At 36.8% G+C, this 461,373-nt stretch carries 372 protein-coding genes, 6 tRNA genes, 1 other RNA gene and 1 pseudogene (1 of these 380 only partly in view); 181 read left to right on the top strand and 199 right to left on the bottom strand.

Features of this window, described 5'->3' with window-relative positions:
- Positions 1-220: the 3' portion of a LacI family DNA-binding transcriptional regulator gene (locus IWB64_RS01900; protein ID WP_194535780.1), read on the top strand. The gene continues 815 nt to the left of window position 1, outside the view; 220 of the gene's 1,035 nt are visible here — the last part of the coding sequence; its start codon lies off the left edge, out of view; the stop codon is at positions 218-220.
- Positions 221-254: 34 nt separating this feature from the next.
- Here the strand turns inward: IWB64_RS01900 and IWB64_RS01895 are convergent, their stop codons facing one another.
- The 14 genes from IWB64_RS01895 to IWB64_RS01830 all read right to left on the bottom strand — a co-directional run bounded on the left by IWB64_RS01895 (position 255) and on the right by IWB64_RS01830 (position 22,973).
- On the bottom strand, positions 255-1,010 hold the full coding sequence (locus IWB64_RS01895) for an SDR family NAD(P)-dependent oxidoreductase (protein ID WP_194532421.1): 756 nt from the start codon (positions 1,008-1,010) through the stop codon (positions 255-257).
- A gap of 41 nt (positions 1,011-1,051) precedes the next feature.
- On the bottom strand, positions 1,052-2,353 hold the full coding sequence (locus tag IWB64_RS01890) for an MFS transporter (RefSeq protein ID WP_194532420.1): 1,302 nt from the start codon (positions 2,351-2,353) through the stop codon (positions 1,052-1,054).
- A gap of 223 nt (positions 2,354-2,576) precedes the next feature.
- Positions 2,577-3,305: a FadR/GntR family transcriptional regulator gene (locus tag IWB64_RS01885; RefSeq protein WP_194532419.1), complete on the bottom strand. Its 729-nt coding sequence runs from the start codon at positions 3,303-3,305 to the stop codon at positions 2,577-2,579.
- Positions 3,306-3,587: 282 nt separating this feature from the next.
- Positions 3,588-5,117, bottom strand: coding sequence for a RagB/SusD family nutrient uptake outer membrane protein (locus tag IWB64_RS01880; RefSeq protein WP_194532418.1), 1,530 nt, complete (start codon positions 5,115-5,117; stop codon positions 3,588-3,590).
- Between the two features lie 24 nt (positions 5,118-5,141).
- Entirely contained in the window at positions 5,142-8,177 is a 3,036-nt protein-coding gene (locus IWB64_RS01875) for a SusC/RagA family TonB-linked outer membrane protein (RefSeq protein WP_194532417.1), read from the bottom strand.
- A gap of 1,064 nt (positions 8,178-9,241) precedes the next feature.
- Positions 9,242-10,516 carry an Nramp family divalent metal transporter gene (locus IWB64_RS01870; protein ID WP_194532416.1) on the bottom strand — a complete coding sequence of 425 codons (1,275 nt, stop codon included), beginning with the start codon at positions 10,514-10,516 and terminating at the stop codon, positions 9,242-9,244.
- An 80-nt stretch (positions 10,517-10,596) separates the two neighbouring features.
- Positions 10,597-12,915 carry a chondroitinase-B domain-containing protein gene (locus IWB64_RS01865; protein ID WP_194532415.1) on the bottom strand — a complete coding sequence of 773 codons (2,319 nt, stop codon included), beginning with the start codon at positions 12,913-12,915 and terminating at the stop codon, positions 10,597-10,599.
- A 133-nt stretch (positions 12,916-13,048) separates the two neighbouring features.
- Entirely contained in the window at positions 13,049-13,777 is a 729-nt protein-coding gene (locus IWB64_RS01860) for a FadR/GntR family transcriptional regulator (RefSeq protein WP_194532414.1), read from the bottom strand.
- Between the two features lie 190 nt (positions 13,778-13,967).
- A complete protein-coding gene (locus IWB64_RS01855) occupies positions 13,968-14,933 on the bottom strand; it encodes a polysaccharide lyase family 7 protein (RefSeq protein ID WP_194532413.1) in 966 nt (321 codons plus the stop codon).
- An 11-nt stretch (positions 14,934-14,944) separates the two neighbouring features.
- On the bottom strand, positions 14,945-15,856 hold the full coding sequence (locus IWB64_RS01850; protein WP_194532412.1) for a polysaccharide lyase family 7 protein: 912 nt from the start codon (positions 15,854-15,856) through the stop codon (positions 14,945-14,947).
- A 9-nt stretch (positions 15,857-15,865) separates the two neighbouring features.
- Positions 15,866-17,425: a hypothetical protein gene (locus IWB64_RS01845; protein WP_194532411.1), complete on the bottom strand. Its 1,560-nt coding sequence runs from the start codon at positions 17,423-17,425 to the stop codon at positions 15,866-15,868.
- A 142-nt stretch (positions 17,426-17,567) separates the two neighbouring features.
- Positions 17,568-18,389, bottom strand: coding sequence for a PKD domain-containing protein (locus tag IWB64_RS01840; RefSeq protein WP_194532410.1), 822 nt, complete (start codon positions 18,387-18,389; stop codon positions 17,568-17,570).
- Positions 18,390-18,406: 17 nt separating this feature from the next.
- Positions 18,407-19,852: a RagB/SusD family nutrient uptake outer membrane protein gene (locus IWB64_RS01835; RefSeq protein WP_194532409.1), complete on the bottom strand. Its 1,446-nt coding sequence runs from the start codon at positions 19,850-19,852 to the stop codon at positions 18,407-18,409.
- Positions 19,853-19,868: 16 nt separating this feature from the next.
- Positions 19,869-22,973 (bottom strand): SusC/RagA family TonB-linked outer membrane protein, encoded by a 3,105-nt coding sequence (locus IWB64_RS01830; protein ID WP_194532408.1) that lies wholly within the window; start codon positions 22,971-22,973, stop codon positions 19,869-19,871.
- A gap of 1,252 nt (positions 22,974-24,225) precedes the next feature.
- On the opposite strand from IWB64_RS01830, the gene IWB64_RS01825 reads away from it, so the two are divergent.
- The gene (locus tag IWB64_RS01825; protein WP_194532407.1) at positions 24,226-24,600 is read left to right on the top strand and encodes a cupin domain-containing protein; all 375 of its coding nucleotides are present in this window, start codon (positions 24,226-24,228) and stop codon (positions 24,598-24,600) included.
- A 187-nt stretch (positions 24,601-24,787) separates the two neighbouring features.
- Here the strand turns inward: IWB64_RS01825 and IWB64_RS01820 are convergent, their stop codons facing one another.
- Positions 24,788-27,034 (bottom strand): alginate lyase family protein, encoded by a 2,247-nt coding sequence (locus tag IWB64_RS01820; protein WP_194532406.1) that lies wholly within the window; start codon positions 27,032-27,034, stop codon positions 24,788-24,790.
- A gap of 432 nt (positions 27,035-27,466) precedes the next feature.
- Positions 27,467-27,967, bottom strand: a complete 501-nt coding sequence (locus IWB64_RS01815; RefSeq protein ID WP_194532405.1) for a shikimate kinase — start codon at positions 27,965-27,967, stop codon at positions 27,467-27,469.
- 101 nt (positions 27,968-28,068) lie between these two features.
- On the opposite strand from IWB64_RS01815, the gene IWB64_RS01810 reads away from it, so the two are divergent.
- From IWB64_RS01810 to IWB64_RS01800, 3 genes are all read left to right on the top strand, one after another.
- The gene (locus tag IWB64_RS01810; RefSeq protein ID WP_194532404.1) at positions 28,069-29,037 is read left to right on the top strand and encodes a sugar phosphate isomerase/epimerase family protein; all 969 of its coding nucleotides are present in this window, start codon (positions 28,069-28,071) and stop codon (positions 29,035-29,037) included.
- Between the two features lie 21 nt (positions 29,038-29,058).
- Positions 29,059-29,781: a ribonuclease activity regulator RraA gene (locus IWB64_RS01805; protein WP_194532403.1), complete on the top strand. Its 723-nt coding sequence runs from the start codon at positions 29,059-29,061 to the stop codon at positions 29,779-29,781.
- A 90-nt stretch (positions 29,782-29,871) separates the two neighbouring features.
- Positions 29,872-30,948: a phosphatidylinositol-specific phospholipase C1-like protein gene (locus tag IWB64_RS01800; protein ID WP_226975784.1), complete on the top strand. Its 1,077-nt coding sequence runs from the start codon at positions 29,872-29,874 to the stop codon at positions 30,946-30,948.
- Between the two features lie 94 nt (positions 30,949-31,042).
- On the opposite strand, the gene IWB64_RS01795 is transcribed toward IWB64_RS01800, so the two are convergent.
- Positions 31,043-32,485, bottom strand: a complete 1,443-nt coding sequence (locus IWB64_RS01795) for a hypothetical protein (RefSeq protein ID WP_194532402.1) — start codon at positions 32,483-32,485, stop codon at positions 31,043-31,045.
- A gap of 116 nt (positions 32,486-32,601) precedes the next feature.
- Here IWB64_RS01795 and IWB64_RS01790 point away from each other — a divergent pair, with 116 nt between their 5' ends.
- From IWB64_RS01790 to IWB64_RS01780, 3 genes are read left to right on the top strand one after another with little or no spacing between them, the layout of a single operon-like run.
- On the top strand, positions 32,602-33,126 hold the full coding sequence (locus IWB64_RS01790) for an RNA polymerase sigma factor (protein ID WP_194532401.1): 525 nt from the start codon (positions 32,602-32,604) through the stop codon (positions 33,124-33,126).
- Positions 33,127-33,173: 47 nt separating this feature from the next.
- On the top strand, positions 33,174-34,082 hold the full coding sequence (locus IWB64_RS01785) for a FecR family protein (protein WP_194532400.1): 909 nt from the start codon (positions 33,174-33,176) through the stop codon (positions 34,080-34,082).
- Positions 34,075-36,588 carry a TonB-dependent receptor gene (locus IWB64_RS01780; RefSeq protein WP_194532399.1) on the top strand — a complete coding sequence of 838 codons (2,514 nt, stop codon included), beginning with the start codon at positions 34,075-34,077 and terminating at the stop codon, positions 36,586-36,588. Before IWB64_RS01785 ends, IWB64_RS01780 begins: the two co-directional genes overlap by 8 nt.
- A 144-nt stretch (positions 36,589-36,732) precedes the next feature.
- Here the strand turns inward: IWB64_RS01780 and IWB64_RS01775 are convergent, their stop codons facing one another.
- The 14 genes from IWB64_RS01775 to IWB64_RS01710 all read right to left on the bottom strand — a co-directional run bounded on the left by IWB64_RS01775 (position 36,733) and on the right by IWB64_RS01710 (position 53,437).
- The gene (locus tag IWB64_RS01775; RefSeq protein ID WP_194532398.1) at positions 36,733-36,876 is read right to left on the bottom strand and encodes a hypothetical protein; all 144 of its coding nucleotides are present in this window, start codon (positions 36,874-36,876) and stop codon (positions 36,733-36,735) included.
- A gap of 528 nt (positions 36,877-37,404) precedes the next feature.
- Positions 37,405-38,505 (bottom strand): gliding motility-associated C-terminal domain-containing protein, encoded by a 1,101-nt coding sequence (locus IWB64_RS01770; protein WP_194532397.1) that lies wholly within the window; start codon positions 38,503-38,505, stop codon positions 37,405-37,407.
- A gap of 43 nt (positions 38,506-38,548) precedes the next feature.
- Complete coding sequence (locus IWB64_RS01765) at positions 38,549-39,610, bottom strand: hypothetical protein (RefSeq protein WP_194532396.1); 1,062 nt, start codon at positions 39,608-39,610, stop codon at positions 38,549-38,551.
- A 181-nt stretch (positions 39,611-39,791) separates the two neighbouring features.
- Entirely contained in the window at positions 39,792-40,472 is a 681-nt protein-coding gene (locus tag IWB64_RS01760) for a hypothetical protein (protein WP_194532395.1), read from the bottom strand.
- A gap of 43 nt (positions 40,473-40,515) precedes the next feature.
- Positions 40,516-41,142 carry a hypothetical protein gene (locus IWB64_RS01755; RefSeq protein WP_194532394.1) on the bottom strand — a complete coding sequence of 209 codons (627 nt, stop codon included), beginning with the start codon at positions 41,140-41,142 and terminating at the stop codon, positions 40,516-40,518.
- 262 nt (positions 41,143-41,404) lie between these two features.
- A complete protein-coding gene (locus IWB64_RS01750) occupies positions 41,405-42,556 on the bottom strand; it encodes a PepSY-associated TM helix domain-containing protein (RefSeq protein ID WP_194532393.1) in 1,152 nt (383 codons plus the stop codon).
- A 52-nt stretch (positions 42,557-42,608) separates the two neighbouring features.
- Positions 42,609-45,008 (bottom strand): TonB-dependent receptor, encoded by a 2,400-nt coding sequence (locus IWB64_RS01745; protein WP_194532392.1) that lies wholly within the window; start codon positions 45,006-45,008, stop codon positions 42,609-42,611.
- Positions 45,009-45,310: 302 nt separating this feature from the next.
- The gene (locus IWB64_RS01740) at positions 45,311-47,116 is read right to left on the bottom strand and encodes a glycoside hydrolase family 2 protein (protein WP_194532391.1); all 1,806 of its coding nucleotides are present in this window, start codon (positions 47,114-47,116) and stop codon (positions 45,311-45,313) included.
- Positions 47,117-47,510: 394 nt separating this feature from the next.
- Entirely contained in the window at positions 47,511-48,077 is a 567-nt protein-coding gene (locus tag IWB64_RS01735) for a hypothetical protein (protein WP_194532390.1), read from the bottom strand.
- Positions 48,078-49,046 (bottom strand): YHYH protein, encoded by a 969-nt coding sequence (locus tag IWB64_RS01730; RefSeq protein ID WP_194532389.1) that lies wholly within the window; start codon positions 49,044-49,046, stop codon positions 48,078-48,080.
- Between the two features lie 341 nt (positions 49,047-49,387).
- Positions 49,388-50,437, bottom strand: a complete 1,050-nt coding sequence (locus IWB64_RS01725; RefSeq protein ID WP_194532388.1) for a nuclease-related domain-containing protein — start codon at positions 50,435-50,437, stop codon at positions 49,388-49,390.
- A 174-nt stretch (positions 50,438-50,611) separates the two neighbouring features.
- The gene (locus IWB64_RS01720) at positions 50,612-51,883 is read right to left on the bottom strand and encodes a Shedu immune nuclease family protein (protein WP_194532387.1); all 1,272 of its coding nucleotides are present in this window, start codon (positions 51,881-51,883) and stop codon (positions 50,612-50,614) included.
- A 169-nt stretch (positions 51,884-52,052) separates the two neighbouring features.
- Positions 52,053-53,162 carry a hypothetical protein gene (locus IWB64_RS01715; protein WP_194532386.1) on the bottom strand — a complete coding sequence of 370 codons (1,110 nt, stop codon included), beginning with the start codon at positions 53,160-53,162 and terminating at the stop codon, positions 52,053-52,055.
- Between the two features lie 125 nt (positions 53,163-53,287).
- Positions 53,288-53,437: a hypothetical protein gene (locus IWB64_RS01710; protein WP_194532385.1), complete on the bottom strand. Its 150-nt coding sequence runs from the start codon at positions 53,435-53,437 to the stop codon at positions 53,288-53,290.
- Between the two features lie 353 nt (positions 53,438-53,790).
- Between IWB64_RS01710 and IWB64_RS01705 the strand changes: the two genes are divergently transcribed.
- Genes IWB64_RS01705 through IWB64_RS01690 form a run of 4 tightly spaced genes read left to right on the top strand, consistent with a single transcriptional unit; the run spans position 53,791 to position 58,899 of the window.
- Positions 53,791-54,477 carry a TetR/AcrR family transcriptional regulator gene (locus IWB64_RS01705; protein ID WP_194532384.1) on the top strand — a complete coding sequence of 229 codons (687 nt, stop codon included), beginning with the start codon at positions 53,791-53,793 and terminating at the stop codon, positions 54,475-54,477.
- Entirely contained in the window at positions 54,470-56,134 is a 1,665-nt protein-coding gene (locus tag IWB64_RS01700; protein ID WP_194532382.1) for a peptidase domain-containing ABC transporter, read from the top strand. Before IWB64_RS01705 ends, IWB64_RS01700 begins: the two co-directional genes overlap by 8 nt.
- Before the next feature lie 6 nt (positions 56,135-56,140).
- Positions 56,141-57,496, top strand: coding sequence for an HlyD family secretion protein (locus IWB64_RS01695; protein ID WP_194532381.1), 1,356 nt, complete (start codon positions 56,141-56,143; stop codon positions 57,494-57,496).
- Entirely contained in the window at positions 57,493-58,899 is a 1,407-nt protein-coding gene (locus IWB64_RS01690; protein ID WP_317171939.1) for a TolC family protein, read from the top strand. Before IWB64_RS01695 ends, IWB64_RS01690 begins: the two co-directional genes overlap by 4 nt.
- A 324-nt stretch (positions 58,900-59,223) precedes the next feature.
- Here the strand turns inward: IWB64_RS01690 and IWB64_RS01685 are convergent, their stop codons facing one another.
- The 4 genes from IWB64_RS01685 to IWB64_RS01670 all read right to left on the bottom strand — a co-directional run bounded on the left by IWB64_RS01685 (position 59,224) and on the right by IWB64_RS01670 (position 62,405).
- Complete coding sequence (locus IWB64_RS01685; protein WP_194532380.1) at positions 59,224-60,636, bottom strand: alkaline phosphatase D family protein; 1,413 nt, start codon at positions 60,634-60,636, stop codon at positions 59,224-59,226.
- Between the two features lie 97 nt (positions 60,637-60,733).
- Complete coding sequence (locus tag IWB64_RS01680; RefSeq protein ID WP_194532379.1) at positions 60,734-61,309, bottom strand: NAD(P)H-dependent oxidoreductase; 576 nt, start codon at positions 61,307-61,309, stop codon at positions 60,734-60,736.
- 73 nt (positions 61,310-61,382) lie between these two features.
- Positions 61,383-62,195 carry a helix-turn-helix domain-containing protein gene (locus IWB64_RS01675; protein WP_194532378.1) on the bottom strand — a complete coding sequence of 271 codons (813 nt, stop codon included), beginning with the start codon at positions 62,193-62,195 and terminating at the stop codon, positions 61,383-61,385.
- A 24-nt stretch (positions 62,196-62,219) separates the two neighbouring features.
- Positions 62,220-62,405: a hypothetical protein gene (locus IWB64_RS01670; protein WP_194532377.1), complete on the bottom strand. Its 186-nt coding sequence runs from the start codon at positions 62,403-62,405 to the stop codon at positions 62,220-62,222.
- A 480-nt stretch (positions 62,406-62,885) separates the two neighbouring features.
- Here IWB64_RS01670 and IWB64_RS01665 point away from each other — a divergent pair, with 480 nt between their 5' ends.
- From IWB64_RS01665 to IWB64_RS01645, 5 genes are read left to right on the top strand one after another with little or no spacing between them, the layout of a single operon-like run.
- Positions 62,886-63,641, top strand: a complete 756-nt coding sequence (locus IWB64_RS01665) for a trypsin-like serine peptidase (protein ID WP_194532376.1) — start codon at positions 62,886-62,888, stop codon at positions 63,639-63,641.
- Positions 63,642-63,682: 41 nt separating this feature from the next.
- The gene (locus tag IWB64_RS01660) at positions 63,683-64,699 is read left to right on the top strand and encodes a peptidoglycan recognition protein family protein (RefSeq protein WP_194532375.1); all 1,017 of its coding nucleotides are present in this window, start codon (positions 63,683-63,685) and stop codon (positions 64,697-64,699) included.
- A gap of 28 nt (positions 64,700-64,727) precedes the next feature.
- Complete coding sequence (locus IWB64_RS01655; protein ID WP_194532374.1) at positions 64,728-67,472, top strand: S8 family serine peptidase; 2,745 nt, start codon at positions 64,728-64,730, stop codon at positions 67,470-67,472.
- A gap of 11 nt (positions 67,473-67,483) precedes the next feature.
- Positions 67,484-69,271 carry an amidohydrolase family protein gene (locus IWB64_RS01650; protein WP_194532373.1) on the top strand — a complete coding sequence of 596 codons (1,788 nt, stop codon included), beginning with the start codon at positions 67,484-67,486 and terminating at the stop codon, positions 69,269-69,271.
- A 13-nt stretch (positions 69,272-69,284) separates the two neighbouring features.
- Complete coding sequence (locus tag IWB64_RS01645) at positions 69,285-69,773, top strand: hypothetical protein (protein ID WP_194532372.1); 489 nt, start codon at positions 69,285-69,287, stop codon at positions 69,771-69,773.
- Between the two features lie 3 nt (positions 69,774-69,776).
- Here IWB64_RS01645 and IWB64_RS01640 read toward each other — a convergent pair whose 3' ends face one another.
- From IWB64_RS01640 to IWB64_RS01590, 11 genes are all read right to left on the bottom strand, one after another.
- Positions 69,777-71,105 (bottom strand): hypothetical protein, encoded by a 1,329-nt coding sequence (locus IWB64_RS01640; protein ID WP_194532371.1) that lies wholly within the window; start codon positions 71,103-71,105, stop codon positions 69,777-69,779.
- A 30-nt stretch (positions 71,106-71,135) separates the two neighbouring features.
- A complete protein-coding gene (locus tag IWB64_RS01635; protein ID WP_226975783.1) occupies positions 71,136-71,912 on the bottom strand; it encodes a matrixin family metalloprotease in 777 nt (258 codons plus the stop codon).
- Positions 71,913-71,930: 18 nt separating this feature from the next.
- Positions 71,931-76,109: a cache domain-containing protein gene (locus IWB64_RS01630; protein WP_194532370.1), complete on the bottom strand. Its 4,179-nt coding sequence runs from the start codon at positions 76,107-76,109 to the stop codon at positions 71,931-71,933.
- A gap of 353 nt (positions 76,110-76,462) precedes the next feature.
- Entirely contained in the window at positions 76,463-76,774 is a 312-nt protein-coding gene (locus IWB64_RS01625) for a hypothetical protein (protein WP_194532369.1), read from the bottom strand.
- Between the two features lie 32 nt (positions 76,775-76,806).
- Positions 76,807-77,067, bottom strand: coding sequence for a hypothetical protein (locus IWB64_RS01620; RefSeq protein ID WP_194532368.1), 261 nt, complete (start codon positions 77,065-77,067; stop codon positions 76,807-76,809).
- 60 nt (positions 77,068-77,127) lie between these two features.
- Positions 77,128-78,879: a S8 family peptidase gene (locus IWB64_RS01615; protein WP_226975782.1), complete on the bottom strand. Its 1,752-nt coding sequence runs from the start codon at positions 78,877-78,879 to the stop codon at positions 77,128-77,130.
- Positions 78,880-78,998: 119 nt separating this feature from the next.
- A complete protein-coding gene (locus IWB64_RS01610) occupies positions 78,999-79,241 on the bottom strand; it encodes a hypothetical protein (protein WP_194532367.1) in 243 nt (80 codons plus the stop codon).
- 409 nt (positions 79,242-79,650) lie between these two features.
- Entirely contained in the window at positions 79,651-81,288 is a 1,638-nt protein-coding gene (locus IWB64_RS01605; RefSeq protein WP_194532366.1) for an FAD-binding protein, read from the bottom strand.
- 4 nt (positions 81,289-81,292) lie between these two features.
- Positions 81,293-81,655: a hypothetical protein gene (locus tag IWB64_RS01600; RefSeq protein ID WP_194524508.1), complete on the bottom strand. Its 363-nt coding sequence runs from the start codon at positions 81,653-81,655 to the stop codon at positions 81,293-81,295.
- A 241-nt stretch (positions 81,656-81,896) separates the two neighbouring features.
- The gene (locus IWB64_RS01595) at positions 81,897-82,571 is read right to left on the bottom strand and encodes a hypothetical protein (RefSeq protein WP_194532365.1); all 675 of its coding nucleotides are present in this window, start codon (positions 82,569-82,571) and stop codon (positions 81,897-81,899) included.
- Positions 82,572-82,870: 299 nt separating this feature from the next.
- Positions 82,871-83,680, bottom strand: a complete 810-nt coding sequence (locus IWB64_RS01590) for a hypothetical protein (RefSeq protein WP_194532364.1) — start codon at positions 83,678-83,680, stop codon at positions 82,871-82,873.
- A gap of 629 nt (positions 83,681-84,309) precedes the next feature.
- Here IWB64_RS01590 and IWB64_RS01585 point away from each other — a divergent pair.
- Genes IWB64_RS01585 through IWB64_RS01575 form a run of 3 tightly spaced genes read left to right on the top strand, consistent with a single transcriptional unit; the run spans position 84,310 to position 87,948 of the window.
- Positions 84,310-86,244 (top strand): hypothetical protein, encoded by a 1,935-nt coding sequence (locus IWB64_RS01585; protein WP_194532363.1) that lies wholly within the window; start codon positions 84,310-84,312, stop codon positions 86,242-86,244.
- Positions 86,245-86,246: 2 nt separating this feature from the next.
- On the top strand, positions 86,247-87,077 hold the full coding sequence (locus tag IWB64_RS01580; protein ID WP_194532362.1) for a DUF2490 domain-containing protein: 831 nt from the start codon (positions 86,247-86,249) through the stop codon (positions 87,075-87,077).
- Between the two features lie 25 nt (positions 87,078-87,102).
- Positions 87,103-87,948 carry an MORN repeat-containing protein gene (locus IWB64_RS01575; protein ID WP_194532361.1) on the top strand — a complete coding sequence of 282 codons (846 nt, stop codon included), beginning with the start codon at positions 87,103-87,105 and terminating at the stop codon, positions 87,946-87,948.
- Between the two features lie 75 nt (positions 87,949-88,023).
- Here the strand turns inward: IWB64_RS01575 and IWB64_RS01570 are convergent, their stop codons facing one another.
- Positions 88,024-90,519: an ABC transporter permease gene (locus tag IWB64_RS01570; protein WP_194535775.1), complete on the bottom strand. Its 2,496-nt coding sequence runs from the start codon at positions 90,517-90,519 to the stop codon at positions 88,024-88,026.
- A gap of 47 nt (positions 90,520-90,566) precedes the next feature.
- On the bottom strand, positions 90,567-91,256 hold the full coding sequence (locus IWB64_RS01565; protein WP_194532360.1) for an ABC transporter ATP-binding protein: 690 nt from the start codon (positions 91,254-91,256) through the stop codon (positions 90,567-90,569).
- Positions 91,257-91,278: 22 nt separating this feature from the next.
- Here IWB64_RS01565 and IWB64_RS01560 point away from each other — a divergent pair, with 22 nt between their 5' ends.
- Positions 91,279-92,019, top strand: a complete 741-nt coding sequence (locus tag IWB64_RS01560) for an arylesterase (protein WP_194532359.1) — start codon at positions 91,279-91,281, stop codon at positions 92,017-92,019.
- Between the two features lie 12 nt (positions 92,020-92,031).
- Here the strand turns inward: IWB64_RS01560 and ggt are convergent, their stop codons facing one another.
- Together ggt and ssrA are read right to left on the bottom strand one after the other, a co-directional pair.
- Positions 92,032-93,771, bottom strand: a complete 1,740-nt coding sequence (gene ggt, locus IWB64_RS01555; RefSeq protein WP_226975781.1) for a gamma-glutamyltransferase — start codon at positions 93,769-93,771, stop codon at positions 92,032-92,034.
- A gap of 221 nt (positions 93,772-93,992) precedes the next feature.
- Positions 93,993-94,391, bottom strand: a transfer-messenger RNA (tmRNA) gene (gene ssrA, locus IWB64_RS01550).
- 141 nt (positions 94,392-94,532) lie between these two features.
- On the opposite strand from ssrA, the gene IWB64_RS01545 reads away from it, so the two are divergent.
- Positions 94,533-95,732: an NAD(P)-dependent oxidoreductase gene (locus IWB64_RS01545; RefSeq protein ID WP_194532358.1), complete on the top strand. Its 1,200-nt coding sequence runs from the start codon at positions 94,533-94,535 to the stop codon at positions 95,730-95,732.
- Between the two features lie 156 nt (positions 95,733-95,888).
- On the opposite strand, the gene IWB64_RS01540 is transcribed toward IWB64_RS01545, so the two are convergent.
- Positions 95,889-96,512, bottom strand: coding sequence for a DUF1361 domain-containing protein (locus IWB64_RS01540; protein WP_226975780.1), 624 nt, complete (start codon positions 96,510-96,512; stop codon positions 95,889-95,891).
- A gap of 125 nt (positions 96,513-96,637) precedes the next feature.
- Here IWB64_RS01540 and IWB64_RS01535 point away from each other — a divergent pair, with 125 nt between their 5' ends.
- On the top strand, positions 96,638-96,997 hold the full coding sequence (locus tag IWB64_RS01535) for a DUF1801 domain-containing protein (protein ID WP_194532356.1): 360 nt from the start codon (positions 96,638-96,640) through the stop codon (positions 96,995-96,997).
- Positions 96,998-97,005: 8 nt separating this feature from the next.
- Here the strand turns inward: IWB64_RS01535 and IWB64_RS01530 are convergent, their stop codons facing one another.
- Both IWB64_RS01530 and kdsA read right to left on the bottom strand, forming a co-directional pair.
- Positions 97,006-98,979, bottom strand: a complete 1,974-nt coding sequence (locus IWB64_RS01530; RefSeq protein ID WP_194532355.1) for a DUF3857 domain-containing protein — start codon at positions 98,977-98,979, stop codon at positions 97,006-97,008.
- 126 nt (positions 98,980-99,105) lie between these two features.
- Positions 99,106-99,927, bottom strand: a complete 822-nt coding sequence (gene kdsA, locus IWB64_RS01525; RefSeq protein WP_194532354.1) for a 3-deoxy-8-phosphooctulonate synthase — start codon at positions 99,925-99,927, stop codon at positions 99,106-99,108.
- 175 nt (positions 99,928-100,102) lie between these two features.
- Here kdsA and IWB64_RS01520 point away from each other — a divergent pair, with 175 nt between their 5' ends.
- The 4 genes from IWB64_RS01520 to IWB64_RS01505 all read left to right on the top strand — a co-directional run bounded on the left by IWB64_RS01520 (position 100,103) and on the right by IWB64_RS01505 (position 104,277).
- Entirely contained in the window at positions 100,103-100,576 is a 474-nt protein-coding gene (locus tag IWB64_RS01520) for a hypothetical protein (protein ID WP_194532353.1), read from the top strand.
- 166 nt (positions 100,577-100,742) lie between these two features.
- The gene (locus IWB64_RS01515) at positions 100,743-101,282 is read left to right on the top strand and encodes a hypothetical protein (RefSeq protein WP_194532352.1); all 540 of its coding nucleotides are present in this window, start codon (positions 100,743-100,745) and stop codon (positions 101,280-101,282) included.
- Positions 101,283-101,473: 191 nt separating this feature from the next.
- A complete protein-coding gene (gene typA, locus IWB64_RS01510) occupies positions 101,474-103,273 on the top strand; it encodes a translational GTPase TypA (protein ID WP_194532351.1) in 1,800 nt (599 codons plus the stop codon).
- 101 nt (positions 103,274-103,374) lie between these two features.
- On the top strand, positions 103,375-104,277 hold the full coding sequence (locus IWB64_RS01505; protein ID WP_194532350.1) for a hypothetical protein: 903 nt from the start codon (positions 103,375-103,377) through the stop codon (positions 104,275-104,277).
- 57 nt (positions 104,278-104,334) lie between these two features.
- Here the strand turns inward: IWB64_RS01505 and ppgK are convergent, their stop codons facing one another.
- The 4 genes from ppgK to IWB64_RS01485 all read right to left on the bottom strand — a co-directional run bounded on the left by ppgK (position 104,335) and on the right by IWB64_RS01485 (position 108,601).
- Positions 104,335-105,084: a polyphosphate--glucose phosphotransferase gene (ppgK, locus tag IWB64_RS01500; protein ID WP_194532349.1), complete on the bottom strand. Its 750-nt coding sequence runs from the start codon at positions 105,082-105,084 to the stop codon at positions 104,335-104,337.
- Between the two features lie 684 nt (positions 105,085-105,768).
- Positions 105,769-106,584 (bottom strand): NUDIX hydrolase, encoded by an 816-nt coding sequence (locus IWB64_RS01495; RefSeq protein ID WP_194532348.1) that lies wholly within the window; start codon positions 106,582-106,584, stop codon positions 105,769-105,771.
- Positions 106,585-106,677: 93 nt separating this feature from the next.
- Positions 106,678-107,763 carry an endonuclease/exonuclease/phosphatase family protein gene (locus IWB64_RS01490; protein ID WP_194532347.1) on the bottom strand — a complete coding sequence of 362 codons (1,086 nt, stop codon included), beginning with the start codon at positions 107,761-107,763 and terminating at the stop codon, positions 106,678-106,680.
- A 154-nt stretch (positions 107,764-107,917) separates the two neighbouring features.
- A complete protein-coding gene (locus tag IWB64_RS01485) occupies positions 107,918-108,601 on the bottom strand; it encodes a cell division ATP-binding protein FtsE (RefSeq protein WP_194532346.1) in 684 nt (227 codons plus the stop codon).
- 289 nt (positions 108,602-108,890) lie between these two features.
- On the opposite strand from IWB64_RS01485, the gene IWB64_RS01480 reads away from it, so the two are divergent.
- The 4 genes from IWB64_RS01480 (at position 108,891) to IWB64_RS01465 (ending at position 116,580) form a co-directional block, all read left to right on the top strand.
- The gene (locus IWB64_RS01480) at positions 108,891-111,908 is read left to right on the top strand and encodes a tetratricopeptide repeat protein (RefSeq protein WP_194532345.1); all 3,018 of its coding nucleotides are present in this window, start codon (positions 108,891-108,893) and stop codon (positions 111,906-111,908) included.
- Positions 111,909-112,006: 98 nt separating this feature from the next.
- The gene (locus tag IWB64_RS01475; protein WP_194532344.1) at positions 112,007-113,761 is read left to right on the top strand and encodes a TonB-dependent receptor; all 1,755 of its coding nucleotides are present in this window, start codon (positions 112,007-112,009) and stop codon (positions 113,759-113,761) included.
- A gap of 120 nt (positions 113,762-113,881) precedes the next feature.
- Positions 113,882-115,354 carry a hypothetical protein gene (locus tag IWB64_RS01470; protein ID WP_194532343.1) on the top strand — a complete coding sequence of 491 codons (1,473 nt, stop codon included), beginning with the start codon at positions 113,882-113,884 and terminating at the stop codon, positions 115,352-115,354.
- Between the two features lie 101 nt (positions 115,355-115,455).
- Positions 115,456-116,580 (top strand): OmpA family protein, encoded by a 1,125-nt coding sequence (locus tag IWB64_RS01465; RefSeq protein WP_226975779.1) that lies wholly within the window; start codon positions 115,456-115,458, stop codon positions 116,578-116,580.
- A gap of 10 nt (positions 116,581-116,590) precedes the next feature.
- Here IWB64_RS01465 and IWB64_RS01460 read toward each other — a convergent pair whose 3' ends face one another.
- A complete protein-coding gene (locus IWB64_RS01460) occupies positions 116,591-117,379 on the bottom strand; it encodes an NIPSNAP family protein (RefSeq protein WP_194532342.1) in 789 nt (262 codons plus the stop codon).
- A gap of 162 nt (positions 117,380-117,541) precedes the next feature.
- Between IWB64_RS01460 and IWB64_RS01455 the strand changes: the two genes are divergently transcribed.
- The 3 genes from IWB64_RS01455 (at position 117,542) to IWB64_RS01445 (ending at position 120,538) form a co-directional block, all read left to right on the top strand.
- Positions 117,542-118,306, top strand: coding sequence for an NYN domain-containing protein (locus tag IWB64_RS01455; protein WP_155595522.1), 765 nt, complete (start codon positions 117,542-117,544; stop codon positions 118,304-118,306).
- An 88-nt stretch (positions 118,307-118,394) separates the two neighbouring features.
- A complete protein-coding gene (locus IWB64_RS01450) occupies positions 118,395-118,823 on the top strand; it encodes a hypothetical protein (protein ID WP_194532341.1) in 429 nt (142 codons plus the stop codon).
- 98 nt (positions 118,824-118,921) lie between these two features.
- Complete coding sequence (locus IWB64_RS01445; protein WP_194532340.1) at positions 118,922-120,538, top strand: amidohydrolase; 1,617 nt, start codon at positions 118,922-118,924, stop codon at positions 120,536-120,538.
- Between the two features lie 76 nt (positions 120,539-120,614).
- Here the strand turns inward: IWB64_RS01445 and IWB64_RS01440 are convergent, their stop codons facing one another.
- A complete protein-coding gene (locus IWB64_RS01440; RefSeq protein WP_194532339.1) occupies positions 120,615-121,163 on the bottom strand; it encodes a DUF2911 domain-containing protein in 549 nt (182 codons plus the stop codon).
- Positions 121,164-121,402: 239 nt separating this feature from the next.
- Between IWB64_RS01440 and asnB the strand changes: the two genes are divergently transcribed.
- From asnB to IWB64_RS01410, 6 genes are all read left to right on the top strand, one after another.
- Positions 121,403-123,067 (top strand): asparagine synthase B, encoded by a 1,665-nt coding sequence (gene asnB, locus IWB64_RS01435; RefSeq protein WP_194532338.1) that lies wholly within the window; start codon positions 121,403-121,405, stop codon positions 123,065-123,067.
- Between the two features lie 359 nt (positions 123,068-123,426).
- Positions 123,427-125,379, top strand: a complete 1,953-nt coding sequence (gene gyrB, locus IWB64_RS01430) for a DNA topoisomerase (ATP-hydrolyzing) subunit B (protein ID WP_194532337.1) — start codon at positions 123,427-123,429, stop codon at positions 125,377-125,379.
- A gap of 86 nt (positions 125,380-125,465) precedes the next feature.
- A complete protein-coding gene (locus tag IWB64_RS01425; RefSeq protein WP_194532336.1) occupies positions 125,466-126,218 on the top strand; it encodes a hypothetical protein in 753 nt (250 codons plus the stop codon).
- Positions 126,219-126,391: 173 nt separating this feature from the next.
- Positions 126,392-127,354 carry a hypothetical protein gene (locus IWB64_RS01420; protein ID WP_226975778.1) on the top strand — a complete coding sequence of 321 codons (963 nt, stop codon included), beginning with the start codon at positions 126,392-126,394 and terminating at the stop codon, positions 127,352-127,354.
- Positions 127,355-127,366: 12 nt separating this feature from the next.
- Positions 127,367-128,497, top strand: a complete 1,131-nt coding sequence (locus tag IWB64_RS01415; RefSeq protein WP_194532335.1) for a hypothetical protein — start codon at positions 127,367-127,369, stop codon at positions 128,495-128,497.
- A gap of 11 nt (positions 128,498-128,508) precedes the next feature.
- Positions 128,509-129,351, top strand: a complete 843-nt coding sequence (locus IWB64_RS01410) for a universal stress protein (RefSeq protein WP_194532334.1) — start codon at positions 128,509-128,511, stop codon at positions 129,349-129,351.
- Between the two features lie 120 nt (positions 129,352-129,471).
- On the opposite strand, the gene IWB64_RS01405 is transcribed toward IWB64_RS01410, so the two are convergent.
- Positions 129,472-129,846, bottom strand: coding sequence for a lipocalin family protein (locus IWB64_RS01405; protein WP_194532333.1), 375 nt, complete (start codon positions 129,844-129,846; stop codon positions 129,472-129,474).
- A gap of 348 nt (positions 129,847-130,194) precedes the next feature.
- Between IWB64_RS01405 and IWB64_RS01400 the strand changes: the two genes are divergently transcribed.
- Both IWB64_RS01400 and secDF read left to right on the top strand, forming a co-directional pair.
- Positions 130,195-131,121, top strand: a complete 927-nt coding sequence (locus IWB64_RS01400) for a malate dehydrogenase (protein WP_194532332.1) — start codon at positions 130,195-130,197, stop codon at positions 131,119-131,121.
- A 156-nt stretch (positions 131,122-131,277) separates the two neighbouring features.
- On the top strand, positions 131,278-134,271 hold the full coding sequence (gene secDF / locus IWB64_RS01395; RefSeq protein WP_194532331.1) for a protein translocase subunit SecDF: 2,994 nt from the start codon (positions 131,278-131,280) through the stop codon (positions 134,269-134,271).
- 123 nt (positions 134,272-134,394) lie between these two features.
- Here the strand turns inward: secDF and IWB64_RS01390 are convergent, their stop codons facing one another.
- The 7 genes from IWB64_RS01390 to IWB64_RS01360 form a co-directional block, all read right to left on the bottom strand.
- A complete protein-coding gene (locus IWB64_RS01390; protein WP_194532330.1) occupies positions 134,395-135,636 on the bottom strand; it encodes an ATP-binding cassette domain-containing protein in 1,242 nt (413 codons plus the stop codon).
- Positions 135,633-136,151, bottom strand: coding sequence for a GNAT family N-acetyltransferase (locus IWB64_RS01385; protein ID WP_194532329.1), 519 nt, complete (start codon positions 136,149-136,151; stop codon positions 135,633-135,635). The genes IWB64_RS01390 and IWB64_RS01385 overlap by 4 nt, the downstream gene beginning before the upstream one ends.
- 6 nt (positions 136,152-136,157) lie before the next feature.
- Positions 136,158-136,646, bottom strand: a complete 489-nt coding sequence (locus tag IWB64_RS01380; protein ID WP_194532328.1) for a DUF192 domain-containing protein — start codon at positions 136,644-136,646, stop codon at positions 136,158-136,160.
- A gap of 92 nt (positions 136,647-136,738) precedes the next feature.
- On the bottom strand, positions 136,739-137,701 hold the full coding sequence (lgt, locus tag IWB64_RS01375; protein WP_194532327.1) for a prolipoprotein diacylglyceryl transferase: 963 nt from the start codon (positions 137,699-137,701) through the stop codon (positions 136,739-136,741).
- Between the two features lie 126 nt (positions 137,702-137,827).
- Positions 137,828-138,037, bottom strand: coding sequence for a membrane protein insertion efficiency factor YidD (yidD, locus tag IWB64_RS01370; protein ID WP_194535771.1), 210 nt, complete (start codon positions 138,035-138,037; stop codon positions 137,828-137,830).
- A 157-nt stretch (positions 138,038-138,194) separates the two neighbouring features.
- On the bottom strand, positions 138,195-138,566 hold the full coding sequence (locus IWB64_RS01365; protein ID WP_194532326.1) for a DUF779 domain-containing protein: 372 nt from the start codon (positions 138,564-138,566) through the stop codon (positions 138,195-138,197).
- Position 138,567: 1 nt separating this feature from the next.
- A complete protein-coding gene (locus IWB64_RS01360; RefSeq protein WP_155594500.1) occupies positions 138,568-140,088 on the bottom strand; it encodes an aldehyde dehydrogenase family protein in 1,521 nt (506 codons plus the stop codon).
- A gap of 221 nt (positions 140,089-140,309) precedes the next feature.
- On the opposite strand from IWB64_RS01360, the gene IWB64_RS01355 reads away from it, so the two are divergent.
- The gene (locus tag IWB64_RS01355; protein ID WP_226975777.1) at positions 140,310-141,233 is read left to right on the top strand and encodes an AraC family transcriptional regulator; all 924 of its coding nucleotides are present in this window, start codon (positions 140,310-140,312) and stop codon (positions 141,231-141,233) included.
- A gap of 2 nt (positions 141,234-141,235) precedes the next feature.
- Here IWB64_RS01355 and cysS read toward each other — a convergent pair whose 3' ends face one another.
- Together cysS and folE are read right to left on the bottom strand one after the other, a co-directional pair.
- Positions 141,236-142,714, bottom strand: coding sequence for a cysteine--tRNA ligase (gene cysS, locus IWB64_RS01350; RefSeq protein WP_194532325.1), 1,479 nt, complete (start codon positions 142,712-142,714; stop codon positions 141,236-141,238).
- A 12-nt stretch (positions 142,715-142,726) separates the two neighbouring features.
- A complete protein-coding gene (folE, locus tag IWB64_RS01345) occupies positions 142,727-143,410 on the bottom strand; it encodes a GTP cyclohydrolase I FolE (protein ID WP_194532324.1) in 684 nt (227 codons plus the stop codon).
- 200 nt (positions 143,411-143,610) lie between these two features.
- Between folE and IWB64_RS01340 the strand changes: the two genes are divergently transcribed.
- On the top strand, positions 143,611-145,413 hold the full coding sequence (locus IWB64_RS01340; protein WP_194532323.1) for a T9SS type B sorting domain-containing protein: 1,803 nt from the start codon (positions 143,611-143,613) through the stop codon (positions 145,411-145,413).
- A 119-nt stretch (positions 145,414-145,532) separates the two neighbouring features.
- Positions 145,533-146,957, top strand: a complete 1,425-nt coding sequence (locus IWB64_RS01335; RefSeq protein WP_194532322.1) for a T9SS type B sorting domain-containing protein — start codon at positions 145,533-145,535, stop codon at positions 146,955-146,957.
- Positions 146,958-147,007: 50 nt separating this feature from the next.
- Here the strand turns inward: IWB64_RS01335 and IWB64_RS01330 are convergent, their stop codons facing one another.
- Together IWB64_RS01330 and IWB64_RS01325 are read right to left on the bottom strand one after the other, a co-directional pair.
- The gene (locus IWB64_RS01330) at positions 147,008-148,519 is read right to left on the bottom strand and encodes an OmpP1/FadL family transporter (RefSeq protein WP_194532321.1); all 1,512 of its coding nucleotides are present in this window, start codon (positions 148,517-148,519) and stop codon (positions 147,008-147,010) included.
- A 39-nt stretch (positions 148,520-148,558) separates the two neighbouring features.
- Positions 148,559-149,806, bottom strand: coding sequence for a hypothetical protein (locus tag IWB64_RS01325; protein ID WP_194532320.1), 1,248 nt, complete (start codon positions 149,804-149,806; stop codon positions 148,559-148,561).
- A gap of 95 nt (positions 149,807-149,901) precedes the next feature.
- On the opposite strand from IWB64_RS01325, the gene proS reads away from it, so the two are divergent.
- The 4 genes from proS to rpsT all read left to right on the top strand — a co-directional run bounded on the left by proS (position 149,902) and on the right by rpsT (position 151,991).
- The gene (proS, locus tag IWB64_RS01320; RefSeq protein WP_194532319.1) at positions 149,902-151,380 is read left to right on the top strand and encodes a proline--tRNA ligase; all 1,479 of its coding nucleotides are present in this window, start codon (positions 149,902-149,904) and stop codon (positions 151,378-151,380) included.
- A 69-nt stretch (positions 151,381-151,449) separates the two neighbouring features.
- A tRNA-Glu gene (locus IWB64_RS01315) sits at positions 151,450-151,521 on the top strand.
- 84 nt (positions 151,522-151,605) lie between these two features.
- A tRNA-Glu gene (locus IWB64_RS01310) sits at positions 151,606-151,677 on the top strand.
- A 62-nt stretch (positions 151,678-151,739) separates the two neighbouring features.
- Positions 151,740-151,991: a 30S ribosomal protein S20 gene (gene rpsT / locus IWB64_RS01305; protein ID WP_155594491.1), complete on the top strand. Its 252-nt coding sequence runs from the start codon at positions 151,740-151,742 to the stop codon at positions 151,989-151,991.
- A gap of 794 nt (positions 151,992-152,785) precedes the next feature.
- Here the strand turns inward: rpsT and IWB64_RS01300 are convergent.
- Together IWB64_RS01300 and rho are read right to left on the bottom strand one after the other, a co-directional pair.
- Positions 152,786-153,538 carry a hypothetical protein gene (locus tag IWB64_RS01300; RefSeq protein WP_194532318.1) on the bottom strand — a complete coding sequence of 251 codons (753 nt, stop codon included), beginning with the start codon at positions 153,536-153,538 and terminating at the stop codon, positions 152,786-152,788.
- 274 nt (positions 153,539-153,812) lie between these two features.
- The gene (gene rho / locus IWB64_RS01295) at positions 153,813-155,423 is read right to left on the bottom strand and encodes a transcription termination factor Rho (protein WP_194532317.1); all 1,611 of its coding nucleotides are present in this window, start codon (positions 155,421-155,423) and stop codon (positions 153,813-153,815) included.
- 193 nt (positions 155,424-155,616) lie between these two features.
- Between rho and IWB64_RS01290 the strand changes: the two genes are divergently transcribed.
- From IWB64_RS01290 to IWB64_RS01270, 5 genes are all read left to right on the top strand, one after another.
- Positions 155,617-156,027 (top strand): DUF4293 domain-containing protein, encoded by a 411-nt coding sequence (locus IWB64_RS01290; RefSeq protein WP_194532316.1) that lies wholly within the window; start codon positions 155,617-155,619, stop codon positions 156,025-156,027.
- A gap of 265 nt (positions 156,028-156,292) precedes the next feature.
- Positions 156,293-156,784, top strand: coding sequence for a DM13 domain-containing protein (locus tag IWB64_RS01285; protein ID WP_194532315.1), 492 nt, complete (start codon positions 156,293-156,295; stop codon positions 156,782-156,784).
- A 128-nt stretch (positions 156,785-156,912) separates the two neighbouring features.
- Positions 156,913-157,773 carry a hypothetical protein gene (locus tag IWB64_RS01280; RefSeq protein ID WP_194532314.1) on the top strand — a complete coding sequence of 287 codons (861 nt, stop codon included), beginning with the start codon at positions 156,913-156,915 and terminating at the stop codon, positions 157,771-157,773.
- Positions 157,774-158,353: 580 nt separating this feature from the next.
- A complete protein-coding gene (locus IWB64_RS01275; protein WP_194532313.1) occupies positions 158,354-160,744 on the top strand; it encodes a T9SS type A sorting domain-containing protein in 2,391 nt (796 codons plus the stop codon).
- Positions 160,745-161,039: 295 nt separating this feature from the next.
- Positions 161,040-161,882 carry a T9SS type A sorting domain-containing protein gene (locus IWB64_RS01270; RefSeq protein ID WP_226975966.1) on the top strand — a complete coding sequence of 281 codons (843 nt, stop codon included), beginning with the start codon at positions 161,040-161,042 and terminating at the stop codon, positions 161,880-161,882.
- A 60-nt stretch (positions 161,883-161,942) separates the two neighbouring features.
- On the opposite strand, the gene IWB64_RS01265 is transcribed toward IWB64_RS01270, so the two are convergent.
- Entirely contained in the window at positions 161,943-162,443 is a 501-nt protein-coding gene (locus tag IWB64_RS01265) for a metallophosphoesterase family protein (protein WP_194532311.1), read from the bottom strand.
- Positions 162,444-162,556: 113 nt separating this feature from the next.
- Here IWB64_RS01265 and truA point away from each other — a divergent pair, with 113 nt between their 5' ends.
- Together truA and IWB64_RS01255 are read left to right on the top strand one after the other, a co-directional pair.
- Positions 162,557-163,309 carry a tRNA pseudouridine(38-40) synthase TruA gene (truA, locus tag IWB64_RS01260; protein ID WP_194532310.1) on the top strand — a complete coding sequence of 251 codons (753 nt, stop codon included), beginning with the start codon at positions 162,557-162,559 and terminating at the stop codon, positions 163,307-163,309.
- Positions 163,302-165,068, top strand: a complete 1,767-nt coding sequence (locus IWB64_RS01255; RefSeq protein WP_194532309.1) for an ABC transporter ATP-binding protein — start codon at positions 163,302-163,304, stop codon at positions 165,066-165,068. The genes truA and IWB64_RS01255 overlap by 8 nt, the downstream gene beginning before the upstream one ends.
- On the opposite strand, the gene IWB64_RS01250 is transcribed toward IWB64_RS01255, so the two are convergent.
- Together IWB64_RS01250 and folP are read right to left on the bottom strand one after the other, a co-directional pair.
- Entirely contained in the window at positions 165,065-165,853 is a 789-nt protein-coding gene (locus IWB64_RS01250; protein WP_194532308.1) for a diadenylate cyclase, read from the bottom strand. The genes IWB64_RS01255 and IWB64_RS01250 overlap by 4 nt on opposite strands.
- Positions 165,854-165,894: 41 nt before the next feature.
- The gene (gene folP, locus IWB64_RS01245) at positions 165,895-166,722 is read right to left on the bottom strand and encodes a dihydropteroate synthase (RefSeq protein WP_194532307.1); all 828 of its coding nucleotides are present in this window, start codon (positions 166,720-166,722) and stop codon (positions 165,895-165,897) included.
- A 106-nt stretch (positions 166,723-166,828) separates the two neighbouring features.
- On the opposite strand from folP, the gene IWB64_RS01240 reads away from it, so the two are divergent.
- The 5 genes from IWB64_RS01240 (at position 166,829) to IWB64_RS01220 (ending at position 170,584) form a co-directional block, all read left to right on the top strand.
- Positions 166,829-167,377 carry a DUF1599 domain-containing protein gene (locus IWB64_RS01240; RefSeq protein ID WP_194532306.1) on the top strand — a complete coding sequence of 183 codons (549 nt, stop codon included), beginning with the start codon at positions 166,829-166,831 and terminating at the stop codon, positions 167,375-167,377.
- A gap of 1 nt (position 167,378) precedes the next feature.
- Positions 167,379-168,476 carry a BT_3928 family protein gene (locus tag IWB64_RS01235; protein WP_194532305.1) on the top strand — a complete coding sequence of 366 codons (1,098 nt, stop codon included), beginning with the start codon at positions 167,379-167,381 and terminating at the stop codon, positions 168,474-168,476.
- A gap of 57 nt (positions 168,477-168,533) precedes the next feature.
- Positions 168,534-169,283, top strand: coding sequence for a triose-phosphate isomerase (gene tpiA, locus IWB64_RS01230; RefSeq protein ID WP_194532304.1), 750 nt, complete (start codon positions 168,534-168,536; stop codon positions 169,281-169,283).
- A 160-nt stretch (positions 169,284-169,443) separates the two neighbouring features.
- The gene (gene prmA, locus IWB64_RS01225) at positions 169,444-170,280 is read left to right on the top strand and encodes a 50S ribosomal protein L11 methyltransferase (protein WP_194532303.1); all 837 of its coding nucleotides are present in this window, start codon (positions 169,444-169,446) and stop codon (positions 170,278-170,280) included.
- A 28-nt stretch (positions 170,281-170,308) separates the two neighbouring features.
- The gene (locus tag IWB64_RS01220; RefSeq protein WP_155594474.1) at positions 170,309-170,584 is read left to right on the top strand and encodes an ATP-dependent Clp protease adaptor ClpS; all 276 of its coding nucleotides are present in this window, start codon (positions 170,309-170,311) and stop codon (positions 170,582-170,584) included.
- 22 nt (positions 170,585-170,606) lie between these two features.
- Here the strand turns inward: IWB64_RS01220 and IWB64_RS01215 are convergent, their stop codons facing one another.
- Positions 170,607-171,020, bottom strand: a complete 414-nt coding sequence (locus tag IWB64_RS01215) for a DUF6691 family protein (protein ID WP_194532302.1) — start codon at positions 171,018-171,020, stop codon at positions 170,607-170,609.
- Positions 171,017-171,580 carry a YeeE/YedE family protein gene (locus IWB64_RS01210; protein ID WP_194532301.1) on the bottom strand — a complete coding sequence of 188 codons (564 nt, stop codon included), beginning with the start codon at positions 171,578-171,580 and terminating at the stop codon, positions 171,017-171,019. The genes IWB64_RS01215 and IWB64_RS01210 overlap by 4 nt, the downstream gene beginning before the upstream one ends.
- A gap of 486 nt (positions 171,581-172,066) precedes the next feature.
- Here IWB64_RS01210 and IWB64_RS01205 point away from each other — a divergent pair, with 486 nt between their 5' ends.
- The gene (locus IWB64_RS01205) at positions 172,067-172,951 is read left to right on the top strand and encodes a DUF6268 family outer membrane beta-barrel protein (protein ID WP_194532300.1); all 885 of its coding nucleotides are present in this window, start codon (positions 172,067-172,069) and stop codon (positions 172,949-172,951) included.
- A gap of 63 nt (positions 172,952-173,014) precedes the next feature.
- On the opposite strand, the gene IWB64_RS01200 is transcribed toward IWB64_RS01205, so the two are convergent.
- Entirely contained in the window at positions 173,015-176,701 is a 3,687-nt protein-coding gene (locus IWB64_RS01200; protein ID WP_194532299.1) for a BamA/TamA family outer membrane protein, read from the bottom strand.
- Between the two features lie 287 nt (positions 176,702-176,988).
- Positions 176,989-177,062: transfer RNA gene (locus IWB64_RS01195), tRNA-Arg, on the bottom strand.
- Positions 177,063-177,182: 120 nt separating this feature from the next.
- On the opposite strand from IWB64_RS01195, the gene IWB64_RS01190 reads away from it, so the two are divergent.
- Positions 177,183-177,695, top strand: a complete 513-nt coding sequence (locus tag IWB64_RS01190) for an adenine phosphoribosyltransferase (protein ID WP_194532298.1) — start codon at positions 177,183-177,185, stop codon at positions 177,693-177,695.
- Here the strand turns inward: IWB64_RS01190 and IWB64_RS01185 are convergent.
- A complete protein-coding gene (locus IWB64_RS01185; RefSeq protein ID WP_194532297.1) occupies positions 177,692-177,844 on the bottom strand; it encodes an SsrA-binding protein in 153 nt (50 codons plus the stop codon). The genes IWB64_RS01190 and IWB64_RS01185 overlap by 4 nt on opposite strands.
- A gap of 571 nt (positions 177,845-178,415) precedes the next feature.
- Between IWB64_RS01185 and IWB64_RS01180 the strand changes: the two genes are divergently transcribed.
- The 3 genes from IWB64_RS01180 to IWB64_RS01170 all read left to right on the top strand — a co-directional run bounded on the left by IWB64_RS01180 (position 178,416) and on the right by IWB64_RS01170 (position 182,533).
- Positions 178,416-179,354 carry a calcium/sodium antiporter gene (locus IWB64_RS01180; RefSeq protein WP_194532296.1) on the top strand — a complete coding sequence of 313 codons (939 nt, stop codon included), beginning with the start codon at positions 178,416-178,418 and terminating at the stop codon, positions 179,352-179,354.
- 85 nt (positions 179,355-179,439) lie between these two features.
- On the top strand, positions 179,440-181,203 hold the full coding sequence (locus IWB64_RS01175) for a M61 family metallopeptidase (RefSeq protein ID WP_194532295.1): 1,764 nt from the start codon (positions 179,440-179,442) through the stop codon (positions 181,201-181,203).
- 184 nt (positions 181,204-181,387) lie between these two features.
- Positions 181,388-182,533: a glycerophosphodiester phosphodiesterase gene (locus tag IWB64_RS01170; RefSeq protein ID WP_194532294.1), complete on the top strand. Its 1,146-nt coding sequence runs from the start codon at positions 181,388-181,390 to the stop codon at positions 182,531-182,533.
- 87 nt (positions 182,534-182,620) lie between these two features.
- Here IWB64_RS01170 and IWB64_RS01165 read toward each other — a convergent pair whose 3' ends face one another.
- Complete coding sequence (locus IWB64_RS01165) at positions 182,621-183,637, bottom strand: glutamine synthetase beta-grasp domain-containing protein (protein ID WP_194532293.1); 1,017 nt, start codon at positions 183,635-183,637, stop codon at positions 182,621-182,623.
- A 211-nt stretch (positions 183,638-183,848) separates the two neighbouring features.
- Here IWB64_RS01165 and IWB64_RS01160 point away from each other — a divergent pair, with 211 nt between their 5' ends.
- The 8 genes from IWB64_RS01160 (at position 183,849) to pyrF (ending at position 192,515) form a co-directional block, all read left to right on the top strand.
- Positions 183,849-186,035, top strand: a complete 2,187-nt coding sequence (locus tag IWB64_RS01160) for a glutamine synthetase III family protein (RefSeq protein WP_194532292.1) — start codon at positions 183,849-183,851, stop codon at positions 186,033-186,035.
- 130 nt (positions 186,036-186,165) lie between these two features.
- A complete protein-coding gene (locus tag IWB64_RS01155) occupies positions 186,166-187,014 on the top strand; it encodes a transporter (protein ID WP_194532291.1) in 849 nt (282 codons plus the stop codon).
- A gap of 84 nt (positions 187,015-187,098) precedes the next feature.
- Positions 187,099-188,277 (top strand): AIR synthase related protein, encoded by a 1,179-nt coding sequence (locus IWB64_RS01150; protein WP_194532290.1) that lies wholly within the window; start codon positions 187,099-187,101, stop codon positions 188,275-188,277.
- A 51-nt stretch (positions 188,278-188,328) separates the two neighbouring features.
- On the top strand, positions 188,329-188,781 hold the full coding sequence (locus IWB64_RS01145) for a QcrA and Rieske domain-containing protein (RefSeq protein ID WP_194532289.1): 453 nt from the start codon (positions 188,329-188,331) through the stop codon (positions 188,779-188,781).
- Between the two features lie 28 nt (positions 188,782-188,809).
- Positions 188,810-189,241, top strand: coding sequence for a thioredoxin family protein (locus IWB64_RS01140; protein WP_194532288.1), 432 nt, complete (start codon positions 188,810-188,812; stop codon positions 189,239-189,241).
- Positions 189,241-190,236: an FAD:protein FMN transferase gene (locus IWB64_RS01135; RefSeq protein WP_317171938.1), complete on the top strand. Its 996-nt coding sequence runs from the start codon at positions 189,241-189,243 to the stop codon at positions 190,234-190,236. The genes IWB64_RS01140 and IWB64_RS01135 overlap by 1 nt, the downstream gene beginning before the upstream one ends.
- 346 nt (positions 190,237-190,582) lie before the next feature.
- The gene (gene prfA, locus IWB64_RS01130) at positions 190,583-191,659 is read left to right on the top strand and encodes a peptide chain release factor 1 (RefSeq protein WP_194532287.1); all 1,077 of its coding nucleotides are present in this window, start codon (positions 190,583-190,585) and stop codon (positions 191,657-191,659) included.
- Between the two features lie 46 nt (positions 191,660-191,705).
- Complete coding sequence (gene pyrF / locus IWB64_RS01125; RefSeq protein ID WP_194532286.1) at positions 191,706-192,515, top strand: orotidine-5'-phosphate decarboxylase; 810 nt, start codon at positions 191,706-191,708, stop codon at positions 192,513-192,515.
- Between the two features lie 12 nt (positions 192,516-192,527).
- Here pyrF and IWB64_RS01120 read toward each other — a convergent pair whose 3' ends face one another.
- Complete coding sequence (locus IWB64_RS01120; RefSeq protein WP_194532285.1) at positions 192,528-192,725, bottom strand: hypothetical protein; 198 nt, start codon at positions 192,723-192,725, stop codon at positions 192,528-192,530.
- A gap of 383 nt (positions 192,726-193,108) precedes the next feature.
- Between IWB64_RS01120 and IWB64_RS01115 the strand changes: the two genes are divergently transcribed.
- Positions 193,109-193,900, top strand: coding sequence for an alpha/beta fold hydrolase (locus IWB64_RS01115; RefSeq protein WP_194532284.1), 792 nt, complete (start codon positions 193,109-193,111; stop codon positions 193,898-193,900).
- A 259-nt stretch (positions 193,901-194,159) separates the two neighbouring features.
- Here IWB64_RS01115 and IWB64_RS01110 read toward each other — a convergent pair whose 3' ends face one another.
- The 3 genes from IWB64_RS01110 to IWB64_RS01100 all read right to left on the bottom strand — a co-directional run bounded on the left by IWB64_RS01110 (position 194,160) and on the right by IWB64_RS01100 (position 196,216).
- A complete protein-coding gene (locus IWB64_RS01110) occupies positions 194,160-194,864 on the bottom strand; it encodes a DUF4197 domain-containing protein (protein WP_194532283.1) in 705 nt (234 codons plus the stop codon).
- A 104-nt stretch (positions 194,865-194,968) separates the two neighbouring features.
- A complete protein-coding gene (purU, locus tag IWB64_RS01105; protein WP_194532282.1) occupies positions 194,969-195,820 on the bottom strand; it encodes a formyltetrahydrofolate deformylase in 852 nt (283 codons plus the stop codon).
- Between the two features lie 87 nt (positions 195,821-195,907).
- Positions 195,908-196,216: a hypothetical protein gene (locus tag IWB64_RS01100; protein ID WP_317171937.1), complete on the bottom strand. Its 309-nt coding sequence runs from the start codon at positions 196,214-196,216 to the stop codon at positions 195,908-195,910.
- A gap of 231 nt (positions 196,217-196,447) precedes the next feature.
- Between IWB64_RS01100 and IWB64_RS01095 the strand changes: the two genes are divergently transcribed.
- The 4 genes from IWB64_RS01095 (at position 196,448) to IWB64_RS01080 (ending at position 201,534) form a co-directional block, all read left to right on the top strand.
- Positions 196,448-196,894: an Lrp/AsnC family transcriptional regulator gene (locus tag IWB64_RS01095; protein WP_155594453.1), complete on the top strand. Its 447-nt coding sequence runs from the start codon at positions 196,448-196,450 to the stop codon at positions 196,892-196,894.
- A 115-nt stretch (positions 196,895-197,009) separates the two neighbouring features.
- Complete coding sequence (locus IWB64_RS01090) at positions 197,010-199,079, top strand: T9SS type B sorting domain-containing protein (protein ID WP_194532280.1); 2,070 nt, start codon at positions 197,010-197,012, stop codon at positions 199,077-199,079.
- A gap of 129 nt (positions 199,080-199,208) precedes the next feature.
- Positions 199,209-200,033 (top strand): mechanosensitive ion channel family protein, encoded by an 825-nt coding sequence (locus IWB64_RS01085; RefSeq protein ID WP_194532279.1) that lies wholly within the window; start codon positions 199,209-199,211, stop codon positions 200,031-200,033.
- 88 nt (positions 200,034-200,121) lie between these two features.
- On the top strand, positions 200,122-201,534 hold the full coding sequence (locus IWB64_RS01080) for an alpha/beta hydrolase (RefSeq protein WP_194532278.1): 1,413 nt from the start codon (positions 200,122-200,124) through the stop codon (positions 201,532-201,534).
- A 6-nt stretch (positions 201,535-201,540) separates the two neighbouring features.
- On the opposite strand, the gene IWB64_RS01075 is transcribed toward IWB64_RS01080, so the two are convergent.
- Entirely contained in the window at positions 201,541-202,278 is a 738-nt protein-coding gene (locus IWB64_RS01075; RefSeq protein WP_194532277.1) for a DJ-1/PfpI family protein, read from the bottom strand.
- 84 nt (positions 202,279-202,362) lie between these two features.
- Here IWB64_RS01075 and IWB64_RS01070 point away from each other — a divergent pair, with 84 nt between their 5' ends.
- Positions 202,363-203,013, top strand: a complete 651-nt coding sequence (locus IWB64_RS01070) for a DUF1684 domain-containing protein (protein ID WP_194532276.1) — start codon at positions 202,363-202,365, stop codon at positions 203,011-203,013.
- A gap of 76 nt (positions 203,014-203,089) precedes the next feature.
- Here the strand turns inward: IWB64_RS01070 and IWB64_RS01065 are convergent, their stop codons facing one another.
- The 5 genes from IWB64_RS01065 to IWB64_RS01045 form a co-directional block, all read right to left on the bottom strand.
- Complete coding sequence (locus IWB64_RS01065) at positions 203,090-204,166, bottom strand: outer membrane beta-barrel protein (RefSeq protein WP_194532275.1); 1,077 nt, start codon at positions 204,164-204,166, stop codon at positions 203,090-203,092.
- Between the two features lie 114 nt (positions 204,167-204,280).
- Positions 204,281-205,513 (bottom strand): ammonium transporter, encoded by a 1,233-nt coding sequence (locus IWB64_RS01060; protein ID WP_194532274.1) that lies wholly within the window; start codon positions 205,511-205,513, stop codon positions 204,281-204,283.
- Positions 205,514-205,541: 28 nt separating this feature from the next.
- The gene (locus IWB64_RS01055) at positions 205,542-205,880 is read right to left on the bottom strand and encodes a P-II family nitrogen regulator (protein WP_194532273.1); all 339 of its coding nucleotides are present in this window, start codon (positions 205,878-205,880) and stop codon (positions 205,542-205,544) included.
- Positions 205,881-206,172: 292 nt separating this feature from the next.
- On the bottom strand, positions 206,173-206,544 hold the full coding sequence (crcB, locus tag IWB64_RS01050) for a fluoride efflux transporter CrcB (RefSeq protein ID WP_194532272.1): 372 nt from the start codon (positions 206,542-206,544) through the stop codon (positions 206,173-206,175).
- 56 nt (positions 206,545-206,600) lie between these two features.
- Complete coding sequence (locus tag IWB64_RS01045) at positions 206,601-206,780, bottom strand: hypothetical protein (RefSeq protein ID WP_194532271.1); 180 nt, start codon at positions 206,778-206,780, stop codon at positions 206,601-206,603.
- Between the two features lie 372 nt (positions 206,781-207,152).
- On the opposite strand from IWB64_RS01045, the gene IWB64_RS01040 reads away from it, so the two are divergent.
- Complete coding sequence (locus IWB64_RS01040) at positions 207,153-207,539, top strand: pyrophosphohydrolase domain-containing protein (RefSeq protein WP_194532270.1); 387 nt, start codon at positions 207,153-207,155, stop codon at positions 207,537-207,539.
- Positions 207,540-207,637: 98 nt separating this feature from the next.
- Here the strand turns inward: IWB64_RS01040 and IWB64_RS01035 are convergent, their stop codons facing one another.
- Entirely contained in the window at positions 207,638-208,690 is a 1,053-nt protein-coding gene (locus IWB64_RS01035) for a branched-chain amino acid aminotransferase (protein WP_394370045.1), read from the bottom strand.
- A gap of 118 nt (positions 208,691-208,808) precedes the next feature.
- On the opposite strand from IWB64_RS01035, the gene IWB64_RS01030 reads away from it, so the two are divergent.
- From IWB64_RS01030 to IWB64_RS00985, 10 genes are all read left to right on the top strand, one after another.
- A complete protein-coding gene (locus tag IWB64_RS01030; protein WP_194532268.1) occupies positions 208,809-209,303 on the top strand; it encodes a DUF4920 domain-containing protein in 495 nt (164 codons plus the stop codon).
- A gap of 1 nt (position 209,304) precedes the next feature.
- A complete protein-coding gene (mnmD, locus tag IWB64_RS01025) occupies positions 209,305-209,964 on the top strand; it encodes a tRNA (5-methylaminomethyl-2-thiouridine)(34)-methyltransferase MnmD (RefSeq protein WP_194532267.1) in 660 nt (219 codons plus the stop codon).
- A 128-nt stretch (positions 209,965-210,092) separates the two neighbouring features.
- A complete protein-coding gene (locus tag IWB64_RS01020) occupies positions 210,093-211,058 on the top strand; it encodes a TIGR01777 family oxidoreductase (RefSeq protein ID WP_194532266.1) in 966 nt (321 codons plus the stop codon).
- A gap of 204 nt (positions 211,059-211,262) precedes the next feature.
- Entirely contained in the window at positions 211,263-211,808 is a 546-nt protein-coding gene (locus tag IWB64_RS01015) for a nucleotide exchange factor GrpE (protein ID WP_194532265.1), read from the top strand.
- A gap of 9 nt (positions 211,809-211,817) precedes the next feature.
- On the top strand, positions 211,818-212,951 hold the full coding sequence (dnaJ, locus tag IWB64_RS01010; protein ID WP_194532264.1) for a molecular chaperone DnaJ: 1,134 nt from the start codon (positions 211,818-211,820) through the stop codon (positions 212,949-212,951).
- Between the two features lie 184 nt (positions 212,952-213,135).
- On the top strand, positions 213,136-214,077 hold the full coding sequence (locus IWB64_RS01005; protein ID WP_194532263.1) for an ABC transporter ATP-binding protein: 942 nt from the start codon (positions 213,136-213,138) through the stop codon (positions 214,075-214,077).
- The gene (locus IWB64_RS01000) at positions 214,070-215,398 is read left to right on the top strand and encodes an ABC transporter permease (protein ID WP_194532262.1); all 1,329 of its coding nucleotides are present in this window, start codon (positions 214,070-214,072) and stop codon (positions 215,396-215,398) included. Before IWB64_RS01005 ends, IWB64_RS01000 begins: the two co-directional genes overlap by 8 nt.
- Before the next feature lie 2 nt (positions 215,399-215,400).
- Positions 215,401-216,327, top strand: a complete 927-nt coding sequence (locus IWB64_RS00995) for a mechanosensitive ion channel family protein (RefSeq protein WP_194532261.1) — start codon at positions 215,401-215,403, stop codon at positions 216,325-216,327.
- 1 nt (position 216,328) lies between these two features.
- Complete coding sequence (locus tag IWB64_RS00990) at positions 216,329-217,204, top strand: DUF6268 family outer membrane beta-barrel protein (RefSeq protein ID WP_194532260.1); 876 nt, start codon at positions 216,329-216,331, stop codon at positions 217,202-217,204.
- 13 nt (positions 217,205-217,217) lie between these two features.
- Entirely contained in the window at positions 217,218-218,381 is a 1,164-nt protein-coding gene (locus IWB64_RS00985) for a sigma-54-dependent transcriptional regulator (protein ID WP_194532259.1), read from the top strand.
- 58 nt (positions 218,382-218,439) lie between these two features.
- Here IWB64_RS00985 and IWB64_RS00980 read toward each other — a convergent pair whose 3' ends face one another.
- On the bottom strand, positions 218,440-219,129 hold the full coding sequence (locus IWB64_RS00980; RefSeq protein ID WP_194532258.1) for a hypothetical protein: 690 nt from the start codon (positions 219,127-219,129) through the stop codon (positions 218,440-218,442).
- A gap of 199 nt (positions 219,130-219,328) precedes the next feature.
- On the opposite strand from IWB64_RS00980, the gene IWB64_RS00975 reads away from it, so the two are divergent.
- The 3 genes from IWB64_RS00975 to IWB64_RS00965 all read left to right on the top strand — a co-directional run bounded on the left by IWB64_RS00975 (position 219,329) and on the right by IWB64_RS00965 (position 222,689).
- Entirely contained in the window at positions 219,329-220,210 is an 882-nt protein-coding gene (locus tag IWB64_RS00975; protein ID WP_194532257.1) for a PPK2 family polyphosphate kinase, read from the top strand.
- Positions 220,210-221,592 carry a M28 family peptidase gene (locus IWB64_RS00970; protein WP_194532256.1) on the top strand — a complete coding sequence of 461 codons (1,383 nt, stop codon included), beginning with the start codon at positions 220,210-220,212 and terminating at the stop codon, positions 221,590-221,592. The genes IWB64_RS00975 and IWB64_RS00970 overlap by 1 nt, the downstream gene beginning before the upstream one ends.
- 164 nt (positions 221,593-221,756) lie before the next feature.
- A complete protein-coding gene (locus tag IWB64_RS00965) occupies positions 221,757-222,689 on the top strand; it encodes a peptidylprolyl isomerase (protein ID WP_194532255.1) in 933 nt (310 codons plus the stop codon).
- Positions 222,690-223,226: 537 nt separating this feature from the next.
- On the opposite strand, the gene IWB64_RS00960 is transcribed toward IWB64_RS00965, so the two are convergent.
- Positions 223,227-223,421, bottom strand: a complete 195-nt coding sequence (locus IWB64_RS00960) for a cold-shock protein (RefSeq protein WP_013994176.1) — start codon at positions 223,419-223,421, stop codon at positions 223,227-223,229.
- A gap of 307 nt (positions 223,422-223,728) precedes the next feature.
- Positions 223,729-224,367 carry a peroxiredoxin gene (locus IWB64_RS00955; protein WP_194532254.1) on the bottom strand — a complete coding sequence of 213 codons (639 nt, stop codon included), beginning with the start codon at positions 224,365-224,367 and terminating at the stop codon, positions 223,729-223,731.
- 108 nt (positions 224,368-224,475) lie between these two features.
- On the opposite strand from IWB64_RS00955, the gene IWB64_RS00950 reads away from it, so the two are divergent.
- Positions 224,476-225,018 (top strand): YfiT family bacillithiol transferase, encoded by a 543-nt coding sequence (locus tag IWB64_RS00950; RefSeq protein ID WP_194532253.1) that lies wholly within the window; start codon positions 224,476-224,478, stop codon positions 225,016-225,018.
- Between the two features lie 29 nt (positions 225,019-225,047).
- Here IWB64_RS00950 and IWB64_RS00945 read toward each other — a convergent pair whose 3' ends face one another.
- A complete protein-coding gene (locus tag IWB64_RS00945) occupies positions 225,048-225,605 on the bottom strand; it encodes a thioredoxin family protein (protein ID WP_194532252.1) in 558 nt (185 codons plus the stop codon).
- A gap of 103 nt (positions 225,606-225,708) precedes the next feature.
- Here IWB64_RS00945 and IWB64_RS00940 point away from each other — a divergent pair, with 103 nt between their 5' ends.
- The 3 genes from IWB64_RS00940 to IWB64_RS00930 are packed head-to-tail and all read left to right on the top strand — an operon-like array spanning position 225,709 to position 228,012.
- On the top strand, positions 225,709-226,047 hold the full coding sequence (locus IWB64_RS00940; RefSeq protein ID WP_194532251.1) for a tRNA-binding protein: 339 nt from the start codon (positions 225,709-225,711) through the stop codon (positions 226,045-226,047).
- 4 nt (positions 226,048-226,051) lie between these two features.
- Positions 226,052-226,972 carry a bile acid:sodium symporter family protein gene (locus tag IWB64_RS00935; RefSeq protein WP_194532250.1) on the top strand — a complete coding sequence of 307 codons (921 nt, stop codon included), beginning with the start codon at positions 226,052-226,054 and terminating at the stop codon, positions 226,970-226,972.
- Positions 226,969-228,012, top strand: coding sequence for a lysophospholipid acyltransferase family protein (locus tag IWB64_RS00930; RefSeq protein ID WP_194532249.1), 1,044 nt, complete (start codon positions 226,969-226,971; stop codon positions 228,010-228,012). Before IWB64_RS00935 ends, IWB64_RS00930 begins: the two co-directional genes overlap by 4 nt.
- A gap of 76 nt (positions 228,013-228,088) precedes the next feature.
- On the opposite strand, the gene IWB64_RS00925 is transcribed toward IWB64_RS00930, so the two are convergent.
- Together IWB64_RS00925 and IWB64_RS00920 are read right to left on the bottom strand one after the other, a co-directional pair.
- Complete coding sequence (locus IWB64_RS00925; RefSeq protein WP_194532248.1) at positions 228,089-228,469, bottom strand: PUR family DNA/RNA-binding protein; 381 nt, start codon at positions 228,467-228,469, stop codon at positions 228,089-228,091.
- 73 nt (positions 228,470-228,542) lie between these two features.
- Positions 228,543-230,297, bottom strand: a complete 1,755-nt coding sequence (locus tag IWB64_RS00920; RefSeq protein WP_194532247.1) for an ABC transporter ATP-binding protein — start codon at positions 230,295-230,297, stop codon at positions 228,543-228,545.
- A 323-nt stretch (positions 230,298-230,620) separates the two neighbouring features.
- Here IWB64_RS00920 and nusB point away from each other — a divergent pair, with 323 nt between their 5' ends.
- The 4 genes from nusB to IWB64_RS00900 all read left to right on the top strand — a co-directional run bounded on the left by nusB (position 230,621) and on the right by IWB64_RS00900 (position 233,849).
- The gene (nusB, locus tag IWB64_RS00915) at positions 230,621-231,568 is read left to right on the top strand and encodes a transcription antitermination factor NusB (protein ID WP_194532246.1); all 948 of its coding nucleotides are present in this window, start codon (positions 230,621-230,623) and stop codon (positions 231,566-231,568) included.
- A 39-nt stretch (positions 231,569-231,607) separates the two neighbouring features.
- Positions 231,608-232,078, top strand: a complete 471-nt coding sequence (locus tag IWB64_RS00910) for a DUF1573 domain-containing protein (RefSeq protein ID WP_194532245.1) — start codon at positions 231,608-231,610, stop codon at positions 232,076-232,078.
- 22 nt (positions 232,079-232,100) lie between these two features.
- Positions 232,101-232,388, top strand: a complete 288-nt coding sequence (yajC, locus tag IWB64_RS00905) for a preprotein translocase subunit YajC (protein WP_194532244.1) — start codon at positions 232,101-232,103, stop codon at positions 232,386-232,388.
- A gap of 111 nt (positions 232,389-232,499) precedes the next feature.
- Complete coding sequence (locus tag IWB64_RS00900; RefSeq protein ID WP_194532243.1) at positions 232,500-233,849, top strand: Gfo/Idh/MocA family protein; 1,350 nt, start codon at positions 232,500-232,502, stop codon at positions 233,847-233,849.
- A gap of 47 nt (positions 233,850-233,896) precedes the next feature.
- Here IWB64_RS00900 and IWB64_RS00895 read toward each other — a convergent pair whose 3' ends face one another.
- Both IWB64_RS00895 and pepT read right to left on the bottom strand, forming a co-directional pair.
- Complete coding sequence (locus IWB64_RS00895; RefSeq protein WP_194532242.1) at positions 233,897-234,496, bottom strand: YdeI/OmpD-associated family protein; 600 nt, start codon at positions 234,494-234,496, stop codon at positions 233,897-233,899.
- A 50-nt stretch (positions 234,497-234,546) separates the two neighbouring features.
- Positions 234,547-235,776: a peptidase T gene (gene pepT, locus IWB64_RS00890; protein ID WP_194532241.1), complete on the bottom strand. Its 1,230-nt coding sequence runs from the start codon at positions 235,774-235,776 to the stop codon at positions 234,547-234,549.
- Positions 235,777-235,919: 143 nt separating this feature from the next.
- Between pepT and IWB64_RS00885 the strand changes: the two genes are divergently transcribed.
- From IWB64_RS00885 to IWB64_RS00875, 3 genes are all read left to right on the top strand, one after another.
- Complete coding sequence (locus tag IWB64_RS00885; RefSeq protein WP_194532240.1) at positions 235,920-238,778, top strand: TonB-dependent receptor; 2,859 nt, start codon at positions 235,920-235,922, stop codon at positions 238,776-238,778.
- Between the two features lie 165 nt (positions 238,779-238,943).
- On the top strand, positions 238,944-239,360 hold the full coding sequence (locus IWB64_RS00880) for a hypothetical protein (protein WP_194532239.1): 417 nt from the start codon (positions 238,944-238,946) through the stop codon (positions 239,358-239,360).
- A 123-nt stretch (positions 239,361-239,483) separates the two neighbouring features.
- On the top strand, positions 239,484-240,518 hold the full coding sequence (locus IWB64_RS00875; protein ID WP_194532238.1) for a quinone-dependent dihydroorotate dehydrogenase: 1,035 nt from the start codon (positions 239,484-239,486) through the stop codon (positions 240,516-240,518).
- Positions 240,519-240,985: 467 nt separating this feature from the next.
- Here IWB64_RS00875 and IWB64_RS00870 read toward each other — a convergent pair whose 3' ends face one another.
- Complete coding sequence (locus tag IWB64_RS00870; RefSeq protein ID WP_155594412.1) at positions 240,986-241,405, bottom strand: Dabb family protein; 420 nt, start codon at positions 241,403-241,405, stop codon at positions 240,986-240,988.
- 245 nt (positions 241,406-241,650) lie between these two features.
- Between IWB64_RS00870 and IWB64_RS00865 the strand changes: the two genes are divergently transcribed.
- Both IWB64_RS00865 and IWB64_RS00860 read left to right on the top strand, forming a co-directional pair.
- Positions 241,651-242,250, top strand: a complete 600-nt coding sequence (locus tag IWB64_RS00865) for a LysE family translocator (RefSeq protein WP_194535768.1) — start codon at positions 241,651-241,653, stop codon at positions 242,248-242,250.
- Between the two features lie 58 nt (positions 242,251-242,308).
- Positions 242,309-243,175, top strand: a complete 867-nt coding sequence (locus IWB64_RS00860) for a hydroxymethylglutaryl-CoA lyase (protein ID WP_194532237.1) — start codon at positions 242,309-242,311, stop codon at positions 243,173-243,175.
- Here IWB64_RS00860 and IWB64_RS00855 read toward each other — a convergent pair.
- Positions 243,172-243,537 carry a hypothetical protein gene (locus tag IWB64_RS00855; RefSeq protein WP_194532236.1) on the bottom strand — a complete coding sequence of 122 codons (366 nt, stop codon included), beginning with the start codon at positions 243,535-243,537 and terminating at the stop codon, positions 243,172-243,174. The genes IWB64_RS00860 and IWB64_RS00855 overlap by 4 nt on opposite strands.
- Positions 243,538-243,818: 281 nt before the next feature.
- On the opposite strand from IWB64_RS00855, the gene IWB64_RS00850 reads away from it, so the two are divergent.
- From IWB64_RS00850 to guaB, 5 genes are all read left to right on the top strand, one after another.
- Positions 243,819-245,048 (top strand): DUF4856 domain-containing protein, encoded by a 1,230-nt coding sequence (locus tag IWB64_RS00850; RefSeq protein ID WP_194532235.1) that lies wholly within the window; start codon positions 243,819-243,821, stop codon positions 245,046-245,048.
- A 111-nt stretch (positions 245,049-245,159) separates the two neighbouring features.
- Positions 245,160-246,299, top strand: coding sequence for an imelysin family protein (locus tag IWB64_RS00845; RefSeq protein WP_194532234.1), 1,140 nt, complete (start codon positions 245,160-245,162; stop codon positions 246,297-246,299).
- Positions 246,300-246,302: 3 nt separating this feature from the next.
- Positions 246,303-247,670 carry an HTTM domain-containing protein gene (locus IWB64_RS00840; RefSeq protein WP_194532233.1) on the top strand — a complete coding sequence of 456 codons (1,368 nt, stop codon included), beginning with the start codon at positions 246,303-246,305 and terminating at the stop codon, positions 247,668-247,670.
- Complete coding sequence (locus tag IWB64_RS00835; protein WP_194532232.1) at positions 247,651-250,125, top strand: TonB-dependent receptor domain-containing protein; 2,475 nt, start codon at positions 247,651-247,653, stop codon at positions 250,123-250,125. Before IWB64_RS00840 ends, IWB64_RS00835 begins: the two co-directional genes overlap by 20 nt.
- 226 nt (positions 250,126-250,351) lie before the next feature.
- Positions 250,352-251,824, top strand: a complete 1,473-nt coding sequence (gene guaB / locus IWB64_RS00830) for an IMP dehydrogenase (RefSeq protein ID WP_194532231.1) — start codon at positions 250,352-250,354, stop codon at positions 251,822-251,824.
- An 82-nt stretch (positions 251,825-251,906) separates the two neighbouring features.
- On the opposite strand, the gene IWB64_RS00825 is transcribed toward guaB, so the two are convergent.
- From IWB64_RS00825 to lysA, 3 genes are all read right to left on the bottom strand, one after another.
- Positions 251,907-254,492: a M1 family metallopeptidase gene (locus IWB64_RS00825; protein WP_194532230.1), complete on the bottom strand. Its 2,586-nt coding sequence runs from the start codon at positions 254,490-254,492 to the stop codon at positions 251,907-251,909.
- 154 nt (positions 254,493-254,646) lie between these two features.
- On the bottom strand, positions 254,647-255,180 hold the full coding sequence (locus tag IWB64_RS00820; RefSeq protein ID WP_194532229.1) for a thioredoxin family protein: 534 nt from the start codon (positions 255,178-255,180) through the stop codon (positions 254,647-254,649).
- 59 nt (positions 255,181-255,239) lie between these two features.
- Positions 255,240-256,481, bottom strand: coding sequence for a diaminopimelate decarboxylase (gene lysA / locus IWB64_RS00815; protein WP_194532228.1), 1,242 nt, complete (start codon positions 256,479-256,481; stop codon positions 255,240-255,242).
- Positions 256,482-256,645: 164 nt separating this feature from the next.
- Between lysA and IWB64_RS00810 the strand changes: the two genes are divergently transcribed.
- The 3 genes from IWB64_RS00810 (at position 256,646) to IWB64_RS00800 (ending at position 259,275) form a co-directional block, all read left to right on the top strand.
- Positions 256,646-257,284: an LON peptidase substrate-binding domain-containing protein gene (locus IWB64_RS00810; RefSeq protein WP_194532227.1), complete on the top strand. Its 639-nt coding sequence runs from the start codon at positions 256,646-256,648 to the stop codon at positions 257,282-257,284.
- Between the two features lie 180 nt (positions 257,285-257,464).
- Positions 257,465-258,658 carry an ADP-forming succinate--CoA ligase subunit beta gene (sucC, locus tag IWB64_RS00805; RefSeq protein ID WP_194532226.1) on the top strand — a complete coding sequence of 398 codons (1,194 nt, stop codon included), beginning with the start codon at positions 257,465-257,467 and terminating at the stop codon, positions 258,656-258,658.
- A 272-nt stretch (positions 258,659-258,930) separates the two neighbouring features.
- Positions 258,931-259,275 carry a hypothetical protein gene (locus IWB64_RS00800; protein ID WP_194532225.1) on the top strand — a complete coding sequence of 115 codons (345 nt, stop codon included), beginning with the start codon at positions 258,931-258,933 and terminating at the stop codon, positions 259,273-259,275.
- Between the two features lie 86 nt (positions 259,276-259,361).
- On the opposite strand, the gene ald is transcribed toward IWB64_RS00800, so the two are convergent.
- The 5 genes from ald to IWB64_RS00775 form a co-directional block, all read right to left on the bottom strand.
- Positions 259,362-260,441, bottom strand: a complete 1,080-nt coding sequence (gene ald, locus IWB64_RS00795) for an alanine dehydrogenase (protein WP_194532224.1) — start codon at positions 260,439-260,441, stop codon at positions 259,362-259,364.
- 42 nt (positions 260,442-260,483) lie between these two features.
- The gene (locus IWB64_RS00790) at positions 260,484-261,629 is read right to left on the bottom strand and encodes an AEC family transporter (RefSeq protein WP_194532223.1); all 1,146 of its coding nucleotides are present in this window, start codon (positions 261,627-261,629) and stop codon (positions 260,484-260,486) included.
- A 128-nt stretch (positions 261,630-261,757) separates the two neighbouring features.
- Positions 261,758-262,945 (bottom strand): pyridoxal phosphate-dependent aminotransferase, encoded by a 1,188-nt coding sequence (locus IWB64_RS00785; RefSeq protein WP_194532222.1) that lies wholly within the window; start codon positions 262,943-262,945, stop codon positions 261,758-261,760.
- A 33-nt stretch (positions 262,946-262,978) separates the two neighbouring features.
- Complete coding sequence (locus IWB64_RS00780; RefSeq protein ID WP_194532221.1) at positions 262,979-263,476, bottom strand: hypothetical protein; 498 nt, start codon at positions 263,474-263,476, stop codon at positions 262,979-262,981.
- Positions 263,477-263,509: 33 nt separating this feature from the next.
- Positions 263,510-266,458 (bottom strand): TonB-dependent receptor, encoded by a 2,949-nt coding sequence (locus IWB64_RS00775; protein WP_194532220.1) that lies wholly within the window; start codon positions 266,456-266,458, stop codon positions 263,510-263,512.
- A 560-nt stretch (positions 266,459-267,018) separates the two neighbouring features.
- Between IWB64_RS00775 and IWB64_RS00770 the strand changes: the two genes are divergently transcribed.
- On the top strand, positions 267,019-267,480 hold the full coding sequence (locus IWB64_RS00770; RefSeq protein WP_155594395.1) for an Lrp/AsnC family transcriptional regulator: 462 nt from the start codon (positions 267,019-267,021) through the stop codon (positions 267,478-267,480).
- A 137-nt stretch (positions 267,481-267,617) separates the two neighbouring features.
- Complete coding sequence (locus IWB64_RS00765; protein ID WP_194532219.1) at positions 267,618-267,953, top strand: hypothetical protein; 336 nt, start codon at positions 267,618-267,620, stop codon at positions 267,951-267,953.
- 46 nt (positions 267,954-267,999) lie between these two features.
- Here the strand turns inward: IWB64_RS00765 and IWB64_RS00760 are convergent, their stop codons facing one another.
- A complete protein-coding gene (locus IWB64_RS00760) occupies positions 268,000-268,374 on the bottom strand; it encodes a DUF1456 family protein (protein WP_194532218.1) in 375 nt (124 codons plus the stop codon).
- Between the two features lie 256 nt (positions 268,375-268,630).
- Between IWB64_RS00760 and IWB64_RS00755 the strand changes: the two genes are divergently transcribed.
- Positions 268,631-269,056 carry an Hsp20/alpha crystallin family protein gene (locus IWB64_RS00755; protein WP_194532217.1) on the top strand — a complete coding sequence of 142 codons (426 nt, stop codon included), beginning with the start codon at positions 268,631-268,633 and terminating at the stop codon, positions 269,054-269,056.
- A gap of 437 nt (positions 269,057-269,493) precedes the next feature.
- Here IWB64_RS00755 and uvrB read toward each other — a convergent pair whose 3' ends face one another.
- The 9 genes and pseudogenes from uvrB to IWB64_RS00710 form a co-directional block, all read right to left on the bottom strand.
- On the bottom strand, positions 269,494-271,482 hold the full coding sequence (uvrB, locus tag IWB64_RS00750; RefSeq protein WP_194532216.1) for an excinuclease ABC subunit UvrB: 1,989 nt from the start codon (positions 271,480-271,482) through the stop codon (positions 269,494-269,496).
- Between the two features lie 59 nt (positions 271,483-271,541).
- Complete coding sequence (locus tag IWB64_RS00745) at positions 271,542-273,875, bottom strand: T9SS type B sorting domain-containing protein (RefSeq protein WP_194532215.1); 2,334 nt, start codon at positions 273,873-273,875, stop codon at positions 271,542-271,544.
- Positions 273,876-274,183: 308 nt separating this feature from the next.
- Positions 274,184-274,393 (bottom strand): annotated as a pseudogene (locus IWB64_RS00740) (DEAD/DEAH box helicase family protein); the annotation flags it as partial.
- A 59-nt stretch (positions 274,394-274,452) separates the two neighbouring features.
- Positions 274,453-276,267: a BspA family leucine-rich repeat surface protein gene (locus IWB64_RS00735; protein ID WP_194532214.1), complete on the bottom strand. Its 1,815-nt coding sequence runs from the start codon at positions 276,265-276,267 to the stop codon at positions 274,453-274,455.
- Positions 276,268-276,372: 105 nt separating this feature from the next.
- Positions 276,373-278,754, bottom strand: a complete 2,382-nt coding sequence (locus IWB64_RS00730; RefSeq protein WP_194532213.1) for a T9SS type B sorting domain-containing protein — start codon at positions 278,752-278,754, stop codon at positions 276,373-276,375.
- A 130-nt stretch (positions 278,755-278,884) separates the two neighbouring features.
- The gene (locus IWB64_RS00725; protein WP_194532212.1) at positions 278,885-279,718 is read right to left on the bottom strand and encodes an ABC transporter permease; all 834 of its coding nucleotides are present in this window, start codon (positions 279,716-279,718) and stop codon (positions 278,885-278,887) included.
- A 5-nt stretch (positions 279,719-279,723) separates the two neighbouring features.
- A complete protein-coding gene (locus IWB64_RS00720; protein ID WP_194532211.1) occupies positions 279,724-280,626 on the bottom strand; it encodes an ABC transporter ATP-binding protein in 903 nt (300 codons plus the stop codon).
- Between the two features lie 66 nt (positions 280,627-280,692).
- Entirely contained in the window at positions 280,693-282,741 is a 2,049-nt protein-coding gene (locus IWB64_RS00715; protein WP_194532210.1) for a DUF11 domain-containing protein, read from the bottom strand.
- Positions 282,742-282,880: 139 nt separating this feature from the next.
- The gene (locus tag IWB64_RS00710; protein ID WP_226975773.1) at positions 282,881-295,756 is read right to left on the bottom strand and encodes a T9SS type B sorting domain-containing protein; all 12,876 of its coding nucleotides are present in this window, start codon (positions 295,754-295,756) and stop codon (positions 282,881-282,883) included.
- A 133-nt stretch (positions 295,757-295,889) separates the two neighbouring features.
- Here IWB64_RS00710 and IWB64_RS00705 point away from each other — a divergent pair, with 133 nt between their 5' ends.
- Entirely contained in the window at positions 295,890-296,978 is a 1,089-nt protein-coding gene (locus tag IWB64_RS00705; protein WP_194532209.1) for a hypothetical protein, read from the top strand.
- 59 nt (positions 296,979-297,037) lie between these two features.
- Here IWB64_RS00705 and IWB64_RS00700 read toward each other — a convergent pair whose 3' ends face one another.
- From IWB64_RS00700 to IWB64_RS00635, 14 genes are all read right to left on the bottom strand, one after another.
- Positions 297,038-298,096: a nucleoid-associated protein gene (locus IWB64_RS00700; RefSeq protein WP_194532208.1), complete on the bottom strand. Its 1,059-nt coding sequence runs from the start codon at positions 298,094-298,096 to the stop codon at positions 297,038-297,040.
- 113 nt (positions 298,097-298,209) lie between these two features.
- Positions 298,210-298,704, bottom strand: a complete 495-nt coding sequence (locus IWB64_RS00695; RefSeq protein ID WP_194532207.1) for an IS1096 element passenger TnpR family protein — start codon at positions 298,702-298,704, stop codon at positions 298,210-298,212.
- A gap of 27 nt (positions 298,705-298,731) precedes the next feature.
- On the bottom strand, positions 298,732-299,766 hold the full coding sequence (locus IWB64_RS00690; RefSeq protein WP_194532206.1) for a COX15/CtaA family protein: 1,035 nt from the start codon (positions 299,764-299,766) through the stop codon (positions 298,732-298,734).
- Positions 299,767-299,847: 81 nt separating this feature from the next.
- Entirely contained in the window at positions 299,848-301,776 is a 1,929-nt protein-coding gene (locus tag IWB64_RS00685) for an OmpA family protein (RefSeq protein WP_194532205.1), read from the bottom strand.
- A 2-nt stretch (positions 301,777-301,778) separates the two neighbouring features.
- The gene (locus tag IWB64_RS00680; RefSeq protein ID WP_194532204.1) at positions 301,779-302,717 is read right to left on the bottom strand and encodes a PorP/SprF family type IX secretion system membrane protein; all 939 of its coding nucleotides are present in this window, start codon (positions 302,715-302,717) and stop codon (positions 301,779-301,781) included.
- Between the two features lie 15 nt (positions 302,718-302,732).
- A complete protein-coding gene (locus IWB64_RS00675) occupies positions 302,733-309,347 on the bottom strand; it encodes a T9SS type B sorting domain-containing protein (protein WP_194532203.1) in 6,615 nt (2,204 codons plus the stop codon).
- Positions 309,348-309,629: 282 nt separating this feature from the next.
- Positions 309,630-310,568, bottom strand: coding sequence for a PorP/SprF family type IX secretion system membrane protein (locus tag IWB64_RS00670; protein WP_194532202.1), 939 nt, complete (start codon positions 310,566-310,568; stop codon positions 309,630-309,632).
- A 264-nt stretch (positions 310,569-310,832) separates the two neighbouring features.
- Positions 310,833-312,248 carry a CCA tRNA nucleotidyltransferase gene (locus IWB64_RS00665; protein WP_226975772.1) on the bottom strand — a complete coding sequence of 472 codons (1,416 nt, stop codon included), beginning with the start codon at positions 312,246-312,248 and terminating at the stop codon, positions 310,833-310,835.
- 74 nt (positions 312,249-312,322) lie between these two features.
- Positions 312,323-312,892 (bottom strand): L-threonylcarbamoyladenylate synthase, encoded by a 570-nt coding sequence (locus IWB64_RS00660; RefSeq protein ID WP_194532201.1) that lies wholly within the window; start codon positions 312,890-312,892, stop codon positions 312,323-312,325.
- Positions 312,893-312,901: 9 nt separating this feature from the next.
- On the bottom strand, positions 312,902-314,758 hold the full coding sequence (locus tag IWB64_RS20570; RefSeq protein ID WP_194532200.1) for a glycosyltransferase: 1,857 nt from the start codon (positions 314,756-314,758) through the stop codon (positions 312,902-312,904).
- Positions 314,758-315,870 (bottom strand): glycosyltransferase family 4 protein, encoded by a 1,113-nt coding sequence (locus IWB64_RS00650; RefSeq protein WP_194532199.1) that lies wholly within the window; start codon positions 315,868-315,870, stop codon positions 314,758-314,760. Before IWB64_RS00650 ends, IWB64_RS20570 begins: the two co-directional genes overlap by 1 nt.
- A 74-nt stretch (positions 315,871-315,944) precedes the next feature.
- A complete protein-coding gene (locus IWB64_RS00645) occupies positions 315,945-316,748 on the bottom strand; it encodes a glycosyltransferase (protein ID WP_194532198.1) in 804 nt (267 codons plus the stop codon).
- A gap of 162 nt (positions 316,749-316,910) precedes the next feature.
- Complete coding sequence (locus IWB64_RS00640; RefSeq protein ID WP_194532197.1) at positions 316,911-317,723, bottom strand: glycosyltransferase family 2 protein; 813 nt, start codon at positions 317,721-317,723, stop codon at positions 316,911-316,913.
- Between the two features lie 96 nt (positions 317,724-317,819).
- Positions 317,820-318,635 (bottom strand): 2,3,4,5-tetrahydropyridine-2,6-dicarboxylate N-succinyltransferase, encoded by an 816-nt coding sequence (locus IWB64_RS00635; RefSeq protein ID WP_194532196.1) that lies wholly within the window; start codon positions 318,633-318,635, stop codon positions 317,820-317,822.
- Positions 318,636-318,833: 198 nt separating this feature from the next.
- Between IWB64_RS00635 and ruvX the strand changes: the two genes are divergently transcribed.
- From ruvX to IWB64_RS00605, 6 genes are all read left to right on the top strand, one after another.
- Positions 318,834-319,244, top strand: coding sequence for a Holliday junction resolvase RuvX (ruvX, locus tag IWB64_RS00630; protein WP_155595511.1), 411 nt, complete (start codon positions 318,834-318,836; stop codon positions 319,242-319,244).
- On the top strand, positions 319,245-319,835 hold the full coding sequence (gene def / locus IWB64_RS00625) for a peptide deformylase (RefSeq protein WP_194532195.1): 591 nt from the start codon (positions 319,245-319,247) through the stop codon (positions 319,833-319,835).
- 60 nt (positions 319,836-319,895) lie between these two features.
- Complete coding sequence (locus IWB64_RS00620; RefSeq protein ID WP_194532194.1) at positions 319,896-320,315, top strand: DUF5606 family protein; 420 nt, start codon at positions 319,896-319,898, stop codon at positions 320,313-320,315.
- 235 nt (positions 320,316-320,550) lie between these two features.
- Entirely contained in the window at positions 320,551-320,994 is a 444-nt protein-coding gene (locus IWB64_RS00615; RefSeq protein WP_194532193.1) for a BLUF domain-containing protein, read from the top strand.
- A 355-nt stretch (positions 320,995-321,349) separates the two neighbouring features.
- On the top strand, positions 321,350-322,438 hold the full coding sequence (locus IWB64_RS00610; protein ID WP_194532192.1) for a PAS domain-containing sensor histidine kinase: 1,089 nt from the start codon (positions 321,350-321,352) through the stop codon (positions 322,436-322,438).
- A 20-nt stretch (positions 322,439-322,458) separates the two neighbouring features.
- Complete coding sequence (locus tag IWB64_RS00605; protein WP_194532191.1) at positions 322,459-322,845, top strand: response regulator; 387 nt, start codon at positions 322,459-322,461, stop codon at positions 322,843-322,845.
- Between the two features lie 60 nt (positions 322,846-322,905).
- On the opposite strand, the gene IWB64_RS00600 is transcribed toward IWB64_RS00605, so the two are convergent.
- The 5 genes from IWB64_RS00600 to IWB64_RS00580 form a co-directional block, all read right to left on the bottom strand.
- Positions 322,906-324,522, bottom strand: coding sequence for a family 20 glycosylhydrolase (locus IWB64_RS00600; protein WP_194532190.1), 1,617 nt, complete (start codon positions 324,520-324,522; stop codon positions 322,906-322,908).
- Positions 324,523-324,557: 35 nt separating this feature from the next.
- Entirely contained in the window at positions 324,558-325,196 is a 639-nt protein-coding gene (locus IWB64_RS00595; protein WP_194532189.1) for a GDSL-type esterase/lipase family protein, read from the bottom strand.
- Entirely contained in the window at positions 325,197-326,078 is an 882-nt protein-coding gene (locus IWB64_RS00590; protein ID WP_194532188.1) for an alpha/beta hydrolase, read from the bottom strand.
- Positions 326,079-326,096: 18 nt separating this feature from the next.
- Complete coding sequence (locus IWB64_RS00585; protein ID WP_194532187.1) at positions 326,097-326,822, bottom strand: MIP/aquaporin family protein; 726 nt, start codon at positions 326,820-326,822, stop codon at positions 326,097-326,099.
- A 135-nt stretch (positions 326,823-326,957) separates the two neighbouring features.
- The gene (locus tag IWB64_RS00580; RefSeq protein ID WP_194532186.1) at positions 326,958-327,410 is read right to left on the bottom strand and encodes a DUF1569 domain-containing protein; all 453 of its coding nucleotides are present in this window, start codon (positions 327,408-327,410) and stop codon (positions 326,958-326,960) included.
- Between the two features lie 195 nt (positions 327,411-327,605).
- On the opposite strand from IWB64_RS00580, the gene IWB64_RS00575 reads away from it, so the two are divergent.
- The 4 genes from IWB64_RS00575 to IWB64_RS00560 all read left to right on the top strand — a co-directional run bounded on the left by IWB64_RS00575 (position 327,606) and on the right by IWB64_RS00560 (position 333,946).
- Entirely contained in the window at positions 327,606-328,034 is a 429-nt protein-coding gene (locus IWB64_RS00575; RefSeq protein WP_194532185.1) for a hypothetical protein, read from the top strand.
- A 142-nt stretch (positions 328,035-328,176) separates the two neighbouring features.
- Entirely contained in the window at positions 328,177-329,259 is a 1,083-nt protein-coding gene (locus IWB64_RS00570) for an efflux RND transporter periplasmic adaptor subunit (protein WP_194532184.1), read from the top strand.
- Positions 329,260-329,283: 24 nt separating this feature from the next.
- Complete coding sequence (locus tag IWB64_RS00565) at positions 329,284-332,490, top strand: efflux RND transporter permease subunit (RefSeq protein WP_194532183.1); 3,207 nt, start codon at positions 329,284-329,286, stop codon at positions 332,488-332,490.
- 22 nt (positions 332,491-332,512) lie between these two features.
- Positions 332,513-333,946, top strand: a complete 1,434-nt coding sequence (locus IWB64_RS00560) for a TolC family protein (RefSeq protein WP_194532182.1) — start codon at positions 332,513-332,515, stop codon at positions 333,944-333,946.
- 96 nt (positions 333,947-334,042) lie between these two features.
- Here the strand turns inward: IWB64_RS00560 and IWB64_RS00555 are convergent, their stop codons facing one another.
- Positions 334,043-334,954 (bottom strand): SMP-30/gluconolactonase/LRE family protein, encoded by a 912-nt coding sequence (locus tag IWB64_RS00555; protein WP_194532181.1) that lies wholly within the window; start codon positions 334,952-334,954, stop codon positions 334,043-334,045.
- Positions 334,955-334,956: 2 nt separating this feature from the next.
- Positions 334,957-335,796, bottom strand: coding sequence for a TIM barrel protein (locus tag IWB64_RS00550; protein WP_194532180.1), 840 nt, complete (start codon positions 335,794-335,796; stop codon positions 334,957-334,959).
- 99 nt (positions 335,797-335,895) lie between these two features.
- Between IWB64_RS00550 and mazG the strand changes: the two genes are divergently transcribed.
- The 5 genes from mazG to IWB64_RS00525 all read left to right on the top strand — a co-directional run bounded on the left by mazG (position 335,896) and on the right by IWB64_RS00525 (position 340,584).
- Positions 335,896-336,681 carry a nucleoside triphosphate pyrophosphohydrolase gene (gene mazG, locus IWB64_RS00545; RefSeq protein ID WP_194532179.1) on the top strand — a complete coding sequence of 262 codons (786 nt, stop codon included), beginning with the start codon at positions 335,896-335,898 and terminating at the stop codon, positions 336,679-336,681.
- A 74-nt stretch (positions 336,682-336,755) separates the two neighbouring features.
- On the top strand, positions 336,756-338,126 hold the full coding sequence (locus IWB64_RS00540) for an MATE family efflux transporter (protein ID WP_194532178.1): 1,371 nt from the start codon (positions 336,756-336,758) through the stop codon (positions 338,124-338,126).
- Between the two features lies 1 nt (position 338,127).
- Entirely contained in the window at positions 338,128-338,355 is a 228-nt protein-coding gene (locus IWB64_RS00535) for a hypothetical protein (protein WP_194532177.1), read from the top strand.
- 8 nt (positions 338,356-338,363) lie between these two features.
- Positions 338,364-338,945, top strand: a complete 582-nt coding sequence (locus IWB64_RS00530) for a phosphatase PAP2 family protein (RefSeq protein ID WP_194532176.1) — start codon at positions 338,364-338,366, stop codon at positions 338,943-338,945.
- Positions 338,929-340,584 carry an ArnT family glycosyltransferase gene (locus IWB64_RS00525; RefSeq protein ID WP_194532175.1) on the top strand — a complete coding sequence of 552 codons (1,656 nt, stop codon included), beginning with the start codon at positions 338,929-338,931 and terminating at the stop codon, positions 340,582-340,584. The genes IWB64_RS00530 and IWB64_RS00525 overlap by 17 nt, the downstream gene beginning before the upstream one ends.
- Positions 340,585-340,614: 30 nt before the next feature.
- Here the strand turns inward: IWB64_RS00525 and IWB64_RS00520 are convergent, their stop codons facing one another.
- Genes IWB64_RS00520 through IWB64_RS00510 form a run of 3 tightly spaced genes read right to left on the bottom strand, consistent with a single transcriptional unit; the run spans position 340,615 to position 343,149 of the window.
- Positions 340,615-341,577, bottom strand: coding sequence for a glycosyltransferase family 2 protein (locus IWB64_RS00520; RefSeq protein WP_194532174.1), 963 nt, complete (start codon positions 341,575-341,577; stop codon positions 340,615-340,617).
- 40 nt (positions 341,578-341,617) lie between these two features.
- On the bottom strand, positions 341,618-342,661 hold the full coding sequence (meaB, locus tag IWB64_RS00515) for a methylmalonyl Co-A mutase-associated GTPase MeaB (protein ID WP_194532173.1): 1,044 nt from the start codon (positions 342,659-342,661) through the stop codon (positions 341,618-341,620).
- Positions 342,662-342,663: 2 nt separating this feature from the next.
- A complete protein-coding gene (locus tag IWB64_RS00510; RefSeq protein WP_226975771.1) occupies positions 342,664-343,149 on the bottom strand; it encodes a DUF2911 domain-containing protein in 486 nt (161 codons plus the stop codon).
- Between the two features lie 229 nt (positions 343,150-343,378).
- Here IWB64_RS00510 and IWB64_RS00505 point away from each other — a divergent pair, with 229 nt between their 5' ends.
- The gene (locus IWB64_RS00505) at positions 343,379-343,804 is read left to right on the top strand and encodes an organic hydroperoxide resistance protein (RefSeq protein WP_194532171.1); all 426 of its coding nucleotides are present in this window, start codon (positions 343,379-343,381) and stop codon (positions 343,802-343,804) included.
- A 58-nt stretch (positions 343,805-343,862) separates the two neighbouring features.
- Here the strand turns inward: IWB64_RS00505 and IWB64_RS00500 are convergent, their stop codons facing one another.
- Positions 343,863-344,768, bottom strand: a complete 906-nt coding sequence (locus IWB64_RS00500) for an aldose epimerase family protein (RefSeq protein ID WP_194532170.1) — start codon at positions 344,766-344,768, stop codon at positions 343,863-343,865.
- 108 nt (positions 344,769-344,876) lie between these two features.
- On the opposite strand from IWB64_RS00500, the gene IWB64_RS00495 reads away from it, so the two are divergent.
- Genes IWB64_RS00495 through IWB64_RS00485 form a run of 3 tightly spaced genes read left to right on the top strand, consistent with a single transcriptional unit; the run spans position 344,877 to position 347,377 of the window.
- On the top strand, positions 344,877-345,419 hold the full coding sequence (locus IWB64_RS00495; RefSeq protein WP_194532169.1) for an RNA polymerase sigma factor: 543 nt from the start codon (positions 344,877-344,879) through the stop codon (positions 345,417-345,419).
- Positions 345,403-345,987: a hypothetical protein gene (locus IWB64_RS00490; protein WP_194532168.1), complete on the top strand. Its 585-nt coding sequence runs from the start codon at positions 345,403-345,405 to the stop codon at positions 345,985-345,987. Before IWB64_RS00495 ends, IWB64_RS00490 begins: the two co-directional genes overlap by 17 nt.
- Positions 345,959-347,377, top strand: coding sequence for a hypothetical protein (locus tag IWB64_RS00485; protein ID WP_194532167.1), 1,419 nt, complete (start codon positions 345,959-345,961; stop codon positions 347,375-347,377). Before IWB64_RS00490 ends, IWB64_RS00485 begins: the two co-directional genes overlap by 29 nt.
- An 86-nt stretch (positions 347,378-347,463) precedes the next feature.
- Here the strand turns inward: IWB64_RS00485 and msrA are convergent, their stop codons facing one another.
- Together msrA and IWB64_RS00475 are read right to left on the bottom strand one after the other, a co-directional pair.
- The gene (gene msrA / locus IWB64_RS00480) at positions 347,464-348,144 is read right to left on the bottom strand and encodes a peptide-methionine (S)-S-oxide reductase MsrA (RefSeq protein WP_394370089.1); all 681 of its coding nucleotides are present in this window, start codon (positions 348,142-348,144) and stop codon (positions 347,464-347,466) included.
- 130 nt (positions 348,145-348,274) lie between these two features.
- Positions 348,275-349,288: a malectin domain-containing carbohydrate-binding protein gene (locus tag IWB64_RS00475; RefSeq protein ID WP_194532165.1), complete on the bottom strand. Its 1,014-nt coding sequence runs from the start codon at positions 349,286-349,288 to the stop codon at positions 348,275-348,277.
- A gap of 574 nt (positions 349,289-349,862) precedes the next feature.
- On the opposite strand from IWB64_RS00475, the gene IWB64_RS00470 reads away from it, so the two are divergent.
- The 4 genes from IWB64_RS00470 to IWB64_RS00455 all read left to right on the top strand — a co-directional run bounded on the left by IWB64_RS00470 (position 349,863) and on the right by IWB64_RS00455 (position 352,256).
- Positions 349,863-350,102, top strand: coding sequence for a hypothetical protein (locus IWB64_RS00470; protein ID WP_194532164.1), 240 nt, complete (start codon positions 349,863-349,865; stop codon positions 350,100-350,102).
- A gap of 652 nt (positions 350,103-350,754) precedes the next feature.
- Complete coding sequence (locus IWB64_RS00465; RefSeq protein ID WP_194532163.1) at positions 350,755-350,994, top strand: hypothetical protein; 240 nt, start codon at positions 350,755-350,757, stop codon at positions 350,992-350,994.
- Positions 350,995-351,399: 405 nt separating this feature from the next.
- Positions 351,400-351,639 carry a hypothetical protein gene (locus IWB64_RS00460; RefSeq protein WP_194532162.1) on the top strand — a complete coding sequence of 80 codons (240 nt, stop codon included), beginning with the start codon at positions 351,400-351,402 and terminating at the stop codon, positions 351,637-351,639.
- Between the two features lie 362 nt (positions 351,640-352,001).
- Positions 352,002-352,256: a hypothetical protein gene (locus IWB64_RS00455; protein ID WP_194532161.1), complete on the top strand. Its 255-nt coding sequence runs from the start codon at positions 352,002-352,004 to the stop codon at positions 352,254-352,256.
- Positions 352,257-352,404: 148 nt separating this feature from the next.
- On the opposite strand, the gene IWB64_RS00450 is transcribed toward IWB64_RS00455, so the two are convergent.
- The 11 genes from IWB64_RS00450 to IWB64_RS00400 all read right to left on the bottom strand — a co-directional run bounded on the left by IWB64_RS00450 (position 352,405) and on the right by IWB64_RS00400 (position 366,586).
- Positions 352,405-353,619 (bottom strand): sensor histidine kinase, encoded by a 1,215-nt coding sequence (locus tag IWB64_RS00450; protein WP_194532160.1) that lies wholly within the window; start codon positions 353,617-353,619, stop codon positions 352,405-352,407.
- Positions 353,620-353,750: 131 nt separating this feature from the next.
- The gene (locus IWB64_RS00445) at positions 353,751-355,142 is read right to left on the bottom strand and encodes a Gfo/Idh/MocA family oxidoreductase (protein WP_194532159.1); all 1,392 of its coding nucleotides are present in this window, start codon (positions 355,140-355,142) and stop codon (positions 353,751-353,753) included.
- A 71-nt stretch (positions 355,143-355,213) separates the two neighbouring features.
- A complete protein-coding gene (locus IWB64_RS00440) occupies positions 355,214-356,419 on the bottom strand; it encodes a sensor histidine kinase (RefSeq protein ID WP_194532158.1) in 1,206 nt (401 codons plus the stop codon).
- A 250-nt stretch (positions 356,420-356,669) separates the two neighbouring features.
- A complete protein-coding gene (locus tag IWB64_RS00435; RefSeq protein ID WP_194532157.1) occupies positions 356,670-357,878 on the bottom strand; it encodes a sensor histidine kinase in 1,209 nt (402 codons plus the stop codon).
- A gap of 300 nt (positions 357,879-358,178) precedes the next feature.
- On the bottom strand, positions 358,179-361,541 hold the full coding sequence (secA, locus tag IWB64_RS00430) for a preprotein translocase subunit SecA (protein ID WP_194532156.1): 3,363 nt from the start codon (positions 361,539-361,541) through the stop codon (positions 358,179-358,181).
- A gap of 199 nt (positions 361,542-361,740) precedes the next feature.
- On the bottom strand, positions 361,741-361,965 hold the full coding sequence (locus IWB64_RS00425; protein WP_013994285.1) for a DUF2795 domain-containing protein: 225 nt from the start codon (positions 361,963-361,965) through the stop codon (positions 361,741-361,743).
- Positions 361,966-362,136: 171 nt separating this feature from the next.
- A complete protein-coding gene (locus IWB64_RS00420) occupies positions 362,137-362,721 on the bottom strand; it encodes a cob(I)yrinic acid a,c-diamide adenosyltransferase (RefSeq protein WP_194532155.1) in 585 nt (194 codons plus the stop codon).
- A gap of 43 nt (positions 362,722-362,764) precedes the next feature.
- Positions 362,765-362,923, bottom strand: coding sequence for a hypothetical protein (locus tag IWB64_RS00415; RefSeq protein ID WP_194532154.1), 159 nt, complete (start codon positions 362,921-362,923; stop codon positions 362,765-362,767).
- 27 nt (positions 362,924-362,950) lie between these two features.
- Positions 362,951-363,454 carry a hypothetical protein gene (locus IWB64_RS00410; RefSeq protein WP_226975770.1) on the bottom strand — a complete coding sequence of 168 codons (504 nt, stop codon included), beginning with the start codon at positions 363,452-363,454 and terminating at the stop codon, positions 362,951-362,953.
- Positions 363,455-363,522: 68 nt separating this feature from the next.
- Entirely contained in the window at positions 363,523-365,403 is a 1,881-nt protein-coding gene (locus IWB64_RS00405) for an ABC-F family ATP-binding cassette domain-containing protein (RefSeq protein WP_194532152.1), read from the bottom strand.
- Between the two features lie 4 nt (positions 365,404-365,407).
- Positions 365,408-366,586: an Lnb N-terminal periplasmic domain-containing protein gene (locus IWB64_RS00400; RefSeq protein ID WP_194532151.1), complete on the bottom strand. Its 1,179-nt coding sequence runs from the start codon at positions 366,584-366,586 to the stop codon at positions 365,408-365,410.
- A 102-nt stretch (positions 366,587-366,688) separates the two neighbouring features.
- Here IWB64_RS00400 and IWB64_RS00395 point away from each other — a divergent pair, with 102 nt between their 5' ends.
- Positions 366,689-367,432, top strand: coding sequence for a CDP-alcohol phosphatidyltransferase family protein (locus IWB64_RS00395; protein WP_194532150.1), 744 nt, complete (start codon positions 366,689-366,691; stop codon positions 367,430-367,432).
- 2 nt (positions 367,433-367,434) lie between these two features.
- Here the strand turns inward: IWB64_RS00395 and lptB are convergent, their stop codons facing one another.
- From lptB to IWB64_RS00380, 3 genes are all read right to left on the bottom strand, one after another.
- Positions 367,435-368,175, bottom strand: coding sequence for an LPS export ABC transporter ATP-binding protein (gene lptB, locus IWB64_RS00390; RefSeq protein ID WP_155594326.1), 741 nt, complete (start codon positions 368,173-368,175; stop codon positions 367,435-367,437).
- A 91-nt stretch (positions 368,176-368,266) separates the two neighbouring features.
- Positions 368,267-369,121 (bottom strand): twin-arginine translocase subunit TatC, encoded by an 855-nt coding sequence (gene tatC, locus IWB64_RS00385; RefSeq protein ID WP_155594325.1) that lies wholly within the window; start codon positions 369,119-369,121, stop codon positions 368,267-368,269.
- A complete protein-coding gene (locus tag IWB64_RS00380) occupies positions 369,121-370,086 on the bottom strand; it encodes a KpsF/GutQ family sugar-phosphate isomerase (protein WP_194532149.1) in 966 nt (321 codons plus the stop codon). Before IWB64_RS00380 ends, tatC begins: the two co-directional genes overlap by 1 nt.
- 256 nt (positions 370,087-370,342) lie before the next feature.
- Between IWB64_RS00380 and IWB64_RS00375 the strand changes: the two genes are divergently transcribed.
- Entirely contained in the window at positions 370,343-372,553 is a 2,211-nt protein-coding gene (locus tag IWB64_RS00375; RefSeq protein ID WP_194532148.1) for a RecQ family ATP-dependent DNA helicase, read from the top strand.
- 96 nt (positions 372,554-372,649) lie between these two features.
- Here IWB64_RS00375 and IWB64_RS00370 read toward each other — a convergent pair whose 3' ends face one another.
- The 8 genes from IWB64_RS00370 to IWB64_RS00335 form a co-directional block, all read right to left on the bottom strand.
- Positions 372,650-373,822, bottom strand: a complete 1,173-nt coding sequence (locus IWB64_RS00370) for a fibronectin type III domain-containing protein (protein ID WP_194532147.1) — start codon at positions 373,820-373,822, stop codon at positions 372,650-372,652.
- A gap of 281 nt (positions 373,823-374,103) precedes the next feature.
- Positions 374,104-375,156 carry a S66 peptidase family protein gene (locus IWB64_RS00365; RefSeq protein ID WP_194532146.1) on the bottom strand — a complete coding sequence of 351 codons (1,053 nt, stop codon included), beginning with the start codon at positions 375,154-375,156 and terminating at the stop codon, positions 374,104-374,106.
- 88 nt (positions 375,157-375,244) lie between these two features.
- Positions 375,245-376,576: a carboxypeptidase-like regulatory domain-containing protein gene (locus IWB64_RS00360; protein ID WP_226975769.1), complete on the bottom strand. Its 1,332-nt coding sequence runs from the start codon at positions 376,574-376,576 to the stop codon at positions 375,245-375,247.
- Positions 376,577-376,791: 215 nt separating this feature from the next.
- On the bottom strand, positions 376,792-377,523 hold the full coding sequence (gene rluF, locus IWB64_RS00355) for a 23S rRNA pseudouridine(2604) synthase RluF (protein WP_194532145.1): 732 nt from the start codon (positions 377,521-377,523) through the stop codon (positions 376,792-376,794).
- Between the two features lie 101 nt (positions 377,524-377,624).
- Positions 377,625-378,848, bottom strand: coding sequence for a DUF3999 family protein (locus tag IWB64_RS00350; RefSeq protein WP_194532144.1), 1,224 nt, complete (start codon positions 378,846-378,848; stop codon positions 377,625-377,627).
- Complete coding sequence (locus IWB64_RS00345) at positions 378,832-381,204, bottom strand: DUF2339 domain-containing protein (RefSeq protein WP_194532143.1); 2,373 nt, start codon at positions 381,202-381,204, stop codon at positions 378,832-378,834. Before IWB64_RS00345 ends, IWB64_RS00350 begins: the two co-directional genes overlap by 17 nt.
- A gap of 199 nt (positions 381,205-381,403) precedes the next feature.
- Positions 381,404-382,564, bottom strand: a complete 1,161-nt coding sequence (locus tag IWB64_RS00340) for a serine hydrolase (protein ID WP_194532142.1) — start codon at positions 382,562-382,564, stop codon at positions 381,404-381,406.
- Positions 382,565-382,602: 38 nt separating this feature from the next.
- The gene (locus IWB64_RS00335) at positions 382,603-382,854 is read right to left on the bottom strand and encodes a hypothetical protein (RefSeq protein ID WP_194532141.1); all 252 of its coding nucleotides are present in this window, start codon (positions 382,852-382,854) and stop codon (positions 382,603-382,605) included.
- Between the two features lie 260 nt (positions 382,855-383,114).
- Between IWB64_RS00335 and IWB64_RS00330 the strand changes: the two genes are divergently transcribed.
- The 7 genes from IWB64_RS00330 (at position 383,115) to IWB64_RS00300 (ending at position 393,259) form a co-directional block, all read left to right on the top strand.
- The gene (locus tag IWB64_RS00330; RefSeq protein WP_194532140.1) at positions 383,115-384,005 is read left to right on the top strand and encodes a peptidyl-prolyl cis-trans isomerase; all 891 of its coding nucleotides are present in this window, start codon (positions 383,115-383,117) and stop codon (positions 384,003-384,005) included.
- Entirely contained in the window at positions 383,989-385,470 is a 1,482-nt protein-coding gene (locus IWB64_RS00325) for a peptidylprolyl isomerase (protein ID WP_226975768.1), read from the top strand. Before IWB64_RS00330 ends, IWB64_RS00325 begins: the two co-directional genes overlap by 17 nt.
- 4 nt (positions 385,471-385,474) lie before the next feature.
- Positions 385,475-386,428, top strand: coding sequence for an AAA family ATPase (locus tag IWB64_RS00320; protein ID WP_194532139.1), 954 nt, complete (start codon positions 385,475-385,477; stop codon positions 386,426-386,428).
- Between the two features lie 363 nt (positions 386,429-386,791).
- The gene (locus tag IWB64_RS00315; RefSeq protein ID WP_194532138.1) at positions 386,792-389,569 is read left to right on the top strand and encodes a bifunctional aconitate hydratase 2/2-methylisocitrate dehydratase; all 2,778 of its coding nucleotides are present in this window, start codon (positions 386,792-386,794) and stop codon (positions 389,567-389,569) included.
- A 231-nt stretch (positions 389,570-389,800) separates the two neighbouring features.
- Positions 389,801-392,068, top strand: coding sequence for an aconitate hydratase (locus IWB64_RS00310; protein ID WP_194532137.1), 2,268 nt, complete (start codon positions 389,801-389,803; stop codon positions 392,066-392,068).
- Positions 392,069-392,144: 76 nt separating this feature from the next.
- Positions 392,145-392,702, top strand: a complete 558-nt coding sequence (locus tag IWB64_RS00305; protein ID WP_226975767.1) for a TlpA family protein disulfide reductase — start codon at positions 392,145-392,147, stop codon at positions 392,700-392,702.
- Positions 392,699-393,259, top strand: a complete 561-nt coding sequence (locus IWB64_RS00300; protein ID WP_194532136.1) for a TlpA family protein disulfide reductase — start codon at positions 392,699-392,701, stop codon at positions 393,257-393,259. Before IWB64_RS00305 ends, IWB64_RS00300 begins: the two co-directional genes overlap by 4 nt.
- 8 nt (positions 393,260-393,267) lie before the next feature.
- Here the strand turns inward: IWB64_RS00300 and IWB64_RS00295 are convergent, their stop codons facing one another.
- From IWB64_RS00295 to IWB64_RS00275, 5 genes are all read right to left on the bottom strand, one after another.
- On the bottom strand, positions 393,268-393,723 hold the full coding sequence (locus IWB64_RS00295) for a sterol desaturase family protein (protein WP_194532135.1): 456 nt from the start codon (positions 393,721-393,723) through the stop codon (positions 393,268-393,270).
- A gap of 1 nt (position 393,724) precedes the next feature.
- A complete protein-coding gene (locus tag IWB64_RS00290; protein ID WP_194532134.1) occupies positions 393,725-394,564 on the bottom strand; it encodes a phytoene/squalene synthase family protein in 840 nt (279 codons plus the stop codon).
- An 11-nt stretch (positions 394,565-394,575) separates the two neighbouring features.
- Positions 394,576-396,033, bottom strand: coding sequence for a phytoene desaturase family protein (locus IWB64_RS00285; RefSeq protein WP_194532133.1), 1,458 nt, complete (start codon positions 396,031-396,033; stop codon positions 394,576-394,578).
- Positions 396,034-396,056: 23 nt separating this feature from the next.
- Positions 396,057-396,953, bottom strand: coding sequence for a MerR family transcriptional regulator (locus IWB64_RS00280; protein WP_194532132.1), 897 nt, complete (start codon positions 396,951-396,953; stop codon positions 396,057-396,059).
- Positions 396,954-397,107: 154 nt separating this feature from the next.
- Positions 397,108-397,191: transfer RNA gene (locus tag IWB64_RS00275), tRNA-Leu, on the bottom strand.
- Between the two features lie 388 nt (positions 397,192-397,579).
- Between IWB64_RS00275 and IWB64_RS00270 the strand changes: the two genes are divergently transcribed.
- The 7 genes from IWB64_RS00270 to IWB64_RS00240 all read left to right on the top strand — a co-directional run bounded on the left by IWB64_RS00270 (position 397,580) and on the right by IWB64_RS00240 (position 403,824).
- A complete protein-coding gene (locus IWB64_RS00270) occupies positions 397,580-397,981 on the top strand; it encodes a response regulator (protein WP_194532131.1) in 402 nt (133 codons plus the stop codon).
- Between the two features lie 76 nt (positions 397,982-398,057).
- Complete coding sequence (locus IWB64_RS00265; RefSeq protein WP_194532130.1) at positions 398,058-398,600, top strand: heme NO-binding domain-containing protein; 543 nt, start codon at positions 398,058-398,060, stop codon at positions 398,598-398,600.
- Complete coding sequence (locus IWB64_RS00260; RefSeq protein ID WP_194532129.1) at positions 398,593-400,581, top strand: PAS domain-containing sensor histidine kinase; 1,989 nt, start codon at positions 398,593-398,595, stop codon at positions 400,579-400,581. Before IWB64_RS00265 ends, IWB64_RS00260 begins: the two co-directional genes overlap by 8 nt.
- 2 nt (positions 400,582-400,583) lie before the next feature.
- Positions 400,584-401,717, top strand: coding sequence for an FIST signal transduction protein (locus IWB64_RS00255; protein ID WP_194532128.1), 1,134 nt, complete (start codon positions 400,584-400,586; stop codon positions 401,715-401,717).
- Positions 401,717-402,775 carry a sensor histidine kinase gene (locus IWB64_RS00250; RefSeq protein WP_194532127.1) on the top strand — a complete coding sequence of 353 codons (1,059 nt, stop codon included), beginning with the start codon at positions 401,717-401,719 and terminating at the stop codon, positions 402,773-402,775. The genes IWB64_RS00255 and IWB64_RS00250 overlap by 1 nt, the downstream gene beginning before the upstream one ends.
- Positions 402,776-402,779: 4 nt before the next feature.
- Positions 402,780-403,097: an Hpt domain-containing protein gene (locus IWB64_RS00245; protein ID WP_194532126.1), complete on the top strand. Its 318-nt coding sequence runs from the start codon at positions 402,780-402,782 to the stop codon at positions 403,095-403,097.
- 4 nt (positions 403,098-403,101) lie between these two features.
- Entirely contained in the window at positions 403,102-403,824 is a 723-nt protein-coding gene (locus IWB64_RS00240) for a LytR/AlgR family response regulator transcription factor (protein WP_194532125.1), read from the top strand.
- Between the two features lie 449 nt (positions 403,825-404,273).
- On the opposite strand, the gene IWB64_RS00235 is transcribed toward IWB64_RS00240, so the two are convergent.
- The 4 genes from IWB64_RS00235 to IWB64_RS00220 form a co-directional block, all read right to left on the bottom strand.
- Entirely contained in the window at positions 404,274-406,334 is a 2,061-nt protein-coding gene (locus IWB64_RS00235) for a tetratricopeptide repeat protein (protein ID WP_194532124.1), read from the bottom strand.
- Between the two features lie 420 nt (positions 406,335-406,754).
- The gene (locus IWB64_RS00230) at positions 406,755-408,281 is read right to left on the bottom strand and encodes a cellulase family glycosylhydrolase (protein ID WP_194532123.1); all 1,527 of its coding nucleotides are present in this window, start codon (positions 408,279-408,281) and stop codon (positions 406,755-406,757) included.
- The gene (locus tag IWB64_RS00225; RefSeq protein WP_194532122.1) at positions 408,278-409,501 is read right to left on the bottom strand and encodes a hypothetical protein; all 1,224 of its coding nucleotides are present in this window, start codon (positions 409,499-409,501) and stop codon (positions 408,278-408,280) included. Before IWB64_RS00225 ends, IWB64_RS00230 begins: the two co-directional genes overlap by 4 nt.
- Positions 409,502-409,503: 2 nt before the next feature.
- Complete coding sequence (locus IWB64_RS00220) at positions 409,504-412,590, bottom strand: hypothetical protein (RefSeq protein WP_194532121.1); 3,087 nt, start codon at positions 412,588-412,590, stop codon at positions 409,504-409,506.
- A gap of 560 nt (positions 412,591-413,150) precedes the next feature.
- Here IWB64_RS00220 and IWB64_RS00215 point away from each other — a divergent pair.
- The 11 genes from IWB64_RS00215 (at position 413,151) to IWB64_RS00165 (ending at position 426,722) form a co-directional block, all read left to right on the top strand.
- The gene (locus IWB64_RS00215) at positions 413,151-414,407 is read left to right on the top strand and encodes an oligosaccharide flippase family protein (RefSeq protein WP_194532120.1); all 1,257 of its coding nucleotides are present in this window, start codon (positions 413,151-413,153) and stop codon (positions 414,405-414,407) included.
- Between the two features lie 73 nt (positions 414,408-414,480).
- Positions 414,481-415,719 carry a glycosyltransferase gene (locus IWB64_RS00210; RefSeq protein ID WP_194532119.1) on the top strand — a complete coding sequence of 413 codons (1,239 nt, stop codon included), beginning with the start codon at positions 414,481-414,483 and terminating at the stop codon, positions 415,717-415,719.
- 40 nt (positions 415,720-415,759) lie between these two features.
- Positions 415,760-416,899, top strand: coding sequence for a response regulator (locus tag IWB64_RS00205; protein WP_194532118.1), 1,140 nt, complete (start codon positions 415,760-415,762; stop codon positions 416,897-416,899).
- Positions 416,900-417,059: 160 nt separating this feature from the next.
- The gene (locus IWB64_RS00200) at positions 417,060-417,623 is read left to right on the top strand and encodes a TetR/AcrR family transcriptional regulator (protein ID WP_194532117.1); all 564 of its coding nucleotides are present in this window, start codon (positions 417,060-417,062) and stop codon (positions 417,621-417,623) included.
- Between the two features lie 67 nt (positions 417,624-417,690).
- Positions 417,691-418,239 (top strand): carboxymuconolactone decarboxylase family protein, encoded by a 549-nt coding sequence (locus IWB64_RS00195; RefSeq protein WP_194532116.1) that lies wholly within the window; start codon positions 417,691-417,693, stop codon positions 418,237-418,239.
- A 138-nt stretch (positions 418,240-418,377) separates the two neighbouring features.
- Positions 418,378-419,112, top strand: coding sequence for an SDR family oxidoreductase (locus IWB64_RS00190; RefSeq protein WP_194532115.1), 735 nt, complete (start codon positions 418,378-418,380; stop codon positions 419,110-419,112).
- A gap of 91 nt (positions 419,113-419,203) precedes the next feature.
- On the top strand, positions 419,204-420,070 hold the full coding sequence (locus IWB64_RS00185) for a hypothetical protein (protein ID WP_194532114.1): 867 nt from the start codon (positions 419,204-419,206) through the stop codon (positions 420,068-420,070).
- Between the two features lie 36 nt (positions 420,071-420,106).
- The gene (locus IWB64_RS00180; RefSeq protein WP_194532113.1) at positions 420,107-420,415 is read left to right on the top strand and encodes an EthD family reductase; all 309 of its coding nucleotides are present in this window, start codon (positions 420,107-420,109) and stop codon (positions 420,413-420,415) included.
- 74 nt (positions 420,416-420,489) lie between these two features.
- Positions 420,490-421,137, top strand: a complete 648-nt coding sequence (locus IWB64_RS00175; RefSeq protein ID WP_194532112.1) for a DsbA family oxidoreductase — start codon at positions 420,490-420,492, stop codon at positions 421,135-421,137.
- A gap of 119 nt (positions 421,138-421,256) precedes the next feature.
- Entirely contained in the window at positions 421,257-421,973 is a 717-nt protein-coding gene (locus tag IWB64_RS00170; RefSeq protein WP_194532111.1) for a 3-ketoacyl-ACP reductase, read from the top strand.
- Positions 421,974-422,423: 450 nt separating this feature from the next.
- Positions 422,424-426,722, top strand: a complete 4,299-nt coding sequence (locus IWB64_RS00165; protein ID WP_194532110.1) for a PAS domain-containing sensor histidine kinase — start codon at positions 422,424-422,426, stop codon at positions 426,720-426,722.
- A gap of 287 nt (positions 426,723-427,009) precedes the next feature.
- On the opposite strand, the gene IWB64_RS00160 is transcribed toward IWB64_RS00165, so the two are convergent.
- The 3 genes from IWB64_RS00160 to IWB64_RS00150 form a co-directional block, all read right to left on the bottom strand.
- A complete protein-coding gene (locus IWB64_RS00160; protein WP_194532109.1) occupies positions 427,010-428,251 on the bottom strand; it encodes a mechanosensitive ion channel family protein in 1,242 nt (413 codons plus the stop codon).
- Positions 428,252-428,487: 236 nt separating this feature from the next.
- Positions 428,488-429,336, bottom strand: coding sequence for a universal stress protein (locus tag IWB64_RS00155; protein ID WP_194532108.1), 849 nt, complete (start codon positions 429,334-429,336; stop codon positions 428,488-428,490).
- Between the two features lie 137 nt (positions 429,337-429,473).
- Entirely contained in the window at positions 429,474-429,866 is a 393-nt protein-coding gene (locus tag IWB64_RS00150; protein WP_194532107.1) for a hypothetical protein, read from the bottom strand.
- A gap of 767 nt (positions 429,867-430,633) precedes the next feature.
- Between IWB64_RS00150 and IWB64_RS00145 the strand changes: the two genes are divergently transcribed.
- Complete coding sequence (locus tag IWB64_RS00145) at positions 430,634-431,908, top strand: ribonucleotide-diphosphate reductase subunit beta (protein ID WP_194532106.1); 1,275 nt, start codon at positions 430,634-430,636, stop codon at positions 431,906-431,908.
- Positions 431,909-433,696, top strand: coding sequence for a ribonucleoside-diphosphate reductase subunit alpha (locus IWB64_RS00140; protein ID WP_194532105.1), 1,788 nt, complete (start codon positions 431,909-431,911; stop codon positions 433,694-433,696).
- 406 nt (positions 433,697-434,102) lie between these two features.
- Here the strand turns inward: IWB64_RS00140 and IWB64_RS00135 are convergent.
- Both IWB64_RS00135 and IWB64_RS00130 read right to left on the bottom strand, forming a co-directional pair.
- A tRNA-Lys gene (locus IWB64_RS00135) sits at positions 434,103-434,175 on the bottom strand.
- Positions 434,176-434,270: 95 nt separating this feature from the next.
- Positions 434,271-434,346: transfer RNA gene (locus IWB64_RS00130), tRNA-Lys, on the bottom strand.
- A gap of 139 nt (positions 434,347-434,485) precedes the next feature.
- On the opposite strand from IWB64_RS00130, the gene IWB64_RS00125 reads away from it, so the two are divergent.
- Positions 434,486-435,001, top strand: coding sequence for a shikimate kinase (locus tag IWB64_RS00125; RefSeq protein ID WP_194532104.1), 516 nt, complete (start codon positions 434,486-434,488; stop codon positions 434,999-435,001).
- On the opposite strand, the gene IWB64_RS00120 is transcribed toward IWB64_RS00125, so the two are convergent.
- Positions 434,993-435,490, bottom strand: coding sequence for a phosphoribosyltransferase family protein (locus tag IWB64_RS00120; protein WP_194532103.1), 498 nt, complete (start codon positions 435,488-435,490; stop codon positions 434,993-434,995). The two genes, IWB64_RS00125 and IWB64_RS00120, sit on opposite strands and share 9 nt — an antisense overlap.
- Before the next feature lie 53 nt (positions 435,491-435,543).
- Positions 435,544-435,945 carry an RNA-binding S4 domain-containing protein gene (locus IWB64_RS00115; RefSeq protein WP_194532102.1) on the bottom strand — a complete coding sequence of 134 codons (402 nt, stop codon included), beginning with the start codon at positions 435,943-435,945 and terminating at the stop codon, positions 435,544-435,546.
- 77 nt (positions 435,946-436,022) lie between these two features.
- On the opposite strand from IWB64_RS00115, the gene IWB64_RS00110 reads away from it, so the two are divergent.
- Positions 436,023-436,874: an FKBP-type peptidyl-prolyl cis-trans isomerase gene (locus tag IWB64_RS00110; protein ID WP_194532101.1), complete on the top strand. Its 852-nt coding sequence runs from the start codon at positions 436,023-436,025 to the stop codon at positions 436,872-436,874.
- A 74-nt stretch (positions 436,875-436,948) separates the two neighbouring features.
- Here IWB64_RS00110 and IWB64_RS00105 read toward each other — a convergent pair whose 3' ends face one another.
- From IWB64_RS00105 to IWB64_RS00095, 3 genes are all read right to left on the bottom strand, one after another.
- Positions 436,949-437,542: a porin family protein gene (locus tag IWB64_RS00105; RefSeq protein ID WP_194532100.1), complete on the bottom strand. Its 594-nt coding sequence runs from the start codon at positions 437,540-437,542 to the stop codon at positions 436,949-436,951.
- 48 nt (positions 437,543-437,590) lie between these two features.
- On the bottom strand, positions 437,591-438,544 hold the full coding sequence (locus IWB64_RS00100) for a transketolase family protein (protein ID WP_194532099.1): 954 nt from the start codon (positions 438,542-438,544) through the stop codon (positions 437,591-437,593).
- A 63-nt stretch (positions 438,545-438,607) separates the two neighbouring features.
- The gene (locus tag IWB64_RS00095; protein WP_226975766.1) at positions 438,608-439,483 is read right to left on the bottom strand and encodes a transketolase; all 876 of its coding nucleotides are present in this window, start codon (positions 439,481-439,483) and stop codon (positions 438,608-438,610) included.
- Positions 439,484-439,742: 259 nt separating this feature from the next.
- Here IWB64_RS00095 and tgt point away from each other — a divergent pair, with 259 nt between their 5' ends.
- The 6 genes from tgt to IWB64_RS00065 all read left to right on the top strand — a co-directional run bounded on the left by tgt (position 439,743) and on the right by IWB64_RS00065 (position 446,951).
- Entirely contained in the window at positions 439,743-440,873 is a 1,131-nt protein-coding gene (gene tgt, locus IWB64_RS00090; protein ID WP_194532097.1) for a tRNA guanosine(34) transglycosylase Tgt, read from the top strand.
- Positions 440,873-441,955, top strand: a complete 1,083-nt coding sequence (locus IWB64_RS00085) for an LptF/LptG family permease (protein ID WP_194532096.1) — start codon at positions 440,873-440,875, stop codon at positions 441,953-441,955. Before tgt ends, IWB64_RS00085 begins: the two co-directional genes overlap by 1 nt.
- A 25-nt stretch (positions 441,956-441,980) precedes the next feature.
- On the top strand, positions 441,981-442,874 hold the full coding sequence (locus IWB64_RS00080) for a DMT family transporter (RefSeq protein ID WP_194532095.1): 894 nt from the start codon (positions 441,981-441,983) through the stop codon (positions 442,872-442,874).
- Positions 442,875-442,919: 45 nt separating this feature from the next.
- Positions 442,920-443,873, top strand: coding sequence for an acetyl-CoA carboxylase carboxyltransferase subunit alpha (locus IWB64_RS00075; RefSeq protein ID WP_194532094.1), 954 nt, complete (start codon positions 442,920-442,922; stop codon positions 443,871-443,873).
- 155 nt (positions 443,874-444,028) lie between these two features.
- Positions 444,029-445,576, top strand: coding sequence for a replicative DNA helicase (dnaB, locus tag IWB64_RS00070; RefSeq protein WP_194532093.1), 1,548 nt, complete (start codon positions 444,029-444,031; stop codon positions 445,574-445,576).
- Positions 445,577-445,688: 112 nt separating this feature from the next.
- Entirely contained in the window at positions 445,689-446,951 is a 1,263-nt protein-coding gene (locus tag IWB64_RS00065) for an asparagine synthetase B (protein ID WP_194535762.1), read from the top strand.
- Between the two features lie 22 nt (positions 446,952-446,973).
- Here the strand turns inward: IWB64_RS00065 and IWB64_RS00060 are convergent, their stop codons facing one another.
- From IWB64_RS00060 to IWB64_RS00040, 5 genes are all read right to left on the bottom strand, one after another.
- Positions 446,974-449,169 (bottom strand): PepSY domain-containing protein, encoded by a 2,196-nt coding sequence (locus IWB64_RS00060; RefSeq protein WP_194532092.1) that lies wholly within the window; start codon positions 449,167-449,169, stop codon positions 446,974-446,976.
- Between the two features lie 5 nt (positions 449,170-449,174).
- Positions 449,175-449,675 carry a DUF2271 domain-containing protein gene (locus IWB64_RS00055; RefSeq protein ID WP_194532091.1) on the bottom strand — a complete coding sequence of 167 codons (501 nt, stop codon included), beginning with the start codon at positions 449,673-449,675 and terminating at the stop codon, positions 449,175-449,177.
- A 3-nt stretch (positions 449,676-449,678) separates the two neighbouring features.
- Entirely contained in the window at positions 449,679-451,193 is a 1,515-nt protein-coding gene (locus IWB64_RS00050) for an ankyrin repeat domain-containing protein (protein WP_194532090.1), read from the bottom strand.
- Between the two features lie 87 nt (positions 451,194-451,280).
- Positions 451,281-452,702: a hypothetical protein gene (locus tag IWB64_RS00045; RefSeq protein WP_194532089.1), complete on the bottom strand. Its 1,422-nt coding sequence runs from the start codon at positions 452,700-452,702 to the stop codon at positions 451,281-451,283.
- A 20-nt stretch (positions 452,703-452,722) separates the two neighbouring features.
- Complete coding sequence (locus IWB64_RS00040; RefSeq protein WP_194532088.1) at positions 452,723-455,137, bottom strand: TonB-dependent receptor; 2,415 nt, start codon at positions 455,135-455,137, stop codon at positions 452,723-452,725.
- 121 nt (positions 455,138-455,258) lie between these two features.
- On the opposite strand from IWB64_RS00040, the gene IWB64_RS00035 reads away from it, so the two are divergent.
- Positions 455,259-456,242: a helix-turn-helix domain-containing protein gene (locus IWB64_RS00035; protein ID WP_194532087.1), complete on the top strand. Its 984-nt coding sequence runs from the start codon at positions 455,259-455,261 to the stop codon at positions 456,240-456,242.
- Between the two features lie 5 nt (positions 456,243-456,247).
- Here IWB64_RS00035 and IWB64_RS00030 read toward each other — a convergent pair whose 3' ends face one another.
- Entirely contained in the window at positions 456,248-457,060 is an 813-nt protein-coding gene (locus IWB64_RS00030) for an HAD family hydrolase (protein WP_194532086.1), read from the bottom strand.
- 92 nt (positions 457,061-457,152) lie between these two features.
- Between IWB64_RS00030 and IWB64_RS00025 the strand changes: the two genes are divergently transcribed.
- Positions 457,153-457,575: a secondary thiamine-phosphate synthase enzyme YjbQ gene (locus IWB64_RS00025; protein ID WP_194532085.1), complete on the top strand. Its 423-nt coding sequence runs from the start codon at positions 457,153-457,155 to the stop codon at positions 457,573-457,575.
- A gap of 55 nt (positions 457,576-457,630) precedes the next feature.
- Here the strand turns inward: IWB64_RS00025 and rplT are convergent, their stop codons facing one another.
- The 4 genes from rplT to thrS all read right to left on the bottom strand — a co-directional run bounded on the left by rplT (position 457,631) and on the right by thrS (position 460,893).
- Positions 457,631-457,975: a 50S ribosomal protein L20 gene (gene rplT / locus IWB64_RS00020; RefSeq protein ID WP_194532084.1), complete on the bottom strand. Its 345-nt coding sequence runs from the start codon at positions 457,973-457,975 to the stop codon at positions 457,631-457,633.
- 88 nt (positions 457,976-458,063) lie between these two features.
- On the bottom strand, positions 458,064-458,261 hold the full coding sequence (rpmI, locus tag IWB64_RS00015) for a 50S ribosomal protein L35 (RefSeq protein WP_027064530.1): 198 nt from the start codon (positions 458,259-458,261) through the stop codon (positions 458,064-458,066).
- A 105-nt stretch (positions 458,262-458,366) separates the two neighbouring features.
- Positions 458,367-458,915, bottom strand: coding sequence for a translation initiation factor IF-3 (infC, locus tag IWB64_RS00010; RefSeq protein WP_317171994.1), 549 nt, complete (start codon positions 458,913-458,915; stop codon positions 458,367-458,369).
- A 37-nt stretch (positions 458,916-458,952) separates the two neighbouring features.
- Entirely contained in the window at positions 458,953-460,893 is a 1,941-nt protein-coding gene (gene thrS, locus IWB64_RS00005) for a threonine--tRNA ligase (RefSeq protein ID WP_194532083.1), read from the bottom strand.
- Between the last annotated feature and the right edge of the window lie 480 nt (positions 460,894-461,373).

The raw sequence follows: 461,373 nt of genomic DNA, 5'->3' as shown, positions 1-461,373 counted from the left end.
AATAGCTCTGGTAGGTTTTGGGAACGAACCTTTTACTGCAATGGTCTCCCCGCCAATTACAAGTATTGAACAGCATAGTGCGGAAATAGGAAGATTGGCCGCACAAACATTTTTAGAACATGTTAGCTCACCTGATGTTAAGCAGTCTTTAAATAAAAAAATCCTAGATGCCGAGTTGATTGTCAGGGATTCTTCAAATAAAAAAGCCTTTCTTAATTAAAAGAAAGGCTTGATTGTATTATAAAATGAATTTTCTAGATTCCTAAAGCTTGTCCACCACCAATTTGGATAGTTTCAGCAGTAATGAATTTAGCATCTTTGCTAGCTAAGAAAGATACAACACCAGCTACATCTTCTGGCTGACCCAATCTACCTAACATAATGCTGTTAGCCCATGAAGCGAAAACCTCTGGTTTAGTTGCTTTGATCTGTGCGTGAAACGGAGTGTCTATTGTACCTGGAGACACAGCATTTACTCTAATACCATATTCAGCTAAATCTTTTGCTAATCCTTTAGTGATAGCATGAACGCCCGCTTTGGAAGTTCCGTAGATTCCTGCTCCTGGTCCACCTGCTGTCCAAGCTGCGTTAGAAGTATAGTTAATGATAGAGGCATCTTCTCCTTTTTTAAGGTAAGGAATTGCTGCTCTAGATGCAAAGAATGTTGAGTCAAGGTTTAAAGCCATTACAGATCTGTAGAATTCTGTAGTCATATCTTCAAATCTTGATCTTCCACCTAAACCACCAGCATTGTTTACAAGCGTATCGATTTTTCCGTACTTCTCACCAATTGCTTTAATGTTTGCTGTTACTTCATCTTCCTTTGTAACATCAAAACCGTAATACTCGGCAGTGATACCTTCATCGGTAAGCTCCTTTACTCTTTGAGCACCAGCTTCATCTTCAATACCGTTCAAAATTACGGTGAAACCATCTTGTCCTAATCTTTTTGCAACTGCAAATCCAATTCCTCCAGTTGCTCCTGTTATTACTGCTACTTTTCCTTTCATCTTTGTGTAAATTACTATTAATTAGTGTTAGTTAATTTGTTTTAATTTTTACTTTTTAGCGGCGAAATATTTGGAATTAAAAACCAAACACTTGCCATTGTAATTAGAGCTAAGGCAGCACCAATTACAAACGCTGGCGTATAATTACCTCCTGACGTAAGCCAAGGTACTAATGCTGTCAATCCAAATGCTCCTAATTTAGCAGCCGTACCAGCAAAACCAGAAAGTGTACCTACTGTTTTTCCGCCGAATAAATCACTCGGTAGGGTTTGAACATTTCCAATAGCTGTTTGAAAACCAAATAAAATAAGTGCCATATATACCACGGCTGTTTCTGGTCCACCAGGATTAGCCATTAACAGTAAGAAAGGTAGCATAATTACACATCCAAGGGTAATTACAAACTTTCGTGTTTTGTTCACTGTCCAGCCCGCTTTAATACGGTTTTGTGCTAATAGCCCGCCAAACCAAGCTCCTAGCATGGCACCAACATAAGGCACCCAGGCATAAAAACCTATAGATTTTACATCCATTCCATATACCTCGTTTAAGTAAATTGGGATCCAAAAAATAAACAACCACCAAATAGGGTCAAGGGCAGCAGATGCTAGAATAACTCCCCAACTTTCTTTATGCTTTAGCATCTTTCCAGTTTCTGGATTGTAACCATCATCTGGTTCTCCATCTTCATCTTTATCTTGGTTCTTCTGTCCCGTTAAGATGTACGTGCGTTCTTCATCTGAAATCCAAGGGTGGTTTTTAGGTGGAGATTTTACTAAAATCCACCAGGGAATAAGCCATAGTAAACCTGTTACACCTACTAATATAAAAATCCAGTTCCAACTAAAATAGACAGATAGTAATCCAATAGTAGGAAAGGCAATGATACCTCCAATAGCTGCACCAGAATTGAAAAGTCCTTGTGCAAAGGCTCTTTCTTTTGTAGGAAACCATTCTGCATTGGCTTTGGCTGCTCCAGGCCAGTTACCGGCTTCGGAAACCCCTAATAAAGAACGGAAAATACTTAACGTAAATATTCCTTTAGCAAAAGCATGTAATCCCGTTGCAATGGACCAAAAACCAATGGAAAGCGCAAAACCTATTCTTGTTCCGTATTTGTCAAATATCTTTCCGAAAATGGACTGACCAAATGCGTAAGAAAAGATAAATAGTGTGGAGATAAATGCATAAATTTCTTTTCGTTCGTCAGGCGTTTTATCTGGATATAAATCCTCAGCAATGTCTGGCCATAGAACGGGTAATGCTTGTCGATCAATATAATTGATAACGGTAGCTAAGGCAATTAAACCTATAACCCACCATCTTAATCCTTTCAATTTCATCTTCGTTCTTTTAAATTGTTCTTAATATATGGGCATAGGAATGGCTGGCCGTATTTATAAAAATAGGAGATAAGCAATTCTAAATGCTTGTATTTAAGTAACTTAAATACTTTGTAAATTAGGATAGAATTCTAACGGCTCTAGCCGTTTATCTTCATTGAATAAGTTGTTTTTATGTATTAGTTTTCCTTCAGTATCTATTAAGAGGATAAATTGTGCACTTTTATCCTTTCTTTAATTTTATTTTTCGGTCTTCACCGTAGATGTAATCGTACAATTTACTAAAGTGTACCTTCATCGTTTCTTTAGCTAATTTTGGGTCTTGATTTAAAATAGCCATGTAAATGTCTTCATGCTTTTTGACTTCTGATAAGGCTACATCACCTTTGCAGACAGGGTCTTTGGCATAAGCAACTATAATCTCTGGCGTTATTAGTAGCATGAGTGTGTTCATGGTACTATTCTTACTTGCAGCTGCTACTGCTAAATGAAAAAGCAAATCTTCTTCTAGACAATCTTCACCAGCAATCATCTTTATTTTATAAGCATCAAAAGCAGATTTAATTCGTTCTAAATCCTCATCTGTTCTTCTCAGTGCGGCTAATCTTACTGTTTTTAGTTCAAGTAGAATACGTGTTTCTACTAGTGATTTAAAATCTTGTTCTTCTAAACTTAGAATATCATCGATCATACCATTCATGGCAATTTGACCAATATTTGAAATAAACGTTCCGCTTTGCGGTTTGGAATTTAATATTCCATAAAATTCCAGTTTTTGGATTGCTTCACGAACACTACTTCTGCTGACTTCAAATTTCTCAGATAGTACTCTCTCGGCAGGTAACTTATCACCTGGTTCAAGATTTTTATAATTAATGAGATCACGAATTTTTGAAATAATACTATTTTGTATTTCTCTGTTTTCGTGCTTAGTCAGTATTTCTAATTTCATAGGGGACAGTATGTTGAAAATTGGTTAACCAGATTGGTTTGTTAAAAATAATTAAAACAAATGTACTAAAAAAGTATTTTTTGCTTTAAAGAGTTTGGTTTCTAAAGGGTCTGGAGATTTTAAAAATTTTACCGACTCGTGGTGAGCGAGCCGGCAAAATTACTCTCAATCTAACTCAAAACAACATTCTTCGTATTCTTTATATTCCCTTTATGGGTTTTAGTTATAATTAATCTTTTTAGTTAAAATATCACCTTAATCATTAATCAAGGAAATGAAGTATTAGTATCCTGGATTTTGTGTTAAGTTTGGATTTCTTTCTAACTCATCTTCAGGTAATGGTAATAAGTAATCATCTACAGTAAAGAATGGCTTTTCGCCTTCTAATCCAGAGGCGTTGAATACTTGAGCGCCTATCTTTCTTCTAGCAATATCGTACCATCTTATGCCCTCAAAAGCAAACTCTAATCTACGTTCTTCCAGTACATCATCAATAGTAACTGTTCCTGTAATATCTGCAGGTTCGGCGCTAGGATCAACAACTACCTCTACACCGGCACCAGTTCCTGTTACTCCACCTTTTCTTGCTCTAGCTCTTACTTGATTTATATAATTAAGAGCTGAGGCATTATCACCTAATTCAACAGCGGCTTCTGCTGCGATTAATAATACTTCTGCGTAACGAATCATAGAATAATTATGACTAGTTGCTCTAGCATTTGCACGAGCAAATGGCTCAGGAAAACGTGTGTATTTAGCGATATATGGGTTGTTCTTAGCGAATTCGTGTCCACTGATATCAAATTGAGTGTAATCCACTACAGTACCGCCAATTGATACTTCGTCATCCATACTTACGGCTCTTCTGTAATCATCTTGATTCCATGTAGTATATACTTCAAGAGTAGGTACTGCAACTGACCAGCCTCCTCCTAAGTTTCTATCATCTCCTCTAATGCCCGTCATTGGAGCTATTTGATCATAGGCATTATCATCCGCTTCAAAATTATTATAATCTAAAGAGAAAATAGGTTCTGGTGATGCGTCTATTTCTTCGGCATTAAATAGGTTTTGAAAATCTTCATCTAAAGCTAATCCATAAGTTCCAGCATTATTTATCACTTCTTTAGCTTCGTCAGAAGCGTTTTGCCATTCTTCCATCGTTAAATAAACCAAAGCTAAATAAGAGCTAGCTGCTGCTTTAGAAGGTATAGCTCTTGATGTTACTGTAGTAGGCAACCAGGTTTTAGCATATTCTAAGTCTGCAATGATTTTTTCATATACTTCTGCTGCTGGAGTTCTACTTATAGAAGTCATCGCATCAACATCTATTATGGGCTCATCGATATAAGGCACATCTCCAAAAAGTCTTACCAAATGAAAATAGTAGAAAGCTCTTGCAAAATAAGCTTGTGCAGTTATCGGGTTTTTGATTTCATCAGCAACGTCTACATCTTCAGCACCAGCAATGGCTCCGTTTGCAGCAGCAATTCCTTGATATGTTCTTGGCCAGAATTCACTAATCATTCCATTACTACCGAGCGTAGTGAATTCATTCATCTCAACTCTTCTTGTTTCGTTAGAGGCAAGACTTACCATATCAGAGCGTAACATTAAAGCTATAGAAAGTTTTCTTCCCCAAAACTTTTCGTTGATAGCATGAGTCAAAGATCCATCTACTGCTGTTTGTATATTTGTTGTAGTTTCAAAAAAACCATCAACTGCTAATAAACCAACAGGTTCTTCTTCCAAATCTGAGCAACCCATTATTGAAAAACCAATCAATAACAGTAATAATTTATATGTTTTCATATTTATATTTTAAATTAATTCTTATTAAAACTTCAAATTAACCCCTATGTTAAAGGATCTTACAGTTGGGTAATTTCCAAAATCAAAACCTTGGGCAGTATTAGCAGATGTATTATTATCACCATTAGAACCGTAATAACTAACTTCTGGATCTAATCCTGAATAATCTGTGAAAGTCAATAAGTTCTGTGCACTTAAAGATAATCTAAGCATATCAATACCTAATTTCTCTACAATATCGGATGGTATTGTATATCCTAATGATATGTTTTTTAGTCTAATATAACTTCCATCTTCAACAAAGCGAGAAGAAATTTCTCTATTACTATTATTTCCTACACGTGGCTGATTTGTATTAGTATTTGTAGATGTCCAAGCGTTATTGTAATAGTCTCTAGTAGTATTTGCATCTCCATTAGTCAACTGTACATTAGTCAAGTTGAAAATATCGCCTCCCTGTGAACCTTGAAAAAAGATACTTAAATCTAAATTTTTATAGCTAAAGTTGTTCGTAAGACCCCAAGTATAGTCTGCATTTGGGTTTCCTATAGTAGTTCTATCGTCTTCAGTAATGTCACCGCTATTATCTAAATCAGCGAATAATGGGTCACCTGCTACACCTCCTGATAAAGGAGCTGTTCCTGCTGGTGCTGCACCTCCTTGGTATACGCCTGCGTAATCATATCCCCAAAAAAGACCAACTTCTTCACCTACTCTCAGAACATAACTTCTATCATGGCTAAAATAACTTGGTGTAGCATCGAAGAATAAATCTGCGTCGTTTACCAAACTTCTAACTTCATTTTTGTTAAAAGCTATATTGAAGTCTGTAGTCCATCTAAAGTCTTCTTTCACAATATTTTTAGTACTCAAAGCTATCTCCAAACCTCTGTTGTTTATCTCACCAACGTTGGCTAAGATATCATCACCCGAAAAACCTAAGTATTCAGTTATACTATTGTCCGTTAATATTAGGTCTTTAGTATCAATAGTGTAGTAGTCTAATGAAAGCGTAATTCTATTATTGGCAAAACCTAAATCAAGACCAAAGTTTGTTTGATAAGAAGATTCCCATTTTAAATCTGGGTTGGAAGGTTGTTCCGGTGTAACTGCACTTACAGTTTGCCCATTACTAGAGGCGTAAAGCGTTTCAAGCCTTGCTAAAGACTCATAAGCGCCAATTGATGGGTTACCGGTCACACCATAACTGGCTCTTAATTTTACATTAGAAAATGTTTTATTGTCTTTAAGAAAGTTTTCATTTGATAATTTCCAACCTAAAGCTGCAGATGGAAAAATAGCATATTTTTCATTTTCTGCAAAGTTAGATGCACCATCTCTTCTGACAGTAGCTGTTAGTAAATATTTATCATCAAAATCATAGTTAATCCTCCCGAATTGAGATTGAATTTCTACTTCTGATTTTGAAGCATCTGGTTGTAATATATTTGTAGCCGAACCTAAACCATAGTAAGAAAAAGCATCAGAAATAAAACCTGTTGCTTCTGAATAAAAGTTTTCTGAAACAGTTTTTTGATAAGAATAACCACCTAATAAGGTTAAGTTTCCTTTTCCTATTTCCTTAGTATAGGTTAAATAGTTTTCACTTAAAAGACTAGTTTCTTTATCGCTCTCAACACTAGCTCTACCGCTATCTCCACCAGCTGTCTGAGTCAATAATGATGGCAGGTAAATTCCTCTAGTTTGATTTTCCGTACTTAAACCAAATGTAGTTTTAAAAGTAAGACCTTCTAAAATTTCATAATTCGCATAAAAATTTGCTCTAAAATTATCTGTTTTAGTTTCGTCTATTCTTGCTGTAGCAACTGCGAATGGATTATCAACCGGGTCACCAACAGTATTACCAAATGTGAAACTCCCATCTGCATTATATACAGGTTGATCCGGAGCATATCTCAATGCTAAAGTAATTACATCATCTCCACCTGCAGAAACAGAACCGTTTGATTGAGTAGCTGAACCATTTTTAGTTCCTCTACTACCAAAAAGGTTCATTCCCAATTTCAGTTTGTCTGTTACTTGAGCATCAACGTTAGACAGAAAAGTTAATCTTTCAAAATCTGAATTAACTATAATACCATCTTGTTTAAAATAGTTTGCAGAAGCATAAAAATTTATTTTATCACTTCCACCTGAAAAAGAAACTTGTTGATTAGATGTGCTACCAGTTGTGTAAATTAAGTCCTGCCAGTCTGTGTTTGCAGGTCCTTGTGCATAAGGAGTAGTAACGCCATTGTTAGTCCTTATCTGATTTTGATAATTAGCAAATTCATCGGCATTCAATAAATCTAGTCTATTTGAAATGTTTTGAATAGCGTAAGTCGTATTGGCTTCAATAGTTAATCTGCCACTTTTACCTTTTTTAGTAGTTACCAATACTACACCATTGGAACCCCTAGAACCATATATTGCTGTTGCAGAAGCATCTTTTAAAACTTCCATAGACTCAATGTCATTTGCCTGTGGCATGGAAGCACCAACGAAACCATCAACAACTATTAATGGGGCACTACTTGCATTAATTGATGTGTTACCTCTAATTTTAATACTGATAGGAGCTCCTGGCTCACCACCGTTATTAGACTGTACAACTACACCTGCTGCACGCCCTTGAAGTGCTTGCTCAGCATTTAATACAGGGTATGCGTTTAGTTCTTCAGATTTTACAGATGATACAGAACCTGTAATGTCACTCTTTTTTCGAGCACCATATCCTACTACTACAACTTCTTCAAGAAGGCTTGCGTCTGTAGCAAGAATAACATTAAGAGTTTCTTGACCATCTACAGTAACTATTTTTGTGGAAAAACCTAGCGATGAAATTTCCAATACATCGCCATTAGTAACTTCAATAGAATAATTACCATCAAAATCGGTAGAGGTTCCTGTTGTTGTGTTTTGAATAATTACACTAGCCCCAGGAACAGGTACATTTGTATCATCAGATACGGTACCGGTCAAAGTGTAACCGTCTTGTGCAAATAGCGATATGTTGAAACACAATAACGCTATAAGTGTTAGTTGAGATTTAAAATTCATTTGTTTAATGTTAAGTTAGTAATGTTAATTAATTTTAGGCCAAGCGCCTAAATGAGAGTCTTGTTTAATCTTCAATTTACTAGGGTGCAATACTCATTAATGTCCCTGAATTATTTATAATATAACGATGAGCGTGCGTAGTAAAAAGTACATGTTCTAAGTGTTACTTTCCTTCATAAAGAAGTGACTTTGCAAAAAAATTATGGGTGAACCCCATTCTTTTTTCATTACAGTATGTTACAGTTTCATAAAGTGTTTTTTTGATAAATATTAGTCAAAAATTATTAAATTCAATTGGTTTTCCATACTGGTTTACCAAATTGGTTTACCAAATATAACTTAATACTTTGTTAAACAAAAATTAATATCAAGAAATTTGGTGGTGTAGATTATCTACTTGGCATTATAAAGAACTGCTATGTGCTAAATTAGCAATTATGTGTTGTTGAGGTAATCCAAAAAAAACCTTTCGCTTTTATCTATATTGATGCTAAGGGATAGTTATACTGATAGATGCCAGTTAGGGCAGGGTAGAGGTGGGTTTTTGCCTCACCCTCTACTTTTTATGTGAGAAGTTACTATTTTTCTGTACCTAGTTCCATTTAAAATGAAGTGTGTGTTACAAATGGAGTCGATTGTGCTTAATTAGAATGAATTAAAGCTTATAAAACTTTTCTAAAATTAACATAAATAGGTAGCCATTGAATTTTACCCGGACTATTTCTTTGGTAGTTGTTGTATCTATTATAAGTTATTTTAAGAAAAGAACCCTATATAAATTAACAGACATCCTGAGACAAAATACTAGTGCTGTAGTTGTTCTTAGACCATAATAGAAGCTATGGTTCGAATTTTTGCTTTATATAATAAAGTTAACTTTTTCTTGTAAGTGATATTGTAGGACTAATATATTATTACTAAAAGTGCCCCGGAGGTGTTTTTTGGAGTTCGCTAATGTAACCAATTGATAGCCTTTTTTATTGGCTAACTCATTTGAGAATAACCCACTTTAGGTTTTATCCTGTACTTTTTAGAAGTACATATCCGGAAAGGTGCTCTTTCTTTTAGAAATATTCTATTAGTGCTATAACACCATTATATGAAATAACACAAGAGAAAAATAAAGCAGCGAATAATCCTATATTTAGAGGAAGCTTGGCTTTATAATTCTTCATAAGCTTAGCATTGTTGATGAGTAGAATAATACCAAGTATCACTAACGGAAGCACAAAGACATTAAAAACCTGAGAAACAATTTGCATTTCTATTGGGTTAGCACCAAAAGCAGGAACTATTAAAGCAAACAAACAAGCTATGCCTGTTATGATTTTAAACTGCTTTGAAGTAGTATCCAACTCCCCAGATTGATAATCCGAAAGTAAAATAGGGGCAATTAATAAGCATGGAAAAATAGAAGAAAGTCCGGCACTCAGAGTTCCGAAAAAGAAAAGTGTAAGGGCAAATTTACCGGCTACCGGCTCAAGCGTATTTACCATATCCAATACTTGGGTTACAGGTTGTCCTTCATGGAACAATGCGCCACAAGCCACAGCCATTACCGAAGCGCTAATAATGAAAACAAGTGAAGCAGCTATAATTGAATCTTTCTTTTGCTGTTTTAAGTTCTTTATAGTCCATCCTTTTCCTTTTACAAAAAGGGGACGAGAAAGAAAAGTGGCTGCTGCCATGGTAGTTCCAACGAATGCCGCTACCATCATACTACCACCTTGTACTTTTGGAACAGAGGGTATAAGACCTTGGGCAATTTCTATAGGTAAAGGGAAAACCATAAAGAGGGAAACAAAGAAGGAAAGCCCCATGATGGTTACAAAAATCACTAGTATTTTTTCAAAGAAAACATACTTTCCTATGAGAAGAAAACGATACATAACAGCAATTACCACAATGGCAATTGTAAGGACCAATTCATATTTGTGATCAACTAACGAAGGAAAATATATAACGAAAATCTCAAAAATGATATTAGCCGAAATCCCTAGAATACCCATTAGTGAGTTCCATTGGCCAAATGATACACCTAAAATTATAAGAATGGCAATGGGTTTGCCCCATTTAATATGTTTTTTAAAAGCGTATAGTGCTGTTTCGCCTGTCACCAAAGCGTAATTGCCATAGGCATACATAAGCATACCAGAAAATATACAACTCAAAACCAATACCCATAATAATTGCATGCCATACGTACTACCAGCAACAATCATAGAAGTTACACTACCGGTACCAATGGTATAACCAATAGCAAAAATTCCTGGGCCAAAAGCTAGGACCAAAGCAAGAATTTTTTTAATGAACGATGTTTTAGCGACTGGGTTTTCCATTGTTTAATTTTTTGATAAGATGATTGGCGTATGATTTGGCAGCTCCACTATATGGGTGTCTTTAGATTGTAATCAATTTGTTAGTATAATATCTTAAGTTTCTGCTGCTCCTCAACCCTGATTTTTCCAGAATTTATTAGTGTATTGTCCAAATGATGATTGTTCTTTTCTCCCCATAGTAACGCAACAAGTTCTATAGGGTTGTTTTTGAAAGTGTTGTTTTTAATGGTTACGTTAATGATACCTCTGGTTTTTATCAAGATACCGTTTTTTTCATTTTTTCCACTATCCATGAAGGTGCTATTTGTGATAGATAAAGACCCTCCTATAGTTGATTCATCGTAACCTCCCCGATAGAAATTAATAAGGTTGCTTTGCACATTTTCAAATATACATTGGTCAATAGATACCATTTCGGCGTTATAATCGCCTTTGTCCTCAGCGGCTAATTCAATACCGTTTCGGCAGTTTTTTATTGTTGTTTTTTTGAAATTGATGGTGTCTGCAAAGGACCCTTTGTAAGCCTTTAGAACGTAGTTAAAATTCTCAATCACACAATTCTCAATATACAAGTTATAGGCCGAAGCCATATTTTTCTTTAAAGGGGCAAAGGCATACTTGCCTCTTTCGCCTTTTAATAAGATACTTTGCAACCTGAGGATTCCTTTTGGCTTCATTTGAAAAGCCATAGAATCTTGCTCTCCAGTGAATACGAGCTCTGCTCTGTTTTTAGGGTCTTTAGAACGAAGCGTAATTTCCTTGTCTATTTTAAGTGAAGAGGGAAGTGTATATAATGCATCGCTTAACTCAATGATATCTCCCGAAGACGCTTCGCTAATTTTTTTGGTAAGTTGGCCAACTGCAGATGAAGCGGTCAGTATTTTTGGCTCAACATTTATTTTTTCCGTTGAAAACCACTTTGGTCCGTATTTCTTCTTATCGATCGCAAATTTTTCAGCTGTTGCGGTTTGGTTAATTGCGCCAATGCTATTCTTTTCCGTTCTTGATGCACCAAATATATCGTGGTTAATTTTAGCAAAATCGTAGCCAGTATAGACAGTATCCAAAATTTGGTTTTTGGAATCAGCTGGTGCATATAACCAATCGTTAATCTTTTTCATTTTTATAGCTCCACTCTGCAAAACATCATATTCAGAATAATCTTCACTAGCATTATCTATGATGTTATTCTTAAATAGAATTCCTTCCATGGTACTATGGTTTATTACCGGAGTTTTATCTACCTGGGTATTATATATGATGTTATTGGCTACAATAGTTCGTATAGGTGGTGCCGATCGAATTTCACTTGGAGGAAGTACATCGGCACTTTTAAGATTCTGGCCAACCCCAATTTGCCAAGGAGATTTACAATCTATCCAAGTATTATAGGCCACAACAACATCACTAACTTGTAAGTACCTGTTCAAAGGTGTCATGGGAATACCATTCATAATGGCAAGGGGACTTCTAAATTGCTCTCCTTTAATTTTGTAGAAATAATTATTGGTGATCCAGTGCCCTGTATTCACTATCCTGATTCCTCCATAAAAGTTAGATTCATCGCCACCAATAAAAATGTTTCCGTCTACAGTGGCATAGCTCCCATGCCTTAAGACTAAGGAACCTTCGCACTTATAGAAAATATTATTTTTGAATGTATTAAAGTTTGTTTTGTCGGAGATAATCTCAACCTCGCCATTACATGCTTCGAAATAATTATTAGACACGTTCGTGAAACTAGGGGAGACTCTTGTTTTGCTATCTCCAATTCGTATAGTTTCGGCTCTAGGACCTCCTTTTCTAGGACGTGGCCCAAAATAATTATTTACTATTTGGTGGTGATTACTAATATGTTCATTACCTGTAAAAAATACTCTTACCGTTTCGCCATCGTTAGATTTTCCTGAGAGGTAAGAGTGATCTAGCTGATTATGTTTACCGTAAAATTCAACCCAGCGATCGTTTGTTAATCTATTTGGCTTTGTGAAGTCTTCAACAACTGTATTGGTTACCCTACAGTTGAAGGCAATACTATCCTCGCTTATCATATAACGGATAATGGAATTTTTTGGTGAATGGCCATTTCTAAAGTATAGACCATCAACTATCAAGTGTTCTCCTCCCATATGAAGATAGGATTCTCCCTCAATAAAAACTTTACCAGGAGTTTCTGCTCGTAAGTTGATTGGCTTTTCTTTTGTGCCTTTTCCAAAAAATATGATTGGAACATCTTTCCAAACGCCGTTTGACATTACAATGTTATCTCCTGGGGTAGCTTGATCAAGTGCTTTTTGCAATTCAGGGGCGTCTTTTACATAGACGTTTTGAAGATTCGAATTTTCTCCGCAAGAAAAGAGTAGAAGCGTAATGCCTATTACTAATAGTTTGATTTTCATTATCTAATTTTCATTCTCTCTAAATTGTAAGTAAGATGGTGAATTAATGGTGGTATCTACCTTTATATTGAATAAATTATTTGAAGTATTAATTTATCCTAGAATATTTTTAATTAGCACAAATTATGTACTTCTATTTTCTTTTTAACTTAACATCGCGATCTTTTCCGTAGATGTAATCGTACAGTTTGCTAAAGTGTGCTTTCATCTTTTCTTTGGCTAGTTTTGGATCTTGATTTAAGATGGCCGAATAAATGTCTTCGTGCTTTTTAATTTCAGATAAGGCTACGTCTCCTTCACAGACCCGGTCTTTGTCATAAGCAACAATAATCTCAGGAGTTATCAGTAGCATTAGTGTGTTTATGGTACTGTTTTTACTCGCAGAGGCTACGGCTAAGTGAAATAGCAAGTCTTCTTCTAGGCAATCTTCACCAGATATCATCTTCTTATTGTAGGCATCCAAAGCAAACTTAATTCGTTCTAAATCTTCATCAGTTCTTCTGATGGCCGCTAGTTTTACTGTTTTAAGTTCAAGTAGAATCCGGGTCTCAACTAAAGAAACAAAATCTTGTTCTTCTAAACTTAAAATATCATCGATCATACCGTTCATGGCAATTTGACCAATGTTAGAAATGAAAGTTCCGCTTTGCGGTTTGGAATTTAAAATTCCATAAAATTCAAGTTTTTGAATGGCTTCACGTACACTAGTTCTGCTGACATCAAACTTCTCAGATAGTACTCTCTCAGCAGGTAATTTGTCACCTGGCTCAAGATTTTTGTAAATAATGAGATCACGAATTTTTGAGATAATCCTATTTTGGATTTCTCTATTTTCTTGTTTTGTTAGTATTTCTAACTTCATATCGCGTGTGCAGTTCAAAAAATTATTAGGTCGAATAGAATTGTTAAGAGTAAGCTATTCGAGATTTGTTTTTACCGTGTTTTGATGCTTTTTAAATTTTACCGACCCGTGGTGAGCGGGCCGGCAAAATTACTCTCAACTAACTCAAAACAACTCAATTTCTATTATTTTACCTGTATTATAAAACTATCTAGTGTGTAACTTCTAAGTTGTAAAACTTAACTCTTGCGAAACTACCTTCATCTTTAGTTTGTAGATAGTTTCCTGCTTTAAAGTAATTTTCGAAAACGCCCCATTTTTCCATGTGAATATCTTCGTAAATAATGGACTCTGTTTCATTCAAAATGATTTCAAGTCTACCATCTGAAGCAATTATTTCTAAAATAAATTTATTAGTTCCTATTTCTTCTGAAAAAGTATAACCGTCAGTATCACTCCAAGCATCTGTATGTAGTATTTCTTCATCAGAAGCATTGAGATCACTAAGCACTTTGGTTAATACCCTGATTTTTCCATTCTGCCAATAAATTTTTAAAATTGGTGGCGCATTATTGTCATCTTCTTCTATCAAATCTCGCTGGGCATTAGTAAGTCTACCGTGTATTTGCATAATTATGGTACGGTGATATTTACCTTCAGCATCTTTTGAAATTTCATCAACGGCCAAAGTCCCTTTCATAGTTCCGCCTTCAGTAAAAGTCCAGTTGGTGCTATTGCTTCCTGGAACGAGTTGCTCTCTCAGCTCTGTTCGCGAGTAAGAAGAATTGGTGGTTGATGAACCTGGCGATGTATAAAAAACCAGTGATCCACCTGTTGAATCATTATACATATATGGTAGTAAGCGATCATCAGTAGCGTAATCAGATATTTCTGGAGGCTCTACTTCATCCGGACTACCAGTTGGCAGGGTAACTTTCCAATTACTTAAATCAATATTTGGTAATAAAAATGTTTCTTCAACAACCTCTTCAGGTGTCTCTTTTATAATTTCAACTTCTTCTTGAATCTCTTCTTGCGCAACCATTTCCTCTTCAACCTCATTTTCAATAGCATCAGAAGAATTGTCGCAACTCCATAAACTGAACAGTACAATAAGAATCAAGCAATTTTTAATAATTGCTTGTTTAAAAAAATATTGAACACTGTTGAAGTTCATAAGTATTGTTATTAATGGTTTACTTCAAGTTCATAAAAACTAACTTTAGCAAAAGAACCTTCATCCCTGCTTTGAAAATAATTACCGGCTTTAAAGTAATTTTCGAAAATGCCCCAACGTCTCATATTAAAATCATCATAAACGGCGAATTCAGTTTTGTTTAATGAAACCATCATTTTTCCATCGGAAACTTTCACTTCAATCTGAAATTTTCTAAAACCTACTTCTTCTTCAAAATTGAATCCTTCATCATCTGTCCAAGCTTCTTCATGTAATATTCCTATGGAATTTACACCTGTGTATTTTAGTTTTTTGGTCTTAACTCTAACCTTACCATTCTGCCAGTAAATTTTTAATACTGGAGGGGCGTTATTGTCCTTCTGGCCAATTAAATCTCGTTGTTCATTTGTTAGGCGGCCATGTATTTGTAAAATGATAATTTTATGATATTTACCATTTTCATCACGGGAAACTTCATCAATAGCAAGTTTTGCTTTTAATGATCCTCCTTGTTTAAAAGTCCAATTTGTATTATCGTCACCTGGAACCATTTGTTCTCTAAGTTCTGATCTGGAATATTTTGTATTGGCTGTAGTAGCTGAGGTAGGATAGGCATAAAATGTTAGCGCTCCTTTGGTAGAGTCATTATACATATAAGGTTGTAAAGTCTTATTTGTAGCATAATCTAAAATCTCTGGCGGCTCAACACTAATAGCTCCTCCTTTTCCTGTGCCCTCAGGAATGGTTACTTTCCAATTGGTTAAATCAATTTCAGGAAGTCTTATCTTTTTCTTCCTCTTCTTTGATTTTTTAGTTTTTATACCCGATTCTGTAACGCTACCCTCGTTGTTCTGACAAGTAGCGTTTACAGATATAAAAAGTATTAAAATTGATATTAATAATTCTTTTCGGATATAATTCATTACACTCAATTACGGTGCTTGAGTTACTTTAACATTGTCAATCCATCCATCTTGTGGAGTCACTGCATAAAGCCATATAGCAACTTCACCACTTTCATTAGAAGTAAATGGTAATTGAACTAATGTTCCAATTTCATCAGAGAATTTACCCTCTGCTATTGTTCCAAAATGACTTGCTAAATTACTGCTCTCTGCAGCTATAGCATCAGCTCCATCAATAAAGTGACCATCTAGAACTACAGCTACCATTCTTCTTCCTCCTACTGGTTCAGTATCTGCACTATCATCTTTAATAGCATATTCATACTCTAAGATGTAATCAGTATTAGGAGTTAACGTAAGAGCTTGATACGCATATCTACTTTTATCGCTAGCTTTTTCTCCTCCAGAAGTACCGTCACTCCATTTAGCTCCTCTTGTTTTACTTCCATTAGGAGAACCGTCATAATTTGTCCATGATCCATCACCACTTCCGTTAAGAGCATCAATGTTTCCACCTGTATGGGTAGCTATTTGCCATTGAGCTGCACTCAAGTCAAAACCGCCATTTAAAATAGTTGTACTGGCTGCCTTGTATAAATAAACGTTATCTACATTAATCGTTGCTTGATCATTTGCAGTACCACCTGTTCCTAATTCAAATTTTATTGAATCAATTTGAACAACAGGAATAGAGAAATCAGTAGCTAGATTATAATCTAAACTAGCCCATTCGCCATTTGTTAAATCAATACCATCAATAACTGATTCATCACCAGTTTCGCCATTAAACAGTGTTATTTTTAACTTGTCGATACCTTCTGCAAAAACAGAATGAACATCAAAATGAATATCTGTAACGCCAATACCGTCAAGGTTGTCATTCGCTGGCGCTGCTAAAGCTTCAGCGACAACAATTGGTTCTCCTTCTGCTTCTTCCAAAATTGTTTCACCGTCTTCCTCATATGTAGCTGGTTTTCCAAATAGAATACTTCCTACATTACTGCCAAGTCTAGAATATTCAATTACTGAATTTCCATCTTCACTTGTAACTTCTTTATCAACGGAAGAGTTTTCTAAAGCCTTAGTGTAACCTACAAAACCACCGTCATAATCAACACCGTCACTAAAAATAGCAAATACGTCTGCATGATTTCTAATAGGTGATGGGGCCATTACAGAAATAGCTATAGGTGTATGAATAACAGTTATCTCTTCTGATTTAGTGATATCTGATTGACCCGCTGCTTTTGTAGTCACAGTTATTGTATAATCTGTTTCTTCATCTGCGTTAGGATAATCATAGGAAGCAGAGCCTCCTTGTTCTGAAATTGTTACAGGACTACCGCCATCTCCAAAATCTACTATATAAGAATCAACCCCTACAGATACTGGTGTTACCGTTATATAAGTACCGTCATCATTACCATTTCCATCAGGACCTGGCGTGGCAGGAAAACTGGAGAGTACACTCATGGTATCGCCACCAGATGAGTCCACTGGCGCTATTGTGGTATACCCATCGTCTTCACAGGACGATATAAGGCCTGTTAGTAACAAGACGCTTAATCCTTTATTTATTAAATTCATTTTTTTATTTTTTATTAGTTTGTTCGTCTCTATTGAAATTAGCAACAAAAACAAATACATCTGTTGCGATATTTATTACTATAGAAATGCGTATCAGAAAATAACCGTTAGCATTTCTATAGCAACAATTCAATGGGATTAATTACTCAATCTGTTCTATGCTGATTTTAGAAAATCTAGCTTCAGTACCGGCATATTCAATATTGAATCTCATGTTTTCTGTATTGGCCCCTGTTTCTACTCTGTATGATATTGGTTCGTAATTAGAAGCATCAGTAGACAATGGAATACCTTCATTAAGGAAAGCTGGTTCGTCTGCGTTGTCCGCATCTTCAATTAACAACGTTCCGGCAGCAGTACCACTCTGTTTACTTACATACCAAAAAGTTATTTCATAAGTTCTGCCAGGCAGTACTAATATGGTTTGGTCAAGCCACTGAGAATCACTACTAATTTTAGCACCACCATTACCTTCTGGAGGTACAGGAGAAGTACTACCGGAATATGTACTTGTACCTCGTCCTCCTCCCCAAGGGGTTCTTGGGTCACAATTAAAATCCGCACATTCAAAAGCGGATATCAATATATCTTCAACAACTACATCTATTGTAATTGAGGATGATATACCGTTACCATCACTAGCAGTAAAGGTTACAGGATAAGTGCCTTCCCCAGCTTCAAAGATATACGTAGGATCTTGTTCTGCAGAAGTTTCTCCTCCTCCAAAATCCCATGCATAGGTTGATGCTTCACTAGAAAGGTCAGTGAAATTTATTATTTTAAAATCATCTTGATCTGCGGTATAATCAAAATTTGCTTCTGGAAATACAGTATCTAATTTTGAATTAGCATCTGGTAGGTCATCTCTGAACAGACTATCATCACAACTAACAAATAAACTAGTTGTAACCACACCCAAGAGCAATAATGTCTTTTTACTGAAAATATTTATTTTATTATTCATTGTTAAATATTTATATGTTAATATCCTGGATTTTGAGTCAAAAGACCTCCGCTTAAGTTTATTTCTCTTGCCGGAATAGGTAGTAATAATTTTCTAGCATCAAATACATAACCTAGTTCGTTAGCATGAGCAGTCAAAACCGCATCGGCAACGCCAAATCGTAATAAATCAAACCATCTTTGGTTTTCAAAAGCCAATTCTACCCTTCTTTCAAGTAATAGGTCCTCTTTAGTAATACTGCTAACTGCATCTGTTAAACCTGCTCTGTCTCTTACTTTTTGAAAGGAAGTTAAGGCAGCAGCATTGTTAGTTGATGCTCCTCCCGCCATAATAGCTTCGGCATGCATAAGAAGTACGTCTGCATAACGTAAAGCAATATAATCGTTACCAGCATCACGTGAGCTTCCACCGTAAGTTGGGGGAGTAGCAGTAACATCAGACCCTTCAGGTAAGAACTTTGTTACCTCAGTTGCATCAGAAAATGTAAAATATGAAACAGCCGTTCTATCACCTCCTGCCAATTCAAAAGCAGCGATAAGGTTATCGTTCACGATATTTTGACCATCTTCTTGTCCTTGACGTCTACCTCCGGAAGTAAATTCAGAAGAAAAACTTTGACTTTCAAGGCTATTACCAGTTACGTATTGAATAGCAAAAATGATTTCATCATTTAATTCAGAATAAAAAACATCCGAATAATTGCTTTGTAAACTAAAGCTCCCAGTATTAACAATGGCTTCACACATTTGCTGAGCACCTGTATAATTAGGGTTTGGCTGTGTTAAATATACCTTAGCCAAAATACCTTGTGCAGCTGCTTTTGAAGCTCTTGATTTAGAAGAGTTATCTAAAACAGTAACAGCTTCTTGCAAGTCGGCTACAATTTGTGTGTAAACCTGAGCTTCAGGTGTTCTAATAAAAAGAGCTTCATTCTCTGTAGGACCTACCACGGAAGTTACTAGAGGTACATCACCAAACATACGAACCAATTTAAAGTAGGCGTAAGCTCTTAAGAATTTGGCTTCAGCAGTATACTTTGCTTGATTAGCTTCATCTGCAATATCAATAAAATTTAAGATATTATTAGCTCTGAAAATAACTTCATACATAGAAGCATAATAATCTTCAGATTCTACATTGTTGGCGTTAACGGTATATCTGTGAAAATCAGCTTTAGATCCCTCTAGTGTCGCATTTCTAGTGTTATCTGTTCTATGCTCAGTTAAAAGATGTTCAAATTGAACGCCTCTGTTCGCGTCACCAATGTTTGATGTTGTGTTTTCGTTTACACCTTGCAGGGCGTCATAGATGCCTGTTACCCCAGCTAATACATCTGAATCGGTTTGAAAAAAAGCATCTACTGCGACCGCCGTGTCTGGTAATGGGTTTAAATATTCCTCAGTATCACAAGAAACAAAAACGGACACTGTTAAGGCAAAAATTAAATATTTTATAGGTTTCATTTTTTGTTTTTTTAGATTAAAAGTCAAGATTTAGACCAAAAGTAACCGTCTTAAATATTGGCGTACCCGCTCTTTGCGAGCCATATGCTCTAGGATTGCTACCATCTACATGCTCAGGGTTAAAACCGTGATAATCGTCTGCAGTTAAATAAAGTAGATTCTGCGCTGTTGCGTAAAGTCTTAAGCCTTCTAAGCCTAATTTTGTAGTAACATCATCAGGAAAATTATAACCAACATTTACGTTTCTTAGTGAAAAGTAATCCGAACTTGCAATAACTTCGCTGGTCAATACTTTTTCTTGAATGAACGATTCATGTGGTACTAGACCATTGGTAACCGCTTCCGTTTCACCACCACTACGGGTTCTGTTACCAAACCAGTTATAGAAATATTGGTCACCAATATTATTTACCTGGCCACCTACACTTCCTTGAACCATGAAAGAGAAATCAAAATCTCCTAATTTAAATTCATTAGTAAAACTATATACCATATCTGGATAAGGATCTCCTAAAATAGTTTTGTCCTCATCTGTAATTAAACCATCACCATTTAAATCTTTTACGATAGTATCATCAGATTGACCATTAATTCTGTTCCAAGGACTATCAACATAAGTTGTTCTAAAAGAAGTCTCATCAAAAGCTTCTTCATCTACTACATAACCCCAGAAAGAAGATATAGGTTCTCCTATTCGGTTAATCCATTGTGAATTTCTACCATAATCATCTTCAATTAAAGCGTTATTAGAATCTCCAAAACTGAGTAACTCATTTTTGTTGGTAGAAGCAATAAAAGTTGAGTTCCAAGAGAATTTTTCACCAATAATATTTTTAGTTCTAAGCTCTAGTTCCCATCCAGTGTTTTGGACTTTTCCTAAGTTTACTATACCATTGTTAAATCCGGTAAGATAGGATACAGGGTTATTTAATAGTAGTTCATCACTAGTTCTTTGATAGTAGTCTAAGGAACCTGAAATTCTATTGGAAAAAAGTGCGTAATCCAATCCAACGGAAAATTCTTCAGAAGCTTCCCATTGTAATAATGCATTAGCAATGTTACGCGGCGAAACACCTGCATTAACATTTCCATTATCAACTGCGTTTGAATTTTGTAACAAGGCTAAATAAGGCCATGCATTTACAACATCGTCCCCAACATTAAAATTCTCAGCACCGGTAAGACCGTAACTAATTCTGAATTTTAAGTTGCTTATCGCATCACTGTTCGCTAAGAAGTTTTCTTTGGACACATTCCAACCCGCAGAAACTGCAGGAAAATTACCCCACTTGGAGTCTATACCAAAAACAGAACTTCCATCTCGTCTAAAGGAAGCATTAAATAAATATTTCCCGTCGTATGCGTAATTTACTCTAGCAAAATATCCTAATTTCTTTAATTCCGTATTGGTTTCAGTAGGAATATCAACTAGCGTAGCACCTTGAAAGTTTTTCAACAAATCATTAGAAAACCCACTACCAGTAGTAATACTTTCTTCAGAAACTCTTCTTTGTGCAGTCATACCTAGAAGTAAATTTAGGTCATGCTTATCATTAAAAGTTTTCGTATAGTTTAAGGTGTTATCCGAAATTAATCTACTTCTAAATCTATTAGCTAAGTAATATGAAGCATTACTATTACCACTCGCGTGATATAAAGTACCGTCATATCTAGTTCTCTTTCTTTGTTCAAGAGTTACACCTAATGATGTTCTAGCGGTAAGGCCATCTGCAATTTCATAACTTAAATATGTTGAACCGAATAACTTGGTGTTATACTCGTAATGTTCTCTCTCAACATATTGTGCGTACGGGTTTGAGTCACCTGAAGTACGAGGTCTACTTGTGCTTCCATCACCATTAATATCTAAGTTTAATAAATGGTTTTCATAGAAATAATCACCAACACCAACATCTGGATAAGAACTACGATCAATAAACTGAAGTGACTCTTCAGTATGATAAATAGGTAACCAAGGTGATTGACGAATAGGATTGTGTATTGATGTAGGCAGACGTCTCTGTTTAGTATAAGACGGCGTAGCACTAAGACCAAATTTTAATTTATCTCCTATTTTAGAATTAACTTTTAAACTAGCAGTATATAACTTATAGTCATCTGTTATTACAACTCCTTCATCACTAAGGTATCTTAATGATGCACTAAATTTAGTGTCTTCCGTACCACCTCTTGCAGATAGGGAATGACTTGTTACTGTTCCTCCATCAAAGAAAACATCTTGCCAATCTCTGTCAACACCAGTAGTGTTAACTAAAAGTTGCGCGTATTGTGTTTCATTAGAAAGTGTACCTGTTGCAGCTAACTCCTTATTAGCCCAATCTGAAACACTCTTGCTATAGTCATCACTTTTATGGGCGCTTTTATAACCTGAGTACGTTTGGTAGCTGAATTTTGTTTTTCCGGCCTTACCACTCTTAGTAGTAATTAAAATTACACCGTTAGAACCTTCACTACCGTAAATGGCAGCAGAAGCAGCATCTTTTAATATTTCAAAAGACTCCACATCGTTCATATCAAGGTTTCCAAGGAAATCTGAACTCACGATTATTCCATCAACTACCAAAGCAGGTCCTGAATCAGCGGTTACAGATCCAATACCTCTAATTGTAATAGTAGGAGCACCACCAGCTTCCGCGTTGGTTGCTTGAATATTAACACCGGAAACTTGACCAACAAGAGCATCATCTACCCTTGAAACAGCTATTTGATCTAAGCTTTCATTGGTTACTTTGGATATGGAACCGGTTAATGTAGATTTTTTCTGAGTACCATAACCTACTACGACAACTTCGTCTAATTGGCTAGCATCTTCCGTCATGGTAATTGCTAATTCTGTTTGACCAGTAATTGCTATTGTCTGAGTTACATAACCGATGTAAGAAAATTGAAGTACATCACCTTCTGAAACGTTTATTTGATATAATCCGTCAAAATCTGTGGAAGTACCTGTAGTAGTATTTGCGATGATGACGTTAACTCCTGGTATTGGAACGTTGTCCACATCGGAAACCGTACCTGACAGCGAGTAGTTGTCTTGGGCAAATAGAGCTATATTGAAAAACAATATAGCTATAAGCGTTAGTTTGTTTTTAAAATTCATTTGTGTTAAAGTTAAGTTAGTAATGTTCATCGGTTTAAGCCCGACCCCTGAATGAAACTGTGCGAGAATTCCATTTAATCATCAACTTACTATAGCACGTAACTCATTAACGTCTCTGAATTTTGTATTTTTGTAATGAGCGTGTATAGTAAAATGTACGTGTTCGTTGTGTTACTTCCCTTCAGAATGAAGTAATTTTAGTTAAAAAAGGATGGGTGTGCGCCCGTCCTTTTTTTTTATTAGGTACTTTATATTTTCATTAAATATCTCTTTAATTAATATTAGCTAGTAATTCTCGTTTTTAATTGGTTATCCATACTGGTTTACCAAATTGGTTTACCAAATATAACTTAATACTTTGTTAAAAAAAAATAATATTTACAAAATTGATGTTGAATTTTGCGCATCTAATATTTTATAGAGTATCTATTTACTAAAATGATAATTGTAGTGTGGCAAGGCTCAGGACATAGTAATTTTGAGGCCAATAACCACGCTGGCCCTGTGACATATTGGTCTCGTTAGAAGTTAAGCAGGTTGCTTTATTAGCAATTTTTTCTGTTTTATTCTGTGCCGAATGGACTAGCATCAGCAACTTTTGATGTGCTTAGTCGGTTGTGAATGAATTGTTAAAATAATTCTTATTACATCTTCTTTTACTAGCGAAAAAGAAATGATTTTGTTGATATCTTTAAAAGAAATAGGGTAATCCGCAAGGCTATTTAACTTGAAACCAAAATTTATTATTTAGCTATAAAATCTTTGCTGATAGGTCTAAAAACACCTTTATTTTTGCGAGTAACCTTAAGTGTTTCCTGTAATGGTATATAAGGATAATCGCCTTGTTTTTGTTTTATTATCTCTTAAGTTGTCATTTTAAAAGCATCTTTTTTTAAATTGGTTGGTACTCTTGCACTGGACTAATTGCATATTTTTAATCTCTAAATCTATAAAAATGACTTTGTCATTATGGTGTACAATTCGTCTCTGGGCATCTTCATCTATGGTTTTCCAGATGTGGATTTTAGGCGAAAAATAGAGTATAATACGGATAGTTTTATTTCAGCCTTTTACGTGTCTAATACGCTCTACTTTACTAATTGTAGATAAATAGATAAACCGTTGGCTGTCAACCTAAAAAAATAACAAAACATATGCATTAAAATCGTAAATTTTCTAATTTTTAGCTCGCTAATTATTTGAAATAAATTATATTGCTTAGGTAATTATTTTTATAAACTAAAAACAAAAAATGAAACGATTTAGTGAAAAGTACATCACCACAAAAGACATGGAATGGGAAGTGCTTGGTGGAGGAGTATCAAGAAAATTCTTAGGTTACGATAATCAAATCATGATGGTAAGAGTGAAATTTGACAACGGTGCATTAGGTGCTCCACATCAACATTTTCACACACAAGCTACCTACTGTGTTTCAGGTAAATTTGAATTTGAAATTGACGGAGTAAAACAAATTGTTGAAGCAGGAGATGGTGTGTATATTGAGCCTAACTTATTGCATAGTGCAGTTTGCTTAGAAGAAGGAGAGCTAATTGATACATTTAGCCCAGTAAGAGAAGATTTCTTAACTGGTGAAGGACCATCTTATTTTGGAGATAAAAAATAAGTGTAAAATAACTTTTCTTAGCTTATAACGGGAGATTAAGAATAGTTCTCTCAATTATATTGCTTTGGTATATAATACTTAGAGAAGTAACTAATAAAATTCTATAATTTGGTTCTCATAGTCTTAATGAAAAAAAGACTTAAAAATCAAATTATAGAATTAATTGAAAACAATAAATTATCCCTTATTAAATTTTAATAAAATCATAAGGACCCGTCCAACGGTACTCCTTATTTTTTATTTTTAAAACGTGTTCCTTGTCGGCTGTTTTGTCTTCGTTAGATAGTACCAGCATCATCTGGTCGCCATTAGCCTTTGTTTCAATTACTACCGCTGTATACTCTTTAGTATCTTCTATAAGTTCTATTTTGGAAATTGCACTATTCGAGTTTACCGAGAATTCAGAAACCGGACTGTAATTTCCATGTGATTCCACGACCGAAACGAATGTTGTGTTTTGTGTATTTTTTCTGCGAATAACAAGACCGGCATCTCTTCTTAAATTAAATTCCGGATCGTTAGCGCCAATGCGCACAAATTGTAGCTCTTCATTTTTTAAGCTAGTAGTGGTTAATGTATAAAAATGCCCGTTTTCTAACCAACTTAACTTGGAATTATCTTCTTTAGGTTGCCCTGTACCTTCTGACCAAAGATGTTGATAGCCATGTTCAGAACCCAATGTCTCTAAACTTTTGGGTGTAGAGAAATCAAAATTAGTTTTCATAACCTGGCCTTTAAAGTAGAAGGGAAGGTCATATTGGTTTTTAGTAGTAGAAACCACTTTTAAAATATCCAATAAAAAAGGTTTTTCAAAACCGTCGGTTTTTATGAGGGCCATGGTTCGTTGCATTTCTGTGCCAGGATATGCATTTTTCTCTTTAGCACTTACTACTTGGACTTCTGGATTGGAAGTGTCAAAAAAGTAGAGTTCTGAATGGTATTTGCTACCTACTTCATATTTTCCGCCAAAATGAGAAGTTTCATTTTGTACAAGTGTATTGTGGGCTATAGTTTGTTTTGCCCAGGTCTTATTTTCTTTTAAATAATTGCCACCACCTTTTTGTTCGATGTTTACAAAACGAGCAAGTCCGTAATCTTGTAATATCTCTGTACCTTTTTCGTAAAGCGAAAATGATAGCTTATCATAATGCCCGTGGCTTAAACCCTGTGCGGCATATTTGAAAACCAAGCTCATATCTTCATTACCATACCTAAGTATACCTACACCACCTTCGTCGCCATTGGTACCGTCGGTTAGGTTTATTGATTTTTTCTGAAAAGGTTCAGCCTTGCCATCTCTAATGCCTATGGCTACGGCTAGTCCTGAATCATCCAATAAAACTCGGCCTTGGTCTTCGGCAATACTTAATAATTGTGGATTATGGCCTCCATAATGATACGCAATATCAAGAGCGGTGACTACGTCTGGAGATTTATAGGACATTCCTTTCTGAGAATCGTTCAGAGGGAAAAAATCTCCATCAGCATCAGAAAGATTTATAAGTACATTTACGGATTTTAGCAACACACTATCCTTATGTTCAAAAATCTTTTGCTCAGGCTTCACATTGTGCAACGCCTCGGCAAAAATTAAGAAAGGATACATAGCATATCTTTGGTAGTAAGGTCCTTCGGTATAATATCCATCAGGAGAAAATGGTTCATCTACATTGGCAAGAAAACCAACTTCTTGTCCTTCTGTTTTAATAAAACCACCATCGTTATCTTTTGCTCCAACAGGTAATCCGTCGTCTTCTATTCCGTATAATGCTCTTTGGATTAATTCATCGTCGTTCATTACCAACCCGATCATACCTACGGCAGCATTACCCCATGTACTATGGTTGTGAACGCGATTGTAGAATTGAGGGTTTTCTATGGATATGAAATCTGCAAAAGGTCTGAAAAGATTTTTTTCAAGTTGCTTGCGTTCTTTTTTAGATAGGTAGTCATATACACAATCATAAGCCTGACTTACGTAAACCAACCAATTAGAATCATTAAGGCATTGCCAGAATAATTTGCCTCTAGCGTATGAGCGCGTTTGTGGGTGTACAGGCAAATCTTTATACATGCTTTCATATTGAAATAACATGTCCTTAATATATAAGGCATATTTTTCATCGTCTAAAATCTGATATAATACCCCTGCTTTTTGAAGCGTCTGAAAATTAAGCTTGTGACGTGAGTGTGTATATCCGCCAGAAAAATCTTTAGGTATTGGGGTGTCGATTCCCAATGCAATTTCGGCATCTACCTCGGCTTTCACTTTTTCCAAAGTAGCATCAAAAAGAGGAGCATTGCCTAATTCCGCTCTTATTTTCTGCACACCTTCTTTGGTTAAAATTAGGCTTGGGTGGTCTTGTGAATGTCCGCTGAAGGAGATTAAAAAGACGCAGATAAAAATTTGTAATACACGTATATGTTTGATCATATTGATATTGAGTTAAGTAGTAAGCCTAAATTAATAGTAGTAACTATTACGTTGAAAGTAGAATAGGCATTTAAATTGTAATCTGAATCACCGGTAAAATAGAGACCATTTTTATTATTTTTCAACACGATAATTTTGGTCGCCGATCATCTCTGTTTTTTTTGAAGGCTCAGGGTTTTATTCCTGTTTTTCAAAATTGGCTCATCGACGACCAAGTGCATGTTAATGGCTCTGCTATCTTTAAATATTTTTTCTGTTGTATTTATCTAATGTATGCCATAAGGTGCAATGGCTGCCTACATATTAATCCACTAAACCAGTTGATTGGTTTACCAATTTGGTTTACCAAAAATAGGAATATTCTTTTATTGCACAAATTATAGAGACCCTATATAATATATTTAAGGTGTAAACGTGTCAATAAAACACATATCAACCATATTTTCTGGCCAAATACTTTAAAATAGTGTCTACGATGTCTTGTTCAGAATGGGTAATATCTATGGTTAGTGCCCTCTTAGGAATTTCCAATAGTTCAAAGTCCGATTCTAGTGAGGACTCAGTTTGGTGTTTTGCATGCCCCTTGTCTATACGTTGGTTAACCTCGTCGTAAGTACCGTTCATAAAAACCCAGTCAATATTTAAATTTAGATTTTTAGCAAGCTGTAAACGTTGTTCTTTCTTTAAGATAGAACAAGAAACTACACATCCATCTTTGGTATACTGCTCATTTACCAAGCTTGTAATAGCTGATAACCATGTGTTAGATTCGGTATTGGTATTTTCCTTATCCGCGACTAGCTGCTCACTAAATAGCGCATCGGCATCAAAAAATGGAATGTCTAATTTTTTAGCTACCTTCTCCCCAACAACACTTTTACCGGTTCCACAAACGCCCACTAAAACAACTGTAAACTTATCTTTTCTACTCATTTGTTAAATAATTGGTTTACCAAATTGGTTTACCAAATATAGTTATATTTGACTATTAACAAAATATTAAGTGTTAAAACCGTTTAAAAAACTACCAGATTATGGCCATTTACAAAGCTCAAGTCAGTCGCAGAAATTTCATTAAGAAATCTAGCTCTGCAGTGTTGGCAGTTCCATTATTATCAATGTCAGACCCTTTTTCCTTAGCTACTAACCTTTTCAATGAGGAACCTCAGGTACATCTTTTCTCTAAACATTTACAATTTTTGGAATATGATGATATGGCTAAGGCTGCTGCCGAAATTGGTTTTGATGGATTGGATTTAACGGTAAGACCAAAAGGGCATGTTTTGCCAGAGCATGTGGAGCGTGATTTACCGAAGGCTATGGAAGCGATGAAGAAATATGGTTTAAAGTCAAAAATGATGACCACCAATGTGTTGGATGCAAAAGAAGATGTGGACAAGCAGGTGTTGGAAACGGCTAGTAAATTAGGCATAACACATTACAGGACCGGATGGCTTACCTATCCAGAAGAGCTAAGTATTCAGGAAAGTCAGGAAAAGTATCGTGAACTTTTTAAAGAACTGGAAACAGCCAATAAAGAATTAGGTTTAGTGGGTTGTTACCAGAATCACGCAGGTAATCATGTGGGGGCGCCTATTTGGGATTTGCCTCCTATATTACCATCTCCGGAAAGCAAACATTTGGGTAGTCAGTATGACATACGGCACGCTGTAGTGGAAGGCGGTATGAGCTGGGAATTGGATCTACGATATATAGCACCCTATATAAGAAGTATTGTTATTAAAGACTTTAAATGGGGAATGGAAGAAGGCAAGTGGAAACCAATAAATACACCTCTAGGAGAGGGAATGATAGATTTTGAACGTTACTTTTCATTGCTTAAAAAATACAAAATTAACGTACCTATATCTTTACATTTAGAATATGACCTTGGCGGTGCCGAGCATGGCGCTACGGAAATTACCATGGATAAGGAGGAGGTTTTTTCCAAAATGAAAAAAGATTTGACCTTCCTAAAAGATACTTGGAACAAAGCGGAATAATAAAAAAAACTGAAGCACAGCATGACAGCAAAAGGAGCAACCACAACAGAAAAATTAAGAAAGGTCAGCACGGCAACTATAGCCACTTGTCTATTTAAAAAAGGCCTAAAAAATCAATTTATTCAGGATGTTAAGCCGTTAAAAACGGGCAAGCCCACCATGGTAGGTAAGGCCTATACGTTACGTTATATTCCTGCTCGGGAAGATTTGAATCCTATAGAGGTGTTTAGAGATCCAAAGCATTTACAGCGCGTTGCTGTAGAAGAATGTCCAAAAGGATATGTTATGGTCATAGATAGTAGAAAAGATGCCCGTGCCGCTTCTGCAGGGTCTATATTGGCTACGCGTTTAATGGTGCGTGGGGTAGAGGGTATTGTCACTGATGGTGGTTTCCGTGATTCTGCTGAAATTGCCGATCTTAATTTTGCATCTTATCACAACAGGCCTACGGCACCTACTAATTTAACCCTGCACCAGGCTATTGCTATCAACGAACCTATTGGTTGTGGAGATGTGGCTGTATTTCCAGGTGATTTTATTGTGGGTGATGATGATGGTATTATGGTCATACCGGCAGGCATTGCAGATGAAGTTGCGGATGAATGTACTACAATGACACTTTTTGAAGAATACGTTATGGGCGAAGTTGAAAGCGGAACATCCATAGTAGGGCTTTATCCACTAACAAATGAAGCATACAGAACTAGTTTTGAAGAATGGAAGGCTTTGAATGGTAAGGCCTAGTTTTAACTAAGACGAAGATTCTTGGATGGATAAACGGATACTGGTAAACCATAAATTAAAAGAGTTAAATTACGCGCTAATCTCTGCCTTATGAAAATAGCTTACACCTTAATGGTACTGATTACATCTGTGTTATTTTTTAATAATCCAGAGAACAAAAAAAGCCAAGAAGAAACTAGATTGAATGCTATTCAAATTATTGGAAGCCACAATAGCTATAAGGTGGCAATTGAGAAACCGTTATTTGAGTATTTGCTGAAAAAGGAACCTAAATTAAGTAGTTTGGAATATGACCATATTCCCCTATCCGCGCAATTAGATTTAGGACTTCGTAATTTGGAGCTCGATGTTTTTCATGATCCAGAAGGAGGTCATTTTTCAAACCCCAAAGGTTTGGAAATCATAAAATCTATGGGACTGGAACCAAGACCTTTTGATGTGGAACAAAAGTTGAAAACACCAGGTCTTAAAATATTTCACGTTCAGGAAGTAGATTTTAGAAGCCACCAATTACTCTTTAAAGAGGCCTTGATGGAATTAAAAGCGTGGTCCAATGCTAATTTGGGGCACACGCCAATTATCATCACCATCAATACCAAGGATAGTGAAGTGCCAGAGACAAGAAAACCGTTGCCGTTTGATGCTCAGGCTTTACAAAATTTGAATACAGAAATACGAGACATATTTTCTGAAGAAAACTTAATTACCCCTGATTTTATAAAGGGCGATTATGATACTTTAGAGAAAGCGATTTTAGATAAAGGTTGGCCAGAATTGACCAAGGTGAAAAGCAAGTTTTTATTTGTTCTGGATGAGGGAGACGAAAAAACGGATGCCTACTTATCCAATTTTTCAAATTCAAAAGGAGCGGTATTATTCGTAAATAAAGAAGAAGGAAATCCAAATTCAGCTTTTAGGATTATAAACGATCCGGTAGCGGATTTTGAGAAGATCAAAAACCTCGTTGCTTTAGGATATATGGTTCGTACGCGAGCAGATGCAGATACCAAAGAAGCAAGAACAAATGATTACAGTAGGTTTGAAAAAGCCATGGCCTCTGGTGCGCAGGTAATCACTACAGATTACTATCTACCCAGTAGTTTTTTTAAATCGGATTATAAAATCAGTTTTGAAAATGATGGGTATGAAAGAATAAAGGATTATTAAAAATCCTTTGAACGTAGTGGATTTCAAATAAAAAGAGGAGCTACATAGTAGCTCCTCTTTTTCATGATTAAAATATAATGGCTAAAGTAAATTCTTATTGTGTTAGTACTAATGAGGTAATAATACCTGCTAATCCAACATGTTGTAGCTCTATTTGAGTTTCGGAAACCGAGACTACTTCCCAATCTGCATTAAGCAGATTAAGTGGCGGAAGTAAACCAAAATCCAAGGTCATCTCAGTATTATCTTCATTAACAACCCATGTACCGCTTAATGGTAATAAGCCACTTCCTACAACACCTCCATCTTCATCAAAAGTAAGCACATTACCACCCAAGAGAGGAAGTTCATTGACACCATCTACTAAGTAGTTGGAAACGCCCCAAACACCAGTCGTTAATGATTCTACAATATCAATGACAGGGTCAACAATAGGGTCTATAGGATCAATCACAGGAATGTCCGGTAAACAAATACTTCTAAAATGGACTTTGTTTTCTCCTGCTATCAGTCTAACATCAGTATCCAATAGTGTGCGTTTTATTTCTTGAAGCTCCCATAGGCCATTAATATCATCTAGACCAGGAACAGTTATTGTTATAAAGACCTTATCATTGGCGCTACTAGAAACCCAAGTCCCAACTATAGTCTCCGTATCGGAAACAGCTAAAACTGAACCATCTTGGTGGAAGGTAAAGACATATGAGGAGTACTCAAGGGCACGTGACTCTCCGTCAATCTCAACAAGGTGTGCTTCCCAATTGGAGCATTCTGCCCATACTTCTAAGAATTCAGTTGTGGTACAGTCAATACAATCATCATCATTAAAATCATTGTCATCGTCTTCATCACAAGCATCTTTATTCTCTTCTATAACATTTTCCAATGCCACTAGGTTATTTACTTCAACAGAGGTGCCATCATGTAATAACAGAGTTATAGGAAAGTTTAGGCTTACGAAATCATCGTCCGTTAAATTGTTTAAAAAGCTATTGAAGGACATATCGTCCATAAAAGAAATCGTATCTATAATTTCGCTGTTTGAATTGAAAATAGATGCCGTAATTGGGTATAGAATATCTACACATTCAATATCATCATCCGCTTCATTTTCTTCTGGGCAACCATCTCTAAATACACTTAATTCCTCAGCATTCAAAACAACATTTGTAGAAAAATCATACATTATAATAGTTATAGGGAAGATAATTTCTAAAGTGTCTTCATCATCTTCATATTCATCAAAAATGAGTTCTATTACCTCATAATCTTTTTGGTCCTCTACTAAAATTTGAGTTCCATTAACGATTACGGAAACGGGTAGTTGTACGGAAAAGCAACTAGCTTGGTCAATTAGGTTATCTAAAGAACCATCATTGGAGGTGGTGCCTTGTAGTAAACTTACAACAGTGGACCCAAGAGATAGCGATTGCTCCGGCGGCGTACCCACATAGGCATATTCCTCTTGCCTACAGGAAGAGATCAGCATTAAAACAGTAAGTAATAAAATACTTATAAAACCGTTAGTCTTTTTCATAACAAGGCTATTTTATGGGTGCCGTATAGTAATGAAACAACTAAACGTGTAAAACTCCTGAAAATTTCTTAAAAAATTTTTTTTCGCCCTCTGTTTATGTGTCTAACAAGATTATTTTGAAGAGAAACCTCCATGAAAACGTATGTGAAGAAACTGTATTTGGTAGTCTATACACCAAATATGCAAAGAACCTTCACGACTTTCTTTATTATAAATATGGGGATAGACTAAATCCCGGAGACAAGGCACAGGATGCATTTGTTAAGCTATGGGAGAATTGCGGCAAAGTAACTCCAGATAAAGCAAAATCATTTTTATTCACAGTAGCCAACAATATGATGTTGAACGAAACAAAACACCAAAAGGTAGTTTTGAAATATCAAAGTGTAGCCCCAAAGGGGTATACGAATGAGAATCCAGAATATATATTGGAACAGGAGCAGTACTACAAAAAGTACCAAACTGCATTGGCTAAATTAACGGAAGAACAGCGTACCGCTTTTATGCTAAATAAGGCAGAAGGGAAGAAGCACGAAGAAATTGCACAAATGTTAGGGGTCACCAGAAAGGTTGTAGAGTACCGTATTTACTCGGCTTTTGACCAATTGAAAAAAGAATTACATGATTTTAAGATAAAATAGTCAGGAGAATTTAGGTCTCGGTTGTTTTATATAAAATGAGTCATACCATGAATAAGAAGAGCTTGATAGAAAAATGGCTATCAGATGATTTAACTGAAGAAGAACGCATTGCTTTTGAAGCTTTGGAGGATACTCCGTTTCATAAGGATATAGTAGCAAATGCTTCTAAGTTTAAAGCTTCTGGTTTTTCTGAAATGCCAAATTTTGAAAGTTTTAAAAAGCGCATAAAAGCCCCGGAAGTTCCTGTTAAAAAGTTACAATGGCTAAACCCTATGCTTAAAATAGCAAGTGTTCTTATGCTTGGGCTGGGTGTGTATTACTTCCTTTTTATGAATGTAATGACAGAGGTACATACTATGGTTGCCGAAAAAACGACCATTGAATTGCCAGATTCCTCTCGTGTAGTGCTTAACGCGCTTTCAGAAGTTAGTTACAATGAAAAAAACTGGGAGGATAAAAGAGAGATTAAATTACAAGGGGAAGCCTTTTTTGATGTAGCAAAAGGAGCCAAGTTTGATGTTGTAACCTCAAAAGGTACGGTAACCGTAATGGGAACCGAGTTTAATGTAAAGCAAAGAGGCGACTTCTTTGAGGTGGCTTGTTTTGAAGGAACTGTTCGTGTGGTTACGGATAACAAAACAGAAATCCTTAAAGTAGGCGATAACCTTAAATGGTACAAAGGTGTTTTGGTAACTGGTCAGCACACTCAAAAAGAACCACAGTGGACAAAGAATTCAAGTGCTTTTCAGCGTATTCCCGTTTCGGAAGTACTTGCTGAGCTAGAAAGACAATATGATATAAAAATCACGCTAGAAAGTGTAGATGTAAATCAACTTTTTACAGGTGCTTTTGTACATGATAATTTAGAAAATGCGCTTATGGCTATTAGCGAGCCTCTTAGTCTAGAATATGAGGTAATAAAGCCCAATACTGTGCGTTTAAGTACAAGTGAATAAGAGACTTTTAATTTTACTTTACTTTGTACTTGCATTCAACAATTATACTATTACCGCACAGGAAGTACAGAGTACAACTTCGCTACCAAGTATTTTAGTTGAATTGCAGGAACGTTTTGGCGTGCAGTTCAATTATGCCTCTGCCTTAGTAGATGAACTTCAAGTTATACCTCCAGATACTAAGCTGTCTTTAGAGCAGACCATAGATCATTTAAAAACGCAAAGTAACTTAGATTTTGTGTTGGTATCGGACAGTATTATTTCCATCAAAAAAAAACGATTAAAGCTTTGCGGCTATCTGTTAGATGTTCAAAGTAATGAAGCTTTGCCCTATGTTACCGTAAAAAATGGAACACGAGGTACGATAACCAATCCAGAAGGTTATTTTGAAATTGAAGCGGTACATGCCACAGATGTCATTCAAATTCGGCATATAGGCCACAAGACAATACAGCGCGAAGTCAAGTTTTTTAATACGACTAAGTGTGCTAGAATATATCTCATCCCGGAACACGAGCAGTTAGAAGAGGTTATACTTTATCAATATCTCATACGTGGTGTAGATAAGCTGGGTAACGGTTCCCTTCAAATAGATTTTAATAAATTTAGTATTCTGCCAGGTCTTATAGAAGAAGATGTGCTGCAGTCCGTTCAGGCATTGCCCGGTATACAGAGTATAGATGAAACGGTTTCCAATATTAATATTAGGGGAGGTAGTAACGATCAAAATCTTATTACTTGGGACGGAATCAAAATGTATCAATCGGGTCATTTTTTTGGTTTGATATCCATGTATAATCCGCATATGACCCAAAAAGTAGAACTCCATAAAAATGGAAGCGGCGTGGGCGATACCGATGGCGTTTCCGGCACTATTGCCATGAAAACCAAGGATTATATTAATCCGGAAATAAATGGCAGTATTGGAGTGAATTTAATAGATGCTAATGGTTTTGTAGATGCTCCATTGGGACAAAAAGCATCTATTCAGATATCTGCCCGAAAAGCAATTAGCAACTTTATAGAGACACCTACCTATACCAAATATTTTGACCGTATAGCACAAGACACGGAAATAGAAAAGAATACCGCCACAGAAAAGAATTCTGATATTGGTTTTGATTTTCATGATGCTTCTTTCAGGTTGCTATTTCATCCATCGGATAAAGACCGCCTTCGGGTTAACTTTATTTACACGGCCAATGAAGTTTCTTTTAATGAAAATGCCCTAGTATCGGGGGAGGTTAAAGAAAGACAAAGTACCCTAAATCAAATGAGTATTGCAGGAGGTATTCAATACCAAAGGGATTGGACGGAAACCTTAGATTCTGAACTTATGGTTTATGAAACGGATTATCAATTAAAGGCCGTAAATGCCAATATTCTTGATGACCAGCGGTTTTTACAGAAAAATAAAGTTTCGGAAACAGGGGTGAAGCTTAAGGTGGGAAAAAAAATTACTCCGCATTTAAAATGGACGAACGGTTACCAACTAATGGAGACTAAAGTAACCAACTTAGATGACGTAGATGACCCAGAATTTAAGCTCTTGGAAGCAGAGGTTTTACGGGCACACGGTATATTTTCAGAAATAGGTTTTCTGTCCGATGATAAAGCTACTAGATTTAACCTAGGAATGCGTTTTAACCATTTAGATAAGTTCAAAAAACAACTATGGGAACCTCGTTTAAGTTTCAACCATGGTTTTGGCAAAGGTTTTACCGTTGAGGTTTTAGGAGAGTTCAAACATCAGAATACGTCCCAGGTCATTAATTTTCAAAATGATTTTTTGGGTGTTGAAAAACGACGATGGCAACTTTCGGATAATGATTCTATTCCAGTTATTACCAGCAAACAAATCTCTACGGGCCTTAGTTATAATAAGAATGGTTGGCTGGCGAACGCCGTTGCTTTTTATAAAAAAGTGAATGGTATTACTACGCAGAGTCAAAGTTTTCAAGATCGATATGAATATGTAAAGACAGCTGGAAATTATGATGCCAAAGGTATTGATGTGTTGCTCCGTAAACAGTTGAAGAATGCTAGTTATTGGCTTAGTTATGCAACTTTAAAAAGCGACTATTATTTTAAAGATTTACCAGAACCTAATTTCCCTAGTAATTTTGATATTACCCACGCGGTAACGGTAGGAACCAATTATACGTTAAACCGGTTTTTAGTTGCTGCAGGCCTAAATTGGCGTACTGGAAAACCCTATACGCACCCAGTAGCTGCTGATGAGGTAAATGATGATGCGGTCAATTTTGGTAGCGCCAACAGTTCTAGGCATGATGATTATTTGCGTTTAGATGTGTCGGCAAAATATGAGTTCAAATGGGGAGAGAATACCAAAACCCAAATTGGTGTAGCTGCGTGGAACGTACTGAACCGAGACAATACGATCAATACATTTTACAGGCCAGAGACCGCTACAAACGCCAAAGAGTATAGACAAAGCTCTCTTGGTTTTACACCTAACGCGTCTATTAGGCTAATCTTCAACTAGGGTTAATAAAAGAGTTGGACTGTCTGCTTTTGATAATCTGTGTGAGTCATAAAAACAAGAAAAACTGTGTCTACCCAAGACACAGTTTTTACATCCCAAAGTACTAATCTACAAATCCAAAGAAGGTTAAGTGGGTTATATGTTTTATAGGAAAGCAAGAAGAATAAAATACTGCACCACGGCAAAAACAATCAGACCTAGCAATAGGTTGGTTTGATTATCAAATATTTTTTTGATTTCTTCTCTTTCAGTATTATCGGTAATTTGAATCGGTTCTAAATTTTTCATCTGAGTGTGTTTTGGTTAGGTAATTTCCTATTTGATTTTTTTATTTGGTCATTTAGTTTTGTACTATGAACATGAGAAATATATATTGTAATACGGCAAATAGTAATAACCCTTTCAGTAAGTAAGTCTGCCCTTTTAACAAGTGTATTTGGTAATTGAATACCGCTTGTATTTTTTTTATTTCCCTTTCTTTTACTACTTGAGTTGATTCGAGAGTTTTCATGAGAATTTTTTTTTTGGTTTCTGTCTATAAAACAATCGATTAGAGGAAACTCCTGAAAAAAAGTTGATTTTTTTTTTAAAAAGTTGATTTTAAATCTTAAAATACTAATTTAAATAACTGTTAATAAGGGTGTTGTGTGTTTTTCTTAATCTCCTGTTTTTTGCGTTTAAAACCCAAGAAACCTAGGGATAATGATGCTTAGAATGGAAAAAATAGAAAGTTAAACGTTAAAATCGAACAAAAAGATAATTTCGATTTCTTTAAAGCATTAAGGCTGAGTTAGCCAATTAGGTCTGAGTTGAATTTTACCTTTCTAAATATAAAAAACCTTGAATAGGTAGCTTATTTTCACCAACGGTAACCAAATAAAAGTATACACCCTCTGGCAAACCTTTATCTCTTTGTATTGCGGATATTCCTGTACCCGTTTTGCCATTAAATTGATTTAAATAGTTTTCTTGTTCAAAAACTTTAAGTCCATTTCTGGCAAATATGAAGAGATGGTTGCTTTCATAATCTTCCAATTCTGGTATATAGAGAAAGTCATTGATACCATCTCCATTTGGAGTAACTAAATAGTGATAACCTTGATGAAGCGCACCTGTTTTTGCTTTTAAGATGCCAAACGTTATTGCGCTGTACTGATTGGGAATAAATTTCCTTGATGAAATAAAACCTTCTCCAAGATTTCCTGTTCGGTCTGTGGCTCCCAAATTTGTCCATTTCATCGCTTCCTTATCAAAACCTGCCACGGTAATAGTATTTAGGTCGTTAACTATAGCTTTAAGCGCACTTCGTTCATTCCAATCAATTGTTACTATAGTACTGGTATCTCCTTCCAAAACCCAATACTCCTCGTTACTGATTGCTGTCAGTTCAGAATTAGTATTTAAAAAGTTTGAATACGTTACCGTGCCATCTTCAAAGAGATAGGTGCTTTTAAAAGAGGCTGTTACACCTTCTGTATCTATAAGTAGAGGTCTTAGATAGGTTTCGTCACCAATGGGAAATAGAAATTTCTGTACATCGGAAACCGATAAAAATCCATTTACTTTTGAAAAATTTGATTCCCCATTGTAGAAAGATGTAGCAAGGAGTTCAACATAATTGGTATCTAGGTATTTTGTAGTTATAAAATCTCCAAAAACAAAATTGGTGTTATTCCCAATAGCTATAGGAACCTGAAGAACAATTCCCTGGTCATTATTAATTTCAATATCATGAAATACAGGAGAAACAGAACCAGAAATAGTATTTTGGTAGCGTCCATAAAATCCTGCAAGGCCAGATGAACTGTTGAAAAATCCATCATTTTCAAGGGAAGAATAGAACCCCATTTTAGCATCCGTATGAATTTCTAAATCACCAAAATTTCTCATGGTCTGTGCATTTAGACTTTCTGCCATGAGAGAAGATAAAATATAAATTAATATACATCTAATCATGTTATTAAAAGTCTAATATGGTGAAATAGCAGGTTCTGTCTGCATAGGTATCTGCGCCTAACATGCCACCTCCCTCATGTACAATAGCAATACTAAAGGTTGTTGTGGTTTGGCCTGTAACATAAATATGAATATTGTTAGTACTGGTTTCTAAAACACTTAATTGAATTGGGTAATTAGCAGATGACCTAGCGGTCGTCATTGTAAAGGTATATCTACCCGTACCTATTTTGGTAGCAGCACTAAGACCACTGGCCGTAATGCTATTACTTGCGGGAATTAATGTTCCATAAGCCTTTATTGGGCTTTTGTAATAGGCGCCACCATCGGTACCCGCTGTAATACTATTATTCGCATTTGTACTAATAACAGTTACAGCTTGCGAAGTGCCGTCTTCACTAGTATGGGTTATTGTTCCTGTACCGGTATTCTGAGCTATGGAAGTTTTTGTCTCTAGATCGGAAAGCGGTAATTTTCTCAAAACGCCGTCTGCATCTGTGGTCACAATTTGGTCTGTATTAGCGCCAGCATCCAGTGTACGTATTCTGGCCTTTCCGTTTACATCCAATTTTTTACTGGGCGTATCGGTGCCAATGCCAACTAGGTTATCATCACCACTAATGACTAATGTATTTGCATCAAAGTTCAGGTCATAATTGTTTTGTGTTACCGCACGGTTATCCGTTAAAATTCCATTGTCAGAATAGAGATTTACACCGGCTACAGCGGCTAGTTCCGTATCTACATAGGTCTTTACCGCAAGTTCAGTAGGGAACTTTGTATTCGTAGCATCGGATAAATCAACATCGGTGGACTTATTGGCCGCGTCTTCTTTTTTTGAAAGCGCATCTAAATTTATGGTCAGCCAAATACTTCCATTATAAACCTTGGTTACTTCTGCACTAGAATCAAACCAAATATCATTTTCTAAAGGGTTAAGGGGAGCTGTTGGACCTGTACTTACTACAGTATTCCTAATACTTACCTTCGTCCCTTTATGATCTATAACCATTTCCTGTTGCGCACGAATGCCTTGCTGTAGAAACAGGCAAACTAGAAAAGTCAAGAGGCGATATTTTAATTTTGGTGCGAAAATGAAGAAATGGTTAAGATGGATGAAACGTAATATTCAAGTACACATGAATACGGACGAAAAGCAGTGAAATTTCCTTTTATAGAAAATTAATACACTGCTAAATGACCCACACCTTTTTAAAGATGTATAAAATTATCTATTGAATTTAAGCTTACTTGGTATACTGCACCTCAATAACGTCGCCTCCATAAACGGAGTAATCATTTTCAACCAAAGTAACGGTTGAAGCGGCTACCGTATAATCTACATTAGCAACCAATTTAGCGCCATTTCTATATACCCATACTTGACTATAGCTTGGTAATATTGGCGAACCGGTAAGTGCATATGCGGTTTGATCGGCGGTGGCAGTAAAAGCTTCTTGTCCGCTTTGGATAAGATCGGTGGCCAATAATTTTTTTAAGGCACCTGTTGCTTCGTCTCTAACCAATAGAGTATAACCAGAACCCGTTCCGGCATCAGATTCAGTAGTTGCATCTGTAGAGGCAGTTTCCGTAGAAATCAATTCTATACCATTAAGACCAAAAACATTCCCGTCAACGTCTATTAAGGTATCATCGGTAAGTGTTCCTCCTAACTGCCATGTTGTGGTAGTTACATCATTTGTAGTGTTGGAAAGTAACGTAAGTCCGTTTTTAGCTTGAAGATACTTAATGGTACCCTTATTATCTATTACACGAACGGCACCTGCTGTTGTGGTGGTGCCAGGGTCAACATCGGCTTGTTTGACAACATCGCCTGTAGTTTGCTGTGCAGAGAGTGATACTCCAGTTAATAAAACGACACCTATGGCTAAGCTTTTGAAATTTTTTGATAGATTTTGGGTTTTCATAATTTTTAATTTAAAGGTTTAAGGATGTTTTGTGGATTAGGTATTAGAAAAGTTGTACTATTCGTATGCTGTCATTTTGATAACAAGTAATGTCACTTTCCAATTCTATGGTATTGGCATCTATAGTGATGAAATTTACTCTCACGCCATTTCTGAATACTTCAATTTTTTTACTGTCAATTATTGGTGCAGGTGTGGTAAACTGTGTTTGACCATTACTGGCTATGATTACTAATTGTTCTTGTTGTATTTCACTACCATCTGTGCCGGCCGGTCCTTGAGGTCCGGTTTCTCCTTTCAGTTCTAATAAATTAGGTGAGGTATATACAGTGCCGTTGGATGAGGTTATGGTAAAGGAACCATCTACATTATTTACTAAAGAAATAGAACCAGAGGCATTAGTACAAAGGTTTTGCCAATTGCTACCGTCAAATACATGTACACAATTGGTGTCTGTATTATAGACCAATGCACCGTTTAGGGGTACAATGTCTAACATTTGAGCGGTGGTAACCCTAGTTAAAACCAAAGCCTTTGAAGTACTCTCCAATTCAAAAAGCGAAGCTTCGTGAATGGTACTTACATCATCGCCAATTTTCACTTGAGCTATCCCGCTAGATGTAAGAAATAGCAAAAGGATTACAAATAAGTAGATTTGATTTAATTTCATAGCACCAATGATACACAGGGCTAAGTAATTCAAAATCCATTTAATAAGTAAAAAAATGTTGTATAACGTAAGAAAATAGTGTCAAAATATACACATTATGATGTAAGAAAATGGCTATATAGTAAATCTGTACGGGTTTAAGGATTTAGTACATTCTTTCGGCAAGCAGAGTTTTTATTCGATGAAGTGTTCTTTGGCTAATGAAAAAATGCTATTTCGCTTAATTTTTAATACCGGATTTAAAAGGTTATGAATTGAAATGTCAATTATTATAGTCAAATTTAACTGTATCCAATTCTCTTTTTTTCTTATACTTGCGGCCATACCATAATAGCACACCCGTTACTGGTAAAGTAGCGGTTAACAAGCTTACTAAAAAGGCAATTATTTTTCCGGTAATTCCACCAATGGCACCAATATGGATGTCGTAGGTCATACGTACAATCTTGTCGGCTGCTTTGCCATTTTTGTACTTCCCGTAAATACTAGTAGTCTCTATTTCTTCCAAGGTATTTTGGTCAAAAAAACGAAAATCGGCATCATAAAAAAGGTCTTCGCTGTTTGAGACTTCCACGTAAATACTTTCATTTTCAGAGGTAGGGTAGTGGAGCTCGTAAGCGGTGGCCTCCGGAGATTCCTTCATTAGTTTTACGATCAACCGGTCCATGGGAATTTCATTGGCGTTAACCAGTGGTTCGCTGTTGTTTTCTGGAATAATAAATGCTACGTCCTTATCTCCGCCAAAAGATTTATACACACCGTACATAAGCCACTTGTAGGACATCATAGAACCGGTAAAAGCTAAAATCAATGCGAATGAACATATGTAGAAACCTACCACGGTATGTAAATCAAAGTTTTTACGTTTCCAACGTGTTGTTTTTTTCCAATCAAATTTTAGGCGTTGTTTTAAGTTTTTTTTCTTTTTGGGAAGCCATAGGATAAAGCCGGAGATTATGATGAAAATGAAGAGTAAAATGGATGCGCCTACTACCTGTTCTCCAATATCTTTAGGCAGCCATAAGCGAATATGCCCTTTTAGTACAAAGGCAAAAAAACCGGTAAGGTGATTATCAACTTGAATCACTTCTCCCGTATACGGATTTAAAAACACACTTTGATAAAATTCAGGTTCCGCATCATAAAAAATAACCTCTATGGCATCATCGGCTTTTTTGAATAAAGTACCATGAATGTGGTTGTCAGGAAACACTTCTCCAGCAAGAAATTTAGCCTGGGTGGGAGTGAGGATGGTTTGGTCTTGGGGAACTACTTTTTTATATTGGTCGTAAGTGCTTTCTATTTCTGCCCTAAAAGCCCATAAGCATCCGGTAATGGCCACGATAAAGACAACCACTCCTGTGGCCAGGCCTAAGATTTTGTGTAGTGTAAGTATGTGTTTTTTTATCGCCATTTTGTGTAAAGAATAAAGACAACCCTTACGGGTTGCCTTTGTGAATTATATTTTAAAATTTAAAACTTAACGTACCTAGAATTGTTCTTCTTTGCTGTGGTGTTACCGTACTCCACCCGGAATAATAAGATGTATCAGCTAGGTTATTTCCTTTAATACCAAATCTAAATTTATCCGTTTCATAGTAGACAGAAGCATTAACAATGGTGTACGCTGGGATGTAAAAAATTCCCGTTGTTGCTTTATAGTCAACCATAGTATCATATTCGCTAGCGCCATTAAAACCAGCCCCTATACCAAAGTTTTTTAGAAACTTATAGTCCGTCCAAAAGTTATAGGTAATTTCCGGACCGGATTCACCATACCTATTCCCTTCTAGATTTGGCGCAGAAGGAGAATCTGTAATTTCAGAATCGTTGTAACTAAAACCGGTATGTATGTGTAACCCTTCAGTTGGGTTGGCGTTTACTTCAAGCTCAATACCTTGGCTGTTTATTTCTAAATCCTGTGTTTGTGTCGCCCAGTAATATTTGTTGTCTACGTTTATGTTGTAATAGCTTAATGTAGCTTCTAATTTATTATGGAATAGATTAGATTTCATCCCCACTTCAAATTGGTTTGCTTCTTCAACATCATAGGATTGTAATACGGTTTCACCTGTGGAAAAGTCGGTGATGTATTGCGGATTTACATAAGAAAATCCATTTTGGTAATTCGCAAAAACGGATAACTGATCTAAAATGGGTTGGAAAACAATACCAAACTTTGGGGAGAAAGTAGATTCGGTATATTCAGTGTCATCATCATCTACCGTATTAACATCGCCTTCATAATCAAATCGGTCATAACGCACACTTGCCATAACGGATAAAGAAGGTATAATATGGATAACATCTGAGACATAGGCTCCAAATACATTTTGTCTAACATCAGAATCTAGATTTCCTAAACCAGATAATGCAGCACTTAAATTCTCGGCATTAATTGCTGGCTCACCAAATATTAAATCGCCCTGTAGGTTTATAGAATGTAAGTATCCCCAGTTAGAGCTTTTGTCTATAGTTTTAGAGTCTAGGTAATCTAAACCGACTAATAATTTATTTTCTAAATCCCCTAAATAAAAGGTGCCATTAAAGTTTTGCTGAAGGTTTAAGGTCTTGGTTCTAGAATCTGTGTCTTGTGCATATAGGCTAAAGTTTTCTGTACCTACGGGAGCTGCTGGATCTGTATAATCTGCAGTGTTCCATAAATAGGTGTAGTAGCCTAAAGATTTTGCCAATCCGCCTGCTATTAGGGTTTGAGAAGACCAATTGTCCGTCATTTTCCACGCAATTTCTCCTCTATAATTCTGGGTGATATTATCTATGGTAACATCGTTGCTCGTAAATGATAAATTGGTATCGTAATCTAAATCTTCAATAGAATTAAAAGCAATAGGACCATATCTGTTTAGAAACAAGAATGTCTCATTAGTTTGTTCATTTCCTGATGCTTCATAAGAAAAGTTTAAGGATACGTTGTTGTTAACCTTGTATGAAAGTGATGGCGCTATAAAAACCGACTTCTTAAAACCGGCATCTTGAAAGCTGTTGTCTTTTTGAAAACCACCATTTAAACGGAACGATAATTTTTCCCCATCAGAGATATTTACATCTACATTTAGTTTGGCAAAATCATTTGAACCGCCAGATACCGTTATCTCTCCCCCAGTGCTGTTATATGGTTTTTTGGTGACAATATTAATCAAGCCACCATAAGAGGTAACCGAGCTTCCGAATAAAGTTCCAGAAGGTCCTTTTATGACTTCCACACGTTCTACATTAGACGGGTTGATAAACCCATTTGTAATTCCGGCAACGCCATTTACCAATTGCGGTTGAACGGCAAAACCACGACTAGAATAATACCCGGCACCATCGCCACTTCTACCTGTAGAGGACCATAATTGTGTAATACCCGCAGCATTTACTAAAGCATCTTGGAAGGTGTTAACGGACTGGGAAATAAGTAATTGATTTGTAATGGTGTTGTAGACCTGTGGGTTCTCTATATTCTTTAAGGGCATTTTAGAAACATACGCTGTTTGCTTTCTAGAAAACTTGTTCCGTCGTTCGGCTTCAACGATTACTTCGTTAAGAATTTCATTTCCTTCGTAAAGAACAATCTCAGGTAAGGTTACGTTTTGATTACCGGCAACCGAAAATGGAATTTCCTTGGTTTTGAATCCCAAATAGGAGAGGGAAAGAATATAATCTCCGTTGGTAAGATGGTTAAGTTCAAAAGAACCCGCTTCGTTGGTTTGGGTTCCGGTACTCGTATTTTTTAGGAGGACGTTTACACCAAAAAGAGGCATTTTGGTGTTGTCCGTTATTTTTCCGGTTACAGTTGTTTCTTGGGAAAAACCAACGTGAGAGAGGATTACTAACGCTAAGGCTGATATAAAATATTTCATTATATTTATTTAGACTTGATATGAATAGTTAATTTCCGACAAATGTATCTATGCATGTTTAATCTGCCAAATTATTTATAATAAATCTAAATAATAAAATTCAACCCCTTGGTTTACTGTCGTTTTATAGGGATGGTGTTTTTATAGAGTGCTGCTATTTGTGGAAAATGCAGTCAGATTTTTAAAGTTTTATTTTTAGAATAGAAGCGTAGCATAAAAAAAGCACTCCCTTTTTAAACAAAGGAGTGCTTTTCTAAATACTAAAAGTACACTAAATGGTAAAACCAGCGGAGTACAAGATATTAGTTATTTTCTTTCTCGTAATAGTCTTGAAGGATGTAAAAAGCTTGTTTTCTCATGCCCTGTTCAGAGATCAATCCTTTTCTATTAAAATCGTCTTGAATTCTTCGTAAAGGACGTCTGGAAGAGCGAAAATCCATCAAAATCCACGGAGATAGACCGGATAGGAAATCAATGTTACGCATCATTTCAATATTGGTTTTAAATACTTCTGCTTGGTATTCTTCCGTCCATCGTTCGTTCTTATTACCATGATGACCGTAAAGGGCGCCTCCACCAACTTCACTCATAATCATGGGTTTATTGTACGCACTTGCCCATTTTAATGAAGCACAGGTATCGGTTGCACCTGCGTACCAGCCACAGTAATTATTAATGCCTATAACATCTACAACTTCCCCAAGAGGGTCTTCAATTAAGTTGCCGTCATCACCTTGTCCTTGCGTATCTAGGGCAGCGGTAATCAGGCGGGTATCATCTAACTTTCGGGCTTGTTCGGCAAGGTTTCCTATGAAATTCAATCTAGATTCACCTTCAGGGGTTTCATTCGCCATAGACCATAATACAACGGCTGCGCGGTTTTTATCCCTAGAAATCATTTCCGTAAGCTGGTTTTTTGCATTGGCATAGGTATCTTCATTATCAAACTGAATAGTCCAATACACCGGTATTTCGGACCAAATTAAAAAGCCCATTTTTTCTGCTTCCCGGACCATGGCTTCGCTATGAGGGTAGTGGGCAAGCCGGATAAAATTACAGCCCAATTCTTTGGCCCATTCCAACAATATTTTGCACTCTTCTACAGAAACTACACGCCCTGTTTTAAAGGGGGCTTCTTCGTGAATGCTTATCCCTTTTAGAAATATCTGTTTTCCGTTTAATAAGATTTTGGACCCTTCCGTAGCTATGGTTCTAAAACCGATCTGATCCGTAATCTCATCCGTGGCCGTTTTTAAAACAACTTCATAAGTTTTGGGGCTAGTTGGACTCCAAAGTTCTGGTTTCGCTTTAATCGAGAATGCTGCTTTTCCGTTTTTAAGAACGGTGTTTACTGTTTTTTTCAGTTCGGGAATAGCTATACTAACCGCATCGCCATCCTTTCCGTTGGCAACCGAAACCCAACCTGTAATGGCATTGGTAACTCCTTTTGGCAATTGAACCGAATAATCGTTAATATGAGATTTTGGCGTAGTAATCAAATGAACCGATCTGGTAATACCGCCATAGTTCCACCAATCTTGGTTTACCGTAGGCACGTTTTCTCTTTTCCGTTTGTTATCCACTTTTACGACCACAAAGTTGTTACCCTCTTTTAGCTTGTCCGTAACCTCAAACTGAAATGGGGTATATCCACCCACATGCTTCCCAATACGTTCGCCGTTCAGGTAAACAATGGCCTCATAATTTACGGCCTCAAAATATAAAAAGGCGGCCTGGTCATTCTTGGCGGTATAGGTAAAGTCCTTTTTGTACCAAACGGTGCCCTCGTAGTAATACAATTTGTCCATTTGCGTATTCCAATCCCCAGGAACCATAAGTTGCTTGCTGGTATCAAAATTGTATTCTATTAAGTCAGACGGAGATTGCATTTGGGCATTCATAAAATAGCCGTCGTCCTTGGGTTGTAACCTATGGTTGTAATATCCGTTCTCTAGTGGATCAACAATCATGTCCCATAGGCCATTTAAACTGGTTTTCTCTCTAGAATCTATGTTCTGTAATAAATCGGAAAACGGAGTCTCCTGTGCCTTTATAGTTGTGCTTAGCGTTAAGAGGAATACAAATAGGAGGGTTTTAATGTGTTTCATGTGTAGCTGTTCTTCAGTTTTTAAAGTGATGTGTTTCTTGTGTTTTTATACCAGAAAAAACACGTCCTGACCCAAAAGAATGTAATTGGCTAACTCTTTTGAGTTTGGTTTGTGCGGAAGATAAAAGTAAGGAACTTTCTAATAGAGCCTTTAGTATACTTTTGTATTTTCATTTATAAATGCAAAAAGCAACATTTCGTTTGAGCGAAATGTTGCTTTTAATTAGTGTAAAATTCTTTTAACAAGAAAGAACCTTTATCTTATTTTTTTGCTTGAGTTAAGCCTGGAGACCCTTAAAAATTGTCTCATATCCCTGCCCATTTTTTTCATAGAAAGCAACCCCATTTACCTCAAAAAGCACCCCAACATTACACAATAAAAACAATCGGTAATTTTAGTTGGAAACCGATTTTTTACCGAATTTTTTATAAAAAAAATAAAACAAGGGAATCAATAAGAGCAATAGATACGGAGTATTGTTTTCCTTTTTTAATTGAAAAGTACCCTTCTCGTTTCCGGTTTGGAATGTTTCATTGTTCTTACCTAGAGCAAGGGTGTTGTAGTTTACCTGATTGCCGTTAAGGTTACATAAAGTAGTATTCGTTACTTCAGAAAGACTTGTTCCCTTAAAAGTGATGTTATAGGTATTTTGATGGGCGTGTTGGTTATTATCCAGTTCTTCAAAACCTAGCAATTGGAGAACCACGCCATTTTCATCTTTTAGGATAAGATTTTCCCTTAAGTATTCTAAAAAGGTAGTTTCAAAATCACAGTTATTCACCGCCTCTTTTAAGGAAGGTTTGTAAGCAAGAAGCGCATTTCTCAACGTCCACGGAAATTCGGCCGCTACTTCAATGGTATTTTCCGTTTGGGTGAATTTAAAAAAAGCCTCATTGGCCTCATGTGCCCAAGAAGCAGAAAAAGACATACTCCATATCAGCAGGAGAATACTATATTTCATTTAACGTCCTATTTTAAAATCGTCCGAAGGCGTGCCTCTAAAATACCTAGGTATACTGGGGAAAGCATCCGTAATAACATAATAATACGTGCCATTAGGATATTCTGGCGTAACCCCATTTCTTCCATTGGCCCTATCCAAAATACCAGCGGTTTCAATATATTCATAATCGTTGGAATAAATACCATTATAGACATCGCAAGGAGCCGTAACACCATCTCCGGGTCTGTCTCCGGTTTTTAATTCGTAGCTAGGTGTCATGGCAATAACGGCAGACGAAGCATCGGTAGCATCCTCATAGGCATATTTATAATAAATGGGAAAACCGTCTCCGGCATAGCCGATCATGGTCATTTCAGTATCGGGAATATTCAGGTTTTCCAGAAAAAGAATAGGCGAACCGTGATAATGGTATTTTCCCGTAGGTTGCACATGTGCATTATTGCAATCCAGGCCAAGGTTTACGTTCAAGGCCTCTAAGTTCCATTCCCAATTTACATTAGCGCTCAAAGCACCTTCATGCGGAAAGGGCTCTGCAGCAACGGGATCTAACTCCACGCCGTTTAATAACACACCAAAAGAATATTGCGGTCCTGTATTTTGATTTAAAAGCGATGTAAAATCATTCGCTTCACTGGGGTCCAATGGTAACTCGTAAGTTTCGGATTGTTCCGAAATAGCATTGGGGTTCAAAGAACCGGAACCCCCACCAAAAAGTCCCACCAGATGCTCCGGTATGGAATTGGAAGCTATGGTGCGGGTAGTTTCTGAAGTAGATTCCTCAAATTCAGAAGCGTAGGGCAAGGTTACATCACAAGGGCCTCTACTGCTATCCAGAACTTGGTCTGTAGTACAGGCTTCTTCCGTGGGGTCTATAACCGCAGTCTCGTCAGCAGTGGAGTTGTCGTCACTACAACTGTGTAATGCTAGCAATAGCGAAAGGAATGCGGTAGGTCTTATAAAATTCATTTCTTGTAGATTTTATGTTAAGTAAGACAAAAGGGTGGGGCAATGGTTTAATTTAAAATATGATATTCCATATTCTATATCTTTTTTTGGTCCAACCTATAAGTCTTTTATCCAATCACAGATAGTTGCTGTTAGATTCCTAAAAGCCGACTGTGATTAGAATAGAACGCATAAAAAGAAAGTATATTCTTATGTGAGTGAAGAGAATTTTTTCAAGAAATGTTGTTTCTAGACTCCTAATTTTTTGCTGTCCTGTGCATAACTTACTCCAAACCTAATTGGTTGTTGGGTAGTCGAATCTGCCGTAATTGCGGTTATACATTGCTAGCATTAATTTCTCATCAATTTAAAATATTTGTTATTCTGTTTACTTGGTTTTCCGTTAAAATAGGTTCAAAATATTTTATGTAATCGTTCATTTCATTCAAGAGTTTAACTTTTACATATTTGAACTCACCTTTTGGTTTGTTATTGATCATAACAATAAGATTTCGTATTGGAATTTGTTGTTCTCCCCAATGATGTCCATTTAAAGTTATGTGTTCCGAAATATGGATGTAAAGCGCAAAATTTGCCCTTTCTATTTGTTCAATCGGTGACCTTAAACTGATTGACTCTACTGATGATGTACTCCAGTTTTTTGTTTCAATTATAAAAATACCTGCTTTACATATCAAGAGATGGTCAATTTGTATGGAATAGATTCTTTGATTCTTTTTTTTGTAAAATATAGGAGGAGAAAAATTTAAGCTAAAGTCATTAATTAAAATATAATCATCAGATAGTTTTTTTATTTCCTTAACGACCAAATTTTCCCCAATTGCCCCCGAAATTAGATTTCTTGAACTTTTTATTACACTCAGGGTATACTCTAATTTTTTAATGTTAGGTTTTGCTCTTTTTTCAATTAGGGAAGTTTTTTCCGTTTCATATTCTCTTATAAAAGCTTGGTCATTTTCAATACTTCTAGATATATTTTTAAGAGCTGAATTTGCCAGTTCGGTTGTTTTTCTTTGATAACGCTTAGACTCTTTTTTAAGAAAGAAGAGATTGATACGTGACAGTATTTTGTTTAAAAAGTTCGCTCCATTCTTATTTTGGATTACATCAATTTTCTGCTGTATTTCACTGGTTTTATTGTTTATTGACTCTTCCTTAAAATTGATTATTTCATTTTTTTTCTGGGTTATAAGCTCTAAGTTGTTGCGGGTGTTAACATATTCTGCTTCTAACTGCTTTGAAGTGTCATCAAGAATTGATTGTATTTCTGACGTATAATTAGCCAAAAAAACTTTAATTTCTTTTACAGAACCAAACCTTGAAATTCCTTTATTCTCTAATGCGGATTTTAAGGATTTCAATGATTCTATAGTTCCATAAATTCTTGCCATTTGTGTTTGTTCAAATTATAGATTAAGGTCTGGTCTATAAAAAGGAGTTGGTATATCTTGTGTTTTCAAGTTGGTTATTCCAGCAGGTTTGGCACGAGCGGGGAAAATCCGTCAGTATTTTCAGAAGTAGGCGAGAACAAGCAATTACTTATAGCCATTGTTGTGCGTTCGTTTTTATTCTTCATTTAATAATTCTTGAAAGCTCTCAATTTTTGCTTTTAATTCATCAAAGGTTATAATTTCAACATCTTTACTATTGCTTCTAGAAAGTTCAAAAGAATATCTTTGGTCTTCGTCCAAATCCGCCAAGTTTCCAATTAGTACAATGCATTTAGAATTAAAGGTTTCAAAATTTCCGTTTTTCCTGCTTTTTGCCTTTAATGCATAAAATTCCTTTTGAAAATTATCTCTTTGATTTAGAACTTGAGCAGTCGAACCAGAAAGGTCTTTTGAAACACTATAAACATCTTCTCCTCTGTAAGAACTATTCTCAACAAGTTTAGTTTTATGAGTCTTTATTTCCAAGAAAGAAACATTATCACTTAGACTATTTTTAATTAGAAAATCATTCATTTTTCCATTTGTATTGTCAAGACTTTTTCCTCCAACATAAGCTTCTCTTTGATATAGAATAATTGGTTGTGCGAATATTGAAGAAAAAACCCAGTTGTTTTCTTGTAGAAATACTTGCCAATGTTTTTCAAGACTTTCTCCATCAGTTGATAATGCAAAAAGTTCATTAAATCGTTCAATTGTCTTTTGAATAAATTTACTATCAACAATTTCCTTTGTTTTAGCTAAAGATTCTTTGCTTAAAAAGTCTGTTCCTATAGATAGTTTGTCAAATAAATCTTGAATAGCTTTTTTATCTCCATCTGAAAATTCATCTATAGAATTTCCCCAACTTGCCAAGGAAGAAGCAAGAGCATTTTCAATATATGTCTTTTCAGGTTTGTCAATTACTTTTGGGAAAATACTATTTAAAGTTAATTGTAATACAAAATCTATTTCAGCACGATTTTTTTTATAAATAGCACTAAATGAATCTTGTAACTCTTGTAAGCTAGTTTCATTTAAATAAAGTAATTTATTATCAACGTCTAACTCTGTTTTTCCTTTTTTTTCAATTATTACTTCTTTAATTTCATAGGTTTCATCAATAAAATATGAAAATGGATTTAAAGTTTTAGTAAAACCATAACCATATGAAGTAGCTTTGACAACTCCAACAGGCAGTTTACCGCCAAATCCTAAATAGGTAAATTTTTTAATAAACTTATATTTTTCTCCACCTTCAAAGCCTCTTGGGTAATGAATAAGTTTGTCAACTTTTTTGAATACTTCTTTGGAAATTTGTTTTATGCCAGCTTCTGTGTCGTGGTAGAACCAAACTTGTTTTGTGGTTAAATCTCTTTCTATTTTTTCACCTTTAAATTCTTCTGGCATAGTTCTTTAGTTATTTTTTTGTCAAATGACGCACAACGTTGATGTATAAGAATAGTTGCGGGTTTGTATGCGAGGATTTTCCGCAGGAAAATCAGACTTTACAAACACGCAACGACCTTTGATTAAGCACTAAACCGCAATCATTTTTATACGGTGTTGTGGGTAGTGTTTATTCGCTATCATTTTCGTCCTCGTCCTTAATCGTATATTTATCAAGTAATAATTGTTGCTCTTTTTGTTCAAGTTTTTTCCATCTTTCTCTGACTATTGATGTTTCAGTTCTCAATTCTGTTGAAATATCTGGTTCATCTTCTTCTTCTGGTTCTGGTGGTGTTAATAGTTTTACTTCATTCCCTTTAACAATATGGTCAGTAATAACTTTCGCAATTTCATCGGCTTTTTTAGTCGCTCCAGCTTTTAATGGTGGTGAATCGGATTTCAAATTTTCTTTGTGCTGTTCTAATGCTAATTGTTTTATAGATTCTTTAATATTATCAAGCATTAGTTTTTCTCTGCCCTTTTCGGTTGCAATAAGTTTTTTATTACCCATATATGAAGCAATAATTTCTTTTGCAGTTTTTGATTTATACATTAAATATGCACCATAAACCTTTAATCCTGTTTTAATTAGTTCGGTCAAATCTATTGCAACGTCAAAGTCAATATTGAAAATTACATCTATTGAGCCATTTTGGATTTCTACAAGTGAAATTTCTTTTGGCGATTCTTGTTTTAGTAAAGTATGGTAAATCAGAAGAGTTCTATTCCAACGATGTAAAACTTTTGAAAATTCTTTTAAACTACCTGTCGATTTTAAGTCTTTAAAAATTAATGACATCACAGCTTGTTCTTCGTCACTATCATATTCATCATCTTCTGAAACGTATTTGTCAAAAGTAGTTTTAACCGTATTTAATTCAGATTCGTTAGTTTGAATTGCTTTTTGTAGTCGATTAAGTATTGAATTAAATTTTTGAAAATATTGTGGTCCATCAATTTCTTTATCTGAATCTAATTCCTCCAATTCTGTTAAAGTATTGAGTGACGTAAATGGTTCGTTCTCTCTTAAAACACTTTTCAGCTCTCCATTTAATGAATTATTTTCAAAATAGATAAGATTAGATTTTATGTTTTCGGAAAGTCCTTTCATAAAAACTAAATTCTGATTTTGTGCTTGCCCAATAGATTGTCTATAATCGGTAACGTCCCTTTTAAAACCTGATTCTATTACTAATTCAGCGAAGATTTTTATTTTATTAAGTAAACTTTCTACATTCATTATTATTTGTTTTCTCGATGGTTCTTACATTACCCACAACTACTGGATACAAGGCATATGCCGTATAACCATCATGTTTAGTATTAAACAAATTACTATTTTAGTGCTCATAGTTGTTCTTGGTACTATTTACCCATTCCTAATTCTATAAAAATAGGGAGGGTTAAACGGTATACTACAAATATCTCCGTTTTGAATTGTACAGCCTTACGTAAAAGCGTAATCTCAAAAAAAATAGGGTCAAAAGCTAAACGAAAACTTGTGTTGTAACGCATAGTATCCTTTTTATTTTTCACTCAAACCCCAACATCCTTTTCCGACAGAACTTTAAATATCAAGAATTAAGTTGAAATACGGTAAGTGTCCCTTTTACAATTGCTTCTTTCTGACAGTTATTCGACAAAACGTACGAATTTATGGACGTATGACGCTGTTGATGAATTCATAAAAAAACAACCTCTTTTTTATCATCCCCTTAAATAACAGTGATACAACCATAAATAATAGTAATTGAGTTAAAAATAAAAGTTAAACTATTAAGTTATGATAGTATTACTATTATATTTGCGAGTGTGTTTGCTCAACAAAGCATAATGAAGTAGTATCTCAACTTAATAAGCTCAGCACTATGGATAAATTATTACAGTCGGTTAAAATCGGCATCAACGAAAAAATATATATCAAAGACCCCGAGTCTACTACTTTGGGTAGGCGTATTGTAGAGGAAAGTATTCTCATGATCAATGCTATGGGTTTTGAAAGTTTCAATTTTAAAAAATTAGGAGCTAAGATAAAGAGTAATGAAAGTTCTGTATACCGCTATTTTGAGAACAAGCACAAATTACTGTTGTACTTAACGTCTTGGTACTGGGGTTGGGTAGAGTACAAATTGGTATTCGCCACCCACAACATACAAGACCCAGAGGAAAAGCTAAAAAAAGCGTTGGCGCTGGTTACCAGTGCAACAAAATATGATTCGGACTTCTCGCATATTAACGAGGTGCTTTTAAGCAAGATCGTTATTAACGAATATTCTAAATCCTACCTTACCAAAGAGGTAGATACAGAGAACAAAGAGGGCTATTTTGTAATCTATAAAAGACTGGTAACCCGTTTGAGCGAGATGATCAAAAACGTAGACGGCAATTATACGTACCCCAACAGTTTGGCCAGCACGGTGCTGGAAGGCTCCTTGCACCAACATTTTTTAAAGGACCATTTTGAGTCCTTGACCGATTGCCATGAAAATGGCGACCCAACCGACTACTTTACACAACTGGTATTTAATTCTTTAAATAAAAACCCGAATGGCTAAAAAAATACTGACCTCTTGGCAGCGCCTTATGGGCTTGCTAAAACTGGATAAACGAGATGTACTGCAAACTTTTTATTATGCCATTTTTGCGGGTTTGGTGAATCTTTCGCTTCCGTTGGGTATTCAGACTATTATCAATCTTATACAAGGTGCGGAAATCAGCTCTTCATGGATACTTCTTGTGGTCTTAGTGACCGGTGGTGTTGCTTTTGGGGGTATTTTGCAAATCATGCAGATCCGTATTGTGGAGAACATGCAGCAGAAAATATTTACACGCGCCTCTTTTGAGTTTACCTATCGGTTTCCAAAAATTAAAATGAGCGAGCTGCGCAACTACTATCCGCCAGAGCTGGCCAACCGGTTTTTTGATACCATTACGGTTCAAAAGGGACTTTCCAAACTTTTGCTAGATGTACCGGCAGCTATTTTACAGATTATTTTTGGCTTGTTGCTGCTTTCGTTCTACCATCCGTTTTTTATCATTTATGGTATTCTGCTGCTGTTATTAGTCTACCTGGTGTTCCGTTTTACGGTGCAGAAAGGTATGGATACCAGTTTGGAGGAATCCAAATTAAAGTACAAAGTAGCGCACTGGATTCAGGAAGTGGCACGTTCGCAGGTGAGTTTTAAACTATCCGGACGTACCAGTCTTGCCGTAGATAAAAACGATAACCTGGTTTCCGAATACCTGAAATCTCGCGAAAGTCATTTTAGGGTATTGCTGATGCAATTTATTCAGATGATCGGGTTTAAGGTTTTGGTAACGGCCGGGTTGTTTGCCATTGGGGGCTTATTGGTACTGAACCAAGAAATGAACATTGGGCAGTTTGTAGCTGCAGAGATTATTATTCTTTTGGTGATTACTTCCGTTGAAAAATTGATACGTGGTTTTGAAACCTTTTATGACCTGTTGACCTCCCTTGAAAAAATAGGACAGGTCGTAGACCTTAAACTGGAGAACCAAGGAGGTGAGCAGCCATTAAAAGATGATGACGAGTTAACGGTAGAGCTGGATAAAATTTCTTTTGGTACGGCTACGAAGAAAAACATTCTACATGATATTTCTTTTAAAATAGAACCGGGAAGCAGACAACTGGTCATAGGGGAGAACGGTTCCGGTAAATCTACCTTGTTACGATTGATCGCGGGTATTTTTGAACCTACCGAAGGTAATATTTATGCGAACGATTTTTCGCTGAAGGGAATAAAACCCAACCATTACAGGTCGTTCTTAGGGCAGTGCATTCCAGAGGAAAGTCCGTTTGAAGGTACTATTTTGGAGAACATTACTTTAGGGGATAAACGCGTCCCGCATGTAGACCTGCATTGGGTTCTGGAGAATATTGGGTTGCTACAGTTCATAAAGGAACAGCCCAACGGCCTCAATTCTATGATTTATCCGGAAGGGCAGTATATACCCTATACCATTGCACGAAAAATAGTCTTGGCGCGAAGTATCGTGCACATGCCAAAACTACTGTTATTAGATGATCCCTTGGACCAGTTTGATGAGGTGGAAGCGGAGCGCATCATGAAGTTTTTGACCAATAAGTCAAACCCGTGGGCGCTAGTAGTCGTAAGCCAAGACCTAAGATGGGTAAAGGCATGCCAAAAAATAATTACGTTGAACCAGGGGCAACTTGTTTCCATAACTTAAGAAGCTATGCTGAATATATCTAACAATCCGATAAATAAAACGGTGCACCTAACGGGATACAAATCTACAAATAAGGTTTTTCACCAAAGGCACTACAAGCACTTTAACCGGTTCTTGTTGGGGTCCGCGCTTTTTGGCTTTATTCTTTTATTCCTACCGTGGACGCAGAGTGTGCGTGGTACGGGAAGTCTAACTACGCTAAGTCCGGAGCACAGGCCGCAGAGCATACAATCGCCCATTCCGGGACGTATTGAAAAATGGTACGTACAAGAAGGTGATTTTGTGAAAAAAGGAGATACCATTTTACATATTTCCGAAGTAAAGAACGAGTATTTTGACCCACGTTTGGTGGAACGGACAGGGCAGCAGATAGCGGCAAAAAATATGTCTGTTGAATCGTACCAAGGAAAGGTAGGTGCATTAAACAATCAGATTTCCGCATTGGGCAATGAGCGTGGTCTAAAATTGGAGCAATCCAGAAACAAACTGCTGCAATCCAAACTGAAGGTAAAGAGCGATAGTATAGACCTGCAGGCCGCACGTACCAATCTTGAGATTGCCCAGCGGCAATACGATCGTATAGCGCAATTGCAGCAAGAAGGCCTAAAGGCCATGACGGATGTGGAGGCAAAAAGATTGAAGCTACAGGAAACACAGGCCAAACTTATTTCTCAGGAAAATAAACTGTTGGCCGCTAAAAACGATGTGCTCAATGCCACCATGGAAATTAACCGCGTGGCCGTAGCATACACGGATAAGATTTCCAAGGCGCAGAGCGATATGTACACCGCACAATCCAATCAGTTTGATTCGGAAGCGCAGGTAAGCAAATTAGAGAACCAATACGCCAATTATGAGGTGCGTACCGGTATGTACTATATAAAGGCGCCCCAGAGCGGTTTTATCAATAAAGCGGTGCAAGGTGGCATAGGTCAGAACTTTAAAGAGGGAGATCGTTTGGTAGGTATTATGCCTTCTGAGTTTGAAAAGGCCGTAGAAACTTTTGTGGCTCCTATAGACTTGCCATTGGTACACGTAGGCGAAAAAGTACGGATACAGTTTGATGGTTGGCCCGCTATTGTTTTTAGCGGTTGGCCCAATGCTTCCTACGGAACGTTTGCAGGAAAAATCGTAGCGGTGGAAACCTTTATAGATGTCAGCGGAAAATACCGTGTATTGGTCGCTCCGGACGATGACCCGGAAGCAGAACCCTGGCCAGAGGATATTCGCGTTGGTTCCGGTGCCAATACCATATCCCTTTTAGACGATGTACCGATTTGGTTTGAGCTATGGCGGCAAATAAACGGATTCCCACCTAACTATTACCAGCCTAAAGAAACGACTGCTAAAAAGGAAAAATGATGAAGAAATTACTATTTTATCTCCTTGTTGTATGCTGTTTTGGTGCGCAAGCCCAACAGCCCGGAGAGGTGGTTTTAGGTTTTAACGAATATCTAGGGTACGTAAAAAAGTACCACCCCATAGCCAAACAGGCCCAACTAAATATAGGCATGGGGCAGGCGCAACTCATGAGTTCGCGTGGTGGTTTTGATCCTAAGATAGAGGTAGATTATGACCGTAAGGAATTTAAGGGTACGGAGTATTATGACCGTCTGAACGCTACTTTTAAAATACCCACTTGGTACGGCGTTGAGCTAAAGGGAAATTTTGAGCAAAACGAAGGTGTGTACCTGAATCCTGATCAGACCGTACCTGATGACGGATTGTATAGTGCCGGTATTTCTATGTCCGTAGGGCAAGGGCTTTGGATAAACCAACGTATGGCTACTTTAAAGCAAGCCAAGATTTTTAAAGAGCGTTCATTGGTAGAGCGGGATTTGCAGGTGAACGAGGTGCTTTTTGAGGCTTCTTTGGCGTATTTTGATTGGTTGCATGCTTACCAAGATACCCAAGTATATGCTGATTTTTTGACCAATGCCGAAATCCGTTTTGAAGGGGTGAAAAAGAGTGCCCAAGTTGGCCAGGTTGCTGCAATTGATACGGTAGAGGCTAAAATAGCCATGCAAGATCGCGAGCTGAATTTGGAGCAGGCAAAAGTCCGCTTTATGAAAAGTGCTTTGGAGCTTTCCAATTTTCTTTGGATGGGAGATAATATGCCCGTGGAGCTACAGGCCAATGTAACGCCGGAGACCAATTTAGCAGGTGATATTGATACCACTTTAGAAATTATGGGTATGCCTTTAGATAGTTTTTCCATAGAGAACCACCCGAAGTTGAAATCATTGGGGTATAAGGTTGATGGGCTCACCGTTGAAAAGCGATTGAAAGCCAACAAGCTTTTGCCAAAAATTGAATTACAGTATAATTTCCTGACACAGAAACCGGAGTATATTTCCAGTTTTACTACCGAAAACTATAAAGGTGGCGTAGCTTTTAGCGTGCCCCTTTTTCTTAGAAAAGAACGAGGCGATTTAAAACTGGCAAAGCTGAAACTACAGAACGCCGAGTTTGAAATGGATGATGCAGAAATACGAATTAAGAACAAAATAGTAGGCCTGTACCGAGAACTGGAATCCTTTGAAAAACAAAATGTCTTAATAGATGACGTGGTATTTAATTATAATACCATGGTAGCGGCAGAAGAACGGAAGTTCGGTTTTGGGGAAAGTTCTTTGTTTTTGGTGAATTCTAGGGAAAGTAAACTCATAGATGCCGAGCTGAAAAGGAACGCCGTACAGAACAAGTTTTTCTCCGCAAAAGCGAAGTTGTTTAATTCTATTGGGGTGAATCCCAAAAACCTGTAGTGGAATTTAAGAGCTTCACTTTTTAGGCGAGAGAATAAATTCGCTGTGCGGTATGGGTTTTACGACCATGTAAATATCGTATACCTCTTATCCTCAATAGGTTCACTTGGTCGGTTTTCTGTTTCCAGACAGGAATTAAGAGGGAACTTTGTACCAAATTACTTGTTATGAAAGCAATTTATACAAAGCTTAAAACCCGTATAGAAGGGGAGGACACCTTGGCAATGATTGTCTGTTTTTTCATTTCCCTGACTGTATTCTTTATTATGAAAGTGTTGAATAGGGAAATACCCTTATAGTCCCTAATAATTAGCATACAAGAGGTTATACAGACACCTTTATAACCTCTTTATTTACTTCGTTACCATCTACATCATAGTGCGTAAATTCAATTACCGCTTCGTTATTCTCTCGGTACACCTTTACCGCTAAAAATCCTCCTTGTACTCTTAGGAATTTATGCTCCGGACGTTTGTCTTCCTGATTCCAGCCTTGGGCATGAAAATTACTCACCGGCCCTTGACTATATTCTCGTAGGCCTGTTACCGGGTCTACGGAAACATATTGCCAATGCCTATCGCCATTAATGACCAATACATTTTGGTCGGCCAAATACTGGCGCAACCATTTTCCTTCTGTTTCAAACGACGTATTGGAGTGGTTGTCATATTTCCCTTTTGAGCGGTCAGGCCCAACTATAGGAGTGGGCGAAACTAGAATTTTAAAAGTAGCATCCGAAGCTTCCACGGTTTCTTTAAACCAAGCAATCTGTTCTTTTCCCCAAATGGTTTTTTCTTTTCCGTCCGGTGATTTATTGTCACTGCGGAATTCGCGTACCTCTACGTTCCATATCTGTACATCTTTCCCCCATTTAAATGTTCGGTAGGGCTTGTCAATAATGGGTACTTGCTCCCGCCAAATATCAAGACCGTCTTCATAGCTTAATTCGCCAAAAGGTGTGGAATATGAAGTCGCGTCGTCTTTCAATAAATCGTGATCGTCCTTTTGTAAGTAAGCTGGCGTGTTTTTATAAAAGTCGAATAGGGCAGGCCAAGAATTCATGGCGTGCCATTTGTGTCTTGCCAATTCTACGGTGTAGGCCATGGGTCCGGGTTTGTCATAATACACGTAATCTCCCGTTTGGCAATGGAACAGCGGATTCATTTTAAGCATGCTGTCATAGATTTTAAAACCACGAACCGCATCATCATGAGACCAATAAAATTGACAAGTAGATGAGGTAAAAAATACCGGTACTATCTGGTCTGCAGACGGAGCGGTAGAGAAAGACCCTTTTATTTCCGCTACTGGGGCATCTTCACTTTTTCTTCCTTCAATTTGTATGTCATAATGGGTATTGGGTTTTAAGCCATCAAATTTTTGTTTCAGTGTGAAATCTCTGTAACCGGAAACATATTCCCATTCCGTACTGATTAGGGTGTCTTTTGATTTCAGGTTGATTTTCACTTGCCCCGAAGAGCCGCCCACCGCACCTTCCATTTCAGAAATAGGCATGTTATTATCAAAGTCGATGGGAGGTCGGAACACCTTATCTTCTTGCTTGTGATACACCGCCACAGGCTGGGCGGTTTTGCAAAGTCTCGTCAGAATAATAGCGGAAGAATCCGTTACTTCCCCAATTTTGAATCCGGTGGTAAAATAGACATTCGCTTCGTTTTGGGCAGCGCCAAAAAAAAGCCCGAGTGTAAGCAGTACTAGGGTAATTGGTAGTCTCATGTTGGAATAGGTATAGGTTGTGGTCTCCGGTTGCTAACTTGGAAAAGCTAAAACAGGAGTATAAATATACCAATTTTGAACTCCTTTAATGTCAAGATTATATTTGATATGAAGCTATGAGCATTTCCATCCATTCTTGTATGCGTTCAGGCGATGGTCTATCCGCTTGGTCAAAAAAGAAATGTTGTTCGATTTCCAGTCCACAATACTCAAAAACACCTGTGTCCGATGTTAGGAAAAGGGCTTTGTCCATGCCAATGCTTTCGTATTCGGCCTGTGATTTACCGTGGGTATTGATTATAGTGGTTTGCTTTCCTTTGAGGAGTCCTTTTTGAATACCAGCATCATAGCTGTAAGCAAAACCATAACTAAAAACACGATCTATATACCCTTTCATTATGGCGGGCATTCCGGTCCACCAAATAGGGTAGATAAAAGTGATGTGCTCCGCCCATGTAATGTATTCTTGTTCTTTTTTGACGTCTTGTGAAACCTCACCCATGCGCTGCCCAGATATATCTTTTAAAGACAGAATAGGGTTAAAGTTGAGGTTATACAAATCCCTGATGACCACTTCGTGTTTTTGCTGTTTTAGGGTTTCTACGACCGTCTGTTTTAAATGGCAGTTTAGACTGCCCGCATTAGGATGGGCGTAAATAATAAGATGCTTCATTTTCTATGGATTTTAGATTGATGAAGCAAATTTAGCTCTGTCCTTTGGGCTGTAATTGTAAGAAAACGAAATGCTATTCCGTTTGGCAAATATCCTGTGAGAATTTGAGGTATTGAGTAGGCGTGTGCCCCGTGAAGTGTTTGAAGTCGTGTATCAGTTGACTTTGGTCATAATAACCGCAAGCCTCAATAATAGCGAACCAATTTACTTTAGAGGATTGGTTTTGTAGCAACCCGATGGCTTTTATGAATTTCTCGTACCGGCTCTTTTCTTTGCCGGTATAACCAAAGTATTTTTTATGGTTGAGCTGAATAGTTCTTTCGCTCTGTTGGGTTTCCTGAGCTATAATTTTAATGGGGTTAAAGACTGTATAGTCGCCTGTATAATCAGCTAATTTTTGAAAAGCTGTTTCACTTTCTTTTAAATAGGGTTTGCAGAAATCTAGAATCAGGTTTACACGCTCTTTTGGGGTTACGTTTTTAATAAGTTGCCAGAGATTAGTAAAGCAATTCTCGGTTAAAAGCGAATCTGGATTTGTGGGTAGGTAATTGGATAAAATCACCTTCCCAAAAAACATATAAAAGGCATCATCTTTAAAATTGGCGACCAGCATATCCGAACCAGCAGGTAAGGTATAATCAAAAGCTTTTTTTATGGGACCAAGGACAAGGCATTTTTCAATCGTAATTTCAGATTCATGTTCCGTCACAAATGAAATAGGCGCACCAAAACTAAAAACCATAATAATTTGAAAGCTGGGAACAAGCGTTTTGGTAATGGGTTTTTCTGAACGGTTTTCAGCTCTATAGAAATGCGTAAAAATATCCTGAAAATTTTCAGGGACTTCTATTCTTTTACTTGTGTGTTTATTTGGTTCAGTTCCCATGTCTTTTGGGTAATAGGGATGCTTTTAAGCCTCTAAGTTTTTAGTGCTAACAGCGTTTAAGTGAGCATTGAGAACAGAGGTAAACGAAACTTCATTCGCACTTTGAGGCACATTACTTGCCCGGGTGTCTTTTTGCTGCTGTGCAAAGGAACCAATAGTCAATAGTAAGAAAACAAGAAGCAGTATTTTGGAATGAATTGCTTGTTTCATATTCAATTTTTAAAAGTGAGTTTCACCTATACAAGTAAGCGTAATTGTATTTCTAAAGTACTGTTTTTTCTTTTACTCTAGTAAAAGGAGATTTGCAACCTGATTTAGAATGTAGATTTTGGGGGTACAAATTTAGCTAGGGGTCGTCTTTATGCGCAGAAAACCTTGAATAGTTTAAGTGGAATTTGTCATTTGTACGTAAATTCATACCATGTATACATTTTCAAACTCCATATAAACAGTTGATTGTTAGATTTATATAAGTAATGTGGCTTGATAGAAGTGAGGTAGTCATTTGTATCTCATTATTTAAAATCAAAGTCAATTATCACATAGCTGTTTTAATAAGATGTATCCATTTATTCCGAATTGCTAATTCGGAATTTCCGAGAATTCCCCCTGTTATCAATATAGAATGTTTTTTGATGCTCCTATCTGTGAGCATAACATACTGAACTTTTATCAATACTATTTATAAACATGGGAGATGTAATCACAACAGAAATAGAAAAAGAGCTTGTTTTTCATAAACCGGTTGAAGAAAACCAGGGAATAAATGAGAAAGAGATAACCAGCGAATCATGGATTGAGCGGAATGAAGATTTAACGAACGAAACGGTTTGTGGAATTGATCAGCGCCAAAAAGTATTAGCAACTCAGCAAATGCCGTATATGGCTATTTGTAAGCTGTACATGAAAGCCAGTAATGGCTTGAATTACGTGGGTTCTGGATGGCTGGTGGCCGGAAACATTTTATATACGGCCGGACATTGCGTCTACAACAAATCTTCTGGAGGTTGGAAGACTTCCATCATTGCCATTCCCGGTAAAAGTGGACTCGCAGAGCCGTATGGTAGGTATGAGGCTGTGGAACTTATGGCCACTAGAGGATGGATAGATAATGCCTCTACAAGATATGATATGGGTGCTATTAAACTCAGTAAAGAGGTGAGTCATTGTAGTTTTATTACACCTGCCATGGAAGACCCGAACATAGCTGAAATTTGCGGGTATCCTGCGGACCGTGATAATGGATTGTTTCAATATAAAATGTCCGATAATCTGGTAAAGGAAAATGGTAGGTTCTTTTATCAGGCAGATACGTTTGGCGGGCAAAGTGGAAGCCCGCTGTTGAGAAATAGATGTATTGGCGTGGGCATTCACAATTACGGTGGTTGCCCCAATAAGTCTTCGGACCTGTATCAAGAATTTATAGATGGGGTTGCCAATTGGTAGGGTCATTTAGAAAATACGCTTCTAACTCCAAAATTCAAAAAATGAAAACATTGCGTAAAGGCAGTTTTAATTCCTCCGTTTCATTCTTAAAAAACCTTTTGTGTAGGTCAGGATATCCTTTGGAAATTTCACCAAATTTTGACGAAAAAACACATGAAAAGGTGGTCCAGTTTCAAAGAGCTAATTTTCTTCATGTAGATGGAATTGTGGGCAATAATAGTTGGAAAAAAATAATGTTGGCAGGCTATAAATTCAGTTGGGGCACTATAGATTATATACTTGAAGATGATGAGTGGATGCACGAATACACGGAGAAAGATACCATCTACTTGCATCATACCGCGGGCCTTCATAGACCTGATTATACCATTGGCTGGTGGGAGAATGACAATAAACCGGGCACCCTAAATAGAGTGGGAACGTCTTTTGTAATTGGTAGAAAATCGTTAGAAGGTGATGATATGTTTGATGGGGTGACCTACAGGGCTTTTAATGAAATGTTCTGGGCACACCACTTGGGAACGAGATTGAAGAACAATAGTATACTCAACAAGAAATCAATAGGGATCGAGATTTGTTCTTTAGGTCCGCTTCAAAAAAGCAATGACGGTCAGTTTTACTTTCAGAGTAATTCCAAGAAAATAGTTGTGCCGGAATCTGAGGTTTGTCAGTTGGATACGCCGTGGAGAGGACATCAATATTTTCAGAAATATACCGAAAAGCAAATCGTAGAATGTGAGCGGTTGCTACTCACGCTAGCTAAGGTTTTTGATGTACCCATTAGAGATTTTAAATATACCAGTTCTTGGTTTTCTATGAGTGAAGAAGCACAGACGGGGGCACCTGGTGTGTGGACGCATTGCCATGTAAGAACGGATAAAACGGACTGTTTTCCGCAACCTGAGTTCATAGAAATGTTAAACGGACTTTTTACCAAATACCAAGATTTTGAATTGGATTATGTAGAACTGGAAGCTATAACAATGGGAGCACCCAATGAATTGAACAAAGCGGATTTGGACCATTATGCTCTGGATTTAGAGTTGATTGTAAATTAAAAAATAACCATTTGTAACGCTGTATATCATGGATGATAAATTAAGGGATTTGGCCGAGAATGCATACGCTAATTATACGAGTGTCTTGGGTGATATAGACCGAATAAAAACGGATATTACCCATGTGAGACAGGGAAAACTAGAATTGTCCGAAATACAAACTGATACCGAGCGCTTGTACAACCGGATTTCCCGTGAAGGCACGGCAGAATTGCAAGCATTGGAACGTATTAATGGAGAGGCCAATTTTCAGGATATCCGTATTATTCAGCGCATTGTAGAGCTATCCCAAGCGGTTGGTAGAATAACCACTAATTCTAGGTTGGGCAATACAGGTTATGGAACCGGTTTTTTGATAGGCCCAAACCTGATTCTTACCAACAACCATGTATTGGGAACTGCGGAAGTGGCCGCAAATTCTACCATTCAGTTCAACTACGAATTGGATCAAATGGGAAACCCTAATAAGTCTGAAAGTTTCAACTTGGTGCCACAAGAGTTTTTTGTGACATCCCATTATAAAAAAGATGCTGGTGACCCGTATAGCGGTCTAGATTTTACCATTGTCGCGGTGGAGAAAGTTTCCAATGAAGGAACACCGATCAGTAATTTTCCCGTTGCCCGATTGGATAAAAAATTGGGTAAGATTATAGATGGGGAGAACTGTGCCATTGTGCAACACCCAAAAGGGGATTACAAGAAAATTGTAATGAAAGACATTCGCATGCTGGTGCTTAAAGATGACTTTCTAATCTATGAATCGGATACGCTTCCCGGTTCATCGGGAAGTATGGTTCTCGGTTTGGGTACGGGTGAAGTAGTAGCGCTACACCACAGTGCCGTACCCAGAAAAAACAGACACGGACAATGGCTGAGAAAAGACGGGTCCGTAGTACAACCCGGAGACCCATATAATATGATAGACTGGATGGGGAACGAAGGTATTCGTGTGAGTAGTATCCTGAATATGATAGCAAAAATGCCTGTTAGCAAAGCAATGGAAAAATACAAGTCGTCTTTGGTCAGTGTTTTAGATACAAATGTGAGTTCAACTCCTGTTCATACCGAAAATAGAACTACACCATCAACACAGTATGCTATGAACCATTCCGAAAGTACAACCAATCAGACCCTTTATTTTGAGATACAATTATCCGGAGTCAAAGAAATGCAGAACGACTGGAAGCAAAACGCAGCCAGTTTGGTTTCCGGTCTGGTGCTTAGTGAGCCTTTATACCCGATGTCTACAGAACAGGCCCACAGGCTTTTTTATTACATACATGTACAATCCGATAAAACCCCATGGGAAGTGGCGGCAGAACTGGAAGGGTTGCCACAAATAGATACCTGCACGCCCGATTTGGAAATGTCTACGGATATCAAACCCGGGCATTATGGGCGATGGTCCGGTAATGAAAGTTTAGAATCACTAGATGACGGCACGGCAGATTGGGACAAGAGTGAAGGTGATTTTAAAATCCGTTGGGCGAATGCCAGTTTGGTAAAGGAATTTATTCCAAAAGGGCAGAGTGGCGAATATAGAAAGTGGAATCTAAATGCGACCAACGCAAACAATCTGAAGGATGTTAAAGCATATGACAGTTTAAAAGCAAATGCCGATAAAATACGACTGATACAATTAGATACGGGCTATACGGACCATTCCAAGGTTTTGGGAGGCTACAACTTACTGCAGGATGAAGATTTTATAGATGGGGAAGATGCTAGGGATGAAATGAGCATGGGCATTTTAAAACAACCCGGTCACGGCACCCGTACCGCAAGTATAATTATGGGGAACAGGGCTAACGGCAGAATTGAAAATGACGGGAATCAAGGGGTTGCCGTTGCGGAAGAAGAATCATTGGTAAAGGTAATTCCGTATCGGATTTCAAAATCCGTGATTTTAATCGGTAGAGGGCGCAATTTGTTCAATGCCGTTTCTCAGGCAATCAACGCCAATGCAGATGTTGTTTTTATGTGCATGGGTAGTTATCCGCGTCCTATGATTTATAGTATTGCCAAAACGGCCTATGAACGAGGGGTTATTTGGGTATGTGCGGCAGGTAATATGGTAGAATCCGTAATTGCTCCAGCAGTGTATCCGGGTACTATTGCCGTAGCTGCATCCAATCCAAATAACGAACCTTGGCGGTATACATCGTACGGCCCAGCGGTAGATATAACGGCACCCGGCGAAGATGTGTATGTGCCGTTCAAGAACAAAAAGCAAGAAGACATAATGGTATTTGGTTCGGGTACGAGCTATGCAACGCCACACGTGGCTTCTGCTGCGGCTTTATGGAAAGCTAAAAACCTTAAAAATTTGAACAAATTCATAGAGAAACCGTGGCAAATTGTTGAGTTGTTTCGGAAGCATTTAAAAGAATCTGCCCAGAATGTAGTGGATAATAGAGAATGGGACCAAAAGAGATTTGGTGCGGGTATTTTAGACCTGACGGCTTTGTTGGCAAAAGAAGTAACCTCCGATGAAATTAAAGGGTTGAAGAATGCTTATGCAGGTAAGGAGAGCCGCAAAGAATGGGACTTGGGCGTTCGTGAAATCGTGCATTTTTTATGGAACACCGCACGTAGAAAATTAACGCCTGGTTTTGAAAGCGAACAAGTTGGAGAAGCCTTAACAGAACGAGCACGGATAAGTGTGGCCGCAATGACGGGAAGACCGGTAAACAAGGTGTTTGAAAGTTATGGTCAGTTTGATGAAGACCAAACGGAAAGATTACTAAAAGTATATTTTGAAAGTTTCAATTAAAAGCAAAAATCATGGATAATTATTTTGACCTTCATTTTCATCCCATGGCAAAAAACCACTTGGCACCAAAGCCAAAAGAGTCGCATTCAAAAAAAGCGAATGCAGCCACCATGCCCATAAGTATGACCAAAGCTTTTAAAGATTATACAGATGAGAATGTACTTCGCAGGCTTGAAAGTCAATGTTGTATTGATTACCTGAATGAGGCTCCTGTAAGGTACGGCATAGCCGCTATTGCCGCTATAGAATTTGGGATGGCTTCCAGTAAAGGGTTTCTAGCCGATGTATTAAAAAGTTACCTCAAAAAACCGTTAGATGATGCCTATTTTGATGCGATTAAAGAAGGGGAGGTTTCATATCTAAATTTGTATCTGAAAGAGGTGGCATTATATCTAAAAAACAGAAATTTAGAAAATAGGGAGCCACACACAAAAGGAAGTTTAAATCTTATTGCCAGGCCTTCTAAAAATACTAGAGAAGCCGTGTCAAAAGCGTTGCCAAATTTGGTGTTCGCTATTGAAGGTGGACATAATCTTTGTATGAAAAAAATAGGGAATGCCCTTGATTATGATAGTTTTGAGGGATTGGAAAAAGACCCGTTTTTTGATCCTAATTTTGCCATTTCCGAAGACAATAGAAAACCACAGGAGGTACTTAAAAAGTTGTATAAAGCTTTCCGGGATTATGGGCTAGATGTATTATACCTAACGCTTACCCACTTAACGCATATACCGGAGCAACATTTGGCGACACATGCTTATGGAACGAAAAACCTCAGGCATCCGTCTTTTTATCCTTTTGGGAATGGATTAAGTGAATTAGGGGAAGAAGTTGTTAGAACAGCCTATAAATTAGAAGCGCCTACCAAGAAAAAGGATGATGCAGGCGTATTGATAGACATCAAGCATTTAAGCCTGAAGTCCAGGGAAGATTTATACGCCTTACGAGAGAAAGAAGGTTTTGGTAAAATTCCCTTGATTGCTTCTCACGTTGGTGTAACAGGGTATTCCATAAGTGATTGGAAGCACAATCTTGAAATTGAAAAATGTGCGAATCACGTGGATCAAGGAATAAAGACCGTGAAGCTCTACACAAAACCCAAAGTAGCAGGATATTGGGGTGCTGATGCCAACACGGAATTCAGTTTTCATCCCGGAACCATTAACTTAATGGATGAAGATATTATTGAAATTGCCAATAGCAACGGACTTATTGGAGTGGGGCTAGATGTGGATATATTGGGGTACAGCACAAAATCTAAACTTCAAGAAGATGTGTGCGAGTTTATAACCACACCAGATTTTATCCATTACTTCCCATACACGAGTATTAAATCAATAGACTATGCCAGTGTAGAGGAAATACAAGCGGAAGAGTCATGGTTAGAGCCTTCCAAGAAAGAAGTACATCCGTTAAATTTTTGTTTTAATATCATTCACATTATGGCGGTGATTGGTTTAAAATCCAAATTTCAGGATGCACCGGAAAAATTTATCTGTATAGGTAGTGACTTTGATGCTTTTATTGAGCCGTCCAATATATGTAGTGATAGCCGCCAATTCAAAAATTTAAAAGCATGCTTGATGAAATGGTTGCCCGTTGCTGCCAAGAAATATCAGAAGGTGAATGGGGGAGCCAAAGATTTGTTCGATTTTACTAAGAAAAAGAAAGAGTTAAATGAAGTTGTAGTAGGCATACTCTATGAAAACGGGCGTGAATTTTTAGATAGACGTGGTTTTTTAGAGGGTTTATCTGAGCCCAAAAAAGGGGAGACAAGCACGGAAGCCGAATTGGTTTAAAATAGAACTCATTATGCCAGATAAAACTAAAGTAACTACAGGTAGCTTTCCTGAACCATCTACCAATCCTAAAGGTTGGTTCACTTTTGAAAATATGATTGCACTTGCCGTTCTTATAGCCTACGGCATTTTTATCTATTTTTTAATTGGAAAAGTTGATAGCGGCGACCCTAGTTGGAGCCGCTTAATCTATTTGTTCTCGGGTGTAGAGGCCATTGTATTTGCGGCAGTAGGGTTTCTATTTGGAAAAGAAGTGAACAGGAAACGCGCTGAAAAAGCGGAAACGGAAAAGAAAGAAGTAGAGGAACAAAAGGAAAAAATGAAAGACGAGAAAGTAGCGGAACATAATAAGGGCCTTGTTCTTGGTGCAATGATAATGCAAGCGGAAGGCGGTCAAAATAAGTCAATGGAAAATAGAGGTCTGGAAATGGAAATGTCTTCAGGCGAATTGCAGGGTATAGCTGCTAAAGCAAGAAAATTATATCCTGAGCTGGATACGTAGCTTTTATTTTTTTCGCTCTCTGGTGAGGTTGTAGGTGAGCCCAACATAGATGCCCCATTTCGATTTTTTATAGGTGGGGACTGAGGTGATTTCTGCGGGGACGTACAAATTTCCATTTTCACTTTCCACGCTATTTGAGAGTACATCTAGTCGCGCTAATGAAGCTCCGGCGTTTATTCCTATGAGCTGCTCTCTGCCAATCAATACTCCAGCCCCGAACAGATATCGGGTAATCCCGTCTAGAGGCGATACCGCTGCTCCGGCATTTAATCCGCCTCGCAGGCCCGCTTTAAATTGATAACTTAAATGTGCCAATGCACCGATGGCTATATCAAAATTACTTCCGTTTTCTTCAAGTATTCGGTTTCGTCCATCATCCTGACTTTCCAAATAGTACGACTTTTCGTTGAGGTTGTTATAGAAGAATCCCGTTGAGAAATCGAACTTAAAACCACCTTTCTTTGTAAAAAAGTCGATTTTTTTAGTAAAAATAGTATCGTTTGTAAACGTATTGATCAGCGTTATTTTTGCTTCCATAACGTCTTTAGATGCCTTTAGCAGTTCTGGAAATTGCTCGTAGTTCTTCATCTCCGTAGCACCCACAAGAAAATCAAAATACCTTAAACTGGTTTCCAAATCTATAGCTTCGCTCAGAACCTCCAAATTTGAAGAATATAAAATCAATTCATTGGCTACACTAGAATCTATACTCAGGTCAGAGTTCTCGAGAAGGGTTTTATAATAGTGTTTAGCACTTTGAATGTAATGATACGATTGGGCCACATTGCTTCTCAGTACATCATAATCTACCTTTTTTGGCTGCAGTATATCTGCAGTTGTATTGAAAACTTGGTTGAGTTCTCGTAAATGAAGTTGGGCCTTCTTTTGAATGCCTTTCACCATGTCCAATGTTCTAAATTCGGCATTGTCATTGGAGACTTCATAAAGAGCATTGGCACGTTCAGTAAGTGAATCGAGTTTTTTAACATGCTCCATAGATTGGGCATAGATGAGACCATATTTTGGGGCATCGCTCTCCTGAGATATAAAACCTAAAATACCCGAATCTGGAATTTTAAGTAAAAGCGATTTTAGAAGACCCGGTGTGCTAGAGGTTAAACTGTAATCTGTAGTTGTAACCACAACCGCAACAAAAGCAGTGTTGACACCTAATAATTTCAAATCATAAAATTGGTTCGCTTTCAGGTCGTCTGTGGCTACATGTTCTAATTCTTTTTTTACTAAATCGGCTTTGAACGTAATGGTTTCCTGTGCCTCCATTGAAAAATAACAGAAGCACAGAAACCATACGAATGGAATTACTTTTCTCATAATGGTTCTTTTAGTATGAAGTTTGAATTGTTATACCACAATAGCAGTGTTGATGGTATGAAAAGGCATTACTAAATGTATAGGCGTACCATTAATATCAACAAGGCATTTATTCCAAGCCATTTCATAGAGTCTTTTCAAATCCCTGATATCTTCTTCGGTCATCACACTTTTTGCACCGTAATTCATGATGGAAAAAGGTTTGTGTTCCCCAAAAATTTCGGATGGCCAAGCCTGCTCGCTTATCTTGGCGAAAAAATGGCGAAGCCCAAAAATATGCCCCAATTCGTGCATCATAGTTTCCAGTTGTTCCTGTTTGCTTTGCTCGAACATTTTTGGATATATCACCAATTGGTGTCTTCCGCTATCGGGAAAAAAGGCACTTGCCAAAACGCAACCGTGGGCATTGCAATTATCGGATGGGGAAACGTGTATCTGAAAATCTGAATTGTCCGCATTCTCATTAAAACGAACGGGTACTGCCTCGCCCCAACCCAGTAAGGCCTCACCCAATAATTCCCTAACATAGGTTTTTATACCCTCTGCATTCTGATAATAATACAAGGCAGTTTCGTCAAAAGTCCAACGTAGCACTTGGTATTGCGCCCAAAGGGGAATGAATCCCTCACTGGCATCCACTAAAATTTCAAGCGGAGATCGGTCACCCGGTGTGGAATGTCCCGAGCGGTCTGTGGCACAAATAAAGTTATCCCCGTACTTGTGTACGCCAGATTGCCCGTTCTTCATAATTTCTTCTTTGCTTTTTTGAGCGAATAGCTCTTTTTTGGAATTTGTTTTCTTTCCCATGATGTGTGTATTTAGTTATTATAATTTTTGACCTCCAGAGGCCAATAGTTTACTTATTAGAGGGATTAATACGCCTAGTCCGCCCAGTGTGCCAACTAGCGTTTCAAAATCTTTTAGTAGCTCTGGCTTCCCTAGACCAATGAACACGATGACAGTTATAATCAGCAGATAAAATAGAATGCGTGTGTTGGCCCAAGTCCCTTTTCCGCGGTTCTTGTTTTCTAGTCGTAAGGCTTCATTTAATGACACTGAAGTCATGATAAAATTCTTAAAACTGTAATTGAAAATCTTAGGCCGATCATGCCATACCACCAAACCTTTTTTCATTAGTGAGAAAAGTGAGTTCCTATTTTTGATGTTCATAAAACCATCTTTGGCTAGATCATATAATAAATAGCGTTCACGTGTAGGTAAGGTGTTCCAGATGTCATTATAGTAGCCATGCGCTAAGTTTTGGGTATGCATTACCATGCGTTGCCGGTCTAAGCGATGCGGTTGATTTATAGCATATGGTGTATCATAAAGCGATTTGACCAATATAACAGGCGCCAAAGTGGGCAGGAATTTGCTATACCCCAATTCATCAGTTAGAATATCAATATCATTTGAAGATGGTCTTTGAGCACTTTGGAGGCCAAAATTGAGTTGTTTGGATACTTTTTTAGTGTTTTTTGTAATGCCAATTAAGATTTGCGGAAACGCACTTAAAATATTACGCCATGAATTAAAGTCGTCTTGAAGACTTCCCAAAGAACGTTCAGCTTCTTCTTGAGCGGACTCATACATAGAAAAAATTTGGCTTGGATATACTTCAGAGACGAGAATAATGCGTTTTCGCTGTGAAATAAGAAATAGGATAATCCGGAGTTTGGTATGGTTGGCGTCAAACGATTTTATGTTATGCTCTAAATGTTCTATTACATAGGCTTCATAATCCTCATGATGAAAATCATTTTGTCCTTTTTGATAGCTGCTGGAAAGGATGCCCAGATTCTCCCCAATGTCAGAGTTCATTGGCATATTTTCGAGCTGTAACATAGAAAGTGTGGCTATTCTCAGGTAACCGGCATCAATTAAAATTTCCTTCGCAAAGGTTTGTTTTCCACAAAAAGGAGGTCCAATAAGGAGCAAACCAGAATTTGATTTTTCATCGTGAAGAATTTGACCAAATTTTTCAATGTAGCCTTCTTTCTCATTGGTGTCAAAATCGTTAGGTTTTAAATGCCTAAACCGAAAAGCGAAAAAACGATCCGAGAAAAATAAAATCAAAGAAAATAGAATAGCCAGAATAATAATAAGACCTATGACCACTAAAAGAATGAATTTAGGGGGTAGAGAGTCCGCTGAGTTTTTTAGACTGGTGTCCGCTATGCAAATCGCTTTATTACTGTCTAAATAATTTAGATAAAAAGTGTTGGGGTTTTCTTCACTAGTCCACGAGAAATCATGCGCATATGCATAAACCATTCCTTGGAATTCAGCTATGCGAGCGTCATAAGTAGGGCGTATGTGCCATAGGAAATCTTCTAGGCCTGTGTTTTTTGGGGTGTTTTTAGAAGTTTTGGTATTTGTTGTTTCCTTTAGGGTAAATGTCTCGTGATATTGACCTTCACTTAAGTGTTTTTCTTGAAGCTTCGCATATTCATCTTCTTGACCGGTAAAGGCAGGGAAACTTGTTTCCAGTTCTTTTTCTTTATCCATGAAGCGTCTGGCCATATCAATCTTATCCGTCTTTGTCCATATTTGGTCATTTAAAAACTTAGCATTCTTAAAAATTAAATACGCTGGAAAAATGGTAGACAGAATCAACCAACAGAATAGAAATAGGGCATACCAATAGCTGTAGCCAATTCGTATGTTCCTGTTTTTACGTCGGCTAAAGTCACTCACATTTTTAATTATGGAATGTACTTTATGGTGAACTTTGGTAATGAACTTTGTTTTTTTTGATGACTTATTAAAGTAAATCACAGCTAAACAAATGAACTGAAGAATTAAAGAAGGAAGCACGTACTTAATCTCATTTTCATTGACTTTACAAGTGAGAATATTGAGGAAAATTATGGCTAATAACAGTAGAATATCGCGAACCTTAAACTTAAAATCGTTGTTTCCTCTATGAGGGTGCAACGTGTAGAATATGATTAAATAGGAATAGATACCAAGAAGGAGACATAGAATATAGGCTGTAGTTGGAGGTATAAGAAAACTAATGCCAAATGCAATGGTAATAAGGCCTGTTAGTAGAATAGACAGAATAATGTAAGAGTCTCTCAACTCTTTTTTTGGAGTTAAAAAGTCAAATAAGAATCGGTCGTATTTATAGAGTCCTAGTTTCGGATTTCTAATGATGAGCGAAAGGATAGTGATAATCAGTAATAAAATCAGAGCCAATACAATACCAATACAGGAAAGGGTTAAAACTTCAGATACTTTGGTACGGAGCAGTCCTATATCATATAGGGCAATTACACTAAGATTAGTGTTGGCTATGGGTCTAATACTATATAATTGCCCTTTATCTCTATAGTTGACCATGCCTGCTGTTTTTATTCGCCCCAGCATGGCGGCCTCTATTTTTTCTTTGTTTCTACTTACATAGAGAAAATTTTCTAGGGTAGCTCTTCCTTTTTTGGAGTGAAACCAGACTTCGCCAGTTTCATCTACCACGGCAAACTGAAAGCCAAAGGGTAAAATGGCTTCATGCAAAGATTTTAGTTGAGCGGCGCCCACTCTATAACCAGAGATGGAGTCCCGTTCATTTTTCAATAGGTAAACGGCTTCCTCGCTTTGGTCTTCAATGGAAACCACAGGCCTCATGACATATTTGATTTTATGGGCGAGTGTATCTAGGAACCAGAGGTTTTTAGAATTAACATAATCCGTGTAGTAGGGGCGGCTACCAAGGTTTTTTGTATTCTCTATGTTATTTTTATCAATTAATCTTATGTGATACTTTACAGCGCCGGTGGTAGTATCTATTTTAGAGATAAACTTGTGGTTTTCACGATAGGCTTCATTGCCCTTTGAAATACGAATAGACAGACTGTCGCTGTTTTCTCTAGCTCGCTCTTCACTGGCGAGCGACATATCATAAAGTGTGGTAACATTGGCTGCGTTTTCAGCTTCAAAACGGGTTTTGATTTTTTCACTTAAATCATCAAGTCTGTCCGGAAATTTGTAGTAATAGTCGTAATAATGGTTCATGAGAGAGAAGAACACGATTATTAAAATGGGCGCACCAATAATTACAGATATGCCAGACAAAATAATGTCATTACTGGATAGGCGTTCATCTTCAGCAATAAAGAGCATTTTAAAATAGGGCATTCCAAAAAGACCAAGAAGTAAGAACGTGGTGAGCAAAGCAATTATCCAGGGATCTAATTTTCTGACGGCTTCATTGTAACGCTCTGTCTCCACAAGTCCAAAAATTTGAATATCATAATGTACGCGGGTATCTAGGTCCGTTTCATAGGTGTATTCACGTCCAAATAGCTGATAAACCTCATCGTTCTTGGGAATGCCAATAGACATGCCAATGTTAAACGGATTGAGTTTATTAAGGCTGTCAGGTAAGATAATCCGCCCCTTTAGCGAGCTTAATTCTATAATTGAATCCGCCTGATTTTTTTCATTTAATTCTGCGGATTTTTTAAAAACGACAATGTATTCATCAAACTCTTGGTCAAAAGGTGTACTCTCACTTATTTTTTGTTTAAGAGCTCTCCAAACTTTGGGTCTTATCTTGTTCTTGGTAATTGAATCTCTTTGATTTAATAGCGAATAAGCTCCATCTTTTTCTTCATTTTTAGTGAGTTTTTTTATGATACCTTTCGATGGAGTAATTTTACTGACCTTATTTAATAGGACATCCCATTGCGAGTTGTTTAGTTTGTTATAAAAAATTGATCTAAGCTCGGCTGTTACTTCTTTACTGGAGTAAATGGAATCGTACTCCGTAGAATAATACTTCTGGAAATTATTATTGAGTTGCTTGGTAATAATGTCAAAATTGGCATCTAAACTGTGAAGTTTAGACTCGCGATAATGGTGCTCGTTATTTTTAATGTGGGAGTAGTAAATAGCAAAGAACAGCCCAATAATTATAAAAGTCACGGTAAGTAACGTAAAGAGCCGCTTATTTGCTGTAAAGGGTTTACGTAGAGAATTTCCTAAAGAAGACGTGGTGGGCATAGGTTCTGCAATAAGAATTAGAAAATGAGGTGTTCACAATGGAGACCATCGTGTGTTTTTAACTATGTGCCAATTGAAACATAGTTTCGATGGTCGTGTATAGTCAGTTTCTATTTTTTAGGGAACCTTTTACTGTAAATATGTGCTTACCGTTCAGTAAGTAAAATCTTAAATTAGTGATTTTGATGCCTAGCTAGTTCGGCGTTGTGTGGATTGTAGCTGATTTTGTATAAATGGTGTTTTTGAGGTTTTACTTGTTTGGTTATCAGAGCTTTTTCAATACATTCAGCTTTTGTGAAAAACAAAAACCCGTACAGTTTTCACCATACGGGTCAAGAATTCTAAATTGGAAATTAGTCCAGTTCGGGACCACTTCCGCCATCGTCCATATCTTCATCGGTAGCGGCGGTTGCATCATCTTCTTCTGAAGTTGACTCGGACATGGCTTGAAGAAGCCATTCTGGTGGACCGCCAATATCTACATGCCCATCTTCCATTGAAGCAGTAGCGTCCATATCATCTGAATTCTGGTCGTCTGCGGATGTAACTGCTACATCAGAGGGCGGAAGCCCTGCATCGGCTACGGCACTTGTAGTTTCCGTAGGGTCTTCAGCAGTATTGCTGGTAGCATCAGACGTTTCGTTGATATTAATATTTATATTCATAATTCATATATTTTTAGTGTTACCAAATATTTTTATCGGTTCATTATAGCGTATCGCGCCTCAAACTGAAGGGTTGAGCCCGTAAGGTTTTTGGCCTCAATGAAGTACTTGATTTTAGTACTACTCTGTCTACAGACTTGAATCTTCCATTCCAGTTGTGCGCCTCCATCCCTAATCGGACTTTGCGGAACACAATTCCATACCACATGCCAAGCTTCCGGCCAGCTATGGGTAAACCATTTACGTGTACTATTTCTAGGTACACTGCCAGTAAATTGAACACCTACTCTCATAATTTTAGATTTTAGGGAAAGGCTAAATTTTTGACCTTTCCGGATTAATATTATTTGTTTTTATGATGCAACTACACAGTAACGTGCTTGTACGTTTACCGTATAATTCTTAAGATTTTTGATCTCTATGTAATACTTGATCAGCCCCAAAGCCTGTCTTGTAGTTTTCACTTCAAATTCTATCTGAGCAGAACCGTCAATGGCCGGTGCTGTTGGAACTACCGTCCAGATGACATGGTAATGATCAGGCCAGCTATGGGTAAACCATCTGCGGGTAGCATTACGTGGTACACTACCATTGAACTGAACTCCACACCAAGGTCTACGGGAAGCGGTAGCTCTAACCAATGCCCTTAGGTCTGGACGTCTACCAATGCGTTGTGATACCGGATTAGCTCCTGCCTGTTGTGCGGAACCCGTGCTTCTCAACAATTGGCGAGCTCTACGAGGCGTAAGCATAGCCCTTCCTGCTGCTTTTTGAATACCTTGCAAACAGGCTACAGCACCCGTAACGATAGGTGAAGCACTACTGGTACCACTAAAGGAATTTGTGTACCATTCATTCTTATTATTTGGGTTGTTGCCCGTAACATTTCCATAACCAGCTGTAGTAACACCTCGGCCCCAACCTTGGGTATCAACACAAGAACCATAATTACTAAAGCCTAAGCGGCTACGGTCAGCGCCCCAATTTCCTCCATTAGTGCCAGGAGGCGGCGCACCTGCACCCACAATAACACAGCCGCTATCATGACCTGCAGTTCTACGAAACGGATTTCGCCAACTGGATGGGAACCCATTAGGTCTTGTATTATAGATTGCGGCATCAAGGTTTTGAGACCCGTTTCCAGCCGCTTCTATGACTATGATACCTTTATTGGTGGCATATTGCAAGGCCGCAAGGTCATCTGGCCACCATTCAATGGCAATGAAGCCCATTTGCGTATTTCCACCGGGATAGTTAGGCCCTCCTCTATGCAATTCAATTAACATAAGGTCACCGGCGCGGAGATTATCAGCTGCTCTTCTGATAGCATTGGCACTCCCCACACCAAAAATAGAGTACGCCCTGACATTGGCGCTCGGGCATATTCCGGTTACCCCAAAACTGTTTCGGTCTCCCGTCATTTCACCAAATACTGCCGTACCGTGATTGTGCCAACGTAGGTCGCTTGTGTTGTTGTTTCCTCCAAGTAAGCCACCTACGTTTACCCGTAAGTCCTCATGGTTAAAATTCCAACCACCCTCAATATCAATAATACGGACACCGTTACCACGTCCACCAGGTAGCGTCCAAGCGTAACGCGCGTCTACCCCTTGTGGTGCAGCATTTAGATACCCTTGGTTGTTTGTTAGGTTTTGGGTAATGGGTGGTGCATCATCACTAGGTGCTGCTTCCATACCGTCATCACCAAAATAAACGGGAGGTAGACAGCCGGGTTTAACATACGCACCATCCACTTCGTCTAGTTCGTTCAATGAGGCAGCAATACTTTCCAGGTCTTCTCCTTCCGGTGCTGCTAGTTTATAAAATTGCCGCATTTTTGAAAGGTCTTCGGCACCTTCTTCTTGGCTTGCCTTTGAAACCAGTTCTGCCACTTCTGCATCTGTGTCCGCGAATAACGGAACAAGCTGCAGCTTTTTACCCACCACAAAACCTGCTAAGGTATTTGCCGATGGTTTGGACTTCGATTTTGCTGCACTTTCGGCTTCCTCGGCATGAGGTGCCTCAACGCTTTTTGAGACGACAATGAGTTCTGGTGGTGAACCCGATGGCGAATCAATGACTACTTTACTTTTTTTTGTTGCCATAAAATTGAATTTATAGGTCGACTTTTTTATTAGTATCGACCAAGGTTAATACTGAGTTTCCAATAAGAGCGGGGGTATTTTTGAACTTTTGAACAGCTTTCTTTTACAAATAGAAACTGTTACATTGGGGGGAAGTCAAGTGGTTTTTGATAGGCAGCTTTAATGCCTTTTATTTCCATGAGTAGACCTATAAGTTTCTGTACAGGGGCATGGTCATTTAGCGTTAGGTAATGAAAGCATTTGTCCTCCAGACAAAGTACATCTGCGGAAATAACAGGATGGTACGGCTGGAGTAAAGTTTTTACCTGTGGGATTTTCCATAGGTCGTTGTTTTCTCTTCCGGTTTGAATAACCAATTCCATTTCAACTATGTTTTTTAAGTATTGAATAAAGTTTTCAATGGTTATATTGAAACTGGATTCAAGTTTAGTTTGTGGAGGAATATGGGTTTTAACTTCACGACAAAAATACCGTACTAAGAGGCAAAAAAAAACCAGTTATGTATAGTTTGATGGAAATTCTTTATAATCTGCAGTATTTTTTATTATAATCTCAAATTATTGACTGTCAATATGTTAAATTGACATTAAGTGAATTTTTATTTAAGATAGCACAAGATTTTATACCTGATTTTTATCAACGAATTATCACCGCATTTACCAAGGTTTAAAACTGAAAAGGAAAGAAAAAAAAGAAGCCTCATCAAAAGGATAGGAACCAAATGATGAGGCTTGATCGGTGTGAACTAAAAGTATGGTTTACGAATTATAGCTATGTAATTAAATGTGCGGGCTGTCCGCTTTTATCCAAAGATTCAATAAAATCGTTGGGCACATTTTGATACGTTTCCAATCCTAATGTGGTAATAAATTCGTTGGAAAATACATTCGCCATTTTCTCGGAAAGCAGCCAACTTCTACATTTCATCCATTGGTCTACGTTGTTGCCGTACATGTGGTGGGCTAGATCGGGAAATGCATAGTCCATGCTTTTGCCCCAATGCACGGTAAACGGAATATTTTCAGCTTGCATCGCCTCGATCATAAACCGACCATATTCCTCCAAACTGGGAATTTTATCGGATTTATTCCATTGGATGCCGTCAATCTCAATAACGCAGGTTTTATGGAATTTGGTAAAGCCCAAAGTGGCTTCCGTTTTGTTGACGTAGCGCATCGCAAAAATTCCGGGAATAGGATGGTCTTTGGTCATTTTTACCAGCGCGTTCAATGCCCTTTCGGAATCTTCAATGGCAACGCCCATAGAACAGGCAAAAGCAGGGCCTTTGTAACCGGCATCCCAAAAGGTTTCATAGAGCGTAGCCCTAATTTTTTCTTCGTCTTTGGTAATTTCTGGCAGAATACTTTTTTGCAAACTCTTTATAAACCACGGAATACTTTTCGGGAATTTCTCACTGAATTTGATCAGCAAATAAATAAGGTCTTTATAAAGCGATTTTTCAATTTTAGTAAACGGGTCCGGGTAGGCTAGGGTGTACTTTTTCTTGTACATGGCCTCCACCACATATTGGTCTTCGTCCACATACGGGTTAATGAAAATTTTATAATGGTACGGTCGGTTAGGTTTTCCGTTTTCATCTACTTCATTATCAATTTTAAACTCGGAATTCTTAAAATCTAAAGTTTTGGATAAGGAAAGGGCCAGGTTTTTATCAATTCTTCTCACGTATCTATCCAACAGGAAAAGGTCGTCTGCTTCTAGGGCAACGCCGTGAATAAACCCAAAACTGCCCAAACCCACCAAAGCGGCATTGAAAAGGTCGTCATTCCTAATGACCCTAGCGTTTATACTTTGCGCAAAAGCATCGTTTAAACTGGGTTGGGAATGCCGTTCCAGATACACATTATCTTCAGCATTTGGTCCCGTAATGATGTTCAGGCCTACGATATAATCCTGTACCGCACCCGTATCAAAAGCGGACCCATGTACACCGGTGGAAATACAACCCGCAATGGTCTGCCCATTACTGGCACCTGTGGTTTTTAAGGATTTACCGTATTCATTTAGTTTTTGTGAAATCTGTTTAATGGTACTTCCGCATTCAAAAAAGAAGATATTTTCATGCGCGTATTCAGAATCGGGGTGCATATCGCCTTCCTCTATTTCAAGGTCTAGATACATCAAATTGTTTTGATGCATATTATCTTTCTGATGCGCAATTTTGGACATGGACCAACGCGAACCGAATGCGCGGAAACCCTCGTTTTCCGATTCACATTTTTTAATCAAGCGCTGAATTTCTTCCGCAGCGTCGTTATAGCGCAACACCCTGCTGGGCATAGTGGCTTTATGCTCGTGACGGGTAATATATTGACGCTTCAGGTCAAAAGCCCCGTTCTCGTGCAGCGTATCCCATTTTCCAACTAATAATTCACTTGTCTTGGCCATAATATTAAAGATCAGGTAGCATACATACATATTTTATCTTCACTTTTCTACGGCTTCCAAAAGTTACTAAGTACAAAAGGTTGCCTCCAAAAGTGTCCGTGAATTCAACCGAAAACAGTTTTCCGGATTCACATTTGTCTTTGGGAACTTTGATCATCATACCATCTGTAAGCACGGAAGTTTTTACTACGGCCGTATATTCTCCGTACATTTTATCGCGGTACCAGTCTTGGCCTTCCATAGTTTCAGGAGGCATGGGCACGCCGTGTGTGCTTACCAAACGGGTGGTGTAACAAGATTGTAATAAGAGTGCGGCAATTAGTGCAATTGCGCTGGAGATATAGACCCTACGTAGTTGAACATTCATTTTTTGGAGTAGTTAGATTGCGACAAAAGTTCGCAATACGTTACATGATGATGTACGATAGAGGGAATAGTGGTGGCAATATAAAAAGAAGAAGGTCACGCGCTAGGCGGTTTTGTATAGGTAGACCGTTATTTTGTGTGGATGGTGAGTTTTTATTTTTTTGTGGAACTCTAGGAAATCCGTTCCGTGTAGAATCAACGGCTTGTGCAAAGGTTACCATTGTTACAGCATGTATTTTTTTTTACGATATAGCGGTTACTTTAATTTTATCAATTATCCATTTCCCATTCAATTTTCTAATGAACACTAGTCCACTAAAACCACAAAGTCTACCGCAACCAAAACCGCTTATCATAACTCCATAATTTTTTGTTCGGTCAAATTGAATACGTGAAAATCCAGTTATTCCAGAAAGACGGAAATCATAATCACCTTTCCAAACTTTGCTTGTCGCTGGAAATTCCGAACGATATTTAAGTTTAAACTTATCATCGTGTTTTAATTCCGATAAATTGATTTTATACGATTGGTCAATATTTGCTGTGTCCAATTCAATTGCGAAATCCCTATAAAATTCAATAAGCTCTTTTTTCGCTCTTTCATTTATTTGGTAAGTGCTGTCCACAATCGCAATTACCAATTTGGTTGTGTCTTTTTCTAATTCAGCTTTCCGTTTTTCGTATTCGGCTATCATTTTGGATTCGTCCCATTTAACTGCCGTTGAATCACTCCATTCAGAATTTGGTGGTGGTGGTGGTGATGGCGCTAATCTTGTATCGTGGAATAAAGAGTCAAGTAAAGCTGGAAAAATTTCATTCGCAACAGACTTTTCAAATTCCAAAGCAGTCTGCTTTTTTTCACAGCTAATGAACAGCAGAAATATTGTAATTATAACAAATGTTTGTTTTTTGGTCATATGTGCTGTAACGTTTATGTATATGGTTTGTTGCGTGTTTTAAGCACCTTATTTAGCAAATAAAAACCGAATAGAAAATCCGCGAGGATTTTCGTAAGTAGGCGAGAACAAGCAAATACTTATAGTCATTGTGGCGGTTGCAGAACCATTAAAATTATTTAAAACACCTATTTTTTAAGTTTGTTAAAATTATAACAACTTGGTTGTCAGTTATTTAATTTTTTTTATACCATCTTAAAATCATCTATTAATTTTGTAAAAGGAGTTGTGCAACGGTTACCATTGTTGTCAACAGTATTTCATTTAGAATCATATCTTTCCTCTATATCATAATAGAACTCTTTACCACAATCACATTTCTCAATCAAACCCGGTTCGTAGAAGTTTATTAGCTGTTCTACAGAAATTATAGCTTCGGCGTAATCAAAAGACAGTAATTTTCTATAAGTGGTTTTATATTTGGTATTAGTTGTTTCTTCTATAGGTGTTAGGTGAATAATTTCGTTTCGTAACTCAATTACTCTTCGTACTAAAAAATTATATTTTCTGAATTTACTTTTAAATTTTTTCCCTTTAATTTCAGGTAATGCTTTATCTAATTTATGAAATATTGAAGGTTCGAACTCTTTTCCATTTACATCTAAAAATGGATGGTTATCTGGTATTTGGCGATTAGCAAAACTTTCTAATGCCGCTTGTAGATTGACAATGCAATTAGAAGCTAATTGGAAGAAATTTCCAAAAAGATTTAGATTAATTCGCTTATTAAAATTTTTTACTGTTGGAGAATTTTCAAATAAATCTTTTTTAAAGGAAACCAATCTTCTATGAGACATAACAGCATTTGAGTAGAAAACTGTTGATGGATTTATTTCGGGAATGAGTATTTTTTCTTTTCCAATAAAATAGTCAAAAACGTAAATTAGTTTTTGGTCAACAACTACCATTAAGTCCTTGCTATAAAAATCCGAATGCTTATTTGACTTTAAATATTCTTTAGACTCTTCAATTGCAGATTTTGGGGATTCTATTCCTTTTCCAATTTCACTTGTATCAAAATTGAGGTCAATTTTGGTTGTTGGTTTAAGTTTGATATGTGTTAAATGCATGCAATAAAGCTATTTTGAATATTGTTGACAACTACTGGATACAAGGCCTACGCCGTATGACCACTGTATATAGGGTTAAATAAATAACTTTTTTAGTGTTCATTTCTAGTATGTGCCCATTCCCTGCTTTTATGAAAATAAAGAGGGTTAAACGGTATGCTACAAATATCTCCGTTTGTAATGGTATAGTCTTACGTAAAAGCGTAATCCACTATAAAAAATGTGGTCAATATCTAAACGAAAACTAGTGTTGTAACCAATAGCGTCATTCTCATTTTTCACTCAAACCCAAAGGCTATTTTCCTAAACACCTTAAATATCGTACAATAGCCATATCAAAAGCAAGTGTTATTTTTACAATTGCGGTCATCTACTATTTTACTCGTTAAAGTGTAAGAAATTACGGGTGTAGGTAGCTTTTTGTGGTTTTTTTTTCTTTTTGCATTTATGTACTATTCAACTTTTTAAAACCAAAAATTTTAATGGAACTTGTTGAATGCCTGATAAATCCGTAAAAATAGACGTACAGGTTTCCGTATATGTTAAAAAGGCTTCCGGCAAACGTCCAGATAGGGCTAAGCTCCGTATTTTACTACCAAGACGAACCAATTATATACCAAAATTGCCGAATGATCTATTTTAAAAAACGGCTTGTTCTTTTAATTTCCCTGGTGTTCCTGTACCATTCGTATGGTCAAGAGAAACAACAATATAATGGCCCGCTAGAAGTTGGCGCCTACAAGGGGAAAGCTGCCTACACCTATGTGGTAACGGAACAAGATACCCTCTACGATGGTGCTTTTCAATTACAAAGTAGCAACCTCAATGCCTTATTGGAAGAAGCGGATACTTCTTTTTTAATGGAAGGCAGGTTTTATAAAGGCACCCCATCGGGACCTTGGCATTTTCAGTTTGGCGAGTTCCAAACGGAGAGTGAAAGTAAGCTCGTAGGTTATGAATACCGCATATTGATCAGTGGCCAACAAGAGGAGGGGAGAGGTGCCCTTTCAAAAGGTAAACCCGATGGGAAATGGTCGTATGAAGTAAACCGCATTAAATCCTCAGAAATAGAAACCACACTTTTTAGTAGTGTTATCAATTTTAAAAATGGCGTGCCCCAACAAAGTTTTCAGATGGAAAACGATAGTACGGTACTCGTGGGTCGCTTTCTAAGAAACGGACTAGCACATGATGAATGGACATCTTACGCATCTAACGACCTAGAAGATACTGAAAACTGGATTTTTGACGAGGGGCTGCTACAGGAGATTAATTGGACTACGGATGGTATATCCAAAAAAATCAGTGTTTTTGCTTCGCATAATTCTTATAAAACCATAGCTCTAAACCAAGGATATATAGACCTTTTAAAAGCAACCATAACTTCTGAAAATTCCATTGATTTTAAAAGTGATGTTGCTCAGCTGTTAGCCGAGAACGACGGTTACTATGCAAAATTAAACGGCATTCTAAACGAAATGGGACCAACTGAACTGACTCCGAATTTTAAGGTTAAAGTCCCGTTTTACGAACTAGATGCCCAGCAGAAATCAGATATTGACCAAATTGCCCAAGATTATAAAACGGCAAAATCCATAAGCGATACCCTTTTACATAACAGTCATTTGAACATAGTACGACGCTCCGATGCAGATGCGCAGTATAGATATGAAGTGGTCAAAAAAATAGATGCCGACTTTCTGCAACCGCTCAGTACTTTCGCAAAATACAAAGAGGAAGATATTTTGGAGTATATGGAGCTTCCTAAGTTGATGCAACAACTGTGGCCCTCTGGAAAACCCAGTACGAATATTGAAGTCGTAACCGATAGTACACAAGCCACTAAAACATTTGTATTGGCCAATACCGGTGAGTTCAATTTTAATGGCAACTCCACAAAAACCGTCGCCGCAATAGCGGAATACGCCAGACTAAGTTTGCAAGAGCTCATGGAGTCCTTATCCGACCGATTGACGAACGAGGCACGATTACAGGCCTTAAACGGACTAGAAACAGACTTGATTGCCGAGAACGATACTTTAGTATCGCAAATAGACTCTTTACTGCCTGCGCTTCCGGTGCTATACAATGCTCCGCTGAACAACTTAAAAAAACTGGCGGACAAGTCACTAGGGGAATATGCTTCCCTGAACAATCCCAAAGAGAAATTAGCTTTTGGTAACAAGCTGAAAGTGTGCTTGGATGAATTACAAGAATTAACGAGTGTTCTAGGTGCCCTTCCCGCTACATCCGAGGAAATAAAAATACTGTACGAAGATGCCATTTGGAATCCTTTTATGGCAACGGTGATGCAAGAAGGGGTTAAAAAGAAAGTCACTTCCGCCTACAGCGAAATACTAATTCCGAGTTTTCTAAAACAAGCAACCGAAGTGGATTGTGAAAATGCAAAAAAGCTTACCGAGCAGATTACGCATACCAACGATCGTATGGTGAAACTTAGGGAAGAGGATACCAAAAAACTAGAACGCAAATTGCGTAGGGAGAAGAACCCCAATGAGATTATGAAACTGCTTCATGAGCAATCAACCGCCAAAGAGAACTAGACATGGAAAGCAGAAAAAATAATTTTATTTGGCTCGTAATGTCGCTATTGGTCGTAACCGGAAGCGTCTCAGCCCAAGAAGAGGAAAAAGTAGAATTACCATTTGAGTCGGAATACAAAGAACCTAAGACTAAATTATGGGTAAATACCTATGGTAAGATTAGAATTGGCAAGCGTCTATTTTGGGATGCGCAAACGCATTTTCGCTTTGAAGAAACCAAAGCCACGCCTTTTATTGGTCAGGTAGGCCAGATTTATAATCGTCATGCAATCGGCTATATTTATTCTAAAAAAGTGAACTTTAGTCTAGGTGGAGTAGTGCGTATCAATTTCAATACGGACGAGGATTCTGAAGATAGAAATGTGGTACCGGAATGGCGTATATGGCACCAGTACCAATTTGCACAACCCTTGTATACGGCAATGATCTATCATCGCATCAGAATTGAACACCGATGGACGCAAAGTTTTGTGGAGAATAGCGAGTATATTTTTAGAAATAGATGGCGTTATATGTTCCGGGCAAAAATTCCTTTGAACAGCCATAAGCTAAAACCTAAGACCATTTATGTTTCGCCGGAAGCGGAATTGATTATGCAAAGTGGAAAGGCAGTTGTGGGTAGCCCTATGGAAGACTTACGTTTAACAACCACCTTTGGATATATTGCTACGCCTAGATTGACATTTGCAACGGGATTAATGTATTCCCAAGGACAGGATTTAACCAATGCGGGATATTACAAACAAAACTGGACATTGCGTTTTCACATGTACTATTCCCCAGATTTTAGAAGGGTGAAAAACAAATTACCGGAAATTCACCTAGACGATTAAGACGAACCTGAAAATTTAGAAAATCATGAAAAAGAATGTTATTCTCTATTTGATTCTGGCCGCAACCATTGGCTGTTCTTTGTTCTATTTTACAAAGTCAAATTCACTGCAAAAACAACTTACCGAAGTAAAGAAAGAACAAGGACATATTTCCGAAGAATTGAGCGAATATGAGAAGTTGGCCATAATAGATTCTATTTTGCTAGAGGGCCAGTATGATTCCGCAATTAAATCGTACACCGCTTCTTTAAAAGTGAGGGAAGAGAATAAAATGGGTATTCCGTTGCGCATTGCTTTGGCGCAGAAGTTGGCGGAAGCAAAATCTGGAACACAGCCCAAAGCAGATTCTGTAAAAGCGGAATTGGATAGTTTGCCAAAACCCGAAATTGCTTCTGCAAGGGAGGTTCGTAAATACGATTCTTTAAACTTTACCTTGGAGAAAACCAAAGTACAGTTGGCCCGTTTAAAGAAACAGATGAAAGATAAATCTTCTGGGCAATACCTAAAATTTAAAAGTGCGAAAGGCAATTTAATGCATTATGTAGGTAAGGTGAAAAACGGAAAAGCTAATGGCTACGGGATTGCTCTTTTAGACAGTGGTAGCCGTTACGAAGGACTTTGGGTAGGAAACGAGCGCGACGGTGAAGGTACTTTTTATTGGCCTGATGGGGAATATTACATTGGTGCTTACAAGGAAGATAAACGAAGTGGATTCGGTACCTACTACTGGCCAAATGGAGAGAAATATGCTGGACAATGGAAAGATGACAAACGAAGTGGAAATGGTAAATTCTTTGATTCCGATGGGGATTTGGTAGCCGGTGGTGAATGGAGCGATGATAAACTGGTGGAACGGATTAATGATAAGTAAGCTTACCCTCTTAATAAAAAAACAAAACCCCGTAAGCTCAAAGTTTACGGGGTTTTGTTTTTTATAATTTTGTTATCAAGCTTCCCTTCTCAATACTTCTAAAGGCGAGCTTCTTAATACGGTTTGAATATTGCTTAGACCGATTATTAAAACGAGCAGTGTAATTCCGGGTAAGAATATCGTAAACGGAATCAGGGATGGCACAAAAGGTTCTTTAAAAACGAAAACTGCCAAGCAAAGGCTGCTTATCAAAGCAAGTATAATTCCGACCAAACTACCCAGTAGACCTAAAAAGATATATTCTAAGGCGGATATTTTTAAAATCTGTTTGTTTTTTGCGCCCAACGTACGGAGTAGTACGCTTTCTTTGATGCGCTGGTATTTGCTTGTTCTAACGGAGCCAATAAGTACGATAATACCGGTAAATATGCTAAAGAAAGCCATAAAATTGATGACCCAAGACACTTGATCTAGTATATCTGCGAGCAAAGTGGAAACCTGTCGCAAATCTATTATAGTCACATTGGGAAATTTAGCAACCAAATCCCGTTGTAATAGTGCCGAGCCTTTTTCGTCTGGTATATTACTGGTAAAAACATTGAATTGAGGTGCTTTTTCCAAAACTCCTTTAGGAAATACAACTGAAAAATTAAGTTGCATCTGCGCCCAATCTACTTCGCGTATACTGCCAACTGTAGTTTTTAATAATACGCCTTGTACATTAAAAACAACAGGGTCGCCCACGCCTATTTCAGCATCTCTGGAAAGATTATCGGAAATAGAAATGTACACAGGTTCGCCCTCTTTTATCTCAGGAGTCCATGTGCCTTCCAGCAAATTTTCAGAAGGAGTAAGGGAATCGCGGTATGTGGTTCTGAATTCATGATTAAGAATCCATCTGCGTAATTGGTGTGTGGTATCTTTCCGGAGTTCATTAACCGATCTACCGTTAATATTCTGCATACGCATGGTTACCAAAGGAATGTTGTTGAGTACTGGGAAACCTTTGTCACCAATAGTTTTTGCAACTGAATCTCGCTGTTCCGGTTGAATATCCAAGATTATCATATTGGCACTTTCAGAGCTCTGTCCAATTTCAGCTTTTGATAATAGAATATCTTTGGTAAAATATAAAGTGCTAATAAGGAAAGTACCCAAACCTATAGCAACGACCAGTACAACGGTTTGGTTGTTTGGTCTGAACAGGTTGAGTAAACTTTGCCGTGCCGTAAAGCTCCAATGCTTGGGAAAAAAGCGTTTCACCATCTTAGTGAAAAGCGATGCCACCACCCCTAATATGACAAACGTAATTACGGTACCGGCAACAAATGCCAAGGCATACAAGGCATCTTTAATCAACCAAAAGGAAAATAAAAACAAGAATATCAAAATGGCTCCAAAGACCAAAAGTCGAACGCTTTGCGGTTCTTGAGATGAATTTTCATCGACACGTAAAACATCTAATGGCGATACATACCACGTTCTTAATAAAGGCAGAAGTGCAAATAAAACGGACATAAATAGCCCAAGCAAAACGCCAATTATTAAAGGTTGCGCGGTAATGGTAATTTCCAGATCAAAAGGCAAAAATTCTTTGAGTAAATACGGAAATAATTGTTGTACACCAATACCTATGAGCGACCCAATGAGACCTCCAACGACTCCAATTCCAGCAATCTGAATTAAGAAAATCAGAAAACTTTGAATTCTAGAAGCGCCCATGCATTTTAAAATAGCAATGGCTTTTAATTTTTCTTTGATGTAAATATGTACAGAACTGGCAATACCGATACACCCTAAAAGCAAGGCGATAAATGCTGCTAGGTTTAAGAATTTACCAACATTGTCATAGCGTTTGCCTAAGCGTTTTGTGGCACTGGTATGTGTGTCTAGGTCTGCGTTTTCTAGTTCCAGTTCAGGCTCAAGTTTGTCCTGCAGTCTTTTTAGGTTGACGGTATCTTGAATCTTGTAGTAATATTGATATTCCTTTCGGCTTCCGAATTGTAATAAATTTGTAGCCTCTATATAGCGATAGGGTATAATTACAGGAGGTGCTACAGAAGTTGAAATGGCGGTAGTTCCCGGAATCGCTTTTAATGCACCTGCAATGGGGATGGTTAGTTCACCTATTTTTATAGAATCACCTGGATTCATATTAAACTGAAGCATCAGCGTAGCATCAACCAAAGCGCCACCAGATTCTTGATAAGTATTAGCTGCAGCAGACGGCTGGGTGTCTATGTCTCCATAAAAGGGGAAATTTCCGTCCAAGCCCTGTACCTTTACCAACTTGGTGCCACCATTTTTTGGGAAAATAGCCATAGATACAAAGTTGACTTCATATGCATCAGGTTGTAATGAATCTATAATGGCCTGTGCTCGTTCTGTTGGTATTTGCTTAGAGTCTATGTTGAAATCGGCACCCATCAAGGCCTTTGATTGGCGCTGTATATTGTCCTTTAAATTCGTGCTGAATAATTGTATGGATACGACAGCTGCAATTCCCAGAATAATGGATGCCATAAACAGCAACAAACGCACTTTACTAGCCTTGGCATCGCGCCAGGCCATTTTAAAAAGCCAAGATGTCTGTATATCTTTTTTAGAGGTAGAATTCTTCAAAATGCCGTAGTAGGTTGATTGGTTACTATTTTTCCGCCTTTAAGTTGTAATATTTGCTGTGTTCGGTTAGCTAATTCTAAATCGTGGGTGATGATGACTAAAGTTGTTCCGTTTTCTTTATTCAAGTCTAATAATAACTGAATTACCTTCTCTCCGGTTTCAGTATCTAGATTTCCTGTAGGTTCATCTGCAAATAAAATGGAAGGTGCATTCGCAAAGGCCCTTGCCAAGGCTACGCGCTGCTGTTCGCCACCAGATAATTGTGACGGATAATGATGCATGCGGTCTTTTAAACCCACTTTTTCTAATAGCTCCGTGCTTTTCTGAGTGGCATCTTTGGCGCCTTGTAGTTCCAAAGGAACGCTCACATTTTCTAGTGCTGTAAGTGTAGGTAACAATTGAAAATTCTGAAATATAAAACCAACTTTTTCATTTCGTAACTGGGCGCGTTGGTCTTCATTTAGGGTGTTTAAATCCTGTCCGCATAATTCTACAGAACCTGCATTTGGTGCATCTAAACCAGCACATAAGCCCAATAAAGTTGTCTTGCCACTTCCCGAAGGTCCTACTATTGAAAAAGTCTGGCCTTCCTCAACATCAAAAGTGATGTCGTGCAAAACTGTTAATTGCTTGTTACCGCTGGTGTATGTTCTCTCCAAACCGGTAATCTTTAATATCTTTGACATTATTTTAATTTAAATACCATTTATGTTCAAGCCGCATAATAAAGATTTCCAGTCTAAATTACCAATGTCATTAGGGCAGAAACTCATAAAGTTTAGTTATTTTTTTCTAGCGCTATTTTTTCTTTCATGTGGCGATGCAAAAAAGGAAAAAGCAACTGAAGTTGCAAACTCTTCTGAACAGGTAGAAGATACGGTAGTGACCGATACTGAAACAAAGAGCATTCTGTTTTTTGGAGACAGTATTACAGCAGGTTATGGTCTTGATGATAACAATGATGCCTACCCGGCTGTAGTGCAACAAAAGATTGATTCTTTAGGCTTAGAGTATACGGTAATCAATTCAGGGGTAAGTGGCGAAACAAGTGCTGGAGGTAGAAGCCGCATTGATTGGGTAATAAAACAAGATTTTGATATTTTTGTTTTGGAACTCGGTGCCAATGACGGTTTGCGTGGTGTGGATCTATCGGAAACACGCTCTAACTTACAAGCGATAATAGACGTGGTAAGAGAAAAAAGTCCGGATATTAAAATCGTGCTTGCGGGTATGCAGTTGCCTCCAAATATGGGAGAAAAATATACCACGGAATTTAGACAGTTATTTGTAGACTTAGCCGAAAAAAATGACATAGAATTTATTCCATTTATTTTGAAAGATGTGGGTGGAATTGCCTCGTTGAATCAAGCTGATGGTATTCACCCTACTATTGAGGGGCACAAGATTGTGGCAAATACGGTATGGGAAGTTTTACAACCGTTATTGTAAAACTTGGTTTAATTAATATCCCGCTGCCTGACCATCTTTTCTGGATTCTGAAGCGCCAAAATAAACGCCTCTTTCTGCATCGTAAAGTATGGCCTGATAGCCGCCATAGTAACCGCCAAAGCCTACTTTGTGTCCCATAGACATTAATTTTCTGATTTCATCAAATTCAAATCCGCTTTCAAGCAAAATCTCGCCTTTTCCTTTTGAAGGCTCACCAACGACTGAAGAAGAACCAATATGTTCAAACCTAGGTGCATCACCTGCTTCTTGTACATTCATTCCAAAATCGATAATATTCATAAGAATCTGCACATGACCTTGAGGCTGAAAATCACCACCCATAACCCCGAAGCTCAGAAAAGGCTTTCCCTCTTTGGTTACAAAACCGGGTATGATGGTATGAAAAGGACGTTTGCCCGGTTCGTAGGAATTGGGTTTGCCCGGTGTTAACGTAAAAGCCTCGCCACGGTCTTGAAGCATAAATCCTAATTTAGGTGGTACCATGCCCGAACCCATACCTCTATAATTACTTTGTATAAGCGAAACCATATTCCCGTCTTTGTCGGCTACCGTCAAATAAACGGTACCTGTATGGTCTACTTTGCCACTTTCGTAGGTACCTGATTTTTTAGGATTTATTAAATCTCTACGTTCGGTCGCATAGTCTTTAGATAGTAGTTGTTGCACAGGTATGGGAGAAAAACTGGGATCGGCATAATACTTTGCCCTGTCTTCGAAAACCAATTTTTTTGCTTCGTTTACAATGTGTAAGTGTTGGGCGCTACCGTATTCAATAGCGCTAAAATCATACCCTTCTATAATATTCAGCATTTGTAAAGCCGCAAGACCTTGACCGTTTGGCGGAAGTTCCCAAACATCATATCCCCTATAGTTGGTGGAGATGGGTTCTACCCATTCGGAACGGTGCTCACTAAGGTCATCATACGAAAGAAAACCGCCTTGTTCTTTAATAAAAGTGGAAATTACTTTAGCAATGTCTCCTTTGTAGAAAGCATCTCGGCCTTGCTTCGCAATTGTTCTGTAGGTATTTGCCAAATAAGGATTTTTAAAAATATCTCCCTTTTTAGGGACAGTTCCATTATTCGTATATGTTTCGGTAACATTTGGATACTTTTTACTGTAGTACGTGACCGACTTTAGGTAATAGGCAATAAGTTCGGTTTCCGGAAATCCGTTTTCGGCATACTGAATCGCGGGATTTAGAATTTCGATCATTTTCAATTTTCCGAATTTCTTATGAAGTTCAAACCAACCATCCACACAACCGGGCACGGACACAGGCAACGGTCCTGTGGAAGGTATTTTTTCTAAATCATTTTTCTTGAAGTACTCCAGTTTTAGGCTTTTTGGCGAGCGTCCGCTAGCGTTTAGACCGTGTAGTTTTTGGTTTTTTTCATCCCAAACGATGGCAAATAAATCTCCTCCAATTCCACTTCCTGTGGGTTCCATGAGTCCGAGTGCGGCATCAACAGCAATGGCCGCATCTATGGCCGTACCCCCTTTTTTGAGAATATCTAATCCTATTTGCGTAGCCAGTGGGTGACTGGAGGCAACCATTCCGTTGGTAGCGATAACCTCTGAACGGCCAGCAAAATTTTCCCCTGTAATTCTATCTTGTGCGTAGGCAAGATTACCGGACCATAAACCTATTAGAACTACGCCTAATAGCATATTCATGCTTCCTGTACTGATACCCTTTTTATAGGTTGCTGTCTTAAAAAAATCTCTCAAAATCCGATTGTTTTTGATTAGTATACCTCCGCCATATTTTTATAAGGCATCATGTTTCTAAAAATAATACTTTCTACTAAATAATTGGTATGGTATTTTTAAGCTGTTCTAATCGCCTGAATTTTTCAAAATATGATATTAAACTAGTTGAGTTTTTTACGGCAGTATCGTTTTTATTTGAAAATAAAAAACCCCGTAAACAAAGGGTTTACGGGGTTTAAATGTGGAGCCGGAGGGATTCGAACCCTCGTCCAAACAAGCAATAACAAAGCTTTCTACATGTTTAGTTTCCGATTAGTTTTCGACGCATACCTGACCGGAAACGGCCCAATATACGCTTAGCTTCTTAAAGTTTTGGTGGCAGTACCAAAGCGAATACTACCCTTATATCGACATTTATGGTGCTCCGGATTGAATCGCCGTCGACAGAGGCTATTCAGGAACATCTCGCTTCTCTACCTAGTAGAGACGAGGCTAATCTTACTATAATTCAGATTAAGCGGCAAGAGCGTAGTTATTATCGCCAATTAAAAGTGTGAAAAATGATATTAACGAGCTATTTCTCAGCGCTCGACATGCTTACAATACCATTGGTCTCGCTGTCAAAACCAGTCGGCCCCGTAAAAAAATTCACAATAGTAAAAACTACTGCGGTCGGCAAAGATACCCCAAAAAGTATTCCAAAAAAAGTTTTGATAGGCTCCAATCATAAGTTACATTTGAAACCATAGTCCACTCATAAGTTGTAAAAGTCTATTATCATGAAGTTCGGAATCATTAAGGAGCGTAAAAGTCCACCAGACCGCCGTGTTGTTTTGTCACCGGAGGCCTGCCAAAAAGTCGTAGCCCATCAGTCAAAAGCAGAAATTATTGTAGAGCCTTCGCCTATTCGCGTTTTCTCTGATGAGGAGTATAAGGCCAAAGGCTTTGTGGTAGCTTCTAAAATGGAAGATTGCGATGTGCTCTTGGGGGTAAAAGAAGTGCCTATAAACAGTTTGATTCCCAATAAAAAATATTTTTTCTTTTCGCATACCATAAAAGAACAACCGTACAATAAAAAATTATTGAGAGCGGTGTTAGAAAAGAACATTGAACTTTATGACCACGAAGTTATAACCAATAAAAAAGAACAACGTTTGGTGGCTTTTGGTCGTTATGCGGGTATTGTTGGAGCGTATAACGGACTGCGGGCATACGGACTCAAATTCGATCTATATCAATTACCAAAAGCTGAAGATTTGGCCAATCAGCAAGAACTGATTCAAGAGTTGAAAAAGATAAAACTACCCAATATCAAAATTATTTTAACGGGTAGGGGTAGAGTTGGTAATGGAGCAAGAGAAATGTTGGATGCTATAAATATTAGAAAGGTAAACGTTACACCATATCTTGAGCAGACTTTTGATGTGCCAGTTTATTGCCAGATAGATGCTTCTGATTATAACAAGCGTAAAGATGGTGTAAGAGGAAACAAAGCCGACTTCTTTGCTAATCCAGAAGAGTATAGAAGCAACTTTTTTCGCTTTACCCAAGTTTCTGATTTTTTCATCGCAGGTCATTTTTATGGTCAAGGAGCCCCTTATCTTTTTACACGGGAAGATGCTAAGCAGAGAGATTTTAAAATAAAAGTAGTTGCAGATGTAAGTTGTGATATAGATGGGCCTGTAGCTACTACTATACGACCTTCTACCATTGCAGACCCCATTTATGGATACGATGCTGAGAAAGAATCTGAAATCGACTTTAGAGACGAATCTGCTATAGCGGTTATGGCGGTGGATAATTTACCTTGCGAGATTCCTCAAGATGCTAGTGAAGGGTTCGGGCAAGCGTTTGTTAAAAATGTAATACCCGCATTTTTTAATGGCGATAAAGACGGGGTTCTTGAGAGAGCACGCATGACCAAAGATGGTAAGCTCACGCCACGCTACCAATATTTATCCGATTACGTGGGAATTTAATTTTAAAATTTTTTCGGTTTTAGTACTTAAGATACCATCAATAGTATCTTTGTTTTTTTGGGTAGCTCAAGTATCCGATACCTGTCGTAAAACATAGTTTATCTTGTTGGAAGAATGAACAAGCACCAAAATTTTTTACAACTGTATTGAGGGAGATTAATCTTTTGGTTTGTTAATAGCCATTGTACCGTGGCCTCGTAAGAAAGGTTTAAGTGCCCAAAATGAAACCCATATAAAACTTCCGAAACCAAAAATCCACATCCAGGCGTCTACTAAAAATAATGAGTTGAATAGACTCTGGATTAGAACAAGAGGCTTGGTTACAATATCCCAAGAGTTAAAACGTAAGAAACGACCTAAGAAAACACCGTAGCCACTAAGTAAACTTACAAACAGTAATATGCCGTTGGCCAAAACGGGGTGGTTTCTCTTTCTAAGGTAACTAAAGACATCCATCATAGAAAGAACCCCTAAAATCAATCCGTTTAAGGAAAAGACAAAAAATAATAAAAGGTCTAACCAAAAGGTAGGTCTAGCGCTATCTAAATGAACAAAATCTGTAATGATATACGGGCTGTTAGGCAAAAAGAGAACCCATAATAAAAGTATGATAACGCGTAATGTTTTTGATTTTCCAACCTGAACATTAAATAAAAACTGCTTGGATAGAAAAAGGGGAATTAGTGCTAAAAAGAGATTCCATAATAAAAAAGTAAAGTCTATAGATTGCGTCAAATACACCCGTAAGGCTAAAAGCACCGTACCCAATGCGGTGAGCAATAGTAATCTTTTGTGAAACAAATTATTTTTTAATGTGCTGATAATCATGAAAAAAATGAAGATTTAGTCTATAAAGTACAACGGGCGGTAGTTATATTTGTTGTTATTTAACCTGATTTTAAACCATGAACCCTGCAGAAAATTACATACTTGATAAGCCTGAGCCTTTTAGGAGTATTTTGCTGCATTTGCAATCGGTAGTTGAGCGAACTGTTACACAGGTTGATTTAAAGTTCAAATATAGAGTTCCCTTTTATTATATCAATGGAACGCCCTTTTGTTATTTGAATCAAAGTAAAGATTATATAGATCTTGGTTTTTGGAAGGGAGCACACTTTACAGTGCATCAAGAGCATATGATCAGTGAAGGTCGTAAGGTGATTAAATCTTTGCGTTATACTTCTTTAGAAAGCATAAACGATTCTGTTCTTATTGATATTCTTAAAGAAGCTTATGCGGTTAGGAATGCTAGATTTTATAAGTAATTATCTAATTAAAGTCGGTTATTTTTTTTTAAAATTACAAGAGAGTTGTTTTGTATATCAGTCACATAACTAAAAACAGTCTTTAAATCTTCATAATCTTCTGCTGATATATGTGGTGAGTTAAATGAAAGATTAAATTGAATAATGACAGTTTTTTCATTTCCATTTGACTGAAACTTCATCTCTACGGCATTGTTGCCTAATTTAACGGTCTTAGATTCTGGAAGTTCATGAAGTGCATACCCATCTGGTATTTTTATTACCGTTTGATATTTGTAAATACGAGAATAACCGAAATCTACAGGATAGTTACGTTCTTCTAGTAAAAAAGGGTTTTTATTAAAGAAACTGATCAGGAATGGATTAAAATAGACCATATCTCCATTTAATACATTTGCTAATTCAAATTTTAAACGTTCTGAAGTTTTTGTTTCTGTTTGCTGTTCTACATTTCTACTATAATCGGTTATGATAAAGTCTCCTTCAATATCATCTTCCAATGAGTTCAAGTATTCATTTTCTGTTTGTGTATTTATATTTTTACGGACATTGATTGCGTTGTAACCAGTGTTGGTAATGTCCATCATTCCAGTAGCTTTTTTTTCTTCAATATCAAAATCCAGTTGAATACGTATCTGATGTATGTTGTCGCTTTCAGCGATAATGGTGTGCCAATAACTTTCATTTTTAAAGTCCATTACCCTGCCATAGTAGTTAAGAGCTCTAAAAGGTAACATGCCAAATGCCATATATTTATCTGTAGCATCTAACAAATAAATTTTTCCGTCGATGGTGAGATGAGCAATACAGTAATTAAAATCACTCATAACTGGATGACCTTGTTTTGGAAGCCCGTTTTTACGGGTGGACATTAGCATTAAATTAGCTTTGAGCCCAGCAGCATTCAAAAGATTAATAAGTGATAAATTAATTTCAGAAACATTACCTCTACCTTGGTTAAAAGCTTCTTTAACACGAGCTTTTCCGTAAATTCCATATTTCTCATTCCAATTGAAATGGTTTTGAACAAAGGCATAAATATTCATTGCGCGTTGTTCTTCGTTCGGTTCGCTAAGTAGTGTCTCTGGCACATGGTTTTCGAAAAAACTCTTTTTAGTCAACTGTCTTCCAATATTTTTATCATTTCTGAATTCTTTGTCAACATCATTCCAAGTTTTAGTATATCTACTCTTTAACCCTTGAAAATCTGTATATTCGGAAAGCTCGAAATCTAGGCGAGAAATATAGTTTGAAGGTGCTAGCATAAAATCTTCTGCAATTTTAAACGCAGGTATATCATTCATTGCATACTTTAAAATTTCACAACTGGCACTTCGATATCCTTCTATATGAAAACATTCACTTTTAACATCAGCTTCGTTAATATCTAATTCTATACTACCGATCATTGCTCGGTTGTAAACGTAATTCCCTGGGATTTTAGCATTGAACTCGCTATATATTTTAGGAATATCCGATTGAAAATCCCAACCCTTAAAATTGTAGATATATGGTGATATTAATTTGTATTTATATTCTATTACACTTCCTTGTTTTATGTTGGGAAAAGTAAAGGTTCGTTCACTGGCAAATTTGTGTACATCTGTAGTATACATGTTTTTTGAGAGGACTCTGATTTGATTTTTTCCGTTATGGGTAATGGCTTTTAAATCCTTTAGAATTTCAGAATTTTTTTCCGTTTTCCTAATCGGAATGGAGATATCAGCCTGATTATATCCCTTTTCGTTTAAAATTTTTATTTTAACGTGGTATTCTTTTATTATGCGAATGCTATTATTGATTACTTTAAAATAATTATCCCCACGTTCATATAGGACTACGGCATTGGCAGATGAATCATTAGGGTAATTGGTCATCTGCAATTCTTCTGCGGTAACTTCTCCGAAAGTGTCTGGCTGCTGTGATTGAATCGTAAAACTGATTAAATGAAATAAAACTAGTATTGAGAAGCGAGTATGCATTTTCGACTGTTTTTTAGAATCGATAACTTTTTTAAGTTTCAAATATTGCAGGATTGTTTTAGTTAACGAAAAGTATTCGAAGACTAGTTTTAATAAAAAAGAAATTTCAGAAAGAAACTGCAGGAGTTACTTAAGCTCATTAATTGTTCTCCTAATAGCTGTTAAATCGGTCAATAATTTTTTCATCAACCCTAAGTCAAGCATATTGGCACCATCACTTTTTGCATTGGCGCAATCAAAATGAGTTTCTATAAAAAGACCGTCAACACCGGAAGCCATTCCTGCTCGTGCCATTGTTCCGATTAATGAAGGCCTACCGCCTGTAACACCCGAAGATTGATTGGGTTGTTGTAATGAATGGGTTACATCTAAAACAACAGGGGCATATTGTTTCATGGTGGGTACGCCTCTAAAATCAACTACCATATCATGATAACCAAACATGGTACCACGATCTGTAATCATAGCTTGTTGGTTACCTGTTTCTGTAACTTTGTTAACCGCGTGTTTCATGCTTTCTGGACTCATGAACTGTCCTTTTTTAATGTTAACTGTTTTTCCTGTTTCAGCAGCTGCAACAACTAAATCTGTTTGACGCGCCAAAAAAGCTGGAATTTGTAATACATCTACGTATTCCGCAGCCATAATAGCATCTTGTTCCGTGTGAATATCGGTTACAGTCGGTACATGAAATGTTTCAGAAACCTTCCGTAATATTTTTAATGCCTTCTCGTCCCCAATACCAGTAAAAGAATCCAATCTGCTTCTGTTTGCTTTTTTAAAACTACCCTTAAATACGTAAGGTATTTTTAAATCGCTGGTAATCGTAACAATATGCTCTGCAATACGCATCGCCATATCTTCGCCTTCGATAGCGCAAGGACCTGAAAGTAGAAAAAAGTTGTTGCTATCTGTATGCTTTATTTGAGGTATTAAGGATAAGTCCATTCGTCGAATATTTTGAACAAAGATACTATTTTAAGCAGCTTACGGTTGTATTTGAATAAGATTGTAGAAAACCCAAATCAAAATGTATTTTAAACAAAGCTTACCCTTGTTTTTGCTGATACTGCTTGTGAGCCATGTCAATGCTCAGTTCGGTAAAAATTGCGAATTAAGACAGATGAAAATTAACCTTGTAAACCCTGGGTTTGAATATGAAATGGCAATTGGCACCAACACTACGTTTGATGTCAAAGCAGGAATGCAAGTTGCACTAGACCCTTTAGTATCTAAAGTTTATGAAGAGTTAGGGTTTTTCCCAGCTATTGCTGGGCAGTATAGGTATTATTACAATTTTGAAAAAAGGCAGCAAAATAGAAGGCAGATTTATGGTAATTCCGCAAATTACGTGGCGCCTGCTGCTGCAGTATTTTTTCCTGGAGCTAGAATAATTGAAAACAGAGAGGTAAAGGGTGCTTTTGGTTATGCAGGTTTGGTAACTGGTCTGCAGCGCAGTTATGATTCAGGGTTCAATTTCTCTGTTGATGTTGGTGCTGCTTATTATGCTGGTCAGTTTAAAGGTAGAGTTTACCCTGTAGCCAATATAAGTATCGGGTGGATTATAAGCGAAAAACGATGGTGCGTAGGGAAATAAGTGGTTGTTCTTGTTTAAGGAAAGTGTAGGTTTTTTAAAGTAAAAGTAGTAGTTGCTTGTCAAGATATCTTAATAAAGTTTTTTTCCTACAAATATGTTAGGAAAAATGAGTTAATGGCTTAATGTTTGATAACTTAAAAAGCTTAACGGATAATAGAACTATCTTATGAAAAGCATCAATTTTTTATTAATTTTTTTCGTCTTTACAATTTGTGCACAAGCACAAACCAACAAAAATGTTGAGAATCATCAAGTTCAGTTAGGATTGCCTGTGCCTGCAATTCTCTATGAAAAAGGATTAGGAAAAAATACAACGGCTAGCTTAGAGCTTGTTGTTGGTTTTGGCTTAAGAGGATGTAGCGGTTGTGAAACAGATTTTGGTATTTATCCTACGCTAAGGGGGCAGTTCCGTTATTATTACAATATGGAGAGAAGATTGGATAAAGGGAAAAATATCTCTGGTAATTCAGGGAATTATATAGCTGCGGTAATGGTCTATCAAGATGCAAATCCAATATTCGGAGATTTAGAATTGGCTGAGAGTATTATTGGTGTTGGTCCGGTATACGGCTTACAACGAACCTATAAGCGTGGGTTTTTCTATCGCTTAGAGGGTGGAGTAGGGTATTTTAGTACGCAATCCGACAATGGTTTGGGACCCATTCTATCAGCGCGTGTAGGTTGGGTATTAGGAAAACGGCGTTAAGCTATTAATTGGATTTTTTATAAACACTTTTTGTACGAATAAGAGCATCACTTATAGTCACTTGTCCTAATTAGAGCGAACTGGCTAGAAATCAACAACATAAAAATAACATAAGTTTGTGTTACTGCATGGAAAATAGCAGTATCTTTGCACGCTTAAAATAGCGGCTGACTGCTATTAAATATTTACATATGCCAATAACTAAAAACATTGCGATTATCGCACACGTAGACCACGGTAAAACAACCTTGGTAGATAAAATTATGTATCACTGTCAATTGTTTCGTGAGAATCAAAACACAGGAGATTTAATTTTGGATAACAACGATTTAGAACGTGAACGTGGTATTACCATTACTTCAAAGAACGTATCTGTTGTTTATAAAGGAACAAAAATTAATATCATTGATACTCCTGGTCACGCCGATTTTGGTGGTGAGGTTGAACGTGTTTTAAACATGGCAGACGGAGTTTTGTTATTGGTGGATGCTTTTGAAGGCCCTATGCCTCAAACGCGTTTTGTACTTCAAAAAGCAATTGACTTAGGTTTGAAACCTTGTGTGGTTATCAACAAGGTTGATAAAGAAAACTGTACTCCAGAAGAAGTTCATGAAAAGGTCTTCGATCTTATGTATGAATTAGGTGCAGAAGAATGGCAGTTAGATTTTCCTACCGTTTACGGTTCGGCAAAGAACAACTGGATGAGTGATGATTGGAAAAATGAAACAGAAAACATAGAGCCATTGTTAGATATGGTTATTGAGCATATCCCAACTTTTGAACCAAAAGAAGGTAATACTCAAATGTTAATTACATCTTTAGATTTCTCTTCTTTTACAGGACGTATTGCTATTGGAAGGTTAATTAGAGGTGGTTTAAAAGAGGGACAACAAATTTCTTTGGTTAAAAGAGATGGGTCTATCGTAAAATCAAAAATTAAGGAGCTCTTTATTTTTGAAGGGTTAGGAAGACTTAAAGTAAAAGAAGTAGTTACAGGAGATATTTGTGCTATAACAGGTATTGAAGGTTTTGAAATTGGTGACACTGTTGCTGATATTGAAAATCCTGAAGGTTTAAAAACAATCGCTATTGATGAACCAACAATGAGCATGTTGTTTACTATTAATGATAGTCCATTTTTTGGTAAAGACGGTAAATTTGTTACTTCAAGACATATTAAAGAACGTTTAGAGCGTGAGCTAGAAAAGAACTTAGCACTTCGTGTTAATGAAACAGATAGTGCGGATAAGTTTTTAGTTTTTGGTCGTGGTGTATTACACCTTTCTGTATTGATTGAGACCATGCGCCGTGAAGGTTACGAACTTCAAATTGGTCAACCACAGGTTATCATTAAAGAAATTGATGGTGTTAAATGTGAGCCAATAGAAGCGTTGACTATTGATTTGCCAGAAAATGTTTCTGGAAAAGCAGTAGAAATGGTTTCTATCAGAAAAGGAGAGATGACCAGTATGGAAGCTAAAGGTGAACGTATGATTTGTGAATTCTTGATACCTTCAAGAGGTATCATTGGTCTTCGTAACCAATTGTTGACCGCTACTGCTGGTGAGGCTATTATGTCGCATCGCTTTTTGGATTACCAACCTATGAAGGGAGCTATTCCACAAAGACAGAATGGTTCTTTGGTTTCTATGGAAAATGGAAAAGCAATACCTTATTCTATTGATAAACTTCAGGATCGCGGTAAGTTTTTCGTTGATCCGGGAGAGGATATTTACGAAGGTCAAGTAATTGGTGAGAATTCTCGTGGTGATGACATGACGGTGAATATCACTAAGACTAAAAAGATGTCAAACGTTCGTTCTTCAGGTGCGGATGATAAAGCAAAGATTGTTCCTGCTATCAAATTCTCATTAGAGGAGGCGTTAGAATATATTCAGAAAGATGAGTATGTAGAGGTAACACCAAACTTTCTTAGAATTAGGAAAATATATCTCACAGAAGTAGATCGAAAGAGATACAAAATAGCATAATTTAAAAAGCCCTGAATTAACATTCAGGGCTTTTTTTTTGCCTTTTTTGAAAGGTATAATGTATTGAATCGACTTAAGGTTTTAACCCAAAAAGAATACCTATGAAATTTAATGTTCAAATTATCGGTTTTTTAATGATTGGTACGTTATTATCATCATGTAATGAGCAACCAAAAGAAAAGAAAGAAGCAACCGCAGTTGCTACAGATGAAGCTACAGAAGGTTATGTAATACCTGAAGCTTGGGTTAACAATCGTGTAGAGAAGGCTAAAAGCAGGTTAGAAAAAACAGATGCAGGTAAAATCGTTTGGGCAGGAATGGAGGCTCACGGTGGGCTTAAAAATTGGTATGGTAACGGAGCATTGGCTTTTCGTTTTAATTACCAACCTTTAGATGGTAGCACGGTACGTGATAGTTATGAGGTAGTAGATGCATGGCGTAACAAAGCGGTGCATACAAGCGTTACGGATAGTACGGCAACATTTGGATGGGATGGTGAAACTGCCTGGGTACAGGCTAAGGATTCTACGGCTTTTGCATACGATACTAAGTTTTGGGCGCTAACACCACTATACTTAATGGGACATCCATTTGTATTGGATGGTGAAGGTGTAAATCTAGAACTGTTGCCAGAAACAACCTATAAGAATAAAGCTAATGATGTAGTGAAAGTTACTTTTGATGCTGGTACTGGTGATGCTCCTGATGATTATTATATTCTTCAGTTTGATAAAGAATCGCATTTATTGACCGCAAACAGATATATAGTTTCATATCCTGAGTATTTTAAAGATGGAGGTCACAATCCTGAAAAGTTTATGGAAGTTGGTGAATTGGTAGACGTAAGTGGAGTATTATTGCCAAAAGAACTAAGAACACATTGGAGTACGAAAGAAGGTATGCAAGGTGAGTATGTTACTCAAATAGATATCACAGATATCCATTTTCTAAAAGATATTGATCAAGACTTTTTTGCAGTTCCAGAGAATGCAAAGATTAAATAAACAAAAAAGGCCTTAATTCTCAATTAAGGCCTTTTTTTGTTTTATAGTTATTGTTCTTTAATGGTATGATATGTTGTGAAAAGCTGCAGCCGCTGCACCTACAATTCCAGCATGATTTTGAAGACCAGCAGGTATAACGGGAGTGTCTATAGTAATACAATCTTTAAATTCGTCAAAATCTTTTGATGCACCGCCACCCAGAAGAATAGTATCTGGGGAAACAATTAAATCTACCAATTTTAGAAACTTGTTGAAGCGCTTGCCCCATTTTTTATAAGTCAATCCTTCACGATCTTTAGCAGACCCTGCCGCCCAAAGTTCTATTTTCTTATATTTCTTATATGGAATTTGTCCTAGTTCAAAATTAGGAATCAATTTTCCGTCTAGAAATGCACCACTACCAAGTCCGGTACCAATAGTAAGCATTACAACAAGGCCTTCCATATCTTTACCTGTGCCATAGTTCATAGAGGCATAACCAGCTAAGTCGGCATCGTTAATTACGGTAAAGTCAAGACCGGTCTTTTTTTGAAAAAGCTCTTCTACATTGGTGTTCAACCAACTTTTATGAAGATTTCCAGGAGATTTACAGACTCCTCTTTTAATAACAGTCGGAAAACCGCAGCCTACTTTACCCTTGTAATCAAAATGCTTTACAATCTGGGCAACGCTATCTGCCATATCTTCTGGCTTACGGGACTCAGGGGTAGGTATACGATGACGTTTCGTAACTAATTTTCCGGTTTCGATATTTACAATGGCACCTTTTATACCAGAACCTCCTACATCAATACCTAAAACTTCCATTATTCTATTTTAAAATTTATAGCGGCAAAGTAACAAAAACTTTTGAGAGTAATCGAACGATACGCACTTGCTTACATTTTATTCGGTAATCGTGAAAATACCTGTATCTCCTTTTGTCAAAAGCGGCATCAATTCTTTTACAATCTCTAGTTTTTCTTCCGCAATATTTTATCCTCTTTAACATTGCCCAAGTCATGGTCGTACAGTTCAATAACGGGTTGGTCTTTTCTAAAGTATTTTGTTAACCTGTAATTTTTAGTTCGCATAGAGATTCCGTTCTTGAAATAACTGTATGCAACTTCTTCGGTATTGGGAATAAGGAGAGTTGATAATGAGCGTGCTTTTTAAGGCATTTTCAAAAAGAGTATGTTTTCCCAGACGTGGTGGTCTCCCAAATACCAACCATGGTCTCCCTAAATTATAATGACGGTATTTTTGTCTAACTCTAAGTCTTTTTTAATTCTTGATAGACCTTGCCAATTTGAGCATCTATATCGCTTATTGAAGCTAGGTAGCCATGTATGTCTCAGTTTTCTGGCATATGCATCAGAGACCTGTATGCCCAGATTTGCTTTTTCTTCACCTAATGTATATTGGTTGAACTCACCCCTGGTTTGCAGGCTGTTTAAGTTGATGTTTTTAGGGGGTTTAGGATTTGATAAAAGGAAACTAAAGATACAGATTTTAGGCAAGCTCACCGTTTTGATATAAAACATCAAAAATTAACTGATCTACCTCGCTCAGGTTAGCTTTGTCTTCATACGTTAACCACACTATTTCGTTGATTTTAGAATCAGGTTGCAACTCACCTTTATGTACTGCCGTATAGCAAGTCATGCGTGATAAAATTCCTGGTTTCTTCCCGTTTGCCTGAGCCTCAAAAATACCAACGAATTCCATTGATGTAATATCAATATCTACATTAAAAATTTGCTTGGTGCTTTTTTCTAGGGTTTGAGAATCGGTATGACCAACAATACGCATGCCTTTGGGAATAAAATAGAAATCTTCGTTTACTTTCTTGAGACAGAGAATTTGCTCGTCTTCAATACGTATCCATGCTAAATGGTCTATGATGTTTTCCGAAGGTTCCACATAATAATCAATGGAATTGAGCGAGTGGTCTGGGTCAATAATATCTAAAATCTTATCTATAAGTCTTCCTGCTGCGGTAAGTGTCCCCAGCTTTTTATTGCGTCCTAAGGCACTTGAAATAGTCTCATCTCTATTACCAAATTTATAACCGTTCTTATCTGTCCAGAGTATATTCATTAAATGTTGCATCATTACATTTCCCAGCTGATCTATAGAGATAGCAATTTTTAAAAAATACTCGCCAACACCTTTAATCCCTCGGGTAAACAGGCTATGAAAAATACCGTAAACAAAGCCAAGTGGCCCGGTGATTAATAAAAGGATAATTGAGATTAGAAAAAGGAGAGCCCCAATAAAAGGGTTTGTGGGCTTGTCCGGTCTGTAGGTTTGCTTTTTTAAGATCATGATAACGGCTTGAGGCTGCCTAAGCGGCAAATCTTTAATTACGTTTTAAAGATACCCGTTTCAATTTATTAGAACACATTTTATGGTCTATTCTCAGTAATTGAGTTTCAACTTTAAGGGTAGGTGGTCTGAATAGCCACTGGGTACAAAATTAGGTTTGGAAGATTTGTATTTAAACGATCTTGGCCTTCCGCTAGAGGTTGCCAATGTGCCGTCATCAACAATGTCAAAAGTGTCTATTTCTGCAGTAAGGCCGTTACCGGATAAAAAACCACGCGTTACCACTAGCTGGTCTAACATCTGATAGCGGTTGGTAAATACTGTGCCATCAAATAATCCGCTTAAAAAATAAGTCCCTGTATTCCCCGAAGCAGATTTATTTATAAGAGTGGTACTTAGGTTGTAAAGAAAAGTTTCTCTAGCCCTGTATTTATAGGTGTGTACGAATTTATCAAAATCGTTAGTAGCTCCTTTAACTTTATCTAAGTCTCTAGAGGCTTTTAAATGCTGTATAATACTGCGGTCAAAAGGCTCATCGTTAAAATCACCAACTACCAAAACTTTACTTTCCCATTTAGCTTGAATAGCTGCCAGGTCATCATTTGCTTGAAGCGTCTCATAAGTTGTGGAATCTACTTTGGTGTGCGCTTCCACTAAAAATGCAATGTGTTCGGCAACGGCAATACGCAATGGTTCGGAATGATATTGACCTCTGCTACGTGATGGCCAATGAGAGGCGATGACTACAAATTCTTCGCCTGTATCATTAATTCTAAAAACCACTTCAAAAATATCTCGCGTACGATACCTGAGGTGAACAAGATGAGATGTTCTTGAAACCACCGTAAGTTTGTTAGGGTTATAGGCCATGGCAACATCAATGCCTCTTAAATCACTTGTGCCAGCAGCATCAAAGACAACGCTTAGGTGGTCCATGCCAGCTTCTTCCAATAAGTCTTGAAGAAGCGTATCTTTTTCTATTTCACAAACGGTGAGTAAATCAATTTGCTCATTGGGCCAAATAAGATTAAGGCCTTCGGCTAGATTTTCTTTTTTCTTATTGAATACACTATCTGTCCAGCCTGCTGCGGGTGTAAAGCTAAAGTCATTTGAAATAGGGTCGTCATCAGTATCAAAAAAATTCTGAAGATTCCACCAAGCAAAATTGATATGGGGCATAACGTCTTGTTTTTAAGAATTTACGTTGCCATCGCAATTTATCCACCAAAAAAGGAGATAGTTGCCATGTGCCCTAAAGTTATGAAAATTAACAGCCCTATATATTACTCTTTTGTAGGGATAAGGTTATTTTATGTATAAATGGTAGTTAAGTCTACACGGCTCGTTGTACGACTTCAAAGATTTTGTTGCCGTCGCATTTAAGTGTTTTTGACGGATATTTTAGAATAAGTGCGTAATCATGTGTGGCCATTAAAATAGAACGCCCAGACTTATGTATTTCCTGTAGAACTTTCATGACCTCTACACTGGTTTGTGGATCAAGGTTTCCTGTAGGCTCATCGGCTAGAATAAGATCAGGGTCATTAAGAAGTGCCCTTGCGATAGCTACACGTTGTTGTTCGCCACCGGAAAGCTGATGCGGAAATTTAAACCCTTTTGTTTTCATACCTACTTTATCCAAAACGTCCTCTATCTTTTGGCTCATTTTATGGCTATCTTTCCAGCCGGTAGCTTTAAGTACAAAGTAGAGGTTTTTATTAATTGTGCGGTCTGGTAATAATTTAAAATCTTGAAAGACAATGCCAATTTTACGGCGTAGAAAAGGAATGTCTTTTTCGCGTAATTTGGTGAGGTCAAAATCTACAATGCTCCCTGTACCTTGTTTAAGAGGAAGGTCTCCATAGAGCGTTTTCATAAAACTACTTTTTCCACTTCCCGTTTTTCCTATCAAATAAACAAATTCGCCCTTAAGTACATCAAGCGTTACTTCATTTAAAATAAGACTATCTTTTTGAAAAATAGCTGCATCCTTTAGCTCTAAAATCGTTTCTGACATCTTTAAGGGTACCGGGTTATAAGTTCAATTTGTTAATCAATCGTTAAAGGTAGGGCGTAGTTCTGTATAGTGATCGCCAAATCTCGAACTTTGAATCGTAATTATAATATAAAAGTAATAAGTTAAAGATTAACGTAGGGCTAGCACTGATAAAATCTTTTTGCTTTTTTCAAGATTGCCGGTGGTGTGAAATTATTAAGTTGAAAACACCCCTCACTATATACTTAGATGCAATATTCAACGTTATTAAAATTAATTAACGGTAATACATATTTCTAGTTAGAACACTATGCTAAAAAAAATCACCGCGCTTATCCCTGTTTTTCTGGGGATGGTTTCTATGGGAATCGCTCAAGAGACTAAAATTTATACTCACGATCAGAAACAATATCAAGATGCCTTGTCGCTCTATAACAATGAGCAGTACCAAGCTGCACAGTCCATTTTTGCTAAGGTTAAGGATAATACCAAGAATTTAGAGACCAAGGCCAATAGTGCTTATTACGAGGCCAATGCTGCAGTTCGTTTGAACCAATTGGGAGCTGATCGGTTAATGGAGGACTTCGTGGCCAATTATCCAACATCTACTAAAAGGAACTCTGCTTATGTAGATGTGGCCGAGTATTATTTTGAAACCGGAAAGTATCCGTATGCATTAAAATGGTACAATAAGGTTGAACAAAGTGCACTATCCCGTAAAGAGATGGACAAGTTCAATTTTAATTATGGGTATTCCTTGTATTCGTCTGGAAAACAGAAAGAGGCAGAAAGCTACCTTCAAAAAGTAGAAAATTCACCTGTTTATGCTTCTCAGGCTAAATACTATATGGGCTACATTGCTTATCAGCAAGATGATTATGAAACGGCCAACCAGCGTTTTGATCAGATAAAAGATCCTGATATTCTTGAAGAGAAGATGGACTATTATCAGGCAGATATGAACTTTAAGCTTGGTAAGTTTGATCAGGCCATAGGTTTGGCAAAGAAGCAAATGGCAAAGGGTGATCGAAAAGAGAAGTCGGAGCTTAGCAAAATAATTGGCGAGAGCTATTTCAACTTAAAAGAATATTCAAACGCCATTCCTTACCTAGAAGATTATCAAGGTAAAAAAGGCAAGTGGAGTAATACGGATTATTACCTTTTGGGCTATTCGTACTACAAGCAAGGCGACTATGCCAATGCCGTTCAGCAATTCAATAAAATTATAGGAGGTACTAATAGCGTTTCTCAAAATGCATATTACCATTTAGCGGAATGTTATCTGAAGTTGGATAAAAAGCAAGAAGCATTGAATGCGTTTAGAAATGCTTCTCAAATGGACTTCTCCCAGGAAATTCAGAAAGATGCATATTTAAACTATGCGCGTTTAAGCTACGAAGTTGGTAATGCTTACGAACCAGTTCCACAGGTTATCACTGATTATTTGGCCAAATACCCAGATAGTGCCAACAAGGAAGAGATGCAAGAGTTATTAGTAGACTCATATATTACCTCTAAAAACTTTGCTGGAGCCATGGAGCTGCTTGAGAAAAACAAGAATTACGCTAGTAAGGCTACCTACCAGAAAGTAGCATACTACCGCGGTATAGAATTGTTCATGAATGCTGATTACCAAAGTGCGGCAGAGAATTTAGGAAAGTCGCTTGATAGTGCCGAGGATAATATGTTCCGTGCAAAAGCAAACTATTGGAAAGCCGAAGCGGAATATGCCCTAAATAATTTCAGCAAAGCATTGGTAGACTATATTCAGTTTCAGCAAAACCCATCGGCTAAATCTACTGAAGAATATAAAGAGCTAGATTACAATTTAGCATATACCTATTTTAAGTTAAGAGATTACAGTAATGCCATTTCTTATTTTGAAAATTTCGTCAATGCGGGTTCTAGCGATACACAGAAGCTGTATGACGGTTACCTTCGTTTAGGAGATAGCTATTTTGTGACCAGTAAATATTGGCCAGCTATAGAAACGTACAATAAAGCACTTTCACTTACCGGAACGGAAAAGGATTATGCGGCTTATCAAAAAGCGATTAGCTACGGTTTTGTAGATAGACGCGATACTAAAATTGAAGAGTTAAGAACATTCGTTTCGGCATATCCAAAGTCGAGTTTAAAAGATGATGCTCTTTTTGAATTAGCAAATACCTTAATAGCTTCAGGACAAGAGCAACAAGGTCTTCAGACATACCAACGTGTAATTACGGAGTATAAAGCTAGTTCTTTGGTGCCACAGGCAATGATGCGCCAAGGTTTGGTCCATTATAATGCAAACCGTAATGAACAGGCGCTGACCGAGTTTAAAGCAGTGGTTCATAATTTTCCAGATACACAAGAGGCCATTCAGGCGGTATCTACGGCAAAATTGATTTATGTTGATTTAGGCCGAGTTGATGAGTACGGAGAATGGGTGTCAAAATTAGATTTTGTTGAGGTAACGGATAGTGAATTGGACAACGCCACCTTTGAATCTGCCGATAAACAAAATATGGAAGGCAAAAAAGATGGCGCCATTAAAGGGTATGAGAATTACATCAAACAATTTCCAAAAGGATTAAATTCCGTTAAGGCCAATTTCAACTTAGCACAACTATATTTTGCTAAAGGCGAAAAGGAAAAGGCATTGCCAAATTATAAATTCGTTGCCGATAAAATGGGAAGCGAATATGCAGAGCAGGCGTTGACTAGGGTTTGTGAAGTCTACATTGGTAAAAAGGATTATGCTTCGGCCTTGCCTTATTTACAACGTTTGGAAAATCAAGCGGATATTCAGCAAAACAGAATTTTTGCTCAATCTAACTTAATGAAAGGATACTATGAGCAGAAAGACTATGGTAAGACATTGGCTTATGCAGAAAAAGTATTGGCTACACCTACAATAGATAACCGTATTAAAAGTGATGCACAGATAATGATAGCACGGTCGGCCATCGCAACAGGTGATGAGGCAAAAGCAGAAAGTGCTTATGCCGATGTGTTAAAAATAGCATCAGGGGGTACAGCGGCTGAAGCCTTGTATTACGATGCCTATTTTAAAAGCAAGTCTCAAGACTATGAAAACTCAAACATAGCGGTACAAAAATTAGCAAAAGACTATTCAGGTTATAAAGAATGGGGAGGGAAAGGATTGATTATCATGGCCAAGAACTTTTATGCTTTGGGCGATGCCTACCAAGCCACCTATATTTTGGATAGTGTAATAAGTAATTTCAGTCAGTATGCCGAAATTGTTTCTGAGGCCAAAGGCGAGCTTTCGATTATTAAAGCTAAAGAAGCACAGAGTAATTCATCAGTGAGAACCGATTGAAATTAGAAATAGATTTAACAAGATTGAAAATTGAATTTGAACGAGGCCTTTTAGAACCGGCTTCGCTTTTAAGGTGTAAATTCAAAAAAGAACACAGAATGCACAAACATATAAAGCTTACACTTATTTTCCTTATTGGTGTTTTTCAGTTTGCCATTGCGCAAGAAGAAGAAAAAGACGATATAGGTACGGAAACCGTTACCGTTACCAAGGCCTATACGCCAACGATTAGCGATGCTTTTAAAATCAAGACTATTCCCGATCTTAACGATTCTATTGTCTTGCAAAAGAAAAAGATAAACTACAGTATATTTTCTGTTCCCGTAGCCTCTACTTTTACACCGGCTAAGGGTAAGGCTTCTGCCGTAAAGAAAACGCCGCCACCGGTATTGTACAATTCGTATGCTTCTGCAGGAGTTGGTAATCCTGCCAATTTAATGGGCAAGTTTTACACCAGTAGAACTATTGACCGCGAATCTGGTTATACGCTTGGCTTGGAACATAATTCTTCTCGTGGCGATATTGATGGCGTTGCTTTGGATAATATTTACTCAAACTCTAAATTAGATGCTAGCTATACCAAAAGAGATAGCGATTTTGATTGGGGTGTAGATGTAGGTGCACAGCACCAGTTGTATAATTGGTATGGTATTCCAGATGCTACTTTTACAGAAGAAGAGGTAGATGGTATTGATGAGCGTCAGAACTATTATATGGCCGAAGCATCTGGTCATATAAATGTTGAGGATTCTTATTTTGAAAATGCAAAATTGGAATACAGAAGATTCTGGGATGCTGTTAAATCTGGAGAAAATAGAGCTGTTTTTAAAACAGGTTTTTCATTTCCGGTGGCGGATGAGAATTTTGGGGTTAAAGCTAAAGTGGATTATGTAAGCGGTAGTTTTAAAAATTCTAGTCTTAACAATCCAACCAATACACCAGAAATAAATTATAGCAATCTGCAGGTAGGTATTAACCCAAGCTTGGCATTGTTAAACGAAGATTTTTCATTGAATTTAGGTGTAAACCTTGTGTACGGACTTGATTCTGAAAATAGCGATAGTAATTTTTATATCTACCCTGCGGTTACTGCATCTTACAGATTGTTAGATGATATGGCAATAGTCTACGGTGGAGTAGAGGGCGATTTAATGCAGAATTCCTACTATGGTTTTGTTGAGGATAATCCCTATGTTTCACCAACGTTGAGTATTGTTCCTACGGATAAGAAATACGATGCTTATGTGGGTTTAAAGGGGCAGATTTTACCTAATTTAAGTTATAATGTTAAAGTGAGTTATACTACGGAAGATAGAAAGGCACTATATAAACTGAATGCTAGAAACGATTCTAGAACGGATGAAAAAGGGTATTACTATGGTAATTCTTTTGAGGTGTTTTATGATGATGTGAAGACTATAGGAGCTTTTGGAGAATTAAATGTAGACGTGAACCGTAACTTCAGTTTAGGAGTGAATGTAGAATATTTCAACTATAATACGGAAACCGATAACCCAGCTTGGAATTTACCAGATCTTAAGGGTTCATTGTTTATGGATTACCAAATAGGAGAGAAATGGTTTGCAGGAGCAAATCTATTTTACGTAGGTGAGCGAGATGATGTAGCAACCATTGCAACTGCAAGTGGAATTCCTTCAGAATTTTTTGCTGATCGGGTAGTATTGGATGGCTATTTTGATGCTAATTTCCATGTAGGATATCGCTGGAACGATCAACTTTCTTTCTTCGTGAAAATGGCAAATATTGCCAATAACAATTACCAACGTTTTTCTAACTATCCTGTTCAGGGCTTGCAAGTTATGGGTGGTTTGACCTATAAATTCGACCTATAGTTTCTTCAGGGAAATAAGAGAAGTGTGTTTGCCCGATTTTTTTAGGGTCTTATCTATGCTGTCGTAAGATTTGTGGTAGAATACTTATTTTTGTTTCAGTTGCTAATAAGAAAATACATCATGTTTCAGAATAATAAAAAAGCCCAGGCTAATCATAGAATTTTTAGATTTCTTTCAGGAAGAAAAATTGCTGGTACTATACTTGTAGCATCAATGATTTTATTTGCTGCTTGTGGGTCAGATGATTCTGAGGCTCCGATTTCTGTTGATGTAGATACAGATGGTGATGGAATTCTAGATTCAAAGGAAATTTTGGATGGTACAAGTAAAACCAATCCTTGTGACCCAAAACCCAATTCTGGTTATACAGGTTACGATTCGGATAATACCATTTGGTTAGGTGCCGATTGTGATATTGATGGTGTTACCAATGCAGAAGAACTTGCCAATGGTACAGATCCATACGTAGATGAAACCAAAGATACGGATGGTGACGGTATTCCTGATTTTCAAGAAGATGCAGACGGAACTGATAAAGACAGTCCTTGTGATCCTATTCAAGAAGAAAACTATACGGGGTATAATGCGGCAAACAATATTTGGAAAAATGCAGATTGTGATGCAGATGGTGTAAATAATGGCGATGAGGTAACAGCAGGTAGTAATCCGTATTTAGACGATACCGTTTATGCAGTGGCTGAGTTTCTTCCAAAATTATCCGATTTAAAAATATTCAGAGGGAATCCAAGTGATTTGGTTCCTAATGCGACATCATATGAGTATAGCTTAAGTACACCTTTATATAGCGATTATGCTCAGAAATTCAGAACGATATCCCTTCCTGAGGGTGCTCAAATGACATACAATGATGAGGGGCTTTTGCAGTTTCCAGATAATACGGTAATCAGTAAAACTTTTTTCTATTATAATGACGAAAGAGATGAATCTCTTGGCACAAAATTAATAGAAACCCGTGTAATGATTAAAACTAATGGTGCGTGGAGTATGGGTAATTATCTTTGGAACGAAGCTCAGACAGAAGCGGATTTTAGTAATGATGCGCCTACGATACAAGTAAGTTGGATAGATGGTTCGGGTAGTAATCAATCCGTTGGTTATAAAGTGCCGTTTACAATTAATTGTACTCAGTGTCATGATGTAAACAATACAACTATTCCAATAGGCCCTAAAGCGCGAAACTTAAACTTTGTGTACAAGGGTAAAAATCAACTTCAAAATTTTATTGATAAAGGTTTGCTTTCCGGAGCACCTGCTACTGCAGAAATAGAAAGACTTCCAGATTGGTTGGATGATTCTTTTACACTTGCGGAACGTGCCAAAGCTTATATGGATGTGAATTGTGCGCATTGTCACCAACCTGGTGCCCTACATAATTCAAACGAAGGTGTTCGTCCAGATTTTAGATATGAAACCTTGTATGCTAATAGCAATGTAGAAGAATTTAAAGCAGATATTAGAGCAAGAGTTGATACAGACCCTGCTTACGGACCTTCTATGCCGCTCATAGGTATTACAGAATTACACACGGAAGGTGTAGACTTGATTCAAGCCTATATTGATTCTCTAAACTAACGTATTCAATAGTTTTCATATTCTAAAAAGAAGTCCCTGCTGAGATAGGGTAAATCTGAGTATTTTTTTATTTGTCTATTTTAGAGTCGACCAAAATGCTCATGATGACCAAATTTCCACTCGGGAACGTTATGTTTCTTTTATTCGGGATGTTATTTCTGCATCCGCTAAAGTCACAGAATTTAGTTGAAAATCCCAGTTTTGAAACTTATGTAAATTGTCCTAAACGCCTGGGTAATTTTAGTACTGATGTTAAAGGTTGGTCAACTCCTACTGAGGGTTCTACAGATTACTTTAATGGATGCAGTACGGAAATGGGTACACCAAAGAATTTTAATGGATCGCAACCTGCAAATTTCGGTCAGGGTTATGCTGGACTTTATCTTTTTGCACCAGATGATTATAGAGAATATTTTCAAACTAAATTACTTCAACCTTTAAAAGAAGGGGTAAAGTATAGGGTGTCTTTTTATGTGAGTTTAGCTGAACGTTCGGATTTTGCCATAAAAGAATTTGGAGTCTTGTTTTCTAAGGATAAATTGAGTGTAGATACAAAAAAGGAGCTGTCAAAAAAACTCATCTATCAGCAGAAAAAAAACACTTATAATTATTTAGAAATTGGGTATTCCAATTTCTATTCGGATACTCAAGATTGGATATTGGTACACACGGAATTCGTTGCCAAAGGCTCGGAAAAATATCTAATGATCGGTAACTTTAAAAGTAATGCAAGAACTCGCCTTTTTAAGACCAAACGTAATGCCAAGCAAGGTGCGTACTATTATGTGGATATGGTTGAGGTTTCAGAAGCAAAGAACAATAAAGCTAAACAGGAAGTTGTTCTTGCCAATGTGGAGTCACGCACATTTGAACTAGATAAAATTCATGTATTTGAAGACGTGCTTTTTGCTTTTGATAAAGCTACATTGCTTGAAACTGCTAAGAAAGAACTTGGTAGCATCTATTTCTATTTATTAAAGAATAAGACATTATATATTTCAATAAACGGTTTTACGGATTCTATTGGAAGCAATACATATAATCGTTCTTTATCTAAGAAACGAGCAAAGGCTGTTGCCGAATACCTTGTGCATTTAGGATTAGATAAAAATCGAGTAGTATGGCAAGGTCACGGAGGAGACAAGCCAATAGCTAATAATGCTACTTCTGAAGGCAGAAAGCAAAACAGAAGAGTAGAGTTCATTATCAGCAAACCAAAACCCTAAATTTTCATGTCTAGTAATCAGAATATTCCGTAGGGTAAAGCAATATTATATCTGCCTTGCTTACATTGTTCTGGTAGTTTGGGTTGGCTTTTAATTCCAGCCACTTTTCAGCAGTTCCAAAGGCTTTCCAATGTGCGTCTCTAGACTCCTTATTTGCAAAAGTGGTCATATACATTAAGTTGGGCATACGATCACCGGATAATACTTCGGCATAAAAAACAGCATTAAAACCTAAAGAATCAAAGAGCGTAACTTCACCTCCTGCATTGAACATATCTACCTTGTTCTGGTAAATAGCCTCGGTGGCAGATTCATAGCTACGAAGTTCGTATACACGTTCTTTTCTTGGTCCTTCTATTTTAGATGCTTCCATCATGGGCATTTCCGGAAAGGCTTTCATTAAAGTAGAATTGATACGCTCGTAAGGGGCATTGTCATGTTTAGCATGAATGTAGCTGTCACCCGCGGAAAGGTAGCTTTTGTCTTGAGCCAACATATCATCTAATGTCAAAAATTGTTCAATAGAGCTGAAAGGTAATAGAATATAGATTTTAAGGTCGGTTATCTCTTCTGTAGGGATTAATTTGAACACCCCAACATTTTCTATCCCGGCTCTTTTTAAAGCAGGTAGATATGCGTTTTTTAAGTAAGTATCTACAACCTTCTCTTGATTTCCATCCTTCAGAAAATAGGTTTTCAATTGATAGAACTGTTTCTCTTGATTTTGTGCGTTTGCAGAAAGGGCTACAGCTAAAATTAAAATGAAAGTTATAAAAGAACTTTGGATGGAATTTTTCATAAAAGTATAGGGTTTGGAAAATCAAACTTAGTGAAGAACCTTCTGAAAACCTAATAAAAATCAGTGAGGCCAGAAATGGGTAGATTGTCACTTTTTATGTAAAAATCGCTTCTTTTTTTTGAAAGAATCGACGTAACTTGCAGTAAAGAAAATATAATCATGATGGATTTAAATCTTGCGGTACTTATAGACGGTGACAACATTCCTTCGGCTTACGTAAAAGAAATGATGGAGGAAATTGCTAAATACGGCAATCCTACCATAAAGCGTATTTATGGCGACTGGACCAATCCACGTCTTGGGAAATGGAAAAATGTTCTTTTAGAGAATGCTATAACCCCAATACAGCAATACGGTTATACCCAAGGTAAGAACGCAACAGATTCTGCTATGATCATAGACGCCATGGATGTTCTCTATGCCGGAAAGGTCAACGGGTTTTGTATTGTGAGCAGTGATAGTGATTTTACTCGTCTGGCCACGCGTTTGCGAGAAGCCGGTATGCAGGTATTTGGGATTGGAGAAAAGAAAACGCCCAACCCTTTTATAGTAGCCTGTGATAAATTTATTTATATAGAAATCCTCAAGAAAGAAGACGAGGAAGAAGACAGTTCCGTTAGTGCTAAGACACCAAAGGCAGCTAAGAGTAATGTAGATAGAATTACAGCTAAAGATATTAGGTTAATCGCTTCTACAATAGATGATGTAGCCGATGATGACGGCTGGGCTTTTTTGGGTGATGTAGGAAGTCTTTTGCAAAAAAAACAACCTAATTTTGACTCTCGTAACTACGGTTTTCAAAAACTTACTCCACTTATAAATTCCATTAAATCAATAGAAGTAGATCGTCGCGAAGATTCAAAAGGACGTAAAAAATTGGTTTACGTTAAAATGGCAGACAAGCCTAAATCGCGCTCAACAAAATAATAAAGGTCTTATGTTCGTTTTATATAGATGGTTCCGTTTTTCAATGAGAAATGTGCCTGAAATTAGTACGAATTAATTTGTTGAAGAAATGAGAACTTTTAAGAAGAATTCCCTCGCAGTATTGACCACTTTTTTAATTAGTATGACTTTTGGTGGCGCCATTAGCGCAAATGATTTGAGTACTAATGATAAGGAATGCAAAGATGTAAAGCCTAGGGAGAGTGAACTACTTGGAAGTTGGGAGTATTCTGCAGAAAATGCACCCGAGCAATATAAGCTAGGGGCGCTTTCTATTTTTAAAGAAAATGGAGAGAATAATGTATTTGTTCAACTTGATGAAAATGAAGTTTTTGGTAAAAAAGTTAAGCTAGAAGGTAATACTATTAGTTTTGAAGTTAAGTTGGAAGGCATAGTTTTTAATGTGAAATTAACGGCAAAAGGAGAAGTTTTAACAGGTACGTATACCTATGCTGATGGAACTTTTGGAATAAAAGGAGCGCGAGTAAAAATCATGTAACTTCAAGAATGTGAAAAAAGACTTTTTTTCACAATAGTAAGTAGTAAGAGAGTAGTACATAATTTATGTATTTTTGGTATCCTTCAAATTCTCTTACTATGAAAAAAATACTTCCTTTATTATTGTTGTTCCTTACGGGTTGTGAATACCTGAAGGAAGAAGTGGACCTAGTTATCGTGAATGCTAATGTATACACAGTTGATGAAGAGTTTTCTAAGGCAGAAGCTTTTGCTGTTCATGAAGGAAAATTTATTGCTGTAGGTACTACCGAAGAAATTAGGGGTAAATATACTTCAGACCAATTGGTAGATGCAGATGGTCGTACCATAACCCCAGGTCTTATAGATGCCCACTGTCACTTTTTTGGTTTAGGTCTTAAACAGCAAGTGGTTGATCTTGTCGGAACCAAAAGTTTTGATGAAGTTTTGGAACGTGTTCAAGCTTTTCAAAATGAACACCCCAAAGATTTTGTGCTAGGGGAAGGTTGGGATCAGAATGATTGGGAAGTTAAAGAATATCCAACCCGTAAAGAATTAGATAAAATTTTCCCTGATACTCCCGTGGCTTTAAGTCGCGTAGATGGTCATGCTTTACTAGTAAATAAGGCTGCATTGGATTTAGCAGGTATTGATTGGCGAACAAAAGTAGCCGGAGGAGAAATAGTAAAAGGTGCAATGGGTATTACCGGGGTACTGGTAGACAACCCAATGGATTTGGTGTATGCTAAAATTCCGATGCCAGACTTAGATGCTCAAGTGAAAGCATTAAAAGATGCTGAAAGGATTTGTTTGAATAATGGATTAACTACCGTTGATGACGCGGGATTAAATCGCGCTACTATAGAGCTTATAGATAGTTTACAGCAAACAGGTGAGCTTTCAATAAAGGTGTATGCTATGGTTAGCAATATTCCAGAAGACGTAGACTATTTTATTTATAAAGGACCCATAAAAACAGATAGGTTAAATGTGCGTTCTATAAAGGTATACGGAGATGGGGCACTCGGTTCCCGTGGAGCAGCATTAAAAAAACCATATGCAGATAAATGGGGTCATTATGGAGCCATGGTAACACCTGTAGATGAAATTGAAGATTTAGCACGCCGTTTGGCAATTTCCGAATATCAGATGAATACTCATGCAATTGGCGACTCTGCCAATGCAGTGGTGCTTAGAACATATCAAGAAGTCTTGAAAGATAAACCCAATCGCCGTTGGAGAGTAGAGCATGCCCAGATTATAGACTCATTAGACTTTAACTATTTTGATAATGGAGTTATACCTTCCGTACAACCTACACATGCTACTAGTGATATGTATTGGGCAGAAGACCGTTTAGGTGAGGAACGAATGAAAGGAGCTTATGCTTATAAGAAACTTTTAGATAAAGCAGGAATTCTAGCTTTGGGTACAGATTTTCCGGTAGAGCAGGTGAGTCCGTTTCTAACTTTTTATGCTGCGGTGACTAGAAAAGATGTAGAGGGTTATCCAGAAGAAGGATTCCAAATGCAAGATGTGCTAACGCGAGAAGAAGCATTGCGTGGGATGACCATTTGGGCGGCATATTCTAATTTTGAGGAAGAGGAAAAAGGAAGTATAGAATCTGGAAAGTTTGCAGATTTTGTAATCTATGATAAAGATATGATGACCGTTCCTGCTGCTGAAATTCCTACTATTATGGCAGAGCAAACCTTCATAAACGGTAAAACAAGGTAATTAGAAGAAGCTAGGTACATAAAAAAACCCGAAGCCTTAAAGCTTCGGGTTTTTTAATTATAGATTTCAGGATATTTTAACTTTTAGCAACAACAATAGGAACTGCAACTCTAGTTTTGTCCCATCCCATTATCATTTCAAAACCAGCTCCGGCTTCTTTAAAAACAATAGAAAATTCTTCTAAAGAATTTGAATCTTCAGCGCTTGGTACGCTAACACGAGCAACATCTGCACTTTCGTCATAAGAATATGCGCCCCATTGGTTCAAGTTTTTGTTAAGAACAACGGTCCATTCACCTTGTCCAGGAATAGTAAAGATAGAATAGGTTCCAGCTTTAATATCTTTTCCACCAAAATTTACATCAGCATAAAAAGTTACTTCGGCAGCTTCGTTAGCACCCGTACGCCATACTTTTCCGGCAGGAGCAAGTTCAGATAGAGAACGACCTTTTAACTGTGGGCGACTGTAAATTATACGAGCAGTTTTTGTAGACACTTTGTAATCGGTAGGGAAAGCAGCCATATCCATTGGGCTCTTATCTAGTCCACTAAATTTTTGAGCCAGTGCATCGGTTGAAACGGTCATGGCAAATGCCATTAAAGCAATAAAAAGTACTTTTTTCATAATTGGATTTGTTTTGAGATAAAACTAGTTAGTATTCAATATAAATTCAACTAAAAAGTCGTTAAATTTTATACTACTTACAGAACGAATGATTTTTAATCTAAAAAAATGGATATAGTGACGTATTAATGTCGAATAACATTTTAAACTTACAATATGAAATCATTAATAGAATATATGTTTCATAATTGAAAGTTTAGTTGCATTTTTGACTTCAAATTAGAAATAAACAAATTGTTATGTGTGGAATTGTATGTGCATTTGATTTAAAAGAAAGTTCAGATGTTTTAAGACCCCAGCTGTTGGAGATGTCTAAAAAAATACGTCACCGTGGTCCGGATTGGAGTGGTATCTATGCCAATGATAAAGCAATCTTGGCGCATGAGCGTTTGGCAATTGTTGATCCAGCTTCCGGTACGCAGCCGTTGTTCAGTGAAGATAAAAAATTGGTTTTGGCCGCTAACGGCGAAATCTATAATCATAGAGAATTGCGTAAGCAATTTGACGGAAAATATAATTTCCAAACAGAATCTGATTGTGAGGTTATTTTAGCCCTTTACCAAGAAAAAGGAGCTGATTTCTTAGATGAGATGAACGGTATTTTCGGTTTTGCAATATATGATGTAGAAAACGATTCTTATTTCGTAGCACGTGACCATATGGGTATTATTCCACTTTATATTGGTTGGGATCAAAACGGTACATTCTACGTGGCTTCTGAATTGAAAGCTTTAGAGGGTACGTGTTCAAAAATTCAACTATTTCCTCCAGGACACTATATGAGCAGTGAAGATGGTGAATTCAAAAAATGGTATACAAGAGATTGGATGGAGTATGATGCCGTTAAGGATAACGAAACGAGCATTAAAGAAATTAAAGAAGCATTGGAAGCTGCGGTACACCGTCAGTTAATGTCAGATGTACCTTATGGCGTATTGCTTTCAGGAGGGCTTGATTCTTCTGTTACATCGGCAATAGCTAAAAAATACGCACAAAAACGTATTGAGTCAGGTGATACAACAGATGCTTGGTGGCCTCAGTTGCACTCTTTTTCAGTAGGCCTTGATGGTTCTCCGGATTTAGCAGCTGCACAAGTAGTAGCTGACCATATTGGTACGGTACACCATGAAATTAAATTTACCATTCAAGAAGGTTTAGACGCAATTAAAGATGTTGTTTACAACTTGGAGACGTATGATATAACTACTATTAGAGCTTCAACGCCCATGTATCTTATGGCAAGGGTAATTAAGTCTATGGGTATTAAAATGGTTCTTTCCGGAGAGGGCGCAGATGAGCTTTTTGGAGGGTATCTTTATTTTCATAAAGCACCAAACGATAAAGAATTTCACGAAGAAACTGTACGTAAACTAAGCAAGTTACATATGTATGATTGTTTACGTGCCAACAAGTCTTTAGCTGCTTGGGGTATTGAAGGTCGTGTGCCTTTCTTAGATAAGGAATTTATGGATGTGGCCATGCGCATTAACCCAAAAGATAAGATGATCAATGGCGAGCGTATGGAGAAATGGGTTGTTCGTAAAGCTTTTGAAGATATGTTGCCAGAAAGCGTAGCATGGAGACAAAAAGAACAATTCTCTGATGGAGTAGGATACAGCTGGATCGATACATTGAAGGTTGTGGTTAACGATGAGGTTTCAGATGAGCAATTGGCAAACGCCAAATTCCGTTTCCCTATTCAGACACCAACTTCAAAAGAAGAATTCTATTACCGTTCTATTTTTGAATCTCATTTCCCATCAGATGCTGCAGCACTATGTGTGCCTCAAGAAGCATCTGTGGCATGTAGTACACAAATAGCTTTGGAGTGGGATGAAGCGTTCAAAAACATGAACGATCCTTCTGGTAGAGCAGTGGCGAACGTACACGATGATGCGTATTAGAACCATTTTTGACGGTATTTATATAATTAGCTAGGAATTGACCTGTTGCGCGATAAATGCCAGCAGGTCTTTTCTTTTGGACCTATAATTGCCAATTATAGTTTAGATATAACCTAATTATTTAAGAGTTCATAAGTTTCAGAGTTTGGTCTCAAGAGAACAACTAGTTTTTATAGTGTGATTTTGAGAAACATAAGCTTTAAACCTAGGCTAATTTAGATAGAATGCTATAATCGCATTTTTCCACAATTTTTGTTGATAACTTAGAGGTTATGACCCCTCTCAGAACCCCATATTTTATGGGGTTTTCCGTATATTTGTGAGATTGCCAAAAATTAAGTCTAAAACTAGTTAATTTTATGAGCGAAGAAGCTAATAAAGAAGAAAAAAAGAATCAATATTCCGCGGACAGTATTCAGGCCCTAGAGGGTATGGAACATGTACGTATGCGTCCATCCATGTATATTGGAGATGTGGGCGTTAGAGGTCTTCACCACTTGGTATATGAGGTGGTTGACAACTCCATAGATGAAGCTATGGGCGGTCATTGTGATACAATTAGTGTCATAATAAACGAAGACAACTCCATTACCACTCGTGATAACGGTAGGGGTATTCCGGTAGATTTACATAAAAAAGAAGGCATATCCGCTCTAGAGGTGGTTATGACCAAAATTGGTGCCGGTGGTAAGTTTGATAAGGATTCCTATAAGGTGTCTGGTGGACTTCACGGTGTTGGTGTTTCCGTAGTGAACGCACTTTCTGATAACCTAAAAGCAACCGTTTATAGAGATGGTAAAATTTGGGAGCAGGAATACGAGCGCGGTAAAGCAATGTATCCTGTAAAGAGTATTGGCGAGACAGATGAAAGAGGTACAATGGTTACTTTTCATCCGGATGATCAAATTTTTCAGCAAACAATAGAGTATAGTTATGAAACTTTGTCGAACAGAATGCGTGAGCTTTCGTTTTTGAATAAAGGAGTAACTATTACTATTACAGATAAGAGGCAAAAAGACGAGGAAGGAGAATTTCTTTCTGAGGTCTTTTACTCAGACGAAGGGCTTAAGGAATTTGTTAAGTTTCTTGATAGTAACAGAGAGCCGTTGATTAACGGTGTAATTTCAATGGAAGGCGAGAAAAACGACATTCCAGTTGAGGTCGCTATGATTTACAATACGAGTTACACAGAAAATTTGCACTCGTATGTAAACAACATTAATACACATGAAGGTGGTACACATCTTTCAGGTTTTAGAAGAGGTCTTACAACTACTTTAAAAAAGTACGCAGATGCTTCGGGAATGCTCGAGAAGTTAAAATTCGAGGTTCAAGGAGATGACTTTAGAGAAGGTCTTACTGCTATTGTTTCTGTTAAGGTCGCAGAGCCTCAATTTGAAGGTCAAACAAAAACTAAGTTGGGTAACCGTGAAGTTTCATCTGCAGTTTCGCAGGCTGTTTCAGAAATGTTATCTAATTACTTAGAAGAGCATCCGGACGATGCTAAAATAATAGTACAAAAAGTAATACTTGCGGCTCAAGCACGTCACGCAGCTACTAAAGCTCGTGAAATGGTACAGCGTAAGACTGTAATGAGTATTGGTGGTTTACCTGGTAAACTTTCAGATTGCTCTGAACAAGATCCTGCACAATGTGAAGTATTCCTTGTTGAGGGTGATTCCGCAGGTGGTACGGCCAAGATGGGTCGTGACCGTAAATTTCAGGCAATTCTTCCTTTACGAGGTAAGATTCTGAACGTAGAAAAAGCCATGCAACATAAGGTTTTTGAAAACGAGGAGATTAAAAATATCTATACCGCGTTAGGAGTTACTATTGGTACGGAAGAAGATAGTAAAGCATTGAACTTAGAGAAACTACGTTATCATAAAGTAGTGATTATGTGTGATGCCGATGTAGATGGTAGTCACATTGAAACACTAATTCTAACGTTCTTCTTTAGGTACATGCGGGAGCTTATAGAAAGCGGGCACGTTTATATTGCTACACCACCTTTATATTTGGTGAAGAAAGGGGCTAAAAAACGATATGCATGGTCTGATAAGGAACGTGATGAAATAGCTGATAGCTATAGTGGAGGTGTAAGCATCCAACGTTATAAAGGTCTTGGTGAGATGAATGCTAATCAGTTATGGGATACTACAATGAACCCAGAATTTAGAACGTTACGTCTAATTCAGATAGATAATGCTACTGAAACTGATCGAGTATTCTCTATGTTAATGGGTGATGAAGTTCCTCCAAGAAGAGAATTTATAGAGAAAAATGCTGTTTATGCAAACATTGATGCATAACAATTAGTGTTTTCACAACAAATATTCGTCCGCCACTTGGCGGACGAACTATTTTAGGGGTAGTGCAATAATCCTAAACCCCTATTATGAAATTACAATTAGTATCAATGGTATTATTTATGTCCAGCGTTGTTTGTTTTGGGCAAGAGAGTTTAAAAGAGCGCGAACAACAAGCCGCGTTCGATCCAGCTTATTCTTCTTACTCTCGAAAAAAACCAGCTTATGTTACCCTTAAAGATGGCACCAAATGGGAAGCCGACATTAAAGATGTAGATCGTAAGAAAGGTCAGATTAATGAAATCAAGTTTATTAAGCCAGATGGCGAAAAGGTTCGTGTTAAAGCGGAAGAAATTGTCGATTTGTATATGGCACCTTCTGGGCTAGAGAAGCTCAACAACCAAAGTAACTTCATGAATGATGCTACTAAGTGGGGTAAAACGGATGCTTCTAAATACATGAACAAAGGGTATACCATGTATACTAACCAAATGGTTTCTTTGAAAAATAAAAAGAAAGAAGAAGAATACTTAATGCAAGTTGTCAATCCTAAATACAGTCAGTTTATTGAAGTGTATTCTGATCCATGGGCTAAGCAGACTGCTAGCATCGGAATTGGTGGTATGAAATTAGCTGGAGGTATAGCTAAGTCTTATTACATTAAGAAAGGTGATGAAAAGGTATTATGGCTGACTAAAAAGGACTTCGATGAGCATTTTGAGTCTTTATTCATGGATAATGATAAATTCAAAGCTAAATATGGTGGCGAAAAATTTAAGTGGAGTTTGTTAGGTGTATATATTTTAGATTACACTGAGTTTCTTTTGGAAGATAGCAAATAGAGTTCTTAGATAGTTAACCGCTAGTACAGAATACAAGGCTGCAATCATTTATGATTGCGGCCTTTTTTATGGTTTTTAAATTGTCAATTATTTAAATATTTGATAATCTGCAATGTGCAGTGCTCTTTTTGTGAATGGCCTTTATTTGTGGCGTAATATAAAACCAGAAAGTATTGGATTTTTCAGTTGTAGTAATGTATTTGGGCTTCACTTTGGCCGCATACTCCGTTGTAGGAAATGATACTATACAAACCTTAGGTACATTTCTAAGTTCCAATGAAAGAAAGAAATGGTGGGTACTTTGGTTGTTTGCCGGAGGTATTCTGGCGGGAACCCTAATTTATGGTTACATGACACACAATGGGGATGTCTCTTATGGTAGGTTGGCCAAATACCCCATGCCAGACCCATTTTCTTGGTATTATTTGTTGCCGCCTGTAATTCTAATGCTATTAACCCGTACCGGTATTCCGGTAAGTACATCTTTCTTAATTCTTACTTTTTTCAATGAGAAAAATTTAAATAGTATGGTCATCAAATCACTCTCTGGCTACGGAGTGGCATTTGTTGCGGCAATTATGCTCTATTTGGCTATATCCCGATTAGTGGAGAGGAAGTTTATAGAAAGGCCTATTACGGATAAAGAGGAGAAGATTTGGACCATATTACAATGGTGTTCCACCGGTTTTTTATGGTCACAATGGCTAATTCAGGATTTTGCTAACATTTATGTTTACCTGCCAAGAGAATTAGATATCTATTCTCTGATTTTTTCATTGGTAGTTATTTTGGGTTTACTGGCTTATATCATAGCTTCTAAAGGAGGTGCTATCCAAAGTATAATCAAATCCAAAACGAATACGGTAGATATTCGGTCAGCAACAATTATAGATTTTGTATACGGTATAGTTCTCTTTTACTTTAAGGAATTGAACAATGTGCCAATGAGTACAACTTGGGTGTTCCTTGGTATTTTGGCGGGTAGGGAAATAGCATTGAACTATATGCTCAGGAAAAACGAGCCTAGGGCCAAGATGTTTAAATCATTGGGTATAGATCTCGTTAAGGTGGTTATTGGTCTTGTGGTAAGTATCGTCTTGGTGTTCGCTGTAAAATTTTTGGCAACGTCTATTTAATTTTAATCGGGAATGAAACTCAGGTCACTATTTGTATTCGTTGTTTTGTTGGGTGAAACCAGTATTGCGCAGGTATCTAATTCGGATGGTGATGAAAAGGGAATTAATATTGCGGACTTAGTTGAAATGTCTGGGGATTGGTTTATTGCCTACCGTGATGGTGTAAAACAGGTTCAAGCAGATGAGACATTGCCCGCGGTAAATGAACACACAAGTAGTTTTGTATTAAAACGAAGTTACTTTACTCTAAAAAAGGATTTGAACGATGTTTTTTCTGTTCGTTATACCATGGATCTTACTATTGATAATGAGGGTGATGATGCCGGTAACGTAGAAACACGACTTAAATATCTTTATTTAATGACTAAGCCTAAGCTTCATAGTAAGTTGTTTACCAGTACAGCTATTGAGGTGGGCATGGTGCATAGGCCATGGTTAGATTATGAGCAAAAAATGAATACATATAGAGTTCAGGATAACATGTTTATTGAGCGTAATAGAATATTTAACTCGGCAGATTTTGGACTTACGGTAACGGGGAATATTGGTCCTAAAATGGATGATGATTTTTTAAAGGATGTAAATGGTGTCATGAAAGGAAAATATGCGAGCTACTCTTTAGGTATCTACAATGGTGGCGGTTATTCTGGTATAGAAAAGAATACTAATAAAGTAGTGGCGGGCCGTTTAACGGTACGTCCGTTTGCTAACTCTCTGCCGCAATTACAAGTAAGTGGCTATTTTAATAGAGGAAAGGGTAATAGTGAGTTTTCTCCAGACTTCAATCAGGTTTTAGGTTTTTTGGCATTTACAGAAAAGCAATATAAATTAACGGCTCAATTACATGATGGCGTTGGTGATTTTAGAGCAAGATATATTGACTCTAATGACCCTTCTCGTGCTTTAAAAAATCATGGGTATAGTTTCTTTGGAGAGTATAGGTTTGGTAGAAGTCCATTTTCCTTATGGGGTCGTTTAGATGAATTTAAAGTAGAAGAGATAGATGAACGAACACAAAGAATTATTGGAGGACTTACCTACAGGGTAAATAAAATGATTCGTCTTATTTTAAATACGGAGCATACTACCGTAGATAATAATACAGAAGATACGTACGAACTTAACCTAGAAATATCATTCTAAAAACAATTACTATGGACTGCATACTTTTTCCTACAGATTTTTCGGAAGTTTCAATGAACGCCTTTTTGTATGCGGTAGAGTATGCGAAAAAGACCGAAAAGAAAATTATCGTTTTCCATGCCTATAATCTTGAAACGGAAACTTCCGAAGAAGAACAGAAGCTGTATGAAAAGCTGGATATACAGAATTTTAGAAATAAAAAAGAGACTTTTCCTCCATTCGAAAAAATACTTAAAAAATCAAAGGTAGATAGTCTAAAGGTGAAATATGTAGTTCGGGAAGGTGATTTCATTGAAACGTTTACCCAGTATATAGAAAAAAGGGAAGATAAGATAGATGTTGTTGTTATGGGTACCCAAATCAGTAAAAGCGGGTTATTTCAGCTGTTTACGGAAACCAGTACCTTGAAGATATTAGATGAAATACATAAACCGGTCGTTGTGGTGCCGGGGAATGCAAGATTTGATGGGGATTTAGATAATATTTTATTCTTGGTGGACTATCAAGAAGATGAGAAAGAACCATTAGAAGATTTGATAAAGGAATCCAAAAGTTTTAAAGCAAAATTACATGTAGTCCATTTTGATTTGGCCCATGGCGATTCTATTGTACCAATGATGGACCGCTTTAAAGCTTCATTAAAAAATCATGATGTTAGCAATGTTACGTTCAAGACCATAGATTCTATAGATATTAAAAAGTCGTTGTTGGACTATTGTATCGAAAATGAAATAGATATGGTTTGTCTGATCAATCACAAGCGTAATTTTTACCAACGCTTGTTTACCTATAGTCTTACTGAAGATTTAATACGAAATATTAATACCCCCGTAATGGCTATATATAGGGATTAGAAACAAGAAATTTAAGTTAAGTCTGTTGAGGACATTGGGTAGATAGAGGTTTACCTAATTTAAAAACCCATATTCAGTGAAGAATATGGGTTTTAGCGTATTTGAAACCTAGTAAAATTGTTATTCTCTAAGGGCCATTGTATGTCCTTCGGAATCTGCTAATGTGCTTCCATCCTCAGAAGTCTTCATAGAGACAATTTGGCTCTCCATGTCCGTTCCGGGATATGATATGGTATAGGTGTCATTTTCATAACTCCATTTAAAGTCGGTTTTAAAAGTAATGCTACCGTTACTCTTTCGGTGGTATCGCCCTAAATAAGCATCATTAAATATCCACTCCTTGCGAACGGTTTCTGACTTAGCGGTTAGGCTGGCAGGAGCTACTTCTACATCTGACCAAATGCCGATTACCGGATCATCATTTTCAGGTATTTGTGTGCAGTTACTTACGAGTATAATGGATATTATTGCTAAAAATGAAAAGACTTTTTTCATTATGGTAGGTTTTAATTATTTGGGGGTTTTGTTATATTAAGAACGCCCAATTGTAAAGTACTATTGCTACAATTCGATGTATGGCAACAAAACCCTTTTATCTTCGTTAAAGCGCATTCTTTTTTAACAGGAGTGCATTTGGTCGAGCATTTGGTCGATAATGTTTCTGCTATTTAACCCAATATTCACTGTATTTTTCCTTTAAGATTGTTTATTTTTGAGAACGTATTTCAAAAATTGACATTATAGGTTATATATGCCCCTTACTAAATGTCTTAGGAGAGGCAAGTCAATATTTGAAAAAGGATATTTCAAAGAAAGTTTTTAATAACAAATAAATTATAACAAATGAAAGTTACCGTAGTAGGGGCAGGAGCAGTAGGAGCAAGCTGTGCCGAGTATATTGCCATTAAGAATTTTGCATCTGAGGTAGTCGTTTTGGATATCAAAGAAGGATATGCCGAAGGTAAAGCTATGGATTTGATGCAAACCGCATCTTTAAACGGTTTCGACACTAAGATTACAGGTGTAACTAATGATTACTCTAAGACAGCCAATAGTGATATTGCAGTAATTACCTCTGGTATTCCAAGAAAACCTGGTATGACTCGTGAAGAGTTAATAGGTATTAACGCAGGTATCGTAAAAACGGTATCAGCTAACTTGGTAAAGCATTCTCCAAACGTAATTCTAATAGTTGTAAGTAACCCAATGGATACTATGACTTATTTGGTGCACAAAACAACAGGTCTTGCTAAGAATAAGATTATAGGTATGGGTGGAGCTTTAGATAGCGCACGTTTTAAATACCGTTTGGCTGAAGCTCTTGAGGCTCCAATCTCTGATGTAGACGGTATGGTTATAGGTGGCCATAGTGATACTGGTATGGTGCCATTAACATCTCATGCTACAAGAAATAGTATACGTGTTTCAGAATTTTTATCTGCAGACCGTTTAGAGCAAGTAGCTGCGGATACTAAAGTAGGAGGAGCTACATTAACTAAATTATTAGGGACAAGTGCTTGGTATGCGCCAGGTGCAGCGGTTTCAGGTTTGGTTCAGGCAATTGCTTGTGACCAGAAAAAAATATTCCCATGTTCTACTTTATTAGAAGGTGAATATGATCTTAACGATATCTGTATAGGTGTACCTGTAGTTTTAGGGAAAAATGGAATCGAAAAAATAGTGAATATTCCACTAAGCGATGCTGAAAAAGCAAAAATGCAAGAAAGTGCAGCTGGTGTAAAAAAGACCAACGGTCTACTAGAATTATAGTCGTTGAGACGATAATAAATTAGAACATCTGTCCTAGAAGTATTTCTGGGGCAGATGTTTCTGTTTACAATAACTCCAAATATATTGTCAATTCCTAAGGGAAAATCATATATTTGCACGCTGTTATAAAAAGCACGCAATTAATTCACACAACCAATGCAGAATAAAGGACTTATTAAGCTTTTTGCCCTACTCTTCGGGCTAGTAAGTATCTACCAATTATCATACACTTTTATAGGTGGTAAGGTAGAAGACGAAGCAAAATCATATGCGGAAAGCCGTATTTCAGATGCAGAAGATAATTATATTTCTAAACGAGAAGCTTTAGAAGCTAGTTATTTAGACTCGATTGGAGACAACTCCATTCTTGGTTTCACTAATTATAATGAAGCCAAAAAGAAAGAGCTAAACAAAGGTCTTGACCTTAAAGGTGGTATTAACGTAACCCTCCAGATTTCCGTAAAGGACATTCTTAAAGGATTAGCTAATAATACTAAGAGTCCTATTTTCAACAAGGCTTTGGCTGATGCAGATGCAGCATCCAAAGACAGTGATGATACCTATGTAGAGCTTTTTTTCAATGCTTTTGAAAAAATAAAAGGGAATACTAAATTAGCTTCTCCAGATATTTTTGCCAACAAAGGACTTAGTGGTGAGGTTAATTTTCAGATGTCAGATGATCAAGTTAAGCCAATCATCCGTAGAAAAATTGATGAATCTATCGTTTCTGCTTTTGAAGTACTTCGTGAGCGTATTGATGGTTTTGGTGTAACACAGCCAAACATTCAACGTGAAGGTAATTCAGGTCGTATATTGGTAGAATTACCAGGAGCAAGAGATATTGCTCGTGCACAAGGGTTGTTATCAAGTACCGCACAGTTAGAGTTTTGGGAAACCTATGAGCCTAATAATCCAGAGCTACAAGGTTTTTTCTTTCAGACCAATGAAAAATTAAAATCACTTATTGATGTAGCTGATGTTAAGGAACCAATAAAGAAGGAATCTGAGTTAGATTCTCTTCTTTCTGATGTTTCTGCTGACTCATTGGATATTGCTGGACAAGTTAATCCGTTGTTCGATAAGTTTCAATTAGGTGCGCCTAGCTATGCTGTTGGTGTTGCCGCTATTCAAGATACTGCCGAAATTGGTGCGTACCTCAGAATGAAAGAAGTGAGAAGGTTGCTTCCTGCGAACTTACAGTTTGTAAAGTTCTTATGGGAAAGACCATCTGAAGGTTCGGAAATAGCTGAGCTATATGCTTTAAAATCTAACAGAGATAACACACCAAGAATTAGTGGTGATGTTGTTAGTGATGCACGTGATGAGTTTGTAAACGGTAAACCAGCCGTTACTATGAGCATGAACACAAAAGGTGCGAAAGAATGGGAAAAGTTAACTGGTGATGCATATACCAATAGAACAGGTATTGCTATTGTATTGGATAACAAGGTGTATACCGCTCCTGGCGTTTCATCAGGACCTATTTCTGGAGGTCGTTCAGAGATTACAGGTACATTTACGGTTAATGAAACAAAAGATATTTCCAACGTATTACGAGCTGGTAAGTTACCGGCATCTGCGGAAATCATTCAATCAGAGGTTGTAGGGCCATCTTTAGGTCAAGAAGCTATTGATAGTGGTTTTACATCATTTATGATTGCAATGGCAATCGTATTGGTATGGATGATCTTCTATTATGGTAAAGCAGGTGGTTTTGCAGATATCGCTTTATTATTGAACATTCTATTGATATTTGGAGTTCTTACCAGCTTAAGCGCTGTGTTGACCTTACCAGGTATTGCAGGTATTGTTCTTACCATTGGTATGTCTGTAGATGCTAACGTACTTATTTTTGAACGTATAAAAGAAGAATTAGCGAAAGGAAAAGGAAAATCATTAGCTGTGGCGGATGGTTTTAGCAATGCACTTTCATCTATTCTTGATGCGAACATAACAACAGGTCTTACCGCAATTATCTTATTTATTTTTGGGTCAGGTCCTATTAAAGGTTTCGCAACTACTTTACTTATTGGTATTTTAACTTCTTTGTTTACTGCAATTTTCATTACCCGTCTATTAGTAGATTGGTATGTTGAAGGTCAAGGTCGTTCGTTGGATTTTTCAACAGGACTTACAAAGAACTTGTTCAAAAATATTAATATCGATTTCCTTTCAAAAAGAAAGATTGCATATATTTTCTCTGCTATTTTAGTAGGGGTGAGTGTTTTCTCTTTAGCAACTAATGGGTTGCAACAAGGTGTTGATTTTGTTGGCGGACGTTCGTACCAAGTTCGTTTTGAGCAGTCTGTTAATCCATCTGAGATAGCTTCTGAGTTGAATGACGTATTTGGTAGCGGTACAAACGTGAAAACGTTTGGTGACGCTAATCAGATTAAAATTACTACGGCATATAAAGTAGATGTAGAAGGAATTGAAGTAGATAATGAGATTCAGGATAAACTATATGTTGCTTTACAGAAATATCTTCCGGATGGTATCAGCGAGCAGAACTTTAAAGTAGGTTCAGGTGATAAGTCAATTGGTATTTTGCAATCTGTAAAAGTAGGTCCTACAATTGCAGATGATATTAAGAACAATGCTTTCTTGGCTATTTTAGGTTCGCTTGCAGTTGTGTTTTTATATATCTTATTCCGTTTCCGTAAGTGGCAATTCTCTTTAGGAGCGGTAGCAGCAGTTTTTCACGATGTTATGATTGTGTTAGGTATATTCTCTTTGTTTGGTACGATTATGCCTTTTAACATGGAAATTGATCAAGCGTTTATTGCGGCGATATTAACCGTAATTGGATACTCGCTGAATGATACCGTTGTTGTTTTTGACCGTATTCGAGAGATTATTGGCGAGAGAGGATGGCGCGGAGGCGACAATATTAACTTGGCATTGAACAGTACATTAAGTCGTACGTTAAATACCTCTTTAACTACCTTGGTCGTGTTATTGGCAATATTCATTTTTGGTGGTGAATCATTAAGAGGATTCATGTTTGCTATGATAATTGGTATTATTGTAGGTACATATTCTTCATTGTTCATCGCAACACCAGTAATGTTTGATACGTTGAACAAGTCCTCAAGAGCAGGAGGACTAGAAAAAGAAACAGTTGAGCCGGAAACGGAGGAAGTAAAATAAATTTCTCTATATTTAAGGCGTTAAGAACTAACTAAATCAATTAATTACAAAAGCCGTTTGCATATGCAAACGGCTTTTTTGTTGAATGGTTTTTTTTGGATTTTGATAAAAGATAGGAAGGAACTATGAAGTCAATACTTCTCCTGTAGAACCGGTTTCTGTTTTTTCTAATTGATAGACCAGTTCTGCTTCAAGACCTGGTTCTTTTCTATGTGATACAAAAATGACCGTGGTATTACTTTGCGTTGCAAATTTATTGACTAAAGCCACGAATAGGGCCGCGCTGTCATCATCCAATCCCGCTGTTGGTTCGTCAAGAATAAGTAGTGGTGGATGTTTGATCATTGCTCTTGCGCACATAATCAATCTTTTTTGCCCCATAGATAGGTCATGAAAGAGAGCGTCTTTCATATCCCATAACCCAATAAGGGTTAACCACTCTTTAGCTAGTCTTAGTTGAGCTTCAATAGGGTTTATATATAGGCCAACGGAGTCATAAAAACCTGAAATGATCATATGGCTTACAGAATGATAGCCAGTAAATTTATCGGTCATAGAGGGCGTGAAATAGCCTATTCGTTTTTTAATCTCCCAAACACTTTCTCCTGTACCCTTCTTACGTCCAAATATGTAAAGTTCTTGACCATAGCCCTTGGGATTTTCTCCAGTTATCATGGATAGGATGGTTGTTTTTCCACTACCATTCCTTCCTCTTAACTCCCAGAATTCACCTTTTTTAATATGCCAATTAATATCTTTTAAAATAGGTTTTTCGCTATAGGTGACGTCAACGCCTTTCAGCTCAATTAAAGTATCGCCCTCAATTTCATATGAACTGATGGGTTTTGGAACATCATTTTTAAAGAGTTCTTTTTCCTGTTGGTTCGAAAATGCTTCCACAGAATCCGCAAAAACTAAATCGTTGCCGTCTAATTTTGCAAATGTATTCGCGAAAGGCAATAAATCCGATCTACGGCTTAATAACTGCACCATTGGAGTATGTGCTGAAACTTCTTCTAAAGTTAATTTCAGGTCTTCTTGAGCAGTGGTGTCAAGGTTATCAAACGGGTTGTCCAAAACAATAAAATCCGGCTGAGAGCTGAGTATATGTTTTAGTAAGGCTTTCTTCTGCTCGCCGCTAGACATTGATTTTAAACTTTGCGTTGTTTCTGAAGTTATTACCGAGCTTCCATGGCGTTCTTCTTCATCAATAAAACGCTCAACTGCCAATTTGGATAAAAGTATGCCTCTTAAATTTTTTAGTTCGTCAAAGCCATTAGGAAGAGGGCCTTTCAGTAGGCTATTTATAAATTCGCCTTTATGAGAAGTATTTGCAGTAAAAATGGCCCAATGTTTTTGTTTCATAGCAGGACTCTAAAAATATGTACGGAATTATTGTGATATGTTGTTGTCTTATCTAAGTACATGCCGTTATTAATGGCAACCTTTTGAGATAAAATGTTATCTACATGAATTATGGAAATCAAAGAATCTGTAAATTGTTGTTGCCTTGCATAGGTCTTACATTTTATAACAGCTTCACTTGCGTAACCTTGTTTCCAATATTTAGGTAGAATGGAGTAGCCTATTTCTAGCTCTTCTATTTGATCTACGGTCTGTTTAAGAAGTCCACACAGTCCAATGAATTCTCCGGTAGATTTTGAAATAAGGGCGTTCATGCCCCCTAGGTTATTTTCGTAGCGTTCAAATATTCGGTCAAACTGTTCTTGGCAAGCAGTTTTAGGGTCTGATGGCAGTCCTTCCCAAAATTCAGAAGAACGTTTGTCTTCATGAAAAGGTAGCCAAGTTTTAAAATCGGAAGGGAGTACTTTTCGGAAAAGCAGTCGTTCGGTTTGTTCTCCTTCTAAAAGTAAATCCATCTAAAATCATATCTTTTTAAACGCAATGCTATCTCCAGATTGTATACCTAATTTTTGAATGAGGCCGGCGTTCAATTCCAATACATATTGAACTGCACCTTGGGATGGTAGGCTGGATTCATCCATAGGCTGTGCGTTTTCGTGATAATTAGCGATGGTCATGTCTTCCTTTACAAATATTAAATCCAAAGGGAACTCGGTATTTTTCATATAAAATGAATGCCCTGCTACTTCAGGAAATACGAATAACATACCTCTATCAGCTTTCATGCTCTTGCGGTACATTAAGCCAGTCTGCGTTTCATATTCACTATCGGCAATTTCAATATCAAAAGAAGCGATTAAACTGTCCGTCTCTTTTCTGAAAATGGAAAGTTCACCTTCTTTTTTAAAGACTACCGGCTCTGCTTTTACTACTTTTTTAGTCTCTTCTTTACAAGAGTGAAATGCAAATGCCATAAGGACTAAATACAGACTTATTTTAAAATGTTTCATTTTAGTATCGCTAAGTTTTAAAGTCGATGATAAATGAAGCGATTCACCTTTTGGTAAAACACTGATTTAGTTTTTTTGGAATCTCTATTGAATTAAGATTTGCCAGTTTTTGGTCGGAACATAAAGTAAAAACCAATAAGGATGAATGGAATACTTAACCATTGCCCAGTTGATAATAATCCAAGGCTCTCTTCAAAGCCACCTTGACTTTTCTTTACAAACTCTACAAAGAAACGAATGGTCCAAAGCAGTACTAAGAACAAACCAAAAAGATAACCTGTGCTATTTTTTTTGTTAGTATGCCAGTAGAGGTAATAAAGAAGAATAAAAACAAAAATATAGGCAACCCCTTCATATAATTGCGCTGGATGACGAAAAGGAATCTGAGCTAGTTGTTCAGCAAACTGAGGATTGTTCTCTATAGCGTCATAAGCTGCATTTACAGTTTTTTCCTGAGTAATTGCCAATGCTTTTGATGGGTGCATGTCATCCGAATCACGAATAAATTTTGTTGCGAAAATAAACGACTCATCAGTTATCTTTCCGTTGATTTCTGAATTGAAAAAATTACCGAGTCGAACACAAAACGCGCCAATAGCAGCTGGTATAACCATGCGGTCCAGTAGCCACAGGGTTTTCATGTCTGAGTGCTTTCTTTGATATAGGTATGTGCCAATAAGAATTCCTATAATAGCACCATGACTGGCAAGCCCTGTAAAGCCTGTAAATTCATAACCTTTTATAAATCCGAAAAGCACACCTGATGCGCTCTCACGAATAGGAAGCAATATCTCAGCCAAATGGTTTTGGTAATAAGGCCAATCGTAAAAAAATACGTGACCTAGTCGTGCTCCTAGCATAGTGGATAAAACCGTGTATATGAAGAGCGAATCCAACTGCTCTACAGTTTTGTTTTCATTAATAAAAATGCGCTTCATGATATACCAGCCAAGAGCAAAAGTGGTAATCCAAAGTAGATTATAATATTTAATCTGTAACGGACCGAGTGTGAAAAGTGTTTCGTTCGGATTCCAGATAATACCTAAAAAGTACATGTAAAGGAGTTTTAAGGGCACTAAGATAATAAAATAGATAACCGTTAAGCTTTACTACATCTTAAATCGACGTTATAAATTTGAAGGATTAGTAGGAATTAGCCCAGTCAATAATAATAAAATGGATTAAGGTACTGGGTCATAACCTTTTCCTCCCCAAGGGTTGCAACTGAATATTCGTTTAACAGCCAACCAGCCACCTTTAAAAAGTCCGTGTTTTTTTAGGGCTTCTAAAGTGTATTGAGAACAAGTGGGTGAGTAACGGCAGGTTGCAGGCGTGTAGGGTGAGATGGCAAGCTGATAAAACCTGACAAAAAATACGAAAGGGGCAATCATTATTTTTTTAATAGTTAATGCCAAAATAAGCTGTTTTAGAAGTGTAAAAGTACGATTTTTTGATTAAAAATTTAAAGGGAAGATTGATGCCATTATGTAAAAAAATCCGCATTTTTCAATGCGGATTTTTGTTTGTGAATGTAATCTTAATCAGGTTTTAAGCGTAATGAATAGGCTCTAAATTAAGTGCTTCTTCTTCTGAAAATAACCTTGATCTTACAATAAACCGAATTCCCAATGGTATTTCTAATGAGAAGCTTGCGCCTCTTCCTTTGGTAATATCAATTGTTAATTGCGTATGTTTCCAATACTCGTACTGGTCTTTAGCCATGTGAAAATCACAGTCGGCTATATTTCCAAGCCAAACATCGGTTTCGTTCAGCATAAGTTCACCTTTACTAAAACACATGGGAGCGGAGCCATCGCAGCATCCGCCGCTTTGGTGAAACATAAGTTCACCATGTGTTTCTCTTAGCTGTTCGATTATTTTCTTGGCTTCATCTGTAACTAAAACTCTTTTTGTTTTCATATTAAAAGAAGCCCATGGCTTTTTTGTCGTATGAAATCAGCATGTTTTTAGTTTGTCTGTAGTGAGCTAACATCATTTTATGGTTTTCTCTACCAATACCCGATTTTTTATATCCTCCAAAAGGTGCGTGAGCAGGATATAAGTGATAGCAATTTACCCAAACTCTACCGGCCTGTACCGCTCTGGATATTTGGTAAGCTTGGTGCGTATCTCTAGTCCAAACTCCAGCTCCTAAACCATATGGGGTGTCGTTTGCAATTTCTATAGCTTCGGCTTCATCTTTAAAAGTAGTTACGCAAAGAACAGGCCCAAAAATTTCTTCTTGGAACACTCTCATTTTATTGTTTCCTTTTAGAATAGTAGGCTGAATGTAAAAACCACCTTCTAGACCTTCAACATAGGCAACATCTCCTCCTGTCAATAATTCACATCCTTCTTCTTTGCCAATATTTATGTAGCTCATTACCTTTTCAAATTGATCATTTGATGCTTGTGCACCCATCATGGTAGTTGGGTCTAAAGGATGTCCTAATTTAATAGCTTTAGTTCGCTCAATGACTCTTTCAATAAAACGGTCATAAATACTTTCCTGTACCAATAATCTAGAAGGACAAGTACAGATTTCACCTTGGTTCAAGGCGAACATAACGGCACCTTCCAAGCACTTGTCAAAAAAGTCATCATCGGCATCAATAATACTTTCGAAGAAAATATTAGGTGATTTTCCACCTAACTCTAAGGTTACTGGAGTGATATTTTTAGAAGCATATTGCATGATTAGCTGTCCTGTTGTGGTTTCACCGGTAAATGCCACTTTATCTATTCTTGGACTTGAAGCTAAAGGCTTGCCTGCTTCTGCTCCAAAACCGTTTACGACGTTCAGTACGCCTGCTGGTAAAATACCCTCAATAAGTTCCATAAGAATCATGATTCCGGCAGGAGTCTGTTCTGCTGGTTTTATCACAACGCAATTACCTGCTGCCAATGCTGGTGCTAATTTCCATGTAGCCATTAATAAGGGGAAGTTCCATGGTATAATTTGAGCTACTACACCTAGAGGTTCAGTAACGTTTAAAGCTACCGTGTTAGAATCTAACTCACTTACCGAGCCTTCTTCAGCTCTGATTACACCTGCAAAATATCTAAAATGGTCTATGGCCAAAGGAATGTCTGCAGCAGTGGTTTCGCGAATGGCTTTCCCATTGTCCCAAGTTTCAGCGCGTGCTAAAGTCTCAAGATTACGTTCCATAACATCGGCAATCTTTAATAACATATTACTTCTTGTAGTAGCAGATGAAGTATTCCATTCTGGAGCGGCTTCCCAAGCGGCATCAATTGCCAGTTCAATATCTGCTGCTGTAGAGCGTGCTATTTTTGTGTATACCTTACCATCAACAGGCGAGAGGTTGTCAAAATATTCCCCTTTTACGGGTGCGACCCATTTTCCACCAATATAGTTTTCATATTGATCTTTAAACTTAGGCTTTTGTAGAAGATTGTGTTCAACTGTCTGTGTGCTCATAGTTAAGTGTATTTAATTAATAGTATGTTCATTATTATATACCTGTTTATCAGACGTATATAAATAGTTTTCTAAATGTAGTGGAGTTGAATTAAAATTGTCTGACCAATTCTACTATTAGTATGACCAATTCTATCATTATTTGTTAAATTGGCATTTTAATAACAGTTGTTTTGTATATTTCTTAATAATTTCCATATTAAATTGATACTTGATTGGTTATGATAGAATTGACTAATAAATTCCTCTCAAATAGAAAGTTAGAGACATTGGTGGAGAATCAAACCTCGTACACACTTAATAATGCAGCTTTACACGTGTTTGAAACACACCAGCAGGCAGACCGAGTATTGTTAAAGTTTGACCAGCCGGTATTGGCTAGCATGATAGAAGGAAAGAAAATAATGCATCTAAGGGATTATGAATCTTTTGATTTTTTGCCTGGCGAGTCTTTAGTACTTCCTGCAAACGAAACTATGTGTATAGATTTTCCGGAAGCAATGAGAAAAAATCCAACACGTTGCTTGGCATTGGCTATTTCTGAGGATAAAATAGATAAGGTAATGCAACTCATGAACGAGAATATGCCCAAGCACGATAATAAAGAGTGGGGATTGATGGATTATAATTTCCATTTTGTGAACGATGCGGGTATCTTTCAGATTTTACAGCGTTTATTGTTTTTGTTCTCTGAAAACCATCCTTCCAAAGATTTCTTCGTAGATAATATGTTGCGGGAATTGATTATTAGAATCTTGCAGACCAATGAACGTAAGATTTATTCAAATTCTACGCTACAGCTAAATTCTAACAGTAGATTGGCTACGGTAATACGTTATATAAGGGAGCACCTTCATGAGCCTTTAAATATTGTAGAGTTAAGTAACAAGGCGTGTTTGAGCCCGTCTCACTTTCATAGGGTCTTTAAAACGGAATTAGGAATCTCTCCTATTGAGTTCATTAACAATGAAAGAATAAAACTTGCCGTAGGTCTTCTGCAAGACCCTAAAAGGAGTATAAAGAATGTCTACTTACAATGTGGTTTTGAAAACCGCTCGTACTTCAACAGGGTGTTTAAGGCGCGACAGCACCTTTCACCAAGTGAGTATCAGGCTAAAGCAATGAATATTCGCAATCAGATGTAATTTTAGATGCTAAAAGTGGTTCCTTCTTTACCGTCTTTCAGTTGAATACCAAGTTCTGCCAATTGGTCACGAATTTTATCAGAGGTTGCAAAATCTTTATTTTCACGAGCCTCTTTTCGTAATTGAATCAACAGTTCTACTACACCAGAAAGTTTTCCGGCATCTTCCGTAGTACCTCCCTTTTCCTTTAGACCTAAAATGTCAAAAATAAAAGCATTTAAGGATTGCATGAGTAATTCTTTATCAGCAGCAGTAATACTTTCTTTACCTTCTTTGATTAGGTTAACATGTTTAACGGCTTCAAAAAGGTTGGCAATGAGGATCGGTGTATTGAAATCATCATTCATGGCATCGTAACATTGCTGCTTCCATGCTTCTACGTCAAAGTCACTATTTGCTCCGGTCTCTAAAGCTTCAAAGGTTGAAAGCGTGTCCATTAAGCGACCGAATCCTTTTTCAGAGGCTAACAGAGCATCATTACTTAAATCTAGAATACTGGTGTAATGTGCCTGCATCATGAAAAAGCGAACCACTGAAGGCGAAAACGCTTTACTTAGAATATCGTTCTCACCAGTAAAAATATCACCGGGAAGAATATTGTTCCCTGTAGATTTAGCCATTTTTTTGCCGTTCATAGTCAGCATATTGGCATGCATCCAATACCGCACAGGAGAATGTCCATAACAAGCTTCGGCCTGAGCTATTTCACATTCGTGATGTGGAAATTTAAGGTCCATGCCGCCACCGTGAATATCAAAGGTCTCGCCTAAATATTTGGTGCTCATTGCGGTACACTCAAGGTGCCAGCCAGGAAAACCATCTCCCCAAGGAGAAGGCCAGCGCATTATATGCTGTGGCTCGGCTTTTTTCCAAAGTGCGAAATCTTGTGGGCTCTTTTTCTCATCTTGACCTGCCAATTCACGAGTGTTGGCAATCATGTCTTCTAATTTTCTACCGCTCAATTTGCCATACTCGTAGCTATCGTTGAACTTGGTAACATCAAAATATACGGAGCCGTTTACCTCGTAGGCAAATCCCTTTTCAAGAATATCCTTTATAATTTCTATTTGCTCAATAATATGCCCGGTAGCCGTTGGCTCTATACTTGGGGGTAAAAAATTGAACTGTTCTAATATATTATGAAAATCTATGGTGTAGCGTTGCACGACTTCCATAGGTTCTAGTTGCTCTAACCTTGCTTTCTTTGCAATTTTATCCTCGCCATCTTCGGCATCATCAACCAAGTGACCTGCATCTGTAATATTACGTACGTAACGCACCTTGTATCCAAGATGTCTTAGATATCTAAAAATCATATCAAAAGACATGAAAGTACGGCAGTTTCCTAAGTGTACATTACTGTAAACTGTAGGGCCGCAGACGTACATGCCTATATGGCCTTCATTTAAAGGTTCAAATATTTCTTTTTTACCGGAAAGGGAATTGTAAATCTTTAACTGTTGGTTCTGATACAAATGCATGTTATGCTAGGGCTATTGAAATTTGGTCTCTAATTTTATGTACTCTAAAAATTCGCGGCGTACGGAATCTTCTTTAAACTTACCGCCATATTCAGCTGTTACAGTGCTGCTTTCTATGTCGCGTATGCCTCGTGAGTTTACACAAAGGTGTTTAGCGTCAATTACACAAGCAACATCTTCAGTACCCATAACTTTTTGAAGTTCTCTAACAATCTGGATGTTCAAACGTTCTTGTACTTGTGGTCTCCTAGCGTAATAATCTACCACACGGTTCATTTTGGAAAGACCAACAACAGTTCCGTTAGAGATGTAGGCAATGTGTGCACGACCTACTATTGGTAAAAGGTGATGTTCGCAGGTAGAATAGAGGGTAATGTTCTTTTCTACAAGCATCTCGCCGTATTTGTACTTATTGCTAAAAACCGATGATTTTGGTTTTTTATCTGGGTTAAGCCCACCAAAAATCTCTTTTACGAACATTTTAGCAACTCTGTTAGGAGTTCCTTTGAGACTATCGTCATTTAGGTCTAGGCCTAAAGTGAGCAATATCTCTCTAACATTATCTTGTATTTTTTCAATCTTTTCGTCATCGCTTAACACGAATGCGTCTTCACGTAAGGGTGTATCTTCCGATGCGGAAACGTGATCGTCTCCTAAATCTTCAAATTGCTTTTCCAAAGTACTATCAATTTTCATCTGCTTATATCTATTGGTATTTCTAATGCCCAATTCGTCTTAAAAAGTTTCGATACATTACACTTCGTGCCAAGTAAAACGAACTGCAAAGATATACATAATATGGCACTTTATGTTCTATAAGTCCTGATACACAACATAAATTGCTGTTAACAAAAGTAAGGAGCTACTTTTATATTATATAAGTTCTAGCCCGTAAAATGAGTCGTTTTGTAATCTTATGGTTTGTGTTATTAATTTGGGGAATAAGTGCTGTTTCTGCACAAGTTTCTTCAGATTGTAGCAGTGCTATACCCATCTGTAATAATACTCCTGTAAATGGGGGTACAACAGGATTTGGTATAGATGATTTTAATAGTGCCGAGACTAGTGGTTGTTTAGAACAGACTTTAAGTGGGGTAATAGAATCAAATTCTGCCTGGTACCGATTTAGAACTGGAGCTTCAGGGCAATTAGGTTTTAATATCGGGATTGATACGTTAGAAGATTGGGATTTTGCCCTATATAAATCTGATGATTGCAATAATTTAGGCGAGCCTGTACGATGTAACTTTTTTGATAATCAAGATGAAAATACGTTTATTGGAGTAGGAGAGGACCCTTCTGGGGATACTGAAAACGTTCAATATGAAACTTGGTTAGAAGTTACGCCAGGAGAAGATTATTATTTACTTCTTAATAATTTCAGCAATAATAATTCTGGATTTTCTATTCAGTTCTCTGGTCATATATTCGTTACCAACCCTTTTGATGCTTTAGATTGCTCTATTATAAATAATCTTCTTGGGCCTCCAATAGCGGCATGTGAAAATGAAACGGTTATTTTGGATGCTACAACTGTGGACGCATTATCTTATAGTTGGTTTGTAGATTCAGGAAGCGGTATTACACAAGTGCCTGGTGAAAATGGTCCTACCTATGAGGTAAGTACATCTGGTAATTATAGCGTAGAGGTTGCTCGTTCTGCTGGAAATTTCAATAGTGATGTTCAAGTCTTTTTTTCTGCCATGCCAGTAGCCAATGCGGTTACTGATGATGCTTCATGCAGCGGTTTGGAAGTTTATGACCTTTCTCAAAAAGATATAGAAGTTTTAGGGAGTCAAAATGCAAATGAGTTTTTGGTTAGTTATCATCTTACTATAGGCGACGCAGTTGATGGGGTAAATGCCCTACCTCAAGAATATCAGGCGCAAGCCGGTTCTCAGACTATTTTTGTTCGTCTTACCTCTATTGGAAATAAAAAATGTTTTGATGCTTCTCAACATTTTCAATTAGTTAATTTAGAAACTCCGAATTTAGATTTTTCTTCAGAAGCTTTTTTGTGCGAAGATAATGCTGGGATAACTATTGGTCTGGAAAATGGAAATTCTAATTATGTCTATCAATGGAGTTCGGGTGAAACAACGCCTACTATAATAGTATCTGTAGCCGGAGAATACAAACTGACGGCTACAAACACGCAATCTGGTTTAAGCTGCAGTGCTTCTAAAGTGGTGAATGTGGTTACATCAAGACCACCGCAAATCATTGATATTGAAATTGAAGATCTTAGAAATAACAATACGGTTACCGTAGTCACGGATGCTTTGGAAGAATACGAATACCGATTAGACGATGGTGCCTATCAAACTGGTCATAAGTTTTATCAAGTAGAACCAGGAATGCACACAATATCTGTTAGTAATCCTAAAGGTTGTGGGGATGTTACAGAGGATATCGTTGTAATAGGTTTTCCAAAGTTTTTTACTCCAAACGGTGATAACTCTAATGACCAATGGAGCATTACAGGGGTAGATTTATTGGATTCTCCCGTAATTACTATTTACAATCGTTTTGGAAAATTGCTGGCACAATTAGATGCAACGAACTCACAATGGGATGGTTCTTTTAACGGGAAACTTTTACCGGAATCCGATTACTGGTTTAAACTAACATATACCACTGCAGATGGTCAAATTGTGACGGCCAAATATATTAATAACCACTTTTCTCTAAAGCGCTAACTTTCAGAATAAGCTTTTTGATTGGGTATTTTATCGATAAACTGCCTGAATTTTCTGTTTAAACATACTAAAATCAAGGTCTTTGAGTTATTAGATAGTATCTATTTAGCCCCATACTTATGCGTTTTTTACTATCTATTGTCTGTGTGTCTTTTTTCTTTAGCACAGAGATTCAAGCACAAAATTCAGCTGATTGCCGAACGGCCATTCCCGTATGTGCTGATGCACCCGTTATGGGCTATGCAGATGGTTCGGGTGCAATAGAAGACTTTGATCCAGAGGTGATTATTGAAACCGGCTGTCTTGAAAAAGGTAGTGTCAGTAATGCTAATATTGAAAATAACACTTCTTGGTTTGTGTTTAGGGCTGGTACCGAAGGTCAGGTTGGATTTGATTTAGAAGCGCTCCCCGTAAGTGGTTCAGGTACGCCAACAGCGGAATGGGATTTTGCAGTTTACGGCCCAGACGTTAGTTGTGTTGATATTAGTTCTGGTGCGGTTGAGCCTATACGATGTAATTATGAAGTGAATACTACAAGGTTTACAGGGTTAGGGGTTAACCCAGAAGATGGGAAAGCCGGTGTGCCCTCTATAACTCAGAATTTGAATACCTATGATGAGTACTTAGATGTGCTACCTGGAGAGTTGTATTACATTCTAATCAATAATTTCAATACTAATTTTGATGATGAGCGGGAGCCTTTTATGCTCACGTTTACAGGAAACTCTGTGGCGGCTAATCAGAAGACGGCCCTTGATTGTACTTTGCGTGATGAATTTTTAGGATTAGATATAACCGCTTGTGAAGGTGATCCAGATATTCCATTAATTGCATTGAATTCTCCAGCAGGTCCAAATTTTACTAATGTTGCTTGGACAGTAGATTATGAAGACGATGGCATAATTGACGCACCTTTAGGTTCTGGTCCTTCTGCTACTGAGATTTCGGTAGCAAGTCCTAACTCGGGCAGATATTTTGTTGCGATAACTACAGATGAGGGAACTATAATTGAGGATGATATTCTTATAACGTATTACGGAACCCCTGTGCTTGATCGCGTTGAAACGCTAAATTCCAACTTGTCATTAGACCCAGACATGAATAACATAGAAGTTTTTGCTGATGGAGATGGTGAATATGAATACGCCATTAATGAAGGTGAATTTCAAGACGATGCTGTTTTTAACGATGTACCTCCGGGCATAAATACGGTGATAATTAATGATAAAAACGGATGCGGAACAACTGAGGCTATTGAATTTTTGGTGGTAGGTTACCCTAAGTTTTTTACACCTAATAACGATGGTGCCAATGATACTTGGAATATTAAGGGTATTGAAACCTTGACGGATCCAGTAGTATTTGTTTTTGATCGATACGGTAAACTCTTAGCTCAATTAAATACCAACACGGATTGGGATGGAACATTAAACGGAAATCTATTACCCTCTTCCACATATTGGTTTAGATTAGAGTATGGCGAACAAGAAAATAATATTGAGGTAGCTAAATTAACTAAGGCGCATTTTGCCTTAAAAAGATAAAAGTCCGGCATAAGCCAGACTTTTAAGTCAATATAATATGTATGTTTTGTCTAGAAATTCAAAGTATATCCTAAGGTAACATTAGTATTAACGTTGTTTAATAAAGCAGGAGTATTTATTCCCGTATCAAAGAAGTATTGTAATACATCTTGTTCTGTACGGCTAATGGCTAAATCTAATCGGCTTCTACCAAAATTATAGCCTACACCTCCTGATATTCCATTAAGGTCTCCAACGATATTTCCACTTTCATACGGGCTTTGCTCGTAACGATATCCAGCTCTTAGGCTTACTCTTTTAATACGGTATTCACCACCAACTCTAATTGTAGAAACACCACCTAAACTTTCTGAAATAAATGCATTTTCACCGGCAAAGCCAGAATCACTGGTAGGTCTTAATTCTGCTTTAGACATATCTTGGTAGCCGTAATCAAGACTTAAAAGTCCGCTTTTGCCAAAAACAGCAGAAATACTTCCTGTTACCTTTCCAGGTGTTTTTATCTGATAGTCAAAGATGTTAATGTAATTCAGGTCGAAAAAATTGAAATCGCTATCTTTATTAGGATAGTCAGAATCTATTCCTTGAGAGAAATTATCCGTTAAGCGGTACCATGTTGGTGATTGGTAGCTGGCTCCTAACCTAATAACATCATTAACCTTTGCAATAGCACCAATGCTCATAGAAAATCCTGTTCCTTCAGTTTCTAAAAGGTTATCAAAAGCTACAAACCTCGATTCTCCCTCATTAGAATAGGATTCATCGTACCTATTTAATCTCTCATACTGTATCGTGTGAAAGTTTAAAGAAGCTCCAAAGTAAAAGTTATCTCCATATTGCGTTGCTCCATTTATGGTAAACTTGCTATTGTAACCAGAAATGTACTGGCGGAAATCTTGGTTTACATCGTTGTAATTGGCATTTGAAAAATAACTACTGTTGTCATCTTCGTCTAAAGTGGGCTCAATAATTCCAGCTTGAAAGCCTAAGAAGGCCTGCTGGCCAGAAAAACCTAAACCGTTAGTTGCGCCTATATCTAAATAAGCATCACCAATTCTTTCGTTTCCTTGTAATTTTAAAGGTTGCAAAGGTATGCCATCTGCATAGTCTAGGAAATAGTTGTCAATTCCTTCACTGCTTGATCCTTTTGTTATTAGGCGATCATCATAATTTTGAACAACATCGTAGTTAAGGGCTAAAGAGAATTTTCTCCATTTGCTATCAGGATTGGTAGATTTGAAAACAAATGCACCACCAACCTGGTTAATATCAAAATTATTATTGGTAGAGTTGCTTAATGTACCGTTATAATCGGAATCCGTATTTCTATTATAGTTAGTTCCCGATATGGAGAACATGCCGCTATTAAAAACAGCACTACCTGCGGGGTTAATGTTCAAAGCGGATAAATCACCACCTAAAGACCCAAATGCTCCGCCCATAGCCTGAAAACGTGCAGAGCCTTGTAAGTTCTCTGTGCTGTAGCGTAATACGTCATTTATATTTTGAGCGCTTGCAATAGCACATGCAAACAATCCTATGAATGTTATATATTTTCTCATTCCTAGCAATTTTAAAGTAAGTTACTTATGATTTTGGACTTAGTTTCTACGACTTGACGATGACGATCTTGAGCTTGATCCAGATGATCTAGAGCTTGAACCTGAAGAAGATCTGCTTGAACTACCCGAGCTTCTGTAAGTTCCCGAGCTTCTTGAGGAGCTTCCTGAACTTCTGTAAGTACCGCCACTAGAGCTACTTCTACTTGTTCCAGATGATCTAGAGGTACTTGTTCTAGGTGTTGTGCTTCTATAAGTACCACTATTGCTAGTTCTTGTTCCAGAACTTCTATAGGTAGAACTTCGTGGTGTAGACGAGCTTCTAGATGTACTAGTCCTAGAGGAGCTATTGTATGTTGGTGTAGATCTTGTACTTCTACTTGTTCTATATGAGCTATTTCTATCAACACCTACAGTTCTTCTTGATGCCGAAGAACGGTTGGCATTAGAGCTACGTGCAGTTGTACTTCCGTTTGCATTAGATCTTGATCTGGTAGCAGAGTACCTTGGTGTAGATCTACTACTTCTATTAACATTTGATCTAGATGTGTATCTAGAATTGTTTCCTGAAATAGCATTGGTGTTTGTATTATAACCTCTTCTAGTGCGGTTGTAAGCATAACTTCGGTTTCTGTACGAGTAATTGTTATATCCATTGTAATAGCCGTAAGGAGGGCACCATGTTCCGTAACCACCCCAGCCAAAACCGCTGTAGCCGCCATATCCGTATCCGTAACCAAAGCCACCCCATCCCCAAGGACGATATCGGTTTCTCCACGGATTGTAGAAACCACCATATCCGTAGCCGCCCCATCCATAAGAATTAAATAACCATGGAGAGCTCCAGGCAAAACCACCGTAACCGTTCCATCCGTTATCGTAAACATTAATTTCTACACTGGTTGCATTATCACCCCATCCTGCGTAACCGGCATAGTCATTGTCATTATTATAATAATCGGTCAGTTCTCCACCAGAAATACTATCCTGAGCCGTTCCGCTTGAATAAGAATCTACATCAGTGAAAATTTCACCATCAAGAGCCTGGTCATATTGGTCAGCTTGTTGTCCGAAATAGTCAGAATAAGGTTCATCATTAGCCTGAGCTTGCTGCCTAGTCTGTTGCGGCCTTGTTTGGCGCTCTACACTAACTTGATTGTCACTGGAATAAATACCGTCATTATCATAATATGAGGTTGATTGGTACGAGCCGCAAGACACTGCAACAATGCCAGTTAGGGTGCAAAGAGCAATGAGACGAATTTTACTGTGGGATGGTAAATGTATCATGGGTGCAATTTTTATTGTTGAACATAGTAAAAATAAGTAGTTTTACCCAATTATTTTGCTAACATAAGCACAAGTTTTGTGCCAAACTAAATATAATGGGTAAGAATTTGACAAAACGCAGCGAGGATTATTCCAAATGGTATAACGAACTCGTGGTAAAAGCCGACATGGCCGAAAATTCAGCTGTAAGAGGTTGTATGGTAATTAAACCATACGGTTTTGCTATCTGGGAAAAAATGCAGGCAGAGCTAGATAGGATGTTTAAGGAGACAGGGCATGAAAATGCTTATTTTCCATTATTTGTGCCCAAAAGTTTATTTGAAGCCGAAGAAAAAAATGCCGAAGGTTTTGCAAAAGAGTGTGCGGTAGTTACTCATTATAGGCTTCAAAATGATCCGGACAAACCTGGTAAATTAAGAGTTGATCCAAACGCTAAATTAGAAGAAGAACTAGTTGTGCGCCCAACCAGTGAAGCTATTATATGGAATACTTTTAAAGGTTGGGTACAATCCTATAGAGATTTACCTTTATTGATCAATCAATGGGCCAATGTAGTTCGTTGGGAAATGCGTACACGTTTGTTTCTTAGAACCGCAGAGTTTTTATGGCAAGAAGGGCATACGGCTCATGCTACTGAGGCTGAAGCAATAGAAGAGGCTAAAAAAATGAACGGGGTCTATGCTCAGTTTGCAGAAGAGTTTATGGCTATGCCTGTAATACAGGGGGTAAAGACAGAAAGTGAGCGTTTTGCCGGTGCAATAGAAACCTATTGTATTGAAGCGTTAATGCAAGATGGTAAAGCATTACAAGCGGGTACTTCTCATTTTTTAGGACAGAACTTTGCCAAAGCGTTCGATGTTAAGTTTGCTACCAAAGAAGGAAAACAAGAGTACGTTTGGGCTACATCTTGGGGTGTATCTACAAGGTTGGTAGGTGCACTTATAATGAGCCATAGTGATGATAATGGTTTAGTGCTGCCTCCAAAATTGGCACCGATACAAGTGGTTATTGTACCTATTTATAAGGGAGTAGAACAATTAGATGCTATTTCTGAAAAGGTTGGCCCATTGGTGAAAGAATTGAAAGCTAAAGGTATTTCAGTAAAATTTGATAATAGGGATACTCATAAGCCTGGTTTCAAATTCAATGAATATGAATTAAAAGGTGTTCCTGTTCGTTTGGCTATCGGTCAGCGTGATTTGGAAAATGGTACGTATGAAGTTGCTCGTAGAGATACTTTGGCCAAAGAGACCGTTCCTATGGATGAGGTGGTAGCTAAAATTGAATTTCTGTTGGAAGATATTCAAAAGAACATTTATCAAAAGGCACATGCTTTTAGAGCGGATAATATTACCGAAGTAGATACGTACGAGGAGTTTAAGAAAGTTTTAGAAGAAAAAGGTGGGTTTATTTCTGCTCATTGGGATGGAACTAACGAAACTGAGGAAAAAATAAAAAATGAAACTAAGGCAACTATCCGCTGTATTCCCTTAGCTACCGAAAACAAAGAGGGGAAGTGTATGGTGACCGGAAAAATATCACCAAAAAGAGTACTTTTTGCAAAAGCTTATTAAAAAATATATGCTAACTATTGTGTTAGTAAAAAATAATTGTATTTTTGCATCCGCAATTGCGCAAAGTATGGTCCGTTCGTCTAGGGGTTAGGACGCCAGGTTTTCATCCTGGTAACAGGGGTTCGATTCCCCTACGGACTACAAAGTACAATTGAACGGTAGATGAGTTCTCACGTAGAATTCGCGAAGTCTTAAGTTTAGTGTCGTACTTAGAGTGTATTTATTGGTCCGTTCGTCTAGGGGTTAGGACGCCAGGTTTTCATCCTGGTAACAGGGGTTCGATTCCCCTACGGACTACAAAAGGTTCGATGAGCATTGGCGAAAAGGAATTTTTAAAAAAATTAACAAGTTAGAAAAAGATGGCAAATCACAAGTCAGCATTAAAAAGAATCAGAAGAAACGAAGCAGTACGTTTACGTAACCGCTATCAACACAAAACTACTCGTAACGCTATTAAGAAATTGCGTAGCGAAGAAAGTAAAAAAGATGCTGAAGCTTTATTGCCTAGCATTGTTAGCATGATCGATAGATTGGCTAAGCGTAATATTATTCATAATAATAAAGCTGCCAACTTAAAAAGTAAATTAGCAAAGCACGTAGCTGCATTGTAAGATTTATATAATTTATAAAAAAGCCCTGATATAATTTATATCAGGGCTTTTTTTGTGCCTACAAAAGAGTGGCATAGCTTTATTCTGGTAACCTTCTCCTCATTCGTAAAAAGCCAATAATAAAGCATAGGTAGCTTACTATTATTAAGGTAAACTGAATTCTTTTAACTATTGGAGGGGTTGGTGTTTCATGAATAGTATGAATGTAACGTATTACCTTTATTGGAAGATAGCCTACGTAAAAAACTACTAATCCAGTACTTAACCAGAATAGAAGATTTTCTTTCGTCGTAAAAATTTTATCTATAGCGAAGAACTTTTTCAAATATAAAACAGAACAATAAATTAGAATTAGACCACCAGTTACATAAGAATATACCTGTGGTAATTTGCTAAAGTCATCAATGAAAGCATTTACCAAGCAGACTGCTAAAAAGAAAATGGCTCCGAATACTATATGTTGTTTATGTTTTAAATTTTCAATATAAAACCTGAATATATAATAGAAATACAGGTAGAATATCAACATATAAATATTGTATATCAACCAATTATAATTGTGGTAGGTGTCTGCCGAAATTAAACTGAACTCTTCATAGTTATTTATTAAATAACCTAGAAATTCATTTAATAAAGTGTAAAAGAATAGAATAGGTAGATACTTGAGTTTTGAGTCAAAGTACCTAGGATACTTATATAAAGACAAAAGCAACGTTACTCCATAAATGGGCATATACGAGTTTTGTAGAAAATAATCTATGTTCTCCAAAGTATATCTATTCTGTTAGCAATGATTATGGGTTTGAACTTCCTTCATTTTTAGTTGTACTTCTTGGTGCGTAAAAAGGAGCATTAGAAAAAGAGAAAAACCCAGGTAAAAAAGAAGCTTCGTTTTTGGTGTTCGGAGATGCTTGGTTTTCTTCTTGAGCTTTTCTAGGATTAAAGTTGTCATCTAGCAGAACAATTCTGCGCTTACCATCTGCGGCATCATCGGTGTAGAATATATGGTCTGCTCCATCCTTGTTTACCGTAGGTGACATCATAATCGTATTCTGTCTAGGGTGTTTTACAAGGGAATCATTGTCAAACTTCTTTTCGTTTGCGTAATTGGCAAAGTAAAACCGTAGTGTAGTCAATTTTTCACCTGATAATTTGGCTTCATTTTCAATATAAGCCAAGTATTTTTTTAGGTCTTCGTATTCGTAAGATACATACTGGGCCACTTTAAATTTTTCTCTATCTACATCGTTTTTATAATCACTTTCAGTACTACGGGATTTCTGTTCGTATTGCTGTTTAGGATCTTTGGCTCTTCCGTCTATAGAATCTTCATACTGCTGAATGAGATGTGCTCGTCTATCTTTATAGTTAACGAAGAGTTTGTGGGCCTTTTCGGGCATGATGATACCATTGTCGTAATTTTTGTCAGCAACGGTTTCGGGAGGGCATTCAGGACAAGGTTTTTGTGTATTATCGCCGCATGCGGCTAAAATCAAAAAAAGGAATACAGTAGTGCATTGCTGCACAAATTTCAGCGAATTTTTCATGACATAAGTTTTTAAAGTTCTACTTCGTTATACATGCAAAATTCGGGGGAAGAAAAATTTTTGCGCTATAAAGATATCCGAAAAAACGGATAATTAAGATGCTATTGGTATAATTCCGTAATCTTTGAACTACTACCGCCGTGAAAAAGAGAGAGTTTTATATTTTTTCTGAGAATGAGTAGAAGGATTATATCCATAAAAAAATCCCGAATTCCATTTTATAATTAGGAATTCGGGATTCTATTGTTTGATATTTCAGTATATCAATAAACCGTTATTGATTCATGGTAAGCAAGAATTCATCATTATTCTTAGTCTGCTTAATACGTTGTTCAATGAACTCCATAGCTTCAACAGGATTCATATCTGCCAAGTATTTTCTTAAGATCCACATACGTTGTATAGTGTCCTTGTCCAATAATAAATCATCCCTACGTGTACTAGATGAAGTAAGATCAATGGCTGGGAATATTCTTCTGTTAGAGATTTTACGATCCAACTGTAGTTCCATGTTACCTGTACCTTTAAACTCTTCAAAGATAACTTCATCCATTTTAGAGCCAGTTTCAGTAAGTGCAGTAGCTATAATAGAAAGAGATCCACCGCCTTCTATATTACGAGCAGCTCCAAAGAAACGTTTTGGTTTATTTAATGCATTGGCGTCTACACCACCACTTAATACTTTACCAGAAGCTGGTTGTACCGTGTTGTATGCTCTTGCCAAACGGGTGATGGAGTCTAATAAAATAACAACGTCATGACCACATTCTACTAATCTTTTTGCTTTTTCTAATACGATATTTGCTACACGAACATGTTCAGAAGGTTCTTTATCAAAAGTAGAAGCAATTACTTCACCTTGAACGTTACGTTGCATATCGGTAACCTCTTCCGGGCGTTCATCTATTAAAAGTATAATTTGATAAACTTCAGGATGATTAGCTGCAATGCCATTTGCAATATCTTTCAATAGCATTGTTTTACCTGTCTTAGGTTGGGAAACGATCATACCCCTTTGTCCTTTACCAATAGGCGAAAATAAATCTATAATTCTTGTAGAAATATTTCCTTGTCTTTCAGCTAAATTAAACTTTTCGTCTGGGAACAAAGGTGTTAGGTGTTCAAAAGAGACACGGTCACGAACGATTTGAGGGTCAATTCCGTTTATTTTGTTCACCTTAATAAGAGGGAAATATTTCTCTCCTTCTTTTGGTGGTCTTACGTTTCCTAAAACAGTATCTCCAGTCTTTAATCCAAATAATCTAATCTGGGATTGTGATACATAAATATCATCGGGAGATGAAAGATAGTTGTAGTCAGAAGAACGTAAAAAGCCATAACCGTCTTGCATAATATCAAGAACGCCTTCACTTTCTATAATACTGTCAAATTCAAATTCAGGTTCCTTGTAGCGGTTTTTTAAATCCTTGTCAAAATTACTTTTGTCGTAGGTAGGCTTTTGATTACGCTGATTTTTGTTGTTCCCGTTGGAAGTATTCTGGTTTTTGTGTTGAGGATTACCTTTTGGTTCTCTCTTAACAGGTCTTGGGCGCGGTTTTTTTATTTCCGTTGGTTGGGCCGGTGCAGCTTGTTCCTTGTTTGCCGATTTTTCGGGAGTAACCACAGTCTTAACTTCAGGCTTCTTTTCTTCGATTACCGTTCTTGGCTTACGAGGTCTTGGTTTCGGTTTTAGCTTCGGTTTTTCTTCTGTTGTTTTTGGCGCGGTTACTTCTGCCACAACTTTGGGGTTGGCTGCTTGTACATCCAAGATTTGATAAACAAGGTCCAGTTTTTTTAGGGTTTTGAACTTTGGCACATTAAGGCCTTTGGCAATTTCCTGCAATTCAGGCAGTTTTTTTGCTTTTAAATCTGAAATTTCAAACATTAAGTATGATATAAATTATACGTCTCTTGAGATTGATAAGAAGTGAATTGTTATCTGAGTATTACGAGGGAAAGATTTCCCGATAGGTAAGATAATAACTAATAATCTCACAATATTACGAATTATTTTGCTTTCGACACTGCTTTTTTTCAAAAAGACGTGTATTTTTGTCGCGCACAATGATGTTTAGATAATGATTCAAAGAATACAAACTATTTATTTGTTGATAGTAGCCCTTATTGCTGGGATATTGCCATTCTGGATAAACCTTTGGTCAGATGTAGAAGGAAATGAAATATTTGCCAGAAATGACGTTTTCATATCAGGAGCTTTTTACATATCTGCTGTACTTGCTATAGTTACTATAGTATTATTTAAAAATAGAAAAAATCAATTTGTGTTAAACAGATTGAACATGATATTAAATATTTTTTTACTAGGATTTTTCGTTTACCGGTCGCAAAATTTATCCGGAGAGATTTCGGTCTCGGAGAAGGGTATTGGGATGCTGATTCCTATCATTTCTATCGTTTTCTTGGTTCTTGCAAATAGGGCCATAAAGAAGGATGAGGATCTTGTAAAATCTGTGGATCGTCTACGATAAACCTTACATCTTAGTAGTATTAGTGCGTAAAACCCGGAGTAGTTACCGGGTTTTTTTGTGCTCTTTTTTTAATGTAAAAATCTTCTTTTTTCTGAATTTATCACAGAAGTGTCCCGTTATATAAGGTTCCTGTGATAGACTCTTTATACTTCCTTGAATACTTCGTGATACCACCTTTCTATGTTTGTCCCAAGAAACAGCAAAGCTATCGATAGTCGATTGCAGAACTGTTTTAAAAATGATAAACAATTTAAATTTTACGATTATGAAAAACAGAAACTTTTCTATTGCACTTTTAGCTTTGGCCATGACAACATTTGTAGTAAGTTGTTCCGATGATGACACGGAAATAGAAACGGTAACAGTTACCGAAACGGAAACTATTGAAGTAGATTCTTCTTTGCCAGTAGGAGACTTGGCAGTTGCTGCGAGTGGAAACTTAACGGCAGAAAGCGGTACGCCTACACAAGGTCTGGTAGAGTTAGGAATAGACACAGGCGATACAAATTTCGTTCACTTTGCAGATGATTTTACTACTGAGTTAGGTACGGGTACCGTAGGTATATTTTTGTCTACTTCAGAAACGTTTACGGCAGATCCGGCAAACGGAAATCCAGATTTAATGTTGATCGGTAACGTTCAAGGTAATGGCGAGATGTATATTAAATTAGATGCAACGCCAGATGCAAAATATACACACATCATCTTATGGTGTGCTACGGCTAACATTCCATTCGGAAATGTAGCATTGAATTAATAAGGATTTTATGGCCTTTGGGAATAGAGACACATGATTCTGTTTTTCTATGTCTCCCAAAGGCTTTTTCTTTTTTTTAGGTATCTGTTCTTCGGGACTAAAATATCTACTTATAATCTAACAGAATTATGAAACAAAATAAATATATCATTCTCTTAATGCTTACATTTTGTGCTACTTATTTACAGGCCCAAAGTGGATGGACTAGAGAAGCAAAAGGGTTCTACGTTCAGGCCACAGCATCATATTTTTCTTCTAATAATTACTATACAACCGAGGGTAGATTAGCCGATCAGGGCAGTACATTTAATAGTAGCGGACTTTTATTGTACGGTGAATATGGTATTTCTAACAGGCTTACGGCTATAGTAGATGTTCCGTTGGTAAGGTTAAATAGTTTTAGTACAACAGAAACTGTAGGGGGTGTCGGTAATATTCAACTAGCTGTAAAGTATAAATTATTAAAAAATTTCCCGTTGTCTTTACAAGTTGCATTAGACATACCTAGTAACGATGGAGAGAACTTTGCAAAATCTAATAGTCCTGATGATTTCGGGCAGATTAACGAGATTAACTTGCCTTTGTCAGATGGTGAGTTTAATGTGTGGACCACCTTAGCTGCATCTCATGGTTTTGCTAATGGAAAGACCTATGCATCCGCATTTACAAGTATCAATTTTAGAACAGAATCTTTTAGCAATCAACTTCAGGTTGGGGCAGAGGTAGGCCACTTATTCTTTGATAAACTGTATTTGATAGGGAAGTTGAAAATTCAAGAAAAACTATCTTCTGAAATCAATAATCAAAGTGGCTCTTTTTTATATGGCGAGGGAACTACCTTTACAAACTTTGGAATTACATCTATGTACAAGCTAAACAACCATTTAAACTTGGTGGCCAACTATTCGGACTATGCAGGTTTTTTGGTGGAGCGCAAGAATATTTATGACGGAGGAACCTTTTCATTAGGGTTGTCTTTTGAATACTAATTAAGAAAATATAGATTACCATTCTAGTTAATGTTGTTTTATAAAAAAAAAGGTATTTTATTGTATTAGCTATTTTAACCCGGGTTGGATACCGGGTTTTTTGTTTCTTAAAATCTCTAAAATCCTTATTTATAAAAAATGGAACTATTACGGAACTTTTTGTTTTCGTAGATTTTTCCTCTTTCTGTTTGTAGTTTAAAAACTACTGGAAAACCAGTATTTTTATATGAATATGATTTTTCGCAACTATATTTAACTACATTTGATTGCCTTATAGTACAAAATTACTGTACATAGGCGACCATTATTTCCAAACCAATTTTAGTACTCTAATAACTCATCAGTGGGCACCTTTGAATTTTTCATAGATGCTTTATGTAGCGTTCGTATAGATTTTTTTTAACCTAAAACTGGAATAATGAAATTTCCCCCAATTTTCTTGTCTGGCTAAAGTCTGTTTTTTTAAATACCCAACTTTAGTTCACGACCAACCCCCTTTCAAATACATTGCAAATAGCTTCAGGTTTAAAGCACGTCCGATAATCGGATGCGCAATTGAATATCCCTAAATTTTGAAGTTATGAGAACAAAAATTACTTTTCTGTCTATCGTATTTTTTACGATATGCTTTTCTAATGTGCTATTGGCACAAAACAGTATTAAGATTATAGATCCTCCATCTTCCGTTGAAGCTGGAGAAACGGTAGATGTTACTGTGGCCTATGCAATGAATGAACCATCTGCTTACATTCTCTTGCGTCTTATTAATCCTAATGGAGAAAACCCACAAGATTTTGTTACCAAATCTGGTTCGGGAAGCCATAAGTTTAGTATCAAAATACCAGATTCACCTGGCAGTGGTTACCGCTGGCAAGCTCAACTTTTGAAAACTGCTGATTGGGGAGGTCTCGCCAACGAATTTATTGATGGTGTTAGTGTAGAAAGTACGGAACCACCAAGTCCAGGAGCGAATTCAATTAAATTTACAGACGCACCAACCACATTGGTCGCAGGAGAACCTGCCACTGTTACTGTAGATTTTTCTACAAATGAACCATCGGCCTATGTATTGGTGCGTTTAATAAATCCAAATGGGGCTAACCCGCAGGATTTTGTCACCAAATCGGGCTCAGGAAGCCATACATTTAATATTAATGTGCCCAATTCTTCTGGTAGTGGCTACAGTTGGCAAGCTCAGCTTTTAAAAATTGGCGATTGGGCAGGATTGGCAAATGATATTGTTGATGGGGTTTCCGTTGAGCAAATAACTCTACCGCCAAGTGGGCAAGAGCTAATATCATTAACGACTACGCCTAGCAAAGTGGCTCAAGGAGAAACTTATAATGTAAGTTTTGAATATAATTTTTTAGGGGATAGATATGTTCAGGCATACATTACCAATAAGAATGTAGATGCAGATGGACAATGGGTTAAGATAGGAAAGGTTTTACAGGAATTTACTCAAGGAGCCAGTAGTGAAACCCTTCGACTAGAGATAACGGGAGAGCCTTTAGAGTCTAACATGTTGGTTATACAAGTATTTGAGGTAATAGCAAATGGTAATGAAGACCAATGGAATCTTGTAGGGGAAGATACGGTAGATAATATTGAATTTGGTAGTGGCTATGGGTTTGGTGAGAAAAATACAACCCCAAATGGAACTGCTGAGTATATGCGGTATTACAATAGAGATCTAGAATTAAATGGAGGACATTATAATGGCGACGGCCAAGGTTCTGGCATGGATCACACCTTAGCGCCTACAAATTCTTTATATCGTTCCAATTGGTGGGTTAACCGTAATTGGGTAGGCCCAATAAAATCGCACTATGGTGAAGATAATTTAAATGGCAAAGAGTTTTGGGTAGAGTGGCAAAGTTTGGGGTCATCAAGTAATGATGGTCATGGTGAATTTGATATTAGGGTTGAAAAGAGTACGCAATCAGATTCAAACGGAGCATACGGTTTTCCTAGTTTTATAGGAGATATAACCGAACCTTTATTGGCATCTTTTACAGGGAGATGGACCGAAGGAAGCACTGGGCGATGTCATATCAATATGACCGCTTGGATTTATGGTGTTGATTCCGAAGGGAAAAGAGTTAGAAGTGATGTAATTATTCATGCTTGGGATAATTCAGGTGATATTAGAAGTAATTATGAGCGTTCTTATCAATGGTCGCAGGAAGGGAATAACACAATTTATACTTTTGAAAAAATCGGTACTGCGTCTGACGAATATAACACGTATGATGTTTTACGTACGGTACCCGGTGGTGAAGGAGAGTCATGTTCTTATAATCTTGTTCCGGTAAACTGGAGGCGGAATCATATAGACAATTTCCCTACCCAATCTTTTACCAAAAAGATTGACGTAGCTAAAATTATTAAGGAGGTTATTAAACGAGAAGCTGAGAATGGCCCAGATACCAGAAGGATAGTAGGTAGTAATCAGGTTATCTCTGTTCCTACCATGACCGATGATTGGACTCTTGAAGTAATGGAGTGGACTGTAACCGGACAGTCTGGGGATTACAAACACGAGCCCGGCAACCCTGATTTTGATGTGAATACCTACATTCCTAATAGTAGAGGTCGTTTCACTTTTGAAGAATATTACATTCAGAATCCTTGTGAAAGTAACCCTAAAATAGATTGCCCTAATTCAGTGGCCCTTAAAACCCAAATAGTCCAACAAGACTCAATAGTTGAAGCTAAAGATTTCAGCGTTTCCCCTAATCCATTCATCAATTCATTTGAGTACGAATACAGTGTAAAAAATTATGATGAGGTAACGGTGGATTTATATGCTCTAAATGGTAGAAAAATAGAGACTTTAAAAAATAAGGAAAGCCATAGACCGGGAAATTATAGTGATGTGGTAGATACTAGCGACCTGGATGCCGGGATTTATATTTTAAGAATCAACACTTCTGAAGGCGAGGAGGCAATCAAATTAATCAAAAATTAAATTTTGAAAGTTCCCGTTCCATTGTGGGGTGGAGCGGGTTCTTTATCCAAAGTTTACTTCCGGTATTTATTTTACACAATTTTTTAAAACATAAAATATTGAAATTATGAAAACAAAAATTACACTACTTTTTACAACTACTTTTCTTGCATTGCTCTTCTCTTTAGCAGGTAATGCCCAAAACTAGATAGAAATTTATAATGCGCCCACTTATATATTTTCTGGTTTTAAAAGTGCTTTCCCCGTAAGATATACACAAGAAGGTTCTGGTGAAGTACATATACAAGCAAGATTGATGACTACTTCTGGTAGGGTTATAAAAGAAATTACAGAAGGAGAATATGCCAGGCCAGGTCATCAGGTATTTGAATTTGATATACCAAATCTTCCTCTGGGAGGTGTTTATAAGTGGCATGTTCAAATGTACAATAGCAATTGGACAAAAAAACTTGCTGAAAACTATTATGAGGAAACGGTTACGGTTATGACACTAATAGGTCCGCCGGCGAACAATTCATTTTCTGATTTTTCGCCACCTAGTAGAATCATTGCTGGGAAAATTGCTCGGGTATCTTATAATTTCAACAAAACAGAAAATGACGGAGTACATATACAAACAAGGTTATTATCTAAAGAAGGTAAAATATTACTTCAAGACACACAGTCTAGTAATAATAATTCAGGGCAAATTTCCGTTGAGTTTAATATTCCATTAAACCTAGCTTCAAGAACTGATTACAAATGGAATATTCAGATGTTTGACGATGATTGGAAAAACAAATTAGCAACGTCTACCAAGTCGGATATTACAGTGTCTGGGGCAGGTAGTGCTTTAAAGGCAAAGCTACCTAACGAACTTAATGATACGGACAATCAGACATTCAATGATTTTACAGTCTCTCCAAACCCATTCGTCAATTCATTCGAGTATGAATACAGTGTTGAGGACTATGATGATGTAACTGTAGATTTATATGCACTCAATGGCAGAAAAATTAAAACTTTAAAAAGTAAAGAAAGCCATAGACCTGGGAATTATAATGATGTAGTGGATACCAGTGATCTAGATGCAGGAATTTATATTTTGCGCATCAATACTTCTGAAGGTGAGAAAGCCATAAAATTAATCAAGAATTAATACCCTCGAAACCTTAGAGTTGGAAACCTGCACTATTTTGTATAGTGCAGGTTTTTTTATTTAAGCACCACGCTTCCCTAGTTCTATAACTTCTAGGTCTTTTATGTCTTTTCCGTCTATGGTAAAGCGGAGCATTGTTCGTATTTGATGAAAACCGTGTTTGCCACAAGCACCAGGGTTCATATGCAGCACACCCAATTTTTTATCCATCATTACTTTAAGAATATGAGAATGTCCAGAGATAAATAATTTTGGAGGGTTAGCCTTTATGATATCACGTGTTCTTATATTATATTTTGGAGGGTATCCGCCAATATGAGTCATGAAAACTTCTACACCTTCGCAGAAAAAACGGTTGTTGAGAGGAAATTCTTTTTGAATTACGTGATCATCAATATTTCCATGAACCGCTCTTAATGGCTTAATTTTTTGCAAAGTGTCGGTTACTTCTAAAGTTCCTATGTCACCAGCGTGCCATATTTCATCCGCTTGACGGGCATATTTTAAAATGGCATCGTCCATATGGGAATGGGTATCAGAAAGCAATAGAATTTTGGTCATGTACTGAACTAAAAGTTATGTGATTAGACTTGGCCTTATCAATAGTTTTGAGAGCCTTCTTCTGTTTAATCAAAGAGAAGTATCTTTGAGGTTCACAAAATTAAAGGTTTCGGTTGAGATATTTTATTGAATTTTCATACTTGGGTAAAGACTACCATGGTTGGCAAAACCAACCTAATGCCATTACCGTGCAGGAGGTTCTTGAAAAGGCATTTTATACCTTACTGCGCGAGCCTGTGGCTTTGGTAGGTGCTGGCAGAACTGATGCTGGTGTTCATGCCAAGCAGATGTTCGCCCATTTTGATTTTGATGAAATTAAGGATGTACAGTTATTTGTTTATAGATTGAATGCGCTTTTGCCAGAGGCCATTGCTGTTCATAATATCTTTGGTGTAAACGAACATGCTCATGCTCGCTTTGATGCGGAAGAACGCACCTATGAATATTGGGTGTTGCAGTATAAAAATCCGTTTTATGGTGATTTTGCACATTACATAAAGCATCCCTTGGATATTGAGGCAATGAATCAAGCCGCGGGATTGCTTTTGCAGTTCAAGGATTTTGAATGTTTTTCAAAGTCCAATACAGATGTAAGGACGTATCTGTGTGATGTTAAAAGAGCAGTTTGGGAGGTAAAAGGAGATAAACTTGTTTTTACAATAACCGCAGACCGTTTTTTGAGAAATATGGTGCGTGCCGTAGTAGGTACGTTGCTAGAAGTGGGCACGGGTAAAACAAAGCCAGACCATGTTAAATCAATCATAAATAGCAAGAACAGAAGTAAGGCCGGCCCATCGGTACCGGCAAAAGGGCTATATTTGACCTCTGTTTTATACCCCAAAAAGATTACGGAAAAACATGGATAAAGATTCTGGAAAAGCATTTGATATGCGGCTGTTTAAACGCTTATTGGCGCATACGCGTCCATATCGTGCAACCTTTTATGGTGTTGCTCTAGCGGCTATTCTGCTATCCGGATTTGCCGTAATGACTCCTATAATAGTTCAAAGAATTATTGACGACGCCATTAAGGTGGGCGATGAAGAAAAGTTATTGATTCTAACTTTGGCAATGGCCGGTGTTCTCTTGGGGCAGGTTATTAGTCAGCTTTCATTTAACTACTACGCCAACTGGTTGGGAGAATCAGTCATAAAAGATATTAGAGTCAACTTGTTCAAACACATGTTGGGCTTTAGAATGAAATATTTTGACAGTTCTTCTCTTGGAGTACTGGTAACGCGTGCGGTTGCGGATATGCAGCGTATTGGTGAAATTTTTAGTCAAGGCTTTTTTGTTATAGTTGCAGATTTGTTGAAAATGCTGGTTGCCGCTGTGGTAATGTTAATAATGAACTGGCGTCTAGCGCTCATTGTTTTTGCCATATTGCCGTTAATTCTTTATGCAACACGTTTGTTTCAAAAGGCAATGAAAGTTGCTTTCGCCGAGGTTAGAACACAGGTTTCCAATCTTAATTCTTTTGTGCAAGAACGGATAACAGGTATGAAAATCGTACAGTTGTTTACGCGTGAAAGGATTGAAAGTGAAAAATTTAGGGTTATCAATGAAAAGCATCAGAATGCTTGGTTAAAAACAGTTTGGTACAACTCCATTTTCTTTCCGATTGCAGAAATTTCTTCTTCTATTGCAGTGGGCCTGATCGTATGGTACGGTGGACTTCAAAATGTATCTAATCTTTCTAAGGAAGAACTAGGTACGCTGTTCGCATTTATTCTGTTGATAGATATGCTTTTTAGACCTTTACGACAAATAGCAGATAAGTTCAATACCCTACAAATGGGAATGGTAGCTGCCAATAGGGTTTTTAAAATTTTGGATACCCAGAGTAATATACAAGACTTAGGTTCTGTGGTTAAAGAAGATGTACGAGGAGATATAAAATTTAATGACGTACACTTTGGATATTTAGAAGAGGAAGAAGTATTGCACGGTATTTCTTTTGAAGTAAAAGCAGGGGAGACCGTGGCAATTGTAGGAGCTACCGGTGCAGGGAAGTCTACTATAATTAATTTATTGAACCGCTTTTATGAAATAAATTCGGGTTCTATTTTAGTTGATGATATAGATATTAAAGACTTTAGTTTGGTTTCGCTTAGATCTCAGATTGCTGTTGTGCTTCAAGATGTATTCCTTTTTGCTGATACTATAGAAAACAATATTTCTTTAAAAAATACCGAGATAACCCACGAGCTTATTGAAGATGCTGCCAAACAAATTGGAGTGGATGAGTTTATAAGCAGTCTGCCTGGAGGATATCAATATAACGTAAAAGAAAGAGGAACAATGTTGTCTAGTGGACAACGCCAATTGATTGCGTTTTTACGGGCTTATGTAAGCAACCCAAGTATTTTGGTTTTAGATGAAGCTACGTCATCCGTAGACACTTATTCTGAGCAGTTGATACAGAGAGCAACAGAGAAAATAACCGAAGGAAGAACTTCTATAATCATTGCACACCGTTTGGCCACCATTAAAAAAGCCGATAAGATAATTGTAATGGATGCCGGTAAAATTGTAGAAACGGGAACTCACAAGCAGTTGCTTAAAAAAGGAGGATATTACAGCGGTCTTTACGAAGCTCAATTCCTTTCGGAAGAAGTAGCTTAACTTATTAAATCTTCTTTTATTATGGCCGTTAATTCATCCATATTGCCAAAATCAACAAACTTTCCATTTCTAATATATGAGATATTTCCCGTCTCTTCGCTAACTACTAATCCTAATGCATCTGTTTTTTCAGTAACACCTACAGCTGCTCTATGACGAAGTCCAAAACGCAACGGAATGTTACGTTCATTGGAAACTGGTAAAATTGCTCTAGTGGCAACAATATAATTGTTTTCTATTATGGCTGCTCCATCGTGTAGCGTACTGTTCTTGTAAAAAATGCTTTCTAGGATAGGAGTATTTACTTCACAATACATTTTGTCTCCGGATGATTTTATAAAGTCCAAAGAGTTGTTTCGTTCTAAAACAATCAATGCGCCCGTTTTTGTGGAACTCATTTTTTTACATGCCTCAACAATAGAATCCACATCCATGCTTACGGTTGCACCATCTTGTCTTAAAAATTTAAAATGTTTGATGAAATTTCTTTTGTTGGCAAAATTGGTAGAACCCACCATTAAAAGAAATTTTCTAATTTCTTGCTGAAAAACAATGATAAGGGCAATAAGCCCTACTTGCATAAACGCACCTACAAGACTACTGATCATCTCCATGCCCAATAGCTCGGTCAGTTTCCAGAATCCCCAAACGATTACAATACCAAGAAAAATATTAATAGCAACAGAACCTCGTACCAACTTGTAAATGTAGTACAACAGTATAGCTACCAGAATAATATCTAGTATATCGGTAATCTTAAATTCAAGAAAATTCAGAAAGTCCAATGCGGAGGCGTTTTTGTAAAATTAATGAAATCCATACACTTTTAACAAGGCATTAATTCTTCTGCAAGTTTAACACATTCATACGCTTCTTTAACGTCGTGAACCCTTAAAATATTGGCGCCATTCATTAATGCGGCCATATTGAGGGCTGTGGTACCGTTCAAAGCACTTTTTGCATCGGTTTTGAGAACTTTGTAAATCATGGATTTTCGGCTAATGCCAACTAGTAAAGGATATTCCAAATTTTGAAAAAGGTTCAATTTTTGTAGAATTTCATAATTCTGCTCAAGGGTCTTGGCAAATCCAAATCCAGGGTCTACAATAACATCGGTAATACCTAAAGCTTTTGCAGCTGCAATTCGTTCAGAGAAATATTTAATTATGTCAACTAAAAGGTTGTCATAATTTGTCTGTTGCTGCATGTTCTGCGGCGTTCCTTTCATGTGCATCATAATGTAAGGCACGTGATGCTTGGCCACTGTAGACAACATATTGTTGTCTAATTTACCTGCAGAAATGTCATTTATAATAGCAGCTCCGGCATCAAGACAAGCAGATGCAACATTGCTTCTGAAGGTGTCTATAGACAGTATAATTTCAGGAAATTGTTTAAGCAATAGTTCCGTTAACGGAAGCATGCGTTTCATTTCTTCTTCTTCCGTAACATGGTTGGCACCTGGTCTAGAACTGTAGCCGCCAACATCGATAAAGGTGGCACCATCATTTAACATTTTTTCAGTTTGCTTTAAAATGGAGTTATCATCTAGATATTTTCCACCGTCGTAAAACGAGTCTGGAGTGCAGTTTAAAATGCCCATCACTTTTGGTGTGGATAGGTCTATAAGGCGGCCTTTACAATTTAGAGTCATATGTGATAAAGTTGAAGCGGTATCCCTTGATTAACCAAGTTTAAAACACGAACTTTGAGCAATTCAGAATTTTGAGTGAAATTTACGCAAATTAGAAAGGATAGCCATGCAGAAGACATCCGAACAATATGATGAGGTGATTAAAACCTGTAGAGACCTCTTTGAAAAGAAAATGAAGGACTACGGTAGTGCTTGGCGTATTTTACGGCTTCCCTCATTAACAGACCAGATTTTTATTAAAGCACAACGCATCCGAAGTTTGCAGGAAAATGACGTGCGTAAGGTAGATGAAGGTGAACGTTCTGAATTTATTGGAATTATCAATTACTCCATAATGGCACTTGTTCAGTTGGAAAAAGGAGTGGCGGATCAGCCAGACCTTTCTGTGGCTCAGGCAGTGGAACTTTTTGATAAACATGCTACGACCACAAAGACGCTCATGGAAAATAAAAACCATGACTATGGAGAGGCTTGGCGCGATATGCGGGTAAGCTCTTTAACCGATCTTATTTTACAAAAGCTTTTGCGGGTTAAGCAGATAGAAGACAATAAAGGTAAAACTTTAGTGAGCGAAGGTATTGACGCAAATTATCAGGATATGGTCAATTATGCGGTTTTTGCCATGATTCATCTCGGTGTAAATTCAAAATCCTAATATGAAATATCTTGTTGGCATTAGCCGAGTTTTTGTAGGTATACTTTTTATCATCAGTGGTTTTATAAAACTGAACGACCCTGTTGGTTTTTCGTTTAAGTTGGAAGAGTATTTTAGCCCCGGAGTTCTTGATCTTGCATTTTTTGAGCCCCACGCTTTGGCTATTTCCATTTTTGTAGTAATCCTAGAAGTCCTTTTAGGAGTGATGCTCTTAGTAGGTTTTCGGGTAAAATTTACCGTATGGAGCCTACTGTTAATGATTGTAGGGTTCACTTTTCTTACGTTTTATTCGGCATATTTTAATAAAGTAACGGATTGTGGTTGTTTTGGAGATGCTATTAAACTTACCCCTTGGGAGTCGTTTACAAAAGATATTGTTCTTCTAGTGTTTATAATTATCCTGTTTAAAGGAAGGCAATATATTACGCCTATTTTTGGAGCTAATGCAAAAAGAATTGCTACCCTTGTGGCATTGGTACTTTGCGTTGGGTATTGCAATTATGTGTTAAATCATCTGCCAGTTATAGATTTCAGACCATACAAGATTGGAGCGAATATTAGCGAAGGTATGACTGTGCCAGATGATGCGCCCAAACCTATTTATGATTACGCATGGCGGTTCAATGTAGATGGTGATGATAAAATTATCGTTACCCAAGGAGATTATCCTCAGGTAGATGGTGAATTTATTGATGTAGAAACTACGGAAGTACAGAAGGGTTACGAGCCACCTATTCATGATTTTACCATAGAAATGGATAAAATAAACATGGCAGATACGCTTCTACAAGAGCCTAAGTTACTCATGATTATAGCATATGATCTTAGGAAAACGAACAGAGACGTGTATTCTGAGGTCAAAAAAGTGACGGATAAGGCAATAAAGAAAGGCTATAAGGTAATTGGTATGTCTGCATCTAACGATGAGCAGACGAGTACCTTGAAGAAAGCCTATAGATTAAATTTTGATTTTTATTTTACAGATGAGACGGCCTTAAAGACCATTGTACGTTCTAATCCCGGAGCATTGGTTTTGGAAAAAGGAACTATAAAACAAAAAGTACATTATAATGATTTAGATGAGTTGACTTTTGATTAATTTTTAAGTTGATAAATTTGAATTGAACCCTATACAATAACACTAAACACTTTGAAAATGAGAAGCAAAATTGTTGCAGGAAACTGGAAAATGAATAAAAACTTACCTGAAACGGAAGCATTGTTAACTGAGTTAGCAGCTAAGTTACCGGATACTCAGGCTGAGGTTATGGTTGCGCCAACTTATGTAAACTTGGCTTCTGCTGTTAGAACTTTAGATTCTTCGGTTATAGAAGTTATTGCCCAGAATATGCATTTTGCAGAAAGCGGAGCATATACAGGTGAGATTTCAGCAGATATGTTGTTGAGTATCGGTGTGGATACTGCAATTATTGGTCACTCGGAAAGAAGAGCTTATTTTGGTGAAACTGATGAGATATTGGCTAAAAAAGTAGTTACAGCTTTAGGTAAAAACATTCGTGTAATGTTTTGCTTTGGTGAAGAACTAGAAGATAGAAAATCTGATAATCACTTTAATGTAGTAGAAAGCCAATTGAAAAATGCGCTTTTCTCTTTAGAAGCATCTGCTTGGAGTAAAATAGTTTTGGCTTATGAGCCAGTTTGGGCTATTGGAACTGGTGAAACAGCTTCAGCAGATCAAGCACAGGAAATGCACGCTTTTATCCGTAAAACAATTACAGAAGCTTATGACGCAACTATAGCGAACAATGTTTCTATTCTTTACGGAGGTAGTGTTAAACCTGGTAATGCAGGAGAAATTTTTGGTAAACCAGACGTAGACGGTGGTCTTATTGGTGGAGCCGCTTTGGTTGCAGATGATTTTGTTGCCATTATAAAAGCTATCTAAATATAGATTGCAATGTTATTTTGAAAGCCCTTTCCCAGTTTATGGAAAGGGTTATTCATTTAGCAACAAAAAAACATGTTGAGAAGTAAATAAAGCCTATTGAGGTTTTCGTAAGATTTAAAAGGTAAACCCGACCAACAACCCGTTAAAAAACAGTAAAATGTCCAACACGATTTATATCGAATACAATTTCTCAGTAACCCCGGTGCAACCAGGATCGGATATTTTAATTGCCGAGCTTGGAGAGGTTGGTTTTGAGAGTTTTCTTGAAAATGAAGACGGTGTATTAGCCTATATTCAAAAAAATGATTGGAACGAGCGCATTCTTGAAACAGTAGAAATTTTGGATAGTGAACTGTTTAAGGTAAGTTTTGAGTTAAAAGAAATAGAACAAGAAAACTGGAATGCCACTTGGGAACAGAATTTTGAAGCCATTCAAGTAGCGGATCAATGTGTGGTTCGTGCTCCATTTCATGAGAAGCCCAATGTGCAATATGATATTGTTATTGAGCCAAAAATGAGCTTTGGAACAGGACATCACGAGACTACCCACATGATGCTTCAGTTTATTCTTGAAAATGATTTTGAAGGGAAAGATGTTTTGGATATGGGAAGTGGTACGGGAGTTTTGGCTATTCTAGCTGCCATGAAACATGCCAATCATATAGATGCTATTGATATTGATAATTGGTGTTACCTGAATGCTATAGAGAATGTAGAACGAAATAATTGTGAGCATATCTCGGTCTTTGAAGGCGATTCTTCGTTACTGGGAAGCCGCAAGTATGATATCATTTTAGCAAATATCAATAGAAATATTTTGTTGGCGGATATTTCTGTTTATGCAGCGAACTTAAAGGAAAATGGAACCCTTTTCTTAAGCGGTTTCTATGAAGAAGATATTCCCTTAATTTCAGAAACGTGTCTAAAGGCGGGGTTAAAGTTTAAAAAAAATCTGCAAAAGAATAATTGGGTTGCGGTAAAATATGTATTTTAGAGAGGTATACTATTTTAAATTGATTGATATGAGTTTCAAAGAAAAAGTATCGGAAGAACTATTGTTGGAAGAAGAAGTTTCAAAACAAAACGAAATTGTTGTTTTTAATGACGATGTAAATACGTTTGATCACGTCATAGACACTTTGGTAGATGTGTGTGATCATACACCTGTTCAAGCAGAACAATGTTCTCTTATAGTACATTATAATGGTAAGTGCACCGTAAAAACAGGCGATTATAAAGACTTAGAGCCTCGTTGTAGTAGGCTACTTGAGGCTGGTCTGAGCGCAGAAATTGTTTAATTTATACGTGCGGGTATCGCTATTAGTGAGGTAACTTATCTCTAAGTAAGCCGTAAGCGAAAGTACCCAGCGTTGCTGCTGCTATTACTATAAGCATGCTAAAAACCCCAGTGCCTAATAGAATATACATAGGGCCTGGGCAAGCACCTGCTAACGCCCATCCCAAACCAAAGATACTACCTCCTAAGATATAGCGGGTATAGCTTTTATTTTTTGGTGGAAGGACAATTTCTTGGTCTTCAATACTTTTTACCCTGAACTTTTTAATAGCCCATACAGAAATGGCGCCAAGAACTACAGCAGAACCAATTATGCCGTACATATGGAACGACTGAAATTTGAACATTTCAAATATTCTGTACCAAGAAACCGCCTCAGATTTAACGAGTACAATGCCAAAAAAGATACCTACGAGTAAGAATTTTAGATATTTCATGTTGTAAAGATTAGGGGTATTAGAAAGTGTGTCATTATAAGTCCGCCAACAAAAAAGCCAATAACGGCAATTAATGAAGGTAATTGCAAATTACTTAAGCCTGTAATAGCGTGTCCAGAAGTACATCCACCGGCGTAGCGTGTTCCAAAGCCAACAAGAAAACCGGCAACAATTAATATGGCCAACCCTTTTAAGGATAAAGCATTGTTCCAATCATAAATCTCGCCCGGTAATAAAGAAGCTCCTGCATTTTCAAAACCAAGTTCTTTTAAGTCTTTTACAGTTTCAGGATTCAAATCTATTGCGGAACCGTTAGAAAGAAAGGTTACAGCAATAAAACCGCCAATAATAGCACCAAGTACTACGGTAAGGTTCCATCTTTGAGCTTTCCAATCGAATTTAAAGAAATCAGAATATTTTGCTGCTCCTCCAATACTACAAAGGGTTCTTAGGTTTGAAGACATGCCAAAAGTTTTTCCAAAGTATAAAAGAAAAACCATTACCAAGGTAATCAAGGGGCCGGAAACGTACCAAGGCCATGGTTGAAGTATGCTATCCATATTAAAAATTTATGCGAAGTTAGAGCTAATGAGTTTAGTTAATGTGACAGATGTTACATAAGAAGTTATTGGAGTCGGTATTGCGGGGTATCCTTACAAAAATAAACATCTTTGATGTAAATTATTCAAGGGTAATTTTATGTGATTTTGATAAAGATTAAGCTTGTAATCCTTTAATTATTAAATATTTAACTTATAATATTAATACAACTTCAACTATCTAATGTATCTGGTTTTTGTTCATCTCTAATACAACGCACGAACTATCTGATTTTGAGACTTCTCTACATGGTTTATTTCGGTACTTTTACCCTCGTAGGTATTTAAATATGGTAAAAATATCCCATTAAAACTTTACTCTTATTAGTGTTTTAGGTGGTTCAATGTATTTGCTCTGAGCTTGGTAAATAATATATCGTAGAAAAATAAGTTATCCATGGCATACGCTTACGTAATGGGAGTACAGGAAATAAGTTGCGATTATAAATGAGACATATTACATTTAAGTTACTTGTAGTTCTTTTAATGGGTTTAGGTAATTGTTCGGCACAGTTGTCGGATTTAGCTAAAATAGATTATACACGCCTTCCCAAGGGAGGTTCAGAAGTGGGGTATGATCGCTTAAGAGGTGTTTTTAATTACCCGATTAAGATAAATGAAGATAGTTATTTGCTCGTGGGGATGGACTATAGTAAAATAGATCTGTCTGTTGATAGTAGTGTAACCAACTTTGATATTGCAGCTATTGAAGATTTTCAATTGTTGGATTTTAATTTAGGGTATACTTTTAAAATGAAAGGGGACTGGCGTTTTGGAGCTAGGTTTTCAACAGGTTATAGCTCTAACTTAGTTAGAAAATTATCTGTAGAAGATGCGGTTTTTGCTGGGGATGTAGTTTTTATCAATGATAAAAGAAAGGATAGTACGGTATCTAAACCCTATAGATTAATACTTGGCGTTTCTTATGCAGAAAATAGGGGGATTCCATTTCCTATACCATTTATTAGCTATTACCGAAAATTTCATCCTAATTGGTCTTATAAATTAGGGGTTCCCAAGGCAAATTTGCAATACCATGTTTCTGAAAAATCTAGATTGAAATTGATAGCGGAACTTGATGGTTTCACGGCCAACATTCAGGGTGGGCTTCTTGTAAATGAAAATGAAATAGCGGACAAGGCAAATATGTCTATTACGATAGCTGGTTTGCGTTATGAATATAAATTTACAAAGCACCTTGAACTATATTTTAACGTATCCAGAATTCTTAGTAGTAATGCCAAGCTAAAGGATAAAGATAACAATACAGTAAATTCAGTAAAAAAGAACAATATTTATTATTTAAAGACAGGAATGCGATTTAAAATTTAGAACTAAAGACATAGTAAGTAATCTTCTACTAGGTTTCAAAGTTCATTGCTTTCTAAGAATTTCTTAAAACGTAGATCCAATACTAAATAAAATTAATGCAGATTCCTCATCTGAAAATCCTGCCGAGACACCAATTGCAAATTCTTCTGAAAGTGGGACAAGATATAGCCCAAAGCCGTATCCTTTATGCCAATCGGAATTCGTGTCAAAATCAGAATACACTCTGCCACTGTCATAAAAACCTTTAATACCAAATTTCATTGGTACAATAGATGTTCGGAATTCTGCCAACTGTAGACGTAATTCTGTATTTAAATACAAAGTAGATTTCCCTGTAAATCTGTTATTTACATAACCTCTTAAACTGGAGTTTTGACCTAAGTATTTTAACTTATAAAAGGGAATGGTTCCCGCACCATAAGTAGTGGAGCCACCAAAACGAAGTCCTAACGTAATTGGTGTTTGATTTCTAGTAGTCAGATATTGCTCGAAGAAAGCCTCAGTGATTCCATAATTGGAATTCATGTTATCCGAAACCAAACCACTTTGGTGTTTTAGGAAAAAGCGAGCCCCTTGTTCAGGAAGACTAGAACGATCTCTAAAGTCAAAATCTAATTTTGCTATAATCTCATAAAGATTGGCATCCCCAAGGCCAAAAGCTCCTAGTAGTGGATTAGGGTTGTCCGTGGCCAAAATAGTGCCTTCTTCCCTAATTGTTTTATTGTTCTCATAATTCAGTTGAAAGCCAAGGCTACTTTTTTTCCAAAAGTCTTTTATTAGACCAGCTTGAAGGCTATAGGAATCATACCGAGTTTCGTAAAAATCTTCAGAATCCAAGTCATCGTCTTTTATAGTTCCGTTACCAATACCATAGAAATCTGTAAACCCAGTATGATCTGCGTACAAGCCACCAATCTGAATATCCCATTTTTTAAATACATGGTGAAACCTACCCTCATACTTTAAAATGTTCATATGTTCAGTAGTGAAAGTGCCGGTTATTTTATGCTTGGAACTATAGTCCTTTTTCATGGCATTCTTTTGAGTAAACTCAATTCCGGCGTTTAGTCCAAGTCCTTGATTACTGTTATACCGGATGGTGGCAATAGGAAAATACCTGTTGAAACCAAATCTATGTCGGTCATAAGAATAAAGTTCCTTGTTCCAATGGTCCATCATTTTACCTTCTTCGCCAAAATTCAGTTTGGATGTATTTCCCTTTTCATATATCAAGGTTTTTTTACCTCCTTTTTGCACCTCTGAGTTATCAGTAATAACATCAGGGTCAGGCCCTCCAATTACTCGTATTTTTATAGACTTTTTTGCTGCTCCTGAAATATTGAAAACATCATGACCATCTAATCCATAAAGCCGGATTTCTTTAGTTTCTTTTGGGTCAAAAGTCCGGTGGTAGTAGAGTCGTTTGCCTTTTTCATCCTTGTCATCTTCTGTATTGTACATGGCAACTTGTACAGACCCATTATCGTTCCTAGTCACCTCAAAATATTCCCGTTTGTTGGATCCAACTACCTCTACGCCTCCAATCATTAATTGTTTGTAATATTGATTGGCATAGGTACTCAAATCCTTTTTCCGTTGTTTTAGTTTATTTGCTATTTCTTTACCTGAAAACTCATAAATTTCCGATGGCATTGCATTGATTCCCTCTTCAATAACTTGATCTGTAATATGGGTCTGGATATAAGTTGCAGCTTCTTGCCAATCCTCTCTAGTGAGTTCATTTAACAAGCGGCGGTCTGCCGGTTGAGAACTAAATGTTAGACTGCGAATGTCGTTGATTTTATATCCAAAGTTTTCTCCACGCTCTAAGCCCCATTTTCTGTCAGCAAAGTAGGGTAGGAGTCCATTCCAAAGCGAAAAGACATAATCCCTATCTCTAGGAATTGGTCTATAAAGGTTATCATGTTTTTTCTTGTAACCTGCCCATTTCCAATTGTCCTCGTGTTTTCCCCAGTCGCCTACCAGAATATCGAACATTCTTGCTTTTGCGTACTCTTTGGCATCTACTTTATTATCGTGGTCTTTATAAAGTTCCCTGAACATTTTACGGCTTTGAAGAATCTCATTGGCATCTCCAAAGGGCTTTGTTACCTTTTTTACATTCACCGGTTTTTCTTCCAACATGCCCAGTAAATTGGAATACTTCCCTTTAAATGCGCCTAATTCATCTGAAGGAGGCATCATATAGAGCTTTGGCGTTGCGTGTAGAATGTCAGTAGCATTCAGCATAGAACCTATGGCCATGGCACCGTAAGGTTGTTGCCAAGAAGTAACGTCTTGCATTACTCTGGCTATTATAGTTCCTTGAAGTTCATAGGGTAGTAACTGAAGAGGGTCTTTGTCTACAGAACGGAACGCATATTCTCTGCCATCCCCTCCTTTGATTTTTAAGGAAGTGGTCTGGTGTCCGCCACCCTTTTCGTACACGGACAATCCCCCAAAAGTTTGCTCTAGGTCTAAGTAGGGTACTTTTACGGGAGTTTTCCAAGTGGTTCTATAGTGTTCGCCCATAAAGAACTTTGTTACACCCCCTAAAGTGTAATCGCCTGCTACCGCGGTAGTGTCCGTGGCCCATGTTCTTGGTCCATGACTTGCCGTTACCAAAGGTTTACATGGATTATAAGCTGAATTAAAATTGTCCTCGTTACCTGGTTCGCAAGGAGATGTAAATAAGGTTTCGGTTGTGTTTAATTCAAATTCTCCTGATGGTTCAAAACTGTGAATAGTATAGGCTACTTTGCCGGAAGTAAAATAGTCCAATTCTACTAGGCCGGGAATGGACTTTGCAAAAAGGGCGTGCTCTTTATCTTTCGCTACGTATTTTGCCTTGGTTGGTGATCCACTGTTAATGATATAATTTTCACCCATCTGCAATACTTGTAGATTTTTCTCATGTCCCGCCGCATAGATTACAGATCCTTTGCGCAGTACAATGTTTTCAATGCTTCCGCGGATATTATCAAAACGGGAGTTAACTATATCCACTGGAGAGCCTATATTTTGTCTATAGCCAGCATTTAGACTTCCAATAATTGGAGGCGATAAATATTTTGCCAATTGAAAATGCCCCCCGTAATTACCTAATGACTCCAGCGGAAAATGGCCCGCTACTAGAATATTCTTATCCTCGGAATCCTCAACAGCATTTTCTAGTTCAATAAGGAAATCGCGTTCTGTAGCTATCCCACATTCCGCTGTAGTAGCTTCGGGTTTATCATAAGGGTGGTTGTACCATTGCGTGCTTATGGATACCAATATTAAATGGTCGTTCAATTCTATGATATCCGGTCCGGGACACCCTTTGCGAATAGCCCATTTTACATTTTCAAAATCCATGGACTTAACCAACTTTTCAAGTTTATTAACGCTACTTAGTCCTTTTTTTCCAGAATTTGCCCAATCCCTATCTCCAGGAATGATAACGACCTTTCCATTTTCATGTTGGGCGATGTTCCGTAGGAGCTTGTCTATTTTTAGAGAATCTTGGGTAGTGGGTTCTTTAGTCTTGCCGCTGTCCATCAGGTCGCCATTAAGGATAACCGTAAAAGGTTCGGTTGTAGAAAGAAGTTCAGAGAGGCTATCGTAGAATGGGGACTCCAATTCAATATCCGTAGTATTGCCTAATAAATATACACGGTGTTCAACTTTGGTAGATTGCGCAATTGTATGATGTGTTCCAGTAGCTGTGAGAAATAATAGAGATAAAGTAAGGTATACACGGTTATACATAGCTCAAATTTTTAGTGAAACTCCAATTGATAATATGTAGGATATATTATGTTGAGTTTCAATTTTAATGTGTCGCAGGGATAATAGCTGCAGAAAATTATGAGAATTGAAATTTGAGGATTGGGGTTATGTAATCATAAATGTGCTTAGCAAATACAAAATATGCTTTTCCTAGGTGATATAGTCGGCGAAAATCAAGAAATTTACAAATAGCTTATCTTAAAAGTGAGATTTTATTAAAAAAAAAGAAAGCAGCTACAAAAAAATGTAACTGCTTTCTTTTGAAGTGACCCTGACTGGATTCGAACCAGTAACCTTCTCATTCGTAGTGAGATGCGCTATCCAGTTGCGCCACAGGGCCAATAAAAGTACTCTTGTTAGGTCTTTCCTCAACGGAAACTAGTTTTAGCTAGTTTTTTGCCTAACGGGGTGCAAATATATTTCTTTTTACATTTACGGCAAAATATAAGTTACTTATTAAATGAATTTAAAAGCCTTTATTAGAGATATAGACAATTTTCCGCAAGAAGGTGTCATCTTTAAAGATATAACACCGCTATTGGCAGATGCCAAAGCCATGCAGTATACATTAGATAGACTTCTAGAAATGGTGGGTGATGTTAAGATTGATAAAGTTGTTGGTATGGAAAGTCGCGGATTTTTTTTCGCACCTCTATTAGCTCAGCGATTAAATGCCGGATTTATTCCCGTACGTAAACCTAATAAATTACCTGCCGAGAAAACCAGTCAGACCTATGATTTGGAATATGGTACCGATACTTTAGAAATACATAGCGATGCAATTTTAGCAGGAGAAAAAATATTAGTACATGATGATGTCCTTGCTACTGGGGGTACAGCAAAAGCTACGTGTGATTTAATCAAACGTTTGGGAGGGGAAATCGTTCAATGTAATTTTTTAATTGAACTAGATTTTTTAAACGGAAGGAGTAAATTGGATAAAACTGATGTAAAGGCGCTTTTGAATTATTAATCCAAAGCCCGAGTGGTAACAAAATAACGCCAGCCAATTAAAGCCATCTGAAATTTTGATGCTTTAGAAAGGTCAAGCCTTTTTTTAGTAAAAGAAGGAAGAAGTAACTGGTTTACTTTGGCAAGAGATTTAAATATTATTTTTTTCATCGGTTAGTTTATCAAAGGTGCTAACTTATTGAAAATAAAGTAAAAGACCGCTGTACGGCGGTCTTTTTATTATATAGGCCTATATGATTTAACTTACGCTACTATCGTAATCAGCGATACTAGTAGTAATAACAGAAGTTTAGCAAGTGTAATCATAATTAGGGATTTTTAGGGTTAATAGATAGTTGATAATAATCGATTATTCAATCAAGATAATTAAAAGAAATATTCATATCCAAGCAAATTGATGCGAATTAATCAATTATAATACGATTATATAAGTGTATTAATGGATTGACTTTATAATTTAAAAATATTTTCTTCAGTGTAGTTACAGATTATTATTAAAATTATACTATATGATTACGTTACGTAATATGTGAAGGCCTGTTTTGATAGGCCTTTTCTTTTTTAAGCATAATTTTGGTTCACAATTGGTATTTTTTGAGTAAATCCATTTTTATCAGGCTCATTTTTCTGGGTAAATGATGCTCTGGTAACTCGTTAAGAAAGGTGCTAATAAGTTAAAATGTTCATATATCTTTGTTTTTTAATTCCCTGAAACCAGTACATGCAGAATCTTCTTTTTATTGCGCTTGGCTTAGTACTTTTAATAGCTGGCGGTAATTGGCTTTTAAAATCCGCCGTTGCTCTTTCTTTACGATTAAATATTCCAAAAATTGTTATTGGTATGACGGTGGTGTCTTTTGCTACCTCGGCTCCGGAGCTTATTGTTAGTATAAAAGCAGCTTTAGATGGTTTTCCTGATTTAGCGCTAGGTAACGTGGTTGGTTCTAATATTGCTAATCTCGGTTTGGTGCTTGGAATTACCATACTTATGGGAAGTATAGATGTAAGAAGAACTTTTTACACAACGGATTGGCCGGTTATGATGGCTGCCTCACTGCTTTTTTTCGGTTTCATATATTTTGATGGAGTATTGCAGCAGTACGAAGGTATTATTATGGTTGTAGTGTTGTTCTTGTTCTTGGTCTATTTACTACGCTTTCAAAAACAGGCAGTTGAGGATGAGTCTCCAGAGGATGATGAACCTTTGCCATTGTACAAGCTAGTGTTGTTTTTAGGACTTGGTGGTACGGCGCTATGGGGAGGCTCAGAGTTACTTATTAACGGTGCGGTAGGTTTGGCTACTTTATATGGGGTTAGTGAGCGTATAATTGCAGTCACAATTGTTTCCGTGGGTACCAGTATACCAGAATTGGCAGCTTCGGTTATTGCGGTCATCAAAAAGGAAAAAGCTATTTCTTTGGGGAACCTTATTGGGTCTAATATTTTTAATCTTTTGGCTGTACTTGGTATTACCTCTATTATCACACCAATTAGAGTAATGGATGAAGGTTTGTTAAGTAGCGACATTTTTTGGATGTTAGGTATTTCTTTTCTCATTCTTCCTTTGGTATTTATTCCCAGGGGTCTTCGTTTAGGATGGAGGGATGGTATTATATTACTAGGAGTTTATATTGCGTTTGTTTACATCACTATCCAATAGTTTAATCAAATCTTCTGTGAAACATTATTTTTTATTTTTCTTTTTTCTATGCTTCTTTTTTGGAGTAAGCCAAAACAAGACAACTGTGAAATTTAAAATAAACGAAACAGATTTAGATGAGTTAAAGGTTCGTGTGTATCCTCCTGGTTTATTTAAAGAATTTGAATTTGTAGTGCCGCAAATTATTCCGGGGACTTATATGAAAGTGAATTATGCAAGGTTTTATTCTGACTTTACGGCATATGATACAAGGGGAGAGATAATGAAGGTCTCAAAATATGATAATGTTTTTAAGGTTGAAGGGGAGCAGCCATTACTTTTTTTGGAATATACGGTAAAACAATCCTTGGGTAATAAAAAGGTGTGGAATAATAGTATACCATGCGCAGGTACGATAATAACAAAGAAAAGTGCGCTTTTGAACTTTCAGTTGGTCACAGGCTACTTTGAGGGTTATGAAAATTTACCATTTGAAGTAGAAGTGGTTCGTCCTAAAAGTTTTTTTGGAGCTACAGCTATTCAAAAAAAGATACTGAATGATACGACAGAAATTTTGTCTACCTCTAATTATGGTTCATTAATAGATCAACCGGTTTTATATGCAGAGCCAGATACTACTTCTTTTAAAATTGATGAGCACAGATTTAATATCGCTGTACATTCTGAAGATGGAAAAAATTCTGCATTAGAGCTAAAGTCAGGAATCAAAAAAATAGTAGAAAGCATTTCTGATTATTCGGGGTTTACTTCAAATGAGGATTATACTTTTATTTTTTATTTTATTAAAGAACAGCGGTTAAAGGGTATTTTAAAAACTTTTGGTGTTGATGCTGCGCTTGAGCATACAAACAGTTCTGTGTACTGCGATTTAGACTATCCTTTACAAGATAATTTTTCATACTATAACCATGTTGTGCCACACGAATATTTTCACACTATAACACCTTTAGGCTTTCATGATGATAAAATCACCAACTTTAATTTTCGTAAGCCTGATATGTCAAAACATATTTGGATGTATGAGGGAATAACGGATTATTTCGTCTTTTTACTTAATGCCAAATACTTATCCAAAAACCCAAAGTATGATTTGCGATCAGCTATTGATTACTCCTTAACAAAGAAGAGGCAGAGCATGACGGAAAGTGGGCGGAATATTATAAGAAAAAACAATGTCATTAGTTGGTTAAATAAAATGCTAGATATTGAAAATTTTTATCAAAAAGGTAAGTTGATCGCTATGGGGTTTGATATAGCAATCATGGAAAATACTAATGGCAACAGGCGATTGATAGATGTATTCATTGAATTAAAGAATGAGTATGAAAACACTGCTTTTTTAGGGGATGATTTAAAGGATGTTTTAATTAGAACTGGTATTCCTGGTGTAGAGGATTTTTATAATAGATATATTGTAGGTACTGAAATACCGCCTTATAATGAATATCTCAATAATCTTGGATATGCATATTATCCTGCAAAATCAAAACTTCCAAGTTATGGGGCATTTGATATTCGAAAAATTAAAAATGATACCAGTTATTACGTTACATGGGCTAAAAAAAATTCTCTAGGACTTAAAAAAGGAGACTCTATTTTAAAAATAAACCATATACCTACACATATATTTTTGTCAAGTGATACTGTTTATGAGGATGTGATATTGAATCCTGTCTTAACGGATACCTTGTCAATTACCTATAGGCGTAACGGGAGTGAGTTTAACGTGAAATCTAACCCTTCACTACAAAACAAACGAACTTCAAAAGTATTGGAGGTTATGAACGTATCGGTGGAACAAAGAGCGTACAGAAATATGTTTTTTGGCTTAAATACAAAAGCCAAATAAGAGGAAGAGAGTCTTTATTCTTTCAATTTTCTTTTATCTTAAATTAACTTGCAATCTAATTGTATTTACATTCTCCTAAAGGTTACGATATCTAATCGTATTGATATGGTAACTTTCTTTTACGCTTAGCTAATATTCGTTTTGTTGTTTTAGTGTTAACTTTAAAACCACTAAAATGAAAAGAATGAATTTTTTATCAATGGCAGGTTTCGCGCTGTTAACAATGGGTGTCTCATGCGATAAATTAGATGATTTTATTGGAGGAGGGCATCAGGAAGAAGAGAGTAGAAAGCCACTAATTATTGCACACAGAGGAGCGCAGTCCATTTATCCAGAACATACGCTAAAGGCCTATGCCAAGGCTGTTGAAATGGGTGCGGACTATATTGAGCCAGACTTTGTAATGACAAAAGATAGCTTTTTGGTAGCTAGACATGAGCCTTTTATTTCTGGTACAACAAACGTTGCAGATCTACCTGAATTTGCCAACCTAAAAACCACTAAAAATCTAGATGGTAAAGAAATAACGGACTGGTTTGTTTCGGATTTTACTTTAGAACAGATTAAGAAATTAAAAGCCAAGCAGGCACGTTCTGATCGCTCTGATCAGTTTGATGGGATGTTCGAGATTCCAACAATAGATGAAATCATTGCTTTGGCTAAATCAAAAAAGACCCTAAAAGGAAACGATGTTGGTCTTTATCCAGAAATGAAACATCCATATTTTCACAACCAAATAGGTCTTGCTATTGAAGATGCACTATTAGCTAAGTTATCTGAAGCAAAATTAGACTCGTATGACTCGCCTGTGTTTGTGCAGTGTTTTGAGGTGGCGCCTTTACAATACATCAATTCAAAATCAGACGTTAAGTTGGTTCAATTAATTTCGACCTATAATGTAAATGCAGATGGTACTTTGGATTATAATGTGCCTGAAGGCGATTTTATTTCATACGCAGCGCCTTTTGATTTTTATGCCAATGGAGATGCAAGAACCTACGAATTTTTTTCTACTGAGGAAGGTATGCGCTTTACGGCAACCTATGCAGATGGTATTGGCCCTTGGAAACCGTTTGTAATTTCGTTTACAAAGGATGAAAGCGGAGCTATTTCTGTTCTGCCAAAAACCGATTTTATTGAGTTGGCGCACAAAAATGACTTGCAGGTACACCCATATACCTTCAGAAACGAAGATGAGAAGTGGAGTAATGGCGATGCTGAAGCCGAATATCACATTTTCTTTGATGCAGGCGTAGATGGTGTCTTTACAGATTACACAGACGAAGCTGTAAATGCCATAAAAACTTGGGAAAGCACAGATAAAAAGTAGATTTACCGATTCATTTAGATATAAAAAAACGCCCGAACCAATTGGTTCGGGCGTTTTACATTATGTTAACAACAAAAAATCTTATAATTAAATCTTAGCAGATTTAACTGTTTTGATAATTCTACCAGCAATCTTGTATGGATCACCGTTAGAAGCAGGTCTTCTATCTTCCAACCAACCTTTCCAGCCTTGCTCTACTGTAATAATTGGAATACGGATAGAGGCACCTCTATCGGAAACACCAAAGCTAAAGTCGGTAATAGAAGCAGTTTCGTGAAGACCAGTCAAACGTTGGTCGTTAAATTCACCATAAACTTCAATATGTTCTTTTACAACTGGACGGAAAGCTTCACATATTTTCTCGTATGTTTCTTTAGAACCACATGTTCTTAAAACCTCATTAGAGAAGTTGGCATGCATACCAGAACCATTCCAGTCCATATCTTTACCTAATGGTTTTGGGTGGTAATCAATATAGTAACCATATTGTTCAGTTAATCTATCTAAAAGGTATCTAGCTACCCAGATTTCATCTCCAGCTTTTTTAGCACCCTTAGCGAACAATTGAAATTCCCATTGTCCAGAAGCAACTTCTTGGTTGATTCCTTCAAAATTTAAGCCAGCATCAATACAAAGATCAGCGTGCTTTTCAACTAGTTCTCTACCGTGTGTATGTAAACCACCTACAGAACAGTAGTACATTCCCTGTGGAGCAGGGTATCCACCGATAGGGAAACCTAACGGAAGTTGTGTTTTTGTATCCATGATAAAGTACTCTTGTTCAAAACCGAACCAGAAATCATTATCATCGTCATCAATACCGGCTCTACCGTTTGAAACATGTGCAGTACCATCAGCATTCAAGACCTCAGTCATTACTAAAAAGGCATCTCTACGTGCAGGATCTGGATAGATTGCAACAGGTTTTAATAAACAGTCGGAAGACCCGCCTTCGGCTTGTCTTGTTGAGCTTCCATCAAAAGACCACATATCGCAATCCTCTAATTTACCACCAAAATCGTTTACAACTTTAGTTTTGCTACGCATGTTCTGTGTGGGGAAATATCCATCCAACCAGATGTACTCTAATTTAGTTTTGCTCATAATTACGGTAATTAATTTTAAATTTAAAGACGAACAAAAATATGTTTTTTACTGAATTATACTAATTTTTAGGGGGGTAAATATGAAAAAAATGAGTATAATTTAATATAGCCCCGTTTTTAATGGGGTATTTTGAAATAAGTTGATTATTTTAAGTTTTTATTATTAATTCGTTAATCCTTATTTTAGCCGATAAAAATCCAGTAAAAGTATGTCTAGACAACGATTTGATGCTATTGCCGAGAGTAGAAAAAGAGAGCGTGTAAGCGTTGATGAAAATGGGCGTAGATCAGAGCTTTTTGCGAACAATGTATTCAATAATCAACGCATGTTACAATACCTTACCAAAGATGCTTTGGCAAGTGTACAGGGCGCTATTTTTTCAGGGTCAAAAATTGATAGAAAAATTGCGGATCAAGTGGCCGAAGCCATGAAGGGGTGGGCTATTGAAATGGGTGCTACACATTATACGCACTGGTTTCAGCCACTTACTGGAGCTACCGCAGAGAAGCATGATGCCTTTTTTGATTTAATGCCGGATGGTAGGGCTTTGGAGAAATTTGGAGGCGGACAATTGGTACAACAAGAACCAGATGCATCTAGTTTTCCCAGTGGCGGAATTCGTAATACATTTGAGGCAAGAGGATACACTGCATGGGATCCAACAAGTCCAGCTTTTGTATATGATACTACCTTATGTATACCTACGGTATTCGTTTCGTATACCGGAGAGGCCTTAGATAATAAAGCACCTTTGTTGCGTGCTCTAGGTGCTGTTGACGAAGCTGCAACGGCCGTAGCTAGATATTTTGATAAAACAGTAGTAAAAGTAAATGCTACTTTGGGTTGGGAACAAGAATATTTCTTGGTAGATAAGGAACTTGCTTTTTCTAGAATTGATATTAGTTTAACTGGGCGAACATTAGTTGGTCATTCAGCGGCAAAAGGTCAGCAGTTAGACGATCATTATTTTGGAGTAATTCCTTTACGGGCCATTAATTTCATGAAGGAATTAGAGGTAGAGTGTATGCGCCTTGGTATTCCATTAAAAACAAGACATAATGAAGTGGCTCCTAATCAATTTGAATTGGCTCCTGTTTATGAAGAAGCAAATTTGGCGGTAGATCATAATTTGCTTTTAATGGATGTTATGGACCGTATTGCGGATAGGCATCATCTAAAGGTTCTTTTTCATGAAAAACCATTTGCAGATATTAACGGATCGGGTAAGCATAATAACTGGTCATTAGCTACGGATACGGGGGTAAATTTATTGAGTCCTGGTTCTACGCCAATGAAGAATCTTCAGTTTTTGACGTTTTTTATAAATACGATTAAAGCTGTTGATACCTATGAAGAATTGTTGCGATCGTCTATTGCCTCAGCAGGTAATGATCATCGATTGGGGTCTAATGAAGCGCCACCAGCTATCTTATCTATATTTGTTGGTAAACAGTTAAGTAGTGTTTTAGACGAATTGGAAGGTGTGTCCAAAGGGAAATTATCGCCGGAAGAGAAAACGGAACTTAAACTGAACGTTGTTGGTAAAATACCTGAAATTTTATTAGATAATACAGATCGTAACCGTACATCTCCCTTTGCGTTTACTGGTAATAAATTTGAAATGCGTGGTGTTGGGTCAAATACAAACTGCGCAAAACCAATGACTATTTTAAATACAATTGTAGCGAAACAGTTGCAAGAGTTTAAAAAGGAGGTAGATGCATTGGTAGATAAAAAAAGCCTAAAAAAAGATGAGGCTGTTTTTAATGTGTTGCGTGAATATATCAAAACTTCAAAACGTATTCGTTTTGATGGAGATGGGTATAGCGATGAATGGGAGAAAGAAGCAAAGCGAAGAAAATTAAGTAATAATAAAAATACGCCAGAAGCTTTACAGATTTTGACTTCAAAAGAGAGTTTAAGCCTTTTTGAGTCTATGGGTGTAATGAGTGAAAAAGAGGTTACGGCAAGACAAGAAGTTGAGCTGGAAGCTTATATTCTACATATTCAAATTGAGGGTAGGGTTTTCAATGAATTAGTTTATAATCATATTATTCCTTCGGTAATAGAATACCAGAATATTTTGATTAAAAATGTTTTGGGCTTAAAAGAAATTTATGGTGCCGCACATAGGAAATTGACGGATGGCCAGTCGGGAATTATTGAGCAGATTGCCGAGCATGTTACCGAGCTTAAAAAGCAGACAGATGCAATGATCGATGCCAGAAGAAAAGCGAACAAGCTTACCGATACCCATAAAAAAGCATTTGCTTATTGCGATAATGTAAAACCATATTTTGATGAAATACGAATGCATTGTGATAAGTTGGAAAGGTTAGTGGATAACCGCTTTTGGCCTTTAACTAAATACCGTGAGTTGTTGTCTATTAAATAGGAAAAAACAGTATGTTCTGTCACCTGTATTTTAGATGGCAATTAGCTGAGAGGCACAAATATTGGTCAAAGTGATGTAAGGCAGCGGTGAAAAGGTATACTAAGTAAAGAATATTATAAATATTTTCAATATGCATAGTACCTTAAAAAAATACCTTTTCACCTTGCTTTTTTTATTTTCTATTTCTCTTTTTTCTCAGGGAGCGTGGACAAAAGCAAAAAACGAAGCTTACGTTCAACTATCTTATTATAATATAGCTGGTTATTCCGGTATCTACGGAAATCCCGATTATAGAACCGAGCGTAAAATAACAGATAACACCCTTCAACTTTTTGGTGAATATGGTATTTCTGATAAGACTACTGTTTTATTAAGTCTACCTATTAAAATGATAAAAGCTGGCGATGTAGTATCATCTGCTACTGGCATACCTATTACTTCAGATGGTTCTGAAACCGCTTTGGGTAATTTGGTTATTGGCGTAAAACATCAACTTTATAATAATAAATGGGTGATTTCCGGTCAATTTAATATTGAGGCCAACACCGGAAACTATTTTGAGGCATCCGGACTTAGAAGTGGTTATGATACATTTACATTATCTCCAAAACTGAATATTGGTAGAGGTTATGATAATTTCTTTGTTCAGGCATCTACAGGAGTTGATATTCGTTTTAATGACTATAGTTCAAATTTTAGAGCTAGCGCTGAAGCTGGTGTAAAACCCATAAAACGACTTTGGTTAATTGGTTTTCTTGACTTTTTAACTTCTTTTGAAAACGGAGAGGTTATACTTCCGGAAGCTAATTTGGCCACAGGGTTGTATCTTAATGATCAAGAATATGTTGCCTATGGCATAAAGGGTATAGTTGAAATTACAGAAAAGTTTGGCGTACTAGCTAACTACACTTCAGCAATTTCAGGAACAAATGTGCCTAAAAGAGCTGTTATTGGTGGGGGTATTTATCACAAATTTTAATCTACTTGAGAACTTTTAGAAAGTTTTTTTTGTCAAGCTATGATTATTCGGTGAATACCTTATTTTTGCCCAAAAGCCACAATAATGAGTTCGTCTACTAGTGAAAGATATAGCCAAAGAGGTGTTTCAGCCTCAAAAGAAGATGTGCACAACGCAATAAAGCATATTGATAAGGGACTCTTTCCAAAAGCGTTCTGTAAGATTGTGCCAGATTATTTAACGAATGATGAGGGTTATTGCTTGGTAATGCATGCAGATGGTGCCGGAACAAAATCTTCGTTGGCATATATGTACTGGAAGGAAACGGGAGATCTATCCGTATGGAAAGGTATTGCCCAGGATGCACTTATTATGAACATAGATGATCTTATCTGTGTAGGAGCAACTGATAATATTATGCTTTCTTCCACTATTGGACGCAACAAAAATTTGATTCCCGGTGAAGTAATTTCGGAAATCATTAATGGAACAGAGGAACTGATCAAAGATTTAGCTACACACGGTTTAACAATCCGTTCTACAGGTGGCGAAACGGCAGATGTGGGTGATTTGGTACGTACCATTATTGTAGATTCTACGGTTACTGCTCGTTTAAAGAAGAAAGACGTTATAGATAACGCCAATATAAAAGCAGGAGATGTTATTGTTGGTTTGGCCTCATTTGGTCAAGCTACTTACGAAAAAGAATACAACGGAGGTATGGGTAGTAATGGACTTACCTCTGCAAGACATGATGTGTTTTCTAAATATCTTGCGGAGAAATATCCAGAGAGTTTTGATGCTTCCGTGCCAGATGATTTGGTGTATTCAGGTAACACAAAATTGACCGATAAAATTGATGATGTTCCTTTGGATGCTGGTAAATTGGTATTGTCGCCAACCCGTACCTATGCACCTATTGTAAAGAAAATCCTTACTAAGTATACTTCTGAAGATATTCATGGTATGGTGCACTGTAGTGGTGGTGCGCAAACCAAAATTCTACATTTTATAGATGAGCTTCACGTTATAAAGGATAATCTTTTTCCTGTTCCACCACTTTTTAAATTGATTCAAGAGCAATCCGGTACAGATTGGAAAGAGATGTATCAGGTTTTTAATTGTGGTCATCGTCTTGAGATTTATACGAATGAAGCTGTAGCCAAAGAGCTTATTGCTATTTCAGAAAGTTTTGGCGTAGATGCTCAAATTGTGGGTAGAGTAGAGGCAAGTGCTTCTAAAAAACTAACAATTGAGAGCACTTATGGCAAGTTTGTTTATTAAAAGCATACGAATCGATTCAATACTTCGTTTTCTATAGTAAACCTCAGTACTATGGAAAGAAAACAGTTCTTAAAAACTTTAGGAGCCAGCGCGGCTTTTGCTCTCGCTTTCCCATGTTTACATGGTTGTTCTAATGATAGCGAAGAGGATGAAGAAGCGGAAGGAAATACCCCTATACCTACCGGAATAGATTTTACCCTAGACTTAAGTGATCCCGAAAATGCAAAACTTGCCGATAATGGCGGATTTGTATTGAAAAATTTAGTGGTTGTAGCTAAAAATCTGCAAGGAGAATTTGTTGCCGCTAGCCAAGTTTGTAGTCATCAAGGTTATGAGGAAGTACGTTTTGTTGATTTGGATGGTGGTATCTTTTATTGTGATGTACACGGGTCTCGTTTTGAGCAAAACGGAACGCCAATCAATAAGGTAGATGGCGCAACAGCAAAAACATTGAAGATTTTTAAAACCGAATTAACTGATAATATGTTGCGCGTTTTTGAATAAATGGCACCGAATTTGTTTTAGCCAAGATATGAAGAAGATCTTATTTTTATTTTGCATGATTGTTGTCACTTCTCTTTCTGCCCAAAATTGGCAGGAAAATTACAAAGAAGCTCAGGCTTTGGCAAAAGAGAACGACAAGAATTTACTATTGGTTTTTGCTGGGTCGGATTGGTGTGCACCTTGTATAAAACTAGAAAAGGCAATTTGGGAATCACAAGAATTTAAGAAATTCGCCGAAACGGATTTAATACTTTATCGAGCTGATTTTCCAAGAAAAAAAGCTAATAAACTTAGTGAAGAGCTAACAGCTCAAAATAACAACTTAGCAGAAAAGTACAACGCTCAGGGTCATTTTCCTTTAGTGGTTCTGTTGAATAAAGAGGCTAAGGTCTTAGGGCAAACAGGCTACCTTAAGCTTTCTCCTGATGAATATATAACACATTTAAAATCTATGTTTTAGTGAGAATAGTATTTTACATACTTTCTTTTTTTTACTTATCCAGTGGCTTTGCCCAGGAGAAGAAACTAGTGACTGTGCATAAGGCTATGGAGCTTATGGGTACACGGTTTGATATTACTGTTGTATCTGGTAATGAAGATTTAGGGTATATAAATATTGAAGAAGCCACTGCGGAAATTCTTCGGATAGAAAACATGATTTCTGCATGGAACCCGGATTCCGAAACTTCTTTGATAAATAAAAATGCAGGTATAAAGCCAGTAAAAGTTAGCTTGGAGTTATATATGTTGATTGAGAGAGCCAAACAAATTTCTGAAATTACGGATGGCGCTTTCGATATTACGTTTGCTTCCATGGATGATATCTGGAAATTTGATGGATCCATGAAGAATATGCCAAGTCCTGAAGATATTAGTGAGTCGATTAAGAACGTAGGTTACGAAAAAATTATTTTGAACCCCATAGAGAGAACAGTGTATTTGAGTCAAAAGGGCATGAAGATTTCTTTTGGAGCAATTGGTAAAGGCTATGCTGCAGATAAAGCTAAGGAGTTTCTTGTTTCTAAACAGGTTTTGGGTGGCATTATCAATGCGGCAGGAGACCTCACTACTTGGGGGACAAAAGCAACAGGAGAAAAATGGTTGATTGGTATAGCGAACCCATTAAGTGACGAAAAGATTTTTTCTTGGTTACCAGTTGTAGAATCTTCAGTGGCAACCTCAGGCAATTCTGAAAAATACGTCACTTTTGATGGTGTAAAATATTCGCATATTATAAATCCTAGAACTGGTTATCCTTCTACTGGAATTAATAGTGTTTCTGTTTTTGCAAAGAGCGCAGAACTTTGTGACGCTTTGGCAACGGCAGTATATATAATGGGCAAAGAAGATGGGTTGGCTTTGATAAATCAATTGGGCGTTACCGAAGTTATTTTAATTGATGCTGATAATAAAGTGTATAAGAGTAGTGGTATTCTATTAAACGAAAAGCCCTAATATCTTCAATTTTTACATCTCCACGATACAATGAAAGATAACCTTCATTTCTTAAATTTTCTCGGAATTCATTTGTTTGGAAAATCTTCTTTAATTAGATAGAATTGTTAGAAGTTGGGTTTATTCAATTGTAAACCTGCTAAATACTTCAGATGTCGTAAGCGGAAATGAAGAAGAAAAATCAGGTAGGTTGTTTTATTTTATAACTTTTTAAAGTAGATAGCACCATATAATTGCGATACAACTTCATTAGTCTATAACTAAAAGAATGCTTTTTATCAAAACAAAGGTATATCAATAAATGTACAAATTTGTCGTAAATTCGCAACACAAGTGATGTAAGATAATGATAGATAAACTCAATATTGTTAAGCAGCGTTTTGATGAGGTTTCTGACCTTATTATTCAGCCGGATATTATTTCGGACCAGAAGCGCTATGTAGGATTGACCAAAGAATATTCCGATTTAAAAGAGCTTGTAGCTAAACGTGAGCTGTATTTAGAGCTTATGAACAACATTGAAGAAGCGGAAGAAATTATAGCGGACGGTAGTGATGCAGAGATGGTAGAAATGGCCAAAATGCAACTAGAGGAAGCCAAAGGGGGAATCCCTAAAATAGAAGAAGAAATTAAATTAATGCTCATACCAAAAGACCCTGAAGACGCCAAAGATGTGGTAGTTGAGATTAGGGCTGGAACTGGTGGTGACGAGGCTAGTATTTTTGCTGGAGACTTATTTCGTATGTATACGAAGTATTGTGAAGGTAGGGGTTGGAAAACCAATGTTATAGATTTAAGTGAAGGTACCAGTGGTGGTTATAAAGAGATTCAGTTTGAAGTAACTGGTAAAGATGTTTACGGAACGCTTAAGTTTGAGGCAGGTGTACACCGCGTTCAACGTGTGCCGCAGACAGAAACCCAAGGTAGAGTGCACACCAGTGCCGCAACCGTAATGGTACTTCCTGAGGCTGAAGATTTTGATGTTCAGATAGACCCAAAAGATGTTCGGATAGATTTTTTCTGTTCTTCAGGTCCTGGAGGTCAGTCTGTGAACACCACGTATTCTGCAGTGCGTTTAACACACATTCCTACGGGGTTGGTGGCGCAATGTCAAGATCAAAAGTCGCAGCATAAAAATAAAGATAAAGCTTTTAGGGTATTGCGCTCGCGTTTGTATGATCAAGAACTTGCTAAAAAGCAAGAAGAAGATGCGGCAAAACGTAATTCTCAGGTAAGCAGTGGTGACCGTTCTGCTAAGATTAGAACATACAATTATCCACAAGGTCGTGTTACGGATCACCGTATTGGGTTGACTCTTTACGATTTGCAAAATATTATTGATGGTGATATTCAAAAAATTATTGATGAACTTAGTTTTGTGGAGAATACTGAAAAGCTAAAAGAAGCTTCCGAGATTTTTTAAAGTACCAATTTTTTAGAAACTTAATTATAGATGTAGCTTCTCTACTATGACTACTGAAGAACTTGTTGCCCAAATTAGAAAGAAAAAGTCATTTCTATGTATTGGTCTTGATACCGATTTAGAAAAAATTCCGTCGCACCTTCTTGGAGAAGAAGATCCCATATTCGCTTTTAATAAAGCTATTATTGATGTTACGCATGATATTTGCGTATCGTACAAGCCCAATATTGCTTTTTATGAAGCTTACGGGATTAAAGGGTGGCAGTCCTTAGAGAAGACTATTAAATACATTAACGCTAATTATCCGGAGCTATTTACAATAGCTGATGCCAAGCGGGGCGATATAGGTAATACTTCCACACGTTATGCAAAAGCATTTTTTGAAGATTTGGAATTTGATTCCGTTACCATAGCCCCATATATGGGAAAAGACTCGGTTGAGCCATTTTTGGCTTTTAAAGATAAACACACCATATTATTAGCATTAACATCTAATGTTGGTGCTTTTGACTTTCAAACGAAATTAATAGACGGTAAGGAATTATATAAAACGGTACTGGAGACCTCAAAAACTTATGATAATTCTGAAAACCTAATGTACGTAGTAGGTGCAACCAAAGCAGAGTATCTGAAAGACATTCGGAAAATTATACCTAAAAGCTTTTTATTGGTGCCAGGTGTTGGTGCACAAGGAGGAAGTCTAAAGGAGGTTTGTGAAAACGGTATGAGCGAAAACGTAGGTCTTCTTATAAATTCTTCTAGAGGAATAATTTATGCCTCAGCAGAATCGGACTTTGCGGATGCAGCAAGGCATAAAGCTTTAGAGCTACAACGTCAAATGGCCGAACTTTTATAATTTCCGAAGAAATTACTTCATCATATTTTCTAGAACCCTTTGAATCTTCTCGGCTTTTTGCTCGAAAAATTCAACCAATTTAGCATCTGTGTACTTCATGTCACTGGCTTTGTTCAAAAAGGTCTGATACTGATACTCTAAAAGCGAAATCACGTTTCTGTTTGATGTGATTGGAGTAACTGTTCCTACTTTGCAATACTGATTTTCCATAACTATAAATCCTTTACTACAAATATACGCACGGAATCTAACTTTGGATCTCGATAATCGCTGTAGATAGCAAAAATTAAGTTGAATTGATGATTTATTAACAGTAACCAAATGCAAAGCTTGCGAATCCCTTCTAAGACTTGTTAATAACTCTTTTTTTCTTGCGGTTCTGTTAAATCGTTTTTCGTTAAAATGATAAGAAATTAATAATACCATTCAGGGTACATAGGGAGTGGTGAATCAGATTCTTAGTAATCTTTGATTTTTGTTGAATTTTTCGTTGTCTAATATCTTTGTGAATTATATTTTTAGGTTAATTCAAAAATGGATCAAAAGATTTAATACATTGCAAGGTTCCCAAATGGGAGAAAATAATAGAACACTTGCTGAATTATGTAACATATCTAAATCAAGAATCAGATTCTTGGGTAACCTTCGTGCACGGAGCCGGAGGCAGTTCTTCTATTTGGTTTAAACAATTAAGGGAGTTTAAGAAACACTTTAATATTTTGTTGCTGGACCTTAGGGGGCATGGTGATTCACAACCGGGCTTAAAAGATGCCTTTGACGATAAATATACTTTTGACTTTATCACAGAAGATATCTTAGAGGTGTTAGATTATCTCAAAATCCAAAAATCGCATTTTATAGGTATTTCCTTAGGTACCGTACTTATCAGAAACTTAGCTGAAAAATACCCTGGCCGTGTAGAGAGCATGGTATTGGGCGGTGCTATTATTAGGCTAGATATGCGCTTTAGGATTTTAATGGGCTTTGGCGGTCTTTTTAAATCTCTTGTTCCGTATATATGGCTTTACAAACTGTTTACTTTTGCGATAATGCCAGATGGTAATCATAAAGAGTCTAGATTGCTTTTTGTTCGTGAAGCAAAACGAATGTATCAAAAGGAATTTGTTAGATGGTATAAAATGGGCTCGCAGATAAATAGACTCCTACGTTTTTTTAGAGCAGGAGATATTAATATTCCTACACTCTATGTTATGGGCGGTGAAGATTATCTTTTTCTTCCTTCTGTAAAGAAAATGGTTCAGAAACAATCACAATCTAGTTTGTTGACTATTGAACATTGTGGTCATGTTGTTAATGTAGAACAGCCTCAACTATTCAATCGTTTTGTTATAGATTTTGTTGCTGACGTAGATAGAGGGTTGTAGTATATTGGACTATAGTGGGCACCTTCTCCTGGGGAAAATTAAATATTATCCTTATTTCAAAAAAAAGCATAAAAAAACCGGTGCTCCCACCGGTTTTAAACTAACTAACTCAAAAATTACTAACTCAAAAATTCAGTATCACAATCTCTAATTTAAAATGATCAACAAGGTCTTAGAGATTGGTAGCCAATAAAGACTACTTATGAATTTAACGGGTTAATTTTCAAGTTATTGTAAGGTTAATACAAAATATTTATTTTTAATCCTGTAAGCTAAAAACACGTCTTAAAAGATCAGTTGTTCTAGAGCTTGCATCATTTCTTATTTCCTTTTCTTCTACAGCGATCATCGTGAATACGCCATTAAGTGCTTCTTGTGTAACATAGTCAGTTAAGTCAGGATTAACCTTCTTTGTCAGTGGTATGTTATTATATTTTGTAATAAGGTTGCTCCAAATCTTATCGGCACCTACTTTGCTAAAAGAATTCTTTATAACCGGATTGAATTTAGCGTAAAGTTGCGTTTGTGTAGCCGAGGTCAAATATTGAGTAGCCGCATTGTCGCTTCCTAATAAAATATTTTTGGCATCACTAAATGTAATTCCCTTTACCGCATCTACAAAAATAGGAGTGGCTTCGCCAACAGCATCTTCTGCAGCTCTATTCAATACTTTAAGACCTTCATCGGCCAAACTACCAAGTCCAATATCACGAAGAGTTTTATCTACTTTCTGTAGTTCTTCTGGTAGAAGTATTTTTACGGCTTCGTTTTTTAAGAAACCATCTTCTTGTGTAAGCTTGCTTACTTGCGTTTTAATGCCTTTGTCCAATGCTTCTCTAAGTCCCGCAGCAATTTGATCATTGCCTAGGGCAACGCTTCCTTGCGGTAATTGGTTTACGACCTGTTGAAGTTCGTGACAAGAATTTAAGCTCAGTGCAAGAAATAATATAACCAGTTTTTTCATAACTTTTTTAAAATTTAGTATTGAGAAAAAAGAGCAGCCTATTAGGTACAGGTATTCTATGTAACTAAGAACCTTTAACACTTCTTTCTATGTCTTAGGATATACTACGAAAAAATCACTGTCTTATTGTTGTAGACCATAGTCTTTCTAAGAATATGTAGTTTAACTGCTCTAGAAAGCACAATTTTCTCTAAATCACGACCTTTAGCAATAAAATCTTTTATACTATGGGCATGCGTAACTGTAGTAACATCTTGTTCTATAATGGGTCCTGCATCTAATTCTTCGGTAACATAGTGACTTGTGGCTCCAATAATTTTTACACCACGTTTAAAAGCCGCGTGATAAGGTTTAGCGCCCGCAAATGCCGGTAAAAATGAGTGGTGAATATTTATAATACGATTAGGGAAGTTGCTTATGATTTTTGGACTTACAATTTGCATGTATCTTGCCAAAACAATAAAATCGACTTCATATTCCTTTAAAAGCTCTAATTGTTTCGCCTCAGCTTCGGCTTTAGTGTCTTTCGTTACAGGTATGTGGTAATATGGAATATTAAATTGGTCGGCAATAGGTTTAAGATCCGGGTGGTTACTGATAATGAAAGGAATATCAACTTCAAGTTCACTAGAGTTAAATCTACTTAAAAGGTCGTATAAACAATGGTTGTATTTAGATACAAAAAGTGCCATCTTAGGTTTTACACCTGCCTCGTGCATACTCCATTGCATGTTGTACCTATCGGCAAGTTCACGCTGAAATTCATCTTTGAATTTCTCAGTAGGGAAACTTGAGCCTTCAAAATCACTATCCAAACGCATGAAAAATACGTTAGTTTCTTTATCTACATGCTGGTCAAGATAAATGATGTTCCCTTTATGTTGATGTATAAAGTTAGTGGTAACACTTATGATTCCCGCTTGATCGGGACAATGAATAAGAATAGTTGTTTTCAAAATAGATAATTTAAAATCCAAAATTAGAACTTTAAACTAACAATTTTAGTATATCGTAAATTTAAAACAAAATGAAGAGGAGGTTGTTTAATTAAAATAATTGGTACCTCCTTCAGGGAAAGAATTTCGCCATTTCTTAAAAGAACGTCTAAAGATTTTTATTTCCTTTCTCAAAAGGTTCAGGTATTCTTTTTCTTTTACTCCATCCTTTTCTAAGCCATTACAGTAAGAATTAATATTACGAATCATAATATTAATGAAGCTCGCACTTTTCATCCGCTCTAAATGACACCCACTAATTTCTGCAGAAGCAATCTTTTTAGGTATAAGAATAGCGTCCGTTAATAAAGAATTTGCAATAGTATCTCTGTGGCTATTAGATTGATAGAGATTCATGAGATCTTTGTTAAAAGAAACGTACGAAGCAATCTCCCTGCTCATATGGCAGAGCTGTAAAGCTTTTTTATAGACCGGTAAGGCCCGAAGATTATCGTAAGACATTTTTCTAATACTAAGAATTAGGATTATTAAAGTTACGGCCAGTTTCTAAGTTTTACCTTTAGAATCGAAAGTGATTTCATATATTAGCTTTAGATAACAAGCTATTTATAAATTTTAGGCTCGAAAATGAATATAGACGATTTAAACTGGAAAATACTCAAACTTTTACAGGCAAATGCTCGCGAAACCTATGTGGACATTGGTAGGCAAGTAGGCCTTACGGCACCCGCTGTTGCAGAGCGCATAAAGAAGATGGAAGACCTAGGTATTATAGAAGGTTATAACACTAAAGTTTCACATGCAAAAACAGGACACCATCTAAAAGCCATAATAACTTTAAGAGCCTTCATGGGGAAACTAAAACCTTTTTTAGAGACCGTAAAGACGTATAAGGAAGTGGTAAACTGTTATCGTATTACTGGGAATGAGAATATTGTAATGGAGGTTGTATTAAAAGATCAGTTTCACCTGGAGCGATTTATAGATAAACTAATTCAATACGGTGAGACACGTACCCATATTATCCTATCCAACGTAGTGTCAAGTGCACCAATAGGAAAGAATCCCTTTTAGAAAGGAGTTATAGATAAAATAATTCCGTTCCCCGAAATTTCTAAATAAGTGTCAAGAACCTGTAAAGAGTTTCTTATATTTAACTTTCAGGCTTTCTGAAATCATGCTATTGAAAATGAAAATATTAGGTTTTTTAGTATTATTACTGTCGTCTTTTGGGCTCTGGGCTCAAATAAACGTTGATGTCACCACGTACTCCGTAGAGGAGTTGGTGAAGGATGTTCTAATAAATAGTAATTGCGCAGAAACCGATAATTATACTTCAAAGACAGGTACCGCAGAGGGTGTGAACGGCATTGGTTATTTTGAGGCTAATAGTTCTGACTTTCCGTTTGAAGAAGGTATTGTTTTAAGTACAGGTAGGGCCAAGCTGGCAGAGGGTCCTAATGATGATATTCACAATTCAGGGAGTGATCAGTGGCTGGGTGATGCCGATTTAAAATCCATTACGGGGTCAGATTTACTTTTCAATGCATCTTACATTCAATTTGACTTTGTTCCCCAAACCAATAGCATCAGTTTTAATTTCTTGTTTGCATCAGAGGAATATCAAGAAAATTACCAATGTACTTTTGGAGATGTTTTTGCATTTATATTAACCGATTCAAACGGTGTTTCTACAAACTTGGCTATAATTCCCAATAATAAGTTACCTGTTAGTGTTACTAGTATACGGCCGGGAGTGACAGGGGAGTGCGACAGTCGCAACCTTTCTTATTTTGATAAGATTAACGGAGCCGATTCAGCAATATCTTTTCATGGTCAGACCGTTAGTATGACAGCGGAGTCTTTGGTAGTGCCGGGAGATTCATATACCATTAAGCTGGTAATAGCGGATAATCGCGATTCTCAAGTAGATTCGGCAGTTTTTTTAGAAGCAGGAAGCTTTTCTTTGGGATATGATTTAGGTGATGATAGGACTGTGGTTAGCGGAAACCCAGCTTGTGTTAATGAAACTATAGCTTTAGATGCTACCGTTGTAGGTGTTAACGATTATATATGGTTTAAAGATGATGCAGAAATTGTAGCTTGGTCGGGACTATCAAAAGTAGATGTTACTGAGGGTGGCGAATATCGTGTAGAGCTTGTTTTTTCAGAATCTTGTGTTGCCACAGGAACTTTAGAGGCTGATTTTATTCCTGTTCCTATAACTAGTGATGAGCCGGATTCGTTAATTTTTTGTAACGTAGACGGTACTGCTGGTAAGGTAATAGATCTTACCGTTAATGATGAACCAATACTTGGTGAACAGGACTCTAAAATATATCAAGTTACGTATTACTTGTCATTAGAAGATGCAGAGGCTTTTGAAAATGCAATTGAAACTCCTGAAGCCTATGAAATAACAAATGCATCAGAGACTATTTTTGCCAGAATATCATCTGGAAATAGTTGTTATGAAACCTCCTCTTTTGAAGTAGAGCTATTGGGGGTGGATTTTGAGTCAGATTTAGAGGAAGAGTATATTCTTTGTTTAGATTCTAATGGGGAAACAATAGAACCCTTACCAATTTTAAATACAGGACTATCAACAGTAGAATATGGTTTTACATGGTATAAAGACAGTATTTCTCCGGAAAATTTAATAGCAGGTGCTATGGATGCTTTTTATATAGCAGATGAAGAAGGTATTTACGTGGTCAATCTCAGTAATAAAGAATTAGGCTGTGAATTTTCTTTGTCTACCCAAGTAGTTGTTTCGCCACAGGCAGAGGTTTTTGAAGTTGTATTTGTTTCGGACCCTTTTACAGATAATAATACAATAGATATTGTGGCTGAGGGAGATGGCACTTATCTTTATAGTGTTGATGGCGCAGATTTTTCTTCAGGAAATAGATTTGAAAATCTAACAGCAGGAGAGCATACTGCTTTTGTAACTGATATTCATAACTGTAGCACAATCTCACAAGAATTTACAGTTGTAGATTTTCCACGGTTTTTTACGCCTAATGGTGATGGTGATAATGAAAGATGGTCTATAGTAGGTTTTGAGGGAATGGAAGACCCGGATGTAAGTATCTATAATCAATATGGAATGTTGTTGTTTCAGTTTAGGGGAAACGATAGTTGGGACGGTACTTTTAATGGAAAAATAGCCCCATCAAATGATTATTGGTTTAGGGTGGAATATACCAAGGATGGAGAACGAAAAGAGTTCAAGAGTCATTTTTCCTTAAAAAGGTAACAGCCTTACACCTTGTTTAGAAACACCAAACGCTATTTTTTAGTGGTATTTATTAAGTTTTACAATGTAAAATGTATAAAATAACAAACTTTCTGTAGGAGAATGCTCGCTAATCATTAATTTTAATTCATGGATTTGGAAAAAATTAATGAGTACGCTCAGATTGCTACGGATAAGGTAATTTTTTATGTACCTCGAATTTTCTTAGCGGGACTCATTTTGTGGATCGGTTTTAAGATTGTCAAGAAAATAGTAGAACTCGTAGGGAAGGCCTTAGAAAAGACTGGGTTTTCAGAAACGTTAAGACCTTTTTTATCATCCATAGTAGGGGTGCTTTTAAAAGGTACGGTTCTGTTTGTCATAGCGACCGTACTTGGTGCCGACTTAACTGGTTTGTTTGCAATATTAGCTGCAGCTGCCTTTGCTGTAGGTATGGCTTTGCAGGGCAGTTTAGGGAATTTTGCTTCTGGGATTTTAATTTTAACTCTTAAACCTTTTAAGGTAGCAGATTGGATTCAGGTTGAAGACAAGTTTGGTAGAGTGGTTGAAATTGGTATTTTTAGTACAGATGTACTTACTCCCGGTAATAAAATATTGATTATTCCCAATTCAATGATTACTGAATCTGTCGTAACGAACTATTCTGAAAAAGGGATGATCAGGTTGGAGCTAGAGGTTACCATGCCTTATGAAGAAAGTTTTCCAAGAGTAAGACAGGTCTTAGAGGACGCTTTAAAAGAAGTTTCAAAAATACTTCCTGACCCCATGCCGGAAATTGGTATTGTAGATTTTGATTCCCATAATGTACAATTGATTGTGCGGCCATATGTGTTGCCCGATGATTTTTGGGAAGTAACTTTTAGTGCCAACAAGGCCATAAAAAAGGCCTTTAGCGCACATGATATTAAAGTGGCTTACTCAGAAGGTGTTGAAATAGGTAAAATAGGAGAATAATCTTATCTCCCTGTATATTTATGAGATACATAGCTAGCAAAGATTTTAGGTACTGGCCGTTTGGCTAGATTTTTGATGATTAAATTTTATGAAAAGAATACTACTGTTACTGGCCCTTAGTGCTACGTTTATTGGTTCTGCCCAAAATATCACATTAAAAAAAGGTGTAATAATAGATTCGTTAATTGTAAACGATACAATTCCTGAGACATTTTCGTTATACCTGCCAAAGAAGTTTGAGGTTTCTAAAACTTGGCCGGTAGTATTTGTTTTTGATATGAACGGTAGAGGCAAACAATCTCTAGCTATGTTCAGTGCTGCAGCTGAAGAACAAGGATTTGTGCTTGCGGCTTCCAACAATATTAGTGATACACTATCTATTGCTAAAAATATATTAATTACTAGTAGAATGTTTAATACGGTAACAACAATGTTACCCATTAGGAAGAGAGGCATATATACGAGTGGTTTTTCTGCCGGTGGCAGGTTCTCTACTTTGATTCCTACTTTTATACAGGGAGTGGAAGGCGTAGTTGCTTGTGGTGCGGCAGTAGCTAATTTTGAGGTGCTTACCAGTAGAAACCCATTTCATTTTATTGGAATTGTGGGTGATGAGGATTTTAGTTATTCTGACATGTTGATCGTAGAAAAAGTACTGAGCAGAATGAAATTCCCTAACCAGTTATTGGTTTTTGATGGAGGACATGAATGGCCTAAAACAGAAGATTTGAGTTCCGCTCTTAGACTTTTGACAATGGCAGCTATGGCTAAAGGTAATGTAACAAAGGATGAGGCGTATGTTGATGCAAACTACACAGCGGATTTGGTAAAAGTAAATAGGTTGTATACCGCAAACAAACCTGTATTAGCCGATAACTGGTTGGAAGAGATGTCCGAGATATACCAGCCTTTTATACCTTTAGATTCTATAAAAGCTAGTAGAAAGGCGGTACGAAGAAGCCGATTGTTTAAAAATCAAAATAGAACTCAGAATGCGCTCTCTTTAAAAGAAAGCTTAATTAAAGATGAGTATAATTATTACTTGGAGGAAGATATTCTTACCTATAATTACAACAATTTAGGGTGGTGGAAATACCAAATGGAAGATCTTCAAAAATTTCAAAAAAATCCAGTAGTGCTTGGGCAAAAGATGGGGAAACGTTTGGAAGGTTATTTGAAAGCATTGGTCTCTGATAATGTAGATATGCTAAGCGCAGAAGAGCCGATTGATGGAGAAGCCTTAAATTTTTTATGGATGCTGAAGACTGTCATTGAGCCAGATAATTATGAAAGTTACTTAAAAATCATATCCTACACTGCCAAAACAGATGATTATGGTACAGCTCTTTTTTACTTAGAGGAGCTTCTGAAAAAAGGGTATAAGAACCGTAGTGAACTTTATGGGCTAGAAAATACTGCATTGTTACGCATTACGCCAGAGTTTAATGAATTGGTCGAGAAATATTTAAAAGGTGCCCGCTATAACATTATTGAAGAGTAATAGCTGTTAGTTCACAATAAGATGTGGCGTTTCCGTTAAGTTCCAATCAATGACCAAGCCTTTAGCTAGGGCATCAGTAACTTCTTTTCCGTATAGGTATTCACATAGGTAGAGGGCTGCTTCAAAACTTTTAGCGCCTCCTGCAGAAGTAATATATTTTCCATCGTGAACAAATAGAACGCTATCGGCTACTTTTAAGTTGGGAAACATCTTTCGGTATACTTCAATGTCACTAGGAAAGGTAGTTGAGGTTTTATCTTTAAGTACATCGGCTTTTGCTAAAACAAAAGCGCCATCGCAATGGCTCGTCATAAATAGGGCAGAACTATCTATTTTCCGAACAAAATCTAGCATTATGGTATCCTTCAAATCTGTGTCTAAATGATGTTCCGCACTAGGTATTACCAGAATATCTATTGGTGGCAGTTGCTCCTTTGTGTAATCAAAATCAGGCAATAGGCGCATACCTTCAAAAGTGGTTATAGGCTCCAATGTGTTTGCTACGGTAAAAGTATTCATGGCCTTTATGTTTTCTCGGAATTTAGTATGTTGAAAAATATCGAACGGAGCTGTTAGCTCCGTATTGAAAGTTCCGTCCATAATTAGGAAGGCTACGTTGTAACGATCAGGAGAGATTTCTGGCACAATTCGTTGTAAATCTGTTATGGTCGTAGGCTGTTCTTTTGGTGTGTTGCAGGAGTAAAACAAGATTAGGGTGAGCAGTATTGAATAAAGTTTGTTCATTTTTGGTCTTTTACACTGCAATGTACAATCGGTTCAATTAGGTTAATAACTTTATATTGTATTTTTGTTGTAAAAATTGATTGTATGCGAATTCTTGTTTTGGTTTTTTCCTTTATGATTTTGGGATGTAAGACCGATAAAAAATATCATGATGCACCTGAAGAAAAGGTAGTGGTTGTTGAAACCGATGCATTACAGGCTATCTTGGACCATCAAGAGGAATTAAATAAGGAGTTCAAAGACCCTGAAACGTCTCCATTACCGGATCGTTACAGAATGAATTTTGAAGCATTGGATTTCTTTGCGCCTGATACCAATTATGTTGTAACTGCCAAGTTTGTTCGTACGCCGGAGGCATTACCCTTTTTAATGCCCAGTACTACCGGCGATTCCTCTGAGGAAACGGTTTATGGTATTGCTCATTTTACTTTAAAAGGAAAGAACAGACAATTAGAGGTGTATCAAAATAAAGAGCTGATGCAACAAGAGAATTATAGAGATTACCTGTTTTTGCCTTTCACAGATAACACCAATGGTGTAGAGACGTACACGGGTGGTAGATACATTGATCTCTCAATACCTGATGGTGATACTATAATTATCGATTTTAATAAAGCCTACAATCCATATTGTGCTTATAATAAGAAGTATTCTTGTCCTGTTGTGCCCGGCATAAATAATTTGGATACGGAGATACTTGCAGGTGTAAAAGCTTTTGAGCCTACCAAAAAATAAAGACCCCAACGTTTCACGTCAGGGTCTTTACATAAATTAGCTTAAACTATAAACACTTAACCATTAAAAATCTTTTTTAGAAAGAGTACACTGCAGCTAAAACAAAAGAAGATAAGCTCTTTTGCGCCATTAAGTCACTATCAAGAAAATATCCAGAATCATCTGAAGCCGTATCTAAACGAAGTTCAGGCTTGATCATCAAATTTCCGATAGTAGCACTACCTGTTAAAGTAACCGCAAATACACTTGCATCTCCATCGGCAGTACTTGTTCCAATAGCTCCGAAAGAGTCAGTTTCAGCAAAATATTCTGCTCTAAGACCAATTGCAAAGCTTTCTGAAGTTGTTAATTGAGGGTAAATTGCTGCACCAGCAAAACTTCCTGCGCCGTCACCATCAAAATAAGCTGCGTTCAATCCTAGGAAGAAAGAATCAGATAAATCAAATCCACCTGTATAATCAACTTCGTAAGCACCGTTATCAATCAATAGGTTTAAATACTGTCCGCTATATCCTATTTGTGCTCCGTATGTATATTTACCTGTAACATTCAATTCGGTCATATCAGTTGGGTTCATTACTGCTAACATTAAGCTGAAATCATCTGATAAGGCAATATCAGCCTTTAAACCAGTATGAGAAAATGGACCATAAGAAAACAAGTAAGACGTACTATAGTTGAAATTGGCAACCGGTGATATAACCTCATAGCCTAAGAACGTATTGAAGTTACCAAAGGTTAAAGTAACAGCGTCACTTACATTCCAGTAGGCATATAATTGATTTACTATATTACCTGTTGCTGAATAAATTGGAGAAGCGAATATAGCATCTGTTCCTCTTGGGCCAAATACTAAATCTGCTACAAAACCAACTTTTTCGCCTTCATAACCTGCAACAAAGTTTGCCATACCTAACGAAAAACCTGGCAAATTTGCGAATGATGAACCTGGCGCAGCGTTTGGAGCACCATCTGGCGCAGAGTTATCTCCGTTTAGATTAGCGCGGTAGTATGCGTCAATAGAACCGGTAAAAGTAAACTTTGGTTCAGTTTCTTCTTCTTCCTCTTGTGCAACAACAGCTGTTGCAGAGAAAAGCAGTATTGCTAGAAAAAATAGATTTTTTACGTATTTTGTATTTGTAATCGCTTTCATCTGTATTTTATTTTGTTATCCCTATTAGGAATGATTTAATTGTAATCTGTGAAGATTTAGAAAGGGTTATATAACGGAGCGTTCTGTAAAACGCTCCGTTTCTAATTAATATATTTAATCGTTTATGAAATCTGGGTAAGCATCCATTCCATGTTCATGAATGTCAAGACCTTCGATCTCTTCTTCTTTACTTACTCTAAGTCCCATAGTAGCTTTTAAGGCACCTAGGATAATGAATGTACAAATTACGCAGAAGGCACCTACGATCAATACACCGTACAGCTGAACCATAAATTGACCACCACCGGCTTTTGCTCCAAAAAGACCAACTGCCAAAGTTCCCCAGATACCACATACAAGGTGTACCGCAACGGCACCAACTGGATCATCTAATTTCATTTTATCTACTAGAGAAACTGCAAAAACAATTAATAGACCGGCTAGGAAACCGATAACTACGGCTTCATTAGGAGACATTAAATCTGCACCTGCCGTGATACCAACTAGACCACCAAGAATACCGTTTAAGAACATAGTTAAATCCAAGTTCTTGTAAAGTATAGTTGATAAAATCATAGCTCCAAAACCACCTGCTGCTGCAGCTAAACTTGTAGTTACCAATACTAGAGAGGTTAATTCTGGATCAGCAGATAGTACAGAACCACCGTTAAAACCAAACCATCCCAACCAAAGGATAAGTACACCGGCTGTTGCCATTGGAATACTATGACCAGGTATTGCTTTTGGCTTACCGTCTTCATCAAATTTACCAATACGTGATCCTAATAGGAAGATAGCAACCAATGCGGCCCAACCTCCAACAGAGTGAACTAATGTAGAACCTGCGAAATCATAGAAACCCCATGAATCCAAGAAACCGCCACCCCATTTCCAAGCGCCTACTATAGGATAAACAAGTCCTACGTAAACAACAGTGAAAATCATAAAGGCTCCAATTTTAATACGTTCTGCAACTGCACCAGATACTATAGTTGCTGCTGTTGCTGCGAACATACCTTGAAACAAGAAGTCAGTCCACCATGTGTAACCTCCATCTGCATATTCAGGAGTCATTCCGTTTTCAGGGGCTGCAATACCAAAGCCTGCAAATCCGAAAATTCCTGAAGATCCTTCTTCAAAACCGGGGTACATCATGTTAAATCCCCATGCGTAATAGAGTAAAAGCCCACCTGTAATAATAAAGATGTTCTTAAATAATATGTTTATTGTATTTTTTTGTCTTGTAAGGCCGATTTCTAAAAAAGAAAATCCGGTGTGCATGAAGAATACCAAGGCGGTAGCCAACATCATCCAAACGTTATTTGCTGTAAATAATCCTGCGTCCATTTCTATAAAGTTTAGTTATTGGTGATTTTTAGTTGATTCCAGATTGTCCGTTTTCTTTCGTACGGATTCTGTATGCTTCTACAACTTCAGAAACAAAGATTTTTCCATCTCCAACATTGCCAGTGTAGGCTGTTTCAAGAATGGTGTCAACAGTACGTTGTGCAAATTCATCAGATACTACTATAGAAAGGTATCTTCTTTGAATGTCGCTCGTGCTATAAGAGATACCTCTATATACATGACCTTGTTTTTCATTTCCTACTCCGGTTACATCCCAGTAACTGAAGAAGTTAACCTCTATTTGATGTAGTGCTTTTTTAACTTCATCAAACTTAGATTTTCTAATAATTGCCTCGATTTGTTTCATAAGTATTATATTAATTAGAGAAACAAATGTATGTTAAAATTATTAACACCCTAAAAATTTTGGGGTCTAAGTAGTTATTTTTATGTTTATAGGAATTATACCCCCTATATTTTTTGGGGTATCCAATAATATTTGCTCAAAAATGATTTTTCGTTGATTTAAATCTGCAAAAAGTAAAGGAAAATTGAAAAAAATGAAGAAAAACTGCCATAAGATTAGATAATCTTAAGTTTTCTGCTGAATGTGCTAGTTTTTTAACAAAAAGAGGGGTTAGCTGTTATAAAATTTTAATTTATAGCAATTTTGATAGCCATAGGCCAAAGGATACTGCAGCTATGCCAACTACTACACTGGCAATTAGGTAAATAGAGAAGTGTATTAATTCGCCGGAAGTTAAGAGCGAATGTTTTTCAAAAGCAAAAGTAGAAAAAGTAGTGAAGCCCCCGCAAAATCCTGTTGCTAGTAAAAGCGTTTGGTTTGGGGTCAGATAATTGGTTTTAATAGAAAGCCCTAAAATAAGACCAATGAGCAGGCAACCTATAATGTTGACTAAAAAAGTACCTAAAAAGAAATATTGAAAGTGGGTATTGAGGGATTTAGAAACTAGATAGCGAAGCATGCTACCTATGCCACCTCCTAAGAATACGAGTAACAATTGTTTCATCGGTGCAAATTACGTAAATAATTTATCAGATGAACTGTGCATTTAGCACTTACTTGTTAAACCGCTTTCTTAAGTTTAGAAGAAAGATTGTTTAAAGGATAAACTTTAGAAGATGTAGATTTAGATACATTTCCTTCGGATTTTTTACCTCCGTTAGTTGCTCCACTTAGACTGAATACCATAAACAGAGCGTTTGCTCCAATAAGTACTAAAAGTATTGTGAAAAAAGTCATCATAATATTGCCCCTTTGGAATAGATAACGCAAAATTACGCTATTTGTTATGTTATACGTCAAAAAACGGCTTTTGGTCGTTAAAATCGGTGCTTTTAACGAAACTGTGAAGATTGTCTTAATATTTAAGGAAATGCTTAATAAAGAGGAGAATTATTACGAATGCTATGAATAAAAGTCCTACCCATTTCACCCCTTTGTAGTTTTTTGCATGTAATTTTTTGTCTTTCCTGTAAGAGAAAAAGATAATAACGATAAAACAGCTAGCAAAAATCGCAGCAAAAGCGATTTGTCCGGTGGTGAACATATTCTTTATTTTTCGGCAAAATTACGCTATTATTGGCAGAAACTATTTTTAATTCAATACAACTATAGATGAAAAACAAACTAAGTGCCGTAGCGCTTTTTCATACCTCTTTTGGGCAAGGCGTTTCGGAAACCATGAAAGCAGATTTGGGAGAAGCTAAGAATTTGCTTCGTTTTAATTTGATGGACGAAGAGAACAATGAGTATTTTGAGGCAGCGAAGAACAATGACCTTGTTGAGGTTGCCGATGCTTTGGGTGATATGCTTTATATATTGTGCGGAACAATATTAGAGCACGGTATGCAGCATAAAATAGAAGAGGTCTTTAATGAGATACAACGCAGTAATATGAGCAAGTTAGGTGCGGACGGTAAACCCATCTACCGCGAAGATGGGAAAGTCTTAAAAGGCCCCAGCTATTTTAAACCTAATATCTCCGAGATTTTGAAAGGGTAGGTTTGTAGTTTGCAAGGCATAAAAAAAACGGTCACTAATAAATAGTGACCGTTTTTTTTATATCCTTATAATATGGAATACGTAAAAGTAATTACTTTTTAAAGACCAACTCTCCAACCGAATGGATCTTCGGAACGGTTATATTGAATATCAGTAATATCTTTCTTCATTTGTGAAGCAAAGCTATTTTCTATTTCGGGTAAATCATAATCTACTCCTCTATAGCCAAATGTTGAAATTGGAGAAATAACAGCGGCAGTACCAGCTCCGAACATTTCTTTCAATCTTCCGTTTTTGGCAGCTTCAACCACTTCGGTAACAGTAATTTTTCTTACCTCTGTTTTTATTCCTTTTTTCTCGGCAAGTTGTAAGATGCTTTTTCTGGTAATACCATCTAATATACGGTCACTGGTTGGACCCGTAATTAAGGTGTCATCAATACGAATGAAAATATTCATCGCACCAGCTTCTTCAATATATTCGTGAGTGCTATCATCCGTCCAAATAACTTGGTTGTAACCTTTAGATACCGCCAATTGGGTAGGGTAGAACTGGCCAGCGTAATTACCACCGGTCTTTGCGTAACCTACTCCGCCATTAGCTGAACGGGAATACTTTTCTTCAATAAGGACTTTTACTTTTCCTGAGAAGTAAGATCCAGATGGTGCAAGACAGATTATAAATTTGTAAGCATCAGCAGGAGAGGCATGAAAGCCATTTCCGGATGCAAATATAAATGGTCTTATATACATAGAACTTCCTTCGGTCGTTGGAATCCATTGGTTATCTAATTCCAAAAGCGTTTTAAGTCCTTCCATGAAAAACTCTTCTGGTAATTCTGGGATAGCCATGCGATTTGCCGAGACGTTCAATCTTTTATGGTTTTCTAACGGTCTAAAAAGCCACGTTTTGTTCTTATCATCTTTATAGGCTTTCATTCCTTCAAAAATAGATTGACCGTAATGAAAGATTTTTGCAGATGGATCAAGACTAATAGGTTGGTAGGGAGTTATTTTTGGAGTTTCCCAAGCACCATTTCTATAATCGCAGACGAGCATGTGGTCGGAGAATACACTGCCAAAGGCAAGATTGTTAAAATCTACTTGTTCGATTTTGGATTCTTTTACCTTTTCGATGCTGATTTTTTGCATGGTCGAGTTCATAATTTTTAAAATTAAAAAATTAAAATTAACGATTTATCCTTACCTGTTCTTCTTTTTTCGTTATAAAATGTCCAGTTTTGTGGTACAAATCTAATTTTTATCGGAAATGCGTCTATTTAACAATTTACTTGCGGTTTTTATGGTGGTTTTGGCCTGTAGAGGCCAAGAAACAGAAAAGGTCACTTTTGATGGTGTTGACTATCAAACTATTGGTGCTAATCTAGAGGTTAGTAATGTCTTGACCGATACCGAAATGACAATGAAGTTTGACAAAATGACGGCTAAAGATACGCTTCGGACAAAATTTAAAGCCACGGTAACAGATGTTTGTAAAGTAAAAGGCTGTTGGATGAAGTTAAAGTTAGATGATGGACAAGAAGCTATGGTCCGCTTTAAAGACTACGGTTTTTTTATGCCAAGTGATATAACGGGAAAAGAGGTAATTGTAAACGGTTATGCCTATGTTGAAGCTATGAGCGTGGAAGACCAAAAGCATTACGCTAAAGATGGAGGAGAAGCAGAGTCGGAGATAGCGAAAATTACGGAACCTAAAAAAACCTTCGGTTTTGAAGCAGACGGCGTTTTGATTAAAAATCAATAGTTTGGAAAGAAAGATTATTACCACAGGAGACGGGTCTAAGACTATTCAGATTTCTGAATGGGATGAACAGTACCACTCAAAACACGGGGCTGTACAAGAAGCATATCACGTATTTATAAAACACGGTCTGTCCCTTTTCTTTGGAAAAAAGGTAGATATTCTTGAAATAGGTTTCGGTACAGGTCTTAATGCCCTAATAACCCATATTGAATCGAAAAAAAGTAATACAGAAGTGTCTTATAGAGGAGTGGAAGCCTATCCTGTTTCTCCGGAAGAATTAGAGCAGCTCAATTATATTTCTGAATTGAAGGCCGAAGAATTCCAAAAGGATTTTAAAAAAATGCACCAGTCTCCCTGGGAAAGCGATATTCTAATTTCTGAAAATTTTATTCTTAAAAAAGAGCAAAAGCTTTTTGCCGATATAGCGGATGAGAATGTTTTTGATCTCGTTTATTTTGATGCCTTTGGTGCCCGAGTTCAACCGGAATTATGGACGGAAGCTATCTTTTTAAAAATGTATCGCGCCATGAAAATAGGTGGAGTTTTAGTTACTTATGCAGCCAAGGGTAGTGTAAGAAGAGCTATGCTTGCGGTAGGTTTTGAAGTTGAGCGCTTGCCTGGCCCACCAGGAAAAAGAGAAATGTTACGAGCCAGAAAGTAGCTTTTTAGTTATAAAGAAAAGTTAAGGAAACACAGGTCATCCCATTTTCTTAACATATGGACACGGTTTAGTGTTAAATCCGAATTAAATGATAGTCAGGTGATTTGGAAATCCTATATCTTTGGTTTATGAGAATACTGATTACAGGGGCAACAGGTCTGGTAGGCAGTGCGATTGTAGAGCAATGCCGCAAGAAAGATATTGCAGTAAATTATCTTACTACCAGTAAAAGTAAAATTACTTTAGAGCCCAAATTTCAAGGTTATTATTGGAACCCTGATAAAGGAGAGATCGATTTAGATTCCCTTGTCGGAGTTTCTGCTATTATAAATTTGGCAGGTGCCAGCATCTCCAAAAGATGGACCTCCAGTTATAGAAAAGAAATAATGTCTAGCCGTGTCAATTCTTTGCGAACGCTGCATACTGCGTTGGAAAAGGTTGATACAACAGATATATTCTCTTTCGTCTCGGCATCTGCAATTGGCAGATACCCAGATTCTTTGAGCAAATTTTATACGGAAGAAGAAACAGCCGTAGATGATAGTTTTTTAGGGGAAGTAGTAGAGGCTTGGGAAAATGAAATAGATAAATTCAATAGTTTTAATTTTAAAGTAGCCAAAGTAAGAATAGGTTTGGTAATGTCTTGCAATGGTGGGGCGCTTCCAGAAATGGCCAAACCGGTAAAGAATTATTTGGGAGCTGCATTTGGTACTGGCGAACAATGGCAGTCATGGGTTCATATCTCTGATTTGGCACGGATTTTTATGTTTGTTGTGGAATATGGTTTGGAAGGTATCTATAACGGTGTAGGTCCTAATCCTGTAACGAATACTAAGCTTGTTAAAGAAATAGCCAAGGTTCTAGATAGACCGGTTGTGCTGCCTAATATACCTAAGTTGGCAATGAAGATAGTTTTGGGCAAAATGTCTTATTTGTTATTTGCGAGCCAACGGGTAAGTTGTAAAAAAATAGAGGAAGAAGGTTTTAATTTTACCTTCCCTAATGTATGTTTGGCCTTAGAAGCAATATATAGTAGCCCGGAATGTACCAAATCATCTGAAATGGGGTCTTTTACAAAAGAATATACTTCCTAGAATAGATATTTGTACGGAAAAAATGAATAGAACATCTACAATTTGTAGGTGTTTTTTTATGACTTGTATTCAACGTATTGTTGGATTGTTGTCTGTTAAGCATAGAGAGACATGTTATGGGTTCTTTTTTAATGACATTTTGACATTTTTAAATAAATGGCAGTACTTTTGCCAACCTTAAACGAGAATTCAAATTGTATCACAATGAGCGATAAACAAAATACAGAAGATTTTGAAGAAGTTTTGGATGAAAACCAAACTGAAGCAACGTCTGAGAGCAATATAGAGCAAGAAGAACTAAGTGTAGAAGAACAGCTAAGGGAAGACCTTGCGAAGGAAAAAGATAAATTCCTTCGGTTGTTCGCTGAGTTTGAGAACTTCAAAAGAAGAACTTCAAAAGAGCGGGTAGAGCTATTTAAAACAGCCGGGCAAGAAATTATGGTTTCTATGTTACCGGTTTTGGATGATTTTGAGCGTGCTTTAAAAGAGATGGCCAAATCAGAGGACAAAGAAATGTTTAAAGGTGTAGAGCTTATTCGTGTAAAGTTTCGCGAAACCTTGAAATCTAAAGGATTGGAAGAGGTAGAAGCAGAAGCAGGCGATGTGTTCAATGCAGATTTACATGAGGCTATTACACAAATACCTGCTCCCAATAAAAATCTCAAAGGCAAGATTGTAGATGTCGTTGAAAAAGGGTTTAAGCTTGGCGATAAGATAATTCGTCATCCAAAAGTGGTTGTAGGAAACTAAAAATCAAGCATGAAGGAAGATTATTATGAGGTACTTGGCATTAGTAAAAGTGCCAGCGCAGCGGAGATAAAAAAAGCCTATAGAAAAAAGGCATTGGAGCATCACCCAGATAAGAATCAGGGTGATCCCAAGGCTGAAGAATTGTTCAAGAAATCTGCGGAAGCATATGAAGTATTGAGCAATCCTGACAAAAAAGCACGTTATGACCAGTTTGGACATGGCGCTTTTGACGGTTCTGGCGGTTTTGGAGGTGCCGGTGGCGGAATGAATATGGATGATATCTTCAGTCAGTTTGGAGACATCTTCGGTAGCGCCTTTGGTGGCGGTGGCGGAGGAGGTTTCGGCGGAGGAGGTTTTGGCGGCGGCCAACGTAGGGTTAAAGGAAGTAATTTACGTATACGCGTAAAGTTGACCTTAGAGGAAGTAGCCAATGGCGTTGAGAAAAAAATAAAGGTCAAAAGAAAAAAACAGGCAAGCGGTGTTACATACAGGACCTGTGGAACTTGTGGTGGTGCTGGTCAGGTGACCAAAATTACCAATACAATTCTTGGTCGTATGCAAACTGCAGCAACCTGTAGTACTTGTGGAGGTAGTGGTCAGGTTTTAGATAAAAAACCTAGTGATGCCGATGCTCAAGGGCTTAAAGTTTCTGAAGAAACAGTATCTATCAATATTCCAGCAGGGGTAGAAGATGGCATGCAATTAAAGGTGCCAAATAAAGGTAACGATGCACCGGGCAATAATGGAATCCCTGGAGATTTGTTAGTGGCTATTGAAACCATAGATCACGAGACTTTAAAACGTGAGGGAGATAACTTGCATTATGATTTGTACATTAGCTTTTCTGAAGCTGTTTTAGGCACTTCTAAAGAAATTGATGCTGTTGTTGGGAAAGTCCGCATAAAACTAGAGTCCGGTATTCAATCGGGTAAAATATTACGCTTAAGAGGTAAAGGTATCTCAAGCCTTAATGGTTATGGTAGTGGCGATTTATTGGTTCATGTAAATGTTTGGACTCCAAAAGAGTTGAACAAAGAGCAAAAAGACTTCTTTGAGCGAATGCAGAACAATGAAAATTTTATACCAAAACCTGAGAAATCTGATAAGTCATTCTTTGAAAAAGTAAAGGATATGTTCTCATAAATCCATTTTATTGGGTTTTAAATAAAAAACGTATATTTGGTTTAATATTGGTAATCCAATATTAATTTTCTTTTTCATAGCAATTTTTTTCCCATCCTTGATTTACTTAAGGGTGGGTTTTGTTTTTAAAGATATTGGCAACGTCTTGTGAAGACAAAAAACTATCTTTGACAAAATTGCTTGTATGAACAATATTTTGGTCACTAAAGAGGTTACCAAACAATTTGGAGAATATACCGCTCTAGACAAAATTTCTTTAGAGATTCCTGAAAATAGTATCTACGGACTCCTAGGTCCTAACGGTGCCGGAAAGACTACACTTATTCGTATTATAAATCAAATTACATACCCAGATAGTGGTGAGGTTTTGTTTGATGGTAAACCTCTAAAAGCAGAGCATATTGCCCAAATTGGATACTTGCCAGAAGAAAGAGGTCTATACAAGAGTATGAAGGTGGGGGAGCAAGCACTTTATCTTGCGCAGTTAAAAGGATTGTCAAAAACCGAAGCAAAAAAGAGATTGAAATTTTGGTTCGAACGTTTAGAGATAGGCGATTGGTGGAACAAAAAAATTCTAGAACTTTCTAAAGGTATGGCGCAAAAAATACAGTTTATTGTAACTGTATTACACGAGCCAAAACTCTTAATTTTTGATGAGCCATTTAGCGGGTTTGACCCCATTAACGCAAACATTATAAAAGAGGAGATACTTAGGCTAAGAGATAATGGGACTTCAATAATATTTTCGACCCATAGAATGGAATCTGTAGAAGAACTTTGTGAGTACATTGCATTAATACATCGCTCCGAAAAAATACTGGACGGCAAGTTGTCTGATATTAAAAAAGCCTATAAGAATAACATATTTAATGTGGGCTTGCAGACGAATAATGCAGATGTACTTTTAAAAGAACTAACAGATAAATTTACAATAAGCGCTTCTCAATTTGATGCTAAGGAAAATCAGTTAGATTTTACCCTTCAACTACCTACAGACGATTCAGGAGAATTATTGACTTATTTGGCATCAAAAGCGAACATCAATCATTTTGTAGAGACCATCCCGTCTACAAGTGATATTTTTATACAAACGGTACAAAGTAAAGGAAAAGGTTTAGATGAATAAATTACCACTGATTATAAAAAGGGAATATTTGGCCAAGGTGCGGAATAAGTCTTTCGTTATAATGACATTTTTAAGTCCCATTCTTATGGTCGCAATGGTGGTTCTTGTTGCATATTTGGCCAAACTGAATGATAACGAATCTCGGGTTATCGGTATATTAAACGAGAGCAATTATTTTTCAAATGATTTTGTGCCTAGTGCTACCACGGCATTTGTAGATTTTAGAGATGTTACACTACAAGAGGCAAAAGATTCTGTTGCCAGTTTGGGTTTTGATGGTCTTTTATATATACCAAAAGATTCAACTGTAAGAGCAGTAACGGAACGTTCTTTTTTTTACACAAAAGATGCTCCTCCTAGCCAAGTGGTAGAAAGACTTGAGAATACTTTTCAAGAACGATTACGTCAGGAAGGATTACATCAATTGGGTATCTCTGCGGCAGATTTCGCAAAGATGGATACTCATTTTCAGATGAATACGGAAACTTTTTCTGGAGAGACGAACCTTAAGGGTATAAATGAAATAAAGGCTTTTATTGGTGGTGGTTTTGGCTACTTGATCATGATGTTCATTATCATCTACGGAGGTTTTGTTATGCGGAGTGTAATAGAAGAAAAAACCAGCCGAATTATTGAGGTGATTATTTCATCCGTAAAACCGTTTCAACTTATGTTGGGCAAGATTATAGGTACTTCTCTAGCAGGGCTTACTCAATTTGCTATTTGGATCATATCCGCAAGTATTCTTTTGGTGATATCATTTGCTGTTTTTGACATAGACCCATCTGCAATGAATGCGGGAGCATCCATTACACCAAATATGGGGCCTAGCTTGCCTACCGTGGACCAGACCATGCAATTATATGCCCAAGAACTTTTTAAGATTCCGTGGGTGATGCTTATTACTTTCTTTTTGATATATTTTATTCTGGGTTATTTAATTTATAGTTCAATTTATGCGGCAATAGGAGCTGCAGTGGATAATGAAACGGATACCCAACAATTTATTTTCCCGATTATTTTACCTCTAATGCTAGCTATCTATGTAGGTTTCTTTTCGGTTTTTAGTAATCCACATGGCCCTATTGCTGTTGGTTTTTCATTATTTCCATTAACCTCACCAATTGTTATGCTCATGCGCCTGCCAGGAGGTATTGGAGAAGGTGGTGTGCCCGTTTGGGAATTGGTCACTTCTATTATTCTATTAATCGTTACTTTTATAGGTATTGTATGGCTGGCTGCAAAAATTTATAGGGTAGGTATTCTTATGTACGGTAAGAAACCAAGCTATAAGGAATTGTTCAAGTGGTTAAGATATTGAGCATGATTCAAGAAACACAAAGTAAGGTAGAAGAAATTCTAGAAGAAAGTCTTTGGGAAGGGATTAAGAATTTTCTTAATCTTGGTCTCAGGTATGGAGAAGGAGAGAACTCCATTAACATTACTATTGGGCTTTTACTGCTGGTTACCGTTGTTTTCTTGATTACGGGGTTTGTGCTAAAATGGTTGCGTATACTTATGACGCAACGTATGGAAGCTGAAGATAAACTTAAGTTTGTTAGTGTTTTTAAGTTCATAAGATACATAGTCTATTTAGTCGTTATACTTTTGACTATGAGTGCGGCCGGTATAGATATAACACTTCTTCTTACGGCATCTGCAGCACTTTTTGTTGGTTTGGGCCTAGCCTTACAAGAACTATTTCAAGATGTTATTGGAGGTATTTTTATTATTATCGATAAATCCCTTCATGTAGGTGATATTATAGAAATAGATAGTAAGGTTGGCAAGGTGTTTGAAATAAAATTGAGAACAACCAGAGCTATAACTAGAGATGATAAAGTAATCATCATTCCCAATCATAAGTTTATAAGTGATATCATTTATAATTATACCCAAAACCATAAAACAACCAGGGAGCTAATCAAAATTGGTATTGCATATGGTAGCGATATTAATTTGGCGACTAAAATCTTAGAAACTATTGCAGGTGGACAAAAGGGTATATTGAAAAGTCCAAAACCATTTGTAATTTTCGAAGATTTTGGCGACTCAGCCTTATTGTTCACGCTTAATTTTTATACAATTGATAGTTTTAATGTCACTAAAGTTAAAAGTGAAATGCGTTATAAATTAGACGAGGAATTTAGAAAGAACAATATTTCTATACCTTTTCCACAAAGAGATATACATATTATTCAACAGCAACCGTTTCAATATAGTAACACCAATAATATAGAAGAAAAATAGAGTGAATAGCGGAAAATTTAGTACCTGTGCTGTCTTTTTTCTTTTGTGTTCTTTTGTTGGTCTAAGCCAAACTCCAGACATAGTAAGGGCAGAATATATGATGATGCCAAGAAACGGTTCGGATGCGGAACTATCTAGGATGAAGCTTTTGGTGAACGTGCCTATAAAAGTACAAGATTCTAATAATCTGGTTATTGGAGTAGAATATAACCGGTTGGCTTATAATTTACAAAGAGAGCTTCCCTTTAGTAGCGCTGGTCTAAAGCAATTTCATGTGGTAGATTTTAATATGGCCTACGTTTGGAAATTTACGCCAAACTGGCGGTTTATAGGCGTGGTTACACCTCGGTTGTCATCTACCTTATCAAACCCTATAGAAAACGGAGATTTTTCGGTGAATGCTACGGCAGGGTTTCTGAAAGAGAAGAAGAATATAGATAAACCTTCTATAATGGTATTGGGTATTGCTTATAATTCTACCGTTGCCCTCCGTGTACCCTTACCTATTTTCTATTATGAAAAACGCTTTCATAAGAACTGGAGCTATGTTGTGGGATTGCCCAAAACCGGAATGAAATATCACATGAAAGAAAAGCATCAATTTCAGACTGAATTTATTTTTGATGGTTATTATGTGAATTTACAGAATAATATCGTTCTACCTAATACAACAAGTGCTTCTTCGGTATCATCATCGGCCGCATTAGTTACTGTGGGGTATCAATATAAATTAGCAGCAAATACATTTCTTTATGCTTATGCTGGTCATACGGTATTTCAAGATGGAGTATTGAGAGATGAAGATAGAAATGATATTTTTACATTAAATGACAATCCTAGTTTCTACTTTAGAACAGGATTTAGAATAGGACTTTAAAATTTAAGATACTATGCCCAAAATATTGGTAATCGAAGACGAAGCCGCAATTAGACGTGTACTGGTTAAGATTCTTTCCGAAGAAAGCGACAGTTATCAACTGGAAGAAGCAGAAGACGGTCTCAAAGGTTTAGAAGCTGTTAAGAACAATGATTACGATCTTGTGCTCTGCGATATTAAGATGCCAAAAATGGATGGTGTAGAAGTATTGGAAGCTGCTCGTAAAATAAAGCCAGAAATTCCTTTTATAATGATTTCGGGCCATGGAGACTTAGATACTGCAGTAAACACTATGAGGCTCGGTGCTTTTGATTACATTTCAAAACCACCAGATCTTAACCGTCTTTTGACAACTGTACGAAATGCGGTAGATCGCAAAGTATTGGTTGTTGAGAATAAGGTCTTGAAGAAAAAGGTGAGTAAGAATTATGAGATGATCGGTAGTAGTGAAGAGATTACCATCATTAAAGATATGATAGAGAAGGTGGCTCCTACTGATGCCCGTGTGCTTATTACGGGTTCAAACGGTACGGGTAAAGAGCTGGTAGCACATTGGGTTCATGAAAAAAGTTACCGTAGCGGTGGTCCTTTTATTGAGGTGAATTGTGCCGCTATTCCTTCAGAATTAATAGAAAGCGAACTTTTCGGTCATGTAAAAGGTGCTTTTACATCCGCAGTACGGGACCGTGCCGGTAAATTTGAAGCGGCTAATAAAGGCACAATTTTCCTTGATGAAATTGGTGATATGAGCTTATCTGCCCAAGCTAAGGTACTCAGAGCTCTTCAGGAAAGTAAAATTTCACGAGTAGGTACTGATAAAGATATTAAAGTAGATGTGCGTGTTATTGCTGCAACGAACAAAAACCTTAAAAAGGAAATAGAAGAAGGTAATTTCCGAGAGGATTTATACCATAGATTGGCGGTAATTTTAATTCAAGTTCCTGCTTTGAACGATAGACGGGATGATATTCCGTTGCTTATAGAGCATTTTGCTAAAAAAATAGCTTCTGAACAGGGTATTGCACCTAAGGTTTTTTCGGCTAAAGCCATCAAACTTCTTAAAAGTTATGATTGGACAGGGAATATTAGAGAACTAAGAAATGTTGTAGAGCGTTTAATCATCTTAGGAGGAAAAGAAGTGGCAGAAGAAGATGTAAAACTATTTGCTAGTAAATAATTTGCATATTCACGTAGCTACAATATCCCGAAGCTTAGAATAGGATTATAAAATAATCCTATTTTCTTCCGCAATTACCTAAACGGTCAAGAGCTTTCTCCGTAATTTCTTTGGTCTTAAGATTGTAATATTTCTTGCTTTCAGACAAGTGTGGTTTTAAAAGTTCTTGTTCGCAGTTTTCGTAAATATTTTGAGCAAAAGCACGAGCTTCGGTGCAATCTACGGTATTGATTACCTTATCTAAAGAAGTTTTATATTTCAGTAAAGAAGTGTCTATTCTCTGGCGTATTTTAGTATTGTCAAGAAAAGCCATAGTCTCTTCTTTTTTGGAACTTGTAACGTTCATAATCAAATTATCAGAACCATATATACTACCATGCTCATCATGGTTTGCAATTGCTTCCAGGCTTTCTACGCTATATAAAAGTGCTTTGTTCAATAATATTCGAGCACCAGCAAGAGAAGTGGCTTTAGTAGCGTTTTTTAAATATTCAATATTTTCCAGAGCACTGTCCGAAGCTTCTTCACAACCGCATTCTGCAATATTATTTTTTGATTTTTCAAGGGCAGTTAGCGCCTTAAACGTGTAGAAACGAGTCATTTGTAAGTCTTTCATAGAAAGAGCTTTCTTGGTCTGGTTTTTTACGTAACCTATATTAGAGGTTGCGTAATCACAATCCTGACTGGCCCCATAAGAGGAAGAAAAGGTAAATATGAATAGAAATAGTATAAAGTAAAATAACTTCATATGGTAAGTTTTATGTGCTGTAAAATTTGGGATTATTACAATGTAAAGTTAGCCCAGTCAGGTGGTTAACGTGTAGTTTTTTCGATGGATGGCGCCCCCTCTAAGGTATTTTGGATGAACCGGAAGTTTCTGTTGTTAAACGGTCATTTTTTTTAACATTCACAACCGTTCAACGGTAAAATAGTTTTATATTCAGCCTATGTATGGAAAAAAAACAACCTCATTTAGGGTCGATAAGAGCATTGAGTTGTCAAAATGTGCTACTAGAGAAGATTTTGGCGTTAGTGATAAAAAACTAAAAAAGGACTTAGAATCCATCCGTGAGGAGCTGGGTGATTTTCAAGATACGCTCTACGCTCACTCAAAGTATAGTGTGTTAATTTGCCTTCAGGGTATGGATAGCGCTGGAAAAGACAGTTTAATTCGTGAAGTTTTTAAAGATTTTAATGCACGTGGTGTTGTGGTGCATAGTTTTAAGGTCCCAACCAAATTGGAGTTAGGTCATGATTTTCTATGGAGACACTACATAGCTTTACCAGCAAAAGGAAAGTTTGGGGTATTCAATAGAACTCATTATGAGAATGTTTTGGTAACCCGTGTTCATCCAGAATATATACTAGGAGAACATATTCCCGGTATTCATTCGGTATCGGATATTGACCAGAAATTTTGGAACAAACGTTTTGAGCAGATAAATAACTTTGAGCGGCATATTGCTGAAAGTGGTACAATCGTATTCAAGTTTTTTCTTCACCTTTCAAAAGAAGAGCAAAGGTTAAGGTTGCTTAGAAGGTTGGAGTTGAAACGTAAGAATTGGAAATTCTCTCCAGCAGACCTTGAAGAACGAAAGTTGTGGGATACGTATCAGAAATTTTATGAAGAAGCTATTAACGAGACTTCAAAACCACACGCTCCATGGTACGTTGTTCCGGCAGATAATAAAAAGGAGGCACGAGTAATTGTGGCTTCCGTCTTACTGGAAGAACTAAAAAAATATAAGGATATTAAGGAGCCGGAGCTTGATGATAAAATTAAGGCCAACTTGGCAAAATATAAAGAACAATTAGAAAAAGAAGTTTAATGAAGAAAATAATCCTTTTCCTACTATGTATAGGTCTTAGTGTAAATGGCTATACCCAAAACGAAGATGAGAAACAGTTAAAAGAAATATATAATCAAGCACTTACTGATGGTAAGGCGTATGACTGGCTTAATTATCTTTCTAATCAAATAGGGGGTAGGTTATCTGGTAGCCTTCAAGCACAAGAAGCGGTAGAATATACTAAGGCTCAGTTAGATTCTTTGGGTCTTGACCGTGTTTGGCTTCAGCCGGTAAAAGTACCTAAATGGGTTCGTGGCACACCGGAATTCGCTTATTTTGAAACCAGCCCAGGTCTTTCAACCAATGTGCCTATCTGTGCACTTGGTGGGTCTGTAGCAACGCCTCTACAAGGAATTAAGGCAGGTGTTGTTGAGGTGCAAGGTATTGAAGATTTACAAAAGTTAGGTAAGGCTAAGATAGAAGGTAACATCGTTTTTTATAATAGGCCAATGGATCCTACTGTAATTAGCACTTTTGCTTCCTATTCAGGTTGTGTAGATCAACGTTATTCAGGAGCAGAGGAGGCGGCAAAATACGGAGCGGTTGGGATAATTGTTAGGTCTATGAATTTGCGATTAGATGATTATCCGCATACAGGGTCTATGAGTTATGGAGATACACCGGTGTCAAAAAGAATCCCTGCGGCAGCTATAAGTACTAAGGGAGCGGAATTGTTGAGCACTACTTTAAAGTTAAACACAGAGATTCAGTTTTATTTTAAACAGAATTGTAAGCAGTTTAATGATGTTGATTCTTTTAACGTTATTGGTGAAATAAAGGGAAGTGAGTTTCCAAACGAAATAATGGTAGTAGGGGGTCATTTAGATTCTTGGGATTTAGGAGATGGGTCTCATGATGATGGTGCCGGTTGTGTGCAAAGTATGGATGTACTTCGCCTTTTGAAAGCCACAGGGTATAAGCCAAAAAGAACCATTCGTGCTGTGTTGTTTATGAATGAGGAAAATGGACTAAGAGGAGGCAATAAGTATGCAGAGGTAGCCAGTGGAAAAAAGGAAAAGCACGTTTTTGCTTTGGAAAGTGATGCTGGTGGTTTTACACCACGCGGATTTTCTTTTGACTGTTCGGATGAAAATCTGAAACAAGTTCATAGTTGGAAAAGCCTTTTTGAACCCTATTATATTCATCTTTTTGAAAAAGGATATAGCGGTGCAGACATTAGACCATTAAAAAGTGATGACATGGTGTTGGCAGGTCTTAGACCTGATTCACAACGTTATTTTGTGCACCATCATGCAGAAAACGATACGTTTGAACATGTTAATGAGCGTGAGTTGGAACTTGGGGCTGCTACCATGGCTAGTTTAGTTTACTTGTTCGATAAATATGGTATTGTAAAGTAGACTCTTTAAAACTAGGGAGAAGACCGTTAAGAATTTTTTTTGTTCTTCAAATAATTGGGTTTTTACTTTGGATAGAAAGATGTAGAATTGATTAGTGCTAAGGTTTGCGTCCAAGATTTTTGAACAAATTTGCCTATCTTTGCCGCTCATTAAAAAAATGAAAAATGCAAGACGGAATCTACGCAAAATTCAATACGGATAAAGGTGAGATATTAGTAAAACTAACTCATGATAAAACTCCGGGTACGGTAGGTAACTTTGTTGCCCTTGCCGAAGGAAAACAAGATAATTCTGCAAAAGCTGCAGGTGAGCCATATTATGATGGATTAAAATTCCACAGGGTAATCCCCGATTTTATGGTACAAGGTGGATGTCCACAAGGTACTGGTAGCGGTGATGCCGGTTATAAGTTTGATGATGAATTTCACCCAGACCTTAACCATTCGGAGCCAGGTGTACTTTCTATGGCTAATGCCGGTCCTGGTACTAACGGTAGCCAGTTCTTTATTACTCATGTACCAACACCATGGTTAGATAACAAGCATACTGTTTTTGGTAAGGTTGAAAGCGGTCAAGATGTGGTAGATGCAATCGCTCAAGGCGATAAAATAAACAGTGTTGAAATCGTTCGTGTAGGTGATGAAGCTCAGAAATGGGATGCTCTTGCGAGTTTTGCCAAGTTTAAGAGTTCTAAAGAAGAACGTTTAGCTGAAGAAAAGGCCAAGCAATCTGCAGAATTAGATAAAATAGCTGCTGGCTTTGATGAGACTGAAAGTGGATTGAGATATAAGATGATTCAAAAAGGAAGTGGTGCACAGGCTGAAAAAGGTCAAACTGTATCAGTTCATTATGAAGGTTCTTTATTGAACGGTCAGGTTTTTGATTCTTCTTATAAACGCAATGAACCAATAGATTTTCAATTAGGAGTTGGTCAAGTAATACCAGGTTGGGATGAAGGTATTCAACTTTTAAAAGTAGGAGATAAAGCCAGATTGGTGATACCTTCTAGCTTAGGATACGGTAGCGCAGGTGCTGGTGGTGTTATACCTCCAAATGCTACATTATTGTTTGATGTTGAATTAATGGGTGTTAAATAAAAAAGCAACTTTGCTCTTTTAATAGATAATGAAAAGCCTTGACAGAAATGTCAGGGCTTTCTTTTTTAACTGCTCTATAGTCTAAGAGTATCTCTTGGATGAGTGTCTCAATCAAATATACCTACGTTTAGGAGGCCACATTATAATACTTATGTTGGTGATTTTAATTAAAAAAAAACATGGTAGAGGAGGGCAGGGTGGTTTTTGTCCACTCGGCTAAAGAATCAATGAATCTACCCAATACCGTTTATCGGGAGTTCTTTGCTCTGTCTGTGCTCAGGATTAGTAAAATAATATTTACCACAAGCAACACGAAAATAATACCAAAGAAAGCAAGCATATTCTATTGTTTGGTTAATTGGGGGAAACCTAGTCTTTAATTAGACGCACAAATAGCAAAAGGGTTGCGTTAAAAACTTTAGAACAAATGTATGAAAAATACGACAAGATTGTCACTACTTACTTATGTGAAATAAAAAAAAGCCCTGTTACCATTGGTAACAGGGCTTTTGTATAAAAAAAGTTTATGCGTCTTTCTTAGTCAACTACTTTCACATTTACCGCGTTCAATCCTTTTTTACCTTGTTGTAGCTCAAATTCTACAACGTCACCTTCACGAATTTCATCGATTAAACCAGAAATGTGTACAAAGTGATCTTCGCTTGAACCATCTTCAGTGATAAAACCGTAACCTTTGGAATCATTGAAGAATTTTACTGTTCCTTTACTCATAATACAAAAAAATTAAATTAAATTATGGCACAAATATAACTATAAAAAATTAATTCAATGATTTTAACTAAGTTATATTTACTTTAACTGAACGTTATTTGTAAAATATTTCATCTACCCTGTAAATGGGCTAACAGCTTTCTTCTGAGATTTTTACGAATTTTAAAATAGACACTCAATTGAACGACGGCAAAAGCAATGAGTTTGTAAGTAGCTGCTCTTGTAATTTTTTTGTAAGAATTAAAGAAATCATAAAGCCATCTATATTTTTAATTTACAGATAGCTTTATTATCATCTAGAAATATTTTACAATGTTGGGTCTGGTGTCATGCGCAAATAAGGTTTTACCTCTTTAACACCTTTAGTGAACATTTTTTTTGCTTCTTCTGTAGGAATTGCTGGACTTACAACAACATCTTCGCCATTTTTCCAGTTGGCAGGTGTTGCTACTTTGTGATTAGCCGTAAGTTGCAAAGAGTCTATAACACGTAATAATTCATAAAAATTACGACCAGTAGAAGCTGGGTAAGTCAGCATTAATTTTACTGTTCTATCTGGTGCTATTATAAATACGGAACGGACTGTTAACGTACTGTCTGCTTTTGGATGAATCATATCATACAAGTCAGAAACTTTCCTGTCCTCATCTGCTATAATAGGAAACTCTACATTGGTCTTTTGAACCTCATTAATATCTTTTATCCACTCAAGGTGAGATGCGGCACCATCTACACTTAAGGCTATCATTTTTACATTGCGTTTGTCAAATTCGCCCTTAAATTGTGCAGCTGTACCTAACTCTGTGGTACAAACTGGGGTGAAATCTGCAGGATGAGAAAAAAGTATCCCCCAACTATCTCCTAAATAGTCATAAAGGTTAATTTTTCCAATAGAACTGTCTGCTGTAAAATTAGGGGCCTTATCGCCCAATCGTATTGTTGCCATTATATATGTTTTTAGGTTTGAAACTTAATCCTATAAAATTAGTAGATTATAGAAAGACGACCTTAGGTTTATGGTTAAAAATGTATTAAAGTTTCCTATTTTTAGTGCATGGAAAAAATAGATTTAGAGCAGTTAAAATACCCGATAGGAAAATTTGAAAAACCAGAACAGATAACTCATGACCAAATTCAGGAATGGATTCATATTTTGGAAATGATTCCCGAAGAACTGGAGGGTATGGTTAAGGATTTAACAGAGGAACAACTAGAAACCCCTTACAGGCCTGGTGGGTGGACAATAAGGCAAACGGTGCATCATATTGCAGATAGTCACCATAATAGTTATTTACGATTTAAATGGGCGCTTACTGAGGATAACCCAATTATAAAAGCCTATGATGAAAAGGCTTGGGCAGAACTTTTTGATACGAAGACCGCACCTATTCAATTATCACTGGATCATTTAAAAGCGGTTCATGGTAAATTAGTCTATTTATTAAAAGGACTTTCTAGTCTTCAACTTAAAAAGACTTTTATTCATCCTCACAATAATACGGAAGTGTCATTAGATGAGAATATAGGAACTTATGCGTGGCATGGAAGACATCACTTTGCTCAAATTTTTAATTTAATCGAGAGAAAGGGCTGGTAGTATTATCTACGTTAAAAAAAAAAGAAATGTTACTTTTTCCATTTGATGTTGCAACCAATACTAGGCTTTTGTAGCTCACTTATCGGCCTATTTTCAAGTAAGGCGTCAATGGCATTTCTTAAATCTTTTCCGGTTACGGGAATGCCATTTTCTGGTCGGGAATCATCTAACTGACCGCGGTATACTAATTTTAAATCAGCACCAAATAAATAGAAATCAGGTGTGCAGGCAGCATCATAATCTTTACCAACTTGCTGTGTCTTATCATATAGATAAGGGAAAGTATAACCTTCTTCCAAGGCTACTTGTTTCATTAGATGCGGAGAATCTTGTGGGTAATTTTCAACATCGTTGCTGGAAATAGCAACAAAACCTATTTCTTTAGGTTGATAATCTCTTGCCAATTTTGCAAATTCTTGGTTAATATGCTTAACAAAGGGGCAGTGGTTACATATAAAGGCTATAACAGTTCCTTTTTGGCCTTTCAGATTAGTAAGAGATGCTTGCTCTCCGTTCTGGGTATTCAATAAATTAAAATCTGGGGCTAATGTTCCTAACGGAAGCATATTACTAGGAGTTCTTGACATTTTTAGTTGAATTAAAACTTAAAGTTATAAAAAGTATTTTGAGCGCCTTTGCAAAACCATAATCTATTTTTACCTTCATCTTCTTTAAATACTAAATAATAACATGGACGATACGATAAATTGGCAGGACTTTGCAAAGATAGATATGCGGGTCGGAACGGTTATTAAAGTAGATGATTTTCCCGAGGCTCGGAATCCTGCATATCAACTTCATATAGATTTTGGAGAAGAAATAGGAGTAAAGAAAACATCTGCACAAGTCACTACGCTATATACTAAGAAACAACTTTTAGATACTCAGGTGGTTGCCGTAGTAAATTTCCCTAAAAAGCAAATTGCAAACTTCATGAGTGAATGTCTTATATTGGGCGCCGTTAATGGCAAGGATGTAGAGCTTTTACAACCGAAAGCTACAGTTGCCAACGGACTGAAAATATCGTAATTGATTGACCGAAAACTTACTAGATAACGTATCTCTTAATTTTGACGCCCAAGCACAATGGGTATTGAATATTTCACTAGCGTTCGTAATGTTCGGTATTGCTTTGGAAATTTCTATATCAGATTTTAAGGGACTTCTTAAAAAACCAAAGCCAATATTTACAGGTCTCTTTAGTCAGTTTATTTTACTTCCGCTATTAACTTTTCTTCTAGTATTGATAATCAATCCTATACCTAGTATTGCCTTGGGAATGATAATGGTGGCAGCTTGCCCAGGAGGTAATGTTTCTAATTTTATATCTCATTTGGCGGGAGGCAACACTGCCTTGTCTGTTAGTCTTACAGCGGCCGCTACTTTATTGGCGGTTGTAATGACTCCTTTAAATCTTCAATTTTGGGGTAATTTATATGTACCTACGCAACAGATTTTGACAAAAGTAGCATTATCGCCATGGCAAATGATTCAACTAGTTTCGCTGTTATTAGGGTTGCCGTTGGCTTTAGGTATTTGGGTAAATCATCTCAGGCCCAACTTTGCAAAAAAATTAGGCAAAGTTCTTAAAGTAGTTTCATTGGTCTTTTTTATACTATTGGTATTTTTGGCGCTGTATAATAACCGAGCAGTATTTTACGATTACATATGGTATGTATTCTGGATTGTGGTTTTGCATAATATTTTGGCTTTTCTAACGGGGTTCTCGTTTGCTAAACTTATGGGGCTATCAAAAAGAAATATACGTTCGGTAACCATAGAAACGGGCATTCAGAATTCAGGACTAGGCTTAATTTTGATTTTTTCCTTTTTTGATGGCCTTGGCGGTATGGCGCTGTTGGCCGCTTTCTGGGGAATTTGGCATCTAGTCTCAGGTCTTTTGCTCGCTGCATTTTGGGGTTATAAACCAATTAAAACAGAAACACTTACTTGAAAAATATAGGCTACCGATTATTAAAAAAGTGGATAAAGACCGGATTGTATTTTTACTATGGTAAAATTCAAGTTTCAGGGCTAGAGAATGTGCCAAAAGACAAACCTGTACTCTTTTTACCCAATCACCAAAGTGCGCTGTTAGACGTACTTTTAATTGGGGTAAACTGCAACCGTAAACCGTTCTTTTTAACACGATCAGATGTTTTTACAAAACCTACACTAAAAAAGTTTTTCGCCTACCTGCGGATGATTCCCATTTATAGGATTAGAGATGGTAGGGAAGCTTTGAAAAATAACCAAGCTGTATTTGATCAATGTGCTGAAATTTTCGGAAATGGACACGCAATCCTTATGTTCCCAGAAGCGAATCATAATATTAAGCGTCGCGTAAGACCTTTAAGCAAAGGGTTTACCCGCATTTTATTTAATGCTGTAGAAAGATTGCCAGATACGGAGATTCATATTGTTCCAGTAGGACTTAATTACAAAAGCAATTCTGGTTTTCCGGATAGGATGGCTATTTATTTTGATAAAAGTATTGTGGTAAATACCATGTACGATGTTAACGATGTTCAAGGTTCGGTGAATAGGGTAAAGGGAATGGTGTCTGACAGACTTAAAACACTAACTACGCACATTGCAGATGAGAAGCAATATGATAATATTTCAGGGCAATTAAATGCTTTAGATGTTGATTTTCTGAATCCTTTTGAGACCAATAAAGTTATTGAGAGCATTGACCCTTCAAAGTCTGTAAATCCTGTCAAAAAGAAAAAGGGGTTTTTTGGGATTTTGGGCAATGCCGTTTTTACGTTGTTAAATTTTCCTTTACTTATTTTGTGGCGTAAATGGGCTAGACCCAAGGTTTGGGAGCCAGAATTTATGGGAACCCTGCGGTTTGGGTTTGCCCTGTTGGCTTATCCGGTCTACTATGCGCTATTGTTTACGGTAATAGCTTTGTTCTGGAATGGAATTGTAGGTTTAGGAGCTATTGTATTCTTGTTTTTGTATAATTGGTTATACGTGCGAACCAAGTAATTTTTTGATTGTAGTACCAACTTGTTAAAACAAAAAACGACCCGAAAGGGTCGTTTTAATATTGTAGTGCTAACTTTTAGATATCGTCAAAACTAACATCGGTAAAGCTTTCTGTTTCTGTAGATTTTAATTCTTCAGTAACATTTACTTCCTCTTCTTTTTTGAAATCTTTTTGGTGACGTTCAGAGATAACTTCAGAGCCTTTTTCTTCAATAATGAAATTCATCATTTCTTCTACATTTTCCTTGAAAGCCTCAAAATCTTCTTTATATAAATAAATCTTGTGTTTCTTATAATGAAAAGAACCATCATCATGAGTGAATTTTTTACTTTCTGTGATGGTTAAATAATAATCGCCTGCCTTCGTACTTCGTACATCAAAGAAATACGTGCGTCTACCCGCCCGTAAAACTTTGGAATGAATTTCCTCCTGGTCCATTGAATCTTTTTCGTTCATCGCGTTTATAGTGTAGTTAATAGTTGTTAATCTTTCAAAAATGTAAAAAAAAAGCCAATACGGCAACAATTTTTTAGTTTTCTTTTTCTGACAGTTGGGTGTAGTATAAATCTTTGTAATACCCTTCAACACTGTTTAAATCAGTGTGGTTGCCTTCTTGAAGAAGTTTTCCATTGGAAAGAACTAATACTTTGTCTGCATTTTTAGCAGATGATACCCGGTGACTCACTATAAGTGTAGTACGATTTTTAGAGGCTTTTTTCAGGTTATTTAAAATGTCTTCTTCCGTTTCTGTGTCTACAGCAGATAAACAATCGTCAAAAAGATATACTTCTGGTTTTTTCAATAATGCCCTCGCAATAGATACGCGCTGTTTTTGTCCGCCGCTAAGCGTAATTCCCCTCTCACCTAAAACAGTATCATATCCTTTTGAAAACTCTATTATATTTTCGTGTACCACGGCATTCTTGGCAGCTTCTATAACTTCTTCATCAGAAGCATTTTCTTTGCCAAACTTAATATTGTTTTTAATAGAATCTGAGAACAAGAAAGCATCCTGTGGTACAGCTCCTATTGCTTTTCGTAAACTAGTAATGTTCAATTCTTTTATAGGCGTGTCATCTATCAATATTTCTCCAGAGGTTACATCGTATAAACGTGCAATCAAATCTAATATGGTGGATTTTCCTGAACCGGTTTTGCCAAGAATAGCTACTGTTTCTCCTTCATTAATGGTAAATGAAATATTATTGAGAGCGGTAATTTCTGTATCCTCGTAGGTAAAGGTTACATTTTTGAATTCTATTTTTCCTTTAATCGGTGTTTCTTCTAATACAGTATTCTTAATATCCGGAGTCTCGTTCAAGAATTCATTTATACGTTTTTGTGAGGCTTCTGCGCGTTGCACAATAGAGGTCAACCAACCAATAATGGCTACTGGCCAAGTAAGCATATTAACATAGAGAACAAATTCAGCAATAACTCCTGAAGAGGCTATTTCTCCGTTTATGTATTGCTTTCCACCTATGTAAATAACAAAAATATTACTGATACCAATAAGAAGTACCATTAAGGGGAAAAACCATGCATTTACCTTGGCTAAATCCATACTTTTTTCCTTGCCCTCAATGGCCAAAGTGCTTAAGTCATTATTTATGCTGGGTTCTAGAGCATAGGCCTTAATTACAGAAACACCCGAAAACACCTCTTGTGTAAAGGTAGACAGTGTGGAAAGATACTGTTGAACAATAGTACTGCGTTCATGAATTATCTTGCTTATATAATAGATAAGAACCGATAAAATAGGCAAAGGTATTAATGTGTAGGCGGCCAGTTTAGGTGCCGTCATAAACATAATAGGTATGATACAGGCGAATAAAGTTATAGTGTTGATGCCGTACATTAAGGCAGGTCCGGAATACATGCGCACCTGGTTAACATCTTCACTAATGCGGTTCATGAGATCACCAGTCCTATTTTTCTTGTAAAAGTTTAGGCTCAAAAACTGATAATGGTCAAAAATTTCATTTTTAAGGTCATACTCTATATACCTAGAAACATTGATTATCGTCTGACGCATTAAAAAAGTGAAGAAACCTGATAAAAGGGCGGCTCCTACAATAATTAAAATATACTCTAGAAGGAGCCCTTTTGCGGCTGATTCCTCAACCTTTCCGTCCATGAAATTTTCGATAACCACGATCGATTCTTTTACGAACCTAGGCATAACCAATTGTAGCACACGAGCAATGATGGTTATGAACAGTCCAACTAGTAATTTGGACCAATATTTTTTAAAGTACTTATTTAGGTGAGCAAGTTCCTTCATGAAGGGTATAAACTAAGGCTATATTTAATTGACCAAAGATAATGGTTTGGGTATAAACCATATGTTATAAATACCATAAGATGTTGGTAGGTTACAAATTGCTTTAAATTAAATATAGGAAGGACAGATAGTTAAGTTTATGGTAATTTTTCATCTTTTTTTAACCGTCAATAACCTTAAGAACAGGGTTTTGCGGTTGTGTTTCTCTCAGGTAATCAAAAGGTATGATTGTTTCATCGTTTTGTATAGTAGTCTTTTGGGGTTTATTCTTATTTTTGCCACGTGAAAGTCAAACCAATACTATTCCAAAAAAGTTCTTTAAAATGCTAACACGAAGACATATACGGGTAAAAGTAATGCAATGTATTTATGCAATTACCCAATCTAAAGACGATTCTTTAGAGAAACAAGAAAAATTTCTACGGTTTAGCATAGACAATATGTATACGCTTTACCTTTTAATGCTGAGCTTAATTATCGAGATTCAGAAAAGAGGGTCGGACCAATTAAGAATTTCTTCAAAAAAGTATCTAGCTACTGAGGCAGATAATTTACCAGATCAGGCAAAATTTGTCAATAACAAATTATTGCTTCAAATGGTGCATAATGAACCGTTAATAGCTGAGCTTAAGAAAAGAAAGTTAGATAACTGGTATTTGAACGAAGAGTATGTAAAGATTATTTACAAAAACATGGTTACAAGTGAGGCATATCTAAAATATATGTCTGTTAAAGGCAGCACTTACGCAGAAGACAAAGAGTTTGTTATTACTTTGTTTAAAGATATTATTGCTCCCGATGAAAAAATTTACGACTATTTTGAAGACAGCAACCTTACATGGGTAGATGATATTCCTATTGTAAATACCTATATCTTAAAAATGTTCAAAAAGATTAAGAGCGATCAATCTACCTCTTTCTTCTTACCTCGTTTGATCAAGGATAAAGAAGATATGGAGTTCGCAAAGAATCTACTTAGAAAAACGTTGTTGAAAGATGGAGAGCTTACCAAGGAAATAGAAGGTAAAACTCCTAATTGGGATAAAGACCGTATTGCAGATATGGATGCTATTCTATTAAAGATGGCAATTTGCGAACTTTTGAACTTTCCGTCTATACCAGAAAAAGTGACTATCAATGAATTTTTGGAGATAGCCAAAGAGTATTCTACTCCAAAAAGTAGCATCTTTATCAACGGTATTTTGGATAATCTTGTGAAAGAATACAAAAAAGAAGGTAAGCTTAACAAAATAGGTAGAGGCCTGATTTAAAATAATTGATTAATTTTACCCCAAATTAAAGTTAGAGATATGAGAAAAACATTTTTTGCCTTGAGCATGTGTTCACTTATGGCGTTCGTTTCATGTAAAGAAAACGCGTCTAGTAAAGTAAAAACAGATAATGTAGTCGAAGCTGCACAACGTGATGAAGCTGGTAAACAAATTCCAGTAATGGAGTTTGAGAAAGCAGAGCACGATTTTGGTACAATAGAACAAGGTACTCCACAGGAGACTGTTTTTATGTTTACAAATACGGGTAATGCTCCATTAATAATTACTAACGCAACAAGTTCTTGTGGTTGTACGGTTCCTAACCCACCAAAAGATCCTATTGCACCTGGTGCTACAGGAGAGTTGGTTGTTAAGTTTAATGGATCTGGACAGAACCAAATAACTAAAACAATTACTGTAAATGCTAATACTGAAAAAGGTACTGAACAATTACGTATTAAGGCATTTGTGAACCCTAAAGGAGCTGCTCCAGTAGGACCAACAAAATAACAATAGATTATATATTTAAAATATGGGTGATATAGGACAGTTTCTTCCGATGATTTTGATTTTTGTGGTAGCGTATTTCTTTATGATACGTCCTCAAATGAAACGCCAGAAAGATGAAAAGAAATTCGCAGCTGAATTAAAAAGAGGCGATAGGGTAGTTACAAAAAGTGGTTTGCACGGCAAGATCATGGATCTTAACGATAGTGATTTTTCTTGCATACTAGAAACTATGGCTGGTAAATTAAAATTTGATCGTTCTTCCATTTCTATGGAAATGAGCAAAAAATTGAACACTCCCGAAAAGAAATAACTGTACATAATCAGTAATTTAAAACACCGCTAAGCAGTTAGCGGTGTTTTTTTTTGGTCTCGTGCTACCGTAAATTAGTATATTCATCTTCTGAACAAAACAACTTGAACGATGTACCAAAATAGAAGAAACTTTATCAAAAAAAGTTCATTGGCCTTAGCAGGATCCAGTGCCGCATTTTTATTTCCAATGGAGCTTTTAGCTACTATGCGGAAACGCGTAGGTCCTAATGATCGGATTAACGTTGGGTTGATTGGTTGTAAGGGAATGGGTTTTAGTGATTTGACTTCAATGTTGAAGATGAGCGAAACAAACGTGATTGCGCTTTGCGATATAGATGAAGCTGTACTCCAAACAAGAACTGCAGACCTCGAAAAAGCAGGAATCAAAAAGCCCTTATGGTATCGGGATTATCGTAAGTTATTAGAGAATAAAGATATTGATGTAGTAATTATTGGAACGCCAGACCACTGGCATTGTCTACAACTGACTGATGCTCTCATGGCAGGAAAGGACGTTTATTGTGAGAAACCAATAGCAAACTCTATTCAGGAATCTAATATAATGCTGAATTACGTAAGCTCCAGCGACCGTATGGTACAAGTTGGACAATGGCAGCGTAGTCAACCTCATTTTGTAGATGCTATTAATTTTGTGCATTCCGGTAAATTGGGAAATATACGCTTGGCAAAAGCTTGGGCCTATCAAGGTTGGATGAAACCTGTACCTATAGTTTCAGATTCCGTAGCTCCAGAAGGTGTAGATTATAAAATGTGGTTGGGTCCTGCTCCAGAGCGTGCTTTTAATGCAAATCGGTTTCATTTTAATTTCCGATGGTTTTGGGATTATGCAGGGGGATTAATGACGGACTGGGGTGTGCATTTGTTGGATTATGCTTTATACGGAATGAAAGCAGGAACCCCTAAATCTGTAATGGCATTAGGTGGAAAATTCGCGTATCCTGAAGATGCTTCTGAAACTCCTGATACTTTACAGACCGTTTATGAGTATGATGGCTTTTCAATTCTTTGGGAGCACGCTACGGGAATAGATGGCGGGAATTACGGTCGTAACCATGGTATTGCTTTTATTGGAAATAACGGAACTCTTGTAGTAGACCGCAACGGTTGGGAAGTAATACCTGAAGAAGAATTTGCGGGTTGGGGCAAAAAAGGAACCCCTAAAATGGAAGCAGTTTCTTATAATAAGGGTGACGCTAGCGGTTTGGATTTGCATACAGAAAACTTTATAGAAGCGGTAAAGAGTAGAGATAATACCAAGCTTAATGCACCTATTAAAGTGGGGTATGACGCGGCATTGGTATCGCACATGGGTAATGTGGCTTTTAAAACAGGTAATCGTATTTATTGGGATGCAGCATCTGGTAAGTTTAAAGAGGAAGATGCTAATAAGCTGATTACGGCCAACTATCAAAATAATTGGAAACTACCTATGTTATAATAAAAGAAAGCTTCCAGGTTTTTGTAAATAAGAATTTGGAAGCTTTTCTAGCGGTACATATCATTTAGGCCTTTGCCGTCAATAATCATCGGTAAAATCTTTTCAAGCCTATTTACTTTTGTCTTCTCACGTTTTGCGCTCGCAATGTATTCCGTGTATTCTTTTTGCTTGTAAGGAGTTAATTTTCTGAAAGCACTTTTTGCTTTCGGGTGAATGTTAAAAGCGTCTTTCAATTCAATGGGAACCACAACGCTTGTTGTTTTCTTTTTTGGAACTCTAATTAACTCAACTCCCTTTTTTTGATTTTCGATAGCTTCATTGATGTATGCAGAAACATTTAAAAGGTCTACATCTTTTTCAGAATAAAACTTCCAATGACGCATGGCTTGGGTTTTTCCTTTTTGTGCATTTTCGAGGATATTTTCTGGATCGCTTAGAAAGACCCCGTTAAAGAACCAGATACCAAAATGATTCTTGAATTTACAAATAGCTAGAACGTTCTTCTTATTAATAGTGTACGTTGGAAAGTTCCATTTGTATGTTTCTACCACATCTGTTTTCAATGCTAAATCGCGCAGCAAAGCAATACCCGTTTTAAAAGGATGCTCTTCTGCGTAATAAGCTTCTGTTTTTTCAGATGTATCCATAGAAATGTGGACCTCTATTTAGTCTCTTTCCTAAAGATAAGGATTTGTTATTATACCGCCTTTTTAGCTTCTAACTCACAAATTTTAATAATAACCTCTGTGGCTTTTATCATGCTTTCTACCGGGACGTACTCATATTTTCCATGAAAATTATGTCCACCAGCAAAGATGTTAGGGCAAGGTAGCCCCATATAACTTAGTTGTGAGCCATCCGTTCCTCCACGTATGGGTTTTATAATAGGCGTAATACGCATGGCTTCCATGGCTTCCTTTGCAAGTTCTACAATATGAAAGACAGGTTCAACCTTTTCACGCATATTAAAATACTGATCCTTTATTTCTATGCTTATGCAATTGCCATGAATATCGTTAAGTCTATCGGTAATATCACGAAGCAATTGTTTTCGATTTTCAAAAAAGGTTTTGTCATGATCACGAACAATTAGCTCAAATTCGGCATGTTCTATTTCTCCTTTTATATGATGCACGTGAAAAAAGCCTTCTCTACCAGATGTGTTCTGAGGCGTTTCTTCAGGTGGTAAGATTTCTAAAAATTCGCTGGCTATGCTTATAGCATTCACCATTTTATTTTTGGCGTAACCAGGGTGTACGCTTCTACCTTTAATGACCACTTTGGCACTGGCAGCATTAAAGTTCTCGTATTCTAGTTCGCCAATTTGGCTTCCATCCATAGTGTAGGCCCAATCTGCTCCAAATTTCTCAACATCAAAATGATGTGCCCCACGACCTATTTCCTCATCGGGAGTAAAACCCACCCTAATCTTACCGTGTTTTATTTCTGGGTGGTTTATAAGGTATTCCATTGCCGTAACAATTTCCGTAATACCTGCTTTGTCATCAGCACCAAGTAATGTTGTTCCGTCTGTTGTAATTAAGGTTTGTCCTTTGTATTGTAACAAATCTTCAAAATAATCTGGGGAAAGTACTATGTTCTCCTGTGCATTAAGAACAATATCCTTTCCATCATAATCCTCAATTATTTGAGGGTTAACATTTGTTCCTGAGAAATCTGGTGAAGTATCAAAATGAGAGATAAAACCAATAGTAGGAACATCTGTTTTAATATTACTGGGTAATGTAGCCGTAATGTATGCCTTATTATCAATGGAGACTTCTTCCATTCCTATTTCCAATAATTCCTCAACAAGCAAATCTGCTAAATGCCATTGTTTTTCTGTACTAGGGGTAGTTTCGGAATTTGGGTCGCTTTGGGTATCAATTTTAATATACTTTAAAAAGCGATCAATAATATTTTGCATTATTCTGATTTTAAATCAAAAGTACAAAATAGGACTTATAAGGTACAAATGCAGATTTTTTTAAGACTATATTTTTAGTGTTTTTCTTACATAAAACTTAAAATTTAGTTAACTTCTCATAGAATTAACTCAAACTTATGATTATGAAAAAACAGTATTTTTTATGCTATGCACTCTTCCTGAGTGTTATAGGTATTGCCAGTGCTCAAATATCGGGTACGGTATTAGATGAAGACGGTGGCCCTCTACCCGGCGCTTCAGTGGTAATTAAGGGAACAACCACTGGTTCCACTACAGATTTTGACGGTTTATTTTCAATAAATGCTGAGGTTGGAGACAAGCTTGTTGTCTCTTATATTGGTTATGAAAAGAAGGAAGTTATTGCTGAAGCTGGCGGAATGAGTATACAGCTCTCTTCCGGCGTAGCTTTGTCAGAAGTTATTATTATAGGTTCACGTAACCCTAATAGAACAGCTACTGAGAGCATGGTTCCAGTAGATGTGATAAGTATGAAAGAACTGAACAGTGTAGCCCCGCAGGTAAACTTAAATCAGATTTTGAATTACGTGGCACCTTCTTTTACTTCTAACACCCAGACTATTTCAGATGGTACGGACCACGTTGATCCAGCTTCTTTAAGAGGATTAGGTCCTGATCAGGTATTAGTACTGATTAATGGAAAAAGAAGACATACATCTTCTTTGATCAATGTAAACGGAACTTTTGGACGTGGTAGTGTTGGTACCGATTTAAATGCCATACCAGCAGCGGCTATTCAGCGTATTGAAGTTTTAAGAGATGGTGCAGCTGCCCAATATGGTTCTGATGCCATAGCAGGGGTTATCAACATTGTCTTGAACAGAAGTGTTAATGAACTAAATATGTCAGTTACGACAGGGGCCAATTTTTCTAAGAACGCTAATGATCAAACAGGTGGTGTAGATGGAGCAACAACTAACATTGCTGCTAGTTACGGAGTTCCGTTAGGAGAAAATGGAGGTTTGTTAAATCTTTCTGGTGATTTTGATGTTCGTCAGCCTTATGGCAGAATGAACGAGTGGGAAGGTGATGTTTTTAATCAATATAATGTAATTGAAAGACTTGCTAATGGTGATGGTTATGATTTAACTAATTTGTTAGATGATGATGTAACGGATGTTATTCAATATGCAAATCAAGCAGGAATAGATTTGAATGGAGCTACTACCAAAGCGGAGCTTCAGCCAATTTTATCTGCTGATGCTACGGAAGCGGAACTCGCCGCAAGAGGACAACAACGAAGCGATTACAACATGAGAGTTGGTCAGTCGGCCTTACGTGGTGGACGGATTTTTGCTAACTTTTCCTTGCCCTTAGATGATAACGGAACGGAAGTGTACTCTTTTGCGGGTATCAGTTCTAGAACTGGTAATTCAGCAGGTTTTTATCGTTTGCCTAATCAAAGCAGAACGTTTACACCGGCGTATATGAACGGATTTTTACCTGAAATTAATTCAACTATTCAAGATAAGTCTTTATCTGTTGGTATTAAAGGAAAGATCAATGAGTGGGATGTTGACTTAAGTAACACCTACGGAAAAAACTCTTTTCTGTATACCATTGGAAACACATTTAACGCTTCTTTACAAAATGCATCACCTACGATTTTTGATGCAGGTGGATTTTCTTTTGCGCAGAATACGGCTAATTTAGACGTAACTCGCTTTTTTGAAGATGCTATGTCTGGTTTAAATGTAGCTTTTGGTGCGGAATATCGCGTTGAAAACTATGATATTGTTCAAGGAGAAGAGGCTTCGTATTCACAATATACTGCAGATGGGCAACGTATAACATTAGCGTCGCAACAAGCATCACAAGATTTCTTTGGAAATGGAAGACCAGGTGGGTCACAAGTTTTCCCAGGATTTAGTCCTAATAATGAATTATCTCGCGGCCGTAGTAGTGTTGCTGGTTATGTTGATTTAGAAGCAGATTTTTCAGAAAAGTTCGTAGCTAGCTTTGCTACACGTTTTGAGAATTATAGCGATTTTGGTTCAACAATCAATTTTAAATTAGCTGCTCGTTATAAAATCAATGATAATATAAACCTTAGAGCTGCGGCCAATACAGGTTTTAGAGCACCTTCTTTACATCAGATAAACTTTAACTCTACATCTACTATTTTTGATCAAAATGGTGATCCACAAGAAGTGGGTACTTTTGCCAATGATAGTAGAGCTGCTAAGCTTTTGGGTATTCCGGAATTGAAGGAAGAAACTTCAAGTAGTGTTAGTGTTGGATTTACAGCCAAAATTCCAGATGCAAACCTGACCTTAACTGTAGATGGTTATTATGTAGAAATTAATGATAGAGTAGTGTATACAGGTCAATTTGAAGGACCGGGTACAGGAACTGAATTGGATAATTTGTTAAGTCAGGCCAATGCTACCGCTGCTTCTTTCTTTGCCAATGCAATTAACACCGAGTCTCGTGGATTGGATATTGTGCTTACACATACAGCAAACTTAAGTGATAACTGGAGATTGAAATCTGATTTAGCAGGTACGTTATCTAAAACGAATCAAATAGGTGATATTAATTCATCAGAAGTATTAGAAGATGCAGGTCTTGTAGATACTTATTTTCCAGAAGATAGTAGAGTGTATTTAGAAGAGGCCGTACCACGTACGAAACTTAATCTTTCAAATAGTCTTACGTCCGATAAATGGGTTATGTTCTTAAGAAACGTATATTTTGGTGAGGTTACTGAAGCTACTACCGTTATAGCCAACCAACAAGATTTTGGTTCTAAGATAGTAACAGACCTTTCTATTGGGTATAAGGCAACGGATGCTTTAACACTTACATTAGGAGCTAACAATTTATTGGATATCTACCCAGACAGAGCAGAAGAGCAGTTTGGAAATAGAAGTTCAGGTCGTTTTGATTGGTCTCGTAGAGCACAACAATTTGGTATTGGTGGTCGATTCTTATTCGCAAGAGTGAGTTTCACACTTAAGTAAAATAAAAAATCAAAATTTCATTGATAAAGGCTGTCCTAATAGGCAGCCTTTATTTTTGTTTAAAGATGTCATTCAAAGAAGAAATATAATTTTTCACTTAAATTGCTGTTTATATAAATGGAATTAAATTTTAAACAGAAATATATGTTGCCAAAATTATATAGTTTGCTAGTATTTTTAATGTTCTTTTCTGTTGTAAATGCCCAAAACTGTACATTAGATATAGGTGGTAAAAACAGCGAAACCATCAAAACTATCTTTCAATTAAATGAGGAGCAAATAGCCATTATGGAAACCTTGAAAGGGGAACTTGAGGTGAAAACAAAAAGTACGGAAGACCAAATTGAAAAATTATTGGCAGAACATCCGCAAAGTACAGAAGAGGATCTTATTAAATTAGCTGATAAGTATAAAGTTTTACAGAAGCAGCAGTTAGATTTAGCCTACGAGAGTGATAAAGAACTTCTTTCTGTTTTTAATGCTAAACAATATGAGCGTTACCTTCAACTTTGTAATGAGGCTATAAGACAACCAATTAAAGTAGAGCCTAAAATCTACGGAATTCCCGGAATAGAAGAGTAATTGATAGCGGTATACTGGTTAATTTCTGCGGTTAGACTCCATTCTTTCATTTTTAAAAATAGTGATAAGTTGTGCCCTTACTTGGGGTAAGTTTGTATTTTTGCGCAAACACCACCCACCTTCATGTATAAGTCTATTCTTCAGCCCTTACTTTTTTCGCTTGATGCGGAAAAAGCTCACCATGTAACCTTTTCATTAGTTCGTTTTCTTTGTAAAATCGGTTTTTCCGGTTTGTTCAAGGCTATATATAACATAGAAGACCCGCGGTTGGAAAAGGAAGTTTTTGGTATTAAATTCAAAAACCCGGTAGGCTTAGCAGCTGGTTTTGATAAAGACGCTAAACTCTATAATGAATTATCCAACTTTGGTTTTGGTTTTATAGAAATAGGGACGCTTACACCTAAGCCACAGGCAGGAAACCCTAAGAAGCGATTATTTAGGTTGAAACCTGATCAGGCTATTGTGAATCGTATGGGCTTCAATAATATGGGCGTAGAGGATGCAGTAGAACGTTTAAAGAAACAGCATAAAGTGCTTATTGGAGGTAACATAGGCAAGAATAAAGTTACGCCTAACGAAGATGCTGTTTCGGATTACCTAATCTGTTTTAATGCACTTTTTGATCATGTAGATTACTTTGTGGTCAACGTAAGTTCTCCAAATACTCCGGGACTCCGGGAGCTTCAAGACAAAGAACCTTTGACAGCTCTTTTGTTGGAACTGAAAAAAGAAAATACAAATTTGGCTTTGCAGAAACAAAAGAAGGAAAAACCTATTCTATTGAAAATTGCACCAGACCTTACGGATGACCAGTTGTTGGATATCATTACTATTGTTGCCGATACAAAAATTGATGGGGTTATAGCTACTAATACAACCATTGAAAGAAAAAACTTAAAATCAGAAGTATCGCTTACGAAGGAAATGGGCGGACTAAGCGGAAAACCATTGACTAAAAGAAGTACGGAAGTAATCCGATTCTTGGCAGAAAAGAGCAACAAAGCTTTTCCAATAATTGGAGTGGGCGGAATACATTCTGAAGAAGACGCTCTAGAGAAGCTAGACGCAGGGGCAGACCTTGTTCAATTATATACTGGTTTTATATATGAAGGGCCAGGTTTGATAAAACGGATTAATAAGGCTATTTTGAAAAAGTAAGCTGATAATGTAGCGCTAAAATCGAATACAATATTAAGGCTGTATTAGATGTTTGTAACTATTAATTACAAATGAAAAATGACTAAAGCAAACCGTCAATCCCATGGTGGGTTTATGTATGCAATCATAACACTGGGGTTATCTTTGATTTCAATAACCTTAATATTAGTTAAGGTTACACAGAATACGGATTCGACATCAATTATGGTTGGTTTGCTAATTTTGGTTAGTGGTTTGTTAGCTATTATTGGTCTTGTAAAATCATTAAAAGGTATTAAGGAACCTAATACCTTCAGAAAAATATCAGGGTTGTTAATTAATTTTTTAATTTCTGTTTGCTTTATTCTGGCAGTAACAACAAATATTGTTGATATAATTCGGTATATAGCTTCATGATTAAGACCTGTAAATAATACTGCCTTCTGCGAAAACCCTAATCCAATCTTCTAGAATTTGGATAAAAAATTTTATTTAGCCCAATAGTCCACAACAAGTACACCACCTAGATGTGGAGTCAAAACTTCACCAAACGCTTTGTGGTCTGGATGAGGTAAGTAAATAGCGCGGTCTTCCTCACTTTCAAAAGTCAGGAAAAAACAATGGGTGAAACCTTCGTTTAAACCTTCAGGGCTGTTGTTCAGTCCCCATTCATAACTAACGATTTGCGGGATTTTTGAGGGAAGTGCAGTAAATGCCTCTTCAACTTTTTTGATATCTTCTTTGGAAGTTTCTGGTTTGAACTTAAATAACACTACATGACGTAACAGGCTGTCTTTCTGCATGAAGGTTTCTGATATTGGTTTGGTTTCACTTCTGATTTCAAAGGCTACTAAAAGCAGCGCTACCAAAACTAAACTCAAAGTGAATGTAATGTGACTTTGTTTCATGTCATATATTTTTTGTGATGCAATTACTCTTATGGCCTAACAGGAGGGGAAATTGCGACCAGCTAAAAACTCAGAACATAAAAATTGGATTTTGTTGAAACCTGAATTTGTGACAAGATATAAAAAAGAGTAGTTACTTTAGTGCACACATTAAGGTTTCCAGAAGAAAATTTTAGAACCTAAGATTTATACTTAAAATAAAATGGAATTTGGGTACAGTTAATTACGAAATACTTTACACTTTTATGTTGGCCACCATGGCTTTGTCCATTTCGCCGGGTCCGGACAACATTTATGTGTTGATGCAGAGTCTTGTAAATGGTAAGAAATATGGATTAGCAACTACAGCCGGTCTTATTTCTGGTTGTTTGGTGCATACCAGTTTATTGGCTTTTGGGGTGTCTATTATCATAAAAGAGAGCGAAACCCTCTTTTTTGGAATTAAAGTTTTGGGAGCTATTTACCTCTTTTATCTCGCCTTTAAGGTTTTTAAAAGCAGTGGTTCTTTAGATTTAACAGAAGGGGCCGTACCTAAGAAAGGACTATGGCAATTGTTTAAGCAAGGTTTTATAATGAACGTGCTAAACCCAAAAGTGACCATATTCTTTCTAGCATTCTTTCCTGGTTTCCTTTTTAGCGAAGAGATTAGTACCATGGTGCAGTTTTATGTTCTTGGACTGCTGTTTATGTTTATATCCTTTATTGTTTTTAGTTTAATAGCTATTCTATCAGGGAGTATTTCCGTGTATTTTAAAGAAAATTCTGCAGCCGGTATTTATTTAAAGTGGCTGCAAATCATTGTGTTTGTTGGTATTGCAGTCTATATTCTAGTATCAGATAATTAATGCTAATTTTGAGTAGTTAAAGGGGTAGTTTAAACTGCCTACTTAGAATTTAATTTTCATGAAGGAAAAGGTTAAGGTTATTGAATGTCCTAGAGATGCCATGCAAGGCATCAAACCTTTCATACCTACCAATGAAAAGGTAAAATACATTCAAGCTTTATTGGGTTGTGGCTTTGATACCATAGATTTTGGTAGTTTCGTTTCTCCAAAGGCTATTCCGCAGATGGTAGATACCGCTGAGGTACTATCAAAATTGGACCTTTCTAAAACAAATAGCAAACTGCTAAGTATTGTGGCTAATGTTAGGGGCGCACAAGATGCATCCGAGCATCCTGAGATTCAATATTTAGGATACCCTTTTTCAATTTCTGAGAATTTTCAGATGCGGAATACGCACAAGACTATAGGTCAATCTGTAGAAACCCTTCAGGAAATACTTAACATTGCCGATGCTTCCGGGAAAGAGGTGGTGACCTATATATCTATGGGTTTTGGAAATCCGTATGGTGACCCATGGGATGTTGACATAGTAGGTGAATGGACAGAAAAATTAAGTGGAATGGGAGCTAAAATTCTCTCGCTCTCTGATACGGTAGGGTCATCAACACCAGAAGTAATTGAATACCTCTTTTCGCAATTAATTCCAAGATATCCAGATATTGAATTTGGAGCACATTTGCATACAACACCTACCAAATGGCATGAAAAGGTAGATGCTGCTTACAAAGCCGGTTGTCGTAGGTTTGATGGAGCCGTTCAAGGATTTGGAGGTTGCCCAATGGCAAAAGACGAATTAACCGGTAACATGCCTACCGAGAAAATGCTCTCTTATTTTACTGCTGAAAAAGCGGATACCGGTGTTAATTGGATGGTTTTTGAAGCTGCTTACAACAAGGCTACTGAGCTATTTTCCAAGTACCATTAATCATCTTGTCCATCACACATTTTATCCAAGTAGCTATCCAAGTTCAATTGAAATAACGTGCCTTCTACCAAATCTTGAACTGCATTCAGTTCCTTTAAATTCATAGCTAAGGTTATCTGTGGAGCAGGTGTATCCAAAAGTAATGACCTGCAAGTATCATGCTGGTTACAATCTACACATGGCGTGTTGCTACTCATGGTATATTCAATATTTTTTTGAAACTTTTCAAGTTCGTTTCGAGTTAAAAGTAAGCCGGTATCCCTAAAAACTATTTGTATTTTTCTAACGTCTTTAATGGTATTCCTCTTCCACTGGAACGCTACGCCAAATGGGTTGTGGTAAATGGGGTTAATATCTTCCATAGTGTAATCATTAATTTATTTGGGGTTAGACAACTTTGGGCAGATTCCTTGTTTTTAAAGAAAGGACTTTGCCTTTAAATGATAAATCAAAAATACTATTTTTATTTAGATTTAATATAAATAGTGGATATTTTGATTTATAAAAAAGAATGTAATAATTAATATAATTTTATTAGTAGTAATATTATTTAGATTTAATAAGAATAATTTTGCGTAGCTAAACTTCATGTATTAGTTTTGCGCTTTATTTAAATCAAGTCTAAATAAACAATAATTATATAATGAAAAGAGTCCTTTTTACATTAGCCATTAGTTCGGTAGTTTTTTTAACATCATGTAGTTCAGATGATGACGCAACGGGAACAGAGATGGAGGAAACTATTGTAATCGATAACCCTGCTAGTTATACTTTTGATAGAAATGGAGAGACTACTGTGAGTTACGGAGGTCAAACCACTCGTATTTTAATGGCACAAGAACTTTTAGGTGCTTTTACTACCAATACGAATACAGCAGAGACTTTAAAAGCAATGTATGCTCATGAAGAAGGTGCTGCAGATTTTGAAGATGCAGATTTAAATGCTTCGGATAAAAGTCTTCGTAGTAAAACTGCTGCTTCCGTAGATTACTTTTCTACAAATGCCACGGATCAAGCACTAATTCGTGCTGATTTTGAATCATGGATAGATGGTCAGGTAAATAATGTTTTTACAAATTGGAATGTTACTGCAGAGGCTGGTACAGCTGGGCAATTAGCAGACGGTGAACGTACACGTTACGTAAATGCGCAAGGTCTTGAATACAACCAAATGTTCGCAAAAGGTTTGTTGGGGGCTTTAATGACGGATCAAGTATTAAACAATTATTTAAGTACCGCGGTTTTGGACGAAGGTTCTAGTCGTGAAGATAATGATGCAGAAACGGTACTAGAAGGTGAATCGTACACGAATATGGAGCATAAGTGGGATGAAGCTTATGGATATGTTTACGGACTTAATGCAGATGCTTCTGATCCAAATGCAGATTTAGGTGCCGATAGTTTCTTAAACGAGTACATAGGGAAACTTGAAGAAGATGCCGATTTTGCTGGAATTGCCGATGAAATTTTCCAAGCGTTTAAGTTAGGTCGTGCTGCCATTGTAGCTGGAGATTATGATGTTCGTGATGCTCAAGCTGAGATTATTCGTGAGAAGATATCGCAAGTTATTGCCGTAAGAGGTATTTTTTATATGCAAAACGCAAAAACTACCTTAGCGGAAGAAGTTCCTAATTATGCAGGTGCTTTTCATGCACTATCGGAAGCTTATGGTTTTATCTATAGTTTACGTTTTACACGCAAACCGGGTACGGACGCTGCCTATTTTACAAAAGCGGAATCTGATGAGCTTTTAGAAGAATTAATGGGAGACGGTGTTAATGGCTTATGGGATGTTGAAGCAGAAACTATTGATGAGATTTCTGAAGATATTGCAGAACGATTCAATTTTACCGTTGCGCAAGCAGGTGAATAATTTCACCTGTATAGAATAAAATTTTAAGTGTTGAAAAAAAAGCAGCATCTGTTAGGTTATAACAAGCTGCTTTTTATACTTTTGCTTAATTAGAATAAATAAAAATAAGGTATGAAAAGGTTTTTTGCCATTTTTGTTATGGCCACAATGATTTGGGCTTGTAGTTCCGATAATACCGGAGATAGCACTCCTGAAGAGATAGTAGATCCAGAGCCGCAAGAGGTAAGTTTTGAGCGTGGCTCAATGCTCATTAATTGGGCAGATAATATTATCATACCTTCTTATGAAGCATTTTCTAGTGAAATGTCTGGTTTACAAACTGCATTTGATACCTTTAAAGGAGATGCTAGTGAAGTTAACCTTGTCGCATTTAGAGCGTCCTGGTTATCCGCTTATAAAATGTGGCAACGTGTTTCTATGTTTGAAATAGGCCCTGCGGAAACGGTTGGCTTACGCTTAAATATGAATATTTATCCTACCGATGGAACTAAAATAGATGGTTTTATAACCACGGGAAGTTATGACCTTGCTCTTGCTTCTAATAGAGATGCAAAAGGTTTCCCTGCTTTAGATTATTTAATTAATGGACAGGGAGATACGGACGAAGACATTGTTGCAAAATATAATGGAGCTGAAAAAGAAAGTTTAATGGCATATATAGGTGATGTTATTGCCGATATGGAAAGCCTAACATCAGGCGTGATTGCTGAATGGAATTCAGGGTATAGAGATACTTTTGTAGAAAATGATGGTGCATCTTCAACGGCATCTGTAGATCGTTTTATAAATGACTATGTTTTTTACTATGAGAAGTTTTTAAGAGCTGGTAAAATGGGAATCCCTGTAGGTGCCTTTTCTGAAAACGTACTTCCTAAAAATGTAGAAGCTTATTACAAGGCAGATGTTTCTAACGAACTTTTCTTGGAAGGTTTTGAAGCTGTACAAGATTTTTTTAATGGTGTACACTACGGCAAGAGTACCTCAGGAGAAAGCTTAGCATCTTATTTAGATGCATTGAATACTATTAAGGATGGTGATGATTTGACAAAATTGATTAATGATCAATTTGATTTAGCTAAAACTAAAGTTGGAGCATTGGCACCTTTCCGAGAAGAGATTGAAAATAATGTGCCGCCAACTAATATGCTATTGGCGTATGATGAAGTACAACGCATTGTTCCAATGTTAAAAGTAGATATGGTTTCTGCCATGAGCGTAAGTATTGATTTTGTTGATGCAGATGGCGACTAGAAAATGAAACGTTTCATTGGCAAACATATTACAGCCCCCATAGAGGCCGCCCCTTTGGCGGTCTTTCGCATTTTATTTGGTGTGATGATGTTGCTTAGTATTGTAAGGTTTTGGAGCTACGGATGGATAGAAAAGTTATACATTCAACCTAAGTTTTTCTTCTCGTATTATGGTTTTGAATGGGTAAAACCATTAGGTGTCTATACCTATCTCCTATTTATTATATGTGGTCTCTCAGCTATTTTTGTGGCTTTAGGATATAAGTATAAAGTAGCAATCATCACTTTTTTTATCAGCTTTACCTATATAGAACTGATGGATAAGACTACTTATCTCAATCATTACTATTTTATTAGTCTACTAAGTTTTTTAATGATTTTTTTACCGGCCAACGCCTATTTTTCTTTAGATGCCAAGCAAGATTCTAAAAAGGCATTTCAAAAAATACCAGCGTGGACGATTAATAGTATAAAACTCATGTTAGGCATAGTTTATTTTTATGCTGGATTGGCTAAACTAAATTCAGATTGGCTTTTTAAGGCTATGCCTTTAAAGATTTGGTTACCATCAAAATTCGATACTCCGTTTTTAGGTCAGTTTTTACATGAAGAATGGGTGCAATATGCGTTTAGCTGGTTTGGAGCCGGTTATGATTTGGCTATTCCGTTCTTATTATTGTATAAGAAAACACGGCCTTTTGCTTTTGTAATGGTAGTTGTTTTTCATGTGATGACACGCGTGTTATTCCCCATAGGGATGTTTCCGTATGTCATGATTATCTCAACACTAATATTTTTTAACTCCTCGTTGCACCATAAGCTTTTAGGATATTTCAGTAGTCTTTTTCGTATTCCAATGAACTTATTTGATAATGGACGAAGCTTAGCAATGCCTTCAAACCTTAAAACAAGGTCCAAACTGGTTTTAATCTCATTATTTTTTGTGATTCAATTACTAATGCCATGGCGTTATTTAGTTTATCCCGGAGAATTATTTTGGACGGAAGAAGGATACCGATTTTCATGGCGGGTAATGCTAATGGAAAAGTCCGGATACGCGCAATTTAAAGTAGTTAGCAAAGATTCTGGAAAGTGGTTTTATGTGGATAACTCAGATTTTTTGACACCTTTTCAAGAAAAACAAATGTCTTTTCAACCTGATTTTATTTTAGAATATGCTCAATATCTAAAAGAACATTTTAAAAAAGATGGACATAAAAACGTGCAAATATTTGTTGATAGTCGAGTTGCTCTGAATGGGCGATTGAGTACTACGTATATAGACCCAAAAGTAGACCTTGCCCAAGAGAGGGAGTCATTTGAACATAAAAATTGGATAATACCTTTTACTGATGAAATTAAGGGAATTTAGTATCATACTCATAGTATTCTTAACCTCGTTTTCTGGCTTTTCTCAGATTACGATTTCCGGTAACGTAACCGATGAAAAGGGGAAACCTGTTCAAGATGCAGAGGTGTATTTAAAAGAGGTACAACTTCTAAAAACCACGGATGCCAATGGTGATTTTGAGTTCTCCAATATTGCTGGAGGTAAATATACTGTAGTAGTTTTCGCTTTTGAATATGATGTATATGAAAAGGAGTTAACGTTTGATACTACTTTTAATCTTAATGTTCAACTCCAGCCTATAAAATCACAACAACTTTCTGAAGTAGTTTTAACCGAAAGACGTGAAAAAGTATTCGCATTAAAGCAATTAAAAAAGGTAGAAGGCACAGCTATTTATGCAGGTAAAAAAACAGAGGTAGTACTCATGGAGGGCCTTACTGGAAACCTTGCGGCTAATAATGCCAGACAAATCTATAGTCAGGTTGTTGGGCTAAATATATATGATAATGGCGATGCTGGTTTGCAGCTAAATATAGGCGGTAGGGGTTTGGACCCTAATAGAACAGCTAATTTTAATACGCGCCAGAACGGTTATGATATTAGTGCAGATGTATTGGGTTACCCAGAAAGTTATTACACTCCACCTGCAGAAGCTTTGGAGGAAATTCAAGTGGTGCGCGGGGCAGCTTCTTTGCAATACGGGTCTCAATTTGGTGGTTTAATCAATTTCAAGTTCAAAAAACCAAATCCGAATAAAGAAATTGAGCTTATTTCTCGCCAGACCGTTGGTTCGTATGATCTGTTCACAAGCTTCAATAGTTTAAGTGGTACGGTGGGTAAATTCAGTTATTACACTTATTTAAGTTATAAAGATGGAAATGGATTTCGGCCGAATTCAAATTTTAATAGCAAGAACTATTTCACGCATTTAGGATATGAGATTTCCGATAAAACCAAAGTAAGCTTAGAGACCACTTTCTTGCACTATTTAGCGAAGCAACCAGGTGGTTTAACCGATGCACAATTTTATGAAGACCCAACTTTTAGTAATCGTGATAGAAACTGGTTTGAGGTAGATTGGCGCTTATATTCGTTTCGTTTGGATCATGCTTTCTCTGCAAAAACAGATTTTAGTCTAAACGTTTTTGGTTTGAATGCCTCTCGTAGAGCCTTAGGTTTCCGCACCAATAGGGTTTCTCAAGAAGATATAATATCTGAGCCTAGAGAATTATTGATTGATAATTTTAGTAATTGGGGAGCTGAAGCCAGGGTATTAACGAGATATAATTTGGCAGGAACCGAATCTGCCCTTTTATTAGGCTCTAAAATTTACAAAACGAATAACGACCAAAGGCAAGGACCGGGCTCTGCAGCAGCTGATGCTGATTTTAATTTTGCCGATGCTAGTTTTCCGAATTATGAAAGACAGTCTCAGTTCAATTTCCCGAACTTTAATGTGGCCTTGTTTGGAGAGAATATCTTCAACCTTTCAGATAAATTAGCTTTAACTCCTGGGTTTCGTTTGGAGCATATTAAAACTGAAAGTATAGGTAGTTACCAGGAAATTACTTTAGACTTGGCGGATAATCCATTGCTAAATAGAGAAATAGAAGATAATAGGGTTTTTGATAGAACCTTCGTTTTATTGGGACTTGGTGCTACATATAAGCTATCACCTAGCGTAGAATTGTACGGGAATTTTTCGCAAAACTACCGTTCCGTAACTTTTAGCGATATCCGAGTGGTGAATCCTTCTTTTCAAGTAGATCCAAATATTTCAGATGAAGATGGCTTTACGGCAGATTTTGGGGCTAGAGGAAGATTCAAAGATATTCTATCCTATGACGTAAGTATATATGGGCTTTATTATGATAATAGGCTAGGAGAAATATTAAAAGAAGAAACGCAGGTTAATGCGGCTGGTGAAGAAGTTTCAACGGGGAGATTATTAAGAGCAAGAGGGAATATCGGAACCGCTTTTATATACGGTCTGGAAAGCTTTGCAAATTGGAGTATAAAGGAAACTTTCTTTCCGCAATCGGAAAAAGTGAAATTGAATTACTTTGCTAATTTGGCAATCACTAAATCAGAATATCTTTCTTCTGAACGTAACAATGTAGAAGGCAACGAAGTAGAGTTCATTCCAAAAGTCAATCTTAAGACAGGATTAAATTTTGGTTATGATAACCTTTTGGGAAGCCTCCAATATACTTATTTTGCTGATCAGTTTACAGATGCTACCAATGCACCTCAAGATGTAAATGATAACCAAAGAGGAATAGAAGGTGTGATTCCTGCATATGATATTTTGGATTTCTCGCTCTCTTACACGTATAAAAAATGGAAGCTAGAAGCAGGAATTAATAACCTTTTAGATAATTCATATTTTACTAGAAGAGCCACGGGCTACCCAGGACCAGGTATTATTCCGTCTGAACCTAGAACATTTTATACAACACTCCAATTTAAGTTGTAATGGTATTCCAAAATCAATTTTCTTGTTTTGAGTGATTCTTGCCCTGTGGCTTTTTATCGATTTATAGAAAATAATCAGGGGTGTTTTTTGATGGTATTTAAAGATATTCTTCAGAAAGATGTGAGTGATTTCTACACGATTTACTTTGGCGGCAATCCAGCGTTGATAATAAGGGGATAACGAATTTATTTCACTACATTTGCACGCAATTAAATCATTAATTGCTATGGAAGCTCACCTGAATAAAATTGTTGGAGAAGGTCTCACTTATGACGACGTACTTCTAGTCCCTGCCTTTTCTGAAGTACTCCCCAGAGAAGTTAATATTCAAACCAAATTTACGCGTAACATTACTATAAACGTACCAGTTGTTTCAGCTGCTATGGATACGGTTACCGAGTCGCGAATGGCTATTGCCATTGCGCAAGAAGGAGGTATTGGTGTGCTTCATAAAAATATGAGCATTGCTCAGCAAGCAGTAAAGGTGCGTAAAGTAAAACGTGCGGAAAGTGGTATGATCATAGATCCTGTTACTTTACCATTAAATTCTTTTGTTCGTGATGCAAAAGCGAATATGAAAGAATTTAGTATTGGAGGAATTCCGATAGTAGATGGCGAGGGTAAATTATTAGGTATCGTTACTAATAGAGACCTTCGTTTTGAAAAAAATAATGACCGTCCAATTTCTGAAGTGATGACCACTAAAAATTTGGTAACGGTTAGTGAGGGTACTTCATTGGCCCAAGCCGAAGACATTCTTCAAGAAAATAAAATTGAAAAGCTTCCAGTAGTAGATAAGAACTATAAATTGGTAGGGCTTATTACTTTTAGAGATATTACAAAATTGACCCAAAAGCCTATGGCTAACAAGGATACCTATGGTAGGTTACGTGTTGCTGCGGCCATTGGTGTTACACCAGATGCAGTAGATAGGGCAGAGGCTCTAGTAAATGCAGGTGTTGATGCTGTTGTTATTGATACGGCACATGGGCATACTAAAGGTGTGGTTACTGTTTTAAAGGCAGTTAAAAAGAAGTTTCCAGATTTAGAAGTTATTGTAGGCAACATTGCAACTGGTGAAGCAGCTAAATATTTAGTAGAAGCTGGCGCAGATGCCGTAAAAGTTGGTATTGGTCCAGGTTCTATTTGTACTACCCGTATTGTAGCAGGAGTTGGTTTTCCACAGTTTTCTGCAGTATTAGAAGTAGCTGCGGCTATTAAAGGTTCTGGTGTTCCGGTAATTGCCGATGGCGGAATCCGCTATACAGGTGATATTCCAAAAGCTATTGCTGCTGGTGCTGATACGGTTATGCTTGGTTCCCTTCTTGCAGGAACCAAAGAATCTCCAGGAGAAACTATAATCTATGAAGGCCGTAAATTTAAGTCATACAGAGGTATGGGTTCTGTTGAGGCTATGAAAGAGGGTAGTAAAGACCGGTATTTTCAAGATGTTGAAGACGATATTAAGAAATTAGTTCCAGAAGGCATTGTAGGTCGTGTGCCCTATAAAGGAGAATTGTACGAGAGTATTCATCAGTTCGTTGGTGGTCTACGTGCTGGTATGGGTTACTGTGGTGCTAAAGATATCAATGCACTGAAAGAGAATGGCCGTTTTGTTAAAATTACTGCAAGTGGTATTAACGAAAGTCATCCTCACGATGTAACCATTACAAAAGAATCACCCAATTACAGTAGATAGATATTGATTATCTTGAGGTAATAAAAAAGAGCCCTAATGGAGGGCTCTTTTTTGTTATTTGCTATTCCCGCAAAATCAAATGCTACTTGGCAGGAACTGAATCTTCTTTTTCGCTCAAAGTATGCACCCTATATAAATCATCGGAAGCTTGTAATAGCTTGCTCAATAGAGTCGGTTCTAAATTGGGGTTATCTTTTAAGAAATCATTTAAAATAGTATACGCTTCGGCAGATGTATGTTTACCGATGGTATTATTGAGCCATCCTTTAGGAAAGAAAATATCACCTGTGGTTTGAACTTCCTCTAACATATCCAAACTTGTTCTTAGGTTTTTAATACTTTCTTCATCTCTTAAGGGATGATTTAGGTTGCCTAAAGCATTCAAAACCCAAGATTCTTTTTGCCTGTTCTTCTTATCTTTAAGAGATTCGAAAAAATCATTTCTGATAGTCAAATCATTTGATAACGAAGGGAGTAAGAAATTAAACTTCGCCAAATCATCAGGGTTTTTAATATCTTGCTTGGCCTCTTGCAAAATGTTCTGGTAGTCGACATGATTGAATAGAGCTAAATTTATTGCCATTTTGGTGTAGTCATCTTGGTTCAGTTTTAAATTGGGTATGATCAGATCTTTATGCCAAACGTTATACAATTGGGCTCTTGATTTCTCCGAAAAAGCAATTGAACGAAAAGTCGAAAATAGGGTTTTCTTTATGTTAGCAGGAATGTCCATCTGTAATTGAGACCAAAGCATGTCTCCAAGAAGAGGTTGGTATTTTGTTCTTTCTTCGGGAGATAGGTACTTCCAAAAAATGTTGCTAATGTAACCGGAGAGTAGATTGGTCAATAGCTCGTTTTTCTCAGTAGCTAAGCTTTCACGGTAGTATTCTAATATAGTTTCGGGCTTAATTAAACCGTTTAAGGCACTTTCATAACTATTGATGTACATGTAGCCACGCGCAATATCATCCTTAATTTCAGGGGTTTCTTGGCTTTCTATATCGTACATGGGGAAAACACCATAGCCCATGCCATTGGAATTATAGATAATAGATAAGGGTTTTGATTTTCCTACTGCTGCGCTAAGTTCTACGCTGCTCCCTTTCATATCAACTGCAATGTTCTGTAAACTATCTTTATAGACTAGAGCTATGTCAAAAGTTTGTGGCCACACCCGGTAACTATCATCTTCTGCAGTTTGGCTTATGGTAAAAGACATTATTCTCTCATTGGAATCGTACACTATTTGTTCGTGAAATATAGGGCGCCCCGGACCGTTCACCCAAACCTCGCTCCATTTTTCAATGTCTACGTCTGTGTTTTCCACAAACAAGGTTATAAGATCGTTCCAAGTAGCATTACTGTTGCTGTAAGTTTTAATATATTTTTGAACCCCTTTTTGAAAAGCTTCCTTGCCTAAAGCTGCTTCCAGCTGCCTCATCATTATAGGTGCTTTGCTGTAGATAATACTTCCGTAGAGGGAACCTGCATTCTGTAAATTATCCAGTTCTTGGCGAATAGGATTAGACCCTCTGGTTCTATCTTCTCCATACGCTCTAGGGTAGTGCGTGGTCATAAAGGCGAGGTCATGATTGATTTCCGGGAAAACGGGATTTGCGATTTTATCGGCTATAAAATTAGCGAAGACTTCTTTCATCCAAACATCATTAAACCAGTCCATAGTTACTAAATCTCCAAACCACATGTGGCTTGTTTCATGAGCTATGAGTTTTACCCTTTGTAGTTTTTGGTTTTCAGTAGCTGTTTCATCCAAAAACAAGGTGCTTTCTTTGTATTGAACAGCACCCACATGTTCCATACCTCCATACTGGTAACCGGGAATAGTTGCGAAATCTAGTTTCTGAAAGGGAAATTTATAGTTGGTATAATCTTCTAAAAAGGATATTGACTGTTGATGAAGATTAAAAATGGTATCTGTACTAAAGGCAATCTTATCCTCGTTGGTTTCGCGGTACAGCATTTTCATATCAAACTTACCTAGGTTTTGATGGGTAGATTTGAATTCACCCGCAACAAAAGAGAAAAGGTACGTGCTCATTTGGTCGCTTTTGGCAAAATGATGCTTAATAGAACCTTTAATTTCTTCTTTGCTGACTTCTGGAGCACCACAAAGTACGGCCCAATCTTTTGGCGCTGTAATAGCTAAGGAATAAGTAGCTTTTAGGTTAGGTTGGTCAAAACATGGAAAAAGCGTTCGGGCCCGGTCCGGAACTAAAAGTGTATAGAGATATGTATCGTTTCGGTTTAATGATGATTCACCAGCAATGAACTCAATTTCTATGGTATTCTTGCCAACTTTAAGATATTTTGATGCAATTATAATATGCTCTTCTTTATGAACAACGGAAATACTTTTGTTATTAGTTACAATAGATTTTAGATTGGCAGTTTGTTCTTTAAAGTCTAGATATAACGGAGCCTCTAGATTAGAAACTTCTACATTAAGAACTAATTTTGCGGGTATAGGCGAGGTTCTATCCTTTGGTATTTTAAAATCGAGTTGATAGTTTATGTTGGAAATTTGGCCTTTTCTATGGTTTGCCAATTCTAATGAAACTCCATCTTCTAATTTAAAAGGAGCATTATTTTTGTCTACGCAGGAAAGAAGAGCGAGGCTTGCAATTATTGTGATAAAGAATGTTTTCATGAACTTTTGAACTGGGAATTTGCTTTGGTAGAATGAAAGTACTCAAAAGTAAAAACGAATACAAGAAGAATAGGGTAATTGAGCTTTTGACTCATAAAAAAAGCCCGATATCATATAAATGCTATCGGGCTTCGTAATGTTTTATTTTAAAATCTTATTTTCCTTCGCCCGTGTAGGTCTTCCAGTCTTGATCTTTATAAATATTATCGCCAAAGTATTTAGCGATATTTAAGAAAGGCTCAGGTTTCTGGTAACCAGGTACCGGAGAAAGCATATTCATTTCTTCATCTAAAAAAATAGTGGTTGGGTAACTCATTCGGCCTTGCATAAGCGCAGCAGCAAATTCATGATACCCTTTTTTACCTGATGGAATAAATTTATAGGTCTTTCCTTTAAAATCAATTGGATCTTTGCCTTCACCATCTAGCTTCACCATATAAAAATTATCGGCCATGTAAGCGGCTACTTCAGAATCTTGAAAAGTATCCTTGTCCATTTTTTTACACCATCCACACCAATCTGTATAGACATCTATAAAAATTTTCTTCGGATTCTTTTCCGTAGCTATCAACTCAGCTGCTTCGTTCCAACTCAACCATTTTACCTCTTGGGCATTAATGTTTGTTGCTGTTAGTCCTATAAAAAGAAATAGAACAAATTTTAAAGCGTATGTGGCGGGTATTTTCATCTTGATTTTTGCGGTATTAGTCCAACTAATGTACCAAAACTAACGAAAATCTAACAAGTTTATTTTGCTAAAGCTTTTTCCTTATTCTGAGAAAAGAGATTTTTAACATCTATCTGATGTTTAGTAAGATCTTCAAAAGTCTCTCGTTCCCTAATTAATATAGCTTTGCCCTCATGCCATAGAACCTCTGCAGGTCTAAATCTTGAGTTGTAATTACTGGCCATAGTAAAGCAATAAGCACCTGCGTTTTTAAAACATAGGATGTCTCCTTCACTTATTTCGTTAATTCTTTTGTTGCTAGCAAAAGTATCGGTCTCGCATATATAGCCTACAACAGAATAATAACGCTCTCTTCCCGTAGGATTAGAAATGTTTAAAATTCTGTGAGTAGCTCCATAAAGCATAGGTCTGATCAAATGGTTGAAACCGGAATCTATACTAGCAAAAACGGTAGAAGTTGTTTGTTTAACCACATTTACTTTTGCAAGAAAGTTACCTGCTTCACTAACCAAAAACTTTCCTGGTTCAAAAGCCAAGGTAAGTTGCTTTCCATATTCTTTGCAGAACTCGTTAAAACGAGTACCTAATTTTTTACCCAATTCTTCAACATTGGTTTCAATGTCACCTTCTTTATAAGGAACTTTAAATCCACTTCCAAAATCGATAAAATCTAGATTTTTAAAGTTTTTAGCGGTATCAAAAAGTATTTCGGAAGCATAAAGGAACACATCAATATCTAAAATATCACTACCGGTATGCATATGTATACCGTTAATGTTCATGTTGGTAACATTAACAATACGCAACAAATGTGGAATCTGATGAATGCTGATACCAAATTTTGAATCTATATGACCTACTGAAATATTTGCGTTTCCACCAGCCATAACATGCGGGTTGATACGAATACACACAGGTACATCTGGATGCTTGCTACCAAATTGTTCTAAAATAGAAAGGTTATCTATATTAATACGAACTCCCAATTTAGAAGCTTCCTCTATCTCCTCTAGAGAAACACCGTTAGGGGTGAAAATTATTGATTCTGGTTTAAAACCAGCAAGTAATCCTAATTGAACTTCTTGAATAGAAACTGTATCCAGACCACTGCCTAAACTATTCATTAGTTTAAGTATGGCAATATTGGACAATGCCTTTGCGGCATAGTTAAGTTTTAATTTCTTTACGCTACTAAAAGCGCTTGTAAGTCTCTGAAACTGAGAAATTATTTTTTCCGAATCGTAAACGTAAACGGGATCTCCATAGGTTTTTGCTATATTTAGCAAATCGGCATTATTCATATCCTTCGGTATTTAGTGCAAATTTAATCCGTTAATCCCATATGGGCAAAAAATCCTCCACAATTATAAAAAATACAACAAATTGTTATTTTTAAAACAAACAAGGTTTTAAAATTTGTTTGTGGTTAGTCAATTCAGTTGTATTTTAGACCAAATTTTATATTATGAAGCTGGCATTATTACCCTTACAATCTATTTTTTTTCCAGGAGAAACAGTACCCCTGCATATTTTTGAAGATCGTTATAAACAATTAATAGTAGACTGTAGAAAAGAGGCAGTTACCTTTGGTATTCCAGTTTATATTAATGATAATATGATCTATGGTACAGAGGTACAATTGGTAGAGATAGTTAACACGTATGATAATGGTGAGATGGATGTAACTTGCGTGGCACGCCAGGTTTTCCGTATTCTTAGTTTTGAAAAACAAATGAAAGGGAAACTCTATGCCGGTGGTACCATTCAGTTTTTAGACAGTGTAAATGATGCTGATAAAGAAACAAAACAAGAAGTACTAGATAAAATACATGAACTATATGAGCTTATGGCCGTTCCTTATACCCCATTACCATTAGAGAAGTTTAATAGTTATGTATTGGTGCATAAGATGGGACTTTCATTTAATCAGGAATATCAATTATTGCAAATGCCTAGTGAGCGAGATCGATTATTATTTATGAAATCTCATTTAATTTCCACCATTTCTATGTTAAGCGAAGTAAACCGGACCAAAAAGACAATAGAAATGAACGGTAATTTCAAGAATTTTGATCCGTTAGATTTTGAGGACTTTAACCTGTAGATCTTTTTTTTATTGATTGGAGGTCTATGTTTTAGGTTAATAATAGTGCTATATTACATTGGTTACAAAGAAGTATTTATTAAATAAGATTTTCTTTGCTTACAACTAACTCCATATTTCATTAGTCTAAATCCTCTGGGTTTGCTATTTTTGCTTCTGAATCTAAATATACCTTAATATATGAATCTTCACGAGTACCAAGGAAAAGAGATTTTAGCCAGTTTCGGTGTGCGCATTCAGCGCGGTATCGTGGCCCATAATCCAAAGGAAGCGGTTGAGGCTGCAAAACAGTTAACGGCAGAGACCGGAACAGGTTGGCACGTTATAAAGGCCCAGGTGCATGCAGGTGGTCGAGGTAAAGGCGGAGGTGTAAAATTGGCCAAAAACCTTAAAGAAGTAGAAGAAATTGCAGGGAACATCATAGGAATGAACTTAATTACCCCACAGACATCTGCAGCGGGTAAAAAAGTACACCAAGTTTTAGTTGCCGAAGATGTATACTACCCAGGCGATAGTGAGACCAAAGAGTTTTACATGTCAGTTGTACTAAATAGAGGTACAGGTAGAAACATGATTATGTATTCTACAGAAGGTGGGATGGATATTGAGGAGGTTGCCGAAAGCACTCCTGAACTTATTTTTACTGAAGAGATTGATCCTTCTACAGGTCTTTTAGGTTTTCAAGCTAGAAAAATAGCCTTTAATTTGGGCCTTTCCGGTACGGCATTCAAGGAAATGACAAAATTTGTTACCGCCTTGTATAAAGCTTATGTAGAGAGTGATTCAAGTATGTTTGAAATCAACCCTGTGTTGAAAACATCAGATGACAAGATTATGGCAGTAGATGCTAAGGTATCTATTGATGATAACGCACTTTACCGTAGAAAACAATATGCAGAAATGCGTGATTTACGCGAAGAGAATGCAATTGAAGTTGAAGCTGGAGCATTAGGTCTAAATTATGTTGATTTAGATGGAAATGTTGGTTGTATGGTAAACGGAGCCGGATTGGCAATGGCCACTATGGATTTAATTAAAATGGCAGGTGGTGAACCAGCTAACTTTTTAGATGTTGGTGGTACAGCTGATGCCAAAAGGGTAGAAGAAGCTTTCCGTATCATTCTAAAGGATGAAGGTGTTAAAGCAATTCTGGTTAATATTTTTGGTGGAATCGTACGTTGTGACCGTGTTGCAAATGGTATTGTAGAAGCTTACAAGAATATGGGAGACGCTATTAAAGTTCCTATTATTGTTCGATTACAAGGTACTAACGCAGAAATTGCTAAGGAAATCATTGATAATTCTGGTTTAGCAGTACATTCTGCAGTTCAGTTTCAAGAAGCTGCTGATATCGTAAAAGAAGTATTGAGCTAGACTCTCACACTTTTTATAATTTTTAAAGAGGGATGAACCATTTGGTTCATCCCTCTTTTTTTTCATTATAAATAAAGAATTTTATAACCGGTCTTGACATGCACGGAAAGACTTTAGGGTAAAAAGCTGAGGTTTCGTTAGTTTTTAGCTCTATTTTATGACATTACTGTTTTGTAGTGTTAAAATTTATTAAATTAACAATATTAGAGCTTTGTATTATGTTATCTTTAATATGAATTAATTATCTGATTATCAAAACAAAACAAAATATCATGAAAAAATCAGTTTATGCACTTATGGTGATGATGGCGTTGAACATAGGCTTTGCATTTGCCGGCACTCCAGAATCACATCAGCCAAAAGCAGTACAATTACTTACATCTCAAATTTATGAGATGTTAAGTGAAAATGTAATTCCTAACGAAATTAGAGGCTCTAAAGCAGAGGTTAGAGTTGCTGTTGATGAAGGAAATTATTTAAAAATTCTTTCTATCGAAACAGATAACGAAGCACTAAGAACATATTTGAAAGGTGCTATCGATTACGAAAAATTATCTAAAGGTACTTTCCAAAAAGGTATTGTATATCGTATTCCAATTGAAGTTGCAAAACGATAAAAAAAGCTTCTCATTTTATAATTGAAAAACGGTCTCTTTAGAGGAGACCGTTTTTTATTTATGGTGTTTACAGTAAGCACTAATTTTTAGAAAGCTTCCATTAATCCGTCATAAACTACTTCTCCATTAATAATATTTAACCCCTTCTTTAATGCTGGGTCTTTATCAGTGGCAGTTGCCCACCCTAAATTTGCCAACTTTAATACATAGGGTAAAGTAACATTGGTAAGTGCTACGGTAGAAGTGTAAGGCACCGCTCCGGGCATATTTGCCACAGAATAATGAACAACATCATCAATAATATAAATAGGATCTTCATGAGTGGTAGGTCTGGTAGTTTCTACGCAACCACCTTGGTCTACTGCAACATCTACAATAACCGTTCCTGGTCTCATTTCTTTAAGCATATCCCTAGTAATAAGATTAGGTGCTTTTGCTCCTTTTAAAAGAACACCACCAATAATAAGGTCATGTGTTTTTATGTACTTACGAATATTGAATTCGTTAGAAAATTCGGTTATTACATGAGGAGGCATAACATCGTTTATATACCTCAAACGTTTCATGTTAATATCTAATACGGTTACTTGAGCACCTAGACCAGCAGCCATTTTTGCGGCTTGTACACCAACGACTCCAGCACCTAAAATAAGAACTTTTCCAGGAGCAACACCAGGTACGCCACCTAATAGAACTCCTCTTCCTTTTGCAGGTTTTTCTAGATATTTAGCACCTTGCTGAATTGCCATTCTTCCGGCAACTTCGGACATTGGCGTTAAAAGGGGTAGGGTGCCATCTTCATCTTCCACGGTTTCATAAGCAATACATATAGATTTGCTTTCTATCATTGCCTTGGTCAATGGTTCACTGGATGCAAAATGAAAGTATGTGAAAATTATTTGATCAGGTTGTACCAGATCATACTCTTCAGCCATAGGCTCTTTGACCTTCACGATCATTTCGCTAATGCCATAAACTTGGCCAATGGTGTCTAAAATAAGGGCACCGGCTTTTTTATAATCATTATCAAAAAATCCGCTGCCATCTCCCGCACCGGATTGCACATAAACGATATGACCGTTTTTGGTTAGTTCAAATACACCGGCAGGAGTCATACCTACACGACTTTCGTTGTTCTTAACTTCTTTGGGGATACCAATTGTCATGTTTTGTTTTTTTGATAAATTTAAGCAAGTTATTTTTTTAAACTAGCTTTCCTCTGAAGTTTGTGAATCAATTCCTACATACGTATTGAACTGACTGGACAATTCTGATTCTTTATTTTTCTTTACTTTCTCAATTATATATGGGATAAATGAAACGGTAACCATACCAAATCCTATTAAGAGTAAGATTGTAGGGTTGATAAAGAAATCACTAAAAGAGAATATACCAATAGCTAACATGGTTGAAAATGGTAATGACAATGCTAAAATATTTACAGCAAAGTTGATGTCAAAGGTTGGTTTGTCCTGTTTGTCATTTTCTTCCATAGAGCTAATGGCACTCATATGAGCAAAGGGCCAAAAGCTACATGAGCTTTGCGGAAATACGATTAGTAAAAGTACTAATGGTGCTGATAGGGCCGGAAATAATAAAATAAAAATAGCGGATAGACAGAATGTAATGCCTGCTCTTCTTGTAAGAAGAGAAAGAATCAAGCCAAATTCACCTGACTTTATGCGAACTGCCATACCAATGAATAAAAGTACCAAAGGTGTCATTATCACCTTAACACTTAGTGCTGTATTTTTTATGAAACCAGGTAAGGAATCTAAGTTAAGGCCAAAAGACAATAGTAAGAGACCTACAATGATTACCATATTAATAGGCTCTTTTATTAATGCCAATCCCAAACCTTTAAGCTTACTGGAAGTAGATGGTTTTAAGTCTTTTAATGCTCTTTTATGGTACCAATGAACGGCAAGCATGTAAAGGAGGATAAGTACAAAAATTTTGTTTCCAACATCAGCTAGAGCAGCTAATGCCAAAGAATCATCGCCTAAATAGATAGCAATGAAAGGAAAACATGATAGACCTGGTGCCAAAGAGGGCATCAGCATCATTATAGTTCGTTTTTTTGAATTTTCTTTTTTAGATATTGTTGTATTTAATAGATATTTTGTTGCTAAAAGCATAACTAGGTTAAATACTAAAGCAAGCAAGGGGAAAATCAATAAAGAACTATCTAATTTTATTTTTAAAAGCGCAACGAAAATTACGGCTGGTAAGGCAACACTTAGAATAATAACCTTTACTCCTTTAAGGTCTTGCTTCGCTACTTTTTTTTGTAATAGTAACCCTAGACCAATAATGAGTAATAGTTCTAGCGTATTTTGAAGGGCGAAATTCATAGGGAGATTAGTTTAAGAGTTATTGATATGAGTAGGTAAAAAGAGTTAAATAACCCGTTGAGAGCCAGCGTCTAAAATATCAAGGCAATTGACTATAAAAACCGACTCTCTGGGGGCATTGCATAATTTTAAGCTAGTACTTTTTGTAAGGCAGTACCAAAAAGTTTCATTTCTTCCATAGTACCCATACTAACACGACACCAGTTTTTGTCCATAATGTTGAAAGCACGAACACCAACACCTTCTGCGGTCATTTTTTCTAAGAATGCTTTTCCTTCCATTTCAATAGGAAAGATTATAAAACTTGTAGATGATGGTACATAGCTATAGCCCATTCCGTCTAATACAGAATAAACATACTCCCTACATTCAGAATTCAATTTTCTTGTTTTGTTTGAAAATTCAATATCATCCATACTTGCCATTGCAGCATAAACTGATGGTAATGAAATACCCATACCACCTCTTGTTATCTTTTGAATGATAGCCAATGTTTCTGGTTGAGCAACCATGTAACCTACACGTAAGCCGGCCATACCTTGAATTTTGGAGAAAGTACGTGCAATCATTACATTCTTGCCTTCGTTTATTAGAGATACCATACTTTTTTTAGCAGCATCATCTAAAAATCCTAAATAGGCTTCATCTACAAAAATTGGAACTTTTTCAGAAACTCTTGAACAAAAATCTACTAGCTCTTCATGGTCTGTCATACTTCCCGTTGGGTTGTTCGGGTTACAGATGTATACCAATTTTGTGTCAGCATCTATTGCAGCTTCCATAGCTGGTAAATCATGAGACCAATCATCTTTTAGTTTGATGGGCTTCCATGTTGCTCCTGTAGCTTCAGCTACTTTTATCAATGACATGTATGCAGGGTCCGCAGAAACAATATTTCCTCCATTTTGGAAAAATACCATCGCAGTTTTTTCTAAAAGGTCAGAAGAACCAGGCCCCATCATAATAGTTTCGGCTTCAACTCCTTCTAATACTGCAATTTTATCTATTAGTGTATATAACTCCTTCCAGGCATATCTGTTACCTTTTGGTGCATATTTTTGCATAGCATCAACTGCCATAGGAGATGGTCCGTAAGGGTTCTCATTGGCATTTAATTTTGCAAGAAGTTCAACAGGTTTGTCTACTTCATAAGGCAAATACTCTTTAAAAAAGGGAGTATATGGAAGATTGCCTTGAGCATCTATGGTCACTGGCTCGTTACCAAATGCCCCATAACTCAAATACGGTGCAGCTATTGCCCCAGCAGCTGTAAGTGCTCCTCGTTTCAACCAAGCTCTTCTGTCTAATGTTTTCATAATAATATGTGTTTTAAGTTAAAAAGTTTAAGTTTAATTTGATTCCACAGGTTCTGCGTTTAAGCCTAAATCACTAGACGCTACAATAGTATCGTCGGTAGGGCTTAAGTAAATGTTTATGTGAGCATCCATGGTCTCGATAGCGTCATAATAAGACTCATCGGTAATCACGAAAAACTTACTTGATGCAAATTCACCAGTAGATCCGTCTACAGTATCTAAAGTCGTTAGAGTGGTGGTTTCTGTGCCAATTGCGCCATCTAGAATGAGTGCGGGGTGCATTAAATCGTCTACTGTATTATACAAGGAAACCTGAACCAAAGTTTGGTCTAAAGTTGTTTTGTAGAAAACTATTCTACCATATACATTTGATCCTGATGGGTCAGTAGATTCAATCGTGTATGCCAGATAGGTGCTTAAAGTACCGCCACCTTCTGCTGTAGTAAGTACGGGTTCTAGTCTCTCTTGCTCACAGGATAAAAGTCCCAGAGCTACGGTAAAAATTAAGATAATAGTTTTATATGTTTTCATAATCTTCTTCTTCTTAATTGTTAGTTGAAATCATTACAGGGTAATAGTTAATCTTCCAAAGTAATAAGCCCCTGCAGATCCTTGCTGATATTGTGAGTAAAGATTGAAGCTACGTAGTTCATATCTTAAGATTTCTGGGTATTCATTGAATATGTTATTTCCTCCAACAGTAAGACTTAATGCGTCTGTAAATTTATAGGTAAGCCCTATATCTGTTGTAAACTCAGGTGTGAAAAACTGATCAGCATAACCTAGGGTTCCTTCAGGAACCAATGTTCGTAAGTTGTTATCTCTAGTTTGAACCGACCCAAAACGTGTACCTCTAAGCATAGCAGAGAATTTGCCAATAGAGTAATTAAGAGTTCCTATAATTTTTGAACTTGGCGTACCCGTTTCAAATTGACCGATAAGCGAACGACTTACGTAGTTTTCTTCTAATTCAGCATCTGTTAGGTTGGTATTTAAATCAGGTAAGTTTACACCTTCAAATTTGTTTTCTCTAAAAGTACCGGCCAATACCAATCCAAGCTTTCCAGCTCCTAAGTTGGTGTTATAGTTAACAACGGCTTCAATACCTTGGGTACTTATATCACCACCATTGATTCTAAACGTTGCTAAACCACTACCAATAACAGGTTCGAGCGCAGGTGAAGACGAAGCATCAAATTCTCCTGTTTCAAAAATTCTATCAAATATGTCAATTTTATAGGCGTCAACTGTTATGTCAACTTTTCCAATTTTGGTTGTGAAACCTAAACTATAGTTTCTAGATCTTTCTTCGGTTAAAGCACTAACGCCCAAAGCGCGAGAGGCAGAACTATTATTAGGATAAAGGGTGCCATCAAAAGGAACAAGGTCTACGAAGAATGTGTAACTATGCGAGTAGTTCAGTTCTTGTAAAGAAGGAGCTCTAAAGCCACTACTGAACGAACCTCTGAAAGAGAAGTTTTCACCTATTTTATAACGTCCGGCGAATTTTCCAGTTAATACGTTACCGAAATCAGAATAATTTTCTACTCTAAGTGCACCTGATACTAAAAAATTACTAGTAAGGTCTAGTTCCATATCTACGTAAGCAGCCATAACTGATCTCCAGTTATTGCCTTCGTTTTCTGGGGCATAACCTCTAAAACATTGACAGTTTAATGCGTAATTCTTTACCAATTCTTGACTTACACCTGCATACTCAAGAGATAACGGATTTCCGAATTCGTCAACGTAAGGGCTTCCGAAAAGATCTTCCAAAGGAAAACCATCTGGTCCAACAAGTGCTTGGTTATCTTCTGTAGCGGTAATTACACCGGCATCGCCAGCTGTATAACTTTCTTCTTGACCCGCTCGAATAATATAATTTTCAAATCTCAATTCTCCACCAAACGCAACGTTTAATCCAGATAGGATATCTTCATAAAAATGAGAAGCGTCTAAGTTTATAGTGTTTTGTAAAAAACTATGCGTACCAAGATTCATATCTGTAGGAGATCCAGAGCCAATACTTGCATTCCATGTATTGAACATTCCGTATTTGGCCCAGTTAGTACCAAATGTGTTACTTAAATCAAAATCATAGTCCCCAATCATTCCGGTAATTCCAGTAGCAAGGGAGATGTTATATTGATCATTATAGATTTGAGGTCTAAAACCGTTAGGGTATAGATCATAACTAGATCTGTCCGCTTGTGCGGATCTTCTATAAAAACAGCTGTATGCATCAGAATATTGATAGCCAATATCTCCAAAAGCATAAAAATCCGATGTTTCTGTTAAGGGAGTTTCCATATTGAAAGCTAAACTCATGTTCGTTTTAGCTGGTAAACCAGAATATGAAGCCACATCAATTTGTTCAATATCTCTTGCAGACATAAGCCCTTGTACCGTTTGCAGGGAACTAATAAGGCCAGCATCTCCGCTAGCTTGTGCAGCTATAAGCTCAGGGTTTGTAATAATTGGTGTCCCATTTGTTTCCGTTCTGTTGTTTGTTAAATAAGATTCATCATATAAAGGAGCACGCTCTAAAGACAATACACTCGGTCTCACTGTACGTTCCGCTTGAGCTAGCATAACGGATGCATTAAAGTAGCCATCATTCTCGAACGCAATACCGTAATTCCCATCAAATTGAAAGTTTTGACCATCCCAGCCATCAAAAGATCTGTTTAGAGACCTTTCATCTGCTGTTAATTCTGAATCTTCGTAACCAGGCTTGTTGGTATATGCGCCGGCAGTTAAACTACCTTTAAATTCGCCTGTTCCTTTTTTCATAACCATATTAATCACCCCTGCTATAGCATCAGAGCCATATTGGGCAGAAGCACCATCCCTAAGTATTTCAATTCGGTCTACTCCTACAGAAGGAATAAATCTCATATCTACACCGGGACCAGGAGTTCCCGTTTGATTACCAGCTAAAATAGCTGAAGAGTGTCTTCGCTTACCATTTACAAGAACAAGCATTTGACTAGATGCAAGCCCTCTAAGGCTTGGTTGACTAACAAAAGAGGATAAATCACCCCCGCCACTGGTAAATGCAGTAAATGAAGGGGCTGCCGCGGTTAGCATTTGAGATATGTCTTGTTGTGGCATGTTTATAGCTGCTTCGGAAATGTTGATTACATCAACAGGAACAGGAGTGTCTAATTTTGTCCTCCCTTGTCTTCTTGAGCCCACTACAATAGTTTCAAGTAGTTGTTCCGCGGCCATGACCAATGTTATTTTAATTGAAGTCTGGCCGTTTACAGGGACCTCTTTGGTGGCATAGCCTAATGATGATACTACAAGGATAGCATCTGCTGGAGCATCTAAAGTGAAATTACCATCAAAATCTGTTAGTGTTCCTTTGGTTGTGCCTTTAATTATTATATCTGTGCCAGGCAACACGACACCGACTTCATCTATTACCGATCCGGTAATGGTTGTCTCTTGACCGTACGATACATACATACAGTTTAAAAATAAGAGTGATAGTATTAGAGCGTTCTTCATAAGTACAAGGTTTTGGTTGATACTAAACATTGTTCATTTGTCCAACCACACCTTCTCCATTTCGTGGGGGGACGGTGGTCAAATGCAGTTCTAAAGAAAAGTTCCGGATACTTTACTGCCGATAGTCATTTATTTATGACGTAACGACATCACAATATTAGTGCGTCTTTTTGATAAAAAAAAATTTGAAAACCCCTGTGAACACTGTGTTTTAGGTAGTTATAGTAGTTTTATCTAACGAATAGGTAGGTTTATTTAATTATATAACCAATATGATAGATTTACCTTTTTTAAGATTCTAAAATCTATCAATCTGGAGAATTACGTTTAAAAAACCATTTTTATGACATCGAAAATTACCAGTGGTATAAATTTAATTATATTCATAAAAAAACGGATTTAATTAGTGAATTATATCTGTTTTTTCAAAATCATTAAACTATTTTTACTAAAATCATTCAAACGATGAAATATATTAAGGTATTATCAGTTAAGTAAGGTTGGCTGTTGATGGATGAAGATTAAAATGGAACCCTAAATAACCAAGAAAAAGACTACAAATGAGAGATAAACTTGATTCAGTAGACCATAAGATATTGACACTGCTATCCGGCGATGCGCAGATGCCATATACGGAAGTAGCAAAGAACGCCGGTATATCTCCGGGAACAGTGCATATGCGCACCCGAAAGATGAAGAATATGGGGGTTATAAAAGGATCGACCTTAAGTTTGGATTATAGTAAGATGGGGTATAAGATGACTGTCTTCTTAGGAATCTATTTGCGTGAGAGCTTTTTGTATAAGGTGGTGATAGAAGAATTGACAAAAATTCAAGAAGTGGTTAAAATTCACCATAGCACTGGTAAGTATGATATATTCATTAAGGTACATGCTAAGGATAGCTTGCATTATAGGAATCTGTATCAAGAAGCAATACTAACCATAGAAGGTATTAGAGGTATAGAATCTTTTATATCCGTAGAAGAAAATATGAGTAGGCACATCAATTTTGAGAGTTGATGCAGATTAAACTCCGTATTCTTATGTAGTGCCCAGCTCAAATCACAAGAATATGTTAAAATAAATGCATTTCGGTAACGATCTTATGTCCCTGTCGTCTTTAAAGTAATTCATCAAATCATTTAAAGCGATAAATCATGAGAAAAATTAGTTTAGTCTGGGTAGCTGCAATGCTACTTTCAGTAGGTAGTACTTTTGCTAATGACGGAGAAAATGAAAATCCTTCTAAAAGCCTATCAGTCCAAATTTCGGAACTATTAAGAGATAATTCTTTGTCTTCAAAACACGTAGACATGACCGCTTTTGTGCGTTTCACGTTAAATGAAAAGCGTGAGATTGTAATTCTTACCGTTAATGCGGATAATGAGGTTTTGGAAATGTTTGTGAAAGAGAAACTTAATTACCAGAAAGTAAATGTACAGGAATATAAAGTGGGAAGGGCTTACACCATGCCTGTACGAATAGCGGGCTAAACCCTGTTGAAAGAACTTTAATCCTGAGTACGACTCATCATCGAACTCAGGATTTTTTTTTGTTCTTGTATTTTACGTTCGTAATATCCTTATTAATCTTCCTTTCTTGTTGGGTTTTAAAATCAGGTCTTTTTGTATGATTGACTTTAGCTTCAGGCTTAGCTGTTTTCTTAGAAAGGACTTCTCCGGGAGTTTTAGGACTCTCTTTGGTACCTCTTAAATATATTACTAAACCATTTAAAAAGTTACGTAATACTTGATCTCCGCATTCCATATAATTAGGATGGTCGTCTTTTCTAAAAAAGGCTCCTAATTCACTTTTACTGATTTTGAAATCTACAAGCTTTAAAACATCAATTATATCATCATCCCTAAACATTAGGGCTACTCTAAGCTTCTTGAGCACGTCATTATTAGTCATGGCCTTGAATTTTTTAGCAAGGTATTACAAATAACACTTAGAACCATACCCTTGCAAAAGAATCATAACTGGTTAAGTGTTAGCTAAACGCAATGATTAGACCTGAAAAAGTAAAAATGTCATATTAAAATAGTAGAAAATGACATTTAGTCATGCAAATAAGCACTAAATATGTCAAAAAGACATGTTTTTGTAATTGGTATATAATTTGACTTTTACCACCTGAAATTAAAGTTTAATTCAAAATATAAAAATCATGAGTGTAGTAAAAAGAAATAATTTAGCGTTCCCAGCATTAATGAATGAAATTTTCAAGCCGGATTGGTTTGGAGGCATGGAGAATACAGACGGAAGCTCTCCTGCTGTAAACATTAAGGATAATGAAAAGAGTTTTGATCTTGAGTTAATTGTGCCGGGTAGAAAAAAAGAAGATTTTAATATTGAGGTGGATAATGAGCTTTTAACTATTTCATCTGAATTTAAAAATGAAGAGGAAGTAAAAGAAGAGAATTATACACGCCGTGAATTCAGGTTTTCATCTTTTAAAAGAGCTTTTACGCTTCCAGAATCAATCAATGTAGATGATATAAAAGCTGATTATGTTGATGGTGTTTTAAAGGTAGAATTACCCAAAAAAGAAGAAGCTTTGCCAAAACCTAAGCGTCTTATTGAATTAAAGTAATAGTTAGATTGGTTGTTTTATCGTCAAGATAAAACGTTTCATAATCCCGATTTGATCGGGTAGATTTAAGTTTGGTTGGTTAGTTGAAGAAGCGCCTTGGAGTCATTTCTAAGGTGCTTCTTTTTTATTGATTTAAGAATATTAATAATGCTAGTATTGTCGGGAAAGTTTTGACCATTTTGATTTTAAGGTGACCATCTTAAAATCAAAATGCATGAAGAGCGTCTAGAAAAAAACATATTTTCATTTATATTTAAGAAGAAAACTAGAGTAGTGCCAAGAGGTGTTTTTAAGCGTAAATATGACTTTGAAACCTAATTTAGTCTTGTCTAAAAATAGAGGTTATTAATTTGTAAATCAGTTTCTAAAGGTGTGTTAAGTAAATATAATATTTAGCGTGTAAGGAAAATTCATAATTTTAATAAAAAGGAGTAAAATTAGACCTTTTCCTGAAGTAATTTAATCTCATCTCTCAGTTTTGCGGCATGCATAAAATCAAGTTCTTTTGCAGCTTTTTCCATTGCCTTTCTTTTTTCTCGAACCATTTTTTCAACTTGATCTTTTGTCAAATAATCGAGGTCCGGTTCGGCAGCTCTCATCTCTTCTTTTTGGAAATGATATGTAGAAACTGAATTTTTTGAGAGTACACTATCCAAACTTTTATTCAATGATTTTGGTACGAGACCATGTTTCGTATTATAGGCAATTTGCTTTTCACGACGGTAGTTTGTTTGATCAATGGTCATCTGCATACTCGCCGTAATTTTATCAGCATACATTATCGCTCTACCGTTTAAATTTCTTGCTGCTCTACCAACGGTTTGTGTTAGCGATCTATTGCTTCGCAGAAAGCCTTCTTTGTCCGCATCTAAAATTGCTACCAAAGAAACTTCTGGTAAATCCAATCCTTCACGAAGGAGGTTTACTCCTATTAACACATCAAATATACCTTTTCTAAGGTCTTGCATGATTTCTACTCTTTCCAGTGTATCCACATCACTATGAATATAACGGCAACGAACATTTATACGTGTTAGGTACTTGGCAAGTTCTTCGGCCATTCTTTTGGTCAAAGTGGTTACCAAGGTTCGTTCATCTTTCTCTACCCGTAACTGAATCTCTTCTACAAGGTCATCAATTTGGTTTTGGCTTGGTCTTACCTCAATAATAGGGTCTAAAAGCCCCGTTGGCCTAATAACCTGTTCTACAAACACTCCTTGGCTTAGTTGTAACTCGTAATCTGCAGGTGTGGCACTAACGAATATTGCTTGATTTTGAAGTGCTTCAAATTCTTCGAACTTTAAAGGGCGGTTGTCCATAGCGGCAGGAAGTCGGAATCCGTAATCTACTAAATTCACTTTTCTAGAACGGTCGCCACCGTACATCGCGTGTACCTGTGGTATCGTAACATGACTTTCATCAATCACCATTAAATAATCATCAGGAAAATAATCCAAAAGACAGAAAGGTCTTGTACCAGGTAGGCGACCATCTAAATAGCGCGAATAATTCTCAATACCAGAACAATAGCCGAGTTCACGAATCATTTCTAAATCAAAACTTGTGCGTTCTTCAAGACGTTTTGCTTCAAGTGGTTTCCCTATTTCCTTAAAATAATCTACCTGCTTTACCATATCTTCCTGAATCTGATGAATAGCACCTTGGAGGATGTCAGGAGAAGTAACGAACATGTTGGCAGGGTAGATGTTTAAAGTTTCATAAACCTCAATCACATTGTTGTTAAAAGGGTCAAAAGCTTCTATTTCTTCAACTTCATCACCAAAAAAGTGAATACGGAAAGCATGATCGGCATAACTAGGAAAAACGTCAACAACGTCTCCTTTTACCCTAAAATTACCATTTCTAAAATCAGCCGTGGTTCTAGAATATAGGCTCTGTACCAATTGATGTAGAAACTTGGTGCGGGCAATTACTTGGTCTTTTTTAATTGTGATGACATTCTTTTGAAATTCCACAGGGTTTCCAATACCGTACAAACACGAAACGGAAGCCACCACTAAAACATCACGACGCCCCGAAAGTAAAGACGAAGTGGCACTCAAACGTAGTTTTTCAATGTCTTCATTTATAGAAAGATCTTTCTCTATATAGATTCCAGATGAGGGTATAAAAGCTTCCGGTTGGTAATAATCATAGTAAGAAACAAAATACTCAACCGCGTTTTCTGGAAAAAACTGTTTGAATTCAGAGTACAACTGTGCTGCTAATGTTTTGTTATGGGCAAGCACTAGAGTAGGACGTTGCACCTGTTCAATTACGTTAGCGACGGTAAAGGTCTTACCCGAACCCGTAACTCCCAAAAGGGTTTGGTAGCGCTCACCGGCATCCATTCCTTCTACAAGTTGCTTTATGGCTCCTGGCTGATCGCCGGTTGGTTTGAACTCTGAGACTACTTTAAATTTCATCCTTTAAAATTACGAAAGAAGAGTGATTTAAAGTGACTGGATTGAAATATTCTGGGTAACTATCGCTTTAATGCAAAATGGCCAGTTATTACTTCTTTGTTTTCAATATTTTCAAATCGGTACCAATAATCTGAAGATGGTAAAGGTTTGCCATTGTAAGTCCCATCCCATGTATTGTACAGTGAGTTTGTTTGGAACACTAATTTTGCATAGCGGTCAAAAATACTTAATGTACCTCTTGGAGAACAGACATCTGTAATGGGAACATAATTGTCATTCGCTCCATCATTATTTGGTGTAAAGAAATTGGGGAAATCAATTGTACATGAGATTTCAGGTTCTGGTTTTTCTTCGCATAATAAGGGGTCTATCAATATAGTAAAACTGTTTTCATTAGAACAAGATGCAGATTCATTGTAAATATAAACGGTCAGTGAAACGTTTATGATATCACCTGCAAAAAGCTCGGTACCTGTACCGTTGGTTTGAGTAAAGTAATTGCCATTGTTGAGAATAGGTAGAGCGTAGTTCTCGCAAACCTCCACATCTAAAATGCTATCGATTAGGGTAGGACTATCTATTTGAATATTAAAGTTATTCTCGTTTGAACAACCATTTGTTCTGGTATACACGTAAAGTGTTTGTGAAGCTGTTATTACATCCCCTGCATTTAATTGTGTGCCACCTGTATTTGTATCGGTATAATAGTAATTGTCAACTGAAAGGGGTGGTAATGTATAACTTTCGCAAGTAATAACATCATCAGGATTATCAACGGTTGGCATTACGCAATTAATAATTATAGTAATATCATTTCTTTCTAAAGTAAGGTCGGACACGATATCACTAGTAATTTCTGCGTAATATACCCCCGCATCGGCAGCTTGTATGTTATTTAATGTAAGTGTAGGGCTGTCGGGTGCACCTATAATAGCGACACCGTCTTTGAACCATTGATAGTGGTTTTGAGTGCCGCTAACTGTTGTTATTAAGGTGATGTTATCGCCTATGTTACGGGATAAATTCTCTATTTCGTTAACTTTTGACTGAGGATTATCACTAAATATTGAAAGATTCATACTATACTGGTCGAATTGACTTTCAAAATCACCAAATTGATATTGGTTATTGCTGAAAACTAGCGTTCTGAAATCAGGCAGCGATGTGAAATTAGGTATTGTTCCTTCCAGTTGATTGTTTTGTAAATATAATGATTGGAGATTCGTTAATGAACTAATTCCAGGGGGTATAGTACCAGTCAATTGATTATTGGAAACTGAGAAATTAATTAAACTAATGAGGGAAGTAATACTATTTGGAATACTACCTGTAAATTTATTGAAATCTAAAAATAAGATTTCGAGTTGAGTAAGATTTGAAAAAATATCAGGTGTAGTCCCAGAAAGCTGGTTATTTCTCAAATCCAACCATTTTAAGGAAGTTAGATTGCTAAAGGAATCTGGTATTGGCCCTGTTAAATTATTTTCAGAGAGGATAAGTAGTTCTACATTAATAAGTTCACCATATTCTGGAGGAATTTCACCACTTACGTTAGTATGATCGATACTAATATTTGTTGCCCTTACCAAATTGCGTAAAGAAACTGGTAGTGTTCCTGTTAGGTTTTGATTTCCAATTCTGAAATCAACTATATTTATAAGATTGCCAAGTTCGGTAGGAATAGTACCAGTTAACAAATTACGCTCTAAACCAAAAATAGTAAGGTTTATTAAATTACCATATTCTGGGTATACATAACCCGTAAATTGGTTACCATCCAATTGTAAAACCGTTAGTGTTACCATATTGGTAATCTCAATCGGAATTTCACCAGATAGATTATTATTTCGTAACGTTAACCATTGTAAATTAGCAAAAGTTGTTAATGATAATGGAATTTCGCCCGTCAGCTCGTTTTGTGCTAAATGGAGAATTTGCAATTGTGTTAGATTGCTGAGAGCAGCTGGAATTGTTCCCGTTAAATCATTATTAAAAAGGTTAAGGGTTTGTAAATCGGTAAGGGTCGTAATACTTAAAGGTATGGGGCCAGTTAATTCGCCAATAGCCAAATCAAGAATAGTTAACCATTGTAGGTCTCCAATTTCGTTTGGTATTATTCCCACTAGATTATTGCTTCCTGCTAAATCGTTAGTTAGATTTAGATCAAGTGCGGTTATATTACCCCCATTAATTGTTATACCAAACCAATCATCTGTCACGGGACCCGTAAAATTCCAATCATTAGTCAAGTCGGCATCATTTTCACTTACCCAATTTGGCCCATCAGTTGCATTGTAAAATGCTAAAAGTGCTGCTTTTTCAACAGGGGTTACCTGGGCAGCTACGAATTGAACAAATACAGACAGGAATAAAAAAACCTTGATTTTCTTCATTTGTTAAAAGTGAACTTTTCTTTAATGGTCATTTAAAGTATGCCATTTAAGTAATTTGCAAATAGTATGTTTTAATTAAATTTGGTGAACAAAATTAACTAAGTAATTCATTTTGGATACTTTACTTCAGCTAATACCTTAACACTTGAACGAATAAAACCTAATTTAATTATTGCGCTTATTTTTGGGTAAATAATCCATATAGACTTTTTACTTGAGAATGTGTCGGTTTCATTTATTTAATAAATTGAAAGGATAGAGTGCTCAATCGCATTTTCTGGAAGAAACTGTTTGAATTCAGAGTACTACTGTGCTGCCAATATTTTGTTATGGGCAAGCACCTGGGTAGGACGTTGCACCTGTTCAATAACATTAGCGACGGTAAAGGTCTTACCCGAACCCGTAACACCCAAAAGGGTTTGGTAGCGCTCACCGGCATCCATTCCTTCTACAATTTGCTTTATGGCTCCTGGCTGATCGCCGGTTGGTTTGAACTCTGAGACTACTTTAAATTTCATCCTTTAAAATTACAAAAGAACTATGACCTATTGTAGCTGGATTGAAATTTTTGGTGAAGCTATCGGAGTATTGAAAAATGACCTGTAAATGTTTTACCGGAATCAGAGTTTTGGAATAGGTACCAATAATCCATTTCAGGTAGTTTTCGTGAGTTGTCAGTGCCGTCCCAGCCCAAGGATAAATCGTCAGTTGCATAAACAAGTCTACCATATCTGTCAAGAATATGCAATTTACCGGATTGCCCGCAAGGATTTTTTCTGGGTTTGAATACATCAAATCGGCCATCTCCATTAGGTGTTATAAATTGTGGAAATTCAACCAAGCAGGGATCAACTGGTTTAATCTCAATATCGCATAAACTTCTGTTTATTGTAATTTTAAAAGTATTCTCGTCATAACAGTCGCCTGAGCCCGTATGGATATACAGCGTTTTACTGTTGTAGATAATATTACCTCCTTCAAGTTTTTCTCCATTAGCATTGGCTTCCGTATAGTAGAAATTGTTTTTACTTAGTTCTGGTAATGTATAATTAGTACAGCTCAATGCAGACTCTAAATTATCGGCAATTGGATTTTTACAAATAGTGTTTAATGTAAGCTCAAAGCTTTTCTCATCATTACAGCCTGATGTACTAGCGCCACTAAAATCATAAATGTATAGTGTTACGGGATAGTCTGGAAAATCACTTGCGTAAAGCGTTGTACCAAAAGAAAAAAATTGACCGGTGCCAGTAGGGCCTGTATAATACATTTCGTTTCCGGTTAAGTTTGTCCCTGTAATCGTCGGAAGAGTATAGCTGTCTGTATGTTCTTGGTTAGGTAATTCAGTTATTGTAATACCTAAAAATCCTTTGTCATTAATTTTCCACCCATAGGTATTAATCAACTTGTTTCTGGCTTTCTCTCCGGCACAGTACGTACTATTATCTGCCTCAAAATCTACATTGGTTTTAAGATTGTGTTCACTCCAACCTATTAAAAGGGCGTCGTAATTGGCGGTGGATAGTGATGAATAGTTAAACATATAACAGGCAGAACGTAAACTAGTGGGTTTCCATTTACTTAGGTTTTGGTCAAATGACTCAGCGAGAAGGAACATACCACACATGTCCAAGACATTGCTCACATCCCAGTCTCCTATGTCTTGATTAAAACTAGTTGCTCCGCCGAACATATCCCACATTTCTTCCACTTTCCCAACATTCCAATTCCCGATAGTTTGGTTAAATGAGGTAGCTTGGCTAAATGTACCGGTCATATCTTTAACATTGCTTACATCCCATTTTCCTATTGGTTGGTTGAATTGTGATGCGGCAGCAAACATACCTTCCATTTCTATAATCATGCCCATATCCCAATTATTGAAAGACTCATTTCCTATAAGGGAGGAACAACCGGAAAACATACCATTTACTATGGTAACCTCCGATAAATTAGGAGAATCTGTAGCTCTTACATCTAAATTTGTACAACCGCTAAATGCGCTACGCATTGATTTCCATTCAATATCTCCCCATTGTACGACCGATATAATTTTTTCTTTGTCCCCCAAATCGCGAAAATTTATCTGTGGAAATTCTCCAGAGATAGAGACTTCATATGTTCCTGCCGTGGAATAAGTATGTGTTATGTCGCCAGTCACATTAGCATCAGTATTACCATCACCCCAGTCAACTGTATAATTATAAATTTCACTAGAAAATGTAGGAATGGTAATCTGATTATCATCTGATGTACCAGGGTTATCTGTATTCCATGTGGTAATAAATGGTTCGTTGCCAACTAAGGGGTGAGGGTAATTGTCTATTGCATTTCCTCTAAAAAATACGAGAAGGACACCTATAATAAATAGATGATAGCGAGGGAGTTTCATATAGCTCTAACGTTTGAGAGCTAATATAGTAGGCTATATATTGGTTATTGTATAATTTCTTTGAAAGGCCGATTTTATCCTTTAAAAGGGAAATAATCTGTGCAACTATCGCTTTAAAGAAAAATGGCCTTTAAACTCTTTGCCATTCTCTAAGTTGATTCTAAACCAATAGTCTGAAGAAGGCAGTGGCTGTCCGTTCATTAATCCATCCCAGCCAATAGAGTTAGAGTAAAGTTGTTTTACAAGTTTTCCGTAGCGATTATAGATGTTAATTACTTGGTCTCCAAAATTGGCATTTACCCCAATTACCTGCCACATATCGTTAGCACCATCTCCGTTAGGGGTAAAGAACTTGGGGAATCCAATAACCGAAATTTCTCTTTCAGAAATACTGCAACCGTTTTTATCACGAACAAAAACGGTATAGAGCCCAGCTTCTACATTGTCAAACCTAGCTTCATCTTGATAGGTTTCGCCATCAAGGGAATATTCATAAACGGAGTCTCCCCGTATTTCAACCTCTACAGTACTATAATCGGAGAGTTGTTTAATTTTTATATCCTCAATCACTACAGGGGTTGAAGGTGTAACTAGAAAATCAGCATAATTTAAACAGCTTGAGGGCTGATTGTTGCTTTGATATTGAATTTCAACTTCTAAGCTGTAATTTCCGGGCTCTGTAATCGTTACTTGTTGATCGGTGCTAATTTCCAGAGGTATTCCTTTATCAATCTTAAGCCAACTATATCCATCAAAACCATCTGGAGCATCAATAATTAAAGGGTCTTGATCAGCGCATATTTCATAAAGTTTTTCTAGAGATATTTCCGGTAAACTGTTGACAATAAGTTCAATTTCTTCTATGTCATTACACTCATTATTAGTTTCAAGGCGGGTGTACAAGAAGGTTGAAGTGGTTCTATAATTCCCGTCAAGCGGATTTTTTTCTAAAGAAGCATCCTCTAAACTTTCATAGAAAGCAACGTCCATTCCCGCATATGTATTCTGGCGGATATTTTCTAGATCAAAAGTAGCCGCTAAAACTCCGTCTTCGGTATCATCATCACATAACTGTACTGGGCTCGAGGTGTTCAAAGCAACAGTTGTAGGTTTTATTTCAATATATATTTCACCTAAACTTCCACAGGTGCTAGTATTTACTTTAAAAAATATCGTTGTAGAAAAGGGGACAAGGTTGGTATAATTGCTAGGGTCGGCAATGGGATTATTGGCGTCACGATTGGCATTCGTCTCGTAAAATAAAACGGCATTGTCCTGTAAATCTGGAAAGGCTTGATTTAAATCTATTTTGGTAATACCATCTAGCGAATTATCTTGGTCAATATCGCATTGAACTAAATTAACGGAAGCTGCAAATTCGGATGAATTAACAGTTAATGAAATTGGATATGTAATATAACAATCATTGAATAGGGTAGACGAAACACGGGCATATAACGTTGTGCTTGCGGAAGATAAATTTGGATTAGTGATTGTATTGGAATTCAGTATTGCGGAGTTTATATCCGGGTGTATGGTCAATTCCAAGTCAGAAGCATTGTTAAATACATTTTTACCATCTGCGATAATATCATTTATTGGAAAATCTGCTTGCCCATCACCATCTGGATCACAGGACGAGTAGTCAAAATCTGGTGGGCTATCAAATAATATGGATTGTATTCCAAAATCAACAATCTCGAAACAACCATTGGGATTCGTTACTCGAACATAAATATTATTCTTAGTACCATTGTACATAAATTGAGTTGGGTCGGTAATTGCGTTTACACCATCAAAGGCATTATTATATGAAGTGTAATATAAAATAGTTGCAGTGGTACTAGTGGTTATGGAGGCTTCATTTTCTGTCAAATCAACTACCGTATCCGCTTCTGATAAACACACTTCAAGATCATTTGGTTGGGTAACATTAGGAGATGGCAGAAAACCGGCGGTACCTGTCCATTCCAAATTAAAACCACCATCACCATTAGGTCTGTCAACGAGAATGTAGTACTGTTCTCCTGCAGTAACGGGAATAGGGGAAACAAAGCTATTTCCGTCTGGCCCTGGGCCTTCGTTTTGATCTAATTCAATTTCGCTTAGCCCTGTAATGTTATAGCCTAAAGAGGCTTGAAGTGGGTTTGTGGTAGAACATCGTATGGGGCTTACTAAATTCTGACAATTACTATTTGGACCAAAAATAAAGAAGTCGTAATCTACTTCTAAATCATCAACCTTAGGTTGAATTGTGAAAGCAAGTGTGCCTCCTACTGCAATACTAACACTTATCCACAAACTATTGACTTCTTGGTTTACACATTGGTTTGTAGTGGGGTCTAACTCTTGTGTGCCAAAACCTGAAGCATTACTGGAAATATCACTATTGCCACAAACTACTATGGCATCAAAACAATCATTTGCTTGCTGAGAAATTCCCGAGAAACAGGTAAGGATAATTAGTAGTGTAAAGAAGAATTTCATAGCGTTCAATTATATTCTAGGAATGAATATAACTTAAAGGGTAATCCGCTAATAATTCCGACTAATAAATACTAGAAAACAGCGACTTATTTCTACTGGATTACCAGTAGAAAACTATGTAAAGAATGCTCTATAAATCTCTTTTTTTCAAAAGAGCGTAAGACCCATAAATAAAAATGGCCGTCCAAGCTAGGACAATCAATATTTCATACCAATGCACGTGATAATTTAATACAACTTCTTCGCCCATTTGGTTTACGGCAGTTTGTACGGCACTTAATCTGGTAAAAGGTTCTTTAATTAGGTTCCACATGGCATTTAGCGGAAAGAAACCCATAATGATATCCGTAGTCTCTCCATCAAAAAAACGCCATCTAATAATGCCGCGGATAAAAGATTCAAATACTTGCCATAGGATTAGAAAACCTAAAGCGAAGGCAGAACGTTTTACTAAAATACCAAGAAATAAACAGAAGGAGAAGAAACCGACTAGCTTTACGAAAAAAGCCAAAAGGAACTCTAAACCGGAGAAAATGATGCTAATTTCAGTAAAATTGGAGTAAAAAAGACCTAAAACGAGCGAAACTCCAAAAACAAAAACTGTTGAAATTAAAGAAAAAGTAACGACGGTCAGAAATTTTGAAAGGATAAATTCCTTTTTGGAAAGACCGTCAATTAAATTCTGTTTAATAGTTTTGTTACTGTATTCGTTAGCCATCATGGATACAATTACAATAGCCAGAAACAATTTAAAAAATGCTGTTATAAAAGCATTGAAGTGCCATATGTATGGAAAGTTGAAAATTCCCTGTTCTGCTAAATGGAATTTTATTGGGCCAATATCAAACTTAACCGCGGCAACTAATGCTATAGAGGTAAGCAATACAAAGTACGCCAGAATCAAGACTTTGCTAGCCCTGTTGTTCCACAATTTTATGAATTCTATTTGAAGGAGTCGTCTCATGGCTTTTAGTTGGATTGGTTTTTGGTCAAGGTCAGGAATTGCTCTTCTAGGCTTTCTTTTCTTTTTACTAGGTGAGATAGTATTATACCTTGGTCAAAAAGCGTTTTGTTCAGTTCACCCGCATTCATCTCTTCTTTTAAAATTGCAGTGATGCAGCCGTTTTCCAACTTTATTCTTCCGAAACTTGCATGTTTTTCTAAAAAGGTTTTTAAATTCTCAAGGTTATCGGTCTTTAATTCAAAAAAACCATGACTTGCTAACAAGCCATCTACACGGCCAGAGTATAATTTTTCTCCTTTTCTTAGGATAATAACATGGCTACAGACTTTTTCAACTTCGTCCAAAAGGTGCGATGCCAATAAAATAGTCGTGCCTTGAGAAGCTATTTTTTTAATGATCTCCCGTATTTGATGAATTCCCTGTGGGTCTAATCCATTTGTGGGTTCATCAAGAATTAGAATTTCAGGGTCGTTGAGAAGGGCAGAGGCAATGGCCAGGCGTTGCTTCATACCCAAAGAATAGGTTCTGAACTTGCTGTTTTTTCGGTCTAACAAACCAACAAGCTCTAGTTTTTCCTCTATTTTATCTTCGCTAACTTCCTTTATTTTACAAACCAATTTCAGGTTTTGAAGCGCGGTCATATAAGGATAGAAGTTGGGTCTTTCAATAATAGCGCCCACTTTCTTTAAGGCTTGATGGGTAGTTGTAGTGCCGTCAAACCAAGCAAAATTACCTTGTGTGGCGTTTACCACGTTTAGAACAATACCTAGAGTAGTAGATTTACCGCTTCCGTTCGGTCCAAGAATGCCATATACATTTCCTTTTTCAATGGTGAAAGAAAGGTCTTTGACAGCCGTTAGATATCCAAACTTTTTGGTGAGATGATTAACTGTTAGAATAGTGCTCACGTCAAGTGTTTTTTGATTGATTATACCTACTTGACGAGATACTTCATACAATGTTACACTAAAAGATTAATTTCTATTTACGCGATAGGTAATTCTTCTATTCGTTATTACAGTAGTAGGGGTGTTTTTGCTTACCGTTACGGTTTCGGAAGGGTCGTCCATCGTGATGTTGGAGTCTACCTGGTCTTGGCTGTTGGTTACCGTATTCGTGTAGTTGGCGGTTGTAGAATAAATATTTTCTAGACTGGCCCTGGTGACCAAAGTCAAAGTTTCTAGATCACCGGAAGTCATACCTCCAACATTCCAATCGGGATAAGTGAACGTTCCTTTGGATATAGAGGAGGAAATCAATTCTAGGCCCGGTGGTAAAACATCGGTCAAAACTAAGTTGGTGACCGGATCTATTCCTAAAGTTTCAACAGTAATTGTAAAAGTGACCGTATCTCCTTCGGTAATCGTATTTTGGTCTGCATCCTTGCTCAGAATGATATCGGGATCGCAATAGTAAGCGGTTAAAGGTTGGGAATCATAGGTGCACCCTCCCTTTGTAACCCGTACGTAATAATCGCCTGCATTAGTTGGTGTATAGGTAGAATTATTTGCACCTACAATAAGGACACCGTTTTCAAACCATTGGTAATCATCAAAATTGGGGTCGGTAACCTCTACTTCTGCGGTAGGCAAGCAACCACCACCTGTAACTTGTAGATCTACTGCAGGTACGGTATCAAAACCAGAAAAATAACCAGCAATACCTCTGGCACCACTAAAGCCTATAAAGCCAACTGCTATTGGTCCTGTTGATTCTATGGTTACATCTCCAGTTAGTCCTGCAACATAATAGGTTTTCCATAAGCTCGTTCCGGCAACTGCCGATGGTGCGGGTAAGGCTATTGGACCACTACCATCCGTTACGGTAATGTTTGCATCTGGGGTAGTGGTAGAGGCAATTAGAGTTACTCCACCGGTCATGGTTACTCCAGCGGCATCTTCTATGTGTGTAATGTTATCTACTGTATCTGGTAATAAGCAATTTACAGGGGCAATAAAATTTAATCCCTGGGTATAAATAGCACTTGCACCTGCCATTAACTGATAGGCGTAAGCATCTTTTGAAGTGGTTACATACATATTTCCTCCTGCCGAAGAAACCGAGTAATTGCTTTCAGGTATTTCAAAATAATCACCATCGTTTATAGTAGCGATAGCTGTTGTACTTCCGTTTACATAAATATTCGTGCCGTTTTGAGTACCTATAATTATTGGTATTTCTGTTTCACTTGTTCCGTTTCCTCTAATAAAGACATATTCTTTTCCCAATTTATTCTGAGGTACCGGCTGATCAATTGCAGCATCTCTACCACTGTAACCAACTCTTGCCCCAGTGTTAAGGCCCCCATTACTTATGACTATAGGATTATTGGAAACTACATCCGCTCCTAACCAACCGTCTGCATTAGCAGGAGTTTCTCCAACATATGCCTCAAACACAAAAGATTCGTTTGCATCTAAATTTATGGTGTAGGAATCAGCTGTGAGACCGTCTCGATCACTTCCTAATCTAAACTCACAATCTGGATCATAACCTGAGACGGTTACCGTAGTACCATCTTGAGTAGCCATTATTCCCAACGAATTTGTCAAACTGTTTTGAGTACCTTTATTTGGAGTTCCTCCCCATTTAAAATGATTTCCCATTGCCTGCCTTCCTTTACTTGTAAGGGAAGTTGCTTGTGACCCGGATCTACCTCTATAATTCACATAGAATTTTTCGCCACCTGGAGCTTCCAATCGTAAACCTCCAGTTGTAATAACAACACCAGTACTGTCATTTTCCATCATGGTAATGTTGTTATCACCATTAGCTAGTGCTATTTCTTGAGGAGTAGTTTTAGATAACGTAGTTGTGCTATAAAGGGTTGTAGATGTGCCTTGATAAATATTTACAGAAAAGGCTGTAGTTTCTGGGCTGGATAAATAAATACTCTGTTGGGTAACTGCTTGGTTGTTGCCACCTTGTTTTAATGGCGGCAAATAATGAAGGTCACTCAACTGGGAAAACCCAGATACGGAAACCATCGTGAATAAAATAAATAAAATTAACTTTTGCCTCATTGTAAGTTTAGGTGGTCATTAGGTACCTAAGAAACTCAAACATTACTAAAAGCACAACTATAAGTTGTAAAACTCTAGTATTAAGTGGTTTTTGTCCGTAAAATAGAGGTAACTGAATTAGCCACCTCTATTAATTTACTTATCTATATAAGGTGAAATGTCCAACAAACTCTCTTGTGTCTGCTTCACCATTCAATTTAATTACATACCAGTAATCACCTGAAGGCAATTCTGATTTTTGATAGAATCCACCCCAACCGTCTTCATTATCTCTGAACTTATAAACTGTACGGCCGTACCTATCATAAATGCTAATGAAGATGTCTGGATAGATTTCTATGTTCTTTGGTTTCCAGATGTCATTTGCTCCATCGCCATTTGGTGTAAAGAAATTTGGAATCTCTATATCAATGAATTCCATGAAAATACTTTCTGTAAATTCACAACCATTTTCATCAACAACTCTAACCAAATAGGTATCCGTTTTGGTGATGTAAAATACATTGTCGGTGCCATTGTTCGTATCACCAAAATAGTAGGTGTAGTTTTCTCTACCGCCACCTGCCACTGCAGTAATTTCATTAATATTAGTTTCTGACACCGTTAAGGTTAATGGGTCAAAAGCTTCTATTTCAAAACTGTAGGTTGTCATACATCCATTTTCATGAGAAATAGCAATGTAATGTGTACCAGGGGCAATATCACGGAAGAACGGGTTCAGCTGCATTTCAGACGGGTCCGTTGTATCCAGTCCAAAAAGTACATCGTTTTCAATACTTAAATCATCAAGTACAATGTTCACATAATTGTTAGGAGTGTTTCCATTACAACCATAGACAGGCTCTACCTGAGCTCCAAGGTTAACCCCCGGATCAACAGTTACCGTAATAGTCTCCTCACAACCTTGCGCATCTTCAATATATATAATGTACAACCCAGCGGCCATATTCGCAAAACTGGTTCTATCTAGAACAAAATTAGATTCATCTAACAGGCGAGTACTATATGGGGCAGTACCACCGGTAATAGTTAATTCAATAGTACCATCTTCTTCGCCAACACAAATTTCTGGTGTAGCTATAGCGGATACTTCTAATACTTCAGGTTCTTCTATGGTAGCTTCAAAAAGTTCAAAGCATCCGTTAGAATCTTGTGCGATTATGGTGTAATCTCCTGGAGCAAGCTCGTCAAAAGTATTGTCATCACTAAATCTATCCAAATTTGGAGAGATGGCATATTGATAAATACCAGTTCCTCCAAGCATATTTACCGTAATGCTACCATCATCAGCTCCGTTACAGGTTACATCATTAAAAATGGTGTTACCGGTATCTATTAGAAGAGGGTCTGGCTGGGTAATTGTTATTGCCGAAGATGTTATTTCACAATCATCACTTTGAACTCTAACAAAATAAGTACCTGCCAATAAATCTGTAAATAAACCTGTTGGTTGATTCGGACTTACTTCGTTGGTTAAACCTGAATCTGAGAACAAAGCATATTGGTAATCACCTAATCCTCCTGCAGCTTCTGCATTAATAACTCCAGAATTATCACCATTACAATTAATCGTTGGATTAGCATTATCCAATGTTATCGCTAATGGGGTAATTGGATTAATAGTAATACTGTTCGTGAGTATAGAAATACAACCTTCACTATCCTGTATATAATATTGATAATTACCTGCTGAAATACCAGTAAACAAATGGGTGTTTGGTCCACTAGTTTCGTTCATGTTGTTGAACGGAGGAATACCAGTGGTGTTCCACGCGTATGGGCCCGTACCGCCAGAAGCGGTTAACAATAGCTCTGCATCGGACAAACAGCTCAACCGTTGTGCAGTTACTATTGAACCTTCTACTTCGGTAGGTTCAACAATTTCTACAATATTGGTTTCGTCAGAACAATTTAAATCGTCTAAAATAGTAACGCTATAGAAACCAGATCTTAAGTTGCTAAAGGTAGCTGTAGTTTGAGAGTTTGAAGTCTGTAACAGATTGGCACCTGGAGCGTCACTGTCATAAGTTTTAAGAATATATCTATAACTTGGTGTAGGGTTGCTAATAGTTCTTGGTGTAAATTCTGCAGTTATTTCTGCATCGGTACCACCTTCGCAAACTAATTCTACAATTGATAGAATACTTGCGACTATTGGCTCTGGTGGAGACAATACAAATGCATTGTTAAAAGGTACCGTACAACCTAAGTTATCTGTTACTTCAACAGAATACTGTCCATCGCGTAAACCTCTGAACAAGTAACTATTTACTTGATTGGCTGGGTAAGTTGTGCCAGAAGGAACGTGGGTTAATATAATATCATAAGGCGCTTCACCACCGTTAGGTGTAATATTAGCACTACCCATATCATTGGAACAACCAACATCCTTAGTTTCTATAGTAGCCAAAGTAATTGGTGCGCTTGGCGTTGTGATAGTAATTGCACGTTCTTGGCTACATTCTGGGAAACCAACTTGTGCAACTCTAACAATATAATTACCCGCAGCTACTGGAATAGATGCGGTTGTGCCTGTACCATTAAAAATACCTTCGTCATCCGTTCGGGTTGTTGCTGTGCCATCGGCATTTAAAACTTCCCAATCAAAATTACCAGTATAAGTAGCATCGGTAAAAGTAATTTGAATACTTCCATCAGTTCCGTGACAAACAACATCAGATAATTTATCTACCACTACATTAAATGTATTTGGATCTTCTACGGTATGGCTTCTTATAATTTCACAACCCGTGGTAATATTTCTTATACCTATGGTATAATTACCTTCTAATCTATTCAAGAATTCATTAGATGCTTGGTAGGTAGAGGAAGGCAAGATTCTGAATTCATAGTTGCTAAGGTCAGTAGTAGAATTAGTAATAGAGCTAGTTACGTCTATTCTTAAATCTTCACCACTATTAACACAATCAATTTCGCGTGTTACTACAACTGTAGCATCAACTAAAGCATCATAAGCATTTACTGTAACCGTTTGTTCAACTGAACAACCTTCATCATCATATACGCGAACAATAACATTGCCACCCGCAACATCTGTATACTCATAAACTAAACTACTGCTATTTTGGAGTACATTAGAAGTAGCATCATCTATGAATTCAAAACGATTATAAGTACCACTTCCGTTAGAAATACTACTCAAATCAATAGTGATGGTTGCGTTGTTGGTATTATTATCACTAGTACAACCAAATTGGTCTACAACTGGTAAGGCAAAAGTAATAAGCGCGTTTTCATTTACTATTACAGATTTTACTGTTGGACAGTTGTTAGGGCCTCTAGCTTCCACATCATACGTGCCACCGGGTAGGTTTATGTATGATTGGGTGGTAGCATCCCAAGATGCACCAGCAGGCATTGGCGTTAATGTATAGGTTAATGGATTATTACCATTGTTGGTTTGAACCAATTCTATACTACCATCATTTGCTCCAGAACAACTTACATCTGTAGGGTTAGCTGTAAAATCTGGTCGTATTGCTGCCGGAATTTTCACAGTAAAAGTCCTACTACAATTTGGTAAAGCGGTTCCTATGTCATAAACGTTAACTGTGTAATCTGTATCTATAGTGTTATCCGGAACACTTACTGCTACGTTCATTGCACCACCTGTTAAGGTTTGACGTGTAACTACATTAGCTGAGGCGCTATCTAAGATTTCAAATTCATAATTTCCTGAACCTGCAAGACCTTCTATTGCTATTTCTGCTTCAAAGCCAGCATCACAACCTAATTGTTTATCTAAACTTGCCGAAGCTTGTAGAGTAGGGTGTACGTCTATATTTAAAGTGTCTATACAACCAGAAGCATCTTTTATGAATACATCATAGTTACCCGCAGGAACAGTATTGTAAACACCTCCATTGTTTTGATATGTACTTCCGCCATCTAAAGAATATAGAATTGTACCTGTACCAGTTGCATTAATGGTAACAGATGCATTGGTGTCGCAATTAGCTATCACCACATCCGTAATACTTGGTGCGGCCATAAAATTCATTGAAACATCAATTAGATTGTAAGAACAACCATATTGATCTTCTACGGTAACAGTATATGTGCCGGCAGGAGAATTTGCTGCTATTTCAATAGGGTTGTCACTTGTCGTTGTTATAGTAGTAAAAGGACTAGGACCGGTAATGGTATAGAAATAAGTACCTCCACCACCTTGAACATTATCTATTTTGATTAAGCCAGGGTTTTCACAAGATATATCCTGAATTGAACTTGTGTCTCCTGTGATGATTTCTAACTCATCTAAGATTTCGTTTTCACTGGCGCTGATACATTGTTGTGCACCACCACCATCTATTTGTCTTACTTCTATGTAATATTCGTCTGGTGCTAGATTGGTGATTGTTATCGTATTGCTATATACAACCGTACCTGCACTATCTCTAATAAGCACGCCATTAACATCATATAAGAACCATTCCATATTTGGCTCGGTAATACCATCTTCATCTACAATTGTATATGTAATGGCACCATTATTTGAAGTGCTACAAGACGGGGTAATATCTGCAGTGATGACCATAGGTAGACCACCTGCAATCTCATTTACATTTACAGTACTTTGTCTTGTACAACTAGGCGTATTGCTGTCCCTCACGTAGAACACATAAGTTCTACCTGGAATTAAGTTCGTGAATTCATAACTACCATGCCCTGGCGTAACAGCAGTACCATCAAGATGAGTGCTACCACCAACATGCCATGTAGCTGTTGTAGCATCAAAATTTGAAGGGTCATTAGAATATGCATATTCATATCCAGGTATTCCCTCACCACCTTGTACTTCCACTTTTAGTTCATCACAGTTTTCAACTACGGAAGAAGTAGTTATATCTAAATCATCTAAAGGATAAGGTATAATCTCTCTAGGAAGATCTGTCTGACAAATTAAATTGCTACTAATATCTACTGTACGAAGAGAAGGATAAACTTCATCGCCGGAAGTATATCCTCTAAATACCGGAGATGATACCCAAGTAGTACCACCATCAGCACTATATTCAATTGTACCAACCAGTCCAGTTGTAACACTTGTAAAATCGAAGCCAAAGTCGGCTACTCCACCTGTACAATCGCTAGCATAGGCTAAAACTATATCGGCAGTTAATTCAGCTGGTTGATTTATGACTACTGTTTCATTTTCTGAACATCCAGCATCATCTGTAACAATTACGTCATAGGTGCCTGGTGCCAAGTTGTAATAGGTTTTGGTGTTACCCGTAACATTAGTTTGAACTTGATCCGGAGTTCCGTTGGTCATATCTACCAAACGATAATCGAAAGGAGATAATCCGTCACTAATATTCACTGCAATACTACCAGTACCATCATGACAGTCAGGGTCTGTTGGTACAGCGGTCATTGCTAAAACTGGATTAGCGGCAATGGTCTCCGTTACCATAGTTTGGCATGCATCGGTACCGTTTGCTTGATCCCTTACATAAATATCGTAATCTCCAATATTAGCTAAAGCAATAGAGGTAGTGTTAGAAGCAATGAAATCACTGTCTACAACTGTATTACCTGAAGGAATAAAGGCATATACAAAATTACCGTCACCACCAGATGCCGTTGCTGTTAAAGTACCATCCGCACAAACACTAGCATTTGTTGGAACCACACTAAGTGTAATTGTTGGAGCAATAGTAATTGATTGTATGGTAGAAATACAACCATATTGATCAGTTACTTCAACATCAAAAGTTCCTTCTGATAAGTTATTAAAAGTATATGCTAAACCTGTAATAGGAGTAGGGGTTTGCCATGCTCCACTATTTATTCTAAATGAATAATTTCCATTTCCGTCAGTTACGGTTGCAGTTACTGTTCCATTGCTAAGTCCGTCATAACATTGTGTAGCGGTTAAATCAAAACTTACCGTATTTGGTTGGGCAATGGAAACTGTCGTAGAAGACAAAGTTTCACAGTTATTTAAATCGCTAATTCTTACATAGTAGTCTCCTTGTGGCACATTTAGGAATTGTAACGAATTACTAAAAGGCCTAATTACTGTTCCATCAGTTAATTCTAACTGATATTCATAACCAGGAGTACCTCCAGTAGCTGTTGCTTCCAATGTAGCACCGGTATTAAAACACGTAAATTCAGCTTTCTGTTGTAAACTTGCTGTTAATACGTTTGGAGAAGTTAGGGTAACAGTAGTAGCTGAGGTATCAGTGCACGTATTGTCGTCTATTTTTTCGACCATTACATTGTATGTACCATCGGCAAGGGTAGAAGAGGTAGTTATTGGAGAAGTTGTCTCCGTTACCCAAGTAGTACCTCCGTCAATAGAATATTGATATCCAAAAGCAGAATCAAAATTAGTTACTTCAAAACGAATATTACCATTATCTGAACCGTTACAAGTAGGGTCTGTACTTCCCAAAATTGCTAGTTCAAAAGTTTTACCAGATTCTACAACAACTGTAACATCTTGTGTTTTTTCACATATTTCAGGAGTTTGGATTGCCTGAATATCATCTAAAACCAAGAAGTTTCCGTCATCGCTATCTAGATTGGTACGTAATAAAACACCAGCAACCGTATTTGCCCCAGGGTTAAAGGTTACCTCTCTTAAGTGCCAGTCATCTGCATTGTTATTTTTGTCAATAGCAGTTGTTGCCATACTGTTAATAACAGTTCCAGAGGCATCAACTAGCTCTACAAGCACTTCCGGTTCGCGACCAGGAGTACCATCTACTTGTAAGTTATAGGCATAAAAGGAAATTGTAATATCTTGATTTGCTAGTACATCTAATCCTGTTCTAGACCAAAGAATGTTATTATTTCCTGCGGAGACACTCACACCTATTGCCATAAATCTACCATCGGTCAAACCAGTATGGTCGTTAGGGCTTCTCCACGTAATATTAGGATTGGTTACTCTATCGGTTACCGCATATTCTGCATTTACCAAAATACCGGCAGGGCCTAAATTACAATCGGTATCTGTGCCATCTTGAGGTTCAAAACAATATCCAGGACCAACTTCTGCAATTTGAGTAGTACCCCCAGTTCCAAAGTTCTCAAGAAACAATGTACTTTGGTTAGCTGCTATAGTACTTGTATATCCAACGGTTACAGTTTGTGTACCCGGAGACACAGCATTAAAAATATTGCTGTCTACAGGCACATTATCGGTACCGTTTAGTTGGTATTCGTATAAGAAATCTGTTGTATTAGATGGTGTAATGGTTATAACGCCATTACCATCGCAAGTATATGTAACATCATTACCAAAACTAGGGTCTGCAATTATGTTAGGAACCGTAATTTCTAAATCCGTAGAACATCCCAAAGCATCTTTTACTACCAATTGGTGAGTACCAGAAGCCAAACGTTTTTGATCAATTATATCAAAAGTACTTCCGCCATCAAAACTATACTCATATGGAGCTTGACCACCAGTAGTATTCAGTATTTTTACTAGAGCGGTTGGAATTGCAGCGCCAGAAGTATCACAAGAAGCGTCTTCAATAATTGCTGGAGATGCTGTAAGTCTAAAAGGTTGAACAACCTCATATGGTATAGATTCTTCACAACCAGTTCCGCTAGTACCACTAGAGTCCATAACGGTAATCGTGTAATTACCAGCAGCTATATTGTTGAAGAAATTTTCAGTTTGGTAGGTTGTGCCACCATCTAAGCTATATTGATAAGGTGCGGTACCTCCCGAAGCATTGATAGTTAATACGGAAGTAGATGAATCTGCGCAAGTAATTTCTGAATTAGAAGCAGTGATACTTACCGTACCTAAATCGTCTATATGTACACTATTGGAGAATCCAAAACAACCATTATCATCCGTGACAACAAAGACATAATCGCCATCAGCATTAGGAACATAGGTAGAAGGACTGCCTTCATAACCAAATAAAAATGTTGTGTTAGGCGTATAATCCGCATCAGGAATACTAGCTTCGTCAGTATAATTAAGGACGCCATTTTTACTCCAAATAGCATATTTATAGTTTGTTGTTCCTCCTGATGGAGTTAGGTTGATAACACCTGGTGTACAGGTAATATCTTCTTGGGTTGCAGCAGTTAATATCAATTTAGGAATTTCGGCTACGGTAATCGTATCAACATCTCTACAGCCATCTGTTGTAGTAGTTACAACCACATAGTCTCCTTCGGCAACTCCTGTAAAAGTGTGGGTGTTGTCTGTAGAAACCAAATTGTTTTTAACAAATGCACCGGCACTTCCGCTACCGTTATCAAAGAACAGCTCATAGCTGTACTCTGGAGAAACGTTTAATGCCTGAATACCTACGGTTCCAAGTTCATCGCAATCTTCAGGGGTACTGCTAAGGGTTACTTCAAAAATTCTTTCTTGAATTCCGATATCTTCAGTTTCAAACACACAGCTATTGGCTATTGGAGCCCCAGTTGATGGATCAAGTTGCGTAATTTGAACCTTGTAAGTGCCGCTAGTAGTAATGTCAAAGTTTGGACCTTGGCCAGCAGTAAAAGGAATAGTAATAGTGTTGTTCGCTACATCAAATAATTGATATCCATATCCTGGACCTAAATCAATAACTCGTATTGAACCATCTGTATCACAAATAATATCAGAAGAATCGGGCTCCGGAATATCAAGAGTATTTTGATATGCATTAAAATAGAATCTACTAAAACATCCACCTTCATAGGCGATAACCACCCTGAATTTTCCACTTTCGGTAATGGTAAAATTATTTGAAACAGCCTCTTGAGTCCAAGTCCAATTACTATCAGTATTGGCACAGTCATCGCTAACTTCGCCACAAGTTGCTTCATTGCAACTACTTTCATCTAATTTTTGCCAAGTAATACTTTGTGCATCTGTAATACCTAATTGTATAAATGCACTATCACTAGTGCCACAAAGAAAAATATTAGGCATTGAGTTTCCATCTATAGAACAAGTAACGATTTCACCTTGAATATTGTTATCAGGATTACTATCACCATTTACTTGATTAAAATATTCAATAATTGGGTTGGTCTGGGTTTCACCATAACGTTCTACGGAAATTAATTCTGTATGGTTAGAGCAGCCATTACTCACTGTTTTTTCAACAATATAGTTGCCTACGGTAGTTATAGTTAACGTACTTGGGTCACTGTCAGGATCTCCATCGTTTAATAAAGTATCTCCTGAATCAATTGTTCCATTATTATTTAAATCAATTGCCCAATTGTAAGTTTCAAAACCAGAACCTGCGGTAAGTTCGGCATCCGCACCACATAGCTGTACGGATCTGGCCACGTTACAGTTAATTAAGGCATCGGCAACATTATTAGCAGCAACTTCTAGGTCGGAAACACAAGAACCTGCCGTATTACTCCCATCTTCATCAGAGAAGGTGTTTGTATTTAAAATACCTTGGTAAGTAGCAAAAGCGTTATTCTCTAATTGAGAAGCGCAAACCGCAACAAATTCAGAACAATCACCGGATATGGAAACGGTAATCTTAATTTTGTACTCAGGATCATCAATTTCAACCAGATTGTCAGGAATAGTAAATTCTATGGTATTTGTGCCTGCATTGTAAATATTGGTTACTCCGGGAGCGTCATCAACATTGATGTCGTCCAGCGTTACATTATTAGGTAAAACATCTCTTATAGTGAAATTGGTTGCATCATCATCACCGGTATTTTGAAATCGTATTACATAATTAAAAGTATCTCCTAAACTTACATCTTGACCATTAATATCCGTACCACCTAGTTCCTCAGTAGTATTACCCAGAACAATAACCGGAGCAAATACCTGATTGTAAGACGCTGCATTTACGGTTCCATCAGTAGGGTCAACTACAGGAACTCCTGTACCATATTCTCCGCCATCGCCACCATCGGCAGTATCACTTTTATAAAACTCGTTCGCATCGCTACAACCATCATCATCACTATCTAAGTCCAAATGATCCGGAAAGCCATCCATATCAGTATCCAGATTCGCACAAAATCCTGAAAATGACGAAGTATTGTAGGATAAAAATGCAACATCGGCATTTGAACCAAGTTCTAATCGTAGGTAGGCCACGTCACTCAAACTAGCGGTGGGTATATTAAATTCTGACAATTCTACGGTGGCCAAGCGGTAATCTCTTGTGGTATTATGAAAGAAGACGCTGCCGTTGGCATTATAAATATCTAGTCTATAGGAACCAACAACACTTGCTAGAGCTCCTCCACTTGAGGCCTGCACCCTCACAGCATTACCAAGCGGTGCACCTGTGGCATCATAAAAACTTACTATATGACCGACACCATTCGGATCTGCAACCTGGGTCAATAATATATCAGGCATACCATCACCTACGTTAGTCGCTACTATAGGGTCTATTTCATAAACCCATGTATCACCGATGTTAACAATACCGGTACCTAGGTCCAATCCGTTTTGTCCGTGGGTCAACAAAGGATTTAATAGGTCTGTAGTAGGGTCATTTACAACGGTCAATCCCAAAGCATTATCAACATTCCCATCATTTAAACTGGTTTCAAAAGTTGCCTCGCTATAAATGTTATTCGAAGGAGTCAAGGCCATCCAGTTAGATTCTGTGGCCGAAATATCCGCAATTCCATCATTATTTGAGTCTATGCCGTCTATTAAACCATTCCCGTTGGAGTCATATACGTCATTGTCTGCAACCCCAGTACTAAAAGTGGTGCCTCCGGAGGTAAATGCCAATAACTCATGTGATAAGTTGGGCAATACTGGATTTTTTGAAGAAGTAGAACTTCTCCAAAAACCATTGAAATTTGTAAATACCTCAGTAACGGCGCTACCACCTAACACCGTGGAAGATGGCGAAGAGAAGGCCACATCATTAGAAATGATACACATTTGTTCAACGGCATCTAAAACTCCGTCATTATCATCATCCAAATCAACACTATCCACTACGCCGTCATTATCAAAATCGTTATGTACTATAATTCGGGCAGAAGGCTCATCTCTTGTAGTATTGGCATCCGTTTGGTCTTGAGAATTGGTAGCTGTATTTACGAGATTGAGTAATGGCAAGATGTCTATTTCGTCTCCTCGTACCTCAAGCTCTAGAAAAACAATATCTCCTGGTTCTAAAGTTCCAATGTTCCAAACTGTTCCGTTCCAACTTCCTGTAATTGTATTGGCGTTAACTAAGGTTAATCCGGCAGGGATATTATCGGTAATCTGCAAATTAGTAATGTCACGAAAATATTTATTTTCAGCCCTAATGGTGAAAGTTGCTGTTTCGCCTTCATTTATTTCAGGTTTGTCTACGGTTTTTTCAATCAAGACATCCGGTTCACAATAGAAAACTGTTATAGATTGCGAATCATAGGTACAAGGACCCTTGGTTCCCCTAACAAAGTAATCACCGGCAATAGTCGCTGCATAATCAAACGAGTTTGCTCCTGGAATCAAAACTCCATCAAAATACCATTGATAGGCATCAAAATTATCATCTGATGCTTCAAAAATACTTGAACCTGCAAAGCAATCCCCAACGGTACCTCCATTGATTTCTAGCCTTACTTCTGGTACGGTATCAAACCCAGAAAAATAGCCGGCTACACCTTGTGCTCCGTTATAACCAAAAAAACCAATGGCCATAGGACCAGTTGATGTAACACTAATATCCCCGTCTAGATTGGGAATAAAAAATGTTTTCCATTTGTCGGTTCCGGTTACTGAGTCAGATGCTGGTTTAGATACCTCAACTCCGTCTTGAAATACTTTAATGTTTGCATCTGGAGTAGTTACCGAGGCTGTAATAGTTAATCCACCGGTCATTATAGATCCTGCCACGTTTTTGATATCTGGAATATTATCCATTATATCGGGTAACAAACAGTTTACAGGAGCAACAAAATTCAACCCTTGCGTGTAAGCAGCGGTTGATCCTGCTAAAGATTGGTAAGCATATACGTCTTTTGAGGTTTGCACAAACATATTTGCACCTGCAGAGTTGGACGAATAATAAGTGCTAGGAATTTTAAAATATTCACCATCATCTATGGTTGCTAGTGGTGTTGTATTACCGCCAACAAATATTTGAGTATTATCGGCAGTTGCAATGATTAAAGGAAATTCCGTAAGACCATTAGCATTACCGTTACCTCTTATAAATACATAATCTTTACCTAATTTATTTACGGGTACAGGTTGATCAATACCAGCATCTCTATGACTAGCACCATCTTGGCTACCAAAATTGATAGAACCATTACTTATAACAATATCATTAGTAGCTACAATGGAGGCACCGATCCAACCGTCTTCATGAGCTTGGGTAGGAGCTGTACCTATGTAGGTTTCAAAAACAAATGATTCGTTCCTATCTAATGTTACCGTATATGAATTTGCTGTTATACCCGCTCTGTTAGCCCCCACTCTAAATTCACAGCCAGGGTCATAACCAGATAGGGTAACAGTAGTGTTATCCTCAGTAGCCATGATACCTAAAGTGTTGGACTTAGAAATTTGACTACCCTTATTTGGAACACCACCCCATTTAAAATTAGTTCCAAGGGCTTGTCTCCCCTTTGCAGTTAAAGAAGCTGCTTGTGCTCCCGATTTACCTCTATAGTTAACATAAAATTTTTCACCACTAGGTGCTTCAAAACGCAATCCACTATTTGTAAGTACTACCCCGGTATTGTTATTATCTACTAAAGTAATGTTGTTATCCCCATTTGCTAAGTTCCAAGCAACTGGGTTTAAATTATCGATAGAGAAAGTTTGTAAAGGAGTGGTATTTGTACCTTGATATACATTTATCGTGAAAGCTGTGGTTTCCGGAGTAGACAAGTGTACTGCCTGGAATTGAATACCCTGATTATTTTGACCTTGCTTCATCGGTGGTAGATAATGCAAGTCACTTAATTGTGAAAATCCAGAAATTGTGCTAAATGCGATAAGGAAAAAAACAATCGCTTTAAAGTAGGGCTTAAACAGATTAATCATTGGGTTGGTTTCAAGTGGGGCTAGCTTCAAAATAACTAAGGTTTACTCTCATAAATAAATAAATGTTGCAAACAGCCCAAAATATGTTGTTTTAAGTATGAAATCTATTAGGAACGATTACGTTATTAGATTGAAATGAGTAATTTGTAAGTAAATTTGTAGTATGTCAGAAGAACGATTAATGTCTAAGAAAAAGCCGGCTTATCCAGTTTGTAAAAAATTGGACCAATATTTAGAGCATTATAGCCGTAAAACTGAAATACCTATTTTCTATGATGATTTATTGCGATTTGCTGGCTCGGTAGTAGTTTATGATGACGATGATATAGATACCTTATGGGTGCGTGTTTATTATTCTGAGTTTGATAGAATAGAAATAGACAATAGTCTTAAAAAAGTATACTCTATTCTTCTCTCTGATGGGAATGAGAATATTCATAAGTATTTAAATGTTGATTCAGTAGACTTCTGCACTTTTGGTAATTCTAAGCCTTTTAGGATTAAGGTTAGAAATATTCTGAATGACAACTTTACGTATTTCTATGTAAAAAAAACCGATGCCTCACGTATTTATGGATTGGAATTAGAGCATATGCTTTCGCCTTACAACCTTCACTTTTTGGTTTATAAAGACACTTTGATCGAGGAACATATTGCAGGTATTCCTGGCGATGTTTTTATAAAGGATATGTTACCTAATTGTACGGAAACCGAAAAATCACAATTGGCCAAAGGGTTTGTTAAATTCAATGAGCGTTGTATGATACGCTTACTTGGAGATATGAGGTCTTATAACTATGTTATAGTACCGGTACACGATTTTGATCATGTGGTTTATCGTATTCGTGCTATAGATTTTGATCAACAGTGTTTTGAAGGAAAATTAAAAGTATACCGGCCACAATTTTTTAAGGAAAACTACCAGATGGTAGAGCTAGTTAGAAAAAAATTGACAAGAGACTCTATAGATCAATATAAGTTGGAAGAAAGGTCTATTGTAGCTAAGCGAATCCTAAGTTCGGGAGCCCGAATAAAACGCTTAATTGCGATAGCCAAAAAAGATCATATTTCTACTCAGGAAAATATTGAAACGTTACGGGATGCAATTTATGAATTGACACTAGACATGCAGTTTAAAAAAGCTAAAACTATGGGAGAAATATTAGGTTTGGCCTTAAATTTTGTACGTCGTAACTATGAAGATGTGAGTATGAAACAAATATTGGAACAAAACATAAAAATAGACCACTAAAATAAGATAGTTGGTATTTAAAAGAGGACTTTTCTTTTAAATACCAACTAATATTAATACTAGTTTTTCTCCTCTTTATTGAAGTATACTAGGTAGTAGTACATTTGGCGTTCTTCATCCCAGCCTTTTTCTACAAACTTCTCCGCAGATTCTGGGTTTATGAAATCCAACTTAATTTGTATGTTGGTGTCAAGGTTTATAACATTCTTTATTTTCTTACGTGCATCAGATACTGCCTTGTTGGCAATATCAAAGTTAGACACATCTTCAATACTGTATTTAGGACCTTTTTCCTCTTTGTAATGTTTAAATTCCGGTATTAATTCTGGGTTTTCCATTACTTCATTTAAGAAGCTAGTTTCTTCAAACTCATCATTCTTGGCAAAATGGTTCACCGCACGGTTCATAAACAGAACCTCTTGCTGCTTGTCTTCAGCTGGTAGCACTACGTCTTTGGCAAAATTCTGACAGAATTTCAAATAGTTTTTAGTATAGAAATTTTCATCCGCCAGGGCATCTACATCCAAGAAATTTTCAAGCCAATATTTGGTGTCGTAACGGTTACTGTCTACAGAAAGAACTTTGTAACCTTCTTCTTTATTTACATTAAAAATTAGACAGCCTTTGTCTAATTTATTAATGTTTATACCTTGTTGAATTACAATGTCTAAGTTGCTCCCTTTTTCTTCAAACTGAAGAAAATCGTGTTTAAGCTCACTCTTGAAAATACCAATTGCATCGGTCTTAACATTGTCTAACATAACGTTAGATAAATGTGCAACATAAACCTCTCCACTTTTAATATGCGGGTGATTAGATTGCTCAAAAAGATGCTGTGCAATTTTCTTAGAATTTGCGTGCATACTCTCCGGGTCAGCAAAAATGTCTGAAACTATTTTGTGTAGTTCGTTAAACTCCACATCTACATCATTTACAAGCTTAAAATAGTTCTCTTCCTTTTCACGAAAAGGCTTAAAGAAATATTCTTTTAAAAGACCAGTGGTCTCGTCGTTCAAGGAGAAAGGCTCTTCAGAAAGAAAAAGACCTTCGCTTTTGTTTTTATTCCCCACGCGATGAAGGGAAATTGTTTCGATTTGGGTAGGGTATAGGTTAATCATAATTCAATAGCTTTTTTAATTCTTGATAAGTGTAGATTGCTGTTAATCAGAATGCTAAATAGATTTATTTTTTGATGTTCGATTTGCTGAAAAAAGGAGAAATCCGCAATGGCTTAATTCCAATTCTCATCAAAATCAAGGTCGTCATAGTTATCATACGTGTCGTCAAAATCATGAGCAGGTTTCGACTCAAAATTCTTTTCCGGAGGTGTTTCCGGAAGCTCACCAAAACTGAACAATACGTTAGGATATGATATGCCAGACTCAGGTTCAACCTTATCGGCAAGTTCTACGAAGAACGTCCACATGCTTAAGAAATCATAGACGTAGATAAGCTTAGGGCTGTCCTCTGTCATGACATCTTCCAGAAAAGTTTCGTTCATCAATTTAACATCAGAACCATTATCGCTCATGTCAAAAAGTGCGATTTCCTCATCTTGAATCCACTCTTCATCACAGGTGTAAAAAGAGGCCATTTCGTTACCTAAAAATCCAAAAGACTGAGCTATAGCATTGTGAAACTCCTCCATAGAGGTGCTTGCCTCTATCTCAAGGTCTCTGAATATATCTTCCTTGGCATCTAAGATGATACGTATTTTGTAAATCATAACCGGAATTTTTAAGGGTTGACAAAGTTACAAAGATTTATAGCTTCTTTTGGCACTTATAGCTTCTAAAAGCAAATAAAACTGGACTCCAAAAAGCAAGCTGGCCAATACCAGATGTATAGGTTGTGAAGTGAATGGAAAATGGAAGTAATACATAGCAACACCGGACATGGCTTCAATAAACAAGAAAACCAAGACCCAGTTAATTTTTGGAAAATTAAGCTTATACTTATAGATACGCTGCGCTAAAAAGATGTTTAATAATACAATGACTATAGAAAAAGAGCGGTGTACGTAAAATTGCCAATCCGCATCTGACAGCCATAAATTTTTAGCCGCATCGCCTAAGATATCCATTCGATCATCTACAAATTGCCTAACCTGTGTACCCAGAATAACTTGAACTAAGGTCATGAAAAGCACAAATGATAAAAGCGGAACAATATCCTTATAATTCTTCACCTTTTCAGTTGTAGCTTTGGTTATATGTATAATGTAAAGAAGGAAAGCCACAATAACTAGCGCCATTACCATATGTACGGTAATTTTTACAGGCTCTAAAAGGGAATATACTACGGTTGCACCCAACCAAGCCTGAAAGCCCATACCAAAAACTACCAACCAGGATAAGATAGTTATTGTTTTATTGGTTTTAAACAGGCGAATGGACATTATAGCTAGTACTAGAGTAGCCAAGCCAGCCAGAGCCCCAAACAGACGGTTAATGTATTCTATCCAAGTGTGTGCCGCGTTAAATTGGGCATAATCGTGTTTGGTATAGGTTTCCCACTTATTTTTATCGAAGGTATTGCTCGTTCTAAAACTTTCGGAAGCAACCTGAAGGGTTTCATCTACAATGATTATTTGGCCTTTCTTAATATCGGTATCCGGCTTCCATTGTAGTTCAGAAATCTCTGTTGGAGGAATATAGTGGCCAAAGCATTTAGGCCAATCTGGGCAGCCCATTCCGCTACCTGTACCACGTACTACGGCGCCGGCAACAATAACGAGATATACGAGCACTAGAGCAACTTTTGCAACCTTTCTGAAATTTTTCTGCATAGCTGAATTTCCTTTATGCAAAAATAAGGCTCCTTGAAGAATTTTAGCGCTTCATACGGTTTTTCTTGAAAGAGAAATCGCTTATTTTTCTATCACGATGAACTCTGAACGTCTATTCAATTGGTGTTCACTTTCCGAACACTTAACGCCATTGGTACATTGGTTTAATAATTGAGTTTCTCCATAGCCTTTTCCTGAAATCCGTGATGGGTCTATACCTTTGGATGTAATATATTGAACCGTTCTCATGGCTCGTCTTCTGGAAAGCCATACATTGTATTGGTCTCCTTCTCGGCTATCGGTATGTGAACCTACGGCTATTTTAATATCCGGTCTTCGGCTCATATAATCCACTACTTTATTTAGTTCCGGATAGGCACTTTTATTAAGGTAAGAACTATTTAGATCAAAGTAGATAGGAGTAAGTTTTAAAACCTTGACCAAGTCGGAACCAACGTCAACAACCTTGGTAGATTGTTCTAACTCCAGACGGGTCTCTTTAATTTGTTTTTTGTCGCTGGTGGTTAACATATAAAGCGTTCCCACTTCGTAACCTTCTTTTTTGCCGGACAATTGATATTGTTTTTCTTGACAAGGTATTCGTATGATATAAGAACCATCGGAAGCTGTTACGGTTTCTGCTAATTTTTGACCGTCATAATCAAGGGCTTCAACTATGGTTTCTGCCAAGGGTTTGTCAGAATCCTTATCATATGCATTACCTTCAATAAAGGTAAAGCAGTCGGTATCACTTCGTTTTAATCCGTAGATATCATCACTACCTTTTCCTCCTTTTCGGTTGGAAGCAAAATAACCGATTTCTTCTGAAGAATCCAAGACCAAAGAAAAGTCGTCTTCGGAACTATTAATTGGGCTTCCCAAATTGGTAGCCTTGTTTTCTTTATTCAGGTCTACTTTAAAAATATCAAGACCGCCAAGACCTGGATGACCGTTAGAGGCAAAATATAAGATGTCTGAATTAGCAATATAAGGGAAGGTTTCTTTTCCTTCTGTATTAACAAGAGCTCCCATTTTTACAGGGTCTCCAAAGGTTCCGTCAGATAAAACGGTAACCACATAAATATCCGAAGCACCTTTCCCTCCGGGCATGTCTGATGCAAAATAGAGTTTGGTACCATCACTACTTAAAGAAGGATGAGCAACCGAGTAATTGGTGTTATTAAAAGGGAGGTCTTCTGGTTCGCTCCAAGAGTCACCTTTCTTAAAAGCTCTGTAAATTTTTAATCTGCTTACACCATTTTTGTCTCTTTTGAATGATTTTTTTGAGAAGTTATTTCTTGTAAAATAAACCGTTTCTCCATCTTCAGAAAAGGAGGTAGAGGATTCATTGGCCTTGCTGTTCAACACTTCTGAAAGAACAGAAAGCTGACCCGTTTTGCCTTCTTCTGAGATTTCAGATTGATATAGGTTGAGGTAGGGCAGTTTACTGTATTTCTGCACATCAAGATCTCTAGAAGTAGTAAATACTAGATTTCCATTAAAATACGAAGGAGCAAAATCCGATTCTTTGGAGTTGATGCCGTTGAGGTTCTCAATAGTATATTGTTCCTTTGGAATCTGTATCTCTTTTAAATAATCAGGGTTACTTGTAAAAAGGTTAGCGCGTGTATCGTTGTTCTTTATTTTTTGGAATTTTTCCATCCATATATCAGATTCTTCATATTTTTTTATAGATTTTAGAGCTAGGGCATACCGGTAGAGGTAGTCTGGAGAGACCGCTACTTCATCATTTTCTAACAGTTTTTCGTACCAGAATGTAGCAACATCGTAGTTGGCACTATGGTAATTGGCATTTCCTAATTTTTTATGGATTGTGGTCTCGTCATATCCTTTTTCCAATAAAGAGGCGTAGGATTCAATATCCTGCATGTAAGCGTAATGATCAAAATTATCAGTTTTCGCTTTCTTGTTTTTTCCTTGTGAGAAACAACTAGAACCCCAAGTGATGAAAATGAGTAGAATTATTAGATATGTGGGCTTTATGCTCATTTCTAAAAGAATCTAGGGGTTAGGTCAATTTTATTATTCTTAATGAATTCATACCTGAGAAATATTTCAAAAGAACCATCATTAAATTGTGAACCACCTAATGAAGATATTTCTCGGTCATAGGCAAGTCCCAGCATAAATTGCTTTCCCATGTGGAAGCCAAATAGCGCACTCATGGCAGCATCCCATCTATAGGCAGCACCCAAGGTAAATTTTTCGTTGATTAAAAAATTAGCGGAAAGATCAACCTGAAGAGGAGCCCCGGTAACAGCTTTTATAAGATATGCGGGCTTAAATTTCAAAGATGGAGTTAGGTCAAAGACATATCCGGAAATCAGATAAAAATTCATGCGCTCAGAAGCTATTACAGAACCATTATCATCTGGATTTTGAAAATGTTCGGTTTCTAAGATATTAGGTGCAGAAAGACCAATATAAAATTTATTGGAGTGAAAGTATACTCCGGCTCCCACATTGGGCGTAAATTTTTTATATAATTCTTTTTCTACGGATGGTGCCAGACTAGCACTATAATTTCTCAATTTATTAAAATCGATATTTAACAACTGCCCACCAGCAGAAAGACCAAAGGATAGTTCGTAATTCTCGGAGGTAGGCACACTGTATGAGAAAGCAACATCAAAGTTGGTGCTTTGGTTGGTGTTATTTCCAATTTCGTCATGTACGATAGAAAACCCTAATCCTATTTTGTCATTGTAAGGACCTTGTATGTTGAAGGTTTGTGTACTAGGAGCTCCGTCCATTCCAACCCATTGCGAGCGGTGTAGTAGCGAAACGCCGAGAACATCTCTAGAACCGGCATAGGCAGGATTTACCGTTAATGTGTTATACATGTATTGGGTGAATTGAGCATCCTGCTGCCCGAAGCTTAATTGCATCGTCAGAAGTAAAAACAAGATTTTTAGTATCGTACCTTTCATGTTTACTTGCTCTGTTTAATCTTGTAGATAGAGGTATCCTTCTTTCATCTTATCCTCACCTTTAGCTACATATTTTATTTTATAGAAATAAACACCAGATGGTAATTTTTGGTTTTCTATAATGGTAATTCTTCCTTTTGATAATCCTTCAAAAGCATTATTGTTGTTGTCATATTTAGAAGACTCCCAAACTAGAATACCCCATCTATTAAATATCTCTACCTGATGATTAGGGTAGCGGTCAATATTAATAATCCTAAAACTTCCGTTTAAAATATCTCCTTGTTTAACGAGGTCTAACTCAATAAATAATTCACAGGAAATGTTGTTAGGTGCTGTGCCACCAATTGAATCGCAAGGGTCAAGCGGATCGGTATTGTCCATCACCTCTTGTCCGTCATTTATAGTATCACCGTCGGTATCAGGATTGGTAGAATCGGTTCCCCTGTCTATTTCTTGTTCGTTCGTGAGGTTGTCCATATCACAGTCCGCATCATTCCAGATTCTACTCGGAGCAAAAGTTTGACTTTCCAATAAGAAATCACAATTGTCCAGCGGATCAGTACTGTCAATTACTTCTTGTCCGTCTATTACTCCGTCACCATCAGAATCTGGATTCATTGGGTCTGTGCCCAATAAAGATTCCTCTTCTTCCGTGAGTTTGTCATTATCACAATCGCTGCTGGCCAATGGTTTCCCGCCTATGGAATCGCAGTCGTCAAAAGGATCGGTACCATCTATTATTTCATCACAATCTAATATGGTATCACCATCCGAATCTAGATTAGAAATAGTAACCGCAACTGTTGCTGTTGAATCACCACCACATATGTTTCCAGTAATACTATAGGTATACATTCCTGCACTGGCTCCTTCAGGATTAGGATTCCATGTACCGCTAGTATTATCAGTTCCTAAGAGCAAAAAGAGTTCTGCCTCTGTTACAGTTGAACCCGGGCATATGGTAAGCGTTGCATCTGTTCCGGCATTCGGCTGAATTTCTTCATTAACGATAATATTTGCAATTGCGTTTGGACAAACATTACCTTTTACGATATAAGTATATGTTCCTGCACCAGCCAGAGTAGGTGTCCAATCGCCACCAGTATCGGGAGTTCCGTTAAGTTCATCAAAGAGTTGTGTTTCGGTTACGATAGTTCCTTGGCAAATAGTCAAAGTTCCGTTTGTTCCTGCATCTGGAATTGGTTGTTCAGATACAACTACTTCGGATATATCATCTAGAGTACATGGAGTAATCGCCATTACGGTATAAGTATATGTTCCTGCGCCAGCCATTGCGGGTGTCCATACTCCACCAGAATCTGGAGTGCCAAGTTGGGCAAGAAGTTGAGTTTCGTTTACGGTCTCGCCCTCACAAATGGTCAAACTTCCGTCTGTACCCGCATTTGGAGTTGGCTGTTCTGATACGATTACTTCTGAAGTACTATCCACAGTACACGGTAATGTTGCAATTACGGTATAGGTGTACGTTCCAGCGCCAGCCATTGTTGGCGTCCAGCTTCCACTAGAATCAGGTGTTCCGCCAAGTTCATCAAAAAGTTGAGTTTCAGTTACTGTGATTCCTTCACAGATAATCAATGTTCCATCGGTACCAGCATTAGGCGCAGCTACTTCAGTTACAATAATTTCAGAAGTATCATTTCCTGTGCATGGCGAAGTTGCCGCAACGGTATAAGTGTATGTTCCTGCACCCGAAAGGGTAGGAGTCCAGTTTCCACCAGGGTCTGGTGAGCCTCCAAGTTCCGCAAAAAGCAGGGCTTCGGTAAGACTATTGCCTTCGCATATTTCTAATGTCCCATCCGTACCTGCATTTGGTGGTGCCTGTTCTGTAACAATAACTTCTGAAGTATCATCAATAGCGCAAGGTGAAGTTGCAGTTACGGTATAAGTATACGTTCCAGCTCCTGCCACAACCGGTGACCAGGTTCCTCCTGAATCTGGTGTTCCACCAAGTTCGTCAAAAAGTTGAGCTTCAGTTATTGTGATTCCTTCGCATATAATTAATGTTCCATCGGTACCCGCATTAGGCAATACCTGCTCGGTAACTACCACTTCTGAAGTATCATCAATGGCACACGGCATAATTGCTGCTATTGTATAAATGTACGTTCCTGCACCTGCCATCATGGGCGTCCATGTTCCACCTGAATCAGCACCTCCAAGTTGAGCAAAGAGCTGTGTTTCGTTTACGGTTTCGTCCGCACAAATGGTCAATGTTCCATCGGTACCCGCATTAGGTAATACCTGCTCGGTAACTACCACTTCTGAAGTATCATCAATGGCACATGGTGAAATTGCTGTTATTGTATAAGTGTACGTTCCTGCGCCTGCCATTGTCGGTGTCCATGTTCCACCAGAATCAGCACCTCCAAGTTGAGCAAAGAGCTGTGTTTCGTTTACGGTCTCGCCCTCGCATATGGTCAATGTTCCATCGGTACCCGCATTAGGTAATACCTGCTCGGTTACCACGATTATTGAAGTATCATCTACGGTACAAGGCGAAGTTGCAGTTACGGTATAGGTATATGTTCCTGCACCGGCCATTGCTGGTAACCATGTTCCCCCTGAGTCAGGATTGTTACCAAGTTCTGACAAAAGTTGACTTTCAGTAACAGTTGTGCCTTCACAAATGGTCAAAGAACCATCAGTACCTGCATTCGGATTTACTTGTTCTGTTACCACAACTTCCGAAGTATCATTTGCTGTACATGGTGAAGTTGCCATTACGGTATAGGTGTATGTTCCTGCACCCGCAAAGGTAGGCGTCCAATTCCCGCTGGAGTCCGGCGAACCGCCTAGTTCATCGAAGAGTTGTGTTTCGGTAACAGTAGTTCCTTCACAGATAGTCAATGTTCCATCAATACCAGCATTTGCAGTCGGTTCTTCTGTTACGACCACTTCCGAGGTGCCATCTACAGTACATGCAGAAGTCGCTACAACGGTATACGTATATGTTCCTGCACCAGCAAGGGCAGGCGTCCAGTCTCCACCAGGATTTGGGGAGCCGCCTAGTTCATCAAAAAGTTGTGTTTCGGTAACAGTAGTTCCTTCGCAGATGGTTAATGTTCCATCAATACCGGCATTAGGTAAAACTTGCTCGGTAACAACAACTTGAGAAGTATCATCTCCAGTACACGAGGAAGTTACCGTATAAGTATATGTTCCAGAACTCGCAAGGGCAGGTGTCCAACTTCCGCCAGGGTCCGGACTTCCACCAAGCTCATTAAAAAGTTGATCTTCAGTTACGGTCGTACCTTGACAGACGGTCAAAGAACCATCGGTACCTGCATTAGGATTTATTAGTTCTGTTACCACAATTTCCGAAGTATCATCTACTGTACATGGCGAAGTTGCCGCAACGGTATAGGTGTATGTTCCTGCACCAGACATTGTTGGTGTCCAGTTCCCACCAGGTTCCGGCGAACCGCCGAGTTCGTCAAAAAGTTGTGTTTCTGTTACAGTGGTTCCTTCGCAGATAGTCAAAGTTCCGTCGGTTCCTGCGTTCGGAGTTGCCTGCTCGGAAACAACTACCTCGGAAGTACTATCAACAGTACAAGGCGATGTTGCCGTTACAGTATAAGTATATGTTCCAGCACCTGCAAGGGTCGGTGTCCAGTTCCCACCAGTGTCTGGCGAACCACCAAGTTCGTCAAAGAGTTGTGATTCTGTTACGGTGGTTCCTTCGCAGATGGTCAATGTTCCGTCGGTTCCTGCATTAGGTAATGCTTTTTCTGTAACAACTACTTCTGAGGTGTCGTCTCCTGTACAAGGCGAAGTTGCCGCAACGGTATAGGTGTATGTTCCTGCACCAGACATTGTTGGTGACCATGTTCCACCAAGGTCTGGCGAATCAGTAAGTTCGTCAAAGAGTTGTGATTCTGTTACAGTGGTTCCTTCACAGATGGTCAATATCCCATCGGTTCCTGCGTTCGGAGTTGCTTGCTCGGAAACAACTACCTCGGAAGTACTATCAACAGTACAAGGCGATGTTGCCGTTACCGTATAAGTATATGTTCCAGCACCTGCAAGGGTCGGTGTCCAGTTCCCACCAGGTTCCGGCGAACCACCAAGTTCGTCAAAGAGTTGTGTTTCGGTTACGGTGCTTCCTTCGCAGATAGTCAAAGTTCCGTCGGTTCCTGCATTCGGAGTTGCCTGCTCGGAAACAATTACTTTGGAAGTACTATCGACAGTACAAGGCGAAGTTGCCGTTACAGTATAGGTGTATGTTCCAGCGCTTGAAAGAGTGGGAGACCATGTTCCGCCGGATTCCGGCGAACCGCCGAGTTCGTCAAAAAGTTGTGTTTCGGTTACGGTGGTTCCTTCGCAGATGGTCAAAGTTCCGTCGGTTCCTGCGTTCGGAGTTGCCTGCTCGGAAACAACTACCTCGGAAGTACTATCGACAGTACAAGGCGAAGTTGCCGCAACGGTATAAGTGTATGTTCCTGCACCAGACATTGTTGGTGACCATGTTCCACCAAGGTCTGGCGAATCAGTAAGTTCGTCAAAGAGTTGTGATTCTGTTACAGTGGTTCCTTCACAGATGGTCAATATCCCATCGGTTCCTGCGTTCGGAGTTGCCTGCTCGGAAACAACTATTTCGGAAGTACTATCAACAATACAAGGCGATGTTGCCGTTACGGTGTAGGTGTATGTTCCTGCACCTGCAAGGGTCGGAGTCCAATTCCCACCAGTTTCTGGCGAACCACCAAGTTCGTCAAAGAGTTGTGATTCTGTTACGGTGGTTCCTTCGCAGATGGTCAATGTTCCGTCGGTTCCTGCGTTCGGAGTTGCTTGCTCGGAAACAACTACCTCGGAAGTACTATCAACAGTACAAGGCGAAGTTGCCGTTACGGTATAAGTATATGTTCCAGCACCTGCAAGGGTCGGTGTCCAGTTCCCACCAGTTTCTGGCGAACCACCAAGTTCGTCAAAAAGTTGTGTTTCGGTTACGGTGGTTCCTTCGCAGATGGTCAAAGTTCCGTCGGTTCCTGCATTCGGAGTTGCTTGCTCGGAAACAACTACCTTGGAAGTACTATCGACAGTACAAGGCGAAGTTGCCGTTAAGGTGTAGGTGTATGTTCCAGCACCTGCAGGAATAGGTGTCCATGTTCCCCCTGAATCAGGAGTTCCGTCTAGTTGGTCAAAGAGTTGTGTTTCGGTTACGGTGGTTCCTTCGCAGATAGTCAAAGTTCCGTCAATACCGGCATTTGGAGCCGCGGTTTCTGTAACGGATACTATTGCATGTTGGGTATATCCTTTGCTATCTGTTATTCCATAAACGAAACTATCTGAACCTGTATATCCAAGAGCTGAAGTATATGTTATATAATCATCAATAGGATTGGACGGGGTTGTATTGTCATTAACTAAAGCACTTCCAGAGCTGGCAGGACTAACAATAAATATGCTTCCGGATGAAGGTCCGTTTCCTCCAAAATCATCATTTGTAAGAACATAAATATCAACTGTCCCTTCTTCACAGATGTTAACCGTATCATCATCGGTCGTAGGAAAATAACTGATGGTGGCGTCATCCTCGACATTTCCATCGGTATCAACACCATCGTCAGAAATATCATCTACATCATCTGTTCCGTAGGGACTATCGGCAAGAACACTTATTTGATTAATGATTCCTCCTGTTTGCAATACAGGTGTGGTCAGTGAAAAGCTTGCTAAATAGGTTGCAGTTTCCCCAGGAAGGAGTGTGCCTTCAAGCGAGCTTAAAGAGGAACTACTAAAAGCAGGGGGGCTTGTTAAAGTTAGATTATTTGAATCTATATCCGAAAAAGTATCAGTTAGATCAATATTATCTAAAGTGACATTTCCTGTGTTTTCTACGGTAATTGTGTAATTTACAGTATCTCCAATACTGACAGGATTTGAAAAATTTTCGACAACTGTTTTGGTTACTTCAATTTTAGGTTCGGCAATAATAAGATTGGTAAGCACGAATTCTACTTCATCCGGAGCGGCCAAAAAAGGGAGCAGGCCACCAGTTACATCTACATCCATCTCGATTGACTCAGTAACTTCTTCAACACGCAAACTTCCTCCTCCTGTTCCTATATTCGAACCGTTTCCACATTCATCAGTTCCAAAACCACTAATAATTAATGCATTATCATCAATATTGAAAAGGGTAGGAGTAGATTCAAATATAGGTCCGTTAGAACTTAGTTCCGTCCATGTACCATTAGTAATATTAAAGTTTCCTGTTGCCGCTTGAAAGCTTAATAGAACGAAACCCACGGTTCCTACTTTATCGACATGCACTATAGGATTTACAATGTGTACAGGATTTCCGGTTATGGCATCAAAGAAAAAGAAGTTTAAATTACCTGCATCAGCTGAAACCTCTAAAGAAGGACTTCCAAAAACTGCAGGATCGCTATAAGTTGCAGCACTGGTGCAACCCATTGTTTCCGGACCAGAGATTGATACGCCGCCAGATACAGTACATTGAACGCGCACTAAACCATCATTGGTTACGGATTCCCATACTGTGGATGATACCGACGTCCAATTTGTGGTTTGTTGAGCGTTTCCCGCATGGGCAAGTAATACTAAGAGAATTGCCCCGAAAATTTTTTTAAAACGATTCGCCAATAGGGAATGTATTTTATAAAGTCTTTGGAATAGCAAGATGTAGCTATTGTAAATAAAGACCTACAAATTTGTGAGGTAAATTTAATAAGGTCAGGAGACCTTGCAAACTATATGTTGTATAGTGTAAAAAAGTAGATGTATAGACCCCTTAATGTGTAGGATAACTTAGTCGTAATATTTATTTATGCAATGTTTCGGGTTAAACCCAAAATGAAGAATGGAGTGAACAAATTTAAATCATATAAAAACCGCGGTTAGAGCAAGAGTAAAATAATCTAAAACTTAGAAGAACCTTGGCGCTATACTTCTTCTATTACGTGAGCGAAATTCATACCTTAAAATTACTTCAAATGATCCGTCATTAAATCGTGAACCACCAAGTTCAGTAACTTCTCTATCGTAAGCTAACCCCAATAATATTTGGTCTGAAGCTTGAAACCCAAAAAGGGCACTAAGAGCAGCATCCCACCTGTAACCAGCTCCTAAAATAAATTTATTTCGGAACATGAAATTGGCGGAAACATCAATTTGTAATGGAGCTCCGTTAACAGCTTTTACCAGTAGCGTTGGTTTAAATTGCCATATTTGATTAAGGTCGTAAACATACCCTGTCATCAAATAAAAGTTCATACGTTCCTTTGCTAAAAAAGAAGAACTAGTTGCATCACCGTCAAAATGCTTGGTTGCTAAAAAATTAGGAACGGATAGACCTACATAGAATCGTTCATTGTAATAGTAAACCCCCGCACCAAAGTTTGGAGAAAGCTTGTTATCAATATTAGTTAGACCTGTACCGGAAGTTTCATCTTGGTAGTTAGCAAGTTTACTAAAATCTAGGTTTAATACGTGTGCACTAGCCTTTAAACCAAAAGCGAGTTTTGCTTCTCTTGAAAGGGGTACGGTGTAGGAAAAAACACCGTCAAAATAAGTTTCTTGACTTGTTCCGTTTCCTATATCATCATTCACAATAGACAGACCAACACCAACTCTGTCTGAGACTGGCGTGTGAAAATTAAGTGTTTGTGTTGTTGGGGCACCTTGTATACCAACCCATTGTGATCGGTGTAATGCCGCTATACTGAAAACACCTCGAGAACCTGCATAGGCAGGGTTAATAGGCATTGGGTTATACATGTATTGTGTATACTGGGCATCTTGTTGAGCTCTAAGGCCACATAGTGTAGTAGTGGTAATGAGTGCAATCAGGAGGAATTTTTTCATGACTTTTTAATTGGATAAAAAGGGGGACAATCTTGAATCTGCCTATGTAAAGGTATCTATTTTTATCATTTGTGACTATTCTAATCGTTGACTACCAAAATAAATCGGCACAATTGATAAATATGTCGTTGATAAAAAAATCACATGAACGATGCGATTGTCTTTTCATTGTGTCTCAACAGTAAAACGTTAGAATATGAGGTCTATTGTTAAAATAGCCTGGTATCTTTTTTTAATATAAAGAAGTATCCTAATGTGCTGAATTTAGGACGGTGTAAGACCAATTGCTTTTCCTTTTTTCAGCATAAATTCTTTTGCTGCTTCATATTCATTGGGAATTTCACCTTCTAAAATGGCTTCTTTAATTGCTTCTTTGATAATGCCTATTTCTTTTGAAGGTTTTAAGTTGAAAGTTTCCATAATTTCTTCGCCACTTACTGGAGGCTGGAACTTACGAATGTTATCACGCTCTTCTACTTCAATAATCTTTTGACGAACAACTTTAAAGTTATTTTTATACTTTCTCTGTTTCTTTGGGTTCTTTGTAGTAATATCTGCCTCACACAGGGTCATTAAATCTTCAACATTTTCACCTGCATCAAAAACTAGACGGCGTACTGCAGAATCTGTTGCATAATCCTCGGACAGAACAATTGGCCTGGAACTCATTAACACCATTTTCTGGACGAACTTCATCTTATCGTTCAGTGGCATGCGGAGTCGCTTAAAAAGCTTGTACACCATTTTTGAACCAACGAATTCATGTCCATGAAATGTCCATCCAATTTTTTTGTGGAATTTTTTAGTCGGCGCTTTACCAATATCGTGTAACAATGCAGCCCAACGCAACCAAAGGTTGTCTGTGGTTTCCGAAATATTATCAACTACTTCTAACGTATGCCAAAAATTATCTTTATGGCGTTGTCCTTCAATTTCTTCTATACCCTGCAAGGCAACTAACTCGGGTAAAATATAAGGGAGAAGGCCTGTCTTATTAAGTAGGGAAAAGCCCAAAGATGGGACACTACTTTCTAAAATTTTATTTAGTTCATCTACAATACGCTCTTTGGAGATAATTGTAATACGCTCTTTATTATCCGTAATAGCTTGTAAAGAAGCCTCCTCAATCGTGAAATTTAGTTGAGTAGCAAAACGAATGGCGCGCATCATTCGCAACGGGTCATCAGAATACGTAATTCCTGGCTGCAGGGGCGTGCGAATAATTTTGTTCTCTAAATCAGAAATGCCATCAAAAGGGTCTAGCATTGCTCCGTAATTACTAGAATTCAATGAAATCGCTAAAGCATTGATGGTAAAATCGCGTCGGTTTTGGTCGTCTGCTAGAGTTCCATCTTCAACCACTGGTTTCCGACTATCTCTGTGGTAACTTTCTTTACGGGCACCTACAAACTCTAATTCAATATCGTCATGGCGTAACATAGCGGTCCCAAAATTTTTGAAAATACTAACTTTTGGTCTCCCATTTAGTAAAGATGCCACTTTTTTTGCCAGATCTATACCACTTCCTATAGCTACAATGTCTATATCTTTATGTGTTCCTCGTTCAAGTAGATAATCCCTGACGAACCCACCAATTACATAACAATCTACCCCAAGTTCATCCGCAGCTTGTGAAACGATTTTAAAAATAGGGTTGGCGAGCGCTTGTGTGTGGTTCAAAAGTTTAATTTTTAGACTCTAGGTTATGGATTATTGTCATCCTATAAAAACCTAAATATGTATTTTATTATAAATTAGTGCCGTATAACCTTGACCGTACCATCGTTACTCAGTTTTATAATGGCTGAGGGTACTGCGGATTTTTGTTCGGGCTGCAAATTTACCACATAGTCTACACCTTTTAAAATAACGGCGTCTATTTCATCAAAACTTTTGGGAGTTGGTCTTCCAGAAATATTAGAAGAAGTGGAAACTATAGGTTTCTTGAACTTATTAATTAAATATCTACAAAATTTATCCGATGCGACTCTAACGCCCAAAGTATTGTCGGCAGCAACTAGATTTTTCGCAACACCTTTAGGCTTATCGTAAATGATGGTAGTTGGTTTTGTAGAAAGGTCTATTATATCATAAGCCACTTCAGGAACCTCTTCAATCGTTCGTTCCAACATAGCATCATTGGCAACGAGACAGATAAGAGCCTTGCTGTCTTTTCTTTGTTTCAGGTCGTAGATTTTCTGCACAGCTACCTCGTTAGTTGCGTCACAACCTATTCCCCATACGGTATCTGTAGGGTAGAGAATAAGGCCACCGTTTTGTAGCACCTCTATGCATTTGTTGATTTCTGTATTCAGATTTTGCATATCAAAAAATTAGCGCTGTTTTCTAAGGCGTTTTAGTTCTTTGTAGCGCGAATAAACGCCAAGAGCATTCAGATAACAGATGATAACACCTTTTTTTCCATCTAGAATACCAAGCCTTAAAATGTAATGGTTTATAAATTTATATGAAGGTCTAACAATGAAGTGATAGGCATTAGGACTATAGTTTTTAGGGAGTTCTTCAATAGCCTTCATCTGACCGTATTTGACCATCTTACTTTTGTAGTCTTCGTAATTTTTATAGGAATAATGGATAAGTCTATTTTTCAATACATCTGACTTACCATTAACAACTAAGGTTTCATGAACAATACGGTCTTTTGTAAAATTGACTTTACTCTTCTTGAAAAGACGGTAATTTTTATCGCTTTGCCAGCCACTGTAACGTAGCTCTTCCTTTTTGAACATGAAGGTCCTGTAGAAATAGTATGCGGAAATTTCGTCATCATTTGTATTTACAGTTTCAATGACTTCAGCACGTAATTCGGGGGTTAGCCTTTCATCGGCATCTAAAAAAAGTATCCAGTCGTTTGACGCCTGTTCCATGGCGTATGCTTTTTGATCGGTGTAATTTTTGAATTCCCTTTGAATAAGTTTTACTCCAGAATGTGCTTTTATACGTTCCACAGTTCCATCCGTACTAAATGAATCTACAACTATAATTTCATCTGCAAAGTCAATATTTTCTAGAACGGCATCTATATGTTCAATCTCATTATAAGTAATTAGCAAAGCCGTAATATTATTTGTTTTTGGCTTTTTTGAAATCAGATAACTTTCAATTTTTTTAAGAATGTTATTTGCATTAAATGCGTTTTGAGCATACTCAAAACCGGTCTGGCCCATTTCCTCTCTGAGTTCGGGATTGGTTATTAGTTTTTCAACTTTATCAGCAAAGGCTTCTACGTCATTTACCTTGGTTAGATAACCTGTTTTTTCCTGTAATACAATTTCAGGATTACTACTTGTATCAAAAGCTACGACAGGTTTTTTACAGAGTGCAGCTTCTGCTAAAACATAGCCAAAGCCTTCCCATAAGGAGGAGAGAAGAAAAATATCGCCAGATGATATGAAGCTTTTAGGCTCTTCAATAAATCCTAAGAAAAGAACATCTTCGGTAACATTCAGTTCCTTTGCTTGTTGTTGCAACGTTTCCTTTAACCGGCCTTCGCCACCTATCAATAATTTAAAAGGAACTTGTCGTTTTTTGAGTTCGCTAGCCAGTAAAATTAAGAATTGTTGATTCTTTTGAGCCTCTAATCTACCCAAGTTGACCAATACGACCTCATTTTTGTTTTTGGAACTATATTGGGGTACTACTTCCTTGCTAAGAAATCCATCTATATCAATTCCATTGTAAATAACGGTAATGTTTTCTTTTGGAAACAGCGTTGGGTTATTGGATAGAACCGTGTTTTTAGTAGCTTCTGAATTAGCTAAAATATGCGTTACTACATTTTTAAAGTAGTAACGATTAAGAACAGAATCCTTAATAGGTATAGCACTACCCCTTCTGTAGATAATTTTTTCTGTACTCGCTTTTTTTGCAGCAAGTCCCGCTAATTTTAAATCACGAGAAAGATTGATGATAATGCAGCCCACCTGATGCTCTACAAGAATGTTTTTTATTTTATCGATTTTAGCCTGATTCAAAAAGCTTAGGTTACCAACCTTTAAACCAATAGTAGGCACTCCCGTGCCTTTTAACCTATTTAGAAGTTCACTTTTTTCATGCGTGATAACAAGAACCTGATGCCCTTTTTGGTGCATATACAGGCTGGTGTCAAAATGCCATTTTTCGCCACCGCCCCAGCTTTCTACACTATTAAAGAAACAGATAGTTCTCATTAAAGCATAGATTTATAAACCTTAAATAGGTTTTTAGCAACTTCTTCATCAGTAAAACGTTGTACATAAGTATAGCCTAAATCCGCTATACGTTTTCTTTCATCTTCGTTGTAATAAAGATTTTTGAACGCTTCTTGTAAGGCTTCTTCGCTAGATGGGTCTATGTATACCGAATTAGGTCCGCCTGCTTCGGGAAAACAATTTCCTTGTGAGGTTATTACGGGAATTTTACTAAACAATGCCTCAATAATAGGGATTCCAAAACCCTCGCAAAGCGAAGGATAACAGAAGATAGTTGCCATTTTGTATATCACGGCAAGTTCAGTAACAGAAACATTTTTTAAAAAGGAAACTTGATTCCCAAGGTTGTTTTCTTTGATGTAAGAATGAATTTTTTGAGCATATTTCTTTTCACCGCCTACTAATACCAGCTGATAGTCCGTGCCTTTAATAGCTTTTACGATAAGTAATGCGTTTTTTCTTTCTTGAAGTGTACCTACATTTAATATATACTGTTCAGGTAAGCTATATTTTTCACGAACCTTATCTTTTTCCGATTGCGGATATGCTTTCTTAAATGCTTGATTACAACCTTGATAAACAACTTCAATTTTAGAGTCTTCGGCTTTTAAATATTTTATGACGTCCCTTTTAGTCTGTTCGCTAATTGCAATAATTTTGTCCGCATTTTTTGCTGCATGTTTTGATTTTATCGAATAAATAATTCTATCAAAAAACGAGTAGTAATGAGGGTGACTAAAGAAAATAAGGTCGTGAACGGTAACTACGGTAGGTATGGCTCTTCGTTTTAATCCGGATGGTATCTCTCCCGAGAGACCATGGTATAAATTTATTCCATCTTTTTTAATCTGATTGGCCACAGGCCCTAAGCGCCAAATAGAAGATAATTTTTTCCAAAGCCCACTTTCTGGTAGTTTTACAACAATTTTGTCAAAGGAATCAAATCTTTTTTGAGATGAAACAGATGTAGTGTACAGATAAAATTGATCTATTGGGGTGAATTTCTTAAGAATTCGGATAACATCCCGTCCGTAATTACCTAGACCGGTATTGTTATGGAAAACTCTTTTTGCTTCGAAGCCAATTCTCATTTTTAAAATCTGTTTGATCGGGCAGCTAAAATAGCGTTTTTAGGTTTATTTAGTGTTTTACGGGCTATGCTTGTTTAATATAAACTTTCTAGACCGTGAAGACATTTTATGTGGTTAGCCTTTTTCTTTTGTTCTAAGAGTTCATTATTCTTTCTTACTCCCTCATCAGCATAGCTTCTTTTATGATGTAGATGATAAACAATGGCCTTATTTTTCATCGATTTTTTATGGAGTCCGTTCTCTTTCAAACGCCATTCTATATCATCATCTTCGCCAACCCCGGCTCTTACGTAATCTTCGTCAAAACCATTTACTGCAATTAAATGTTCTTTGCAAATCCCCCAATTACAACCTTTTAAGCCTTTTTCTTTTAAAGAGAGACTTAGTTTTGGGGAATAAATGGCATCTTTAAGTTTATCACTGTCTGAGTTAGCAAGAGCAAAAAGATCAAGCCCGGATAAGGATTTGTTTTTGAGAATTTGCATAGACTTTTTCTGGCCTAGCATTACACGTCTTCCCCAAAGGATATAGCCCATTTCGGCTTTATCTGCATATTGTTTGGCAAAATGTTTATGAGGTACACAGTCCCCATCTATAAAGACTAAAAAATCAGAATTTGAAGCTTTAATTGAAAGGTTTAGCATCATATTCTTACGGAATCCTAAATCTTCTTGCTGGTTTAAGTGTTGAATAATGAAAGGGTAGTGGTCTTTATTATCAACCATAAACCCTACCGTTTCAGGATTGTTATCATCTTCGGAAACAATAACCTCAAAATTTTTAAAACTCTGTTCGCCAAGCGCTTTCAGAATCAATTTTAGATTCTCCAAAGCCTTGTAATATGATATGATTATGGTGAGTTTTGGTTTACCTTTCATGCCTTTTTTCCGCGAAAGGGTAAAAATAAGCATACAAATCGATCAAAAGAAAATTGTTGCTATAAATTAAGAAATATAGGGGTAGAGCTAATACAAAATATGAAAAGCGACTATTTATAACAGTCTATTAAAGTCTTAGAGTAGATGTAAATCGAAAAAAAATTAAGCAGCTCTTTCCAAAATAGTACTGATAGGCGCTGTAGAAGTTCTAGTTTCTGTTTCTAAAGCTTTTAGGGCCTTATAATGTTCTACTACACCACGAGCGTGAATATAGGAAAGAACAAGTCCTTTAAATCCGTCAAATAAGCCAAGACGAATTATGTAACGGTTGAAAAACTTCCAAATAGGCTTAATCACAAGTTTGGCGTAAGAAAATCTTCTGCCTTTACGAAGCGATTCAATAGCCTTCATTCTTCCGTACTTTAAAATTTTACCTTTAAAATCAGAATAATCTTTATAAGAATAATGAATCAATCTAGTTTTTAACGTACCTGATTCCCCAATTACGTTAAGGGTTTCATGTACGATTTTGTCTTTGGCAAAAGCAACCTTGCTTTTCCGGAAAAGACGGTAGTTCTTATCGGTTTGGCAGCCGCTAAAAAATACCTTTTCGTCTTTGAACATAAAAGTTCGGTAAAACCAAAAGGCATTTTTCTTTGTGCCACTATTAATTGTATGCTGAATTTCGTTTTGAAGTTTTGGTGTCAAAACTTCGTCTGCATCTAGAAAAAGTACCCAATCATTAGAAGCTTGGCGCAAGGCAAAAGACTTCTGGTCGGTAAAATTTTCAAATGGTCTTTGAATAACTTTTACCTTTGGATGATTTTCTAAATATTCAAAAGTACCGTCCGTACTGTATGAATCAACCACAATAATTTCATCTGCAAATACCATAGATTCAATACATTTTTCAATGTACCCAATCTCATTATAGGTGATTATTAATGCTGAAATTTTTTCGCTTTGGCTGTTCATAAACTGGTAAATGTATAGAGCTGTGCTTTCGATTAACAAAACTATAACTATAAAAGCTATAAAAAAGTATACAAACCAATAAATTTCCTACAAAATTTAAACAGCAACGTCATATTCACGCAACGCATCGTTTAGAGAGGTCTTCTTATTTGTACTCTCTTTTCGTGTTCCGATAATCAAGGCACATGGCACCTGAAACTCACCGGCAGGAAATTTCTTTGTATAACTCCCTGGTATAACAACTGAACGTGCAGGAACCCTACCTTTAGTTTCAATTGGCTCATCTCCAGTAACATCTATAATTTTGGTTGATGCTGTAAGTACTACATTGGCACCTAAAACAGCTTCTTTTTCAACGCGAACACCTTCAACAACGATACATCTAGAACCAATAAATGCATTATCCTCAATAATAACAGGGGCCGCTTGTAATGGCTCAAGTACGCCACCTATTCCTACACCACCACTTAAGTGAACATTTTTTCCTATTTGAGCACAACTTCCTACAGTTGCCCAAGTATCTACCATTGTTCCTTCATCTACATAAGCACCTATATTTACATAGCTAGGCATTAAAATAGTACCGGCAGAGATATAAGCACCATGACGTGCAACGGCATTAGGTACCACACGAATACCTTTTTCTTTATAACCTCTTTTTAGTGGAATTTTATCATGATATTCAAAAATACCGGCTTCAAGTGTTTCCATTTTTTGAATAGGGAAATAAAGCACAACACCTTTCTTTACCCATTCGTTGATTTGCCAACCGTTTTCAGTTGGTTCAGCACAGCGCAGTTTACCTAGGTCTAGTAAGTTTACAACTTCTCTTATGGCTTCTTGAGTAGCAGCTTCTTTTAGAAGTTCTCTGTTTTCCCATGCATTTTCTATGGTTTTTCTTAACTCGGTCATTTTTCTATAGAATTATAGTGTTATGTACAGCGCAGATAGTGCGATGTATTCTAATCTTATGATTATTTGTCTGGAACAAATGATGTTTTTTGTATCCCTGTCCATTCAAGTACAAATATAAGAGTCAAATATGATTTGGGGTTTCAATTTTACGGTTATAACAATTTATAGGTTATTTTTGCAAAAAATAAATTAGTATTGGGAAGATTGTTGGCGTTAGATTATGGAAAGAAGAGAACAGGAATTGCCATTACAGATGAGTTACAGCTAATAGCATCAGGTTTAACCACTGTCCGTACTTTTGAGCTGATAGATTTTTTAAAGGAGTACACCGAAAAGGAAAATGTACAGAAATTCATTGTTGGTGAACCGCGCCAAATGGATAATACTCCAAGTGAGTCGGAAGCTTTAATAGCACCATTTTTAAATCGACTAAAAAAAGTTTTCCCTCACATACCAGTAGAACGTCATGATGAGCGTTTCACCTCAAAAATGGCATTTCAGACTATGATAGATAGCGGTCTAAAAAAGAAAAAGCGAAGAGATAAAGCATTGGTAGATGAAATTAGTGCTACGATTATTCTTCAAGCCTATTTAAATAAAATTTAGATGATATTACCAATTATCGCCTATGGCGATCCCGTATTGCGAAAGGTAGGCAATGAGTTGCCTAAAGAACATCCTAAGTTAAAAGAGTTGATTGAAAATATGTGGGAGACCATGTATAATGCCAATGGAGTTGGTTTGGCTGCTCCCCAAATAGGGTTGCCAGTGCGTCTGTTCTTGGTAGATACCACTCCTTTTTCAAAAGACGAAGACCTTTCTGAAGAAGATCAAAAGAAATTGGACGGTTTTAAAAAGGTATTCATCAATGCCTATATTGAAGAAGAGACGGGTGAAGAATGGCCTTTTAGCGAAGGGTGTCTTAGTATACCGGACATTCATGAAGACATTAAAAGAAAAGATACCGTCACAATTACTTACGTAGACGAGAATTTTAAAGAACATACGGAAACCTATGATGGTCTTTTAGCAAGGGTTATTCAACATGAATATGACCATATTGAAGGTATTTTGTTTACAGACAAGCTTTCGCCCTTAAAAAAACGCTTACTAAAAAGCAGGTTGAACAACATTTCTAAGGGAAACATCAGAGCAGATTATCGCATGCGTTTTCCTAACCAGAAAAAAGGACGTTAAAGTTTTATTGAAATCCGTTGAAAAGTGCAATATTTGCGCTCCTAAAATGTAAATTTTTATATGAGTTTAGATAAGATCTTATCCATTGGAGGAAAACCAGGCCTTTACAAACTGGTAACACAGACCCGTACTGGGTTTGTTGCGGAATCGCTTATTGACCAAAAACGTATTACTGTAGGTATGCGCAGTAACGTAAGCATTCTTTCTGAAATAGCAATTTATACATTAGATGAAGAATTGCCGTTAAGAGATGTATTTTTAAAAATACAGGTAAAAGAAAAAGGTGGTAAAACCTCAGTAGCCCACAAGGCAGAAAAAATTAAGTTGGAAGAATATTTCTTTGAAATATTACCTAACTACGATGAAGATAGAGTTTATGCAAGTGATATTAAAAAAGTGATGCAATGGTATAACATTCTTCATGAAAATAATATTACAGATTTTTCTGCAGACAAAGATGGTACTTCAGAAGAAGAATAAAGTCAACTTTCATAGGTTATGATGAATTAAAACCCTCTTTATGAGGGTTTTTTAATATGGTTTTTAAACTCAAAAGTGAGTCTGATGCTCTTGATTTTTAGTTTTTGTAAGATAAATCTTTAACATTGTAAAAGAATAAACTGTATGTAGTTCGATTGCAAGTTTTTCGATATCTATTTCATGATTTAATTACTAACTTAGTGATACCAAGACAACCAAACACATACCAAATTACATGTTCTGTTTAGTATATACCTCTATAGCAAATACTGATTTTAGCATTAAGGAAATTCAAGAAATGCTTGGAAAAGCACGAGAATTTAATAATCAAAATGGCATTACAGGATGTTTACTTTTTTTCAAAGAAAGGTTCATACAATACATTGAAGGCGAAGAAATTGTTGTAAGAGAACTTTTTGATAGAATTAAAAATGACGACAGACATTCTGAAGTTACGCTGATCTCAGAAAATAGAATTCATAATAGGGAATTTCTGATTTGGTATATGGCTTTTGAGCATTTAAAATCAGAAAATAGTGATCTTCAATATCTCAAATTGTTAGTGTCTACCTTTTTTGAAAGCCCTGAAAACTCCTTGTCTCCAAATCCAAGCTCACTAGAGTTTTGGAACGCTACTAAGTTGCTTCTATCTACGAAATATGCTAATAAAAGCGCATAAGAACCTTTAATTAGGTATAGTAACTAGAGAAAAGTTCTTTTCTCCTATTTATTTAAATAGCTTCTCTTAAAATTATGTAAGCCCTTTACTTCTTATTTAGAGTTTAAGATTAGTCGTCGCGTATCAATTCCAAACATTTTAATGAACCTTATTTTTTATGGGTATCATATTATATTAAACATCTGTTTTCTAGTAGTTTAAATAAAATAGATAAAAAGTCTTTTGTTTTTCGTCTATAGATAATTGTCATTCACCTTTAGTTTTCTCCTTTACAACTTTTTTCAGTTAATTTTTTTATAAACAACTATAAATTAGGAGTCTAAGTCCTCATTAATTTGTTTTAAATAAAAAAAATATGAAAAAATACGTAACCAAAATTAATAACGAATTAAAGAGTGCTTTCTTTGAAAATGCGCATTCTCCTTTTGTTATTCTGGATGATCAAATGAATTTCGTGGACGTTAACCATGCGTCTGTGACTACAATGGGTATTACCAAAGAAAGTTTTATTGGAAAAAATCTATTGGATGTATTTCCGTACCTAGAAGGTACAGATCGCTATGAATCTTACAAAGATGTGCTTAATACGGGAATTCCTGTTGCGTATGATGAACTTGCTTTTGCGAAAGGTAACCTTCATTATAAGTGGACATGTAGGGCATTTAAAGTAGGTGCATATCTTGGTATTTCTACACTGGATATTACAAATTTAAGTGACACTATAGATAAGTTAAAGAATGCGCAGAACTCTTTGGAAAGCGTTAATAATAATTTAATAAAATCTAACCGGGAATTGGAGGAGTTTTCCTATGTGGCGGCACATGATTTAAGAGCGCCACTCACAAATTTAAAAAGTCTATTCTCAATGTTTTTAAAGGCTGGCCCTGTAAGTGATGAAGTAGCACCTATAGTAGATAGCATGCAAAAGGTAACTAAAGTAATGTGCGATAAAATTACGGCTTTAAATAAAGTAATTGCAATGAAGTCTACTTTTAATGGTGTTCGTGAAGATGTAGTTTTTTCAGAGGTGGTGGCTAAGGTAAAAGCAGGTCTTTCTGACGATATTATAAAAAGTAGAACTATTATAAAAGAAGATTTTTCAAGCTGCTCAATTATCAATTATAACCCTATTCACATAGAGAGTATTATACAAAACCTTATGTCCAACTCTCTTAAGTACAGACACCCAAAACGGAAACCAATAATTAAGATATCAACTAAAGAAGTTAATGGTAGAATGCAACTGACTTTTAAGGATAATGGATTGGGCTTTGACCAAAGTGTGTCCAATAAAGTTTTTGGATTGTTTAAGAGGATGCATACTCATGTAGAGGGCCTAGGCATCGGGTTATATATTATTCACTCAATTGTTACTGAAAGTGGTGGTGAAATTGAAGTGGAAAGTCAAGTTAATAAAGGAACAGAGTTTAAGATTCAATTTTAGAAATAATAAAATCAACCAAAATGATAGATATACTAATTATTGAAGATGACGAAGTAACCAACTTTATATCAAAAACTAAGTTAAATAGCCTTGGATTTCAGAATATAGCAATTGTAACTAATGGTCAATTGGGAATAGACTATTTAAAGGGCAATGAATGTCCAGATTTAATTTTATTGGATATAAATATGCCCATTTTAGACGGCTGGGAGTTCTTGGAAGCTAAAAATGACATGGGTTTATGTCCAGATATTCCCATAGTAATAACCACTTCTTCAGGAAGGCCAGAAGATAGATACAAAGCATCCTTTTTTAAAGAAATTATCACCTATTTAGAAAAACCTGTAGATTTCAATGATTTGCGTACAGTGCTTCAGGGATTGGTGGAAAAAAAGCTTCAATGTTAAGTTGTAAAAGTTCCAATTTCAGGTTCACTTTACCGAACACTTCAATTGGAACTTAACAAATCAATCTTTCTGAATTTCTTTGTAGGTATATTTACTTTTCTTCCAATCTATTAATGGTGAAGGATAGTATTTTACATTCATTTGGTCTAGGAACGGTGCTTGATTGGCCAAACGGACTTTATATTTCTCCCAATCTCTGTTTTCTGGTGTAGACCAACTCAATTCGGCATAACCTATAGCACGTGGGAACGCAAGATATTCTAACTCATCTATATTGCTAATAGTTTCAGACCAAAGCGGTGCTTCAATACCTAAGATGTTTTCTAATGGAATACCTTCGTAGGTTTCTGGCGACCAAACGTAAGCTGTATCTGTTGGTATGTATCCTGCCCAATGCAACCCATGTTTTGAAAGGGTATCGTACTCCATGTCTAAATAAGCTTTCTTTGCGGGAGACATGATAATTTTCATTTCTTTTTTTACGGCTAGGTCCGCATTCTCTTTACTGGCCCAAAATTGAGATATGGAAGAAGAATCCATATCTGCTGTGGCAACTTCGTCCCATCCAATCATTCGCTTGCCATACTTTTGAACTATTTTTTCTACTTTCTCAACAAAATAGATATAGTCTTTTTTCTTGGTAACATGGCTTTCATCTCCTCCAATATGAAAATAAGGTCCTGGAGTGATTGCAGATATTTCTCTAACTACATCGTCAATAAATGCGTAAGTGGTATCTTTTCTTGTGTCAAATGTGCTGAAACCAACACGCATACCAGTGTAAAGTTTTACTTTTTTGCCATTTCCATTTAAAAAAGGGTATGCAACAGATGCTGCGTTCGTGTGTCCTGGCATATCAATTTCAGGTACAATCATCATGTGGCGTTCAGCTGCATAATTCACGATGGCAGTATATTCTTCTTGAGTATAAAAACCACCGGATTTTCCGCCAACTTCAGTACTACCACCAATTTCAGTAAGTTTTGGCCAAGACTTAATTTCTATTCGCCAGCCTTGATCATCCGATAGATGCAGATGAAGCACGTTGTATTTGTAATAGGCTAGAACATCTATATATTTCTTTACGTCTTCTACGCTAAAGAAATGACGGGCCACATCTAGCATGCTTCCACGGTATTCAAAAACAGGGTTGTCAATAATCTTACCTGTTGGTATGTTCCAAACTTTATATGCCGCAACAGTATCGTTAGGGATTTCAGGAATAATCTGGCGGATGGTCTGCACACCTCTAAATGCACCTGCCGCTGTATTTGAGTTTAGAATTATAGAATCTTTGGTAATATAAAGTTGGTAGGCTTCAGGAGCGTTTAACTCTAGACTGTCAGATTGATTGATATAAATTACACCTTCTCGTTCGGGAATTTCTTTAGCATTCACAGAAATGTCCAATGTTGTCTTAGCGTGAATTTTTTCAGAGAGAAATTTTCCCACTTCAGGAAAACCATCAGCATTTTCTGAAGTGTAGATGGCCGTAAATTTATCAAGCGCAAAACCTGAATTGGTAGGAACGACCTTCATGGGTAGTGGAATTAAGTTTTCCATGGCCAAATCTGTTTGTGGTAGGTTCAGGACGCGTTTCTTTTTCTCAGGTTCGCAAGAACATAAGGTTATAAAAATACAGCTGATAAACAATGCTTTGATCAAGTTAGATTTCATTTTTGGAATTTTTATTGTTTGGGATTACTTCTGGTCTAATTGACGTAATTTTTTAGTGTGGAGTACCATATTTCGTATCCTTTTGAATTCATATGTAGACCGTCTTCTACGAAAATATCTTTTTTCACCTTTCTTCCGTCAAGCATAGGCTTCCAAACATCAACATATTTTAACCGTCCGTCTGTTAGGGTCATTTTATCCATCTTACGGTTCAGTTTCTTATACTTTCTTCTCAGTTTCCATCTAGAGATACTGGGTTTAGCAGAGATGAGTATAATTTCGGTCTGTGGATTGTCCTTAAAAATAAGGTCACTTATTTCAGCAATGGTACTTATAATTTCTTTTGGTCTTTTTTTGCTTTGGATATCATTATCGCCTTCATAAATAAAAACTTTCTTAGGCTTGTAACGCAGAATAAGGTCATTGGTGAATTGAAGTAAATCTACAGCCTGTGAGCCTCCGAACCCTGAATTTATAACTTGATGTTCAGGAAACCGTTCTTGTAAATCTTTCCAAACTCGGATACTGGAACTACCTGTAAAGACAATACTTTCTTTTGAAGCATCATAAAGGGTGTCATATTTTTGACCAATAGCCTTTACTTCATTTGTAAACCCACTTTGTGCGTTTGAGATAAAGCTGGTAAGCAGGAAGATAATAAAATATACTTTCATTTATTCTGATTTTGAAGTTGTGGTAATTCCTTGTGAAACTGACCAATCATAGAAACGCTCGATCCAATTATCCGATGGTAAACCTTGTTCTTTCATTCCAAAACCATGACCACCTTTTGCGTACATATGTAACTCAGGTGTATGACCCGCCTTCATCCAGGAGTTATAAATTTCAATACTTCCCGGGGCAAGACCTAGTGGGTCATCACTAGCACAGATTATCAACATTTCCGGTGCATTTTCAGGAGCTTCTTGAACAGGGTAGGCACTCGTCCAAGCATAGACGGGAACAATAAAATTAGGACGGTCTTTTTCTGTGTAGTTATAGGCTACACCCATTGTTACAGCACCTCCGGCAGAAAAGCCCATAAAGCCTATTTTGTTTGGATCTAGTTGATGTTTTTCTGAGTTTTCTCTAACATAAGAAATAGCAGAAAGTCCATCGGCAACGGACAGTGGTAATACAGGGGCTACTCTTTCTACTATTCGGGCAGGATTGTTTTGTCCTTCATCACTAACTTCTTGTACGGCATCCTCACCAGTTGGTACAAGACGGTACTTTAAAACGAATGCGGTTATTCCCTTAGATGCAAGCCATTTAGCTACGTCTCTTCCTTCACTGTTAATACTATGCGCGTATAAAGCACCACCAGGAGCTATTATAACAGAGGTGCCATTAGGGTTTTTAGGTTGAAAAATTTGCAGGGTGGGAACGGACACATTAGTGACTACTTCTGTATTCCAAATTTTTGAGAAGTATTGCTTTTCTTCATGCGTCCATTTTATGGTCGTACTTTTTTCATAGGGTATTTCTATGAATTCTTGGGCGTGACCAATCTGAACGATTAGAAAGAAAATAAATACAAAGTCTAATTTTTTCATGAAATAATACTTTATTACTTAAACAGAAACAGCAAGATAAGCCAAAGCTGCAACAAAACCTCCAAACAAAGGAGCTACTACGGGAATCCAAGCATAGCCCCAGTCGCTGCTTCCTTTTCCTTTTAATGGTAAGATAGCATGTAACAATCGTGGACCAAAATCCCGCGCAGGATTAATAGCATAGCCTGTTGGGCCTCCTAAGCCAAAACCAATACCCATTACTAATAAAGCTACAGGAAGTGCATCTAACGAGCCAAGTGAAATAGCTTCTTCGCCAAATGAACCACCGGCAATAAAAAAGACACCAAAAACTAAAGTAAAGGCTCCAATAGCCTCTGTCATAAAATTCCAAAAAGGACTTCTAATGGCGGGGCCAGTGCAAAAGGTAGCTAAAATAGCTCCTTGGTCTTCGGTGGCATCGTAGTGTTTTTTATAAGTAAGCCAAACCATAAAGTTACCCATCATGGCACCTAAAACTTGGGCTAACATATAACCGGGTACTAGTCCCCAACTGAATTTTCCTGCTGTTGCTAACGCAAGGGTCACTGCAGGATTTAAATGGGCATGGCTAACATCTGCACTTACATAAACTCCTATAAAAACAGCAATACCCCATGCTAATGAAATACCCGTCCAGCCGGTATCAGGACCCTTGGTGCCTTTTAATACCAGATTAGCAACAACACCATTTCCAATAAGGATGAGCAAGGCTGTTCCTATAAATTCATAGAGGTAAACGATCATAGTTGAGTTATTTAGTTGGTTAAAAGATAGTAAAAAAACAAAATTTCCTGACTGTTGAGCGTGCAGGAAATGATTAAAATAAGTTCACAAAAAGTCTAATGGATTTATTTTAAAAGGCTTCCCTTAAAAAGGAGATCAAACATTAAATTGCTGAAGGTGGTGGTCCAAGTGCTTATAGAAAAGAACATTCCATTCTTGTGAGGTAAGTGGCCCAAAAGCATGAGATTCTTTATTTTGAAAATGTGCGGCACCCAGTTGCTGTGTCTTTTGTAGATGTGCAACCAGTTTTTGTTTTTCTAATTCAAAATCTCGTTCGTCGGTAATTAGAAACTCAGGAGCCGTACGGATATTTCTTTTATAAGGTTTAGGCCCCACAACCATTTTTTTAGCAATGAGTTTAATCATAAACTTTTTGAAACCCGTAGGTTTAGGATATTGATCCGTATAAGTCATGTCATAGGCAACGTTGCAGTGAGCCATCATTTGGCCTACACTCATTCTGCCCCATAAATTATTACTTTTTGAGTTGAGGTTATTAATGCGCGAAACTAGTTCGTTCACATCGGTTTGGTCAAATACATTTTTCATGTTGCCTATGGTTTTAGAGAGGACCTTAGTCTCAAAGGCCTGACGGAAAGATATTAAAAAAATGAACCTTTTTGTTCTCTTTTGATTGATATATTCAGGCAAGAATAACAATATGAAAAAAAATAAGGGAGTTAACAAACATTTAAGATGATACAGTTTGTGCACATTAAAGGTGTGCATTAGTTTTGCAGCCAGATGAAAAAATGCTTCTCAAAATATTTTTTATCTCTAGGTATACTTATTCTAGGCGTTTGCGGACAATTAATTGCAAATACAGCTTATAGCGCCCTCACAGATATAAGTATTGAGCATCAATCGGAAAGAAGTAACACTACCGTTCAGCCTGAACAGTATATTCCATCTGGTTTAAGGTCTTCGTCTTCTGAAAAGCAACGTAACAGTAAAATTGAAATTATTGACGAACAGGAGGAAGAGGAGGAAAGCGAGCCAACGCTATCCGAAAAACAATTAAAGGAGTATACTTCTTTACATTTACTTTCTACATTTTATCAAACAGGTTACTTTTTTCACCTGATTAAAAATCAATTTACTTTTTATCAGCATATTACTTACCTGTCTACTTATAAGACACTTCACCTTATGTTCAGCGTTCTACAGCTGTGATTTGAGGCTACGTTCGACAAATACTTCTGTCGGGCTTTTCTTTTTTAGTGCCGTGCGGAAAATAAGGCACTTTAAAAAATTACCTCAATGATGTTCCAAGAACATCTACATAAACCATTATCAAAACTAAAAATATTAAGTTATGAGAAGAATTTTCATGCTCATGAGCTTGTCTGTGTTGTTATTTCACTCAAGTTGTAAATCAGAAAAGAAACACAAAGAAGCAGAAACAAAGTTCCTGGTTACCAGTCCATTAAAAAAAGATACTGTTGTTACCAATGAATATGTTTGTCAAATACAATCTATTCAGCATATAGAATTGCGATCACAAGAAAGAGGTTTTCTACAAAAAGTATTTGTAGATGAGGGCCAGTTTGTAAAGAAGGGGCAATTGCTTTTTCAAATTATGCCTAAGCTTTATCAAGCAGAGCAACAAAAGGCAAAAGCAGAAGCAGAAGTTGCCAATATTGAATACCTAAACACAAAATCGTTAGCAGATAGTGATGTTGTTTCTCAGAATGAGTTGGCCATGGATAAGGCTAAGCTGGATAAAGCTAATGCAGAATTGGCCTTAGCACAAGTACATTTGGGCTTTACAGAGATACGAGCTCCCTTTGATGGTATAATTGACCGTTTTCTTGTGAGACCAGGTAGTCTTGTGGAAGAAGGAGAGTTACTTACCAGCCTATCGGATAACAGTAAAATGTGGGTGTACTTTAACGTATCCGAACCTGAATATTTGGATTATAAAACAAATCTAAAAGATGATACCAAGGCCACAGTAAATTTATTGATGGCCAATAACAGGCAATTTGAACATTCTGGATTAGTTGAAACTATTGAGGCAGATTTCAACAATGAGACCGGTAACATTCCGTTTAGAGCTACTTTCAACAATCCAGACGGCTTGCTTAGACATGGGGAGACAGGTAATGTTTTAATGCCCGTACCATTAGTAGATGCCTTAATTATTCCGCAAAAAGCCACTTTTGAAGTGCTGGATAAAAAATATGTTTTTGTAGTTGATGATGAAAATAAAGTATCCTCTAGAGAGATTACCATATCTGCAGATATGGAAGATCTTTACGCGGTAAGCGAAGGATTAAAAGAAGGCGACAAAATCTTGCTAGAAGGTTTGCGTAAGGTTAGGGATAACGATGAGATATCCTTTGAGTTTGAAAAGCCCGATGAGGTTATCGCTCATTTAGAACTGTACTCTGAATAATCTAACGCAAAAAATAGCAAGAATATGTTTAATAAATTTATAGAAAGACCAGTGCTATCCATTGTGATATCACTGTTCATAGTGTTCTTGGGCATGCTTGCCATCAAGACACTACCCATATCGCAGTTTCCCTCCATTGCACCACCAAGGGTAAATGTAAGTATTGCCTACCCAGGTGCCAGTGCAGAGGTATTGGTTAATTCGGTGTTGATTCCTATGGAGAAATCCATTAACGGAACGCCCGGAATGAAATATATGACTTCTGATGCTACGAGTGCAGGTGAAGCTACTATTCAGGTTATTTTTGACTTGGGTGTAGATCCAAACCAGGCCGTAGTGAGTGTCAAAAACCGTATAGAACAGGTTACCAGTAGGCTGCCTGAACTGGTACAACGGGAGGGTATTATTATTTCTAAGGCACAGCCCAACATGTTAATGTATGTAAACCTTTATAGTGAGGATGAACATGCAGATGAAAAGTTTCTATACAACTATGCTAACGTAAATATCCTGCCGGAATTAAAACGGATCAAGGGTATTGGTATGGCAAAAATTCTCGGTAGCCGTCAATACGCAATGAGAGTTTGGTTAAAACCGGATAGGATGCGTGCTTATAACGTTTCTACCGAAGAAGTAATGGAAGCTTTGCAAGAGCAAAGTATCATTGGTTCACCTGGTAGATTGGGTCGTAGCTCCGGTAAACGCTCACAATCGCTAGAATATGTGTTAACCTATGAAGGGCGATATAATGAGCCAAAACAGTATCAGGACATTATAATTAAATCAAATCCTGATGGAGAGATTTTGTACTTGAAAGATGTTGCCGATGTTAATTTAGGGAGTGAATTTTACGATATCTATTCCAACCTAGATGGGCATCCTTCTGCTGCAATTACCCTAAAGCAAACAGCGGGTAGTAACGCGAACGATGTAATTAAAGCGGTAAAAGAAAAATTAGAAGAGATAAAAGGCGATAATTTCCCTAAAGGGATGAACTATGAAATCAGTTACGATGTTTCTAGTTTCTTAAATGCATCCATAGAAAAGGTAGTGCATACCCTTGGTGAAGCTTTCATATTGGTTGCTTTAGTAGTGTTTATCTTCTTGGGAGATTGGCGTTCAACCTTAATTCCAACTATTGCGGTACCAGTTTCGTTAATTGGAGCCTTTTTCTTTATGCAGTTATTTGGCCTGACGATTAACCTTATTACGCTCTTCGCATTGGTTCTAGCTATTGGTATTGTGGTGGATAACGCCATTGTGGTGGTAGAGGCGGTCCACGTAAAAATGGAAGAGGACAATCTCTCACCATTTAAGGCTTCAAAAATGGTGGTTCACGAAATTAGTGGAGCCATTATAGCCATAACCTTGGTAATGACCGCAGTGTTTATTCCGGTATCATTTATGTCTGGTCCTGTTGGGGTTTTCTACAGACAGTTTGCAATAACAATGGCGACTTCTATTGTTATTTCCGGGATTGTAGCCTTAACGCTTACTCCGGTTCTCTGTGCTATGATATTGAAAAATAACCACGGTGTAGCGAGGAAGAAGACTCTTTTGAATAGGTTTTTAGATGGATTTAATAATAAGTTCGAAAAAGTAACGGGCAGGTATACTAACTTCCTTAAGGTGATAGTGAACAGACGATCGGTAACTTTTGGCCTGTTGATTGCTTTTTGTGTGGGTATATTTTTTACAAGTAAGACATTGCCAACAGGGTTTATTCCTAATGAAGATCAAGGAATGATCTATGCTATTTTGCAAACTCCTCCAGGATCTACTTTAGAGCGTACAAACGAAGTGTCTCGTAAACTACAAATGATAGCGGAAGAAATACCGGGAATTAAATCGGTTTCTGCATTGGCGGGTTATGAGGTTTTAACAGAAGGTCGTGGTTCTAACGCAGGTACCTGTCTAATTAACTTGGAAAACTGGTCTGATCGCGAAATGTCATCGGTAGAAATTATCGAAGAACTAGAAGAGAAGGCGAAAGACATACCAGGAGCTACTATTGAATTTTTTCAACCACCAGCGGTGCCAGGTTATGGAGCGGCAGGCGGATTTGCTTTGCGTTTGTTAGATAAAACAAATTCTAGCGATTATAAGGCTTTTGAAAAAGTGAACGATGATTTCATGGCCGCACTTAGAGAACGAAAAGAGTTGTCAGGTCTGTTTACCTTCTTTGCTGCAAACTATCCGCAGTATGAACTAAAAATAGATAACAAACTGGCCATGCAAAAAGGCGTTTCTATTGCCAAGGCAATGGATAACTTATCTATTCTTATCGGTAGTACCTACGAACAAGGTTTTGTACGTTTTGGTAGTTTCTTTAAAGTATATGTACAGGCATCTCCGGAGTTTAGAAAGTTACCGGCAGATGTGATGAAAATGTACGTGAAGAACGACCATGACGAAATGGTACCTTATTCGGCTTTCATGAAAATGGAGAAAAAGCAGGGTCTAAATGAGATTACTCGTTATAACCTGTATACAACTTCTTCCATAAACGGTTCGCCAGCTCCAGGATTTAGTAGTGGGGAGGCAATTGAAGCTATACAACAAGTTGCGGCAGAAGTATTGCCAAGAGGTTATGGTATTGATTGGGCAGGACTTTCAAAAGATGAGGTAGGCCGTGGTAACGAAGTCCTGTACATTTTCTTGATCGTACTGGCATTTGTATATATGATCTTGGCGGCTCAGTATGAGAGTTTCTTATTACCGCTTGCGGTTATTCTTTCATTACCAGCGGGTGTTTTTGGGTCGTTCATACTATTAAAGGTTATGGGACTTTCCAACAACATTTATGCGCAGGTAGGTTTGGTAATGCTGGTTGGTCTGTTGGGTAAAAATGCGGTACTGATCGTAGAGTTTGCGGTTCAGAAACATCAGCAAGGTTTATCCGTTTTCAATGCTGCTATTGCTGGGGCCAAAGAGCGTTTCCGTCCAATTTTAATGACATCTTTCGCTTTTGTTGCAGGTCTTATTCCATTAGTGTTTGCAACCGGCCCAGGTGCAATTGGTAACCGTACTATCGGTACAGCTGCTGCTGGTGGTATGATTGTAGGTACTATTTTCGGTGTAATCGTTGTTCCCGGGCTTTACTATCTATTCGGAACAATTGCTGCAAAACGAAAACTAATCAAGTTTGAAGATGAGAATCCATTGTCGGAAGATTATGTACACAATGATCCACAACATCCATTGATGGCCGAATCTATAGCGGATAAATAAACCACTAACGAAATTCAGAAAAATGTATAAAAGAATAATATATATGGGTTTGGGTATAGCATGTCTATCCCTGACGTTTACGTCATGTAAAAGCCCTGCCGCACTGCAAAAAAAAGCCAATATTACAACGCCGGATACATATAACGGTTCGCAAGATTCTACTAATACCGGTACCATTGCTTGGCGAGAGTATTTTAAAGATCCCAATTTACGCACGCTTATAGATACGGCTTTGGGCAATAACCAAGAGTTGAATATTGTCTTGCAGGAAATTGCGATTGCAAAAAGTGAGGTTAGAGAAAAGAAAGGGGAGTATCTCCCCTTTGTGGGCTTGCGAGCAGGTGCCGGACTTGAGAAAGTTGGAAGATATACCAGTCAAGGTGCCAGTGATGCGAATACTGACATACGGCCTGGAGAAGAATTTCCTGAGCCGTTAGGCGATTTTCTAGTTGCTGCTGAAATTGATTGGGAAGTTGATATTTGGCATAAATTAAGGAATGCTAAAAAAGCTGCGGTTACACGGTATCTATCTTCTGTTGAAGGTCGGAATTTTATGGTAACCAATCTTATTGCTGAAATAGCAAATTCTTATTATGAGTTGCTGGCTTTAGACAATCAGATGGCTATTATAAAGCAGAATATTGGTATTCAGAGTAATGCTTTAGAAATAGTAAAACTTCAAAAAGCCGCTGCTAAAGTAAATGAGTTGGCAGTTAAGAAGTTTGAAGCTGAGGTTTTTCATACCAAAAGTTTGCAATTTGAAATACAACAGGAAATCGTGCAGACTGAGAATAAGATCAACTTTTTGCTAGGTCGTTATCCGCAAGCAATTGAGCGTGATCATAAAGGTTTTGAAGATTTAGTTCCGGAAACTGTGCATCTGGGTCTGCCATCCCAGTTATTAGATAATCGCCCTGATATTAAAGAAGCAGAACTTGATTTGGTAGCTGCAAAATTGGATGTAAAAGTGGCGAAGGCGCGTTTCTATCCTTCTTTGGGTATTTCCGCAGGTATCGGGTTTCAGTCCTTTGATGCAAAATATTTGCTAGAAACACCGGAGTCGCTGCTCTATTCGTTAGTTGGGGATTTAACTGCTCCGTTGATTAATAGAAATGCGATTAAAGCCGCATATTATGGCGCTAACGCCAAACAATTACAGGCAGTCTATAATTATGAGCAGACTATTTTGAATGCTTATGTTGAAGTGGCTAATCAATTAGCGAAAATAGATAACTTGGAAAAAAGCTATGATTTAAGGTCAAAAGAGGTAGATGCGCTAACGGCTTCAATAGACATATCAAATCGACTTTTTAGATCTGCCAGAGCAGATTATATGGAAGTTCTGTTAACGCAACGTGATGCGCTAGAAGCAAAAGTTGAGCTTATTGAAACCAAGCAAAAACAGATGAGCGCTGTGGTTAATGTATACCGTGCTTTAGGTGGCGGATGGAATTAACTCTTGCTTACTATTGCATAAATCCACTTCAATTGAAAAAGCCATTTCACAACTATGTGAAATGGCTTTTTTTTATTTTTCGTATTAAGAATAGTACTATCGCACGCCGTTTACATTCATTTTTAAAGTATAGGCAGAATCCATAGCGGTAATGAAAAGTGTTTTCTGATCAGCCCCTCCAAAAGTTACATTGGCAGTCCAATTTTCCGGAACAGCTATATGTTCTATTTGCTCTCCTTTGGAATTAAAAACAGTAACACCATCCCCCGTAAGGTATACATTGCCAAGATTATCTAACGTCATACCATCAGAACCCATATCAGTAAAGAGCTTTTTATTAGATAGGTTTCCACTGGCATCTACAGTGTATACAAAAGTCTTCTTTGCACCAATATCAGAAATGTAAAGTGTTTTGCCATCTGGAGAGCCAATAATGCCGTTAGGTTGTTCAAAATTCTCCGCAACTATTCTTGGAATAGAGTTTCCTTTTGAGAGGTAGTATACTCTTCGGGCAGTTTGCTCTGGTTCTGAATGTTCCCACCAAGGTCTCTTGTAGAAAGGATCGGTAAAATAAATTCCACCAGCCAAATCTACCCAAAGATCATTGGGGCCGTTTAATTTTTTTTCCTCATAATCATCTATTAAAACAGTTACTTTTTTATCGTGGGAGATGCTCCACAATTCATTTTTGTCATCTGCAGCGGCCAAAAGGTTGCCGTCATGGTCAAAATAGAGTCCGTTGGCACGCCCTGACGGTTTCATGTAATCAGAAACCGTATTGCTGGCAGCATCCCATTTTACAATACGGTCATTAGGTTGGTCTGTAAAATAGATATCGCCATTTTTGTCAACAGCTGGCCCCTCTGTAAATTCATATTCATCTGAAACCAAAGTTAGTTTTGCGTCTTTGGCAATGATTCCTTTAGAAATATTCTGTTGTGATTTACATGAGGAAAGCCCTAACAAAATAAGAGCTGATAAGAGAAAAGGAAGTTGATTTCTTTTCATGTTTATAAGGTTTTAAGGTAATTCATGTTGTGTTTCATGCTTTCCATAGGGGTACTGGCATATTCTTCTTGTTCTATAAAAATATGTTTAACACCAGAGTCGGATTTGTGCTTCATTATATTGGCAATATCAAGACCTCCTTTACCAAATTCAGTACTTATTTTTTCGTGCATATTCATATCTTTCAAATGCCACAACGGAAAACGTTTGGGATATTTTTTAAAATAATGTAACGGGTCTTTTTCTGCAACAACAACCCATCCTAAATCCAGCTCCATGTGAACTAGGTCTGGGTCCGTATTATCCATAAGAACATCGTAAAGTACTTCGCCTTTATCAGATTCAAATTCGTATTCATGATTGTGATACCCGAATTTTAATCCTAAATTTTTACAGAATTCACCAGCTTTATTAAAAGCTTCAGCTACCTTTTTGTAATTATCAATGTTTTGACCATTGCTAGGAAGTGAAGAACAAATAACATATTCCTGACCTGACTCTACTGCTTGGCGCATGGTATCCTCAAAATCCTTGTCCAAAGCAACATGTCCGCTACAGAGTTCCATGCCCAAACTATCACAAGTATCTTTCATTTCTTTTGGTGAGAGACCGTAATAGAGACCTTCTTTACTACGAGCCGATTCTATTTTTTTAATGCCGATGGAAGCAATTTGCTCTAATGTGCCTTTAGCATCTTTGGCCATTTCATCACGAAAGGAGTAGAGCTGGACTCCAAATTTTTCGTTGGGAGCAATGGCGAAACTCATGGATGGTATTAACAAGGTTCCAGCAGCAGCCAAACCTGACTTTTTTAAGAAATGTCTTCTGTTTATATGAATCATAATTAGGTATAGGTGAATCTTAGTAAAGACTTCTAAAATACTCTAAATTTTCGACACGTTAAAAGAAGGGTCTTTGTACTTTTACGCAAATTTTCAGGAATGAATACAAGACAGCAAAAACTAGAGGCCTTTGACCGTTTATTGACCATTATGGATGAGTTGCGTGAGCAGTGCCCGTGGGATAAAAAACAGACTATGAAGACTTTGCGTCATCTAACTATTGAAGAGACGTATGAACTTGGTGATGCTATTCTTGAAGATGATTTAGAAGAGGTGAAAAAAGAACTTGGTGATGTATTGCTCCATATTGTCTTTTATTCAAAAATAGGAAGTGAGACCAATAATTTTGATATAGCCGATGTCTGCAATGAAATATGTGAAAAGTTGATCAACCGTCACCCTCATATTTATGGTGATGTAAAAGTAACCAGTGAAGAAGATGTAAAGCGCAACTGGGAAAACATTAAACTTAAAGAAGGTAAAGGTAAAACCAGCGTTTTGGAAGGTGTGCCCAAGGGCTTGCCGGCATTGGTAAAGGCTAGTCGAATTCAAGAAAAGGTTGCCGGTGTTGGTTTTGATTGGGAAAAGCCAGAACAGGTCTGGGAAAAAGTACAGGAAGAACTTTCTGAGTTACGGGAAGAGATCAAAGCACAGGACCAAGACAAGATGGAAGCCGAGTTTGGTGATGTTATGTTCGCCATGGTGAATTATGCCCGTTTTCTGAATATAAGTCCGGAAAATGCCTTAGAACGCACTAATAAAAAATTTATTGGTCGTTTTCAGTTTCTAGAGGCAAAAGCCAAGGGAATAGGGAAAGAATTAAAGGAGATGACATTAGGCGAAATGGATATATTTTGGGAGGAAGCCAAATTGGCCGAGAAATAATTCCTGAAAAATAATAGAAAATAGGTGAGGAGGGAACTCCGTTTTTACCATGAATTTCATCAAATAAATCAGTTTTGTTTCAGCAATACACTAAAGAATTTAAATATAATATTAAGCTTTCCGTACCCGTAATATTGGGAATGTTAGGCCATACTTTTGTACAATTGGCCGATAACATTATGGTAGGGCAACTAGGTACGGCAGAACTGGCAGCGGTTTCTTTGGGTAACAGTTTTGTGTTCATAGCCATGTCTTTAGGAATAGGTTTCTCTACAGCAATAACTCCTCTGGTTGCTGAGGCGGATGGCGCCGGGAACAAGGCAAATGCTAAAAGTGCCTTAAAGCATGGTTTGGTTTTATGTACTGTTCTTAGCTTGATGTTGTTTGGAGTCATATTAATTGCAAAACCCTTAATGTATTCTATGCGGCAGTCCGAAGAAGTGGTGGCATTGGCCATACCATATTTGGATTTGGTCGCTTTTTCGTTAGTTCCGTTAATTATATTTCAAGCTTTCAAGCAGTTTTCTGAAGGACTATCTCAAACTAAGTACCCAATGTATGCAACAATTATGGCCAATGTGGTAAACGTTGTGCTTAATTATTTGTTGATTTTCGGTTCTTTCGGTTTTCCTAAAATGGGTATTGTAGGTGCGGCAATCGGTACATTGGTTTCACGAATTTTAATGGTAATATATATCTGGTATATACTCAAAAGCAAAAAGAAATTTCATGATTATGTCACTGGATTTAATTTCAAGACTATTGAAAAAAAGGTAATCAAAAAAATCATCAATTTAGGTTTCCCTTCGGCATTACAAATGTTTTTTGAAGTGGCGATTTTTACAGCTGCTATATGGCTTAGTGGTGTACTAGGAAAGAATGCCCAGGCTGCAAATCAGATTGCGCTAAATTTGAGTAGTATGACTTTTATGTTTGGCATGGGATTAGGTATTGCGGCCATGATTCGTGTGGGAAACCAAAAAGGATTGCGCAATTTTGTAGAGTTGAGGCGTATTGGTAAATCCATATTTTTTCTCACATTGTTGTTAGAAATATTTTTTGCAGCTCTATTTTTATTAGGTAGACATTGGTTCCCAACTATATATTTAGATTTGGACGATGTTATGAATGTTGCCGATAATACGGAAGTAATCGCCTTGGCTGCGGAACTATTGCTGGTAGCTGCCTTTTTCCAGATTTCGGATGGAGTACAAGTAGTGGTCTTAGGTGCGCTCAGAGGATTGCAAGATGTAAAAATACCAACATTAATAACCTTCATAGCCTATTGGGGTATAGGTTTCCCGGTAAGTTATTATTTAGGATTATATACAGATTTGGCAAGCACGGGCATATGGATAGGATTGCTTACCGGGCTTAGCGCATCGGCGGTTATGTTGTATATTCGCTTCAATTATTTGACTAAAAAGTTAATAGTAAATTCATAAGATGGAATTCCCAAAATTTTTGTTAGGAGATAATACAGATTATCCCACAGCCATATTTGTTGTACATACTGAATATCCAAGGTTCATAATCAACCTGGAAAACGATGAGGTAGAGTGGTTAGAAGACTTTTCTACTGAAGATGAAAAAGAATTGGAATCTGAAGCAGAGACCCTTATAGAACAGGCCGGTGAATTTTATGATCGTGAAGTTTCTAGATACGAAGAATAGCAAAAATCATGTGGCAAGAACTTATTCAACAAGATAAAGAGCTCTTCCTTATTCTGAACAATTTGGGCACACCCCAATGGGATGGTTTTTGGTTGTTTATTTCAGACAAATTTAGCGCCATACCGTTATATGCGGTCTTATTGTTCTTGGCGTATAAAACATATGGGATTAAAAAGACCTTGGTTCTTTTGGTTACTGTTATACTATTAATTGTGGTTACCGATCAATTAGGTAATTTCTTTAAATATGGGGTTCAGCGTTTGCGACCTTGTCATGACCCTGATTTGGATGGCTTGGTAAGGTTAGTTAAATCATCCTGTGGAGGTAAATTCGGTTACTTTTCTGCACATGCAGCAAATAGTTTTGCCGTAGCATCTTTCTTTACCTTAGTGCTAAAGCACAAATATAGTTACATAGGAATTTTCTTGATGTCTTGGGCACTTCTAGTCGCTTATAGTAGAATCTATTTGGGCGTTCATTTTCCGTTAGATGTGTTAACGGGGGTTCTAATAGGACTGTTTTTTAGCTGGTTATTTTCAAAGTTGTATATATTTGCAATAGAGAAATATCTGTATGATATCAAACTTTAGATATTGGTCTTTATTGGTGTTAATTGTTTTGGTTTACGTAGCCGGAATGTTTGTTACCCTAATTGAACCAGATTCTGCCCAATTTGCTGTAATGGCAATGAGAATGGTTCAAGAGAACGACTTTGTCAATCTTATAAAAGGTGGCGCTCAGTATCTTGATAAGCCACATTTACACTTTTGGCTTGCTGCTTTTTCCTTTAAAATTTTCGGATTATTTGACTGGGCCTATAGAATACCGGCTATACTAGTTACTTTATTAGGAGCTTATAGTTGTTACGGTTTAGGTAAGCTACTCTATAATACAAATACGGGGAAATTGGCAGCGTTGATTTTCCTAACTGCACAAACTATAGTATTGTCGGTGATAGATGTTAGAACTGATGCGGTTCTTACAGCTTTTACCATTTTATCTATTTGGCAGTTTGCTACTTATATTGAAAAGCGGACGTTGCTTTCTATTATTTTGGGAGGATTAGCAGCAGGTTTAGCCTTTTCATCTAAAGGCCAGATTGCACTTTTTGTAATTGGCGTAGCCATTATTTGTCATTTGAGCTATACCAGGAAATGGGAGAGTTTAGTTAGTTGGAAGGTTTTGGTAGGACTAGCTTTTTTTGGAATAGCCATAGCTCCAATGCTGTATGCTTATTACCACCAGTTTGATCTACATCCAGAAAAGGTTATTCGCGGAACTGCGAACCGTAGCGGTATTCTTTTTATTTTTTGGGAACAGAGCTTAGAGCGCACAGGTGGAGCAATGGGGGAGACGTCTAAAGACTATTTTTTCTTTTTTCATACCTTTTTATGGGTTTTTATACCGTGGACCATTCCTGCTCTTTTTGCGGTTGGTTCTCGGATTAGAGCATTATTCAAACTGAAATTTTCGTATAATCCAAAGTTTGAGTTTTTGACTTTAGGTACAATTGTTATCTTTTTTATAGTGGCCAGTCTTTCTCAGTTTAAATTACCGCATTACCTGAATATAGTAATTCCTCTATTTGCTGTCCTAACTGCATCGTATATAAGTGATTTAATCAGGTTTGATAAGAAAAAGACTCTCAAGATACTTTTAGGTTCGCAATATTTTGTTCTTAGTATAGTCTTTACGGCCATTTTGTTCATTTGCTTTTATGTTTTCAAGTTTCAAAGTTTTATAGCTTCGGTTCTTTTGATTGTTTTACTAATGGTCATCATTTATTTCTGTTTAAAAAGAGAAGCTCGTTTTCTACGAATTATTACGATATCTATCTATAGTTCTTTGCTTTTAAATTCTGTATTGAATCTTCATTTTTACCCTGAGCTTTTGAAATACCAGGCAGGATCTAGCATGGCTAATGTAGTGTCAGAAGAGCAAATACCTGTAGACCAAATTTATCGCATATCTGATTTTAATACATGGGCACTAGATTTTTATAACCACCACCCTGTAAGGCATAAATCATTAAAAAATATAAAAGAGAAAAAAGATATTTGGATTTACGTAAATGATATAGATTTACGAAGGGTTAAAGATGCCGGTCTTGATTGGGACCAGCAGTTTACTGAAAATGATTATCAGGTTTCAATGCTTAGTAAAGATTTCTTGAATCCATCTACCCGAAAGAGAGCATTAAAGAAAATGCACCTTATTCATATTCGTTAAAAGTAGTTTTAGGAGTTCCTTAAAATGAATCTACGATTTTATTTGGCCACCAACGGTAACGTTCTTTATCCTATAAGGACGCTTGTTTTGTGACTCGTAATAGGTTCGTATCAATAGTTCCATAACAATACCTATGGTAAACAACTGAATCCCTGCCAGAATGAACATCATACCAAATGTTAGTAATGGCCTAGAACCAATATCTTCTCCCAACCCAAATTTAACCACCAATAAATGTGCATTTATAATTATCCCAATTAATATTAGTACAAAGCCGAAAATACCAAAGAAATGAATGGGTCTTTGAAAATATTTTCTAATGAAGAGTAGTAACATAATGTCTGCTACAACTTTAAAGATGCGTTCTAAACCATATTTTGATGTTCCTGCATGTCTAGCATGATGTTTAACGGGCACTTGTTTGATGCGCGCTCCCTCAAAATGTGCCAACAAAGTAATAAACCGATGCATTTCTCCGTAAAGGTTTAATTCTTTTGCGGTTTCTTTAGTAAATATTTTAAGTGCACAGCCATTATCTTTAATGTCAAGTTTTGCGGTACGACGTATTAGAGCATTCGCTATTTTAGATGGAATTTTTTTTACGAAAGAATCTTTTCTTTCAGCACGAATACCAGTAACAAGATCATAATCTTCGTTGACTACATACGTCAACATTTTGGGGATATCACTTGGATCGTTCTGCATATCGCCGTCCATGGTAATGATATATTCACCCTCGGCATAATCAATACCTGCTGCCAATGCTAAACTTTGACCATAATTCCGTTTAAGACTAATGAGGTGTACTTTATCGTCTTTCATGTTTTTAATAATCTTTCGGGTGCCGTCAAACGAAAAATCATCAACATAAATAATCTGGTAGTCGTAACCAACCAAGCTCTCGTGTATACTCTCTGTAAGTAGCACAACATTTTCGGACTCATTAAAGACCGGTATAACAATAGAAAGAAGGGATGTGGTAACTAAATCCATCAGATCAAAAGAAGTTTAGCTCGCAAATTAAGCTAATTATTTAAGAGCGGGTTTTAAAAATTGTTATCAATTGGTCTGCGGCATAAAAAGGTGAGATTTCTTTGGAAATTACCTGTTCAACATAACTGTCTATTTCTTTTGATATTTTGGAGTCGCTAAAAAAATCCGACTTAAGTCTTTGCTCAATAGCTTCAAACAGCCAGTTCTTATTTTGTTGTTTTCGCTTTTCATTAAAATAGTCGGTTTCTTTACTTTTATCAATATAACCGCTAATAATATTCCAAATTTCTACAATGCCTGTATTCTCTATAGAAGAGCAGTAAGACACTTTTGGTCTCCAACCATTTTCTTTTGGCGGGAATAACTGTAAAGCCCCTTCAAAATCCATTTTGGCAATTTTTGCTTTGGCCAGGTTATCTCCATCAGCCTTGTTAATGACAATACCATCAGCCATTTCAATAATACCTCTTTTTATGCCCTGTAGCTCATCGCCTGCACCTGCCAATTTTAAGAGTAGAAAAAAGTCTACCATGCCATGAACAGTAGTTTCATTTTGACCGACCCCTACTGTTTCTATCAAAATAATAGAAAAGCCTGCTGCTTCACATAAAATAATTGATTCTCTTGTTTTACGCGTTACGCCGCCTAACGATAAACCAGAAGGAGATGGGCGTATAAAAGCATTAGGGTCTTTTGCTAAAACTTCCATTCTAGTCTTGTCTCCTAATATACTGCCCCTACTTTGGCTACTTGTTGGGTCTACTGTAAGTACAGCCACGTTATTTCCTTGTGACGTTAACAGTTGGCCAAACGTTTCTATAAAAGTACTTTTGCCAACGCCCGGTACCCCGGTTATACCAATACGAATGCTTTTAGTTGACCGTTTTAAACACTGGGTAACGACCTCGTTGGCCTCCTCAATATGTTTTTTATTATTACTCTCAACTAGCGTAATAGCTCTACCAAGAGCGGTTTTATCTCCTTTGCATAAAGCTTCAACCAATTTAATGGGGTCAATGGTGTTTTTTCTTTTTTTCTGAATTTCAGAAATTCCTTTTGGATATGTATTTTTATTTTTTTCCAAACTTATTTGCTAATAGGTACTTTAACTAGCGTTCTGTCCCAAGAAATAAGCATGTAAAGTTGATTTTGCATGTCAAAATCTATGGTGAAATTTTCTATCGTTTCTGCGGTTTGCTCTGTAGGTATTTCAATTTCAACCACATCTTCTTTAGGAACTCGGTTGGTTTCTTTTCCTCCGCTCAGAATACTTACACCCCAGTCCGGTATGTTTTTATTAAATATTACAGACCAACTTTGGCGGCTTGGTCTAGTCCATAATGAATAGGTTCCTGTAGGAAGATTCTCACCGGCTATTTTTATATCACTAGTTGTAGAAAAGGTTGTAGGTTCGTTTGCTCCTGTACGCCAAACGACATCGTAAGGCACAAGTTCACCAAATATTATTCTATCTTTTTTTGATGGACTGGAATAGGTTACTGACAGGTCCATTCCATTTTTTACATATGCCACTGTTTTCTCAGGGCTATTTTTTTTTGTTTGCGTTTTCATATAAGGACTTATTACAAAAAAGAAGAGAAGGCCTAATACTGCAAATGTGATAAGAGTCCACTTTAAAAATTTCATTGTTTTGCTATTGGTTGATCTAAGTTACGCATTAGGTGTGTAATCCATTCTTTTTTTGACGGTAAAGATGCTTTTCACATTAATTTAATAACTCATTCTATTATTTCACAATTGCATAGCTTAACTTCATATTGTAATCATAAACTTATACGTAATGAAAACTATTTTTAAAACGGAAGCAACGAATACAGGAGGTAGAGCCGGTCATGTAAAAAGTGATGACGGTGCCGTAGATTTAGATATTAAAATGCCTGGCGTAAACGGAAAAACAGATGGTAAATCTACCAACCCGGAACAACTTTTTGCAGCGGCATATTCAACCTGTTTTGCAGGAGCGCTTCAAGCAGTTTCAAAAGACCTTGGGGTGGATGATTTAGGTGATTTTAGCGTAACGGCTATTATCGGTTTTAATAAAGATGAAGATGGCTTTTTTATAGATGCGACATTAGATTGTCTTCTGCCTACCGTAGATAAGAAAAAAGGAGAAGAGCTTATTAATGCTGCTCATGAAATATGTCCTTACAGTAAAGCTACAAGAGATAATATTACTGTAGAACTTAATTTAATGGTAGAGGCATAGAAAGTGCATTTTATATTTTTAAGCCCTAAGAAGTCATACTTCTTAGGGCTCTTTTTTGCTATGTAACCGAAAAGTGATATTTAGATATATTACTATATTCTTCACCAGGTTTCAAAACCGAACTAGGAAAGTTTGTTTGATTGGGAGCATCGGGAAAATTTTGTGTTTCAAAACAAATACCAGGGAATTCTGGAGGTGTATAAACAACAAGGGCAGGTTGGTTGGTTTGCACGGTCATGGTAATACCTGACCTTTTAGATTTAACACGGGCCGCCAAATTGGTTTTGGGATGAATAGCGAACGGTACATCTAACGGGGTGTTTCCAATAGGTCTTTCTTCTAGAAAATTATAAGGAGTCCCTTTCACTGACACAAAATTTCCAGTAGGTAATTGGTCCTTGTCGCTTTCTGTAAAATGTGTACAGTTCATTTGCAATAGGTAATCTGTTATGCCATCTCCGTAGTCTAATTTAAAATAAGTATGATTGGTTAGATTCAAGACTGTTGTGCGATCAGTTTCCGCCTTATGCTCAATAACCAAGGCATTGTCTTGTATTTTGTAGGTTACGGTTACTTTTAAGTTGCCAGGATATCCTTCTTCTAAATGTTGGCTTACATAAGATAATTTTATAAAAGGTTCTGGGCCGTGGTTGACTTCTTCAAATTTCCAGGTTTTTTGAGCAAAACCTTTTTTTCCACCATGTAAATGAACACCGTTTACGTTATGCAAAGGATAGGTTTGCTGGTCTAAAACAAAACCGCCTTTAGAAATTCGCCCGGCGTATCTTCCCACACAGGCTCCTAAGCACTTTTTATCGTTCTCATAAGCACTAGGGTAGTTGAAGCCAACAACTACATTGGTATAGTTTCCGTCCGTTCCCTTAATTAATAATTTTTGAATTACAGCACCGTAATCTAGGACGATTAGGATAATGTTTTCGGATTGTATTGTAACTTGTTTCAAATGTATCTAATTAAAATCTTTACAAAATTATGTGTTTTTTGCAACACATGAGTATTTCTTTCGTCCTTATAATAGAATAGACCCAAAACAGACAACGAAACCCGACCAATGTTTCATATTGACGTAGTAGAGCAATGTAAAAATAATAACAGAAAGGGACAGCTGAAACTGTACCGACAGTACTGTGATGGTATGTTCTGTGTGGCGATGCGGTATGTGAAAAATGCGGATGATGCAGAAGATGTTTTACAAGAATCTTTTTTAAAGGCTTTTCAGCATATAGAGCAGTATAAGGGCAACGTTACTTTTGGTGCGTGGCTTAAAAGAATAGTAATCAATAAATGTATTGATTTCTTAAAGACCAAAAAACATGAAACTATTGAATTTGAAGAGCGTCATCTGCCAGTGACCGAAAATGAAGATTGGTCTATAGATAATGGTGTTACAGTAAAAGAGATTAAGGCAGCGATGCAAGAATTACCAGAAAAATATAAATACGTGGTAATGATGTATTTGTTAGAAGGTTACGATCATGGCGAAATATCGCAAATATTAAGTCTCACCGAAAACACCTGTCGGACTAGGCTTTTAAGAGGCAAAGGGTATTTAAAACAATTGCTAAAGGAAAAGAATTATGGCGCAAGATATTAGGAAAATTTTTGGGAATGAAGAGGAGGAAGGCAGACCAAAATTAAAAGCTGGCCATGAACAACGATTTCTTAAACGACTGGAAGCAGAACTCCCGCAGCAAAGAAAAAAGAAGTTTCCATATTTAAAAATCGCAGCTTCAGTTGTATTACTGTTAGGCTTTGGAAGCTATTTTTTTTGGCAAGGTAACTCATCTGTTTCCGAAGAAACCGTAGTTGAAAAACAAGAAAAAGTTACAAGCGTAGAAAAGTTGTCTTTGGGAGACCTTTCGCCTGACTTAAAAAAAGTAGAGAATTATTATATGGCTAGTATTAACCTAGAAATATCAGGACTGGAAGTTTCGGATAAGAATAAAGAGCTCATAGATAGTTTTATGGGAGAGTTAAGTGAATTGAATTACGAATACGGAAGGTTGAGCAAAGAGTTAAACGAAATAGGTCCAAATGACCAGACGATTACCGCAATGGTTAAAAACCTACAATTACGCCTACAATTATTACATAGGCTTAAAGAAAAGTTGAATCAATTAAAATCATCAAAAAATGAAGCAGTTACAGAGACTAGTGTTTAAGTCCCTAACGGTTGCCCTATGCCTCATCAGCATAGGGGCCAATGGGCAAAAAAAAGAACGAGTAAGTATAGAGAGTTTTAGGGTTGAAGATGATGCTATTCTAGATATCAATACCAGTTACACAGATATTGAGTTTGATACATGGAATAAAAACGAAGTTATCATTGAAACTACTATTCAGTTGGAAGGATCAACAGATAAAGAGGCAGAAGCCTATTTTAAAAAAGAAGGTTTCTCTATCATGGGGAACAGTAAAAAAGTTGTTGTTACTAGTCATAACGATAACTCATGGTTAACGAATTCATTTATTGATATTGAGGATTTACATATTGAAATTCCCGAAGTACAGGAGTTTGATGCATTTGAATTCGATTTTGATCTTTCAGAATTGATTGAAATGCCAATGCCTCCCGAACCACCTATGCCCCCAGTTCCAAATCCAAATTTTGATCATGAAGCTTTTGAAAGAGAGGGAGATGCCTATCTAAAAAAGTGGCAAGAAGATTTTCAGAAAAATTTTGGAGATCCGTATGAAAAAAGAATGCAAGAGTGGCAGCAAAAAATGGAAGCAAAACATGAAGAGGTCCGTGAGAGGCATGAAGAAGAGTTAGAACTGAGAATGGAAGCCCAACAGGAACGAATTGAAGCAAGACTGGAAAAGAGAGCAGAGCGGGAAGAAAGGAAAGCAGAGGCCATGGAAGAGCGAATGGAAGACGAAATAGAACTAAACCATAGGCATCCTTCAAATACCTTTTATTATAAAAGAGGAGGGGAAAGTAGAAAATACAAGGTAAAGAAGACTATAAAGATTAAAATGCCCAAATCAACTAAAATAAAAATGAATGTGCGTCATGGAGAGGTAAAACTTGCGGAACATACCAATAACATGAACGCTACTCTTTCTCATGCAAAATTATGTGCAGCTACAATCGATGGGGATGAGACCAAGGTTACCGTTTCGTATTCCCCTATAAGCGTCCAAAAATGGAACTATGGGCAATTGAGAGCGGACTATTCTAAAAACGTTGACCTAGAAGAAGTTTTAAATCTACGGTTAAGTTCTAGGTCCTCTGAGGTGACAATTGAAAACCTAATGAAGACGGCTTTTATTACCCATAATTTTGGTTCACTATTTATTCATAATATGGATGATAATTTTGAGACTCTTGATATTACCCTTCAAAATGCAGAGCTTACGTGCAGTCTACCTAAAGTAGAAGGAAATATTTATATGAACGGAACTACATCTGAATTCGTAGTTCCGGCTAAACTGAATTTAGATAAAACTACAAATCAGGGTAGTGTAGTCTATAAAGGTAATGTGGGTAGTGAGAATTCAAATAAGTCCATAAGTATCAACACACAATACAGTAAAGTAATTCTACAATAGGCTTAACATTGGATATATAATACCTCTACAAAAAAAAACAGCCTCAAAGGGCTGCTTATTTTTTTATTAGAATATAAGGCACTCAATTAATGAGAGTCTTCCTTTAAGTATTCTTTAAAATTTTCTTTGAAACGATTTAATCTTGGTACAGACACATTTGTAATGTATGAGTTTTTCGGATGCTTACGTTCGTAATCTTGATGATAATCTTCCGCATCATAAAACTTTGTAAATTCGATTACTTCAGTTGTAATTGGAGCACCATCGTAAACGTTTTGGTCTTTCAAGGCTTTTATATAACCTTCAATAACCTGTTTCTCTTTATCGGTTTTGTAAAATGCAACAGATCTATATTGAGTTCCGCGGTCTGGTCCTTGACTATTTAGTGTAGTAGGGTCATGAGAACCAAAAAAAACTTGAACTAGCGCTGTAAACGAAATAACTTTTGGGTCATAAAAAACTTTAACAGCCTCTGCGTGGCTTGTCATCCCTCCTCCAACTTGTTCATAAGTCGGATTCTTTTCGGTCCCACCGGAATAACCTGAAACCACTTCTTTAACTCCTTTTACACTTTCAAATATAGCTTCTACACACCAAAAACAACCACTAGCGAAATATGCAGTTTCAAACTGGTCTAAATCTTGACTTGTCAGTTTGACAATCTGTTCTTTTTTCTGTGGTTCTTGACTAGATTCTTTCTTTGCAACATGAGATTGGCAAGAGGTGCCTATAAAAAGTGATATGGTAATAAGTATAGCTTTAAACATCATTCTATTATTTTAATGGATTAGTATGGTTTATATACGTTTCCTTACTCACAAAGGTTCAAAAAAAAATAGGTCTTCAGAGCATATGCTCTGAAGACCTATTACTAATTAGCATTAAGTTTTCTTACAATTAATCAATGCTTCCTGTACCGAAAACTTCGATACCAGAAATTTTTGGTTTATTGACTGTTGCTTCAAAAGTGATTGTTAACTCACCATCAGCTACTTCAATATCGTACATACGACTACCTGCATTTCCAGCTCCGTGTTCTTTAAAAAGATCATATCCAGTAAATATTTCCTGGTCTTCCATGGAAATATTGAAGATTCTACTTCCTACCCCACCTTCAAGGCCTTCAGGATTTGCAACACCCCAGTAAACCTCTGCAAAATAAAGTTTTACTGTATAAGTTCCATTAGTAACAGGAATTTTATAAGAGAATGGTCCCTTAATAACTGTGTTGTCAGTAATTCTTTCAGTCAAATAAAGAGCATCCATCTCCGTATCAGCTACTTCTGTAACAGAAGGATTACTATAGGCTTCGGTAGGACCATCAAAATATTGGTCTTCCAAAAATGTAATATCTCCAAAAGTTACTTCTGGACCACCACAATTAATTCTAAGTAAAGTAGGGCCAACTGCCTCAGTAGATTGATCTGCTTCTTGAGCTGGGTTAGATTCGTCCGGGTTGAAAGTTATTTCGACAGTGCTGGTGATAGCTACTCCGTCTAAAGTTCCAGATACAATTATAGTTTCTTCTTCAGTACCACTTACTGTTGCGGTATAAGTACCGTCTGCATTGTCAGTAACATCAGATAAAGTTGATGATCCAGTAGCTAATAAGGCAACTACGCCACCGCTTGCAGTTAATAGTTTTCCATCGGCATCAGCTAATTGAACAGTTACTGTGGAAGTGCTTACCCCGTTAGCGTGAGCAGCAGCCGTAGCATCTATAATAGTATTCTCATTAGTTGGGTCAGGCACTGGAGCTGGCTCCGGCTCTGGTTCAGGCTCCGGGTCTGGATCTGGTGTTTGTTCTGTTTCGGTTCCTCCATCATCACTGCTACAAGCTACCGGTACCATAATAAACGATACAAACAACATTGAAAACAAAAACCATTTTGTAATTAAATTACGTCTCATAATTTAGGGATTTTAAATTTATCTATTTTCTTTTTCAAAAGAAGGTGCAAATTATATATTTAGATGTTTCACTCCAATAATATTAACTAATAATCGTCAAAAGTATGCTCTTGATCGTTGGTACATCAATTTTTGATGTAAGCGGAATAGTACATAGACTGAAAATCATGGTTTTTTATTGTAGGATACCTATAATAAACGAGTTAAGGAGTCTTTGCTTATGTATAGATATTTTTGTAAATCTCAGGGTTATTGACTCTTAAGGAATAACTTCTATGTAAAACCTATGTTTTACTAGTTTGAGAAAGCATAGCTACTATATATTATCAACTACTAAAATTTTTATCAAAGCTATAGTATTACAAAAAGACAATTCTTCAATACGGTAAAGTCATTAATTTCGGATTAAAAACACTTAATCCCGTTAAGGTGTTTTGAGGTCGTTCACGTTCACCGATGGTTTTTTACACTTGAACCGAAGTTGTACCGATAACCGAAAATAAGGGGTTTTTCAGCGAACGGAACCTCGGTACAATGGGGTCTGCGGCGTTTTATATATATAAACGCCCAAGTCATGAAAACTATCGCAACTTTAATTTTTGTTCTTTTTATCGGAGTAACTGCTCAAGCTCAAACAGCAACTGAAGAGGTGAAGGTTAATACTATTGAAATGACTATCGTTACTGAAACGTCTACTGAAGAAGTTAGTTTTGAAAGCACTTTGGAAGTTGCTCGTTTATACAAGAGAGATAATGCTAGAGTAACTAAGGCACTTTCTTTTACAACAAAAAGAAACAAAGCTAAAATGGCTTAATCATTTGTTCTTCAACGACCACTCTACCGCAGAGCACTAAACTAATTCTATATTTCAGAAACTGACTTTCTAAAATCCAAGAGGTATATTACACTGTAATTGTGTTGATTCTTATTCTAGGCAAAAGCCACCAATAAATCGGTATGCACAATTGTGAAAATAAACTTTAGGTTTAGTTTCATCTTTTACAAAAATCATTATTACAACCAACGGAGCGTAGTACTCTTATATCCTAGAAAAGGGAACTACTGTACGAGTAACTAGTTCCTTTAATACTATTAAAGGAAGAACTGTAATGTGTACGGAGTTGACCTTTGATAGATAAACAGCTTTTTCTTTTTCTCTACGGTCATATTTCTGGATGGGTTTCAGATAATTGCTAATCAGAATTTGGCAAGTTATAGTAATTACAACTGAATATAGTATTGCATTAGCTGTATTCTAGTTTTTCGTAGTAATATGAAACAGGTTGTTTCCGGATTAAAAACACTTAATCCCGTTAAGGTGTTTTTGAGGTCGTTCACGTTCACCGATAGTTTTTTACACTTGAACCGAAGTTGTACCGATAACCGAAAATAAGGGGTTTTTCAGCGAACGGAACCTCGGTATAATAGGGTCTGCGGCGTTTTATATATATATAAACGCCCAAGTCATGAAAACTATCGCAACTTTAATTTTTGTTCTTTTTATCGGAGTAACTGCTCAAGCTCAAACAGCAACTGAAGAGGTTAAGGTTAACACTATTGAAATGACTATCGTTAGTGAAACGTCTACTGAAGAAGTTAGTTTAGAAAGCACTTTGGAAGTTGCTCGTTTATACAAGAGAGATAATGCTAGAGTAACTAAGGCACTTTCTTTTACAACAAAAAGAAACAAAGCTAAAATGGCTTAATTAATTGTTCTTCACCAATCACTCTTAACAAACATTCTTCAACAACCAAGATTCCATAATAAACGAAACTAGTTTTTACTTCTAAGAACTACCTTTCTATAAACCTGAAAAGCCTAATCGGTTTCAGGTAATCAACTATAATAATGTAGTAAATGATAGCAATCATAACTTAATGATGGTATAGCATTAATTGTATTATAGTTTTAGTAGTAATGGGAAATAGGTTCTTTTCGGATTAAAAACACTTAATCCCGTTAAGGTGTTTTTGAGGTCGTTCACGTTCATCGATAGTTTTTTACACTTGAACCGAAGTTGTACCGATAACCGAAAATAAGGGGTTTTTCAGCGAACGGAACCTCGGTGTAATGGGGTCTGCGGCGTTTTATATATATAAACGCCCAAGTCATGAAAACTATCGCAACTTTAATTTTTGTTCTTTTTATCGGAGTAACTGCTCAAGCTCAAACAGCAACTGAAGAGGTTAAGGTTAATACTATTGAAATGACTATCGTTACTGAAACATCTACCGAAGAAGTTAGTTTGGAAAGCACTTTGGAAGTAGCTCGTTTATACAAGAGAGATAATGCTAGAGTAACTAAGGCACTTTCTTTTACAACAAAAAGAAACAAAGCTAAAATGGCTTAATAACAATTAGCTTTTCCCTTTAAGTTATTTACTTCACTAAGCATAATTTTTTTTATAGATGTTCTAACAGAATGAATGTCACACTTTAAACTATTCAATCTATTTCATACATTCTTTAAATTATAGTTTTTTTATATCCTTCTCTTTTTTCTGTCGCTATTTATTAAGGCAAATCCTTGTATGGGTAAACTCAAAAACTATTTAAACTCGGAATAAAGTTTGGCTTGTTTATTTCATTTATCGAAGATAACAAACAGTTTGTCAGAAGTTATTTCAAATGTCTAGTATTACTGCTGTTCAGCGATTTATGGTAAGGTATATGCCATTTTAAGATTATCTTTATAGAGCCCAAATCTTTAATTATGAAATCTATTTTAATCTTGCTATTTGTTTTAAACTTCGGAGTCACTGCTCCCCCTAATACAATAGTTAATGTTAAAAATCACGTTTTTGAAATGGGTTCTGTTCTGGCTTTTTGCTCTAGTGATGTTGAGACTACTGAGAAAGTTGAAATTAGTGCCAAAAGCAGCTTAGCACGATTATATAAGTTGAAAGAATATAGAGTAAAGAAGGCTTTGGCTTTTGTTGCCAAATTGGATAAACCACGTTTTGTATAACTTTGAAAATAATTATTATGATTGTATTTATTCTCGTAACGGCTCTAGCTTTAATTTTGAGTCATATTCTATTATTTCCCAAGACAAAAGGAGTATTACGTTCTTTGAAGCTGCCTTTAAAAAAATAATTTCATGATCCGGATGAAATTTATGCCACACTAGTTATTTGATCTCTTATTTCCTTAAACTTTATGGTATAATGGGTTCCTTTTTGAGTAAGGTCCCGTATAATGGAACCTTGTAACTGTCTTGACAGGTTATGTATCAATTTCAGGCCTAGTGATTTTGAATTTTTATGAGTTACATCTTTGGGAAATCCTTGACCGTTATCACCCATATTAAGAACAAACTCATTATCGTCGGTTTTTCGAAGCTTAATATGTATCTCTCCTTTATTTTCATCTACAATGCCATATTTTAGAGCATTGGTGACGGTTTCGTTTATTAATAGGCCAAGAGGTATAGCGGTGTCAATATTCAATTTAACATTAGGAATATCTATATTCAATGTAATATTACTACTTGTTCCTTTTATAGATCGCACTAAATATTCTGCAAGCTCTTGTACGTAAGATTTATATTCAATTTTAGAAAGGTCTTCACGCATATAGAGCATTTCATGTACTATAGCCATTGTAATTACTCGGTTTTGACTACTTTTCAATAGACTTTTGACGTCCTTGTCCACAATACTTCTTGATTGCAGACTTAACAAACTAGAAACGGTTTGTAAATTGTTTTTTACTCTGTGGTGTACTTCTTTAATTAAGGTTTCTTTTTCTCGTATTTTTTCTTCAAGTTCGTTTTTGGTTTTGTATAAGTTGTGATGTGCGTGAAGTAAGTTTTTACCAAAAACACCTCCTAGCAGGTAAACAGAAAATAAGACGCTTAGAAGAGCGAATAGATTTTTTGAAGATTCTGGAACAACATCATCAACAAAACTAAAATCTGCCACACTCTGTGAATATATCAGTACTATAATCAACAGATTTAGATATAAATAAAGTGCGCCATAGGCTCTTGTAGTAACATACCCGGCAACTACAATAAGAGCAAGCACAAAAATAAACGGGCTATTGATGCCGCCACTATATAAGGTTACAACACTGGCTCCGGCCAACGTCATCATGGAAACAATGTTGTAGGTCAGCGTGAGACTTTTGTGGTATTTATAAAATAAAACGTTTATAATATTTAGGATACCAAAAGAGAGGAAGACATAGGGGATAACTTCAACAATGTCTAAAAGAAAAAAACATAGTCCGCCAAAAATAAGAGAAAGAATAGATGAGTAGTAGTTAACTTTTAAAACCAGTCTAACCTTGCTCTTCAGTTTTTTTTCTAAATCGGTACTCTGCTGCATTAAGGGGTTATTTTTTTTTCTCTTTTATATTTAGGTCGGACTTCTCTAAAATGGGAAATCTAAATATGTTTTATCGCACAATCAAAAAAGTAAGCAAAATACTACTTTTAAAACTAAGTATTTAAATTTCACTATCGTTTTTTTTGAGGTTTTAAATCGGTCAGCTCTGAAATCTGTACGGGCTTTTTCTGTTCAATACTTCGTCTTGCACCAATACCAATGAGAATTGACATGGCACCATCCCGTATACCCGCGGTTCTGCCGTAAGGGTCTTCTATGTCTGAGGTCTTGAATATTTTGTCTTGCAAACGTTTATCGCCACCACCATGGCCCTTTTTCTCCATAGGTACTTGTATGGTTTCATGTTGCTTCCAGAGTTTATGCACAATGATGGGCTCATAGGATAGTTCTTCCTTGTTGGTCTGATCCATTTCATTGGTATGCTTTTCGGCTTCAGATACAGTAATGTCATTATGGTAAGGAATGTCTTGAGAAGCTTCAATACGCCCTTTTGTACCATTAAGAGCTACTCTCCAGCCCTCAAAAGGGGAGTAGGTGGTAAGGGAGTAATTGAGAGTGGTGTTATCGGCATATTTTACCTGTGCAGACATTTTATCATATATATCTATGTCTTTTCGGAACAGGCAGTTGTCTCTTATGTAACCGTCTTCTTGTTCATGGTCTACATAAAGTTCTTTCATAAATTCATTTTGGGTTATATCCCAATAAAAATCACATTCTTTACTATGCTTACAAGTACGGCAATTATCTCCTCTGAAAGGACCATTTTTTCCGTAGAACTCCAAATCTCCATAAGCGAATACTTCACTTGGTTCAGAATCTATCCACCAATTAAGTAAATCAAAATGATGTGTAGATTTGTGTACCCAAAGAGACCCACTACTTTCCATTTCGCCATGCCATCTTCTAAAATATGAAGCGCCGTGGTAAGTGTTAAGGTACCAGCTGAAATCTACCGATATCAAATCACCAATAGTTTTGTCCATCAAGAGTTCTTTAATCTTAGTGGCGTAAGGGCTCCACCTATAATTGAAACCTACAATTAAGTTTTTCTCGGATTTTTTCTCAGCATCCAAAATTGCCTGGCATTTTATTTCATCTACGGTAAGGGGCTTCTCCGTTAGTACATCGCAACCCATGTTTAAACCTTTTATTATAAATTCATGATGGGTTGAATCCTTAGTAGTAACAATAATAAGGTTTGGGCCAGTATCCTTCACCATTTTCTCAAAGTCAAGAAAAACAGGACAGGCGGCACCAATGTACTTTTTGCCATAAGCTAATCTACTGGCATTTATATCGGAAAGTCCCACAAATTCAATAATATCTGAGTACTCGTCAACTAATCTTTTACCCCAAAATGTGATCCCTCGTATTCCCGTTCCAACAAGGGCTACTTTCAGTTTTTTTGATGAGCCAAAATCAAAAGCATGTAATGGCATAGCAGAACTGGCGGCAAGCATACTTATGGAAGACAAGAACTTTCGTCGAGAATTTTTCATATTATATTTTTGGTGTTCTCTAAAGATATTGTTTTTTAAGCAATAAAAGAGGCCTGTATTTTTATCATGAATTACCCATTAATTCCTGGTAGATGTCGCTCTTTATCTTTGAAAATAATATGATAACCCGTTCCTTTTTCTGTTTTAATCCGTGATACAGAACCTCTTAATTGGCGCCCTAGATTATGCATGAGTTTAAGTCCTAGAGATTTAGTGGTTTTATGGTTTATCTCCTCAGAAAAACCTACTCCATCATCAGTAATATCAAGAAAATAACTTTGAGATTCTTCTGTATTTTCTTTTAGAAGTATGTCTATTCTACCAGTAGTATTTTCTGGAAACCCATATTTTAAAGAATTTGTAACGGCTTCATTAATTAACAATCCCAAAGGAATTGTTGTGTCCAAACCTAGGTTAACATCTGGCATATCTATGTTTACGGTAACATCTAGGTTTTTGCTATTGGCAGATTTCACCAAGAAATCAGTAAGTTCTTTTAGGTAGGGTTTAAAAGCTATCTGCGAGATATTATCCTGCATGTAAAGCATTTCATGAATCATGGCCATAGAATTTATTCTATGTTGACTACTGATAGCCAGTTCTTTTATTTTAACATTAGTAGTGTTTTTGGATTGTAAGCTTAATAGGCTGGACACGGTCTGTAGGTTGTTCTTTACCCTATGATGAACTGTTCTAAGAAGTAATTCTTTCTCAGCAATGCCTTCTTCTATTTCTGATTTTGATGTTTGTAGTCTTTCATGGGTAAGTAAAAGATGTTTACCAAAAACAATGAACAATAAATACGAGCAAAAAATAATACTTATAAAACTGAAAAGATCTCTTGAGTTTTCCGGTATTTCATTAGGAATGGAGCCATACTCACTTGCGGCATATATACCAACGGTAACAAGTAAGATTATCGTTAGGTAGATTTTTCCAAAAAAGTGGCCTGTCATATATCCGCCTAAAATAATAATACTAAAGACAAAAATAAACGAACTGTTTATACCTCCGCTCAAGAGGGTTACTACAACTGTTCCAATTAGTGATAGAGCAGAGCCTATAAGAGATGTAATCAGTAATTTATCATATTTCTTATACAGAAACATGTTGGTGAGATTCAAAATAGCGTATAAGAGAAACGTAGCAGGCAGATAACCCACAATTCCCAACATATAAAGAACTATACCTACTAAAAAGGAGAGAGCAGAAGATGAGTATGCAAAGTTAATTAACAGCTTGCTTTGGCTGTCTAATCTGCTTTGAAAGGTATTCATATTAGGCATTACTAATTATATTGAAGCCGAAGTTGAAAAGTTATGCCCCAAATAACAAAGTAGTACAACTCTGGCAACTTTAGCCATGAAATTATACTAAGATGGGGATAGTTTAAAAAATGATAAGCTGGGGCTTCTGCCAGAAATCTACAATTTTATTCCGAATTGTCTGTCATTTTTTGACAGAAAAATCTAATTTTTAATTAGGAAAAATAATTCTAGATAAGAACAGTGTTAGCTAATATAATACTTACGTATTAAATTGGCTTGCAATATCTTGAAATACTAGTTTATAGGTTGTGCCTTCAGTAGTAGGGAGGCGTTCTATTGTACCTTGTAGTTGTCTTGCAAGATTATGAATTAGTCTTAACCCCAGTGTGTTAGAGTTTTTAAAGTCAAAATCTAAAGGGAAACTGGTTCCGTTATCACTAATTTTAAGAATAAATTTGTTTTGATATCTTTTTTCAAGCTCAATCGTAATTTTACCAACTTCCATATCTTTAAAGCCATACTTTATAGAATTGGTTACTGTTTCATTGATTAATAAACCCAGAGGGATGGCAGTATCTATGCCCAACCAAGTATCAGGAATATCTATAGTAACATCTATCTTCCTGTCTTTACGTTCTACCGTTCTTAGAAGAAATTGTGTAAGTTCTTGGACGTAAGACCCAAATTCAATTTTAGAGAGGTTATCACGAACATAGAGCATCTCGTGAATCATAGCCATTGCTGTTACCCTATTTTGACTACTTTTTACTAATTCTTTAATTTGTTCGTTAGGTGTATTTCTAGCCTGCAAGTTTAAAAGACTGGAGACGGTCTGTAGATTGTTTTTAACCCTATGATGTACTTCTCGCAAAAGGTTTTCTTTTTCGTCTACACTTTTTTCAATCTTAGCTTTTGACTTATATAGATTGTGGTGGGTGTTCAATAGGTTTTTTCCTAATACACCGCCTAATAAATATACTGAAAACAATATACTAATTAGGCTAAATAAATCTCTTGAACTATCTGGAACTTCATTTACTATAAAGTCAAAATTAGCATAATCAATAAGATATATTAAGATTATAGTACCAATGATAAGATAAAGGTAAACCTTACCAAAAACCCTGGTAGATATGTAACCAGCTAGTACGATTAGGCCGAGAATAAAAATAAACGGACTGTTTATACCTCCGCTAAAAAGGGTAATTACAATGGTGCTTAAGAACGAAAGTGTAGAAGTGCAAATTGCCATTGCTAAAAGGTTCTTATGCTTATTAAAGGCAGCTACGTTCAATAGATTTAGAACAAAGTAGAAGTAGAAAACATAAGGTATGGTGCCGTCCATATGAATGACATATGAGCATATTAGACCTATGATTAGACTAAGAACAGAAGATATATAGTTGAACTTAAGTAATAACTTTGTCTTATCGCTAACCCTGTTCAGCTGTATTTTTGGCTTTCGCATGTAAACGTTTTCGGTATTCAATTAAAAAAAAAGAAGTGAATCCGCGTGTTAAATGCGACACTTCCACAAAAATACAACACACCTTATTTTTAAAGCGGAAGCGTTTCTGGAAGTTAAATTCTGAACAAACTAGGTGTATAACTGCTTAACTAGCAGCAATTTTACCTTGGGGGTAATTTATTCATAGCCCTGCAATAGTAGATACAATTGTATTTAAGTAGCGTTTTACTCGTCAATCGGGCAAAAAAAACGGCAACTTAGAGATAAGTTGCCGTTGAATATTATGATAAATGCCGGTTTTTAACCTTCAGTAAGCACCCAATCTCCGTTTTCTATAAGCGGTTCTGCTTGTTTATATTTAACAGTTTTACTTTCACCAGAGATTACATTCTTAATAGTAACTCTGTCATTACGGCCAATCTTTGGTCGCTCACGAACGATAGTTTCAGTAACCTGAGGGCGTTGGCCCTGTGTTTGACCTGCAGCTCTGTTCTGAGCTGCTAATTCGTCGCTATTTGGGATTTCTTCTTTACTGGTCTGAAGATTTTCTTTAGGTCTGCTAACACTTTTGGCTTCCTGAATCTCGTTTGGATTCTCACTTGGTAGCTCGCCTTTAAACAAGAAAGAAACAACTTCTTTATTCACCTTGTCTATCATCCCTTTAAAAAGTTCAAAAGCTTCGAACTTATAAATCAATAAGGGGTCTTTCTGCTCATGAACAGCTAGCTGTACAGACTGCTTAAGCTCATCCATCTTACGTAAATGCGTTTTCCATGAGTCATCAATGATGGCCAAGGTAATGTTCTTTTCAAAATCGGTAACCAATTCTTTTCCGTTGCTTTCATAAGCACGTTCTAAATTGGTAACCACATTAAGTGTTTTAATACCATCTGTGAAAGGCACTACAATACGCTCAAACTTGTTGGCATTATCTTCGTAAACCTTTTTTATGACAGGAAATGCAGTTGCTGCATTACGCTCCATTTTACCTTGATAGTATTTGTAAGCTTCTGAATATACCTTATTGGCAATATCCTGCACGCTCATTTTACTAAATTCATCTTCTGAAATAGGAGATGTTATGGAGAAATATTTTATAAGTTCAAATTCAAAATTCTTGTAGTCGCTTGCCGCTTTATTGGTATCTGCAATAACTTCGCAAGTGTCATACACCATATTGGCAATATCCACTTTTAGGCGCTCACCCTGTATAGCATGACGTCTTCTTTTGTAGACCACTTCACGCTGGGCGTTCATAACATCATCATATTCCAAAAGACGTTTACGAACTCCAAAGTTGTTTTCTTCTACTTTTTTCTGCGCACGCTCAATAGATTTGGTCATCATGGAGTGTTGAATTACTTCACCATCTTCTAAGCCCATCTTATCCATCATTTTGGCCACACGGTCAGAACCAAATAAACGCATTAGATTATCTTCTAAAGAAACATAGAACTGCGAGCTTCCCGGATCACCTTGACGACCAGACCGACCTCTTAACTGTCTATCTACACGTCTTGAATCATGTCTTTCTGTACCTACAATTGCTAGACCGCCTGCTTTTTTGACTTCGGCGGTAAGTTTAATATCCGTACCACGACCAGCCATGTTGGTAGCTATAGTTACAACGCCAGGGTTACCAGCTTCGGCAACTACATCTGCTTCTTTTTTATGAAGTTTCGCATTCAGTACGTTGTGATTTACTTTTCTGATGGCCAACATTCGTGATAACAATTCCGATATTTCAACAGATGTTGTACCGATCAATACCGGTCTGCCTGCTTGAGAGAGTTTGGTAACTTCATCAATTATAGCATTATATTTTTCACGCTTGGTCTTGTAGATCAAATCGTGTCTATCATCACGGGCAATAGGTCTGTTGGTTGGAATTTCCATAACATCCAACTCATATATTTCCCAGAATTCACCTGCTTCGGTAACGGCCGTACCGGTCATACCAGAAAGCTTATTGTACATTCTAAAGTAGTTCTGCAATGTAACCGTGGCGAATGTTTGAGTAAGCGCTTCAATCTTTACATTTTCTTTAGCTTCAATAGCTTGGTGAAGTCCGTCTGAGTAACGACGACCATCCATAATACGGCCGGTTTGCTCATCAACTATCATCACCTTGTTTTCCATTACCACATATTCCACATCTTTTTCAAAAAGCGTATATGCTTTTAAAAGTTGGCTCATGGTATGGATGCGTTCACTCTTAATACCAAATTCTTTAAAAAGCTCTTCTTTGAGTTCAGCTTCTTTTTCAATATCTAAGTTCTGGTTTTCAATCTTGGCAATTTCTCCGCCAATATCTGGCATTACAAAGAAATCTCTGTTTTGCTCACCTGAAATGTAATCTACACCTTTCTCGGTTAGCTCAATTTGATTGTTTTTTTCATCAATAACGAATAACAGGTCTTCGTCTACTTTAGGCATTTCCCTGTTGTTATCTTGCATGTAGTAGTTCTCTGTTTTTTGAAGTAACTGCTTAACACCTTCTTCACTTAAAAACTTAATAAGTGCTTTGTTCTTTGGTAGACCTCTGTGCACACGTAGCAATAAGAAACCACCTTCTTTTGTGTTTCCTTCTTGAATTAGTTTTTTTGCCTCGGCTAAAACCCCTGTTAAGTGGTGTCTTTGTTGATTTACAATATCACCAACTTTTGGCTTAAGCTCATTAAATTCATGACGATCTCCTTCAGGTACGGGACCTGAAATAATTAATGGAGTACGAGCATCATCAACTAAAACTGAATCTACCTCATCTACGATTGCGTAATGTTGTGGACGTTGTACTAGATCTTTTGGCGTGTGTGCCATATTATCTCTTAGGTAGTCAAAACCAAATTCGTTATTGGTACCATACGTAATATCTGCATTATAAGCGGCTCTTCTTCCTTCTGAGTTAGGGCGGTGATGATCAATACAATCTACTGAAAGACCATGAAATTCAAAAATAGGAGCCATCCAAGCGCTATCCCTTTTTGCTAAATAGTCATTTACGGTTACTAAGTGTGTACCGTGTCCTGATAAAGCATTAAGGTATAAAGGCAATGTTGCTACAAGGGTTTTACCTTCACCAGTATGCATTTCTGCAATTTTACCTTGGTGTAGTGCAATACCGCCTATTAGCTGTACGTCATAATGAATCATATCCCAAGTGACCTCTTTTCCAGCGGCGTTCCATGAGTTTTTCCAAATGGCACTGTCTCCATCTAAAGTAACATAGTCTTTTGAGCCGGATAATTCACGATCGTATTCTGAGGCGGTAACTTGTATGGTTTTATTTTGAGCAAAACGCTTAGCCGTTTCTTTAACTACGGCAAAAGCTACGGGTAGAAGCTCGCTAAGAGTTGCTTCACTTACTTTATATGATTCTTCTTTGAGCTTATCTATTTCAGCATAAATATCTTCGTTCTTGTCAATATCCGTAGACGCTTTTACTTCTTCTTCTAATTCACTTATCTTTTTGGTGAATTCACTGATGTCTTCGGCTATTTTAAGTTTAAAAGTATTAGTCTTCTCACGGAGTTCGTCATGACTAATTCCTTCTAACTGCTTTTCAAAAGACCTTATTTGTGCTACAAGAGGCTGTAGTTCTTTAACGTCTTTTTCAGATTTATCACCTACGAATACTTTTAATATCGAATTTAAAAAACTCATTTCTAGCTATTTAGTATTAGACCGCCTTTAAGATATTGTAAGCGGAAGGGCACTATAATTACAATTGTGCATATGGCGTAGTTCTTTGCAAAAGGTATTCCAGTTTGAAGTCTATGTACATTTCGCCTAAATGCCTGCCAAAATTACATAAAAAAAAAGCCTCGATAGAGACTTTTTTGTTTCAATTAACGTAATATATTTAATATTCGTCCTCGTTCCAGAGATAATCTTCTTCTGTTGGGTAGTCTGGCCAGATTTCTTCGATGGATTCGTAAATCTCACCACCTTCTTCTTCCATAGACTGAAGGTTTTCGACGACCTCTAGAGGCGCGCCTGTACGGATTGAGTAATCTATCAATTCGTCTTTTGTTGCCGGCCAGGGTGCATCACTTAAATATGATGCTAGTTCTAATGTCCAATACATTTCAGTTGTTCAATTTAAATTTTTGCAAAAATAATTTTTATAACGATATAGCCAAGGAAATCAGGCTATTTTATTACTATTATTTTTGTATTAATAGTTTGATAACGATGAATTAAACAAATTATTAGAGAAAAACAAATTAAAAAGGAGCAAATATTATTTAATTGGCCGCTAGTTGTCTTTTTCTGTATTCTCTGGAATCCATTTTATTTCTTCCGCTTGTAAGTTTTCTGACAATTTTCGTGCCAGTACAAACAAATAGTCGGAGAGTCTGTTCAAAAATAACAGTACGTTCTCGTTAAAGGGTTCATTTTCGTACAGAAGTGTGCTCATACGCTCCGCTCTACGACAAACAGTTCTGGAAATGTGACAATATGACACTGTTGTGTGTCCGCCAGGAAGAATAAAGTGAGTCATTTGGGGCAAAGCTTCATCCATTATATCAATTTCTTTTTCAAGCAATTCAATATCCTTTGCCTTAATTTCAGGAATATTCAGACGTTTCTTTCCATTTTTAAGGATAGCTTTCTCTGGGTCAGTCGCCAAGATTGCACCTACAACAAATAATTTCTCTTGTATTTTGGTCAAAACCTCCTTAGACCTACTATCTATCTTTTGATCTCTAACTAGGCCTAACCAAGAGTTTAGTTCGTCTACCGTACCATAACTTTCTATTCTTACATGGTGTTTTTTTACCCGAGTACCCCCAATTAGAGCGGTAGTACCTTTATCACCTGTTTTGGTGTATATTTTCATTTTAAGAAATTTACGGTGGTTTACAGTGTCTTAGTAGATGAAATTAACGGTCTCGTTCTTTTTCTTCTTTTTTGGGACTTTCGTAGTTGTCCATAAACTTTCGGCTTTTACGGTCTTTTGACTGCCGGCGACTGATCATTGATGATAAGACATATATGACGGCCACAACTCCCAGAATAATATAAATAGTATAGTTGCCCATAATTGCAATTTAATCTAAAATAAGCGTTTAAATCCGAATTTTAAAATGCTCCTTAGCCTGTTCTTCTCTAAAGAAAACAGCTCCGCAATAGAACATATCTACTGTTACCGTTACTTTGGGGTGCTTTTTTAAGGCATCCCAAATGATTTCGTTTTTTTTTGATTCATAAATACCATTCAATAAAAGCATGGTATTGTTGTGAATGTTCGTTTCATTGGATAAAAGAGTTTCTGCTTTGGAAATATTTTGTTTTGAAAGGTAAATTATATCTGCATCTGTTAATACAAATTTGACCTTAGGGATGATTTTATTAATCAATCTTTTAGGTTCTTCTTCATTTTCCCGAAGCATAACTCGCTCTGATCCAAAATAAACAATACTTTTTAAAAGTACATTTAAGCTTTTAGAACGGCTGTATTTCTTTTTGCTGTATAGACATTTGGTAACGTAGCCATAGATAAAAGGGGAGTGTACCCCATGTTGATTGGTTGCCGATAGCAAGAATTTCAAGAATTTCAACAACTGTTGCACGAGTAACTATTTGTTATTTTTATAAGACAAAAAAGACCATGAGAACCTGTCTTTGCTTTTGAACAGGTCTATTCCTCCATTAATGCAGAAAGTTCAAACCAACGCTCTGTTTTAGCTTCAATGGCTTCGTTCACTTCCTTTAACTCTATAGAAAGTTTATCTATGTCTTCACCGCTTAGAGAGCTATCTGCAAATTGATTCTGTACTTTAACTTTCTTTGTCTCTAATTTCTTAATATCCTTTTCTAAATTGTTATACTCTTTCTGCTCTAAATAGGGCAGTTTATTCTTAGGGCTACTCTTCTTTGTTTCGGTTTTATTTGCCGTTACTTCTTTTACATTGGCTTTCTCTTCGCGACTTTCCAACACTTTACTATCCTCGTAAGTACGAAAATCTGAATAATTCCCTGGGAAATCTTCAATAACTGCATTTCCTCTAAAAATAAAAAGGTGGTCTACAATTTTATCCATGAAATACCGGTCGTGAGATACCACTATTAAACATCCTGGAAAATCTAAAAGAAAACTTTCAAGAACATTTAGGGTAACAATATCTAAATCGTTGGTAGGTTCATCTAAAATTAAAAAGTTTGGATTTTGAATAAGAATGGTGCACAAGTAAAGTCGCTTCCTTTCACCACCACTTAATTTATCTACAAAATCATATTGTTTTTTTCTATCAAAAAGAAAGCGTTCCAACAGCTGTTGTGCAGAAATTTGTCTTCCCTTCATTAACGGAATGAAATCGCCAAATTCGCGAATAACATCAATTACCTTTTGACCCTCTTTGATATTTATTCCCTTTTGGGTGTAATAACCAAACTTAATAGTGTCGCCAACTATAACTTTGCCTGAGTCTGGTTGGTCTGACCCGGTTACAATATTTAAAAACGTAGATTTTCCGGTACCGTTCTTGCCTATAATTCCTATACGTTCTCCTTTTGTAAAAGTATAATCAAATTTCTCTAAAATAGGTTTGTTAGGGTATGATTTTGTAAGCTTGTGGAGTTCTAGAATTTTACTGCCCACACGCTCCATGTTTATTTCTAGCTGGATCTCATGCTCATTTCTCCTTTGGCTAGCTTTGTCTTTTATGGCGCTAAAATCGTCTATTCGAGATTTTGATTTAGTGGTACGTGCCTTAGGCTGCTTTCGCATCCATTCCAGTTCTTTCTTGAAAAGGCGTTCAGATTTATGTTGTTCTACCGATTCTTGCTCAATACGTGCCTCTCTTTTTTCTAAGTAGTAAGAGTAATTGCCTTTATATGGATAAAGCTGACCATTTTCTAGCTCTATAATTTCATTACATACCCTTTCCAAAAAGTAACGATCGTGAGTTACCATAAAAAGACTCATGTTCTCTTTGGCAAAGTATTCCTCCAACCATTCGATCATTTCAAGATCCAAGTGGTTGGTTGGTTCATCAAGAACTAATAAGTCTGGTTTGTTAATTATAGCATCTGCGAGTGCCAAACGTTTTTTCTGTCCACCAGATAGTAGACCTACGTTCGCATCTAAATTGTCTAATTTTAATTTAGATAAAATTTGCTTGTAGAGGGTTTCAAAATCCCAAGCATCAAAACGCTCCATAGCTTCAAAAGCTATTTGGTATGCATCTGCATCCTCAGTATTATGCAACGCTTTTTCGTAAGCATTTATAACTTGCAGTATTTCATTGTCTGATGCAAAAATAGTCTCCTCAACCGTTAAGTTAGGGTCAAGATCAGGTTCTTGATCAAGAAATGAGACACGAATTCCCTTTCGGTAATTCACTTGCCCTGAATCTGGACTGTCCAGTCCAGACATTATATTTAGAATAGATGTTTTTCCGGTTCCGTTTTTGGCAATCAAAGCAATTTTCTGGCCTTTATTGATGCCAAAGGAAAGGTCCTTGAAAAGGACGCGCTCGCCATATGACTTGGAAATATTTTCAACAGTAAGTAAATTCATGCAATTATGCGATTTTTGGCTTGTGATATGACCAGAATAAAAATAAATATCGTGCAATAAGGGCGGCCCAAATGGCCAATATCAAAGGAGAAAAAAGTTGTAATCCAAACATCCATAGAATACCGGAAACAACAACTAAAATAGCTAGAAAAATAGCATACTTCGCAATCCAATTAGGACCTCTCTTTTGAGCAACAATAAAAGCAATGATCAAGTTTGGCGGAAACGCCCATAGTAAATTAAAATTACCTGCTGTTGTACTATGATCCGTAAAGAACCATAGAAAAATAATAAGTAAACCTATTAGGCCTGTACTAAAGAAAAGTATAAAGTCTAACCAATTTCTGCGGGTATTATTCTTAAAGTCGAAATAAGTTAGTACCAATATAATAATTAGAAGTATTATTAACCAAAATTCTGGTGAAGCAAAGAAGCTAGAAGAGTTGTCTTCTGAATTTGCTTCAAGTAAAATTTTGGATTCAGCTACTAAAGGCTGCCCGTTTATCTGAGCAACATCTAATTGTTCCATAATATAATCCGGTAAAAACATATGCTCTTTAGGAGTAGCAACGTCATCTATTACGGAGCCCAAAGCTAAATCAATACCAAAACCAGACCATGAATTTATTTTAACCTTTTGCCTTATTAACTGGCGATGGGTATGTAACTCTTTTAGGTAATTTTCATTAAAAACAAGTTTATTACCGTATACTTCTTTTAAGATATCCCAAATTTTGGTCGCGCAATTGTTGTAGAAGAAATCGTATTTATAATCTCTGTTTTCCGGAAGGTAATTGGTTTCCAGAAAATTGAAAAGTTCTTGGCGTTCGGCCAATGATAATTGTAATTCTTGACTTTTTACCCATCGGTTTTCGTACTCATATTCCTTTAGGAAATAAGGAAAACTTTGTCTGGCAAGTGTATAATCTAGCTTTCCGCGAACAAATTTCATGTAGAAATTTGGCGTGGTAAAGTCAAAAGTGCCATAATTATATATTGCATTTATACCTAAACTAGTATCTTCAATACGAATGGCACTATGCCCAAAGGTAGAATATAGTTCACTTCCAGGGCCGCAGGTAATGACACTTATCTTAGACAGGGGTGTCAATTCAGGAGCTTGGGCAGAACCTAAAACTGAAAAGCTGAAAAGTAATATGAATAGGATTTTTTTCAATTGCATTTCTGATTTTACTGAATTTCGTTCGGCAAATATCCGAATAAATAATGGTCTGACCTGATTGATGTTAAATTGTATTATTTTTACGCAAAAGCAAATCATTTCATGAAAAAGTATATTCCCAATTTAATCACTTTATTGAATGTTCTATGTGGATGTGTCGCTACGGTTTTTGCGGTCTCTAACCAGCTAGAAATGGCCGCATTGTTCGTGTTTTTAGGAATTTTCTTTGATTTCTTTGATGGATTGGCAGCAAGGGTGCTGAATGTCCAAAGTGAACTTGGCGTACAGTTAGACTCTCTTGCGGATATGATTACCAGTGGCCTTGTACCTGGAATTGTAATGTTTCAATTATTAGGAATGTCTACAAGTGGTGGTTGGAATGCTAGCGATGGTGCTATTTTTTCTTTTGAGGGTATATCTGGTTTACTTCCTTTTCTTGGTTTTCTAATTACCCTTGGTTCGGCATATAGATTGGCGAAGTTTAATATTGATGAAAATCAGGTTTCTTCTTTTGTAGGTTTACCAACTCCCGCAAATGCACTTTTAATTCTTTCGCTGCCATTAATCTTATTGTATCAGAACAATGATGCTTTAAATGGTATTATTTTAAACGAATGGTTTTTGATTTTTATGACCGTATTAAGTACTTATCTGCTTAATGCAAATATTGAGCTGTTCGCATTAAAATTCAAAACTTGGAATTTTAAGGACAATGCGGTGCGCTATATTTTTCTTATCGTAAGTGCGGTACTTTTATTGACGCTGAAGTTTTTGGCCGTGCCTTTTATCATCGTATTTTATGTGGTAGCCTCTTTATTATCTAATCTAGGCACTTCTAAAAGTTAAACTTAGAAGTCAAGTTTCTTTTTACGAAGCTCAAAGTTTTGTCCTAGATATACTTTACGAACCATTTCATCTGCAGCTAGGTCTTCTGGAACACCTGATTTTAAGATGCCGCCTTCAAACATAAGATATGATCTTTCCGTAATTGCTAAAGTCTCTTGTACGTTGTGATCGGTAATAAGGATACCAATATTCTTGTCTTTTAATTGCGCTACAATACGCTGGATATCTTCAACTGCTACGGGGTCTACACCTGCAAATGGTTCATCCAATAAAATAAATTTTGGATCTGTAGCAAGCGCACGTGCTATTTCCGTACGTCTACGCTCTCCACCTGAAAGCAAGTCGCCACGACTTTTACGAATATGTCCTAAACTGAATTCCTCAATAAGCGACTCCATTTTCATGAGCTGCTCTTTTTTGCTGAGCTTGGTAAGCTGCAATACACTGAGGATATTTTTTTCTATGCTTAATTTTCTAAAAACAGAAGCTTCTTGAGCCAAGTAACCAATTCCGTTCTGAGCTCTTTTGTACATGGGGAAGTTGGTAATATCCGTTCCGTCCAAATAAATCTTTCCTCCGTTTGGTTTTATGAGGCCAACAATCATGTAAAAAGAAGTGGTCTTACCAGCACCGTTAGGTCCTAATAAACCAATGATTTCTCCTTGGTTAACTTCTAAAGAAATACCCTTCACCACTTTTCGACCGCGGTAGGATTTCATTATATTTTCAGCTCTTAACTTCATATTAGAGGTTTCTTATTTTGGGGTTTGGAGGTCTTTAATTAGGGACGACCAAAAATTAAAGAAACGGCAAACTTTTGGAACAGCCTTGCGTTTACGATTTCTTTAACCCTTTTTCTCTTGCTTTCTTCTCGCGTTTGGCTTCTTTTTTAAGTACAATTTTTGAAATATAAATACTTACTTGATATAACACAAGCACGGGAACAGCTACAATAATCTGACTTGCAACATCCGGAGGGGTAATCACTGCAGAAAGAATCAAAACAACTACTAATGCAATTTTTCTATACTTCTTAAGTATTTCTGGTGTTACAACACCTACTTTGGTTAAGAAATAAATAATTATTGGTAGTTCAAACAGAACGCCACATGCTATTACTGCGGCCCTTACGGTGCTTATATATGAGTCAAGGTCAAATTCGTTTAATACAATCTCACTTACTTGGTATGTACCTAAGAAATTGATTGATAATGGAGCTACTACATAGTATCCAAAAAGGACGCCCATGAAAAAGAGAAAAGAAGCTATAAAAATGAAGCCTTTTGAATGTTTTCTTTCATTAGGATGAAGTCCAGGACTAATAAATTTCCAAAGTTCATAAAGAACATAAGGGAAGCCAACAATGAAACCTACCCAAATAGCGGTCCAAATATCGGCAGAAAACTGTCCGCCCATAGTTCTACTCTGTATTGTAAACGGAAGCTTTTCGGCACAAAATGCAGAGTCAAAACCTAAGGAAGTAGCTACATCGCAAAAGAATCTATAGGTAGGAAAATCCATTTTTGAGGGGCCGAAAATGACGGTGTCAAAAATAAAGCCGCTCATTACAAATGCTACAGTACCCAATATTACTACGGCTAAAACAGACCGTATTAAATGCCATCTTAGTTCTTCTAAGTGGTCTAAAAACGACATTTCGTCGGGAGTCTTCGTGTTTTGGTTTGCCATTATAATATGCCTTCGTTGATCAAGTTGTGCAAATGTACAACACCCATGTATTTTTTACCGTCTACACCCAATAATTGTGAGATGCCCTTTTCTTGCATGAGCTCTAGTGCTTCAATGGCCAAAACATCTACAGAAATAGTCTTGGGGTTCTTGCTCATGATATCTTTGGCGGTAAGGCCACTTATGTTATCGTACTTGTTCAACATACGACGAATATCGCCATCCGTTACGATGCCTACTATTTCATTACCATCAGTAACAGCGGTCACACCAAGCATTTTTTCCGATATCTCTACGATTACTTTTTTAACATCGGCATCTATATGTACTTGAGGTTTTTGATTTGTAGCAACAATGTCCGAAACTCTTAAGTATAAACGTTTTCCTAAAGATCCACCAGGGTGATATTTGGCAAAATCTTTACTACTGAACCCTTTTAGTTTTAATAGACATATGGCAAGTGCATCACCCATAACCAGTTGGGCGGTAGTACTGGTTGTAGGTGCCAAATTGTTTGGACATGCTTCTTTCTCAACATAGGTGTTCAATACAAAATCTGCTTCATTAGCCAAATAAGATTCTGTATTACCGGTCATGGCTATTAATTTGTTCGTTCCTCTTTTTATAAGCGGAATCAACATTTTAATTTCTGGAGTACTACCACTTTTTGAAATACAGATAACAACATCATTTTCTTGAATGGTTCCTAGGTCACCATGAATGGCATCACCAGCATGCATAAAAATAGAGGGAGTACCTGTTGAATTTAATGTTGCAACAATTTTTGAGGCAATAATGGCGCTTTTTCCTATACCAGAGACAATGACTCTGCCTTTAGATTCAAGAATACAGTTTACCGCATCTGAAAATTCTTCGTTTAATAAAGTGCCCAAGTTATGTATGGAAGCACTTTCTGATTCTATCGTTTTCTTGGCTACCGCAAGAATAGCTTTGCTATCTTTCAAACTATGAAAAGGGTTAAGATTCTGTTGTTGTTATGTGCTTGTAATCGACAAATAAGGTCGTTTTGAATAAAACTATTCAAAAACCCGAATAGTTTCTGAAACTTTGTTTTATATTTAAGATTACAAAATTACATAATCTTGACGTATAGCTAATTTAATACCCTTAAATATATTTTGACTAAATTAGAGTCCCCCGCAACGAAAAGTATGATGTTAAAAAAATTAAGATATAGTTACCTAAAGTTTTTTATGAGATATGGCAAAAGATAAAAATGTTTTGAAAAAAACTGATTTGCATGCCTCGTTAAAAAAATATTTCGGTTTTTCCGAATTTAAGGGTCTTCAAGAAGGTGTTGTAACCAGTCTATTGCAAGGCAACAACACGTTTGCGATTATGCCTACCGGTGGTGGTAAATCGCTTTGTTTTCAACTTCCCGCATTAATGAAAGAAGGCACCGCTATTGTGGTTTCGCCATTAATTGCATTAATGAAGAACCAGGTAGATGCAATTAGAGGTATATCTTCTGAATATGGTATCGCTCACGTGCTCAACTCCTCTTTAACAAAAACAGAAGTGAGACAGGTGAAGCAAGATATTACAGACGGTGTTACCAAACTCCTGTATGTTGCACCGGAATCATTGACTAAAGAAGAGTATATTGAGTTTCTTCATTCTGTAAAAATATCATTTGTAGCGGTAGATGAGGCACATTGTATTTCTGAATGGGGCCACGATTTTAGACCCGAATACAGAAATTTACGAAGTATAGTCAACAGGTTAGATGAAGATATTGCAATTATAGCACTTACAGCTACGGCTACTCCAAAAGTACAAGAAGATATTATTAAAAACTTGGGCATTACTGATGCTACAACGTTCAAAGCTTCTTTTAACAGGCCCAACCTTTTTTATGAGGTACGACCCAAAACAGCTAATGTAGATTCTGATATTATTCGTTTTGTTAAGAAAAATAACGGAAAATCGGGTATTATTTACTGTTTGAGCAGAAAACGGGTGGAAGAATTGGCACAAGTGCTTCAGGTAAATGGCGTTAGCGCTGTGCCTTATCATGCTGGTTTTGATGCAAAAACCCGCTCAAAATATCAAGATATGTTCTTGATGGAAGATGTAGATGTGGTTGTTGCCACCATTGCTTTTGGAATGGGAATAGACAAACCAGATGTTCGTTTTGTAATTCATCATGATATACCTAAAAGTATTGAGAGCTATTATCAGGAAACAGGTAGAGCAGGTAGAGATGACGGAGAAGGGCATTGTTTAGCATTTTATGCGTACAAGGATATAGAAAAGTTAGAAAAATTTATGTCTAACAAACCCGTTGCCGAACAAGAAATTGGCAATGCTTTGTTACAAGAGGTTGTTGCTTATGCAGAAACATCTATGTCTCGTAGAAAATTTATGCTCCATTACTTTGGAGAAGGTTTTGACGATGTCAACGGTCTTGGTGCAGATATGGATGACAACACCAGAAATCCAAAAGAAAAAGAAGAGGCCAAAGAAAATGTGATTAAGCTTATTAAGGTGGTGAAGGCTACCCATGAAAAGTTTAAGTCTAAAGAAGTTGTAAGAACGCTTCTTGGAAAAGTAAATGCATTGATAACATCTCATAAAACAGATGAAAAGCCTGAGTTTGGAATAGGATCAGATAAAGATAAAGAATATTGGATGGCCTTAATACGCCAGACATTGGTGGCAGGTTTCCTTAAAAAGGAAATAGAGCAATATGGCATATTGCGCGTAACGGATAAAGGGAATGCTTATTTGGAATCACCAGAATCTTTTATGATGACAATGGACCACACGTATACTAAAGAGGGTAACGATGCCATTGTAAGTGCAGCAAAATCGGGTATTTCCGATGAGAAGTTGTTAAAGCAATTAAAAGACCTTCGTAAAAGCCAAGCGAATAAACTTGGTGTACCCCCGTTTGTAGTTTTTCAAGATCCTTCTTTAGAGGATATGGCAATGAAATACCCCGTTACCCAAGAAGAACTTACTACCATTTATGGAGTAGGTGAGGGTAAGGCAAAAAAGTACGGTAAGCCGTTTATATCATTTATAGCGAGTTATGTTGAGGAAAATGAAATCATTAGACCAGACGATCTTGTAGTAAAAAGTACGGGAGCAAAGTCAGCTCTTAAACTTTATATTATACAAAACGTTGATCGTAAACTTCCTTTGAGTGATATTGCATCGGCCAAGGGAATTGATATTCCACAGCTTATTAAAGAAATGGAACAGATTGTTTTTAGCGGAACAAGGCTAAACCTGGATTATTGGATTGATGAGGTGCTTGATGAAGACCAACAGGAAGAAATTCATGATTACTTCTTAGAAGCAGAAACTGATGATTTACAAGAGGCCATGAAGGAGTTTGATGGGGATTATGAAGACGAAGAACTGAGACTATACCGATTAAAATTTATTAGCGAAGTAGCGAATTAACTATATAAAAAAAAGACCTTCTTATAAGAAGGTCTTTTTAGTTTAAAACGATTAAGTTTAGTAAACGTTTAATATAATTGATATTGCAAAGGTTTATTAGAATTGAAATTCGAAAGTGTACACACCATCTACAATAACAAAGTCTACTACATCTTTATTTCCACGAACTAAGAAACTTCTATACATACGCGTACCATCAGGTTGCGTTATAAGTACAGTGGCTTCTATATCACCAAAAACATCGTCATTTCTTTCGATATTTAAAAAATAACTTCCGTCTGATTTCCCTTCTAATACAAAGGACTCTGAATCTTCATTAGTTGAGTAGAATCCAACACTTGCACTTGTTTGGCCTGTTTCTCCAAGATTTTTGAATAAAATGGCATTTATATCTGCATCTGGATTACTCCAAGTAATATCTACCCTAGGTCCATCTGGAGAGGCAGCTGGTAAATCTTCTTCTGCAGTTCCGGCAATAATATAAGTTGCTTCATCTTTCGTTTCATCTAACTCTGCACCTTCTACAGATGTGATTGTTACAGTGAAACTCTCATCATTTAGCTCAATCATTGCATCCGTTTTGATTTCCAATTTTATCTCTGTTTGAGTCTCTCCTTTTTCAATGGATAATGGAATCGGGGTTCTAAGACTATAATCATACTGGAAGGCGTCATTAGATTCAATCTTTATCTTAACGGTAATATCTGTTGGCGCCGCAATGGGCTCACCATTATCATCTGTTAATTTAACTGGTATAGTCAAAGTGCCATAGTCCTCTTCTAATGTTGGAGTGTCCGTGGCTATGTTTGCTTCTCCTAAAGAAACATTAAGTCCTGCGGCCATTTCTTCCTCTTTGGTCGTAATGTTGGTGGTAACTTCTGAAGTTAGGCCTTCATCATCACTAGCTACTATTTTTATATCGTAGGATGTGTTTGGGGCTAGTTCCGTTAAGGTGAATTCTGATACCTGAATATCTGTAACGATTTCTTCTTCATCAATAAATAATGTGTAGGAGACGACTTTTTCTTCTGGGTCTGTAGCATCGCTCCAATCTAGTTCTATTGAGGTGGTTTCAGCATCTGATGAAGAAATCTCAAATGTACTTGGAGGTGCATTTTCCGATTCCATTTCTTCTTCTTGTTCTTCTTGTTGTTCTTCTTGTTGTTCTTCTTGTTGGGATTCTAAGTCTGATACTTCAACATCGTCACTTGAACACGATTGGGTAAGGACTAGACTTAACATAGCGAGGGTTAATACATTTTTTTTCATGGATTTGTTTTAAAATTAAGAGGTTAATAGACAAATTCAATTTTTAAGGTTGTTTCCTTTTATTAACAGATGTATCAACGGAAAAGTAAGTTTTGAAGTATTTATTTTCGACGAACTACGATATAGTTTTATTGTAGAAAAGTGTAGTTATATGTTTTTTTTTGCACATATAATTACATATTTTATCTAAAAACTAATGTTTTGTAATGAAATATGTAGAATATTGCTAACTCTTTCTGGGAGTGAACAAGTATATATTGTTTGATTTTGTTCGAAGAATTTTATAAAACAGCCTTCTCAAGAAGCTGAAAGCTCATTTTTCTGGCATCCATTTTAGCTGAAATACCAATGGGAAATGTAAAATTATTTTCTACATGGCCAAAGCTCATGCCATATGCTGCGGGAATTCCTAGAGGTCTAATTCTATCAATGATTACTTCCTTTAGTGTAAAGGAAATAGGGTTTGTAGATTCGTTGCAACCAGCACAAACACCAAATAGAATACCAGCGGCCTTTTTGAAGGTTTTACCTTCTATCAACTGGGTTAGCATTCGGTCTATTCGGTAAGGAGCCTCCTCCACATCTTCTATGCATACAATAGCATCAGTAAAGTCAATTTCATGTGGCGTGCCAATTAAAGCATTAATTAGGGTTAGGCTACCTCCAACCACTTTTCCTGTAGCGATACCTATGGTAATGGTGTAGCGTTCATATTCTGGATTGGTAGTAAATTCGGGTTTTAGAATTTTATTATTTTGAATTTCTAGTTGCTCTGTTGGAAACATAATAACCTTTTCCAATTGCTTAATACTGTACGGATCGTTTAAAGTGCTACCAACTGGCCCGTGAAAGGTAATAAGTCCTGTTTCTTGGTGAATACCATTCAAAAGAGCAGTAATGTCACTAAAACCAATAAAGGTCTTAGGGTTTTCTTTGATGCATTCATAATCTATCATATGCATGATTCGGGTACATCCGTAGCCACCACGAGCGCAGAGGATGCCATCAATTTTTGGGTCAGCGAACATCTCATTAACGTCTTTTGCCCTTTCCTCATCTGTATTGCTCAGATACCCGTAATTAGCAATTAATCGGTCTGTATGATAGGGTTTGAATCCCATTGACTTTAAGGTCTTTTTAGCCTCTTCTAAAATGGAGGGTTGAATAGCGTAGCCGGGAGCTATAAGTCCAATGGTATCTCCTTTTTTTAACCTTTTAGGTTTTACTGTGGTAGGGTTAACGGAGAAGTTGTTGTTGGCTATTCCTAGATTAGGTAGTAATGTCGCTACCGTACTACCTAATGCTGCACCTATAAACTGTCTTCTGTTAGCCATACTTTTAATTTTAGAGTATGAATTTAAATAGAATCACAAAAAAAAACGGCCATTTGGCCGTTTTTGTAAACAATGTTTTTATTTTTTATTAAGGAATGGAGGTACCTCCATCAGAATTTGCCTTTCTCAACTGGCGTTGAATCTTTTTAATTGCAGATTCAATAGATTTTTCTGGTTCAATGATATTATACTGTCCCCAAAAATCAGGGTCTGAAAAACCAATGGCCTCGTCACTTAAAATAATAGAGGTCTTAATTCTATCCTTAGTCTTTGGAAATTCAGTGCTAAGATTCTTTTTCCAATCGGTAATAGCCATTTCGCAGGTCATGCTATAAACAGAGTTAAAAAGACGCTTGTCCCAATTCACTTTAAATTCCAAGAGCACATTGCTATAGGAGTAGTACCATTTACCATTTTTCTCACGATAATCTACTCTATAAGCAACATCGGTAGGCCATACCTGTGCGTTTCTCGGTTTTCTTCTAACGAATAATCTTGCCGCCAAATCTTTGTCTGTTATGTTAAGGCTATAAATGGCACTGGTAAGAATCTTATTCTTGGCATCTATATAAAGCTTGCCTTTGTACAATGGGTCTATAACTTGTGAATTTTGCTCAAAACTAATCACGTATATCAATTTGTCATTTACGCGTGTTGAGTGGTCAAATTTAAATATATAATGGTCTAGTGTTTCAGGCGAGAATATATACTCAGGATACTTCATGATATCTACAAAGAGTGCATTAAAAGGTCCTCCCTGCAGTTTTAAAGCTACTGTGTCTAGTTTGTCATAATCTGTACTTTTCCTTGCCTTGTATAACTTAACGCCATCTTTTTTAGGAGAAGTATACGGTGTTTTATAAATGTTTACAACAGCCTCTGAGAGCGATACGTTCTTTCTACGTTTTTTGATTGTTTCCCTATAGAAGGCAGTCATAAGAGTAGGGTCGTCAAAATAATTCTCGCCCTTTCTTTTAAGAACATCACGTACCAGGGCTTCTGCGTCTTTTGGTACTTCAATATTAACACCGGGAAGTTCGGTGATGGAAATATCCATCATAATTTTATTCTTCTCTTTATTGAGTTGTGTTAGTGATATGGTTTTTGTGCTATAGCCTAAAAAGGATACAACTACATTTGCGTTTACGGCATCTTTAGGAATTTTCAGAGAAAATTCACCTTCCGCATTCGTAATTGTACTTATGTTGGATTCTTCTATGGCAAGTGAAGCAAATACCAGAGGTTTTTTTGTTTTGGAATCTAGAACTTCACCTTTGTATAAGTTGAATTCTACTTCTTGTTGCATATTATCCTGAAAGAACGCTGAGGCATTTTGAGTGCCTGTAACCATGCCTAATAGCATTATAAAAAATGCCGTGACCATGAAGTTTTGAGTATTCTTTTTTTGCTTTTGTATCATGACGTTAGGTTTTAAGGGCATGTTTTTTGTCGTTCTCTCTAAGTTAGTGATTTTTAGCTAAATACGGATGCTCAAGCTAATTTATATTTTAATATATAAAGTAATGAAATAGGGTTCTTTAACGCTTAGAAAGAATATCGCTATTGCTTTTTGGTCTATATGATGCTTAGCTCTTTATGAAGGAGGGATGACTTTGGACGGAAATATACTAATTTCTAGAAATGTGTTTTTGACGAAGAAGATACAAGTCTATCTATTTCTTTTAGCTCAGCTTCGGTCAAGTCTCGCCACTTGCCAACGGGAACATCTAGTTTTATGTTCATAATGCGAATACGTTTTAGCCGCTGTACATTATAATCTAGATACTCGCACATGCGTCTAATTTGTCTATTTAGACCTTGCGTTAGTATAATCTTAAATTCGTACTTGCCAATTTGCTCAACCTTGCACTCCCGTGTAACGGTGTCTAGAATAGGAACACCTTTTTGCATGCGTTCTACAAAATCTGGGGTTATAGCTCTATCAACAGTAACCAAATATTCTTTTTCGTGGTGGTTACGGGCCCGTAGAATTTTGTTGACGATATCTCCGTCATTGGTGAGAAGAATGAGACCTTCACTGGGTTTATCTAATCTGCCAATAGGAAAAATACGTTTTGGGTAGTTGATGTATTCAATAATATTGTCTTTTTCAACTTTGGTATCTGTAGTGCAGACAATGCCAATAGGTTTGTTAAAAGCAAGGTAGACCGGTTTTTCTTTAGGTTCAGATATTAATTTACCATCAACATGAACTTCATCCCCTTCGGTAATTTTTGTGCCCATTTCTGGCACTGTACCGTTAATAGTTACACGGCCTTGGTCAATTAATTTGTCCGCAGCACGACGTGAACAATAGCCAACTTCACTTAGGTATTTATTAATTCGGGTCTGTTTGGGTTCTTGCACGCTTTTGTGTTTTAAGAATGCAAATTTACAGGATTCTAGATTGGTAAACTAACAAGAAGTATTTTAGGTTGATTAGTATTTCAATTCAACTTTTATTAAAATTATCTTTTGGCCATCATCCTTAGAGTAAACCATCCTAAAACCACGATAACGGCACCCATAACTAACCAAAGCCATACTTTGCTTTCAAAAAGTGGTTTTTTTAATGTCTTTTTGGGCTTAGTTATTTCTTGCACATTTCCCAAATCTATAGAAGATGCATCTTGGGGAACTGCAGACGTTATTTGCTGAATATCATATTTAGGAAGTCCAGCATTTTTATTACCGTAAACTAAAAAATAATCAGCAGGATTATCAAAGCGGACTAGTAGCTCATGCCTATACCCTTTTGCTATTGCCGATTCTATTTGTAAAGCTTGATTATCATTATTTTGAATAATGATTCTTAGTTTTTGTGCTAGGGTGCTGGCAAATTTAAAGCCTTTGGTATCTACAGATGATAAAGTGCCGCGATAAAGGTTATTGTAGGTATATTTAAGGCCTTTCTCCGTTGTAACGCTGTCCGATATATATTGAAGCGTCATAGGTCTGTAGTAATCAACCTTGTCAGAAATATTCAATTTTAAGAAGCTTAGTGGTAACCTTTGGTTTAAGTCAATATCCACCACTGTGGTCTTGCCTTTTTGCTTTATATTCATGAAGGTAGTAGGGTAGGTATTATATGAAGCACCTACAGAACCGTCCAAACTTATTTTTGCTTGTTTTAATTCTGGCTTTACTTTGCTTTTAATGAGCAAGCGGTAATACTTGTATCTAGATTGGGGTAAGTTTAGGGTGCTATACGTGTAGTTGGTTTGCTCGTTTTGTATGGAAAGAATACGATAATCATCTAGTATTTGAAACCACTCATTTTGTGTTTGACTTCCTTCAAGAACAATGTGCCAATTAAAATTGGTTTGATTGAATTTTAGGTCGATTTTATTTATGGGTTCCGTAGTGGGGACTTCATAAGTAAAGTAATAACCATCTTTGTTGGAAGCAGTATTCAATAGTTTAAATGCAATCTCTTTTTTACTGTTTTTTTCGGAAGCTACTTTTAAGATGTAAGGAGCTTCAAGAGTATCACTTTCTGTAAGACCATAAACGCGAATATCCGAAAGGTCGTCATTTGTATTATGGAATACCTGGTTAGGCAAGGTCACGGTATGCCATTGCCCGGAGATTCCTTTTAATTCTTGTTTATACTCATATGTAGAGAGTTGGCCAAAAGCTATAGTGCAAGAACACCATCCGAAGAAAATTAAAAGTTTAGTTTTCAGGTTCATCCGAAATAACATTTTTGTATTTATTGTAAAGAAATGAGATGATAAGTAATAGCACACCAAGCAAAACCAAAACAATGGTTTTTGAAATAGTATTTAGCGATGCAATGTCATATAAGAATAGTTTAGCAAGTGTGACACCAAATAATGAAATAGCACCAATGCGAAGGTATTTTCGTTGCTTGTAGATACCCAAGCCAATAAGGAATAGGGCATAAACACCCCAAAGTATGCTAAGACCTAATTTGTAAGATTGGTCAGAACCGGCAAGGTGCATCCAATTCAACAATTCACTGCTAAGAATCCATAAAATAGAAATATGTGTTATAATTTCAACTGGTGTCTTTAGGTTCACATTTATAAATGCTTGCTTGGAAAGTTTTATCAGTGTAATCAATAAAACTGCAAAAAAGGCAAATGAGGTGTAGCGTATACCAATGTTCATGATGCCAATTTCATAATATTCAGAAAGTGCACGGTCTATATAACTATCGCGAAGTTCACTTAAAATATACAACCCTGCAGTTAGAAAAAAGAAACTTACCGCTACGCCCATCACCAAGTTACTAATACCTAAAACTCTATTTTTAAGTTTTTTGATGTTAACAAAAGCCAATATGGTCAGGAATAAAAAGGTGTAATTGAAAAGCCAGATAGACCCAAAATCTTGAAGGTCATAGTTGTACTCTCCATAACTATAAGTGTCGCTCGGATTCAGATTTACTTCGGATTCAGAGAACAAGTTTTTCCAATACTGCTCAATTTCTAGGTAAAAGGCCATGTACGAAACAAACAGTAGGATAACCGGTATTACAAAAGACATTACAACAGGTATTTTAGAAGCAGGTTTTTCTCCTGAAGAAATTTTATGGTTATGATTTATCCAATTGATAAAGCCAAAAGCAGCTAAAAATAATGCAGAAGTTAAAAAATAGCTGTTAAAAATAGGGCTCAATTCGGTAGTGGAATAGTAACCTCCGTAACCCATTCCCCAGTCCTGGGTCAGACTTAAGAGTGCTAGTATCATCAGTGGGTATGAAAGGTATTCGTAAAAGGATACTCCTTTGGTACGACCAATAAAGAAAAGCAGTGCAGCCTGTAATGTCCACAACAAAGTAACCCAGTTGCCATCTAACTGTACTGGCGCAGCAATTGTGATAAATACAAGTACTAATCCAGAAACGAGATGAAAAAGGTTTCTGTCCGCTAGTTTTTTCTTGAATAGCATAATGCTAACGACAAAGTGAATTATAGCATTAACCAATGTGAAAGCACCCAGTAAGTCTTTACCGGTTTCATGGTTAGCTAAAAGGCTATACCCAAGACCATAGAAAATAAAAGAATTTAAAAGAAGAAACACAATATCGCTCTTCAAGAACTGTTCTTTTCTTATAAGTTTATAGGCCAAAATAGCAGTATAAAAAATAGCAAAGAATATAGTAAGATAAATAAAAGCCAGTGCAAAATGTTCTTTTGTTTCATAGGAGAAAAACATCCATGAACTGTAGATCAAATAAGTAAAGACAAATGCTGAATAGAAAAGGGGTTTCCAGTATTTTCTAAAGGAAATGACCAAAATACCCACATTAATAATTGCCATGTATGCAAATAATGTGGCTACATTTCCTGAGTTATTACTCAATAAAAATGGAACAGCATAAGCACCTACCAGACCAATGTGAGCAATAACCTGTTTGTTGTAATTCAATGCAGCAACAACTCCAAAAATTGTAAAAACAACCATCAAGGCAAAAGCCATTAATTGCGGGAACAGGTTATAGAAACTGTAGGCGGCAAAAGTGATGAAATAAAGAATGGCAAGGGCCCCGCTCACAAGAACGGCACTGTAATTTTCGTATTTGGCTTTTAGTTTTATTCCAAACCCCAAAAGGCCTAAACCTGATAAGTACCCTAAAATGATACGGGTAAGTGGACTAATCAATTCATTCTCAATAGAATATTTTGCACCTATGGCAACACCTATTACGGTAATGGCTATACCAATTTTATTGATGAGGTTTTCTCCAATAAATTTTTCAAGATTTGATTTACCTTTTGGTTTTTTAATTTTTTGTGGAGCGGCCGGTTGCCTTGCGGGAGCTTCAAAGGGAGTTTCAACCACTTCATGAGCTACCACTTGTTCAATTTCAACAGTTTCAACAACTTCCTTAATTTCTGGAATTTCAGAAACGGGTTCAGGTATTATTTTTTTTGATACAAGTTGGTCAGGTCGAAGTTTTTTTAGGTCTTCAATTTCCTGGTAAAGTATCATTAATTCCTTGGCGAATCCTTCTTGTTTACTGAGAAGTAGTTCAAGCTTTTGGTGAAGCTGATCAATTCTGTCTTGGTGGTCTGACATGATAAGATTACTTTTTTGTAAGCTCAATAGGCTGTTTTTAAGCTATAGAACTAGCTTACATAACGAAAAATGAGGTAATTTATTGACAGGAACCCAACATATATTCAAGAACAATTAAAGTAGGTGCGCTCTGCTTATAGTTAAGAAAACAGCACATCGTTGATCAGGCTAGCGGAAAAGGGGTAGTAAGTGCTGGAGGTTATTGTTTTCGCTTTAGCTCATAAGCATACAATTGCCTACCTAGTTCTGCTAAAAACGGTATGCCAACTTCGTCATATTCGTAGTTGTTATCATTAAAAATACCGTTGTTATTGACCAACAAAGTCGCGGTAATCATGAATTCTACGTTATTTTCTGTGTCTTTGATATAGGCGCAATCCGTTAAGGTGCCATAGGCAAACCCTACTTTATTATAAATTTTAATATTTTCTGGAATGTTCTCTTTTGTATCTCCGTAAATAAAAAATTTGCAATAACTGTCATTATATTCTTTAGGATCGTAGCCAATTTTTCTTGGAACGGTATACATAGCACTTAGCAGAAAATTACGTTGCTCTTCATTCATATTAAAACGTTCATTTTCTGCAAATGTCTCAGGAAAGATAATCCGCTTTAGAAGAGCGTCTTGGGTTTCAATAGGGTAGTAGTTTTTTAGACTAAAATCAAAAGCTTCTGTTATTAGGGAATCTTCTTCGTAGAATCCTTTCCCTTTTTTAATACTATTAAGTTCTAATGGTTCTGGATACGAATTTATTTTTTTTGATAACATACGAACAGTGCTATCATTCTCATAGATAATCAAGGGTTTCGTAGTTGCGTTGTCATCATCATTACCTAATCTTTGCCATATTCTTATAGGTGCAACTCCTGCTCGTCTTAAAACGGTGTTGATGGTATCTTGCCCTAAAAACTCAATTAATCTATTGTTTGCATCGTTATCGCTAACTGCAAATATCTGAGAAATAACTTCAGAAAAGGTAGTTTCAATAGAATCGCCCTCAACATAAAATCGGGTATTGAGACTTAGAGAATCCATTTGGTTCAAACGAGTAAGTGCTACAACTGCTGTTGGAAGTTTTGCGGTGCTAGCAGGATAAAAGTAATTATTTGAGTCTACCTGAAAATTATAATCAGTAAAACTAACTTCGTCACCTGTTCTATCTATTTGCGTATATCTTATTTGAACTTCATGTTGATCAAGGCTGTCCATCACCCTTTTTATTTGCGGGGTATTAGAAGTCAGTATACCATCTAACGGATCGCTAGTTTGGTGTTTTTCTTGTTTTTGCTCTTGTTTTTGAGGTGAGCAAGAAACAGATATTAGTAGACTTAAAGCTATAAAGAGACCTTTTTTAAACATGCGTTTTAATAAAATTTATAAATAAGGGAGATAGTCTTTTAGCTCTCTGCCGGTTCAACATAGACTTCTCCACGATGCGGTTTAAGGGCATCTCTAACTGGTATCATTTCTGCTTCATCAACCACCATAAAGGCTATGCTGTGCATATCATTATAATCCTGAGAACCAGTAATGTCAAGATTTGTTTTTTCAATTGCGATAAATTCTTTTAGGTGAATTACATGGTGTTCCGCAGTTTTTTGTGCGGCCGGACCCCTAAAATCCCAAATCAGTTTTAACTTTCTGCTCATAAAATAAGTGTTCTGTGTTCTAAATATTTATTAAAGCGATTCCAATTTAGGTTTTTAGCTCTGATTCTAAACCAAGTTTTCGACGAAATTGAAATAACCACTGGGCAAAAGTAGTATCGTTTAAATAAAAACAAGCTTTCCAAGAAAGCAATTATAAAAACAAGCTCTAAAGTGTAGGTAATGGATTACAGGTAAAATTAAAAGTCTGTTAAGACCTAAGAGTCTATTGCCCACCATAGTAGATTTGCTATTTTTGCCCCATGAAATTAAATATAATACCATTGCGCTATCTGGTTCGTTGTTCGGCTATTATGGGTTTTGTTACCCTTTTTGTTGGCTGTGGTTCTTTCTTAACAAAAGACGAACCTGGGTTTTTAGCCCGTGTTGGTGAGAATTATTTGTATCGCGATGATGTAGCTAAACTTTTGGCTAAAGGAATTTCAAAAGAAGATAGTGCTTCTTTTGTGACGAATTATATTAACAATTGGGCATCAAAACAATTATTGCTCGATAAGGCTAAAATTAATCTTCCGGAAGAAAAACTGGCGGAATATGACGAATTGGTAGCAGATTACCGCATTGACCTATATACAAGGGCTTATAAAGAAGCTTTGGTACAACAGGGAGGTGATACTGTAATCAGTAGTTCCCAGTTAAACGGTTTTTACGAAAGGGAGAAAGAAAATTTTAAGCTGAAAGAAAAAATCGTAAAACTTAGGTTTGTAGAGCTACCCAAACAATTCTTGAACCAAGATGCTGTCATAAGTAAATTGAAGCGTTTTAAGAAAAATGATATCGCATATTTAGATTCTATTGGGGTGCAGTTCAAGAAATTAAACTTCAATGACTCTATCTGGGTAAGCGCTACTAGAATTATACAAGAAATACCTCCATTAACCTTTGAAAATGCCAATAAACACCTAAAAAAATCACAATTTTTTGAGTTAGAGGATGCAAACGGGGTATATTTGGCAAAGGTTACCGATGTGCTTGATGTTAATGACGTCGCTCCACTGTCTTTTATTGAACCTACAATTAAACAGGTTCTGTTAAGTAGAAGAAAACTTGATTATTTACGAAAACTGGAAACAGAAATTATAGATGAGGCTATTAAAGAAAAAGAATTTGAAGTTTATGAGCAAGGTGAATAAGTTTGTTGCCATTCTAGGATGCTTTTTGATTACAGGAAGCATGTTTGCTCAAGAAACAGAAGAAGAAGTAACTGAAACAGAAGAGGTAATTGAAACTGTGGAAGAATCTGCAGAACCGTTATTAGAGGCAGAAGCAAGTATAGAAAAAGATTCAACCAAGCCTGCCGTAAATTTCAAGAAAATTAAGTTAGATGGTATTTCTGCCGTTGTAGGTGACTATGTTATTTTGGAATCGGATATTGAAAAAACTTTAATCGATTTAAAAAGTCAAGGTGTTTCTACTGCAGATGTTACGCGATGTGGACTTTTAGGTAAGTTAATGGAAGACCGTTTGTATGCCCACCAGGCCGTACAGGATAGTCTTTTAGTTTCAGATGATGAGATTGCCGCTACTACCGATCGTCAAATTCAATCTTTTGTGCAGCAGACCGGTTCTATGGAAAAGTTGTTGAAATTCTACAAAAAGGAAGATGAAGCTAGTCTTCGTGAAGACATCAATAAAATTAACAAATTACGCATGCTTTCTGAGAAAATGCAGTCTAGTATTGTTGAGAAAATAGAAATTACCCCAGAAGAAGTTCGTCAGTTTTTTAGTAAGATTCCAGAAGATGAACGCCCTGTTTTTGGTGCGGAAATGGAAATCGCACAAATCGTAAAGTCTCCAAAGCCAACAGAAAAAGAGGTTGAGGAAGTTCTAGGTAAGTTGAACAAGATAAAATCTGATGTTGAAGATAATGATGCAAGTTTTAGTGTAAAAGCTATTTTATATTCTGAGGATCCAGGTTCAAAATCAAAAGGTGGTTTTTATAGTATAACTAAAGAAACAGGGTTTGATAAAACCTTTAAGGATGTAGCTTTTAGTTTAGCAGAAGGAGAAGTTTCAGAACCTTTTGAAACTCAGTTTGGTTATCATATTATTTTCATCGAAAAAATAAGAGGTCAAGAATTAGATTTGCGTCATATTCTTATGCAACCTAAAATTTCTCAAACAGCTTTAGATGAAGTAAAGACTGAGTTGGATACGATTCGTAAGCATATTATGGAAGGTAAATATTCTTTTGCAGATGCAGCACGTAACTTCTCAGATGAAAAAGAAACCAAGTTTGATGGTGGTCTTTTGAGAAACCCTACCAATTTTGATTCTCGTTTTGAGTTAACAAAAATGGATCCGGCGCTTTACAACCAAGTACGTAGTCTTAAGGATGATGAAATTTCATATCCTTTATTAGAAGAAGATCCAAGAGGTGGAGGTCCCAAGTATAAAATATTAAAGGTTACTAATAGGTATGATGAGCATACAGCCGACTTTTCTAAGGATTATATCAAAATTCAGCAATTAGCTAAAACGGAAAAGCAGTACAATGCCATTAAAAAATGGATGGACGACCATATAGAAGATACCTATATTAGCGTGAACGAGGATAACAAAGACTGTGATTTTGCCAATAACTGGGTAAAAGATTAAGTTTATGTCAGACGTTCAGGCAATTAATAATCTCGTAGAAAAACATAAGGCACTCAAAAAGGAAATTGCCAAGGTCATTGTTGGCCAAGATGCGGTAATAGACCAAATTCTTTTAAGTATTTATACGGGTGGACATTCTTTACTTATTGGTGTTCCTGGATTAGCAAAAACCTTAATGGTGAATACTATAGCCCAAACTTTGGGTTTGGATTTTAAACGTATTCAGTTTACTCCGGATTTAATGCCAAGTGATATTCTTGGTAGTGAGGTTCTTGATCAAAATCGCAATTTTAAGTTTATTAAAGGACCTATTTTCGCAAATATCATTTTGGCAGATGAGATCAACCGTACGCCACCTAAAACTCAGGCTGCTTTGCTTGAAGCAATGCAGGAGCGTTCGGTAACCATTGCCGGACAACAACATAAACTAGAACTTCCCTTTTTTGTTTTAGCTACCCAAAACCCTATAGAGCAAGAAGGTACTTACCCACTTCCTGAAGCGCAGTTAGACCGTTTTATGTTCGCTATAGAGTTGAAGTATCCTTCTGTTGAAGAAGAAATACAAGTTGTTAAGAATACAACTTCAGACCGTTCTGTACATATTCAGGCGTTGTTTAGTGCACATGAAATATTGGAAGTTCAACAACTGGTTCGCCGTATTCCTGTGCCGGATAATGTTGTGGAGTACGCTGTTAAATTGGTAAACTCTACCCGGCCAAATCTTGAAACGGCAAGTGATTATGTAAAGCAATATATAGATTGGGGAGCAGGTCCAAGAGCTTCGCAAAATCTTGTTTTGGCAGCTAAGGCACATGCCGCAATACATGGTAAATTTTCACCCGATGCCGAGGATATTCAAGCAGTTGCAACAGGTATTCTGAGACATCGACTTATCAAAAACTACAAAGCAGAGGCCGAAGGTATTTCTGAAGAAGCCATTATAGGTAAGTTACTCTAGCGAAAAATTAACATATCTGCTATAAATTCTTAAGTTTTCTACCTTTCTTCCCCAAGTTAGTGCAAGGAGAAAGCAATCTACTGATCAATTTCTAAAAAAGGTGTGAATCCTAAGGTAAAAATTTTATTACCGCTCTATATTTTCTTAGTTTTACGGGATTGAAACAACTCAAACTAATTCGGTAATGGCATTTAATATGGTAATGGTCAAAGGGATATTATCTCATGTGATACAACATGTTAATAAGGTGAGGTCAAAGCTGTTTTTAACCTTTAATTTTAGCTGTGAAATATAGTATATGTTTCGTTACAGAAAATTCTGACTATTCTGCAACAGCTAATTAACACTCAAACCATTTTTTAAATGAGCATTTACAAAGATTACTTAAAGGAAATCGAAGAGCGTAAAAGTCAAGGTCTTCACCCAAAGCCAATTGATGGAGCTGAATTACTTAGTAAAATCATTGAGCAAATTAAAGATGAAAATAATGAGTATAGAGAAGATTCTCTTAACTTTTTTATTTATAATGTTTTACCTGGTACTACCAGTGCTGCTGGTGTTAAAGCAAAATTTTTAAAGGAAATTGTTCTTGGTGAATCAGTAGTGAAAGAAATCACACCTACATTTGCTTTGGAACAATTATCTCATATGAAAGGTGGTCCTTCAGTAGAGGTATTGTTGGATGTAGCTTTAGGAACTGACCTTACTTTAGCAAAAGAAGCGGCTGAAATTTTAAAAACGCAAGTTTTTCTTTATGAAGCAGATACGGCTCGTTTAGAAGAAGCATTTAAAAGTGGTAATGCTATTGCTAAAGAAATCATAGAAAGTTATGCTAAAGCGGAATTCTTTACTAAACTTCCTGAAGTAGAAGAAGAGATTGAGGTAGTAACGTATATTGCTGGTATTGGTGATATTTCTACAGATTTATTATCTCCAGGTGGCGATGCTCACTCGCGTTCAGACAGAGAACTACATGGTCAATGTTTATTTGAGCATAACAAAGAAATGCAAAAGGAGTTGTTGGCTTTAAAAGAGCAACACCCAGATAAACGTGTTATGTTAATTGCTGAAAAAGGGACCATGGGAGTTGGTTCTTCAAGAATGTCAGGAGTAAACAACGTTGCGTTATGGACAGGTGTTCCTTTTAGTAAATATGTGCCATTTATTAATTTTGCACCAGTAATTGCGGGTACAAATGGAATTGCACCAATTTTCTTAACAACAGTTAGTGTAACTGGCGGTATTGGTATTGATTTAAAAAACTGGGTAAAGCAAAAAGATGCTGCAGGAAATACTATCGTAGATGAAGATGGCGAACCAGTTTTAAAGCAAACGTATTCGGTTGATACAGGTACAGTGCTAACAATTAATACAAAGACAAAAAAACTATACAAAGACGGTGAAGAATTAAAAGATATTTCTACTGCATTAACGCCACCAAAAATGGAGTTTATAAAAGCAGGAGGTTCTTACGCTGTTGTATTTGGTAAAAAATTACAAACCTTAGCTTGTAAAATATTAGGAATAGATATTCCGGAAGTTTATGCTACTTCAAAAGAAGTTTCTATTGAAGGACAAGGTTTAACGGCTGTTGAAAAAATATTCAATAAAAATGCTGTAGGAAATACACCAGGCAAAACGTTACATGCAGGTTCTAATGTTAGAGTAGAAGTAAATATTGTAGGTTCACAAGATACAACAGGATTAATGACGTCTCAAGAATTAGAGATGATGGCAGCTACGGTTATTTCTCCAATTGTTGATGGTGCATACCAATCAGGATGTCATACAGCTTCAGTTTGGGATGATAAGTCTAAGGCTAACATTCCAAGATTAATGAGTTTTATGAACGATTTTGGTTTAATTACTGGTCGTGATCCTAAAGGGAAATACTTTCCAATGACAGATGTTATTCATAAAGTATTAAATGATATTACTGTTGGTGATTGGGATATTATTATAGGTGGAGATTCTCACACCCGTATGTCCAAAGGAGTTGCTTTTGGGGCAGATTCAGGAACAGTTGCCTTAGCACTTGCTACAGGTGAAGCTACTATGCCTATTCCAGAATCGGTAAAAGTGACTTTTAAAGGACAAATGAAGTCTTATATGGATTTCCGTGATGTGGTACACGCTACACAATCTCAGATGTTGAAGCAATTTGGCGGAGAAAACGTATTCCAAGGCAGGATCATTGAGGTCCATATTGGAACACTTACTTCAGATGAAGCCTTTACTTTTACAGATTGGACCGCAGAGATGAAAGCAAAAGCATCTATCTGTATATCTGAAGATGATACATTAATTGAGTCATTAGAGATTGCAAAAGGTCGTATCCAAATCATGATTGATAAAGGAATGGACAACGCTAAGCAAGTTCTTAAAGGTCTTGTTAATAAAGCAAATACAAGAATAACTGAGCTTAAAACAGGAATTAAACCTTCTTTAAGACCAGATGCAAACGCTAAATATCATGCAGAAGTTATCATTGATTTAGATGAAATAGCAGAGCCAATGATTGCTGATCCGGATGTAAATAATGAAGATGTTTCTAAGCGTTACACGCACGATAACATTAGACCATTATCTTATTATGGTGGCACTAAAAAAGTAGATTTAGGTTTCGTTGGATCTTGTATGGTTCATAAAGGCGATATGAAAATCTTGGCTCAAATGTTAAAGAACATTGAGGCACAACAAGGTAAGGTTGAATTTAAAGCACCTTTAGTTGTTGCTCCTCCAACATATAATATTGTTGATGAGTTAAAAGCAGAGGGAGATTGGGATGTTTTAGTTAAGTATTCTGGTTTTGAGTTTGATGACAGTGCTCCAAAAGGTTTAGCTCGTACTAAATATGAAAATATGTTGTATTTAGAGCGTCCAGGCTGTAACTTATGTATGGGTAACCAAGAGAAAGCAGAACCAGGAGATACTGTAATGGCTACTTCAACACGTTTATTTCAAGGAAGAGTTGTAAAAGATTCCGGTGAGAAAAAAGGGGAGTCTTTATTATCCTCTACACCAGTAGTAGTCTTGTCTACAATTTTAGGTAGAACTCCAACTATGAAAGAGTATGAAGCAGCTGTAGATGGTATTGTGTTGACTAAATTTAAGCCATCTCAAAAGCAATTGGTACAATAATTGAAATATCTTATTAAATTCTTAAAGCCTGAGTCATGGATTCAGGCTTTTTTTATTTAACCTTTTTGACCCTTAAAAAACTATTTATAGACTAGTTTCTTACGACTGTTTTCTAGAAAAAAAATCTTTTTTATAATCATTCTATATTTCTTAGGCCTTTCCTTTTAATTATTGTACATTTTGTATCTTGTACTATCAAAAATAGAATTACAAAATTTATAAATAGACTTTATGGCATTTGATATTGATATGATCAAAGGGGTGTACGCGAATATGGCCACGCGTGTGGATAAAGCACGTGAGATTGTAGGTAAACCGCTTACCCTTTCAGAGAAGATTTTATATTCCCACTTATGGGACGGAAACCCTAGCAAAGCATTTAAAAGGGGAAAAGACTATGTGGATTTTGCTCCAGATCGTATTGCTTGTCAAGATGCTACGGCGCAGATGGCTCTTTTGCAGTTTATGCAAGCCGGAAAGCCAAAGGTAGCTGTGCCTACTACCGTTCACTGTGATCACTTAATACAAGCTAAAAACGGCGCCGTTTCAGATTTAAAAGTAGCGAACTCCACAAGTGCAGAGGTTTTTGACTTTTTAGAGTCTGTTTCTAATAAATATGGTATTGGTTTCTGGAAACCGGGAGCAGGTATTATTCACCAAGTAGTACTTGAAAATTATGCATTCCCTGGTGGAATGATGATCGGTACCGATTCTCATACAGTTAACGCTGGTGGTTTAGGTATGGTGGCTATTGGTGTTGGTGGTGCAGATGCTGTAGATGTCATGGCTGGTATGGCTTGGGAACTTAAATTTCCTAAACTAATAGGTGTTAAATTAACTGGTAATATTTCTGGGTGGACTTCTGCTAAGGATGTTATCTTAAAAGTTGCAGGTATCTTAACTGTAAAAGGTGGTACAGGGGCAATTGTAGAATATTTTGGAGAAGGTGCTAAAAACCTTTCGTGTACTGGTAAAGGTACTATTTGTAATATGGGAGCAGAAATAGGAGCTACTACTTCTACATTTGGTTATGATGAATCTATGGAGCGTTATCTGCGTGCTACGGACCGTAATGATGTTGCAGATGCTGCTAACCAAGTAAAAGAACACTTAACTGCAGATGCAGAGGTGTACGCCAATCCAGAGCAATATTTTGATGAGATTATAGAAATTAATTTAGATGAGTTAAGACCTCATTTAAACGGTCCTTTTACTCCAGATTTGGCTACGCCAGTTGGTGAGTTGGGAGAGAAGGCAAGAGCTAACGACTGGCCTTTAAAAGTAGATTGGGGATTAATAGGTTCTTGTACTAACTCTTCATACGAAGATTTAACAAGAGCAGCATCCATAGCTAAACAAGCAGTAGATAAAAAAATTAAGCCAAAGTCGGATTTTGGTATCAACCCAGGTTCAGAAACGATTCGTTATACTGCGGAGAGAGATGGTATTTTAGAGATTTTTGAAAATCTAGGAGCTACAATCTTCACCAATGCCTGTGGGCCATGTATTGGTCAATGGGATAGAAGTGATGCGAAAGGCGATGAGAAAAACACTATTGTACACTCATTTAACCGCAACTTCTCTAAAAGAGCAGATGGTAATCCAAATACACATGCATTTGTTGGTTCTCCAGAAATGGTAGCTGCCATAGCAATATCCGGTCGTTTGGATTTTGATCCAATGAATGATACGTTGCTTAATGAAGATGGCGAGGAAGTTAAATTAGATATGCCATTAGGAATAGAGTTGCCTCCACAAGGTTTTGCTGTAGAAGATGCTGGTTTCTTAGCTCCAGATGCAGACGGTTCTGGTATAGAGGTTAAGGTTTCTCCTGATTCGGAAAGATTACAATTGTTAGAGCCGTTTACTCCAATTAAAGACGAAAGTTTAATGGGAGCTAAATTACTGATCAAGGCCTTTGGTAAATGTACAACGGATCACATTTCTATGGCAGGTCCTTGGTTACGTTTCCGTGGTCATTTAGATAATATTTCTAATAACTGCTTAATTGGTGCAGTAAATGCATTTGGAAAGAAGACAAACTTTGTCAAAAACCAATTGACAGGTGAGTATGCAGGTGTGCCAGATACAGCACGTGCGTACAAAGCAGCAGGAGTAAAATCTGTAGTTGTTGGTGACCACAACTATGGAGAAGGTTCTTCTCGTGAGCATGCAGCTATGGAGCCAAGACATTTAGGTGTTGCGGCAGTAATAGTAAAATCATTTGCTCGTATACATGAGACAAACCTAAAGAAACAAGGTATGTTAGGTTTGACATTTTCTAATGAAAGTGATTATGATTTAATACAAGAGGATGATACTTTCAACTTCTTGGATATAGCTGAATTTGCTCCAGACAAGCAGTTGACAATAGAAATAGTTCATGCAGATGGAAGTAAAGACACTATTAAAGTGAATCATACCTATAATGATGCACAAATAGCTTGGTACAGAGAAGGATCTGCATTGAATGTTATCAAAAAGGAAAATGCAGCTTAAGCAATATTGATATAGTATCTAAAAGCTCCCGTTAATTAGCGGGAGTTTTTTAGTTTTGGACCTATTCACAATTTATATGAAAAGAAAAACTTTTTTCACGCTCATTATAATGGCCTTTGTGCTTTCTTTTTTTGTTACACCAGTTGGATATTGGGGCAAGATTTGGCTTATGCGCTTATTTGCTTCTCCTCCAGACATCATTAATGTAGATGATAGACAGCAGATTGATGGATATGATTGGGAGTTGAAGGATGCAAATTGGAACTTATTCAATTTTAAAGTATCAAAAGGTAAAGTTCTGTTCGTCCATTTTTGGGCTTCTTGGAATACGCCTAGTGCAGCAGAGTTAAAAGGTATTCAACAATTATATGATAGGTATTCTGATCAGGTAGACTTTTATCTAGTAACCAATGAAGAACGGGAGCCTGTGGAAGAATTCATGGTAAAGAATAAATATACCTTTCCTGTAACCTATAGAATTGTTGGGGTAGAAGCCCCCTTTAAAATTCCTAAGATTCAAGGAACTTATATTATTGATAAAGAAGGAGCTATTGTAATAGATGTAAAAGAACCATGTGATTGGGATAACAATACAGTAACTCAATTATTAGATTCACTTTCTCATACGCCTTGAAACCTTCTGTAAAATATATTGCCGTAGGAGTATTGCTGATTGGCGTCGGCCTTGTTTTATTTACACCTATACTTCCTAAATTAAGAGCTTATACCGGGCGGATTATTTCTTATAGTTCAATTAAGCTGAAAGCAGATAAGACCATTCCAGAAAATACATACGATTGGGTAGTAACGGATTTAAATACCCAAACATACTCTTATCAAAATGCAAAAGGAAAAGTAGTTTTCTTAAACCTTTGGGCTACTTGGTGTAAACCTTGTCTAGAAGAAATGCCCGTTATTCAAGCATTATATGATGACTATGGAGATAAAGTAAGCTTTATGTTAGTGAGCGAGGAAAAGTTTAGTAGAGTTAATAATTTTATATTGAAAAAGGGATATAGTCTACCTTTTTTTATAGCTGAAAATAAAGTGCCGGAAATATTTAGTTCCTCTACAATTCCTACTACTTACATTATAAGTAAACAAGGCAAAATTATTATGGCCGAAAATGGAGCTGTAGATTGGAACAGTGATAAAATCAGAAAATTATTAGATCAACTTCTGGTAGAGTAGAGGTATAGTTACAACTTGTTCCTGAAGTATTTAAAAGGAACAATGAGCATACCAAAGCATTCACCATCTCCTTTGCCTAAATGCTTATGGTGCATTTTGTGTGCTCTACGAACTCCCTTAGCATACCAATTATTTGCATTCCTGAACATTTTAAACCTTTGATGGATAAAAATATCATGTACTAAAAAATAAGCAATACCATAGGCTAGGATACCAAAACCCAAAGGCCAACCATACCAGAAAGATGTTGCTGATCCTGAGTAAAATAATATCATGCTCACAATAGCATAGAATATGAAAAAAGCATCATTTCTTTCAAACCATGAATCATGGTCTTTTTTATGATGATCTTGGTGCAAGCTCCAAAGAAAACCATGCATAATATATTTATGGGTAAACCATGCCATAAATTCCATAAAGGAAAATGTGCCGAGGAACAGGGTTATCCAAATAACTGCTTTCATACTAAACCAAATTCAATTTGTAATTTACGTACGACTTGGCCAAAACCCCAAATTTCTCGTAGTTAGGAACACGAATACGAACCGTTCTAATTTCTAAAGAAGGTGTACGCTGTAATTTTTTCAATAGTCTATAATAGTATTTGTAAGCGGTATAAACACCAAATTTAGCCTCGTTAGGTAATCTGATGATTCCTTTATAAGCTAACTCAAAATCGGCTTTTATTTCATTTACGATTCGGGTTTTTGAAGCTTCGTCCAACATGGCTAAATCGGTATTAGGAAAATAGCTGCGGTCTAAATCTTCAAAATCGCTTTTAAGATCTCTTAAGAAATTTACTTTTTGAAAAGCGGAACCTAATGCCATTGCCGTTTCCTTTAAATCGTCATATTTTTTAGTATCGCCTTTCACAAATACTTTTAAGCACATTAGTCCCACTACATCTGCAGAACCATAGATGTACTCCTTATATTCCTCATCCGTCTTGTAAACGCTTTTATACAAATCCATTCGCATACTTTTCATGAAAGCATCAACAAGATCATACGGTATCTCATACTTGTGATAGGTATGTTGAAACGAATTAAGAATTGGATTCAAGCTTATACGTTGCTCTAATGCATCTTTAAGGCTAGCTTCAAACTGATTAAAGAGTTTTTCTTTATCATACTGATCAAACGTATCTACTATTTCATCTGCGAAGCGCACAAAACCATAAATATTATAAATATCCGGTCTAATACAAGATGACAACATCTTCGTTGCCATTGTAAACGAAGTGCTGTAAGATTCTGTAACAATCTGGCTACATTGGTAAGAAACTTTATCGAATAGGGATTTCATGGTTTTGGCTTTTAGACGTTCTTGTTTATTAATTGGGAGACTAGCTTACCCGAAATTAAAGCCGGAGGAACCCCAGGACCTGGTACGGTCAACTGGCCGGTAAAGTATAAATTTTTAACTTTTTTGCTTTTTAGACCAGGTCTAAGAAAAGCAGTTTGTCGTAATGTATTGGCCATACCATAAGCATTACCTTTATAAGAATTGTATTGTTCTACAAAGTCGTTTACACAGAACGACTCCTTAAAGATAATATTATTTTTTACGCTCTGGCCTGTCCTTTTCTCAAATCTATCCATCATAATATCAAAATATTGATCGCGTAGTTCTGGAGTATCTGTCAAGTTTGTGGCAATAGGTATGAGAAAAAACCCGGTTTCAGAATTAGCAGGCGCCATGCTAGAATCTGTTACAGATGGAAAATTGGCATAGAATAAAGGGTCTTTAGGCCAACTTGGTTGGTCATAGATTTCCGTAGCATGTCGCTCAAAATCAGTGTCAAAGAAAAGATTGTGATGTTCTACATTTTTCAACTTCTTATCAAAACCCATATAAAACAACAATGAAGAAGGGGCAAAGGTCTTTTTGTCCCAATAAGATTCCGAATATTGACGATATTCTGGGTCCAGTAAAGTTTCTGAGTGGTGATAATCAGCTCCGCTTAGTACAACATCTGCTTCAATATCTTTTCCATTAATATTTACGCCAACGGCTTTTTTATTTTTGACGTTTATTTTTAGTGCAGCAGATTTGGTATGTATTTTAACTCCAACTTCTTCGGCCAAGTTTTTCATGGCCTTAACAATTTCATACATTCCACCTTTTGGGTGCCATGTACCCAAACCAAAATCTGCATAGTTCATAAAACTATAGAAAGATGGAGTATTGCTAGGTTTTGCACCTAAAAACAAGACCGGAAATTCTAGCGTGGATATTAATTTTTTGTTATTGAACTTTTTTCGAACTTCGCCGCTAATAGTCTTAAAAAATTGATCTACACGCAGGGCCGTTTCAGGAGTTATAAGTTCTAATGGGGAAAGGCCAGGTCGCAACACTACCTTGTTGATGGCAATATCATAGTTTTTCTGGGCTTTGAACATAAAGTTCCTGAGGTGCTTGGCACTGCCGGGTTCGATACGTTCAAATTCTTGGCATATGTCGTCCATACAGTCACCAATGGTGATATTGTCATCAGAGAAGAAAATTTTATACGCCGGGCTTAACTTGTCTAATTGATAATAATCGAAAGTTTTCTTCCCGAAGTCATTGAAGAATTTATCAAAAATATCAGGCATCCAGTACCAGCTAGGGCCCATGTCAAAAGTGAAACCTTGTTTGATTAGTTGTCTTGCTCTGCCGCCAACGGTGTCATTTTTCTCATACATAGTTACCTCATGACCAGCTTTGGCTAAGTAGCACGAAGCGGACAGTGAGGAAAAACCTGAACCAATTATGACAATCTTTTTTTTCATTATTATTTTAATGGTGTAAGGTTCTATAGTCGTTCAACAATTTTATCGATTGAAGAGAAAATTTCAATTGTTTGAGGTAAATTATCTTGATTTATGTGTTGGGTCTGATGACCTAATAACCAAAGTTGAGTATTCGGGAAATTTGCCGATAACGAACAAAATTTGTTGATATAGTCGCTAATCTTATCCTTTGAGGGAGAGACTGTGAAATAGGATAGAAAGGTTGTGTTTTCAAAAGTCTTCATAACTTCTTCCAAACTTTCTAAAGGAACTGTTTGCCCTAAATACACAGATTTGTATCCTCTAGAAACAATTTCATAATTCAAATAGAGAAGACCAATTTCATGAATTTCGTTTTCTGGCAAATAGGCAATAAATGTTGTCTTTTTATTAGAATCTTCCTCAACGGATAAATCTTGAGTACTAATCAAGATTTTTTGTTTTACGAGGTTTGAAATAAAATGCTCATGCGCAGGACAGATGGTATCTGTTTGCCATAATAAACCAAGTTCATTCAAAAGAGGGATAAAAACCTCTTTAAAAACTTCTGAGAATGATTTCTCAAGAAGTAAAGTCTTGAAAGTGCGGGTGAACAGCTGTTCGTCAAAATTAATCATCGACAGCTTAAAAGTGTTTATAATTTGACTGTTGTTGTTTTTTGAAACTAGTTCATTAACAATCTCAGGAATTTTACCCTCTTTAAGATTCGCGATTTTAGATATCTTGTGGCCATTACTATATAAAAGGGTAATGTTTAGTAGCTTTTGAAGGCTTTCTAAACTATATCTTCTGATATTAGTATCCGTTCGTTCGGGAGAAAGCAGATTGTATCGCTTTTCCCATATACGTATAGTATGGGCTTTGATGCCCGATAGGTTTTCTAAATCACGTATACTGAACGTCTTTTTTGTAGTGTTCATCTTTTTGTTGTAAACATTAAACAAATCTAATAATTTTATTCTTAGTCAGGGGAGTGAAATGTGCTCTTTTACTAAAAAAAGTAATATTATAATAAATAAGAGACAAGATACGTATATAAAAAAAACCATCAACTAGGAAGTTGATGGTTTAATGTGCGCACGAGAAGACTCGAACTTCCACGGCCTAGTGGCCACCAGCCCCTCAAGCTGGCGCGTCTACCAATTCCGCCACGTGCGCATGAGAGATTTTTGTTTAGAATGTAGTGTGTAAAGGTGGTAAAAGTGCAATAAATAGACTCCCACTTCATCTGAAACAGGCTGCAAATATCCGCAAAATTTATAATGTTTTCAAAGAAGTTTTGGAATTACGGTATATAATTAGTTTAATCTATTGAAGCGTAGTGAGTTATTGTCTAAAAAGATGATGTAACCTTCTGTATGGGGAGTTATAAACTACTATTACTGCAATGACTAAAAGTAAGTAATGGCTAAGAACGTCGTTGATACGTAAATCGTTCAACTGCCATAATTTTCCATTCGTCTACAGTTAAATGTCATTGGTCTACACCTGGTCAAAATTCTATTATTTAATTCTAAAATTTGTATTTCACTAAAAATTACATGTTATGGATATTTTATTGATTGAAGATGATGCCATTGAGGTAATGAAATTACAGCGAACGGTAAAGAAGTTAGATCTTAAACATAATATTATAGAAACCAAGAATGGTGAAGATGCGTTAGAAATCTTAAAATCGGGCAATAGATTGCCGGATATTATTCTACTAGACCTTAATATGCCAAGAATGAACGGTATAGAATTTTTGAGTATTCTTAAGGCAGATGACGTTCTAAAATATCTTCCTACAGTTATTCTTACAACATCAGAAAATAGAGCAGATTTATTGGAATGTTATAAGATTGGAGTAGCCGGTTACGTTATCAAACCATTGAAATATGAAGATTATCAATCTAAACTTCACAAGGTTCTTGAGTACTGGGACATCAACCAATTGGTGAAAGGCTAACAAAATAGTGCGTTTCACAACAAAAATTCTTTAAAGTATACTACTTTTCCTACTTTTAGTTAATAAATTATGCTATATGAAGGGTGTTGTATTTACAGAGTTTTTAGAAATGGTCGAGATCAAGTTTGGTCTTGAGACTGTTGATAATATAATTGAAAATGGTAATCTACCGTCTGAAGGTATTTATACTTCCGTAGGAACGTATGAATTTAATGAGATGGTTACGCTAATAAACAACCTTAGCGCAGAAACCAAAATTCCGGCTGGCGATCTTATTTATGCTTTTGGTCTATACCTATTTGCAGGTCTAGCCAATTCTCACCCCGAGGTCATTAAAAATTACAATACTCCATTAGGTCTTCTGTATTGTATAGAGGATCATATACATGTACATGTAAAAAAGCTGTATCCAGATGCAGAACTGCCTACTTTTAAGATTCTAGACAAAACGGACACAAAAATAGTAATGGTATACTCTTCTTCTAGAGGTCTATACCGTTTGGCGCATGGTCTTATAGAAAAGGCTTTTGAACACTTTGGAGGTTCCGCTACAATTACTTACGAATTATTAAAAGAAGACGGTACTGAGGTTAAATTTGATATTGTTCAAAATGGATAATAAAGAGGTAGAACTTCTCAAAAGAGCACTGGAAAGGCAAAAGAAAGCTAGGCAACAAGCTGAAAAAATTCTTGAACAAAAATCTACAGACCTCTACGAAACTTCGCAGCGCTTAAAAGAGGCTAATGGCACTCTTGAAAACTTATTGAGCGAAAAGGTTTCTGAGCTGGATAATGTTTTTGTAAATATTATAGATCCTTATGTGGTAATGGATATGTATGCCAACGTGATTAATATGAACACGTCGGCCAAAGAGTTTTTGGGGTATGATCATACCAAAGAACAGGTTAACCTTACTGACCTTGTACACAAAGACTATCTTCAATATACTGCTGAATCCTTTAAATACCTTTTGGAAGTCGGTACTCTTAAAAACTATCGTGCTAAAATTTCTGTAAAAAATGGCGATGAAAAATGGATAGAAATCAACGCCAGTTTGATCTACAATACAAAACGTGAACCTATTGGAGCTCAGGGTATTATTAGAGATATTACCCAAGAAATGGAAATTAAAGAGCTGCTTGAGCAACAAAGAAAGCAGCTAGATATCATAGTAGAAAGTTCTCCTTTGGGTATTATATTAAGTGTTGGAAATCAAATTATCAAATCTAACAGAATTTTTACAGAGCTTCTGGGTTATACAGAAGCAGAGTTTAAAACAATGAAGTTTGAGGAGTTTTCAAAAGTCATAGAGGGACCTACTGCCAACGAGATTATAACGCAAATGTCCGAAGGTAAAATAGATAAGGATATTGTGATAAAAAGATATTACAAAAAAGAAGGCGGTTGTTTAATAGGAAAGACTTCGGTTAGTGCTGTAAGAGACTATAAGGGTAATTTAAAATATGTCTTAGCAATGGTTGAAGACATTACAAGAGAACGCGAAGCTGAAGAGCGGTTAAATTACGAGCGGGAAAAATATGCAAGTATTATTGCAAATATGAATCTTGGTCTGGTAGAAGTAGATACAGAAGACATTATACAATTTGTCAACCAGAGCTTTTGTTTAATGAGTGGTTTTAAGGAAGATGAATTAATAGGTAAAAAGGGGAGCAATGTTCTTCGGGTACAAAATAAGAATGTACTAGATAAAGAAAATGAAAAGCGAGCAGAAGGAGAGTCAGATTCATATGAACTGGAGGTATTTGACAAAACTGGTGAAAGAAAGCATTGGTTGATCAGTGGTGCACCACGCTATGACAATAATAAAACCTTAATTGGTTCTGTCGGTATTCATTTGGATATTACAAAGCAAAAACTCCTTGAGTTTCAGAAAGAACAATTAGTAAAAGAACTTGAACAAAGTAATCAAGGGCTTCAAGAGTATGCACATATCGTTTCTCACGATTTAAAGTCGCCTTTACGAAGTATAAGTGCATTGGCCACCTGGATTCAAGATGATTATAAAGACGTCTTGGATGAGGCTGGACAAGAGAATCTATCGCTAATGCAAGAGAAAGTTGCCTCAATGGATAAACTTATTCACGGTATTTTAGAATATTCGACTGCCAATAATTCTGCGCTAGACAATTCTAAAGTTGATTTAAACGAGGTAGTAGAAAGTATTAAGGAAAGTATATTCATACCAGAGCATGTGGCAGTTGTAGTGCCTGAAACTTTACCGACAATTCTAGCGGATCGCACAAAAATTCATCAGTTATTTCAGAATATACTCTCTAATGCCGTTGTACATATCGAAAAGGAAGTAGGCCTAGTAGAGGTACTTTTCGTTGAAAATGCAACACATTGGCAGTTTTCAATAAAAGATAATGGTGTAGGCATACCAAAAGAGTATCATAAAAAAATATTCGAAATTTTTCAATCTATAGGAGCAAATGAACGGTCTACCGGTATTGGCCTTTCTATTGTTAAAAAAATAATTGACCGCTATGAAGGCGAAGTGTGGGTAGAGAGTGAAAAAGATTTGGGTACAGAATTTCACTTTACTATCAAAAAAGAACCAACCAACCTTAATAGTTAAACATGAAAATAACGCAGGCCATAAAAGAAGGAAAACAGCCATTTAAAATATTATCTGGTGAGAACCATAATTTAAAAGAACCTCTAGTCCTGGTTTTTGGTAATAGGTATCTTCTAGAAGATGATACCCTTTTTAATGAAGTAAAGGAACTTTTTCCTAGCGGACATATTGTTATGGGCAGCACAGCTGGCGAAATTATAGATGATACCGTACTGCAAGGTGGCGTGTCATTGACAGCTATAGAATTTGAGAAATGTCACTTCTCGGTAAAGAGAAAGAATGTCTCGGAAATAGATAATGAACTTTTGTTGGGACAATCTCTTCTTAATGAGTTTTCTAAGGAAGGATTAAAGCATATTTTTTTGGTATCGGAAGGTAGTTCCATAAACGGTAGTGCATTAATCGAAGGCTTTGAAGGTGTTAGAATAAATAATATTGGACTTTCAGGTGGTTTGTGTGGAGATGATGATCGTTTTGAAAGAACGCTTGCCTCTTACAATGAAAGCGCCAAAGAAGGAGAGGTAATTGCTATTGGATTTTATGGAGAATCTTTAGAAATAACAAGCGCCAACTATGGTGGTTGGACGCCTTTTGGGCCTCAACGAATCATTACAAAATCTAAAAATAACATACTGTATGAGCTAGACGGACAACCCGCCTTGGATCTCTATAAAAAATATTTAGGGGAGAAAGCAAAGGAGTTGCCAACATCTGCTTTGCTATATCCATTAAGTGTAAGAGTTAATGAAAATGATGAACCTTTGGTTCGTACAATACTCACTATTGATGACGCATCCAACACAATGACTTTGGCCGGAGATGTTCCAGAAGGTGCTCGTGTGCAGTTAATGATGTCTACGGTAGATGATATAGTTGACGGGGCCAGTATAGCGGCACAGTACGCTATGAACGGTAGGACAAATAAACCCGAGCTGGCTATTTTAATCAGTTGTGTGGGTAGAAAGTTGGTCATGGACCAGCGAACTGAAGAAGAAGTAGAGGAGGTAATATCTGTTATAGGAACTGGCGCAGCAGTCACTGGGTTCTATTCTTATGGAGAAATGGCTCCATTTGCCGGTAAGGATGCCTGTAGGTTGCACAACCAAACAATGACCTTAACTTTATTTAGCGAATAATGCATTCTCTATTAAAACGACAACTTAAAAAAACGTTACCTGATCATCTTAGCGGAGACCCTGAGATGCAGAAGTTTTTGGCTGCCGTAGAAATGTCTTATCAGAATCATGATGAGAAGCTGAGTATGGTACAAAGGGCTACAACCATTAGCTCAGAAGAATTGTTTACAGCAAATAGAGAGTTGACCAAAGAGGCGGATAGGCAAAAGAAAATTTTGGTATCCTTGGAGTTGGCCATGAATAGCTTAAGTTCAAACTTAGGTACGGAAAAAAAATATGATGGGGATGCTTCAAAAGTATTCGATGTAGAAAAATTAGCAAAACATATTAGCCACTTGGCTGCAGAAGTAACAGGAATTACCGCAGAGAAAAACCTTCTTTTAGAGGATTTAGAAGCACAAAATGAGTCTCTTAGTAATTACATACAATTGGTGTCCCATGATTTAAAATCCCCAATTCGTAATGTAAATGCGTTGCTAAGCTGGGTTCTTGAAGATGACCAAAATAGCTTAACGGAAGAAAATAGGGAAAACTTGGATTTAGCTTCGAGCAATCTGGCTAAAATGGATAATTTAATTAATGGAATACTAGAACATGCCACTATAGGTACTAGTATGGAATCTAAAATGAATGTTGATATCAATATTCTTTTAAAGGAAATAGGAAGTTACGTGCCTTTACCGGATAATGTTAGTTTAAATTATGGTTCTAATTTTCCAAGAATACATATCGAAAAACACTTGATAGAGCAAGTTTTTACCTATTTAATAACCAACGCAATTGAGGCTACCAGCCATTTAGAAAAAGGAATAATTGATTTAAATTTTCAAGAAGATAAAGAATATTGGAAGTTTTCTGTAATTGACAATGGAAAAGGAATACCCATTAAGCATCAATCTTCAATATTCGAAATGTTTAAAAAACTCGAGAATAATGATAGCGCCGCAGGAGTTGGTTTGGCATTGGCTAAAAAAATCGTCAAATTGTATGATGGTTCTATAGAATTGGTGTCAGAAGAAAATATGGGTGCAAATTTCACGTTTACCTTAAAAAAATAGTGCTATGGAACAACCAAACCTTAAGTACATTAAAGAATTATCTGGAGACGACATTGAGTTTGAACAGAAATTTATTTCTATATTGAAGGACGAATTCCCAATGGAAAGAGCTACCTACAAAGAACATATAGATAGCAAGGAAACAAACGAAGCCGCAGATGTTGTACATAAATTAAAACATAAATTCAACATCTTAAGTATGGAAGATGCTTACCGCTTTGCTGTTCAATTTGAAGAGCAATTACGAGCGGGAAAGACAGATATGGATTCAGATTTTAGAGTTATATTAAACCAAATAGACGATTTTCTTAAAACCATTTAATAGTATGACCTGTATTATCGTAGATGATGAAGCAACAGCACGTGCCATAGTAGGAAAACATTGCTCTGGGGTGGCAGATTTAGATGTTGTAGGAGAGTTTGATAATGCCATAGACGCTATTAAATTTTTAAACCAACAAGATGTAGATGTTGTGTTTTTGGACATTCATATGCCAGGTTTTAGTGGAGTGGATTTTGTCCAAACCTTAAAGAATTGTCCTAAAGTTGTCTTGACTACTTCAGATACCGAATTTGCAATTGCAGCGTATGAGTATGAGTCCATTGTAGACTATATGGTAAAACCCATAACCGCAGATCGTTTTCAAAAGTCCATACAAAAAGTTAAAAGTGCACTTAAAAAACAGCCTGCCGCTGTTCCGAATGTTAGCACTAATCCTGGGACCGGTGCGCAAGCTGAGCAGGACCTGTATATCAATATTGATAAGAGATTGATAAAGCTACACTTTCATGAAATATTAGTGGTGAAGGCGCAAGGAGATTATATTGATATTACAACAGAAAATAAAGAATATCGTGTACATACAACGCTCAAAAAAATAAAGGATAAATTACCTGAAAAAATATTTCTTCAAATACACAGGTCATACATCATTAACTTCTCTAAGATTATTGATATTGAAGATAATAGCGTTCTTATTAAGAAAATGGTTATACCCATTAGTCGATCAAATCGACCAGAACTCATGAGACGATTAAACTTGGTTTAAATCTCTTCTACAATTTTATACCATTCATCTATAGCTTAAGGTAATTCACCGTAAGTGCTTTCCTATTTTTAAATATCAGATGTAAATTTGTAGAGAATACTAAAGACATCTACTCATGAAAGCAAATCTTTTATATATTTTAAACTCCAAAGGTGCCGCTATACGTTTGATAGGTATACTTGTTTCAGTAATAATTGGCATTGTTTTGGCCGTAATGAGTATCTGGAACTATTAGAATATTAACTACTTTTTTATTCTAATCACTACACTTTTTTAAATCGTACATCTTTTCATAATCTGTAAGATATAAATCCATAATAGGAGCGAGTGCTTCTAGAAAATATTTTCACTTTAATGGGTTCGTGAAAATACAATTTGTCTCAAGACAACCTTACTTAATTGAAAGGTTGTCTTTTTTTATACACTTTTGTTAATATTCTTAGGAAGAATTATTTAGCAATTTTTTTGTAGAACAATGGTTTCTTTGTAATCAACCATTTTAACTTTAATCCTATCTCTGTATACTCAAAACCAGCTGCCGTTGCAGAGGCAATGTTACTATACTTTCCATATAGGTTACCACTAAAACGTTTTGAGAATTTATGCGTTATTCCGGTCTCTGCCCTAAATATTACTGTATTTGGGTCGTCTTCTACTTGTTGTAAACCTGTTGCAGCACTCATCATATACTGCGTGTTTTTGGAAAAATCACCTCTTAAGTCTGCAAATATTTCTACTGCCTGGTATTTCTCTGGACTAAAATAAATGGTAGGTACTTGCTCGGCAAAAGAAAGGTACTGGTAGTTAAGACCTACTTTTAAAGCAGGTTTACGCATTAAATTATAGTATAATGAGGTAAACAAAAGGTTTCGGGTGTTATTATCACTCTGGGTAGTATGTATAGCTTGTGTATACCACCCTAAATTGAAATTGGTCCCCAAGTTATAATTGAAGCCAAAATTGTTCATGATAATTTCGCGTTCAATTAAGTCGGCATTAAAACTTTGAATTTCTCGCTTATAACCAAGTTCAAGGTTCTGTAGTTTAAATGGTTGTAGTAATAACTTTGTGTCTATTACTGGCTGGGTATAGGACTCTGCACCAAAACTAGATTTGTTCAAGCCTACCACCGCTTTAAATGTGGTTTTAGGAAGGAATTTGTAATCAAACCCAGCAGAAAGTACATGAGAACTCGCTTTATTATCCGTAATGGTATTTTCGGTAGTTCTGTAATAATAGGCTAGGTTGGTGCTAAACTTTGTAGATAATGGCACGGTTGCAGTTGTATTGGTCGAAAAAGCAACATTATTACCATTATCAAAAGTATAGGCTAGGTGTTCGTCTAGGGTTGGCGTAAAGGATACGTTTAACTTATCAATAAAACTAATGGCATCTTTCTGGTCTTTAAAGACTTTAAGGGTTCCAAAGGCGGCATTGTAAGCAGGAACGATTCGGTCAGCGGCAAAAAGTGCGTTGGCCTTTCCTAAATTTCCATCAAAAGAAGCGCTGTCATTTTTTAGAATAGCATCATAATTAACAACACTCTTTTTCGGCGAACCGGTATAAAGACCAAGCATAGCTTTTAGTGCATACAGCCAATTTTGGTTGGTGTATTGGGTTTCTAATTCTGCTATTTCAGTTTTAGCTTTAATATACTTTCTGTTCCATATTAAGGCTTGAACATAACGGTCATACGTTTGTTCTTTTATTGTTGCGTCACCCAATGCATCTGCCTTTTCTTTTGCAGAGGTAGCAACAATTAATGCTTGTTTATCATTCTCTCCAATATGTTCGGCAAGAGCAATACCATTGAGAGATGTTATGGAGTCTTTTTCAGAGGTAGCCAACCTTTTGTAGATTGCTTTTGCGTCATCTACTTCCTTTGTAATTAAATAAAGGTTGGCAAGATTTAATAAAGCATCTCTATCTTCTGGAAAATCTATAAATATTTCTTTTAATAAAGTTTCTCCTTTTTTATAATTCTGTGCGTTCACATAGGCATTTGCATAACCTAATCGCATATATTTTCTTGAAGTCTTAGCACTTAGATTACCGGGTTGTATGATCAAAGCCCTTTCTACCCATTCTAATGCCTTTTCATATTTCTTTAGATTACTTAGTGTGTTTGCGTAACCCAAAACTGCACCAAAATTTTCTGGATACTCTTTTACTAGTTGAGCATATAAAGGCTCTGCTTCTTGAAATTTCTTGTCCCAAAGAAAAGATTCGTTGTAATTTATCTGTATTTCAAAATCACCAGGGTATTCTTCTAAAAGTGAAGAGAACATTCCTGTAGCTTTTTCAGGTTCGCCGCTCAATCCAACAGCACGTCCGTAGCAAATTAAGGCAGTTTTGTTTTTTGGATCGTCTGCAAGATAACCCTCAAAAAAAGTTTCTGCTTGTTCAAAATCACCTTTTTCTAACAAGGTAAAACCGGGTTGAAGCGGACTTTGGGCCATCCCATAGAAAGATAGGAGCAGGAATAAACAGAGTGTATTTAGTTTTAACATTAAAGTAGGTTTTTTACCACAAGAATATAACGCCCATAAAATAGATTTATTGGTACTTAAGTGTAAAAACTTTAGGTCTTATGTTTAATGCGATACAACAATAAAAACTACTCATCTACAGCTATTTACTATTTATCTACAGTACATTTCTTTTCGTGTGTTCTATACGTCATTTCGTATTGCAGAAAAGAGAAAAATAAACCTATAAAACTTTTAATTATGTCTTTACAAATTACAGAAGCACGTGGAATATTTAGTGTTCACGGATCTTTGAACAGCACTAGTGCAACCATTCTTAACCGGCATATAAGTAGATACCTTGGTTCTGATAGAAGTATAGTTATTAATTTAGACCGAATAACACGTTTATAGGAGGGTAGTGGGTGTACTGTTTATTAATTCAAGTGGTTTTACCATTTGTCATGGTTTCTCATTAAAGAAGATATTATAGACCGGTTTTTTCTGACCTTTAGAATCCAGAAGCCCAAAATGACGCTGCCGTATTTTTCGCCATGGTAAGCGGCCAACTACGGAAGTAGGAATGTTTCTGAAATCATAGAGCGTCCATATCATGTGAGACAGATTCTCCTTTTCCACCACCTTTTGGATAGTTCCCATATATTCCTTTTCTTTTTCATCGGAGCCTGAAAATCCGTTCCAGATTCCGTCATATGAAGAATAGCCATATTCCTGTAGTAACAATGGTTTATCAGTTACCTTATTTTTCAGAATAGTAAAAGCACTTTCAAACTCTTCAGCCCCGCGGTAATAGTGAAAAGAGACTAGGTCTAATTTATATGTAAGATTAATAGCGGCTTCAGGACTAGACCATCCAATAGTTATAGCATGTTTAGGGTCAATTTTACGAATACGATCAACGGTCTGTTCTAACCATGAAAGCACTCTTTCTTTACCCCGAGATTCAAAATCTAGGTCTGGCTCGTTTTTAACATCCCAAGCAATAATAGCATTGTGGTCTTTTAAGGCTTTAACTACTTGTTCTACATGACGGTTGGTCATCGTCCAATCATGAACGCTGTAATTGCCATAAAAATCAAACAAGGTTGGCATGATGTCCAGTCCGGTTTTTTCGGCAATATCAAGAGTTAATTTTACCTTTTGTATTTTTTCTTGGTCAACGTATTCCTTACCGAAAGATTCATAAGGAATGAAAATACGTAAACTGTTGATGCCCATTTCTGCCATGAGCTTAAAGTCATGTTCAATTATTGATTCATCAAAATTACTCCCGAACATATCCCAAGGGGTATCCTGTGGATAATAGTTGATTCCTTTAAAATGAAAATTATCAAGATTTTGAACTTGTGAGGCTGCTTCTAAAGTTTCTTCGGGCAAGGAGGTTTCTACCAGTTGCCTAATCCTCCAAAAACCATCCTCTAAAAGCAACATGACTTTATAATCCGATAAGAGTTTTCGTTTGGTAATTAAGTTTTCGTTCAGGTAAACCTCTTCATAGGCCGAAACATTTTTATCGGTAAAAACAACTAGTTTGCCATCAGTACTATAGAATTCCAATTTAGGATGGTGTTCTAGCGTAGTAGTTTGCAGCGTTACCTTATTTTTTAGATTGAGGTCCGTAATTTTAAAGAGTTCAGTACGCATACTATCCGTATAATAGTCAGCTATGCCATAGGGTACATTATTAGCGTAAGCCGCATTACGCACTTGCCACGCACTGAGGTAATCTCGTTCAATTTCGCCTAAAGTCTGTTCTTCCATAGGGCGGCCTTCGTTCATGGCAATTTCCCATTGCACTTTGGGAAGGTACGTAGCCGAAATATCTTCATGCAAATGAAGCATAGATGTCCGGTCTGCACCCGTATTTAAATAGGTCCAAGCACTACTGATACCAAACAGAATTAATCCGTTCAAGGCCAAAAATGACGCCAGTAGAAAAATGCGATACAAGGTTCTGTTTATTTTCATTTTAGTTCTACTGATTTTGTTTTTGTTATCCCTGCAGTCTTAATCTGTAACTCGTAACTACCAGTCGGAAAGAAATCCGGAGATAATTCGAATTTACCTTCACCTTGCATTGATGAGGTTCTTAGTACATCTAGCACTTTGCCGCTTTCATCTTTAACAGTCAACGCAATGGGCATACCGTCTGGTACTAATTGGTTCATAAAACTTTTTAGAGGGCCTACTGAAATAGTTCTAAAACCATCTGAAAATTGTATGTTATATTCTGTTACCGATGCTTTGAAAGCAACTTTAATAGGTTTACTTCTTGCTGCGCCCGTAACAAAAGCTTCTATGGTCCATGACGCTTTTTGTTCTGGGTGTAAAAGGCGCGCCTCGGCCTTACCGTTCAAGGTAGTGCCTTGTGCCTGCAGTTTTGCACCTTGGTCATTGGTTATAATAAATGATACAAGTGTACCTTCACTTACTGAATTACCAAATGCATCGTAAAGTATACTAGTTCTAAAAGTAATAACCTGGTTACCGTCTGCATATTCATGGTTACGTTTATAAGAAATGGTAAAATCTACTGGATTTGCAGGGTATATAATTGTGGTGAATTCTTTACTATCCGTTTCATTACACGCTGCAGAAATCAACATCCGGCCAGATTTTTCTGGTGATCGGACCTTAGTCCAAGCAATTAGATTTTTAGAGAGTAAAACCTCTTCTGTTTCACTGTCTTTAAACTGTACTTTACTTGTAATAGAAGTGCTATCGTTTAATGGGTTGTCATAAAAATCGGTCGCTACCATTACGAACATGGCATAATCTTTTGGTCCTGCGGTAAGACTTCTAGGACCTAAGTAGGATTCTAAAAAAGTACCATTTTTATTGTTTACATGAATGGTTAAAGTGCCTTTCATTTTCTCTTCAGAACCAGAAACCAGAGACCAATAACAAATGCCAGATTTCTCATAGAAGTTTTTCGGAATATCAAATTGTAAAACGTCATTACTATTAGAAGCCTTAAGTATTGTTGTGCCTACCGCATTTCTAAATACTAGAACAGGACTAGATTCTTCCGAAGCCTTAAATTTTAAAGAGAAAGGCTCTCCAGCTGTAAAATTGTCTTTAGATGTTACCAATTCAAAATTGGCACTAGATACTTTCTTTACCTCAGGTTCCTTAGAACACCCCGAGAAAAGCAGGGATAAAATAATGCAGATATGTAGTATGTGCATTTTCATTTAGGATTACCAATATAACTGTTCAACTCAAATTTTAAATAATCAAATCCATTACCAGAATAGGGTTGTAGCTGGTCTTCGGCATGAGACTTGTCTCTATTAGGAAATAGCTTTTTACCTATTTCCGAGTTTGGACTTCCGTTTACGAAGCAATTTTCAAGACTACTATTAATAAGTTTTATATCTGTCAAACAGGCTGGTTCATATTCAAAATAGCGCTTCCTTTGAATGCGGACACCGTCGGTCAAGAATTCATGTTCTACCCATAAAAGATTTTTGCTCTCATCATAATATGAAATCAAAAGTTGAGGTATGGTCACTTCCTGAATACCGGAATTGAAAAGTGAACCGCTTATTTTATCATCTTCAAAAATGAGTTCTTGTAAACTTACCTGTTTGTATAAATCTGTGTTAGCTACATTGCCTGCACATTGCAAATTAAATTTGGTAGGTTGCTCTTCGAACGTCATAGGTGTAAACTGATCAGGATCAAACGTTGGAGGCAGGGTATCTTTTGTAGATGACCATGCTATACCTTCAAAATCTATCCTGAAAGTAGTAGTCTCTTTGGGCATTAATTTATGTTTGGCTACATCTTTTGCGTTATAAGTCGCCAATTCTTTATTTTGATCATTATACAATGTACCCTTAATGACCACATCTGCAGGAACGTGGTCTACATTTTGAAGTTCGCCAATGATACTATAACTGCCTTGATACTTTACCAGCTTAGCCCTTAAAACCTCCAGAACCGGTTGTTTTAGAACATCTTCATGATGGGTTTGCTGGGTCGTAACCTTTCGTCTACCATGATTAAAGAAAGTTGTATTGTTAGAAGTAAACAATTGATCCGGTGGTAAATCGTTATCTAATGAAGAGGGTTCAATATACCATTTACCTTTCTTCTTAACGAGGCTATGATAGTAGTCCTTATCAATACTTTCTAAAGGGGTAATCCACCTTGTAGCAGCTTTTACCCGCGCAGTGGTATCATTTTCTTGTAAAAATTCAATACCTAAAGAATCTAACTTTGCGTACGAACTAAGAATTCCGTCTGTTACGGATACTTCCAGCATGTATTGCGCAATAGTTTTGTCACTATCTGGATTCAAAAATGAATATGCTTTATTAAATTCTTTAAAATCCAAAGCATCATAATACGCTTCAACCACATTAGTAGGGGCAATTTGATCTACATTTTTAATGTAGAATAAATAGATGCCATACCCCAAAACAATTAATATAATAACAGCCCAAATATGATTGATGATTATCAGTTTTTTAGGAAAATTCTTGAACTTAATAGCGTATTTCATAAACTCCCCTTGGGGTAGTTTTTTTGCTTTTAAAGCTCTGACCCATATCCACTGAATGTTTATAATAAATGCAATAAGAACAGTAAGGATAGGTATGATTCCCCACATAACTTTTAGGGCTACATGTACATCTTCTTTGGGTATTATGGTAGGGAATGGAGGGACATTTAATTTTTCCCAGACCATAATTCCATTCTCTAGTTGCTGTAACCTCTGCCAACCACAGAAGTAGAGTATAGGATCATAGAATTTATCGTTGGAAAATATGTATTTAAGGTTGTATTTCTCAGGTACGGTCAAAAATTGCTGTAGCGAACCAATACCCTCAACACCCCTAAATTTTGAGTTCTCAAGTCGTTCTATTGCTCTTGTAGTAAGCTCGGGCAACCGCCGTGCGGAATGGTAATTTCCGTCTACAGTCATGGCTTTTGTCTGTGCCGATAACCATGCCATTTGATCACCAAACCCTAATGGTAAATAACGCCAATGGTCATGTGAATCTTGACTTAGAAAGTTAATGATGGGTTGCATCTTTATTTTCTGTGGTTGCGATGGTCTAAAATAGCCAAGACTCATGGTGAAAATGACCATGAATAAAATACCTCCCATAATTAATCCACCTAGAATACGATGGTACACCCGGCCCCAATTTTCTTGAATAAGGTCTTTAAGATCTCCTTCTACCATACGGTAGGCAAACTCACCAAAAAGAGGTAATGCCATAATGGTTGCCCAGAGGGTAAAACGGTCTAAAGTTAATATGTTGAAAGCTGTTTCACCAAGTAATATAAGGGGTAAAGGTGTGGTGCCTCCTGTTCCCAAAAGGGTTAACATAGAAAATGACAATCCAAAAAAGATGAATCGTCTACTATAAAAACGATAAAACAAAAACGGTAGAACAAAAGTCAAAATTCCCCAGGGAATAACAAAAAATACAAGTCCTGATGAGGTTACCTCAAGAAAATTGTCCCTAGACCCATGGGGAATGGGGACTTGGGTAATTGGGTTTTTCTTGGAATTGATCCAATAGGGAAGGATGCAAGTAACAATTAAAAATAACGAAGAAAATCCAAAAATAACAATGCGCCAAAAACACTTTTTGAATTGCTTAAAAAAGACTCCAAAACGTACTTCCTTAAAACTATTGACTTCATCTCTGGCGGAGTCCATTACGGCCATTCCTAGCAAAGGAAAGATAAAGAATATCATTCCAAAAATAGGTGTCACATGATGGGACGTTACCGTTACAGCGATTAATGAAAGACTGGTAGCTATATACCTGAGTTTTCCGGTTTTTACCCAGAGATATATTTCCGGCAAAGAATGTAAAAGCACAGATAGCCCAATTATACTGGGCAATTGCCCAAAAATATGTAAAGTCTCTACAAAGGTTGATGAAAACACGGCAAGCAAAGCTGTATACCCAGCTATTTTTCTATCACCGGTCATTAAAAGACCAAATCTATAGGCACCGGTTATAAAGAGAACTATGCCTATCATAGCTACACTGAACATTCCAAATTTGAGTCCGCCAATATGGGAAAGAATACCAATAGACTGGTGCACCAATGGAGGATAAGCTTGTACAGTGAAACCCGTATACCAACGGTAATCCCACGGTTCAAACCAACTATTGGCGTAATGATCGGCAAAAAATAAATGAATCAGGGCGTCATAGGTAGTCTCAAGAGTAAAGAAGATACTCGACCCATGAAATGCTATACCTATGACCAGTGCCAAGATCAATAAAACATTGGTGCGTTGCATTGGTAGTTAATTGTCAGAAAATATAACATTATAAAGGTGTTTATATTGTATTTCATCGATGGTATTGCATATCTATTGATTTGAGCCGTTGGTTTACAATTGAGTGGATATGAACTTTTCTATCTCAAAAAATACCGTAGATACATATAAATTTGAGTATTGAAAGATGCCATAAACTTCATCCTTTTTTAATGGATAAAAGAATTGTAATACTATGATGCGTAGTAATTTGAATAGATAATAGAAGTTGAAGGAGAAGTCGCGATAGAGGGAGTTTAATGAAAAGAAAAGAGATTAAGAAGGTATAGGTTTGGTGTAAATTGACTGCGCTCATAATCGATGAAGTGCAGAATAATTCTATGAAACGCTACGTTTTATCGATTATAAGTTAAATCCTACAATATTATAACAAAATATCGTTTAGGTATCATGTTCGCCATTCCAGCTAAAACCCGGTACTACATATTTGACATACAGATAAGTATACTTTTTAAAACCAAAACTAGCGCTGGAAGAACATAATACTATAGATAAGAATCAAAACCTAGATATCACCAACTATGACCGCCATAAAGTTAATGTTTAAGAAAGTATCTCAAGAGCAGTTGTTCATGGGAAGCGTGCTCTTAGTAAATGGTGGCAACTATCTGTACAACCTTTTGTTAGGTAGATTGCTAGGTCCCGCAGCATTTTCGGAAGCTGCACTTTTAGTAACCTTGCTATTGGTTTTGTCTTTTATGGGAATGACCTTTCAACTGGCTACGGCAAAATTTGCAGTAATTTTTTCTGGTAAGGAGTGGGAGATTTTCAAGAACATAAGTTACCGTCAAGCGAGTATTGTAGGTCTTATTATAGGCGTACTCATTCTTATTTTTTCAAAACAATTGCAATCACTTTTCAATACAGAAAGTCATTGGATGTTCATCATCTTTGGTTTAGGCATACCTATTTACTTTTTTATGAGTGTAAATAGAGGTGCGTACCAGGGCAAACAAGAATTTGGTAAGTTATCTATCACCTATCAAACAGAAATGTGGAGCCGGTTGTTACTCACCATGATATTACTTTTCTTGTTAGACATAGAGCCAGGAACATTGGTGGCATTAGGTATTTTTCTATCTTTTCTTTTTGGACTTTTTCCTTCGGATAGTACATCAATATCTTTTAAAGAATCTAGAAAACTAAGTCCAGATAATGCAAAGCGGGTCTCACAATTTATATGGTTGACCGCCTGTTATGAGTTTACTCAAATCATCATAAATAATAGTGATGTTCTATTAGTAAAGCACTATTTTGAACCAACCGAAGCTGGTCTATATGCCTCTTTAGCTTTAATAGGCAGGGTAGTGTATTTTGTAGCTTGGATGTTCGTAATGCTCTTACTTCCTGTAGTAGTACAGAAACAAAAAGATGGCGAGCCAACAGCACCAATTTTGTTTAAATATGTATCCTATATAGGGTTGCTTTCTGCTGGCATTGTAGCAGCATGTTACCTATTCCCGGAATTGATTATAACTCTAATGTTCGGCGATTCGTATGTAGCCATGTCCAGTTTGTTATGGCAGTATGCATTGGCTACTTCCCTGTTCGCTATATCCAATATTTTCGCATATTACTTTTTATCGTTAGACCATTATGTACCGGTTATTCTATCCGGCGTATTAGGTCTTTCGCAAATAGTATTGGTGGTATTGTATCATGACAACTTGGAAAGTGTTGTGCATATGCAACTTATAGCCATGTCAATATTACTGGTCGTTCAGTTGGTATATTTTGCAAGCAAAGAATTGGGTAATAAGAGCGTGCCAGAAAGTTGATAATTTTAGAAAATCAGTATAAAAACATAAGATAACTTTTCATTAGATAGTCCCAAAAAATTAAACCTATAGTATGAAACTAGCCATTGTAACCGCATATCCTCCTAGTAAAGTCACATTGACCGAGTACGGATATTATCTTGTAAAACATTTTAGATTGCAAGAAGAAGTCACAGAAATTATTTTGATGACAGATAAAACGGAGGAGCCAAAAGACCTTTCTTTTGAAGGAGAAGGTTGTAAAATTACGGTTTCAGAATGTTGGGATTTTAATAGCTATTGGAACTTATTGACAGTTAATAAATCTATTAGTATCCATAAACCAGATGCTGTACTTTTTAATTTGCAGTTTTTGAAATTTGGTGATAAAAAGATACCAGCAGCTTTAGGGTTGATGTTGCCTTATGCAACCAAATTTAAAGGTATTCCTACCATTTCATTATTGCACAATATATTGGAGCAAGTAGATTTGGATAGTGCCGGGTTTACTAAAAGTAAAATACTTCAAAAGGTATACGGTTTTATTGGAACCACTTTAACGAAGTTTGTTTTGGCGTCAGATATTTTGGCGGTGACCATTAGCAAGTATGTAACTATTCTAGAAGATAAATATAAAGCGAAGAACATTGCATTAATTCCGCACGGTTCTTTTGAAACACCTCCGGAACCAGATTTTAACCTTCCCGCAGGACCTAAACAGGTTATGGCTTTTGGAAAGTTTGGTACCTACAAAAAGGTTGAGGTACTTATAGAGGCTGTAGAAGTAATCCGGAATAGAAGCAATGAAGATATTGAAATTGTAATTGCAGGTACAGATAGTCCCAATACTCCTGGATATTTAAAGAAAATGGAAGAAGTTTATAGCCATGTACCTCAAATACGTTTCACTGGTTATGTAGCCGAAGAAGATGTACCCGTTATTTTTGGTCAAAGTGCTGTAGTGGTCTTTCCGTATACCTCTACTACAGGTAGTTCTGGAGTTTTACACCAAGCAGGAAGCTACGGAAAAGCAGTTGCTCTTCCAGACTTAGGGGACTTAAGTGTACTTGTTCAAGAAGAAGGCTATAGAGGCGAATTCTTTTTACCAGAGAATAAAGCGTCTTTAGCAGATGCCATAGAAAAAATACTTACTGATGATGCTTATAGAACAGAGTTGGCCAAAACTAATTACGAGGCCGCTTGTTCGCTACCAATGAGTACCATCACCCAAATGTATTTAGATTATTTCAAAGCCATTCAGGTTCAAAAATCCAAAGGCGAAATAATAGACGTAAACGCAATTGGATTAACGCACGAAAAAGTAAAAGCATAAACAAAAAATTAGGATCCCACATCTTATAAAAAATACCACCATGAAAATATTAACCATTGACGACCAGCAATTGATTTTGCTTTCAGTTGAAAAGAGATTATTAGAACTAGGTTATGAGGTTAAAACAGCCAGCTCTGGTGAGCAGGGCATAGAAGTATTTGATAATTTTCAGCCAGACTTAGTGCTGGTGGATATTAATATGCCAGGCATGTCAGGACTACAAGTGGTAAAACACATTCGGCTTGAACAGAAATCCGAAACACCAATATTGGTGATGTCCGGTAATACCGATGAGAAAATCATTGTAGATGGTTTTGATTTAGGTATCAATGATTATATGAAAAAACCGGTTAGCTTGGATGAAATGGCTGCACGGATAAAGCGAATTATTGGTGCACCGGATGTTCAAAAAGAAGCGGTAACAAATGATAATGCCCGAATGCTGCAAAAGAATTGCGTAGGTGTAGTAATACCATGTTATAATGAAGAAGACCGTTTGTCAGGTCCAGAATTCAAAGCCTTTGCGCAAGAGAATTTAGGATATCATTTGTGTTTCGTAAATGATGGAAGTACAGACAAAACTCTAGAGGTGCTACATGAGCTTCGCAAAGGGAACGAGTCTAATATAAGTGTATATAATTGTGAGAAGAATGGTGGTAAGGCAGAAGCGGTACGCCAAGGTATCTTACATATGATTAAAGATGAACAATTGGATTATCTAGGATATTTAGATGCCGATCTTTCAACAGATTTTAGAGACTTTGACGATTTAGTCAAAACAATTGAAAATTCTCAATTTAAGATTGTAAGTGGTTCTAGAATTAGTAGAATGGGCGCGAATATCACAAAAGAATCTGCCCGTAAAATTATAAGTATGACCATTAACATGATCATACAGACCATTTTGGGTATGCCGTTCAAGGATACGCAGTGTGGCGCCAAAATAATGGACCGTGAGATTGCTTCAACTATGTTCAATAAAAAATTCATTACCAAATGGCTTTTTGATGTTGAGATTTTCATGCGTATGAGAAAGCATTACGGTAAAGAAGAAGCAAAGCGCATAATTTGTGAGCAGCCACTTAAAAGATGGATTCATGCAGATGGCTCTAAATTATCCATGAAAGACTCGGTTAAGATTGTTGGCCAACTGGCCAAGATTGCCGTTTCTTATAGGTAGATAAAAGTAATAAGTAGTTTTATTGGCAGCTCAAACGTCTGGTTCGCAGGTATATGAACAAGACGTTTGAGCTGTTTTTTTAGACTCAAAAGCTAAATTATTCTTAAAAAGTTTGTAATAACAAAGCAAGTGCTTAGTTTTGTATCGTAGTTTAGAAACAATGGCTAGAAAGAAGCAATATAACGAAGAGGAAGTAATAGAAAAGGCCACCGCTCTTTTTTGGAGAAATGGTTATGAGGCTACTACTGTTCGTATGCTGGAAAAGGAAATGGGTATCAACCAATTTTCTATTTACTCTAGTTTTGGAAATAAGCAGGGTGTTTTTCTTGAAAGTATTAATGCGTACAAAAAGAGAATACGGTCTATAACTGATAAGCTTTCTAAATCTAATAATGGAAAGGAAGGCATTAAGCAATACTTCTATGATTTTTTAGAATTTGCTAAAGAAAAGGATAAGAACAGAGGTTGTTTAGTAACCAATACGGTAAATGAGATAAAAGAAGACGGAGACCCTATAATCATGGAGCAGTTGTTGGATTTTGCTAATGATATTAAACAATTGTTTGTAGATAATCTTTTGCAGGAAGAAGGTAATACGGCAGAGGAAGCCGCACGACAATCAAATTATTTAATGAATAGTTTATTAGGTTTGTCAGTTTCATCAAAAGTTTTCGACCAAAGCCAACTCAACGACACAATTGAATTTACATTTTTGAACATATAAAAATTTTTTACACCTAAACTAAGCATTTGCTTAGAAATAAATTTAAGAATAAATCAAAATAGAAACTATGAGCACATTAACAATACACACTTTAGAAACAGCACCAGCAGAAAGTAAGCCATTACTAGAAAATTCAGTAAAGAGTTTTGGTAGCATTCCAAACTTACATGGCGTATTAGCTGAATCACCTGGTTTATTAAAAGCTTACCAATCTTTACATGAGCTTTTCGTAAACTCATCTTTCAACAATGATGAACTTACAGTTGTATGGCAAACAATTAACGTAGAACACGCTTGTCATTACTGTGTACCTGCGCATACGGCCATTGCAAAAATGATGAAGGTAGATGATGCTATTACAGAAGCGTTAAGAAACGGCACTAAATTACCATCTGAAAAGTTACAAGTATTACATGAAACTACATTAAAAGTAGTACGTGAAAGAGGTAACATTAGTGAAGAGGATATCCAAGCTTTTTACGCAGCTGGTTATGAAAAAAGACAACTGTTAGAAATTGTATTAGGTCTTTCGCAAAAGGTAATCAGTAACTACGTGAATCACATAGCAGAGACTCCTGTTGATGCACCCTTCCAAAAATTTGCTTGGAAAAAATAAAAAGAACATTGCCTAATGTTGTTAGCTAATGAAGCATGATGGCAATAAATAAGCCTTCCGTATAAAGCGGAAGGTTTATTAATTCTAGTCATTTTAATAAATCGACCTTAAATAGTTCGGTACAAAAAAATATAAACTATGAGCATTTCAATAGAAAATAAAGTAGCATTGGTAACAGGAGCCAATCGTGGTATTGGTAAAGCAATTGTAGAATCTTTTATAAACCACGGCGCCAAAAAAGTATATTTGGCAGTACGTGATACAAGCTCTACCAAAGAATTGGAAGAAAAGTATGGTAACAAAGTAGTAACCATTAAAGCAGATGTTTCTAATTCACAATCTATTAAAGATTTAGCTCAGAAAGCCAATGATGTAGATGTTGTTGTAAACAACGCAGGATTGGGAACTCCATACGCTACAATAGGGGAAAATGTAGAAGAAGATTTTAGACAACAACTAGAAGTCAATGCTTTTGGATTATTGCGTGTAGCTAATGCTTTCGCCAAGACTTTAGAAGATAAAAAAGGAGCTTTGGTACAGTTGAATTCTATTGCTTCCATTAAAAACTTTTCACAATTGTCTACATACTCGGCATCTAAGGCAGCTTCCTATTCTCTAACCCAAGGGTTGAGAACAGAATTAGGCGCTAAGGGAGTTAGTATTCTAAGTGTTCATCCGGGTCCTATTGATACGGATATGGCTGCAAGTGCTGGTTTTGAAACAGATTCAACTACTGAAGAGGTTGCAGAAGGTATTGTTAGCGCATTAAAAGCAGGTGACTTTCACTTGTTTCCAGATGTTATGGCAAAGCAAGTTGAAGGGGCTTACCAAAGCTTTTCTGATAATGTGGTATTGGCAGATATGAACGGATAGTTCTAGACTAGCAGTTCTTAGGTATATCATTTAATGGTCTTGCCCGTATGTTCGGGCAAGTTCTTTTGTTCCTAGTAAACCCTACTTAACCATGAAAAAATTAAGTAAAATTGTACTATCTGTATTTGCGATACTTGCTGTGTTTATGGCAATCAGTGCATTTGTCCTAGCCGATTTGAGAACCGATGATGTCAAAGACAATAATCAATCTAAAGAAAAGATAGCTTATGCTAAAGAGTTATTAAATAAGGCGGTACTAAAACAAGGTTTAAATAAACTCAACCAGTTTTCAACTTACGAAGCAATTGGAAAAGACTATTGGACTGGATTGATGGGTAAAGTGGGGTCACCGTATACATGGGAGAATCCCAAAGTAGCTTTTCGGTTCAAAGTTGGTAATTTTGATAGTCAGCTGGAAGTTTTGGAGGGGGATGAAAAAGGATACATAGCTGGAATAATTGCTAATGATTATTATGAAAAACAACATATAAAGTATCATACGGAAGTAGAGGACGATGCTGGAATTATTTTCACCCTTGGTGAGTTACAGTATTTCTTTGAATTTCCTGACCGTTTATCAAAAGCTCCGTTTATAAGGTATGTTGGTCAAGATGAGTTAAGAGGACAAAAAGTTGACAAAATTTTTGTGAGTTGGGGTAATAAAACTACTAAAGATTACGACCATTATGTGGTATGGATAGGTAAAGAAAGTGGTCTTGTGGAAGCGGCCACGTTTACTACAAGAAATAATCCTAAACCCGCACCAAATTTTTTGTATGGTTCCATGCAATTTGAAGACTATAGAAACGTAAATGGTGTTTTGGTACCGTTTGTGTTGACAGCGCAAATTGGTGAACCTAAAGATGACACCAGTGAGAACGTACATAGAGTAACTGTAGAAAGTTTTAAATGGAATCATTTTCCGGCTGATAAGTTGAATCCCATAGGTAAGAATTGATATTATAGAAATAGGAACAGAATAAAAAATAAAATAATGATCAAAGTAGCAGTACTATATCCAAATAGTAAAAATGTAGAGTTCGATTTAGCATATTATGTAAATACACATATACCAATGGTTAAGAAATTGGTAGGGAGCTCGCTTAAAAAAGTTGAGGTAGAAAAAGGGGTGGCAGGAAGAGAACCTGGTGAGCCTGCACCTTATGTGGCAATAGCTAACCTATATTTTGAGTCCGTAGAGGAATTTCAAAAGTCTTTTGGACCCCATGGGGCAACATTTGCTGCAGATGTTCCTAATTATACAAATGTTAAGGGTGTAATTCAAATTAGTGATATAATCTAATTATTTCTTAGACGGTAGATTAAGAAAAGCACCCAGTATAAATTCAGTGTTTCAATTAAATTAAAATTTACGTTATGGCAGAAAAAATAAAATTAGATATTGTTTCAGATGTGGTTTGTCCTTGGTGTACCATTGGCTATAAACGCTTGCAAAAAGCCATTTCTGAATTAGGTATTGAAGATAAGATAGAGATTGAGTGGCAACCGTTTGAGTTGAATCCGCAGATGCCACCAGAAGGAGAAAATGTAATTGAGCATATTGCCAATAAATATGGGTCTACTATAGAGCAGCAAAGAGAGTCTCAGCAACGTATGGTAGAAGCTGGTGAAGAGCTTGGTTTTACTTTTGATTATTTTGATGAGATGCGTATGGCTAACACTCGTGAAGCTCATGTACTTCTTGATTATGCTAGAGAAAATGGTAAACAAACAGAACTTAAGATGCGTTTTGTAACCGCTTTTTTTAGTGAACGAAAAGATGTTTCGGATAGAGAAGTTTTAGCTCAGGAATTAAAAGCGGTAGGCCTAAATGTAGAAAAAGGTATGGCCAGATTAGATGACGATACCGCTGTTTATGAGGTTACTTCCAAAGAGCAGTATTGGCAAGGACTAGGTGTATCATCAGTGCCTACTTTTGTATTTGATAAGAAGAGTGCATTAACCGGTGCGCAACCAGTACATGTTTTTAAGGAAGTATTAACTGAGATGTTGCAGGAAGCTTAAATTGTTCCCGGTTTATTGAATCATTTAAAAGCATTAAATATACTTATTAGGCTCAGGAAATTAGGTGAGATTTGTTAATCTTGCTGTAGAAAGTTTTATTAAAAAATATAGTTTTTAAGATGGAAGATTTAAAAGGTAAAAAAGCTATTATTACCGGAGGGAGTAGGGGAATAGGCCGTGCCACTGCAATTGCTTTTGCAAAAGAAGGTATTGCCGTTGGAATAACGGGACAAAATGAGAATACTCTAAAAGAAACGGTAGCTGAACTTAAGAAGTTAGGTGTAAATGCCACCTATGCGGCATTTGATGTAAGTAGTTATAAAGCCGTACAAAAAGGAATGGCAAGTATCATTCAAGATTTAGGCGGAGTAGATATTTTAATGAACAACGCCGGTATTGGAAATTTTGCCCCTTTCAATGAAATGGAAGTCTCCGAATGGACGCGCATGATTGAGGTTAACGTATTGGGAGTGTATTACGCAACCAAGGTAGTTTTACCGCACTTAATAGCGAATAAAGAAGGAGATATCATCAATATCTCGTCTACAGCTGGGTTAAGTGGTAATGCAAATACTTCGGCTTATTCAGCATCTAAGTTTGCCGTTATTGGCATGTCTCAAGCATTGACTAAAGAAGTTCGTAAAGACAATATTAGAGTATCTACGTTAACACCAAGTACCATTGCCACAGATATGACTTTGGATTTAGGCATTACAGACGGTAACCCGGATAAAGTTATGCAACCAGAAGATTTTGCAGAATTGATTACTGCAGGTTTAAAATTACCTAGAAGAGCCATGTTAGCAAATGCATCTATTTGGTCCACTAATCCATAGGACATAAAGATTATCTTGACGATCCCATTTTGTATTGGGTAAACGAAGTAAATAAAACGCTCTCCTGTATTCATAACTATTGAATGCAGGAGAGTTTTGTTTATATAATCTTTAGTAGAGACACCTTAATAAATAGGCTATAACACAAAAACAGACTTTGGGTATATTCTTGAACAATGCACTAGTATAGTTTACTTATGAATTTGATTAGTTTATACTATTAGTTCCTCTTTTATTTAATTCTGTGCTACACGGTATAAAAACTTGGTAAAGAAATAAATAGGGTGCCTTTAATACAAATTAAAATGTTGAATATGGCAATATTTTAACGATACTCCGTTTTGTAATTGTAGGGTTTTTCTTTAATAAATTACAATTATCCATTAAAAATTCTACCCTACATTAATTATTATCATTATCTTAAATAAAATTCCTACAAAATTTTAATAATTGGGGACATCTAAGAACAAATCAAAGTCACAGGAGGAGTATCAGAAAATGTTTATTGAACAGGCCTCTACTGCAATGGCTATGGTGGATAATAACATGTGCTATATTGCCGCGTCTCCATCATGGGTGAAGGATTACGGCTTAGAAGGAATAGAAATAATAGGTCGTTCCCACTATGAAATCTTTCCCGAAATAGGTGAGGATTGGAAAGATATGCACAATAGGTGTTTAAATGGCGCAACGGATATTTGTGAAGAAACGCCTTTTGAACGCACAGATGGTTCCGTACAATGGATTTATTGGGATGTTAGGCCTTGGTTCATATCAGAGGACAAAATTGGCGGTATTTTAATGCATACCGGAGATGTTACACGTAGAAAGGAAAAAGAGCTAGAGCAGGCTAGAATTGACGAGATACTAGAAAAAACAAATGAAATTGCCAGAATTGGAACCTGGGAAATAAATCTATTAACAGGTGAGGTTTATTGGAGTAAAATAACTCGCGAAATACACGAGGTTTCAGAAGATTTTGTCCCGACTTTAGATAGTGGTGTCAACTTTTTTAAAGAAGGCGAAAGTAGAGAGAAATTAGAAAATGCAATTGAAAAAGCTAGGGAAGACGGCACTCATTTTAATTTGGAATTAGAAATCGTAACTGCCAAGCGTAATATTTGTTGGACTAGGGTAGTAGGGAGAGTAGAATACTTGGAAGGAAAACGAACTAGGCTTTTTGGGATAGTTCAAGATATCAATAACACAAAACTAGCGGAACAACAATTAAACAAGGCCCACTCAGAACTTCAAGCTATATTCAATTCAAAAGCCATTGCAATCATCACTACTGGCAGAGATGGTATTATTAATAATTTTAATAGAGGTGCAGAGGTTTTGTTAGGCTATACGTCTGCAGAAACTGTTGGAATCAACAATCCTTTGTTATTTGTTGCAGAATATGAACTAGTAAGGTTTAAAAATGAATTAAAGCAATTGTATGGGGAAAGGTCATCTAGCTTGAACCATTTTGAAGATATCTCAAAATATATAGATCTTTCAAAAAAAGATATGGATGATACCCGGGAATGGACACATCGCAGAAAAGACGGGTCAACATTTCCATGTCAAACAACGGTCTCATCTATTAAAGATGAAAACGGTGAGCATACGGGCTTTATCGCTGTATTGTCCGATATTTCGGAAATTAAAAATGCAGAGGAAGAACTTCTGGAAAAAAATGATAGATTAAATTTTGCCGAACAGATTTCAATGTTGTCCAATTGGAAATGGGATACGATCGCGGATAAAGTACAGTGGTCGCAAAATTTTTATAAAATTCTAGAGCTTGATGAATCCATAACGGAACTAAAGTTTGATTCGTATTTTAGGTTTGTTCATCCAGAAGATATAGAGATTGTCAATCAACATTTTGAGAAAGTAGAAAAGGATAAAAAATGGGAAAGTTTTACACATCGTGTTATTACCACTTCAGGTAAGGTAAAAATAATTCAACTTTTAGGAGAGGTCCATACCAACGAAAAAGATGAGATTGTTGAAATGGTTGGTACGTGCCAAGATGTGACCGAAAGTAAAATGGCGGAACGTAATTTGCAAAAAGCCCATTCTGAATTGACAGCTATATTCAATTCAAATTCTATTTCAATCATAACAACAGATAAAAATGGTGTCATTAATCGATTCAATGAAGGAGCGGAGGCTATATTAGGCTACTCCGCGGCTGAAGTAGTAGGGAAAGAAAAACCTGAACTCTATCTTCTTAAAGAAGAGCATTCCAAATTTAAAAGTGATATTGCAAAGCAAAATGGTAAAGACCCTGCTACATTTAATTATTATGTAGATAGTTTAGAGCACGATTTAAATGATACCCGAGAATGGATGTATCGCCGGAAAGATGGCGTTATTGTTCCGGTACTTGCTACAACATCGGCTATTAAAAATATAGACAATAGTAATGAAGGTTATATAGCAATTTCCAAAGATATTTCTGAAATAAAAAATGCGGAAAGTGAGCTTCTGAAAAACAATCAGCTTTTAAATTATGCCGAACAGATTTCAAAGATGGCCAATTGGCAATGGGACCCTGTTGCCGATAAAGGAAAATCTTCAAAAAATCTATATAAAATTCTAGAGCTTGACGAAAAAATCACCGACCTACAGTTAGACATATATTTAGATTTTGTTCATCCAGAAGATAAAGAGATTACTGCTCAACATTTTGAGAAAGCAGTAAACGATAAAAAATGGGAAAGTTTTACGCATCGTATTATTACAACTTCAGGTAGAGTAAAAACAATTCAGCTCTTAGGAGAAGTTTTTACTAACGAAAAAGGTGAGGTAATAGAAATAACCGGTACCTGCCAAGATGTGACCGAAATTACAATGGCGGAACGTCATTTACAAAAAGCCCATTCTGAATTGCAAGCTATATTCAACTCAGAATCTATTTTAATTATAACAACAGATAAGAATGGTGTCATTAATCGTTTCAATCATGGTGCAGAGTTGTTATTGGGGTATTCTGCGGCAGAAATGGTTGGGATAGAAAAACCTGCAAAATATATTCACGAGACTGAAATTACAAAATTTAGAAATGATATTGCTGTAGAAAATGGTGAAGATCCAGGTACATATGATCATTATGAAAACCTTTTTAAAAAGGAGTTAAACGACACTCGTGAATGGACCTATTACAAAAAAGATGGTTCGCCAGTTTCCGTACTCTCTACAATTACCACTATTAAAAATGGAGACAATGCCAATGAAGGATTTATAGCAATCTCCAAAGATATTTCTGAAATTAAAAATGCGGAAAGTGAACTTCTGAAAAAAAATGAGCAATTAAATTTTGCGGAACAGATTTCAATGATGGGCCATTGGCAATGGAACACCGTTGCCGATACCGTAAAGTGGTCACAAAATCTTTATACCGTTTTTGAATTGGACGAGACCATAACCAATCTTAATTTTGATACGTATTTTGGTTTTGTTTATCCAGAAGATAAAGAAATTGTTACTCAATATTTTGATAAAGCAATAAAAGACAAAAAGCTTAATAGCTTTACTCATAGAATTATAACTACTTCGGGTAAGCTAAAAACAATTCACGTTTTAGGAGAAGTTCATACCAACGAAAAAGGTGAGATTGTTGAAATGGTAGGTACTAGCCAAGATGTGACGGACATTAAAATGGCAGAAAAGAAGTTTAGAGGACTTTTAGAATCTGCTCCAGACGCTATGGTCATCGTAAATGATAGGGGAACTATACAACTAATAAATAAACAATCTGAAAAATTATTTGGATATACCCCCGAAGAATTAATTGATAAACCAGTGGAAATCTTAATTCCCACAAGATTTTATCCTGAACATCCCACGCACCGCAGTAGTTTTTTTCATACCCCAATTAATAAAGAAATGGGAATTGGCAAGGATTTATACGCATTAAAGAAAAATGGAGATGAAATACCCATTCAAATAAGTTTGAGTCCACTTCACACAGAAGAAGGGTTGTTGGTTTCTGCAGCCATACGTGACATTACCAAAAGAAAATTGGCCGAACAAAAAATTAATGAGGCAAAAGAGAATTTAGAACTTGTAGCACAAAAACTATCCAGTCAAAATAAGCAACTTGCAGATTTCACTCATATAACCTCCCACAATTTAAGGGCGCCTGTAGCCAATCTAAATGCGTTGCTGGAGATATTTAATCACACAGAGAATGAAGCAGATCGTAAAGAGATATTCGTAAAGTTCAATACGGTTATTCAACATCTTACTTTAACGCTTAACACTTTAGTTGATGCATTAAAAACAAAAATCAGTGATTCAAAAGAAGATTTAGAAGAGATTGATTTAGACGATGTATTAAAGCATACCAAAGAAATTTTGAGCGGAGCAATATTGAATTCCGGAGCTATAATCAAAAGCGACTTTTCTAAGGCTTCAACTATTCGCTATAACAGAATTTATATGGAAAGTATTTTCCTCAATTTGGTAGGAAATGCTATAAAATATAAATCGGAAGCACGTATACCGGAAATACTGATTACCTCAGAGGTTGAAAACGAAAAACTTATACTTAAATTCCAAGACAACGGCCTTGGTATAGATTTAGAACAACATGGGCATAAGTTATTTGGATTAAACAAGGTTTTTCACAGGCACCCTGATGCAAAAGGTGTTGGTTTGTTTTTGACGAAAACACAAATTGAAGCCATGGGAGGTGCGATTTCTGCGTGCAGTACGGTAAATGTAGGAACCACTTTTACAATACATTTTGATTAAGGCTTTTCTTTTTGCACCCAGTAAAATATTAGGTTTTACCTTAATTTCTATTACCTCTCGGTAACAGGTGTTCAGTACTTCGTTAGTGTTTGAATCACCTCATTGAACAATTCCCACTTCATATGCATAATCTACTGCAGCAATATAGGAACTATAGCGACTTTCAATTTTATGTGTTCACAGATCATAGGACAGTATAAGCAAAAGGAGTTTTGCAATACTACACAGAAATTCTGATAAATAGGGTTCGTACAGCCCTATCTGGGTCTCATGCTCTATTTACCTAATTAAGCATTTAGAGAAACAGGAAGTTCAAAAACCTCCAAATCAAAATAGGGTAAAGCAGCTAATAGGTGGTCAAAAATATCGGCCATGATATACTCATAATTTTCCCATCGTTTGTCTGAGCTAAAAGCATAGATTTCCAAAGGAATACCTTGCGGTGTTGGTGCTAGTTGACGTACCATTAAAGTCATACCCTTATTTATAGCAGAATTATTTTGGAGGTAATCATTTACATACTTACGGAATACACCAATATTGGTCAGGTTTCTACCATTAATAGGTAGTTCCTTATTTATTTCATGAGTTTTATTATACGCACTTATCTGTTCGTTTCTTGTAGTAAGATAGGGTTGTATGAGCTGTATCTTTTTAAAAGATTCTATATCCTCATCTGTTAAGAAACGAATGCTTTTTTGACGGATAATTAAAGCACGTTTTATGCGTCTTCCGGCAGAAACCTCCATTCCCCTCCAGTTTTTAAAAGAGTCAGAGATTAGCGAGTAGGTGGGAATAGTGGTAATGGTTTTATCAAAATTTTGGACTTTTACCGTGGCAAGGGTAATTTCGCTTACATTACCATCTGCTCCATATTTTTCAAAAGTAATCCAGTCGCCAATGCGGACCATGTCATTTATACTAACCTGAATACTGGCTACTAAACCTAGAATAGAATCTTTAAATATCAGAAGTATTACAGCGGAACCGGCTCCAAGAGCGGTAAAGAATTTCCAGATTAGAACATCTGTAATTATGGCTACTATAGTCAAAATACCGATAAACCAAGCAAAAATCATGAACACCTGAATATAGCTGTCCATTGGTTTATCTCTAAACCTAGGTTTGGTCTTTAAATAGTCATTTATACTTTTGAAAAGACTTTTAACTATATAAAGAGTTAATACAACAAAGAGTATCTGTAGCCCCTTAAGAGCTACCTGAGCTCCATATTCAAAATGAAAAAAAGCAAAAGGAATAAACCTAAATAAGATGAATAATGGAATGATGTGAGCTAGAAAACGAGGAGCCTTATTGATAACAAGAAAATTATCAAAATTAGTTTTTGATTTTCTGGCCAGCTTTAAGGATATGGAGCGTAAAACTTTCCAAATAATTAAATCTAAGAAGTAGGCTAAAATTAAGGCAACTACTAGTACTATAAATAGATTTAGATATGATGCGAAAGTATCGCTCATTCCAGTTTTTAGTAGATAATCGTATAATACGCGGTGTAATCCCTTTTCCATGAATCTCCTTCTAAATATTTCCACCGCAAAATTAAGTCATAGAAAGAACAAAGGAAGGTTATGTTTAGAATAATTGTCACGTTTTAGTAGTAAACTGCTGCAACGGTAGATTGTTCTTTTTAAATAGGGCACATATGAGACACGATCTGCATGTACCATTAGGATTAGGTTTGTTTCTATAGTTTTAAATAAATGTAATTATACCTGGTAAAACTAACTGGTGCTATAGGATTTTTCTATTTACCGTTTATAGCAAGTACAGGAACATCCTCAAAATATCCCAACCGGCTCAGGGTATGTTTTCCAAAACCCATCCTTTCCCAAAAGGTGCGTTTTTTATTAATATAACTAATCATATTACTAGACCTCATTTTAACAAAGCAATTTAATGCGGTGTTCATCTCTACATTGTGTATGATGGTGAAGTTGTGATCAATATTTTTGAAATAGGTAGTAAGCAGTGTTTTATTTTTTTCCTGCTCCGCATCCAGCTTATTCGTATCTACTAAACTTAGTATTTGAATGCTGGAGTTACTTAGTTTTGCTATTTCTGCCAAGTGTTTAATATCAAAAAAATTAAAATCGTTTTTAAAGTCGGTAGCTAACACAATTTCTTTATTGGAATTGAAAATTGCATTTTTTGGAACTATGAGAACAGGACATTTTCTAATATTTTCTATAACGGATATAGCCATCTTACCGTAGTTTGCCATTCTTTTGTTGGTCGTTCCCTTAGCACCCATTATAAGGATATCTATCTGCATGTCTTCAATTATATCTTTCACGGCGTCTATAAAGAGGGTGGAACGGGAAAGGACATGAAAACGATGCCTAAGGTTTTTATTTCCAAAAGTTAAACGGGTGAGTATTTCCCCAAGACCTTGTTTTGAGCGTTTTTCAGATAGCTTGTTAAAAGCTTCGTCGGGATCTAAAAGAGTAAGGCTGTCCAGCCCATGCGTATCTTTTGCATACGTATTTAGGATATAAAAATCACAGTCTTTGTTTTCATAGAGTTTAATAGCGTATTGAATAGCGTTCAATGAATACTTTGAAAAATCTGTTGGCAATAGAATCTTTTTCCCCATGATTGTTTTTTTAATGTTTTTTTATTCTCAAATAGATTTGCTAGGCCGGCAGTTAAACTTCCTTTCCCGTTATTCTTTTCTGTTCATTATTCTTCCCCTAATTGTTTATGCAGTAAATATTGGTTAGAGTTTAAAATTTAGCTTTTCACATTTAAAATAATTTGCGATAACACCATTCTTTTTAAAGTCCTGTATCTTCTTATATGCTCCAGATAAACCAACCTATTTTTTTCATGTTTATGCAGATAGAAGGCATCACACTGTACAGTGTCACATTCTACTATATGGCGCATGTTGCCACCATAGCTTTGTAATGTTCCTATTTGTGATTTGTTCTCTTTCTTTATTTCTTTTAATTTTTGATACAGTTGCGTGTTGTGTAGCATCCGGTCCTCAATATCTATAAGGTAATCTAATTCCTCGCTTATATATTCAAGGTCATCCGTCCAATTGGCGACTTCTACTTTATCTTTTTCCATCATGATGCGGCTATCGGATTCATGAGGATAAAATGGTTCTATTGCGTTCATATGATGTTCTTTTAACGCTTGCGTTCTTTCCACAGTTAGTAGTTCATAAATAGGAGAGCCTTTTTAAAACTTATAACTGTTATCTGTTTGATTAACAGAAAATTATCTCAAGCGTTTTAGGTTGATGTTGTTAAGCGCAAAGAGTATGCCTGTAAAGGGAATTTAGGTGCTAAGTGTATATAAATTTCTGAATATCAACACATAACGTGTTAATGGTGTGCGGTGAAGATGTTTTAAGGTGAGGAAAATTTACTCGGTTGATGAATTTTGGACCATTGAATCAGCTTAACTAGCAACTACATATTTTTAAGACTTACCATCTTTTATTCGCTTAGCAATACAATTTAACTAATCGAAAAGCACACTCAAATACAATAAAGTAAGAATAGGAAGGGTGGAAGAATTTAATAATAATATATAAATAGGAGAAGAGGTAGTATAAATAGCGAAACAATCATTTGCAAGCTTTTTTTTATGTTTTTTTAATAGGAGTTACTAACGAAATCAAATTAAAGAATAATTCATAAAAAGATGAATTTATGAGTTATCATAATTGGGAACTACCTATAGTATTTAATCTATCTAGGACGTCTAATTTTAGCAATTTTTATTTTTTGAGACAACTATCTAGAAGACAATTGGTTTTGTAGCTTTTTTAATGGTTGTTAATAAAAGTCTGAAAACATTACTTTGATTTAAGATAAATACGAGGAATAAAACAAGACCTTTATACTTCTTCTGTAGAAGAATTTTAAGATCCATTTCCTATGCAAATAACACATCTTATAAAAAGAGATTTTACTAAGAAACCGTTTCAGTTATACAAAATAACCGAAGCTGTAATGAAAGCTATGACGGCGGCGTCACATGGTGGGCCTAACGATGCAGAACGTATAGCCAACAATGTTCATGCGTCACTTCTGGAAAGAAGTGCATTAGATGAGAATTATGTACCAACGGTAGAAGAAGTACAAGATTTTGTTGAAAACAGACTCATGGAAGGCGGGTTTTTTGATGTTGCCAAAGGATACATCCTGTATCGAAACGAGCAGGCTCAAAAAAGAAAATCTAACATCTTTGAGAAGCGTATTAACTTAAAGCCATACGAGTATCCTCAGTTATATGAATACGTGCCGGCTATTCGTCATTCTTACTGGATACATACGGAATTTAATTTCACAAGTGATATTCAGGATTTTAAAACCGGACTTGAAGAATCTGAAAGAAGCGCTATCAAAAATACCATGTTGGCTATTTCTCAGATAGAAGTTGCTGTAAAGAGCTTCTGGGGAGATATCTACCATAAAATGCCTAAACCAGAAATTGGTTCGGTAGGGGCTACTTTTGCAGAAAGCGAAGTACGTCATGCAGATGCGTATTCCCATCTACTTGAAATTTTAGGACTCAATTCAGAGTTCAAGAATTTGAAGAAAAAGCCGGTTATGATGAAGCGAGTGCAGTATCTAGAAACCGCACTTAAGAATGCAAAAAGTGTAGATAATAAGGAGTATGCAGAATCAATTTTGTTGTTTTCCTTGTTTATAGAACATGTTTCCCTTTTCTCTCAGTTTTTGATAATTATGGCTTTCAACAAGCACAAAAACATGTTTAAAGGTATTTCTAACGTGGTTGAAGCTACCTCCAAAGAAGAACAGATTCATGGGGATTTTGGTATTGATGTTATTAAAATAATCAAGGATGAAAATCCAGATTGGTTTGATGATGAATATCATGATATGATACAGAAAATGTGTCATGAAGCATTTATTGCAGAAAGTGAAATAGTAGATTGGATTTTTGAGCAAGGTGAACTGGACTTCTTGCCAAAAGCAGTAATAAATGAATTCATTAAAAATAGATTCAATAATTCCTTAAGTAGTATAGGCATCGATAAAATATTTGATGTAGACGAAAAACTATTGACGGAAACAGAATGGTTTGATGATGAAATTATAGGAACCAAACATGGCGATTTCTTCGTAAAACGCTCTATCAATTATAGTAAACGAACCCAAAGTATAACTAGTGACGACCTTTTTTAAATGAACGAATTAAACACTACCACCTCACAAATTAAAGAAACAATCTCAGAGCAAGACCAACTTGTAAACGCAAGAAGAGAAGCTCTTAAAAACAGTAAGAAAGAACCGAATGGCGGTTTTGAGTGGCTTACCGACCACAGTCTTAACTTTTTAAATTCAGGATATTTAACCAAAGGTGTAACTGCTGAGCAACGTATTCGCGAAATCGCGGATAGAGCAGAACAGCTATTGGGCATGCCTGGTTTTTCCGATAAATTTTTTGGTTATATGTCAGAAGGGTTTTTCTCTTTGGCTTCTCCAGTATGGTCAAATTTTGGAAAAGAAAGAGGGTTGCCTATCAGTTGTTTCGGTTCGCATATTGGCGATGATATGGGTAATATTCTTTATACCCAATCAGAAGTTGGTATGATGTCTAAAATGGGTGGAGGTACTTCTGGCTATTTTGGAAAAATAAGACATCGTGGTGCTGAGGTTAAAAATAACGGTCAAGCTTCAGGAGCTGTACATATTATGCAGCTTTTTGAATCTATGGTAGATGTTGTAAGTCAAGGTTCAGTTCGTCGTGGTCGTTTTTCACCATACTTACCTATTGAGCATCCAGACATTATGGAGTTCTTAGAAATTGGTACGGAAGGAAATCCTATTCAGGAGCTTACCCATGGGGTAACGGTTACTGATGATTGGATGAAGGCAATGATTGATGGCGATACGGATAAACGTTCTATTTGGGCTAAAGTATTGCAACGTAGAGGAGAGATGGGGTATCCATACATATTCTTTACGGACAATGCCAACAATGGTGCATCAGACGTATACAAAGAGAAAGATTTACCAATATATGCAAGTAACCTTTGTACAGAGATAATGTTACCGTCTAACGATGATTGGTCGTTTGTATGTGTATTGTCTTCAGTAAACGTTTTGCATTATGATAAGTGGAAAGATACCGATGCTGTTGAAACCATGGTATATTTCTTAGATGCAGTTATTACTGAATTTATTGAAAAACTAGAAAGGTATCGTGATTCTGATTCTCGAGAAGACAAACAGACTTTTCTTTTTATGGAGCGTGCTTATAATTTTGCTAAAGATAACCGTGCCTTAGGTCTTGGTGTTTTAGGATGGCATTCATTATTACAATCAAAAAGATTGCCTTTCAACAGTCAAGAAGCATTTAACTTAAATAGTGAAATATTTAAGGGAATAAAGGAGAAATCATACAAAGCGTCAGAAGAGTTGGCAGCTAAGTTTGGTGAGCCAGCCGTTCTTAAAGGATATGGTAGACGTAATGCAACTTTAAATGCAGTAGCGCCAACAACATCTTCTGCTTTTATTTTAGGACAGGTATCACAAGGTATTGAGCCAATTTGGTCAAATATTTATGTAAAGGATATTGCTAAAGTAAAAACGACTATCAAAAATCCATTTTTATTGGATTTATTGGAAGAAAAAGGAAAGAACACTACAGAGGTTTGGCACAGTATTCGTGAACGCGATGGTTCTGTACAGCACCTAGAGTTCTTGACAGAACTAGAAAAAGATGTGTTCAAAACCTATTCTGAAATAGACCAGATGGATATTATCTATCAAGCGGCAAACCGTCAAAACCATATTGACCAAGGTCAATCTGTAAATATTATAGTGCATCCAGATATGCCAGTTAAAGAAATCAATAAGATTCATGTTACCGCTTGGAAACTAGGGTTAAAATCTCTCTACTATCAGCATAGTATGAACGCAGCGCAAAAATTTAAGCAGAAAAAAGATTGTGCTAGTTGTGAAGCTTAAGCGTGCAGCGGTAATTGTCTAAAGCTTAGTTTTTACTTTGTTCAAATCCAACCCTATTCTATAGAAATTAGAATAGGGTTGGATTTTTTTGTAGCTGTGTTTTAATGCGTGTGATTTGGATTTTTTAAGTATGTGGTAATACACATATAAAAGCCTTGTAGATTACTTTATTAAGGGACAAAGGCACACTGTTCAAAAGGATGTAAATCGTCTCTTAAACGAGCGCATAATAAATGTTTTATGTTGTTGAGTAATAATACGGTGAGGACATCCAATTCGGATGGAGATAAAACTACTTAAAGTTGTTTTAATACTTTTTGACAAGCCCTGTTTTTATGCCAAAATAAAAAAGCCCCAAAACAATTATGTTTAAGGGCTTTCTGTTTGAATTATGAAGATCTTAAAGTGACCTGGCTGGGGCTCGAACCCAGGACCCTCTCCTTAAAAGGGAGATGCTCTACCAACTGAGCTACCAGGTCATAATGTCAAAAACTAATACTGTTCAATTAAAAAAAACAGCTCACATAAATAAATAAAAAAGCCTCTTTTTTTGCTGAAGAGGCTGTTATTTAATTGGTGACCTGGCTGGGGCTCGAACCCAGGACCCTCTCCTTAAAAGGGAGATGCTCTACCAACTGAGCTACCAGGTCAATAACAAATCAGGATTGTTTCCCTCAATGCGGGTGCAAATATAAGTCGATTACTTTATTTTCCAAGCGCTTTTTAAGATAAATTTCTTTTTTTTTGAAAACCCCTGAAAATAAGCCACTTTTACATCAAAATAAGATTGTGAAAATAGTATTGTTAGGTTATATGGGTAGTGGTAAGAGTACAATTGGTAAATTATTATCCCATAAAAAAGGTTTGGAATTTATAGATCTTGATAATTATATAGAGGAGGCAGAAAGCATGTCTGTTTCTGATATCTTTAAAAATAAAGGCGAGCTTTATTTTAGAAAGAAGGAATATGAATACCTTAACGAGGTACTTGCTCAAAAAGATGATTTTGTATTGTCTACTGGTGGTGGCACGCCATGTTACGGAAATAATATACAAGCAATTCTAGATCATACGGAAAATGCTTTCTATCTAAAAGTTTCCATACCTGAATTAACTAAACGTCTTTTAAAAGAGAAAGATGAGCGTCCCTTGGTAATGAATATAGCCGAAGAAGAACTGCCTGAGTTTATTGGTAAGCATCTTTTTGAACGTAGTTATTATTATAATCAAGCAAAAAAAGTTATTAGCTGTGATGCTAAACAACCGCAAGAAATTGTAGCTGAAATGGAAATGGTACTAGTCTAAATAGACCATATCATTTTTAGCCTGAAACTGTACATGAACATGCTCTTGCAATGAAGTAGATAATGAAATGCCTTTATAGTCTGCTTTAACAGGATATTTTTTATGGTTTCTATTAACTAGAACGGCAGTCTTAAGTTGTTTGAGCGGTGTTTTCAAGAAATGGTGTACGCCATAGATTAGCGTAGTACCTGAGTTTAGAACATCATCTACCAAAACAATAGATTTATTCATGTATTCCGATTCTGGAATAGAAGTCTTTACACCACTTTTTAAAGGGTTCTTTTTATCCATTAAAACCTTACAAAGGGTAATCTCGGCATCGGTTACTTTCTTAAGAACACGTTGTAGTTTTTTCGCAAAATTAAGTCCTCCGCCATCAATACCTGCAATTATGATTTCCTTTTCTTCAACATTGGCTTCGTATATCTGGTAGGCAATACGTTCTATTTTATGTTGAATTTGCTGGTGCGTAAGTATTTTATTTTCCATAAACGGGTATTTTCATTTCAAAGATAGCCAACCAAGTATAAATTTGCTCTTTTTTATTCTATGCTCTTCAAATCGTCTGACGCTGAATCTGGATCATCTAAATAGTCTTCAATGTCACGGCGGTCTTTTTTGGTAGGTCTACCTGTTCCTTGTTTTCGGTAGTGTTGCTTAGCTTGTTTAAGAAGCTCATTATGTTCAAAAGCTTCTTTTGGAGTGGTATCCGTTCTATAAATAGGGACCAATTTGGCGCCCACTCTGCTTTTTGGAATGTCTAAAACCGTAAGCTCAAGATTTATCTGATCCTTTCTTACGATAATTTTATCCATTGGATACACTTCTCTGGACGGTTTGGCTACTTGTTCATTAATTCTAACCTGACCTTTTTTACAGGCCGTAGAAGCAATGTTTCGGGTCTTAAAGTAGCGGGTACTCCACAAGTACTTATCAATTCGCATAACTATTAAAAATCTTTGTTAAGGCTCTCTACAAAAATAAGGGAAAATTGTATCTTGCCGGCTGTAAAAATGAATTGATGAAATTGAATCGAATAGTTGCCTTATTGGCGTTAGTAGTTGTATTAGGGTCTTGTAATAATGATGATGGGGGTACTACTATTGAGCCGCCACAACCTTTAAGTGGTATATTGGCGGAAGATGAAGCGGAGATTCAAGAGTATCTTAAAACACATTATTACAATTACGAAGAGTTTGAAAATCCGTCGGAAGATTTTGATTACAAAATTGAGGTGATGGAAATAGGAGAAGGGGATGCTGATAAAAGGACGCTTTTGGTAGATGCTGTTCCAGTCCAAGTAGATGTACCTTCAAGCCATTTTTTGATTTCAGGTGAAGAAGAAACGGTTACGCATACCATGTACTTCCTAAATGCCAGACCTGGTGTAGGTGAAACCTTAACCGTTGCGGATTCTGCTTTTGTTCGATATTCAGGAAATCTTATTGATGGAACTGTTTTTGATGATAGTAATGAGGATAATCCTATTTGGTTTGATTTGGCCATTTTACAAGCTCCATCTACTTCAACGTTTACAGGTACAGCTGCAAGGGGTTTTTCAGAAGGAGCTTCCCTGTTAAAAGGAGGGGCGCCAGCAGTTATTAATGATGATGGAACGTACTCGGTTGATGGTTATGGTGTTGGTATGTTTATTTTTCCATCTGGATTAGGATATTATAACATCGAAAGAACATCCATACCTGCTTACAGTCCACTTATATTTAAAATGGATATGTATGCTGTTAATCAGACGGATCATGATGGAGATGGTATTCCATCAATAGAAGAAGACACCAATGGTGATGGTTATTTGTTTAATGACGACGCAGATGAAGATGGTCTTCCAGATTATTTGGATGCTAGTGATGACTAAGTGAAATGATTTTTCCATATAAAAAGAAAGCCCGAAACATATGTTTCGGGCTTTCTTTTTATAATACTATTTCTTTATAACGTCAAAGACAAACTTACGATTAGTTGGTCTGGTCTCGTATCTACGCGACTTGGACCCAACTCAGTAATATTAGTATTAATAAAGCTAGCTTCGTTACTGTTAAAGCCTCTTTCGTATCTAATATCAATACCTAGTTTACCTAGATCTACTCCAGCACCTATATTGGCACCTACACTAAAGTTGTTTTCAACATCATCTATAGAGATACCGTCAAACTCAGTATCAAGAATATATTGAAACGAAGGACCCGCAAAAACTCGTAACGGACCAATTACTTTAACGCCTACTAATAAAGGCATATCCAATTTGCTGATGTCAAAATCATCACCGCTATAATCAGACTTAGTTTTGGTATACACCAATTCAGGTCTAAAGTAAATACGGTTTAAGCCAATCTTCCCGAAGAGGCCTACATGGTAGCCCATTTTTCGGTCAGGATCTTTAGCGGCATCGCCTATGGATTCAAAATAGTCGCCATTAGCGCTGTAGTTTAAACCAGCTTTTACACCAATTTCTACCAAATCTTTCTGCGAAAATGCAGCAATGCTTACTAAAGCAAAAACTGCTGTAAGGAGTGTTTTTCTCATATGTTCTCGTTTTTTAATACCACAACAGTATCAAAAACGATACCATTGTTATTTCCTTTTCAATACCTTTAAAACGGCCTTTTCAATAGCTTTATTGTTTAGTCCGTATTTCTCCATAAGTTGTTCTGGAGTTCCGCTTTCACCAAAAGTATCTTGCGTTGCAACAAACTCTTGTGGTACGGGATTATGAACGGTAAGGGTTCTAGCAACACTTTCGCCAAGTCCTCCTAAGAAATTATGTTCTTCAGCAGATACAACACAACCTGTTTTTTCAACAGATTTTAATAACGCTTCCTCATCAAAAGGTTTGATGGTGTGAAAGTTGATTACCTCTGCAGAGATACCTTGTTCCTCTAATCTTTCGGCAGCTATTAAAGCCTCCCAAACCAAATGTCCTGTAGCAATGATAGTAACATCTGTACCTTCACTAAGCATAAGGGCTTTGCCAATTTCAAACTTTTGATCAACAGGGGTGAAGTTAGCTACTTTTGGTCTCCCAAAACGTAAGTAAACAGGGCCTTCATGTTCAGCTATTGCCAATGTAGCGGCTTTAGTCTGGTTAAAATCACAAGGGTTTATAACAGTCATGCCAGGAAGCATTTTCATCATACCTATGTCTTCTAAAATCTGGTGTGTAGCTCCATCTTCACCAAGGGTTACGCCTGCGTGAGATGCACATATCTTAACATTTTTACCAGAGTAAGCAATAGATTGGCGAATTTGGTCATAAACTCTACCTGTAGCAAAGTTTGCAAAGGTACTTGCAAAAGGAATTTTACCTCCAATAGTAAGACCGGCAGCAATACCCATCATATTGGCCTCGGCAATACCTATTTGAAAGAATCGCTCTGGATTCTCATCAATAAAAGGTTGAATTTTTAATGATCCAATTAAATCAGCACAAAGGGCTACGACATTAGGGTTGGTTCTTCCCAACTCTGTCATGGCTTCTCCGTAGCCACTTCTAGTATCATTTTTTCCTTGATCTATATATTTTGTCATTTTGTTTCGTTTTTGTCGTTTCCGTCAAGCGGAAATCTAAAATTTTAAGATAGTTGCGGAATTTTAATAATCACCTAAAGTTTCAGGATTCTGCCCTAAAGCATTTTCCAGTTGCTCATCGCTAGGCGCTTTACCGTGCCATGCGTGTGTATGCATCATAAAATCTACACCGTTACCCATCATTGTATCTAAAATGATACATACAGGTTTTCCTTTACCTGTTCTGCTTTTGGCTTCTTTAAGTGCGTTGATTATTGCTTCAAGATTATTTCCTTCTGCAACTTCTAAAACATCCCATCCAAAAACTTCGAATTTTTCTTTTAGGTTTCCTAACGGAAGTATTTCTTCAGTAGGACCGTCAATTTGTTGCCCGTTTCTGTCAATAGTAGAAATTAGGTTATCTACTTTATTACCGGCAGCATACATAATAGCTTCCCAGTTTTGGCCTTCTTGAAGTTCGCCATCGCCGTGAAGACTGTATACTAATTTGTCATCTCCGTTCAATTTTTTGCCTAATGCAGCACCTATTGCTACAGACATTCCTTGGCCCAATGAACCAGAAGCTACACGAATACCAGGTAGGCCTTCATGTGTAGTTGGGTGCCCTTGTAGGCGAGAATTCAATAAACGGAAAGTGTTTAATTCTTCTACTGGAAAATAGCCTTTTCTGGCTAAAACACTGTAAAATACAGGTGATATGTGACCGTTTGAAAGGAAGAAAAGGTCTTCGCCTATACCGTCCATATCAAAACCTTCTTTTAGATCCATTGCTTCATTATAAAGCGCGACCAAAAATTCAGTACAACCCAAAGAACCTCCTGGGTGGCCTGAATTTACTTTATGTACCATACGTAGAATGTCCCTTCGGGTCTGTACTACGATATCTTGTAGTTCGTCTAATTTTGCCATTTGTAAATGTTCGTTTTTAGTAGTTTTCAAATGTAATCGCAATCTTTTGGGAATACAAATTGCACCTTGTTTATTTTTGCCCTGAAATTAAAAAAAGAGTGATAAAAGCAACAGATTGCAATGTTTTGAGCATTAGTGGTTTATTTATTAAAAAAAATAGCAAAGTTAGAAGTGTTTGCCACTCAAAAGTATTTTGGCAAGTTCAAGCAAAAACGAGCGGCAAACTTTATTTTTTCGTTAAGGCTTTTATGCTATGCAGTTGTTTATCTTTGCGCCCATAAATAATATTTTGAAATTTAACTTACACCACACAGACCCTAAGAGTAAAGCCCGTGCCGGAACAATGGTTACCGATCATGGAGCTATAGAAACCCCTATATTCATGCCTGTTGGAACCGTTGGTTCCGTAAAAAGTGTGCATCAGCGCGAATTAAAAGAGGATATAAACCCAGATATTATTTTGGGGAACACCTATCATCTTTTTCTTAGGCCTAAAACAGAAATTATAAAGAAGGCAGGTGGCCTACATAAATTTATGGGGTGGGATAGAAATATTCTAACAGATAGTGGAGGGTACCAAGTATACTCTCTTTCTGGAAACCGTAAAATTAAAGAAGAAGGTGTAAAATTTAAATCGCACATAGATGGTTCTATGCATCTTTTTACGCCAGAAAATGTAATGGAAATTCAGCGTGTTATTGGTGCTGATATCATTATGGCTTTTGACGAATGTACACCGTACCCATGCGATTATCGATATGCGGAACGGTCAATGCACATGACGCATAGATGGTTAGAACGTTGCATTACACATTTGGAAAAGACCCCTTTTGAATATGATTATTCACAAACGTTTTTTCCTATAGTACAAGGTTCTACCTATACTGACTTAAGAAAACGTTCGGCAGAATATATTGCTGGAGTAGGTGCTGAAGGTAACGCCATTGGCGGTCTATCTGTTGGTGAACCTGCAGAAGAAATGTACGCAATGACAGAAGTGGTTTGCGAAATTTTACCAGAAGACAAGCCAAGGTACTTAATGGGAGTAGGTACTCCCATTAATATTCTTGAGAACATTGCTTTGGGAATTGATATGTTTGATTGTGTGATGCCTACGCGGAACGCCAGAAATGGAATGTTATTTACCGCTCATGGCACCATCAACATAAAAAATAAGAAGTGGGAGGATGATTTTTCTCCTGTAGATGAAATGGGCATTACGTTTGTAGACCTTGAATATTCAAAGGCGTATTTGCGTCATTTGTTTATTGCTAAAGAATATTTGGGCAAGCAGATAGCTACGATTCATAACCTGGGATTTTATCTTTGGTTGACTCGTGAAGCTCGAAAGCATATTTTAGCGGGAGATTTCACAGAGTGGAAAGACCGTATGGTGAAGCAAATGGATAAAAGATTGTAGTGTTAACAATACTGGATAAATACATATTAAAGAGATATCTAATCACTTTTTCAGTGATGATATTGCTATTTATTCCCATTGGTATCATGGCGCATTTGGCCGAGCAAATAGGAAAAATGCAGGCCAATGAGGCCCCTTTAGATGAAATATTGGTCTATTTTGGGAATTTTACCATTTACATAGGCAGTCTGCTGTTTCCTATTTTTCTTTTTCTATCCGTTATTTTTTTTACTTCTAAACTAGCCAGTAATACAGAGATTGTTGCTATTCTAAGTTCTGGGGTTTCTTATTCTAGGTTTTTACGGCCTTATATTATAGGGGCATCTATCATTGCCGTTCTTATGTTTTTCATGGGGATGTTCATTGTTCCCAATGCTAGCAAGGGCTTTAATGAGTTTAAGTACAAATATCTTAAAAAGGGGAAACAAGACCGGGTTACCAACAACATTTTTACGCAACTAAATGCCAACGATTTTATCTACGTAAGTAGTTTTGACCCTGCAAGACAGATTGGTTACAATTTTACTTTTGAAAGGTTTAATGAGAAAAATGAACTGGATTTTAAGATTTCGGCAGCTAATATTAGGTATGTAGATAAGGACAGTATGTACCGTTTAACTACCTATAAGAAACGACAATTAATCAATGATACGGCTCTGGTAGAAACCAAACGCCGTCTTGATACGGTTTTTTCTTTTCAAATAGGAGATCTTACTCCTGTGTCTTATGCAGCGGAAACCAAAAATATCTTTGAGCTCAACCGTTTTATAAAAGACCAAAGACTAAAGGGAGCGTCTAATATCAATGCTTATGTATTGGTGAAATACAAACGTTGGGCATTACCTATAACCGCTTTTATCTTGACTATCATAGCTGTGGCCGTTTCTTCTGTAAAAAGGCGTGGAGGAATGGGTATTAATCTTGCCTTTGGTATTATAGTGGCCTTTGTCTTTGTTTTCTTCGATAAAGTTTTTGGTACACTTGCGGAGCAATCTGGTTTTTCTCCACTCATGGCCGTGCTTATTCCTAATACTATTTTTGGTATACTTGCTGTAGTTTTATTACAGAAGGCAAAACGATAACGCTACGGCGTCTAAAAAGGCTTTTATGGGGGCACAGCTAAAAAACTACCTGCACTTACATTTCATAGTTTTCATTTGGGGCTTTACAGCCGTTTTAGGCAAGTTAATAACCCTAGACGCAATGCCTCTGGTCTGGTATCGTATGCTTATAGCTGCGATACTTATATTCTTCTATCTGTTTGCTAAAAGGTATTCCTTAAAAGTATCACGTAAAATGCTACTGGCCTTAATAGGAGCGGGAATAGTAATTGCGCTACATTGGGTCACTTTCTTTTTGGCTATAAAAGTTTCTAATGTATCCATTGCATTAGCTACCATGTCTACAGGGGCATTTTTTACTGCAATTATAGAGCCCTTTTGGTATAAGCGAAAAATGATTTGGTACGAAATTCTGTTCGGAGTTATAGTTATGTTGGGGCTTTATTTGATTTTTAAAGTGGATACGCAGTATCTGTATGGTATTGTTTTGGCCCTTGTTTCCGCGTTTCTTTCAGCACTTTTTTCATTAATTAACGGTAAGCTTATTCAGAAAGAAAGGCCATCCGTAATCTCTTTCTACGAGTTATTGAGCGGGGTAGTACTATTAACTATTTTTCTAGCTTTTCAGGGGAGCTTTAACGCAGAGTTTTTTCATTTGTCATCAGATGATATATTTTATCTATTTATATTAGCATCCATCTGTACGGCTTATGCTTTTATTGCATCGGTAAAAATATTAAAGTATATCAGTCCTTATACAGTAATGCTTACAATCAATCTAGAGCCTGTGTACGGGATAATTTTGGCATATTTTATCTTGGGTGATTCAGAGAAAATGAATCCCTTATTTTATGTAGGTGGTGGCATCATCCTAATGACGGTTCTTGCCAACGGAATAATGAAAAATAAGAGAAGGTTTAAAAAACCCTTCAAGAGATAAGCTTAAAGTTCTATATTTGCCCATCAAACTAAACCTATTACACTAATGGAATATCTCGATTTTGAACTCCCGATAAAAGAGCTTGAAGACCAGCTGGATAAATGTATGATTATTGGAGAAGAAAGCGATGTAGATGTATCGGAGACCTGTAAACAGATCGAAAAGAAATTAGCCGATACCAGAAAAGACATCTACAAAAATCTTACTGCTTGGCAACGGGTACAGTTATCTAGACATCCTAATAGACCTTATACTTTAGATTATATCAATGCCATATGTGGCGATACTTTTCTAGAACTGCACGGAGATAGAAATGTGAAGGACGACAAGGCTATGATTGGTGGTCTTGGTAAAATTGGTGATCAGAGCTATATGTTCATTGGGCAGCAAAAAGGGTATAATACAAAAACAAGGCAATACCGTAATTTTGGTATGGCCAACCCTGAAGGCTATCGTAAAGCATTGCGCTTAATGAAATCTGCAGAGAAGTTTGATATTCCTGTAGTATGTTTTATTGATACTCCTGGTGGTGCTGCCGGTATTGAGGCAGAAGAACGTGGACAGGGAGAGGCTATTGCTCGTAATATTCTAGAGATGACCCGTCTTAAAGTGCCAATTATTGTTGTAATTATTGGTGAAGGGGCTTCTGGAGGAGCTTTAGGGATAGGTGTAGGTGATAAGGTATTGATGTTAGAAAATACGTGGTATTCCGTAATATCACCAGAATCTTGCTCTTCAATTCTTTGGAGAAGCTGGGAATACAAAGAAGTGGCAGCAGAAGCATTAAAACTGACTGCTACGGATATGAAAAAATTAAAACTTATCGATGAAATTGTACGTGAACCAGCAGGTGGAGCGCATGCAAATCGGGAAAAGACCTTTGATGTGGTAAAAAACAAAATTACTACTCAATTTGAAGCTTTAGAAAAGTTATCCCCAAAGGAATTGGTAAAAATAAGAATGGAAAAATACGCCCAAATGGGTGTTTTTAACGGTTAACGTACGCTTTTAACAAGCTGACTAAAATCTGAGGAAGACTTTCCTCAGATTTTTTTTGTTATCAACATAAAATCGTAACTTATTAACAGGGTAATGTTCATTACCTGTTAACTATACTTCGCTTTGTTTTTTAGTTAATTGCATAATTTCGTGAAATGGAAAAAATTAATCCGGTCGTGGCCAGAAAAATAGATAAATCTACCCTAATCAATTTAGAACGTGGTAAAATACCACCACAATCTGTTGATTTAGAGGAGGTTGTTCTTGGTGCGATGATGATAGATAAGAAAGGTGTGGATGAAGTGATCGATATCCTACACCCGGATGTTTTCTATAAGGATGCCCACCGTCACATCTATGAGGCTATTTTTAAACTTTTCGAAAGTTCAGAACCGGTGGATTTATTAACGGTTTCTTCCCAATTAAAGAGAGACGGACGGTTAGATACTATTGGAGGTGATTTTTACCTGATTAAATTGACTCAAAAAGTAGCTTCTTCGGCGCATATTGAGTTCCATGCACGTATTATACTTCAGAAGTACATTCAAAGAAGCCTAATAAAAATCTCTAATGAGATTATTGAAGAGGCTTATGATGAATCTACAGATGTTTTTGACCTTTTGGATAGTGCAGAGTCTAAACTTTACGATGTTACACAAGGTAACTTAAAGCGCTCTGCCGAAACAGCCATGGATCTTGTGATTCAGGCTAAGAAAAAGATTGAAGAAATATCCAACAAAGAGGGGATGAGCGGTATTGCTACCGGCTTTGATAAACTGGATAAGTTAACATCTGGTTGGCAGCCTAGTGATTTAATTATTGTTGCGGCACGTCCTGGTATGGGTAAAACAGCTTTAACCTTATCTATGGCAAGGAATATTGCGGTAGATGGTGGTCAAGGTGTAGCATTCTTCTCGTGTGAGATGTCTTCCGTACAGTTAATTACCCGTTTAATTTCTTCGGAAACCGGGCTTTCATCTGAAAAGCTGAGAACTGGTAAACTAGAAAAACACGAGTGGGAGCAATTAAATGTAAAAGTAAAAGCATTAGAAAAAGCGCCTTTGTTTATTGATGATACACCATCGTTATCCATTTTTGATTTACGCGCAAAAGCGAGACGTTTAGCTTCGCAACATAATATTAAGATTATAATCATTGACTACTTACAGTTAATGACCGCTGGTGGAACTGGTAAAGGGGGTAACCGTGAACAGGAAATTTCTACCATTTCGCGAAACCTTAAAGCACTGGCAAAAGAATTGAATATACCGGTAATTGCCTTATCTCAGTTATCTCGTGCGGTTGAAACGCGTGGTGGTAGTAAAAGACCTTTACTTTCAGATTTACGTGAATCTGGTGCAATTGAGCAGGATGCGGATATTGTATCATTTATTTTCCGTCCTGAGTACTATAAAATTGATGAGTGGGATGATGAAGAAAGAAGCCCAACACAGGGTCAGGCGGAATTTATCGTGGCAAAACACCGTAATGGTGGTCTTGAAAGCATTCGTCTTAAATTTATCGGTAACCTTGGTAAGTTTGATAATTTAGATGATTTTGACTCTCCATTTGAGTTTCAGTCTAAAATGAACGAGAACGAGGATAATCCGTTTATAACAAAAAATCTACCGGATGCTAACCAAGCTTTTGGTAGCTCTATGAATGATTTAAGTGCAGATGAAGACAATGATGTGCCATTTTAATAGAAGATGTATCAAAAAAATTGGGTAGTTTTCTAATAGCTTTAACTTTGGCTATCATAAAAAGCGTACTTTTTCAAGTATCTTTAGAGAAAATCAAAGAGCTATACATATGATGAAATCGCTTTTATCAACTCTTTTCTTCTTCATAGGTGTTTTGCAGGTTTGTGCATCTTCCATTTTAATTCCTATGGATGTTGATGGGCAGAAGGATCATCTAAAAGCTTACGGAATCACCTATTGGGTGTTAAGCAAACAACAAAAAGTACAGTGGCTTTTAAATTATAGAGGGGGTTCATTTTTACTTCCTGATGGAGACGTTATTCGTAAAGAATGTCAAATACGCGGTGTTTCTTTTGAAATTTTATCCGATAGTCAAACTCAAAGTATTTTAACTGACATCAGCAGTCCTTCAAAAAATCAAGATGCGGTAATTCTTGAAAAAGCGCCTAAAATTGCCGTCTACTCTCCAAAAGGAAACCAACCTTGGGATGATGCCGTAACTATGGTTTTGACCTATGCTGAGATTCCTTATGTAACGATTTATGATGAAGAAGTTTTAGGTGATAAACTGGCACTATATGATTGGTTGCACCTTCATCATGAAGATTTCACGGGCCAATATGGTAAATTTTATGGAGCTTATAGAGCAGCGCCGTGGTACATTGAACAAAAAAAATCTGCTGAAGCTCTGGCTAGTGAGCATGGGTTTTCAAAAGTATCGGAGGAGAAAGGAGCGGTAGCTCAAAAAATACGAAAATATGTGATTGGTGGTGGTTTTATGTTCGCCATGTGTTCGGCTACAGATAGTTTTGATATAGCACTTTCTGCAGAGGGAGTTGATATTTGCGAGCCAATGTTTGATAATGACCCTTCTGACGCAAATTATCAGAGTAAGTTAAATTACAGCAAGACTTTTGCATTTACTGATTTCACTTTAGAAAGAAATCCGCTTAAATATGAGTTCTCTTCAATTGATATGACCAGTAAGAGAGGCAACGTACCCAAAGAGTCCGACTACTTTTCATTAATGGATTTTTCTGCTAAATGGGATGCCGTACCTACCATGCTTTGTCAAAATCATACCGCATTGGTAAAGGGTTTTATGGGGCAGACAACCGCTTTTAATAGAGATGAAGTAAAGCCGACGGTAATGGTTTTAGGAGAAAATAAGCTGAATGGCGAAGCGCGTTATATTCACGGAGTTAAGGGTAAGGGCTTTTTTACGTTTTATGGTGGGCATGATCCTGAGGATTATCAACATAGAGTAGGGGACCCAAAAACGGAATTGGAATTACATCCTAATTCTCCCGGATACCGTTTAATACTGAACAATGTGCTATTTCCTGCAGCAAGAAAGAAGAAGCAGAAGACGTAAATAGAGTTTTGATTCCCTTAATTCAATAGCAATCCATCTTTATTTGTTTTCGATTTTGATAGTAGCTTAAATCTTTGTTAAGGTATTTGTTGCTGAGTTGCTGCAATTCTTGTAAAACTTCTTTTTGCATAGCTATGGATCCACAAATCATAATGCAACCCTTCTTTTTTAAAACTTCTAAAAACAAGTCTTTATCTCGTTCAATTAAGTGCTGCACGTATATTTTTTCTGATTGTTGGCGAGAATAAGCGGTTTTAAAATCGGTCAATTTACCTTCTTGTAGTGCCGTTTCAATGTAATCTTTATAAAGATTGAACGCATCTTTAGTTTTAGCTCCCCAATACAAATGAATTTCAGTTCTTTTGATATTTTCCTGTATCATTCCTAGAAAAGGACCAATACCTGTTCCCGTAGCTATAAATACCGTTTTCCTAGAGTGCTTTGGAAAGTGGAAATTCCGGTTGTTTACTACAATAGCTGTTAGTTTTGCGTCTTGTTTAAGTTGATATAGATAGTTAGAGCATAATCCTTTTTCGTGTCTTCGGATGCTGATTAAAAGTGTATCCGAATTTAACTTGCCAATGGAATATAAGCGCTCACGAGCTCCTTCGGCTGGTACTACAGACAATAAATCGCCTGAAACAGGTTTTGACCCATTAAGATTTTTGAGGCTTAAAAGAAAAGTATCATCTTCAGGTAGTTCCGCTTTATAAATAACTTTAAAAGTTGATGCAGGTTTTGAACTTGTAATCAGCTTAGGTTTTTTCAACTTAATAGGCAGACCCATTTGTTTTGACCAAATGGAACACCAATTAGTGAAAGACTCAAAAGATTGGTCGTTAACCGTAAAGACTTCTTCCAGTGCAGTACTATTATTTGAGGCTTTTAAGACCTCATGGGTTTCGTAAGCAAACTGACAGAAATTCGGGTAGGCCGTAGAGCCAAAACCTACTACGCTAAAATCAAAAGCTTGTTTCTGTTGATTTTTTTTGACCAGTTGTATGAACTTCTCTCCGGATGCCGGGGCTTCTCCTTGTCCGTATGTGGCCGTAATGACCACTAAATGTTCCATTTTTTTGAAAAGCGAATATTGGTTCATCAGTGCCAGATGACTTTTTTTACCCGATAGTAAAAGCTGTTTGTGTAACTCTTGAGCAAATTGAAGTGTGGTACCGCCTTCGGTACCTACCAAAATAACATATTCACTTTCATTTTTTGAATATTCATTGGCAACCTTGGTTTTAGGTCTTTTAAAATATACCATAAATCCGGTAACCGTTAGAAAGGGAATTGCTAAACTTCCCAAACCGAGTACCATTGACCATAAAATACTCCCTTCCCCGGTATGGAGGACTGTAGCCCAAGATGACATTACTTGAACTATAGGGTGTTTTTCTTCGGCAAGAATGTCTCCGGTAACTTGGTTCAGATATAGCTCCTTGTCCTTTAACCGTATGATATAATAATCTTCTACAAATTCAGAAAATGGGTATTCCAGTTCCCGAAGTTCTGATAAGGGTGTAGTTTCAAAAAGGTCGAATTCTGTGTATTCTTTAAAAGGTTCCTCCTGAATGGAATCAAAATCGACTTGTAACGATACTTGAGAATCTGGGATAACATCAAAACGAAGTAAGGAAAGATATACGCCAGTGATCGCTAATACCAAAAGTGGAATCAAAGAAAATCTTGCATATACAACATGGTTATATTGAGAAAAATTTTCACGGACAACAGGTGCAAAGAATTGCTTGTATCCTCCTTGTCTTTTAGCAATAAGAACAATGCCAGAAATACTTATCAGAATAAGTAAAAAGGAAGCAAATCCGATTAGAAAACGCCCCGTAGATTTTAAAAAAAGAGATCGGTGGAGGTTGGTAGCAAATTGAAAAAGAGGCTTTTTTTGAATAAGATTTCCCAATTTATCACCGGTAAATGGATCAATGTAGAATTCATCATTATTGCCATCTATAATAACCGTAGCACTTACAAAACCGTTTCGGTCTCGTTTTACAGCTAATACCTCTTCATATTTTGTATTGATATTCTCTAAAGTCTCTGCCAAAGAAAGTTCATCGGCTCCGGAAATGCTATAAGATTCCATTTTATTAGAAATAGGTTCTACAGCGAGAATCACTCCGGTTACCGATGCTATCAAAAGAAAAAGAGAAGATATAATAGCAAATAGTAAGTGGCTAAACCTCCATACCGATACAATCATAAAAACTATTTGTTAGGTACCATTCTTATGTAGCGGATGTAACCTTTACCATCTACTTTCTCTTTTAGAGTAGCCGAATTCAGTTCAACTTCAGCGTCTACAACATAGTATTCCTGATTCTCCACCGCAGATTCAAAACGTAATTTGTAACCTGCATCAATATGAATAGTGTTGAATCCTAAAGAAATTATATTTCGTTCACCGTTACCAATGGTGGCACCAGAAATAGCATCAACATTTTCACTTGAGCCATCATTAAATTTCCACCATTCTTTTAAATCAGGAAACCATTCTTTATCATCGCCTTGAATGTAAAGCGTCTTTTCGTATTTTCCTTCCGGGTTGATCAACGAGACCACTACATAGGCTTTTTCACCAGTGTAGTTCATCATCTGAATCATACATTTGTAACTTACTTCAGGTTCTTTAACAAAGGCGGAACAGAGCATAATTAAAGAAGCTAAACCACAAATACTAAGCGTTTTTACTATGTTATTTTTCATCATGTACTAGTTTAAAAATTCTAAATCTACCTTGTTCTTGACCAATAGCTCGTTCTCTTTTGCCAAATCTAATGCGGTCTCACCAAATTCTGTGGTAGAAGCGGTATCCGCACCATTTGCTAATAAATATCTAAGCACTCCTGCATTTTCCGTTATCATGGCTGCATAGTGTAACGGCGTATTTCCGTCAGCATCTTTGGCATTGATATCAGCACCAAAAGCATTGACTTTTTTAAGCAATTTTAAATCGTTTTTAGCTACTGCCAAATGCCAAACCGTGCTTTTGTCACCTTGTGCTTTTTTGAAATCAAAGCCTTTTTCGGTCAAAGCGGCTACTTTTGCATCGTAGTCACGAATTTTCCCTCTGGTTCCAAATAAATAAGCCGCTAGGTTGTTCCCTTTTTCGTCTATAACATTAACATCTGCACCTATAGAAATGAGATAGGATACTACATCCGCACTATTGTTTTGAACGGCAATGGCAAGAGCCGTACGCCCTCCTTTATCTTTTTGGTCAATGTTTTTAGATTTTTCGGCAAAGAACGTAATTGCTTTAAGCGAATTTCTTTGGGCGGCATTAAGTAGCGCAGTGTTACCTTCGTTATCCACGGCATTTGGATCAACTCCTTTGGTTACTAAATATTCAAACACTTTGATGTCTTCTGAAGAACGTGCTAAGTTATGAAGAGGGGTTACGCCATTTTTGCTGCTCACATTTGCATTTAGCCCCAAACTTTCTAAATATTTAAAAACTTCAATACCGTTACTAGCACCTCTTCCGCCTCTACTGGCAAATAAAATTGCGTTTTCACCGGTTCCTTCGTTTTTTTTAATAGAAACACCTCGTTCTACCAATTTTTTCAAAACATCAATATTACCTCCCTGCGCAGCATAGTTAAAAATACCATTACCATGCTCGTCCGTACTGTTAAGTTCCAATCCTTTGCTAATGAAGTAGTCAATAATAGTGAGGTCTTTGATCTTACCTGCGGCAATTAAAAGTGCATTTTTACCATGGTGGTCCTTTTCGTTTTTTACATCGACACCACCTGCAATAAATGCATTATAGATGGCAGTATCTGTTTGTCCTGTAGCTGCAGTAAATGAAATTGGGCCGTAGCCGTGAGAGTCTACCAAATCTAACTTCGAGCCTTTGTTAATCAAATGTTTTACCATTTCAAGGTCTCCACTGGATGCGGCCCAGAAAACGTAAGTACGTGAATCGTGGGTTCGCTTGTTGATATCGTTCCCCTGATCAATCAGATATTGAACGGTACTCACCGGATTTTTAGCAAAAATGGCATAGGTAGTTGCGTCAAAACCACCTCTATTGGCAACGGTTACTGAATGACCATCTTTAATGGTAGATTGAATGGTGCTTATGCTGGGTTGTTTTTCCCAGTAGTCCTTATTTAAGAAAGGATTTGGGTCACGTGGGGCATTTCGCTGCGCTATTGCTCCCGAGGAAACCAAACTAAAACTAAGTACTAAAATGATAGTGTTAAGAATATTATTTTTCATGATCAAATGGATTATAGGTTCTAAGTGGATAAAACCATTACCGAACAGAATGTCCGATAATGGTTTAAAATCTGCTATTTTGTTGTTCTACCAGGCTCCGATAAAGTGGCTTCCCTCTGCGTTAATAAGTTCTGCACCTTGTATTACTTCACCGGTTTCAGTTTCTACAACGTAAATGTTTCCATTTTGGCCAACAGGCGCTTGCGTTAGGTAGATTTCCGTTCCTTCAACCGCATAACCTTGGTATTGGAACAAGTAGAAATCAGGATTATAAGGTATGTCGTCTATTCTTACTGCAGTTTGTGCGTTTAAATCAACAAGAGCAAAAAATCCTTGAGCTCCCGCAACACCTTCTACAGACCCATCATGACGGTAAGCTAAAACGGCTTTGCCATTGGCTGCTGGTCTCCATGCCAATACATAAGCACCGGTTATTCCCAAAGCATCGTCCAAATTAAAAGCGTACGAATCATCATACTGATTGTCTGCTCCAATTTTTAGGATGTAAGAGCCTTCTGGATCATTTTGATTGGCTTGGTAAACACTACCGTCATATTCAAAAGAGTTAATACTACGGTACCCATTTGTATCACCATGACCAACTGTAGAAGTTATTATAGTTGGATTTTCCAATGAAGGATAGTCCACAACAATTGTTTTAGAACCTAAAACTTCATAGTCGCTATCACTTTCAAGATCTGCTGCATTCTCTTCATCTCTAGATAAAGTTGCTGGGTCAACTTTATTCATACGAGCACCAATATATAATTTGTCTCCGGCAGCATTTAAGGTTGGCATGTCAATTCTACCAATATAATACCCTTGCGATTCTAGCTCTTCGCCTATTGATAAATCAATTTGTTGGTATTTGTTTATTTGAGAATCAACTAAATTCAACGTAACAATACCAACAGTTTGGCTTGTACGTATGTAAGTGTCATCTGTAATATCATCTGGAGTATCATTTTCGTCTACAATGTGTTCAACATCCACTCTTACCGCACAGCCGGTGTTATCTCCATCAAATAATTTAATCCATCTTGGAGCTGTTCCTACATAAGGTGCAATACTTATTTCTGTACCGGTTTGGTTAAAAACGCCTGCACCCTCTACGGAGTATTTTGTGTAGTTTCCTCCGGTATCACCCGCATAACTAATGTTGAAAATCGTATTTCCATCTTCTGAAGCCTGCAATCTTGCCGTTCTGTTAGACGGAGCAACAAATCCATTGTTGAAAGGGTCTATCTGAACGGTAGGGTCTTTTGCGTCTTCACTAGTTACTGAATAGATCAAAGTCCCTCCATTTCCGTCTCCTGGTTCATCGCCCATTTTGGCACCGGCAATGGTAATCCATCTAGCATTTTCGGTTGCTTCTTCTTCTGTTTCCGTCTCGGTTTCCGACTCTGCCTCCGTAGTTACATTGTTATCGTCACTGCTACAAGCGGTAATAAGTCCGGCCGCAAGTAGTATTGAGGCAATAGTATTAAGGTTTAAAAAAGTACGTTTCATTTTCGATTTACTTTAAGAGGTTAAAAATTGTTGATGATATAGTTTAATTTTAAATAAAATGCCCTTCCGGGTTTTTGTACGGATAGGTTGTCATAAATGGCCTGGTCAAATATATTTTTCACATCGAAGCTCAGGACAAAACAAGTTTTAGGGAATGTATAGCTGAGTCCAAAATCGTGGCTGATCTGTTCCGGAATCAAGAATACTTCTTCACCTGTTGTGTTCGTTCCTGCTGCGAACTTAAAGGCAAATTCATCTGTGTAGTAGGTGTTGTAAAATAGATTCAGTGTTGATTTTGACTGAATAAAATCTTTAAAAGTGTAGCGTAAACCTGCATTCATAGTAAACAAAGGAGCGTTGGGGACATTTGCTTCAACTCCCGAATTGACCGTCGTTAAACTCATACGGCTTATGTTGAAGTTGAACCCTAGGTTGTTATCGTAGCTATAAAATAATTCGGCTTCAAATCCTTTAGATTCTGCTGTATTCTCTAGGTTTGTATATTGTATGAATTCATCACTTTCCTTTAAGCCATCTGCATTTGCTGGTAATCCTATCCTATTTTCAATATTTCTGGCAAAGAAGTTGGTGCTTAATGTTATTCCGTGTTTCTTCAGGTTGAATTTCCCCAGTCTGAAACCGATATTTATATTATTACTTGTTTCAGGTTGAATGGTTAAATTGGGAAGTAAATTATCACCGGCATCACCAAACACCTCGCTCTCGCTGGGCAGACGAATCGCTTTTTCTGCAGATGTCAATAAAGTTATTGCTGGGGTGACTAGGTAAGAAGCTGCGAAGCCATAACCCGTATAGTCTTTGTCGCTCTGGTAAACTTCATCAATTACCGCTGTATTGTCTTCATTAAAAACGGGTTGGGTATTGAGTACTTTTTGGATGTAATGTTTGCCAAAAGCATTCAGTTTCAGCTTTTCGTTAAAGGCATTTAGTTCATAGCTTAAAGAAACAATATGCTTGTAAAGATCGCTTGTTTGTTGAAATGTGTTTTCTAACAACGATATCATTTCATCGCTATCCTCCCTATCCACACCACTATACACATGGTTTAATAGCACTTTATGGTGGTCATTGAAGGTATAAGACAGTCCCGACCGGATTGAAGATACGTCTCTAGCTATTTTTGCTAGGGTAGGACCATTTTCATTTTGCGAGCCCCATGCATACTCAAGCGGTTCCCCATCAAAACCTATCAATCTGGTACCTGCCCATGTATAAGCTTCAGCAACCGTGTCGTTTATAATACGATTACGTTTGCCGTATACACCGGTTACGTTTATATCAAGTCCTTTGACAAGAAAATTCTTTTTTTGATACGTTAGGTTTGCAAGTAGTGCATCGGACTCCAAAAAGCGACCTTTGTATGGGGATACGGTTACGAAAGTACCATGTTGTACCTCATTGTATTCATCTGATGCCGTAACACCTATAAAAAACTGATCGGCCCAGCTAACGTTCGTAAACCCTACTTGTGCCATACCACCGGTAGATCTATAAGCGTCATTAAACCTTCTGGCTACTATAGGCGTTTGTACCCCATTTGGGGCGATGTCAACTATAGTCCTACCTGATATTTTGTAATCGTTATCCGAGTAGTTGTGAAAAGCCGATGCTTTTAAAGTGAAGCCTGATTTTTCTGCTCGGTATGCGCCATTTAAATTAGTCTGTAAGGTGTTGAAGGATCCATAGGAAATGGAAGCGTTCAGGTTGTTCTTTCCTCCCTCATGAAGTACAATATTTATGGCTCCCCCGATGGCGTCACTGGATAAATGTCCGGGAACCACACCTTTATAAACTTCAATATTTTTGATCATTGAGGGCGGAATACTGTTCAAGTTAAAGGATGATCCATAAATAGAAATTGGAATTCCATCAATAAAAATACTGACCGAACTTCCTGATAAGCCGTTCAGGCTATATTCTACATTAGAACCCAGGCCCCCATTTTGCCTAATTTTTACACCTACTGTGGTATTCAAAAGTTCATTGGTCTGAATACTTCTAAGACCTGCCTCTTTGGTTTCAATAGAGTTTGCGGAAAATCCTTTGGTCTCAAGAGCGGTTTTATGTGTTTTTCCTTTTACCGTAACTTCATCTAGATTTTCAGTAGTTTCCTTTAATTGAAAATTTATCTGAACGTTTCTGTTCTCTTCTTTTATTTCGATTGTTTTAGAGCGCGTACCATAACCGATAAAGGAAACGACAAGCTTATGTTTACCCTCGGGCACGTTAGTAATAGTGTAAAAACCATCGTTATTAGATAAAACACCTTTGTTAAGCCCTGTTATTACAATGCTAGCGAATGGCAAGGATTCGCCGTTCACATCCGTAACGGAACCAGTGAGAGTACCAGAGGTATCTTGACCATAAGCGGTTATAAAGATGAAGAATAAGGACAGGGTAAATAAATGCTTCATAGGTCAAAAAAGTCGGTTCTTTTTATTAAGATTAAGTCTAAATAAATATATTTGCAAAACTAACCTAGGATTTCAGGTAGGGATAACGCAAAGAGAAGTTTTAGTTACGAATTAAGAATTAATGAGAATAGGTCTTTTCCCATCAGAGGAGTACAGCGTAAAAAATGGTGTTGATTCAATAGAATTAATACATGAAAATGCGTTTAAGACTGAAGTCTTTAAGATAGGAAAGAGTATTAACGGAAGTAAGCATGAGCTTCGGGTAGATGGGGCTACAGTCCTATTGCGGAAGTTGAGTTTCGGTAATTTTTCTGACGTGCAATATGAAAGTTCTTGTTCTTGTTTTGGTATTCATTTCTTGTTAGAAGGAAACTATGAATTTACTGGTTTAGAGAATAAAGCCAAAGTGAATATTGATTCTGGTTTTTATAACATCATTCAATGGCCCAACATTTTGGGAACTCAAAAGTTTAAAGGCTTAGATTATATTTCGGTAGAAATATTCTTTATAAAGGAGTTCTTAGAAGATTTATTGGGAACGGAGCACATTACTTTCAAGGATTTTTTAAATTCCTCTGGGAAATACCCTAGAAGTCTATGGGAAAAGGGACAACCAATACCCGAAAGATTAAGAGTACTGCTTCTTGAAATTTTAAACTGTCCGTACACAGGAAAGGCTAAAACGAATTACATAGAATCTCAAATGCGTTGCTTGGTAATAGAGGCGTTTTTAAAGAAAGAAAATTGTATAGACGAAATTAAGAAGGCACAATTACCCGCTATGGATTATGAAGCTATTGAAAAAGTAGTTTCGCATATCCAACAGAACTTAAAATTAAAACTTACAATTAAAGAACTATCCGAAGTAGCTGGTTTTAATACAACTAAGCTAAAAAATTGTTTTAAAAAAGTGCATCAAACTACGATATTTAAATTTATTACACAGCTGCGTATGGAAAAGGCGAAACTCTTAATTCTTGAGCAAAATTTTACAATTGCTCAAGCGTCGTACGAAGTAGGGTATTCTAACCCACAACATTTTACGGTGGCGTTTAAAAAATCAATGGGGTATTTGCCAAGTAAACTACTGGGTACAACACTCTAAGCTGTCTACTTTTTAGCATCCATTCCAGTTAGCATTGCTTGCAGTATATTTTCTACACCAAAATTATCGTTATTATCAGTAAGGTAATTAGCAGCTTCTTTTACGTTAGGATGTGCATTTTCCATAGCGAAACTGAAATGAGCAAGGCCAAGCATTTCCAGGTCGTTGTTATAATCTCCAAAAACCATGGTTTCTTCTGGGGTAATATCATATAAATCCTGAACCTTTTTAAGTGCATAGCCTTTATGTGCATTAGGACTAGAGATGTCTACCCAGTTCTCTCCAGATACTTTTACTTTTAGGTTCTCTTCTAAGTGAGACACAGAAGGATAAATGTATTTTTCGGAGCTTTCAAAGTGATAAATTGCAATTTTAAGTATTTCACCATCAAAATCTTTTAGGTCATCAACAACCTTATAATCGGTATAATATTCCCTCAGTTTTGCTTCAAACTCTTCAGAGTCACTTTTTATGTACGCACTGTGTTTGCCGCAAAGCACAGGATGGATATTCTCAATAGTATCCAATACGTTGAGAACCGTATTTTTAGCTTCATTTGGTAAAGGGGTAGCCAGTAGTTCTGTATCCTGCTTCATGGCAAAACCACCATTTTCAGCAATTACAATGATGTCGTTTTTAATGGGTTCTAATTTATCTACAATACTATGGTACTGTCTGCCGCTAGCGGCAACGAAAATGATGCCCTTCTGTTTCATTTTCTCAAAAAGCTCAAAAAAACGACTGCTTACTTCGTGATTAGAATTCAATAACGTGCCGTCCATATCTGTGACAACCATTTTTACTTTTGATGTATCCATGTGTGTTTTTTAGAAGAAGCAAAGGTATCTGTTCGTAATTTAATTAGGGTTCGTATTTAGAAAGTTTTACATTTATTTGATATACAAAATTTATGAAATTTTTTCAAAAGGAAATAAAGCTTAAAGCTCGTAGACGTGGGTTTCATCTAGTGACCGAAGAGCTTCTAAGCTCTTTTCCCGAACTTAGTGTTATTAGAACTGGCATGTGTCAGGTATTTATAAAGCACACATCTGCTAGCTTAACAATTAATGAGAATGCAGATCCTACGGTTAGAACAGATTTTGAGAGCCACATGAATAAAATGGTACCTGAAAATGCGCCTTATTATATTCATACCTATGAAGGGCCAGATGATATGCCTGCGCATATTAAGGCATCTTTGATGGGAGCGTCTGTACAAATACCAATAACTGGAGGAAAGTTGAATCTTGGTATTTGGCAAGGAATTTATTTATGTGAGCATAGAAACCATGCTTCAGGAAGGAACCTTGTGATTACTGCTTTTGGGGAATAAAAAAACCCGTTACACTAGTGTAACGGGTTTTTTATAAGTGAGATATATTCTTAATTTATTTAACCTGGTCTACGATTGCTTTAAAAGCATCAGGATGATTCATTGCTAAATCTGCAAGAACTTTTCTGTTCAATTCAATTCCGCTAGCTTTTAATTTTCCCATAAACTGAGAGTAAGACAAACCGTGTAAACGGGCACCCGCATTAATACGAGTGATCCATAGAGCACGAAAAGTTCTCTTTTTATTTCTTCTGTCACGGTAAGCATATAACATTGCTTTTTCTACCGCATTTTTGGCTACTGTCCAAACGTTTTTACGTCTTCCAAAATAACCTTTGGCTTGCTTTATCACCTTTTTTCTTCTGGCTCTAGAAGCAACTGCATTTACTGATCTTGGCATAATTTTAATTTTTTGTAGTAGGCGATGCTTTTATTAGCATACTTGTGAGCCTAACTCCAGGGTTAATACTTTTTTACCGAAAGAACTTTTACTTTAAACGTAATTGTTCTTTAATACTGTTAACATCTGCTTGGTGAACCAAGCCGTCATGTGTTAACTTTAGCTTACGCTTTTTAGACTTTTTAGTCAAAATATGACTTTTGAAAGCGTGCTTCCTTTTAATTTTACCAGTACCGGTAAGCTTAAAACGCTTCTTGGCACTCGATTTTGTTTTCTGTTTAGGCATTTTTCCTATTTATATGAATCTCACTTATTTATGCTGAAACTGTCCGCAAATGGCGGACAGAAGTCAGTATCTCTTTTGTTAACATAGTATAAAACTATGTTACCTTTATTTTTTCGCTTTAGGGGAAATAAACATAGTCATACGTTTACCCTCTAATCTTGGCAACTGCTCTACTTTTCCCCAGTCTTCTAAATCTTGGGCAAGTTTTAAAAGTAGAATTTCACCTTTGTCTTTATATACTATAGAACGTCCCTTAAAGAATACGTATGCCTTTAACTTGGCACCATCTTGCAAGAACTTTTCTGCATGTTTCTTTTTGAAGTCGTAATCATGGTCATCCGTGTTAGGCCCAAAACGGATCTCTTTTACGATCACCTTCGTAGCCTTGGACTTCATGACTTTCTCACGCTTCTTTTGTTCGTAAAGAAACTTCTTGTAATCTATAATCTTACATACCGGTGGTTTTGCATCTGGTGATATTTCAACCAAATCCAAACCCATTTCTTCCGATTTATCTAGAGCTACCCTTATAGGGTATACGCCTACTTCAACGTTGTCACCCACCAACCTTACTTCAGGTGATAGTATTTTTTCGTTGATTTTATGAGGGTTTTTGTTCTCCCTCCTAGGTTGGGGCCTAAATCTTTTACGTATTGCTATGACTAATTATTTTTAGTTAAACTTAAATTTTTTAAAACGACTTTAAGGTACTATTAATTTCTTTAGTTACCAAGTCAGAAAACTGCTCAAGGGAAATAGAGCCTAAATCTTCACCACCATGTCTGCGAACAGAAATAGTGTTCGATGCTTCTTCATTTTCCCCGACGATTAGCATAAAAGGAATTTTATTCATTTCTGCTTCACGTATTTTCTTGCCGACGGTCTCATTCCGAGCATCAACAAGGGCGCGAATTTCGTCATTTTCTAAGGATTTTAAAACTTTTTCCGCATATTTTTCATGTTTCTCGCTCACAGGCAATACAATAGCTTGTTCTGGGATGAGCCATAATGGGAAATTTCCTCCTGTATGTTCTAGTAACAGGGCAATGAAGCGCTCCATGCTACCAAAGGGTGCACGGTGTATCATTACCGGTCTATGTAGCTCATTATCGCTGCCTTTGTATGTAAGATCAAAGCGTTCAGGTAGATTATAATCTACTTGTATGGTTCCTAATTGCCATTGTCTACCAAGGGCATCCTTCACCATAAAGTCTAATTTTGGACCATAAAAAGCTGCTTCACCTTTTTCAATTACGTAATCAAGACCTTTTTCTTTAGCTGCATTGATGATTGCATTTTCTGCTTTCTCCCAGTTTTCTACTGATCCAATATACTTTTCGGGAGTATCTAAATCTCTTACGGATACTTGAGCGGTAAAATTGTCAAAGCCTAATGAACCTAAAACATATAAAGAAAGATCTATTACATTCTTGAATTCTTGATCTAACTGCTCAGGGGTACAGAAAATATGGGCGTCATCTTGTGTGAAACCTCTAACCCTTGTAAGGCCGTGAAGTTCACCGCTCTGTTCATACCTATATACTGTACCAAATTCCGCATATCTTTTTGGTAGTTCTCTGTAGCTAAATGGGCGTACGTTATATATTTCGCAATGATGAGGGCAGTTCATAGGTTTTAGCAAGAACTCTTCATCTTCTTTTGGAGTGTGAATAGGCTGAAAGCTGTCAGCACCATACTTTTCATAATGACCAGAAGTAACATAAAGTTCTTTTTGGCCAATATGTGGGGTAATCACCATTTCGTAACCCGCTTTTTTTTGTGCTTTCTTAAGGAAATCTTCTAGACGCTCTCTTAAAGCAGCACCTTTAGGTAGCCATAATGGCAAACCTTGACCAACTTTTTGAGAAAAAGCAAAAAGTTCAAGTTCTTTACCAAGTTTTCTATGGTCACGTTTTTTTGCTTCTTCTACTAAGGCAAGATATTCGGTAAGTTCTTTCTGTTTTGGAAAAGAGATACCGTAAATCCTGGTCAATTGAGGTTTCTTTTCATCACCTCTCCAATAAGCACCCGCAACGTTTAATATTTTTATAGCTTTTACAATACCTGTATTAGGTATGTGGCCACCACGGCATAAATCTGTAAAAGTATCATGGTCGCAAAAAGTAATAGTACCGTCTTCAAGATTCTCAATAAGTTCTACCTTGAATTCATTTCCTTGACTCTTATATAAAGATAAGGCTTCAGCTTTGGATATAGGGCGCATTTTAAAATCATGCTTGCCACGAGCAATTTCCAATGCCTTTTTTTCTATCAAAGGAAAGTCTTTTTCAGAAACGGTGTGCTCACCAAAATCAACATCATAATAAAACCCGTTGTCAATAGCAGGGCCAATAGTTAATTTTATGCCTGGGTATAATTCTTCAAGTGCCTGTGCAACTATATGTGAAGAAGAATGCCAAAATGCTTTTTTACCTTCCTTGTCTTTCCAAGTATAAAGAACTAGTGCCCCGTCTTCATTAAGAGGGGTAACGGTTTCTAATACCGTATCGTTAAATTTTGCCGAAATCACGTTTCGCGCAAAACCTTCGCTGATACTTTTGGCAATGTCCATAGGAGTGCTTCCTTTTTCATACTCCCTAATACTTCCGTCCGGTAATGTAATTTTCATCATGCCCATTTTATGTAATAAGGATGCAAAGATAGTATACCGGCACAAGCCATACAATATATAAGACTTAAGTTTATGGGATGTCTCATATATAGTAGGACATAGGTTTTAAGTAAAGCGATGAGCATAATACTTTTCTGCTTCTATTATGGTTGTATGTAGGTTTGATTTGAGCAGATGAATTATACGTAAACAAAAAATTAATAAAACATTAAGAGTGAAACAGGGGTTTGAAGCTTGTGAGAGTGAATAAAAAGTTTTAATTTTAAGGCCGCTCTTTTTCGCAGCGTGTGTAATTTACTGAAAACAAGGAGTTTGAAAAAAACTTTAATTTTTCTTTAAAAAAATCCTTTAAGAATTAAAAAAGGGTGTTACATTTGCACCCCGCTAAACAGGCACGAAGATGTTTGTTAAGTGTGGGTTAATAAAGAGTAAACGTTCCTTGTAAGTTGTTGTTTTTGTGGTCGGGAAAAAAGATTTTGA

The organism is Zobellia nedashkovskayae, assembly GCF_015330125.1.
Classification (GTDB): Bacteria; Bacteroidota; Bacteroidia; order Flavobacteriales; family Flavobacteriaceae; genus Zobellia; species Zobellia nedashkovskayae.
This window is presented reverse-complemented; position numbering and strand designations above follow the sequence as displayed.

Excerpts from the sequence above, each read along its gene's own strand:
- IWB64_RS00425 (WP_013994285.1), bottom strand. The coding sequence starts at position 361,965 with ATGTATTGGACATTAGAACTAGCATCATATTTAAGTGATGCACCCTGG.
- IWB64_RS01705 (WP_194532384.1), top strand. The coding sequence starts at position 53,791 with ATGGATAAATTATTACAGTCGGTTAAAATCGGCATCAACGAAAAAATA.
- IWB64_RS01165 (WP_194532293.1), bottom strand. The coding sequence starts at position 183,637 with ATGAGCAAAACTAAATTAGAGTACATCTGGTTGGATGGATATTTCCCC.
- IWB64_RS00670 (WP_194532202.1), bottom strand. The coding sequence starts at position 310,568 with ATGAAAAAATTCCTCCTGATTGCACTCATTACCACTACTACACTATGT.
- IWB64_RS01805 (WP_194532403.1), top strand. The coding sequence starts at position 29,059 with ATGACAGCAAAAGGAGCAACCACAACAGAAAAATTAAGAAAGGTCAGC.
- IWB64_RS00440 (WP_194532158.1), bottom strand. The coding sequence starts at position 356,419 with ATGAATACCTTTCAAAGCAGATTAGACAGCCAAAGCAAGCTGTTAATT.
- tatC (WP_155594325.1), bottom strand. The coding sequence starts at position 369,121 with ATGGCAAACCAAAACACGAAGACTCCCGACGAAATGTCGTTTTTAGAC.
- IWB64_RS00640 (WP_194532197.1), bottom strand. The coding sequence starts at position 317,723 with ATGAACAGCCAAAGCGAAAAAATTTCAGCATTAATAATCACCTATAAT.
- IWB64_RS01055 (WP_194532273.1), bottom strand. The coding sequence starts at position 205,880 with ATGAAACAAATCGAGGCAATTATTAGAAAATCTAAGTTTGATGAAGTT.
- IWB64_RS01665 (WP_194532376.1), top strand. The coding sequence starts at position 62,886 with ATGGGAGATGTAATCACAACAGAAATAGAAAAAGAGCTTGTTTTTCAT.
- IWB64_RS00650 (WP_194532199.1), bottom strand. The coding sequence starts at position 315,870 with ATGAGAATTGGCTTCGAAGCAAAAAGAGTTTTCCATAACAATACCGGT.
- IWB64_RS00790 (WP_194532223.1), bottom strand. The coding sequence starts at position 261,629 with ATGAATTTCGCCCTTCAAAATACGCTAGAACTATTACTCATTATTGGT.
- IWB64_RS00060 (WP_194532092.1), bottom strand. The coding sequence starts at position 449,169 with ATGATTGTATCGGTATGGAGGTTTAGCCACTTACTATTTGCTATTATA.
- IWB64_RS01120 (WP_194532285.1), bottom strand. The coding sequence starts at position 192,725 with ATGGAAAATCAGTATTGCAAAGTAGGAACAGTTACTCCAATCACATCA.
- IWB64_RS00460 (WP_194532162.1), top strand. The coding sequence starts at position 351,400 with ATGAAAACTATCGCAACTTTAATTTTTGTTCTTTTTATCGGAGTAACT.
- IWB64_RS01895 (WP_194532421.1), bottom strand. The coding sequence starts at position 1,010 with ATGAAAGGAAAAGTAGCAGTAATAACAGGAGCAACTGGAGGAATTGGA.
- IWB64_RS00455 (WP_194532161.1), top strand. The coding sequence starts at position 352,002 with ATGAAATCTATTTTAATCTTGCTATTTGTTTTAAACTTCGGAGTCACT.
- IWB64_RS01330 (WP_194532321.1), bottom strand. The coding sequence starts at position 148,519 with ATGAGAAAATATATAACATTCATAGGATTGTTTGCATGTGCTATTGCA.
- IWB64_RS01455 (WP_155595522.1), top strand. The coding sequence starts at position 117,542 with ATGGATTTAAATCTTGCGGTACTTATAGACGGTGACAACATTCCTTCG.
- IWB64_RS00395 (WP_194532150.1), top strand. The coding sequence starts at position 366,689 with ATGAAAAAGTATATTCCCAATTTAATCACTTTATTGAATGTTCTATGT.
- IWB64_RS00260 (WP_194532129.1), top strand. The coding sequence starts at position 398,593 with ATGGATAATAAAGAGGTAGAACTTCTCAAAAGAGCACTGGAAAGGCAA.
- IWB64_RS00180 (WP_194532113.1), top strand. The coding sequence starts at position 420,107 with ATGATCAAAGTAGCAGTACTATATCCAAATAGTAAAAATGTAGAGTTC.
- IWB64_RS01440 (WP_194532339.1), bottom strand. The coding sequence starts at position 121,163 with ATGAAAAAAGTACTTTTTATTGCTTTAATGGCATTTGCCATGACCGTT.
- IWB64_RS00600 (WP_194532190.1), bottom strand. The coding sequence starts at position 324,522 with ATGAAATCTAACTTGATCAAAGCATTGTTTATCAGCTGTATTTTTATA.
- IWB64_RS01200 (WP_194532299.1), bottom strand. The coding sequence starts at position 176,701 with ATGTATAACCGTGTATACCTTACTTTATCTCTATTATTTCTCACAGCT.
- IWB64_RS01530 (WP_194532355.1), bottom strand. The coding sequence starts at position 98,979 with ATGCATACTCGCTTCTCAATACTAGTTTTATTTCATTTAATCAGTTTT.
- IWB64_RS01065 (WP_194532275.1), bottom strand. The coding sequence starts at position 204,166 with ATGAAAGCGATTACAAATACAAAATACGTAAAAAATCTATTTTTTCTA.
- IWB64_RS00745 (WP_194532215.1), bottom strand. The coding sequence starts at position 273,875 with ATGAAGAAAATCAAGGTTTTTTTATTCCTGTCTGTATTTGTTCAATTC.
- IWB64_RS01460 (WP_194532342.1), bottom strand. The coding sequence starts at position 117,379 with ATGAAAAATTCCATCCAAAGTTCTTTTATAACTTTCATTTTAATTTTA.
- IWB64_RS00370 (WP_194532147.1), bottom strand. The coding sequence starts at position 373,822 with ATGAAAAAAAATGTATTAACCCTCGCTATGTTAAGTCTAGTCCTTACC.
- IWB64_RS00145 (WP_194532106.1), top strand. The coding sequence starts at position 430,634 with ATGCAAATAACACATCTTATAAAAAGAGATTTTACTAAGAAACCGTTT.
- IWB64_RS00525 (WP_194532175.1), top strand. The coding sequence starts at position 338,929 with ATGATATCAAACTTTAGATATTGGTCTTTATTGGTGTTAATTGTTTTG.
- IWB64_RS01185 (WP_194532297.1), bottom strand. The coding sequence starts at position 177,844 with ATGAAAAAAATAATATTTAAATCTCTTGCCAAAGTAAACCAGTTACTT.
- IWB64_RS01015 (WP_194532265.1), top strand. The coding sequence starts at position 211,263 with ATGAGCGATAAACAAAATACAGAAGATTTTGAAGAAGTTTTGGATGAA.
- IWB64_RS01810 (WP_194532404.1), top strand. The coding sequence starts at position 28,069 with ATGGCCATTTACAAAGCTCAAGTCAGTCGCAGAAATTTCATTAAGAAA.
- IWB64_RS01465 (WP_226975779.1), top strand. The coding sequence starts at position 115,456 with ATGATGACCAAATTTCCACTCGGGAACGTTATGTTTCTTTTATTCGGG.
- IWB64_RS01835 (WP_194532409.1), bottom strand. The coding sequence starts at position 19,852 with ATGAAACCTATAAAATATTTAATTTTTGCCTTAACAGTGTCCGTTTTT.
- IWB64_RS00420 (WP_194532155.1), bottom strand. The coding sequence starts at position 362,721 with ATGAAAATATACACCAAAACAGGTGATAAAGGTACTACCGCTCTAATT.
- IWB64_RS01095 (WP_155594453.1), top strand. The coding sequence starts at position 196,448 with ATGAATATAGACGATTTAAACTGGAAAATACTCAAACTTTTACAGGCA.
- IWB64_RS01380 (WP_194532328.1), bottom strand. The coding sequence starts at position 136,646 with ATGAAACATTTTAAAATAAGTCTGTATTTAGTCCTTATGGCATTTGCA.
- IWB64_RS00780 (WP_194532221.1), bottom strand. The coding sequence starts at position 263,476 with ATGAAAACATATAAAACTATTATCTTAATTTTTACCGTAGCTCTGGGA.
- IWB64_RS00255 (WP_194532128.1), top strand. The coding sequence starts at position 400,584 with ATGAAAATAACGCAGGCCATAAAAGAAGGAAAACAGCCATTTAAAATA.
- lgt (WP_194532327.1), bottom strand. The coding sequence starts at position 137,701 with ATGTACTTTTTAGGTATTATCTGGAATCCGAACGAAACACTTTTCACA.
- IWB64_RS01060 (WP_194532274.1), bottom strand. The coding sequence starts at position 205,513 with ATGGACGCAGGATTATTTACAGCAAATAACGTTTGGATGATGTTGGCT.
- IWB64_RS01560 (WP_194532359.1), top strand. The coding sequence starts at position 91,279 with ATGTTCAAGCCGCATAATAAAGATTTCCAGTCTAAATTACCAATGTCA.
- IWB64_RS01570 (WP_194535775.1), bottom strand. The coding sequence starts at position 90,519 with ATGGCCTGGCGCGATGCCAAGGCTAGTAAAGTGCGTTTGTTGCTGTTT.
- IWB64_RS01090 (WP_194532280.1), top strand. The coding sequence starts at position 197,010 with ATGAAAATATTAGGTTTTTTAGTATTATTACTGTCGTCTTTTGGGCTC.
- IWB64_RS01865 (WP_194532415.1), bottom strand. The coding sequence starts at position 12,915 with ATGAAAATCAAACTATTAGTAATAGGCATTACGCTTCTACTCTTTTCT.
- IWB64_RS00150 (WP_194532107.1), bottom strand. The coding sequence starts at position 429,866 with ATGAACGCAATAGAACCATTTTATCCTCATGAATCCGATAGCCGCATC.
- IWB64_RS00840 (WP_194532233.1), top strand. The coding sequence starts at position 246,303 with ATGAAACGTTTCATTGGCAAACATATTACAGCCCCCATAGAGGCCGCC.
- IWB64_RS01210 (WP_194532301.1), bottom strand. The coding sequence starts at position 171,580 with ATGGATAGCATACTTCAACCATGGCCTTGGTACGTTTCCGGCCCCTTG.
- IWB64_RS01575 (WP_194532361.1), top strand. The coding sequence starts at position 87,103 with ATGAAAAAGAATGTTATTCTCTATTTGATTCTGGCCGCAACCATTGGC.
- IWB64_RS00465 (WP_194532163.1), top strand. The coding sequence starts at position 350,755 with ATGAAAACTATCGCAACTTTAATTTTTGTTCTTTTTATCGGAGTAACT.
- IWB64_RS01875 (WP_194532417.1), bottom strand. The coding sequence starts at position 8,177 with ATGAATTTTAAATCTCAACTAACACTTATAGCGTTATTGTGTTTCAAC.
- IWB64_RS00620 (WP_194532194.1), top strand. The coding sequence starts at position 319,896 with ATGAGTTTAGATAAGATCTTATCCATTGGAGGAAAACCAGGCCTTTAC.
- IWB64_RS00505 (WP_194532171.1), top strand. The coding sequence starts at position 343,379 with ATGAAAACTATTTTTAAAACGGAAGCAACGAATACAGGAGGTAGAGCC.
- IWB64_RS00120 (WP_194532103.1), bottom strand. The coding sequence starts at position 435,490 with ATGGAAAATAAAATACTTACGCACCAGCAAATTCAACATAAAATAGAA.
- IWB64_RS00985 (WP_194532259.1), top strand. The coding sequence starts at position 217,218 with ATGCCCAAAATATTGGTAATCGAAGACGAAGCCGCAATTAGACGTGTA.
- IWB64_RS01405 (WP_194532333.1), bottom strand. The coding sequence starts at position 129,846 with ATGAAAAAAGTCTTTTCATTTTTAGCAATAATATCCATTATACTCGTA.
- IWB64_RS01545 (WP_194532358.1), top strand. The coding sequence starts at position 94,533 with ATGAAGTTCGGAATCATTAAGGAGCGTAAAAGTCCACCAGACCGCCGT.
- IWB64_RS01885 (WP_194532419.1), bottom strand. The coding sequence starts at position 3,305 with ATGAAATTAGAAATACTGACTAAGCACGAAAACAGAGAAATACAAAAT.
- IWB64_RS01610 (WP_194532367.1), bottom strand. The coding sequence starts at position 79,241 with ATGGAATTGGTTATTCAAACCGGAAGAGAAAACAACGACCTATGGAAA.
- IWB64_RS01700 (WP_194532382.1), top strand. The coding sequence starts at position 54,470 with ATGGCTAAAAAAATACTGACCTCTTGGCAGCGCCTTATGGGCTTGCTA.
- prfA (WP_194532287.1), top strand. The coding sequence starts at position 190,583 with ATGATAGATAAACTCAATATTGTTAAGCAGCGTTTTGATGAGGTTTCT.
- IWB64_RS01480 (WP_194532345.1), top strand. The coding sequence starts at position 108,891 with ATGCTAAAAAAAATCACCGCGCTTATCCCTGTTTTTCTGGGGATGGTT.
- nusB (WP_194532246.1), top strand. The coding sequence starts at position 230,621 with ATGCTAACACGAAGACATATACGGGTAAAAGTAATGCAATGTATTTAT.
- IWB64_RS00330 (WP_194532140.1), top strand. The coding sequence starts at position 383,115 with ATGAAATTAAATATAATACCATTGCGCTATCTGGTTCGTTGTTCGGCT.
- IWB64_RS00115 (WP_194532102.1), bottom strand. The coding sequence starts at position 435,945 with ATGCGAATTGATAAGTACTTGTGGAGTACCCGCTACTTTAAGACCCGA.
- IWB64_RS01180 (WP_194532296.1), top strand. The coding sequence starts at position 178,416 with ATGCAGAATCTTCTTTTTATTGCGCTTGGCTTAGTACTTTTAATAGCT.
- IWB64_RS00245 (WP_194532126.1), top strand. The coding sequence starts at position 402,780 with ATGGAACAACCAAACCTTAAGTACATTAAAGAATTATCTGGAGACGAC.
- IWB64_RS00975 (WP_194532257.1), top strand. The coding sequence starts at position 219,329 with ATGTATGGAAAAAAAACAACCTCATTTAGGGTCGATAAGAGCATTGAG.
- IWB64_RS01240 (WP_194532306.1), top strand. The coding sequence starts at position 166,829 with ATGCAGAAGACATCCGAACAATATGATGAGGTGATTAAAACCTGTAGA.
- IWB64_RS01020 (WP_194532266.1), top strand. The coding sequence starts at position 210,093 with ATGAGAATACTGATTACAGGGGCAACAGGTCTGGTAGGCAGTGCGATT.
- IWB64_RS01695 (WP_194532381.1), top strand. The coding sequence starts at position 56,141 with ATGCTGAATATATCTAACAATCCGATAAATAAAACGGTGCACCTAACG.
- IWB64_RS00705 (WP_194532209.1), top strand. The coding sequence starts at position 295,890 with ATGTCAGAAGAACGATTAATGTCTAAGAAAAAGCCGGCTTATCCAGTT.
- IWB64_RS01680 (WP_194532379.1), bottom strand. The coding sequence starts at position 61,309 with ATGAAGCATCTTATTATTTACGCCCATCCTAATGCGGGCAGTCTAAAC.
- IWB64_RS01470 (WP_194532343.1), top strand. The coding sequence starts at position 113,882 with ATGTTTCAGAATAATAAAAAAGCCCAGGCTAATCATAGAATTTTTAGA.
- IWB64_RS01580 (WP_194532362.1), top strand. The coding sequence starts at position 86,247 with ATGGAAAGCAGAAAAAATAATTTTATTTGGCTCGTAATGTCGCTATTG.
- IWB64_RS01285 (WP_194532315.1), top strand. The coding sequence starts at position 156,293 with ATGAAAAACAGAAACTTTTCTATTGCACTTTTAGCTTTGGCCATGACA.
- thrS (WP_194532083.1), bottom strand. The coding sequence starts at position 460,893 with ATGATGAAAATTACATTACCGGACGGAAGTATTAGGGAGTATGAAAAA.
- IWB64_RS00220 (WP_194532121.1), bottom strand. The coding sequence starts at position 412,590 with ATGCAACGCACCAATGTTTTATTGATCTTGGCACTGGTCATAGGTATA.
- IWB64_RS01030 (WP_194532268.1), top strand. The coding sequence starts at position 208,809 with ATGCGTCTATTTAACAATTTACTTGCGGTTTTTATGGTGGTTTTGGCC.
- msrA (WP_394370089.1), bottom strand. The coding sequence starts at position 348,144 with ATGTTTAAAGCTATACTTATTACCATATCACTTTTTATAGGCACCTCT.
- IWB64_RS00680 (WP_194532204.1), bottom strand. The coding sequence starts at position 302,717 with ATGAAAGGTACGATACTAAAAATCTTGTTTTTACTTCTGACGATGCAA.
- IWB64_RS01735 (WP_194532390.1), bottom strand. The coding sequence starts at position 48,077 with ATGAAATATAGTATTCTCCTGCTGATATGGAGTATGTCTTTTTCTGCT.
- IWB64_RS01085 (WP_194532279.1), top strand. The coding sequence starts at position 199,209 with ATGGATTTGGAAAAAATTAATGAGTACGCTCAGATTGCTACGGATAAG.
- IWB64_RS01485 (WP_194532346.1), bottom strand. The coding sequence starts at position 108,601 with ATGTCAGAAACGATTTTAGAGCTAAAGGATGCAGCTATTTTTCAAAAA.
- crcB (WP_194532272.1), bottom strand. The coding sequence starts at position 206,544 with ATGAAACAATTGTTACTCGTATTCTTAGGAGGTGGCATAGGTAGCATG.
- IWB64_RS00160 (WP_194532109.1), bottom strand. The coding sequence starts at position 428,251 with ATGGAAAAGGGATTACACCGCGTATTATACGATTATCTACTAAAAACT.
- IWB64_RS00405 (WP_194532152.1), bottom strand. The coding sequence starts at position 365,403 with ATGAATTTACTTACTGTTGAAAATATTTCCAAGTCATATGGCGAGCGC.
- IWB64_RS00080 (WP_194532095.1), top strand. The coding sequence starts at position 441,981 with ATGGGGGCACAGCTAAAAAACTACCTGCACTTACATTTCATAGTTTTC.
- IWB64_RS00155 (WP_194532108.1), bottom strand. The coding sequence starts at position 429,336 with ATGGGGAAAAAGATTCTATTGCCAACAGATTTTTCAAAGTATTCATTG.
- IWB64_RS00265 (WP_194532130.1), top strand. The coding sequence starts at position 398,058 with ATGAAGGGTGTTGTATTTACAGAGTTTTTAGAAATGGTCGAGATCAAG.
- IWB64_RS01335 (WP_194532322.1), top strand. The coding sequence starts at position 145,533 with ATGCGTTTTTTACTATCTATTGTCTGTGTGTCTTTTTTCTTTAGCACA.
- IWB64_RS01425 (WP_194532336.1), top strand. The coding sequence starts at position 125,466 with ATGAAATTACAATTAGTATCAATGGTATTATTTATGTCCAGCGTTGTT.
- IWB64_RS00045 (WP_194532089.1), bottom strand. The coding sequence starts at position 452,702 with ATGAAACGTACTTTTTTAAACCTTAATACTATTGCCTCAATACTACTT.
- IWB64_RS00230 (WP_194532123.1), bottom strand. The coding sequence starts at position 408,281 with ATGAAAATAAACAGAACCTTGTATCGCATTTTTCTACTGGCGTCATTT.
- IWB64_RS00615 (WP_194532193.1), top strand. The coding sequence starts at position 320,551 with ATGTTCTGTTTAGTATATACCTCTATAGCAAATACTGATTTTAGCATT.
- IWB64_RS00335 (WP_194532141.1), bottom strand. The coding sequence starts at position 382,854 with ATGAGCAGAAAGTTAAAACTGATTTGGGATTTTAGGGGTCCGGCCGCA.
- mazG (WP_194532179.1), top strand. The coding sequence starts at position 335,896 with ATGAATACAAGACAGCAAAAACTAGAGGCCTTTGACCGTTTATTGACC.
- IWB64_RS00325 (WP_226975768.1), top strand. The coding sequence starts at position 383,989 with ATGAGCAAGGTGAATAAGTTTGTTGCCATTCTAGGATGCTTTTTGATT.
- IWB64_RS00860 (WP_194532237.1), top strand. The coding sequence starts at position 242,309 with ATGAAGGAAAAGGTTAAGGTTATTGAATGTCCTAGAGATGCCATGCAA.
- IWB64_RS00350 (WP_194532144.1), bottom strand. The coding sequence starts at position 378,848 with ATGAACCTGAAAACTAAACTTTTAATTTTCTTCGGATGGTGTTCTTGC.
- IWB64_RS01365 (WP_194532326.1), bottom strand. The coding sequence starts at position 138,566 with ATGAAAACAAAAAGAGTTTTAGTTACAGATGAAGCCAAGAAAATAATC.
- IWB64_RS00305 (WP_226975767.1), top strand. The coding sequence starts at position 392,145 with ATGAAAAGAAAAACTTTTTTCACGCTCATTATAATGGCCTTTGTGCTT.
- IWB64_RS00920 (WP_194532247.1), bottom strand. The coding sequence starts at position 230,297 with ATGAAGGAACTTGCTCACCTAAATAAGTACTTTAAAAAATATTGGTCC.
- IWB64_RS01845 (WP_194532411.1), bottom strand. The coding sequence starts at position 17,425 with ATGAATTTAATAAATAAAGGATTAAGCGTCTTGTTACTAACAGGCCTT.
- IWB64_RS00775 (WP_194532220.1), bottom strand. The coding sequence starts at position 266,458 with ATGAAGAACGCTCTAATACTATCACTCTTATTTTTAAACTGTATGTAT.
- IWB64_RS00050 (WP_194532090.1), bottom strand. The coding sequence starts at position 451,193 with ATGAAAAATAATATTCTTAACACTATCATTTTAGTACTTAGTTTTAGT.
- IWB64_RS00590 (WP_194532188.1), bottom strand. The coding sequence starts at position 326,078 with ATGAAAAAATTAGACTTTGTATTTATTTTCTTTCTAATCGTTCAGATT.
- IWB64_RS00580 (WP_194532186.1), bottom strand. The coding sequence starts at position 327,410 with ATGAAAAATGTATTTGACCAAACCGATGTGAACGAACTAGTTTCGCGC.
- IWB64_RS01005 (WP_194532263.1), top strand. The coding sequence starts at position 213,136 with ATGAACAATATTTTGGTCACTAAAGAGGTTACCAAACAATTTGGAGAA.
- IWB64_RS01445 (WP_194532340.1), top strand. The coding sequence starts at position 118,922 with ATGAAAAAAATACTTCCTTTATTATTGTTGTTCCTTACGGGTTGTGAA.
- IWB64_RS00445 (WP_194532159.1), bottom strand. The coding sequence starts at position 355,142 with ATGAAAAATTCTCGACGAAAGTTCTTGTCTTCCATAAGTATGCTTGCC.
- IWB64_RS01155 (WP_194532291.1), top strand. The coding sequence starts at position 186,166 with ATGCATAGTACCTTAAAAAAATACCTTTTCACCTTGCTTTTTTTATTT.
- IWB64_RS01565 (WP_194532360.1), bottom strand. The coding sequence starts at position 91,256 with ATGTCAAAGATATTAAAGATTACCGGTTTGGAGAGAACATACACCAGC.
- IWB64_RS01785 (WP_194532400.1), top strand. The coding sequence starts at position 33,174 with ATGAATAAGAAGAGCTTGATAGAAAAATGGCTATCAGATGATTTAACT.
- IWB64_RS00210 (WP_194532119.1), top strand. The coding sequence starts at position 414,481 with ATGAAACTAGCCATTGTAACCGCATATCCTCCTAGTAAAGTCACATTG.
- IWB64_RS00730 (WP_194532213.1), bottom strand. The coding sequence starts at position 278,754 with ATGAAATTCTTCTTTACACTACTAATTATCCTTACCTGTTTCTCGGGA.
- IWB64_RS00280 (WP_194532132.1), bottom strand. The coding sequence starts at position 396,953 with ATGAACACTACAAAAAAGACGTTCAGTATACGTGATTTAGAAAACCTA.
- IWB64_RS00365 (WP_194532146.1), bottom strand. The coding sequence starts at position 375,156 with ATGGCTAACAGAAGACAGTTTATAGGTGCAGCATTAGGTAGTACGGTA.
- IWB64_RS00895 (WP_194532242.1), bottom strand. The coding sequence starts at position 234,496 with ATGGATACATCTGAAAAAACAGAAGCTTATTACGCAGAAGAGCATCCT.
- IWB64_RS00170 (WP_194532111.1), top strand. The coding sequence starts at position 421,257 with ATGGAAGATTTAAAAGGTAAAAAAGCTATTATTACCGGAGGGAGTAGG.
- IWB64_RS01750 (WP_194532393.1), bottom strand. The coding sequence starts at position 42,556 with ATGGCGATAAAAAAACACATACTTACACTACACAAAATCTTAGGCCTG.
- IWB64_RS01280 (WP_194532314.1), top strand. The coding sequence starts at position 156,913 with ATGAAACAAAATAAATATATCATTCTCTTAATGCTTACATTTTGTGCT.
- IWB64_RS00585 (WP_194532187.1), bottom strand. The coding sequence starts at position 326,822 with ATGATCGTTTACCTCTATGAATTTATAGGAACAGCCTTGCTCATCCTT.
- IWB64_RS00855 (WP_194532236.1), bottom strand. The coding sequence starts at position 243,537 with ATGGAAGATATTAACCCCATTTACCACAACCCATTTGGCGTAGCGTTC.
- IWB64_RS00785 (WP_194532222.1), bottom strand. The coding sequence starts at position 262,945 with ATGAAAACATTAGACAGAAGAGCTTGGTTGAAACGAGGAGCACTTACA.
- IWB64_RS01650 (WP_194532373.1), top strand. The coding sequence starts at position 67,484 with ATGGATAATTATTTTGACCTTCATTTTCATCCCATGGCAAAAAACCAC.
- prmA (WP_194532303.1), top strand. The coding sequence starts at position 169,444 with ATGTCCAACACGATTTATATCGAATACAATTTCTCAGTAACCCCGGTG.
- IWB64_RS01520 (WP_194532353.1), top strand. The coding sequence starts at position 100,103 with ATGAAAATTAACCTTGTAAACCCTGGGTTTGAATATGAAATGGCAATT.
- rpmI (WP_027064530.1), bottom strand. The coding sequence starts at position 458,261 with ATGCCTAAACAGAAAACAAAATCGAGTGCCAAGAAGCGTTTTAAGCTT.
- IWB64_RS01100 (WP_317171937.1), bottom strand. The coding sequence starts at position 196,216 with ATGAATCTCTATCAATCTAATAGCCACAGAGATACTATTGCAAATTCT.
- IWB64_RS00850 (WP_194532235.1), top strand. The coding sequence starts at position 243,819 with ATGAAAAGAGTCCTTTTTACATTAGCCATTAGTTCGGTAGTTTTTTTA.
- IWB64_RS00945 (WP_194532252.1), bottom strand. The coding sequence starts at position 225,605 with ATGTCAAGAACTCCTAGTAATATGCTTCCGTTAGGAACATTAGCCCCA.
- IWB64_RS00105 (WP_194532100.1), bottom strand. The coding sequence starts at position 437,542 with ATGAGAAAAACACTCCTTACAGCAGTTTTTGCTTTAGTAAGCATTGCT.
- IWB64_RS00195 (WP_194532116.1), top strand. The coding sequence starts at position 417,691 with ATGAGCACATTAACAATACACACTTTAGAAACAGCACCAGCAGAAAGT.
- IWB64_RS00315 (WP_194532138.1), top strand. The coding sequence starts at position 386,792 with ATGAGCATTTACAAAGATTACTTAAAGGAAATCGAAGAGCGTAAAAGT.
- IWB64_RS00595 (WP_194532189.1), bottom strand. The coding sequence starts at position 325,196 with ATGAAAGTATATTTTATTATCTTCCTGCTTACCAGCTTTATCTCAAAC.
- IWB64_RS00295 (WP_194532135.1), bottom strand. The coding sequence starts at position 393,723 with ATGAAAGCAGTTATTTGGATAACCCTGTTCCTCGGCACATTTTCCTTT.
- IWB64_RS01080 (WP_194532278.1), top strand. The coding sequence starts at position 200,122 with ATGAAAAGAATACTACTGTTACTGGCCCTTAGTGCTACGTTTATTGGT.
- IWB64_RS00800 (WP_194532225.1), top strand. The coding sequence starts at position 258,931 with ATGAAAAAATCAGTTTATGCACTTATGGTGATGATGGCGTTGAACATA.
- IWB64_RS01265 (WP_194532311.1), bottom strand. The coding sequence starts at position 162,443 with ATGACCAAAATTCTATTGCTTTCTGATACCCATTCCCATATGGACGAT.
- IWB64_RS01475 (WP_194532344.1), top strand. The coding sequence starts at position 112,007 with ATGCACAAACATATAAAGCTTACACTTATTTTCCTTATTGGTGTTTTT.
- IWB64_RS00470 (WP_194532164.1), top strand. The coding sequence starts at position 349,863 with ATGAAAACTATCGCAACTTTAATTTTTGTTCTTTTTATCGGAGTAACT.
- IWB64_RS01040 (WP_194532270.1), top strand. The coding sequence starts at position 207,153 with ATGAAAAACAAACTAAGTGCCGTAGCGCTTTTTCATACCTCTTTTGGG.
- IWB64_RS01795 (WP_194532402.1), bottom strand. The coding sequence starts at position 32,485 with ATGAAAAAGACTAACGGTTTTATAAGTATTTTATTACTTACTGTTTTA.
- IWB64_RS00725 (WP_194532212.1), bottom strand. The coding sequence starts at position 279,718 with ATGAGACGACTCCTTCAAATAGAATTCATAAAATTGTGGAACAACAGG.
- IWB64_RS00535 (WP_194532177.1), top strand. The coding sequence starts at position 338,128 with ATGGAATTCCCAAAATTTTTGTTAGGAGATAATACAGATTATCCCACA.
- IWB64_RS01745 (WP_194532392.1), bottom strand. The coding sequence starts at position 45,008 with ATGAAATATTTTATATCAGCCTTAGCGTTAGTAATCCTCTCTCACGTT.
- IWB64_RS00690 (WP_194532206.1), bottom strand. The coding sequence starts at position 299,766 with ATGCAGAAAAATTTCAGAAAGGTTGCAAAAGTTGCTCTAGTGCTCGTA.
- IWB64_RS01675 (WP_194532378.1), bottom strand. The coding sequence starts at position 62,195 with ATGGGAACTGAACCAAATAAACACACAAGTAAAAGAATAGAAGTCCCT.
- IWB64_RS00450 (WP_194532160.1), bottom strand. The coding sequence starts at position 353,619 with ATGCAGCAGAGTACCGATTTAGAAAAAAAACTGAAGAGCAAGGTTAGA.
- IWB64_RS00910 (WP_194532245.1), top strand. The coding sequence starts at position 231,608 with ATGAGAAAAACATTTTTTGCCTTGAGCATGTGTTCACTTATGGCGTTC.
- IWB64_RS01715 (WP_194532386.1), bottom strand. The coding sequence starts at position 53,162 with ATGAATGTAGAAAGTTTACTTAATAAAATAAAAATCTTCGCTGAATTA.
- IWB64_RS00375 (WP_194532148.1), top strand. The coding sequence starts at position 370,343 with ATGGCAAAAGATAAAAATGTTTTGAAAAAAACTGATTTGCATGCCTCG.
- yajC (WP_194532244.1), top strand. The coding sequence starts at position 232,101 with ATGGGTGATATAGGACAGTTTCTTCCGATGATTTTGATTTTTGTGGTA.
- IWB64_RS00965 (WP_194532255.1), top strand. The coding sequence starts at position 221,757 with ATGCAAGACGGAATCTACGCAAAATTCAATACGGATAAAGGTGAGATA.
- IWB64_RS00695 (WP_194532207.1), bottom strand. The coding sequence starts at position 298,704 with ATGATTTACAAAATACGTATCATCTTAGATGCCAAGGAAGATATATTC.
- IWB64_RS00885 (WP_194532240.1), top strand. The coding sequence starts at position 235,920 with ATGAAAAAACAGTATTTTTTATGCTATGCACTCTTCCTGAGTGTTATA.
- IWB64_RS01300 (WP_194532318.1), bottom strand. The coding sequence starts at position 153,538 with ATGAAAAATTCGCTGAAATTTGTGCAGCAATGCACTACTGTATTCCTT.
- folP (WP_194532307.1), bottom strand. The coding sequence starts at position 166,722 with ATGACTCTAAATTGTAAAGGCCGCCTTATAGACCTATCCACACCAAAA.
- IWB64_RS01855 (WP_194532413.1), bottom strand. The coding sequence starts at position 14,933 with ATGAACTTCAACAGTGTTCAATATTTTTTTAAACAAGCAATTATTAAA.
- rplT (WP_194532084.1), bottom strand. The coding sequence starts at position 457,975 with ATGCCAAGATCAGTAAATGCAGTTGCTTCTAGAGCCAGAAGAAAAAAG.
- IWB64_RS01490 (WP_194532347.1), bottom strand. The coding sequence starts at position 107,763 with ATGCCCCATATCAATTTTGCTTGGTGGAATCTTCAGAATTTTTTTGAT.
- IWB64_RS01800 (WP_226975784.1), top strand. The coding sequence starts at position 29,872 with ATGAAAATAGCTTACACCTTAATGGTACTGATTACATCTGTGTTATTT.
- IWB64_RS01725 (WP_194532388.1), bottom strand. The coding sequence starts at position 50,437 with ATGGCAAGAATTTATGGAACTATAGAATCATTGAAATCCTTAAAATCC.
- IWB64_RS01595 (WP_194532365.1), bottom strand. The coding sequence starts at position 82,571 with ATGACCAAAAAACAAACATTTGTTATAATTACAATATTTCTGCTGTTC.
- guaB (WP_194532231.1), top strand. The coding sequence starts at position 250,352 with ATGGAAGCTCACCTGAATAAAATTGTTGGAGAAGGTCTCACTTATGAC.
- IWB64_RS00055 (WP_194532091.1), bottom strand. The coding sequence starts at position 449,675 with ATGATGAAAAATAACATAGTAAAAACGCTTAGTATTTGTGGTTTAGCT.
- IWB64_RS00200 (WP_194532117.1), top strand. The coding sequence starts at position 417,060 with ATGGCTAGAAAGAAGCAATATAACGAAGAGGAAGTAATAGAAAAGGCC.
- IWB64_RS01215 (WP_194532302.1), bottom strand. The coding sequence starts at position 171,020 with ATGAAATATCTAAAATTCTTACTCGTAGGTATCTTTTTTGGCATTGTA.
- IWB64_RS00835 (WP_194532232.1), top strand. The coding sequence starts at position 247,651 with ATGAAATTAAGGGAATTTAGTATCATACTCATAGTATTCTTAACCTCG.
- IWB64_RS01635 (WP_226975783.1), bottom strand. The coding sequence starts at position 71,912 with ATGGGAAAGAAAACAAATTCCAAAAAAGAGCTATTCGCTCAAAAAAGC.
- IWB64_RS01590 (WP_194532364.1), bottom strand. The coding sequence starts at position 83,680 with ATGCATTTAACACATATCAAACTTAAACCAACAACCAAAATTGACCTC.
- IWB64_RS01000 (WP_194532262.1), top strand. The coding sequence starts at position 214,070 with ATGAATAAATTACCACTGATTATAAAAAGGGAATATTTGGCCAAGGTG.
- IWB64_RS00360 (WP_226975769.1), bottom strand. The coding sequence starts at position 376,576 with ATGATACAAAAGCAAAAAAAGAATACTCAAAACTTCATGGTCACGGCA.
- IWB64_RS01235 (WP_194532305.1), top strand. The coding sequence starts at position 167,379 with ATGAAATATCTTGTTGGCATTAGCCGAGTTTTTGTAGGTATACTTTTT.
- sucC (WP_194532226.1), top strand. The coding sequence starts at position 257,465 with ATGAATCTTCACGAGTACCAAGGAAAAGAGATTTTAGCCAGTTTCGGT.
- IWB64_RS01360 (WP_155594500.1), bottom strand. The coding sequence starts at position 140,088 with ATGAGCACACAGACAGTTGAACACAATCTTCTACAAAAGCCTAAGTTT.
- IWB64_RS00820 (WP_194532229.1), bottom strand. The coding sequence starts at position 255,180 with ATGAAAATACCCGCCACATACGCTTTAAAATTTGTTCTATTTCTTTTT.
- folE (WP_194532324.1), bottom strand. The coding sequence starts at position 143,410 with ATGAAAATTGATAGTACTTTGGAAAAGCAATTTGAAGATTTAGGAGAC.
- cysS (WP_194532325.1), bottom strand. The coding sequence starts at position 142,714 with ATGCATTTGTATCAGAACCAACAGTTAAAGATTTACAATTCCCTTTCC.
- IWB64_RS01685 (WP_194532380.1), bottom strand. The coding sequence starts at position 60,636 with ATGAGACTACCAATTACCCTAGTACTGCTTACACTCGGGCTTTTTTTT.
- IWB64_RS01145 (WP_194532289.1), top strand. The coding sequence starts at position 188,329 with ATGGAAAGAAAACAGTTCTTAAAAACTTTAGGAGCCAGCGCGGCTTTT.
- IWB64_RS01270 (WP_226975966.1), top strand. The coding sequence starts at position 161,040 with ATGACTACTTCTGGTAGGGTTATAAAAGAAATTACAGAAGGAGAATAT.
- IWB64_RS00660 (WP_194532201.1), bottom strand. The coding sequence starts at position 312,892 with ATGCAAAATCTGAATACAGAAATCAACAAATGCATAGAGGTGCTACAA.
- IWB64_RS01670 (WP_194532377.1), bottom strand. The coding sequence starts at position 62,405 with ATGAAACAAGCAATTCATTCCAAAATACTGCTTCTTGTTTTCTTACTA.
- IWB64_RS00285 (WP_194532133.1), bottom strand. The coding sequence starts at position 396,033 with ATGAAAAAAAAGATTGTCATAATTGGTTCAGGTTTTTCCTCACTGTCC.
- IWB64_RS01160 (WP_194532292.1), top strand. The coding sequence starts at position 183,849 with ATGTCTAGACAACGATTTGATGCTATTGCCGAGAGTAGAAAAAGAGAG.
- lptB (WP_155594326.1), bottom strand. The coding sequence starts at position 368,175 with ATGAAGTTAAGAGCTGAAAATATAATGAAATCCTACCGCGGTCGAAAA.
- IWB64_RS01410 (WP_194532334.1), top strand. The coding sequence starts at position 128,509 with ATGGACTGCATACTTTTTCCTACAGATTTTTCGGAAGTTTCAATGAAC.
- IWB64_RS01870 (WP_194532416.1), bottom strand. The coding sequence starts at position 10,516 with ATGGAAAACCCAGTCGCTAAAACATCGTTCATTAAAAAAATTCTTGCT.
- IWB64_RS01400 (WP_194532332.1), top strand. The coding sequence starts at position 130,195 with ATGAAAGTTACCGTAGTAGGGGCAGGAGCAGTAGGAGCAAGCTGTGCC.
- uvrB (WP_194532216.1), bottom strand. The coding sequence starts at position 271,482 with ATGAAATTTAAAGTAGTCTCAGAGTTCAAACCAACCGGCGATCAGCCA.
- IWB64_RS01890 (WP_194532420.1), bottom strand. The coding sequence starts at position 2,353 with ATGAAATTGAAAGGATTAAGATGGTGGGTTATAGGTTTAATTGCCTTA.
- lysA (WP_194532228.1), bottom strand. The coding sequence starts at position 256,481 with ATGAATAATGCCGATTTGCTAAATATAGCAAAAACCTATGGAGATCCC.
- rpsT (WP_155594491.1), top strand. The coding sequence starts at position 151,740 with ATGGCAAATCACAAGTCAGCATTAAAAAGAATCAGAAGAAACGAAGCA.
- IWB64_RS00715 (WP_194532210.1), bottom strand. The coding sequence starts at position 282,741 with ATGAGGCAAAAGTTAATTTTATTTATTTTATTCACGATGGTTTCCGTA.
- IWB64_RS01760 (WP_194532395.1), bottom strand. The coding sequence starts at position 40,472 with ATGAAAACCCAAAATCTATCAAAAAATTTCAAAAGCTTAGCCATAGGT.
- IWB64_RS00700 (WP_194532208.1), bottom strand. The coding sequence starts at position 298,096 with ATGATTAACCTATACCCTACCCAAATCGAAACAATTTCCCTTCATCGC.
- IWB64_RS01720 (WP_194532387.1), bottom strand. The coding sequence starts at position 51,883 with ATGCCAGAAGAATTTAAAGGTGAAAAAATAGAAAGAGATTTAACCACA.
- IWB64_RS00970 (WP_194532256.1), top strand. The coding sequence starts at position 220,210 with ATGAAGAAAATAATCCTTTTCCTACTATGTATAGGTCTTAGTGTAAAT.
- def (WP_194532195.1), top strand. The coding sequence starts at position 319,245 with ATGATATTACCAATTATCGCCTATGGCGATCCCGTATTGCGAAAGGTA.
- IWB64_RS01070 (WP_194532276.1), top strand. The coding sequence starts at position 202,363 with ATGCGAATTCTTGTTTTGGTTTTTTCCTTTATGATTTTGGGATGTAAG.
- IWB64_RS01615 (WP_226975782.1), bottom strand. The coding sequence starts at position 78,879 with ATGGCAACAAAAAAAAGTAAAGTAGTCATTGATTCGCCATCGGGTTCA.
- IWB64_RS00570 (WP_194532184.1), top strand. The coding sequence starts at position 328,177 with ATGAGAAGAATTTTCATGCTCATGAGCTTGTCTGTGTTGTTATTTCAC.
- IWB64_RS00510 (WP_226975771.1), bottom strand. The coding sequence starts at position 343,149 with ATGAAAACGCAAACAAAAAAAAATAGCCCTGAGAAAACAGTGGCATAT.
- IWB64_RS00290 (WP_194532134.1), bottom strand. The coding sequence starts at position 394,564 with ATGAAATCCCTATTCGATAAAGTTTCTTACCAATGTAGCCAGATTGTT.
- secDF (WP_194532331.1), top strand. The coding sequence starts at position 131,278 with ATGCAGAATAAAGGACTTATTAAGCTTTTTGCCCTACTCTTCGGGCTA.
- IWB64_RS00025 (WP_194532085.1), top strand. The coding sequence starts at position 457,153 with ATGAAATTTTTTCAAAAGGAAATAAAGCTTAAAGCTCGTAGACGTGGG.
- IWB64_RS01825 (WP_194532407.1), top strand. The coding sequence starts at position 24,226 with ATGAAACGATTTAGTGAAAAGTACATCACCACAAAAGACATGGAATGG.
- IWB64_RS00215 (WP_194532120.1), top strand. The coding sequence starts at position 413,151 with ATGACCGCCATAAAGTTAATGTTTAAGAAAGTATCTCAAGAGCAGTTG.
- IWB64_RS01830 (WP_194532408.1), bottom strand. The coding sequence starts at position 22,973 with ATGAATTTTAAAAACAAACTAACGCTTATAGCTATATTGTTTTTCAAT.
- IWB64_RS01710 (WP_194532385.1), bottom strand. The coding sequence starts at position 53,437 with ATGCGTTACAACACAAGTTTTCGTTTAGCTTTTGACCCTATTTTTTTT.
- IWB64_RS00185 (WP_194532114.1), top strand. The coding sequence starts at position 419,204 with ATGAAAAAATTAAGTAAAATTGTACTATCTGTATTTGCGATACTTGCT.
- IWB64_RS01660 (WP_194532375.1), top strand. The coding sequence starts at position 63,683 with ATGAAAACATTGCGTAAAGGCAGTTTTAATTCCTCCGTTTCATTCTTA.
- IWB64_RS00310 (WP_194532137.1), top strand. The coding sequence starts at position 389,801 with ATGGCATTTGATATTGATATGATCAAAGGGGTGTACGCGAATATGGCC.
- IWB64_RS01190 (WP_194532298.1), top strand. The coding sequence starts at position 177,183 with ATGAATTTAAAAGCCTTTATTAGAGATATAGACAATTTTCCGCAAGAA.
- IWB64_RS00645 (WP_194532198.1), bottom strand. The coding sequence starts at position 316,748 with ATGAAAGGTAAACCAAAACTCACCATAATCATATCATATTACAAGGCT.
- tpiA (WP_194532304.1), top strand. The coding sequence starts at position 168,534 with ATGAGAAGCAAAATTGTTGCAGGAAACTGGAAAATGAATAAAAACTTA.
- rho (WP_194532317.1), bottom strand. The coding sequence starts at position 155,423 with ATGTTTGAAATTTCAGATTTAAAAGCAAAAAAACTGCCTGAATTGCAG.
- IWB64_RS01770 (WP_194532397.1), bottom strand. The coding sequence starts at position 38,505 with ATGGCAGAAAGTCTAAATGCACAGACCATGAGAAATTTTGGTGATTTA.
- IWB64_RS00940 (WP_194532251.1), top strand. The coding sequence starts at position 225,709 with ATGGACGATACGATAAATTGGCAGGACTTTGCAAAGATAGATATGCGG.
- IWB64_RS00925 (WP_194532248.1), bottom strand. The coding sequence starts at position 228,469 with ATGAACGAAAAAGATTCAATGGACCAGGAGGAAATTCATTCCAAAGTT.
- IWB64_RS01840 (WP_194532410.1), bottom strand. The coding sequence starts at position 18,389 with ATGAATAATAAAATAAATATTTTCAGTAAAAAGACATTATTGCTCTTG.
- IWB64_RS01755 (WP_194532394.1), bottom strand. The coding sequence starts at position 41,142 with ATGAAATTAAATCAAATCTACTTATTTGTAATCCTTTTGCTATTTCTT.
- IWB64_RS00110 (WP_194532101.1), top strand. The coding sequence starts at position 436,023 with ATGAAATTGAATCGAATAGTTGCCTTATTGGCGTTAGTAGTTGTATTA.
- IWB64_RS00235 (WP_194532124.1), bottom strand. The coding sequence starts at position 406,334 with ATGTTAAAACTAAATACACTCTGTTTATTCCTGCTCCTATCTTTCTAT.
- IWB64_RS00770 (WP_155594395.1), top strand. The coding sequence starts at position 267,019 with ATGAGAGATAAACTTGATTCAGTAGACCATAAGATATTGACACTGCTA.
- IWB64_RS00140 (WP_194532105.1), top strand. The coding sequence starts at position 431,909 with ATGAACGAATTAAACACTACCACCTCACAAATTAAAGAAACAATCTCA.
- dnaB (WP_194532093.1), top strand. The coding sequence starts at position 444,029 with ATGGAAAAAATTAATCCGGTCGTGGCCAGAAAAATAGATAAATCTACC.
- IWB64_RS00340 (WP_194532142.1), bottom strand. The coding sequence starts at position 382,564 with ATGTTTAAAAAAGGTCTCTTTATAGCTTTAAGTCTACTAATATCTGTT.
- IWB64_RS00190 (WP_194532115.1), top strand. The coding sequence starts at position 418,378 with ATGAGCATTTCAATAGAAAATAAAGTAGCATTGGTAACAGGAGCCAAT.
- IWB64_RS00490 (WP_194532168.1), top strand. The coding sequence starts at position 345,403 with ATGGCGCAAGATATTAGGAAAATTTTTGGGAATGAAGAGGAGGAAGGC.
- IWB64_RS00175 (WP_194532112.1), top strand. The coding sequence starts at position 420,490 with ATGGCAGAAAAAATAAAATTAGATATTGTTTCAGATGTGGTTTGTCCT.
- IWB64_RS00205 (WP_194532118.1), top strand. The coding sequence starts at position 415,760 with ATGAAAATATTAACCATTGACGACCAGCAATTGATTTTGCTTTCAGTT.
- IWB64_RS00225 (WP_194532122.1), bottom strand. The coding sequence starts at position 409,501 with ATGCACATACTACATATCTGCATTATTTTATCCCTGCTTTTCTCGGGG.
- IWB64_RS00520 (WP_194532174.1), bottom strand. The coding sequence starts at position 341,577 with ATGGATTTAGTTACCACATCCCTTCTTTCTATTGTTATACCGGTCTTT.
- IWB64_RS01140 (WP_194532288.1), top strand. The coding sequence starts at position 188,810 with ATGAAGAAGATCTTATTTTTATTTTGCATGATTGTTGTCACTTCTCTT.
- IWB64_RS01630 (WP_194532370.1), bottom strand. The coding sequence starts at position 76,109 with ATGCCCACCACGTCTTCTTTAGGAAATTCTCTACGTAAACCCTTTACA.
- IWB64_RS00735 (WP_194532214.1), bottom strand. The coding sequence starts at position 276,267 with ATGAAACTCCCTCGCTATCATCTATTTATTATAGGTGTCCTTCTCGTA.
- IWB64_RS00530 (WP_194532176.1), top strand. The coding sequence starts at position 338,364 with ATGTGGCAAGAACTTATTCAACAAGATAAAGAGCTCTTCCTTATTCTG.
- IWB64_RS00755 (WP_194532217.1), top strand. The coding sequence starts at position 268,631 with ATGAGTGTAGTAAAAAGAAATAATTTAGCGTTCCCAGCATTAATGAAT.
- IWB64_RS01740 (WP_194532391.1), bottom strand. The coding sequence starts at position 47,116 with ATGAAACACATTAAAACCCTCCTATTTGTATTCCTCTTAACGCTAAGC.
- IWB64_RS01340 (WP_194532323.1), top strand. The coding sequence starts at position 143,611 with ATGAGTCGTTTTGTAATCTTATGGTTTGTGTTATTAATTTGGGGAATA.
- IWB64_RS01390 (WP_194532330.1), bottom strand. The coding sequence starts at position 135,636 with ATGAAACAAAAACATTGGGCCATTTTTACTGCAAATACTTCTCATAAA.
- IWB64_RS00685 (WP_194532205.1), bottom strand. The coding sequence starts at position 301,776 with ATGAGCATAAAGCCCACATATCTAATAATTCTACTCATTTTCATCACT.
- ppgK (WP_194532349.1), bottom strand. The coding sequence starts at position 105,084 with ATGGAAGTTTTAGGTATTGATGTAGGAGGTTCTGGTATAAAAGGTGCC.
- IWB64_RS01355 (WP_226975777.1), top strand. The coding sequence starts at position 140,310 with ATGATAGAATTGACTAATAAATTCCTCTCAAATAGAAAGTTAGAGACA.
- IWB64_RS00475 (WP_194532165.1), bottom strand. The coding sequence starts at position 349,288 with ATGAGACGTAATTTAATTACAAAATGGTTTTTGTTTTCAATGTTGTTT.
- IWB64_RS01255 (WP_194532309.1), top strand. The coding sequence starts at position 163,302 with ATGGATAAAGATTCTGGAAAAGCATTTGATATGCGGCTGTTTAAACGC.
- IWB64_RS00320 (WP_194532139.1), top strand. The coding sequence starts at position 385,475 with ATGTCAGACGTTCAGGCAATTAATAATCTCGTAGAAAAACATAAGGCA.
- IWB64_RS00040 (WP_194532088.1), bottom strand. The coding sequence starts at position 455,137 with ATGAAGCATTTATTTACCCTGTCCTTATTCTTCATCTTTATAACCGCT.
- kdsA (WP_194532354.1), bottom strand. The coding sequence starts at position 99,927 with ATGGACTTATCCTTAATACCTCAAATAAAGCATACAGATAGCAACAAC.
- ald (WP_194532224.1), bottom strand. The coding sequence starts at position 260,441 with ATGACAATTGGTATCCCCAAAGAAGTTAAGAACAACGAAAGTCGTGTA.
- IWB64_RS00875 (WP_194532238.1), top strand. The coding sequence starts at position 239,484 with ATGTATAAGTCTATTCTTCAGCCCTTACTTTTTTCGCTTGATGCGGAA.
- IWB64_RS00415 (WP_194532154.1), bottom strand. The coding sequence starts at position 362,923 with ATGGGCAACTATACTATTTATATTATTCTGGGAGTTGTGGCCGTCATA.
- IWB64_RS01850 (WP_194532412.1), bottom strand. The coding sequence starts at position 15,856 with ATGAATTATATCCGAAAAGAATTATTAATATCAATTTTAATACTTTTT.
- IWB64_RS01655 (WP_194532374.1), top strand. The coding sequence starts at position 64,728 with ATGGATGATAAATTAAGGGATTTGGCCGAGAATGCATACGCTAATTAT.
- IWB64_RS00575 (WP_194532185.1), top strand. The coding sequence starts at position 327,606 with ATGAAAAAATGCTTCTCAAAATATTTTTTATCTCTAGGTATACTTATT.
- IWB64_RS01690 (WP_317171939.1), top strand. The coding sequence starts at position 57,493 with ATGATGAAGAAATTACTATTTTATCTCCTTGTTGTATGCTGTTTTGGT.
- IWB64_RS01220 (WP_155594474.1), top strand. The coding sequence starts at position 170,309 with ATGAGTTTCAAAGAAAAAGTATCGGAAGAACTATTGTTGGAAGAAGAA.
- IWB64_RS00950 (WP_194532253.1), top strand. The coding sequence starts at position 224,476 with ATGGAAAAAATAGATTTAGAGCAGTTAAAATACCCGATAGGAAAATTT.
- IWB64_RS01325 (WP_194532320.1), bottom strand. The coding sequence starts at position 149,806 with ATGATACATTTACCATCCCACAGTAAAATTCGTCTCATTGCTCTTTGC.
- IWB64_RS01075 (WP_194532277.1), bottom strand. The coding sequence starts at position 202,278 with ATGAACAAACTTTATTCAATACTGCTCACCCTAATCTTGTTTTACTCC.
- IWB64_RS00075 (WP_194532094.1), top strand. The coding sequence starts at position 442,920 with ATGGAATATCTCGATTTTGAACTCCCGATAAAAGAGCTTGAAGACCAG.
- IWB64_RS00240 (WP_194532125.1), top strand. The coding sequence starts at position 403,102 with ATGACCTGTATTATCGTAGATGATGAAGCAACAGCACGTGCCATAGTA.
- IWB64_RS00345 (WP_194532143.1), bottom strand. The coding sequence starts at position 381,204 with ATGTCAGACCACCAAGACAGAATTGATCAGCTTCACCAAAAGCTTGAA.
- IWB64_RS00760 (WP_194532218.1), bottom strand. The coding sequence starts at position 268,374 with ATGACTAATAATGACGTGCTCAAGAAGCTTAGAGTAGCCCTAATGTTT.
- IWB64_RS00865 (WP_194535768.1), top strand. The coding sequence starts at position 241,651 with ATGTTGGCCACCATGGCTTTGTCCATTTCGCCGGGTCCGGACAACATT.
- IWB64_RS01110 (WP_194532283.1), bottom strand. The coding sequence starts at position 194,864 with ATGAAAAAACTGGTTATATTATTTCTTGCACTGAGCTTAAATTCTTGT.
- IWB64_RS01860 (WP_194532414.1), bottom strand. The coding sequence starts at position 13,777 with ATGAAGTTAGAAATACTAACAAAACAAGAAAATAGAGAAATCCAAAAT.
- IWB64_RS00995 (WP_194532261.1), top strand. The coding sequence starts at position 215,401 with ATGATTCAAGAAACACAAAGTAAGGTAGAAGAAATTCTAGAAGAAAGT.
- IWB64_RS01880 (WP_194532418.1), bottom strand. The coding sequence starts at position 5,117 with ATGAAAACATATAAATTATTACTGTTATTGATTGGTTTTTCAATAATG.
- IWB64_RS01170 (WP_194532294.1), top strand. The coding sequence starts at position 181,388 with ATGAATTTTTTATCAATGGCAGGTTTCGCGCTGTTAACAATGGGTGTC.
- IWB64_RS00765 (WP_194532219.1), top strand. The coding sequence starts at position 267,618 with ATGAGAAAAATTAGTTTAGTCTGGGTAGCTGCAATGCTACTTTCAGTA.
- IWB64_RS01035 (WP_394370045.1), bottom strand. The coding sequence starts at position 208,690 with ATGCAAAAAATCAGCATCGAAAAGGTAAAAGAATCCAAAATCGAACAA.
- IWB64_RS01600 (WP_194524508.1), bottom strand. The coding sequence starts at position 81,655 with ATGAATGTTCAACTACGTAGGGTCTATATCTCCAGCGCAATTGCACTA.
- IWB64_RS00960 (WP_013994176.1), bottom strand. The coding sequence starts at position 223,421 with ATGAGTAAAGGAACAGTAAAATTCTTCAATGATTCCAAAGGTTACGGT.
- IWB64_RS00495 (WP_194532169.1), top strand. The coding sequence starts at position 344,877 with ATGTTTCATATTGACGTAGTAGAGCAATGTAAAAATAATAACAGAAAG.
- proS (WP_194532319.1), top strand. The coding sequence starts at position 149,902 with ATGGGTAAGAATTTGACAAAACGCAGCGAGGATTATTCCAAATGGTAT.
- IWB64_RS01385 (WP_194532329.1), bottom strand. The coding sequence starts at position 136,151 with ATGGATTTACTTTTAGAAGGAGAACAAACCGAACGACTGCTTTTCCGA.
- IWB64_RS01585 (WP_194532363.1), top strand. The coding sequence starts at position 84,310 with ATGATCTATTTTAAAAAACGGCTTGTTCTTTTAATTTCCCTGGTGTTC.
- IWB64_RS00825 (WP_194532230.1), bottom strand. The coding sequence starts at position 254,492 with ATGAAAACATTCTTTATCACAATAATTGCAAGCCTCGCTCTTCTTTCC.
- IWB64_RS01045 (WP_194532271.1), bottom strand. The coding sequence starts at position 206,780 with ATGATGACTTTTTTCACAATACTTTTAGTACTTATTGGAGCAAACGCT.
- IWB64_RS01150 (WP_194532290.1), top strand. The coding sequence starts at position 187,099 with ATGAGTTCGTCTACTAGTGAAAGATATAGCCAAAGAGGTGTTTCAGCC.
- yidD (WP_194535771.1), bottom strand. The coding sequence starts at position 138,037 with ATGATTGCCCCTTTCGTATTTTTTGTCAGGTTTTATCAGCTTGCCATC.
- IWB64_RS01275 (WP_194532313.1), top strand. The coding sequence starts at position 158,354 with ATGAGAACAAAAATTACTTTTCTGTCTATCGTATTTTTTACGATATGC.
- IWB64_RS01415 (WP_194532335.1), top strand. The coding sequence starts at position 127,367 with ATGAAACTCAGGTCACTATTTGTATTCGTTGTTTTGTTGGGTGAAACC.
- IWB64_RS00810 (WP_194532227.1), top strand. The coding sequence starts at position 256,646 with ATGAAGCTGGCATTATTACCCTTACAATCTATTTTTTTTCCAGGAGAA.
- IWB64_RS01640 (WP_194532371.1), bottom strand. The coding sequence starts at position 71,105 with ATGAGAAAAGTAATTCCATTCGTATGGTTTCTGTGCTTCTGTTATTTT.
- IWB64_RS00065 (WP_194535762.1), top strand. The coding sequence starts at position 445,689 with ATGAAATCGCTTTTATCAACTCTTTTCTTCTTCATAGGTGTTTTGCAG.
- secA (WP_194532156.1), bottom strand. The coding sequence starts at position 361,541 with ATGAGTTTTTTAAATTCGATATTAAAAGTATTCGTAGGTGATAAATCT.
- IWB64_RS00550 (WP_194532180.1), bottom strand. The coding sequence starts at position 335,796 with ATGATTCATATAAACAGAAGACATTTCTTAAAAAAGTCAGGTTTGGCT.
- IWB64_RS01535 (WP_194532356.1), top strand. The coding sequence starts at position 96,638 with ATGAACCCTGCAGAAAATTACATACTTGATAAGCCTGAGCCTTTTAGG.
- IWB64_RS00605 (WP_194532191.1), top strand. The coding sequence starts at position 322,459 with ATGATAGATATACTAATTATTGAAGATGACGAAGTAACCAACTTTATA.
- IWB64_RS01625 (WP_194532369.1), bottom strand. The coding sequence starts at position 76,774 with ATGAATATAAATATTAATATCAACGAAACGTCTGATGCTACCAGCAAT.
- IWB64_RS00435 (WP_194532157.1), bottom strand. The coding sequence starts at position 357,878 with ATGCGAAAGCCAAAAATACAGCTGAACAGGGTTAGCGATAAGACAAAG.
- IWB64_RS00870 (WP_155594412.1), bottom strand. The coding sequence starts at position 241,405 with ATGAAACAAAGTCACATTACATTCACTTTGAGTTTAGTTTTGGTAGCG.
- IWB64_RS01620 (WP_194532368.1), bottom strand. The coding sequence starts at position 77,067 with ATGAGAGTAGGTGTTCAATTTACTGGCAGTGTACCTAGAAATAGTACA.
- pepT (WP_194532241.1), bottom strand. The coding sequence starts at position 235,776 with ATGCAAAATATTATTGATCGCTTTTTAAAGTATATTAAAATTGATACC.
- IWB64_RS00560 (WP_194532182.1), top strand. The coding sequence starts at position 332,513 with ATGTATAAAAGAATAATATATATGGGTTTGGGTATAGCATGTCTATCC.
- IWB64_RS01605 (WP_194532366.1), bottom strand. The coding sequence starts at position 81,288 with ATGGCCAAGACAAGTGAATTATTAGTTGGAAAATGGGATACGCTGCAC.
- IWB64_RS00955 (WP_194532254.1), bottom strand. The coding sequence starts at position 224,367 with ATGGCAACAATACGATTGGGCGATAAGGCCCCTAATTTTACAGCAGAC.
- pyrF (WP_194532286.1), top strand. The coding sequence starts at position 191,706 with ATGACTACTGAAGAACTTGTTGCCCAAATTAGAAAGAAAAAGTCATTT.
- IWB64_RS01815 (WP_194532405.1), bottom strand. The coding sequence starts at position 27,967 with ATGAGTAGAAAAGATAAGTTTACAGTTGTTTTAGTGGGCGTTTGTGGA.
- IWB64_RS00035 (WP_194532087.1), top strand. The coding sequence starts at position 455,259 with ATGAGAATAGGTCTTTTCCCATCAGAGGAGTACAGCGTAAAAAATGGT.
- IWB64_RS01515 (WP_194532352.1), top strand. The coding sequence starts at position 100,743 with ATGAAAAGCATCAATTTTTTATTAATTTTTTTCGTCTTTACAATTTGT.
- IWB64_RS00980 (WP_194532258.1), bottom strand. The coding sequence starts at position 219,129 with ATGAAGTTATTTTACTTTATACTATTTCTATTCATATTTACCTTTTCT.
- IWB64_RS01645 (WP_194532372.1), top strand. The coding sequence starts at position 69,285 with ATGCCAGATAAAACTAAAGTAACTACAGGTAGCTTTCCTGAACCATCT.
- typA (WP_194532351.1), top strand. The coding sequence starts at position 101,474 with ATGCCAATAACTAAAAACATTGCGATTATCGCACACGTAGACCACGGT.
- IWB64_RS00270 (WP_194532131.1), top strand. The coding sequence starts at position 397,580 with ATGGATATTTTATTGATTGAAGATGATGCCATTGAGGTAATGAAATTA.
- IWB64_RS01450 (WP_194532341.1), top strand. The coding sequence starts at position 118,395 with ATGAGAACTTTTAAGAAGAATTCCCTCGCAGTATTGACCACTTTTTTA.
- asnB (WP_194532338.1), top strand. The coding sequence starts at position 121,403 with ATGTGTGGAATTGTATGTGCATTTGATTTAAAAGAAAGTTCAGATGTT.
- IWB64_RS00100 (WP_194532099.1), bottom strand. The coding sequence starts at position 438,544 with ATGACAAAATATATAGATCAAGGAAAAAATGATACTAGAAGTGGCTAC.
- IWB64_RS01820 (WP_194532406.1), bottom strand. The coding sequence starts at position 27,034 with ATGATCAAACATATACGTGTATTACAAATTTTTATCTGCGTCTTTTTA.
- IWB64_RS00610 (WP_194532192.1), top strand. The coding sequence starts at position 321,350 with ATGAAAAAATACGTAACCAAAATTAATAACGAATTAAAGAGTGCTTTC.
- IWB64_RS01205 (WP_194532300.1), top strand. The coding sequence starts at position 172,067 with ATGAGACATATTACATTTAAGTTACTTGTAGTTCTTTTAATGGGTTTA.
- IWB64_RS01775 (WP_194532398.1), bottom strand. The coding sequence starts at position 36,876 with ATGAAAAATTTAGAACCGATTCAAATTACCGATAATACTGAAAGAGAA.
- IWB64_RS00030 (WP_194532086.1), bottom strand. The coding sequence starts at position 457,060 with ATGGATACATCAAAAGTAAAAATGGTTGTCACAGATATGGACGGCACG.
- IWB64_RS00250 (WP_194532127.1), top strand. The coding sequence starts at position 401,717 with ATGCATTCTCTATTAAAACGACAACTTAAAAAAACGTTACCTGATCAT.
- IWB64_RS00845 (WP_194532234.1), top strand. The coding sequence starts at position 245,160 with ATGAAAAGGTTTTTTGCCATTTTTGTTATGGCCACAATGATTTGGGCT.
- IWB64_RS00565 (WP_194532183.1), top strand. The coding sequence starts at position 329,284 with ATGTTTAATAAATTTATAGAAAGACCAGTGCTATCCATTGTGATATCA.
- gyrB (WP_194532337.1), top strand. The coding sequence starts at position 123,427 with ATGAGCGAAGAAGCTAATAAAGAAGAAAAAAAGAATCAATATTCCGCG.
- IWB64_RS00555 (WP_194532181.1), bottom strand. The coding sequence starts at position 334,954 with ATGAAAAGAAATCAACTTCCTTTTCTCTTATCAGCTCTTATTTTGTTA.
- IWB64_RS20570 (WP_194532200.1), bottom strand. The coding sequence starts at position 314,758 with ATGAGAACTATCTGTTTCTTTAATAGTGTAGAAAGCTGGGGCGGTGGC.
- dnaJ (WP_194532264.1), top strand. The coding sequence starts at position 211,818 with ATGAAGGAAGATTATTATGAGGTACTTGGCATTAGTAAAAGTGCCAGC.
- IWB64_RS01290 (WP_194532316.1), top strand. The coding sequence starts at position 155,617 with ATGATTCAAAGAATACAAACTATTTATTTGTTGATAGTAGCCCTTATT.
- IWB64_RS01505 (WP_194532350.1), top strand. The coding sequence starts at position 103,375 with ATGAAATTTAATGTTCAAATTATCGGTTTTTTAATGATTGGTACGTTA.
- IWB64_RS00485 (WP_194532167.1), top strand. The coding sequence starts at position 345,959 with ATGAAGCAGTTACAGAGACTAGTGTTTAAGTCCCTAACGGTTGCCCTA.
- IWB64_RS01730 (WP_194532389.1), bottom strand. The coding sequence starts at position 49,046 with ATGAATTTTATAAGACCTACCGCATTCCTTTCGCTATTGCTAGCATTA.
- IWB64_RS00635 (WP_194532196.1), bottom strand. The coding sequence starts at position 318,635 with ATGACCGAGTTAAGAAAAACCATAGAAAATGCATGGGAAAACAGAGAA.
- IWB64_RS00400 (WP_194532151.1), bottom strand. The coding sequence starts at position 366,586 with ATGCAATTGAAAAAAATCCTATTCATATTACTTTTCAGCTTTTCAGTT.
- IWB64_RS01495 (WP_194532348.1), bottom strand. The coding sequence starts at position 106,584 with ATGATCTTAAAAAAGCAAACCTACAGACCGGACAAGCCCACAAACCCT.
- IWB64_RS00900 (WP_194532243.1), top strand. The coding sequence starts at position 232,500 with ATGTACCAAAATAGAAGAAACTTTATCAAAAAAAGTTCATTGGCCTTA.